Genomic DNA, 439,414 nt, shown 5'->3' on the forward strand with positions numbered 1-439,414 from the left:
AGCTGTGCTAAGGCAGGTCTTCCCTTGAAACCCTGGGGAATCCGGGCATACGGGAATATTATCCCACTTTTGCGCCGCTAGGAGGGCGTTCGTGGCCGAACGCATGCAGAAATTCGTGTCTCTCGGGCAAAAATGGCCCGAAAAGCGCGCTCCCAAGGAGCGGGCGACGGATTTCCATGAGATCCACCGCGAATTCATTGCCCAAAAAGCCGCCGATCAGGCCGCCCGTTGCGCGCAGTGCGGTGTACCGTTCTGCCAAACCCATTGTCCGCTGCAGAACAACATCCCGGATTGGCTGAAGCTCACCGCCGAAGGCCGGCTCGAAGACGCGTACGTGCTTTCCGCGTCCACCAACCCGATGCCAGAAATCTGCGGCCGCATCTGTCCGCAAGACCGCCTTTGCGAAGGCGCCTGCGTCATCGAGCAAAGCGGCCACGGCAGCGTCACCATCGGCGCCGTCGAAAAATACCTCACCGACACGGCTTGGCGCGAAGGCTGGGTCAAACCAATCCAGCCACGCATCGAGCGCAGCGAAACCATCGGCATCATCGGCGCCGGCCCGGCGGGCCTGGCCGCTGCTGAACGTCTGCGCACGCGCGGCTACCAAGTCACGGTTTACGATCGCCACGACCGCATCGGCGGTTTGCTGATCTATGGCATCCCGAACTTCAAACTCGAAAAAGACGTCGTCGAGCGCCGCACGCAACGCCTCATCGACGGCGGCGTGAAATTCGAACTGAACTGCAATGTCGGCGAAGACGTCACCTTCGACGAACTGCGCCAACGCCACGACGCCGTGCTCATCGCCACCGGCGTCTACAAAGCCAAGCCGCTCAACGCGCCAAACGATCGCGCCGTCATCCCCGCGCTCGATTACCTCATCGCCGCCAACCGCGTCGGCCTCGGCGACGACGTGCCGGACTTCACCTCCGGCAAGCTCAACGCCAAGGATCGTCGCGTCGTCGTCATCGGCGGCGGCGACACCGCGATGGATTGCGTCCGAACCGCGCGCCGCCAAGGCGCCGAATCCGTCACCTGCCTCTATCGCCGCGACAAACCCAACATGCCCGGCTCACAGCGCGAAGTGAATCACGCGGAAGAGGAGGGCGTCACCTTCGATTGGCTCGCCGCGCCGAAAAGCGTCCGCGCCGGCAAATCACCGGCGGTGAAAGCCGTCCGCATGCAACTCGGCCCGCCCGACGAAAGCGGCCGTCAAACGCCGCAAGAGAAACCAGATAGCGCTTACGAAGTCCCCGGCGATCTCATCATCGCCGCGCTCGGCTTCGACGCCGAAGACGTCAGCGCCTGGGCCGAAACCACGCGCTGGGGCACGGTCAAAGCCGATCCGATCACCTACGCCACCAACGAGCCTGGCGTGTACGCCGCCGGCGACATCGTGCGCGGCGCCTCGCTCGTCGTCTGGGCCATCCGCGAAGGCCGCGACGCCGCCGACGCGATGCACACGTACATTCAGGCGCAAGCCAAGGTCGCTGCCCAATGAGCAAGCGGCGCATTCATCTTCCCCCGCGTGCGGGGGAAGTCCCGAGCAAAGCGAGGGGAAGGGGGACGTCCCCCTCAGTCTCGCGCTCCGCGCTCGACAGCTCCCCCGCAGGCGGGGGAGCACGAGAAATCGCGCGCTACATCGCCCAGCGCGCCCACCTCGAATCCCACGGCCTCTACCGCGCCGACACCGAGCGTGACGCCTGCGGCGTCGGCCTTGTCGTCGCCATCGACGGCAAACCGCGCCGCGATGTCGTCACGCTCGCGCTCGCTGCGCTGAAAGCGGTTTGGCACCGCGGCGCCGTCGATGCCGACGGCAAAACCGGCGACGGCGCCGGCATCCTGATCGACGCGCCGCAAGATTTCTTCCGCGAGCAAGTCATCCGCACCGGCCACACGCCGAAGGACGGCCCGATCTTCGTCGGCCAAATCTTCCTGCCGCGCCTCGATCTCGGCGCCCAGGAACGCGCCCGCGTCATCGTGGAAAGCGAAATCATCCGCGCCGGTTTCACGCTCTATGGCTGGCGGCAAGTGCCCGTGAACATCAGCCAGATCGGCGAGAAGGCCAACGCCACGCGTCCCGAGATCGAGCAAGTGCTGCTCTACGATCCCCAAGGCCGCGACGATGAAACCGTCGACCGCGACCTCTTCATCGTGCGCCGCCGCATCGAAAAGCGCGCGCTCTCGTCTAACATCGCCGAACTCTACGTCTGCTCGCTCTCAGCGCAGACGCTGGTCTACAAGGGCATGTTCCTCGCCCAGCAGATCGACGCCTTCTATCCCGACCTGCGCGATGAACGCTTCGTCTCCAGCGTCGCGATCTATCACCAGCGTTATTCCACCAACACGTTCCCGCAATGGCGCCTGGCGCAGCCGTTCCGCATGCTCGCCCACAATGGCGAGATCAACACGCTAAAGGGCAACGTCAACTGGATGCGGAGCCATGAAATCCCCATGGCCTCCGACGCGTTCGGCGACGCTGATGCCGACGTAAAGCCTATCATCCAACCTGGCGGCTCGGATTCCGCCGCGCTCGACAACGTGTTCGAGGTGCTCGTCCGCGCCGGCCGCTCAGCGCCGATGGCGAAGTCACTGCTGATCCCAGAAGCGTGGGCGAAGTCGCACACCATGAGCGCCGAACACAAAGCGCTCTACGCGTACTGCAACGCCGTGATGGAGCCGTGGGACGGCCCCGCCGGTCTCGCCATGTTCGACGGCCGCTGGGCTGTCGCCGGACTCGACCGTAACGGTCTGCGTCCACTCCGCTTCGCGCGCACCGAAGATGGTATCCTCGCAGTCGGCTCAGAGACTGGCATGTGCCCGCTCGACGGCCGCAAGATTCTCGAGCGCGGCCGCATCGGCGCCGGCCAGATGATCGCCGTCGATACCCACAAAGGCCGCCTCTATCATCACGACGAACTGGTCGATGAACTGGCGCAAGCGCACCCATACCGCTCGTGGCTCGACAACATTGTCGATCTCGACACACACCTCGCCGGCGACGAACCGCGCCTCTACGCCGACCGCACCGAGTTGTTGCAGCGCCAAGCTGCCGCCGGCTTCACCATGGAAGATCTGGAGCTGTTGCTTCAGCCCATGATGGAGGAGGGCAAGGAAGCGATTGGCTCGATGGGCGATGACGCACCGCTCGCCGTGCTCAGCGAACAAACCCGTCCGCTCTCGCACTATTTCCGCCAGAACTTCAGCCAGGTCACCAACCCGCCAATCGATCCGCTGCGCGAAGGCCGGGTGATGACGCTCACCACGCGCTTCAAAAACCTCGGCAATATCCTGGCGCAAGACGAAACCCAAGCGCGCGTCTACGTGCTCTCGAGCCCGATCCTCACCAACGGCATGTTCGCGCGCATGATGCGCGAGATGCGCGATGACGTGGCGCGCATCGATTGTACCTTCCCGACGCCCGCGCCCGGCGAAGACGCAGGCGTCGCCCTCCGCAAAGCGCTGCAGCGCGTCCAAGCCGAGGCCGAACAAGCCGTCGGCTACAACAAGCGCAGCCACGTCGTGCTGTCAGACGAAAACCAAGGCCCGGACCGCATCGCCTGCCCGATGATCCTGGTCACAAGCGCCGTGCACTCGCATCTGGTGGCAAAGGGCCTGCGCTCGTTCTGCTCACTCAGCATCCGCAGCGCAGAGTGCCTCGACCCACACTACGCCGCCGTCCTGATCGGCTGCGGCGCCACCACCGTGAACCCATACCTCGCGCTCGACACGATCAGCGATCGCGCCAGCCGCGGCCTCGCCGGCGCACTCACCCGCGAACAAGCCGCCGCGAATTATCGCGCCGCTCTCGAAGCCGGCTTACTCAAGATCATCTCAAAGATGGGCATCTCGGTGATCTCGTCCTATCGCGGCGGGCTCAACTTCGAAGCCATTGGGCTTTCGCGCGCGCTGGTCGACGAATTCTTCCCCGGCCTCACCAGCCGCATCTCCGGCATCGGCCTCGGCGGCATCGCCTACGAAGCCGCCGACCAGCACGCGCGTGCTCACGATGAAACGCTGACAGCGCTCCCGCTCGGCGGCCAGTATCGCTACCGCGCATCCGGTGAACGCCACGCGCTCGAAGCAAATTCGATCCACCAGCTCCAAGCCGCCTGCGACACCGGCGATTACAAAGCCTATCGCAAATACTCTGAAGTCATCCGCGAACGCCGGCTCACCCAGCCGATCCAGCTCCGCGATCTGCTCGAAGTCCGCGAAGAAAAGAAAAACCCGACGCCGATCGCCGACGTCGAAGGCGTCACCGATATCCGCAAGCGCTTCCTCACCCCCGGCATGAGCATGGGCGCGCTCAGCCCGGAAGCGCACGGCGCGCTCAACATCGCCATGAACCGGATCGGCGCCCGCAGCGTCAGCGGCGAGGGCGGCGAGGATCCCGCGCGCTACACGCCGCACCCGAACGGCGACGACGAAAACTCAGCCGTGAAGCAGGTCGCCTCCGGCCGCTTCGGCGTTACCGCCGAATACCTAAACCAGTGCCGCGAAATCGAAATCAAAGTCGCGCAAGGCGCCAAGCCAGGCGAGGGCGGCCAGCTGCCCGGTTTCAAAGTCACCGAACTGATCGCGCGCCTCCGTCACGCCACGCCCGGCGTGTCGCTCATCAGCCCGCCACCGCACCACGACATCTACTCGATCGAAGATCTGGCCCAGCTCATCTACGACCTGAAGCAGATCAACCCGGTCGCGCGCGTCTGCGTAAAGCTCGTTGCTCAATCAGGCATCGGCGCTGTCGCCGCCGGCGTCGCCAAAGCCGGCGCCGACACCATCCTCATCTCCGGCCACGTCGGCGGCACAGGCGCCAGCCCACAAACGTCGATCAAGTACGCCGGCATCCCATGGGAAATGGGCCTCTCCGAAGCGCATCAAACCTTGATGCTCAACAACCTCCGCCACCGCGTGCGCTTGCGCACCGATGGCGGTCTGCGCACCGGCCGCGACGTCGTTGTCGCCGCTATCCTAGGCGCCGAAGAGTTCGGCATCGGCACAGCCTCGCTCGTCGCCATGGGCTGTCTCATGGTGAGGCAATGCCATTCCAACACATGCCCGGTCGGCGTCTGCACCCAGGACGAAGCGCTGCGCAAGAAGTTCACCGGCACGCCCGACAAGGTCGTCAACCTGATGACCTTCATCGCCGAAGAAGTGCGCGAAATCCTCGCCATGATCGGCTTCCGCCGCATGGAAGACATCATCGGCCGCACCGACCTGATCGAACAAATTAGCCGCGGCAGCGAACATCTCGACGATCTCGATCTCAACCCGCTGCTGGTGCGCGTGGATAGCCCGTATCCGCCGTACTGCACCCAGCTCGGCCGCAACGAGCCGCCGCAAGCGCTCGACCACGACTTCCTCACCCAAGCCTCCGCCTTCTTCGAGCGCGGCGAAAAGCGCCAGCTCGACTTCAACGTCCGCAACACCGATCGCGCCATCGGCGCCCGATCGTCCGCGCACGTCGTTCGCCGCGTTGGCCAAAACGCGCTCGCTGAAGGCACGCTCAGCGTGAACCTGAATGGCTCGTGCGGCCAAAGCCTCGGCGCTTTCCTCGTCCAGGGCATCGCGCTCCACGTCACCGGCGACGCCAACGACTACGTCGGCAAAGGGCTCAGCGGCGGTCTCATCACGCTCAAGCCCGCGCCCGACGAAGCGCACCGCCTCGGCGCCATCATCGGCAATACGTGCCTGTATGGCGCAACCAGCGGCCAACTCTTCGCCGCCGGTCTCGCCGGCGAACGCTTCGCCGTCCGCAACTCCGGCGCCACCACCGTCGTCGAAGGCGCCGGCGCCAATGCCTGCGAATACATGACAGGCGGCACGGCCGTCATCCTCGGCCCCGTCGGCGAAAACTTCGGCGCCGGCATGAGCGGCGGCATGGCCTTCGTCTACGACGCCGACGGCTTGTTCGAACAACGCGCCAACGCCGACACCATCGTCTGGCAACGCCTCGCCTCGAAGCACTGGGAGGATGTGCTCAAGACTCTCATCGAGGAGCACGTCCGCCGCACTCACTCGCCTCGCGCCGCCGATCTCCTCGCGCACTGGAGCGAAGCCCGCACCCGCTTCTGGCAAATCTGCCCCAAGGAAATGCTCCCGCGCCTCGCTCACGCGCTGAGCGACGAAACGTCATCCGTCGCAGCCGCCTGACGGCCCGCATCCAAACGCTAACGTGACGGCATCCACTCAGCCAAAGAGGGGAACATGTCCAAACGCGCGCTCATCGTCCTGGCCGCCGCGCTGCTCGGCGCGGGCTTCGCGTTCGCAGCGCTCGACGCCCGTGCGCAGCATGTCGCCAACACGGCAACCGTAACCATCGATACCAGCGCGGACGCCCGCGTCGCTGACGTCGTCGCCTTCCGCGAAAACTTCATGGCCGTGGATCACGCCTATTCGCCCGCGGCCCGCGCCGAAGCGCAACGCCGTCTCACGGCATTGAAGAACAACGCCGGCGCCATCAGCCAAGCCTATTTCGAACTTGAACTCTCCCGTATCGTCGCACTCGCCGACAACGGCCACACCGCCGCGTTCCCCTGGCCGCGCGCCGCCCGCTACAATCGCATCCCACTCCGCCTCGCCGCGTTCGGCGAAGATTTCTACGTCGTCCGCACACCAACACAGAACGGCGATCTGCTCGGCGCGCGCCTCACTGCCATCGACGGCCACGACATCGCCCAACTCCGCACCGCCTCACGCAGCCTCATGGGCGGCGTCAACGGCTGGCGCGATCGCTTCGCCAACTATTTGTTCGAGAGCCCCGAGCAACTGCATGCGCTCGATCTCGCCGCCGATGCCGCCAGCGCGACCTACACGTTCCAAACCACCAATGGCCAAAGCATCGAGCGTCGCTTCGATGGCGATGCAGTCGACGCCGCGCACGCCAGCGCCAACCCCGGTCGTTTCCTCTACCCGCAAACCATCGACGGGGAAGGCGAGTGGCGCGCCCTCATGCCCGCGGCCTCCGCGCCCTGGTCGATGCAAGCGCCAGACGAACGCTTCCGCTGGCGCAACGCGCCGGAGATCGACGGCATCGTACTCGAACTCCGCCAGAACAACGACGCCGCCAACGAAACCATCGCCCAAGCACTCACGCGCTTCGAGCGCGCCATCGCTGACAACCGCCCGCGCAATCTCGTCCTCGACATGCGCATGAACAGCGGCGGCGATCTCAACACCACGCGTGACTTCGTCCAATCATTGCCCGCGCGCGTTCCCGGCCGCATTTTCGTGCTCACCAGCCCGTGGACGTTCTCCGCCGCCATCTCCACCACCGGTTACCTGAAACAAACCGCGCCCGACCGCGTCACCATCGTCGGCGAACAGGTTGGCGATCGCCTCCAATTCTTCGCAGAAGGCGCCCCCGAAACGCTGCCGAACTCGCACCTCATGGTGCTCGCCGCCCGCGAACGCCACGACTACGTCACCGGCTGCGAAGGCTTCACCGATTGCCACGGCAACGTCGTCCGCAACCCGATCCGCGTACCCAATCTCGACGTCCAGATCGCCGCCCCCTGGACCATCGAAGCCTACGCCGCCGGCCGCGATCCCGGCATGGAAGCCATCGCCGCAGTGCTGCGCTAGCGTTCGCCGCCACTGCACGTCATAGGGAGGCGTGCTCTCATCCGCCGCCCTCAAAGCGCAAGCCCGCGCCTTTGGCTTCGACGCCATCGGCGTCGCCGACGCGCGTGATGCGTGGCCGAACGCGACGTGGCTGGACGAATTTCTGAGCAACAACCACCAAGGCGAAATGAGCTGGATGGCGCAACAGCAATCCTCCCCCGTAAGCGGGGGAGGTGCTGAGCGCAGCGAAGTGGAGGGGCGCGTCAACGCACGCTCGCATCCGACTGCCCTTTGGTCTGAAGCAAAAAGTGCCATCCTCATCGGCCAATCTTACGCGCCCGCCGATAACTCGCTCGCGCTGCTCAACGAGAAGGGCGGCGGCCTCGTCTCCGCCTACGCCGCGCGCCGCGACTACCACGACGTCATCAAAGGCAAACTCAAGCAGCTCGCCCAATGGCTGGCGCGCGAAACCGGCCAAGAGGTGAAAGTCTTCGTCGACACCGCGCCGCTCATGGAAAAACCGCTCGCGCAACGCGCCGGCCTGGGCTGGCAAGGCAAGCACACCAATCTTGTCTCACGCGAACACGGCTCGTGGCTCTTCCTCGGCGCCATCCTCACCGCCGCCGAACTTGAGCCCGACGCAGCAGAGCAAGATCACTGCGGCTCCTGCCACGCCTGCCTCGACATCTGCCCCACCAACGCATTCCCCGCGCCGTACCAGCTCGATGCGCGCAAGTGCCTCGCCTACCTCACCATCGAATCCAAATCGCAAATCCCGCGCGAATACCGCGAAGCGCTCGGCAACCGTGTGTTCGGCTGCGACGATTGCCTCGCCATCTGCCCCTGGAACAAGTTCGCCGAGCAAGCCCGCGAGCAACGCATCGCACTCCGCGACGATCTCCGCCTCGCGCCGCTCGAACAGCTCGCCGCCCTTGACGACACACAATTCCGCACGCGTTTCGCGGGCACGCCGGTCAAGCGCACAGGCAGGGACCGTTTCGTCCGCAATGTGGCCTGCGCCATCGGCAATTCTGGAAAAAGTGAACTTGCGCCCGCCGCCGAGCGTTTGCTGGACGATAGTTCACCGTTGGTGCGCGGAATGGCCGTCTGGGCGCTCCGCCGCCTGCTTGACGCCGAGGCCTTCGACCGCCTCAAATCATCGCGTGCGGCGGAAGAATCCGAGCCGGACGTTCGTGGGGAATGGGACGCATGAATCCGGACGAAGATCCAAAGGACACGCCCGACGAAACGCCGCCGGAAAACCGCGCCGAAAGCGATCCGCCCGCGCCGCCGCCCGAACCTGAGATACCAGAACTGACACCGCCCGAACCCGAGCCGGAGGTTGAAGCGGCCGTGCCGCTCGCGGCCGAGCCGAAGCTGCGCGAGGAAGACATCCAAACGCCGTTCGGCGAACCGCCGTCTCCGTTCCCGCCGCGTGTCGAAGCTGAACTGGAAGCCGAGCCGGAGCCCGAGTACATCGAGGCGCCGCCGGAATCCTACGAGCTTCCGCCGGAAGAGCCGAGCTACCAACCGGCGCCCGCGGCTTTCGATTTCGGCGAACCCGAGATCCCGATGCCGCAGACACAGCGTCGCGGCGACAAGCAGCGCGCGCGCGACGCCCGCATCAATCTCGATCTAGATCTTGGCCGCATCAAGCGCCGCAAACGCTATGGTCTATTCCTCACCACCGTGAGCGTGCTCTTCATCGCGTTCGTGCTGGCGCCCGTCACCTGGGCCGGCGCCTACCTGCTCTTCGATCCGCCCTCGACGTTGCTGATGATGCAGCGCGCCGCCGAAGGCCAAACCATTCGCCATCAGCCGGTGCCGATCAATCGCATGTCGCCGCACATCGTGCGCGCTGTGATTGCGGCGGAAGATGCGAACTTCTGCACCCATGATGGCTTCGATGTCGAAGCCATCCAAGATGCGATGCGGGCGAACGCGCGCGGCGGCCGCACCCGCGGCGCCTCCACCATCAGCCAGCAAACCGCGAAGAACCTGTTCCTGTGGCCCGAGCGCTCCTGGGTGCGCAAAGGCTTCGAGACTTATTTCACCGCGCTCATCGAATTCATGTGGCCGAAGCGGCGCATTATCGAGGCGTACCTGAACGCCGCCGAATGGGGTGACGGCAATTTCGGCGTCGAAGCCGCTGCCCGCTCGCGTTTCGGCGTCTCCGCCGCCGATCTCACGCCACTGCAAGCCGCCCGTCTCGCCGCCGTGCTGCCAAGCCCCAATCGCTGGAGCGCTGAAAGCCCCGGGCCCTACGTACGCCGCCGCGCCGCCTCGATCGTCGAACGCGCCCGCATCGTCCGCAATGAACGCACCGCGAGCTGCGCCCTCATCATGGACCGGCCGAGCTAAAACCGGTCCTGCGTTTCCCCCGCCAAGGGCTGTGATTATCCACTTTCCGCGCTAAGGTTCCCCAAGCGTTCGGAAAAAGGGAGCAGCCATGTCCATGGCGCTGATCATAGCAATCGCCGCACTTGTTGGCGTTATCGCACTCGCGGCCGGCTTCTACATCTGGACGCGCTATTACGAAGCGCGCGCCGACCGTACCTTCATGACCCAGGATGAGCGCGGCTTCAAACGCGCGCTCGCCGGCAAAGTCGTGCTGTGGGACTACGAAGAGACCGTCGTCAAAGGCCCGACCGCGCCGCACATCGAATTCGTCGGTCTCGATCCCGCCACCGGCGGCCGGCGCAACGTGAAGCTCATGGATCCAAAAACCGGCGCCATCAATCTCCGCCCGCACTATTGCGCGCCGCTCGCGTTCGAAGCCGTCACGGTCGATAGCCACAAAGTCATCGTCGAAGCGCGCGTCCAATTCAGCCTGAACCGCGAACTGCTGAAGCACGTCTACGAAATCCAAGAATTCAGCTTCGCGCTTGAAACGCGCATCCAAAGCGCGTTCCGCTCCGAGATCGGCAAGCGCCACGATGAAGAACTCCGCCGCGCGCTGCACGACGTCGAGCGCAACGTCATCGAGAACCTGCGCCGGTCCGAAGAAGAGGGCGACGAAGCCGGCGAACGCGGCATGGCGCTCGGCGTTCGCTTCCACACCGCCAACTTTTCCTACACCCAGCCTGACGATTTCAACGTCGGCGCCGGCGTGCCCGCGCTTCCGCCCAACGCCACGCCGGAGCAGAAGCAGCAAGCCTTCGCGCTCGCTGCAGCCGCGCGCACGCAAGGCGTGCTCGCGCTTCGTCCGCAGCAACTCGATTTGCTCTCCGACGTCTTCAAAGATCGCGACCCGGCGGCCACCGCGGCCATCCTCACCATGCTCGAAATGCAAACGCGCCAGAACATCGCCGAGGCGCTCGCCTCATCGGGCAATCTGATCGTGGTCACGCCGCAAGAGCTTGGCCTGATCGCCGCCAGCGCCCAGCGCGACGCGGCGATGGCGCGCACCGGTCGTCCGGCCGTTGTCGCAGCGCCACCGCCGCAAAATGGCGGCCTTCACCCGGTCGAAACGCGATCGTGACGCTTGTGCGGCGCCGCTCCCGCTTGCAGGCGGTGGCCCGGCCCTGCCATGAAACCAGCCGGTGACTCGGGCCCGTAGGCTCGTCGGGGACGAAGTGAGGATCGCGTGGGGCTGAGGGTGCTGCTCACCATTGCGGCGTTTGCGGGCATGATTGCGCTCTGCATTGTCGGATGGAGCTACGGCGGCATGGGCGGCCTCATCGGCGGTGCGCTCGGCTTCTTGATCCGCTTGCCTGGCCGCGGCCTCGATTGGGGCGAGCGGCTCGGCAATGGTTATGTCGGCGCTTTGATGGGCATGCCGGTCGGACTGCTGATTGGCGGCGTGATTGCGCTGGGCGGGCCCGCGCTCCTCAATGCGGTAAACAATCCGCCGCAATAACGCCGCGACGCAGGCGCTTCCTGTCGTGGGAGGTGTTCGTCATGCGTGCTGTGGTCGCTGGCTTTTTCGCGTTTGTGTTGACGGCGCTCGTCGTCGCCAATCACCCCGGCGCGTTCGCGCAGGATAAGGTCAACGCGCCCGCGTCGAGCTCCGCTCAGGTCGATTACAACGGCTTCCGCAATCTCACCGGCGAGGTCGAAGCCTACCGCGCTGATCGCCTTGTCACTCTCGCTGACTTCCAGCGCATGGCGCGACAGCCCAACACCATCGTCCTCGACGCGCGCTCCGCCGACGCCTACGCGCAAGGCCACATCAACGGCGCGGTCAATCTGCCGTTCACCGATTTCACCGATCAGAGCTTGCGCGCTGCGTTGCGCGATCCGAACGTCCGCATTCTCATTTATTGCAACAACAACTTCTCCAACAACGCCCAGCCGGTGATCCTGAAGCGCGTCGAACTCGCGCTCAACATCCAGACCTTCATCAACCTCTACGGCTACGGCTATCGCAACGTTTATGAACTGGCCGACATCGTCGATTTCAACGATCCCGCCGTCGGCTGGGTGCAAAGCTGACTGGTACAGCAGTGGGGCGCCAGCGCCGCACTCCCACAAGAATGGTGCCGCCCCTGAACGCCTAAAGCTTGCGGGCGGCTTGCGCCCGTGAACAGTCTCCGCGCGAAAGTGGGGAGACTTTCTATGTATCGACGTAATCTGATCATCGGCCTCGGCGCCGCTGCGCTCGGCGCATGCTCGCCGCCAGCAGGCAAGCAAGACGAACCCGCCACCGACAGCGCCGGTCGCGCCATGACCGACCCCGCCATGGTCATTCGTCAGCTCTATGAGCCGTACCTCACGCCGGGCGCGACATTTCCGGACTTCCAGAACCAGGCGCCGTGGTCGGCAGGCCTCTGGACGACGCTGCAAGCTATGATGGCGCGCTCGCAAACGATCAACGAACCGATCCTCGATTTCGATCCACTGATCGCCGCGCAGGATTACCAGCTCGCCAACCTCAACGTCGTCACCGAAAGCATGGTCGAAGCTTCAACCGCCGTCGTCCGCGCCAGCTTCACCAACGCCAATACGCCGACCGAAGTCGTCTATGACATGATCTGGGAAAACGATCGCTGGAAGGTCGATAACATTCGCGGCGCCGGCTGGGATTTGCGCCAGATCGCGTCAGCGCCAAACACCGATTCCATACCAGCGCAATAAGAGCTCACACACCCATTCCCCGGGCGATGCGAAGCATCGAACCGGGGACCCATGAACACAGGCCGTGCAAGCTGAAGCACGACTCTCAGCCACGCTATTCGCGGCCAACATCCGTGTTCATGGGTCCCGGGCTCTCGGCTACCGCCGAGCCCCGGGAATGGGTGAGGAGCTTTATTCAGCGAACAACCGCACCGTCGCATGCGCACCACGGCGGTAGCTGGTTTCTTCGTACAATAGCGACACCGTGGTGATGTTGCGGTCGTCGCCGTTCAGATCGATCGCGCGCGTGCATTCGCCCGGATTGATGCGCCGGCGCACACTGACGTCCTGATGCCCGCCGTTCGCGTAGCGCACGTCGACATCGTAGAAGTGCACCGGGTTGCGATAGACGCAGAGCTTGATCCGCTCGAACTGGCGCGGACCCTCGACCACGATGGTGTCGCGGTCCGTCCGGTCCCGCACATCGCGGACGCCGATCTGGCGCCAGTCATCCGCCGCCGCGGGCGTCGAACATGCCGCCAGCGCCAAAACCGCGCTCGTCAAAATTGCTTTGAATTTCACCATCGCCTCCGTCAGGCCAAAGCCTCGCGAAGACTCAAACGGCGAGCCCGACGTAATCCGTCGCGTGAATTAGGCTCACCCATTCCCGGGGCTCGGCAAAGCCGAGAACCCGGGACCCATAAACCCGGAGTCGGACCAGGCAAGCACGTCAGGAGCCGCGCTTTTGATTGAAAGGCCTGAGTCAACGGGTCCCGGAGTTGGCGCTGCGCGCCAATCCGGGAATGGGTGGAGAGTTTATTCCGAAACCGGCGCGCCGGTCCGCACACTTTCGCGCACATGGCCCAGCACTAGCGCTGCATCCACGCGGTCCTGCTCCGTCGTCGCCCGTTGCAATGCCGCCAGCGCGTCAGCTTCCGCCAACTGGAACGAGCTCTGATGCATCCGCGCCGACGCGCGCAACCGCAACGCCAGCGCATCGTTCGGGCGCTTGTCGAGCGCGGTGGAAAGATCTTCCTCGGCGTGGCGATAGTCTTGCTCCATCGCATAAGCCCGCGCGCGATCGATCAGAATATCCGGCAATTCCTGCGCCGTCGGCGCCATCGTCGAGATAGCCCGCGTGAACGCACTTCGTGCACGCGCGGGTTCTTCCGCCAGCAGCCACGCATTGCCTGCTTGCGAGAACAATTCCGCGCGCACCGCGGTGTCCGCCGGGTTCGACGCCGTCGCCAGAGACTCCAAGCGCCGCGCGCCTTCGTCGGCCCGGTTCTGCGCGATCAGCGCCAGCGCCGCGCAACGATACGCATTCAGCGCGTTGCCTTCAGCGGCCCACGCCATGCCTTCCTCGTACGCGCGCTCGGCGTCGGAATCGATCAGCGTCAGGCATTGCGCGTAGCGGTCATCCGCCGGCGCGATAGAGGCTTGCATCAGCGCGAACGGCAGCAAAACGGTGGCAGCATTCATCATCAGTGTCCCCGCGACGTCTCCCCCGAGCGTCACGAAAAGCGATGCCCGAAGCAGCGCGGGATGCCAAGCCGTTCGCTCAGCGCGCGAGCCGTTCCGCAGCCGCTAACAGCCGCGCCAAATCTTGCGGCCGTGAAAGGCGGTGATCGCCATCCGGGATCAGCTCGAACGTAACCCGCTCCGCCGGCAGCAAAGCCGCCAGCGCTCGCACATGCGCCTCCGGCACGTCCGGATCGGCGGCGCCCTGCAAGATGTGGATCGGCCCGTCGAAGGGGTAGGGCTTGTCCATCAACAGGTGCCGCCGCCCGTCCTCGATCAGCGCCATCGTGAGCACGTTCGGCTCCGGTGAATACTGCGACGCCTCCACCAGCCGCCCGACCACCTGGATCGTACGCCGCCCCTCGGCGTTGAACGTGTCCCACATCAGCCGCTCAGTGAAATCCGTCGCTGGCGCGATCAGCAGCAGGCCGGCCACCCGCTCAGCACGGGCTCGCGCGGCCAACAGCGCCAGCCAGCCGCCCATCGACGACCCCACCAGCGCCAACGGCCCTGCGGTCAGTTTATCGATCACCGCCAGTGCGTCGCCCAGCCAGCGCGAAATCGTCCCGTCCTCGAACTGCCCGCCCGAGCGTCCGTGCCCAGAATAATCAAACCGGACAAAGCCTTGCCCGCGATCGCGCGCCCATGCCGCCAGCGTCTCGGCCTTGGTCCCCGCCATATCCGACTTGAAGCCGCCCAGCCAAACGAACGTCGGCGCCGCGCCCTCCTGGCGCTCGTAAGCCAGGCTCACGCCCTCATGCTGCAGCGCCTCGACTTGGCCGAATCCCATCACTACTCCGAGGCGAAATTCATCGCCGAAACCCGCGTTTAATGAATGTTAGCGCTCCGGTGATCAAAACCGTTACCAAACATTGCTTTAGCCGCCGCGTTGGCGATCGAGCCCCTTAAGAACCATTGCAAGAAGGTCACATCCTCTCAGTTCTGCAAGTTACGCCTGAGCTTAATGCTGGCGGCGTCGAGCGGACCACGCTTGAAATGGCGGAAGCGATCAGCCGCGCCGGGGGGCTCGCTTTGATCGCTAGCGCCGGCGGACGCCTCGAGCCGGACCTCGAGGCGTCCGCCGGCGAATTGATCCGGCTCCCGGTCCAAACCAAAAATCCCATCACCGCAATCCACAACGCGTGGCGCCTCGCGCGCGTCATCAAGGAGCGCGGCGTCAACATCGTGCACGCCCGTTCGCGCGCACCTGCGTGGAGCGCCTATCTCGCTGCCCGCTTGAGCGGCGTGCCGTTCGTCACCACGTTCCACGGCATCTACAACGCGCGCTCGGCGCTGAAGCGCTTCTACAATTCGGTGATGGCGCGCGGCGACATTGTGATCGCCAATTCCGAATACACGCGCGAACACGTGCTTGAGAATTACGCCGAAGCCAAACCTGATCGCATCGTCACCATCCCGCGCGGCGTCGATCTCGCCGTCTTCAATCCCGATCGCATCAGCAACGACGACATCGCCGCTATCCGCGCGCTGTGGCGCGTGCCGCCCGGCGGCAAGGAGATCGTGCTGATCGCGCCTGCGCGTCTGACGCGATGGAAAGGTCAGCTCGTGCTGATCGAAGCCATGGCGATGCTGCAAAAACGTAGGCCTGGCGCGGCGAAATTGATCTTTGCCGGCGATGCGCAAGGCCGTCAGTCTTACGTCGAAGACATGACCTCAGCGATAGAACAAGCCGGACTGCGCGACGTGGTGGCGATCGCCGGACACTTGCGGCAAATGCCTGAGGCGTTCGCCGCATCCGACATCGCTTTGTTCCCGGTGATTGAACCGGAAGCGTTCGGGCGCGGTGCTGTGGAGGCGCAAGCGATGGGCGTGCCGGTGATCGCATCCAATCTCGGCGGCTTCACTGAAACCGTGATTGAGAACGAAACTGGGTTCCTCACACCGCCCGGCGTTGCCGCGGCGCTCGCCGTGATGATCGAACGCATGATCGATCTCGGCGCGGAAAAGCGTGTGGAGATGGGCGGAAAGGGGCGGGCGCGGGTGCAGAAGCTCTATTCGAAAACAGCCCTGCAAACGGCCACATTGGCAGTCTACCAGCGCTTGCTCGATGAGGCCGACGATCGCCGATCGGCAAACGCGCGCGGCGCGCCGGTGCTATAGTGAGGTCTGGAGAAGCGGAATGATTCCCTGGCGCAAATCGAATTCGCAGAAAGGCGAAGCGGCTGCAGCCAATACTGTGCTTGTCATCCAACTCGGCGGCATGGCCGAGTTCGTGCAGGCGCTCGCCGCCGCGAAACTCATTCGCGAGCAACACCTCGGCGCGCGCATCAATCTACTCACCACCGAAACGACCAAAGAGCTCGCCGAGAAGTGCCCGTACTTTGACACCGTCGAAGCCGACGGCAAACCGCAAGAGCCGCAAGCCATCACCAAGCTGATCGGGCGCATCCGCGCCGCCAAGTACGACGTGGTCTACGATCTCGAAGGATCGAACCGCACCAAGAACTATTTCCAAGGCTTGCGCCCGTGGCCGCCAAAGTGGTCCGGCCCGGTTTCTGGTGCGTCCTACGCTTACACCGGCGCTGATCGTGAACACCTCAATCCGCTCGACGCTTACCAAGCTCAGCTCGCCATCGCCGGTATCGACGAAGGCCCGCTGATGCCGGACTTCACCTGGATCCGCTCGGTGCTGCGCGATCCGCCGCGCCTGCGTCCGGATTTCTTCGGCATCCGCGGTCCCTATGTTCTGCTGCTGCCGCGCGGCTCCGACGCGCTGCCGAACCGCCGTTGGCCCGAGGAAAAGTACATCGACCTCGCCCGCCGCATCGTCCGCAACGGCGTGACGCCGGTCGTGCTCGGCGGCACGGACGAGCGCCCGGTCGGCGCGGCCATCGCCAAGGCCGAGCCCCTGGCCAAGAACCTCGTCACCCGCCCGGACCTGTTCCAGCACATCGGCCTGGCCGAGCGCGCCTCGTTTGCGGTCGGCGATGACGTCGAACTGATGCACCTCGCGGCCGCTGCCGGGGCGCCCAGCCTGGTCTTCCTGTCTTCGCTCAATCACCCCGATCGCGCCGCTCCCCGGGGCCGCGGCGGCGTCGTCGCCCTGACCGCCGCCATCATCGCCGACCTGCCGGTGGAGCAGGTGGACGCCCAATTGCGCAATTGTGGGGTCTATCGCCAAGCCGCCACAGCTTGATACCCGGCGCTTTCACAGCAATATTCAAAGCGGTGAGTCCGCGCCCGAGAGGGCGCGGCTTCGCCGTGTTTTATCAACAGCGACAGGAGAAGGCCCGATAGCCAGACGACCGTACGCCGCGCCACCGCCATCCAAAGATGGCCCGCGCGTGAACGAGGACATTCGCGGAGTACCGCGCGTCCTCCTCATCGATGCCGAAGGAGAAAAACAGGGGGAGATGCCGATTCAAGCGGCGCTCGACGCCGCGCGTGAAGCCGGCCTCGATCTCGTTGAGGTCGCCCCCCAATCCGTTCCGCCGGTCTGCAAAATTCTCGACTACGGCAAATTCCGTTTCGAGGAGCAAAAGAAGAAGGCCGAGACGCGGAAGAAGGCCAAGCGCATCGAACTGAAAGAGATCAAGGTCCGTCCCAACATCGACGACCACGACTACGAAGTGAAGATGAAGGCCATCCACCGCTTCTTCGAAGAAGGCGACAAGGTGAAGGTCACATTGCGCTTCCGCGGCCGCGAAATGGCTCACACCCATTTGGGCATGGAGCTGCTCGACCGCATGCGCAACGAACTCGACAGCATCGCCAAGGTCGAGCACGAGCCGCGCTTCGAAGGCCGCCAAGTCGTCATGGTCATGGCGCCGCGCGCGTAAGCGCTGCCATCAGCCGCCGTTCAGGCTGGGCGGCGTAGCAGAAGCCGCAAACAAGGAGTGTGTGAATGCGCGCGTTTGTGTTTGCGGCCCTGATGCTCGCCGCCTGCGCCTCGGCCCCCGCCGGGGGCGGGACGCCGCCTGATACGTCCAACCTGCCGCAGCACATCCGCGAGGATCTGGCGCAACGCGAAGCTGCGCTGCGCGAACCCGGCATCGTCGTCGCCGCCATCGGTCAAACCGCCGACCTCGGCGGCGGCCTCCGCGTCCGCCCGCTCGAAGTCGTCGAAGACAGCCGCTGCCCGCAAAACGCGCGCTGCATCTGGGCGGGCCGCTTGCGTCTGCGCGTCAACGTCGAAGGCGTCGGCGACCGCGAAATCACGGCGGACGAAGCAGCCGTCGAAACCCCGCGCGGCAACTTCCAACTCGTCGCCGTCTCGCCCGGCCCCTGGACCGACTTGCCGCGAGGCGCTGTGCCGTACCGCTTCGGCTTTCGCAAAGCCTAGCACTCACCCGCGCGAGAACCGCCGCCGCTTGGTCATGATCCAGAGATTGCCGAACAGCAGCACCAGCGCGACGCCAAACCCGATCGCGTTGAACAGCGGCATACGCTCAGCGTTCTCGTCAAAGAATTGCTGCGCGCGCGTCCGCGCCTCGCTTTGCTCCGCTGCTTCGATCGCTTGCTTGGCCTGATCGCCGGCGAAGCCAAAGTCGATCCCCGTCGGCAATCCGGTTTGTGCAATCGAAAGCCCGCCCACCGTAGGCAACCGCGTCGGCGCGTAAGCCAGATGTGTTCCGAACGCGACTACGAACGTCGCCAGGATCGCCAGCAGCCAGCGCGATCCCGCCAACGCGGACAGCGAAGACGTAATCTTGATCCGCTCTTCGCGGACGATCTGCTTGGCCTCGGCCAGGTTTTTCGGCTGTCGCACCATCGGGCTTCTCCCACCGCCGCCGATCCTAGCGCCGCCTTTGACACGGCTCCACCCCAGGCGCACCGTCCCCTAGCGGTAATAGGGGAATGCGATGTTGATCAGCAGACGGCGCGCCTTGACGCTGCTCAGCGCTAGCGCCCTCGCGGCCTGCGCGGTCCAAGTCGATCCGGAAGAGGCGGCCCTTACCCCTGCCGAAACCGAGGGACCATTCTATCCCGAGAACACCAACGCCGAGCGCGACGTCGACATGACCCGTCTAACCGGCCGCAGCGAACGCGCCGCCGGCCAAGTCATAGAAATGCGCGGCCGCGTGCTCGGACCCAACGGCCAACCCATCTCCGGCGCACGCGTCGAACTCTGGCAGGCCAACGCCGGCGGCCGGTACGCCCACTCGCGCGACGCCGGCAATCCCGCGCCGCTCGACCCCAATTTCCAGGGCTACGCCCTGGTCCAAAGCGCCGCCGACGGCGGCTTTTCCTTCACCACCATCAAGCCCGGCGGCTACACGGTCGACGCCCAAGGCCCGCGCACCGCGCACATGCATTGGAAAATCACCGCGAACGGCCGCGCGCTCACCACCCAAAGCTATTTCCCCAGCGAAGCGGCCAACGAAACCGATTTCCTGATCCGCGCCATGCAGGCCGGCGACGTCCCCCGCCTAATCGCCACTGCCGGTCCAGCCGGGGCGGACGGCGCTCTGGGCTTCGACTGGGACGTCATCGTCCCCGCCTAACGGCCACCTTGCCGCCGGGGCGGGCCTCTGCTATCAGCCCCGCCTTCTTGGGTGGCCCGGCTAATAGGCATGCCGTGGCGACCCTTTTTGCGTGGGATTTCGGTCCCGCGCCTGATCCAAATGAGGATAAAATGCCGAAGATGAAGACCAAGAGCGGCGTCAAAAAACGCTTCAAGCTCACGGCCACGGGCAAGGTGATGGCCGGCGCCGCCGGTAAGCGCCACCGCCTGCTGGGCCACAATGGAAAATACATCCGTCAGAACCGCGGCACGTCCGAGCTCGCAAAGCCCGACGCGGACCGCGTGAAACTCTGGATTCCGTACGGCCTGAAATAAGCGCCGCACCCAACCAATCTGATCTGACGGAGATTTACCCATGGCACGCGTCAAAGGGGGCGTTACCGCCCACGCCCGCCACAAGAAAGTTCTGAAGAAGGCGAAGGGCTATTACGGCCGTCGCTCGAAAACCTTCCGCACCGCGAACGCCGCGGTTGAGAAGGCCGCGCTCTATTCGTACCGCGACCGCAAAGTGAAGAAGCGCGACTTCCGCTCGCTTTGGATCGTGCGCATCAACGCCGCGGTTCGCGAAGAGGGCCTGACCTATTCGCGATTTATCAGCGGGCTCACCAAGGCTGGTATCACCCTCGACCGTAAGGTCATGGCCGATATCGCCATGAACGAGCCCGCGGCTTTCAAAGGCCTGATCTCCCAGGCCCAAGCCGCACTGAAGTAAGCTTCAACGTGGTTTCCTCCCTGCTGACGCGGGGAGGTGGCCGCGAAGCGGCCGGAGAGGGCTGAACGCCCCATCGCTCGCTGCGCGGCCTGAAAGCAGGCGATCGCACTATGAACGCGACAACTAGTGATCTCGAAGCGCTTGAGCGTGACTTGCTCGCGCGCTTGGACAAAGCCAACGACGACGCGTCGCTGGAAGCGCTGCGCATCGACACACTCGGCAAGCAGGGCTCGATTTCCGCCCTGATGAAGAACTTGGGTTCGATGAGCCCCGACGAGCGCAAAACATTCGGCGCGGCCTTGAACGTCCTCAAAGACAAGATCACCGAAGCCATCGTCACCAAGAAAGCTGTGATGGCAGAGGCGGCGCTCGATCGTCAGCTGCAAAGCGAAGCGGTCGATGTCACGCTGCCGCCTGTGCGCCCGCGCCTCGGCACCATCCATCCCGTCTCACAAGTGATGGAAGAACTCGCGCGCATCTTCGGCGAGATGGGCTTCGCCGTCGAAGAAGGCCCCGACATCGAGACCGACTTCAACAATTTCACCGCGCTCAATTTCCCGCCCAACCACCCCGCGCGCGAAACCCACGACACCTTCTTCCTCGATGCCAAGGGCGAGGACGGCGCGCGCAAGGTGCTGCGCACGCACACCAGCCCCGTGCAAGTGCGCACCATGCTGAAGCAGAAGCCGCCGATCCGCATGATCTGCATGGGTCGCACCTTCCGCAAAGATTCAGACGCCACCCACACGCCGATGTTCCACCAGATCGAAGGCCTCGTCATCGACGAGACCTCGACCATGGCCGATCTCAAAAGCGTGCTGATCGCCGCGATCAAAGCCTATTTCGAAGTCGACGACGTGCGCCTGCGTTTCCGCCCGCACCATTTCCCGTTCACCGAACCGAGCGCGGAAGTCGATGTCGGCTGCGACCGTTCCGGTGGAACGATCAAGATCGGCGCCGGCGACGATTGGCTGGAAATTCTCGGCAGCGGCATGGTGCACCCGAACGTGCTCCGCAACTGCGGCATCGATCCCGACAAATACCAAGGCTACGCCTTCGGCATGGGCATCGATCGCCTCGCCATGCTCAAATACGGCATGCCCGACCTCCGCGACTTCTTCGCCGCCGACGCGCGCTGGCTAAAACACTACGGCTTCAGCCCGTATTTGCTGCCGGGTTTGGCGCAGGGAGTGGGGTGATGCGCGAAACGTCGCCACATCGACCTTCCCCCCTTGTGGGGGAAGACAGTCATCGCGCAGCGATGACAGATGAGGGGTACTGGCTCGATGCTTCCAAAAGCAGCGCCGTTACCCCTCACCTGCGCGCTCAAGCGCGCGCTGTCCTCTCCCACAAGGGGAGAGGACCAGAGGTGCAACAATGAAATTCACGCTCTCATGGCTCAAAGAGCATCTCGCCACCGACGCAAGCATCGATGCCATCGTCGAAACCATGACCATGACCGGTCTCGAAGTGGAATCCGTCGAGAACGCGGGCGAGAAGCTCAAGGCGTTCACCGTCGCGCGCATCATCAGCGCCGCGAAGCACCCGAACGCCGACAAGTTGCAAGTCTGCCAAGTCGAAACTGCGCTCGGTAATTTAGAGATCGTCTGCGGCGCCCCCAATGCGCGCGCCGGCCTCGTCACTGCCTTCGCGCCGATCGGCACCTACATTCCGGGCTCCGGCATCACGCTCGAAGCGCGCCCCGTGCGCGGTGTCGTCTCCAACGGCATGCTCTGCTCCGGCGCTGAGCTTGAACTCGACACCGACGCCGATGGCATCTTCGAACTCGATTCCGAACTCAAAGTCGGCACGCCGCTGGCCGAAGCGCTCGGCCTCAACGATCCCGTGATCGATATCGAAGTCACGCCGAACCGCCCCGATTGGCTTGGCGTCTCCGGCATTGCCCGCGATCTCGCGGCGGCCGGCGTCGGCAAGCAAACCACCAAGCCAATCATGCCGGTGCCCGGCCGCTACCCATGCCCGCAAAAGGTCGAAACCGACGACACAACCGCGTGCCCGATGTTCGCGAGCCGCTACATTCGCGGCGTCAAGAACGGCCCGTCGCCCGTGTGGCTGCAACGAAAACTCCGCGCCATCGGCCAAAAGCCGATCAGCGCGCTGGTCGACATCACCAACCTCATCACCCACGACCGCTCGCGCCCGCTGCACGTCTATGACGCCGCCAAACTCAACGGCGTCGTTCGCGCCCGCATGGGCCGCGAAGGCGAGAGCTTCCAGGCGCTCAACAAGAACGTCTACAACGTAACCCCCGCCATGTGCGTCATCGCCGACGACGAGCGCGTGCTCGGCCTCGGCGGCATCATCGGCGGCGAGTACAGCGGCGTGTCCGAAACCACCACCGACATCCTGGTCGAGTGCGCCTACTTCGATCCGACGCTCACGCACCAAACCGGCCGCGCCCTCACGCTCACCACCGACGCGCAATACCGCTTCGCGCGCGGCGTCGACTCCGCCTTCGTCGTCCCCGGCCTCGAACTCGCGACGCGCATGATCCTCGATCTCTGCGGCGGCGAGCCCAGCGAAATCCAAGTCGCCGGCGATCTGCCCGCGCCGCCCAAACCGATCTTCTTCGATCCCGATCGCGTGCGCCAACTCGCCGGCATCGACGTGAAGCCGACGCGCGTGCGCGCCGTGTTGAAGGATCTCGGTTTCGAAACCAGCGCGGAAGGGCAGGGCTCCAAACGCATCATCGTCGAGCCGCCAACCTGGCGCCGCGATGTCGAAGGTCCGGCCGATCTCGTGGAAGAGGTCGCGCGCATCGAAGGCTACGACAAAATGCCGATGCTCGATCCGCCGCGCGCGCCGGGCTTCCGCCCGCCGCCAGCCAGCATCGGCGAGAGCCGCACCCGCCTCGCGCGCCGCGCCGCCGCTTCGCTCGGCTACAACGAAGCCATCACCTGGAGCTTCTGCTCACGCGCTCAAGCGCAAGCCTTCGGCGGCGGCGGCGAAGACATGCTCGTCGCCAACCCGATCGCCAGCGATCTCGATTGCATGCGGCCTTCCGCGCTCCCGCAACTCCTCGCCGCCGCGCAGCAAAACGCGAACCGCGGCTTCGACGACGCGCGCCTGTTCGAAGCCGGTCCCGCCTACGCCAACACCGACGACATTGGCCAAAAACGCACGCTCACCGCAATCTGGCGCGCGCGTCCGCCGCGCCATTGGCGCGCGGCGCCGCAACCCGACATCTTCGACATCAAGCGCGACGTGCTCTTCATCCTCGAAGCCCTCGGCGCGCCCGTCGCCTCGCTGCAAACCGCAACCGACGCGCCCGCCCACTGGCGCCCCGGCCGCACCGGCACGCTAAAGCTTGGCCCCAAAGTCGTCGCGTACTACGGCGAGATCCACCCGCGCGCGCTCAAAGCCATCAACGTCGAAGCGCCCGCGCTCGCCTTCGAAATCTTCCTCGACGCGTTGCCCGCGCCGCGCGCCCCAAAAAATGGTCAGGGCCGAACCAAACCACCGTTGGAGAAACTCGACCTCCAACCGCTCACCCGCGACTTCGCCTTCATCGTCGACGACGGCGTCTCCGCCCAAGACGTCGTCCGCGCCGCCCTCGGCGCCGACAAAGCGCTCATCACCGATGTAAATCTGTTCGACGTCTACCGCGGCGAACGCATGCCCGCCGGCAAGAAGAGCTTGGCGATCGAAGTCACGCTGCAACCGCGCGAAAAAACGCTGACCGACTCCGAGATCGAAGCGGCGAGCGCCAAGATCGTCTCAGCGGTTATGAAAGCGACCGGCGGGACGCTGCGGGGCTAGTCTTCGTCGTCGTCCTTAGCGGGCGTGACCGGCGCCAGAATGATTGTGCCCGGTCTCAGCACCGTTGAGGGGCGGACAACTGCGGCAGCCGCTGGGCCAACCCGTTGCACCGGTGGAGCTGTCGTTTGCTCTTCGCCCCCAACCTTATCGACAAATCCGGCCGTGTGGCCTGAAACGTCGAGCTGGAAACGGCCGCCGACCGCCGATCTGCGATCTGTTCTCCCGCGCGGGTCCTGCTGAGCGCCAGCCGTCGATTGCGTTTGCTGCGCGTAAGCGGGCGCGGCGACTGCGCAAGCGAGAAGTGCGATAGCTAAAGACAGTCTAGCCAGCTTCATGACGTCAATCCCTGTCCTCGTGCGCGAGAGCTTCGCAGAGATCGATCGGTTTGTCATCTGTGAAGGCTGGCAGGTCAGGGCCGAAACGCCGCCACCGCCGCATTCCGCGCCACAACACCGCGCGCCGCCGCCATCAGCGCATCCACCGTCTCGCGCTCCAGTGAAACATCGGTGCGCGTGTCGTAAAGCGCCTCGTACTCCGCCGGCTCCATATCGCGGAACGTGATCACGTCCATGCTCACGCTGATATCGTCACACGGCAAAGCGTTGCCGCGACGATCCTCCGGCAAACTGCAGCGCCACGCCCGCAAAGCGCGCTCATACGCTGGCAACCCCGCTCGCCATGCATCCAACGAAGCGCGTTTGGAAACCTCTGTCGCCACGTCGAGCGGCGAGACGATCATTTCCGCCATCCCGATCGCATCGCCGCCACGCTGCTGAAACGTCCGCGGTCGGATGTACTCGGCGTTCACCACCAGAAACAAAACCCGCCGCGCCTGCAGCGCATCGCGCGCCGTAAGCGGGGCAGGCGGTCCCTCCGCGTCGCGCATCACCTGCAAGCTCAGCAGCCCAAGATTGTCGGCCACGCCGCCATCTTCGAGATGCACGTAACGCTGCCCCGCGCGCGTATTGCCACGATAATTCTGAAACGCCCGCGCAGTCTGGCGCACATTCTCCGCCGCGTTCCGATCCGCCAGAATGCGCGTCGTCCAAGCCGGCGGCCCGTCGCACCGCGACGCATAGCTCTCCATCAGCACCGGCCGGAACACCACCGGCACCGCCATCGAAGCCGCCACCGCGTCCGCCACGCGCACTTGGCGCACATCGCTGCACAAGCCATCGAAGAAAAACTGCGTGAACGCGAACGGCGAAGAATTGTAAATGTCCGTCGCATTCAGCACGACGCGCGGCCCCGCGCCGAGATCGCTCATCCGCGCGCCGTCATAGATATTCTCGTCCAGCCAATTCGCGAGCTGTGCCGGCCCATTCATGCCGCCACGAAACGCGCCAGCGAGTCCAAGCGGCGACGCCGGCCCGCGCACATGCCAGTCGCGCGCCAGATAGGCGTTATCGAATGTATCGAGCCCGACTTCGCCATGCTGCGCGTAGTACGCCGCCAGCACCGAACCACCCGACACCGACGTGATCATCGCGATATGCTCGGAGAGCGGCCGACCATCGCGCCCCGGCGTATCGCGCAACGCTTGCAACACGCCCAGATGAAACGAAGCCGCCCGCGCGCCACCGCCGGAGAGCGCCAGCACGATCAGATCGTCGCCCACCGGCGCACGGCCCTGCACATCCGCGCGCAATCCGCCCAACGGCGCATTCACCGGCGCAGCCGTCGCGCACGCCGACAGCAACATCACAAACGCAAAGACAATCGCCCGCATCGAAGCACCCCGCACGCCGCCGCGCACTAACGCAAGCCCGCTCGCGTTACGAGCGCGCCGCCACGCGCTCAGCTTCGTGCAGCGCCCGCAGCAAATTCCCACCCGCAACGCCCGCGATCTCCGCATCGCTCCAGCCGCGCCGCGCCAGCTCAACCAGCAGCGCTGGATAATCCTCTACGCCATCCAGCCCCACCGGTAAGAACGGCACGCCATCAAAATCCGATCCCAGTCCCACGTGGTCGCGCCCAGCGACACGCCCGATGTGCTCTATGTGATCCGCAATGATGCCGACATCCACACGCGGCCCCGGATGCGCCGCCGTCCACTCCGCCAGCAAGCGCACCACCGCCGCCGGATCGCCGCGATTGAACGACTTGATTCGCGCTTCCTCGGCATTGCGTGTCGCGTCGTAATTCCAGAACTCCGTCGATGTGAACCCCGAATAGAAGTTCACCATCACCACGCCGCCATTGTCGCGCACCAGCTCCAGCACATCGTCCGGCACATTGCGTGGGTGCGGCGTGATCGCAAACGCCGACGAGTGCGAGAAAATCACCGGTGCTTGCGACACCCGCAACGCGTCCCGCATCGCATCGGCAGACACGTGCGAAAGATCCACCAACATCCCAACCCGGTTCATCTCGCGCACCACCTCCTCCCCAAACGGCGAGAGGCCGCCATGGCGTGGCGCATCCGTCGCGCTATCGCACCATGCCGTGGTCTTCGAATGCGTCAGCGTCATGTAAAGCACGCCCGACGCGCGGAATTCGCGCAGCACCGCCAGATTGCCATCAATCGCTTCGCCACCCTCGATGCCGAACATCGAAGCGATCCGACCGGCCCGATGGATGCGCACGATGTCGGCGGCGCTATCGGCCAACTCCAGCACGTCCGGATAACGCGCCACCATCCGCCGCGTCAAATCGATCTGCTCATGCACCGCGCGCGTCGACGCCGGCCCTTGCAAATCCGCCGGCACGTACACTGACCAGAACTGCCCGCCCACGCGTCCCTGGCGCATGCGCGGCCAATCCGTGTGCATCGGCGGCGTCAGCGTTCGCGTGTCGTTGTTGAAGTCGACATTGTTCAAATCGTTGCCGTGCTGATCGCGAATTTCCCACGGCGCATCATTGTGCCCGTCGATCAGCGGCGTGCGGCGCAAAATGCGGTCGATCCGCGCCAACTCCCGCGCCGTCGGCGCCTCTTGCGCCAAAGCGACGTCGCCCACCGAGATTAAACCCAAAGCCAAAACAGCAGCAACAGCGCGCATTCTACGTCCCCAAACGAAAGCGGGCACGACCGTAGCCGCGCCCGCTTACCCCGTCACCCCGTGTTCATCGCATCAGGGCGCGATCCAGTTGTACACGCCGGCATTGTTGGCTTCGTTGGTCTCGTTGTTCGTTCCGCCCGCGTCGGCGGCGAACTCGAAAATGAACTCTTGGCCGGACGGCCAATCCATCTCATCCCAGAATGGCAGGTTGTGATTGTAGACATGTCCCGGTTGGATCACCGGCACGTTCACGACAAGCCGGTTCGGATACGCCGCGTTGGTGTATTGCGCGATGTAAGCCGGAGGAATGTCGACGCATCCGCCGGTCTGACCAGGCCGGTGACAATTCACGGTGATGACCGACGCCACAGACGCCGACGTGCCGGTGTTACGCACCGATACGACACCGTGCGAAATGCGCGACGGGATCGGCCGAAGGTCGATCGTGCGCGCGGTCAAACGCCCTGACGCCGCGGGCGGCGCAGCTTGCACCTGTGGCAGCGGTTGCGCGGTCATCGTTTGCGCTTGTGCCGGTAAAGTCAGCGCCGCCGCTGTAGTCGCGATCAGTGCGGCGCAAAGCGAACGCATGTTCATTCCAAAATCCTCCCGGATCCAACTGGGCCCTCGCATCTCACCTAAGCCGTGTACGCGCCTGCCGTCGTGACACGCGTCACGACATAGGCAGCGCGCGTTCTGCAATGGGAACCGAACCTTGCGCTGCGCGCTTTGACTGATCATGGAACGCGAGCGCTCCTCGCCTCGACAGGAAAGGCTCCGGCAAATCGCCGCGATTCTGAGCCGCGCCTACGATGCCGGCTCGGAAGATTCCGTGGAGAGCCTTTGCCAAGGCATTCATCCCGATAGCGCCGAGGAGCACATCGTTATCTGCCCCGTGTGCGGCCAAATGTTTGACTGTCGCGATCAGTTGCAGGTAGCCCATCACAGCACCGCCGAACACGCGCCCAAGCTGTTTAGCTGATGGCACGCGCGGTGCTTGTACGGTATTCAGTGAGCGCAATGCGGGCGTTGCGTACCGCGAACTGCGATCACGTTTGACGCCGCGAGGCGACGCATTGCAGTCATCGCGCGTGGATCGATGGATATGAGCGAACCGAGCTTCGAAGCTCTGCGCACACGCGCTTACGAACTGGCCGACACCGGCCGCTACAACACTTGGGAAGAGATCGGCAAAGCGCTGGAAGCCGATGGCGTCGCCATGGCGTCCAAGCGCCTCAGCGCCGATCCCGTGCTGACACGCATGCTCACCACGCGCTGCGAACAAGCTAAAGATCGCTACGGCCGCTAGAGCGCCAAGAACAGCATCGCCGTCAGCGCAACGCAGCTCAAAACCGCGACCACCAGCACCGCCAAATGAAACGGCTTCATCACACGCCCAGCCCAAACATCTGCGGCGCCGCGATCATCGCCGAAAGCGTGAAATAGCTCATGGCGGCGACGATCAAGACAACAAGATGCAGCGGTTTCATGGCAGGGCATGTAAGCGCTCGCCGCTCACGCGCTCGTGACCCGTGTCACCGTTCGATCGGTCGCACGTTGCGCTCTAAGAGTGGATGTCCAGCGAACTCAATCGCTGTCGTCATCCTCTTCATCGTCGTTGTCTATTCGGAATTCGCTCGGACGGTACGTCTGTTGGTCCGTCGACGTCGGTCCTTGCACAATCGCTCCATCCCCAGACTTGGATTTGCCGCTCACATCGGCCTCAGCGGCGGCGCGCACCGGCGCGCCGTCGGGCAGGAACATCGTGTACTTTTCTTCTATTGAATCGACCACGCTAGGAGCCGCGCCGCGCCCTTGTCCGCTCCAGATGAAGCGAACGGGCGGCGGACGCTCTTCATCCGCAACGGGCGGCTCGCCGGCGCCGTCTGTTACGGGAGTTTGCGTTGGCTGAAGGTCTGTGTTCGTGACCGGCGCGGGCGTCGTCGAAACGCCCTTCATTGCGCTTGGCGGGATCGCACGGACGGTCTGCTGCGCAAGCGCTGGCAGCATGAGCGCATCAATCGCGCAGGCGACGGTGAGGAAGGCGAACAACAACGCAAACAGCTTCATGGCATGCCTCAGCTTTTTCCGCGCACTTGAGTCTTCGGCGCTTTACCCGGGCTTGTCATCTCCTAAAGCCCATAAGCCCGCGCCATCTCCGGCTCACGCGCCGCAACCAACCGCGCCAAGTCTACAATCACCTTGGCCTGCTTCCACGTCGCGTCATCCAGCATCTTGCCATCGACCAACGCCACGCCCGTCCCATCCGGCATCGCCTCGATCATCCGCATCGCCAGCTTCACTTCGTCAACCGCCGGGGTGAACACGCGCTTCGCAATCGCGATCTGCGACGGATGCAGCGTCCAAGCGCCGACGCATCCCATCAGGTACGCATTGCGGAATTGCTGTTCGCACGCGGCCTCATCGTCGAAATCGCCGAACGGCCCGTACATCGGCTTCAGCCCATGCATCACGCACGCATCGACCATCTTCGCAAACGTGTAGTGCCACAAATCTTGCTGCGCCGACGCGCGCTCGCCACCATCCGCGTTCGCATCCGATAGAACGCGATACCCCGGATGCCCGCCGCCAACCCGCGTCGTCTTCATCTTGCGTGACGCCGCCAAGTCCGCCGGCCCCAAACAAATTCCATGCATCCGCGGCGAAGCGCCCGCGATCGCTTCCACGTTCGCCACGCCCTGCGCCGTCTCCAAAATTGCATGCAGCATGATCGGCCGCTTCACGCCGTGTTTGGCCTCAAGCAGCGCCAGCAGTTGATCCATGTAATGAATGTCCCAAGGCCCCTCGACCTTCGGCACCATGATCACGTCGAGCTTGTCGCCAATCTCGCCCACCAAGGTCGTCACATCATCCAGATGCCACGGCGAGTTCAGCGCATTGATCCGCGACCAATAGCCGACGCCGGCGCTGGCAAAGTCGAAGCTCTTGCCCATCTCGACAGCGCCCGCGCGCGCCGCGTCCTTCGCGTCCGCCGGGATCGCGTCTTCCAGATTGGCCAGGATCACATCGACCTGCTTGGCCATGTCCGGCACGCGCGACCGCAGCTTTGCATTATGCGCCGGCACGAAATGGATCATCCGCTCCAGCGTCACCGGCAGCTCGCGCATCGGCGCAGGCGCGCCGCTCGCCAGGGGAGAGAAAAAGGCGCGGGGAGGCTTGTTCACGCGGATGATCCTGATCTGTTCGCGTCCGCAGCATGATCTGAGCCGCGCCGGGGCGCAATGCAGCTATTCCGGCTGGCGCTTTACCTTGATGGAAGGGGCTGTCCGGGTATTGTCCGGCCCTTCCGGCGGGCCTCCGCCGCCAGGGCTGTCCGACCTTGCTCCGCACCTACCTCGACTTTGAAAAACCTGTCGCCGAGATCGAAGCCAAGATCGAGGAGCTGCAGGCGCTCGCCGAAGCGTCGGGCGCCGACGCCATCAGCCAAGGCGTCGAACTCTCGCGCCTGAAAACCAAAGCCGAAGCCCAGCTCGCCGCCATCTACGCCAAGCTCGATCCCTGGCAGAAAGCCCAAGTCGCCCGCCACCAAGATCGCCCACACTTTCGCGATTACGTCGCCGCCTTGGTCACCGATTTTCTCGAACTTTCCGGCGACCGCAATTACGGCGAAGACGCCGCCATCCTCGGCGGCACCGGCAAATTTCTCGGACGCGCCTGCGTCGTGCTCGGCCACGAGAAAGGCCGCACCACCAGCGATCGCTTGCGGCACAATTTCGGCATGGCGCGCCCCGAAGGTTATCGCAAAGCCGTGCGTCTGATGGATCTCGCCGACCGCTTCCAGCTTCCCGTCATCACCTTCGTCGACACCGCCGGCGCCTATCCCGGCATCGGCGCCGAAGAGCGCGGCCAAGGCGAAGCCATCGCGCGCTCCACTGAACGCTGCCTCACGCTCGGCGTGCCTATGGTGTCGGTGATCACGGGCGAGGGCGGCTCCGGCGGCGCCATCGCCATCGCCGCCGCCAACAAAGTGCTGATGCTCGAACACTCGATCTACGCCGTCATCAGCCCCGAAGGCGCAGCCTCCATCCTCTACAAAAAGAAGGAAGGCGACGAACCCAAAGCCGATCGCGTCAAGGAAGTCGCCAACTCAATGCGCATCACCGCGCAGGATTTGCTCGAACTCGGCGTCATCGACCAAATCGTGGCCGAGCCCATGGGCGGAGCGCACCGCGAACCCGCCGCCGCCATCGCCAGCGTCGGCGCCGCCATCGCCTCCGCCCTCGACGCGTTCGCCGAGTTCGACCAAAACCAAATCCGCCACCAACGCCGCGACCGCTTCCTCGCCATCGGAAGATTCGAAGAAGAAGTCAGCGTCAGCGCTTAAACGGCCGCGTCCGCTAACCAAGTCTTCTAACGGAGCCTTAGCGCAACGCGTGCAACATATGCGCCTGGACGCGCAATGCTTCGACTCCTCATCCTCAGTGCGGCGATCATCCTCGGCGGCTGCCAAGCCGAACCCGAACCGCCGACCGCGTGGACGCTCGAACGCGAGTACGACACCGATTGCCTGGGCTGGCTAAGCAACGCCTTCCAGTACGAAGGCGTCGCTTACACGTCGCGAGGCTGGGGCAACGACAATCACTTCATGGCGCTCAACCTCGTCACCGGCGAGTGCACGCGCGCCGGAAACCTGCCTGTGGGCGTGCGGTTTCAGCCGCGTGCGGCGACACAGGCTTACCTGCTCGCGTCCGATGGCCACTTCATCAACTACTCGATTTATGACCGCACCACCTGGCGCCGTCTCGGCTCGATCGGTCTGAACTCGGCGTTGAGGGATCTCATCCTTCGGGACGACCGGCTCTATGCGTTGCAAAGCTCGCGCGACGGGCAAAGCATCTCGGTCTTTACCGTTCCAGATTTGGAGTTCGTGGAGGAGCGTGCGCTCGCTTTGACGGGCTACGGCGGGTCTTTGCCGTTGCAAGACGGATTTTTGCTGGCTTCCCAAAGGGACGAACGGGTCCACCTGACGGTCATTGACTTAAACGGCCGCGCAGTACGTGAACACTCGATACGCGCCGTTGAACCTGACCCAACGCGCAACTGCCCGCCATCACTCCAACCGCTCGGTGCAAACGCCGTACTTCTGCAAGCCGCATGCGGATCGTACGCCGTGGTCGACGTTGCAACGTTCGCGGTTCGCTACACGGTGGCGCTAGACGCAGATGCGAGCTTCGCCGAAGCCTACCTATCCGACGGCATTCTCTACCTGTTGGCGGAGCACTCCGACCCGCACCATGGTGGCCTCACCCGTTTTGAGCCTGTCTTGTTCGATTTCGTCACTGGCGAACGCATTGGCGCATTGCCCGCGCTGACCTCCAACTCGGGCCTGCACATCCAAGTCGGCGATCGCCTGATCTGGGCGACGCATGTGCGGACGCGCGCTCATGTCCAGGTCTTTGATCTCCGCGCGCGCCCCGCCCGCTAGCGCCACGTGACCGTCGTCACCGCACCCCATTCACGCCCGGCCCACACTAAGTGCTCAATTGAATACCGCAGCCGCGCGCTTATGTTCGTGGTTCAAGCTTCCTGGAGGGTCTCCATGTCTGACCAAATTTCCCGCCGCGCCTTGGCGCTTGGCCTCACCGCATCCGCGCTCGCGCCAGCGACTGCATTCGCGCAGAGCAACGACACTTATTCCGAACCGGAAGTCACCGAAGCCGCCGAGAATTTCTTCGGCGCCGGCGCCGAAGGCGTCGCCGCCGTCGTCAGCCATGTGTTCGAAGACCTCGGCCGTCCCAACGGCTACATTCAAGGCGAAGAGGGCTCCGGCGCCATCGGCATCGGCCTCCGGTACGGCGACGGCCATCTGCGCCTGAAGCGCCAAAGCGGCCTGACCCGCGTCTACTGGCAAGGCCCATCGGTCGGCTTCGACACCGGCGGCAACGCCTCGAAAGTCTTCACCCTGGTCTACAACATGACCGACCCCGATCAGGTCTTTCACCGCTACGCCGGCGTTGACGGTTCGGCGTATTTCATTGGCGGCGTCGGTGTGAACTACCAGCGCCGCAACAACGTCACGCTCGCGCCAATGCGCGCCGGCGTCGGCTTCCGCCTCGGCGCCAATATCGGCTACCTCGCATATTCGCGCCGCCGCCGCTTGAATCCGTTCTAGCGCCGGTCGAACCACGCGGCGGCGAAGTCACGCTCGCTTCATTCGCGCGCTGTCGCGGTTCGATTCCGTTCTAAACGCCAATTTACGGCGCAACGCCGCCACAATCGGGGAGCGTCTCTTTCCCATCGAGGGGAGAATACTCATGCTGGCGCGTGTCCTGGCGGCTGTGGCCGTTACGTTGGTGGCAACTTCGGCTCTGGCGCAGGTCGCGCCGAAGACGCCGAGAAACATTCCACGCGAACCGCCGGTGTGGTCGAGCCTCGAACGCTTCTCCAGCGACGCTGAATTCCTCCGCTACGTCCGCGACATCCAAGGCCTGCAAGGCCGCGGCCGCTACGGCGGCAATGAAGATAACTTCGCGGCAGAAGCACAACCCAACGCGCCGCCACCCCCACCGCCACCCCCACCGCCGCCGCCACCCTCGGTCGCGCCGTCAGCCGCACCAACGCTTGGCGCCGCGGCCGGCGTTGTCTCGCAACGCGCCGACAACGGCGCCAGCAGCGGCGAGCCATCCTCCATCACCAACACCCAAACCCAAGGCGTCGATGAAGGCGGCATCGTCAAGCAGATCGGCCGCTACCTCGTCATCCTGCAAGACGGCCGCCTCTTTGTCGCCGACACGCGCGCCGGCGGCGGCGCACAACTCGCACTCGCCAACCGCGCCAACGTCTATCGCTACCCAGGGCAGGACACCTGGTACGACGAGCTTCTCACCAGCGGCAATCGCGTCCTCGTCACTGGCTACTCGTACCGCGAGCGCGCCTCCGAAGTGACGGTGTTCACGCTTGCCGATAATGGCCAGCTCACGCGCGAAGCCACGTACTACATTTCGTCGAACGATTATTACGACGTCGAGAACTACGCGACACGTCTCGTCAACGGCAATCTCGTCATCTACACGCCGCTCGCTGTGAGCGCGATCAACCCCAACCGCGCCGTCAGCTGGCCGCTGATCCGCCGCTGGATCAGCGACGGCGACCGCGAAACCCGCACCACCCGCGGCCGTCCGTTGTTCGACGCGCAAGACATCTACAAGCCGGTGCAATCGACGCAGAACCCCGTCGTGCACTCCGTCTCCGTTTGCCCCCTCGGCGGCGATCTCTCCGGCGACGAACTCGAATGCCGCACCACCGCCTTCGTCGGCACAGGCCAGCGCGAATTCTTCGTCTCGACGTCCGACATTTATCTCTGGACCACGCCGTACCCGTACGAGCAGGGCGAGCGCTGCGCCGCCGATGCCGACGCATCGCTGCCCGCCACCATCTTCCAGGTCCCGCTCAACGGCGCCTCGCCACGCGCCATCCACGCGCGCGGCCAGCCCATCAACCAGCTCGCGCTGGATTCTTCCGCCACCGAATTTCGCGCTTTGCTTTCGATGAACACCAGCGGCTGCAATCGCGCGTCCGAAGCGGAGATGGCCTATTTCCGCGTGCCCTTCACCGCGCTCACGACAACCCCGCGCCAAGCGCCCGAACGCAGCTACACCGAAACGCCCACGCCCGGCTCGATGACCTACGAAGTCCGCTACACCCAAACCCACGTCGTCTACGGCTCGCGCGATCAATACCGCTCCGGCCCACCGCAACCCGACAGCGGCCTCACCAACGTTACCGGCCGCGTCGTCGCCGTGCCGCTCGCACAGCCGCGCAATGCAACGGTGATCGAAGCGCCGCACAACATCATCCGCGTCGAACGCGCCGGCGGCGACGTCATCCTCACCGGCTATCGCAGCGATGAGGGCCTCTCCGTCTCGCTGCTCGATCTCGGCGCCCGCACGCCGCGCATCGCGCAAACCCAAGTGCTGCGCAACCGTTACGAATCCGAAGGCCGCAGCCACGCCTTCAATGCGCTGGTTCGTCCAGAAGGCGACGGCATCATGGGCCTACCCACCATCACGCGCGTCAAACAGGGCCACCGCTGGGCATGGCGCTCAGAAGCCAGCGACATCTCCTTCCTCACCGTGAACGCGCAAAACCAGCTCGGCATCGCCGGCGAACTCGAGGCCGATCCAAACGCACGCGACTCCAGCTACGCCTGCGAAGTCAGTTGCGTCGATTGGTACGGCAACACCCGCGCGCTCTTCATCGGCAACCGCGTCTTCGGCCTCTCTGCCACCGAACTGATCGAAGGCGAACTCGTGGGCGGCCGGATTCAGGAACGCCAGCGTTTGAACCTCTCGCGGCCCGTGGAGCGCGGCGCGCGCGGGCGCTAAGCCTAGACCCGTGTGATGCGTGGTGGCGGCCCAGACTTCGGTAACTCCGCTCGATGACGCCCCCGTCAACAAATGTCGCCCTTCGCGCACGCAGCACAGATGGAATCTGAAAAGCGCCAACTAACGCTAGCCTTTTCCTTATCGGCGCCTCTTATTGGCGCCCGACCGCGCCGGCAGGCAGCGTCAGAACGGGGAGGACTTCAATGGTAAGAGCGTACACCGATGACCCGCGAGATCACGTCGGACGGCAGGTAGATCTCACCACGGTCGACGGCCTTGTCGCGCCCGATCCGCAAGGCTTCAATCTCGACGATTACGTCGGCTTCACCTACCGCGGCAAACCGGTTGTCGATCTCGATCAAGTCGTCGTGCAGATCGATTCCGGCAGCCACGACAAGGTGAATAGCGGGAAGATCACCTACAGCTTTTTGAACATGGACCACCTCACTGGTCTGTTCAACAATCCGACCATCGGCTTCACCGCCGGCGACGGCGTCAATCCGTTCAGCGAAGCGCAAAAGGCCGAAGCGCGTCAGTCGATCTAATTCTGGGATGATCTGATTGCGCCGGAGTTTGTCGAGAAGAACGGCGTCGGCGCTGATATCCGCTTCGCCAATAGCGCCGATCCCGCGCAGGCCTATGCGTATTATCCCACGCCGGGTCACGGCTACAAATTCGCGAGCGATGTGTTCATCGCCGATCCGGAACTGAACTGGACCAACAATTGGCTCGGCTTCAACGGCTACGGCGCGACGACTCTGATCCACGAACTGGGCCATTCCATCGGCCTGTCGCACCCCGGCGCCTACAACTTCGCGCCAGGCATTCCGCTCTCCTATCTCGGTCTCGCCGAATACGCTCAAGACAGCGAACAATACTCGATCATGTCCTATTGGGCGCCGGCGGAGACGGGCGCGCAGATCCTCGACTTCAGCACGTTCCTGTTCGGCAACGCACAGACGCCGATGCTGCACGACATCTACGTCGCGCAATCGATCTATGGCGCCGATCCGACCACGCGCGCCGGCGACACGATCTATGGCTTCAACTCCACCGCGGGGCGCGACGCGTTCGATTTCTCGAGCAACGCGTTCCCCAACGTCTCGATCTACGACGCGGGCGGCAACGACACGATCGACCTGTCGGGCTTCAACGCCAGCGTGTTCCTGGACCTGCATGACGGCGCGTTCAGCTCCGGCGCGCAGGCCGCCCCGACCGCGGCCGTCGTCAATGCCAACCGTGCCGCCCTCACGGCACTGACGGACGGAGCGCAGGTGTTCGCGCCCCTCACTCAGGCCCAGATCGACAACACCATCAACATCCGCTCCGGCAATCACGCCATCTTCATCCAGGGCGACACCGGCGTCGCCGGCGTCCGCGCCACGGCCTACGACAATCTCTCAATCGCCTACGGCACGGTGATCGAAAACGGGATCGGCGGTTCGCAGCGCGACGTGCTGTGGGGCAACGAGGTCGCCAACCGGCTCGAAGGCCGCGGCGGCAATGACGTGCTCAACGGCTTCGAAGGCGCCGACACCTTGGTCGGCGGCGCGGGCAACGACCTGTTCGTGCTGAGCGTCGTTGAGTCCGGCGATAAGGTCATGGACTTCCAGACCGGCCTTGACGACATCGACCTCCGCGGCACGGGCATCGACATGACTTGGATCGGCGGCGCGGCGTTCAGCGGTGTTGCGGGTCAGGTTCGCTTCGCCAGCGATGTTCTCTCCGTCGACATCAACGGCGACGGCGTGGCTGATATGATCGCCAGCGTGCTCGGTGACGACCTCGTCGCCAGCGATGTGCTGATCCTGTAGAGCAGCGCCAACCCACCGCGAATAGGGCGGCGAGCTTGCTCGCCGCCCTATTTGTATCCGCTAGCTACTCGGCTGCCCCACGCCGCGCCGCCGCTGCGCGTTCAGCGCGTTCATGCCGCTCGCGAAACTCCTCCGCGAATGACGAGGCGAGAATACCCGTTGGCAGCGCCACGATGCCAACACCCGCGAGCGCGACAAACCCCGCCGCCACGCGCCCCCACAGCGTCTCGGGATAAACGTCGCCGTACCCAACCGTCGTCAGCGTCACGACCGCCCACCACATCGCACGCGCAATCGAGCCAAACGCTTCCGGCTTGTTCTCACCTTCGATCAGATACAGCATCATCGCCGCGATATAGAGTTGCGCGCCCGCGACGCAGAGCGCGGCCATCAATGGCGCCCAAGCCCGCCGCACCGCCGCGCCCACAATCGCAAACGCCGGCACGTAACGCGCCAGTTTGAACAGCCGAAACAGCCGCAACGCCCGCAGAGCAGGGAAGAGCGCAATGCTGGCTTCCGGAAAGAACACCATCGCGACCAGCTCCGGCAAAAACGCCAGCACGTCCGCGATCGTCACCGGCTGCATCAAAAACCGCAGCCGCCCCATCACGCCCGCGTGCGCCGGGTTCTCGCCCTCCGACCAAAACCGCAGCGCAAACTCAACCGCGAAAATCCAAACCACCGCGAGATTGATCGCCTGCAGCGGCGCCAGCCACGCCGGATCAAGCATGGTGTCAGCGCGCGACGCCTCCGTTTCCAACGCCAGGGAGAACAAGCTGATCAACACCAGCGCGATGATCGTGCCGGAAAAGAAATTGATCCCGCCCGGCTCGTCGGGTTCGAGCCAGTCGTGGACGTACGCCTTCGCCGTCGCGTGTTTGCGCCTAATCAGCGGCATGCGCGCCATTACATCCGCACCGCGCGCGCCCGCAAGCCCGCTCAGCTAGGCGTTGCGAGTTTCAGCCCCACCACGCCCGCCACGATCATAACAATGCACGCCAGCCGCACCGCATTGGCGCTCTCGCCAAACAGGAACAACCCCGCAATCGCCGCGCCCACCGCGCCGATCCCGGTCCACACCGCGTACGCCGTGCCAATCGGCAGCGTCTTCACTGCCAAGCCCAGCAGCACCATCGAAACCAGCAGCGAAACGATCGTGAAGCTCGACCACCAGATCCGCGTGAAGCCCTCGGAGTATTTGAGCCCAATCACCCACCCAATCTCCGCCACGCCGGCTAGCCCCAACATCACCCACGCTTGCATAGCTTGCTCCGAAGCCAAGAACTCACGCCGAACACAATAGGGAACAGGAACACGATGCGGTAGCGCCGTGTTTCCCCGCCATGACGCAAATCCTCCGCGCCATCCCGCTTCTGATCTTCCCGGCGCTGCTCTATGCCGCCGTCGCGCTCACCATGGAGCATGACGCCGTGCGCGCCTCGCTCAACGAAGTGTTCTTCAACACCTATCTGCCCAGCGGCGCATTGTTCGCGGTCACCCGTGGCCACGGCATCGTGATGCTGGCCGCCGGGCTGCTCTTCCTCGAGATCATTAAGTCGACCTCGGTCTCACGCTGGGCGCTCGTCGAGAACGGCTTGGCCTTCGTCGCCTTCACCATCGCCTTCATTCTCTTCCTGCTGCACTCAGCGTTCGGCACCATCGAATTCGCGCTCATTATGATCATGATGCTCGTCGACTTCATGGCCGGCTTCATCGTGATGACCGTCAGCGCCCGCCGCGACGTCTCGTTCGGCGGCGACGCTTAGCGCGGGCGTCCGTCGAGCAGTGCGAGCAGCCCGAGGAAGCTCTTCACTGTGAACCACACCATCACGATGAAGCCGACGATGGCGACCAACCACAAGATCAGGATGCCTATGCCGATGAACACCGTAATCCAACCAACCAGCGCGATCACGGCAAGTCCGATCGCCCACCAAAACGCCACGAACCACACCCGCACCTGATCGTCCAAGTGCGAGCGCGCCAACGGCCCCGCGCCGTCGCGCCCCGCCAGCGCCACGATCACGCCCACCAGCGCAAACAGCGCAAAGCTCGGAATGCTCAACAGATAGAGTACGTACACAATCATCGCCGATCCACGGCCGGCGTCGTTGGGCGGAAGAGGGGTGTTGGTCATGGCGTAGGAGATTGCATCGCGCGCGTGAGACTTCAACTCCCGGAACGCCGCCTTGGCAATTCAGCGCCGGAAAGCACCGGAAATAGATCGTTCCAATCCGGGTTGCTTCGCTCAATCAGCTCGACTTTCCAGTCGCGATTCCAATGCTTGATTTCGTACTCTCGATCGCGCGCTTCTGACATGAATTGCTCGAACCAAACCAGCTTGGTCACGCCATACTTGGCGACGAACTTCGAGCCGACGCCTTGCTTGTGATCCCCAACCCGCGGGATCAGATCGAGCGCCGAGCCGGTGTAGAGTGTCCCATGCCTGCGGCTCGCCATGATGTAAGCGGCGGTGCAGCGGCTCTCATCGACACGCACGTGTCCCTCCACCCATCCCCCGGGCTCGGCGCAGCCGAGAACCGGGGACCCATTTGCCACAGGCAGATTGACACTACGCGCAACGGCGGCAGCGCGTGTCAACGCTCAACGGCCCGCGTTTAATGGGTCCCCGGTTCGCCGCTTCGCGCCGCCCGGGGAATGGGTGGAGCTACTTCTTCTTCGCCAACGGATGCTTCGTCTCCACCAGCGTTTTCAACCGCCCCTCGGCGACGTGCGTGTAAATCTGCGTCGTCGCGATATCGGCGTGTCCCAGCAGCGTCTGCACCGTCCGCAAATCCGCGCCGCCTTCCACCAGATGCGTCGCGAACGCGTGCCGCAGCACATGCGGTGAAACCCGCGCCGGCGAAATCCCCGCCTTCACCGCCGCCGCTTCCAAAATCTGCGCCACCCGCCGCCGCGTCAGCTTGCCATCCGCCGCACTCGCCGACGGAAACAACCACCGCGCCGCCCGCTCGCGCTGCGCTTCGTTCTTCGGCAACGCACCCACGCGCGCTTCCAAGTGCGCATCGAGCGCCGCCAGAGCAGGGCGCCCAAGCACGACCAAGCGCTCCTTCCCGCCCTTGCCCTCGATGATCATGTGCTCTTGCCCCGGCTTCGGCGCCGAGCGCAGCGGCAACGCCACCAACTCGCTCACCCGCAACCCCGCGCCGTACAGCAACTCGATCAGCGCTTTGTCCCGCGCCGATTCTGCCACCGCAATCAGCCGCTCGATTTCTTCCAGCGCCAAGGTCTTCGGCAAAGACCGCGCCCGCTTCGGCGCATCCAACCGCGACGTCGGATCGTCCGCCCGCACATTCTCGCCCAACAAGAAGCGATAGAATTGCCGCAACGCCGAAATCCGCCGCCGCGCCGTAGCGGGCGACAACCCACGCCGCCCCATGCCAGCGACATACCCTTCGATCGCTTCCGCGCTTGCGCTCTTCAGTCCGCCGCGCACTTCGCCGCTCGCGTCCTCCAGATCACGCGCATACGCATCGAGCGTATTCGCCCGCGCTCCGCGTTCAGCGGAGAGCATTTCCAGGAACGCCTCGATCAGCGCGGAATCGCTCATGCCGCCACGTTAGCAGAGACTTCGCCGCAAAGTGAGCGTAGGAACACGCCCGCGGAGCAGGGGGAGTTTCATGGCCAAGGCGCGTCCACTCACCGGCGCAAGCGCAATCGCGCTCGCCATCGTGTTCAACGTCCCGTTCTCCGTCCTAGCCGCCACCTACAATTACCCCGACGTCCTCCGCGGCCCACCCGGCGAAGCGCTCGATCTGTTCGCCGCCGGCGGCGCGCAGCTGATCATGACGTGGCACGCCTTCGCGCTCTCAGCACTCGCGCTCATCCCCGTGTCCATCGCGCTTTCGCTCACGCCCCAGCGCGTCGCTGAGCGTCCCGCGCTCGCCATCGGCGCCGCCATCACCGGCGCACTCGCCGGTCTCGCGCAAGCCATCGGCCTCTGGCGCTGGGTCTTCGTCATCCCCGGCCCCGCCCGCCAGCACGCCGCCGGTGACGCCGAAACCCAACGCGCGGCCGAACGCGCCTTCGACATCCTCAACCAATACGGCGGTGTCGCCATCGGCGAGCATCTCGGCCAATGGCTGACCGCGCTCTTCATCCTGATGCTCGCGCTCGCGCAATGGGGCGAACGCGCGCGCATCAGCGCAACCATCGGTTTCATCGCCACGGCGCTCATCGCCGCCGGCACGCACGAAGGCATCGCCATCGCGCTCGGTCAGCCCAGCGAAATCTTCGGCCTCATCACCATCGCCGGCTTCATGGCCTTCACCCTCTGGCTCATCGCCACCGGCATTGGCTTATTCCGCGCACCGCGTGCGTAGGGCTTAACTCGGCGCACCTGCCAAGATCGCTTCAACCGCGATCCGCCGCGCGTCGTCTTCCAAGCGCAGCCCACGCAGTGCGCGAATGATCCGCTCCACCGATTCTGCATCGAGCCGCGCCGGCCCGCCTTCACCAGCGGCGACAACCGCCAGCAACGCGCCTTCGCCAACAGCGCCGCGCTCCACCGCGCTCGCCAATGCCAACATCGCGCCGCTCTCAGCCCGCGCACCGCCCTGCGGTGCGTTCGCGATCACGAACGTCTGCACACCGCCATCCACCGGCGCGCCGAGCGCCGCTAGTATCGCAACATCGCGCGCCGTACCACGCGCTCGCGCGCCCGTGCCGGCTGCATCGATCCGCCGATGCATCGCCATCGTGCCGGAATCGCCGCGCGGCCCAGCCAGCGCCACCAAAGCTGCATCGAGCGGCGCCAACGCCGCCTCATCTGCGCCCGCTTGTCGCGCGCTCGCGATCAAGCGCTGCCCGTTCTGCGCATCGCCGTTGATCAGCGCCGCGCGTGCGAACAGCACTGCCGACGCCGCATCCGGCGCCGTCGTCGAAGCGGCGATCTCCGCGTGGAAGAACCGCGCCGCCGCCGCGAAATCCGCCGGCGCTGTCGAAGCGCGCAGCACGTCTGCAATCGCCGCCGATGTCTCCAACACCGAAACCACGCCCGCCTCCGAACCAGCCGCAGCAGGCGGCGGCGTCACGGTTTGAATTCGCCGCAGCGCCACGACGATCGGCGGCAGCCCAGTCGTCACCTCAGCCGGCGTCGCGGCCAAAATCGTGCGCGCTTCCTCAGCCGAAAGCGCCCCGCGGCGGAATGCCAGCGCCGTCGCCTGCGCCCGTTGCGGCTGCGGCGCGTTTTCCGTGCGCGCAATCGTCACCAAAGCCAGTGTCGACGAGTTCGCCAACGCGTTCGCGCCTGGCCGCAACTGCGCCGCCAATGAAAGCGCCGCAGAAAGCGAGTTGTCGTACTGCGCCGCCGGCGGCCGCGCGCCCGGCGCGCCGCCCGCCGCTGCAACGGCTCCAGTGTACCAATTGTCCGCCGCGTTCTGCGCCCGCGCCAATTCCAGCGCCAAGTCTGCCGCTGCGCGATCGCCGGTCACCGCCGCGCAATATGCGCGCAAGCGTAGGAAGAAGGGCGGGGGATTGTCGCCGGCATTGGCATTGCGGCCACGCGCGCACGCTTCCGTCCGCCGTCCGCGCGCCAGCTCAGCCTGCGCCGCGAACATCGCGACACCCGGATCGGTCGCAGCCGCGCGTGAACCCGCCGCCATCACCGAAAGCTCATCCGCGGCGCCCATCTTGCCCAGCGCTTCAAAGCGCTTGCGCGCCGCCAGTGCTGCATCGCCGCGTGGCGCGTCGCCGCCGGAGAACAACACGCGCCGCGCCAGCGCCAATGTCGCCGGCGATTCATACACAGCCGGCAAGCGGTCGAACGCCAGCGCCAAGAATTCCGGATCGCTCCGCGTCCACAAATCCGACGGCAGCGCGCCGTCCTGACGCGACACCGCGCTCACGCTCCACGCATCGAGCGATTGCAGCGCTTGGCTCTCCACCGGCTGCGGCAAGTTCGATTGCGCGAACGCCGCCATCGGCGTCAGCGCGGTAAACGCAGCCGCGGCCGCCAGTGCTCGATTAACCATGTGTGTCATTCCTTGAAGGCGTCCGGGATTTCCACGCGGATTTCTTGCGGCTCAGGCGCAAGCGTGTCCGACTGCCCGATGAAAAAGACGAACAGCCCGATCACCGCCACGGCGCAGGCGCCGTAGGCGATGTACTTAAGCTGCGGCGGCGTGCGCCTGGAAAACGAAGAAGAGCGGCGTCGTCTGCGTCGAAACATCTCTCGTTTGGCCCCTGCCGTTGCGAGCGGGCGAGATTGCCCCCAAAATGTGGCGAAGTTCCAGCCCGGCTCTGCGGTTAACTCTAGTAACCTCAAGAGCCGTTTTGAGGTGATTCGTGGTGCGCCCGGAAAGCAGTGACATCGGCGAGCGTTCAGACGCCGTCGCCGCGCTGCGCCGGCAAGGGGAGGGCATCGCCCTGTCCCGCACCGTGGCGCTGGTCGGCCTCATGGGCGCCGGCAAAACCACGGTCGGCCGCCGCCTCGCCCAAGCGCTGCAGCTCCCGTTCGCCGACGCTGACGACGCCATCGTCGAAGCCGCTGGCCGTCCGATCGCCGACATCTTCGCCGAACGCGGCGAATGCGAGTTCCGCCGTGGCGAGCGCAACGTGATCGCGCGTCTGCTCGCAGGCCCCGTGCACGTCCTCGCCACCGGCGGCGGCGCCTTCATCGATCCCGACACGCGCGCACTGATGAAAGAGCGCGCGATCTCGATCTGGCTCAAAGCGCCACTGGACGTGCTCATGAAGCGCGTCACCAAGCGCGATCACCGTCCGCTCTTGAAAGAAGACGATCCGCAAGCCGTGATGCAGCGCTTGATCAACGAGCGTTACCCAATCTACGCCGAAGCCGACATCACTATCGAAACCGGCGCCGGCCCCCACAATTCCGCCGTCACGTCCATTCTCACCGCGCTGCGGTCTCACCAGGTGAACCCGTGAGCGAAACTATCTCTGTCCATCTCGGCGACCGCAGCTACGAGGTGCACACCGGTCCCGGCCTGCTCGCACGCGCTGGCCAACTCATTGCGCCGTTCGCGCAAAGCGGGCGCGCATTCGTGATCACCGACCACAATGTGCGTGAGCATCACGGCAATACGCTTACCGGCAGCCTCGACGCCGCGCACCTGAAGCACGTCACGTTCTCGCTCGATCCCGGCGAGCAGACCAAGAGCTTCCACGGCCTGGAGCCGCTGCTCTCCGCGCTGCTGCAAGCGAATATCGCGCGCAACGATCTCATCGTCGCGTTCGGCGGCGGCGTCATCGGCGATCTCGCGGGCCTCGCGGCGGGCCTGATCAAACGCGGCGTGCCGTTCGTGCAGATCCCCACGACGCTGCTGGCACAAGTGGACTCCAGCGTCGGCGGCAAAACCGCGATCGACATGCCGGAAGGCAAGAACCTCGTCGGCCTGGTCAACCAACCCCGCGCCGTCATCGCCGACACCAGCGTCCTCGCCACGCTTCCGGAACGCGAACGCCGCGCCGGTTACGCCGAAATCGTCAAAGCCGGGCTCATCGCTGACGCCGAATTCTACGCCTGGTGCGAAAGCCACGCGCAAGCCATCCTCGCCTGCGACCAGCAAGCGCTGTCCCACGCCGTCGCCCACGCCATCCGCTTCAAAGCTTTCGTCGTCGAAGCCGATGAGATGGAGCAGGGCGAGCGCGCGCTCCTCAACCTCGGTCACACCTTCGCCCACGCGCTCGAAGCCCACGGCGGCTACACCGGTCAGCTGCTGCACGGCGAAGCGGTCGCCGCCGGCATCGCGCTCGCCTTCAAGCTCAGCGCTCAACTTGGCATCTGCCCCGAGGCCGACGCCAAGCGCGTCATCGCGCACCTGCAAAGCATCGGCTTCATCACAGATCTCCGCCAACTCCCCGGCGCGCCCTTCAACGTCGACAAGCTCATGGCGCTCATCGCCAGCGACAAGAAGGCCGCCGCCGGCAAGCTCACCTTCATCCTTGCGCGTGCAATAGGCCGCGCCTTCATCGAGCGAGATGCGCCCGCGGACGTGGTGCGCGAACTGCTCCAACAAGAAACCCAATGACCAGCCCACTCCTGAGCTTACTCGTCGCGTTCCTCTTGCTCGCGGCCAACGCCTTTTACGTCGCCGCCGAGTTCGCGCTGGTCAAAGCCCGCGCCTTCCGCATCGACGCGCTGGCCGAGGACAAACGCTTCGGCGCATCGCTGACGCAGATCATTCTGAAAAACCTCGAAGCCTACCTCGCGTGCTGCCAACTCGGCATCACCATGGCCTCGCTCGGCCTCGGCTGGGTCGGCGAGCCCACGGTCGCCGCCATCGTCACGCCGCTGCTCGAGCCGCTCGGCATGCCATCAGAGACCATCCACCTCATCGCCTTCCTGATCGGCTTTCTTGTCTTCTCGTCGCTCCACATCGTCATCGGCGAGCAAGTCCCAAAAACCTTCGCCATCCGCAACCCCGAGCCCGTCTCGCTCTGGATCGCGTACCCGCTGCACGCCAGCTTCATCATCTTCTATCCGCTAAACTGGATGCTCAACGCCGCCAGCCGCGCCACGTTGCGCGCCTTCGGCGTCAAGGAAGTCAGCCACGCCGACATCCTCACCGGCGCCGAGATCGAAGGTCTGGTCGACGCTTCCGCCGAGCACGGCAATCTCGAGATGACCACGCGCGACCGTCTCCGCGGCGCGCTCGATCTCGGCGAACTCACCGTCACCGACGTCATGATCCATCGCAAGAACATCAAGTCGCTCGATATCGACCTGCCGCCGCGCGAAATCATCGCCCAAGCCATGCAGAGCCCGCACACGCGCCTGCCGCTCTACCAGAACGAGCCCGACAACATCGTCGGCATCCTGCACGCGCGCGATCTCCTGCGCGCCATCTCCGAGCACGGCCGCGACGGCTTCGACGTTCACGAGGTCAAGCGCGAGCCCTGGTTCACGCCGATGACGCAGAGCGCCGAAGATCAGCTCGCCGAATTCCTGCGCCGCCGCGAACACTTCGCCATCGTCGTCGACGAGTACGGCGCGCTGATGGGCCTCGTCACGCTCGAAGACATCCTCGAAGAAATCGTCGGCGACATCAAAGACGAGCACGACATCGCCGTCCAAGGCGTGCGCCCGCAGCCCGACGGCAGCGTCAATGTCGACGGTGCCGTGCCGGTGCGCGATCTAAACCGCATGATGAACTGGGATCTGCCCGACGAAGAAGCCGTCACCATCGCCGGCCTCGTCATCCACGAAGCCCAAGCCATCCCCGACCCCGGCCAAAAATTCGCCTTCCACGGCTACCGGTTTCAAGTGCTGCGCAGACAACGCAACCAGATCACGGCGTTGCGGGTGGAACGCGAGATGGAAGACGAGGGGATGGAGGGAGGCTGATGACGGAACGAATTTGTGTCGTAGGGGTCGTGATCCCGATGGCTGGCGCAGAGTACATTAAGCTCAGCGATCGGCGTTCCCTAAGCGATTTCGATGTGGTGATCTTTTCGCCGACATTCGGCATTCACTCAGCCGCGACGTACGAAGGCTTGCCGTCCCTGGCGCACAATAATGCTGCGACGCTTCATTCGCATTACACTCACTGGAAAAGTGAGATCGAGACTGCGGCCAAGCAAGGAAAAACGGTCATCATCTTAGCGTGTAAGCCCGAGGCCTATTTTTATCAAACGGGCGAAAAGCAATATTCTGGTACGGGTAAGAATGCCCGAGTTACAAACATCGTGGCGCCTGCCAGCAACTATGCGCTGTTGAAGGACTTGCCGCTCACGCCCCTGGCGTTGGAGGGCAAGCAATTGAAGCAGACGCCAGAAGCAAGCAGGTTTGCATCGCTATGCAAGATGTTCGCGGAGCGAGAATATTACGAATCCATATTCCCGAAGGCGGGAAATCCACTGCTAGTGCTTCCGGATGGGTCGGGGCGTGCTGCTGCGTTGGTGTCACGCCAATTCCCGAGCGTGCTCGTCTTCCCGATGATCAATCAAGAGGGTGGCTGGGTTCAATCCAAGCTCGACAAGTCGGGAGCGACGCAGGCTTCGTGGACAAAAATCGCAATACAGTTGGGTGAACGGTTTAAGTCTGCTGTGCTCGAAGCCCACGCGAATATTAAGGCGGGCGTCGGCGAGACAAAGCCTGAATGGGTGCTTGCTGATAAATATCGTTCGAATGTTCAGCGCGCGAGAGACGCAGAGTTAGAAAAACTTCGATTGCAGCGCGATAAAATTGACGCCGACATTGCTCGCGGCGTGCAGGACAACGCCGTGGAAGACCAGTGGCTAGGTTTGCTCTTTGGTACCGGTGCCGCGTTGGAAGACCAGGTGCGCGAGGCGCTTCGGTTGTTGGGGTATGACGCTGCCGAATATCAAGACGATACGCACCAGTTCGACGTTGTCTTCTCATTTGAGGGCGCGCGATACCTTGGAGAATGTGAGGGCAAGGATAACAAGGCAATTGATATCGCGAAGCTGTCCCAGCTGGAGCGTTGCGTCGCGGAAGACCTTGCGATCCGCGGAGGCGAGGAATTCGCAGACGGAGTTCTCTTTGGGAACCCGTTCCGACTACATCCGCTCGAGTCGCGCACGGGCGCGCCCTTTACCGAACGGGTTATGAAGGCGGCGGCACAGCGCGGGACCAGACTTGTTCTCACTTCCGACCTCTTCGCGTGCGTTTTGGCAATTCGCAATGGTGCGGGAGAGGATTTCAAGAAGTCGTGCCGTGACGCCATCGCCACGGATCGCGGAAAGGTCATCACCTTTCCGAAGTGACTACTCAAACAACGGATTCCCACCACCCCGCGCGGGTGATCAGTCCGCACGTCCACCTTCCGCGATCCGCAGCGCGAGCACTTGAGCGGCAGCTCGTCCAAGCGCCGATCCTCTCTCCACAGCACGATCGCGTGCAGCAGCGACATCTCGCTGGAATGGTGACAGCCAAGCGCACCGTCAACGCGGAGGCTCACAGGCGCGGGCGCGACCCTCTCCCTCCAATGGGAGGGAGAGGGCAGGGTGAGGGTGGAGCGCTGGCGTGAAACACGTCACGCGCGCGATGCTTGCCAAGCCTGCGCCAGCCCCTCACCCTGCCCTTTCCCCCTCGCGGGGAAGAGGGTTCTCGAGCCATGGCGACGAAGGGCGTGCTCCGCGATCGCGCACGCGGCATGCGAAAGCAGCCGAGCCAAGCCGAACGCGCACTGTGGGACTCGCTGCGTGCAAACAAGCTGGGCGCGAAGTTTCGGCGTCAGCACCCGGTCGCGCCGTACATCGCCGACTTCGCATGTGTCGAAGCGCGCTTGATCGTCGAGATCGATGGCCGCTCCCACGATAACGCCGAGCAAGTGCACTACGACGAAGCGCGTACAAAAGCGCTCGCGGAAAGCGGTTGGCGCGTGCTGCGCGTGCGCGACGACGACGTGCTAGCCGCCCCACAAACAGTGATCGCAAAAATCACCCAGGCCCTGCACCCCTAGAACCCTCTCCCTCCAATGGGAGGGAGAGGGCAGGGTGAGGGTGGAGCGCCAGCGTCTAACGATCTGCGCAGCGCCGCGTTCTGAACATTCCGCACTAACCCTCACCCTGCCCTCTCCCCTCGCGGGGAGAGGGTTCAACCGCGTCTATCCAACAAAATTTCCCCGCAACGCCTTGCCCCACAAGCCCGCACCAAAAATCTATCCGACCGACTTCCACCCACCCTTACACTCCCGCCATCGCTCCGCTGGAGAGCAGTTGGTACCCTGCCGAACCGATGCGCGAGCGTGGTGATTGAGTGTGAAGCGCCGATGTTCTCCGCAAACCATCGCGGGGAGGCGCGCCGGTCCTGAGGGCGAAAACGAGCCTCTTAAACCGCGCGTATCGCATCGTGTCGCTGAAGCCCGCGGGATCAAAACCGCGAGGAGCGCACCGGGACTTTGCGTCGGCTAGGCGCAGACCCGCACGCCGCCGGCGATCCGCCAGAGGAGTGAAACACCTCCTTGTGCGGAGCCGATGGAAAACGATCACGGGACGCGGGTGACCGCGTTTGGCGCGCTCACACCAGAGCGCACATGCTTAGACGCGATCTCCCGCGTCCCGCTCTCCGCTTTTTTGGGCGCAAGCCAACAAGGAGAACGCATGCCTGCATCACTTCTCCTCGCCCTTGATGGGCGAGGTGGCCGCGAAGCGGTCGGAGTGGGTGGCAGCGCTTTGCTTGCAGGACTGCGTCGCCACCCACTCAGTCATCGCGCTCCGCGCGCTGACAGCTCGCCCATCGAGGGCGAGCAGAAAGGAAATAACGCATGTCCGAAGCAGACGATCACCTCGCGCAAGCTCTACAACAAGCCAACGCCGCCGCCCGCCGTGGCGATCTGCGCGCCGCGCAACACTGGAGCAAGGTCGCGACAGCAATGGCCGCCGCCGCAAGCGCCGCGCGGCCCTCGACGCTGCCCGAGGCAAACGAAAAAGAGCGTCGCGCCGAATTGCGCCGCTGTCTCGCGCGCTACGTCGAAGCCGCTCAAGACATTCAGCGCTGGGAGAAGGAGCGCGATCACTACTGGGCGATGGTGGCCACCGCCGCCGAAAATGGCACCGAGCCGCCGCCGCCCTTACGTCCGCACCCCGCCGGCCCGCTCGGTCCACCGATGGAAGAAACGTTCATGAAGAACATCCTGATCGGCCCCGAGCCGCGCGGCTAAAGCGGCTTGCCCATCCGCACCAGTGGCACCGGCACGCCGTCAACAGGCGGAGAGAACACGCGCTCGATCTCAACATAACCGCACGCGCGATAAAGCGGCTCGCCCGAGAGCGTCGCCATCAACTCAACACGGGAGAAACCCTCAGCCTTCGCCGCCGCCTCACTCGCCGCAAGCACCGCGCGCCCCACGCCGCGCCGCGTAAAGTCGGGATGCGTATACATCGCGCGCACACGTGCAGCGTCGACCTTTGGATCAAGCAGATTGTCGTTTCGGAGTTCTGTCGAATGATCGCCGCCATACAGCGTAGAGCGCCGGCTCCAGCCCCCGCACCCCGCCAACGCGCCATCGATCTCAACAAGAAAGTAGGTGCCATCACGCACGAGCTGCGTGTCGATCCCCATCACGCCGCGGCTCGCAACAACTTCTTCTGGCGCGAGAAAGTCCTTCTGAAGTTCGCCTATGGCGGCGTCCATCAGCACCTTTAGCGCCGGCAGGTCTTCTACCTTTGCAATGCGAGTATGGAGCATCCGTCATCTCTTCTTTGTTTGGAGGGGCAAATAGAGCGGAAGGGGAGCGCGAGTTGTGACAAAACCGTCACAGCCAAATACCGCTCCTCCCCTTTTCAATTCAACAAATTGTCAACGACCGAAAACGGCGCCTAGCGTGCGCGATCTAGACGGAGGGAGCTCCTTATGAATCGAATTAAGCTGCTATGCGGCGCCGCTGTTATGGCTGGCGCTTTTATGAGTGTAACCGCGCCTACGGCGTTCGCGCAGACTGCCGCTGAGGAAGACGATTCCAGCAACGATCAGATCGTCGTCACAGGTACGCGCCGGGCAGCGCGTTCCGCCGCCGATACCCCGGCGCCGGTCGATGTCATCGGCTCTGAAGAGCTGTTGAACCAGGCCGACAGCGATCTCGCCGACATCATCCGCACCTCGGTGCCGTCCTTTAACGTCAACACGCAGCCGATCTCAGACGCTGCAACATTGATCCGCCCCGCGAACCTTCGCGGTCTCCCGCCGGACAACACGCTCGTCCTCGTCAACAACAAGCGCCGTCACCGCGCCGCAGTCATTTCCTTCCTCGGCGGCGGCCTCTCAGACGGCGCACAAGGCGCCGACATCTCCGTCATTCCGGCAATCTCGCTGAGCCGCGTCGAAGTTCTGCGCGATGGCGCTGCTTCGCAATACGGCTCTGACGCGATCGCGGGCGTGCTGAACTTCATTCTGCGCGACTCGCCGGACGGCGGTCAGCTCGAAGCAGAGTGGGGCCAGACCTATGAAGGCGACGGCGCCGCCTGGAGCGTCGCCGGCAACATCGGCATGCCGCTCGGCCCGAACGGCTTCCTCAATGTCAGCGCCGAATATGGCGAAAGCGATGCGACAAGCCGCTCGGTGCAACGCACCGACGCCGCTCAGTTGATCGCCGCGGGCAACACCGACGTCCAAAATCCAGCGCAAATCTGGGGTTCGCCGAACGTTGACGAGGATTTCACGATCTTCGCCAACAGCGCGATCGAGCTCGGCGAAGCCGCTGAACTCTACGCCTTCGGCAACCTTTCAGGCCGGACCGTCGAGAACGGCTTCTTCTATCGCAACCCGACCAACCGCGCCGGCGTCTACCAAGGCCCGACCGTCGATCCGGCCACCGGCCTTCCTCTTGTGGGTCCCGGCAGCGTGCCGTCCGTGCGCGTTGGCGACCTCTCGGTGGGCGCGGCAGGGGATTGCATTGCCGGCATACCGTTGTTGGGGCCCGACTTCCGGATCCCCGATCCTGCGTTTGTCGCGAGCATCGAGGGCGACCCGAACTGCTTCTCGTTCATCGAACTCTTCCCCGGCGGCTTCACGCCCCGGTTCGGCGGTGAACTGGAAGACAAGTCGATCGCGGTCGGCCTGCGCGGCGAACTCGGTATCGGTTCTGGGCTGCACTGGGACGTGAGCTACTATTACGGCCAGAACGACATCGACTTCTTCATCAACAATACGATCAACGCGAGCTTGGGCCCGGATACGCCAACGTCGTTCCGTCCCGGCGGCTACAGCCAGATCGACGAGAACATCAACCTCGATTTCTCGTACGCGATCCCGGTTGGCTTTGCGTCGGATCTAAACGTCGCGTTCGGCGCGGAACACCGCTCTGAAACCTTCGAAATCCGCCAGGGCGACGATGCGTCGTTCGTGCTTGGTCCGCTGGCGGCGCCGTCGGCTGGCTTCCCATCCGGCCAAGGCTTCTCGTCGAGCTCGAACGGCTTCGGCGGCTTCACGCCTCAGAGCGCGGGCGAGGACACGCAAGAGAACTACGCAGTCTATCTCGATCTCGAAGCCGACGTCACCGACAAGCTCGTGCTGCAGGCCGCGGTTCGTTACGAAGACTTCTACGAAAGCTACGGCACGACGACGAACTATAAGCTCGGCGCTCTCTATCACATCACCGACGACTTCACGGTTCGCTCGACCTGGAGCACGGGCTTCCGCGTACCGACGGCGGGCCAAGCCAACGTCACCAACGTCACGACCGCGTTCGACGGCGCGACTCTGGTCGACCAAGGCACGATCCCGCTTTCAACTGCGGCAGGACAGTTCATTGCCGACCGCCTCGAACTGGACACGGGCGTGCGGCCCACGCTAACGCCGGAAACGTCGGAAAACTGGACGATTGGTACTGGCTTCCGACTTGGCGAGATCAACGTGACGATCGACTTCTTCAATATCGACGTCGAAGACCGGATCGCGATTTCGGATCAGCAAGACTTCCTGCAGGCCCTGCTGGACTTCGCCGCCGATGAAGGCGTCGTCCTCCCGCCAGGATCGGACACCACCGCCGAAGTGCTCTTCGATCTCGACGCCGCCGGCGCGTTGGAAGCGGATGACTTCGCCGGTTCGGAAGACCTGGTGAGCTTCGGCTTCTTCACCAACTCGTTCTCCACGCGCACGCGCGGCATCGACGTGGTGGCGACCTATCCGTTCGAGATGATGGGCGGCGAATCCTCGCTCGCGCTCGCCGCGAACTGGACCGACACGGAAGTGACGGACAGTGGCCAAGACACCGCGGCGCCGCTTTCGCCGGGACGTCTGAAGGTGCTCGAAGACGGCCTGCCGGCTATCCGCGGCAGCTTGACGCTCAACCACGAGCAAGGACCGTGGCGCTTCCTCGCGCGCGGGAATTACTTCGGCGAGTTCTTCGAGTGCCACCTCGACGCCTATGACGCGGGCTCCCCTGACGGTTGCGAGTTGCCCTACAACGGCGATGCGCAAATCACCGTCGATCTCGAACTCGGCTTCGACGTCACCGAGCACACCTCAATTGCGATCGGCGCCCAAAACGCCTTCGACTCGTATCCGGATGAGAACCCGTTCGGCGGCGTCGCCGGCTCGGCCTATCCGCAATACGGACCGGCCGGCTTCAACGGCGGCTTCTACTACGTCAGAACCCGCGCGACTTTCTAAGTCAGAACGCCGCCTCGCTCACAAAGCGGGGCGGCGGCTTGGCGGGAAGCCGCAAACGTGTTTTCTCAGCTGCGGCGCTCGAAAGAGCGTCGCAGTTTGAGTTTTGACAATGCGACATGCGCTCTTCGCTTCACTTCTCTTGCTCGCCGCCTGCGCCACGACGCCCGCGCCGGTCACCGAGGCGCCGCGAGGCGAGGCAATGGCGGCCGCTGCTGATCCACGCGCGGTGGATGCAGCTCTGGAAATTCTGCGCGAGGGCGGCTCAGCGGTCGATGCTGCGATCGCAGCAGAGCTGGTGCTGAGCTTGGTCGAGCCGCAATCGTCGGGCGTCGGCGGCGGCGCGTTTCTGATCTACTACGACGCCGCCAGCGAAGACATCGACGGTTATGACGGCCGCGAGCGCGCGCCGGCGGGCGCCACGCCCGACATGCTGCTCGATGCGCGTGGCGAGCCGCTGGATTTCTACGATGCGCAGGCAAGTGGCCGCTCGATCGGCACGCCGCTTTTGATGCAGATGTTCAAGCTGGCGCACGACGATCATGGGCGCTTGCCGTGGGCGCGGTTATTCGAACCTGCGATCCGCCTGGCGGAAGAAGGTTGGGCGATCTCGCCGGGCGTGGCGCGCGTGTTGGCGCTGCCAGAGAATAAGATGCGCCTGCGCGAGGATCCCGCGGCGCGCGCCCATTTCTATGATGCCCAAGGCAATCCGTGGCCAGCGGGGCATGTGCTGCGCAATCCGGCCTACGCCGCAACGATGCGCGCACTCGCCGCGCAAGGTCCGCGCGCCATGACGCATGGTCCGATCGCGGAGAGCATCGTCGCCGCTGCACAGCGTGGCCCGCGCGCCGGCACGTTGACGCTCGCGGATTTGCAGCGCGCGGATGCAAACAGATTTGAACCGGTGTGCAGCGCGTATCGCGTCTATCGCGTTTGCACCGCCGCGCCCCCAAGCTCGGCTAACGCAATGTTGGAAATACTCGGGCTCTACGAACGCGCGCGACCGAGCCCGGTTGGTCCTGCGGACGCTGACGATTGGGCCGCGTATCTATGGGCGAGCCGGCTCGCCTACGCGGATCGCGATCACTATATGGCCGACAGCGAATTCGTGCCGACGCCGACGCAAGAAATGATCGCGCCGGCTTATCTTGACGAACGCGCACGCCAGATCGATTTGCGCACTGCGCCGACGACGGTGCGGCCTGGCGAACCGGCAGGGCGCGCATTGTTTGAGCGTTGGGGCTCGGCTTACAGCGAAGACCTTGGCACGACGCACATCGCGATCATCGACGCCTGGGGCAACGCCGTGTCGCTGACCGCGACGGTGGAAAGCTTCTTCGGCGCCCAACGCATGGCGTCGGGCTTCATGCTCAACAACGAGCTGACGGACTTTTCTTTTCGGCCAACGATTGGCGGCAGGCCCGTTGCGAATGCCGTCGCGCCGCGCAAGCGCCCGCGCTCTTCAATGTCGCCATCGATCGTGACGGATCGCGATGGTGAGCTGGTGCTCGTCGTTGGCTCGCCGGGCGGTTCGGACATTATCGGCTACGTCGCACGCGCCACGATTGGCATTCTGGATTGGAATCTGCCGGTGCAGGACGCGCTCGCGCTGGGCAACGCAACTGGGCGCTATCAGGACATCACGTCAGAGCCGGACCGTTGGCCCGCGGGCGTCGGCGATGAATTGCGCCGCCGCGGTTGGCGTCTCGTGCCGCCGGATGGCACGAGCGGTTTGCACGCGATCCGCGTGACGCCAAACGGACTCGAAGGCGGTTACGATCCGCGCGGTGAAGGTGCGGTGGGGCGCGTTGACGCGAGCGGCGCGGTTGTACGGCAATAGCGGCTAGGCCGCGGCGCGCGCGTTCTTTTCGCGCGTGACAATGCCATTCGTGATCGTCACGTCCACGCAGCCTTCCGGGAGCGTTTCGCCTGCGCCTAGAATGAGCGCGCCACCCGGCGCCAGCGCGTCGATCACGCGAGTGGCCACTTCAGCGCGCATTGCCAAGTCGAAGCTCGGCAGCACATGCGCGAGCATGATGATGTCAAACTGGCCGAGCGCGCCGGGGTGCTTCATCAGGTTGATTGCTTCGAAGCGCACACTCGCGCGCAGGCGATCGGAAATGCGCCAGAGGTCGCCAGCTTTCTCGAAATGCGCGATCAGCTTGCGGATCGGCAAGCCGCGTTGGACTTCGAACTGCGTGTAAAGGCCCGAGCGCGCTTTATCGAGCAAACGCTCCGATGCATCGGTGGCGACGAGTTCGATCGCCGGGTTCTTGCCCTCGGCGCGCATGTCTTCGACGATCATCGCGATCGAGTAGGGCTCTTGGCCCGTTGAGCAGCCCGCGCTCCAGATTCGCACGCGCTCGTGACCGCGACGCAAAAGGGCAGTCGGCAGGATATCGTTGCGCAGGTTTTCGAAGATAGCGCGGTCGCGGAAGAAGCGGGTGTCGCTTTGCGCGAGGTGATCGGCAACCGCGTTCCAGAGTGCGCCATCGGGGCGGATGCGGGCCGCAGAGATCAGTTCATGCACGGTGCCGAAGCCTTCGCGGCGCGAGAGCGGCGTCAGCTTGATTTCAACCGCGCCGGCCATCTCGCGCGTGATCACGGCGCCGGTGCGCGTTTTCACTTCGCGCCCGACCATCGCGATCTCGGCTTCGTTCAGCATCAGACCAGCCCAGCGTCCGCGAACTTGGATTGCAGGATGTCGCCATCGAACGGCTTCATCATGTATTCGTCGGCGCCAGCCTTGAGCGCTTCGGAGATGCGTTCGACGTCGTTTTCGGTGGTGCAGAACACGACCGTGGGCTTGTCGCCGCCGGGTTCGAGGCGGAGCTGCTTCAGGAAATCGATGCCGCTCATCACCGGCATGGTCCAGTCGAGCAGGATGGCGTCAGGCATGTGGCGGCGGCAAGCTTGCAGCGCCTCAAGGCCGTCAGCGGCTTCCTCGATCTCGAAGCGCATGTCTTCGAGAATGCGACGCGCCACTTTGCGGATGACGCGGCTGTCGTCGACGACAAGGCAGCGTTTCATGGAATCAGCTCCGTCGGATTTCAGCGGAACTGTCGGACGAATTGTTTAATGGCGCTTAAAGCTTGAACGCCGCCGAGCGCGCAATGAACTGGACTTGTTCTTCGCTTTGGTGCGCCGAGAGCTCGACGCCACCTTGCTTGGCAAGGAGGCTGGTCAGCGTCGGCTGGATGGTGTGGCCGGACAGTTCGCCAGCGTCGCCCTTAAGGGCGGCGGCCGTCGTGTCCTTCAGCTTCGCGCGCGGTCCTTTCGCGGTGACAATGACTTCGCCGCCATCGCCGTGCTTCTCAGCCGTGATCTCTACGGTGCCGCCACGGGGCAGGCATTCGTTGGCAATCAGCAACAAGTTGACGATCACGCGCACGGCCGGGCGCGGCATCGCGACAGGCGGCGCGTTCCATTTCAATTCGGGCTTCAGCACCGAATAGAGCTTCTCAGCGACGGCGTGGCCTTCTTCGAGTTCGCTGTCGCCCTCGGCCATCGCGCCAGCCATGGCGAAGCGGAAGAACTCAAGCTTCGCCCACGCTTTGCCCACGCCGTTATCGAGCAGCGAGAGCGCATCCGGATCCGGCGGTTTGCCGCCCTCGGACTTGATCATCTCAAGACCCTGGATGATCGCGCTCATCGGCTCGACCATGTCATGGCAGATGCGCGAGGCGACAAGCGCCGTCAGCTTCGTGTTCTCGATCATCGCGCGCTCCACCACGGGGAAGGAGAGACCATAAATGATTCGATCCCTGTGGAGGGGGTTCAAACCCATGCTAAAGCCCCCACGTGGGCTGTTAATCCTTGGCAGGACGGCGAATGGCGGTTGAAGCGGATGGCGTAGGTTTGGGGCACGCGGTGGCGCTGTTGGCCGCCGGCGTGGTTGCGGCGCCGATTTTCCTGCGTTTGGGCCTGGGCTCGGTGCTTGGCTACCTTGCGGCGGGCTTGGCGATCGGCCCGTATGGACTGCGTGTCATCAATGATCCCGAGGCGATCCTGCACGTCGCTGAGTTCGGCGTGGTGATGTTTCTGTTCTTGATTGGCCTCGAAATGCGGCCAAGCAAGTTGTGGTCGCTGCGGCGCGACATATTTGGGTTGGGCGCTGCGCATGTGCTGGCGTGTGCGACCTTGCTGACCGGCGTTGGGCTGTTGTTTGGCTTGCCGTGGCAGATGGCGTTGATCGCGGCGCTTGGGTTTGCGCTGTCGTCGACCGCCGTGATCATGAAGATGCTCGATGACGCCGGCGAAAGCGCGACGCCTGCGGGGCAGCGCGCCGTCTCAATTCTCTTGTTCGAAGATCTCTCGATCGTTCCGCTCCTCGCGCTCGTCACCGTGCTTGCCACCCTCTACGGCGTGAGCGACGCCGCCGAGAGCACGCGACCCGCATGGCTGAGCGCGGCGCTCGCGGTGACGGCGATCGCTGGTGTGTTCGCGGTGGGGCGCTGGGCGCTCAATCCATTGTTCGGTTTATTAGCGCGCGCCGGTGCGCGCGAAGTGATGACGGCGGCGGCGTTGCTGGTTGTGCTTGGCGCCGCGCTCTTCATGGAATGGGGCGGGCTATCGATGGCCATGGGCGCGTTCCTCGCCGGCGTGCTGCTCTCGGAATCCACCTTCCGCCATCAGCTGGAAGCCGATGTCGAGCCGTTCCGCGGCATCCTGCTCGGGCTGTTCTTCATGAGCGTCGGCATGTCGCTCAACATTCCGCTGGTGATCGCGGATTGGCAGATGATCGCGCTCGGCGTTGTTGCGTATATGCTGACGCAGGGTATCGCCGTATACGGCGTGGCGCGTTTGCTCAAGGCGGATCATCGCGAAGGGTTGATGCGCGCCGCGCATTTTGCGCAAGGCGGAGAGTTCGCGTTCGTGCTTTACGCCGCTGCGTTGGCGGTTGGCGTGATCGACGCGCGCTTGGCGTCGGTCATGACGGCGATCGTGATTTTCTCGATGGCGCTGACGCCGCTCGTTGTGCTTTTGCAGCGCCGCTTGACGCCAGCCGCCGAAATTTCGCGCGATGGCGTCGAAGATGCGATGGACCTCGAAGGCAGGGTTCTGTTCATCGGCTTTGGTCGTTTCGCGCAGGTCGTGAGCCAATCGTTGCTCGCGCGTGGTGTCGACATCTCGCTGATCGAGACCGACGTGGAGATGATACAGGTCGCCGGCACCTTCGGCTTCAAGGTCTATTATGGCGACGGTACGCGGCTCGACGTGTTGCGTGCGTCCGGCGCAGCGCGGGCCGAGGCGATTTTGATCTGCGTCGACAAGCCGGAAACGACCGACCGCATCGTGGCCTTGGTCAAGTCCGAGTTCCCGCTCGCCAAGGTGTTTGCGCGCTCGTTCGATCGCGGGCACTCGATGCGTTTGGTGCAGGCCGGCGCCGACTATCAGATCCGCGAATTGTTCGAGTCGTCGCTTACGTTCAGCGGCGCGGTGCTGCGCGAACTGGGCTTTTCCGATATCGAGATCGCGGAGACCATCGAAGACGTCCGCGACCGCGACGCGGAGCGTTTCGAGCTGCAACTCGCCGGCGGCATCGCGGCCGGTCGGGGGCTGTGGCGCAACAACACGACAACGCCGAAGCCTGAGCCGTTCACCAAACCACGCCGCGAAGGCGAGGCGCTCAACGAAGAGGCGGCCGAAGCGCTAGGCGACGAAGCGCGTTGATCGAATTGACGTTGCGGCGCCGGCGCGCGGCCCTCTAAAGGCTGCTACAGAGTGAAGTTCGGGAGTTCGGGATGAGATTTCTTGCGGCGGCCTTGTTCGCATTGGCGGTGAGCGCGTGTGCGCAGCGCGCCGAGCCAGATCTCAATCCGCTAGCGGAGCGCTACGTGCGCATGTCGCTCGAAATCGGCACGCACGAGGAAGGCTATATCGACGCCTATTTCGGCCCGCCGGAGTGGAAGACCGAAGCCGAGGCCAATCCGCGCTCGATCGCCGACCTGAAAACTGTAGCAGACACGTTGCACGCCGACCTCGAAACGGCGCTGACGCAAGCGAATGATGAACTCGTGCAGCGACGCGCTCGCACGTTGGCGGCCTATGTTTCCAGCGCGCGCTTCCGTCTCGATATGATGGAAGGCGTGCGCGTGCCGTTTGCTGATGAAGCCGAGCGGCTCTTTGCGTTGCGCCCAGACAATCGTCCGCTGGAAGAGTATGACGCGGCGTTGGCGCGCGTCGAAGCGTTAGTGCCGGGCAATGGCCCGCTCTATCAGCGCGTTTCCGCATTCTCGAACCGGTACATCGTGCCGCGTGATCGCGCCGAAGCTGTGATGCAAGCGGCGATTGCCGAATGCCGCCGGCGTACCGCCGAGCACATCGATCTGCCCGAAGGCGAGCGGTTCGAGATGGAGTTCGTCTCAAACCAACCGTGGGGCGCCTACAATTGGTATCAGGGCAACAATCACAGCCTGATCCAGGTCAACACCGATCTGCCGCTCAAGATCAGCTCGGCCATCGGCTATGGTTGCCATGAAGGCTATCCCGGCCACCACGTGCAGGGCATCAACGCCGAGAAGCTCTATCGTGAAAATGGTTGGGTCGAGTATTCGATCATGCCGCTGTTCTCGCCGCAGGGCCCGCTGAACGAAGGCGGCGGCAACTACGGCGAGGAACTCGCATTCCCGGGCGACGAGCGCGTGCAGTTCGAACGCGAGGTGTTGTTCCCGCTCGCGGGTCTCGATCCGGCGACGGCGGATGCGTATTACGCGCTCAGCGCTGCCACGAATGAACTGGAAGGCGCGGGCCGCACCATCACGGCGATGTATCTCGATGGCGAGATCGATCGCGCCCGCGCGATCGAATTGCTGCAACGCTACGAAGCCAGCGCACCGGCGAACGCCGCCAAGTCGCTGGAGTTCGCCGATCACTACCGCTCTTACATCATCAACTATTCCAGCGGCCTCGAAGTGGTGCGCAACTACGCCATCCGCGTTGGTGACGACGATCAGAATGCGCGCTGGGAGGCTTACGAGAGCATCTTGACCCAGCCGACTTTGCCGAGTGACTTGATGCAATGAAGCCAGATTTTCGGTTTATCGAGACCAACGGGATCAAGATCCGCGCGGCGGTGATGGGCGAAGGCCCGTTGGTCGTCATGGTGCACGGTTTTCCGGAGAGTTGGTATTCGTGGCGCCATCAGATGAAGGCGCTCGCGGCGGCGGGGTTCACTGCGTGCGCGATCGATGTCCGCGGTTATGGGGGGTCAGATAAACCGCACGCGGTGGAAGCCTACACGATGAAGGAGATCGCGGCAGACGTCGCCGGCGTGATTGATGCGTTGTCGCCGGGCAAGCCCGCGGTGATCATGGGCCACGATTGGGGCGCGCCGATCGTCTGGCACGCGGCCGTGCTGCATCCAAAACAGGTGAGGGCCGTGGCCGGGTTGTCGGTGCCTTACTTTGGGCTGCCGCCTGCCTCGCTCGATCTGATCATCAAGGCGATGTACGAGGATCAGGGCAAATTCTTCTATCAACGCTACTTCAAGGAAGAGGGTGTCGCCGAGGCGGCGTTCGAGACCGACGTGCGCGCCGGTTTGCGCAAGCTCTACTTCACCGGCAGCGGCGACTCTCAAGGCTATTGGGGTGCGCCGGACAAGAAGCACGGCGATGCGCTGCTCGATGGGCTGGCCAATCCGGACGTGTTCCCGCCGTGGCTTAGCGAGGCCGACATCGACTATTACGTGCGCGAGTTTGGAGGCTCAGGCTTTCGCGGGCCGCTCAATCGCTACCGCAATCACACCCGCGACTGGGAGCATATGAGCACGATCCCGGATCGCATCGTGCATCAGCCATCGCTCTTCATCGTCGGTGAGGCCGATCTGGTGCTGAAGATGTTCGGCGGCAGCGCCGAGCAGGCGTTCGCGCGGATGGCGGAAAATACGTCTGACCTGCGCGGGACGCTTCTCATTCCAAAAATTGGGCACTGGACCCAGCAGGAAGCGCCGGAGGCGACGACGGGCCTTCTGATCGACTGGCTGGCGACGCTATAGAAGCGGCCGATGGCGGCTTCGGGCAATACCAATGGACAATGGCGTTGCCGTTCGCGGTGCGCGAGACCACATTAGCCTTGGATTTCTCCCGAGGGCCTGCCGATGTCCAAAACGCGTAACGACCTTCCAGACAACACCCGCAAAGCCATGATCGCGTTGTTGAACGCGCGGCTCGCCGACACGATCGATTTGCGCCTTGCGATCAAGCAAGCGCATTGGAACGTGAAGGGGCCGAGCTTCATTGCGCTGCACGAGCTGTTCGATCAGATCCAGGCGCGTGTCGATACGTATGCCGATGACATCGCCGAGCGTGCGGTGGCGCTTGGCGGTTCGGCGCATGGCACGGCGCAGGTCGTTGTGAAGGAGACGCAGCTGAAGCCCTATCCGACGGAAGTGATGCCGCAGAAGGAGCATCTCGAAGCACTGGCCGAGCGGCTTTCCGCTTATGGCAAGCTCGCACGCGAAGCGATCGATGTGTCGGATGAAGCTGGTGACAAGGATACGGCCGATCTCTTCACCGGGATTTCGCGTCAGACCGACAAGGACCTTTGGTTCATCGAAGCTCATCTATAATGAGCTAGAGCCGCGCGGCGATCTCCGTGATGACGTTTTGCGCGCTCATCACGTCGGCTTCGGTGCACTCGAATTGGCCGACTTGGAAGCGGATGGCGACGGCGCCGTCGACGCGCGTCTGCGTGAGATAGATGCGGCCGTCGGCGTTGACGGCTTCGACGAGGCGCAGATTGAGTGCGTCAAGATCGCTCGCGCCGGACGGCGCGTAACGGAATGAAAACAGCGAATACATCGGCTCGGTGATGATCTCGAATGCCGGCGCCGCGCGCAGCTTTTCGCAGAGCGCGCGGGACCAGGCGACGTGATTGCGGATCATGGTGCGCAGGCCTTCGAGGCCGTAAGCACGTAGCACGAACCAAAGCTTCAGCGCTCGGAATTGCCGACCAAGAGGAATGCCCCATTCGCTATAGTTCACCACTTCGTCGTGGCCGAGTGTGTGCAAATAATCCGGCCGCGCCGCGAGCGTGCGCACAAGCGACGCCGGATCGCGCACGAAATGCGCGCTGCAATGTGTCTGCGCGCCAAGCCATTTGTGCGCATTGACAACGATGGAGTCCGCCTGCTCTGCGCCCGCCCAGAGCGGGCGAAATTCCGGGCAGATCATAGCGGCGCCGGCCCAGGCGGCGTCGACGTGGAGATAGAGGTCGTGCTCGCGCGTGATGGCCGCGAGATCGGCGACGGGATCGGTGGCGCCGACTCCGGTGGCGCCGACATTGGCGATGATGCCGGCGGGTTTGAAGTCTGCGGCGATGTCAGCGGCGATCAGTTCGCGTAGCGCGTCGGGATCGGCGCCGCGCAGCGGGCCTTTGATCGGGATGCGGACGAGATTGTCGCCGCCGATGCCGGAGAACCAGACGGCGCGGTCGATCGAGGTGTGCGCTTCAGCGGAACAATAGATGCGCAGGCGCGGCGCCGCTGAGAGGCCGGCGCTGTTGCCGGTGAAGTTCAGAGCGCGCTCGCGCATCACAAGGACGGCGGCGAGCGTTGCGGTCGATGCCGTATCTTGAATGCAGCCTTTAAAGGCATCCGGCAAACCGAACGCTTGGCGCAGCCAATCGATCGCCTTGGTCTCAAGCTCCGTCGCGGCTGGCGACGTCTGCCATAGCATGCACACGGCGCCGATGGCGTTTACGAGATGCTCGGCGACGAGCGAGGCGGGCGCGGAGTTAGAGGGGAAGTACGCGAAGAAGCGCGGATGCTGCCAATGCGTCATGCCAGGAGCGATCGTGCGTTCGAAGTCGGCGAAGATTTGCTCGAATGGTTCAGCGATTTCCGGAGGAGATTGCGCAATCTGCGCTGCGATCTCGCCGGGCGACACGGGTGGGCGCACCGGCAACTCGCGCAGGCGCGCGCGATAGTCCATGCCCCATTCGGCGGCCTTCACCGTCCACGCCCGCCAATCTTCCATCTCGCATCCCTCGAAGCTTGATCTATTATCGGCCAACAACAGCGCGCGCGCCATGCGCGACGGGGAGGCGGCATATGATCTCGATCACACGACGTGGAGCGCTGCTGACAGGCGCCGCTATGGCGGCGGGCTGCGCGCAGCCTGCGCAGGAACAGCCGCGCGAAGGCCGCATCGCCGTGCCAGGCGGTGAGATTGTCTGGCGCCGGTTCGGTGATGGGCCGAAAACGCCGTTGCTCGCGATCCACGGTGGCCCTGGCTTCCCCAGCGATTATCTCGAAACATTGGCCCCGCTGGGTAACGAGCGCTCCGTCTATCTCTGGGATCAGCTCGGATGCGGTCGTTCGGATCGCCCCACCGATCCATCGCTTTGGAATATTCCGCGCTTCGTTGAAGAGATGCACGCGGTGCGCAACGGCTTGGGGCTCACACGCCTGCACATTCTCGGACAATCTTGGGGCACTTGCCTCGCCACGGATTATTTGCTGACAAAAGGCCAGGAAGGCGTCGCGAGCGTCACGTTGGCCGGCCCGGTGATGAGCGCCCGGCGCTATCTCGCCGACGTGCGGCCGATGATCAGTGAGATCGCACCCGAGCATCAGGCCGCGATTGTTGAGGCCGAACGCACGCAGGTTTACGATTCACCAGCCTATGTGGCGGCCACCGAGGCGTTCTATGCGTTACACATCACGCGGAGCCTCACGCCGGAAACGCGCGCGCTTTGGGATCGCACTGTCGCTGGGGCGGGGCTCGATACGTACGTAGCAATGAACGGCCCGTCGGAGTTTTCGTTCTCGGGCTCGTTGCAGAGCTATGAGCGCGAAGCAGACCTGCCGCGCCTGCAACTGCCGGTGCTGTTTCTTTCAGGCGAATTCGACACCTGCACACCGGACGCCGCGCGTCAGTTCGCGGCGCAAACGCCCAACGCTGAGGTGGCTGTCATTCCGGGCGCGGGCCACGTCACAACGCTCGACAATCCCGACGCAACCAACGCCGCCGTGCGCGCCTTCATCGAGGCGCATGACGCCTAGGCGTCATCGCGAATATCGACTTCGGGCCGATCGTCGCCAGACGAGATTTCGTCGTGCCAGCGGCCTTTGGAATCTTCCCACGAAATGCCGACGGTTTGCCCCGGCCGCATCTGCTCGGTGGCGACACGCCGGGCGGCCGCATAGGCCGCATCGTGACTGCGGAATGTCTCGGAAATAGTGCCATCGAGCCTGAACGCCCAGCCGCCATCGTGCTCGATCACTTCGTAGACGATCTTGGTCATGCGCGTACTCCTTCAGGCACATTTGCGCCGTCAGCGCCGCGTTTCAAGTCCAGGTGGAATTTCCGTCTAAGCGAATTGCTTCTTCAGCTCAGTCTTGACGATCTTGCCATTGGCGTTGCGTGGCAACGTCTCGGGCAAGAAGATCACGTCCACCGGCACTTTGAACGCTGCGAGCTTTTGAGCGACGTGGTGACGGAGCTCGTCACTGGTTGCACTCATGCCCGGTTTCAAGTGCACGACCGCGAGCGGTTCTTCGCCCAGCGTTTTGTGGGCGCGTCCGATGACGGCGGCGTCCATCACCGCGGGATGATCGTAGAGCGCGTTCTCGACTTCGACGCAGTAGATGTTCTCGCCACCGCGGATCAGCATGTCCTTGGCGCGGTCGACGATGTAGAGAAAACCTTCGTCGTCCATCTTGCCGAGGTCGCCGGTCTTGATCCAACCATCGATGAAAGTCTCAGCGGTGGCGTCTGGCTTGTTCCAATAGCCGCGCACAACAATCGGGCCTTTGTAATAAATTTCGCCGACTTCGCCGGGCGGCAAATCTTTGCCATCGGCGCCGACGATGCGCAGTTCGCCCGTCGCTGACGCAACGCCGGTTGAAGCCGGTTTGCGCTGATAGTCTTCCGCGCCGTTGGAGACGGCAGTTGCCGACGTTTCGGTCATGCCCCAGCCTTGTCCGGGAAGCGCTTTCGGAAAACGCGCGAGGATGCGGTTGACCAGTTCAGGCGCAGCGGGCGCGCCGCCATAGGACACGCCCTCGACCGACGAGAGATCATAGTCGTTGACGCGTGGGTGCTCGAGCACTTGCCAGGCGATGGTCGGTACGCCGCCGAAATTGGTGACGCGCTCTTTTTCCATTAGAGCCAGCGCTTGATCGACGTCCCAGCGCCGTTGCAGCACGATTTTGTGTCCGCCCATCATCGCCGGCAGCATCAGCGCAAAGCAGCCGGTGGCGTGGAAGAACGGCACTGAGAGCAGGAACGATTTCTGCGGCAGTGTTGGATCTGGCGCCGGCGGCGCCTCGCCGCGGCGCAGGAACGCGCGGGCTTGCGCGTTGGCGGCGTTGAACATGTTGGAGATGATGTTGCGGTGAGAAATCACCGCGCCCTTCGGTTTGCCCGTCGTGCCTGACGTGTAGAAGATCGCGACGTCGTCATCGGGAAGGCGCAGAGGGAACGGATCTTCGCCGCCTGTCGGCTTATCGCCGCCGCCGTGGCTGCCCCAGGCGGAGACCGGACCGATCGCCGACTCCCAGCGCGTCACCAGCGGGTCCGCGATCTCCTCTTTTGCCCGCGAGACATAGACTTTGCGTACGTCGGGGCATTTCGGCAGGTGCTCGCGGATGCGCTCGTAGCGCTCGATATCGACGATGAGGATCGACGAGCCGGAATCCTGCAGCCCGTACTCCAACTCGGCGCCCGTCCACCAGGCGTTGAGCGGCGTGACGATCGCCCCGGCCAGCACCGCGCCCCAAAACGCCACCGGCCATTCCGGCAGGTTGCGCATGATGATGGCGACGCGGTCGCCCGGCTTGACGCCGTCGTCGATCAGCTGGCGGGCGAAGGCGATGCCGGCGGCGCGGGTTTGACCGACCGTGGCGCGTTCGTCGTCGAGGACGAGGTGGTCGCGCGGGGCAAAGCCAGTGGCGAGGTCGAACAAGTGACGCAACGTCGGCGGCGCGTTCTTCCACACCTTCGTCCGGATGCCTCGAATGGTCTCCTCGCCGACTTCCAGCATGCTGCCGGGCGCCGCCAGCAGAGCGTGCGCCTGCGCGATGGACATGGCTGGAAAGCCGGGCTTGGCGGCCGCGTCAGACATCAGAACCTCCCGCGCTTGAGGGCAAAGGCGCCGCCAGCGTCATTTTTAGTTTCGCCTGTTGAAACACGCCGCTGCGCGCACTGCAACAGCAGCGGCGAACAGAACTTTGCCGGAATTTAATGGTGCCTTGCGAGGTGCGCGAGCCTCGGGCAAGCATGTGCTTATCCAGGCGGGATGGGAGACGCGCGACATGGCCTTCGATTGGAAAGCGCTCGCGGAGCGCGCCGACCCCCGTAAGTGGAATTGGAGCTGGGTAACACCCGCTCGGAACTGGGCAGTCGCGAACCGCGCGACGGTGCTTTCAACCTCGATTGCGCTGCTCGTCGGCCTGTGGGGCGGCGCTGTGTTGGGGCGCGTGGGCACTGGCTTGCCTGCGCTCAACTTTGCGCAGCTTGGCTCGATCGGCGCCGGTGAGAATGCACGCAGCGCCAACGCGCCGCGTGCCGGGCTGCCGCAAGTCGATGGCATGGCATTCGTGCGCTTGCGCGCCGAGATGGATCAAGCCGAGCCGCGCGCCTGCTTGGAATTTTCGCAGAATCTCTCGACCGACGCGTCGGTCAACTACGCCGACTATCTCGTGCTTGATCCGGTTGCGCCGTTCCAAGTCGATGTGTCGGGGAATTTGCTGTGCTTGGGTGGCTTGCCGTTCGAGCCCGAACGCCAAATGACGGTGCGCGAAGGCCTGCCTTCCGCGTCGGGCGAGCGCACAGAATACGACGAAACCTTCACGCTCACCTTCGGCGATCGCCCAGCCTATGTGGGCTTTGCCGGCGGCGGCGTGATCCTGCCGCGCTCGGAAGCGGACGGCATCGCGATTGAAACGGTAAACGTGTCGCGGCTCGCAGTCGAAGTGCTGCGCGTGCCGGATCGCATTCTTTCGCAGTACCAGCTCGAGCAAGGCGCCACCAACGAAGAGGGCGGCTGGGAGTATTGGAGCTTCAACAGCGCCGGCGAGAATGTCGGCGTGCAAGTGTACGAAGGCACGATCGACGTTGACGTCGGCAGTCGCCGAAACACCGCGATTACCACGGTTTTCGCGCTGGGCGCGGCGCTCAATGAGCTGCGGCCGGGCGCTTACGTCGTCAAAGTGCGCGACGATAGCCCGAGCGCTGGTCAGCGCGCGGACGCGGAGAATGAAAGCCGCGCGTCGTCGTATCGCTGGATTCTCTACACCGACATGGCGCTGCAGAGCTTCTCGGGTGCGACCGGGCTTGATGTCGTGGTGCGCTCGTTGCGCACCGCGCGGCCGCTGGCGAACACCACGCTGACGCTGATCGCTGAGAACAACGAAGAACTGGCACGGACGCGCACTGATCGCGATGGGCGTGTTCATTTCGCTGAGGCTTTGGTCAACGGCGATGGCCCCGCGCGGGCACGCTATGTGATGGCGTATGGCGCCGGCGGCGATTTCGCGGCGCTCGATCTGCAACGGCCCGGGCTCGATCTCTCCGATCGCGGCGTCGACGGACGGCGTGCGCCTGGTGATGTCGATGCGTATCTCTACACCGAACGCGGCATCTATCGACCGGGCGAACGCGTGCGTCTCATTGGTTTGATCCGCGATCCGGTTGGTCGCGCGATCTCCAATCGTGAATCGACGTTGGTCGTCTATCGTCCGAACGGCACGGAAGCGCGGCGCATTCGCATGACGGCCGCCGTCGACGGCGGCGCGATCGCGAAGAACATTCAGCTCGATCGCTCGTCGCCGCGCGGCATGTGGCGCGCTGAAATTTTGGTCGATGGCCAAGAAGCAGCGGCCGGCAGCGTGAGCTGGTCGGTCGAAGATTTCGTGCCGCAGCGTTTGCGTGTTGCGATCGAAGCCAGCGAAGCGGTGCTGCGCGCCGGCCAAGCGCGGCCGATCAATGTGCAGGCGGACTTCCTCTACGGCGCACCGGGCTCCGGCCTTGCGGTCGAGGCCGAAGGCCGGCTCATGATCGATCCGACACCGTTCCCAGATTTCGCGGCGTACTCGTTCGGCAAGGCGGACGAGAGCTTCGACGAACAATTCTTCCAACTCCCCGGCACCGTCACTGACGGCACGGGTGCGGCGCAGCTTGAACTGCGTTTGCCGAACGAGCCGAATACGTCGCTGCCGCTGCGCGCGCGCATGTTGGCGAGCGTCGCCGATCCGGGCGGGCGCGTGGTGCGTGAGAGCTTCACCGTGCCGGTGCGGCTGAACAACGTGTATCTCGGCCTTGCGCCGCAATTCGAAAACCGGCGCGCGGGCGCGGGCGAGCGCGTTGCGTACGACCTGATTGCGCTCAACGCCGACGGTCGGCGCGTGGCGCAGCGCGGCGTGCAATGGCAGCTGGTGCGCGAGGATTGGAATTACGACTGGTATCTCGACGGCGGCCAATGGCGCTGGCGGCGTACAGGGCGCGACATTCCCGTCGATGGCGCGACTGTTGATGTCGGCGGCGGCCAGCCGCTGCGCATTGCGAAGGATGGCCTGCGCGAGGGTTCGTATCGTCTGATCGTGCGCGCCAACGGCACGGAAACGTCCACGCGCTTCGGCGTCGGCTGGGGTGGCCCGGCGGATGACGACCAAACGCCGGACATGGTGAGCGTCGTTGCGCCGAGCGATCCGGTGCGGCCCGGCGCGCGTGCGCGTGTGCAAATCCGTCCGCCGTATGCGGGCGAAGCGCAGATCGTGGTGGCGACCGACCGTGTGATCGAAACGCGCACCGTGCGCGTTGGCAGCGATGGCGCGACCATCGATCTGCCGGTGACGGCGGAGTGGGGTTCGGGCGCGTACGTGCTCGTAACCGTGATGACGCCGCGCGATCCGGTGAACTTGCCGGTGCCGCGCCGCGCTGTTGGCGTCGCGTATGTGCCGGTCGATATGGGCAATCGCACGCTGACCGTTGAAGCGGGCGCTGGCCTGCAGAACGTGCGGCCGCGCACGCATATTGAAGTGCCAGTTACTGTGCGCAATGCGCCGAACGGCGAGCGCGTCCGCGTCGCCATCGCCATGGTGGACGAGGGCATCCTTGGCATCACGCGCTACGAAAGCCCGAATCCGGTCGATTACTTCTTCGGCCGCCGCGCGCTCGGCGTGGACGTGCGCGACGATTACGGCCGCTTGCTCAACCCGAACCTTGGCGCACCGGCGACGGCGCGGCAGGGCGGTGACTCTATTGGCGGCGAGGGCCTCACTGTCGTGCCGACGCGCACAGTGGCGATCATCTCTGACATCGTAGAAGTGCGCGGCGGGCGGGCCATGATCCCGGTCGATATTCCGGACTTCAACGGTACGCTTCTCTTGATGGCGGTGGCCTGGAGTGAGACCGCGCTCGGGCAAGACGCCGAGCAGATCGTCGTCCGCGACCCAGTCGTGGCCGAACTGATTTTGCCGCGCTTCCTCGCGCCCGGTGACGAAGCGCAAGGCGCGCTCAACATCGATAACGTCGAAGGTCCGAACGGCGCTTACACCGTGACGATCGGCGGCGGCGCCAGTGCGCGCATCGCGCGGCAACCGCGTCGCTTCACCCTGAACCGAGGCCAGCGTCAAACCGCGCTGATCCCGATCGCGGGCGGGCCGCTTGGCGTGGGGCAGATCACGCTGAGGCTTGAAGGACCCTCCGGCTTCGCGGCGGTGGAGCGAACGTACGATATTCAGTCGCGCGCGCCGTACTTGCCCATCACGATCACCACGACCGCGCCGCAGGCGGCGGGTGAAAGCTGGCGCGCGCCGGCCGATGCGTTGGCGCGCTTCCAGCCCTCGTCGCAGGCGTTGATCTCGTACTCGAACCTGGCGGGCATCGATCCAGCGCCGCTGATTGATAGCCTCTATCGCTATCCGTACGGCTGCTCGGAACAGCTCACTTCTGTGGCGATGCCCCTCCTGTACTACAACATGCTGGCGTCAGAGGCGGGCCGGGAAACCGATCCGCGCATGCGCCGCCGCATCCAAGAAGCTGTGACGCAATTGCTCGATCGCCAGGCGCCGGACGGTTCGTTCGGGCTCTGGAGCGCGGGCGATGGACACGCTACGCCATGGTTGGGTGCGTACGTCACGGACTTCCTGCAACGTGCGCAGCGCGCCGGTTACGCCGTGCCGCGTCAGCCGATGCAGCAAGCCTATGGCGCGCTGCGGCGTGTGGCTCGGCTCAATGACTTTGGCTCGGTCAACTACGAGTTCGAAGTCTATCGCTGGCCGGGCTCCAACGACTCTACCGAGCTGCTGCGCTCGCGGTCTGCGGCTTATGCGTTGTACGTGCTGGCGAAAGCGGGTGAGGCAGATGTCGGCCAAGTGCGCTACTTCCATGATGCGCGCTTGCAGAACGAACCTTCGCCGCTGGCGCGTGCGCAGATTGGTGCGGCGCTGGCGCACCTGGGTGACCGGGCGCGCTCGCGCAACGCCTTCCGCATGGCAGAGCGTGCGCTCGGTTATCGCAATGTCGGCGACTGGTATCAGACGCCTCTGCGCGATCTCGCGGGCGTGTTGGCGCTGGCGGCGGAAGCGGGCGAGACCGAACTGGTCAATCGCTTGCGGCAACGCCTTGAGCGCGATGCGCCGGATGCCGATCAGCTGATGACTCAAGAGCAAGTGCAATTGCTGCTCGCGGCGAATGCGCTGATGGAGCAGGCGGGGCCGGTGAACGTCACCATGAACGGCCAAGCACTGGCTGAGCGGCGCATCATTGTCGGTGCGCAGCAATTGGCGGCGGGCTTGGTGTTCCGCAACGCGGCGCGCGGGCCGGTGTGGCGCACGCTGTCGCTCTCCGGCGCGCCGCGTGAAGCGCCGCCCGCGATGCAGTCGGGCTACATGATCGACAAGAACGTGTTCCGCCTCGATGGCACCGCCGCCGATCTCGGCAGCATTCGCCAAGGCGATCGCGTCGTCGTGGTGATCAGCGGACAGCCGGAAGGCGCGCGCAATTATCCGACGGTGCTGGTCGATCTCTTGCCTGCGGGCTTGGAGATCGAAACGCTGCTCAGACCGGAGGATGGTTCGGGCGCAACAAGCTATGACGGCAGCATTCGCAATGGGCCGTTCTCGTGGGTTGGCCAGATCACCGACACGCAAGTGTCCGAAGCGCGCGACGATCGCTACGTCGCGTCGGCTAACCTGCGCGGGCAGTTCCGCTATGCGTATATTGCACGCGCGGTGTCGCCGGGGCGGTACACGCTGCCGGCGGCGCAGGTGGAGGACATGTACCGTCCGGGCGTGATGGCGCGCACCAGCACCGGCACGATCACCATCGCGCCGCGGGGTGGTTGATGAACGACAGCCTCTCAAAGGAAGAAGCTTACGAAGCGATGTTCCGGTTTCTGGAGGCGTACTGGGAGCGCGGAGGCAAGACGTCGGACGACATCGCCATTCTGCTTGGATCGATGTCGCTGTTGCGCAGAGGTCGCCCGCTCGACATGGCCCTTTGGAGCGATTGGTTAGAAGCGATCGACAAGGGTGTCGGTGAAGGGGCAGAAGGCTGACGCGATGAAGCGCGGGCCACGAGCGCCACTGCCTCTCACGCCCAGCGGCAAACGCTGGGCGTGGGTGTTGCTCGTCTTCATGCTGACGCTGTTTTCGTTGGACCAGATCTTTCCGCCGCCGCTGGCGCGGGTGCGGGATGTGTCGCCGGTGGTGGTGGATCGCAACGGCGAATGGCTGATGGCGTTCACGACGCGGCAGGGGACGTGGCGGCTTGAGGCGCGGCTGGATGAGATCGATCCGGAGTTTCAGCGCCGGCTGGTTGCGATCGAGGACGCGCGGTTCTGGTGGCATCCGGGCGTTGACCCGATAGCGCTGACGCGGGCGAGTGTTTCGTACGCACGCGCCGGGCGGGTGACGCAGGGTGGCTCGACCATCACCATGCAGTTGGCGCGATTGCTGGAACCGAGACCGAGAACGATTGGCTCGAAGTTGATCGAGATCGTGCGCGCGATCCAGATCGAAAGCCGGATGTCGAAACGCGAGATTCTCGCGGCGTATCTGACGATGGCGCCGTACGGCGGCAATCTCGAAGGCGTGCGCGCAGCGTCGCGCGCGTACTTCCAGCGCGATCCGCAATGGCTCGATGACGCAGAGATGGCGCTGCTGATCGCGCTGCCGCAAGCGCCGGAAGCGCGCCGGCCGGACCGGCATCCGCAAGCGGCGCGTGCGGCGCGCGATCGCGTGCTCGGTATGTTTGTGAGCGCTGGGCTGATCAACCAGCGCCGCGCGGACGAGGGCCGCGAGATCGCGATCCCGGCGCGGGCGCCGTTTCCGTACTCGGCGCCGCACGCAGCGCAAGCTTTGGTGGCGGAGCGGCCCGGTGAGGGCGTCATTGTTTCGTCGCTTGATGCGACGCTGCAGCGTGATCTTGAAGCGTTGGCGCGCCGGCATGCCGCGGGGCTGGAGCGCGACGCGCAGATCGCGATGATCGCGGTGCGGCTGGAGGATCGCACCGTCCGTGCACGCGTCGGTGGGGCGGGGCGCGAGCGGGCCGGTGGTTACATCGACATGACGCGCGCGATCCGGTCGCCGGGCTCGGCGTTGAAGCCGTTTCTCTACGCGATTGCATTCGATGAAGGCATGGCGGCGCCGGAGACGCTTGTACGCGATGCGCCGCGGCGGTTCGGTGGGTATTTGCCGGAGAACTTCGACCGGCGCTTCCACGGCGATGTGACACTGGAAGACGCCTTGCGCCATTCGCTGAACTTGCCGGCGGTGGCGACACTGGAGCGCATTGGCGCTGGGCGCTTCCATGCGGCGCTGACGCGAGCGGGCGCTGATGTGCGCTTGCCGCGCCGCGCGGATGCGGAGCCGGGTCTGGCGTTGGCGCTCGGCGGCGTCGGTATGACGTTGGAAGATTTGGTGCAGCTCTACGCGGCGCTTGGCGATGAGGGGCAGGCGCGGCCGTTGGTGACGGACAATCTCGCGCGCTTTTCGTTCTCGCGCCGCTTCGTGCGCGCCGAGACTGCCGAGCGCGTGTTGGAAATTCTGGCGACGTCGCCGCATCCCGCCGGGCGCGCCCCGTCGCAGGTGGCGCTGAACGCGCCGCGCGTGGCGTTCAAGACGGGGACGTCTTACGGCTTTCGGGATGCATGGTCGGTTGGCGTATCGAACGGCTATGCGATTGGCGTTTGGGTCGGCCGCCCTGACGGCGCTCCGCGTCCGGGCGCGACAGGCCGCAGCGAAGCGTTGCCGGTCTTGTTCGAAGCCTTCGACCTGCTTGGCGGGCCCGGTGAACAATTGCTTGCGTCTGAGCAACACGAACCCGTCGCACCGGCGCTGACGCGATTCGAGACGGAACGCGAGGGACTCTCCATTCTCTTCCCGCCGTCAGGCGCTGAAGTGCTGGTGCTGGATTACGGCGCTGAGGCGCGCGGGCTTTCGCTCTCCGCGCGTGGCGGACGCGCGCCGTTGACGTGGTACGCGGAGGGCCAACGAGTCTCGAGCGAAGAGACAAGCGGTCGCGCAATCTGGCGGCCGGCGGCGCCGGGCTTTTATGATGTCACGGTTGTCGACGCCGATGGCCAGAGCGTGAGCACGCGGGTGCGCATCCGCAGCAGCGGTTGAGAAAGATCTCGGTTGCTCCGCATGGGAGCCGGGGCGCGCGATCCGCGCTGAGGTAGTCTCTAGGGTTTGCATCGATCGTCTCCGATCAACGCTGCGCGCTTCGCGCGCCCCGTTTTCCGGTCGTTTTTCCCGGCCTGGGACGAGGAGTTGTTGAACGCTGACGACAGCCAGCTCGCCTCCTGGACGGTGATCCGGCGTTACCCTTCACCGAAGGATGCGCCTCGGGGCTTAGCTCCATTCCCAGTTCGCCGGTGCTGTGGGCGAGGTTTCCGAACCTTGGACTCGACGGTTTCACTCCCCGCCGACAAATCCCACCGACCGTGTCCAACACATTCCAAAGTTTCGGACGTCTCAGAAATCTCCCGTGTGCGGACGAGGCAAAGGTACACATGGAGTCAATTCGGTCGGATAGATTGGCGCGAATATTTGCAGGCTGGAGCGCGGGGCTTCAGCCCCGCATCGCTGCAAACGCTTGAGCGCGTGGTGAAAATGCGCGCCTGAAGGCGCGCGCTCCAACCTGCATGCATCCGAGCAAAGTGTTGGATAGAGGCGTGCTCTATCCTCCTATTTCAAACGAAAAGCGCGGACCCTAGTGGGTCCGCGCTTTCCTTTTGGATCGGCGCCAGGTTTGGGCGGGTTGGGGCTTAGGCGACGATCTGAGCGGCTTGAGCGAAGGTGGCGAACGCGACCGGGGCAAACACGACGGCGGCGGCGATGAGGCTGTAAAACTTGGTCATTGGTGGCTCCCGAATTGGTGTTTCAATCTCGATGTCCCGAACTTAGACGGTCCCGGTCTGGGCCGATGTGACGGTGGTCACGATATGGGAGTTTGCGTACCCAAGGCCGGGGTGGTAGATGACCGCTCCCGTTGAGATGCAGCCAAAACTCCAAGTTTGGGGGCTCCCGCCGGGCCAACTTTGGAGCCTTTGGGACATGCTGCGCCCGTACGCATCGGCATTTGCCGACCTCATCAACGTCTTGGCTGATTTTCGGAAGATCGACCCTCGTCCTGAAACGATAGAGTCAGCGAAGCGCCGGCTCACGCACGGAAACCCAAACTCAGGGCTTCCGCTGCACGCGCTGCTGGACGCTCAAACCGCGATCATACCAATCTGGATTGAGGCTGGCGGCATTCCCCTGAAATCGACCGCCGCACAACTGCATCACATCGAGAAGCTTCAAGAGCACGGATACAAGGAGAGCCAACTTTTCGACGAGGTCGAGCAGCTAAACCGACGCATCCGAGAGGATTTGCAGGGGCACAGATTCTTACATGTGCGAGACGACTTGGCTCCGTACTTCGACGCCAAGTACCCTTTCGGCGAAGAGGTGTTCCAGAGTTTCTGGTCAGCGAGCGATGATATTTCGGAAGCGAGCAAGTGCCTTGCGTTAGGCCGCTCCACGGCTTGCGTCATGCACCTTATGCGCGCGTCGGAGGTTGGATTGAAAGCCCTGGCCAAAGCCTGCGGCGTCGGCGTTCAGAATGACTGGGGCTCCTACCTTCGCGAGATCGATAAAGCACTAACGGCCAGCATGAAGGCTGCTGGGAAAAAGACGCCCGACGAAGTGTTTTACAGTGAAAGCGCGGTCAAGTTCGATCGCTTCAAAGTCGCGCTGCGGAATCCATCGATGCACGTTGACAAGAGCTACACCGAGGAACGGGCCAGAGAAATATTCGACGCCACCAAGGCGCTCATGCAGCACTTGGCGACTAGGATTTCTGAGTAGGCTTTTTTGCCGGAACGGCCTTGCCGAACGTCCGCTCCATCGCCTTCGGATCGTCAGCGCCGATGCTCTTGGCGAACTCGATAAACCGCTCTTTTTGCGGCTTCTGCTTCTTGGCGGGAGTCTTCTTTTTCGCGGCCATTGGGTATGCCTAATCCCGTTCGATGGTTCGCGCTAGGAGGCGATTATGGACGAACAAACGAACATCATGGTCGGCGTTATGAACGCCACGGTGATGCTCCACGCCATGCTGATTACCGAGTTAGACCGGACCGGGGCAATCTCTAAGGCGGACTTTGGGAAGCTGCTGTTGGACTCCGCTAAGAGCGCGGAGGACAATGCTCCGGAACATCTGCGAGCGCGGAAGCGGTGGGACTTGGACATTGTTCGGCGCGTTGTGAAGCATCTGGACTTGCCCCAACCGGGGTGGACGCCGCTCGTGATCGATGGCGATAAAACGTAGAGAACTCCGCGTTGATCGCGTCGCCCCAAGACTCTTTCATGCTCTCCTCCAATGCAAAACGCGCGGCCTGTTTCAGCCGCGCGCTTCCTTTTCTTCTGTCGTTTGCGTTGTCTTGCCTGAGCGCCGCGTCTGCGACGCAGCCAGCGCGATAGCGCCGCGTCTAGGTCAGGCGGGCCGACTAGTTGTTTGATACGTGAGACGCTTGCCGCTCACGCCCGCAAGCAGGCGTTCGGCGCGGGTGTGGTCGTCAACGCCAAGCGCGATGCGGTTGTTGAAGCGAAACTCGTACTCAGCAAGGTAACGGTGAAGGTGCTTCTCAGAGCAGTGCTGATAGACGCCCTTCATGCCGCGCTTAAACACGCTGAAATAGCCCTCGCACGAATTGTTGTGGATCGCGCCGTTTTCTTCGTAACGCACGTACTCGCCCATCGAGTGATCGACGCGGCCATGTTCTGCGAACTCGCGGCCAATGCCGATATACATGGTCGCGCCATCGGTATGCAGGCGTGACTTAGGGTCGATGTTTTCGCGCACGATCTTGGCGACGGTCGCAAGGTTTGCTTCCGCAACGTGGAAGGTGCGCGCTTGGCCGCCACGCTCAACGAGCGCGATGATCGGGCGCTTGTTGACGCCACCGCGACCGGCTTTCTTGTTCTTGAACGGCTTGCCCTTCGTGGTGAGGTCGGTCGGATTGGCGACTTTGCCGTGATAAGTCTCATCGACCTCCACAACCTTGCCTTCGCCACCAAGCGGCGGGAGCGCGCCACCCGGCGCCATCGCCAAGCGAATGCGGTGCAACATGAACCAAGCGGTTTTCAGATCGACGCCAAGCACGCGCGCGAACTGGTTTGAGCTAAAGCCCTTCTTGCTCGACGCCATGATGTGCATCGCTTGCAGCCAGATGTGCAGCTTGACGTGCGACTTCTCGAAGATCGTTCCAACCTTCACGGTGAACGGCTTGCGGCACGAGTAGCACTTGTAAACGCCGATCCGCGTGGACTTGCCCTTCAGCGCGCCGCTGTCATCCACGACGCCGCAATGCGGGCAGACACGGCCCGTAGGCCAGACGCGCGCCTCAACCCACTTATAGGCGGCGGCTTCGTCGTGCAGGTGTTTGGCCGAAAGGGCGGAAGTCATCTGAATCTCCAGTAGATTCAGTATATAGGCAGGAGTTTGGGTACGTCAACTCCTATATCGTGACGGTGGTCACGGGCGCGGACGCCGGATGGATTCAAGCCGTCGCCACGTTTGCGTTTGGCAAAACGGCCCGGCGCAGCCTTGCAGGCGGAGTATGTCGGCGCCGTCTGGCGTGATGCGTCCGCGATAGGTGCGGCCGTCTTCCGGGTTGACGAGTTCGCCATCGCGGAACGCGCCGTCGCGCCACACCGCATCGATCGCGCCGATCGATCCGGGACGGACGCGTTCCGGATCCCACGACCAGATCAGACGCCCGCACAACGCGTCGCTATTCTCGCGGCACGGCGCGAGGCTGATGACGGCGCCGAGACCAGGCGTCGCCCAATCGCCGGCGAGAGACGCGGGCGTGTCGGCGTTAGCGCGGCTGACTGGCAGCAACAGCGCAGCGAGCGCGATGGTGACCACGATCGCTGCAGGCGATGCCGCCTCGGCGCGTGGCAGCAGAGGCTTGCGCACAGCGGCGGCGAAGCGGGCGTGATACTCCGGATGCTCCGTGCCCATTAGCCGATCCCAGAACGTGAAATAGAGGCCGTAATTGTAACCTTGGGCGTGATGCAGATCGTGGTGCGTGGTCGTCGTCAGCCAATCGAACATCGGACGCCCGTCGCTGCGCGCGGGCATCAGCTCGTAGCCGGAGTGTCCAAGCGTGTTGCGCACGATCTGGTGCAGCATGAAGAGGCCAACGACGGTCCACGGCGTCGGCACGGCGACTACCCAAATCGGTACGAACACGCCCATCACCGCGGCCTCGCCGAGATCGAAGCTGTAGGCGGTGAAGGGCGAAGGGTTGTGGCTCTTATGGTGACGGCGGTGCCATGTGCGGAAGAGCTGTGGCCGGTGCATCAGCCGGTGTACCCAGTAGAAGAACGTGTCGTGCGCCACGACCATCAGCGCGAGGCAGGCCCAGAACCAAACTGGTCCCCATTGCGACGCGATCTCGCTGCCGTGCAGCCAGCCGGCGCGCTCGAGCAACCAGGGGATCAGCCCGATTGTGGAAAAGATCGCCACCGAGCGCAGCGACACCGCGAACTCGGTCACCATTTGACGCGCGGGCGGGCGGGTGTCGCGGATCTTGCGGCCGCGCAGCACGGCGGCGAGTACGACCCAGAGCACGAGCCAGACGCCGATCGCGAAGATGGCGTAGCGGGTAAGGTCTGTTTGAATGAATTTGAGCCAATGCTCGGCGGCTTCTGGAATGAGCGTGGGCATGTGCTTCTCCGTTTCGGGTGACGGAGGAGTGCGCTTGGCTGCCTGAATCGTCTCGTCGCGGCCTGAAAAGGCTGATCGCTTTCGAAAACGGCGAGAGTTTTACGAAATCGGCGAGGGTTGTTTGCGCCATTCTGTGGGCGTGACGCCCGTCGCGTCCTTGAATGCGCGGTTGAAGGGCCCGAGCGAGCCGAACCCTAAATCGAAAGCAATGGTGGAGACCGAGACCTGCGCGTGCGCGGCATCGCGGAGGCGGCGCTTTGCTTCCTCGATGCGGTGCGCGTTGACGAAGGCGGCGAAGTTGCGGTGACCTAGGCCATCGTTGATCAACCGGCGCAGACGGTGCTCAGGCACACCGACCTCTTCGGCGAGGCTGCCAATGGTGAGACCCTCACGCCGCCAAGCTTCGCCCGGACCCATGACGGTTTCAAGCTTGGCCAAGAGGGCGCGGTCGGCAGGGGCGAGAGCGTCGTCCGGCTTGGCGGGCAGGACAGCGCCGAACAGTTCTGGCCGCGCCTGCAGGAACGTCGCCGCGCCTGCGAGGCAGAAGATGGCCATGCCGAGCGCGAAGGCGAACCCATACCAATCGTAACGCAAGCCGAGTGACTCGCCGATCTCGAACGCCGAGAGCGTCATCGCGAACAGCAGGGTCGCCGCCAGGAACGGCCCGCGCAGCTTGCGCCGCTCCTCCACCAGATCGCCGCGCCAGGAGCGCGTGACGATATAGAGGGCATGCAGCGCCAAGCCCGTTTCGATCAGGTTGTGGCTGATCCAGATCGTCGAAAACCACGGCTCGGCGCGCACCACGTTGCCGAACAGTCCAATCACCGTGAGCACGATCCAGGGCGCCAACGTGCGCCAGTCGATCTTGCGGTCCTCGAACAGCGTAACGACGAAGAGCCAGAACTGGCCCATGCCGCCAAACGCCATCAGGTGAACCGGATAAATCAGCCAGCCGACATTGGCGCGCAACGTCGGCGACGAATTGATGACGTAGGCGGCCACGCCGGCGCAGAACAGCGCGCCGGCGATGCGCGTCGATGGCCCACCTTGGCCGCGCGCGAGGCCGATGCCCATTGTCGCGATCGCGCCGATCGCGATGCCGCGCAGCAGAAGTTCGATGATCCCCGCTTCCATACGCTACCTAAACGCGCGCCGCGCTCGTGCGCAAAAGAAAAGGCGCGGACCTTGGAGGTCCGCGCCTTGGCGCCGTTCGTCACCCGAGGGATTGGGAGGGTTAGGCGACGATCAGAGCAGCTTGATGGAGGCCCGCATAAGCCAGCGGTGCGAACACCACGAGCGCGGCGAAAACGGCGAGGCTCTTAAACATTGTCGGCTCCTTGGGTTTGCGTTGTTGTCGTTAACGTTGAGATGCCGCTGCGTTGAAGTTTGGATGCGGGCGCTTTGGTGTTTTCTGTTTTGCGTTTCGCACAAAGCAAAGGCGCGGGTCCCAAAGAGACTCGCGCCTTTTGATCGTCTTCGGGGTGGGATTAAGAGACGATCTGAGCGGCTTGCAGCAGGATCGCGGCGGCGATCGGAGCAAACAGAACGAAGGCGGCGGTGAAGGCGGCGATCTTGGTCATTGGAGTTTCCCTTCCGGTGTTTCGAGTGTGTTTCGTTGTCTTGTGATTATGAGATGCCGGCGCTTCGCCGATCGGATGCGCGTGATGAATTTTTTCTGCATCTTCTTTATCGGGCGCCGTGCATGCAAAAATGCCTCCGCCGTTAAGCAACGATCTGTGCGGCGCCCGTCAGCAGCGTGATGACGACAGGCGCTGCAAGCACAAGCGCGGCTGCGAGCATCGCGATTTTGTATGCGGCGATGAGAGCGTTGATCTTGTCCATCTCGGTTCTCCTGCGCACAGCGTGACGCGCTAGGTGGAGCTCCGCAGTGACCGCGGTGGCAAGAAGCGCAAAGGAAAAGCCGCGAACCTTGGGGGCTCGCGGCTTCCTAGTTGATCGTCGCAGGCGGGTTTGGGGGGATCAGGCGACGATCAAAGCGGCTTGGTTCAGCGTGGCGAACGCCACCGGGGCCATCAGAGCCAGCGCGAGGCCGAGGCTGAGAAACTTGGTCATTGTGCTAGCTCCCTGAATTCGTGTTTTGCGTCGTGTTGAACTGTTGATGCAGTGAACGTAGCGATTGGATGCGTGGGTCGATGTGACGGTGGTCACAGGCTGGTTGTGCGTGGCCGGATGCCGTTTTGGTTCGCATCCGGACTGACCCGGACAGAGCTGAAATCCTGTGATTAATTTCTCCCATGCGAGCAGGGCGCGATCCTCACCTGTCCAATTGGCCGCCAATCGTTTTTGGCGTGCTGTGGCTCGCGACTGTGGCGGTGTGGCTCTTACTGGCTGCCCAGTAGTTTTTCTCCGAACTCCTAGCCCCGGTGTCCCCAGCGCCGGGGCGCCTTGTGCGGCGCCCGTCTGAAAAGGCGGGCCCCGCCGTATGGGAGCGGGGCCCTCTAAGTGGAGCGTCGAACTTAGCGGCGGCGCGGCGGCTCTGGCGGCTGCGGGGGCTGCGGCGGCTCTGGCGGCTGCGGGGGCTGCGGCGGCTCTGGCGGTCGCTCGTAGCGGACGCGACCATCGCCGTTGGCGTCGCGGGCGTCGAAGTGGCGGAGTTGTTGGGCGCGGAACTCCTCGCGCGAATGCCAGCCGTCGCCATTCAGATCGCTTTCGTCGCTGTCGCTGCCGCCCATCCAGAACGTCGGCATGTGCGGGACCGGCGGCACGGCCGGCATAGGCGGCATGGGCGGAACCGGTGGCACAGGTGCTACGAACACATTGCCGTCGCCATGGCGGATCACGTGGACGCGGCGTTCGACGCGGTCGCGAACGCGCTCAGCGCGGTCACGGGCGCGATCGGCATGATCCCGCGCGCGCTCGTCGCGATCGTCGTCTTCGCTGCGGCAAACGGTGGTGGTGCGGGTTTGGCCGTCTTCGGTTTCCGTGGTGGTTTCGCAATCCTGGTCGTTGATGAAGACCATGCTGCGTTCGATTTCTTCGTCGAGGCCTTCCAGTTCGACGTCGAGATCGAGGTTCTCCATCTCGATGCGGACGCCTTCCATGGCGCGCTCGACTTCCGCTTCGACTTCGCGGCCAAGCAATTCGTGATCTTCGTCGGTGAGGCGGTCGTTGTTGTCGCGGTCGAGGTCCGCGAAAAGCCGGTCGGCGTCGCGACCAGCTTCGTCGCGTGACAACCACCCGTCATTGTTGGTGTCGGCGTTAACCGGCTCGCCTCGGTGGAAGACGAAGCGGCGGTTGTTGTTGTCGGAATCGGCGTAGGCGACCATCGTCGTGGCGATCACCGCTGCGCCCAGGGCTAATCCTAGTCTCATGTCATTTACCCTCAGATAGCCCGGCTCGGGCTTGGCAGTGGGCGGACCATGGGACTGCTACGTTTCCGGCGTACGTCAGCGCTGAAACACTGGCGAAACATGCCGCGGATAGCCCTGACAGCTGTAATTGCTACCAGAGCACGCCCCGACCCCATAAATATGAGCCTGATGCCAGAACCCGTCGCACCCCCGCGCGTGCTGATCGTCGATGACGATAACGCCATCCGCGATGGGCTGGTGGAGGTGTTCGAGCGTGCTGGGTTCGATGCATCCTCCGCCGGCGACGTGCCGGGGATGGAACGGCACCTGGCCGCCAAGGGCGCTGACCTCATCATTCTGGATCTGATGATGCCGGGCGAGGACGGGCTCTCGGCCTGCAAACGGCTTTCGGGCAAGGGCCGGGTTCCGATCATTATGCTTTCTGCGCTTGGCGACGATGCTGACCGCATCGTTGGCCTCGAAATCGGCGCTGACGATTATCTCGCCAAGCCCTGCAATCCGCGTGAGCTGGTGGCGCGGGCGCGCGCTGTGCTGCGCCGTCAGCGTGATGCGGACAGCGCGCCGCCTGGTGAGTCGCTGCGCTTTGCCGGTTTCCGCCTCGATATCGCGCGCCGCGAATTGGTTGATCCGGACGATGTCGTGCTGCCGCTTTCGACGGGAGAGTTTCGGTTGCTGCGCGCGTTCGTTGAGCGGCCGCAACGCGTGCTGAGCCGCGAACAATTGCTCGACTACGCGTTCGACAATGACAGCGATGTGTTCGACCGCGCGGTGGATGTGCAGGTGAGCCGTCTGCGAAAGAAGCTGGAGCGTCCCGGTAGCATCGAGATCATCCGCACTGTTCGCGGCGAGGGCTATCTCTTCGCGGTGAAGCCGGTCTCATGATCGACACCCGCAATGGTTTTCCGATCGCCGTTTATCTCGGCGCGCTGGTGGCGCTCGCGCTGACAGCAGCGTTCGTCGCGGTGATGGCGATCGTGATCTGGCTGCCGCCACGGCCGCCGGATGTGGTGCGCGCCGACATGGTGAGCCGGCACTTCAGCCGCGGCTACGAGTTCGCGCAACAGGGCCGCACGGCGCAGGAGCGCGGCGTGGAGTGGCGGATTCAGGCCGCTACGCCGTCCGACACCTATGCCGAGCCGCTGATGGTGGCGAACCGCATGCAGCTCGCGGGTCAACTCAGTTTGCGGCCGGATCAAGTGCGCTTCTCTGCGCAGCACATCGAGCAAGGCGATACGTTCGTGTTTCGCGTGCGCGATGTCGCGGCGATCGAACTGCAAGCGCAGCGCGCCGCGCGCGATCTGGAGCGCAACCGACGCGCACTCGAACGCGCCGAGCGCATGAACACTCAGGAATTGGCGCGGCATCGTGAAGCGCTCGAGCGCGCCCGGCGCGCGGGTGTTCGTGTGCAAGTGCATGGCGATGACGTCGTTGTCGACACCGAAGGGCTCGACGAAGAGATCGAGCGCGCGGTGCGTGAAGTGCAGGCGTTCGAGTGGGACCCCGAGGATTTCGAGGCCGACATCGACGAGGAGGCCATCGAGCGTGAGGTCGACGAAGCGATGCGCAACGTCCCGCCGACGCCGCATGTGCCCCATGTCGGCCCGGTCGGTCCCGTCGCCGCGCCAGCGCCGCCTACGCCTCCCGCGCCGGTCGTCGCCACGCCGCGCGTGCCGGCGCCCGCCGCTGTTACGCCGCCGGAGCCACCCGAGCCGGCGGAGCCCGAAGTACCCGTGTTTGCGCCGGCGCCGCCAGGCGTGGCGCTGATCTCCGGCTTTGAGGTCAGTGCGCAGCTGCCGGACGGTCGCTGGCTCGTCATGCACCAGGGCCGCAACTGGGCCGAGATCGGTTGGATCGGTCGCGCGATGCTGATCATCGGCGGTACGCTGACAATCCTGCTGCTATTGGCCGTGCTGTTCGCGCGGCGGCTGACCAGCCCGATCCGCAATTTCTCCAATGCCGTGCAAGCCGTGGGCGTGAACCCGCAAAGCGAGCCGGTCGCCGAAGAAGGTCCGCGTGAACTGCGCGGCGCGGCACGGGCGGTGAATACGATGCAGGCGCGGCTGCGCGCTTTGATCGCCGACCGAACCAAGACGCTGGCGGCGGTGGCGCATGACATGCGCACGCCGCTGATGCGTCTGCGCTTGCAAGCCGAGAACGTCGCGCCGGAGCAGCGCGAACGGATGGCGAAGGAAATCGAGGAAGTGGAAGCGCTGGTTGCGGGCTTCATCGCGTTCGCGCGCGACGATCCGGCGGAAGAAGCGCGCGTGCGGATCGATTTGAGCGCGCTGCTGCAGAGCATCACCGACGACCGGGTTGAGGCGCGTCAGAATGTGGTGTTTGAAGGCGAGGAGCGGATGATCATTACGGCTCAGTCGCTCGGGCTGAAACGGCTGTTCTCAAACCTGGTAGACAACGCGTTGAAGTACGGCGCGAGCGCGAAGATCACGCTAAAGCGTGAAGAGGGACAAGTCGTCATCGACGTTGAGGACGAAGGTCCCGGCGTGCCGGCGGATCAGCGCGAAAGCGTGTTTGAGCCGTTCGTGCGCTTGCAGGAAGGTGCGAGTGGCGCGGGGCTAGGACTGCCGGCAGCACGCTCCATCGGGCGGGCGCACGGCGGAGAGATTGAAATACTGGACGGCGAGAAGGGGGCGCTGCTGCGCGTGACGTTGCCCGGCTAATGTGGACCGCCGGCGCCCTCGCCGGCCGGCACCGGTGCATGCCGGCGGGGCGCCGGTGGTCCATATTTATTCGCTCCCCCTAAACCGCCCGTCACCTTCCTCCGTCACCAGCACCACGTTGGGATTTTCTGGGGCGGTGTTTTCGAACAGGCCGATGTCCATGTCTTCTTGCGGCGCTTCGGGGCGCAGAGGTGCAGCGACGCGTTCGGCGAGTTCGATGCGTTCGATGGGCGCGAGTGGCGCTGCGATGCCGGGGGCGTGCATCGGGCGCCAGAAGCGGATGGCGAGCGCGAACTTGCCTTCGCGCTCGACGATTTCACCGAGGCCGTTCTTCACCAGCTTGCCCCAGCGCTTCAGCAGCTGCTTGTGGTCCAAATACAAGTTCGGCAGCACTTCGCGCGCGAGCTCCGCCGGCGTCTCGAGCAGCGTGCGCGCCTCCTCGGGTGTGCGGGCGTGGCCGAGTCGTTTTTTTACCGCCGCTTCTGCAGTGCGCGCAACCGGCGCGGGCGGAGCCGGGCGCCAGTAGCGCATGGTCACGCGCCAACCGTCGCGCCAGATAAGCTCGTAAAGCCCGGTACCGTACAAATCTGGAACCGCAGCTTCCGCTGCGTCCGGCGTTTCATAGACGGCGTCCAATTCCTCGACGGCAAGGAACACCGGCCCGCCGGCGAGGGTGGTGGCCTCGTCTTCGGTGCGGGCGCGCGGCGCGGCGGGATCGCGCGCCGCGGCCAAGTTCGCCGCTAGGGGGAAAATGCTCATGCCTGCGGCGCCGTCGCCTTCTCCACGACCCACCGCCGACATCGCCTTGTCATCCCGGGGGGCCAAGCTAACCTCCAGTTTCTGCGAAAAACTGTGGGGAGCCAAGCATGTCGCACCGTCGCTGGAGATTGGCTGCCTTGGCGCTGGCGCCTTTGCTGGCGCTGGGCGCGTGCGACCAGCTGGGCGACGTGTGGGACCGTATGCGTGGCGGCGGCGAGCAGGGGCCTGGGCCCACCGCGCTCGAAAGCGTGCCGCTGGCGGCACGCGCGCTCTCGGGTTCGGTGCAGCCGCAGGGCCAGATCGCGACGTTGCTGCAGGCGGAACCGGTGATGATCGCGCCGGGCGAAATCCTCGTTGGCGCGCGCGTGGAGCAAGAGCTGGCGGAAACGGCGACCGAGATGGGGCTCGCCAGCAACCTCGTGCGCTCGCTGCGTGTGCAAGGCTTGGATGCGATCGAAGATTTGCCGGACAACGTGATTGCGCAGGTGCGTTCGCGCGCGGAAGCCGAAGCGTCGGACACCGCCCGCGGCGCAGCGCGTGACGTGCTGAACCGTTTGGGCATTGAAGGCGAGATCGCGGTGCGTCCGGGCGGCGTGGTTACAGTGAGCCTGGCGACGGCTGGCGCCGATCCGACATCGCTGCGGTTCGGCCAACAAGGGGAAGCGGCCGCTGCGCAGGAAATTCCGGACGCGATCGAGTGGAACGCCGCCGATCGTTGCCCACGCATCGTCACGCAAGGCCAACTCGAAAACGATATTGGACTGGCCACGCGCTGCGCGATCCAGCGTCTTACGTCGTCTGGCGATTTCGAATACGTCGAGCCGAACTACATCGCCGACAGCGGCTTCTCGCGGCCGCCGCGCGAGCGGCCGAAGACGCAACCGACGACGCCTTCACAGCCGTCACCGTCGCAACCAACGACGCCGGCGACGCCGCGCGGCGGCTTGCCGAACGATCCACTTTACGCTTTGCAATGGCACTATCGTCCGCACGGCGCGGGCGAGGGCTTTTCGCCCGGCGGCGCAGGCTTTGCGACGTTCTGGGAGGCCACTCAGATCGGTTCGCGCAACGTGCGCGTCGCGGTGCTGGATACTGGGCTTGATCTGACGCACCCAGATATTCGCGGTTCAACCAATGTCGCGACGGGTGTCGATCTCATCAACAATCCTGAGCGCGGCGGCGATGGAGACGGCATTGACGCCGACGCGCAGGACGCAGGCGATCGCTGCGGGACCCAGACCGAGAACTCGTATCACGGCACCCACGTCGCCGGCACGATCGGCGCGGCGACGACGAACGATCGCGTCGGTGTCGCGGGCGGCGCGTGGGATGTGACTGTCGTTCCAGTGCGCGTGCTTGGCCGCTGCGGCGGAGAGCTCGCTGATATCGTATCCGGCATCCGCTGGGCAGCGGGTATTGCGCCCGCGCAGAACGCGGGCGGGCAGCAGATCATCAACCGCACGCCAGCCGACATCATCAACATGAGCCTCACCATCCAGGCGCCGTGCCCGGCTTCGATGCAGGCGGCGATCGACGCGGCGGTGGCGCGGAATGTCGTGGTGGTTGTCGCGGCGGGCAACAAGGCGAACCAGGCTTCGCTCTATGCACCGGCGAACTGCAACAATGTCGTGGTCGTCGGCGCCAATGACGCGCGCGGCGGTTTGTCGTTCTATTCGAACTTCGGCCCGCAAGTGGATCTGCTCGCGCCGGGCGGCGACGTGTTCTCGGATAGCGACAATGATGGACGCCCGGATGGCGTGCTTTCGACGCGCACCACGGCCGCTGGCTGCTACGATCCGGTGAACCAGAACTCGACGCAGCAATGCTATTACTCCTTCCTGCAGGGCACTTCGATGGCGGCGCCGCATGTGTCGGCGGCGCTGGCGTTGCTGGCGTCGCAGACCGGGTTGCGTGGCGCGCAGCTTGAGGACGCGCTGTTCACGCGCGCGATCTCGCCACACGCTTCGGGCTACGCGCAGATCGAGTGCGCACGCTCTGCGAACGCAACGCCGATCTCCGCGGGTTCCGCGACTTGCGCGAGGCCGAGCGGACGAGGGCTACTGGATTTGGCGCGCGCGGCGCAGACAATTGGGCCAGCGGCTGCTTCGCCTTAACCAGGGTTTGCGCTTTACGCGCGCGCTGGGCGGAGCGAAGGTCAGCGCATGGATGTGAACGCTTTGCGCACGTGGGGCATCGCGGTGAGCGGCGCGCTGATGGTCGGCGCGTTGGCGCTTGCGGCGCAGCCTGCGCCGCAAGCTGAGGCGCGCCAAGCCTTGGAGCCGGGTGGCTTTGAGATCGCGCAGGCGCCGGCGCAGGCGTCGTCCGTCGCGTTTCTGGTGCGGTTCCAAGGCGCTGGCCCAATTGCACAAGCGCAGGCGCGCGCGGCGCGTGGGCAGATGCAAGCCGCGCAGCGTGTGATTGAGGCCCAGCTTCGCCGGCAGCGTGCACTCTCCGGCCTCTGCTTCGACCGCTTCACGGTCGGCGCCGCTGAGGTGGTGTTGCGCTCGTGCGAGGCGGTGGCTGGGCATGAGCGCGCGGGATACACAGCGCGCTGGCTAGACCGGTTGCAGGCGATGCGAGCGGTCGCTTATGCCGACGCCAACGCAAGCGTCAGCCCAGAACGGGCCGGCTAGGAGATGAGCATGGATTTCGGCGCGCCGGTTTCGATTGGTGGTTTCGAAGAGCGCGTGATCGCGACGATTGACGGCCTGACGCTCTACGCGCGTGATTATCCGCCGCTTGAGCCGGTCACGGGGTTGCCTGTGATCTGCCTCCACGGCCTCACCCGCAACTCACGGGACTTTGAAGTGATCGCACCGCGTATCGCCGCGCTGGGCCGGCGCGTGATCGCCGCCGACATGCGCGGGCGCGGCAAAAGCGCCAACGATCCCGATCCCGCGCACTACGTGCCGGCGGTGTACGCGCAAGACGTGCTGAAGCTTATGGATACGCTGGAGATTCCGAAGGCGGTGTTCATCGGCACGTCGATGGGCGGGCTGATCACCATGGTGCTGGCCGCACTCGCGCCGGATCGCATCGCCGCGTCAGTGCTGAACGACGTGGGACCGAAGCTCTCGGCGGAAGGTGTGTCGCGTATAGCGACTTACGTGGGACGCTCGCAGCCGGTCGCGTCATGGGCGGAAGCGGCGCAGGGCGTGCGCGCGATCATGGGCGGTGCGTTTCCCGAGCGGTTGGATGACGAGGCGTTCTGGCTCGCTTCGGCGCGCCGGACCTTTCGTGAGCGTGACGATGGGAAGCTGGAGGCCGATTACGATCCGCACATCGCGCTGGCGTTTGCCGATTTCGATCCGGATGCGCCGCCGCCGGATTTGACGCCGTTGTTCGCGGCGTTATCGGCCAAGCCGATGCTCTCGGTGCGCGGTGGCATATCCGACATTCTGGACGAAAGCGGCGTCGCGCACATGCGCGCGCTCAACCCAGCACTCGAAGTCGCAACGATCGACAACGTCGGCCATGCGCCGACGTTGGACGAGCCCGAGGCATGGGACGCGGTGTTGGATTTTCTCGCCAAGGTCGACTAGCCGCCGGATCAGCGGCGGCCATCGCCTAACGCTGGATTTCGCCCGGCCGCGCCCGTAGACACGTCTCTAAGGGGAGAAGTGTCATGGGCGCGATCGCGGCGATCTTTGTCAACAAGAGCGAAAAGCGGTTGCGCGCCGGCTGGCGCATTCTGATCCATCTGATTGCGCTGATCGCGTTCGGGCTGCTCGCTGGCTTTGCCGCTTCCCAGATTCCGAACCGCGCCATTGGCGAGAGTGTGTATGCGCTGCTCTATTTGGCGGCCACCGTCGGTGCGACATGGCTGATCGCGCGCTATATCGATCGTCGGCGCTTTGCCGCCTATGGCTTCAATTTCAGCGGCGGATGGTGGGTCGATCTCATGTTCGGGCTCGTTCTGGGCGCGGTGCTGATGAGCGGCATTGTATTCGCCATGATTCACGCGGGCTGGGCGACGTTGAGCGAAGTCTCTGTGACCAATCTGGACTTGCCGATCGTGGCGGCGTTCGCGGTTCAGGTGCTGAGCCTCATCGTGGTCGGCATCAACGAGGAGCTGGTGTTCCGCGGCTATCATTTGCGGAATATCTCTGAGGGGTTTTCGCGCTTCGGCACGAATGCGGCGATCATCATCGCGCTGATCATTTCGTCGAGCTTCTTTGGCGTCGTTCACCTCGCCAACGAGGCAGGCGGCGGCGCTCACACCACGCCGCTGGCGTTGCTCAACCTCGTTCTCGCCGGCTTGATGCTTGCGGTGCCATTCCTGTTGACTGGCGAGCTTGCGATCCCGATCGGCATCCACATTACGTGGAATCTGTTTCAAGGGCCGGTGTTCGGGCTCGCGGTCAGTGGCATGGAAAGCGAAACGCGTTTGATCACGGTCAATCCCTTCGGTCCGGAATTGTGGACGGGCGGCGCGTACGGCGCTGAAGGCGGCTTGCTAGCGACCATCGCGGTTGGGGCAAGCTTGGTGATTAGTGCGATCTGGATCGCGATGCGGAAGAAGGAGCTTCGGCTGGAGCCTTCAGTCGCCACCTATACGCCGCGCTAGAGCGCACGATGGAATAGGTCGTCGTACTTATCGCCGTCGAACGGCACGGCGTTTGAGAGCGTGGCGATGTCGCTAACGGCATAGTCGCGCGTGCCGGGCCAGTGCGCCGTGGTGACGCCCATGGCGCCGAGCGAGGCAGGCAGGCCGAGGCGTGCGTTGAGGTCGGCGATATATTGCGGCAAGTCCGCGTTCGGGGCGAGACCGAGCGCGCGGCGCAGGCGGGCAAACTTTTCCTCCGCTGCATTGCCGATCATCGCCAGCGAGTGCGGCAGGATCACTGCGTTCAGCGTGCCGTGGTGCAGCTTCAGTTCATGGATACGGCCGAGCGCGTGGCTGAGCCCATGCACCGCGCCCAGCCCTTTCGCGAACGCCAGCGCGCCCTCGAACGAGCCCATCATCATGTGCCAGCGCGCGTCGCGATCTGAACCGTCCTTGGTCGCGCGCTCGATGTATTTGCCGACACGTTCGGCGCCATCGACGCCGACCGCTTCGGCTGGCGGATGCACGACGGGTGTCAACACCGCTTCGATGCAGTGCGTCATCGCGTCCATGCCCGTCGCTGCAGTGAGCGCTGGTGGCAAGCCTATTGTCAGCTCGGGATCGCAGACAGCCGCCGTGGGAACGAGATAGGCGGAGACGAACGTCTCCTTGCGGCCGTTGTCGAGAATGACGACAGCGCCGGGCGACACTTCGCTGCCCGTGCCGGCTGTTGTTGGCACGGCAACCAGCGGCGGAATTTTGGTGATGAACTTCATGCCGCGCACCGACGCGCCCAATCGTTCGAACGGTCCCTCATGCGTGACCATGAGGCCCATAGCCTTGGCCAAATCCATCGACGAGCCGCCGCCGAACGCGATGATCCCGTCAGCGCCAGCCGCGCGATACGCCTCCGCTGCTTTCGCGGATGCACTTTCCGTTGGGTTCGCAGGAGTCTCCGTAAACAAGCCGGCGGGCGCGGCGCCGAGTGCGGCGAGCAGTGTGTCGAGTAGGCCGTTCGCTTTCAACCCGGCGTCCGTCACCACGAATGGGCGCGTCACGCCCAGGCTCTTCAGCACTTTTGGCAACTGCGCCAGCGCACCGAAATCGAAGGTGCATTGGGTGAGGTAATTCATCTGGGCCATGGGTCGCTCCGTCGTGCTCTTGTCCCACAGCCGGAACAGAACCGCCACCGGCATTGGACATTGCCATTGCGCTAGCTAGTTTGCCGCCATGACTGAAACCGTGCTCGAAATCTCTGATCTATCCGTCACCTTCGACACACCGGACGGTGAGGTAGAGGCCGTCAAGGGCGTGTCGCTGAAGATCGACAAGGGCGAATGCCTCGGCATCGTCGGCGAGAGCGGCTCAGGCAAGAGCCAGACTTTTCTCGCGGCGTTTGGGCTCACCTCCGCCAACGCCCGCGTCTCCGGCTCCGTGAAATTTCAGGGCCGCGAAGTGCTCGGCATGACGCGCAAGGAGCTGGATGGCTTTCGCGGCCGCCATGTCGCGTTCGTGTTTCAGGATCCGCTCACCGCGCTGACGCCGCACATGACGGTCGCCGCGCAAATGGGCGAGGTGTTGGCACACCACTTTCAAGTCACCGGCGCCGTTGCGCGCGAACGCGCCATCGAGTGGCTGGAACGTGTTCGCATTCCGGAAGCGGCGCGGCGGCTTTCGCAATATCCGCACGAACTTTCCGGCGGCATGCGCCAGCGCGTCATGATCGCCATGGCGATGATGGCCGAACCGGCGCTGCTGGTGGCGGACGAACCGACGACGGCGCTTGACGCCACGGTGCAGGCGCAAGTGCTCGATCTGATCGAGGATCTCCGCAAGGACACGGGCGCCGCTGTCGCCTTGATCACGCACGACATGGGCGTGATTGCGCGCATGGCGCAGTGCGTCGCCGTGATGCGCCGCGGTGAGGTCGTGGAAACGGGGACGGTCGAGGAGATTTACTCCGCGCCGAAGGTCGATTACACGCGCATGCTTTTGGCGGCGGTGCCCCGGATCGATGGCGCCCGCGCGCAGACGCTTGCACCGCCCGATCCGGGCCCGCCGATCCTTGACGTCGATGATGTGCGCGTAAGCTTTCCGGTGAAGGTCAAAGACGGCTCTCTGTTTGGCAAAATCAAGCCGCTGCGCGCCGTGGACGGCGTGAGTTTTCAGCTGCGCGCCGCTGAAACGCTAGGCGTGGTCGGCGAAAGCGGTTGCGGCAAATCCACCTTGGCCCGCGCGGTGGTGCAATTGCTGCCGCGCAATGCGGGGAAGGTGACGTTCCTCGGGCGCAATCTTTTGCCGAGCGAAAAGGAAGCGATCCGCCGGTCGCGCCAGGATCTGCAGATCGTTTTCCAAGATCCGCTGGCAAGCCTCGATCCGCGCATGACGTTGGGCGCTTCAATCGCTGAACCGCTTTTATCGTTCGCGCCGGAGCTCAACCGCGCAGGGCGCGAAGAGCGCGAAGAGCGCGTGAAGGAGATCATGCTGCAGGTCGGGCTCGATCCCGATCTGATCAATCGCTATCCGCACGAGCTTTCGGGCGGTCAGAACCAACGCGTCGGGGTGGCGCGCGCGATGATCCTGAAGCCGAAGCTGGTTGTGTGTGACGAAGCGGTGTCGGCGCTCGATGTTTCGATCCAGGCGCAGATTTTGAAACTGCTGATCGATCTGCAGTGTGAGTTTCACACCAGCATGTTGTTCATCAGCCACGACCTCGCGGTGGTGCGGGAGATCAGCCACAACGTGCTGGTGCTGTATCTGGGCCGTGCAGTGGAATACGGGCCGAGCGAGACCATCCTCACCGATCCGCGCCATCCCTACACCAAGGCGTTGCTGGCCGCGTCGCCGACGCCTGATCCGGATATTGCGCGCAACAAGCCGCGCGTGCGGTTGGTGGGCGATCTGCCCAGTCCGATGGACACCCGCGCGCCGCTGCGCTTCCTGAAATCACGTATCATCGACAACCCAGACGCGACGCAATACCGCCCGCGCTGGATCGAGGTAGGCGCAGGGCATTTCGTCGCCGAACACGACCCCGTGGAAATCTTGGCGGCTGAGTAAAGGAGCGTGGGTCTTCAGACCCGCTCTTGCACAACCGTTTCAGAAAAAGATGCGGGTCTGAAGACCCGCGCTCCTTTTAGTCAGCGCAGTAATTCCTGCAGCCGCTCGCGCAGCTTCGGTTCTGGCTCGTCGAGCAAATCTTTCGGCGTTTCAGCGCGAATGCGCGACTGTACGGCGGCTAGCTTCTCGCGCAGAATGCCCAGCGCGCGCGGCGGCGCGGCGATCACTAGGTGATCGAAGCGCCTTTGCTTGTCCGCGTCGACGATGCGTTCAGCGACGCGGTTCAGAAAGTTCGTCTCTTCCTGCTCGTGCAAGCTGCGGCCCTTGTCCATGGCGTGACGGCCGGCGCCGACGCGATCGAAGCTGCGGGGCGGTCGATCCTGCGCGTCGTAGAGTTCGTCCTCGCTGATTTCCATGGCCAAGTCGGCTGGCGCCTCCAGATTTGCGCCGCGGCGTTCTTCGATCAGCACGCGTGCGCGACGGCCATCGGCAACTAGGAACCAGGTGGAACCGTTTGTCAGCATGGCGAACTCCTTCCGTTCGCCAACGCCGCGCCTTACGGCGGCGTTCCCGTCAGAGGCAGCGCGCGTTGTAACCCGCCGCAATCAGCGCATCGACGATCTCTTGGGTATGCTGCATGTCGCGGGTCTCGATTTCGATGTCGAACTCGACGCCTTTGATCGGCGCGTGAAGCGCCATGCGGTGGTGCGCCACCTGCAGAATGTTGCCGCCGGTGTCGCCAATGATCCGGCTGACAGTGGCCAAGATGCCCGGGCGATCATCGCCGATGAATCGCAGCACCGCGATGCGGCCTTGGCGCACCATCGAGCGCTCAAGCACAGACGCCAGTATGCGCGTATCGATGTTGCCGCCAGACAACACGATCCCGACTTTGCGGCCCTTGAATTTCTCCGGCGCTGAAAGCAATGCCGCCAAGCTTGCGGCACCGGCGCCTTCGGCCACGGTTTTCTCTGCGCTGACGTAAAGCGCGATCGCCTGTTCGAAGCCGGGCTCATCGACGAGGATCACGTCCTCGACCAGCTTGTCGGCAAGCTCGAATGAGAGGTCGCCGATCTTCTTGACCGCGATGCCTTCAGCGATGGTTTGTCCGCCGGCGCTCACATTGGTGCCGCGACGCTTGCCGTTGAAGGAGGGATAGGATTCCGGTTCGACGCCGTAGATTTGAATGCTGGGTTTGATCGCCTTCGCTGCGATGCCCATGCCCGCGATCAGTCCGCCGCCGCCGATCGGTACGATCAGCACGTCGATCTCGGGCGCGTCTTCCAGCATTTCGATGGCCGCGGTGCCTTGGCCTGCGATGACGCCGGCGTCGTTGAAGGGATGCACGAACACCAGGTTACGCTCTTCGCCGAGCTTCAAGGCATGTGCGTAAGCGTCGTCGTAGGTCTCGCCTTCGATCACGATGGTGGCGCCGCGCGCGCGAGTTTGCTCGACCTTCACGTTCGGCGTGCCTTTCGGCATCACGATCGTGGTCGGCACGCCGAGCGCGCGGGCGTGGTGGGCGACGGCCTGGGCGTGGTTGCCGGCGGAGGCGGCGATGACACCGCGCTTCTTTTCGGCGTCGGTTAGCTGCAGTAACCGATTGAGCGCACCGCGCTCCTTGAAGGCGCCGGTCTCGTGGTGATTCTCGTACTTCACCCAGACGTCGGCGCCCGTGATGTTCGAGAGCGAGCGCGAGTAGTGCGTCTCGGTCCGCTCAATGCGGTCCTTGAGGCGCTCCGCAGCGGCCTGAATGTCGGCGAAGGTGACGGCGGGCTTGTTGGTCATGGAAGCGCGCGACCCTATCGGCGCGCGCTTCAACATTCAACGACTAGGCGGCGAGCGCGCGCATCAAATCGAGCCGGCGCATGGCCTTGCCGGGTAGGGCGGCGAGTTTCGGGTTTGGCAGCCGTTCCATGCCAGCGCGCAGCGCTTGCGTAGTGCGGCGGACAGCGCCCGATACCGAGACGCCGGAGACGACGCCGTATGAAAGCATGCGCTGCGTCGTCGAAAGCTGGCGTTTGTACTGGTAGTCGCCGGGGCCGAAGTCGACTTCAGCGATACTGTTTTCCGCCGCCCAGCCCACAGCCCAACGGGCCAGCTGAACGCCGGGGGAGTAAGAGTCGTATTCGGAATCGTGCGCGACGATCCAGAAGTGCAGCACCTTGCCGGCGCGCAGGCAGTAGGCCGCCGCGATCAAACGCTGGTCGATCGAAAGCGAAAACAGAACGCCATTGAAGCTGGTTGCGCGGTGCTCGAACGTGGCGTCCAGCACTCGGCGCACCCAAGGGGTCGCCCAAATGTCGGGTTGGCCGGAGCGCTTCAGCTGCGCGTTTTTCCAGGTGAGCAATTGCTCGAACTCGGCACGTTCGGGCGCCGAGGCGCGGAACTCGATGTAACCGCAGTCGCGCGCGAACTTTCGGCCCTTCTTGTCAGTCTGGCGTACGAACTCGCTGCGGCGCTGCTTCAGGGCCGCTTCGTAAAGATCGCGGCCGCCGGCAGTTTCGGCGATCCACGAACCCTCGGCGCCGATGGCGGAGATCGGCGTGGGGCCTTGAGGCACGTGAGTAAGATCGATGCGGCCGACTTTGAGCGCCTTGCACAGCGCGCCGGCATCGATGCGGAGATCGGCGTTCGCGACTATGGCGTTGTAATCCGAGATCGGTGCGCCGGCGCCCATCGCGGTGAAGCGCGACAAGCGTTGGGCGGCGAAGAAACCGGCACCGTCGTCGATAACGCACACGCGCGCATCATCTCGCGTCGCGCCAACCAGCTGCGCCCAATCCGGTGTCAGATAAGGGCTTTGGAGCGTGGCGCTCGCATGCTGAAGCGCTCGCCATTGGGCAAGCGCTTCAGGACCCAGTTCCTTGGGATGTATCGTTTCGAGACGCACGTTCCTGCCCAGCCCTACTTCGCGCGTCAGGAGAGCAAGGGCCGCGCCTAACCCTTGGGCGGGCGATTTCCGCCTCTGCCGAAATCCGTGCCGCTGCGTCCGACGGCAAAGTCGGCGAGAAGCGACTGAAACTGGCTGGCGCTCACGGCAATATAGATAAACGGCCCGTTTGGGTTGGATCGGAAGTTGGAGTCGACGCCAATAAGGTCGAACCCAGTGCCGTTACGAACCAGGAAGCCGGAGCCGGAATCGCCGCGCGTGGTGTCGCATTCGTGGGCGAACGTCCCGTCGGGGTTAACCTGTACGATGTGGCACGCGACGTTGCCGGACATGGCCTCGTTGCCGGTGTCCCACGAATAGCCGGCTTGGTAGAGGTCCGCGGCGCGTGCTGGCGCGAGCCCTTGGCCAGTGAGATTGCGAACGCCCGCGAAACCGAGCCGATCGCCAAGCGGCTGATCGATGCGCACGAGCGCCCAATCCAAACCGTCGATTTCGTCGGTCGTCGTGAACTGACGATAATTGTAACGCTGGTTGACGAGGTAGGCGACGGCGCGTGCATTTGGCCCGCCGGCGGCTGGCGCGAACTCACCACCGCCGGTGACGCCGTGATCGGTGTGAATGCAGTGCGCCGCGGTGGCGAGAACGTTGCGGGCAACCAGCGTCGCCGTGCACATTTCGCCATCGGCGTTGGTGAAGCGACCCATGAAACGCCACGGCGCTTGTTGTGCGTTGACGCGGACGCGATCATCGCGGCCGAAGAAGTGATCGGTGATCGTCATTGGCCGCTCGCGGGAGTGGCAGTCGCTACGGTCGGTGCGCGGCGCGCACGAGCCTCGGCCGCGGGCTTGCTCTTCGCACACGCCGTTGAACGATGTCGCGCAGCTATCATTCTGGTTGCGCATCCAGGCGATGGCGCCGCAATCGGTGCGGTCGGTTGCCTGCGTGCATGCGCCGGTGCCGAAGTTTGGTTCGTCGCATTCGCCGTCGCGCGCCCACTGGCAGCTGTCGTCGTCGCCGGCGCGCATGGCGCGGCAATCGGAATAGTCGGTGCCTTGGGTGCAGGCGCCGGTGCCGATGTCGGGATCGTCGCACTCGTTGTCGTTGGCCCAGCGGCAGCTGTCATTGCCCACAACTGCGCCCGCGCCCGGCTTGGTGCGCACGGCCTGTTTGTCGACACCGACGATGCGCGATGGCGTGCTAGCGCCCACGATGTTCGAGAACTCCGCGGTGGGTGCGCTATCGCGCGGCTCCACCGCTAGGCTGACCAAAACACATGCAGCGATCGTCGCTGCTGCCGCCACCATCCGCATCAGGTGTCTCCCACGCCCTCGAAACCGAGCCTAGCCTGCGTCGCGGGAGTGGGGAAGCGGCGGGCGCGGCTTGATCTCGCGCCCGGCCTCTGGAACAAGCCGCCCATGGCCACGCCCGTCCTCCACATCGGCAACAAGAACTACTCGTCCTGGTCGATGCGCTCATGGTTGGCGCTGAAATGGGGCGGTATTCCGTTCGAGGAACAGATCATTCCGCTCGGCGGCGAGGGCTATGGCCGCTCCGAAATCAAGGAAGTGCGCGCGGTGTCGCCAAGCGGGCGCGTCCCGGCGCTGCATGTCGGCGATACGGTGATTTACGAAAGCTTGGCGATCTGCGAATGGGCAGCCGAGCAAGCGCCGTCGCTCTGGCCGGCAGATCCGCTGGTGCGCGCTGAAGCGCGGGCGGTGTCATCGGAAATGCACGCGGGATTTTTTGCGTTGCGCCGCGACATGTCATGCAACGTCCGCCGCCGGCTCTCGTTTACACCGAATTGGCCGGCAGACACGCGAACGGATCTCGAGCGCTTGTTCGAGCTCTGGGGCGGCTTGCGGGCGCGTTACGGTAGCGACGGCCAGTTCCTGTTCGGGCAACGCAGCATTGCGGACGCAATGTTCGCGCCGGTCGCGACACGGCTGCGCACCTACAAAGTTGAAACGCCGGACGTGGCGCAAGCTTACTGCGCCGCGATCTTCGCCGATCCTGTGTTCAAGGAGTGGGAAGCCGCCGGCGAAGCTGAACCCTGGACTCTTGAGCAAACGGAAGCGCTTTACAGATGATCAAGATGATTTTGGCGGCCGCTGCGTTGGCGTTAGCGGCATGTGGCGACAATGGCGGCGGCGGCGTGATGCAAGAGATCGAGCGCGCAGAAAAGGCGGACGCGGATGCTGCGTCGCAAGCTTCGGGGCGTTCGGTGGAATGGCTAGCGGAAACGCGCGCGCAAGCGGGCGTCGAGGCGCTGCCTTCAGGTCTGTTGATTGAACGCCGTGCGCGCGGGCGTAACCAGGCCCTGCCCCGTCCGACCGAAAACGCCACCGCGTTGGTGCATTATGAAGGCAAGCTCGCAACTGGCGAAGTGTTCGACTCGTCCTTCGCGCGCGGTGAACCAGCGGAATTTCCGCTCGGCGCCGTGGTGCCGGGCTTCGCCGAAGCGATCACGCAGATGCGTCCAGGTGATGAGATCGTGGCGACATTCCCGATGGAGCTTGGCTACGGTCCGGAAGGACGCCCGCCCGCGATCCCGCCTGCGGCGGCGCTGCAATTCCGGATCATCCTGCTCGCGTTCCAAGAGCCGGGCGGGCAAACGGTGCAGGCGCCGCAGTGAGCGCATTGCAGCCAACGCTGGATATTCTCGCGCGGCTGATCGCGTTCGACACCACGTCGCGCAATTCGAACTTGGAACTGATCGCGTGGGTCGAGGATTTTCTGCGCCATCGCGGCGTCGCCTCACATCGCGTGTCCAACGCCGATGGCACGAAGGCCAATCTCTACGCGCTAATAGGGCCGGAAGTCGAAGGCGGCGTCGTGCTCTCGGGGCACACCGATGTTGTGCCCGTCGATGGCCAGCCGTGGACAAGCGACCCGTGGACGGTGACAGAACGCGGCGGCAAACTCTACGGCCGCGGCGTGGCGGACATGAAGACGTTCTCCGCGCTCGCGCTCGCGCATTTGGATCAGGCGTTGGCCGCGCCCTTGAAGCGGCCGCTGATGCTGGCGCTCTCGTACGACGAAGAAATCGGTTGCTTAGGTGCGCCATCGCTGATTGCCGACATTCTGAAAGCCGCACCGAAACCGGCGGCGGTGATCGTTGGTGAACCGACGAGCATGAAAGTCGTCTCGGCGCACAAAGGCATCCGCTCGTTCTTGGTCGAAGTGACGGGCCGCGAGGCGCACTCGTCATTGCCGGACGCCGGCGTGTCGGCGGTGATGGAAGCGCTGAAGCTCATGGACCTGATCGCGGAGATGGGCCGCGAGGCGCGCGCCTTTACGCACGCGCACTTTCATCCGCCGGGGCCGACCATGACGATTGGCAAGGTCGAAGGCGGTACGGCGGCAAACATTCTCGCGCGTCGTTGCGAGTTCGTCTGGGATTTGCGTGCGCCGGAAACCGAGCAGGGCGACGCTATCGAAGCGCGCTTTCGTGCTGTCGCCGAAGCTTTAGATGCCGATATAAAGCGCCGGGCGCCGGAAGGCGGCGTGAAGATCACGCGCCGTTCCAACACGCCGGGCTTGGCCATTCAGCGCGATAGCGCGGCAGAAATACTTGGGCGGGAGCTCACCGGCGACAACGAAACGCGCGCGGTGTCTTATGCCGCCGAGGCCGGGTTGTTTCAGCGCGCTGGTATTCCTGCGATCATTTGTGGCCCTGGTTCAATCGAACAAGCGCACCAGCCGGACGAGTGGATCGAGATTTCTCAGATTGAAGAGGGCGCCGCCTTCATGAAGCGCTTGATCGCGCGGCTTAGCGCTTAAGCACGTCGCGCGCGGCGCTCGCTGCGGCGGCGCTTGCGAAGGCCATGAAGCCGTGGATGAGAAAGCCGCCGTCGCGATCACCGTAGCGGAGCGGAGAACCATCCAACCGCATCACCCCGCCGCCGGCAGCCGTGAGCACTGCGTGACCCGCTGCCGCGTCCCATTCGCTGACGTCGCCGAAGCGTGGATAGAGGTCGGCGGCGCCTTCCGCCAAACGGCAAAACTTGATCGATGAGCTGGCGTGAGCGCTGACGCCATTCAGCGCGGCGATGAAGGCGTCTGTTTCCGGGTTTCGGCCTGAGATTTCTGACGCAACGATGCGCCATTGCTGCGGCGTTTCATGCGCCGCGTGGATTGGCGCGAGCGCGACGATCTCAGCGCCCGTCATTGGATCGTATTTCGCTTTCACAGCGCGCCCGGGTTCGCCTGCATAGAGTTCGCCGGACGCCGGCGCGAACACGACGCCCATGGTCGGTGCGCCTTGTCCAACGAGCGCGATGTTCACGGTGAATTCGTCGCCGCCTTGGGCGAAGCCGCGTGTGCCATCGAGCGGATCGACGCAGAAGAAAAGATCGCCACATTGGGGGATGCGCAGGTCGGCGACCGCCTCTTCGCCGATCATTGGAATTTCTGGCGCCAGCGCGTGCAGGCCGTCTTCGATGATCTTCTCGGCGCGCTGATCGGCGATTGTCACGGGCGAGCCGTCGAGCTTCGTTTCAGTGTCGAAGCCTGCGGCGCGCACGGCCATGATCTCGCCTCCGGCGGCGCGTGCGAGTGCGATCAGATCGTCGAGAGTGGGGCGTGGCATATGCGGCGGATGAAGCACGCGAGGATGCGCTAGTCCAGCTTCTCAGGCGTGTTGGCGTGCAGTTCCGCGAGCCATGTTGCCGCGCTGACGTCGCTCGGCATGCGCCAGTCGCCGCGCGGGCTGAGTGCGCCGCCGGATACGATTTTCGGGCCGTTCGGCACGGCGGAGCGCTTGTACTGGCTGGTGAAGAAGCGCGTCAGGAAAACTTCGAGCCATTTGCGTAAAGTGGCGTAGTCGTACTTCTCGCGCCACGCACTCCAAGCGAGAAAGAGAATCTTGCTGGGCTTCAGGCCGTAGCGCGTAAGCCAGAACAAGTTGAAGTCTTGTAGCTCATACGGACCGACCACCGCCTGCGTGCTTTGTTGCGTTTCGCCGGGGATCAGCTCCGGGCTGATCTCGCCTTCGAGCACGCTGCGCAGAGTCTTCGACGTGTTGGCGTCGAAGATGTTGGTGTCCGCCACCCAGAGGATCAGGTGCTGGATCAACGTCTTCGGCGCGCCGCCGTTGACGTTGTAGTGGCTCATATGATCGCCAACCCCGTAGGTGCACCAGCCGAGCGCAAGCTCGGAAAGGTCGCCGGTGCCGACAACGAAGCCACCTTCCTTGTTCGCAAGGCGGAAGAGGTAGTCGGTGCGCAGGCCCGCCTGCACATTCTCGTACGCGACATCGTAAACCGGCTCGCCGCGCGCGGCGGGGTGATCGAGGTCCTCCAGCATGCGCTGAGACAACGGTTGGATCGAAACCTCGCGCGCATCAATGCCGAGCGCCTTCATCAGCGCCCAGGCGTTCGACTTGGTGGCGTCCGTCGTGGCGAAGCCCGGCATGGTGACGCCGACGATGTTCTTGCGCGGCAAGCCCAGCATATCAAACGCGCGCGCCGCCACGATGAGGGCGTGCGTTGAGTCCAAGCCGCCGGAAATGCCGAGGACGACGCGGTTTGAACCGGTGGTCTCTACTCGCTTCGCGAGCCCTTGGACCTGGATGTTGTAGGCTTCAAAGCAATCGCGATCGCGTTTGGTGAGATCGTCCGGCACGAACGGGAATTGATCGAGCTTGCGCTTTAGCGGCAGCGGGCCGGTTGGCGGCTCAAGGTCGAACGTGGTGTGGCCGAAGCGGACCAAACGCTCTTTCTCGCGCGCGGCGCTGTCACGGAAGTTGGAGAGGCGGCGGCGTTCTTGCGCGATGCGCTGCACGTCGATGTCGGCGACCACGAGCTTTGGATCGCGCGAGAAACGTTCGCCGTCGGCGATCTTCTCGCCCATTTCGTAGGCGATGACTTGGCCGTCCCATGCGAGATCCGTGGTGGACTCGCCGTACCCAGCTGCTGCGAACACATAGGCGGCGACAGCGCGGCGCGATTGAGAATCGCACAGCACGGCGCGGTCTTCGGCTTTGCCGATGACTATGTTCGACGCGGAGAGATTGAACAGCACCGTCGCGCCAGCCATTGCGCCATGGGTGGACGGCGGCACGGGTGACCAGAAGTCTTCGCAAATCTCGACGTGAAACGCGAAGTCCGGAATGTCGTTGGCTTTGAAGATGACGTCGGCGCCGAAATCGACGCTTTCTCCGGCAACGGTGATCAGCTCTTCGCGCGTATCGCTGGCGACGCCGAAATAACGCTTCTCATAGAACTCGCGGTAGTTCGGCAGAAAGCTCTTCGGCACGACGCCGAGGATGGCGCCGCGATGGATCACGACTGCGCAATTGTAGAGCGCGCCGTGCAAGCGCAGCGGCGCGCCGACGATCAAAATCGGAAACAGGTTCGCGCTCTCGGCCTTCAGCCGCGCGATCGTCGTTTCAACGGCATCGAGCAGCGGCTCCTGCAGCAACAGATCGTCGATCGCGTACCCGGAGAGCGAAAGCTCCGGCGTCAACAGCACCGCGGCGCGTTCGCCATCAGCCTCGCGCCAGAACTTCAAGATGCGCTCGGCGTTGGTCACCGGGTCAGCGGGCGCCACCACCGGCGCGCACGCGGCCACGCGCACGAAGCCGTGCGCATAAAGCGACTTGAACCGATCTTCAGCGCTGGTTTGGGGTTTGCGGGCGGCCATTAACCTAACGCCGTGGAGCATAGCACATTATGCTCAGCCTGACCATAAGCGGTCAGTCGTGCGTCTCGGTGTCGATTTCGATCCGGTCGTCGTAACCCTTGCGCGCTGAATAGAAGACCAGCGCCATCAAGCCGCCGCCGAGCGCGAGTGAGAGAAATGTGCCCAGGCCCAAGGCGATCCAGGCGTGAATGTTCATCGCCGAGCCGTCCCAGCCCGTCAGCGTGCCGAACAAAACGGCGGCCAGGATGCCGCCGAGCGTGAGCGTCAGCAGAAAGACCTTCATGGCATGAATGTGGGTAGCGCCGTCGCACGGCGCCAGCCTAAGCGGCTCCGCGCGACATCATGGCGTTAGTCGGTGCAGAAGCCCGGCACTTCGACGGGGTTCGACGCGGTGCGCTGGCGCCATTGGCCGCCTTCGTTGCGATAGCGCTCGCCGACCGCGATGCGGCCCTGGAACACTTCACACGCGACCGCTGCGGCCATTTCGTTGACCGAAGCGCTGCGTTGCGTGGCGCGCTGCGTGTAAAGCGCGCGGCGGCGAATGTTGTTTTGTTCAACGCGGCCGCGCAGATCGGCGGAGATGGTAGCGCCGGGCACGAAGCCCAGATAGCCGTCGGCTTGTTCGCCGATTTGTCCGGCGGCGCGCGCCGCTGAAAGCGCGCTGTCGTTGGCCTGAGCCCACGACGGCGCCGTGAAGGCGATCGCGCCGGCGATCAAGGCGGCGGCGGAGAGAAGGGCGAGTGAGCGAGTCATGGTCATGGCCTCAGAACAAATCTTCGTTTTGTTGCAGCAGCTCTTCGGCGTCTCGTTCGAGGCGCACGATCACTTCCTGGCGGATGTTGACGTTGAGATTGATCTCGATCGGCTCGTCGGGGGCCTGGATCTGCACCGGAATGCAGCCGGCGACAGCAATCGCCGCACCAAGACCGGAAAGCATTTGTGCCCGCATTGCTGGAGCTCCTCGCCTACAGGATTAGCCGCGTCCGCCTGAACGCGCTCTGAAGCTGGCCTTTATCTTGTTCCCGGGCCGCCTTGGTCAACCGGTTCGGTGCGCTCGGTGGCGCCTTCTTGGTCCTCATCCTCGGAATCGTCGCCTTGGGCGCGGTTCAGGAGGGCGGTGGGGTCCGTGATGGTGGCGGCGGTTTGGGCCAAGCTGCGGAAGGGTGCGCTGACGCGGACGTTGAAATCGAACGGCACACCGCGAACGGTGACACTTCCGACGCCAGGGATCGGCGCGATCTGGCCCAGATCGACGGCGCCGCCAGCATTGTGGCCGCTGAATTCGATCGAGGAGACGACTTCGCCGTTCAAGTCGCCATCCAGCGTGAGGCTTAGCGCATCGTATCGGAAGTTGCGCAGCGCATCGAATGCGATCCGCGCCGGCCCAGCCGCATCGCCGCCAGCGTTGCCGGTGTAAGCGATGGTCCCGCCTTCCGTCGACGCGCGCAGCACGCCGTTTTGGATGAAGGCGCTACGACGCGTCAGCAGGAGCGGGAAATTGCCCTCGACAGTGCCGGTCGCGGCAAGATCGGGGATTTCGAAAGTGTTGATCAGTTCAGCGGCGTCCACGTCGCGCAGCGTTAGGATGAATTGCGTTTCTTCAGCGCCGAGCCTGATCGTCGTTGGCGCCATCGCAAGAATGCCAGACGCGAAGTCAAATTCCGCCCGCTCGATCGAGACTTGTTGTTCTGGCAGCAATTGGAAGCTGACGCGGCCGTTGTGCACCGCAATGCCCGGATTGAGTTCGCCGACTGTGATCTGTTGTCCCGGCGGCGTCGTCAGTTCGAACAGATTGTCGAAATATATCTCGCCGCGCACGTCTCGCACGACCGGGATTGTCGATGTCGCCAGCGATACGCCGTTGAGGCCAACCCTGCCGTTGCTGGTGATAGCGTCGCGCGTCCACAGGATGTTAGCGTTGAGCGAGGCTGGTCCGCGCATGTTTTCGACCATGCCCCGCGCTTGTTCAGTGATTTCGTAAGGCTGCAGATCGTTGCCGAACACGATGCTTTCGGCGATCACGCGCGCATCGCCCGTGCCTTCATCGATCATGTGTTGCGCCACGAACTGCGCCAGTTGGCGTGCGCGGTCGGCAAGCAGAATTTGCCCAGTGGCTTCGATCCGGCCATTGCGGACGCTTGCATCGACATTGGTGAGCCGGAGGGGGTTGAAGAGGGGGCGCTCTTCTTCGGACGCGGGGCGGTTCGCCGTGAGCAGCGCTTCGCCGGCTTCCACGCGGATGATCGGGCCGTCGTTTTCATCGGGCGCTGCGCTCCAGCGTCCGGTGATCGTAGAGACAGAGCCGGGGAGCGTCGGATCGGCCAGAGAGCCGCTGTCAAACTGACCATCGACACGCCAGGTGTTGTTGGCGATGTGCGCGTTGGCGGTCGCGCGCTGCATCGCGATCGCGAGCGGACGCCCTTCGGCCATGTCGATACGCAGGCTCGGTGTTTGCGCTTCGACGGCGAGCGTCACGTCGCCTGTGCGGCCGCGGAAGCGCCCGATCACGTTGGCTGCGCTGAGGCGCGCCGGCGCGCCGTGTTCACCCGCCATGCGGCCGTTCAAACCGAGGCCGCGAATGTTGAAACCGCCGGAGAGATTGCGCTGCGCGTCCGCCGCGATCAGCGCGCCGTCGAGCGCACACAGCGAGAACGCGCCGTTGTGGAAGGAGAGGCCGGCTGCATCGATGCCGCCGAGGCGGATCGGTATGCAGCCGCGGTTCGGCACGACACGCCAGCCTGGATTCCACAGCACAGCGAGATCGAGATCCGCAACCATGTCGCGCACTTCGCCTTCGCCGAGCGGACCGGTGACGCGCGCGGGCCCTTGCAGATCGATACGGCCGATGCCTTGCGGCGAGATGGCGATGCCGATGTTGAGTTCGTTCGCGGCGATGCTCGCGCCGTCCGCACTCCAATTGCTGAGCGTCAGCGTGCCGTCCGCCTCAAACGGTGCGCTCGGCGACCAATCCAACGTGTCCAGCAACAGCGCCGCCGTCGGCGCGCCGCCGCCGGAAAGCTCCAGCGCGATGGCGCCGTGCACTGTAGTGCTAGGGAATTCCGCTACCAGCGCTGGCGTGTCCTGACGCAATGGCGACAGCCGCAACACAGCGCCGCTTGCGGCGCGGGCTTCAGCTGCTTCGGTGATGCGCAAACGGAAGCCACTTTCGTCGGCATCCATAGTCAACGGTAGTGTGAGATTGAAGCGATCGGCGGCGACATCGAGCGCGTGTTCGGCCCGATCAAATGTAGGCCCGACCGGCGCGGTGGGCAGGTCCGGGAACGTAGCGCGCAGGCTTTCCTGCGCTTCGTTGTTCAGTTGCGCTTGGGTCAACGCCAGTTGCGCCTGCCCGTTCAAGCGCTCGTCGCCGCGCAAGTCGAAGGTGAATTCCCCCGCTGCATTCGGGCGCTGCGCAACCATGGCGAGGCCATTGAAGCTCTCGCCTGCGAGCGACCACCGTCCGTTGCCTTGTGCTTCACGTCCGTCGATGCGGACATCGATGCGCGCGCTTGTGATTTCGTTTGACGCGAGAGCTAGCGCACCGGCGTTGACGCGCGCTTGGCCTTGCCAAACTTCAGGCTCGAGACTGTTCTCGCGGACCATCGCTTCGCCGCCGATGGCGCCGCTCAAGCGATTGCCGGTGATGGAGGGCGCATCGATGGACGCCAAGCGCCACGCCGCTTCAACATCATAGCGCGCCAGATCCAGCGGCGCGCGCGCCAGCAGGCGCACGTGCGCATCCTCAAGTACGGCGCCTTGCCACACCAGGCGCGCGACGTCCGCGGTCAGCCGCGCCGCGATCGTGTCGTCGCGCGACACGATGACGAGTTCGGCGCTGCCACGATCGAGCGCGTGGGTTTGACCGGGGCGCGATGCTTCGGCGATGCGCGCGAGGGCGGAGAAGTTCGTGCCGAGCGTTCCGGCGGCGTGGAAGGTTGCCGTGAGCGCGCCGAAAGGCGCTTCGATCAGCGCTTGACCGTCCTCGATCTCGAGTTCGATCGCCGGAAGGGAGGGGCGCCGCCGTCCCGGCGGCCCGCCGCCCAGCCGGTCGAGCGAACCTGCCGAGATACGGCCCGCTGCATCCATGCGCGCGCGCAGGCGGGGCGATGTCACATAGAGGCCCGTCAGCCGCGGCGAGAGCCCCGACCAGGCCCAGCGCGCTTCCAGCCGAGGGATGGCGGCGTCGGGCGCATTTTCGGAACCGAACCGGACATTGCTCAGGACCGCCCGGTTCAGGGTTATGTCGGCGATCTGGAAATCTGCCTCCGCCCCCCGTTCGGAGAGCGCCGAGCCAATAAAGAAAGCGGCAATAGGAAACCGTAACAACCAGAGCGCGAGCATGACGCCAGCCGTACTGGCCACCAGCGCCATGATGGCGGTGGTCCAGCCGATTAGAAACCGGCGTGGGGGCGGCGGGTCGTCCGGGGCCTGCGGCGCCGGTTGTTCTTGACTCGCAACGGCCTGGTTAGACCTATGTGCCATACTCTTTCGCTTGGTGCGGTCCTTGCTCAATCCTTGACGTCTTACTTGGCGTCTTTGCAGATCAAGCAAATGCCGCGAATTCAGTTTCTGGTCGGATAACCAAAGGACGAAAGTACTTGTCCTTTGTGTGTTTTCCGCTGAATGCGGACGTTTGGAGCGTAAGTTGAGAGCAGAATTCGCTCAGCGGCTCGTGAAGGCTCGGAAAGGTTTAGCGGCATTCACCATAATGGCCGCTGCTTTCGGGCTTGGGCTAGGTCTTGCGTGGAACGCAGGGCTGCTTGGCGGCGGCGCTGTGGCCGAGGCCGCGGAGACCGCTGTCGTGCGCGAGGAGGCCGCCCGGCGGGCAGAGCATCTCGCCTTTACAGAAGCTTACCTCGCCCACAGCGCGCGCGAATTCCGCGTCGGCAGTGGCGAAACGCTTGCTGGCTTGTTGACGCGCGCCGGCGCCAGCCGCGCTGAGACCAACGCCGCCCTCGCTTCGCTAACGGACGTTTACGATCCGCGCCGTCTTCGGCCCGGTCAGCCTGTTAGCTTGTATTTCTCCGATGCCCAGCTCACGGGCGTCGCCTTCCGCTCGGAGCCGGGCGCCACCGTCACCGCCAACCGCACGACAGCCGGTGAATTCGCGGCGCGTGAAGTGGAGATGCCGCTCACCTTCGAAATCGCGCGCATTGCGGCGCAGGTCGAGACGAGCCTTTATTCGACAGCACTCGCCAAGGGCGCGACCGACCGCGAAATCGGCGCGCTCGCCGACGCGTTCTCCTACGACGTCGACTTCCAGCGCGACGTGCAGCCGGGTGATCAGTTCGAACTGGTCTTCGAGCGCTATTACGACGACGAAGGCAACACCGTGCGAACAGGCGATCTTCTGTTCGTCTCGCTCGAGACGCGCCAAGGCCCGCGCAATTTCTATTCGTTCATGGCGCCCGGCGACACGCGTCCTGACTGGTACGATGCCGATGGCAAGAGCGCGCGTCGCTTCTTGATGAAGACGCCAATCAACGGCGCACGTCTCTCCTCTGGTTTCGGCATGCGCCGCCACCCGATCCTTGGCTATTCGCGCATGCATCGCGGCACTGACTTCGCGGCGCCGACGGGCACGCCGATCCTCGCGGCGGGCGAGGGTACGGTTGTTCGCGCGGGTCCATTCAGTTCGTTTGGCAATTACGTGCGCATCCGCCATGCCAATGGCTACGAGACCGCTTACGCACACTTGTCTCGCTTTGCGCGCGGCGTTCGCGCGGGAACACGCGTGCGCCAAGGTCAGATCATCGGCTACGTGGGAACCACCGGCCGTTCCACCGGTCCGCACCTGCACTACGAAGTGCTGCGCCGTGGTCAGCAGATCAACCCGATCAACCTTCGCGTCGCCAACGGACGGAACTTGACGGGACGATCACTCGAATTGTTCGAGATTGAGCGTCAACGCATTGATACTCTAAGACAGGTACGCGCCAGCGAAACGCCTGCCCAGCAGGCGGCGCTGCGCGTCACGCGCGGCGACGGCGGGCGCTAGAACCCACCAAACTTCTCGGTTGAGTGGGCGGAGAATCCGTTCCATGCTGGTTAGCATAATTCGGGGCCAGATCGGACGGGGGCTGGCTGAACCAGAATAAAGCTGACCATGCCGATCCGCGCGTTGATTGCTGATGACCATGAGTTGTTCCGCAGCGGATTGAAGCAATTGCTCGTCGATGTCTTGAGCGTCGAAGACGTGCGCGAAGCAGAGACGCTCGATCAAGCCATCGACATGCTCACCAATGACGGCGCCGGCGATCTGATCCTGGTCGATCTACGGATGCCGGGCATGAATGGCGCCGAGGCGCTCTCGGCGCTGCGCGACGGATTTCCTGACGCCAAAGTAGCTGTAGTGTCTGCCTGGGAAGAGCGCGCCGAGATCATCGCGGCACTCGGCGCCGGCGTGCATGGATACATTCCGAAGTCGCTGTCGTCGTCCGAGATCGCCGCCGCGATCCGCTCCATCCTCGACGGAAATATCTTCGTTCCGCCGACGCTCGGCCGACGTGATCCGGGCGCCACGCTGCGGCCGGTGGCGTCAATCGATCCAGGCGACAAGCTCACCATCCGCCAAAAAGAAGTGCTGACGGAGCTTCTGAAAGGGCAGGCGAGCAAAGAGATCGCGCGCTCGCTCGATATCGCCGAGGGCACGGTGAAAATCCATCTCGCCGCGATCTACCGCGCGCTTGGCGTCCGTACGCGCGCCGAAGCGATCGCGAAGCTCAAGTCCAACTGATTACGCCGCGAGCTGCGCCATCGCGGCGGCGCTTAAATCGTTCGGGTTGACGGGCTTGATCAGCCACGGAAATCCGGACGCGCGAAGCAATTCGAGTGTTTCCGGGCCCGTATCGCCGGTGACGACAATCACGTGCGGGGCGGGGGCCAATTGTTCGCGGAGCCTGTTGGCGATCGCCACGCCGGCAAGTTCGCCATCGATGCGCAAGTCCATCACGAGGAGACGCGGCGCGAAGCCGGTTTGCAGCGTTTCAGCGGCGTCGGCCTCGTTGCTGGCGGTGCGCACGTCCGCGCCAAGATCACTCAGCGCTCGGCCTACCGCTTCGCGCGCGAGCGCGTCGTCATCAACCACGAGGATTGCCGCGCCGTTCAACGACGCCGGCGCCTCCGGCGCCGATGGCGCTTCCGGATCGGCGGTCGCGCGTTCTGTACGCAATACAAAGCGCGAGCCCTGACCCGGCGTTGAGACGACATCGATGGGCGTCTCAAGCAACTCGGCAATGCGCTTCACGATAGCGAGCCCAAGGCCCAGCCCTTCAGCGCGGCCTTCGAGGCGCACGAACTCTTCGAATATCCGCTCTTGATCTTCGGGCGCGATGCCAGGGCCGTTGTCGATCACTGCGATACTGACGGTGTCTCCGAGCGCCGTTGTTTCGATGCGCGCTTTGCCGCCACCATGCTTCAATGCGTTGGAGACCAAGTTCCGCAGCACGCGTTCCAGCAGGATCGCGTCGGAGCGAATTACCAGCGACGTCGGCGGCGCTTCAACGAGGCTTCCCGGATGCTCGGCCACGATGCGATCGATGACGTGCTGTACGCGCACCGTCTCGAATTCAGGCGTGACGACCCCGGCTTGAATGCGCGCCAGGTCAAGCAACGTCGAGAACATGCCGACCATGGATTGTGTCGCCCGATCCATCTTCACGATGATGTCGTGCGCTTCCGCACCCTCGACCCGCCGTTCAAGCGCGCTGAGGTAAAGCGTCAGCGCGTGCAGCGGCTGGCGCATGTCGTGGCTGGCGACGGCGAGGAAGCGTGTCTTCGCCAAGTCCGACGCGTGCGCCCGCGCCCGCGCCTCTTCCGCCGCTTCGGTCGCCAACAGCCATTGTTGACGCTCGCGGCGGAGCGCCAACAATGCGAGGGCGGACGTTATGAGGGAGAACAGCGCCAATGCGCCCGCGAGCGAGTTGATGCGCGCGCGCTCAGCTTCTTCGTGTGCGCGGCTGGCATCGGCGCGGCGGATGATCGAGGCGTGGAGCGCTTCGGTTTCGTCCTCGATCGCTTGCGTGATTTCAGCGAGTGACGCGTCGCGCTGCACCCGACTGACGCGGGATGCAACGCCGGCATCGAGATTCTCGAATAACTGCTGGGTCCGCGCCTCGATGCGGTCAATGATGACGAGGCTCTCGGCGCGTCCCTCGTTGAGACGGCGCATGTCGGACAGCCGGGTGAGCGTCTCCTGTTTGGCCGTATCGAAAGCCGCGAGCGCGCCTCGGTCAGTGCTGATCAGATATGTACGCTGGGCGCCGACGGCGTCAGCTTCCGCGCTAGCGAACGCGATTGCGGCGTTGCGGGCGCTTCGCGTGGCAAGGCGTTCGTCGTTGGCTCCCTGGTAAAGCCGCTCGCCTGCGCCCAACACCAACACCGTTGCCAGAACAAGGATGGCGACCAAAACGATAGCAATTGTGAGGAGGTGGTCGATGCGGATCGGCGACGATGGCTTGCTCAACGCGCACCTCTACGTCAGGCGCGCTCCAGCCAAGCGACAATGGCCTCGGCGCGCGCAGGCTTCTGCATCACCTCTAAGCCCGCTCGGGCTGCTGCCGCCGTAGCGCGTCCATGAAACGAGCCGGACAGCACCAACACGCGCGCCTGCGGCGCGGCCTCGGCGAGACCTTGCACCAACGTAACGCCGTCAGGCCCAGCGCCCAAATGGAAATCGGTGATGATCCAGCGAAGTTCCGTGTGGCGGCCGCGAAGGGCGTCGGAAACGGTGTCGTCGCTGGCGCCGTGGACGACGTCTGCGCCCCAATCGCGCAAGATCAGGCTCAACGCCTCGGCTGAGCCAGGGTCGTCCTCAATAATCAGAGCGAGGGGTTTGCCGGAAGGCATTGAAATACAACATCACGACACGACCTCCGGCGGCAGTGCGATTCATGGAATAGGCCGGAAGTAATAGATCGCGCGCTAGGCCGTTTCTCCCCGTTTGCGGCGCCTTGGCCTAGCACTTCGAACATGACTTCTGTCCAATATTCACGCGCGCAAGTCTTTGTCATCATTCGTGCATCGGAACACCTGCACCGTGGATGCGAGGCAATGGCGATGAAACCTTACGCGCTTCAGAAGGATAGCGACGATCAGGACTTCGGTTCGTGGTCATCTTTCAGCCCCGCACACGGCGAGCCGGCTGACTATTGCTCGCGCGATGGCGCGCAAGCGCTCAAGGACAAGATCGAGGCGTACTGGCGCGAACGCGGCCAGAACGTGATGGTCGCGTTGCACAATGTCGGTTTCCATCCCGCCATCCGCGCCGCGCGCTTTGATGTGCGCAGCGACATGGTCAACGGCATGCCGCGCGTTCGCGGCTCAGCTGCGAAGCCTCAGTTGCAAGAAGTGTTCGCGGAAGATTTTGACGAGGTCGGTGACGACCTCGCGTTCGAATAGGGCCTGGGCGGTCCAAAGAAGCGAAGGGCGCGGCCCCACCCCTCTGGCCGCGCCCTTCGTTTTTTCAGCGTCTGGTGTACGGTTCGGCCATGTCCGACGACGTTTCAGCGCCAGCACTCTTTGACATTCCCGAAGGCTACGCCGCGCTGGATTGGCGGCGCGGCTTCGTGCGCCAGATCGGCCCGCTCTATCGCCGCCAGAACAATGGCGCCTTCACCATGGGTTTTCGCGTCGAGGAGCATCACACCAACGGCATGACCAACGCCCATGGCGGCATGCTGATGACTTTCGCGGACATGGCATGGGGGCACATCGTCTCGGTCGAGACGTCATCCTATTGGGTGACGGTGCGCCTGACCTTGGACTTCCTCTCAAGCGCCCATATTGGCGACTGGGTCGAGGGCGGGGGCGAAGTGCTCTCGACCGCCGACGACCTCTACGTCGTGCGCGGCAAGATCTGGGCGGGGGATCGATTGCTGATCACCGGCACCGGCGTGTTCAAACCGATCCAGCGCCGTGACCCCCGCCCCGGCGAGAAGGCCTACGTCACGCCTGCTTAGGCTCTCCCCAGGCGGTTAAACATTGCGGCTGGGCTCCGCTTGGTACGTGTCTGGTCAAAGACCCGTAGTGGTACGCCCGTCCAAATGTCCTCCTCGCTCAACTCAATTCACCCTGGCTCATGGTGGCTTCGTCGCCAATCGCTTAACAAGTGCGCGGTGACGAACGTGGACCCCTCGTCGGTCAAGTGGCCATAATCGTACTGGTAAGGAACGCCCTCTGCATTGAGCTGACGGCAATTTCTTGCCGGACAGAGCGTTTCGTATGCTGAGAAATATGTGAGCCCGTGCCGCTGTGCGAGACGACGAACTTCGCGGTCGAGCGTGGGGATATTGGCCCGCAAGTGGCTGTCGGCGAGACCCGGATCATGAAACCGCCGTCCCAGGGCGACGAGCTGGGGGACCGCAGCGTCGTATTGTGCGATCGGGCCAACAATGATGACGCGCGAGGCGAGGGGTTCAAGCGCCGTGAAGCTTCTCTCCATACGGGCAAGGTGGCTCTCGTCCCAACGTCCCGCGATGATGATGAGGTCTATGTCCGGATTGGTGATGACGGAGTTATAGACATAGTTTTTGAGGGTTACACAGGCGGCTGCGCTACGCAGCGACCGGCCGAGCAGAGGCCGGCATCCAGACGCCGTGGCTTGCAGGATGTTCGCGCTTGGCCAAAGCGAGCGCAGACCCGACAGGAGATGTTGGGCGTGGCTGTCGCCGAACACGAGGATGTTGGTCTGTGCTGGCCTGATGCGTAGGCAACCTTCGAGGTCGAAGTCCGAGAACGGGCGATTTTCCGAAGCCTGCAGGTAGCAGGTCTTGCCGCGTTGCGCAGCTGAGGTTGGACGTTCCAAGTAAGATGCGATGCGCACGACCTCCGGGTCAAAGCGCTCCGGAAAACCGTGGAAGCCAACGACCAGCGCTCCCACGGCGGCGGCGCTCGCCACAGCTGCTCCACCTAGAACCAACACGGGCACGGCGCGGCGAGCGCGCCTCCTAAACGGACGCTCGACGAACCACCAAGAGGCTGTCGCCATCGCGAGAGACAGCGCAAGGAGCGCCAGCTTGAGCGGCCAGGGAATAATGAGGTCGCCCGTATATTGCTGATAGAGCGTGATGATCGGCCAATGCCACAGATAGAGCGAGTAGGAGATGAGGCCAATGAAGACGGTCGGCCGCCAGCAGAACGCGCCCATAAGTGCGTGGCGCCCGTTCTCTCCGGCGACGATCAACAGCGCCGCGCCCAGACAAGGTGGTAGCGCGCCGAGGCCGGGGAACACTGTGTTGGCGTCGTAGAGAAAGATCGGCGCGACGATGAGCGCGACCCCCAAGATCGCGGCGATTGATCGAGTTAGGTAGGTCTTCGGTCGCAGGCCAACGCCCAGGGCAAGCAGCACGCCGAGCAGCAACTCCCAGGCCCGCAGATGCGGAAGATAAAACGCCGCGTGAGAATCGTGCGTCGCCGTCCACGCGCTCCAGCCCAACGAAACGAGAAACATAGCTACGAACGCGCCCCTCACGGCCGCGATGGAACGCTTGGCCAAGGCCAACGCGATCAGGGGAAAGGTAAGATAGAATTGCTCTTCGACCGCGAGCGACCAGGTGTGAAGCAAGGGTTTGGTTTCGACCGCGGCGTCGAAATAGTTCGCAGTGCTCAGGAAGTAAAAATTCGAGACCGACGCTGCGGCCGCCACCAGGCTGCGGCCGAAATCGTCGAAATAGGCGGGATAGAGGACGAGTGCGCTCACCGCTGCTGTCACTGCGAGCATAACAAACAGCGCCGGAAACAGGCGACGAATGCGACGGGCGTAGAAGCCGCCCAGTGTGAACGTGCCGGCGCGAGTCTCCTCGAGAATGATTTGCCCGATCAAAAACCCGCTTATGACGAAAAAGACGTCCACGCCGACGAATCCGCCTCCGAGGGGGCGGAAGCCGAGATGGAATCCCGCAACCGGCAACACCGCGAGGGCGCGAAGACCGTCAATATCTGGGCGATACTTTGGACTTCCACTCAAGAGAGTCCCTTTCGGGGGCCTTATAATGAATCGCGCGAGGGGACTTGAACGACGCGTAGAACGTCTGGAGGACTATGGGCTGCGGCAGGGTGGCCGGAACCTGACTCGTGCTTGAGGCGAAATCGATCGGCGCCGTCAGCTGCCTGCACAGCCTCATTGCGCCGCTTACCGTACCTGCGCGAATAGCTCTCTCCAGGTGATTGAATTTGCGGCCCGGACCCTGCTTGGTATGGGTCTAATCAAAGACGCCTCCCCACTGGTAGAACGCCGCGCAATGTCCTCTTCGCCTAACAGGATTGATCCGGTCGACATTTTCGTCGTCGGCGCGCGCGGCGTGCCGGATGTCGAGGGCGGCGCCGAGAAAAACGCGGAGATGCTATTTCCGCTGGTGGCGGCGGCTGGCTATCGCGTGACGCTGGTGGGCTTGGCTGAGAATATCAAAGCTGAAGAATTCAAAGGCGTGCGGCTGCTGAAGGCGCCGACTTCGCGCTTCATGAAGACCGACAAGCTGCTCTACTATGTCACCGCGATCTTCATGGCGGCGCGCCGCCGCCCGCGCATCGTCCACTTCCAAGGGCTGGGTTCGGCGCTCTTCCTATGGGCCTACAAGCTCATGGGCGCGAAAACTGTCGTGCGCTACGGGTCGGCGGATTACCTGGTTAACAAGTGGGGCCCGATCGGGAAACTGGGCTTCCTGGTCGCCGAATTCCAATTGCGCTTCGCCGATGCCGTCATTTCCGTGACGCCCGCTCTGGCGGAGCGGCTGAAACGTCGCGGCATCGAGAACAACGTCCACGTCATCGCTAACGCCGTTGGCGCGCTGCCCATGGGCGATGAGGGTGCGGCCGCGGAGCCCTACATTCTGACGGTCGGCCGCGTCACGGCGCAGAAGAACGTCGCCAACCTCATTCGCGGCTACAAGCGATACGCCGCGACCGTGCCGGACGCGCCCAAGCTCGTCGTTGCTGGCGGCCTGGACGAGACAGGTTACGTCGCGGACCTACAGCCGCTCTTAACCGAGCGCACCGTTCTCGCCGGCAAGTTCACACGCAGCGCGATGGGCCCGCTTTATGCGCGTTCGGCCGTTTACGTGAATTCTTCGCTGCACGAAGGCAGCTCGAATGCGGTGCTGGAAGCGATCTCTTCGGGCTGTCCGATCCTGCTCAGCGATATTCCGGAAAATCGCGATTTCGGCCTCGCTCCGAAGCACTATTTCGATCCGACCGATCCCGTGGCCATCGCGGCGGCTCTCTCGCGCGCGTTGAAGGATCCGCAGGCCTATATCGCCGATCCGCGCCAGTTCATGACATGGGAAAACGTCGCTGAACGTACGATGCAGATCTATCGCCGCATCGCGCCGGAGCGGGCGCCCGTGGGCGCCGGCGCGGCTGCCTCACTCTCCTAGTCTTAGCCTGCCAGTTGTGGCGCCGGCGGCTGTTGCTGTGGCTGGCTCACGCGCGCTTGCGCGCGGCTCTGCAATGAGAGCAGGTAGAGCGTGTAGCCGCAGATGATGCCATAGAGGATGTTTCCTTCAATCATCCACATCGGCATCGTCGACATATTGAGCAGCAGGAATGTCATGTGCGCGCCCACAAGCACGCCGCGCTGGCGATGCTGCACGCGCAGCGCCGCGGCCAGCATCGAAAGCCACAGGAAAAGCAGGCCGGCCAGGCCCACCAGGCCATACTCGTACAGCGCGCCGATCAGCGTGTTGTGCGCGTAGACGACATAGGCCTTGCTCCCGGATTCCGGGCCGAACCCAATGATGTGCTGGAGCAGATCGCCGCGCAACCAGCCGAAAATGTACATGCTCCAAATGCGCGGGCGCCCGGAAAGCAGCCGGGATTCTTCGACGGAGTACGCTTCCGGCGGCTTGAAGAAGTTGACGTCACCCGACGCGGCGATGCCCACATCCTGAAAGCGCTCCGCGAATAGAATGCTGGCGAGGCCGAGGGCGACGCCCCCCATCACGATCAGCGCGCTGATGACGAACGGCCGATCACGAAACGGGAAGCGCTGCAAGGATGTCGCGCCGAGATAGAAGAGCAATAATGGCGCGACGGCGACAAGCGCCGTCCGATAATTGGCGAGCACGAGGCCGGCCACGCATGCGATGATGAGTCCGTTCTTGACGACGGGCCGCACCCGCTCGGCAAAGCAGGTGACCGTCAAGCACGTGATAAGAATCACGGAAAAAGCTGCTTCGTGGTTATAACCGCCGATATAGCTTACCGAGCCCGCGGTCAGTTCCGTGGCCTTGCCGATGCGGAGCACGACGGAGGCCGCCTGGAAGATCAGCGCCGGCGCGAAGGCCCAGAGCAGGGCTGCCATGAAGTCGCCGTTGCGCGAGCGTTGCATGGCGCCGAATACGCCCAGCGTCATCACCAGCAGGTAGCCGTACTTCGTCAGCACCGTGATTGCACCGGCGTCGAGTGAGCGGTTCGCAAGCGCGCTCGCCAGCGCAATGAAGATCACGACGTAGAAGGGCACGAGCAGCTTCAGCGCCAGGTGGCGCCAGTTGATGTTCATGAGCCCCACGAAGAAGATGCCGATGGAGGCGACCGCGTTGCCCGACATGCCCGCGGCGAGAGGCCGATAAACGATCTCGTGGAACGCCGACATGACGTACCGAAGCCACGAGGCGCCGATCACGAAAATGCCGGCGCTGTTGCGTACCCGGCCCATCGCGCTCAGCACAAAGAAACCGGTTAAGGCAGTGACGCCCAAAAGGATGGCCATCGGCAGTGATGGCGAAAGCAGTGCGCGATACTCTTCCATGTTCGCGTGCTGCGCTCGCCCCTGCCGTTTTCAGCGTCGCCTGCAAGTTTCGTTCAAGCGTGACCGCTTGACCGGCCGCGGTCGCCGGGCGATTTCATCCCACACCGACTCTTGTTTGTCATCCGCCCTGGCGTGGCTGGTTTGTTAAGTATGTTGCACGCAAGTCGCGGGTTGATTGTCTTAGAACGCCGCTTCGAGCCATGATGCGCAGACGGGTCCTTTTCCTGATCAACTCGCTCGAGGGTGGCGGCGCCGAACGCGTGATGTCCACCTTGCTGCGCCACTCGGCGGCCGAGCGCGATGGGTACGACATCCTGCTTGGGTTGCTGGACGATCTGCCGGCGGCGTATTCCGTGCCGGATTGGGTCGATGTGCGCCAGCTCGATGGCCGAAGATCGTTTCTGTCCAGCGTGATGTCGGTGCGACGGCTCGTGGCTGACGTACGCCCGCACGCGACGCTGAGTTTTTTAACGCGCTCGAACATGGCCAACGTCCTGAACGCGCGCGCGCCGTGCGTGATCAGCGAGCGCGCCAACACATCGGCGCATTTCCCAGCCGGGCCGCGCGGCGCACTTTCTCGTGCCATGGTGCGCGCCGTTTACCCGCGCGCCACGCGCGTCATTGCAGTGTCAGAGGGTGTGGCGGAGGACCTGCGCGACAATTTCGGCGTGCGCGCCGATCGCATGGTTGCGATCCCCAATCCAGTCGATGCTAACGCCATTCGCGCCAAAGCGGCCGAGCCGTCGGCGATTGGCGTCGATGGCCCCTACATCCTCGCTGCCGGGCGTCTGGTGAAGTCGAAGAACTTCTCCATGCTGATCCGCGCTTTCGCATCGACAGATAGCGACTGGACGTTGGTTATCGCGGGGGAGGGGCCGGAACGCGAAGCGCTCACGCGGCTGGCGGCGGAGTGCGGTGCGGCGAAGCGCATCTTGCTGCCTGGCTTCGTCACAAATCCGTATCCCCTGATGCGCGCCGCAGACGTGTTCGTGCTCTCGTCCAACGCCGAGGGCTTTCCGAACGCGCTGGTTGAGGCAATGGCTTTGGGGATCCCCGTCATAGCAACGAATTGCGCGTCGGGGCCGTCGGAGATTCTGGCGGAAGGGCCGCGTGCCCAAATCGGCGGCCTGACCTTGGCGCGGCACGGCATCCTCGTTGACCCCAACGCGGTCGAGCAGATGAGCGAGGCCATTAGCCGCATGCGCGATCCTGATGTGCGGCGGACTTATGGCGCCAAGGCTGCTGTACGGGCGCAGGTCTATAGCCCGGAATCGGTCAAGGACCGCTATTGGGCCGTCATCCGTGAGGTGCTTGCATGACCATCCCCGAGGTGAGCATCGCGCTGGGCGCTGCGCCGACTCACCGTGCAATGCCCTTGCGCATCGCCTTGATCGGCGGTTTCGGCATCGGCAATTTCGGCAATGACGCCTCGCTCGAGGCGGTGACCGCCTTCCTGCGGGCGGAAAGGCCCGATGCCGAACTGTCTTGTATCTGCACCACGCCGAGCAAGACGACGTTTGCGGGACCGGTGTTCGCCGCGGCGCTGCGACCCAAGGGCGTCTGGCGCTGGCTCGATATGGCGCTGTTGCGGCTGCCGAGCCTCACCGTGAATTGGTTCTATTCGCTGTGGGTGCTGCGTCGGTTCGACGTCATTCTCTTTCCCGGCACGGGTGTGTTCGACGATTTTTCAGACACACCGCTCGGTTGGCCGAGCCGCTTGCTCCGTTGGAGCCTCGCCGCACGATTGCGTGGGGTCCGCCTCGTCTTCCTGAGCGTGGGCGCTGGCCCGATCGTCAACCCCGTCAGCCGCTTCCTGATGAAGAGCGCGGCCAAGCTGGCGCATCACCGCTCCTATCGGGATACAGACTCGCGCACGTTCATGCAAAGCATAGGCGTCGACGAGGCGGCGAGCAGCGTGCTGCCCGACGTCGCCTTCCTGTTACCGTCGCCGCCGTCGCCGCCGCGCGCGGCCGGGGGAAAAGTCACGATCGGCGTCGGCGTCATGAAGTACAGCGGCTGGCGCAAGGACGACAAGATCTACGAAAACTACGTGGCCACGCAGGCCCGGCTGATCCGTTGGCTTGAAGAGCAAGGTCATGGCGTCGAGATCCTGGTCGGCCAGACGAACGACTGGCATGCGGTTCACGACATCGGAGAGCGACTCGGCCGCTCGCTCGTCGACGCCAGCAGGCAGCACATGGGATCTTTGCATGACGTGATGCTTGCTTGCGCCTCAACCGATGTGGTCGTTGCTTCGCGCTACCATGTCCAGATCGCTGCGCTCCAGCTGGGGAGGCCGGTGATTTCGCTGAGCTACGCGCCTAAGAACGACGCCCTCCTGGAGCAGGCTGGTCTTCAGGGCTTCTCGCAGGACATCAATCAGGTTGACTTTGAGCTATTGACGCGGCAGCTGGAAATACTCACGCGAGAGCATGAGCATTACGCAGCGATCGTTGCGGAGCGCGTATCAGCGATGCGGAAGCGCCTGCGCGACGCCTTAGCCGAGCTCGATCTGCTGGGCGATGAATGATGGGCGATAGCTCCTCTCCGCTCGTGGTGATCGCCACGCCTGTCTATAACGGCGCCAAGTTCATCGAGGCCGCCGTGCGCTCAGTGCGAGCGCAGACATATCGACCGCTTGTGCACTGCGTGCTGAATAATGCGAGTACGGACGGCACGGGCGAGATACTGGCGCGCCTCACCGCCGAGCCCGGCGTACAACTCATCGTGCGTCACAACAGCGAGACCCTGCCGCAAGCCGACAACTTCAATGCTGTGCTCGGCTTGATTCCGTCGGACGCCAAATATTTCCGTCTCCTTTGCGCAGACGATTCAATTCCGCCCGACGCCATCAGCGCGATGGTGCGAGTGGCCGAGAGCGCCGACAATGTCGTAATGACGGCGGGGATCGAGCGCGTGAATGGCAGCGAGCGTCCACACTACTTTCCCACCGAGACCGAGATCTTTGAGGCGAGCAATGCGGTTGCCCGCATTCTCTCGGATGAAGCGCGCATTCCTCACGTCCATGTGCTCTACCGAACAGACGTGTTGCGCGCCGGCGAGGAATTCTACGCCACGGCGTACAACGCCACCGATATCGACGCCGTGCTGCGCGTGCTTTCGCGCGGCGGGCGGATGGGTTTCGTGCACGCGCCGATCGCGGATACCACCCACCATCCTGACTCGCGCACGCAGACATACGACAAGCAACACCGCACGTACATTTGGGAGAAATTCGTCTTCATCGAGCGCTACGGGCCGGCAGCGCTCTCAAATACCGAGTTCGCCCGGTTGCGCATGCGCTACCGGCGCATCGTCTATCGACGCCTTCTGTGGTGGGCGGCGACGGGCGGGCTGCAGCATGCGCGGCGCGACCTCGAACGGCTGCGCGTGCGCGGTTCGTTGCCCAGCCTGCTCGACTATCTCGACGCGGTCGTTGCTTGGCCGGCACACTTGTACACGAAGGCGGTGAGCCGGTTGCACGAACCGCGGCCCTGGCCTTCGGACGCCGCGAGGCCCGTCTCGTAGCGACACGCCGCGATGTCATCGACTCATGATTAAGACGCACGCTTCCGAGATGCGGCCATTCCGCATATGCAACTGCGGAACGAAGCGAGCGTGCGCTAGGCAGAAAATTGGATTATCAAGCTAGGAATGCGGGGCCTGCGATCAGTGCTGGCGGGACTCAACAGCCACATCACAGAGTCGTTTCGGATTCTCGTCATGCAGGCGTTTCTGGCGCCGGCGGCATACCTGCTGCCGAGCAGTTGGGCGTTCGGGGCAGCGAAGGCTCTTGCATTGCCACTGGCAGTCTTGCCGTCGCCTGGCCTCACCGCCTATCGACGCATGCGTCGCGCGTTTGGGCAAGGCCGGTGGCGCTCCTTTCAACTCGCATGGGGATGGATCGCCAGACCGTTTCAAGACTTCGTTATGCATAAGCGCGTCCTGTACGGGCGTGAGAATATCTTCGGCTGGCGGATCGAAGAGAAAAATGCTGACGAAGTGAGGAAATTGAGGGAATCCGGTCAATCCTTCATCCTGGCGACCGGTCATTTCGAACGAGCGGCGTTGCTTGCCATTGCGAGTCCCTGCATCACGCCTGGAAATCTCATCCAAGTCACTCATGCGCCGCCAAAGCAGGTGCATCGACCGTACGATCTGAGGCTACGTCTACAATTTGGAACGTTTCTCAAGACGCTATCGACAGCGTGGCGCAGGCCCTTCGAGTTTGCATACACAAACACCGATCAGTCTGCAGCGAGATTGCTTTATGAGAGGCTCAAGCTACCGGGCAATGTAGTAAGCATCAGCTTGGACGCGCCCTGGCCTGCGCGTTCGTCGGGCTCGTACTGCCGGCCCTTCGCCGGCAAGAGGGAGCGCAGATTCTCGACTGGCGCTACCCAACTGGCAAAGCTTACACAGAGCCCAGTCGTCAGCTGTGTGTGCTGGCGGGAGGATGATGGCTCGGTCGTTTTGGAGTGGGGATCGCCCATCCATCACGTGGAAAACGAAATTGACACGATGAATACCCTGATTGACACGCTCGAAGCGGCGATCGGACAAAGGCCGACCCAGTACGTTCTGGAAATTGGTGGCGAGAGACGATGGAATGCAGCGCTTGGGCGTTGGGAGAATCTGTAAATTGGACTGGAGAGACGTGCAGTGAGTTCAGTAGAGCAAACCATCAAGGCTCATATTTTGTCTGAGTATCTCATCGGGGAGGACCCCGATGCGCTGGCGACGACAACGCCTTTGATTACCTCAGGGATCCTCGACTCGATGGCTGTGTTGAAGCTCGTGCTTTTCCTCGAAGAGCAATTCACGATTTCCGTGGACCCACACGAGACCACCGAGGAGCACATGGATACGATTGAGAAGATTGCGCTCTTCGTGCGATCGAAGAACGCTTCTCTGGCCTAGGGCGCAGAGCCTAGCGTGTTGGCGCCGGATTTGTATGACCGGGCCAGCAAGAGCAGAGGTTGCGTCCGCAGCACCGCGCCCAGATGCTTTGATAAGAAGGGGTGGCTTCGAAATGCGACTGGAAGGGCTTCTCACGGCCAGCGCAGCGCGAAACCCAGGCGCGATTGCAGCCCTTGAGGCGGATGGCCGCGCGATCTCGTACGATGATTTGAACGAATTTGCAGGCGGTGTGGAACGCGCGCTCGTTGCGGTCGGGGTGAAGGCTGGCGACCGCGTCGGGCTCTGTGTGCCAAAATGCATCAGTGCGCTCGCTTCCGTGTTTGGCATCCTGAAGGCGGGCGCAGCCTACGTGCCAGCCGACGTCCGTGCGCCGGCGGAGCGCAACGCGTACATCTTCAACGATTGCACTGTTAAAGCCATCATTGCGGATAGCGCATGCGCCGACGCGCTTGAGGGGGAATTAGGCCGCGACGGCTGGGTGCGCCACGCCTTTCCCGCTGCAGACGTCCACCGGACGAGCTTTGTGATCCTGACGCCGCAGGCGCCACGCCCGCAGGCATCGCCGTTGGCGGCCGATCTCGCCTACATCCTCTACACATCCGGATCGACGGGGCGGCCCAAAGGCGTGATGCATTCTCATGCGACGGCCCTTGCGTTCATCGATTGGTGCTCACAGGAGTTTGATCCTCGCACAGACGATTGCTTCAGCTCCCACGCGCCTTTCCATTTCGATCTGTCCATTCTCGATATCTATGTGCCGATCAAACACGGTGCGTCAGTGGTGTTGATAGACGCCGAGGCCGGCAGGCAGCCCGGGACACTCGCCAATACCATCGCCGAGCGGCGCATCACGGTCTGGTATTCAACGCCCTCGATCCTGCGCATGCTGTTGGAGTTCGCAAAGCTCGAGCGGCATGACTGCTCGGCGCTCCGGATTGTGTGCTTCGCCGGCGAGGTCTTCCCCATCAAGCACCTGCGCGCGCTGATGGCCCGCTGGCCGCGCCCCGCCTATTATAACTTGTACGGACCGACCGAAACCAACGTCTGCACTTACTACAAGGCGCCGTCGACAATTCCCGAAGAACAAACCGCAGCGTTATCAATCGGTCACGCATGTTCGGGCGACGAGACGCTGGTCGTCACTGACGGCGGCGAGAGGGCGCGGCGCGGCGAAGAGGGGGAATTGTTGGTCGCCGGGGGATCGGTAATGCTCGGTTATTGGAATCTGCCTGAGCGAAACGCCAACGCTTTTCGCGAGATCGACGGCAAGCGTTGGTACAAGACAGGTGATGTCGTACGCGAAGACGAGGTTGGAGACTTCACGTATCTCGGCCGGCGCGACCGCATGGTCAAGCGGCGCGGCTATCGCGTGGAGCTTGGCGAGATCGAAGCGGCGCTGCATCGCCACACGGCAATTCCCGAGGCGGCCGTCGTTTCGACGACGAACAGCGAAGGCGAAGTGCAAATCCATGCGTTTGTCGCCTCAAGCGAGGACAGACCTCCGTCCATCATCACGCTCAAGCAGTTCTGCGCGCAGAACCTGCCCCTTTACATGGTGCCGGATCGTTTCACCGTGCTGAGCGAACTTCCCAAGACCTCGACTGATAAGATCGACTACCAGCGTCTCAAGGACTTAGCCTAATGGACTTTTCCCTGAGCGAAGATCAACGGATCCTGCGCGACGAAATCATCCGCTTCGCGCGAAAGGAGTTGAGCCCGGGTGTGGTCGAACGTGACGAGCAGCACGCCTTCTCGAAGGAGTTGTGGCTCAAGTGCGGCGACATGGGATTGCAGGGACTGCCAGTGCCGCAAGACTATGGCGGAGCTGGCCTGGACAGCCTGTCAACGGCGATCGCACTCGAAGCGCTGGGCTATGGCAGCGCGGACGGCGGGCTGACCTTCGCGATCTGCGCACACCTTCTGGCGTGCGTGGTGCCGATCTGGAAGCACGGCACTGACGAGCAGAAGAAGCGCTACCTGCCGCAATTGTGCAGCGGCAGGATGATCGCGGTCAACGCGATGACCGAATCGGAGAGTGGGTCCGACGCTTTCGCCATGAAGACACGCGCGGAACGCGACGGCGACGAATTCATCATCAACGGAACAAAGACGTTCAGCTCCAACGGTCCGATCGCCAACGTCGCGGTTCTTTACGCGCGCACCGATCCAAGCAAGGGCTATCTTGGGGGCGTCACGGCATTCATTGTCGAAGAAGGCACGCCTGGGTTTTCAAAGGGCCAGGTATTCAAGAAGATGGGGTTGCGCACGTGCCCGATCGGCGAACTGGTGTTCGAAAACATGCGGCTACCCGCAAGCGCTGTCCTGGGCACTGTCGGCGGCGGCGGGCCGATCTTCAACCAGTCCATGGAGTGGGAGCGCGCGTGCCTGGTTGCCGCGCACCTGGGGACCATGGAGCGCATCCTGGAGGAGGCGGTCGAGTTCGCTAGGACGCGCAAGTCGTTCGGCAAGCCCATATCCCAGTATCAGGCCGTCTCACACCGAATAGCCGACATGAAGGTGCGCTTGGAGGCGGCCAAGCTTCTGACCTACCGCACCGCGAGCCGACTCGAGTCGTCCAAAGCCGTCGGGTTTGACGCGGCCATAACCAAGCTGTTCGTAAGCGAGTCCTTGGTCGAGACGGCCCTTGATGCGGTACGCGTCTTTGGCGGCTACGGCGTGATGGCAGAGTACGGCCTCGAGCGGGCGTTGCGCGATTCCATCGCCGGCACGATCTACTCGGGCACCAACGACATGCAGCGCAACATCATTGCGCGCTGGCTGGGATTATAGCCGTCGTCATTCACGGCAGAATGCACGCGTTGACGGAGTTCCTGGGCGCCCATGTGCCTCAGGCGAGATGATTCTGACATCGGCTCCTAGTCGTCCAAGCCAGCGAACACACCCTTCATGATGTTCAGGCCCTCCCGCAGTCGTTTCCAGCCGAGCCACACGAACACGCCATAGGCGACCAGCAGCTCCAGGAACGCCAGCAGCACCTCTTCAAGCGCGCTGAGATGCACCACGCGCGCGATGGAGACGTGAACAATTACAAGGGCGATGGAAAGCAGCGTCGGTCCGGCGAGCGCCATCATGTATTGCGTCGTCGTGCCGCCAATGGGGTGGAGATAAAGCGCTAGCTGGCGGGGTAGGTAGGCTATCGTCAGCGCGCTATAGCCGAGCGCCACGGCTTCCAGGCTATGCAACGCGAGGAGCGGCGCGGCGATCATCCAAAGCACGGCAAATTCTGCCGTCAGTCGAAAGCGGGCGCCTGTGCGTCCGATCGCTTGCAGGAGGGGGCCGTTGAGAATCGTCACGGCTTGGATGGCGCCTGCGGGCGCGAACAAGGTGAAGATCATCGCTGCTTCTGCCCAGCGATCCGAGAGCAGGAGTGTGAACACGGAATCGCTGGCTACGGCCACGGCCGCCATGCCGGGAAAGATGAACGCCGCCTGCGCGGTGGTGCTCATCAGCACAATTTGCAGGAGTTTCCTGTGATCTTCGCGCAGTTCCACGAATTTAGGATAGATGGCCGACTGGATGGAACTGCCGACAATATTCATCGGCAGCGCCATGATGCGAAAGGCCATTGCATAAAGGCCAAGCGCGGCTGTCCCTAGGACCTTGCCGACGACGAGTGAGTCAAAGTTGCGGCTGATGAAAAATGTGATTGCGAAGCCCAGCGTATCTCGCGCGAAAATGAGATGTTCGCGCAAACGGTCGAAAGTGAAGGTGAATTGTGGACGGAAGCTCGTGGCGGTGATCAGGACAATTGCTTTGACGGCCCATAGAACTACGTTCTGCGCGACCAACGACCACGCGCCGAAGCCTTCGAACGCCATCCAGATCGCAACGACAGCGCCTGCGATCGCGGAGCTGAACTCGGCGACCGCCATCGTGAAGAACTTCTGCCGCTTCATGAGTTCGGCGGAGGGAATGGAGAGCGCGCCGGCTATCAGCGGCAACGCCGCCAGCGTGGCCATGATCGGCCCAAGACGTGGCTCGCCGAAGAAGGCGGCGCTTGGCCATGCGAGCGCCAGCAGGATCAGCGACATCGCGCCGGTGAAGATGATCGTCGCCCAAAACACGCTCGACCAGACGCCGACATCCTTCGTGTCGACGCGCACAAGTGATTTGGACAAGCCCGCGTCAGCCATGAAAAGCGTAACCGTCACTTGCGCCATTGCCAGCGCTACGACGCCGAACTCCGATGGCGACAAGAGCCGGGTGAGCACCGGCACGGTGGCGAAGCTCGCCGCAAGTTGAAAAATGCGGGCCGCCGAGAGAACAGCTGCGCCGTAGGCGTAGGTGCGGAGGGCCATCCCTTAATTTCCCTAGCGCTGTCGCCAGGCCGGTTGCGTCGGCGCTAGGGACGGGGCGTGCTGTGTTTGAGACTTCGTGTTTTGCTGTAGTTGAAAGAGCGTGTAGTCACACAGCACACTGTACAAGATCATGCCTTCCACCATCCACATTGGCTCGGTCGCCATGTTCAGCGCCGGGAAGCTGATATGCACGCCGATAATCACGTTGCGCTAGCGATTCGCGCCGCCGCCAGCATAGAGAGCCAGAGGTAAATTATCGCAACGAGCCCCACATGCGTGACGCTGCCGCGGTCCCGGCGGGTTTGACGCGACGCCGGATTGCGCAATGCGTGTAGCCTTCTTGCGAAACCTGTCGCGCAATGGCACAGCCGGTCGAAGGTGACATCTCAAGCCCCCACCGTTTCGGCGGTCATCACGTCGTACAACCGCCCCGACACCTTGGTTCAGGCCGTGGAGAGCGTGCTCGCGCAGACGCGGCCGCCGATCGAGATTCTCGTGCTCGACAATCGCTCGGACTTCGACGTGAATGAGTTGCTGCGTCCGTACGAAGGACGCGTGCGCGCGTGGCGCAACGCAGAGAATCTCGGGGTTTCCGGTTCGCGCAATGCCGGTGCAGCGGCGGCGCAGGGCGACTTCGTCGCTTATCTCGACGACGACGATGAGTGGATGCCTGAGAAACTCGAACGGCAAGCCGCTAAGATCGGCGACGCGCTCATGAGCGTCTGCGGCAAACTGCGGGTTCCCGGCGATCAGCTCGACGTGCTGCCGGAGCAGTGGATCGAGCCTGACGATCTAAAGCGCGGCAATGCCTTTTGCGGCGGCAGCGGCTTCTTCTGCCGCAAAGCCCTGTTCGACAAGGTGCGTTTCGATACCGCGCTGAGCTTCGGCGAAGACTGGGATTTTATGATCCAAGCCGCGAAGATCGCGCCCATTTTTTATCAGGCCGAACCGCTTTTCTGGTACCATCTGCCGCTCGAGAAACCTTCGCTTACTAACGCGGTGAAGCGGATGCGGCCGCAAGACCTGGAGCGCCGTTTCGCAGCCGCCGAGAAGAACAAGGCGTTCCTTGGCGACCACTTCTATCGCCGCCGCATCGCTGAAGACGCGCTGGCGTTCGTCACGTCGCGCCCCGACCCGCTCGACTTCGTCGCGTACTCGATCCGCCGCGCAGGCCTGGGCGCCACAGCATCCGTTCTGAGCGATCGAATTTTTCGAAGGTTCAGTCGCCAGGCGCGCCGTTCAAATCCGGGCTGACGCGGCGGCGACGTCGCCGGTCTTCGGTCGCTCGCGGTGTGCGAGCGTTGTGGATAACGCGCTTAGGAGCCGCGAACGAGGTCGATGACTGCACCAGCGATGACGAATATGCCGGCCCATAGCGCAAGGCTCACGATCACCGCGCCCGACAGGGTCCACAACAGCGGCCAACGGCGAAGGCGCCGCGAGCGGCGCGGGCTGGCTGCGCTCACGTCGGCCTTGGACACGGCCGCCTGACGCTGTGAGATCATAGTATCCACAGTAGCGCTCGCTGTTTGGCTCGGTAACAGCACAGGGCAGTTCGATGTGTACCCCACAAGACCGTCCCCGCTAAGACTTTGATCTGCCTGAAACTTCGGACTTCCCCAGTTAAATATTGGATAAGTCCGGAACCATCTGACGAACAAACTGCGGTAACCCCTTCTCGGTTCCAAACGGTTTCGAAAAATTTCTCCACAACCTGAACTAGAGCGTCGCCGCCGTATCCTCGCAGTGCCGTCCGTCACCAAGTTTGCCGTGGGCGCATGGAAATCGTCCGTATGCGGATTCTCCCGTCAGGCGAATTCAACGCCTGACGACGTGACACCTGATGCAATGTGGAGAGACGAACGTCGCCGCGCATACGCGTCCGTTCATTCGCACGTCGTTTGCACGCGACGGATAAACAAATGACGCTGATCTGTCGTGCGACGGAACGCGCGCTTATGTGCGTCAAAACAGGACATGCTAAATGTCCGCGCGCTGGCCGTGTAATTGCTTGAAACGCGCGAGCGCCCGTTTACACCAAGGGCGACCAAGGACTTCAGAATGAACGTCATCGCCATTCGCCCGCGGACGGATGACCAATACACGCCGTCCGAAGAGGGCGGCGAACTCGGAACGTTCAGCCTCAAGTGGATTTTCGCCTTTTTGGTGCGTCGGTGGATTTTGATCGCCGCCGTCGGTCTGCTCGTTTTCATTCTCTGCTTCACGTCGTTCCTGTTTCAGCGCTCGCAATATACCGCGACCGCGCTGGTCATGATCAACGCCGGCCAAGACCAAGTGCTCGCGCCCGATCAGATGGTCGGCGGCCAGCAGATGGCCCCCGCGCAAGTTGTGGACTCCCAGCTCGAAGTGCTGCGCTCGCGCGAACTCGCCGGGCGTCTCGTCGATGCGCTGAACCTGGTGAACGACCCTGAGTGGAACGTGATGTTGCCGCCGGACCAGGCGCCCGTCGCTGGACCCGTCGTGCCGCCGGCCGCGGAAACGCCGCAGGAAGCCGCCACCCGCGAACAGCTCCGTCAGAACGTCATCGTCGCTGTCGCGAATTCGATTTCGGTCAATCGTCGTGGCCTGACTTACGCGGCTGAGGTCTCGGCGACATCGACCAACCCCGAGCGGGCGGCGCAGATGGCCAACCGTTTGGTCGACCTATTCCAGCAATATCAAATGGAAGCGCGGCTCGACAGCGCCAACCGCGCCAATTCTTGGCTTTCCACCCGCGTCCGTGAACTGCGTGACGACGTCCAGGAAAAGGAAGCCATCGTCGAACGTTACCGCGCGCAGACCGGCCTCCTGAGCGCTCAAGGCGGTTTGCTGAGCGAGCAGCAAACCGCGGACCTGCAAGGCAACCTGACCCAGGCCCGCGCAGACCTAGCGGAACGCGAAGCGCGTCTGCAGCAGCTTCAGGCGACCATCAGCGTTGGCGGTTCCGCCGACGCGATCGCCGGCGTGCTGAATTCGTCGGTGATCAGCCAGCTCCGCGCTCAAGAAGCTCAAATCGCCCGCCGTCAAGCCGACTACGAGAGCCGCTACGGCGAGGCTCACCCGTCGGTGCAGAACGTTCGCGCCGAGCGCACGGACATCCGCAATCAGATCAATGCTGAAATCGCGCGGATTTCGTCGGGCCTGCGCACCGAAGTCGAAGTTGCTCGGGCGCGTGTCAACGCGCTTGAGGCCAACATGGACCTGATGCGCGGGGAGATGGTCGGCAACAACGAGCAATTGGTTCGTCTGCGCGAGTATGAGCGAGAAGCCGCAGCATCCCGCACCGTCTATGAATCCTTCTTGACCCGTTTTCACGAGATCGCCGACCAAGGCACGATGCGCACGATGCCGGCGCAGTTGGTTTCCGCCGCGACCGTGCCGACGGAACCGAGCTCGCCGCGCCTTTCCATCGCCTTCGTGCTCTCGATCGTGCTCGGCGCCGGCCTCGGCCTTGCCGCCGGCTTTCTTGCCGAAGCGCTGGATGAAGGCTTCGGCGACGCCGACGAAGTTGAGCGCAAGCTCGGCGTGCCCGCATTGGCGACGGTGCCGAAACTGCGCCGCACCGATCTGCGCCAGGTGCCGCCGGCCTCACAGCATCCGGTCGGCTATTTGCTGGAGCGCCAAGTATCGGCCTTTACAGAATCCTATCGCGTCCTGCGGACCACAATCATCTTTGCCGCCGGCCAGCCCAAGACCCAGATTGTAGCGATCACTTCGGCCGTGCCGGACGAAGGCAAGACCACGGTTTCTCTTTGCCTGTCGCGGGTCTCCGCCCTTTCGGGCCAGCGCGTGTTGCTCATTGACTGCGATTTGCGCCGCCGTTCGGTGAAGGATGTCTTGGGCATTGAGCCAACAACCGGCCTGCTGCAAGTGCTGGCGGGCGAGGCGAGCTGGCGTCAGGCAATCTACGCCGACGAGCTGAGCGGCATGCACGTGCTTCCGCTGTCGGAGGCGGGCTTCACGCCGAAAGACATTTTCGGCGCCGAGGACATGAGCCGGCTCCTGGCGGAACTGCGCAACTCTTACGACCTGATCGTTCTGGATTGCGCGCCGGTCCTGGCCGTCGCCGAGACGCGTGTCGTGGTCGCGAAAGCGGATTGCGCTGTCGTCGTCGCCCGGTGGCAGAAGACGCCGATCCGCGCGGTTCGTTCGGCGCTGCAACAGCTGCAAAGCGCCGGCGCTAATGTGCGCGGCGTCGCGCTCAATTGCGTCGATCGCCGCGTGCCGGGCTATTACACGTACCCTGCGTACGACTTCAGCGAGAGCTGATCCCGAACTGCGCGAAATAAGCGTCATTTGTGGATAAATCGCACGCGCGCGTGTTCCCGAATTCGTTCAACTACCGTTCATCTAGCGCCTCGAAATCGCGCAATCTTCGCCTGCAAAGCGAGCGCGAAAAATTTTCATATCCGAGACGCGACTGAGCTATTGCAATACGCGACTTAGCGCGACTTAATGATCCCGCTGCGAGGCGCGCCACAGAAGGAGGCGCGTTGGGCAGTGGGGACCGTCATGAGAGAAAACGCTAAGCCGGGCGGCGCGCACGCTGATAGGGCGGATTCGCGCGCGGAGTCGGCGAACCCGCGTCCTCAAGGCCCGCGTTTTGCAAATACGCCGCCCGTGTCAAACGAAGCGCATCCCCGCGTCGAGATCATCCATTTCTGGACGCCGTCGCGTCCCGGCGACGAACCGCCGGTCGGCGGTTGGTCTAAGCGGGCATTCGACATCGCGGTGTCAGCTTCCGCGCTAGTCCTGTTTGCGCCCCTATTGCTGTTGATCGCGCTGATCGTCCGGCTCGATAGCGCGGGCGCTGCGATCTTCAAGCAAGAGCGCGGTGGTTATCGCGGCAAGACCTTCATGATCTGGAAGTTCCGCACCATGACGGTGACGGAAAATCGCGGCGTGGTTCAAGCGCGCTCCGGGGATGCGCGCTTCACGCGGATCGGCGGCTTCCTGCGCCGCACCAGCCTCGATGAGCTGCCGCAACTGATCAATGTGCTGCTCGGCGACATGTCGATCATCGGCCCGCGTCCGCACGCGCTCGAGCACGACATCAAGTTCGAGAAGGTAGATGACCGCTACCCGATCCGCTTCCGCGCTCGCCCAGGCGTGACGGGCCTTGCCCAAGTCAACGGTAGCCGTGGACCCACGGAGACCGAAGAGAAGATCAGCACGCGCACCGGCTTTGACGCCGAGTACGTCCAGGCCTGGTCGTGGAGCCGAGAAATCGAAATCCTCGGCCGCACTGCCGCGATCCTCACCAAATACGATCCCGCCGCGCTCTGAGACGGTTTTAGCGAACGGCGCGAGCGGCGCTTCTTGCATGCAAAAACATAAGACGTGTGCGTGTCCGGCCTTGGGTCAGGGGGCGTACGCGACGTAGAATAGAGGCCGCCCATCGTGCGTCAGGCGCAATGGGCCCAAGAAAGAGGCGAGTAGGTCCATGAAGGTGCTGTTGACGGGGTCCCGCGGCTATATCGGCACGGTGATGACGCCCATGCTGCAAAAGGCTGGGCACGAAGTCGTTGGCCTGGACGTGGATCTCTACTCGCGCTGCACGTTCTCGGATGGCGGCGAGATCGTCGACATCCCGACCATCATCCGCGACACTCGCGATGTGCGCCTGGAAGATGTCGAAGGCTTCGACGCCATCATCCACCTCGCCGCGCTCTCGAACGACCCGCTGTCGAACCTCAACCCGACCCTGACCTACGACGTGAACCACAAGGCGTCGGTCAAAATCGCTGAGCTCGCCAAGAAGGCCGGCGTGCCGAAATTCATCTTCGCCTCGTCCTGCTCGAACTACGGCAAGACCGAAGGTGACGAGATGATCGACGAAACCGGCAAGCTCGCGCCGGTCTCGGCCTACGGCGAATCCAAAGTCCTGGTTGAGCGCGACGTGAAGCCGATGGCGGACGAGAAGTTCTGCCCGGTGTTCATCCGCCCGGCCACGGCCTACGGCGTATCGCCGCGTCAGCGCTTTGACATCGTGCTGAACAACCTCGTCGCCTGGGGCATGACCAAGGGCGTCATCCTCTTGAAGTCGGACGGCACGCCGATCCGCCCAATCGTTCACATCGAGGACATCTCGCGCGCCTTCATCGCGGCGCTCGAAGCCGACGCTGACGTGGTCCGTGGCGAAGCCTTCAACGTCGGCCAAACGGCGCACAACTACACCGTCCGCCAGATCGCCGAGATCGTGCGCGACATCGTCCCGAACACCACGATCGAACTCACCAGCGAAGCCGGCCCGGACCCGCGCTCGTATCGCGTGAGCTTCGAGAAGATCAAGAAGGTGCTGCCGGGCTTCCAGCCGCAATGGGATGCCGTGAAGGGCGCCGAGCAACTCTACGCCGCCTATATGAAGAGCGGCGTCACGGTCGAGGAATTCGAAGGGACGCGCTATAACCGTATCGCCCACATCAAAAAGCTGCTGGCCGACAACGTGCTCAACAACGAGCTGCGTGAAACCTCGGATGCGGTTGCCGCCCAATGAAGTTTCACAAGACCAGTCTGCAGGACGTCGCCTTGATCGAGATGACGCCCTTCGGGGACAATCGCGGTTGGTTCGCGCGGTCCTTCTGCATGAAGGAATTCGCCGAGAACAACCTCGAGGTCAGCTACCCGCAGCACAATACGGGCTACTCGAAGACGAAGGGCACCGTTCGCGGTATGCACTTCCAAGTCGATCCGCACTACGAAGTGAAAGTCGTCCGCGCGCTGCAGGGCGCGGTGCATGACATCATCGTCGACATGCGCCCGCACTCGAGCACGTATCTCAAATGGGAGGGCTTCGACCTCTCTTTCGAGAACGGCCGCCAACTCTACGTCCCGCGTGGCTTCGCCCACGGCTACCAGACGCTCGTGGATGACACGCAGGTGAGCTATCTCTGCTCGGCGATGTATGTGCCAGATTCAAACGGCGGCTATCGCCACGATGATCCGGCCTTCGGCCTGAAATGGCCGCTGCCGGTTAGCGAAATGTCGGACAAAGACAAAGCCTGGCCGGATTTCGTTGCGCCGGAAAAGAGCGGTGTAAAGCCAAGCTCGATGCCGGTGCGATTCTAAGCAGCCAACGGCAAGCGCGTGCACCACGCAATCTTGCGATTGCGTGTGAAGCACGTCGGCTGTGCGATCCGCTGATCAGGACGTGTCCAGTTCAGCGTCATCGGCTGTGGCAATCACGGAAGCGGCGAGCGCGTGCGCGGGTGGGGCGACGGCCACGAGGTGGGCGAGCGTCAGCCCATTGCAAATCTGTTTGAGAAAGTAGGCCACCGCGCGTTGCGGGCGCGTCAGTGCGTCGATCAGCGCCAGGACGCGGACGAGAGCGCTAGCGCGACGGGCGCGGATTTTGGCCCCGCGGAAGAAGAGCCGCGATCGGCGGCTTTGAACGCGGCGAAAACCTGTCGCGGCGAAACGCGGGTGGGTCTTGCGTTGAGGCGGCGGCCCGTGGAGCGCCACGGCCTTCAGAAAGAGGACGTATTCGACCGTGCATTCGGCGAAACTCAACAGGCGCTTCAGCCGCGCAGGCGGGTCTGAAGGCGCGCGCCGCAGCACAACGCCAATCAGCCAGAACAACAGACGAAACGCTGAGGCGATGAACGCCTCGACGCGGACTGTTGTGATGATGGGTTGGGCTTGCGGCACGCGGTCAGTTTAAGCGCGCTGCAAGTCGGTCGGATTGGTTTTGTCCCGTATGCGATTTTTCAGTGGGTTAGGCTGAGCGAGGCATGGATACGGGCGCATCTATCCTCCCATTTTTTGAAGACGTGTTGAGTGCGGGGCGGAGCCGCGCGCTCAATCTGCGCCGTCATTGCGGGACGATGCGAAGCATTGGCCGGGCTGTAGGAGCGACCGCTGCATCCTTTTTACGCGGGTGCCGGACTGCGCCGACGCGCGTTCGGAATGACAAAGGCTTGGTCGAGACATTTGTTGGCGCGCACGACTTACGATGCCCCCTAAGCGGCGCCCACGAACTGAGCCAGCTTCACGCCATGATCGCGCGCGATCATTTCGGCGGCTTTCTCACCGATCATGATCGAGGCCGCGTTGGTGTTGCCGCTAACGATCTCGGGCATGATGCTGGCGTCGGCGACGCGGAGATTCTTAACACCGAACACCCGTAGTCGTGGATCGACGACATCACCGATGCGGCACGTGCAGGTGAGGTGATACACCGTCGTGCAGAAGTGCAACGCAATGTTCTCCAAGAGCGCATCGCTGGGCGTGTCGCCAGGCTTGTAACCGTGTTTCTTCGCGAGTTCGGGCGGCACTTGCCAAACGGGCTTGGTCGAACCCGGCCAATTGTCAGCGATTGCGAGCGCCTTGCGTATCACCGCGACCATTACCTTGAGATCGTAGGGATCGCCGAAGTAATTCATCAGAATCGATGGCGCTTGCATCGGATCTGCGCTTTCGAGAACGATTTCGCCTTCGCTGTGCGGCAGCACCGGATTGGCGAGGATAATCATATTCTCGCGATCGACTGCGAGATGGGGCGCGCCTTCGCCGAAATAGCGCGCGGTATCGACGTTTAACGGACCCTCGAAGAAAGCCCGGTCGAAGCCGACGGGCAAGAAGCCAATTTGGCCATCGTGGCTATGTGCGTCGCCGAGGCCGGTCGAGAAGAACGCGATGCCATCGTAGAGCGATGAGGAGATGAGGCTTGAACCCGTCTCCATCCATTCCGCGATCCGCCGTTCGGACTCGGCTTTGAGCACGGCGAGTTCCGGTGAGAGTTTGGCGTCGTCGGCTGGATCGGCTGGCAAAGGTCCGGCGGGCGCGCGTAACGCATCAGGCCCAGCGGAGACGCCAACATCGGCCATGGTGAGGCCGTGACCCGGCGCGTGGAAGGCGAGGGCGGTGTGTATGTGATCCTTCAGATGTTTGCCGACGGCTGGCAGGTCGTGGCGGCACTCGACGTCGACAGCTTCCAGTTCGCGCCGTGGCCCGATGCCGGACAACAATAGGAGATGCGGCGAGCCGACAGCGCCAGCGCTCAAGATTACATCGCGTTTGGCACGCACGGCGCGGGTTTCGCCGTTGGCGTCTCGGTACTCGACTCCGACGGCCTTGAGATCACCGTTCGCGCCGTCCAGCAGGATACGTGTAGCGTGTGCCTTGGTGATGGTCGTGAGGTTAGACCGTTGCTCGGCTTCGCCTTCAAGAAAGCCGCGATAGGTCCCGCAGCGCACGCCCTTGCAGGTGTTGGTCTGGACAAGTGAAGCGACCCCGGCAGCTCCGCCGCGATCGCGGCCGTTATAGTCGCCGCGCGGAATGCCGACTTTGCCGGCGGCTTCGACGAAGGCGCGTGAGGCGGGAATGACGGGTGAACGCACGCCGACGCTTATTGGACCGGCTTCGCCGTGCGCATCGCGATCGACGGTGATCTCGTTGCTCGCGTTGAAAGTCTCGATTTTGCGGAAATAGGGGAGCACGTCGGCGTAGCCCCATCCCTCGGCGCCGCGCGCAGCCCAATTGTCGAAGTCGCCGGGATGGCCGCGGACGTAGACCATGTAATTGATGCCGGAGGAGCCGCCGAGCATTTTGCCGCGCGGCACGGGCATGCGCTTGTTATGCAGGCCGCGCCCGGCCTTGCCGGCGTCGGCGGTGTACATCCAATCGGTCTCGGGATTGAGCTGCATACTCGCGCACGCGGCAGGCATGGCTTCCGCAGGAGGTGGGCGATCACCGGCTTCGAGCAACGCGACGCGGCAGCTTGGATCCTCGCTCAAGCGCGACGCGATCACCGCACCCGCTGAACCGCCGCCGACGACGATGAAGTCGAACGTGTCAGACATATCTTCCTCCCGAGTCACGTCCTCGATGAAATCTACGTTTCATTTGGTTGGGACGTCCGCCGGAGACTAAGCCTCCGAAGCGGAAACATTGCAATTGCCGCCAGTTGCCGGCGCGCAAAAACAAAAAAAGGCCGCGACGCCATCCAGCGCCGCGGCCTTCGTTTCCCCCGCCGTTTGGCCCCTTAGCCTTTGACTTCCAGCAGGCCGTTTTCGCTCAGCACCTTCGCCGCGTCGTGGATGCGTTCGTAGGGGAGCTTGGCGCGTTGGGCGATGTCGAGCAGCGAGTGCTCGCCATCCGATTGGTTCAGCATCCAGAACACCGGCAAGTTGGCGTCGTAGGCTTTTTTGTCGCCGCCGATGGCGCCGTAGAGCCCGCGCTTGCCGAGGTTCGGCTCGCCGTGGGGCGCCAGGTTCACCGTCTTGTACTCGTTCTCGAGGACGTCGATGATCTGCAACGTGTTTTTGTACGACTTCTCGAGTGCGTCCGGCTTGATGAAATCCATGTTGTCGCCCGAGGTGTGATACTCGGGGAACAGGCCGAAGCGCGAGCGCAGCAGCAGGCCAACATTCAGGCGGAACGCCGGCGAGTTGTATTGGCGCTCGTCGTAGCCGTAGGGCCAGAAGTCGATGATGTTCGGGTTGGCTTCCTCGTCACGCAGGATTTTCTCGACCGCGCGATCGACGATCGCGTCGCCGGCTTGGCTGCGCTTATACGTAGGGCCACCGGGATCGCCGACGCATGACAGGATCAGGCCGTTCTTGATGCGCTTGATCTTCTCTTCGTTGCGCGAAAGCCAGGTGATCGAGCCGATCGTGCCCGGCGCGAAGATGAACTGGTACGAGTAGCGCGTCTTGCCCTGCAGCGAGCTCAACGCCCGCGCCAGGTGGGTGTTGACGCTCATGCCCGAGCAATTGTCGTTGGCGAGCGAGGGGTGGCAGCAATGGGCCGAGAACAGGAAGATTTCGTCGCTCTCGCCCTGCAGGAAATATTCGCCGTAGGTCAGCGAGCCGTTCGGGTTGTGGTCTGAATCGATGAACGCCTCGTACTCGCCGTCCGGCAGGCTCATCAGCTGGTCGTGGCTCATGCAGAAGCCCCAGTTGATGGTGTAGTAGCTGGTCCGGTAGGGGATCAGGTCCGGCTGATCCGGCATCGTGAAGATGTGCTTCTTGAGGTCCGCCAGCTGGAACTTGCCGTTGATCGGGCCTGAATAGTTGAGCACGTGCAAATTGTGCTTCTTGAAGTCGATGATCTTGTTGCCTTGCGGATCTTTGATCCAGGCGTCGCGGATATTCCACTCGGGCGCGATGGTCCAATCGAACGCCTGGCTTCCTGACGGCACTTCGTGAACCTGCAGATCGATCTTGGATTGGATGTGGCCGAGCGTCTCGCGGACGCCGTTGCCGGAGATCGAGCGGCAGATTGGGTAAATGCCGTTGGCGAAGTCCCACAGCTCTTGGCCGATGCCCGGCTGGTAGAGCTTCTGGACCAATGACTCACGAATGACGGGCATGGACTGCTTTCCTAAATCGCGACGGAGGCCGCTCCACCAACGCGTAAAGCACGTTCCGGGCCGCACCAATGGCGTCCGCGGCCGCTGACGCGCCGGTGGTGACTTCCAAATTTTATCGGGATTTTTCAGATGCCGTTAGAGCAGGGTTTTTGTCAAGTTAAACGCCTGCTGACGTGTGTTTTCCGCCTGATGGACGAAGCCGTTGACGCCGCCAAATTTTGGTGCGCGTAACAGGTCCTACCGGCACGAAGGTTGCACCCTTAACCGGGTTTCGCGCGCAACTTCCGAGCCATTGGGCAGGGTCAATGAAAGTCGTCCTATTCTGCGGCGGTCTGGGCACTCGCATCCGCGAGTATTCCGAAAGCGTGCCAAAACCGATGATCCCGATCGGCCATCAGCCGATCCTCTGGCACGTGATGAATTACTACAGCCAGTATGGGCACAAGGATTTCGTGCTCTGCCTCGGCTACAAGGCCAACACGGTTAAGGATTTCTTCCTCAACTACAAAACCCAGACCTATGGCGACGTTATCGTTGAAGGCTCGAAGATAGAGCTCCTGGGCCCGCGCGAAGAAGATTGGCGCGTGGCGATGATCGACACCGGCGTGTGGCGCAACATTGGCAGCCGGCTCTGGGCCGTGCGCGACCACGTCAAGAACGAAGAGATGTTCCTCGCCAACTACAGCGACGGCCTTTCCAATGTGAATCTCGACGACATGATCGCGACGTTCAAAGCGAGCGACAAGATCGCGTGCTTCGTGGCGGTGCACCCGCCAGTGACGTACCACCTTGCCAACATCGGCGAGGATGGCCGCGTCAACGAGTTCATCACCTCGGACAATTCGGAGATCTGGATCAACGGCGGGTTCTTCCTGCTGAAGCCGGCCATCTTCGACTATATGAATGACGGCGAAGAACTCGTGGTCGAGCCATTCGCGCGGCTGATCAAAGAGAATAAGCTGATGGCCTATAAACACACCGGCTTCTGGCGCTCAATGGACACGCTGCGTGACCGCCAGGTGCTCGAAGACATGATGGAGAAGGGCGAGATGCCCTGGAAGGTCAACGGCAACGGCTCCAACAAGAAGCCGGAATAGCATGCTGGCGCTCGACCTCGCGCGGCCGGGCAAACCGCTTCGCGTGCTCGCGCTCGGTGCGCACTCCGACGATATCGAAATCGGCGCGGGTGGTGCGATCCTGTCCTGGATCGCTTCCGGCGCCGAAGTGTCGATCGATTGGTGCGCGCTCTCTGCGCCCGGCGAGCGCGCTGACGAGGCGCGTGCCAGCGCGATGGAATTTCTCGCTGGCGCGAAGCACGCGGAGATTCATCTCGGCGATTTCCGCGACGGCTATTTTCCCGCTGAACGCACTGCGGTGAAGGATTGGGTGGAAGGGCTAAAGCGGCTCGAGAAGCCGGACGTTGTGCTCTGCCACCAGCGCAACGACGCGCACCAAGATCACCGCATGGTCTGCGAGCTGGCCTGGAATACGTTCCGCGATCATTTGATCCTCGAATACGAAATTCCCAAGTGGGACGGCGATCTCGGTCAACCCAACGTTTACGTGCCGCTGAGCGATGACGTGCTCGCGCGCAAGATCGCGCTGCTGCACAAGCACTTTGGCACCCAGCGCTCCAAAGCTTGGTTCGACGATGAGACCTTCCGCGGTCTCGCGCGCCTGCGCGGCATCGAGTGCCGAGCGCGCTATGCGGAAGCCTTCTACGCGCGCAAGCTTCTACTGAAATAGGACGACGACGATGGCCCATCGCGGCTTTGAAAAATCCAACGTGTTGCGCGCGAAGGGTCAGCGCCTCATTCCCGGTGGCGCGCACACCTACGCCAAGGGTGATGATCAGTATCCGCTGCTGGCGCCTGGCCACATTGTGCGCGGGAAAGGCTGCCGCGCATGGGACGCCGACGGCAACGAATACATCGAGTACGGCATGGGCAACCGCGCCGTCACGCTGGGCCACGCCTACGAGCCGGTGCTCGCCGCTGTGCGCGCTGAGATTGAAAACGGCGTGAACTTCACGCGTCCCGCCGCGATCGAAGTCGCGGCGGCCGAGAAATTCCTCTCCATGATCCCGAACGCCGAGATGGTAAAGTTCTCCAAGGACGGCTCCGACGCCACCTCAGGCGCGGTGAAGATTGCCCGCGCTTACACCGGCCGCGACATCATCGCGATCTGCGGTGATCACCCGTTCTTCGCGGTCGACGATTGGTTCATCGGCACCACGCCGATCAATGGCGGCGTACCGCAAGCCGTCACCGAGCTCACGGTGAAGTTCAAATACAACGACATCGAGAGCGTCAAAGCGTTGCTGACGAAGTATCCCAAGCAGATCGCTGGCTTCATCCTTGAGCCGACCCGCGGCAACGACCCGAAGGACAACTTCCTCCATGAGCTGAAGCGTCTCGCGCACGAAGACGGCGCGCTTTTCATTCTGGACGAGATGATCTCCGGCTTCCGGCTGCACAAGTACGGCGCGCAGCACATGTATGACATCGATCCCGATCTCTCGACCTGGGGCAAGGCGATCGCCAACGGCTTCTCGGTGTCGGCGCTTGCGGGAAAACGCGAATACATGCGCCTCGGCGATCTCGAACAATGGGACAAGCCGCGCGTCTTCCTCATGTCCACCACGCACGGCGGCGAAACCCACGGCCTCGCCGCCATGATGGCGACGATGGATGTCTATAAGAACGAACCCGTGATCGAACACATGATCCGCGCCGGCAAACGCCTGATGACGGGCATCGAGCAAGCCGCCCGCGCCAACGGCGTACAGGACCACATCAGCGTCATGGGCATGCCGTCGAACGCTGTGTTCGGCACGACCGACCCCGACAAGAAGCCGAGCCAGGACTATCGCTGCATCCTGCTCCAAGAGCTGATCAAGCGCGGGGTTATCGCCCCGTCGATCGTGGTCTCCTACGCCCACAAGGACGCCGACATCGATCAAACCATCGAAGCCTTCGATGGCGCGATGGAGGTCTACGCCCGCGCGCTGAGCGACGGCCCGGAGAAATTTCTCGTCGGTCCGCCGTCGGAAATGGTCTATCGCGCCTACAATAAGAAGCCGGCTCAGGCTAAGGAGACGGCGTGACGGTCATCGTTACAGGCGCCGCTGGCTTCATTGGCTTCCACGTCGCGCAAGCTTTGCTCGCGCGCGGTGAACGCGTCGTCGGCATCGACAACCTGAACGATTACTACGACGTCAGTCTGAAAGAGGCGCGCCTCGCGCTGCTGCAAAAGAATCCGAACTTCAGCTTCGCAAAGGCCGACATTTCAGACCGCGACGCGATCTTCGCCGTCATCGACGACAATTCCGACACCACCGGCATCGTCCATCTCGCCGCCCAAGCCGGCGTCCGCTACTCGCGCGAGAACCCCTATGTCTACATCCAGGCCAACGTGATGGGGCAGGTGGTGATGCTGGAGGCGGCGCGCCGCCTCAAAGGTTTGAAGCATTTCGTGTACGCCAGCTCATCGTCCGTTTACGGCGCCAACACCGAGATGCCGTTCTCGATCGACCAGCGCGTCGAAAAGCCGATCTCGCTCTACGCCGCCACCAAGCGCGCCGACGAACTGATCAGCTACACCTACGCCCACCTCTACGGCATTCCGCAGACTGGCTTGCGCTTCTTCACCGTCTACGGCCCGTGGGGCCGGCCCGACATGGCGCCCATGCTGTTCGCCAGCGCCATCAGCAAGGGCGAGCCGATCCGCGTCTTCAACAATGGCGAGATGGCGCGCGACTTCACTTATATCGACGACATCGTCGACGGCGTTCTCCGCGCGCTCGATCGCCCAGCCACGGGCGAGCCGCCGCACGTCGTGTACAATTTGGGCAACCAACGCTCCGAACGGCTGATGGACTTTATTGCCGCTATTGAAGGCGCGATGGGCAGCAAAGCCGAGATCAACTTCGAGCCAATGCAGCCTGGGGACGTGCCGGTTACCTACGCCGACATCGACGCCACGCAAGCTGCCCTCGGCTACGAGCCGCGCACGCCGATCAGCGAAGGCGTGCCGAAGTTCGTCGCGTGGTACAAAAGCCACTACGGCGCTTGACGCCCGCGTAAGTACGAACAACGGACTCGACTGTTCGAGTTTTCGATCGAAATTCTGCAATTCTCTGGTTTCATTCGGTTAACTTGCTTGCGGCATTTTCCATCGGTCAAGCCGTTTGGAGTGCGCCTTTCATGACCCCGTCAAAACGCCCCGTTAATCTTGTTGGACCGGCATTTCCCGCCCCGGGGGCATCTTGTTGCGATTTGAGCCACGGAAGCGGAAATCTGCGCTCCAATCCGGCCACTTCGCGGGGTTCGGGCTCATCCTTTGGCGGGGGCTTAAACGTGCGCATTTATCCGTTCGTGTCGCTTTTCGCGGCATCGCTTATCGCTTTGCTGCCCACTCACGCTATGGCGCAGCAACTGCCCTCGGAGAACGATCAGCAGGCCAGCGTCTCGGTTCGTGATCGTGACCGTGAAGAGTATCGGCCGCTCGGCGTTCACCTCGGCGGTTTCGACCTGAACGGCGCCATCGATTTCGGCATCGCCAGCACCGACAACCTGTTCGCCGCCGAATCCGGCACGCCAGCCGAAGTCGACGACATGATCTACACGGTCGCGCCGAACGCGCGACTGACTTCGAACTGGTCGCGCCACATGGTGCAGGTCGGTGGCGGGGCCGAATGGCGCATGCACGAAGATTTCTCGAACGAAGATTCCGACGATTGGTATTTGCGAGCCGCCGGTCGCGTCGATGTCGGCGACTCTACCGCGATCAACGGTTCCGCTCGCGCCAGCCACGAAACCACGCCGCGCACCGATCCTGACTCGCCGCTGATCGGCGAGCCGGTCGAGTATGATCGCAACACGCTCTCCGCCGGCGTCACTCATCGTTTCTCGCGCATGCGCGTCAGCCTCGACGCGGTGCAGGACGAGTACGATTACAACAACACCCAAAACTTCCGCGACAACGAAGAGACCGGCCTGCGCGGCCGCCTCGAAGCGGAATTGAGCCCTCGTATTGGCCTGTTGCTCCGCGCCGAAACCGATGAGCGCGACTACGACAACACGCCGAACCTGAACTCTGAAGGCCAATCGATCCTGGCCGGCGTCACCTTGAATACCGACCTGATGCGCGGCGAAATTGCCGTTGGCCAATTCGAACGCGACTACGACGATCCGACGGTCGGCACCTTCGATGGCGTCGCCATCGCCGGCAGCCTCGAATGGTACGTCACCCAGCTCACGACGCTCACCTTCACGGCGCGTCAAGACGCAGACGATCAGATCAGCGTCACTGCCGGTTTGCCGTTCATCAGCACTGAGTACGGCGCCCGCATCGATCACGAGCTCCGCCGCAACATCATCCTCACGGCCGCCGCCCGCTTCGGTGAACGCGATTACGATGCGGTCGATCGCAGCGATGAGGTTCGCGCCTATGAAGTCGGCGCCGACTATCTGCTCAATCGCCGCGTCGCCCTTCGCGCCCGGTACAATTACGATGAATCGCAATCGGATGGCGCGCTCGCGGGCCGCGATTACGAGGCCAACCGGTTCTCGCTGGGCCTCAGCCTGCGCCTCTAGGCGCGCGCTGCGGATAGGCTAAGTTCGACCGCTGGATAGATAGATGCCCGCGGCGAAGAAATCCAAGACCAAAAGGATCAAGCGGGCGGCGCCAAAGCAAGACGCCGCCCGCAAGCGTGCAACGGCCATGGCGACTGCCCTGGCGGAAGCGGCATGGGCGGAAGCCGATGTCGCGCTTGCGGAGGCGCTTGCAGATCTGGACGAACTCATCTCCGCGGATAGCGCCCAACGCGCGGACGCGCTTGCTGTGCTAGCGCAATCGCTGTCGCGCGCCGCACGCAAGAGGGGGCTAACCCGCATCGGCGCGCTCGATGCGCGCGAGCCCTACGATGCCGCTGTTCACGACCTCCGCCAGATTGTCGCCAAAAAGCCGAAGACCGTGCGTATTCAGGCGCGTGGCGTCGCGCGCGGAGGCCAGGTGCTGGTCAAGCCGCGCGTGGGCGCCATACGAGCCAAGGCGCGGCGGAAAACGCGGACATGAGCGACTGGACCATCTGCGTGGATTTCGGCACCGCCTTCTCCAAGGCGGCCGCCGCACCTGCCGGCGCATGGTCGCGCTTCGATCCGGCTTTGGTGCGGCCGCTCATGTTGAGCGGCCACGATCCGCACGCGAACGCTTTTTTGCTCGATAGCGCCGTTTTCGTCGATGACGATCGCCTTCTGTTTGGGCGCGCCGCGATCGCACGCGCGGCTGAACTCAATGACAAAAAGCGCGTCGTGCTGCGCTCATTCAAGACGCTTCTCAGTGTGTCCGATCTCGATCGCGCGCTGAACACCAACGCGGCGACCTCTATCGACCCGCACCGCGTCTTCCAGATGCGCGACCTCATCGTGCTTTACCTCGCCTATCTGCTCGCCGCGGTTGACCGCGCGGTTCGCGCCGATCCGGTGCTTGATGGCGCCACGGTACGTTGGCGTTATGCCGCGCCGGCGTGGCGCGCGGGCGATAGCGCAGGTTCGCACGAATCCATCCTGCGGCTCTTCGGCGAAGCGGAGGCCTTTCGGCTCGCGGCCGGCCGTCGGCTGATGCAGAGCAATGGCGTGGCCCTTTCGTTCGTCACTGACGCGCTGCCGAAAGCGACCGCGAGCGCTCAGCCGTTCGATATGGATCTTATCTTCGAGGCGACGGCCGCGGCCTCGTACCTTTCGGTTGGCTTGCATGACAGTGCCGCGCACCTGATCGTTGTCGATATGGGCGCGGGCACAACCGATATCGCCGCGCTAGCGCGCCAAGGCGCGCGCGTCACAGAACTCGACACCGCCCGCGTGACGCTGAAGCAGGCCGGCGATTTTATGGACACGATCATCGCAAACCGCGCGCTGGCGTTGGCGCCGTGGGCGCGCGGGCCCGCCATGCAAACGCAGCTTTGGGCGCTGCTGATGCGCCAGATGCGCGATATCAAGGAAAGCCTGTTCGCGGATGGCCGCGCCGTGTTGCGATACGATAGCCGCGCGCTGACCATCATCATGAATGACATCGAGCGCGACACGGATTTTCGCGACTTCTTGCGCGCGCTCAGCAAGGCTTATGACGAAAGCCTAGACATCGTTCGTGACGACGCTGTTGCGCGTAAACGTTCGGAGATCGATGCGGTTGCCGTCGGCGGCGGGGCGGTGGCGCCGTTCATTCAGGCGCTCATCCGTCACAAGCCCAAGCGCGGGCGCGTTCGCGTTACAGCGCGCAACGCAACACCGAAGTGGGCGCATGACGAGGCGTTTCAGGGCAATCTCGCGCCGGTCTTCCCGCAACTGGCCATCGCTATTGGCGGCGCGCTTGCGCCAGACGGCATGGCGGCGACCGCGATGGGTGCTAGTCGCCCCGCAAACGACCGAAGCGATACTCGGGCGGAACGCGATTGACATAGACGCCAGTGGTGATTTCCGCGCGTTGCAGCAGGCGCATGGCGTTGCGCAACGCGCTGATCGGCGTGCGGTCCCACGAGGCCACGACCACGCACTGATCGGCCATGCTGGCGACGATTGGTCCGTCGGCGCTGCCCAAAGCAGGCGGGCAATCCAGCACGACGAGATCATAAGCTGTGCGCAGTTCGTCGATCAGCGCCGGGAAGCCGGGAGAGTCCGCAAGTGTGCGCCAAGGGTTCGGTCCGCGCGCCGCCGGCAAATAATGAAGGCCGGTCTCTGGCTCTTCATGCACGAAACTTTGCCACCCGGCGGGGCGCTGACTGGCTTCCAAAGTGCCGACTTCCGCTTCGCTCTCGAGATAACGCGAAAGCGTACGGCGGCGAGTGTCGCAATCGACGACGATGGTTTTGCGGCCTTGTTGCGTAGCGCTCACCGCGGCGCACACGGCGGCCGTAGTTGCGCCTTCAGCGGGCAGCGCGGCCACGAACGACACAACGCTGCTGTTGGCGAGCGCATGCTGCAAATCGCGAAACGCTGTCGAGAAAGATGACGCGGGCTGGAAGGCAAGGCAACCAATCGCCGTGCGCCGATCCGGCGGCAACTGGCGCAATGCCTTTGCTGTCAGCTCCGGCGCCGCGCCGACCACGGCGTAATTGCGATGCTTGCCGAGGCTTGACACCGACGTGATCGTGTTGCGGCCAATCTCGCGCACGAGCGCCAGCGTCAACCCTGCAGTGAGCCCGAACGGCAGCCAAAACAGCGCCGAAGCGAGCGGACGCACGCCGCCCAGCGCGTCGTAGATGACGCCAGCCGCCACAACCACGGATGCAGCGAGAAGCGCGATCCACCATTGGCGCGCAAGCGACCGGCGCAGGCGCGATAGCGCCAGCGAGCGTGACGGCTTGCGGCGCGCGCGCGGCTGACGCGTCCGCGTCGCGGGGCGTCTGGCACGTTCAACCAAAGGCGCTGCAGTCACTCCGCCAATACCTCTCCGCCGCGACTTCGCGTGTCCCGCGCGAAGTCCGTTGTTCTCCAACTGCGGCGGAAATCAGGAGTTCCCCAGCCCTGAATCTGCGCTCGGAGCGAGCTACGCTTATTCACATGATTGGTGTGCGCCGCAATCGGTTTTCCCGCGCCAAGCGCACTCCTGTCCGCTATTTAGGAATAGGTTAAAATAAACATCGGGCGCGGGCTGTGGGGGCGTTGCGCTTTGCGGTGACTTTCCTAATCTTACCACCGATCAAGGCCGAGAAACTGCCATGCTGATCCAATTCCCGCATAATGCGGGGGACCAACCGAACGCCCAGAATTCAACGGATTGCGACGCATTCGAAGCCGCGCTGCGGCGCGATTTGCAGAGCGCGCCTGTTGTCTTGTGCGGGGCTATGATCGGCGGCGGGGGAAAACGTGCGGTTGATCTGACGCTGACTGTGTTGAGCGCGCCCATCTGGCTACCAGTTCTGCTCTGCGCAGCAGGCGTGGCCAAGGTCAGCCATAAAGCCTCGGTTTTTCAATCGTTCGAGCGCATTGGCTACGGCGGGCGCCCGTTCCAATGCTGGCGTCTGCGGATGAAGCCGCCGATGGCGAAGATCGAGCAGTTGCACCGGACTGAGGGGGGCGGCGAACCCGCCAACGATTTGACTGAGATCGCAGTGCACGCCGAAGGCCGCCAAGCCAAATGGCGCCGGGCACTTGAGCGCCTGCCGCAAATGTTCAACGTGCTGAAGGGCGACATGGCTCTGGTGGGCCCATCGCCGCTCTCTCGCGCACAAGTTGAGCCGCTGAAGACAGCGAAGCGCTACTATTTGAGTGCGCGTCCTGGCGTGATCGGTCTCAGCGCCATTGCCGATGACGCCGAAGAAGAAGCCGGCCAGTACAAGATCTACGCGATGTCGTGGTCGTTCACGATGGAGCTGTTGATCATGTGGGACACACTGCGTTCGCTGCGCAATCGCGGCGAGCTCTGGCGGCCGGGGATGAAGCTGCCGAAGCGCGAAGGCGGGCAGGCGGTTGTGGTGCGCCGCCGCAGCCCAGTCCAATAGATCAAGAGACGCTGTAGTACGACTTCGATTGGTCGAGGTAGAGCGAGTCCGCGTAGGACTGCCAGCGCGGCAGCACGTAGTTGAGCGCCACGCCCAGCACCTTGCCGCCCGCCGCTTCGGTCTGCATGCCTGCCGATCGCAACGCGCCCACGGCCGTGCGTCCAGCGCGGGCGACCAACAGCGTCGTGTCTGCTTGGCTAACGAGGATGCGCGTTTCCGCCACCGCCAGGATCGGCGCGCAATCGAGGATTACCAGTTCGTAGTGGGCGCGCAGGTCGCTGATGAGGCGGCCCATTGCGTCGGAGCCGAACACGTCACGCGGGGTGAAGCCCGACGACGCCACCGGCAGCACATGCGCATCGGAGTTAGGGTCACGGATGATAGCCGAGCGCCACGGCGCTTCGCCGGCGAGCACTTGCAGAATGCCGACATCGGTTTCGATGTCGATCACGTCGTTGATCGATTGCTTGCGCAGATCGCAGTCCACTACGATCACGCGCTGGCCTGACATCGCCGCGACGCGCGCCAGGCACATCGAGATCGTGGTCTTGCCTTCATCCGGAAGCGCCGACGTAATAGCGACGACCTTCACCGAGAAATCGAGCTTCGAATACACAATCACCGTGCGCAGCACGCGCAGCGCTTCTGTGAAAGCCGACATCGGTCGGCCGACGAGGTAGCCGGAAGGATGGCGTTCCGCCGGCGGCATCTGGCTCATCATGCGCTTCGAGATCGTGGGGATCGAGGCGACGGAGGGATAGCCCACCTTGCTGTCGATATCCTCGGCGTTCTTCACCGACTGATCCGACAATTCCGCGATCATTCCCGCGCCCAGCCCAAGCCCCAGACCGATCAACAAAGTCATCAACAACGCGGTGCGAAGGTTCGGCGAAGAGGGGGCCGACGGCACAGCTGCGTAGGACAACAAACGCGCGTTGGAGAGGCCCTGATCGGCCACGTCCTGATAGCGCTCAAGATAGCTGTCATAGACTTCGCGGCTCGCCGCGGCTTCGCGTTCCAGCTCCGACAGTCGCGCGCTGGGCGTCGAAGCAGATGACGAAATCTCGCCTGCGCTTGAGCCCAGCGAATGCTGCAAGGATTGCAACCGGGCGCGTGCCGAAGTCACTGAGTCTGCGAAGCTCGCGGACATGCGCTGCAACTCACGGCGAATTTGAGTGTCGATGTCCTGCCGTTCGGCGCGAACGGTCTGCACCGCCGGATGGTTGGGCAAATAGCGCGATTCCAGGTCGGTTTGGCGGCGCGCGTTGTCGGTGTCGCGCGTGCGCAGCGCATTCAGCGCTTCAGAATTGAAGGCGCCAGCAATGGTTTCCAGCGGTGCGTTGGCGGCTCGAAGCTCTTGCAAGCGTCGGTTGCGCGCTTCGGCCTCTTGCACATCGGCCTGCGCCTGAGCCACCTGTGCTTGCAGGTTGCCGAACGCCTGTTGACCCGCTGACTGATCGACGTTCAACCCGGACTCGGCGCGAAACTGTTCCGCCGCGCTTTCCTTCTCTTGCACGTCCTCACGCAATTCAGCCAATCGGCGCGACAGCCACGAGTTCGCTTGCTGCGCCCCGTCCAAGTGCGCATTCATTTGGCTGGCGATGTAAACGTCGGCGTAGGTGTTGGCGATCAGCGCCGCGCGGTTCGGATCCGTCGAATTCGCGGTGATCTCGATGACATAAGTGTCGGCGCGTTGCTCGATGGCGATCGCGTTCGCCAGTGAATCCGCCGTCGCAGCACTCGGCGCGATGCTTGCGCCGCTGCTTTCCTGCAAACCCAGCGCGATGGCGAGTTCGTTCATCAGAGCGGGCGAGCGCAGCAATTCGATTTCGGAGTTAACCAGAGACGATGAATTGAGCCCGCCCGCCACGGCGGCGTCGCCGGCTTGGCGCGGACTCAGGATCATGAGAGAGGTGGCGGAAAAGGTTGGCGTGCGGATCAGCGTGAACGTCAGCGTCGCCAGCGCCGCCGAGAACCCGACGATCGCCACAAGCACCATGCGCCGTCGCAGCATTGTCATGAGCGCCGTGATGCCAAGCATCTCCGCCAAACCGCGCGGCGCGTATGCGCCCGTGGGTGAACCAGAAGGGCTGGAAAGCGGCTCTTTGTTCATCATGTTCATGTGCAGACCGCGGGAGCTCCCGGCGAAGAAAGTGCCGGCAGGAGGCGGCTTTCAGCCTAGCACCCGCGCTTGGCCGATGTCGTCTCCGCACCTGCTCATGCACGAACCGCGCCGCTTCATGTGGCTAATCCGCAGCGTTTTTGATGTGGGCGTTTAGAACAGGCGCTCGCCAATCCGAACGGTATCGCCGGGCAGCACGGGCGTCGCGACGGTGATATCGAACGCGTTCTCTGTGGTCCCGTTCGCGTGACGGATGTAAACGCGGCCGCGGTTCGCCCGATAGGTGAATCCACCCGCCGTCGCGACAGCGTTCAGAACGGTGAGGCTCGCGGAGTAGGGATATGTACCCGGCCGCTGCACTTCGCCAAGAATGAAAAATGGCCGGTAATTGGTCACTTCCACGCTGACGCTGGGCGCGCGCACATAGGTCGAGAGCGCGGCTTGAAGCGCTTCGGTGAATTCCGGCACGGTGCGGCCAGCCGCGTTGACGCTGCCGACCAGGGGGTATGCGATCGAGCCGCTCGAACCGACCACGAATTGGCCGGTGAGTTCCGGTTCGTTGAACACAGTGATGCGCAGCTGATCGCCGGCGCCGAGCCGATAGTCTGTGGAAATCGTCGATCCCGCCGGGGCGCTGGCCGTCGTGCCGCATGCGCCGAGCACGCTGACGCCCGCGCCGAACGCGAACAAGCGGAGCAAAGTGCGGCGGTTGTGCCAAATCGGCGAAGTCATCGGCAGGCGTCCTCCCAGGCGAAGTCCTCTACGCCATCGCTTTCTGGAAGCAAAGAACACGCCACGCGCGGCGCCGATTTTAACTGCGTTTTCGAGCCCTGGGCTGGTTAAAGTGGCGTCTGATCGGGGCGTTAGAATGTGTCAGCCCCTGCGGGAGCGAAGCGCGTTGCCAGCGGACCCTGCGGCGCTTAAGCCGGGACCATGAACTTGCTGCGGATGTTCGAGCGCTCGTCGCCGCCCGCCGCCAGATTTCCTGACGGTCGGGTAGGGTACGCCGTCGGCGACATCCACGGCCGCGCCGACTTACTCGCCCAGATGATGGACGTGCTGGAAGCGCGCGCAGCGCAGGACACCCGCGAAGCAGGCCCGCCCGTGGTGATCTTTCTGGGCGACTACGTCGATCGCGGCCCAGCCAGCGCCGGGGTGATTGACTTGCTGCTCAGTGGCCGTCCCACCGGCTACGAGCGCCGCTACCTCAAAGGCAACCACGAAGAAACCATGTTGGCGTTCATGGACGCGCCGACGTCCAACCGCGCTTGGATGATGCAGGGCGGCGTGGAGACGCTCCTGTCCTACGGCGTCGTGCCGCCCAACCCGGTGGGCGCCGATGAAGCGGAATGGCTGGCCGCGGGCGAGGCGCTCCGCGCCGCCGTGCCCAAGGCTCACCTCGATTTCCTCAATGGCCTCGAACGCTTCATCGCCTTTGGCGACTACGCCTTCGTCCATGCGGGCATCGATCCCGCGCGGACGTTGGAAGATCAGACCGACGAAGACCTCTACTGGGCGCGCGATCGCTTCATCGCCAGCAAGCGGCGTTTCTCGCACCGCGTGGTCCACGGACATACGCCGGTGGACCGGCCTTATGCCGACGAGCGCCGCATCGCCGTCGATACCGGCGCCTACGCGTCCGGCACCCTGACCGCCGCCCGGTTCGAGGGCGGCGACGTCACCTTCCACCCGGTCTCAGACCGCGTTCCCGCCGTTCAGTTCTGAGGCTCTGGGCGCGACGCCCGGCCCGCTTGTTCGCCCGGCCAACGCGGTTTACACCCCGCCCACCGATTACCCAGGAGAGCGGCGAATGGCGCAAAGTGGCGCACACGGGCAGATGGAGATCCAGGATCAAAAGGAAACCTTCCACGGCTTCCTAATGGCCTCGGTCTGGACCTGTGGTTTGATCGCGCAGTCGGTCATGCTGCTGACCCTGGCCTTCGCCATTGGTCTCGGCTGGTGGCCCGGCTTCGTCGCCTTCGCACTCATCGGCGTCGTGATCGGCTCGGTATTCAAGCTCTCCGGCGTCTATTGGGCCACCCAAGTTGCGCTCTGGGTGCTGCTCGGCATCGGCGGTCTGATCGTGCCGGCGCTGACCGGCATGATGGGCTGATCGGTGAAGATCGCCGTCCTGAAGGAAACCGCGCCGGGCGAAACGCGGGTCGCGGCCACGCCGGAGACGGTGAAGAAAATCACGGCCCTCGGCCACAGCGTCGCGGTCCAGACCGGCGCTGGCGCGAGCGCAAGCTATCCGGACGATCTCTATCAGCAAGCCGGCGCCACGATCAGCACTGACGGCGGCATTGGCGGCGCGGACCTCGTCGTCAAAGTGCGCCGCCCAACCGAGGCCGAGATTGGTGCGATGCGATCGGGCAGCGGCTTTGCGTCATTGCTCGAACCGTACGGCGATCGCGGTGTTGTCGAAGCCCTGGCGAAATCCAAGATCGACGCGGTCGCCATGGAGTTCATTCCCCGCATCAGCCGCGCGCAATCGATGGACGCGCTGTCATCGCAAGCAAACCTCGCCGGGTATCGCGCGGTGATCGAAGGCGCCGCGATTTATGGCCGCGCGTTTCCAATGATGATGACCGCGGCCGGCACGATCGCCGCCGCGAAAGTGTTCATCATGGGCGTCGGCGTCGCCGGCCTTCAAGCCATCGCCACCGCGCGCCGCCTCGGCGCTGTCGTCAGCGCCACCGACGTGCGCCCGGCGACGAAAGAGCAAGTGGCGTCGCTCGGCGGCAAGTTCGTCGCCGTCGAAGACGAAGAGTTCAAGCAGGCTGAAACCACCGCCGGCTACGCCAAGCCGATGAGCGCGGAATACCAAGCCAAGCAAGCGCAGCTCGTCACCGAACACATCGCCAAGCAGGACATCGTCATCACCACGGCGCTGATCCCGGGCCGGGCCGCGCCGGTGCTCATCACCGAAGCGCAAGCCAAGTCGATGCGTCCTGGCTCGGTCATCATCGATCTCGCTGTCGCGCAAGGCGGCAACTGCCCGCTCTCGAAGCCGGACGCGCTCGTCGAAGTCGGCGGCGTGAAGATCATGGGCTTCACCAATCTGCCCGCGCGCCTGCCGTCGGATTCTTCCTCGCTCTACGCCAAGAACCTGCTCGCGCTGTTGCCGCTGCTGACGGACAAGGACAGCAAGGCTTTCGCGCCAGCGTGGGATGACGAAATCATCAAAGGCGCGATGCTCTCCAAAAGCGGCGCGCTGATCCATCCGCATTTTGCTTCTGCGAGCGCGGCATGATCGAATCCATAGTCTATATAGCGGTTCCATCGGCCATTATGGCGACGCTGTTTGTTGCAGCTATCCGCGCTTTGGACTGGCCGGCATGGCCCAGTATCGCGGCTTTGAGCTGGGCGATGCTTCTGAGCTCCAACTCTTTGTTTGTGGCGTTCGTGTTTGGCGCGGTGCTGGCGACAGTGTTGGCCCTGTTTCGCCACTTAGTATTTCAGGTTTGGGCTACGGTCGTCATGCTCTTTATGATCGCGATGATGGTTGTAAACCCATCTTCGCCGGCCCGGCATGAATTGATGCTTTTGTCCCTTCTGGCGCTGCCAATTGGTCTCGCCGTTGGATCTTTTAGGCTGCATTCGTTTGGCGTGGCGCAAACCATCCTCATCGTTTGTCTATCCATTCTCGTCATCGCTCTCCTCTTGATGCCTTCGCAAGCTAACCTTCGATCAATCGCCGCGTTCTTGAATCCCGCGCTCAGCATTTGCCTTCTCGGTATTGGCCTGCAGCTTGGAGCGGCAGCGAACGCGCGAATTGAGAGGGAGAGGGTGCATGCGCTGAAAAAGCGCGCGTACAACGAAATCGACCGGATGCTCGAACGCTCGTCCTGGGGCGTCCCCGCATGAACGACGAAGAATTCGCCCAGCGTTATTACGCGGCGTGGAACGCGCGCAATCTCGACGCCATCGTTGCGCTCTATGCCGAGGACATCGAGTTCTCCTCGCCTTATATCGCAGCACTCGGCTTCTCGCCGGATGGCGTGATCCACGGCAAGCCGATGCTGCGGCTCTATTTTGAAAAGGCGCTCGAGCGGGCGCCGAATCTTACATTTACAGCTGAGGCCCTGTGCGTCGGCGCGCGCGGCCATACTTTGATTTACCGCAACCATCGCGGTGAGCGCGCAGCCGAGAGCCACGAGATGGATCCATCCGGCCTCGTGATCCGCGCCGACGCGACCTACGAAACCGCTTGATCGAAGGAGACGCGTCATGAGCAGCTCACGCAAGATCACTCTGGCGGCGCTGTTTATGAGCGCGCTGCTGGTCACGCCCGTACAAGCGCAGACCGGACCATCCATCAGCGCACTCACGCTCTGCGCAGGCGCCATTTCCGCGCACCGCAACATTGATGTGCTGACCTATCCGCAAGGCGCATCGGGCGATTGGGCCGATGTGCTGGGCCGCATCCTCGCGCAACTCAACACGATGGAAGGCGTCGAGGGCATGACTGGCCGCTACGCCGCCAGCGCCGCGCGCAGCTATTGGAACGAACAACCGCGTGCAGCGCGCGAAACCGCCGCCAACGACTGCCGCACGCGTTTCGGGAGCAACTGAGCATGGTCGATCCGTTCGTTTTCTATCTGGCCATTTTCGTGCTGGCGATTTTCGTCGGGTACTACGTGGTGTGGTCGGTGACGCCGGCGCTGCACACGCCGCTAATGGCTGTCACCAACGCGATCTCGTCGGTGATCATCGTCGGCGCGCTGATCGCGGCGGCGGCCAGTGCTGCGGGCGACGGCGGCTGGATGGCGAAAGGTGCGGGCGGTCTCGCTGTGGCGCTTGCCTCCGTGAACATCTTCGGCGGCTTCCTCGTCACCCAGCGCATGCTGGCGATGTACAAGAAGAAGGAAAAGAAGTGACGTGACGGCGGGGGACTGGCGCGCTCTTATCGACGCTTATCTCGACGGACGCTTGTCCGCCGAAGCCTTCGCGCGCCGGTTTGTTGAGTCTTGGCGCGCGTCGAGCGGCCAACCCGTTCCGCACGCCATTCAGGATTTGTACGTAACCGTCGAAGCGTTTGAAGCCCAAGTGCTTGACGCCGGCGAGGAGGGCGCCGTCAGCGACGATGAGCTCCGCAACGCCGCCCAGCGCGCCCGCGCCAATCTGAACGAAGAAGCGCCGGTCTCGCCCCACACCTTCGACCGCACCCGCGCCCGCGACGACATGCGCCGCTTTCAAGTGCAAATGAGTGGCTGCGCTGGCGTTGGCTGTCTCATCGCGGCGCTCTGGGTCGCGCTCTGCGTTTTGCAAATCTACTACGTCAGCGAATGGATTCAGGAAGCGCTCGGTTGGGGCGCTTGGCCATCCGCTGTCATCGGCTTCGTCCTGGCGTTCGTGCCGATCATCGGCAACGTGCTCGCTTTCCTCGGCGCCACCCAAGAAGGCTGGGAAACTTGGATCGCCGCGATCGTCTTCTTCGCCGCACCCGCGGCTACGATACTCTCCGGCTGGTCGCGCTACCGCCGGTACGGACCACCTAGGGGCTGACATGAACGCTGATCTCGCCGCACTCGCGTATCTCGTCTCCGGGGTGCTGTTCATCCTGGCGCTGCGCGGGCTCTCGAGCCCAGAGACCAGTCGTCAGGGCAACAATTTCGGCATGATCGGCATGGCGATCGCCGTCGTCACGACATTGCTGCTGGTTCAACTCGACCCCGCGACGCTCGGCATCATCACGGTGGCCGTGGTGATCGGCGGCGGCATCGGCGCCGTCACCGCGCGCTCGATCAAGATGACGGCGATGCCGCAACTTGTCGCCGCGTTTCACTCACTGGTTGGTCTCGCTGCCGTCGCCGTTGCGGCGGCCGCATTCTACGCGCCGCAAAGCTTCGGTATCGCAGCGGAAGAGAACGTTGGCGCGTACCTGATCCGCCAACCCATTCACGTGCAGTCGCTGATCGAGCTCTCGCTCGGCGCAGCCATCGGCGCAGTGACCTTCACCGGCTCGATCATCGCGTTCGCGAAGCTTAACGGCAACATGAGCGGCGCGCCGATCATGCTGCCGGCGCGCCACCTCATCAACATCGCTATCGCGCTGGGCATCGTCGCACTGATCTGGATGATGATCGACACGCACGGCACGGTCGAATGGCACTTCTGGGCGCTTGCCGGCCTCTCGCTGCTGATCGGCGTGCTGCTTATCATCCCGATCGGCGGCGCCGACATGCCCGTCGTCGTCTCGATGCTGAACTCGTACTCGGGCTGGGCCGCCGCAGCACTCGGCTTCACGCTTGAGAACGTAGCGCTCATCATCACCGGCGCATTGGTCGGTTCTTCCGGCGCGATCCTCAGCTACATCATGTGCAAAGGCATGAACCGGAGCTTCATCTCCGTCATCCTAGGCGGCTTCGGCACCGCTGACGGCGCCGCTGTCGCGGGCAAGACCGAAACGCGGCCGGTGAAGCAGGGCAGCGCCGACGACGCGGCTTTCATCATGAAGAACGCGAGCAAGGTGATCATCGTGCCGGGCTACGGCATGGCCGTCGCGCAAGCGCAGCACAGCGTGCGCGAAATGGCCGACATGCTGAAGAAGGAAGGCGTCGAGGTGAAGTACGCCATCCACCCCGTCGCCGGCCGCATGCCCGGCCACATGAACGTGCTGCTCGCCGAAGCCAACGTGCCGTACGATGAAGTGTTCGAACTCGAAGACATCAACAACGAGTTCAGCCAGTGCGACGTCGCCTACGTCATCGGCGCCAACGACGTCACCAACCCCGTCGCGAAGACCGATCCGCAAAGCCCGATCTACGGCATGCCGATCCTGGATGTGGAGCGCGCTAAAACCGTGCTGTTCGTGAAGCGCGGCATGGGCTCCGGCTACGCCGGCGTCGAAAACGAACTTTTCTTTCGCGACAACACCATGATGCTGTTCGGCGACGCGAAGAAAATGACGGACGAGATTGTGAAGGGGTTGTGATGGTTTTGCGCACAATTCTAATCGCGGGAGCCGCGCTGTTGATGGGCGCGACAGCGGCGCGAGCCGAAGATTTGGTTTTTCGTGCGCCTCCAGATCTTGTTGCTATGCCCTTACCGGCGGCCGGCGCTCAGCGCTTCGCCGCGCGCAACGTCCGAATGGCACGCCGCGAGGCTACTTCCGCGAGTGGTTTGCGCCGCATTATTTTTTCTGATCTGCCGCGCTTTGGCCGGTTCACAACCGATTCCATCGGCGCCATTGCGCGCGATATGGGCGCGGGCGTTGGCGCCTCGTCGTGCGTTGAGCACAGCGTATCCGAGGTCCGCGAGTTTGAGATTGATGGGCACGATGCCGCCGAACTAATCATGATCTGTCGCGGTCTCGTCGTCGATGGTCGCGTCGATGCCCGGACCATCAACGTGCGCCGCACCGTGCTCGTGATGGGCGAAACGCGCGTTTATAACTTTCAGGCCGACCAATACGCGCCAATGGCGGCTCTCGATCCCGCTGCATCGGCGGCGAGCTGGGACGAAGCGGTAGCGAGTCTGCGCTGGTGCGCGGACAATATATCGTGCGCCCCGCGCTAATGCGCGGATGGGCAACATGGTTTGCGACCGAGGCAACGCGGTTGCAACCTTCTGCCAAGCCTTTGCCAGCATCACCGTGAAGCGCGTCGCTCCGGTCCTGCTTGCCTTGGCCGCGATCATCGCGCTGCCGCTCGTTGTGCTGACAAGTTGTCAGAACAATTTGATCTACCACCCGCATCGCGAAGAGGTTGCGCCCAACTTCCCCACTACCGAAGCCGTCCGCATCGAAACCGAAGACGGCGAACGCATCGTGGCCTGGTATCACGCGCCTCAACCGGGCCAGCCCATCTTCCTGTTCTTCGACGGCAATGGCGGTCGTCCGCAAATCTGGGGCGGACGGTGGAGGCGCATTGATGAAACCGGCGCAGGCTTTCTCGCCGTGTACTATCGCGGCTATTCAGGCTCGACCGGCACGCCGAGCGAGAGCGGGCTGCATCTTGATGCGCGCGCCGGCTATGACTGGCTGATCGCCCACGGCTATGCCCCGCGCGACATCGTCATTCACGGCTTCTCACTCGGCAGCGGTCCGGCGGTAAAGCTCGCGTCAGAACGGCCCGCACGGGCGCTCATCCTCGAAGCGCCCTTCACTGGAGTCGACGATGTTGCCGCGGGATATGTGACGCCCATGGGCGCTTCGCTCGTTCGCGACAGCTTTCGTTCGCGCGATTGGATACGCGACGTGCACATGCCGTTACTCATCGTCCACGGCGACGCTGACACGGTGGTCCCGTTTGAGCTGGGCCAGCGGCTCTACCAACTCGCAAACGAGCCCAAAATGTTCGTGCGCATGCCTGGGTCGGATCACGCGACTTTGGTCCGCGACGGCATCTATCCCCATATCGCGACGTTTCTCGCCCAGCATCCAGCGGAGTGAGCATGGCCAAAGCTGAACCCAAAACCCAGCGCACCAAAGCGTCCGTCACCGCCTTCATCGCCGCCGTCGAAGACGACACGCGGCGCAAGGACGCCAAGGCTGTCGATAAGCTCTTCCGCGAGCTCACCGGTGAAAAGCCTGCGATGTGGGGGCCGTCGATCGTGGGCTACGGCGAATACACAACACCGAGCGGCCCTTGGCCGCGCATCGGCTTTTCGCCGCGCAAGGCGAATCTCGTTCTCTACATCATGGATGGTTATGACGGCGAGCCGCTGATGAAAAAGCTCGGCAAGCATAAGACGGGAAGAAGTTGCCTCTACATCAACAAGCTCGCCGATGTTGATCAAGGCGTTCTGCGTGAGATCGTCGCCAAGGGCTGGAAGAGCATGGCGAAGAAGTATCCGGAATAACAAAAAGGGGAGCGGCTCACACCGCTCCCCAATTCGTTTCAGCTTGCGGCGGCCTCTACCAAATCGTGACGCGATCCGCCGGCGCCAGGTAAAGCGCTTCCGTCGGTTGCACGTCGAACGCCGCGTACCACGCATCCATGTTCCGCACCGTGCCGTTGCAGCGGTAGATGCTGGGCGAGTGCGGGTCGGAGAGGATCTGGTTGCGCAACGCTGCGTCGCGAATGTTGGCGCGCCAAGCCTGGGCCCAGCCGAGGAAGAAGCGCTGGTCGCCCGTCGCGTCATCAAGCACAGGCGCTTCGGCGCCGGCGAGCGACAGCGTGTAGGCGTGCAGCGCGACCTGAAGTCCGCCATTGTCGCCGATGTTTTCGCCGAGCGTCAGGCGGCCGTTCACGTTGATGCCTTCCAGCGGCGAGAACGCGTCGTATTGCGCGACGAGGCGATCCGTTAATTGCGTGAAGGCGGCGACGTCGTTGGCGTTCCACCAATCGCGCAGCACGCCTTGTGCGTCCGACTTCGCGCCTTGGTCGTCGAAACCGTGGCCCATTTCGTGGCCAATCACGCCGCCGATCGCGCCGTAGTTCACCGCAGCGTCAGCGTTGGGATCGAAGAAGGGCGGCTGCAGGATCGCGGCCGGAAACACGATCTCGTTGAAGGTCGGGTTGTAATAGGCATTGACCGTTTGCGGCGTCATGAACCATTCGTCCTTGTCGCTCGGACGCGGCAGACGCGCGAGATCGAAATCCCAGTCGAAGATCTGTTGCCGCTTGGAATTGCCGTAGGCATCGCCAGCGCGCACTTCGAGATCGGAATAATCCTTCCAGCGATCCGGATAGCCGATCTTCGGCCGGAACGTCGCCAGCTTCTCGCGCGCTTTGACTTTCGTCTCCGCCGACATCCAGCTCACTTGATCGATGCGCTCGCCGTAAGCGCGGCGCAGGTTCTCAACCAAGTCCAGCATCTCGGCCTTCGCTGTAGGTGGGAAGTGGCGCTGCACGTAGATTTGGCCGACGGCTTCGCCCATCGCACCGTTCACAGCTTGCACCGCGCGCTTCCAACGCTCGCGCTGTTGCGGTTGGCCGTTCAGCGTGCGGCCGTAGAAATCGAACACTTCATCGTCGAGCGCCTTCGGCAGCACCGCCGCGTTGTTCCGGAGCAGGTGATAGGAGAGGTAGTTTTTCCAGGTCGAAACCGGCGTCGCCACGAAGAGCTGCGCCAGCGGCCGCATCGCGGACAGCTCGGAAATCACCACTTCTTGCACCGCGCTCATGCCCGCGGCGTCGAACATCGGATCCCACGGGAAGCTCGGCGCGAGTGCGCGGATTTCCGCGCGGGTTTTCAGATTGTAGGTGCGGTCGCGGTCGCGCCGGTCGGCGATCGGCCAATGCCGTTCTGCTATTTGCGTTTCCAGATCCAGCACCGTACGCGCTTTGGCGCCGGCGTCCGAGATGCCGCCGAACGCGAGCGTGCGCTCGATGTGCGCCAGGTACGCGGCGCGAATGTTTGGGAATTCGCCGTCGGTGCGGCGATAATATTCGCGCTCCGGCAGGCCGAGCCCGCCGTGCGACATGCCGGTGATGTAGCGATCGGGATTGCGCTCATCGAGCGTGACGCCAATGCCGATCGGCGAATTGACGGCGACGCCGGGCGCTGAAATCAACCGGATGGTCTGCTCGTGGTTTTGCAGCGCAGCTATCTGCGCCAGCTCTGCTTGCACCGGCGTCATGCCGGCCGCGTCGATCGCGTCCTGGTTCAGGAACGAATTGTAGTAATCGGCGATCTTCTGCTGGTTCGTGCCGGGCGCGCCACCCGCCAGTGCTACTTCTTCTATGATGACGCGCATGTTGTTGTCGGCCATCTCGCGCAGCACGTCGAACGTGCCCCAGCGCGTGCGGTCGTCGGGGATGGGCGTGTTGGCCAGCCACGTGCCGTTGGCGTAGCGGAAGAAGTCGTTGCCAGGATCGACGCTGAGATCGCGTGCGCCCAGGTCAAAACCGAACGAGCCGATGGCGGGCGCCGCGCGCGCCGGGACCGCGGCTTCCTCCGACGACGTCGCGCAACCCGCCAACAACGCAAAGCTCGACGCGCCAAAAGCGCGGCGGGACAAATTGATCATGAACTTCCCTCCGAGTGTTTTTATTCCGCCGCGGCTAGTTTGCGGCGGTCCCCATAGAGGCGCCCATAGAAACCGAACATCTTCAGGACGCCCCGTTTGATGTCGATGCCGATCATGTAGAAGGCGGGCGTCAGGATCAAGGTGGCCGGCATGCAGATGAGGACGCCGAAGGCCAGGGAAAGCACCATCGGCTTCAGGAACTGTACGATCGCCGCGTTTTCCAGGATCATCGGCGAGGTGCCGACAAACTCGGTCACCGATGTCAGGAAGATCTGACGGAACCGCGAGACCGACGCTTCTGTGATACCGCGCTCGGCCTTCACGCGCATGACCTGGAAGCCCATGCCTTCCAGCACTTCGGCGCGCTCGCGATACTCGGAGCTGTCCCATTTCATCTGCGCGGATGTGCGCAGTTCGATCGGCCCCTGCGCGAAACCGGACTCCGCGCCTTCGGTGATCATTTCCTCGTGCGGTTCAAGGTCCGGCGCGATGCCGACATACTCGACGACGCGGCCGTTCGGCAGCGTGATCTCGTGCGGGTCCCAGCCTTCTTCTTCATCAAGTACAGCGTTGCCCGGGTGCTTCTCGCGCAACGCGAAGTAGCCGCGGATCTGATTGCATCGATCCACCAGCACGACGTTGTCGTTCACGACGACGCCAATCGCCGCGATGACGCCGAGCACGGAGAACAGCGCGAAGCTGGTGCCGAATGCCAAGTGTCCGAGCAAGGCCCCGACGATGGCGAACGGGATCACGCAGAGGATCATGATCGGTTGCGCGTAGGAGCGGAACGTCACCGCGAGCAAGAAATATATCGCCGCCAACGCCATCAACCCGAGCCGGGCCAAGTTTTCCATGAACTCTTGCTGGCCTTCGGCCTCGCCGATCGCGCGGCGCGACACCGTCGTGTACTGCGCCTCGAACGTCGGCCAGAAGCTGCTGTCGAGCGTGTTCATGATTTGCTGACGCGCCTCGGCGTTGACGAGGTCAGCCGTCACCAAAATTGAACTCATGCGCTGGCGGCGGTCGAGTCCGGTAATGCCGGGGGCGAACTCCCATGTCGCAACGGACGCCAACGGCACTTCTCGTCCGTCATTGGTACGCACGCGGAATCCGCCAAGGCTCTCCAGCGTGCGTCGATCGTCGCGCGGATAGCGGACATAGACGCGCACGTCGTCGCCCTCGCGCGGCAGGCGCTGCACTTCTTCGCCGAAATAGGCCTGCCGAACTTGTCGCGTGATATCGCCCAGGGTGATGCCGAGTTGCTCAGCGCCGGGCAATAAAGCGAACCGCAATTCCTCGATCGCCGCGTCCTGGCTGTCGCGCACGCTGGTCACATCGCCGAACTGCAGCAGCCGCGCCTTCAGTTCCTCGACGGCTGCTTCGAGATCTTCCTTGTTTTCGCCCATCAGCGCGAGTTCGATGCTGGGTGAGCCAGAGCCTGAGAGCGAAAAGCTGATTTCGTCGGCGTCCGGCACTTCGCCGAGCAATTCCTCGAGCCGTTCCGTCACTTGGCGCGAACGCAACCGCGGGCGGCCTTCGGGGGGCGTCAGGCCGACATAAGCGCGAATGGAGTTTTCCTCGATCGACTGGCTCCACGACCGCACCACGCCGCGCGACGTGGTGCCCGTGTTGGGATCCTCCACGGCGTAGTCAGCCGTTTCCTCCTCGAGCGCGCGCCGCGCCGCATCGAGTTGCGCGGCGACCTGCTCCATGCGCGAGAAGGGCGTCGTCTGCGGCAGCGTGATGCTGGCCATCATGAAGTCGCCTTCGACTTCCGGCATGAATGTCCACTTCACGCGCCCCGTCGCCAGCAGGCCGATCGACAGCACCAAGATTGCGAGGAAGATCGACCAGGTCAGGTAGCGGGCCTTCACCGCGCCGCGCACCAATGGTCCGTGCAAATGCTCCGCCACCCACAGCACCGAATGCGCGCACTTCTGCTGCACACGCATCAAGCTGCTGAGGATCCCCGTGCCCTGCGGGTCTGGTTTTTTTACGTGCGCCAAGTGCGCAGGCAGGATGATGAGGCTCTCGATCAGCGAGAACACCAATGTCGACATCACCACGATGGAGATGGCGCGCGTGAACTGCCGCACGTCGCCTTCCAGCAGCATCATCGGGCTGAACGCGATCATGGTGACGAACACCGACGCCACCAGCGGCTTCAACACCATCTGCGTGGCCATGATCGAAGCGTCGGCGCCGCTGTGCCCGCGTTCCGCCCTCTCATAGACGGCCTCGCCGACGATGATGGCGTCATCGACCATGATGCCGAGCACCAGCAGGAAGCCGAACACGCTCATGAAATTGAGCGAGATGTCCAAGTAGGGGAGGATAAAGAACGATCCCGCGAACGCGGTCATGACGCCGAGCGTCGCCCAGAACGCCACCTTCGGGTGCAGCGTCAGCAACAGCAGCACAAAGATCAGGAAGAAGCCCTGCAGCGCGTTCTGCAGCAGAATGCCAACCAGAGCGTTGTAGTCTTCCGCTTCATTGTAGATCGTCGTGATCTGCACACCGGCCGGAAGCTCGGAGCGGATCTCTTCCAGCGTTTCGCGCACCGCCTTGTCGGTATCCCAGATGTTGAACCGATCCGCAGTCTGCACCGTCACAAGCGCTGACGGCTCGCCGTTCATACGCGAGTAAAGGTTCACGTCCTGGAAGCCGTCATTGACGGTCGCGACATCTCTCAGCCGCACGATGCCGCCGTCCGACGTTTGCCGGACGATGATGTTCTCGAAATCCAGTTCGGAATCGGCGAGGTTGCGCGCCTGCAGTTGGAAGTTGCCGTCCTGCGTTCGCACGGCGCCGGCGCCGGCATTGAGTGAGCTTGCACGCACCGCTTGCGATACTTCGTCGAATGTCAGGCCCCACGCCTGCAGCGACGCTTCCGAAACCTCGATCGAAACTTCCGGCGTACGCACGCCAACCACGATCGTGTTCGCTGCGCCCGCGAGCAGCGAAAGCCGGTCACGTAGGCGCTCCGCCGTGTCACGAAGTGTCCGCTCCGGCACGTCGCCGTGCACGCCCAGAATAATCGACCAGTTGCGGCCGACTTGGCGCGAAACCTGGATTGGCTCCATGCCGCTCGGTAAGCCGCTGATGGAGCTGACGCGCGAGCGCACTTCTTCCGTCATCGCGTCGACATCGACGCCCGGATCCGCTGCGAGGTTGACCCAGCCATAGCTTTCGCCCGAGCGCGAACGCACCCAGTCTACGTTGTCGAGATCGGCCGTCGCTTCTTCGATGCGAACGATGATCTGGCTTTCCATGTCCTCCGGACTGGCGCCCGGCCACACCGCGTTGATCGAGACACCGTCATCGCGCCCGACCGGCCAGAATTCCTTCTCCATCTGGTTGAAGGAGAACACGCCCGCGAGGACGCAGAACAACATCAAGAGATTGCCGGCGACGGGGTTACGTCCCCACCAAGCGACCAGGCCCTTCAGCATCGAACGTCTCCAGCGTCGGCGTCAGCCGCCGCGCATTAATTGCCTGAACTTGGCTGCGCCGGCGCCGCGGCCGGGGCAGCGGCCGGTTGAGCGCTGCCGCCGGCGCGATCGATCGGCGTCACTGCCATGCCTTGGCGCGGCGATGTCAGCACCGACACCACGACGCGTTCGCCATCAGCTACACCTTCGCGGAACAGCACCTCATCCGCTGTCGTCTGCGCCGCGCGCACTTCGCGCACGTCGATCGTGTTGTCCGGTCGAACCACGTAAACGTACTCGTTGCGCTTCAGCGCGCTGCGTGGCGCCGCGACGAGCGTTTCGCGCGCCGAGCCTTCAAGCCGAATGGTGGGAAACATGCCGGGCGCCAGCGGGGCGGCGTTGCGCGCGTTGAACGGATCGCGCACTTCCACCACGCCGTAGACAAGCCGCGTGCGCGCATCGACAGAAGCCTCAACACGAACGAGCCGGCCTTGCCACGTGCGAATGCGCCCGCCGCTAACTTGGCTCACGTGCGCGACTGGGCCGGGGTTCGCTGCCGTAGCGGTGAAACCCACCGGAACGCGCATCGAAGCGAGATCAGCGTCCGTCAGCGGTACACGAATTTCCATGGCGTCGGTCGCGAACATCACCGCCACCGGCGAAGCCGGGCCGACATAGTCGCCGACATTGGCGCGCCGTTCGCGAATGCGGCCGGTGAAGGGCGCGCGGATCGAGGCGCGCGAGAGATCGAGTTCAGCCGAACGCAGGCCGGCTTGCGAGGCCGCCAGTTGCGCGCGCGCCTGCGCCAGCTGCGGTTCGCGCACGGCCAGAGGTGGTGGATCGCCGCGGCCGAGCGCTTGCCAATCCTGACGCGCCAATTCGCCCTCAGCTTCTTCGCGGGTCAACGCTTCTTCCGACTGCGCCACCTGCGCTCGCGCCCGCACCACGGCGAGCTGGTAATCCGCCGCGTCGACGCGCGCGAGCACGTCGCCCTCACGGAACGAACCGCCGTCGACGAACGCTGGGCTCGCCCACACGATGCGGCCCGCGACCTGCGCCGCCAAAGTCGCTTCAACGCGCGGACGCGCTTCGCCTTGCACGCTGATGGAGATCGTCGTCGGCCGCGATTGCGCCACCGCGAACTGCACGGCTGGCGGGTGCGGCGCGTCGTTCTTTTCTTCCGGCTTCGGCCCGGTAAGGATCATCAGCGCCAACAGCGCGCCGCCACCCAGAAGCACGACGAGCGGCGCGGCCACGACCGCGAGGCGCTTGGCCTTGCCCGCGAACGAATTGACCGCCCAAACGGGCTTCTCACTATCTGGCGCTTCTTGCGTCACGTTGAGATCCATCTTGTTCATCGGGCTGCGTCCTGTCTTCGGTCGATGCCGCCCGTCCGTGCTCCCCCTCCTAGGGCCACATGGTAGGCGATGCGATTGGATACGCGCTCCGCGCGCGCAGATATGAGCCCGCGCTCGGCGTCGATGCGGCGGGTGTAGGCGTCGATCAGTTCGAAAAGGGAGGCGACGCCGCGGGAATACTCGCGCTCCGCCAGCTCCTGCGCTGCACGCGCTTCCTCGGCGGCGCTCGCGAACTCGCGCTCGCGCACTTCCAAGCTCTGGTCGGCGCTGATCGCCGCTTCTACCTCGCGCCAGGCGCCAATCGAAGTGCGCACGTATTCGGCCGCCGCCGCGCGCCGGTCGTTCACCGTGGCGCGCGATTCCGCGAGCAAGGCGCCGCCGTTGAAGATCGGCATGGTGAGGCCTGCCACGAGGTTGGACACCATGTTGGCGCTGTCATCGATATCGGTGATGCCTTCGCCCGTGCTGCCCGCACTGCCGCGCAGCGTCAGGCGCGGAAGCAGGTTGGCGCGCGCTTCGTGGATACGGAAACCCGCCGACCGCATGCGGCTTTCCGCCGCCAGCACATCCGGGCGTCGTTCCAGCAAATCTTCTGGCGCACCAGCGGCGGCAATCAGCGCAAGCTGAGGCAGGTCGCCGTCGGCCCGCAGCGTGCCATCCGGATAGCGCCCCATGATTTCCTGCAACCGCCGCGATGCGATCAGCAAGAAGTCCTGCGCCTGCGCCTCAAATGCGCGCGCCGAAGCCACTTGGCTCCGCGCAGTGCGCAATGCCAGCGACGTGGCGATGCCTGCGTCATACCGGCGTTGCGTCAAATCCAGCGCGCGCTCGCGCGTCTGCAAATCTTCTTCAGCCAGCGCTAGCAATTGCTGCGCTTCGATCAGCGAAACCCACGCAGTGGATGATTGCCCCGCCACCGAAAGCCGCGCGCCATTCAAATCTTCTTCGGCGGCATCCGCGCTCAAATCAGCGGCGAGCGTGCGTGCAGTCAGCCGGCCCCACAGATCGATTTCCCAACTCGCAATCACGCTCGACGTCATGAATTCGGTGCGGATGCGTTCGTCGGAGTTCGGGATAGGCTCTTCGGTGCGCGTACCGTCGACACCGATGCTCAAGCTCGGCAGTAGATTGCTGCCGATGGCGCCGCGTGCGCGCCAACGCGCCGCCCGATAGCGCGCTTCAACGATTTGCAGATCCGGGCTGCCGGCGAGCGCTTCGCGCGCCAACGTCGACATTTCGGTTGAGTTCAGGTCATCGAGCCAGGTCGCCGCAGGTGATGCAGCCAATTCGGCAGCGCGTTCCGCGCCGATTGCATCGGCGGCGACATAAGAATCCGGCTCGGGCGGAAGGTTCCGCCCCGCGCACGAGCCGGCCGCGGCCATCAGGCCAAGGCCGATCCATAAGCGCACCCCGTTTCTCATCTTCCCTCGCAGCTATAAGTTGCGTCTTAGCCCCGGAACCCATCGAATGTCAATAAAGTTGTATTGATTTTCGATAAGGTTCTTGGCGCAAGGCAACTGTATCTCGTCCCCACGACACCGCTTTGATGCCGGCGCCCGCGGCTTTGGATGCGGGCGCCCGTCCTGCTTTCCGGTTCTGTCTGCTAAATCGAACCCGCATGAACCGAGTCACCGCCGTTCGCAGACGCCTGGACCGTCTGCCAGCGCTCGCCTGGGCCGCGGGCGCGTTGGCTCTGCTGGCTGCGCTGCTCGCGTTCACCACCAGCCCGCAAGCCGCCGTACTCATGGTGCTCGCGGCCGCTGCGTGCTTCTGGACGTTGCGTGAAGCACGGCGCTTCATCATCGCGCCGCGCGGCGATGATCAGATCGAACTCGTAGGCTTGGCCGAACTTGCGCCGTTGCTGGAAGCGCTGCCCGATCCGGCTCTACTGATTGACGCCGAAGGCCGCATCGTCAGCTCCAACGCCGCCGCGCGCCGGCAGATGCAGTTTGAAGCACGCGGCCAGTTTCTGACCTCGATCCTGCGTCATCCCGACGTACTCGAAGCCGTTCAAGCCGCCGTGCGTGATGGCGATACGCGCGCCGTCGAGTATGAAACATCGAACCAAGTTCAGGGCCACACGCGCTGCTACGTAGCGCCGATGACCTGGGGCGCGGATCGTGCCGCGATGCTGGTTTTCCACGATCAAACCGCGAAAATAAGCACCGAACGCCTCCGCGCCGATTTCCTCGCCAACGCCAGCCACGAGCTTCGAACGCCACTCGCATCGCTCACCTTGCTGATCGAAACCATCGCCGGTCCCGCGCGCGACAGCGTCGAGGAGCGCGACCGTTTCCTCGCTATGATGCAAGTACAGGCCGAACGCATGCGCCGCTTGATCGCGGACCTGCTGTCGCTGTCGCGGATCGAACTCGACGAACACGTACCGCCCTCCGATCGCGCCGATCTTGCCGGCGTTGCGCGGGAGATCATCGACACCGCAGCGTCTGTCGCGGAGGAGCGCGGCGTGCGCATCGAACTCACTGCGCCCGCCAAGCCTGTCACTGTCGTCGGCGAACGCTTCCAACTCGCGCAAGTGGTGCAAAACCTCATCGATAACGCGATCAAGTACACGCCGCGTGACGGTGTGGTGCTCGTCGAGGTTGGCGCCGCCGGCGATCGTGAAGAGACTGTGGCGCTGGCGGGCAGGCGATGGGACGAAGCCGGCCGCGTCGCTCTGCTAACGCCGGCTGCGGCCGCTAACCGCTCTTATGCCTACGTTCGCGTGGAGGATTCCGGCCCGGGCGTCGCGCGCCGGTTCTTGCCACGCCTCGGGGAACGGTTTTTCCGTGTCGAGCGCGAAATGGGCGACGAAAAGGGCGGTACCGGACTGGGACTCGCGATCGTCAAGCACATCATGAACCGCCACCGCGGCGGTCTTTTGGTAGAAAGCCAGCCCGGACGCGGCTCAGCCTTCGCCGCCTATGTGGAATCTGCGGAGGTGGACTGATCCTACGCATGGCCGATTTCACATCAGTGTCATCAAACGCCCCTAAGAGCAGCCCCACTTGGGGATGGGTCAGGTCACGGCTGGAGACGGTCGCGAAAAGGGGTCCGAGATGGAATTTTCCTCAGCAGGATCAGAGCGCTCGACGCCGGGCCCGACGATGGTAGCGCCGATCGTGAGGTCCGGCGCCGGAACCCTCGTCGGCGCGGCCGCCAAGGTGGGCGCCCGCGACGTGAACGTCTTCTACGGCGACAAGCAGGCGCTGTTCGATGTCTCGCTCGACATCCCGGATCGCGCCGTAACCGCTTTCATCGGTCCGTCGGGCTGCGGCAAGACCACGTTCCTGCGCTGCATCAACCGCATGAACGACACGATCGAAGGCTGCAAAGTCAGCGGCACGCTGCAGATCGAAGGCAAGGACGCTTACGCCAAGGGCGTTGACCCGGTCGTACTCCGCACGCGCGTCGGCATGGTGTTCCAGAAGCCGAACCCGTTCCCGAAATCGATCTATGACAACGTCGCCTACGGCCCGCGCATTCACGGCATGGCCAAGTCGAAGTCCGACATGGACAGCATCGTCGAAAAGTCGCTGAAGCGCGCCGGCCTTTGGGAAGAAGTGAAGGATCGCTTGGCCCAGCCCGGCACCGGCCTCTCCGGCGGCCAGCAACAGCGCCTCGTCATCGCCCGCACCGTGGCGGTAAACCCCGACATCATCTTGATGGACGAGCCGTGCTCCGCGCTCGACCCGATTGCCACTGCAAAGATCGAAGAGTTGATCGACGAGATGCGCGAGAATTACTGCATCATCATCGTGACGCACTCGATGGCCCAAGCGGCCCGCGTGTCGCAAAGGACCGCCTTCTTCCACCTGGGCAAGCTTGTGGAGACCGGCGCAACCGAGGAAATCTTCACCAATCCTCGTGATTCGCGTACGCAGGACTATATTACGGGCCGGTTCGGCTAATTCACATGGCCGCCCCGAAAAGAACCAAAAGCGCGGCTGTGCCCGCGCTTGCCCGGCGGGTAAAAACGAGCATGGCCGACCACACAGTTAAAGCATTCACCGAAGAACTCGACGCGCTGACCCAGGAGGTCGCGCGCATGGGTGGGCTCGCGGAAACCGCGATCAACGATAGCCTCTCCGCCGTCGCCCGCCGCGATACGGAACTCGCTCAGCTGGTGATCCAGCGCGATCCTAAGATCGACGCTTCCCAGCGCGAAGTGGAAAAGCGCGCGATTAAACTATTCGCGCTCCGCCAGCCGATGGCCAGCGATCTCCGCGTCGTGCTCACCGCCTGGCGCATCGCCGGCGAGTTGGAGCGCGTCGGCGATCTTGCCAAGAACATCGCCAAGCGCACGCTGATCCTGAACCAGGACGAGCCGATCCAGCTCACCCGCAGCGTCGAGCGCATGGGCAAGATGGCGTCCGCGCACCTGAAGCAAGTGCTCGACGCCTACGCCAACAAGGATCTGCAGGGCGCCATCACGGTCTGGCACGCGGACGACAATATCGACGCGCACTACAATTCGCTGTTCCGCGAATTGCTCACCTACATGATCGAAGACCCGCGCATGATCAGCTCGTGCGCGCACTTGCTCTTCATCGCCAAGAACCTCGAGCGCATCGGCGATCACGGCACCAACATCGCCGAATACATCCACTTCCTCGTCACCGGCGAAGAGATCGCCACACAGCGACCGCGCGCCGACGCGGACGCCGAATAGGGCAAACGCCATGGCCAAGGCCCCTCATGTCCTGGTGGTCGAAGACGAAGAAGCGCTCGGCCAATTGCTGAAGTACAATCTCGAGAAAGAGGGCTATCGCGTCAGCCTCGCCACCGATGGCGAAGAAGCGATGGTGATCGCCGACGAAACCGGGCCTGATCTCGTCATCTTGGATTGGATGCTGCCGAAAGCGCCGGGCATCGAAGTCTGCCGGCGCCTCCGGGCCAAGCAGGAAACCCGCAACACCCCGATCGTGATGCTGACGGCGCGTAGCGAGGAAACCGACCGCGTCCGCGGCCTCGACATCGGCGCCGACGACTACATCACCAAGCCATTCGCCATGAGCGAATTGCTTGCGCGCTTGCGCGCCGTCATGCGCCGCATTCGCCCTGGCCTGGCCGACGACAAAATCACCTGCGGCGATATCGTGATGGATCGCGTCTCGCATCGCGTGAAGCGCGACGGCAAGGAAGTGCACCTCGGCCCGACCGAATTCCGCATCCTTGATCACCTGATGCAGCACCCCGGTCGCGTGTTCTCACGCGAGCAGTTACTGGACGCCGTGTGGGGCTCCGACGTTTACGTCGAAGCCCGCACCGTCGACGTGCATATTGGCCGCTTGCGCAAGGCGCTGATGGTCGGCGATGGAGCTGATCCCATCCGCACCGTGCGCAGCGCGGGCTACGCACTCGATACAGAGACCGCGGCCGCCTAGGAAGCGCGACTGCCGCCGCCTCTGATTAGTGGCGCCGGTCCCAGCGGTTCTCGCGGCGATCCCAGCGATCCTCACGCCGATCCCAACGATCCTCGCGCAGATCGCGCACGTCTTCACGCGCATCCCGGATGTCTTCGCGTTGGTCACGCCAACCGCCGTGGTGTTGCGCGTCGCGAACGTCTTCGCGAACGTCGCGACGATCCTCGCGGCGATCCCAGCGATCCTCACGCCGGTCCCACCGGTTTTCGCGGCGATCTAACCGATCCTCGATCCGATCCCAGTTCTGCGCGCTGGCAGGCGTGGGCGCGGCGGCCATGGCGCAAACGGCGAGCGCACAGGCGGCGAAAATTTCCTTCATGTCGAAGCTCCTCTGCTCGTCCCTCGGACCTTCAAACGGCGGGCGGCGGCGTTTCCGTCGCGGCGCGCGCCATGGACGGGCGCGGGCGCCATCGCTATATCCGCCGCTCCCAATTCATGAGGACGGCGTAATGGCGGCCCAACCGGCGCAGTACATTTTCTCGATGCAAGGTCTGACCAAGACCTATCCCGGCGGCAAGAAGGTGTTCGAGAACATCTGGCTGTCGTTCTTCCCGGACGCCAAAATCGGCGTCGTCGGCGTCAACGGCTCGGGCAAATCGACGCTGCTCAAGATCATGGCCGGCCTCGACAAGGATTTCACCGGCGAAGCCTTCGCCATGGCCAACACCAAGATGGGCTATTTGGAGCAGGAGCCGCAGCTCAACGATGCGATGACCGTGCGCGAGAACGTCGAGTCGTGGTGCGAGGAAAAGAAGCTGGTCAACCGCTTCAACGAAGTCTCGATGGCGGTGGGCGAGAACTACACCGACGAACTGATGGAAGAGATGACGTCGCTCCAAGAGAAGATCGACGCCTCCGACGCCTGGGACATCGATTCCAAAATCGACATGGCGATGGACGCGCTGCGTTGCCCACCTGACGACTCCGGCGTGGAGAAGCTCTCAGGGGGCGAACGCCGCCGCGTCGCGCTCTGCCGTTTGCTGCTCTCGAAACCCGACATGCTGCTGCTCGACGAACCGACCAACCACCTCGACGCGGAAAGCGTCGCCTGGTTGCAGCACCACCTCGAAGCGTTTCCCGGCTGCGTGATCCTCGTCACCCACGATCGCTACTTCCTCAATCAGGTGACCAAGTGGACGCTCGAACTCGATCGCGGCCGCGGCCATCCGCATGAAGGCAATTACTCGGCGTGGCTTGAGATCAAAGCCAAACGCTCGGAGCAGGAATCGTCCGAGAGCGATAGTCGCAAGAAGGCGCTCAACCGCGAACTCGAATGGGTCCGCCAATCGCCGAAGGCGCGCCAAGCCAAGTCGAAAGCTCGCCTCACGCGATATGACGAGATGGCGGCGGAGGCCGAGCGCGAAAAGCAAACCTTCGCGCAAATCCAAATCCCGCCTGGCCCGCGTCTGGGCCAAAACGTGATCGAGTTCGAGAACCTGAAGAAGGGTTTCGGCGACAAGCTCCTGATCGATGGCCTGAGCTTCAAACTCCCGCCCGGCGGCATCGTCGGCATCATCGGCCCCAACGGCGCTGGCAAATCCACCTTGTTCAAGATGATCACCGGCGCCGAAAAACCGGACGACGGCAGCATTGCGATCGGCGAGAGCGTGAAGCTCGGGTTCGTCGATCAATCGCGCGACGCGCTCGATAGTGCGAAGACAATCTGGGAAGAGATTTCCGGCGGTCTCGACGTGCTCGTCGTCGGCAACCGCGAAATTCCATCGCGCGCCTACGTCTCAAGCTTCAACTTCAAGGGCGCCGATCAGCAGAAAAAAGTCGGCCAGCTCTCCGGCGGTGAACGCAACCGCGTCCACCTGGCCAAAACGCTGCTCACCGGCGCCAACGTGCTGCTACTCGACGAACCGACCAACGATCTCGACGTCGAAACCCTGCAATCGCTCGAAGCAGCACTCGAAGATTTCGCCGGCTGCGCCGTCGTCATCAGCCACGATCGCTGGTTCCTGAACCGACTGGCCACCCACATCCTGGCGTTCGAAGGCGACAGCCACGTCGAATGGTTCGAAGGGGATTTCGACAGCTACGAAGAAGACAAGATGCGCAGACTTGGCGTGACGGAGATTGTACCAAGCCGCATCAAGTTTCAGAAATTTGGGCGCTAGGAGTAATCCCGCGAGCGACGATAAGAACGAATCCAAGAAGGCAACGACGCGTCAGCGTTACGATCGCGCCTTAGAGCGTGCTCTCGGCGACGTTTGCGTGCAGCTCGGATTTTGCGGGTCATCAGGGTTCGCGCCTTTCGATGCAAGTCGCGAGTGCTGGAGCGCGGACGAATTTGCGTTTGAAGTCCTGCGCGCGGAGGGCATGGCCGCGATCGTCGTCGAGGGCGTTGGGCCGCTAAAGCCGGAATATTTCGAGCTCATTCGGGCGCGTTTCGTGAAGCACTTTGGCGCTTCGGTGAGCCTGAGCGATTTCGAATGAACTGATCGCTTTACCGGAGAGGCTTGTCCGCCGACTTTCCGACCTCGCGAATATCCACGTCATCGCGCCACATCAGATAGCTTGGCTCGCCGCCGCCGGAATGCATCTCGGCAACGCCAGTCTCTGCGATCTGCCGCATGAGATCGAGCGAGTTCTTGTGATTGAGGCCCGAATGGTCTTCAACAACGGCCACAGACGACTGTCGCATGTTGAGCTTCAGTTCGGACAAATACCGAAAGAACCGCACGTAATTCTGCTCGCGCCGCGCAAGCCGATAGATTGCTTCTCTTTGAGCATCCGTAAGCGCCATGACGACCTCCCCAACCAGGCATTAGCAGCCCTTACCGCCGTCATAGCAAATCCAGGCCGTGCGCCTCAAGCAGCGCTCAATCGCAGCGCTGATTCCACGCGACGATCACTTGTGTGACCCGTGTGTTGCGCGCGTCGATCCTGAATTTTGAGCGCGATGCCGCCGCCGCCCGCAACGTCTCGATCAGCACGTTGAATCGCGTATCAGCCGATGGCGAGCCCGTCAGCGCCCCGACTTGCGTGGCGCTATTCAAGCGCAGGCCGCCGTCGGTAACATCGACCCGGTACGTGTCGGTGTCGCCCTCGTTCCTGAGGTAGAAGGAGTGCGTGTAGCCGCTGCTCGGGGCAAAGATGCTTGGAGGCGTGGGGACAACCTCGCTGACGATGCAGGCGTTCTGCAGCGAGCGATTATCTGCGGGCGGCGGGGCGACCTCGTTGCCCGCGATCCGATCCCGCGGTGTCGCCTCTCCGCCGGACTGCGCCGCCGCACCGCCGGCCGCTGCGCAAAACAAAGCCGCTACGATCATCAAAGCGCGCATGTGAGACCTCCCGCGTGAAACGACGTTCCGAAGCCGCAGCTGAAACTGCAAGACATGACTCACAGAAAAAAAACGGCCGCGCAGCTCACGCCACGCGGCCGTCTCAACTTCCAGGGCTAGCACTTACCCGCGCCGATCGTCCTCAATGCGGAAAACCACACGCAGGTTCACCGGCGTGCCGGTCGCATCGGCGCCATCGCGGCGCACGGCAGCGTGTCGCAGCGAGCGCGAGACACGCAATGCCGCGTTGCCGAAGCCGCCACCCGGCGTTTCGGACACTTTCGCGCAATCAAGCGCGCCGCCGTCCAACACCGTGCAGTGCAGCCGCGCTTCGCCTTCACGGCCGCGTTGCAACGCGCGATCCGGATAGAACGCCGACAAGCGGCGCGCGCTCGGCGTGCGGTCCCAAATCGGGCGCGGCGGCGCGGTGACGACGATGTCGTCGCCGTTGCTCGCGGTGGTCGCCAACTCGTCGCCGCTCGCGTTCACCGGCATGATGCCAATGGTTTCTTCCGGCACGGTGTCGGCGCTGGCTGTAGAGCTTCGCGCCGACGTCGAGCGCCGTTCGCTCGAAGCAGCGGCAGGCGGTGCGCTATCGTCAGAAGCCGTGTCCGCTGTCAGGTCATCGCTTGAGCCCAGCGGCCCCGCGCGCACTTGATCGGCGTCGTACGTATCGTTGTAAGCCGTCTCCAGATCGGTCTGGTTCGTCGGCTGCGTGCTTTTCCACGCGAAATAGCCGCCACCGAGCAGAACTACCGCGGCCAAGCCGCCGAGCAGCCATTTTCCTGCGCCGCCGCCACCGCCTTTGGTGGCCCGAATTTCCGTTGCGCCATGGTTCGGATCGTCGCTCACACTCTTCTCCCTCGAAAATAACTTTTGAGAAACCCGCGCCACCGCAACGCATCGCAGAGGTATTGTGTTCCGCATGTAATTGGGGGGAGCGCGGCCGATTTCGATGCGCTGTTGAAGCCGCGAAATCAGGTCAGTGGTGTGACCGAGGTCATAGTCAAAGCGCGCCTGCGCGCCTAGCAGCGCTGCCGCGCGCTACGAACCCAGCAAATCCAGCAGCAGCCCGTAATCGTCGTCCATCAGCCCATTGCGCCGTGCGCGCGCCACCGCTTCGCGCCCAGCCTCAGCCGTTTGCGGCGCCCAGGCGCTCATCGCATCGCACCGCGCGGCGTCCGGCCGTTCGCGCCGCACCACCGCCATCTCCGCCAGCTGTCCCACGTAACGGGCAACACCTTCACGTACTTCGCGCTCGCCGCCACCGCTCGCTGCCGCATTCATCGCGCCGACTTCGAGTGCGCCAACCAAGCCAGCGTTGATCACCTGACGCATCGGCACGCGGCAGGCGAAACTATCGCCCAGCGCGCGCGACCAATTCTCCGTCACGCGATCCACCTGCGCTTGATTAGGCCGGCCAGCCAACAGCGCTGCGAATGCGCCACGGCTCGCGGCATCCGCGTAGCGCAATGTCGGCAAGCTTTCGGGCGCCGTTGCGCAAGCAGTGAGCGTGAGCAGGGCGGCGAGCAAAGCGATGCGCATGGGAACTCCTGTCTTCAGCCTCGCGCCATCCGTTCCGCGAGCCAAGCCAAAATCACATCCATCGCCGCATCGCGCTCAAGGTCGTTGAGCAATTCGTGTCGGCCTTCAGGATAGAGTTCCAAGCGCTTGTCTGTCGCACGGATCGTGGCGGCGAACCGTTTGCTGCCTTCGGGATCCGTCGCGCGATCCTTCTCGCCGTGCAGCACCAGCACCGGCGTCACCCACTCCGGATACTGCGCCCACGCGCGTTCCGCGACATCGATCGCCGTCGCACCAGTTTTCGCGGGCACGCGCGTATCGCTCACCATCGGATCGTTGCGATAGCCTTCCACTTCTTCCGGAATGCGCGAGAGCCCTTCCGCATCCAGCGGCGGTGCGAGCCGCGCCGATGGCGCAAACATCGACACGAACCTAGCAATAGCACGCAAATGCGCCGGCGCGCTGATCAGTAGGGCAGGCGCGCTCAGCACCACGCCGGCGACATCTTTTCCATCCTCCGCCACGCTCGCCGCCGTCACCAAACCGCCGAGCGAATGGCCGAACAGGAAAAGTGGCTTGCCCTGCGCTACCAGCACACGCCGCGCTGCGCGATGATCGGCAACGGCCTCGCGCAAATCCGCGACACCGCGCGCGCCGGCGGATCGCCCATGCCCGCGCATGTCCCAACCGTAAACGTCGAACCCCAGCGCGTTCAGCTTGGGCACCAGCGCGTGATAGTGCGCCACATAGCGCTCGGCGTATTCGGCGAAGCCGTGCGTGAGCAGCAGATTGGCGCGCGCATCCGGCGTGCGCCACCCGTAGCCGCTCAAGCCGCGTCCGAAATCCCAAGCTTCCGCCATCACCGCTCCAACAACGCCGCCGTCGCCATACCGCCCGCCGTGCACACGCCCACGATAGCGCGCTTGGCGTTGCGGCGCCCAAGCTCCAACAGCGTCGAGCCAAGGTAACGTATCCCGCTCATCCCGTACGGATGCCCCAGCGCAATCGCGCCGCCATTGACATTGGTCCGCTCCCACGGCGTTTGCAGTTCGCGCTGATTGTAGAGCGTCGTCACCGCATACGCTTCGTGCAGCTCCCACAGATCGACATCGTCCGCGTTCACCGCGTTTAGCTTCATCAGCTTCCGGATCGCCGGCGTGATCGCGATGCTCATCTCCTCGGGCGCCACCGAGCCCAGCGCAAAGCCACGCCAATAGCCAAGGATCGACAGCCCCCGCTTCGCCGCCAAATCCGCGTCCATCATCACGACAGCCGCCGCGCCATCCGAAAGCTGCGACGCATTCCCCGCCGTTGTTGTGCCGCCTTCGTACACAGGCTTCAGCGCTGAAAGCTTCTCCAACGTGGTATCCGGGCGAGGGCCCTCATCGCGATCGAGCGTCACAGCAACAACGCTGCTCGCGCCCGTCGCCTTGTCCGTCACCTTCATTTGCGTCGCGATTGGGATAATCTCTTCAGCGTACTTCCCCGCGGCGTTAGCCTCCGTCACGCGCTTTTGACTCATCACCACATACTCATCCAGCGCTTGCCGGCTGATGCCGTACTTCTCCGCGACGAGATCCGCGGTCTGGTTCATCGTCCACCACACCGCGGGCATGATCTGTTGCAATGGCTCATAGAAGAAGCCGTTGAAGTTCAGATTGAACTGCACCAGCGAGATGCTTTCGACGCCGCCCGCGATCCCGCACGCAATTTCACCGCGCGCAATCGCGTTCGCCACATACGACGCCGCCGTCAGGCCCGAGCCGCAATAGCGGTTCACGGTCACGCCCGGCACGCCAACACCAAACCCCGCGAACAGCGCCGCACTACGCGCCACGTTGTGTCCCGTCGCGCCCTCCGGCAGGCCGCAGCCGAGTACGACATCTTCGATCTCGCCCGCCTCGATCTTCGCGCGCGCCACGGCTTCTTTCATCACGTGCGCCGCCATCGCGATGCCGTGCGTTTGGTTCAGCGCGCCGCGCTGCGCTTTCGCGATCGCAGTGCGGCAATAACTGACGACGGCGACGTCTTTCATCGAGCGCTCCCAAGCAACGCGCGCAGTCTATTTCAGAAACGGAATGATGCAGCGGTGATTCTGTGCATAAGCCGCAAATCAGTTCATCATTCCAACCCGTAACCATTCCGGACCCGGTCCGGAGACGCGAAATGGGAGCGCGTGAATGACTGCTCTGAGAAAGTATAAGCCGCTGCAGGCCCACCTCGAACGCCGCCGTGGGCGGCCAGAAATGCTCACTTTCGAAGACATCGAGGGGATCATCGGCAAAGGTCTGCCCCCAAGCGCCACGAAGCATCGCTCGTTCTGGTCGAACGACAACCGCGAGGAGGGTTCGGCCTGCCACGCCTGGAGTCGGGCCGGCTATCGCGTGGCTTACCTGGATCGCGAGCAGAAAGTCGTTCGGTTTGAGCGCATCCGCTAGCGCATCCACAGAGCCATAGTCCTGCATCTCTGACTCGCGGCCATGCAGTCGCCCGTGCTTGCGGGCGGCCGCCCGGACGCCGATGATGGCCAGGAACAGGGAGACGCACATGCGTTGGGTAATCGCGGCTTTGGCGCTTGGCCTTGCGGCCTGCGACGGATCAACCACGGCGGCGCCAAACGCTGATGGAACTACGGCGGCGGCCGATGGCTACACGCTCGAAATCCGCGCCATGGAGTCCGTGCAGACGTACCTCGTCACCGCGCCGGACGGGCGCATCGTCGGCGGTCGCGCCGCCAGCGGCGTCTCAGCCTTGTTGGACACGGACCGTGCGCAATCCCTCGCCGCCGAGCCGCCGCCAGAAGGCGAGGCGCAACCCGAAGTGATGGCGATGCGCTGGCCGGGTTTCGAAATGTCGATCAGCGGCGACGAAGAAAACGCCGACGGCGAAAACGGCAGCGTCAACATCTCGATCGGCGGCGAACAGCAGGTGGAAATCCGCGCCAACGAGGGTGGTCCTGGCGACGCCGATGATACCGCCTACGTCCGCATCACCGGCGCAGACGAAGCGGCGGCGCGTGATTTCATCAACGACGCCGAAGAACTCTCCGCCGAAACAAAAACAGAAATGCTAGGCGCCCTCGGGCTTTAACGGCCGCTCGGCGCGCCGCGCTTGCGTCCCCTCGGGGTTTGGGCTTCTTTCGCGCCCAACATTTGAGGGGACTTGTTTATGCGTAATCCGTTACGCGCGGCTGCGGCTGCGGCCTGCGTCTTTGCTCTCATCGCCACGCCCGCCTCGAGCGAAGAGGGCATGTGGACGTTCGACAATTTCCCCGCCGCGCGCATGCAGCGCGATCTTGGTTGGGCGCCGGATCAAGCGTGGCTCGATCGCGTCATGGCGGGCGCGGCGCGCTTGCCTGGCTGCTCCGGTTCGAACGTCAGCGCCAACGGGCTGATGCTCACCAACCATCACTGCATCACCGCGTGCCTGCGCAATCTCTCCAGCGAGCAAAGCGATTTCCTCGCCGCCGGCTTCACCGCCCGCACGCGCGAAGAAGAGCGCCGCTGCCCGAACTATTCTATCTCCATCCTCACCGGCATCACGGATGTCACGCAGCGCATCGATACCGCGACCGCCGGCGTCGCCGCCGACGCCTTCGCTCGTACCCGCGACGCTGAGATTGCCCGTATCGAGAGCGAATGCACCAGCGGCCAGATCCGCTGCGAAGTGACCACGCTCTACCAAGGCGGCCGCTACGCGCTCTACAACTATAAGCGCTATGACGACGTCCGTATGGTGTTCGCGCCCGAGCAGCAGGTCGCGGCCTTCGGGGGCGATCCGGATAATTACAACTTCCCGCGCTACTGCCTCGATTTCGCAATCTTGCGCGTTTACGAAAACGGTGCCCCGGCAGCGACGCCGGCGCACCTCTCGATGCGCTTCACACCCGTGACGGAAGACGAAGTCGTCCTCGCCGTCGGCAATCCCGGCACGACCTCGCGCTCGCGCACCACAGCGGAAATGGCGTTTCAGCGCGATATCCAGCTGCCGTGGATGCTCAACGTCCTCTCCGAAACGCGCGGGCGCCTCATCGCATACTCGGAACTCGGCCCCAACCAGCGCCGCCTCGGCACCAACGCGCTGCAAGGCGTGGAAAACCTCGTGAAGCGTTTCTCAGGTCAACGCATGTCGCTGGTGAGTGCGGAGAATTTCGCCCGCGTCACCGCCGCCGAGCAGGACTTCCAGGCCCGTGTCCGCCGCAACTCGGCATCTGCGCGCGAAGTCGGCGACGCCTGGGGTGAAATCTCACGCGCTCAAGACACGTATCGCGGCATGTTCTATCGTCACCAGATGCTCGAAGCCTCCGCCGCGCAGCGCTCGCAGCTGTTCGGCTGGGCCCGCGACCTCGTTCGCGCCGCCGAAGAACGCCCCAAGCCAGACGCGCAACGCATGCCGCGCTACACCGACGCGCGCATCTCGGTGGTCGAGCGCTCCATTACCGGCGCGCAGCCCACGGAAACGGACTTCGAGCGGCTCAATCTCGAAATCTGGCTGTTGAAGCTGCGCGAGTATCTCACGGTCGATGACCCGACGGTGCAACGCATCCTCAATCGCCAAAGCCCCGAAGAACTCGCTGCACGCCTCTCGCAATCGCGCCTCGGCGATCCCGCCGTTCGGCGCCAGCTCTGGGAAGGCGGCGGCGCCGCAATCGCCGCGTCCGACGATCCCATGATCGTGTTCGTCCGGTCCTGGGACACTGACGCCCGCCAGGTGCGCGAGCAATTCGAAACCCAAGTTGAAGGCCCAGTCGCCCGCGCGCACGAACGCATTGCCCGCGCCCGCTTCCGCGCGTTCGGCACCAACACCTACCCGGATGCCACCGGCACGCCACGCATCACCTATGGCCGCGTGCGCGGCTGGACTGAAGGGACGCGCACTGTGCCATGGTTCACCAACATAGACGGGCTCTACGCACGCGCCACCAACGCCGAGCCGTTCAATCTCTCGCAACGCTGGATCGATGCTCGCGGCCGCGTCAATGGCGCGACCGTCTACAACATCGCGACCACGACAGAGAGCGTCGGCGGCGCGTCGGGCAGCCCGCTGCTCGATCGCGAAGGCCGCGTTGTCGGCGCAAGCTTCGATGGCAATATCCACGCGACGGCCGGCACCTTTTTCTACGATCCAACGCTCAACCGCACCGTCACCGTCACCACCACCGCGATGCAAGCGGCATTGCGCGACGTCTACGGCATGAACGCGCTGCTCGCCGAACTCGGCGGCAGCTAAAGAAAAAACCTCCCCGCGAGGGGAGGGTTTCATCGAAACCTGTGAGGGCGCCGGCAACGGCACTCGGAGAACACGCCGCCGGCGCCCTCGACCTCTCCTGCTGGCACGGGAGAGGATCAGGTAAGATCACGCGCCGCCGCATGAGGGAGCGTCAACTCAGTTGAGACGAGCCGCGCTACAAGCACGGCGAACCGCTCAAGAAATCGCAGCGTTCAAAAACGCGGCCTGCTTCTGCAGCGAAGCAAACGCCTGCGGCGTCGGGAACGCGATGAACGCGTGCGCTGCGCCCGGATAAATATCGAGCTCGCCCGCATTGCCTGCGGCCACCCAACGCGCATGCATGAACAAGCTGTCGTCCAGCAGCGCGTCGCGCGTGCCGATCGTGAACAAGGCGGGGCACAGGCCGCGTAAATCAGCAAACTGTGGCGAAATATTTGGCGCACGCTTCTCATCAGTGCTGAGGCCCGGCAAAAACGCGTCCCCAAACTTCAGAATATCGACCGTGCGCAACACCAAACGCTCGTCGCCGAACGCGCGTGCGCTCGGCGACATGCCAAGATCGAACACGCCGAACACCAGATTGGCGGCGCGGAACGGCGTGATGCCGTGCTTGTCGCGCAAGCGGAGCATTGTCAGCGCCGCGAGATGCGCCCCGGCGCTTTCGCCGCCGATCGTCAACGCGCCGCCGCCGAAATCCTTCAGATTCTCATTCACCCACAGCGCCGCGGCTTCGCAATCGTCAGGCCCGGCCGGGTAGGGGTTCTCCGGCGCGAGACGATACTCAACGCTGATCGCGGTCAGCCCCGTCTCATCCGCTACGCGCTCCAGCAGCCGGTCTTGAGCGTCCGCCGAGCCCAGCACATGCCCGCCGCCATGGATGTGCAAATAAACGCCGCGCGATTTCTCCGCAGGCAGGACACGCAAAGGAATCTTGCCGCCCTTGCCGTCGATCTCAACCCAGCGCGCGCGATCCGATTTTGCCGCCACCGGAAAGATGCTTTCACCGCGCGCCCGCGCATCGCGCACCTTCTGCGGACCGATGTCCCACCATTCCGGCATCCCGCTCATCGCCTGAATGATCGCGGCGTTGGCTGCGCGCGTTTCCGGCGGGACGGCGTCGTCGCTGAAGAGGGCTGGATCGAGTTTCATACCGCGATACTGCCGCGCTCCGGCGGCGGCGCAAGCGCTATCGCGATCGCCCGCGCCATCCTATCTTAAATCCCATGACCAAAGCCGCCTTACCCGATCCACCTTATCGCGGCGGCTGCCTCTGCGGCAGCGTGCGCTATTGCTATAGCGGACGCCCGCGCACCCTGATCGCGTGCCATTGCCTCGACTGCCAGAAGCAGACCGGCGCCACCAATCTGCTCACGCTGATTGGCGATCGCGTCGCGTTCACGCACGAGCAGGGCGATGTCGTCCGCTATCGCAAAACCGCCGACAGCGGCCGCTTTGCCGACTACGTGCGCTGCGCCCAGTGTGGTGTCCGCGTCTGGCACGAGCCGCTTGCGGCGCCGGAATATTGCTTCATCGCCGTCGGCACGCTCGACGATCCGTCTTGGGTCGTTCCTGTCGCCCACATCTGGACATCACGCGCCGCGCCGTCCGCACAGATTCCGCCCGATGCCTACGCGACCCCGCAATCGCCCGCCGCCGATCGCTCCGATCTCTTCGCTGCGTTCGACCGCACCTATCCGCGCTAGCTCACTTCAGCCCGCCCATCTTGCGGATTGCGCTCCATTCGGCCGCCGTCACCGGCTGCACCGAGAGCCGCGAATTCTTCACCAGCACCATATCGGCCAACTTCTTGTCCGCCTTGATCGTTGCCAGCGTCACCGGCGTCTTCAGCGGCTCAACGGCCTTCAGATCAACGCAGACGAACGCCCCGGTTTTATCGGTCGGATCGACATACGCCTCTTTCACCACCGTGCTGACGCCGACGACCTCTTTGCCGTCGCCGGAATGATAGAAGAAGACGCTATCGCCCTTCTTCATCGCCTTGAGGTGCGTCTTGGCCTGATGGTTGCGCACGCCGGTCCAGGCGTCCGCGCCCTTCTTGACGTGTTGGTCCCAGGACCACGTTTCCGGTTCGCTTTTGACCAGCCAGTGCGCCATGCCCGCGATGTACTACGCGGCCGGCGCCAGGCCAAGCGCTTCGATGGGTCAGGCGCGCGCTTCAAACACAAGATTGAACGGCGTCTCCGCCGCGCGGCGAAACTTCGTAAAGCCCGCTTCCTTCGCGACTTTCTTCAACCGCCCTTCGCCCGCCTGCGCGCCCAAGCCCATGCCGACTTCTTGGCTCAGCGACGCCGGCGTGCAGATCAACGTGGACGCCGCGTAGTACACGCGTCCAACTGGATTGAGATTGTCCTTCAAATCGTCATGCGCGAACGGCTCGACGATCATCCAGGTTCCATCCGTCGCCATCGTCGACTTCACGTGCTTGCCGGCGCCGATCGGATCACCCATGTCGTGCAAGCAATCGAAGAACGCCACCATGTCGTACTCGAGCGCCGGGTAGTCCTTAGCGCTGGCTTGTTCGAACATGATGCGCTTCGAGACCCCGGCTTCCTTCGCCATCTGCTTAGCGCGCACGATCGACGGCGCGTGATAATCGTAGCCATAGAATTTCGACTTCGGGTAGGCGAGCGCCATCAGGATCGTCGATGCACCGTGCCCGCAACCAACGTCGGCAACCTTCGCGCCTTTCTCCAACTTCGCCGTTACGCCTTTCAGCGCCGGTATCCACTGTGACACTAGGTTCGCGTTGTAGCCCGGCCGGAAGAAACGCTCCGTCCCACGAAAAAGACACGTCGAATGCTCGTGCCAGCCCACGCCTTTGCCGGTCTTGAACGCCTCCGCGACCTTGCCTTCGTCCAACCACATCGCTTGCGCCACTTCGAACGCGCCCGCAAAAAACGCCGGCCCGCCCTCGTCAGCAAACGCGCAAGCTTGCTCGGGATTGAGCTTGAATTTCTTGGTCTTCGGATTGTAGTCGACGTAGCCCGCAGCCGCCTGCGCCGAGAGCCACTCGCGCAAATAGCGCTCCTTGAGCTTCGTCTTTGTCGCCAGCTCATCCGGCGTCACCGCTTTGCCGTCCGCCATCGCTTTGTAGATGCCCAGCCGATCGCCGATCAGCACCAGCGCCGCGCTCGCGGTGGCGCCAAGATCGCCGACAAGTTTTCCGAGAAAAGCGTTCAGTTTTTCAGGATTGGGCGCCGTCATCAGCCGTGCCTCCTCGTGCAGGATAAGCAGGAGCTAACGCCTCTGTTTCAGCGCCCGCAAGCTGTCGTCGTAAATTTTAGATTTGCTCTTTGCTGCGGCGCAATTCGCGCATGAGGATTGTCACAACCGCGCGTCAATTGCCTGCGCCCGCGCGCCGCGCTTGATCTCGCGGCAAAGCCCCGTACACCTGGACACGCATGAATGCCGCGCTTGAAGCAGAAGGGCTGGTCAAGCGCTACGGCGCCCGGACCGCGGTCCAGGATCTCAGTTTCTCCGTCCCGCAGGGGGCGATCTACGGCGTGCTCGGCCCTAATGGCGCCGGCAAGTCGAGCACGCTGCGCATGCTTGTCGGCGTTCTGCGACCGACTGCCGGCCGCATCTCCATTCTCGGCGGCCCCGCGACGCGCGAAACCATGCGCCGCGTCGGCTATCTCCCAGAAGAGCGCGGCCTCTATCGCTCCATGAGCGCGCGCTCCGCAATTGCGTATCTCGCGAGGCTCAAAGGCATCAGCTCCAGCAAAGCGCACAAACGTGCCGATTTCCTTTTGGAGTCGCATGGCCTCGGCAAACACAAGCGCAAGAAGATCAAAACGCTGTCGAAGGGCATGGCCCAGAAAGTTCAAGTGCTCGCCTCGATCGCGCACGAGCCCGACCTCATCATCTTCGACGAACCGTTCTCCGGCCTCGATCCCGTCAACCAGCGCGTGCTCGAAGATACCATTCGCGCCGAAGCCGCCGCCGGTCGCACCATTCTCTTCTCCACCCACGTCATGGAGCACGCCGAACGCCTCTGCGACCGCATCTTACTGATCGCGCACGGCAGCGCGGCGTTTGAAGGCACTGTACGTGACGCGCTAGCGCTGGCGCCGAGCCTCGCTGTGATCGAAACCGATGGCGCATACGATATTGCACCAGTACTCGGCCCGCGCGGTTTTACCTGGACAGAAGAGCAGGGCGAGCACGGCAATCGCCGCTGGCGCGTGCGCATCGAAAATGGCCATGACTCGCGCCAGTTGTTGCAAGTGTGCGTCGAAGCCGGTGCGCCGCTCACGTTGTTCGAACCCGCCCGCGCCAGCCTGCACGAAGCTTTCGTCGCGCTGGTCGGCGATAAAGCCATGCCGAGCGCCGCCGAATGAGCCTGTCCTCCACGCTCCTCGTCGCCCGCCGCGACTATTTCGCCTATGTCGGCGCGTGGGGCTTTTGGCTCTCGCTGCTCACCGCGCCGCTGATCATCGCGCTGCTGATCTTTGCGCCGATCATCCTGGCTCGCGCCGAACCTTCACGCGTACTCGCGGTTGTCGCCGAAAACGCCGCTGACGCGGAAACCGTCACCGCCGCGTTCGAAGCCAACGCCCGCCGCGAAGCGCGTGGCGAAGTCCGCGCCTATCTCGACGCCGCGGCGCCAACGATTTCGCCTGCCGCCACTGAAGTCTTCGACGCAGCACCCAATCGCGACGCTGCCATCGCTGCCGCGCGCGCCGTTGTCGCCGCGCAAGCGCCATCGTCATTGCGCGCGTTCCCGCAGCCGACGCAGCGTTATCAGCTCGTCACGCCACCGGGCGAAACCATCGAAGCGATGCGACCCTATCTCGACGGCACCCAAATGCTGCTCGACGGCCGCCAGCTCTACGGCGCGCTCAACATCCGCCGCGCCGAAGGCGCGCCGATCATCGAATATTGGAGTGTAAACCTCAGCCACGACGAACCGTCCAACATCGCGCGCGGCGCATTGCGGCTCGCCATGCAGCGCGAAGCGCTCGCGGCGCAAGGTCTCGCGCCGACCGAGGCCGATCGCATCGATGGACTAGAGCCCAGCGTCGCCCAATTCGATCCACGGCCCAGCGCTGGCGAGGGCCGCGTCACCATCCGGGACCGCGCGCCATTCTACGCAGCGCTCGCGCTCGCCTTCATTCTTTGGAGCGTCGTCTTCTCCGTCGCCAACATGCTGCTCTCCGGCGTCATCGAGGAAAAATCCAACAAGATCCTCGACACGCTCCTGACCAGCGTCAGCCCGATCGAGCTGCTCACCGGCAAGCTCCTCGGCGTCGCCATGGTGAGCCTCACGCTGTTCCTGTTCTGGGGCGCACTCGGCGGCACACTGCTATCGTTCGCCGCCGAAAGAGCAGGCGACTCCATCCTCGGTCAAGTCGCCGCAGCCTTCCTTGAGCCGCGCTTGCTCGCCGCGTTCGCGATCGGCTTCATCGCCGGCTATCTCATGTACGGCGCGATTTTCCTCGCGCTCGGCTCACTCTGTGAATCGATCCAGGAAGCGCAAACGCTGCTCGGCCCGGTCGCTCTCGTGCTCGCCGTGCCGATGCTGCTGATCACGCCCGCGCTCGATAATCCCAACGCGCCCATCGTCGAAGCCGCGAGCTGGATTCCGATCTTCACGCCGTTCCTGCTGCTCGTGCGCGCCCCCGCCGGCCTCAGCTGGGCCGAGATCGCCGGCATGGGCGGCATCATGATCATCGCGGTGATCGTGATCCTCTGGCTTGCGGCGCGCGTGTTTCGCGCTGGCGTGGTCGATCAAGTCTCGATGGCCAATTGGCGCGGGCGAAAGAACGCGAAAGAGTAGGAGCCGCACATGAACACGCTGCGTCGCAACCAAGTCCTAGGGATGCTAGGCGCTGCGCCGGCGGTAGCGATCGCAATCGTGGTTTGGCTCTATGCGCCGCAAATCTTCGCGCACGTTCCGCTCCCCGCCGACGACCCAGGCAGCCGGTTGGCGTTCGCGGCGCAATGGCTCATCATACCGGGGCTCACGTTGCTTGCCGGAATCTTCGGCGCCTCGCGTCGCGGGTTCTATGCCGATGCAATCGAAGGCACGCGCACGCCGAAGAGCCAGAGTCTGGAGATCAATCTCCGCTACAACCAGAACACCACCGAGCAGACGCTGCTCGCGGCAATTGCCTGGATGGCCCTTGCGCGCATGCTTCCGCACGAACAGCTCGCCCTCATTCCAGCGCTGGCGGTGTTGTTCGCCATTGGCCGCATCACGTTCTGGATCGGCTACGCGCTGCATCCGATGGGGCGCACGTTCGGCATCAGCCTGACCGTCTTCCCCACGATCATCGCCTATGCCGTCCTGATCTGGGATTTCATCCAGTAGGTTTACGCGAAAAACAAAAACGCCGCCCCGAAGGGACGGCGTTTTCCAATGCGATCCAACGCGGCCATCATCACCGAAAAGCTTGCCCTTCGCCATCACCTGTAAGCAAGCTATGCCCCGTGTCCTGTCGGAGATTGAGCTATGCACCTTCGCTGGTTGTTGCCGATCGCCATCCTTGGTGGCGCTAGCAGCGCTTGGGCTCAAACCGCGCCAGGCGCCGTCATGCCGGTTCAGCCTCAGATCATTCAGCCACAGGTCATGGCGCCCGCCCGCGTGACCGCACCGGAAGGCATGTCCATCGAGGACGCTGTGCAGTGGGTCTTGGCCCAATCAGCCCAGGAGTCCGAGGAGGACCTCCGCACCATGATGGAGGCGATGCAGGCGCAAAATCGGCGCCGCCGCGACATGAGAGAGTTTGTCGCTCGGACGCGTGCGCAGCGCGCTGACATGCAAGCGCCGCAAGTGACGCTATCGCAAACCGCGCAACCGACGGCGCCGACAGTCACGCCGGTTGCCCCGCCTAATCCCTGCGCAGGATCGACAGCGGTGGAATGGCAAACCTGCGTCGATCATATCCGTACACGCTTAAGCCAAGCTCAGATTCCAGTGGCCAATCGAGCGCGCATCGAGCGCGCGCTTGCGACGTTGCGAGTCCAACTCACTACCGGCGACAACCCAACGCAGCCGCAATTCACGCGCTCGCAAGCCGTAGCGACCAACCTCGTGAGCGAGGTCCAAATGCTGCAGCAGCAATAAAAAACGCCGCCCCGAAGGACGGCGTTTCCGAAACTCAAACTGAGCCAACTTTTACCGGCCCGGACGTGGCGGCGGCTTCGGCAGCAGGCCTTCGCGTTGCGCGCGTTTGCGGGCCAGCTTACGGGCGCGGCGGACGGCTTCCGCGCGTTCACGCGCACGCTTTTCCGACGGCTTCTCGTAATGGTTGCGGCGCTTCATTTCGCGGAAAGTGCCTTCCCGCTGCATCTTCTTTTTGAGCGCCTTCAACGCCTGGTCGACGTTGTTATCGCGGACGAAAATCTGTACCAGGACCCGTCTCCCGTAACCAAAACGAAGCTTGCCGCGGCGCGTTTCGCACCGGGCGTGAAATTGCGAAGGGCGGGGGATAGCAAAAGGCCGCGCCCGTGTCCATGCCGCACCGGATCGACGCAAGCGCGCCACAGGCGTAGCGTGTGGGCATGGCCGACATCCCCTCCGCCCGGTTCCGCGCCCGGATTTTAGAGGCTTTTACCGCCCACGCCGCCCGCCTGGGCTGGACCGCCGCCGCCTTTAAGGCCGCCTGTGAAGAAGTCCAATTGAGCGAAGGCGAGGCCGCCTTGGCCTGCCCGCACGGGGCGGCCGACCTGTTCGACGCCTTCGCCGACCGCGCCGACGAAGCCATGCTGGCAGCCCTCGACGATCTCGATCTCCCGGCCATGCGCTATAGCCAGCGCGTCAAAGCCTGCGTCCAGCTCCGCCTCGAAGCGCAAGCGCCCTACAAGGACGCCGCCCGCGCCATGACCCGCGCGCTCACCCGCCCAGACCGCGCTCCTATCGCCGCCCGCCTGCTCTGGCGCACCGCTGACCGCATCTGGCGCGCGCTGGGCGACACCTCGACGGACGAAAACTTCTACTCCAAGCGCGCCATCCTCTCCGGCGTGCTTGCCAGCACCTACGCGCGCTGGTTTTCCGACGACACCGCCGACCACGAAGCCACCTGGACCTTCCTCGACGCCCGCATCGCCAACGTCATGCAGTTCGAGAAGTTCAAAGCGCGGCTCAAACCCATTTCGGAAGGCGTTCAAACCGCCGTCGGCGTCGCCGCGCGCTTCCGTTACGGCCGCTAAAATTCCAGCAACGCTGCTGTAAACGGGCCCAACGCATCTTATAGTGCGGTTATCACGGGTCCGTGACCGGAGGCGCGTTATGCAAGCTACTCCTATGCGGCTACTCAACATTGTGCTGTGGCCGCTCACCATCTGGCCGAGCGTGTTCAATCTCGAAAAACACCCGGCCGACAACTACGCCGAGCGAACCTTCCCCTTGATCGCCACCGCGATCGGCTTTTGGATCTGCGTGGGCCTCATGGCCACGACGCTGATGCAGGGCGGGCTAGCGGCGTTCACCGGCGACGGCGGCGATAGCCTCGCCGCGCGGCTCACGCCCGCTTGGGCCGACGGCGTCACCGGCGTGCTCTGGTTCTTCTTGCCGGCGCTCTACATCATCGGCGTCTGGCTGTTCGCGGCGCGAGACGAAGCGTTTCCGAGCTAGAACTTTAGCTTGGTGACGTGACCCATCTTACGGCCGGCACGCGCGTTGCGCTTGCCGTAAAGGTGGACGCGAGCATCGGGATCGGCCGCGAGCGCCGCCCACGCGTTCGCGTCATCGCCGATCAGATTCAGCATCTCAATCGCTGCCACCCGCGTCGTCGGCCCAAGCGACCAACCCGCTACCGCGCGCACGTGCTGCTCGAACTGCGAGGTGAGGGCGCCTTCGATGGTCCAGTGCCCGGAATTGTGAACCCGCGGCGCCATCTCGTTAGCCACCATCGATCCATCCGCCATGACGAAAAACTCAATCGTCAGCACGCCGACATAATCGAACGCCTCGAGCACTTTGGTGGCTGCATCGCGTGCGGCGCTCACCACCGCGTCACTTACTCGCGCGGGCAGCGTTGTGCGCGAAAGAATGCCGCCGGCGTGCTCGTTCTCACAAAGATCGTAGAACGCCACTGCGCCATCCCACCCGCGCACCGCGATGATCGAGACTTCGCGCTCGAACGCGCAGAAACCTTCCAGAATGCCCGGCGCGCCAAGCTTTTCGTAGGCACCCGGCGCATCAGCGGCGCTCCTGATCCGGATCTGCCCGCGCCCGTCATAACCAAGCCGCCGCGTCTTCAGGATCGCCGGCGCACCAATCTGCGCCAACGCCGCATCCAGTTCAGCTTGCGACGACACCGCCGCAAACGCCGGCGTCGCAATCCCCATCGCCGCGAAGAAGCTCTTCTCGTCGAACCGATCCTGCGCCACCGCCAAAGCGCGCGGCGAGGGCGCCACCCGCGCGCCCGCCGTAGTCAACGCTTCCGCGGTTTCCGCCGGCACGTTCTCGAACTCGGTCGTCACCACGCTGACGCGCCGCGCAAAATCCACCAGCGCCGCGTGATCCAGATAATTTCCAAGGATCGTCTTCGCCGACACGCGCGACGCTGGGCTGTCTGGTTCATCCGTGAAGATGCAAACGTCAAACCCAAGCTGCGCCGCCGCGATCGAGAGCATGCGGCCCAATTGTCCGCCGCCGAGAATGCCGATCGTCGAGCCCGGCTTGAGGGGCGTCACTGCGGGCTCTCTCCCACCGCCGCGGTCTGCGCCGCGCGATATGCTTCCAGCCGCGCCGCCAACGCCTCATCGCTCAGCGCCAAAATCGCCGCCGCCAACAGCGCCGCGTTCACAGCGCCCGCATCGCCAATCGCCAGCGTCCCAACCGGCACGCCCTTCGGCATCTGCACGATCGACAAGAGGCTATCCATACCCTTCAGCTCGCGGCTCTTGATCGGTACCCCCAGCACCGGCAGCGGCGTCATCGAAGCCGCCATGCCCGGCAGGTGCGCGGCGCCACCCGCGCCGGCGATGATCACCTTCAACCCCCGCGCCTTGGCGCTAGTGGCGTAGTCATAGAGCCGTTGCGGGGTGCGATGGGCTGAGACCACCTTGGCCTCGTAGGGGACGCCCAGCGCCTCGAGCGCCTCGGCCGCCAGCTTCAGCGTCTCCCAGTCGGATTTCGAGCCCATGATGAGGCCGACCGGCGGGTTGGGGGTAGCCATGTTTCGGCTGCTCCTAAAAAACGGCCCAGTAAATGAACCCGCGCCGCCCGTAAAGCCTGCATCGCCCTGTGGGTTAAGCCCGCCTTTACCAGCAAGGAGTCATGCCAGGGGTGAGAGGCGCACACCCATGGCCTTCGGCCTAGGCAAACTCGCAAGCGAAACGAGCCAGCTCCTGCAAGAGCTTGGCCTGTCTCGCCGCGACGTTTCCGAGGCCGCCATCGACGTGATCGAGCGACTCACCGCGGAGCGAAACGAAATCGCCGCCAAGCTGGCGCTGGCCGAAGAGTTGGCCGATCGCGATGCGCTGGCACCCACGCTGAACCGCCGCGCCTTCCTGCGCGAACTCCACCGCACCATGTCCGAGGTCGAGCGCTACAAGACGCCGGCGGCGGTCCTCTATCTCGATCTCGACGGCTTCAAGGCCGTCAACGACGCCTACGGCCATGCCGCCGGCGACGCCATCCTCCGCCATGTCGGCCTGCTGCTCTTGGACAGTGTCCGCGAGTCCGACGTCGTCGGCCGTCTCGGCGGCGACGAGTTCGGCGTGATCCTCAACCGCGCCAGCGCCGACGAAGCCCGCGCCAAGGCGCAGTCGCTCAGCGACCACATCAACAACAGCGCGATTCTGCACGCGGGCGTCGCTCACCGCATCCGCGCCTCCGTCGGCGTCCACCCCATCGCCCTCGCCGAAGACCCCGAGACGGCAATCGCCCGCGCCGACGAAGCAATGTACGCGGAAAAACACGCACGGCGCGTCGAGACGCAGGCGTTCGCAGCGTTCTAGACGCCGGCGCTTTGCACTCCTGAGAAACGTCGCTTGCGATACGCGTCAGATTAAAAGCGTCGCGAGTCCCCATGCGATCAGGACGGCGCCAGCGCCGCGGCCGACCCACTTCCCAATTGGCAGCACCTTTTCGACTAGCACTAGCGCTGCAAGTGCGGCGATCCAGACGAGATTCATTACGCCGCCTACGAACAGCAACGCCATCAGCATCCAGCAGCAGCCGACGCAATAGGCGCCGTGCAACGCGCCAAGTCGAAGCGCCCCTGAAGCGTGCGGTCGCCAATGACGTGACAGGAACGCAGCGGGCGCGCGGCAATGAGACAGACACATGTTCTTGAGCGGCGAGAGCTGGTAAATCCCCGCGACAATCAAAACGCCGCCCGATAGCCAACGGCTTTGTGAGCCCATGAACAGGGCCGAAACCAACCCGGCCTGTTCCAGCGCCCAATAAAGGGCGGTGGCGACCAGCGCGAACGCAAGCCAAATCATAAGGTAGCCAGCCGCGAAGGCGCCGGTCGGCGCAAGCCGGTCCTGAACCTGCCCTCCCGACAGCGAGTGGCGGTGCACGCGTGCGTAAAGCAGAATCGTCGGCGCAGCACTCGGCGTCATCATTGCGATCATCATGATCCACCACATGGCCGCCATCAGCGCCCAGACGGTAGGCGTCCAGGGCGTTGTCATCGCCATGCCACCCATATCCATGCCGGACATACCTATGGCGGACATGTCCGGACTCGCTGCGGCCTGCAAATGCGGGAACAACGACAACGTCGTCATCTCCCACGCGCTCTTGCCGAGCCCGGCGCCAACAAGAATGTATCCCCACGCCAGTACGCACAGCGCCGCGAGGCCCGCCAGCGTGATGGCGCGGTCGTGTTTGAGCAGGCGTTCGATTGCTGGCGCCTCAACCATGCGTGGCGCTACGCCCGCACGACGCCGTTTTGATTGAGGTGCAGGCGCGCGAATTGGCCGTACTTGTCCTTGATGTCGACTTGAACTGGCCCTTTGGTTTTGCTCGACGCGCTGCCGATCTCGGCAACGGTGTATTCGAAGCCTTCCGGCAGCACGATCTGGGCGCGCGATTCCGCTCCCGAGACCTTATTGCGGATCGGCTCGCCGATGGTGTCGATATAGTCTTTGACGAAGATGCGGCCCTTGCGACCGTCGACATCAAGGTCGAGGTCGATCTTCGTGAACACAGGATCGCTCATCTTGGTCACGGTCGACGCGTAAACCGCAAACATGGTGGCGAAAGGGGCCGTGTCTTGTCCGGTCATGATCCGCAACAGCGCCTCGCGCTGTTTGTCGTTGGCGCTTTCATCCACAAAGGCGATCGCTTCGCCATTGCCTTCGTGGATGGCGCCTGGCCACTTGAAGATGGCCGCGATGCGAAGGCCGTCGAGGTTGGTGTCGCCGTGATGGCCCTGGTCGATTTGGATCCCGGCCACGGCGTGGCAATGGCCCTTGTCAGGCAGGGCGTTGAATTGGCACGGGCAGCCATACTCGCAGGTGCAATTGACGAGCTCGCGGCCTTTGATTTCCCAGTCCGTCATGGCGGTCCCCTGTATCTTGAGGCTTGAAACGCCACTCTACGCGCTCCGCGCCGGTTCAGCCAGCCGCGCGCCACCGTTCACGCCAACTCCAGTGCCCGTGACTGTCAGGGATCGGCGAAGGGCGGACGCAAATTCCGAGGATAGATTCACAGGCGCCCGTCCTCCCCCGACAGGGGGAGGTGGCGCGTGCGCGACACGCGACGGAGGGGCGAGCGCCAGCCTTTGCAATGCATTTGCGCCGCCCCCTCAAATCGCTCCGCGATGACAGCTCCCCTATCGGGTGAGCACGCGTGCCTGAGAATGCGGGGATAGATCGCGCTCAATCCGACCGGCTTCCCACACGCATACAATGCCTCATCGTCCTCGCACGGAGGGCAGTTGGATCCACTGTTCAACCAACCGCGAAGGCGAGATGATCGAGCGTGATGCTCTGATGCTTCTCCAGACCACCGGAGAAGGCGCCAAGGCCCAGAGGGCGAAAACGAGCCTCTTACGCCTAGCGTATCGCATCAACGGCAGAAGCCCGCGGGATAAAAACCGCGAGGAGCGCACCGGGGATCAGCGTGAACAGCGCTGACCTGCACGCCGACGGGGAGCGACCCAGAGGAGTGAAAAAACTCCTTGTGACGCCCCGCCGTAGCAGATTGTCGGAGACGCGAGCGAAGCGTCGGCGCTGCGCAAGCAGCGCACCAAAGAACTACCCTGGACGCAACCCTCGCGTCTCCGCCCTCCGTCTCGTGTGAACGAGACGATCCGCCGAGGCCTTGGCGAAGGCGGACCTATGGAGCGCCGGCATCCTCGCCGGCGATGCGAACCCGTGCGCCGGTCACATCAGTCGCAAACGCTCTCGGGGCGCACGACAAAAACTGCACGTTGCTCCAATTGCGTCTCATCGATTGGAAGCGTCGTCCGCTGTGGAAAGGCGTACAGAACGAAATCGGTGTTGAGTTGCATTGGCACAAGAACTGGAACTGGCGTCCGAGGATAGTCCGTCATCGCGGGTCTGAGACGATACGCGTACCGACAGTGCGTCGTCCTGATATGCAACGTATCGGTGTCTCGTGGTGCGCCAATTTTGAAGGTGCGCGCGCGACCGGAAGGAACGTCGATCGTCCTGTCGTACGTGAGAGTTGCGATTACCGCTTCACGCGATCCGTTGTAGAGCTCAAACCGCTGGACCATGGTGCAGGCCGCCACAAGCGACGGCACGATCGCAAGAGCGAGCCTTCGGGGCATCTAAAGCCGGAAGCTCAACGCCAGCGCACCGAAATCCTGCCGCGTCGGCTGCGTTTCGAACTCTTCCGTCCGCCACACATAGGTGTAAGCGAGGCGCGCATCGCCAAGGCTGATCGTGAAGCCAGTCTGGAAGTCACCCACGAACGGATTGCGTTCCACCGAGGCGCTGTCCTCGAACGTGTTGCCATCCAAGAAGAGATTGTGCCCGACGGCGCGCCCTTGCACGCCCGCGAAGATGCTCCACGACAACGGCCCGCCGCTGAAATGCTCCACACCCGCAAGCGACGGCCGCACACGCGGCGGCCCGTAATCGCTATCGATGCGCTGCCCAATCCGCGCCGCGACGCCGGCATGGGCTTCAGTACGCAAAGTGCCGAGCGTAACGCCCGCGCTCGGCGTCAAATCCGCTTCGATCCCACCAAGGAAGTCGCCAAACAAACGCAACGCGCGCCAGCGCCGATCGAACGACACCGCGAACGCGACTTCGTCATGGAGCTGGCTGTCCCAGCCTTGCGGATCGGGCGCGCCGAGCCACTCATGGATGCCGCGCTGCGCCTCTTCGCCTCCCGCCGACGGGCCTGTGAGACCGAGCTCAAGCTCATAGGTGTCGAGATAGCGCGGCGCACGGCCATCACTACGATCTTCCTCGGCGCCGACCGAAATTTGCATGTAGAGCCAGCCCGCATACGGATGCTGATCGGGCGGCGCTGGGTTCGCTTCGATGTCCTCTGGCGTGAAGATCGAATGGCCGACCGCAAAGCCCCAGAAGTCCGGCTCGGAGTTGGAAAGCGCGCGCGTAAAGCTGCCAGCGCCTTGCAGCCAATCCGGCACGCGCTCGGCTTCCGAGACGTAGCCCAATCGAATGCCGGACGTGTAATTGCGATCAGCGCCGGACGAGAGAGAGTCGTTCTCCACTGTCAGCGAGAACACACCCTTGTCGTCGGCCTCGTCCTGGTTTTGCGCAAACGCGACGCCCGGCGTCACCGCCGCGATCAACGCTGCTCCAGCCAGCCACCGCTTCAGGCGATGATGTCCGGCGTCAGCCTGTCCTCGATCCATTGAATCTGGTCCCTCAAAACAAGCTTGCTCCGCTTCAGGCGCGCGACCTGAAGCGTGTCCCCACTGCTTTTTTCCTGCAGTGCCTCGATCGCGCTGTCGAGCGCGCGATGCTCCTCCCGAAGTTCCAAAAGCCTGGCCTTCAGCACACGCTTTTCCGGCGTGTCATTGATATCAAAGGCTTCCGGGTCGTCGACGTCCATGAGCCCTATTCCGTCGCAGTTCCGCGGGGCCCCGCGTCCCGCGAAACTCCAGCTAAACCCGCGTCGCAGGGCCTGTAAAGCGCCCGACTCGCCCGAATCCAGGCGCCTCAAATGGGGCAATGCTGAGAACGTTTATTTTTGTTGACGATGTAAGGAGACAACACCCGAAAAGGGGAGCATCCTCGGACTCGCCCAAACAAGAGGAGGCGCCTTCGATGGCCATCGAGCAGCGTTTACGCGAACTCGACGCCCGGCACCGGGATCTGGATGTGATCATCAAGAATGAGGCACAGCATCCGAGTTCAGACACAGTCCGTCTCGCCGCTATGAAGAAGCAGAAGCTCAGGCTCAAAGAAGAAATCGAGTCGATCCGACAGGGTTTGGATCACCACTAACGTCCTCCGCGTCCGTTCTGACGCGACCGCTCATCCTTCCCTTGGCGAAAATGAGCGGCTGGTGAACGCGCGCTCGTTGGACTAGCGCGACGCGGTTTGCGCTGTCCCGTCCACGATCGAGAGATAGCGTCCGTACCCTTCCGCCTCCATCCGTGCGCGCGGGATGAAGCGGATGGCGCACGAATTGATGCAGAAGCGCTGGCCGCCTGAATTGCGCGGGCCGTCGTCAAACACGTGGCCTAGGTGCGCGTTGCCGCGCCGTGAGCGCACTTCGATGCGGCGCATGCCGAGCGCGTTGTCTTCGCGGAGGATGATGTTGTCGGGATCGATCGGCGTGGTGAAGCTCGGCCAGCCCGAGCCGCTGTCGAACTTGTTGGTGGAGGCAAATAGCGCCTCACCCGTGCGCGCTTCGACGTAGATGCCGGTCTCGTGGTGATCCCAGTATTGGTTGTCGAACGCCCGCTCGGTGCCGTTCCGGTCCATGACCCAGTTGCGCAGTCGCTCGAGCGCGTTCGGCGAACGCTCGGTGTGCAGGGCTGGCTGCCGCGTCTGCGCGTAGGCGTAGTAACCAGCGCCGCCGGCGGCGAGCAGCGCAAGAGCGAGGATGGGCGCGAACTTCATGATGGCTCCTATCTAGGGCCTCATACGTGCGGCGCGGGGCGGCGGTTTCGTATCCTACACCCGCTGCGCAGCGTTATGTTGCGGCGGTTCCTAGCAACCGCCCCCGCCTTTCATACGTAGCACCAGCATGATCCGCCGCACCCTTATCGCCAGCCTCTTGTTCCTGATCGCCTGTTCGCCCACCGAACCGGCCACCGCCCAGCCGTCCCCGCCGCCCCCCACCGGCGCGGTGCAAGAAGCCGTGTTCGCCGGCGGCTGTTTTTGGTGCATGGAGCACGACATGGGCGCGATCCCCGGCGTGGTCGAAGTCATGAGCGGCTACACCGGCGGCACGAACGCCAACCCGACTTACGAAAACCACCCGGGCCACTACGAAGCCGTGCGCGTGCGCTTCGATAGCTCGCGCATCAGCTACCGCCAGCTGGTCGATCGCTATTGGCGCTACACCGATCCCACTGACGCCAGCGGCCAATTTTGCGACCGCGGCTCAAGCTATCGCCCGGCCATCTTCGTCACGCCCGCACAACGCGCCGATGCCGAGGCCAGCAAGGCGGCCGTGATCACCAGCGGCCGCGTCAACGGCCGCGTCATTACGCCGGTGCTGGATTTGGGTCCGTTCACCGAAGCCGAAGAATACCACCGCGACTACGCGCGCCGGAACGCCATGCAGTATCAGCTCTATCGCACCGGCTGCGGCCGCGACGCGCGGCTGCGGGAAGTGTGGCGGCGCTGACTGCGCATGGCGTCGCCCTTCGACAAGCTCAGGCTGACGCTGTTGGGACATCGCGCCACTGTTGGGTGGTGTCACCCTGAGCTTGTCGAAGGCGAAGCGGGCCTCAGCCCTCGTCGCTAGCCGGCTGCACATAAGTTTCGGCCGGCACCGTTTCCTGCGCCGTCTTCAGCGTCTTCGCCTCCGCCTTCGCCGCGCGCGCATCGGACCGCGCCTTTGCGGCAGCGGCGTCAGCGACGACCGCGTCGAGCTCGATCTGCGTGCACAGGCCGATTGTCACCGGATCGACTGGCTTGATCTGGCTCGAGTTCCAGTGCGTGCGATTGCGCACCTGATCGATGGTCGACTTGGTCGTGCCGATCAGCTTCACGATCTTGGAATCCGGCACTTCCGGGTGGTTCTTCAGGAACCAGTTGATCGCGTCCGGGCGATCCTGGCGGCGCGCGATCGGCGTGTAGCGGGCGCCGCGCTTCTTCATCTGCGGCAGGTCGATGCGCTTTTGTTCAACCACGTTGAGCTTGTAGGTCTCGTCCGCCTCGCCCTTGGCGATCTCTTCGCGAGACAGAAAACCACCGGCGATCGGGTCGACGCCGCGAATGCCCTTGGCCACGTCCTCGTTGGCGATGCCTTGCACTTCGAGCGGATGCAGCCCGCAGAATTCGGCGACCTGATTGAAGGCGAGCGACGTGTTTTCGATCAGCCAAACGGCGGTCGCCTTCGGCATCAACACGTTTTGAGACATTGCGAGCTCCAGATATGCAAAAGCGCCCGGCGTCGTCGCCAGGCGCTAGCCATCGGTGCAACGGGCTGACGCATCCGGGCGCGGACGAGGTCAGTTGTCGCCCATATAGTCCGGACCCTGCGGAAAGGGAAGGCGGGAATGAGGGTGACGGCAGGTAAAAACCGCACCTAAGCTCGCGGCGGAGGGGCAGCTAGCATGAGCGCGTTTGAGTTCTTCTTCTCTTTGTTCGGTCTAATCCTGGGCCTCGCCATTGCGACGATCGCCGGCGGCATGAGCGATGTGCTGCGCGAGCGCAAGCGCATCCCGATCGGCTTGCTGACGCCGTTGATGGCGACGTTCCTTCTGATCGACCTGACCAGCTTTTGGGTCGTGAGTTGGCAGAGTCTGTCGGAGATCCGTATCGGGTTTCCCTCGATGCTGTCGGTGGTCTCACTGGCGGTGGTTTACGTCTTTGCCGCAGGGATGGTGTTGCCCAAGAAGGTGGAGGAGTGGGCGTCGGTTGATGAATATTATTTGCAGCACTACCGCTGGGTGCTCGGCGGCGTGCTGTTCGCGAATATCGGGCTGCTAACGCTGGTCGGCGCGTTGAGCGACGAAGGCGTTCTAGGCTCGTGGCTGAACCGGCTCTTTCGCTGGCAGGACATGGTCTATTTCGGTGTGCTGATCGTGCTGATGATCTTTCCCCGCCGCATCGTCCACTTGGTAGGCTACGCCATATTGCTGTTTGGCTATGTGGCGATCGTCGTCACCGATCCTTCGCTGACGTGAGCGCGAAGCCCTAGCCGTGTGCCGTCGCGTGCTTGGGCTGATACATCGATAGCTTGCCGCCGCCCGGAAGCGTGATCCGGGTCAGACGGCCCCATCTCTCTTCGCGGATCGGCTCGCACGTACGCCCCATCGCCGTCAGCCGCGCGATCTCGGCCTCGACATCGTCGCACATCAGGTAGAATTCCGTGCCGCCGTTCTCATCGCCCGGATGAAACGCCAACTCGCTCGGCGGCAATTTGAAGATCAACCATCCGCCGCCAGCATCGACATGATCGATGCCCAGCGCATCGCGAACGAAAGCGCGGTCTGCGTCGGCGTCTTTCGAGAACAGCATAATGTGTGCGCCTGTGATCATGGTTCATGCTCCCGTGGTGAGGATAACTTTCCCCGCATGCGCACCGCTTTGCAGCCGTGCATGCGCGCCTTCCGCTTCAGCCAGCGGGAACGTGCTATCGATCACAGGTTTCACCTTGCCCGCCTCGATCCACGGCCACACCACGCGCTCCACCTCGCTTGCGATCCGCGCCTTCTCTTCGTTCGAGCGCGAGCGCAGCGTCGCGCCTGTCAGAGTCAGCCGTTTCAGCATCAGCCGCATCAAGTTCACCTCGGCATGCGCGCCCTGCTGGAACGCGATGATCACGCAGCGCCCGTGCGCGTTCAGCACGTTCAGATTCTTCTGCACGTAAGGCCCGCCGATCATGTCAAGCACAACGTCGGCGCCGCCCAGGCCATCGACGACGTTCTCGAAATCCTCGGTCCGGTAATTAATCCCGCGCTCGGCCCCGAGTTTCTCGCAGAGCTTCACCTTGGCCTCGTCGCCGGCTGTCGCGAACACGCGCGCCCCGTGCGCCTTCGCCATCTGGATCGCCGTCGTGCCAATGCCGGATGCGCCGCCGTGCACCAGCAGAGCTTCCTTCGGCTTAAGCGCCGCCGTCTCGAACACGTTGGCCCACACGGTGAACACAGTTTCCGGCAACGCCGCAGCTTCCACCAGCGACAAGCCCTTCGGCACGGGCAGCACCGAGCCTTCATGCGCGACGGCGTAGGTGGCGTAGCCGCCGCCCGCGAGCAACGCGCACACCTCATCGCCCTCGTGCCAGCGCGTCACACCCGGGCCGACGTTCTCGATCACGCCGGATACTTCGAGCCCCAACGTCTCCGGCGCGCCCGACGGCGGCGGATAGAAGCCAGCACGCTGCGTCAGGTCCGGGCGATTAACCCCGGCGGCCGCGACGCGGATCAGCACCTCGCCGCGTCCCGGCCTGGGGCGATCCACAACGGCGAGCGTCAGCGGCGTATCGGCGCCATGGATGATTTTGCGCATCGTGTCCTCCGAGCCGCCGCCCTTAAAAGGCGCGCGCATTTAGGATAGACTGATGGAAGAGGAGGTACGAGGCCGATGATCGACGACGATCCCTTTGCTCCGCCGGTAAAAAAAGCTGTACCGCTGGAACAGCAGCTTGAGAACGCGTCCATCGACGAACTGGAGTTCCGTATCGAACGCCTCAAGACCGAGATCGCCGCTTGCGAAGAGGCGATCAAAGCCAAGCGCGCCCAGCGCGCCGCCGCAGATTCCGTGTTTGGCGGCGGCCGGTCTTAACCCATCCGGGCCAGCGGCCTGTATATTGCGAAACTTCAGGCTGCATGACCGACACGAACCAAGTTTCCCCAACGAGGGCGGGTTTCGACCCCAAGCGCGCGCTGGATTTCGCGCGCTCGGAGATGTTTGACCGCACCTTTAAGGAAGGCATGGCGCTGGTTGAGGAAACCGCCGCCTATCTCGATGGCCCCGGCCGCGCCGCCTCCAAGCGGCTCTCGCGCGGCGCAGCACTCGCCTACGCCGGCGAAAGCATGCGCCTCACCACGCGCCTGATGCAGGTGGCGTCTTGGCTCCTGGTCCAACGCGCGGTCCGTGACGGCGAGATCCAGATGGCCGAAGCCGCGAGCGAAAAATATCGCCTGATCTCGCGCGACAGCCAGCAGCCGCAAAGCTTCAACGGCGCCGACGATCTGCCGGAAGCGCTGAAGACGCTGATCATCCGCGGCGGCGCCATTTACGAACGCGTCCGCCGCCTCGATGAAACCATGTACGAAGGCAGCGCCGAGATCGCCAACCCGGTCAACGACCAAATGGCCAAGTTGAACGCGGTGTTCGGCCGCTAGTCCTCCGCGCGCGCGGGGAGGTGCGGAGCGAAGCGAAGCGGAGGGGCGCGTCGCCGCCTCAAAACAACTTTCCCCTCAGTCTCGCGCCATGCGCTCGACAACTCCCCGCTTCGCAGGGAGCGTGAAAAAGGGCGCCGGATTGCTCCGGCGCCCTTAAATCTCTCAGCTCAAAGAAGGCCTCAGCCTTCCTTCTTCTTCATGAAGCCGCCGAACTTGTCGTTGAAGCGCGAGACGCGGCCGCCGCGATCGAGCAGCGTCTGGTTGCCGCCGGTCCAGGCCGGGTGCACTTTCGGGTCGATTTCGAGCGCCAGCGTCGCGCCTTCTTCACCGTAGGTCGAACGGGTCTTGAAGGTCGAGCCGTCGGTCATTTGGACCGTGATGAAGTGGTAGTCGGGGTGGCCGTCTTCTTTCATGACCGGAATCCTGGCGGTCCGCCGATCGAGGGCGGGAAAATTGGAAGCGGGGCTGATACCGGAAAGGCGCTGCGGTAGCAAGGGCGGGCGATGATTTGGCTGATTTTGGCGGGCTTTGCGGGCATGGCGGCGGTCGGGGTCTCGGCGTGGGCGCGGGGTGAGCGCAAAAAAGTGGATGCAGAGGGCGAGGCCCGGCGTGCTCAATCTCAAATGGAAGCCGAGGAGTCGCGGCTGTTGGCCAAGCTGCGGAGCGAGAAAGGCGAGAGCTGATGCCGGCCGCCGGTTATTCCGGAACGCCATTGGCGAAGAAGCTCGGCTTCAAACCGGGCGAGCCGCTCTGGGCGTCCGGCATGCCGCCCTCCGTCAAGAAGGCGCTCGATGCGGAGGCTCATCCCCGCTATCTCGCGCGCCCAACCAAAGTGCTCGCCGCCGCGCACATCTTTCACAGCAGCGCCAAGCGACTAGCGACTGAGCTCGAAGGCCTGCGCCCGAAGCTCGCGCCCGACGGCATGATCTGGGTGTCGTGGCCAAAGAAGGCGGCGAAGGTCGATACCGACATCACTGAAGACACCATTCGCTCCATCGCGCTGCCGATGGGCTACGTCGATGTGAAGGTCTGCGCTGTGGATGAAGTTTGGTCCGGCCTGAAGCTCGTGATCAGGAAAGCGCTGCGCTAGCGGGCTAGGGCGCGCTATGTCCGATGAGGGAGGACGTCAGAAAAATGATCGCGTCCGTCTTTGTTGGAACCAGCCTCGACGGGTTCATTGCACGCGCCGATGACTCTTTCGACTTCCTCCCGGAAGGCGGCGGCGAGCCGCACGGGTACGATGAGTTCATGGCCAGTGTTGGCGCGCTGGTCATCGGGCGGCGGACGTTCGACGTCGTACTCGGCTTTGCCGTCTGGCCCTTCGGCGGAAAGCCGGTCATCGTTCTCACAACGCGGCCGATGCCGTCCGTGCCTGCCGGCGCCGTGGTCGAACGCATGTCTGGAGAGCCGCGCGAGGTCGTCGCCGCTCTGAGCGCGCGCGGTATCGGCCATATCTATGTTGATGGAGGCGCCACGGTTCAGAGCTTTCTGCGCGCGGGGTGCATCCACCGCATAATCGTCACTCGCGCCCCGGTGCTGATTGGACAAGGCATCCCGCTATTTGGACCCTTGGCGAGCGATATCGTTCTGCGCCACATCGGCACGCGCCACTTTCAAAGTGGATTGGTGCAGAGCGAATATCACGTGGTTGGCGCTTCAGAACCTGGGCGCGACATCGAACCGCTTTGGCTCTCGTAATCGGTTACGCCAGCGCCGGTTCTGGCTTCGCTTCAAGCTTGTGCTGCGTTTCCGGCACAAAGCGCATCAGGAACGGATTGATCGCGATCGAAATCATCGCCGCGCCGAGGATGAGATTGTAGGTCTCCGCCGTCATGACGTTGAATTGCCGGCCCAGCCCCGCCAACACGAACGAGAATTCGCCGATCTGTGCGGTGCCAAACGCGATCAGCAAGCTCGACGCGCGGCCCTGGCCGAGCATCCGCATCGGCACATACGCCAGCACGGCTTTGCCGATCACGATGACAGCGACCAGCGCGGCGATCGCCAATGGCTCACGTAGCAATACGCTCGGATCAAGCAGCATTCCAACGGCGACGAAGAACAGCACCGCGAACGTGTCTCGGAGCGGCAGCGAATCCTCGGCCACCTTGTGGCTGAACTTGCTCCCGTTGAGGGCAAGCCCGCCCAGGAAGGCGCCGAGTGCGAAGCTGGCGTCGAACCAGAAATAGGCTGCGCCGGCGACGCCCAACGCCAGCGCTAGGGTGCCAAGCGAGAGCAGCTCGCGCGACTTGGTGTGCGCGATCTGGACAATCAGCCACGGAAAGAAGCGTCCGCCCACGATCAGCATCAGCGCCACGAAGCCCGCGATCTTGGCGAGCGTGATCCCCAGAGCGATTGCGATGCTCAGCGGCGAGACGCTCGCGCCTTGGCCCGACGTCGCCGTGACCAGGGCAGGCAGCAAAACGATTGCCAGAATGATGATGATGTCTTCGACCAGCAGCCAAGACACGCTGATCCGGCCTTCCTCCGTCTTCATCAGCCGGCGGTCTTCCAGCACGCGGAGAAACACGACCGTACTGGCGATCGACATGGCGAGCCCGAGCAGGATCGCCTCGGTCAACGGCATCGCGAACGCCAACCCAACGCCCGCGCCCATCGCGCCAACCAAAACGGTTTGAAGCAACGATCCAGGCACCGCGACCCAACGGACAGACCAGATGTCATCCAGTGAGATTTTCAGCCCCACCCCGAACATCAGCAGGATCACGCCGATCTCGGAAAGCTGCAGCGCCAATTCGACGTCAGCGGTGAAGCCTGGTGAGAACGGGCCAACGATGAAGCCCGCGAACAAATAGCCAACGATGGGCGAGAACCGCAACCGCTGGGCGACAAAGCCGAACACGAACGCAAGCACTATCGCGGCCACCAGGGTCGTGATCAGTCCGTGCTGCTCCATGCTTGTCGCGCCGCCTCCTCAAAACGTGTGTGACCCATAACGCACACCGGCGCGCTCGCGCGCAAGGCGAACGGCCAAGTTTTTCAACGTGCGGAACAGAATGCCGCGCTGCCCCGTTCTCGCCACAGATGGGATTCGAGGGCTGAAACGAAATGACTAACGATTATGCGGTTTTTGGTAACGCCATAGCGATTCCACGTGAACCGGGCGATTTCCGCCGCGGCGAGCGGCTCGTGGTGTTGATGGGCGGCGCAGCACTCGGCTTGCTGGCCGGTTTGACGGGCGCGCTGGCGCTCGGCCGCATCGGTGTGTGGCCAATCGCGCTCGGCGCGCCGTTGTTCTTGTTTGCACTCTATCTTTCCGTTGCCACCGTGCGCGATGCGCTCGAGCGACGGGCCTTCGGCTGCGCCGCCGCGGCGAGCATGGTGGTCGCGTCGATGCTGGCTTGGCCGGTGGCCGCGCTCTTCTTCCCGATGTCAGCGCTGATGTTCTGGACCGCGCCGCTTGCCGCGATGGGTTCACTGACGTTGTTGGCTTCCTGCTGGAGCGGCGCACAGAACACCGTGTACCGCGCTAGCGGCGAAGCCGCGATCGTGTGCGCTGCCGCCGGCTATCTCGGCATCACGCAGATCATGGGCTGAGGCCGACTGAGGCCAACGCCTCCGTCTGCCGCCGAGCCAATGTATCCGGCGAAAAGCCTTCAACGCTTTCGGCAAACATGTGTCCGAAGTTCAGTTCCGCGCGTAGGTGAAGGAATGCCGCGCCGAGCCCAATCGCGGCGCGGTCCATGAAGACGAACTCGCGCGGGATCAGCACGGGACCGAGCGTCTTGAGGCGCTTGCGCACCTCAAACGCCTCTCGCCGCCCATACTCAGCCGGCGGCACGTCGTCGGCGATGGTGCGGACACGATCGTCGAGCAGGGGGCCGTAGATAAAGCGCGCCCACATCGTCAGCGCCTCGATCAGCTCTGCATTGAGGTTCTTGAAGCCCCAGATCTCATAGGAGTACGCGATCTGACCCATGTCGCCGGCCCTGAGGCCACGCCACAGCCCGACAACACCTTCGAGAAAGCGCGGCGGGAAAATGCGCACGCAGCCGAAGTCGAGCAGTTGTAGCCGCTCGGCGTTTTCCGTCAGCGCGTAGTTACCCAAATGTGGATCGCCGTGGATGACGCCGTAATGCGTCATCGGTCCCCACCAGGCTTTGAACAAAAGCTCCGCGATCCGGTTGCGAAGCTCTTGCGGCTCTTCCAGCCAATGCATCAGCCCGCGGCCCTCAAGCCACGTCATCGTCAGAAGCCGTTTCGTTGAGAGCTCTTCCAACGGCTCGGGCACACCGATGCGCGGCTCATCCGCCAGCATGAGCGCGAACAACCGCATTTGCTTCAGCTCGCGCGCGTAATCGAGCTCTTCGCGGAGTCGCTCACCGACCTCGATCACCGCCTCCGATGAATCGATCGAGCCATCCATGCTCTTGAACAGACCAAGCAGCGTGCGGAGCTGACCAAGATCAGCCTCCACCGCGCTCGCCATGTCCGGGTACTGCAGCTTGCACGCAAGCGCGCGGCCATCGTGTGCTACGGCGCGATGCACTTGTCCCAGCGACGCCGCCGCCGCCGCTTCGCGCTCAAACGATCTGACCTTGGTTTCCCAATCTTGACCAAGCTCGGCACGCATGCGGCGCTGCACAAACGGCCAGCCCATCGCTGGCGCGTGCGCCTGCAAAGTACGAAATTCTTTCGCGTACGCTTCGGGCAACAAATCCGGGATCGTCGAAAGCAGTTGCGCCACTTTCATCAGCGGCCCTTTGGAGCGCCCCAACGCCTGCCGCAACGCCTTGGCCAGCGCCGCGGAATCGCCGCCCATCATCCGCGCGCCAACGGCGCCCGACATATTCGCGCCGACGCTCGCCACACGCCCGATCCGCGCGGTGATGCGGTTGCGCTCTGGATCCTTCGGATCGCTCATGCGGGAAGGGACGTGGTGAACACAGCGTTTAGATAGAGCGAAGATAGGCTTACGATAATCGCATTCTGCTGTGCCATTTTAACGCGACCTGAACTCCTGATCCGTATGGTCCGCCCATGACCAGCGTTTCCGTTAGAGAAACGCGGCCAAAGAATTGGTGGGTACCATGGGTAAGACGATCCTGATCGTCGATGACGATCCGGCGCAGCGCCGTCTGTTGCAGGCGGCTGTAGAGCGCAACGGTTTCCTGACACGCGCGGCTGAAAACGGCTCACAAGCCGTAGCTGCCGTCGATACGCACGCCGACATCGATGCGGTTCTGCTCGATCTCGTCATGCCGGGCATGAGCGGCCAAGAGGCCTTGAAGGAAATCCGCATGCGCCGCGGCGATCTGCCGTGCATCGTGCTGACGGCATCGGGCGGCATCGACACAGTTGTGCAAGCCATGCAGGCCGGCGCCTGCGACTTCTTCGTGAAGCCCGCATCGCCCGAGCGCATCCTCGTTTCGATCCGCAACGCGCTCGAAATGTCGAATTTGAAAACCGAAGTCGGCCGGATGAAGAAGAAGGCCGCTGGCCAGCTCTCGTTCGACGATATGGTTGCGAACGCGTCCGTGATGGGCCCTGTGGTTCGCATGGGTCGCCGTGCGGCTGCCTCCAACATCCCGGTGTTGATCACTGGTGAGTCTGGCGTCGGCAAGGAAGTTCTGGCCCGCTGTATTCAAGGCGCATCTGAGCGCGCTGGCCGCCCGTTCGTTACCGTGAACTGCGGCGCGATCCCGGAAAATCTGGTCGAGTCCATTCTGTTTGGCCACACCAAGGGCTCCTTCACGGGCGCGACTGACAATCACGCCGGCAAGTTCGTTGAAGCCAATGGCGGCACGCTGTTCCTGGACGAAGTCGGCGAATTGCCGATCGATATGCAGGTGAAGCTGCTGCGCGTGCTTCAAGAAGGCGAAGTCGATCCGGTCGGTTCGAAGCGCCCGGTGAAGGTCGATGTTCGCATCGTCAGCGCCACCAACAAGGATCTGGCCAAGCTGGTCGCCGACGGCCGCTTCCGCGAAGATCTCTATTACCGGTTGAACGTGTTCCCCATCGAAGCGCCGCCGCTGCGCGACCGCCGCGAAGACGTGCCGACGCTCGTCACCCGTTTTGTCGCCCGCTTCAACGCGGAAGAGGGCCGCAACGTGCGCGGCGCTTCGGAAGCGGCTATGCAGCTGCTGATGGACTTCGATTGGCCGGGCAACGTCCGCCAACTTGAGAACAGCGTCTTCCGAGCCGTCATCCTCTGCGAAGGCGACGTGCTGCAGCCGGAAGACTTCCCGCAAATCTCCGGCCTGAAGCCGCTGATGGCCGCAAATGACTCGCATCCCGCTGAAACGCCGGTCGCGGCCAACGATCACCACGTCATGCTGTCGCAAGCCGCGTTCGGCGCGGCGGTTGCGACTGCTGGCGACGTGACGCCGCAGCTGGTCGCGGTGTTCGACAGCGAAGGCCATCTGCGCCAACTCGAACAGATCGAACGCGATCTGATCGAACTCGCGATCGATCACTATGCCGGCCACATGTCGGAAGTCGCCCGTCGCCTCGGCATTGGCCGCTCGACGCTCTATCGCAAGCTCCGCGAATACGGCCTAGAAGAACGGGCAGTCGCGGAAGGCTAAAGGATCAAACGATGACGTTGCTGCTTGCTTGGGCCGGCATCAACGTCATCGCCTTTCTCGCGTTCGGTTGGGACAAGCGCCAGTCGATCCACCACGGCTCGCGTATCGCTGAGCGCACGCTCATCGCGCTCGCACTGCTCGGTGGCGCGCTCGGTGCGCTGACCGGCCAACAAGTCTTCCGCCACAAAACGCAGAAACAGCCATTCCGGCTGCTGCTTTGGTGCGCAGCGGTGATCAATATTTTGGCGGCGATCGTGCTGATCAGGTTCGATTGGATCGCCGCTTAGACGGCGAGGTCGTCCAGCATGGCCGCCATCGCGCGCGCTGCGCAGAACGTAGCAGCCAGCGCAACAACGATCATTGCGATCTGACTCTGGACAATATCGGCGACCGCCCGCGCTTGGATCGTGGCGCTATCTGCGCCGTGGCATTGATCGATGCAGATCGCTTCGGCGGCGGCTGGCATCTGCAGCCCCCAAAACGCCAGCGGACCTAGCACCAAGAACACCAGCGCCGCCTTGATCCAGGGGCGGTCCATACTGGGAGACTCTCTGAGGAGCAAGAACGCAAGTGCAGCAGCGACTGCAAACGCGAGCCCGCCGCCTAAGTTCGCAACAAAGAATGAGGCGGGGCGGTGGCTCTCGAAGCCGTAGATACCGATGACCGAAAACGCCAAATTGCAGGCGCAGGCCGTGACGAACACAGGTTTTGCGATGCTTGCCAGCATCCCCAAACTTTAGCACCGCGTGCGCGGCTTACTCCTCACGATTGCGCGATTGCCGCGTTCCGCTGGCATACACGCGCATTGGCGCGCGTGCTGAACGAATTGCCATGAACAAGGCGACACACGCGATGATCGCGATCGCGAACTGAGCTTGGTCGATATCGAGCAGAAGGGAGCGTCGGAACGCCGTCGCTTCCGCGCCGTAGCAGCCGCGCCCGATGCACGTGGTGTTTAACATGGCCGGCCAAACGAGCGTCCACCAAGCGAACGGACTGAGAAGCAGGAGCGCAACAGCGCTCTTCGCCTGAACCCGAGCCGGGCCGTGGCTCGCTTCCACAAGCGCGATCGCCAATGCAAGGGCGATTACCGAAGCGAGAGCGCCGCACACAAGGGCGATCGGATTGAGCCATTGAGTTAGGCTGGTGACAGGGGAGAAGTCCTGCGAAAAGTCGTAGCCGGCCGTTCCCGCAAACAGGGCGTTGCAGGTACAGGCCGCGACGCAGAAAGGAACGATCGTCCGACGATCAAACATCGAGGCCACCGTAACGCTCTTGGCGGCACATCACTCGTCACGATCCCGCGATGATGGCGGCGGGCGGTTCTTCCAGCCCAACGGCTTCTTCGTGGTCATCCCTTTGCGCTTCTTGCCGCGCGCCTTCGCGGCAATCTCTTTCAGCTTCACGGTTTGAAGCATCGAGAGCGCGTCTTCCTTGCGGCCCTTGCCCAAATCGTTGAACGCCGAACCGTACTTCTCCAGCCGCTTGTCGACCTCGGTGAGAAACTCGTTCTCCCACTGCGAATAGTCGACAACGCCTTCGCCCGGCTTCACTTCGCCGGTCTCGGGATCAATGGTCTCGGGCGCAGCGCTCTTGGCGGCCAGCTCGCGCACAATGCGCAGCGCCTTCCGGGTCTGCTTGGGATCGACGTCGCGCCCCATCGATCAATCTGTAACCAATGCAAACAGGCTCGTCATCCCGGCCGACCGAAGGGAGAGCCGGGACCCAGGGGATCGTAGAGCTGTTTGTCTGCCCCTGGGTCCCGGATCGCGCTCCGCGCGTCCGGGATGACGGAGGGGGTTAGCCGCTATATCTCGCCGAGGGCGTGCAGGTACAAGTCGCGCACGGTTTCCTGCTCTTCGCGCTCGGTGCGGTCCTGCTTGCGGTAGCGCACGACTTGGCGGAGCACCTTGCTGTCGAAGCCGGTGCCTTTGGCTTCGGCGTAAGTCTCCTTGATGTCGTCGGAGATCGATTTCTTCTCTTCTTCGAGCTTCTCAATCCGCGCGACGAGCTGGCGCAGTTTTTCCTGCGCGCTTTGCGTCAGCGATTGCGGGGCAACCGTATCCGTCCCACCAAAATCCGGCATGGTCCTCAACCTTCGTTTCGAGAATCGAATCGTTGATGAACGTTAGCCCTCGACGCGCGCCGCCGTCATCTCGTTGACACGCCGAATCGCCGCGAGAACGAGATCTGTCCTCAGCCGGTGCGGCATATGCCCCGTGTCCGGCGCAATCACGAGTTCCGCCGCCGGCAAATCGCTCGCCAAGGCGCGAGCGTGGCGCTTTGGCGAAACGATGCGATCCTTCTCGGCGGTGACGATGACCGCGGGTGTGTATAACTCGGCGTAGCGCGGCTGCTGCGCGCCGAACTCGGCACTGCTCGCGCATACGTCGTAGCCGTTGGCGCGAAACGCGTTTGGGCGGAAGAACAGCGGCACCGCGCCGTGTTCGAGATAATTCACCGGCACAGGCGCCGGCCAAAAATTATTGGCGACGCTCGCCGCACTGCGCGCCGGCGCGATCCACGGCACGAGCAATCCCGTGAACAACCCGCCCAGCACCGGCGTCGCCGAAAGCCGCGCCCACCACGCCGGCTTGCCAGGGTAGGGATGGCTTGCCGGTGCGATCAGCACGAGCCCCGACACGAGATGTGGAAAGTCGAGCGCAAGCCGAAGCGCAACGCTAGAACCGAGCGAGTGCGCGACAACAAGCGCAGCACCTTTGCCGGTTTGCTCCAACACATGCGCCGCGATCTTCGCCTGCGACGCCATCAAATGTGCGCCGCGCTTCGCACGTCCTGAATAACCCAAGCCCGGCCGATCGTACGCAATCACGCGATGCAGCGGCGAAAGCTCATCGGCCAGTGGCCCCCAAAGTTCGAGCAAATTGCTGCTCGCGCCATGGATCAGCAGAACGCGCGGCAAGCCTTCCAGCCCCGCTTCGCGCACGTGCACTCGGACGCCATCAGCATCGATAAACCGCCCCGTCGGCGGAAACTGCGCTTCAACGCGCCGGGTATAGGCGCGCGCGTTCGCGGCGAGCAGATAACCCGCCAGCGCGACCGCAGCTGCGATCGCAACAAGCCAAAGGATCATGCGTCGCGGCCGTCGACGCGGGGTTCGAGACGCCGCACGCCTTGCAGCGCGGTCTCGTAGTGCGGATGGATCGCCAGCGCCGCGCGAAACGCTTCAAGCGCCGCCCGCTGTTGGCCGAGTTCTTCGTAGATGAGACCCAAGCCAGCCAGCGCCCCAAAGTGGCGCGGCTCACGCTTCAGCGTTTCCTGGATCGCGGCGATGGCGCCGCGATAGTCCTCGGCCCGGTAGGCCAAGTTCGCGCGGCGGTTCCACGGCTCGGCATACTCCGGCGCCAGATCGCTGGCCTGATCCAAAAAGCGCCCAGCCAGTTCAGCGTCGCCGGCGGTCTCAGCCGCGGTCGCGCGCTCCAGCAGCACATTGACCGTCGGCGAGCCGCTGTCGGACCATTCCACCCAGATCGCCTGTTCGACCGGCGCTGCTACTGCCGCGTCAGGCGCTGCCCCAAGCTGCGCGAACAATTCGTCCAATTCGGGATTGGCGCGCATGGCGCGGTCGTTCGCCCCGCAAGCGGCGAGCGTTAAGGCAGCGGCGAGAGCTAGAACAAAGCGGCGCATTCGCGATTCAGTCGCGCTCATCTTACCTGATTTTCACGGTACCAGCGAGGGTGCTACGGCGCCTGTGGGCTCGAAATAGGGCCTAATTCAGCCCTGCTTGGCCTTATAACGCGGATCGGTTTTATTGATCACGTAGACCCGGCCCTTGCGGCGCACGACTCGGCAGTCCCGGTGACGGGCCTTGAGCGACTTGAGCGACGACTTGACTTTCATGGCCGAGATTTCCGGGGCGAAATGGAAGCGGGGTGGATAGAGGCCCGCATCCTGCAAGTCAACAAGGCCCGCAGACCAACGTGGGGACGTTGCCGACGGCCCCCGACGCAAACTAGAGGCGTTAGGGGCTATGATGAAGGGGTACCAGATGGCGCGGGGATTGGTTTTGGCGGCGGCGATCTCGCTGGCGATCGCCTGCGGGCCGACCTCCGTGGTGGCCCAGTCCCGCCAGCCGCCAAGCTTTCAATCCTCCGGGAACCAGGCTTTTGACGAATGGCGCGACGATTTCGCCCGCCGGGCCGTCGAGCGGGGCCGGGATCCGGCCGTCCTGGCGCGCCTCCTTTCCGGGATCACCCCGGACGAGCGGGTGATCGAACTCGACCAGCGTCAGCCCGAATTCGTTTCTCCCGTCTGGGACTACGTGAACAATCGCGTGACCACACGCCGCATCGATGATGGCCGGGCGCTCCAGTCGGAAATCGGCGGCACGCTCCGCGATGTCGAGCAACGCTATGGCGTGCCCACTGGCATCATTCTCGGCATTTGGGGGTTGGAGTCGAACTACGGCGAAGCCGCTCTGAACTACGACGCCGCCGCAGCGCTTGCGACGCTGGCCTACGAAGGCCGCCGTCGGCAGCAGTTTGAGAACTATTTGATCGCGCTCGCCGAGATGGTCGAGCGCGGTTTGGCCGATCAGCAACAACTTCGCTCGTCATGGGCTGGCGCGCTTGGCCAGCCGCAATTCATGCCGGACGTCTATCTCACCACCGCCGTCGATTGGGACAATGACGGCCATCGCGACATCTGGACCAATCGCGGCGACACCGCAGCGTCGATCGGAAATTACCTGCAAGACCGCGGATGGCGCCGCGACGAGCCGGTGTTCGATGAAGTGCGCCTGCCGTCCAACTTCAACTACGCGCTCGCCGACAGCACGCTGCGCAGCGTCGCCGATTGGAGCGAACGCGGCGTCATGCGCGTCAGTGGCGGCGCCTGGCCCGGCAGCGAGCGCAATCTTCAAGCGCAACTCTTCCTGCCCGCCGGCGCTGAAGGACCGGCGCTGTTGCTGCACCACAATTTCGGAGTGATCCGCCGCTACAATAATTCCGACCGCTACGCGTTGGTCGTGGCGCTGCTCGCCCGAACGTTCGATGGCGGCAGCGGTTCGCTCGCTGCGAGCTGGCCGACGCACGCCGGTTCGCTCAACCGCGAACAAACTCTGGAATTGCAAACCTTGCTGAACGGCCTCGGCTACGACGCCGGTTCGCCAGATGGCCTGTTCGGCACCAAGACGCGCGGCGCTGTCCGCCAATTCCAAGGCGACCAGAGCTTGGCCGCCGACGGATTCCCCACTGCCGCCTTGCTGGATCAGATCCGCGTCCGCGCTGGAGTCACGCCAGAACCAGCGCGCGAACCGCGCGGCCTGCAGCGCGCCGGCATTCGCGAACTGCAGCGCCTGCTCAATCGTCTCGGCTACAGCGCCGGCCGCGCTGACGGCGTCATTGGCGGCCGCACCCGCGACGCAATCCGCGATTTCGAACGCGCCCGCGGTATGGAAGTGCGGGGCCGGGCGACAGACGTTGTGCTCGAAGCGGCGCGCGCTGCCGCAGGCTAGGGATTTGTAGGATCGGTCGGCTGCGGCCCGTCCACGACGACGTTGCGCAGCCGGCGGCTCATGAGCGCAAACACCGTCATCCCGATGAGTATGCCCACGGCGATCAGCAGCGGCACGTTCATGCCGAAGCGTTCGTAAGCGACGCCCCCGATCAGCGGCGAAAACACAAAGCCCGCGCCGTTGGTCGCCACCACCAACCCTGCCGCCGCGCCTTGCTCATGCGACTTCACCGCAACCGAAGCGCCGCCGGTAAAGCCCGGTCGCGCCAAACCGGCGCCCAGGCCTTGCACCGCTTGTGCAACCAAAAGCGCGCCCAAGCTCGGCGCTACGATTTGAATCCCGACGCCAAGCGCCAGCAATCCCGCGCCCCATGCCATCAGCGAACGCGGTCCCATCTGCAGTCGCGGCAACACCGCAAGCTGCGTCGCCAGGAGCGCCAGCGCATTGACCATGAAGCCTGCCGCCGTCAGCTCCGCGCCGCGGCTGCCTTCGACGCCGAGCCGGTCCATCGTGAACAGCCCAAACACTTGCACCGTCACGCCCGCGACCACCGACAGTGCAAAGCCGTAGAGCAAATAGGCCGAAAGCCGCCTGTCGTTCATGAGCGCAAGCGATGCGCGCCATTCGCCGCGCGGCCGCTCGACCTTCGGCGGCGTGTTCTCTGGCAGATAACGCCAAATTGAAAACGCCGCGCCCGCCGCGAGCAAAGCGATCAGCCATATCGGAAACACCAAGCCAACCCACGCCGCTAGCGCCGCGCAGATCGCCGGTCCGAACGCTTGGCCCAGAGCGAACGCAGAGGTCAGTCCCGCCAATTGCTCCGTGCGCTCGAACACCGTTGTGCGGTCGGCGATGTAAGCCTGCGCCGCGGGGCTCGAAGCCGAACCGAACGCGCCGAAGATCGAGCGCGCGAGCATCAACGCAACGAATAGCCCCATACCCACGAGGACGTTGTTCAGCCCCAACAGCACCACGGCGCCAAACGACGCCATCGACACCGCGTAAGCAGCAAGACCAAGCGCGGCGACCGGCTTGCGCCCGATGCGATCGGATAGGCGGCCCCAATAGGGGCTGGCAAACACCCACAGCAGCGCCGAGAGCGAGAAGATCCAGCCGACGCTGGAATCCGCCAGGTTGAGCTGACGCACCAAGGGCGGCGCGACCGCCAGCAGCATCGAATTGCCGGCGCCGATCACCAGCAGGCAGACGAACAGCAACCGGAATTGCCTGTTGCGCCCAATCGGTGCGTTCGCGGCCGCTTCGGCGTGCGGCAGGGGAGGTTGTGAATCCGGCATTAGGAATTGCGCTTGGGCTTACGCCCGCACCGAGCCCGCTCCAAGCGGTTGACGAGAAGGAAACTGGAAGTTTCTCGGTAACCGCAACGGCGCGTTAAGCGCGCTCGGGCATAAGCCGAAGGTTCAGCGGCTCTCACGGTAAACGCGCGTTATCCATGTTTCCCATTATCGGTCTCGTAGTTGTGTTCGGCATGGTGTTCGGCGGCTTTATGCTCGCCGGCGGCCACTTCGAAGTGCTGATCGAAGCCGCGCCGATGGAGTTCATGATGATCGGCGGCGCGGCCTTGGGCGCGCTCATCATTTCCAACGACATGCACGGCCTCAAGAGCGTCGGCGGCGGCGTCAGCAAGGTCATGGCCGGTCCCAAATGGGGCAAGAAGGATTATTCCGATCTGCTCGCGCTGCTCTTCCAGCTCACCAAGCTGATGAAGACCAAGGGTATCGTCGCGCTTGAAGCGCACATCGAAAAACCCAGCGAGAGCGCGATCTTTCAAAAGTACCCCAAGCTCTGCAAAGACCACTTCGTGGTCGATTTCATCTGCGACACGCTGCGCATGATGACCATGAACCTCGACGACCCGCACCAGGTCGAGGACGCGATGGAAAAGCAGATCGAGAAACATCACCACGAAAGCTTGCACCCCGCGCATGCGCTGCAAGGCATGGCGGACGGTCTGCCGGCGCTTGGCATCGTCGCGGCCGTGCTCGGCATTGTGAAGACGATGGGCGCGATCAACGAGCCGCCGGAAATCTTGGGCCTCATGATCGGCAAGGCGCTGGTCGGAACGTTCTTGGGCGTGTTTCTCGCCTACGGCATCGTCGGCCCGATCGCGTCGCGCCTTAATAGCGTGATCGAGCACGATGCTCAGTTCTACAAAATCATTCGTGATGTGCTTGTTGCGCACTTGCACGGCAACGCGGCGCAAGTTTCAGTAGAGATCGGTCGCGGCTCCGTGCCGTCGACGATGCAACCGAGCTTCGCACAGCTCGAAGAGTCGCTGGCGGCAGCGGTCGAGGCTTGATGCCCTGACTCTGCGCTATGCAGATATGCATAGCCTTGTCCGCGCGTGCCGCTTGCCATCATGATTAATCCTTGGCATTGAGTCCGCTTCCGCGTTGGGGGCAGACCCCGGCGTTGAGACGAGGGGTAGAACCTATGACGAAGTTCAAATTGGGCATGGCCGCTGCTGCCGCTGCCGTTCTCGCCTTCGGCGTCGCGGCCTGTGGCCAAACGACGACCGTGGAAGAGCCGGCTGCTGTTGAAGAAGCTGCTCCGGAAGCTGCTCCGGCTGAAGCTCCGGCCGATCCGGCCGCTGCTCCGGCTGATCCGGCTGCTGCGCCGGCTGAAGGCGCCGCTCCGGCCACTCCGTAATTTATTACGGACGGACGTAGTACTAGCGATGGGCCGCCCGAAAGGGCGGCCCATTTGCGTTAGTCTGCAGCCATGACGCGCCTACCGCCATCGCCGGAGCTGGCCTGGTCCGAAGAGGGCGTGCCGACGGCCGCAGCGTTCAACGACGTTTACTTTTCGAAGGCTGGCGGCCTCGCCGAAGCTGAAGCGGTGTTCCTGGCTGGCTGCGGCCTGCCAGACGCCTGGAAATGCAAGGATCGTTTCGCCATCGCCGAACTCGGATTCGGCACTGGTTTGAACGTCTTGGCGGCCTGGCGCGCCTGGAAAAAGACGCGACTACCTCATGCGATTTTGCATATCTCGACCATCGAGGCATTCCCCTTAGCAAGGGAGGATGCGGCCAGGTCGTTGGCGCATTTTCCTGAGGTCGCGGCCCTAGCCACGGCACTGCTCGAGCGGTGGCCCGTCCGCGCCTACGCGCCGCAGCGGCTCTGGTTTCCCGAGGACGGCTTTGCGCTCACCGTCTTCACCGGCGAAGCCGAAACGATCCTGGCCGGCCTCCACGGCCGCTTCGATGCCTGGTTCCTCGACGGCTTCGCTCCCGCTCGCAATCAAGCGATGTGGAGCGAAGCAATCGTCCGCCACGTTGGCCGCCTCTCAAACCCAGGCGCGCGTCTGGCAACCTTCACCGTCGCCGGCGCCGTCCGACGTCGCCTCGAATCGGCAGGCTTCGCTGTGGAGAAGAAACCCGGCTTCGGCGCCAAGCGCGAAAGGTTGGAAGCCACGCTCAAACCAACCCTCTCCCTTGCGGAGAGGGTGGCCGCGCAGCGGCCGGGCCTTCGCCACGCCGAAGCGGCTTCGGCCGCGCAGGCGGGTGAGGGGCGTTCAGACGAGCAGGCGCCAGATCGAGTCCAGGCGTCGCTCTACCCCTACGCCCCAGCCAATCCCGCCCGCGTCGCCATCCTCGGCGCGGGCATCGCCGGCGCGGCCTGCGCCGAAGCGCTGACCCGTCGCGGCGTCGAAGCCATCGTCCTCGACGCGGCCCCCACGCTCGGCGACGGCGCCAGTGGCAACCCCGCTGGCCTCGTCATGCCGCGCCTTGATCGCGGCGGCGGTCCGCTCGCCGAACTCTTCCTGGCGGCGTACTTGAGCGCGATCGCTGCTTACGAACGCCTCGGCGTCTTCACCCCATGCGGCGTCGAACAACGCGCCGACGCCGAAGGCGCGCTCGCCGATCTCCTCAACGATCCGTCCCTGCCTAGCGACTGGTTCGCGCCGCACGCCAATGGCGCGCTCCACCCCCGCGCCGGCCTCGTCGACCCGCAAGCTGCGATCGCCGCAATGCTGCGCGGCGCTGAGCTTCAGCTGGAAGCGCCAGTCACGACGATCGAGCGTTCCGGTGACGCTTGGATCCTCCGCGCGCCAGATGGCCGCGCTTTGCTCAAAGCCGACGCCGTCATCCTGGCCTGCGGCCCCGCGCTCAAACAATTCGCGCCAGCGAGCTTCCTGCCCATCACGCTCTCGCGTGGCCAGATCGAGTGGGGCGAGGGGACGGGCCCGCCGCACGCCATCACCGACGGCGCCTACGTCGCGCCGTTCAACAGAGGGATCCTTTTCGGCGCCACTTTCGATCGCGCCGAAGATCCGACGGCGCCCGAACCGAGCACGAAGTCGCGCGCGCGAAATCTGGAAGCGCTGTCGCACCTCGCGCCGGCCATCGCGGCCAGCGTTCACGCTGCCACGCTGCGCTCGCGCGCTGCATTGCGCGCAACCACGCCAGATCGCGCGCCGATCGTTGGCCTTCTGCCAGATGCCGAAGCCTGGCTCGTGCAATACGCGGACCTCGCGCACGGCCGCGCGATAACCACAACCGCGCCGCCACCCGCACATCGCGGCGTTTACGTTATCGGCGGTTTGGGCGCGCGCGGCTTAACGCTAGCGCCGTTGCTTGCAGAACGCCTCGCCTCGGAAATTTGCAACGAACCCATGCCCTTATCGCAGGCGGCGCTCGATGCCGTTCATCCGGCGCGCTTCCTGCATAGGTCGCTCAAACGGCGTTAAATTCGCGTTTGGGTTACCGGTCATGGCTTTCGATGGCGTTTCTCGCGCTCACGGCGTGAGCTTCCTCAATCTCAATTTCAGCGCGCTGACGCTCGACACTGCTGTCGATGCGGTGGCCGCGCGCGCCAGCATTCCGAACGCCGCGTTCGCCTATGTCGCGACACCAAACGTGGATCACGTCGTCGGCCTCTCCAATGAACCCGGCCGTCGTCCGCTTTATGAATCCGCATGGTTGCTGCTCAATGACAGCCGCATCCTGCGCAAACTCGGCGTCCACGCCGGCATCGATCTCCCGGTCGCCACCGGCGCCGATCTGGCCGAGCGCCTATTCGACGACGTCATCGATCGCCGCGAGCCGATTACGATTATTGGCGGCGACGAAGCTTCCATCGCCGAACTAAAGCGCCGCTATTATTTCACCGACGTCCGCTGGTACCGCGCCCCGATGGGCCTGAAGCAAAAGCCAGAGGCCATCGTCCGCGCCGCCGCCTTCGCAGCCGCCCAACCGTCGCGGTTTACCTTCATCTGCGTCGGCGCCCCGCAACAAGAAATGATCGCCTACGCCATCGCTCAACGCGGCGACGCGCGCGGGGTAGGGCTCTGCGTCGGCGCGGCGCTCGATTTCCTCTCCGGCCAAACGCAGCGCGCGCCCGCCTGGATGCGCAGCGCGGGGCTCGAATGGCTGCATCGTTTGCTGAGCGAACCGCAGCGCCTCTGGAAGCGCTATTTGGTCGACGGCCCCAAAGTGTTCTCGCTGTTCGCCGCGTGGCGCGCGTCGATCGCTTCGGCCAACTGACGCTGCCGCGCTTCGTCGAGCGGATAATTCTGCAACGACCACATCGACAGCAAACACAACACAATCGGCACGCCGATGAACAGCGCGGCGAGCGTATTGAGCGCGGCCGTTGAGTTCACCGAGCCGTCCACCGCACTAAAGCCCACAAGGCCCAAGATCGCGTACGTGATCGGCCCCGCCGCGATGCCGAGCTTCGACGTCGTCAGCAGCAATCCGAAATAAAGCCCCGAGCGCCGCGCGCCGCAGGCAAGTTCGTCTTCGTCAACGACATCGGCCATCAGCGCCCGCGTCAACAGAACGCCGCCGCCTTGCGCCAACCCGGCAACGGCCATGTAGGGCCCGACGACGGCGAAATTCCCAGGCGGCAGGATCAGAAGCGGAAGCGTCGTCACTGCCGTGTAGATCAGCGCGCCCTGCAACGCGCGATCCTTGCCGAACTTGCGCGCCGCGATCCACCAAATTGGCACGCCGAGAAGTCCAGCCATAAAATATATTGCTAAGAGCGATTGAGACTCGCGTTCGAAGCCCAGCACCATCTGGAAATAGAATAGGAACAACCCGCCCGAGACGCCCTGCGCTACACCAAGCAACAAATCCGGCAGCAGCACGCGCTGTGCCGTCTTGTTCTGCAGCAACACGCGCAGCGATTGCTCAAGCGAAAGATGCGGCTGCGGCGGGCGCCGCTCTTCGCGCACCATGAGCGCCAGCAACGTCGTCGCGGGAAGCAAGAACAGCAACGTCCAACCCATTGCATGCACGGCGTTGGTGTTACTGCCGTCCGCGCTCTGCTGCGCCACGACGCCGGCGATCACCAGCATCAGCACTTGGCCAACCATGCTCGCGGTTTGCACCATGCCGAGCACATGCGTGCGCCCGTGATAAGTCGGGATGAGTTCGCCGGCCCAACTCAGGTGCGCGATGATCATCGCCGCGCCAACAAAGTAGAGCAGAAAGATCGTGACCCCGCCGACAGGCACGCTCGCGCCGGGCGGCAGCCCAAGAAACACCCACCAGATCATTGCCATGAGCGGCACGCACATTAACGCGAGCCAAAAGCGGCGGCGTCCGAATGAGGATTCGGTACGGTCCTGCAGGCCGCCCATCCATGGATCGATCAGCAGATCGAACACGCGCGCGCCGAGAAAGATCGCCGACACCGCGGCCAGCGGAATGCCCAAGTGCGACGCGAAGTAAGGCGGCAGAAAAATGATCGTCGGCAGCGAGAGCGCCAGCAGCGGCGCGGCCGGCGCGGCGAACGCCCCGATCTCCCAGTTCGATCGCTTCTTGGCTTCAGCCACGCGTCCTCCCGCGCCCACCGCGCGGAGGCGTCTTCGCGCCACTCTCTACGAGCGGCGCGCGGCGATCAAGGATGCAGCGCCCTCGTAAACTGAGGCATCAGGTTTGCGTTTGACGCAACGATAGCGCCCGACTTCATGAAGTCGCCGCCATCGAGTTCCGCAACCGTGCCGCCAGCTTCGCGCACCAGCACGGCGCCCGCCGCGATGTCCCACACGTTGAGCCCGCGTTCCCAATAGCCGTCGACGCGCCCCGCCGCGACGTAAGCGAGATCAAGCGCCGCCGCGCCCCAGCGCCGAATGCCGGCGCTCCTGCCGATGACGCTTTCGATTTCCTTCAGCGACGTCTCGTGCCCCGGCTTGCCGTGAAATGGTGTGCCCGTGGCAAACAGCGCATCGCGCATGTCGGCGCGCGCCGCGACGCGTAAACGCTTGTCGTTCAGATACGCGCCCTGACCCTTCTCAGCCCAGAACAACTCGTCGCGCACCACATTGTAGACCACGCCAGCAATCAGCACGCCTTCGCGCTCGAGTCCGATCGAGATCGCGAAGTGCGGAAGGCCGTGCAGAAAATTCGTCGTGCCATCGAGCGGATCGACCAGCCAGCGATTGGTTTTGTCGGTGCCTTCAACGGCGCCGCGCTCCTCCATCACGAAGCCATAGCCCGGCCGCGCCTTGGAGAGTTCTTCGAACAGCGTCTTCTCGGCTTTCAGATCCGCCGACGACACGAAATCGCTCGGCCCTTTGCGCGAGACCTGCAGGTTCTCGACCTCGCCGAAATCGCGCGCCAAAGCACGCCCCGCTTTGCGCGCGGCGGCGATCATCACGTTGAGGAGAGGGGAGGTCTGCGCCATGAGAGGCGTGGGTGCTATCAGCGCGAGCGAGGCGCTTCAAGGCCGGACGCCTGCTGCAAGATGGCGCGCGCGGCCCAAACGCCGCTAGCAAAGCAGCCTTGCAGCAAATAGCCCCCAGTAGGCGCTTCCCAGTCCAGCATTTCGCCGGCGACGTAGGTTCCGGGAACGGCGCGGAGTTGCAGGCTCTCATCCACTGCATTCCACGACACGCCGCCCGCCGTGGAAATGGCTCGATCCAGTCCGCGCGGTGCAATCACGCTAATGTGGACGGCCTTGATGAGGGCGGTGAGAGCCTTTGGTTCGCGCGGTGGCGGACCGCCTTCGTGCAAGAGGCCGATTGAGACCGGCGCGAGCCCCAACGTCTTGCGCAGCGTTGAAGAAAGAGAGTCGCCGGCCTTTGCGCGCGCAAGCTTGGCTTCAACCTCGCTGTAGCGAAGGTCAGGGCGCAAATCGATACGAATGATCGTTGGCGCTGTTTCGCGGAGGTCCGAGGAAAGCGCGTAGATCGCGCTGCCTTCGATGCCGTATTCCGTGATTACGGCTTCGCTACGCACGCCACGAGAGTAGTGGCGAACAGCGACGCCCTTGAGCGGCTGGCCCGCGAAGCGGGTGCGGAAATGTTCGCTCCAAGCAATCTCAAATCCGACATTCGCCGGCTTCAGCGGCGCGATCTCGACGCCGTTCGCGGCAAGCGCGCCAACCCATCCGCCATCCGATCCAAGCTTCGGCCAACTCGCGCCGCCAAGCGCGAGGAGCGCCGCCTCCGCCGCGATCGTTTCGTGCGCACCGTCCTCGCGCTGAAACAACAGCGCGCCGCTATCATCCCAACCCAGCCACTGCATCCGCGTCCGGATCGTCACGCCCTGCGCCGCCAGCCGCGCCAGCCAAGCGCGCAGTAGCGGTGAGGCCTTCATCGCTTTCGGAAACACACGCCCACTGGAGCCAACAAACGTCTCTTGTCCCAGGCCTTCGGCCCACGCGATCAGATCACTCGGCGCAAACGCGGACAGCATCGGCTCAAGCCGCGCTCGCGCCGCGCCATAGCGAGCCATGAACCGCTCCGTCGGTTCGGAGTGCGTGAGATTAAGTCCACCGCGACCCGCCATCAGCAGCTTACGGCCAACGCTCGGCATGCGCTCGTACACGACAACGCGCGCGCCACCTGCGCTCAGCGTTTCAGCCGCGATCAGCCCGGCCGGTCCAGCGCCGATAACAGCAACCGGCGCATCACTCATGCAAGTGGCTGCACGCCTCGATCTTGTTGCCGTCCGGATCGCGGACGAACGCGCCGTAATAGTCCGGATGATATTCCGTTCTCAATCCCGGCTTGCCGTCCTCGATGCCGCCTTGCTCAAGCGCCGCAAGATAGAATGCATCCACCGCTTCTCGCGTCTTAGCGTTGAACGCGATATGCACGCCGTTGCCCATGCTCGCGGCCTGGCCGTTGATTGGCAGCTGGATCCAGAAATTCGGAAATTTTTCGCCGTAACCGACGCCAACCAATTGTCCGCCAAACTCAACCGGCATCACCGCCGTCATGCCCAGCGGCGCCAACACGGCGTCATAGAAATCCTTCGAACGCTTCATGTTACTGACGCCGACGGATACGTGATCGATGCTCATGCGCGAACTCCCTCAACGCCAACGCGCGAACCAATCCAGCGTGCGCTTCACCGCAAGCTCACGCGAGGCCGCGTCGTAATCATGTGAACCAGCACGGCAAAAGCCGTGTCCGGCATCGTAGAGATAGAGAGGGGAGTCCGGCGCCGCTAGGCGCACGCGCTCGATATACTCCGGCGGAATCGAAGTATCTCGCGCTCCATAATGCAGCATCACCGGAACGCGCGGCTTGTTGTCGGTCAGATCCGCGATCAAGCGCCCGTAGAAGCACGACGCCGCCTTCAGCCCTGTGCATTGCGCCGTCGCCATCCAAGTCGCGGCGCCGCCGTAGCAAAAGCCGGTGACGTAGACAGGTTGCGGCAGTGCATCGATCGCGGCCTGGATATCCGAAACCACTTGCGGCCAAGGCGAGGCCATCACGGCGCCGATGCCCTTCTTGATCCCGTCCGGATCATGCGCCGCGTGAAAGTCCTTCTCCACCCGATCGAACAACCCGGGTGCGATCGCCGCGTATCCCGCATCCGCGAACACTTGGCACATCTCGGCAATGTGATCGGTGAGCCCGAATATCTCCTGGATCACCACCACGCCGCCCCTCGGCGCATCCTCGGGAGCGGCGGAAAGGGCAATGATTTTCGCGCCGTCTATGGCGCTTGTGAGCATCGTCTTCTGCATCGCCGCTCACTCGCACGAGTGCGCCGCGGCGTCGAGCCTAACCGTCAAAGCCACTGGCGCGACGGCTAGAGGAGGGCCATCGTCGGCGGTAATGCGTGTCGCCGTCCTGATCTGCACGTTCGTTGCGGCGCTGTTCGCTGCCGTGCCCGCGCGGGCAGAATGCCTCGCCGCGCCGGACTTGCCGGCCGACGCCGCCGCCGGTCCCGCCGCGCACGACCGCCAGGGCCGCCTAGTCGCACCGGTGATGGTCAACGGCCAAGGCCCGTTTCGCTTTATCGTCGATACCGGCGCCAATCGCTCGGTGCTCTCGCGCCGCTTAGCCGAGCAACTGGGACTCGTCCCGTCAGGCGTAGGTATGGTGCATTCCATCGACAATGTGAGCGAAGCGCCGCTCGCGTCGATAACGTCGTTGCGCTACGGCGCGCTCGATCTGCCTTCAGGCGCGACGCCTTTGCTCGAGGGACCGGTACTCGCGGGCGAAGACGGTTTGCTTGGCGTCGATGGCATGCGAGGCCGGCGTCTGCGCATGGATTTCGAACGCCGCTGTATCGAAATCACGCCGGCGCGGAATGCCGGCATGCTGCGCGGCTGGGAAATGGTGCGCGGTGAATTGCGCTTCGGCCATCTTGTGATGGTGCGCGCCGCGGTGCGCGGCGTCCGCGTCAATGTCCTGATCGACACGGGCTCCGACACGTCGCTGGCCAACACGGCGCTGCAGGAAGCCTTGCGCACCCGCATGCGCGATAGCGACGAGGCCTTCGGCGCGCCGCGTGCGTTCACCGCGGGCCAAACCGTAGTGCTCGACAACATCATGGTCATCTCGCAGCTTTCGATGGGCGAACTCGAACTGGACAACGTCGCCGCCTATGTCGGCGATTTCCACATCTTCGCGCTGTGGGACCTGCTGGAGGATCCGACGCTTCTCATCGGCATGGACGTGCTTTCGCAGACCAAAGGCCTGGCCATCGACTACGACCGCGCACGCGTCTTCTTCGATCTCGGCGACCGCCGCCGCGGCCGCTGGGCGGTCAATTAGCCCGACTGCATTTCGCACGAGAATGTGAAGGGGCAGCTGCTGGCGCAATCGCCAAACCGTGCAATCATCCGCGCATGGGAGGACTCGAACGGACTACGGCGGGGGCCGCCGTTTCGATGTGGTTGGCGCTCTCGGGCGCGGCCAGCGCCGAGTGCGTCGCCGCGCCAGAACCTGCACCATCGATGACCCCAGTAGCAGCGGATACCGCTGCCGCCACCATGCAGCGCGACTATAGCGGCCGCGTCATAGCGCCGGTGATGGTCAATGGGCAGGGCCCATTCCGCTTCATCGTCGATACCGGCGCCAATCGCTCGGTGCTGTCTTCTGCGGTCGCGGAGCAGCTCGGCTTGATATCCACAAGCGTCGGCGAAGTCCATTCGATTGCGAGCGTCGCCTTAGCGCCGCTTGTGAATGTCGATTCGATCACGTTTCAGGGTTTGCGGCTTGAGAGCGCCGCCCTCCCGGTCATGGATGGTGGCGCGCTTAGCGAGCATGGCATTCTCGGCGTTGACGGATTGAGAGGGCACAGACTTCGCATCGATTTCGAGCGCGGCTGCATGGAAATCATGCGAGATGCGCACGCCGCGCCCCAGAACTGGTGGTCAGTGCAGGGCGAACTGCGCATGGGCAATCTTCTGCTTGCGCGCGCAACCATCGACGGCGTTCCCGTCAATGTTCTCATCGATAGCGGCTCGGATGTTACGCTGGCCAATCACGCCCTAAGAACCGCCCTCGGTCGCGCGCGCCAGCGTCGCGCCACGATGTTTCTTGCGACCTCGACCGACTCCGGCAGCCACCGATTCACCGATTTCTCTCTGCGTCTCCCGGACGTGCGCATGGGCGAGTTGACCATTCGTAACCTGAACGCGTATCCTGCCGACTTCCACATATTCGATTTGTGGGGACTTCAGGACGAACCCACTTTGCTGATCGGCATGGACGCGCTTTCGCAAGTCGGCGCCATGGAGATCGACTACGCCAATGCGCGGCTCTTTTTCCGCCGCGAGCGCGTCGAGAGTGGCCGGGCGCGGCTGCGGGCCGACTAAGCCTTCAGCGTCAGCCGGCCACGCTCGGTCCAGAGCACCGCGCCCAGCGTCGCTAGGCCCGCCAGAAACAATCCGAGCGCAAACGGCCCGACCGTTCCGTCAAACGCCCGCGCAATCAGCGCCCCCAACGCAGCGCCGCCCGCCGATGTCATCGCGCCAAATACCGCCGACGCCGATCCGGCGACGCGCCCCATCGGCTCCATCGCCAGAGCGTTAAAGTTGGACGATGTCAGCCCGATCACGCTGAACGTCAGCGCCAGCAGCACCATGAACGCCAAGAACGATACGCCCGTCGTTAGAGTCAGCGCCGTGAACACAAACCCCATCGCCGTGAACCACAGCGTCATGGTGTGGGAAATCCGGCGCATGCCGTGACGCACCACGATGCGCGAATTGAGGAATGTGCCGATGGAGATCGAAATCGCGATCGCCCCAAATGCAATCGGGAAGGCGGCGCCGAGATCGTACACGTCGACAAAGATCTGCTCGGCCGCCGTGATGTAGGCAAACAGCGCCGCCGTGATAAACACGGTTGCGATCATGTAGCCCACCATTTGGCGATTGCTCAGCACAGTTGCGTAAGCAGCCAATATGGCGCCTGGCCGAAACGGCGTGCGGTTCTCGTGGCGCAGCGTCTCCGGCAGCCGCCACATCGACCAGGCCGTGATCGCGAGCGCGTAAAGCAGCAAACCTCCGAAGATCCAACGCCACGGCGCGACGAATAGAATGAGCTGACCGATACTCGGCGCAACGATCGGAACCACCATGAAGATGGTCATCGCCATCGACATCACCTGCGCCATGCGCCGGCCTTCGGTGAGATCGCGCACCACCGTCACCGCGATCACCCGCGTCGCACCCGCGCCCAAGCCTTGTAGCGCACGCGCCGCGAGAAAGAGCTCGAAGGTTGGCGCCACAACGCACAGCACCGAGCCCAAGATATAGATGCCCAGCGCAGAGATCAGCACGCTGCGCCGCCCGAACGCATCGGCCAGCGGCCCGTACACAAGCTGGCTCACGCCGAACAGAGCTATATACGCCACTACGACGAGTTGGCGGTCGTTGTCGTTCGTCAGTCCGAACGCGCGCCCGATGTCGGGCAACGCCGGTAGCATGATATCGATCGCCAGCGCATTCAGCGCGGAAAGCGTCGCCACCATGGCGACGAGCTCGGGCGTGGAGAGTGGCCGCTTGGGCGCAGCCTCACGCATTGAAGCGGAAATGCATCACGTCGCCTTCCTTGACGACGTACTCTTTGCCTTCAAGCCGCATCTTGCCGGCTTCCTTGGCGCCGACCTCGCCGTTGAAGGTGATAAAGTCGTCATAGGAGATCGTCTCAGCGCGAATGAAACCCTTTTCGAAATCGCCGTGAATGACGCCCGCGGCCTGCGGCGCCGTCCAACCCTTCTGGATCGTCCACGCGCGCGCTTCCTTGGGGCCAACCGTGAAGTATGTCTGCAGGCCAAGCAGATCGTAGCCGGCATGAATGAGCTTCGTCAGCCCCGGCTCTTGGAGGCCGACAGTTTCCAGAAACTCTGCCTGCTCTTCGTCGCTCAGCGCCGCGATCTCGGCTTCCAACTGCGCGCAAATCACCACGCACGCCGCGTGCTCTTGCTTTGCGCGCTCCTGCACCCGCGCCGTGTGCGCGTTGCCGCCGGCAGCATCTGCTTCGTTGACGTTGCACACGTAAAGCACGGGCAGGGCGGTCAAGAGCTGCAGCATCTCGAACGCCTTTTGCTCTTCGGTCGCGCGTTGGGTCAGCCGCGCCGGCTTGCCGTCTTCCAGCAGCGCCTTGGCGCGCAGCACCAGTTCCAGCGTGAGCTTCGACTCTTTGTCGGCGCCCTTGGCTTTCTTCTCGAGATTGCTGACGCGCTTATCCAAGCTTTCCAGATCCGCCAGCATCAGCTCGGTCTCGACCGTCTCCAGGTCCGCGATCGGATCGATACGGCCTTCGACGTGTGTAATGTCGTCGTTCTCAAAACAGCGGAGCACGTACACGACAGCGTCGCATTCGCGAATAGTGCCCAAGAACTGATTGCCCAGCCCTTCGCCCTTCGACGCGCCGCGCACCAGCCCCGCGATGTCGACGAAATTCATCCGCGTGGGAATGATCTCCTTCGACTTGGCGATCGCCGCCAGCTTATCCAGCCGCGGCTCAGGCATCGCCACTTCGCCCACGTTCGGCTCGATCGTGCAGAACGGATAGTTCGCCGCCTGCGCTGCAGCCGTCTTCGTTAACGCATTGAACAGCGTCGACTTGCCGACGTTCGGCAGCCCCACGATGCCGCACTTGAAACCCATGTGTCTGAAGTCCTTGAAATGTGTGCGGATGACCTAGCCCAGCACGCGTGATACTTGAAGCGCCAGGGAGGCCCCAATGCTGACAAAGCTAATAGCCGCCATTGCATCGCTCGGTTTCGCCGCGCTTATCGCCGCACCCGCCGCAGCTCAGATCGACCGCAGCCCCGGCGCTATGGTGGGCCACTGGACCGGCGTGATCGCCGAGAACGGCGACATCCCACAGTACACGCTCTCGGTTCACATCAACCTCGACCGCGACGGCGATCCGGTTGGCAAGGTTGAGTACGATGCTTTTCCCTGCGCCGGTGTTTGGACCGATGCACGCCGCCAGGGCGAGCGATGGACGCTACAGGAGACAATCACCGAAGATGTCGATCGCTGCGCTGTTCACGTGGTGATCACAATCGAGCAGCAGAGCGCCAACAGCTTGGAAGTATCGCTGCAACCCGTGGGCAACGATGGCTCGCCATCGACAGGCATGCTCCAGCGGCGCTAACCGCGTCCTAGCGCTTTCGCCGCCAAATCGCGCCATACACGCGCTTCCGGCCGCAGCGGCGGTGCGATCTTCTGCAAGCGGCGCTCAATCTCGGCCATGCCGATCTCGGCATCTTCCCTGCGTCCCAGCTTCGCCATGAACGCCACATAGCGCGCGCCGCTTTCCAATCCTGGCACCCGATCCGCCGCGAAGCGATACGCATCGTCGGCTTCTTCGTTGCGGCCCAAGCCCTCGTAAGCGCGCGCAAACGCCAGCGCGACAACCGGTGTCGAGCCCTCGCGGCCGAGCGCTTTAAGCTGCTCCAAGCGCTGCACCGCCCCCGCGTAGCGCCCAAGCTCAAGCAACGCATTGGCGTGTCCCATTAGAATGGTCGGGTCTTCAGCCCAGTGTCCTTCGACACAAAGCGCCCACTGCGCCTCGGCATCGCTCCAACGTCCGAGCGCCTCGGCGGCCTGCGCCACCTTCATGCGATTGCCGACAGTTGGCGTGTCCTCAAGCGCGCGCATGGCGTTGCGAAAATCGCGTTCTGGATCGAGCGCCTGGCGCGCCGCCTTGCCGACATTGCGCGCGGTGCGCCCGCCCATCATGTCCGGCAGCATGACAGCGAAGAAGTAAAACGCCGCACCCAGCGGTCCGCCGATCACGAGGATCCAGAGCCAGTACATTTGCTGGCCGGTCCGCACCACGTGTAGGGCGCAGATGATCGACGGAATCCACGTGATCAGTAGAGCGATCGGCATGTTCGGTCGTCTTCCCCCAAAGCGCGCGCGTGCCGCGTTTTCATACGGAAATTCGTTTCGGTTGCGAAGAGAAGCAGTGCTTTTGCTTGGCGCTCGCCGCGAACGCCTGTACCGCGAATCGTCAGATATCCACAAGACGAGGAGCCCCGATGGCTCAGCACCGCTGGAATCGCCGCTTCTTTCAAGACGCCGACGCGCCCCCGGACAACCTCGTCTATTTCGAACCCGACCGCATTCGCCGCCGCCGTTTCGCCGAACGTGAGCGCGAAGGGCGCCGCGCCGAAGAGACCGACCGCAGCGGCTCTGAGCGCCACCTCGAACGCGCTGCCAAGCGCTTGAAGCATGTCAGCGCAATCGACCGCGTTCTCTACGTGCCGCAATGGGATATGGCGAAAGCCGAGATCGCAATGCGCAAAGCCGGTGTTACCGGCTCGGTCAGCAATCTTTGCGGTACCCGCCGCAAGATCGTGCGCGCGGGAAGAACGCGCTAAGGCGTCTCGTCCTTCTGCTGACGCGGATTGGCTTTCACCGCCGGCGCAAGGCGCAACACTTCGCCCTGAAACTTCTCGTCCTCGCCTTGCGCCAGCAACGGCGCAGACTGCGCCAAAGCGTCGAGCAGCTTATCGACCCATTCGCGTTCACTCTTGGCGAAGTCGCTGAGCACGTGGCCTTGCACCATGTCGGCATGTCCGGGATGCCCGGTGCCTAAGCGCGCGCGGCGGAAGTTATCTTCGTCGAGCCAGGCCGCAATCGAGCGCACGCCGTTATTGCCGGCAGCGCCACCGCCCGTCTTCATGCGAAAGCGTCCGGGCGCGAGATCGATCTCGTCGTAAAACACGACGATATCCTTCGGTGCGATCTTGTAGAAGCGCGACGCCTCCGCCACCGCGTGCCCGCTGTCGTTGTAGTAGGTCTGCGGCTTCATGATCAGCGCGCGCACGCCGCCAATCGCGCCTTCGCACACTTCGCTGCGAAACTTCTTCTTCCACGGCCCAAAGCCATGCGCGCGCGCAATCGCGTCGGCTGCCATGAAGCCGATATTGTGCCGGTTGCCCGCGTATTTCGCGCCCGGATTGCCGAGGCCGACGAGGAGCAGCATGGTCGCCTTCTAAGCTTCCCTGTTGAGGGAAGGGAAGGCGCTTAGCCTTCCTTCTTCTTCTCGTCGCCGGCGGCGGCATCGCCTTCCGCCACTGCTTCACCTTCCACCGGCGCTGCGGCGGTCGTGGTCGTCGGTTCGACTTCGGCCTTGCGGCCGGCGACGGTCGCAACCGTGAAGTCGCGGTCGCGGATCACAGGGCGCGTGCCTTCCGGCAGCGTGACCTGCGAGATGTGGAGCGAGTCGCCGATGTCCATACCGGTGAGGTCGACGACGATCTCTTCCGGAATCTTGTTGGCTTGGCACTTCAGCTTGATGGTGTGGCGAACGACGTTCAGCACGCCGCCGCGCTTCAGGCCGGGGCTGTCGCCGTGGTTTTTGAAGTGCACGACGACGTCGATGGCGATCTCGGCGTTTTCTTCGACGCGATAGAGGTCGACGTGGATCGGCTTGTCGGTCACCGGGTGGAACTGGATCGCGCGCGGGATCACCGGCTGCTTCTCGCCTTGGTGGATCAACTCCACCATGTGCGAGAGGAACTTGCCGGAGCGGAGCGCCGTCTCGACGTCCTTGGCCTTGATTTCGATCGGGATCGAGCCGCGCTTGCCGCCGTAAAGGACGCCGGGGATCAGGCCGGAATTGCGGGTCGCGCGAGCGCCGCCGGTGCCGATTTTTTCGCGCTTTTCAACGTTCAGAACAATGCCAGCCATGGCCTTCGAGCCTTCAAATTCCGGGGCGCCGGTAAAAATGGAAGCGGGGCTTCTAGCGGAAGGCCGGGATTACTGCAAGGCGGGCCCCCGCGTCGGATCGGGGTCCGCTGGCTGGGTCGCGGGCGGGGCCGCCTCTTCCCGGCCTTCGGCCTCCGCGATGGCCTGCTCCATGGCTTCCCAGAGCGCCGGGACGCAGCAGGCGTTCAGAAAATGGTCCCCGCCGGGGACGGTGATCAGAGTATGGCCGTACTCGGCCGCGATGCGCTGATCGGCCTCGAGGGGGACGAAGGTATCGTTGTCCCCGTGCAGGAAGACGATGGGCTGCTGTAAGCCCCGGAGCGCCGGCCAGACTGCGGGCAGCTGCGGCCGCTGGGTGGTGATCTCGGTAATGGCGTTACGAAGATCGCGCTGCAGCAGGGGCCGGACGATCTGGCCGACGCCGATCATGCGCCGCGCGGTTGGGCCGCGATCGCCGAAGAAGGCTGACACCAGCACCATCGCATCGACCCGGTCCGGGTAGCGCTGCGCCATCAGAGTCGCGACCGGTGCGCCGAAACTTTGGCCTACGAGCAGCACGCGCTGGCCGGGCCGCGCTTCCAACATCGGCGCCAGCGCCTCGGCTTGTTTGGCGATATCGCGGACAGCGTTTTGCGGCTCGGAGGTTCGGAAGCCTGGTCGGTCGGCCACGATCATCTCGCGCGTCGCTGGCGCTGCGGCGATGGTTGGCGCCCAGTATTCGCTCCAGGACGGCGTGCCGGTGATGATGACGATCTTCCAGCTGGCCTCGGGACGGGCGGCGGTTTGCAGCGCTGAGATGCGCCAATGCTCCGGCACGCCCGCGGTGAAGTCGATCCGCTCCATCGTGCCGGCTGGGTAGTCGCCCGAGGTCGGAAACCTATCCGGCCCGTCTTCCGGCGGCGACCCCGCGCACGCGGCGGCGACCAGGCTCAAAGCAAGGATGGCGATGTGGGAGAGGAGCCTGCGCATCAGCGCCATGTAGCTATTTCCGCCCGGCGCGTCATCCGCCGGTCGGCGAACGCGCAGCCGCGTGCGACGCCGCGAGGCGCAGGTTGAGGATTTTTCTGCTCCAAGTGGGAGCCGGGGCGCGTGGTTCGCGCTGAGTAGTCTCTAGGGTTTCCGCCTTCGCTCTTGCGAGCTTCGGCGGACTGCGCGTCACACGCGCCCCGTATCCGATCGTTTTTTCCCGGCCTGGGACGAGGAGTCGCCTTCTGCTCGTTGCTTTCAAGGCGGTGTGAGCGCCTCTCGGCTTAGCTCCATTCCCAGTTCGCCGGTGCTCGTGGGCAAGGCTTCCGAACCTTGGACTCTTCGGTTTCATTCCCCGAAGACAAACCCCACCGACCGTGTCCACACATTCCAAAGTTTCGGAGCTCTTCGAAATCTCCCGTGTGCGGACGGAGACACTGTACGCGCGGTGTCAATTCGGTCGGATAGATTCCTGCTCCGCTTGTGCTCACCCGATAGGGGGAGCTGTCATCGCGCGAGCGATGACTGAGGGGGCAGCGCCCTTGTTTACAAGCCTTTGCGCTCTCCCCTCCGTCGCGCGCGATGCGCGCGACACCTCCCCTAACGGAGGGAGGACGAGGCCAGAGTGTGGGATAGAGGGCGGCTCTATCCTCCCATTTTCCGTTTTGGCCCTAGATGGCCACCTGGTTTCCCAGTTCCACGACGCGCGACGTGGGAATATGGAAGAACTCGGTCGCGTTGGTGGCGTTGCGCGCCAAGAAGATAAACAGCAAATCCTGCCGGAGCGGCATGGCGCTCTTCGGCGTCGGCACGAGCGCGCGCCGGCTCAGGAAGAACGACGTTGTCATAATGTCGAACTGCAGCCCGTGATCGCGCGCGAGCGCCAGTCCACGGCCGACATTCGGCGTTTCCATGAAGCCGAACGTGAGCGTGACGAGATGTACGTCGGGGCGCAGGGTTTCGATCTTGACCCGTTCAGCCTCGCTCGCCCGTGGCGAGGCGGAAGACTTGATCGTCAGCAGCACGATGTTCTCGTGCAGCACCTGATTGTGCTTGAGATTGTGCATCAGCGCCGTCGGCGCCGAGTTTGGATCAGCGGTGAGAAACACCGCCGTTCCGCGAACCCGAAGCGGCGGCGATAGAGCGAGCATCTCCATAAGCGCGCCGATGCCGGCTTCTTGCCGAGTTCGCAACTGAAGCAAGTTTGAACCGCGAACCCAGGTCCACATGATGATTATGAAGACGCCAGCGATAACCAATGGCACGAAACCGCCACTGAACAGTTTCAGCATGTTGGCGCCAAGGAACACCGCCTCAAGGAGAATGAACGGCGCCATTAGCGCGATGGCAAACCACAGCGGTCGCTTCAACACCTTCCAGATCGCGAGTACCGCCAGCAGCGACGACGTGATCATCGCGCCGATCACTGAGACGCCGTAGGCGCCGCCGAGCGCGCTCGACGAACCGAAGACGAAGGTTAGAAACAGCACGCCCGCCATCAGCATGTAGTTCACCTGCGGCATATAAATCTGACCGTATTGGCGGGCCGAGGTTTGCAAAATCTGCATGCGCGGCAGCAGTCCAAGTTGGATGGCTTGCTGCGTGAGTGAGTAGGCCCCGGAAATGACCGCTTGGCTCGCAATGATCGTCGCCATTGTCGCCAGAACAACAAGCGCGGGTCGCCATTCTTCGCTCGGCATCAAGAAGAACGGATTGGACAGCGTCGCAGGATTAGCCAACACCATCGCGCCTTGGCCGAGATAGTTGAGTGCAAGGCACGGAAACACGAGCCAGATCCAGCCAGCGGCAACCGGCTTGCGTCCGAAATGGCCCATGTCGGCGTAGAGGGCCTCCGCGCCGGTGACGGTCAAAAACACCGAGCCAAGAACGACGAAGCCCAGCAGGCCGTGGTCCATCATGAAGGTCGCCGCGTTGAGGGGATTGAACGCCGCCAGCACACCCCAATCGTCGCTCAAATGCATCAGGCCGAGCCATGCAAGCGCGCCAAACCAGACTACACATATCGGCCCAAACCAGGCGCCGACGCGGCCGGACCCTGTTCGCTGCACCAGGAAGAGAACGACAAGGATTGTCAGCGTAATCGGCATAATGAACGGTTCGATCCGTCCGGTGAGTTGGGGAAGGACCGCAAGTCCTTCGACCGCGGACAGGACCGAGATCGCGGGCGTCAGCATGGCGTCGCCGTAGAAGAGTCCGGCGCCGAGCACGCCCATCAGAAACAAGAAGGGCGTGCGTTTGCCGAGAGCACGCTGGACGAGGGCCATCAACGAAAGCGTGCCGCCTTCTCCGCGATTATCGAGGCGCAGGAGGATGAAGACGTACTTCAGCAACACGATTGCGATCAGCGCCCACAGCATCAGCGAGATCACGCCGATCACGTCCGTGCGCAAAACCCCACCCTGCGTGTGCGCTACGTGAGCGATGGACTCTCTGAAAGCGTAAAGCGGGCTGGTGCCGATATCGCCGTAGACGACCCCGATCGCAGCGATCGCCAGGGTCCAGAACCCGGCCTTCCGGTGGGTCTCAGCGGAGGGCGGCGCGACGGGCGTGGACGTGGCAGGCTTATGCAAGGGCGGTTCTCCGATGCGTCCGCCTTCGCACGCCTCGGCATAAAGATTCCATGTGGTTGAAGCGTGCCTCCGGAACGGACATCTATAGGCCGACATTCCGTGACGTTTCCGCCGTCCCCGCCCTCGCGTTTCAGGCCGTTCCTTGGAGCGGCGCTGGTGACATGCGTGTTGATCGCGCTTGCAGCGTTGCTTGCACGAGCCGCCGAGGCTTGGCTCGATCCGCAGAGCCTCGCGCTCTTTTTTGTGGTGCCTATCGTTGTCGCGGCGATCCGCTACGGCCTTTGGGCGTCGCTTGGAGCGGCTCTGCTCAGCGCCCTGGCGATCAACTATCTCTATGTCGAACCGCGCTACACATTCGTAGTTGCCCGTGCGCAGGATGCCGCAGCGCTTTTGTTGTTTTCGCTGGTCGGCGCGCTGGTCAGCGCCATCGCCGCTCGTGCGCGCGCGGCTGCGCTCGACGCAGAGCGGCGCGCAAGGGAAGCGCTCTTGCTGCAGAGCCTCGCCACGCGTTTGGCCGCGAGCGGTGCGGAGGACGAAATAGCCGACGCCGTCGTCGATAGTCTGTCCGCCTTAAGCGGGCGGGCGGCGCTGTTGGTGGATGCGAGCGATCGCCATTGGGGCAGTGGCTTTGGCGATGCCGCCCGGGCCGCCGCGCGTTGGTCGATGAGCACCAAGCAGCCCTTCACGCCCTCCCTCGATGCGCCCAGCCCTTCTTCATGGGCGTTTTGGCCCGTGGTGTTTGCTGGCCGCAGCGAAATGGCCCTTGGCGTCAACGCCGCCGAACCTCTGGCGCCGGAGATTCGACGGGCCGCCGAGCAGATCACCGCCCAAGCCGGTGTTGCGATGGAGCGCGCACGCGTGGCCCGGACCGCGGAAGCTGCGCGCCTCGAAGTCGAACGCGAACGATTGAAGACCGAACTTCTAGCCGGCGTCTCACACGATCTGCGCACGCCGTTGTCGATGATTGTTTTCACGTTGCAGAGCCTGCAGCGTTTCGCCGCCGATCACCCGCCTGAGACCCGCGACGAACTTCTCGCCTTGGCAGAGGCCGAGGCGCGCCGGCTGGCGGAAATGGTCGATACCTTGCTCGACGCGTCGCGCATTGGCGTTGCTGCCGCACCCGTAAGGATCGAAACAATCGCGCCCAGAGATCTGATCGCCCGACTGCGGGCAGAGTATGCGCCCTCGGCGAATATCGTTGACGCGCAGGTGGCGGAGAATCTGCCTCTGATCTCAGCCGACCTGGAACTCGCGGTGCGCGCGCTGGCGAACGTCGTGTCAAACGCACTGCGTCATGGCGGCGCGCCGGTTCGGATCGTGGCCTCACGGCGCGGCGGAGAAGTGGTGATCGAGATCAGTGATACCGGGCCAGGCCTTGGCGATGATCCGGCGCGACTGTTCGAGCGTTTCGTGCGCGGCGCCCCTGATGATGGCCGCGCACCCGGCCTCGGTCTTGGCCTCACCATGGCGCGCAGATTTCTCGAAGCCCAAGGCGCCCGCATTGTCGCCGCCAACCGGCCGGAAGGTGGCGCGGTGTTCACCATCACGTTCGCGGCCGCCGTCAAAGAGGTCGTTTATGTTGGCTGAAATCTGCGCGCTCATCGTCGAAGACGACCCTGCCTTTCGCCGATCGCTCTCAACAACGCTAAAGGCAGCAGGTTATCGCGTTGTCGAAGCCGGCGCGTTGGCCGACGCGACACGCGCCATTGCCCATCACTGTCCGGCCATTGTGTTGGTGGACCTCGGCTTGCCGGACGGCGACGGCCTCAGCCTTATCGCCGCCATCCGCCGCGACGCATGGACACCGATCGTCGTCATCTCAGCGCGTGACGCCGAAGCCATGAAAGTCGCCGCCCTCGACGCCGGCGCGGACGACTATGTCACCAAGCCCTTCGGTGTCGATGAATTGCTGGCGCGCGTGCGCGCGGCGCTTCGCCACGGCGTGCAGAGTGGGGGTGCGCCGCCGACGGTCCACACTGGCGCGCTCGCAATAGATCTCGCCGCGCGCGTGGTCCGGTTGAGTGGGAAGGAGATTGACCTCACACCAAAAGAATACGCCATACTAGCGCATCTCGCCGCGCGCCTTGGCGCGGTCGTGCGGCACGGTGAGCTCCTAAAAAGCGTGTGGGGATCAGAACGCGCCGATGTCCAATACTTGCGCGTCTATATCAGTCAGCTGCGCGGGAAGCTCGAAGCCGAGCCCAACAACCCTCGCTACATCATCTCTGAACCAGCAGTTGGCTATCGCTTAGTCCAGTCTTCCCAATGACCGTTTGCGGCGAATGGCGGATTACGCCGCGCCGTTATGTCACTCGAACAGGCTGGAAACGCTCTGCTCATTTGCGATCCGCCAGATTGCGTCGCCCATCAGCGCGGCGACGGAAATCACGCGGGCTTTCTCGCACTTGGTCTTGCGGCCGTTTGGGTCGATCGAGTTGGTGATGACGAGCTCTTTCAGCTTCGACTCGTCGATCCGCTTCGACGCGCCGTTCGAGAGCACGCCGTGGGTGATGTAGGCGGAGACAGACTTCGCCTTTTCCTTCAGCAGCGCTTCAGCGGCATTGCAGAGTGTGCCGCCGCTGTCGACGATGTCGTCGATCAGAATGCACTCGCGGCCTTCGACGTCGCCGATAATGTGCATCACTTCGGAGACGCCGGCCTTCTCGCGGCGTTTATCGACGATGGCGAGATCGGCGCCCAACTTGTTGGCCAACGCCCGCGCTCGCACCACGCCGCCAACGTCCGGAGACACGACCATCAGCTTGGTCGTGTCCTTGCAGGTTTCGCGAATGTCGCGTTCTAGCACGGGCGTGGAGAAGAGGTTGTCGGTCGGGATGTCGAAGAAGCCTTGGATCTGGCCGGCGTGGAGCTCCAGCGTCAGCACGCGATTGGCCCCGGCGGTGGTGATCAGGTTCGCAACAAGCTTCGCCGAGATCGGCGTGCGTCCACCGACTTTGCGATCCTGCCGGCCGTAGCCGTAATAGGGGATCACCGCGGTGATGCGCCGCGCCGACGCGCGCCGCAGCGCATCGATGCCGATCAGCAATTCCATCAAGTGATCGTTGGCCGGATACGACGTCGACTGGATGAAGAACACATCCTCGCCGCGTACGTTCTCCTGAATCTCGACGAAGACTTCGTTGTCTTTGAACCGCTTGAACTCCGCTTGCGCCAGCGGCGTGTCCAAATGGTCCGCGATCGACTGAGCGAGCGCGACGTTCGAGTTGGCGGCGAGTAGTTTCATGGGAAGCGGGCCCCGTCGCGTTCCGGATGGCCGTGTCTCTACTCCGCGACTCGGCAGACGCGAAAGCTTTTGCTGCACATTTATGAAGGGAAAGCGCGCCGTGTCGCAGCCGCCACACGGCAGGGCGCACCCCTACGGCGTGTAATCGGCGCCGGAATAGAGTGCGGCGGGCGCGCCGGCCTGCTGCGCCCACATCTGGTCGCCATAGCTGAAGTGCCACCATTCGTTCGGATTGGAGGCAAAACCGGCCTCGCGCATCAGCCAATAGAGCAAACGCCGGTTGGCCCGCGCTTCCTCGGCGGAGAACGAGAACGCGGCGTCGGTCGCGGCGCCTTCGAAATGAGCAGTGTGGGCGATCTCGGAAGCGTCATCGAACAACGACCCCATCCACAGCGGATCGCCGCCGCGCCAGCGGATGGTGAGATCAATGGCGCCGCCAGTGGCGTGCGGCGAGGGCGCATCGGCACCGGCGCTTGGGGCGGCCCAGTACGTTTCGACCTGCGCCAGCAATGCATCGCCGGAGAGCGAAGGATCGCGTTGCTTCAGCACACGCGGAAACCACTGGTCGTGGAAATAGATTTGAACCGCTTGCGGGCGCCATGCATCGAACACCCACAGCTCAAGCTCAGCCGCCGCCAGTTTCGCGTTCACATCGCGCAAGCGTTTCGCCGCGCCTTCGCGCATAGCGATGACATCGATCGCGCCAGGTACAGCGTGATAGTAGGGCGGGTTGCGGGTTGAAGCGTAATAGTTCTCGCCGGCGATGTCGAAGGCATCGGCGCGGACAATCGGCTCTTTGTTCGACGCGCCGCTGACATCGATCGGAATGTCGCGATACCCGCGCTTCTCGCGCGGCGCTGGGATCGGCTTTTCGCGCAGCGCTTGCAAAGTTCCAAACACGCTCATGCATGCACGCTAGAGCGCGATGGCGGCGCAATTCCGGCCATAGCCCGGTTCCTTGCGATGCACGCTGCGGCGGTGGCTGAAGAGGCGGCTTTCTTCTGTGTAAGTATCGAGCGGCAGCGTTTCGATCTCCACCACCCCCGCTTGCTTCAAACGATCGGCGCAGAACTCTGGCAGATCGAACAAGCGTCGGTCGCCTTTGCCAGGAACAAAAAACCGCGCAAACCCCGCATCACGCGCGAGGAACGCCGCCTCAAACTCGGGTCCAACCTCATACGAGCGCTGATGAATGCACGGCCCGATCGCCGCTGCGATCCGCGTTGCGCCATGTTCGCGCATCAGCGCTACGGCGCTTTCCAGCACGCCACCCAACGCGCCCTTCCACCCCGCATGCGCCGCGCCGATCACGCCGGTGTCCGCATCCGCCAGCAGCACCGGCGTGCAATCCGCCGTCAGCACCGAAATTGCCAACCCGCGCACCGTCGTCACCAGCGCATCCGCCTGCGGCCGCTCACCTGTCCACGGCGCATCCACAAACGCCGCGTTCGGCGAATGCACCTGATGCACGCCGATCAGATGCGTCGGCTCGACGCCCATCGCCTGCGCAATCAGCGCGCGGTTGTCGGCAACAGCGACCACGTCGTCGTCCGATCCCGTGCCCGCATTGAGGCTCGCGTAGATGCCGCGTGACACGCCGCCTTCGCGTCCGAAGAATCCATGCCGCACGCCGGCCAACACGTCAGCGTGAAACGCCGGAGGGGAGGCCGCGCTCAAAATCCCGCCGGCGCCGGCAAGTTCGGGCTCGAAATGCAGATTACTTTGAACAACGCCCCCATCTGCTCAACATGCGTGAGCCGATGCACTTCGCGGCGGAGGCGTTCGCTGTGTTGCGGGTTGGCTTGCGCGAGCGCATCGGCGCGGACCTCAAGCCCCAGCGTGCGCAAGAATTGTCCTTGCGCGATCGGGCCGTGCACGGCGAGTCCTGCATTCTCCGCCAACGTGGCCAGCCGGCCGAAATCGACATGCGCCGTTAGGTCCGCTTCGCCCGGCGCATCAAGCACATCGACTTTCTTGTGGTTCTTCAGCGCTTGCAGTGTGTCCGCGCCCTCGGGCCGCACGTAGCCATAGTCAATAAACAGCGCGCGCCCTGGCGCTTCGTGTAAGCGCCGCTCCAACTCGTACACGACGGCCTCAAGCGCCGGCGCAATCTCACGCACCGCGCCGATCTCGTCCTCAGTTTCCTCAGCGCCAATCGGCGCACTCAAGCCGAAGATCAGTGCGCCAACTTCATCTGCGCCCACCAGCTTCTCATGCCAGCCTTCCTCGCCGCGCACGAACTGGCGCACTGGCAAGCAGTCCAGAAACTCATTCGCCACGATCAGCGAAGGCCCGGGCGGCGCATCGTCCAAGCGCACCGTCCATTCCGCGTCCGGTACGCGCTCAGCTTGCTCGTCGCGCAACGGCGCGCTTGTCTCCACCAGCACGATGTTCGAGTTTTCGCCGAAACCCGGAATGCCGCGCGTCGCGCGCAGCATGTCCTGCATCAGCACGCCACGGCCTGGGCCGATCTCGATGAAGTTGAACGCGGGCTTGCCGAATGCGTCCCATTCGTGTGCGCACCAGAGACCGATCAGCTCGCCGAACATCTGGCTTGCTTCGGGCGCCGTGAGGAAATCCGCGCTGGCGCCGCCGATTTGCGGGCGCGTCGCGTAATAGCCGTCCTCCGGATCGTACAAACACGCCGCCATGAATTCCGCGACCGTCATCGGCCCGTTTTCACGGATGTGTTCGACCAATCGCTCGCGCAGGCTCACGCCGCCGCCAGCTTCGGTTGCTTCAGTGCACGGTTGATCAGCCAGACGCCGAGCAGGATCATTGGGATTGAGAGCAGCATGCCCATGGTGATGACGCCGCGCAGCGCCTCGGGCATGTGCGCGTCAGGTTCACGCACCGTTTCCAGCAGCGCGCGGAAGAGGCCGTAGACCACCAGGAAAATGCCGACATTCATGCCAGGGCGGCGCAGGGTGTCGTATTTCAGCGTCGCGATGTTGATGATTGCAAACAGTGCGATGCCTTCAAGCGCGGCCTCGTACAATTGGCTGGGATGGCGGGGCTCGACGCCGGCGGGGCAGACACCGCCGCTTTGGTCGCGCAGGCGATCGTTACAGAAGATCATGCCGAACGGACTGTCAGTGACGCGGCCCCACAATTCGCCGTTGATGAAATTGGCGATGCGGCCAAAGAACAACCCGATCGGCGCCGCCGCCGCGGCGACATCGCCCAAGTGCAGCAGATCGACTTTGTCCGTCTTCGCCTTGGTGCGCGCCGCTTCCACTTCGGTTTTCAGAATCCATTTGTCGCCAAGCCGTGTGTATTCGCTGTCTTTGCCGTCCGGCGCTTTCTCGACGGCGTGCTTCGCCGCGAGCTTTTCGTATTGCTCTTCGTTGACGTGCGTTTGACGCGAGAACCACCACGCTGCCACCGCGACGCCAAGCAAGCCACCGTGGAAGCTCATGCCGCCTTGCCAGATCTGGAAGATTTCCAGAGGCGCGGTCCACAGCATGTTGGTTTTGTAAAACAGCACGTAGCCCAAGCGTCCGCCCAAGATCACGCCGAGCGTTGCCCAGAATAGAAAGTCATCCGCTTGAGGTACGCTCATCGCGGGCCGGCCTGGCGCCCAGAGCTTGTCGCGGCGGATCAGCCACACCATCCAGCGCCAACCGAGAACAAGGCCGACAATGTAGGCAAGCGCATACCAGCGCAGGTGAAACGGCCCGAACCCGAAGATCGGCGGAATCGTTAGCGCCGCCGGATCGATGTTGGGGAATGTGATGGCTTCGAGGATCACCCGGACTCACCCTTGGCTGTTAGGCCGCATTGCGCGGCTTTGGGCGGTTTCATAGACACCTCCCAGGGAACGATCCACATGCAAACGCAAAGCTCCGTGTTTGACGACCTCGCCCGGCTGATGACGGGCGCGATGGGCATGGCCCAGGGCATGAACGAGGAAGCCAAGGGCTTCATGCGCGCCCAGGCCGACCGTTTCGTAGCAGAAATGGACCTTGTAGGCCGCGACGAGTTCGAAGCCGTCAAGCAGCTTGCGGCAGACGCCCGCGCCGAAGCCGACGACCTGAAGGCCCGCGTCGCAGCGCTCGAAGCGCTGCTGAAGGATCGAGCGTAAACGAAGTTCTTGCGTCGATCCCGCGGAACTCTGCGCCGTTAAGTTTCGCGAAATACTCAAAGCGCTTAGCTAGTGATCGGGGCTTTGATTCGACGCGCTTTCAATGCGCGCATCCAAGGCGAAGAGATCGGACCGGCAGACCACGGGGCTATGGAGGCCCTAAGGGGGACGCTTCATGGATCTCTATCTCGACGACGAAGTCGAAATCTCGACAGACCCGATGGACACGGTTGAGACGGTGCTGAGCGCCGACGACCGCTTCAAATCCGAACGCGCCGAGGATGGCGATGTCCATTTCAGCTTCAAATGCTCGACGGGCGAGACGGTCGGCTATTTCAGCTATCGCGGCGAGCTGCCGGCGTTGCTGTTCACGCTGGGCTTCGATCTGCAAGCGCCGGTGTCGCGCCGCGCCGAAGCGGTGCGCCTTGCTGGTTTGATCAACGAAAATCTCTGGCTCGGCCATTTCGATGTCTGGTCCGATGACGGCACGATCATTTTCCGCCACGCCATGCCGATGATTGGCCGCGACGAAATCTCGATCGGCGAAGTGCAAGCCATGTGCGCCGCTGCTCTCGACGCCGCCGAACGGTTTCAGCCTGCGTTTCACTTCCTCATTTTAGGCGGAATGTCGGCGGACGATGCCTCGCAAGCGGCATTGTTCGAAACCGTCGGAGAAGCGTGAGCTTAGACTCTCCTTCGATTGCACTGGTCGGCGCGGGCGCCATGGGCGGCGCGCTGGTGCGCGGCTGGATTGAAGCCGTGCGCAAGGGCGGGGGCCTGACGCTCACCGTTGTTGAGCCGAACTTCGATCCTGAACTCGAACGCGAACTCGACGCCGTCGGCGCCGTGCTCAATCCGCCGGACCCCGGTCCGGTGGATGTCGTCGTGCTGGCGGTGAAGCCGCAGACCTTTGCAGCTGCTGCAGAAGCGACGCGCAAATTCGTCGGCCCCGACACGCGCGTGCTCTCAATCATGGCGGGCGTCACCATCGACACGCTCTGCCGCGAACTGAACGCCACGCGCGTCATCCGCAGCGTGCCCAACACGCCGGCGCGCATTGGCCGCGGTGTTACAGCTTACGTTGCATCGCCCGCGTGCACTGAAGAAGATCGCGCGCTGATCGAGCAATTGCTTGAACCGCTTGGCACGGTCGAACCCATCGCCGCTGAGCGTTTGATGGATGTGGTCACAGCCGTCTCCGGTTCCGGCCCCGCTTACGTCTTCCTGCTCGCTGAAGTGCTCGCTGCCGCCGCGGAGCAGGAGGGCTTGGATAAAGACACCGCCATGCGTCTCGCCAGCCGCACCGTTGCCGGCGCCGGCGCGCTGATGCTGGAGACCGGCGAAACCGCCAGCACATTGCGCAAGCAAGTCACATCGCCCGGCGGCACCACCGAAGCCGCGCTTGACGTGCTGGCGTCCGCTGACGGCCTCGGCCCACTGCTGCGCCGTGCCGTCTCTGCTGCAGCGCAGCGTTCGCGCGATCTCGGCAAGCGCTGAGCGCAACGCCTTTTCACCGCCACACGTTTTTGGCAGAACGCGGCCCAGGACGGGCAAGTGGCTACACTCGATTTCGCACCAGGCAACACCACGCAGCGCGGCGCGTGGATCAGGGATTTCCAACTCGTGGACGGCTACGTCCACGTCAAATCCACCGGCGTGCGTTTCAAGAACGACTGGCAGCTCTGGAAGGATATCGGCCGCTGGTTCACGTATTACGCGTTCGTGCGGCTGCACGGGCTGTGGTCGCACCTCAGCGGCAAGACCGGCCCGCGCATTTACTTCACGCCGCACCGCCCGCGCCCTTGGTACATACTCTGGGCCGCGACGATCTGGGGCGGCATGCGCTTCGCCAACTCACCCGAAGCCGCCGACGCGGCGATCTATTTCGAAGATCAGACTCAAGCCAGTCCGCCACCGCCACACCACGCGCGCGCGTTCAACTTTGGCGTTGGCAATGTGTCCAAGACTTACGTTGCCGAAGCAATGGAGCGTGCCTTCGGCTATCCGCTCGCGCTCGATCCAACGACGCACTTCGGCGAAGCCGTTGAGAAAGGGGAGGGCAACGGCTTGCACGATGGCCACGTCGTGCAATGCCCAACCGCGCGGCTCGAAGGCAAGAGCTATCAGCGCGTGATCAAGACAGAAGGCGCAGATGGCTGGGCCCACGATCTCCGCACCGCGTGTGTTGGCGGCAAGCCGGTCGTTGTGTTCGTCAAGAAGAAGCCCGCTAGCGCGCGCTTCTCGATCCAGAACAGCAGCGTCGTTGTGAAAAATCCCGGCGAGGTGTTCTCACGGGCGGAGCTCGCGCAGATCGAAAGTTTCTGCGCCGAGATGAAACTCGATTGGGGCGGCCTTGATGTGCTCCGCGAACACGAGAGCGGGCGGCTCTACGTTGTCGACGTCAACAAGACAGACACCGGACCTGCTGTGGTGCTGAGCTGGAAAGACCGGGCGAGGGCGACAACGCTGTTGTCGAATGCGCTGCGGAGCATGGTTTTGCGCTGATATGGAGCGCCGGCGCCCTCGCCGGCGGTTTGTGCGCGGCGCCGCCCTTCGACAGGCTCAGGGTGACGCCATTGTTAGCGTTCGCTCCATCGCCTGCAGTAGCGTCAGCCTGAGCTTGTCGAAGGCGAAGCGGGCCAAGAGTGCCGGCGAGGACGCCGGCGCTCCATAGGCGCTAGCGCTTCACCGCCACCACACCCACAACCGCGATCCGCTCCACGTCGGCGTAGTCTTCGCGCTCCAGCTCTTCGCCGAACACGTCCGGATCGATCTCGCCGTAGAGGACATCGAAATCCGCCAACGCTTCCAGAAGCGCATTGCGCAGCGGATCATCGCCACCGACCATGGCGCTGCCAGTGTAGAGCGCAAACACGCCGCCGGACTCTAGCCGCCGCGCCGCCTCTTGCGCCCAGCGCACCGACATCGCTCCGCCATGCATGCCGCCGCCGTCGCGATAGGCGCGGCGCGCCGGGTCGGCGATGTAGGGCGGGTTGGCGATGATCAGATCGATCGGCTCCGTCACGCCGGAGAGCGCGTCGCACTCCACGAACGCCGCGTCCTCGAACCCCGCCGCTTCCCAATTCGCCCGCGCCAACTCAAGCGCCAGCGGATTGATGTCCGTCAGCGTCACCTTCAGCGGCGGCAGTGAGCGCACCGCCGTCAGCGCCCCAATCCCGGACCCCGCTCCGATGTCCACCACATGCGTCCGCGCCGGCAGGTTCGGCAGCGTGTCCATCAGGAAATTCGCATAGCGATAAGAGTCAGGCCCGAAGAACACCGAGTCCGATCGCGTGGTTGGAAACGCCGAGTGCAGGAAGAAATTGTCCTCAAGGCTCGACACCCGGACCAAGCTCCGCAGCATTTCGCCGCCTCGTTCCTCCAGCATATCCGCGCCGCGCAGGAACGATAGCAGGGTGTCGTCCACCACGCCCGGCGCGAACGGCAGGCTCCAGCCGAACACGTCGCGCAGATCTTTCGCCTGCTGCTTGCCTTCACGCGCGATCACGCGCGCATGCGTGGCGGGCGTTGGCGTGATGAAACGGTACTCGCGCTGCTTCAGCGTCAGCAGCAGCCCCTTGAGCGCAGCGATCTTCTCGCTCACGCCGGCGCCGTGCTGCCGTCGCCGCCCCAAAAGTGGCGGCGGTAGGCCTCGAAGCAATCCGCGCCGCACTGCAGCCGCATCAGCGCGCCTTCAGCGATGTAGCGCGCACATTCCGGCTTCTCGGCCACCAGAGAGTAGTGCACTTCGCGGTTCCACGCTTCCGAATGCTTCACATCCAGCACCGCGTGCAGATCAAAGTAATGCCGCGCCTTCGCGGAAATCTTCAGCCGCCGCAGCGCTTCGCTCACCAGCGCCGCGCGCCCGGGCGCCGTCAACTCGATCACGCCCAGCGCGCCGATAGCGTGATATGCATACGCCCGGTTCGTCGCCAACGCCGCCATCGTATTGCCGAGCGCCAGCGACGGCGCGAGCGTCGTCTCAATCTTCGGCGTCACGCCCATCGCAAGCACGAGCGCATCCAACATCGGCCCGTGCATGCCCTTGGCGTTGCCGCGCCCCATCTCGTCCCAATAATTCCGCGCCAGCTCCAGCTTCGCCTGCACCGGCGCCTTCACCTGCGCCATCGCTACCAGGTCATCGAACCCGGCCTCGCCCGCCGCTTCCTGCTCGACGAACCAACGCATCTCATCTTTTGTGGCTCGCGCCGCCAGCCACGGGAAGAGGGCGTCACCTTGCCCTGGCCCATTCTCCTTCAGGGCCTCGTACCACTCCACGAACGGCCCAGGCTTTGTCGGCGCCCGCGTCGCACGATCCGCCTGCGCCGCACGTGTCGTTTCAACGAACGCGATCTCCTCGGCCCGCATCGCGTGCTCAGCGTCGAGCGCCGCGCGCCAGTCCTTGCCTGGCGTTTGCGGCGCCAGCCGCGCACGGTTCCAGCATGCCAGCTTCGCCTGCAGCTCATGATCGTGGTGCGGATGCGGTCGCAGCCGTCCCGCCAGTGTACCGTCCGCCATGTTATCACCCACCTCCTGCGCTGCGCGTCCCGTTACCGTGGCGCGCCCGCTTGACGGGCAACTCCAAGCCGGGGCTTGATCGCTTGGCAACTCAAATTCGCTGTCTGGAGTTTCATGTCCGCTGCACTCGACTCTGCCATCCGCCGTGATCTCGCCCGTGCGGCGCTTTCACTTGCCGCTTCAAGCCCTTGGCGAGAAGTGACGCTGGTCAAGCTCGCGGACGCAGCAAACCGTCCGATGTCGGACTTTTACGGGGCCTCGCTGGGCGAGGCGGTCGATTGTGTCGAAGAAGCGTTCGACCGTGCGATCGCAGACAGCACAGACGCCCTCGATCCCGCTCAAAGCGTCCGCGACCGCCTGTTCGAACTCATCATGCGCCGCTTCGAAGCCATGGAGCCGCACCGCCCCGCCGTGCTCGGTATGGAGCAGGGGCAGGACCGCGATCCGACGTTGCTCGCGTCAGCGCACCAACGCCACGTCCGCTGCGCCCGCTGGGTGCTGGCGCTCGCCGGCCTCGAAGCCGACGGCATGACCGGCCAAGCCCGCGCCCAAGGCCTCGGCGTCATCATCGGCCAAGCCCGCGCCGCCTGGCGCGGCGACGATGCCGGCGACTTCGCCAAGACCATGGCTTCGCTCGACAAGAACCTCCGCCGCGCTGAGGAGATGTTCGGGCGCTGGGCTGGGTTTGATGCCAAGCCGAAGGCCGACGACGCGGCGGCATCGTGACAAAGCTGCACGCTGTGCGCGGCGCCGACGCCACAGACGAAGCCCCGATCGCCGCCGATCGCCTTGTCGAGGGCGCGCCGATGACGCGCACCAGCATCGACTATGAGGGCAACGAGAAGGTCTACGCCGGCGAGTGGAGTGCCGATGTCGGCGCGTGGCGCGTGAAATACGAAGAATGGGAATTTTGCCACCTGCTCGAAGGCGCGTGCGAGCTTGTCGGCGATGATGGCGAAACGCAGCGCTACGCCGCAGGCGACAGCTTCATCATCGAGCCGGGTTTCATCGGCGTGTGGCGCGTCACCGCGCCGATGAAGAAGCGTTTCGTCATCCGCTACGACTGAAGCTCACAGCAAACTGCAATCCATCTGCGCCGCGTGCTTGCCGTTAACCGATTGGTCAGCGCTTGTTTACGTTTAGCGCGCAAATATGAACGCGCATTAGCCAGAAGGCGTGGTCATGTTCAGTTCCACCTTGAGCGACATGAAGCAAGTCATGCGATCCGCATGGCACTCGCAATACCGGGTTTGGGCGGGCCTGGCGTTCATGGCGCTCGCGATGGTCTCCATCCAATACGACGAAGTCGTCGCTCCGAAGGTTCACGGCTTCTCCGACGGGTTCGGCGCCATCGCCAGCGATATGAGCCGCCGCCTCACCAGCTTCACGCTTTAGGCTTAGGCCCGATCTCCCGGTTCAGCTTCTCGCGGCGCGCCACTTCCTGCGGCGTGGGCGGGTCCATCGCGTAGTCGGCGGTCTGCACGTCGCCATCGCGCACGTAATGCGCTACGATCAGCCCGTTCGGGGACACCTTTGCCGACGCCACCTTGAAGTGCCCCGGCCGTGCACCTTCGCCGAACAGCTTCTTGCCCGAGCCCAGTACGACCGGGAATGTGAACGTCCAGATCTCGTCGATCAGGTCTTCGGCCAGCAGCGTCTGGATCAGGTCGGAGCTGCCTTGCGTCACCAGCGCCGGCCCGTCTTCCTGCTTCAGCTTGGCGACGTCCTTAGCTGCGTCACGCAGCACGACCGTGCCCTTCCACGGAAACTCCAGCTCGCCCTTGCGCGTAACCACGTACTTCGTGATCGCGTTGAACTGCTTGGCGACCACATCGTCCGGCCCGCCTTCGGCGTACGGCCAGTGCGAAGCAAAGATGTCATAGGTGCGCCGGCCCAGCAGCAGGTCGTAAGGCTCGTTGAGCATCTTGGTGATCTCTTCGCCGAACACCGGATCGTCGCCCAGCGCCGCGACCCAGCCGCCGTACTTGAAGCCGCCCTCCCAGTCCTCCTGTGGCCCGCCAGGCGCCTGCATCACGCCGTCTAGGGAAACGAAAGCGCCTGTGATGATCTTCCGCATGATCAAATCTCCTCGGTTCTGATCCTAGGACGAACCAGCCCGGCTGATCCCGACATCCGTTAACGTCTCATCCAGCGGCGCGCTCCAAGGTTCCCACCGCATGGCGCAGCATTTCGACCTCATCGTCATCGGCTCCGGTCCGGCAGGCCGGCGGGCCGCCGTGCAAGCCGCCAAGCTCAAGAAATCTGTTCTCGTGATCGAGAAGGGGCGGCGCGTTGGCGGCGTTTGTGTGCACACCGGAACGATCCCGTCGAAGACGCTCCGCGAAACCGTGCTCAATCTCTCCGGCTGGCGCGAGCGCGGCTTCTACGGTCGCGCCCACCGCAACAAAGAGCACATCACCGCCGAAGACCTCCGCCGCCGCCTCGCGATCACGCTCGACCACGAAGTCGAAGTGCTTGAGCACCAATTCTCCCGCAACAACGTGGTGTGGACCGCCGGCAGCGCGCGCTTCGTGGGCGCCCACGCCATCGAAGTCACCGGCGAAACCGGCGACGTCCGCCACTATCATGGCGACAGCGTGATCCTCGCCGTCGGCACTTATCCGCACCGGCCTGCGCACATCCCATTCGACGGCGAAAACATCGTTGATGCCGACGAGATCCTCGATCTGAAGAAGCTGCCGCGCTCGCTCGTGGTCATTGGCGCGAGCGTCATCGGCATCGAATACGCCACCATCTTTTCTGCACTGGATGTGAAGGTCACCGTGATCGAGCCGGGCGCGAGCCTGCTCGGCTTCGTTGATCGCGAACTGGTCGACGAATTCGTCCACGATCTCCGCGACCGCGGCATGAGCCTGCGGTTCAACAGTAAAGCCGTCAGCGTCGAAAAGCTTGGCGAGGCATGCCTCGTGCAGCTGCATGACCAACGTCAGATCGCCGCCGATATGGTGCTGTTCGCCGCCGGCCGAGCCGGCGCGACCGCATCGCTCAATCTCGAAGCCGCCGGTCTCGCCGCCGACGATCGCGGTCGCATCGCCGTTGACAAAGCCACCTTCCGCACCGCCGTGCCGCACATCTACGCGGTCGGCGACGTCATCGGCTTTCCCTCACTCGCCTCCACGTCAATGGAGCAGGGCCGCATCGCGGCGTGCCACGCCTTCGGCGCCGAAGCGCACGCGCCGCCGGAATTTTTTCCGTACGGCATCTACTCGGTCCCCGAAATCTCCACCGTCGGCATGACCGAAGAGCAGGTGCGCGAAAAGGGCATCCCGTACGAGGCCGGCATCGCGCGCTTCCGCGAAACCTCGCGCGGCCACATCATGGGCCTCAATTCCGGCTTCATGAAAATGATCTTCGCGCTCGATACGCGGCGTTTGCTCGGCGTCCATATCGTGGGCGAGGGCGCGACCGAGTTGATCCACATCGGGCAAGCCGTGCTCAATCTCGGCGGCGGCCTGGACTATTTCGTCGAGAACACCTTCAACTATCCAACCCTTGCCGAAGCCTACAAGATCGCCGCCCTCGACGCGTTCAACCGCATGCCCGCGCGCGAAAAGCCCGCGGTGCATGATCTGCAGGAAATCGCGCTCCTCGCCGCCAAGCGCATCGCGAAAGCGGCGCGCGGCTAAGCCGGCTTCCGCTTCCGCCGCGTCGGCGCGCGAGCCATCGCCGGCGCATCATCGTTCACCGGCCGTGGCATCGGCCCAAGCACGGCCTTCGCCGCGCGATCAATCGCGCGCTCCCAGCGGGCCGAGTGCCGAAGCGGCAGCCCGAACTTCCGCGACATCGCGACGAACACCAGCTCCGGCACATCGACATCGCATGCGCGCTCCAAGCCTTGGAAGCCTGGCGATGAATTGGCCTCGCAAATCCGATACGCCGTCTTGTCGAACAGAATATCGATCCCCGCCACATCGAGCTGCAATTCGCGCGCGACCTTCACCGCGAGCTCCGCCATCGCCGGCGGTGGCGCAAACGGCATCGCCGCACCGCCGAGCGAAATGTTCGACTTGAAACCGCCATCGGTCGAGCGCCGCTCCATGGCGGCGACGGCCTTGCCGTCCACTACCAGCACGCGCACGTCGCGGCCGTGGCTGGCTTTGATGTATTGTTGAAACAGGAAATCCTGCCCCTGCGCCGCGCCGTCGAGCAGATTGGCTAGATCATCGAACTGAGCGCGGTTCTCGCACAGCATCACGCCCGCGCCGCGCGTGCCGCGCAGCTTCTTCACCACCACCGGAAAGCCGATCTCGCGCTCGACCAAGCCGACATCGACGGGAAACTTGCCGAGGATCGTCTTCGGGATCGGCAGCCCTGCGCCAGCTAGCACTTGCAAGGTATGCAGCTTGTCCGCCACCGCTTCGATCGCCGCCGGCGGATTGACGATGGCCACGCCCTGGCGCTCGAAGTGCCGCAGCACGGCGAGGGTGAAATACGATGTCTCGCTGCCGGTACGCGGAATAATCAGGTCTGGCTTGCGAAGTTCGCGGCCCTGATAAATAGCGGACCATCCGCCCAGGGAATCCACCACCAGGTCGAATTCGCTCGGTTTCAGCACATGCAATTCGATATCGAGCGCCTTCGCCGCTTCCTGGAAACGGAAAACCTCGTGTGCTTCAGGCACGTTGGGCCCGAGGTCTCGATTGAAAAATAACCAGCAGCGCACGGAAATCTCCCCAGGGCGTTCGTTATCTACGCCCCAATATGGGATTAGGTTCCCAATTCGTGCCTAGCGCGAAGCAGGCGAGGCTAATTTTACGACACCGACGCTACGGTTTTGTGACCTAGCGGACGGGCCGATCTTCTCCCATCACGGTGACACGTTCCACGACGCGTTCGTGCGGCCAGTAGTCCAGCACGCCATAGTGCTGCGTCGCGCGATTGTCCCAAAACGCTATGGCGTTCTCGCTCCAGCGGAAGCGCATCTGATACTCAGGCGCTTTCACGCGATCGAGCAGGTATGCCAACAGCTTTTCAGCCTCATCGTCCGGCAAGCCAAGGATACGGCCTGTGAACACGTGATTGACGAAGAGATGCTTCTCGCCCGTCTCGGGATGGCGGCGCACCATAGGATGAACCATCAGCGGATAGTCTTGGCGTAGTTCGGCGGCCTTTTCTTTCGAGACGCGATAGCCGTAGCTGCGGATGATGTCGTGCTCGGCATCGAGCGCATCGATCTTCGTTTTCACGTCGGGCGGCAGATCGGAATAGATCGCCGCCGTATCCGCGAAGATTGTGTCGCCACCGAAGACCGGCATTTTCCGCATGCGCAGAATGCCCGCCATCGACGGCTTCTCACGGAACGTCACGTCGGTATGCCACTTGTTGGCGGGCCGCGCGATTGGGAAGACCTTGTCGCTGATCTTCATGCCGTCCGCGGCTTCGATGAAGAGAATTTCCGGAAAGCCCGGCACTGTCGCTGTCACCGGATGGCCTTCAAGGTCGCCGAAATACCGGCCAAAGCGCACGTGATCTTCGTAGGAGATGTCTTGGTCGCGAAAGAACAGCACCTTATGCGAGAGCAGCGCCTCGCGGATGGCGGCGACGTCGGCCGACGTTAGCGGCTTGGTCAGATCGATGCCGGATACCTCAGCGCCGAGCAGCGGCCCAGTCGGCGTCACGACAATCGACGTGGCCGCGTCGCGTGAGGCGGTTGCTGTTGTGCTCGGCATGAGTTCGTCCTCTCGTTGCCTGGGGAAATCATGTAAGCTGAAATCCACAGCGCCAAGGTGCGCGGCTACCCGCTTACGGATAGCTTCGCGTGTCACATGGGCGCCTGGTGCGAGAGGCGAGTGCGTGCGCGAAGCGAGATTGCCGAGCATCAATGTCGCGCCGCTTCTGCAGAGAGACGCGGAAACGGTGGCGAAAACCGTAGCTGAGATCGGTGCAGCGTGCCGCGACCTCGGCTTTTTCTACGCCACGCATCACGGCATCAGCGCCGACACTTTAGCGCAGCTAAATGCAAGCAGCCGCGCCTTCTTCGCGTTGCCTGAAGCGGAGAAGATGAAAATCGAAATGGCGCGCGACGGCCGCGCGTGGCGCGGCTACTTCCCACTGGGCGGTGAACTCACGTCCGGCAAGCCCGACCGCAAGCAGGGGCTCTATTTCGGCGAAGAGCTCGGCGCGCGCGATCCGCGCGTCGCAGCTGGCTTGCCGCTGCATGGCGCCAATCCCTTTCCCGAAGCTGTCCCAACACTCAAACCCGCAGTCCTCACCTTCATGCGCGAAGCCGAACGCGCCGCGCATGCGATCATGGAAGGCGTCGCGCTCAGCCTCGGCCTCGACTCGCAGTACTTCCGCCGCACCTACACCGCACAGCCCACACTGCTCTTCCGTATCTTCGAGTATCCCGCCGACGATGGCGAAAGCTGGGGCGTCGGCGAACATACCGACTACGGCTTGCTCACGCTGCTGGCGCAGGATCAGCACAGTGGCCTGCAGGTGAAGACGCCACAAGGCTGGATCGAAGCGCCGCCGATTGAAGGCGCGCTGGTCGTCAACATCGGCGACATGCTCGATCGCCTCACCGGCGGACTCTACCGCTCCACGCCGCATCGCGTGCGCAATGTCAGCGGCAAGAGCAGGCTCTCATTTCCATTCTTCTTCGATCCAGGCTGGGACGCCGAAATCGTCCCGCTGCCTGAGCACGCCAACGCGACCGACGACAGCCGCGAACGTTGGGATCGCGCCAACGTTCACGCATGGTCGGGCACGTATGGCGACTACCTGCTCGGCAAAGTGTCGAAGGTGTTTCCGGACTTAGCGAAGGGCGTGAGCTAATATGGATCGCCGGCGCCCTCGCCGGCATGCGGTGTGTCAACTGCCGCTATTGAGCCGGTTGAAACGAAGAGCCGGCGAGGGCGCCGGCGGTCCAGATTCAACGCGCCGGCATCATCTCGACGAGCGATCCGCCCACCGACATCGCGATCTGCGGAAACACTTCCGCGAGATTTTTGTCGATGCCCATGTAAAGCGGATTGGCGGGAGTCAGCGCTCCGATGCGCAGTTTCACCGGCGTGTTCAAGCTTGCAGCTGCACGCTGCACCAAAGCTGGGATGAACGTGAGGTGCGCGCCGCCGCCGGCGAGCACGACGTCGACGACGTCCGCATTCACCGCCTGTGCGCGCTCTAGCACTGGCTTCAAGCTGTTCGCGATGGTGCCGGCCAGCGCGCCGAGATACTGGCGAAAGCGCTCGTATTCCATCAGGTCGCTGGCGCGGATCGCCAGCGTGCGCCAACCCAACCGCAGCTGGCACTTGCCTGTGCGCAGCAGCTCACGCTTCAAATCCCGCGCCGCCAAGCGCGCGATGCGAGAAATCTTCAAATCCTCTTCCGAGCCTTTGACCACGTGCGCCTTGGTCAGCATGAGCTCGATCAGAATGCGGTCGATCTCATCGCCCGCTAGCGCGCTCGCGTGGCGCGCTTCCTTGATCTCGCCGAGCGTGGGCGGATCGACGGTTTCATCGAACTCGAACGCTGCGATGTCGGTGGTGCCGGCGCCCATGTCGAACACCATCACGAACCGCGTCGGCGCGTTGGTGAAGGCCAGCGCCGCCGCCGCCGCGGCGTGCGGTTCGAATACGCCGGTTTCCAATCGCCCATCGCCAGGATTGGCCGCGGCCTTGTCCAGCGCATCCTTGCACTGCGCGATCGAGATGCCGGCGGGCCCAAGTAGCAGATGCCCCAGCTTTTCCGAGATCGCGGCGGACTCGTTGAAGATGCCTTCGAACATGCGCTCAACGCCGCTGCCCGGTCGCCATACCGGGCTGGTGTAGCGTCGCGGGGCATAGATTGCGGCGTTCGGAATGTTGGGCGCGAGATCGATGGCTTCGCGGATCAGCTGATCGAGATACGCCAGATAGAGCGCGAGCGCGTCGCGCTGCTTGAACGTGCCGGTCGGATCAACGGAGGGCCGTAGCTTGGAATTCAGCGCTTCCTCGATGTTGCGTGCGCCCAGCACCGTTTTGAACGAGAGCAGGGGATCGCGTGCATCCTCGACGCCGCGCCGCGCATGCTCAAACGCTGTGGGGCCGAAGAACAGCCGCCCGCTATCGACGTAGAGCACCGAAGGCGTCAGTAGCGGATGGTCGCCGCCGGAAATAGCGCCAATCGGCAACGGCTTAACGCCGACTTCAAGCGGCAACAGAGGGTCCAAGCAGATCGCCGCCTTCGACAACGCGGTGCCGAAGTCGATGCAAATCCGCGCCCGTGAGATGTCGCCGCCGTCCGCCATGATCCGCCCGAATTCCCGGCGGCGACCTTATTCATTCTTCGCTGCAATGGAAGCGGGTTGACTCACGCTGGTCGGGGTAACCGCAGCATAGCCCGAAGGCCGCCGAGCGGGCTTGGACTCAGGAAAATATCGCCGCCATGGCTGCGCGCGACATCGCGCGCGATGGCCAGTCCCAAACCCACGCCTTTCTGATTGCGCGAACGCGTCGCATCGAGCCGTGAGAAGGGGCGGAATGCTTCCTCGTACAGTTCCTCGGGAATTCCGGGTCCGTTATCATCGACAGAGACTGTCACGGCGTTTTCTTCGCCCTTCACCATGACGCGCACCTTATCCCCATGCGCCGCGGCGTTATCGATCAGATTGACGAGGCAACGCTTCAGCGCGCGTCCGCGCGCCGGCGCGTCGACTTCGCCAGATTGCTCAATTGCAATGTCGGCTCCATCGCGTGTTGAATCCGCCACGACCTCTGTTGCCATGGCGCCAACGTCCACCATTTCCGGGGCCTCTTCCCCCAGGCCTTTGGCAAAGGCGAGGTATTCCTCCAGCGTCTCTTCCATGTCGGCCAAGTCGCGTTTGGCGGCGTCTATCTCCTCGGACTTTGGCATCAACGCGAGCTGAAGCTTGAGCCGCGTCACAGGCGTGCGCAGATCGTGACTCACGCCCGCCAGCAATTGCGCGCGCTGCTCCATCAGCCGCTGCACGCGCTCGCGCATGTTGAAGAACGCGCGCGTCGCACTGCGTACTTCGCGCGCGCCGCGGACGCGGAACGTGCCGCTATCGTCGCCGCGTCCGAACTGCTCCATTGCGTCCGCGAGCTTCTCGATTGGCCGCACCTGGCCGCGCACGAATAGGATCGACACGAGGCAGAAGAACACCGTGCCCGCCATGATCCACATCACGAACAGCGGCCCTGAACGCGCCTGCACCCGATCGAAATCGGTGCGAAACTCAAACACGCCGCCGGTCGTCGGCACGCGCAGATAGACGAGTCCATCGCGGCAGGTCGGATCGTACCAGATCGGTCGCCCGAACTCGGCGTCGAGCGGTTCGAGCAGATACCGGTCAATGTAGAGCGAACGTGAACGCCCGCCGCACCGCTCGCGCTCCAGTGGCGCGGTGTCAAAAGAAAGGCTCATGCGTAACGGCGCGCTCGCGATGCGCCGCACATACGCCAACGTCGCCGGCGTGGGGTTCGCTTCGTAGGTTTGCAGCAACAACGTCACGTCCGACGCCACGGCCTGGCTCATGCGCTTGGATTGAAAGCGCCAGTGATCGTCCAGGAAGACGAGCGTGATGATCAGCTGCAGCAACGCCGCCGGCACGATGATGATCAGCGCGGTGCGCCAATACAAACCGCGCGGCAAATAATCCCGAAGTCGCATCTTACCTCTGAGGCGCCGGAGCGAGCACGGCGCTCCAAACCGCCGATACCTTGGTGTGGCGCGACATCACCGTCCACAGCGCAGCGCCCAGCACGGTGAGCGCCAAACCGAACGTGACGATCCGGCCGGTATAATCGGCGAGGTCGGCGAGGTTTCCAACCAACACCAGCACACAAAGCCAAAGCAGCGCGCGCATCACCCACTTGCCCGCACCCGGCGCCCGCGCCGAAAGCACACTCGCCATGGCGATCAAGCCCGGTCCCAACAGCCAATAATCCTGCGACATCAGCCGAGGGTTCACCAGAATGCCCAAGCTCAAACCGAGCAACGCGCGATCGTCGTCATTGAGCTCCAAGCCCTCTGCCAGCGTCAACCCCGCCAGCGTCATCACCACGCCGTAGCCCAGATACCCAACCTTCACTGCAGTCGAATCCATCGTCGCGCCAAGCACGCTCATCCAGCCCAGAAACGCTTCGCCCGGCCGGTCTTCGTAGATCACGTAGGTGACAAGCTCGGTCCATTGCTCTGCATACGGCCCGCCTTGCCAGAACAGATACGCCGCCGGCGCAAGCCCCAGCAGGATCGTCAGCACCGCGTAGCCGATGCGCTTCCATAGCGGCCAGCGCGCCAGCAGAAACACCATCGCAAACGTCGCAAACAGCGGCTTCACGATCATCGCCAGCGCGATTGCAAACACCAACACGATCGGCCAGCGTCGCAGGATCGTTGCCGCCACGCCGATGAAGGCGTGCAGCACCACCGCGACATTGCCCCAATAGATCGCGCTCCCGGTTATGAACGCGCCGAACCACGCGCGCCGATGCCGTGCGCCCGTGCCGCCGCGCCCGATCATGATCCACAGCAGCGAAAGCACCGCGAGCACGAACAGCGGCGCGTAGATCATCATCAGTCCACGCTGCCCAAGCTCGGCCAGCGGATACGCGAACGCCTGCGCCACCCACGGATGATAGATATACATCGCCGCATGCATGTCGGGGCAGGCGAGGTTGACGTCGTACATCGGCTGGCCAGCGAGATGCTTTTCCGCCGCGCACGCCACCGCCTGATAATCGCCGAACCAGTTCGATTGCTTGATCGCGCGGCTGATCACGCCTGAGAGCGTCGGCAGCCAGAACAGCAAGCTCAGCGCGAACACCTTCCAGCCGGCGTTCTTACTCGCGTCAGTGTTGTCCGCCATGGCGCCGCGTTCCCCCAACTGGCGCAACGCTAAACCAGCGCCGCCATATGCGCTAGACTTGGACGGATGCGCGGCGCTATGCCCTTCGCGTCGTTGGTGAGGCGCAAACATGAGTGACGATCTGCGCCCGCCCAGGCCCACCGAGTACACGCTCTCCGTCGTCGTGCCGGCATACAACGAAGCAGAAACGCTCCCCGAATTGCATCGCCGCTTGACCAGTGTGCTCGATACGGTCGGCGCGACCTGCGAAGTCATCTACATCAACGACGGCAGTCGCGACAAAACGATCGCCGTCATGCACGCGTTGCGCACGCAGGACTCGCGCGTCACCGTAATCGATCTCTCGCGCAACTTCGGCAAGGAGATCGCGCTCACCGCGGGCCTCGATCACGCCCGTGGCCACGCCGTCATCGTCATCGACGCGGACTTGCAGGATCCGCCCGAACTGATCCCGCAATTGATCGACGAATGGAAAAACGGCTTCGACGTTGTCTATGCCAAACGCATCGCCCGCGACGGCGAAACTGCGTTGAAGAAATTTACCGCCGCCGCGTTCTACCGCGTCATCCGCGCCATCTCGCGCACGCAAATCCCCGCCGACACCGGCGACTTCCGGCTGCTCAGCCGCCGTGCTGTTGATGCGCTGAAACAGATCCGCGAACGGCATCGCTTCATGAAGGGGCTGTTTGCTTGGATTGGCTTTCCGCAAAAGGCCGTCGAGTACAAACGCGACCCGCGCCACGCTGGCACGACCACCTTCAACTATTGGAAGCTCTGGAATTTCGCCATCGAAGGCATCACGTCTTTCACGACCGGCCCGCTGAAGTTCGCAACTTATGCCGGCGTGTTCGTGGCCTTCGTGTCGTTCATCTACGCGCTCGTGATCGTCTACGAGACGCTGGTTCATGGCAATCCGGTGCCTGGCTATCCGTCTTTGATGGTCGCCGTGCTTTTCCTCGGTGGCGTGCAACTACTCTGCATCGGCATCATGGGCGAATATCTCGGCCGGCTCTTCAACGAGTCCAAGAACCGGCCGCTCTATCTCGTGAACGAATACTCGCCTGCGCCGTCAATCGCGCACGGCATCCCCGAGCCCGCGCCGCAAAACGCGCCTCAATCCGCCGCCAGCCGATAACCGATGCCGCGCACCGTCTGCAGAAAAATCGGCGCGCGCGGATCGGCCTCAACCTTCCGGCGCAGCCGTGTCACTTGCACATCCACAGAGCGTTCAAGCCCCGCGCTCGTGCGTTTGGCCAGCTCTTCGCGGCTCACAACTTCGCCGGGTCGCGCCGCCAGGATGCGCAGCATCGCCACTTCCGCTTCCGTCAGGCGCACCAATGCGCCTTCGCGCGAAAGCTCGCCCCGCGCACCGTTGAATGCAAACGGCCCGAACGTCACCACCTCCGGCGTCTCACCGCGCCCATTCACCGAGCGGCGCAAGATTGCGTTGATGCGAAGCGCCAGCTCCGCCGGCTCGAAAGGTTTGGCCACATAGTCGTCGGCGCCGATCTGCAGCCCGCGAATGCGATCTTCCGGCATGCCGCGTGCGGTTAGCAGCACGATCGGCACCTTTGAGCTTTTGCGCACGCTTTCGGCCAACGAAAAGCCGTCCTCGACCGGCATCATCACGTCCAAGATCAGGAGATCGAAATCCATCGAGCCGAGCAGCTTGCGCGCGCCCGCCGCGTCACCCGCCGCAGACACGCGCGCGCCGGCCTGACTGAGGTAGCGCTTCAGCAATTCACGGATACGATCGTCGTCGTCGACCAGCAGGAGATGAGGTGGGCGGTCGAGTGCGTCGAAGGTCGCGGCGGTCATTTGCGGCAGCCCTGCGCCAAAGCGCCTGACGGCGAAGCATTCATGCGCATTTTAGCGCCATTGAGGGCACAAAATTCCATCAGACCGGCTGGTTGATTGACAGACATGTCCTACATCACCCAAGAACGCTCAAAACCAACCCTGTGGACCATGCCTTGGAGCAAGGCCGGTCGGCAAGGGCATTCTAGCAGGAAGGAACACGCTTATGCCGGCTTTCGACGATCGCGACGGCTACGTCTGGATGGACGGCGAATTCCTTCCGCACCGCGACGCCAAGGTGCATGTCCTCACCCACGCGCTCCACTATGCGTCATCCGTGTTTGAAGGCGAGCGTGCTTACGGCGGCGTCGTGTTCAAGAGCCGGGAGCACAGCCAACGCCTCCACAACTCAGCGAAGCTGCTTGGGTTCTCGCTTCCGTACAGCGTCGAAGAATTGGATCGCGCCAAGGCCGAGCTGATCAAAAAGCAAGGCTGGGAAAATTGCTATCTCCGCGCGCTGGCTTGGCGCGGCTCCGAACAGATGGGGGTCTCTGCCAAGCGCGACGACGTGCATGTCTCGATCGCTGCTTGGGAGTGGGGCGACTATTTCAAGGACAAGATGAAGGGCGTGCGGCTGATGATTGCGCCGTGGCGCCGTCCGGCGCCTGACACCGCGCCCTGCCAATCGAAAGCTGCCGGCCTCTACATGGTCTGCACGCTCTCGCGCCACGCCGCGACCGACGCTGGCTTCGACGACGCCATGATGTTCGACTGGCGTGGCCAAATCGCCGAAGGCACTGGCGCCAACATCTTCTTCGTGCGCGAAGGCGTTCTGCACACGCCAACGCCGGACTGCTTCTTGAACGGCATCACCCGTCAAACCGTAATCGCGCTCGCCAAGAAGGCGGGGATCGAAGTGGTGGAGCGCGCCATCTGGCCGAACGAACTCGCGAACTTCTCGGAAGCGTTTCTCACCGGCTCCGCCGCCGAGATCACCCCCATCCGCGAAATCGCCGGCCTGCCGTTCAAGCCATCGACGCTGACCGAGCAGATCATGGCGGACTTCTCGGCGCTTACTCGGCGCGCGAATAAATAGCGCTCAGGTCCGCGCGTTTTTCGTCGCCCACTCCAGCGCGTAGTCCGCGACTTCTTCCCAGCCCGGCTCGCCGCAGAGATAGTGTGAGCGGTCTTCGTACACCTTGAGCTCCGTCAGCGACGCGGCGCGTCGCTGGTGCTTGAAGATGTCTTTGGTCATGCCGAGCGGTGCGATGTGGTCTTTGCCGCCGCCGATCAGAAGCATGGGCGGGCGCACTTTGCTGTCCCACGTGATGGCGCCAGCGCCGCCCGACACGACGCCGTCCCAATAGACCTTGCCCGCCGTCGGCACGACGTAGTGCTCGAAATGATAGTCGACCTGATCGCGCGGCAGCCCATTGGCGAACTTGTCAGCGAAGAATGATTTCATCATCGAGATCACTTTGCCGCCACTGAAGGGGTCGCCCAGCACCGGCAACGCATTGATCGCGCCTTCGATCGGAATGCCCACGCCCGGTGTCGGCGCGGGATCGATTGCGACAGCGGCAACGCCCAAGCCTTTGTCCGCCAAGTGCATCGTGAAGACGCCGCCGGCCGAGTGACCCATGATGATCGGCTTCTCGTCCAAGTCAGCAATGATCGCCTCGTAGTGTGCGACGATCTCCTTTGGCCCGTAATGAATGAGTTCTTTGCGCGGATGTGCTTTGAGTTCGACCGGATCGCCTTCGTCGCCTGGCCAGTCCGGTGTCACGACTTTGAAGCCTTTGGCCTCGTAACGCGTCTTCCAATGTTCCCAGCTCTTGGAATTCAGCCAAGCACCGTGAACCAAAAGAATCGTGCGCGTCATGGTCGTCTCCCATCGGCTTGCAGTTCAACGTTATGAACCGGCCACGCGCGGAACAAGCGAAAATGAGATGAAGTCGGAACTCACGTAGCGGCGCCGCGTTACCGGGCAGCAATTCGGCCGGAGACACGCACATGGTCGCCTACAGATTTGATCCCGACTATACCATCGCGGGGCGCCACTACGCGCATCCGCTCATCCAGTGGCCAACGATTGTCGCGGGCGCAGTCGCCGCAATCGCCATCGGCTTTCTCCTGAACATGCTGGGCCTCGCCATCGGCGCCAGCGCCTTCAATCCCTACGAGATCAATAACCAAGACGAGACCATCTCCATCGGCGGCGGTCTATTTGTCATGTTCGCTCAACTCGTTGCATTTCAGGTCGGGGCCTACATCGCGTCACGCGGCGCGCGCTATCCTGACCACTTCGGCGGCCTGCTCACTGGCTTCCTGGTGTGGGCGTTTGCTGTCGCTGTCGCCGTCACGCTCGCGACCTTTGCCGCGTCCGGTGCCGTCAGCGGTGACTCGCTCCCGTCCGGTGTCGCCGAAACCATCGGCGAACTGAGCGATGCAACCGACGGGCAGGGCGCCAACGCCTCGGATCTCGCCACCGCCGGAGACACCGCCGACGCCATCGCCGCGCTCTCATGGTGGACTGTCGGCGCGCTCAGCTTGGGCCTTGCCGGCGCCGTCGCTGGCGGCTGGCTCGGCGCGCATCACCCGACATGGGAAGGCCGTCCGCGTCTCGACGACGGCGTTCCGTATCAAACCACCCCGCGCGTTTGAGGAGAGTGCATCGTGGAAGAACTGGGTAAAGGCTGTCTCCTCTGGGTCATCGGTATTCCGCTGCCGATCATCATCCTGCTTTTCTTGTTTGGAGTGCTGAACTAGGTTTTCGGATTGGCGGCGTCGTCGTCGCCAACCAGGAAGTGCCCGTGCATCGCGGCAATCGGCTGCCCGCGTTCGCCTTGCCAAGCTTCGGCTTGCACATTGGCGATGCGGCGGCCGATTTTTATGACCTTCGCCCGCGCAAACGTATCCACAGGCTTGCCTGATCGCAGATAGTCAAAGCCAACATCGATCGTCTTAGGAAATTTTGCGCTCTTGGACGCGATCGCTAGCTGCGTAATCGCTGTCAGCTCCATCAGCGCGCCCACCACGCCGCCATGCAGTGCTGGCAACAGCGGATTGCCGAGCAGATGCTCGGAGTAGGGCAGCACGAGCGTCAGCTCATCGCCCTTCAGCTCCGCGCGCACGCCCAGAAACGTCGCATACGGGATCCGCGCCAGCGCCGCCGTGAGCTGCTCTTGCGGCGTCACGACTTTTTCTCCGTTAAATTCGCGCCGAACTTCCGTGTCGCGTTGACCATGAAGGTCGCCGTTGCGTGCGCAATCGGATTGCCCGCGTCATCCTCGAACGCCACAGCGCGCACGAACGCCACGTTGCGCCCGATCTTGTAGCAATGCGCTTCCGCCAGCACGTCCCGCCCCGGCGTTGCGCCGCGCATGTAATCGATGCGGATGTCGATGGTCGCCACCATCGACGGCTCCTTCATCGCCAACACCGCCGCCATGCCGCAAAGCTGATCCAGGAACGTCGTGATCACGCCGCCCGCGATCACGCCCGTTTCCGGATCGCCCACCAGCTCAGGCTTGTACGGCGCACGGCCCCAAACGTGATTGCCCTCGAGTTTGGTCACCTCAAAGCCCAGCGCTCGGCCCTGCGGTGTCCATTTCATCATGGCCTGAATGCGCTCGAACACGTCGCCGCCTTCGCCGTAGTGAGTTTCGCTGGCCATTGGCCGGTGCTAGCAGCGCCCGCTGCGCCCCGCCATCAGATGAAATTGACGTAACGTCATTTTTGTGGTCGCTATACTGTCACGGGGAACGGTTCGGGGAGCGGGAATGAGCGAGACGGCAACGATCGAGCCGCTAGGCAAACGCGAGAAGACCAAGGCGGCCAACCGCCAGGCCATTCTCATCGCCGCGCGCGCCGTGTTTGCGCAGCTCGGCTACGAAGCATCCACGGTGCGCGACATCATCCGGGGCACCGATCTCGCGTCCGGCACCTTCTACAATTACTTCCGTTCGAAAGAAGAAGTGTTCGAAGCGCTGGCCGATGACGGCGCGCGCCGCTTCCGCCCGATTCTCCGTATGGCGCGGGAGAACGCCAAGAGCTTTGAGGATTATCTGTACAGCGCCTTCGTCGCCTATTTCCGATTCATCGTGGAGGACAATCGCGCCGAGGGCCGCCCGATCGACGAACGCCGCCCGCACGTCCTGCGCATGGACACGCCGGAGATGGTCTCAGTCTATCAGGAAGTGCGCCAAAGCCTGGAAGAATCGATCGCACGCGGCGACGCACCGCGCGTTGACGCAGACTATCTCGCTTGCGCTTGCATCGGCGCTGCGCAAGAGGTGGGTGCGGCGATGCTGCGCCGCTCACCTCCGGACATAAAAGGCGCGTCGGATTTCGCGACCGGCCTGATCCTGAAGGGTCTCGTCGGCGCGGCGCGCAAGGACTGACCGAAGAAGAAGAGGTACGAACCCCGTGTCCTGGCTGCGTAAGACGCTCGCCCAACTTGCATTATCGCGCTCCGAAGCCGCGTTGCTCAAAGCCTCCGGCGGCGAACCCCGCACCGTGCGCGGCATGACGCTGGACCCGCGCTTTCAATTCATCGAAGCCAAATCACGCGAACGCGGCGTCGATTGGGAGGCGATGACTCCTACGCGTCTACGCGAACAAGCCAACATGGGCACCGCCACGTTCGGCGGCTCTGCTGTCGGCGGCGTGCGCATTGAGAAAATCTACGTCACCGGCCGCAGCCATTCCGTGCCGTGCCGGCTCTATCTCCCGACCGTGCGCGACAATTCCGCGGCGATGATGGTGTATTACCACTTCGGCGGCGGCGTGATCGGCACGCTGGAAGATTGCCATCGCCTTTGCAGCATGATCGCGAAGGAAGCTGGCGCGCCGGTTCTCAGCGTCGACTATCGCCTCGCGCCCGAATACAAATTTCCCGCCGGACTCGAAGACGCGATGGCCGCGTACTCGTGGGCCGTCGACAACACCGCGCGCTATGGCGCGCCGGTGAAGAAGGCCGCTGTCGGCGGTGACTCGATGGGCGGCAATTTCGCCGCCATCGTCGCGCAGGAATTTCGCACCTCGAAGCCGCCGGTGCTGCAGCTGCTGATCTATCCCGGCCTCGACCTCGTCAGCGACACGCCCTCGATGCACGATTTCGCCGATGCGTTCCCGCTCACCAACGACACCGTCGATTATTTCATGAAGCAATACCTGCCCGAGAGCGCGGACCCTTCGGATCCGCGCGTCTCGCCTGGCCGCGCGCAAGACCTTCGCGGCCTTGCGCCGGCGCTAATCTACACTGCCGGTTTCGACATGCTGTTGGATCAAGGCGCCGCCTATGCGCATCGCTTGGAGGAGGTGGGCGTCAAGGCCGCCTACACCAATTTCGAGAACCTGCCGCATGGCTTCGTCGCGTTCTCGGCCGCGTCACCCAATGCCGAAGCCGCGATCCGTCGCATCTCGAAAGAAACAGCAGCCGCGCTAAAGGGTCAGCGCTAGGCGGCGTCGGCCTGGCGCAGCTTCTTGTCGACCATGCGCTTCAGGCTCTCGGCCACGCGCTGGCGCTCTTCGCAGAGCGCGTGTGGCAGGTGCACCAACTGGTGCAGCGCCGCGACGTGCGTGCGCACCACTTCCGGATCGAGCCTGTCTGTCGCGCCTTGCGCCGTCAGATAGCGAGCCATCTCGCGCGCGCCCAAAGTGAGGCTCGGATCACCGATCTGTTCGCCAACATCGACAAGGTCCTGCACAGCTTTGTAAACGTCCCGCGCCGCCTTCGCATCGCCAGCCGCCAGACTCTTCGCGCGGCCTTCCAGCTTCGCGACGCACGCGCGCGCCAGCTCGGATTTGAGATTCAATTCTTCATCGTCGCCGCTCACCAGCGGTTCGGGCGCTTCGTCATCCAGCCGCCGCAGCGGGCCAAGGTAATTCAGGTCAGGCCGACGCCGGCGCCGGCAGGGGCCGACATAGGCGGACGTCACCACGAACGGCTGCGGATTTGCGATCACCGTCCGCACGCGCTGCTGCAGCGCCAACGCCGAGATCGGTTTGCGCAGGTAGCCGTCAATGCCCGCGAGCCGCGCCGCTTCGACATCGGACGCCGCTCCACTCGTCGTCAGCATGAACATGGAGACGGCGCGGTTCGGCAGCTCTTCGCTCATGCGCACCCGGCGCACGAAATCGAGGCCGTCATTGGCGTCCTCGATCCATTCCATCAGCACGATGTTGGGATTGCTGCCGCGCAGCGCTTGCCAGGCTTCGACTGTGTTGGCCGCGCCGATCACGCGCCCAAAGCCCATGGCCCGCAACTGGTCGAGCGAAATGCCGCGCTCATAATGATTGTCGTCAAGCACAAGCGCCGTCAGCCCGGACGGATCAAATTGACCACCCCCAAACATCAGACGCACGTCTCCCCACAACAGCCGAGGATATTTACGCGAGATTGATTGAAGAAGTGCTGAGTGCGGGGGTTGATGAAGGGTTAAAGTATACTCCCTGCGCAGCGGGAGGTTGCGAGCGAAGCGAGCCGGAGGGGCGCGTTGCCCTAAGCCGTCAGCTGCCGCAACACAGAAGCTGAATCAAAGTAAACGCGCTCGCAAACGATCCCCGTGCCGCCGGGCTCAAACTCGAACACGGCCGCCATCCGCACCCGAACTTTTTTCCCCGTCGGCGCCAGCTCACCCTGCGGCGTCCGCATCGGCCCGAGATGCGTCCCTGTCAGCCAAAACTCCGCCAGCACAGCATCCTCCAGCGGCCGCAGCGCAATCACCTCATTGCCCTGATCCGGAAACGTCTTCCGCGACGCCGCGAAATAGGCCCGCACCGCCTCTTCGCCATCAAACACTTGGCCCGCGCCATAAAGCTCGTACCGGGGATGCTTGAACGTCGCGATCGTCGCGTCGAAATCGAGCCGCACCTCCGACGCCATGTGCTCCGCCACGATCGCCACGCGCGCGTCGTCCAGCACGCTCATGCGCCGCGTTCCTCCAACGCGCCGATGATCGTAATCTTCTGCCAGATCTTGCGCCCCAGGCCCGAGGTCAGGTTCTCGATCTCGTTCACGCCGTCGATCACCACGCTGTCGCGCATGCGATCGGCATAAAGCGCCGCCAGCTTCCCGATCAGCGCCAGCATTTCGGCGCAATAGTCCAAATACCGGGTCAGCTCGAACTGCGTCATCGTCCGCTCCGGCGACGCCGGCGTTTTCTGCGCATCGAGCACGATGGTCGGATCCTTCGTCAGCTGGTGCATGTCGATCACATGCGCCAGCGAGCGCAGCCGGTGGAGCGAATCCATCGCGCGCCGCCGCTTGCCGCGCTCCTCCAGCGTCAGCACGAACCACACCGCGCCGCCAAACAGGATCAGCAGGTTCACCGCCGCCTCCAGGCCCTGCACCAATTCCGGCGCACTCAGCATCGAACTCTGCACGCGAAGAAATTTGAACGCCGCAATCTGCGCCGCCACGCCGCCGAGGATCAGCAGCAGCGACACCGCCCGCCACCCGTACGACGGTCGCGCTAGCTGGGCCGCTTCCTTGGCGCTATGCTGCGCCGTCTCAATCAGCTCGCTGCACACACCAGCCAGTCCGGCATCCGGAAACCGCGCCACGATGCGGTCGCGCAATTTGTCCAGCGTGGAGAGGATCTGCTCCGCCCGCAGGTGCTGATAGCGTGCCGGCATCAAGCCCCGCTCAAATTGCGTTGCCGCTGCACGGAGCGCTCATTGAAGTCCTGGCCCAAAGCCGATCCCCGAAACTCGCTCACCGTCTCCGCCGCGAACCGTCGCCCGTTCGGCGCCGCCGCGCAAGTGATCACGATGTTCGCGCTATCGACTCGCACCAGCGGGAACGGGCTGAACGCTTCCGGGGTATAGAGCCGAACCCGCGTGACATCGCGCGCGGCCTTGTCGATCGTCATCTCGCCGCGCAGTCGGTTCGCGAACTGCCGCGCCTGTTCGCCGCGAATGCTTTCCGGCGTCGGCTGGAAGGCGTACACGGCGCTCGTCTCATCCTCGCGCACCAAGCGCACGTCGGCGACGCGGCCCATATGCTCGCTGGCGCACCACGACACGCCCTCGAACTCCTCCGCCATCCGATCGAACGCGCGGCGCTGATTGTTCTCCAGCTCGTCGCGCCGCGGCGACACCAGGCGCAGTCGCGGCGAACCGCTCGGGTCAAACCGCGCCCGCCAATTCAGCTTCGCCGTGTCGATCTCGACGTCGAACGCATAGTCCGCCTTCGCCGCGGCGGTCGCCGCCACGGCCTGCGCCAGCGCACCCGTCGCCGCGTTCTGCGCGACCGCCAACCCAGCAAATCCAATCACAGCAGCCGCAGCGGCCGCGCACACGATGCGAAACATGGTTCCGCACCCTATGTCCGATTGCGGCGGCGCCAAGGCCGAGCATCGCCGCCCATCCTATCCTGAGCTAGTTTTCACGCATGGATTCCGGCGACCTGCCATTGCCGCCACAGTTTGCCGCCTGGTTCGCCAGCCGCGGCTGGTCTCCGCGCGCGCATCAGCTGGAACTGATCCGGCGCGGCCAAGCCGGCCAAAGTACACTTCTCATCGCCCCCACCGGCGCCGGCAAAACGCTCGCCGGTTTCCTGCCCAGCCTGATCGATCTCGCACCCATCGCCGAAGAGGGCGGCATCAAGCGCCCGCACGAACTGCACACGCTCTACATCTCGCCGCTCAAAGCGCTCACCACCGACGTTGCGCGCAATCTCGAGACGCCCGTGCGCGAGATGAAGCTCAATGTTCGCGTCGAGACGCGGACCGGTGACACGCCGCCACACAAACGCCAACGGCAACGCGCGCATCCACCCGACATGCTGCTCACGACGCCGGAGCAACTGTGTTTGCTGATCGCCAGCGAACACGCGCGCGTTTTCTTCGAAGACCTCCAAGTCGTCATCATCGACGAAATCCACGCCCTCGCGCCGACGAAGCGCGGGGACTTGCTAACGCTTGCGCTAGCGCGCCTGCGGCGCTGGGCGCCGAAGCACCGGCGCGTGGGCTTGAGCGCGACGGTGGCGGATGAGACGAGCCTCGCCTCCTATCTCACCGGCGCAAGCAAAGAACCCTCTCCCCCCTCGCGGGGGAGAGGGCAGGGTGGGGGGGGGCGTGCCGACAATCAGGCGCCTGATCACCTGAACGCCCCCCACCCCCCAACCCCCGCCCCGCAAGGGGGCGGGGGAGTCGCGCGCGACCTAATTGTAAAAGCCCCACCCGGCGCACAGCCCGTCATCGACGTTCTCGACTCCGACGCCCGCATCCCCTGGGCGGGCCACACCGCGCGTCACGCCATGCCGGAGGTGTACGCCGCCATCAAACGCACCAAGCTCGCGCTCATCTTCGTCAACACCCGCGCCCAAGCGGAGATGACGTTCCAGGAACTCTGGCGCATCAATGACGACGGGCTCCCCATCGCACTCCACCACGGCTCGCTCGACGTCGCCCAACGCCGCAAAGTCGAAGCCGCCATGGCCGCAGGCCAACTCCGCGCTGTCGTCTGCACCTCGACGCTCGATCTCGGCATCGACTGGGGCGACGTCGATCTCGTCATTCAGATCGGCGCGCCGAAAGGCTGCGCGCGTCTGGTGCAGCGCATCGGACGCGCCAACCACCGCCTCGATGAACCGTCGCAAGCGCTGCTTGCGCCATCAAACCGTTTCGAAGTCCTCGAATGTCGCTCCGCGCAAGAAGCCGTGCTCGAAGGCGCGCTCGACGGCGCCGATCCACGCATCGGCGGCCTCGATTGCCTCGCCCAGCACATCATGGGCTGCGCCTGCGGCGAGCCGTTCGACGCCGACGAACTCTACGCCGAAGTGATCTCCACCTTCCCGTACGCCGATCTCCCGCGCAGCCAGTTTGACCGCTGCCTCGATCTCGTCGCCACCGGCGGGTATGCGCTGCGCGCCTACGATCGCTACCGCCGCATCGTGCAAGACCCGCACGACAATCGGTGGCGCGTGCGCAACGCCACTGTCGCGCAACAGCACCGCATGAATGTGGGCGCCATCATCGAAAGCGAGATGCTGGATGTGCGTTTGGCGCGACGAGCCGGCGTGCGGCGAAACCTTTCCTCCCCCGTAAACGGGGGAGGTGGTCGCGAAGCGACCGGAGGGGGTGCAACCGCTCAGCCGTCCGCCGCTCGTGCGCGCACCGCCCCCTCAGTCAGCTCCGCTGACAGCTCCCCCGCGCGCGGGGGAGCAAATCGTATCCCGATGATCGCCGGCCAACGCCTCGGCCAGATCGAGGAATATTTCATCGAAGGTCTCGCCCCCGGCGACACCTTCATCTTCGCCGGCAACATGCTCCGCTTCATCGGCGTCGAGGAAAATGCAGCCCTCGTCGTTCGCGCCCACGGCGAGGAGAACCCGCGCATACCCTCGTACGCCGGTGGCAAATTCCCGCTCTCGACCTTCCTCGCCGACCGCGTCCGCCACATGCTGCACGAACCGGCGCGGCAGAAGAAACTCCCCGCCCAAGTGCGCGACTGGATCAAGATGCAGAAGCGCCGCTCCGTCGTGCCGGCGCCTGACGAGATGCTGATCGAAACATTTCCACGTGGCCTGAAGCACTATTTCGTCTGCTACCCGTTCGAAGGCCGCCTCGCGCACCAGACGCTCGGCATGCTGCTCTCACGCCGCTTCGAACGCGCCGGCAAAAATCCGCTCGGCTTCCTCGCCAGCGAATACGCCGTCGCGGTTTGGGGCCTAGAGCCGATGGGCGATCTCGACTTCAATGCGCTGTTCGATGAAGACATGCTGGGCGACGATCTCGAAGCCTGGCTCGCCGAATCCACTTTGATGAAAGCGATGTTCGCCAAGTGCGCCGTCATCGCCGGCATGATCCACCGCAACGCACCCGCCGTCGAACGCAAGACCGGCCGCCAAGTCAGCTTCAGCGCCGATCTCATCTACGACGTGCTCAAGCAATACGAGCCCGACCACATCCTCATGCAAGCCGCCTTCGCCGACGCCGGCGAAGGCTATCTCGATCTAAAGCGCCTCGGCGGATTGCTCCGCCGCGTCAAAGGCCGTCTCATCCACAAAAACCTAGACCACGTCTCACCCTTCGCCGCCCCCGTGATGTTGGAGATGGGCCGCGTGCGCGTGGAGGGGGAAGCGGAGGAGGCGATCCTGGCGGATGCTGCGCGGCTGATTGAGGAAGCGATGGGGTAGGGCAGCAGACTCCGGAACGCGCTAATGCCGCGTCGATCCAGCGGCTTCAGCAATTGCCTTCATGCCCTCGTCAATTCGCCACATGTCGCTTTCGGCGATCTCCGAGGCGCCCGCAAACGCCGCCCCGATTTCCGCTGAGTTCAGCCACGTGACGATTGCGGTTCGCGTCTCTGACGCGACGTCGGCCCAAAAAAGTTGCTCGTGTGCGTCCATCGAAACAAGCGTGGGTAGTTCCATTGCAAGGTTAGCGATCTGCAACAACGCGTTGCCGCGTGCATCGCGTACCCATGCCTGAAGGATGGGCTGAATGTCTTCTCCGATCGTTGCGAGGGCGCACAGCCATTCCGAGGCACCACCCGCTTCGTCTGGATGCTGGGAAATTGCCCCCCGTAGCGCAGCCATGAAGACTTGGATTACTGCTGATCGTTCGGCCTCCGGCCACGACCGCCACTCCGCCATGTTGAGTCGCGATGCGATCACAGGCGGCTGAGTTCCCAACCAACTGGAATCGCGCACCGCCTGCTCTAGAATGCGCGGAAGGAAGTGCTTGTAATCTGTAACTGAGCCAACAGTCGTTAGCGCCCATCCTGCATACGGGCCGATTTGTTCTCCAGTGAGATCGCGAAGTGGCGCGCTGGATAGCGTCGCTAGAATCCTCGCTGGATCGCGCATTGACGATGCTTCCATCCGCTGCGGACGTAGATAGCCGGCGAACGCACCATAGGCCGCATCGAGTGCGACAAGGAGTGTGGGGCCAAGGGTCACCGATCCTGCATAACGCAAAAGATGCTCGATCGGCCAACACTCGCCATTCACCATTCCAGCGAAATCACCGCAACGGCCAGCACCTATGCCGCTTCGCCCCATCGCCATCGCCGCCAACATAGCCTAAACCGCCGCAAACCCTGCGAATGATCCGGCCCGGTGACAGCGCATCTGGCCCGAAAGACTTAACGCATGTCCGCCTTCGACAATGTCATCCCCGCGCTTGCGCGCGCGCTCACCGCGCGCGGCTTCGAAGCGCTGACCGCCGTGCAAAGCGCCGTGCTGTCGCCCGACGTGCAGGGCGAGGATCTTGTCGTCTCCGCGCAAACCGGCTCCGGCAAAACCGTCGCCTTCGGCCTCACGCTCGCCAACACCTTGCTCGACGGCCAAGCCAAGCTCGCGCAACCCGGCGCGCCGCAAGCGCTCATCATCGCGCCGACGCGCGAACTCGCCATGCAAGTGCGCGGCGAACTGGAATGGCTCTACGCGCCCATCGGCGGCCGTATCGTCTCGTGCGTCGGCGGCATGGATATGCGCGACGAACGCCGCGCTTTGAACCGAGGCGCCCACATCGTCGTCGGCACGCCGGGGCGTCTGGTCGATCACATCCGCCGCGGCTCACTCGAAATGCACGGCCTCAAAGCCGTCGTGCTCGATGAAGCCGACGAGATGCTCAATCTCGGCTTCCGCGAAGAACTCGAACACATCCTCGAAGCCTCGCCCGCAGAGCGCCGCACGCTCATGTTCTCCGCCACCATGCCGCGCCCGATCGAAGCGCTGGCGCAAAAATTCTTGCGCGACGCCGTGCGCCTCAACACCGGCGGCGGACAGAAGCAACACGCCGACATCGAATACCGCGCGCTCGTTGCGCAAGGGCACGAGTCTGAGAACGCCATCTTCAACGTGCTTCGCTACTATAATCCGACCAACGCCCTCGTCTTTTGCGGCACGCGCGCCGCCGTTACGCGCCTTGAGAGCCGCTTCTCAAACCGTGGCATGTCCGTCGTCGCGCTCTCCGGCGAACTCAGCCAGAACGCACGCACCCACGCGCTGCAAGCCCTGCGCGATCACCGCGCCCAAGTCTGCGTCGCCACCGACGTCGCCGCGCGCGGCATCGATCTGCCGGACCTGGAACTCGTCATCCACGCCGATCTACCCAAGAACACCGAAGCACTGCTGCACCGAAGCGGCCGCACCGGCCGCGCCGGCCGCAAAGGCGCGAGCGTTCTCATTGTGCCGTACTCAGCGCGCCGCCGCACCGAACGCCTGCTGCGCGACGCCAACATCAACGCCAAATGGGGCGAGCCACCGTCAGCGGACGACATCAAACGCCGTGATGACGAACGCTTGCTGGCTGATCCATTGCTGCAAGCGCCGCCGGAAGCGTCGGATCAGCAGATCGTTCGCGCATTGCTCGACCAACACGATCCTGTCCAAATTGCCGCCGCCTTTGTCCGCCTCTACCGCAAAGGGCAGGCGGCGCCTGAAGATCTCGCGCCAACGCAAGGTTGGACGCCCGAACAGCAACGCGCCGAACGCGCGCCACGCGGTAACGAAAACTTCGCCGGCGGCGCTTGGGTGTCGCTCTCCGTCGGCCGCAACAAGCAGGCCGAACCGCGCTGGCTCATTCCTATGCTCTGCAAAGCCGGCGGCCTGACCAAGCGCCAACTCGGCACCATCAAAATTCACGATCACGAAACCCACGTCGAGATCGACGCCGCCAGCATCGACGCCTTCATGTCCCGCATCGGCGGCGACGGCGGCAAGCTGGAAAAACAAATCCACGTCACCCGCATCTCACCGCCAAGCCAACAGCACGAACCCCGTCAACGCCACGAAGCCGCGCCCGCCTACACCGATCGCCCCCGCGCCAAATCGCACCACGCCAAACCAAGCGGCAAGCCGGAACGCGCGCGCACCGACGCCAAGCGCCCCAACCCCAAACACGCCGGCCCGCCGCCCGGCAAAAAGAAAAAGTGGCACCCAGCGGACTAGCGCGCCGTCCCTATGGAGCGCCGGCGTCCCCGCCGGCATGCGCCAGTACTGGCCTGCGAGACGCCGGCGCTCCATACTCGCGCCAAAACAGGGAGAAACCATGCGGGTGTTGTTTGTGGCGCTGATCGGCGCATTTCTTTCAACCAGCGCGACCGCGCAAGTCACCGACGCCACGCGCACCGCCAACGCCGAACTCGCCCAATCCCTCAACTGGGCTGACGTCGAAGATGAAGACTTCGCGCAACGCGGCTTCATCGCCGGGTGGGATCAACCGCAAATCCGCACTGCCGACGGCCGCGTCGCCTGGGACTTCACCGCCTACAACTTCCTGACGCCCGACGTCTCCGAAACAGTAAACCCCAGCCTCTGGCGCCAAGCGCGCCTGCTCGCGCGCGCCGGCCTCTTCCAAGTCAGCGACCGTGTCTATCAAGTCCGTGGCTTCGACATTTCCAACATGACGATCGTCGTCGGCGACACCGGCCTTATCGTCATCGATCCGCTCACCACCCGCGAACCCGCTGCCGCAGCGCTCGCACTTGCGCGCCGCACTATCGGCGATCGCCCCGTCATCGCCGTTATCTACACCCACTCCCACGCCGATCACTTCGGCGGCGTCGCTGGCGTTGTCGATGCGGCCGATGTCACCGCAGGCCGCGTGCAAATCATCGCGCCCGAAGGATTCATGGAGCACGCCGTCACCGAGAACGTCATCGCCGGCAACGCCATGAGCCGCCGCGCGCAATATCAATTCGGTGTCGGCCTGCCCGCCGGCCCAGAAGGGCAGATGACCTCCGGCATCGGTCTGCGCATTTCAACCGGCAACATCTCGCTCATCCCGCCAACCCGCACCATCGCCCGCACCGGTGAGATGCTGACCATCGACGGCGTCCGTATCGAATTCCAAGTGACGCCGGAAACCGAAGCGCCATCGGAGATGAATTTCTTCTTCCCCGATCTCGGCGTCCTCTGCCTCAGCGAAAACGCCAACGCCTCGATGCACAACATCCTCACGCCGCGCGGCGCGCTCGTGCGCGATGCGAAAGCCTGGGCCGACTATCTCACCGAATCCCTCCGCCTCTACGGCGACCGCACGCAGATCATGGTCACCAGCCACGCCTGGCCGCGCTTCGGCAACGACCGCGTCCGCGACTTCATCTCAGCCCACCGCGACGCCTACAAATATCTCCACGACCAAACCGTGCGTCTGATGAACTCCGGTTACACCGATCGCGAAATCTCAGAGCAAGTTCGCTTGCCGGACGCCCTCGCGCGCCGTTGGTTCAATCGCGGCTATTACGGCACCATGATGCATAATTCGCGCGCCGTGTATCAGCGCTATATGGGCTGGTACGACGCCAACCCCGCCAACCTTTACCCGCTCGCGCCGGAAGAGGAGGGCGCACGCTTCGTCCGCGCCATGGGCGGCGAAGCCAACGTGCTCGCCGAAGGCCAACGCGCCTTCAACGAAGGCGACTATCGCTGGGCCGCGCGCGTGCTCAATCAGCTGATCTTCGCCAACCCGAACAATCGCGACGCGCGCACGCTCCTCGCCAACACCCATCGCCAGATGGCCTACCAGGCCGAGAGCGCGATCTGGCGCAACATGTACCTTGTCGCCGCGCGTGAACTCGAAAGCGGCCCGCCGCAAACGCCAGGCGGCGTCACGCAAAGCGCAGCACTCGTGGCCGCTACGCCGACGAGCTACATCCTCGATCTCCTCGCTGTGCGCCTGAACCCAGAGCGGCTGGGCACACGCCGTTACGCCTTCAACCTGGTTTTCCCCGAGCGTAATGAAAGCTTCGGCGTCACCATCGCCAACGGCGTTCTGGTTCACGAGAGTGGCGTTACCGTCGCCGATGCGCCAACCATTACCGCCCCTCGCGCAGCATTCCTCCAGGCCATGGCCACGCAATCCATGCGTCAAGCTGTGCTTTCTGGGTCAATCCGCATCACCGGTAACAGACGCAGCCTTGAAGGCCTCGGCGAGGTGTTCGATACACCCGACCCCAACTTCGCTATCGTGACGCCGTAACGACTCAGATGCCGCTTTTGTCCAACCCCGCCGGCAAAACGCCACGACCGCGCAAAGCGTCCGTGCGCGCACTGCCGCCGATTGCGCTGGTTGACAACACGATAGAGTTTCGCCTCGCCGACACACTCGTCACCGCATTGCCCGACGGCGCGCTTTGGATCGCGGAGTCGAAAACGCTGATCGTCTCCGACGTGCACTTCGAGAAGGGCGCATCGTTCGCACGCCGCGGCCAGATGTTGCCGCCCTACGACACGCACGTCGCGCTGCTGAAACTCACCGACCTGATGCTGCGCCTGCAGCCCGACATCATCGTCTCGCTCGGCGACTCTTTCCACGATCGCCTTGGCCCCGCGACGATGGACGCGCGCGATCGCGAACTGCTGCAGTTGCTGATGTCGCGCTGCGACTGGGTCTGGGTCGAAGGCAATCACGACGGCAAAGCGCCAGAGACACTCGGTGGGGTCGCACGCACGGTGCTGCATGTCGGCGGCCTCGTACTCCGCCACGAGCCCACCGAAGGCGCGGCCCCCGGCGAAATCGCCGGCCACTTGCATCCGTGCGCGAAAGTCTCCGGTCGTGGTCGCAGCGTGCGCCGCCGTTGCTTCGCCTTCGACGGCGAACGCCTCATCATGCCCGCCTTCGGCAAATTCACCGGCGGCCTCAATCTGCGCGACGAAGCCTTCGAGCCGTTGTTTCCGAATGGAGCGCTTGCGTTGGTGCTCGGGAAAGATCGCGTGATGCCTGCGCCGAGCGAACGTTTGCTCGCGGACTAAAACCGCCGCAACACCGCTGCCAGCGGAATCATCAGGCACACAATCATCGCGCCACCTGTCAGCACTTGGCGCAACAGCGGATACCATTCCGGCGCGCCGGCATCCGCCGCACTGCGATGATCCCAAAGGTACTGCGCCGCGAACAGCCCCGCATAAATCGCAGCGCCGCCAAGCGCGCCCGGCACAAGCACCACGAACAACGCCAACGCCCAGCCCGCCAACCCCGGCAGCGCACTAAAGAACAATCGCCGCGCATCCGGCGCACGCGGTTCACGCATCAGCTCAAACCCGCAGCGCACGCCGCCGAGAAACGAAAGCAACACCGCTGCGTACAAAGCGAACGCCACCGCCGCCAGATGCGCCGTGTCGCCATGCTGCGACAGCGACACCAACCCAGCCACAGCCAGCGGCACGAGCCCCAGAAATCCAAGGCGAAGCGCCGCGCGCGGCAAATAGGGTGGCGGATCGGCGCTCACGTCCGCCGGAATATCAGAGCCGCGATCCAGCCGGCAAACAGCGCCAGCAGCACCGTCAGCACGCCATAGGCCCATGACGCAGCCGTCGCCAGATCGTGGATGCGTCGCTCAATGCCCACGCGCGAAATGCTGATCGGAATCCGCTGTGACGAAATCAGCCGTCCATCGCGAAACAAATAGGTGTCGGCATGATAGCGGGCGATCGGCGCATTCGAGGGTAGGCGCACCACGGCGCGGAATAGGCCGCCCTGATACATCGTCAACCCGCCACGCCGTTCCGGCGACGCGCGCCCCGAATACCACTGATACAAACCCTGATCGCGCCGCAGCCGCACCAGCGCTTGACGATACGCCGAAGGGTCGCCGCTCGACGGCACCGCGCTATCGAGTTGCGCTGAAGCCGCCGGATCGAGCTGGTACTGCCAGATCGATTGCGGTGTCGCGATCTCGCGCACTGGCCGGTTGCTAAGCACCGCGAAGAAGGAGGGCGCCTGCGCGAACCGCACCGGATCGCCGTTGATCCAAAGCCCCCACACACGGCGTTTGCGCAGCACCACCGCGCTTTCGCTCGGGCCCCGCACCACAACAACAATATCGCCGCGCCCGCGCCGATCCGGATTGACGCCGAACACCGTCACGTACGAGCCGCGATAATCCGAGCTCACCGTGATCTGCTCTTCCGCCACCGCCGCCGGCAGTGGGCTCCCGCCGTCACCCGATTGCTCTTCTTGCGCGCGCGCGGGTGCAACGCACAGCAGCAACGCCAGCGTGAGCAGGAGCGGCCTCACCACAAGCCTCCGCCCAGCACGTAATACTCAGTCGGCGGGATCACGAGGTCCCACAGGAACTTCACGCTCGCCGCGATCAGCAGCACGCCCAGCACGCCGCGAATGTGCTCGTTCTTCAAACCCGCGCCGACCCGCGCGCCAAACTGCGCGCCGATCACGCCGCCCGCCATCAACAACGCCGCCAACACCAGATCCACCGTCTGCGTCGCCGCCGATTGCAGGATCACAACTAGGCTCGCCACGATCAGCACCTGAAACAGCGACGTGCCGACCACCACGTTGGTCGGCATCCGCAGCAGGTAAATCATCGCCGGGATCAGAATGAACCCGCCGCCAATGCCCATGATCGCCGACAGCACGCCGATGCCGAAGCCAAGCACCAGCGGCGGGATCACGCTGATGAAAAGTCCCGAGCGCGGGAACGCGATGCGAAAGGGCAGTACATGCGCCACCGTCCGCGCCGGCCGCCGCAAAATGCTCACGCCGCGCGTCACCCGCCCGCGGATCAGCGCGTAGCTCTCCTGCACCATCAGGAAGCCGACGCCTGAGAGCAGCACGAGGTACAAAAGCGAGATGATGAGATCGAGCTGGCCCAACCGCAGCAGCCGCTCGAACAACCACACGCCCGAAGCGCTGCCCACAATGCCGCCGGTCGCCAGCAGCCATCCCATGCGCCAGTCCACGGCCTTACGCCGCGTCTGCGTCATGATGCCGGAGAACGACGTCGCCGCGATCTGGCTCGCGCCTGTCGCAACCGCGACAGGCGCAGGCACGCCCATGAAGATCAACGCCGGCGTCATGATGAAGCCGCCGCCGACACCCACCAGTCCCGACACAAAGCCGACGCAGCCGCTGACCAACAGGACAAGCAGCACGCTCACCGGCATTTCGGCGATCGGCAGGTAAATCAATGGTCCGCTCAGAGTTGAAGGTGCAGTGCGAGAGCGCCCTTATGCGCAGCGTCGCCGGGCAGGGCAACGGCGTTTACTCCGCGCAAATAACCCTCGTCATCCTGGGGCTCAGCAAAGCTGAGAACCCAGGATGACGGGAGCCGAATTAAGTCGCTGGCCGCGTCGCCCAAGCCCGCTGGCCGAACTCGCCGTTCGCCACAGCACTCGCGGCCCGCGGACGGAAGGCCTGCGCCCGCGCCCGCGCTTGCTCGACTTGGTTCCGCTGCAGCTGGCCTTCCAGCGCCGTCGCCCGTGCGCCGGCGTCCTGATCACCCTGACGCGCCGCGACCAAGAACCAGAACAGCGCCTCGGACGCGCTCGCATTCACGCCACGGCCCTGCTGGTAGAGGACACCAAGATTGTACTGGCTGTCCGCGACGCCCAGCTCCGCCGCCTGACGGAACCAGCGGAACGCCGCCGCTTCATCCAGCGGAGCGCCTTCGCCGCGGGCGAAATAGACACCGAGATCATGCATGGCGCGCCGGTTGCCCGAAGCGGCCGCGCGCTCGGTCCATTGACGCGCCACCGCGAGATCGGCCTGCACGCCTTCGCCGCGCTCATAAAGCTTGGCCAAGCGATACTGCGCCATCGCGAACCCACGATCCGCCGCGCGGCGGAGCATGGTGACGCCCTCTTGCGGACGGCCCGCAGCGATCCTTTGCAGCGCCAGTTCGTACTGCGCTGTCAGATTGCCCGATGTCGCCGCTTGCTCAAGCGACACCGATGCACGCGCCGGCAGCGGTCCCGCCACGATCGGCGTCACCGGTGCGTCGTTGGCCGCCACTGCCGCTTCGCCGTTCGCGCCTGTCACCGGCGCCAAGCCCTCAGCCGGCGCTTCCGCGAACGGATCGGGCGCCGCGCCATAAGGCGCATTCGGATCGGATTGATTCATCGGCGCCGCTGTCGGCTCAGCGGCCGGCTGTGGTTCAGCCGTGCCCGCATTGTCGTTGCGTTCGCTGATGTATTTCGCGCCGCCAACAATTGCGAGCGCGACCAAGCTTGCCGCGCCCCACAGAATGATGCGGCTCGACCCACGCAGGCTGAGCTTCGGCGTTTCCACGCGCGCGCTTTCACGCTCAGCCTTCGGCTGCTTGGGCAGCTTTGCCGCCTTCGGCTCCTTGCCGGGCTTTGCAGGCTTCGTTTGCGCTTGCGCCTGCGCGGCCTTGCGGGCGTTGGCGAGGTAGTCGTTCTTGCCCACTGGCGCCGGCGCGGCTTCGGACGCCGGTGTCAGATCGAGCGCCTGCGCTTCGCCGTGCAACGTATCGTGCAACTCGGCGTCGAGATCCGGCAGGTCGCCGAAGTCAGCGCCGTCATCGAAATCGGTTGTTGCGTCAAAAGTCGCCGGCGCGCTCGCCAACGGCGTCGCCGCATCGACACTCACTTCCGCATTCGGAGACCAGAATGGATCATCATCTTCCGGCGGCGGCGTCACCGCGGCGACATCGTCCAGGAACGGGTCGTCGATCAGGAGATCGGTGTCCGGCGACAACTCGATTGGCCTATACTCCGGCGGCGTGAACGGCACGTCGGCTTCGTTGCCGACCACGAGATCGTCTTCCAGCAGATCGTCGATCTCTTCGGCGAAATAGACGTCGTGTTCGTTTTCCGTTTGGCGCAGCTGCGGCGCGGTCGAGGAGGGCGCCAGCGGCGCCGCGCGCACCGGCTGGGCCGCCGCCATAGGCGACACGTACGGCTCGGATGAAGGCTCATCGAAGCTCGGGAAATCAAAATCGTTTGAGCGGCGCGACGGCGTCGGGATCGAATCCATCGGCGCGGCCAGCGGCTCCGCGTCATGTCCGCTCTGGATCCGCTCCAGCTTGGAAGCGACGCTCGAAACCGCCTTCTGCACCGGCATGATCGCTTCGGCGGAGTGTTCTTCCACCTCCGCCAGGCGCTGCATGATCGAGTTGATCGCTTCGGTGACGCGTTGGCCCGCGCGCTCTTCGCTGTCGAGCATGCGCTCGCCCAGATCGCGCGCCAGGATGTCTTGGCGCTGGTTGAAGCGGTCGGCCATGCGCGCGACTTGCTCGCCCACTTGCTCGATCGCTTGCGCGCTGCGGCCCTCAACGGCGCCAACACGCTCTTCCAGGCGCTCCGACAGGCGGCCGATTTCCAGGCCCATGCGGTCGAACGCGCCAGCTTCGCGGCGTTCGATGTCGTCGAAGCGCTTCTCCAGCGTCGTTGCCATCTTGGACAGCTCTTCGCGCACCGCCGCGCCCGCGGCGTCGTCATTGCGCGACTCCACCGTACGCAATCGCTTGTCGACCGTCTCCGACATGCGCCGGATTTCCAACGAGATCGCCTCGATCGTCTGCGCTTGGCGACGTTCAGCCGCCGCGAGGCGGCGATTCACATCCGCCAGCGCGCCTTCTAGCCCTTCGCCCGCAACGCCTTCCATCGCTGCTTGCAGCTGACCAGCCAGTTCGGTGCGCGCTTCGCCAACCATGTGCGCGACGTCTTGCGCCATGCCGTCGAGCCGATGCTCCAGCATCGCGCGCACAGCTTCTGTCTCAACTGCGCCAGTGCCTTGCTCAACGCGCGCGCCGAGCGACGACACCGTCTCTTCTAGTGTGCGGATCGCCGTGTTGGCCGTGGATTCCGTTTCCGCAATACGTTCGCTCAAACGCTGCAGCGACACATCCAGCGTCTTCACCGCACCATCAACATTCGAGCCGCCGCCATGCTCGACAGCCGCCAGCCGCGCCTCAAACGCCGCCAGCGCATCCGTCACCGGGCTGCCGGCGTGCTTGGTTTCCAGCGAACCCAAGCGTTCGGCGATATCCGTCTGCGCGTGGCGCAAATCGCTGAGATCGATCGCGCCCGACGCGCCAGCGATATCTTCAACCTGCTTCACCCGCGCCGAAAGCGTCAGCTGCGCGTTGCGCAGATCGGCAATCGCCGCACCCGCAGCTTGCCGCAAGCCCGCCGTGCTTTCGCGCGAACCTGCTTCCGCGCGTTCGATGCGCTCGATCAAAGCCGATTGTTCGCTCTTCAGTGTATCGACGGCGCCAACGCGCTTGGCGATCTCGCTTTCCAGCCGAACCACTTCTTCCAGCAGCGCCTCGCGCGTACCGCGCGTCTCGCTGATGGTTTCCGAGCGTACTTCCGCAATGGCGGTTTCCACCGCACGCCGCGTCGACGTTTCCGTCTCCGCCAAGCGTTCGCTCATCTGCTCTTGCAAACGGCGCAATTCTTGCACCGCATCGGACGACGCTTCGGCCGCTTGCCGCGCCGCTTCTTCCGCAACGCCGCGCGCTTCAGACAATGTCTGCTTCAGCGCGCTGTCGCGGCTTTCCATTTCGTTGCTAAGATAGGACGCAGCCGCTTCCGCGCGACGCGCCACTTCCTCGGCCACCGAGACCTGATGCTCCAACCGCTCACGCGCACTTGAGATTTCGCCATGCGTGCCGGAGAGCGTGTCGCTCGCCGCACGGAACTGATCCAGCGCGTCGCCGATACGATCAGCGCTCTCCGTCGCCGCCGCTTCCGCGTCTTCAACGCGTGCGGCCAATCCAAGCAGCGAGCGATCGATCGTCGAAACCGCGCGATCCAAACCGGTCACCGCGAGTTGCGTGCGGCGCTCGATCGATTCAATCCGCTGCGCCAAGCGCGCGGGATCCGTTACGCGCGACGTCGAGCCGCCAATGCTCCAATCGTCATCCGTGTTTTCATCCGCGGAGCCGAAATAGCGTGTCGAGCGCTGACGCCCCGGCTGCGGCGGTGTTTGCGTTGGCGTCGGTGTTCCACCGACAGGCGTGTTCCCCGCGAGCGCGTGCGAGAGATATTCGCCGAGGCTCATGCCCTGGCGCGCCGCAGCTTCACGCGCGGCTTCTCGCACCTTTGGGTCGATGCCCTTTACGCTCCAGCTTTGCGCGCCGCTCATATTGCCCTCGCCGCGATAACGCCGCGCGTCCGCGGCTCTCGCTCAACCCCCAGGCAAAACTCGAAAGATTCGAGAATCGCCCACGACTTTGCAGTGTCGATGAAATGGTCTGCCGTGTTAATGGCGAGTAAAATGGCAAACAGGTGGATGTGATGAACGACACGCCGCGTCAGTACGGACCCGAAACGCAAGGCGCTACATATCTGCGCGGACTGGGCGGCGCCGTGCCCGAGGTCCCGACGAATTTCCTCACGCTCGAAGCCAAAGCCAAAGAGAAAATGTCGCCCGAGGCGTGGGCGTACACGGCTGGCGGCGCTGGTTTGGAGTCCGCAATGGACGCCAATCGCGCCGCATTTCAACGCACGCAGATCATCCCGCGCATGCTGAAAGGCGCGGCGCAACGTAATCTCACAACCGAAATGTTCGGCATTAAAGCCGCCGGCCCGATCATGACGTGCCCGATCGGCGTGTTGGAAATGATGCACCCCGAGGCCGATCTCGCAGTCGCGCGCGCCACCGCCGCGCTCAACGTGCCGATGATCATTTCGTCTCAGGCATCATTTTCGATGGAGGAGATCGCCAAAGCGCACGGCGACGCGCCGCGTTTCTTCCAGCTCTACTGGGGCAAGTCCGACGCTATCGCCGAATCCTTCGTGAAGCGGGCGGAGGCGATCGGCTGCAAAGCTATCTTCATCACGCTCGACACCGTCATCCTCGGCTGGCGCCCGCGCGACCTGAACATCGGCTACTCGCCGTTCCTCCGCGGGCAAGGCATCGCACAATATACGTCCGATCCCGCGTTCCGCGCTTTGCTGCCGCAGACGCCGGAGGAAAATCCACAAGCCGCCGCGTTCCAATTCACTCAGACGTTCGGTGATGCCGGCCTCGATTGGGCGCGCATCGCCAAGATCAGATCGTGGACGAAACTACCCGTCGTCCTCAAAGGCATCATGCGCGCCGACGACGCTGCGAAGACCGTCAGCGAAGGCTATGACGGCATCTTGGTGAGCAACCACGGCGGCCGCCAGGTCGATGGCGGCATCGGCACGTTCGACGCGCTGCCGGGCGTCGTCGCCGCCGCCAAGGGCAAGATCCCTGTCATGATCGACAGCGGTATCCGCTGCGGCGCCGACATCTTCAAAGCCCTGGCCCTCGGCGCGACGGCCGTCGGCATCGGCCGTCCATATGTCTACGGCCTTGCCATCGCTGGGCAGGCCGGCGCACAAGCGGTATTGGAATACCTGTTAGCCGAGCTTGATGTCACCATGGCGCTGAACGGTTGCGCCAGCCCTCAAGAAATAGGCCCGGAATTACTGGCACTTGGAAAGAGTTAACCTGACGCCCCCGTCAACTTCCGTTGACCCATACGTCAACGGAAGCTATCACAGCCCCACTCAGCCGAGCGTGGGGTACTGCCATGACAGTCAAAGCCGATCGCACCTACACAATCTCCCAACTGGCCCGCGAATTCGAAGTCACGCCGCGCGCGCTTCGTTTCTATGAAGACAAAGGTCTCCTCATGCCGCGCCGCGAGGGCATGAACCGGGTTTACTCACACCGTGACCGCGGCAAGCTTCAACTCATCCTGCGCGGCAAGCGCGTCGGTCTCTCGCTGATCGAGATCAAAGAGATACTTGATCTCTACAGCATCGACCAACGCGCCCAGGCGCAAACCGCGCTGAAGCGCTACAAGGCGCGCGTCGTCGCGCTCGAAGCGCAACGCGAAGACGTTGAAGCCGCGATCGAGATGCTGCACGGCTATATCGGTCAGCTCGAAGGCTTTCTCGCCAAGCCTGCCGCGCCGAATGCGATGGCTAACGCGCGCGCCTTCGAGCAAGAAGCTAAGAAGCGTCTCGAAGACGCTCACTAAAACAAAGACAATAGGGAGCGAGAGATGCCGAGTTATACGGCGCCGCTGCGCGAGTACCGCTTTCTCCTGAAAGACGTGCTCGACATCGAGCGATACTCCAACCTGCCCGGCTTCTCCGATGCGCCGATGGACCTGATCGATCAGGTCCTCGAGGAAGGCGCCAAGTTCTGCGAAGGCGTGCTCGCGCCGCTGAACAAGGTTGGCGACGAACACGGCTGCAAGCGCCGCGACGACGGCTCGGTCGAAACACCGCCGGGCTTCAAGGAAGCCTACAAGCAATTCACCGACGGCGGCTGGTCGGCGCTCTCAAGCGATCCGAACTATGGCGGGCAGGGCATGCCCCACGTTGTCGCCATGGCTTGGAGCGAGATGTGCTCGAGCGCCAACATGGCCTTCACCATGTACCCCGGCCTCAGCCACGGCGCCTACGCCGCCATCCATCACCACGGCAGCGACGAGCAAAAGCAAACCTATTTGCCGAAGCTCGTCAGCGGCGAATGGACCGGCACCATGAATTTGACGGAGCCGCACTGCGGCACTGATCTGGGCATGTTGCGCACCAAAGCCATCCCGCAAGCCGATGGCAGCTATCGCATCACCGGTCAGAAGATTTTCATCTCTGCCGGCGAACACGATCTCGCGCCGAACATCATCCATCTTGTGCTCGCGCGCATCGAAGGCGCGCCGCAAGGCACCAAGGGCATCTCGCTTTTCATCGTGCCGAAGTTCGTCCTCGACAAGGACGGAAACCCGGACACGCGCAACGGCGTCGTCTGCGGCAAGATCGAAGAAAAGATGGGCATTCACGGCAATTCGACGTGCGTGCTCAACTATGACGACGCGACCGGGTATCTCGTCGGCGTGGAGAACAAGGGTCTCCAGGGCATGTTCGTGATGATGAACGTCGCCCGCCTTGGCGTTGGCCTTCAAGGCTTGAGCCAATCGGAAGTCGCGTATCAAAACGGCGTCGCCTACGCCAAGGATCGCCTGCAGGGCCGCTCCATCACCGGCGCGAAAAATCCGAATGGCCCCGCCGATCCAATCATCGTCCATCCGGACATCCGCCGCATGTTGATGGACGCCAAGGCGTTCAACGAAGCCGCGCGCGCTTTCGCCTTCTGGACCGCGCTCTACGGCGATCTGCTCACCAACTCGCCCGACGAAAAAGTGCGCGAGAAGGCCGACGACTACATGGGCCTGATGACGCCGGTCATCAAAAGCTATTTGACCGACAAGGGCTACGCCAACGCCACCAATTGCCAGCAAATCTTCGGCGGCCACGGCTACATCGAGGAGCACGGCATGTCGCAATTCGTGCGCGATGCCCGTATCGCCATGATCTACGAAGGCGCCAACGGCATCCAGGCGCTCGATCTGGTCGGCCGCAAGCTCGGCGCCAATGGCGGCCGCGCTCTGTTCGCGTTCTTCAAGGAGATCGACGAATGGTGCGAAGCCAACGAAGCCGACGCTGAGCTGAAGTCCTTCACTGACGCACTGCGCTCAACCAAAGCCCAGATGCAAGACGGCGCCATGTGGCTGATGCAAAACGGCATGTCGAACTTCGACAACGCGGGCGCTGCCTCCCACGATTTCCTCAATCTCTTCGGCATCACCGCGCTCACTTATATGTGGGCGCTGCAAGCCAAAGCCGCACTCGCCGCCAAGAAGAACGGCGGCGCCGCCGATCCGTACTACGACACCAAGCTCGCCACCGGCCGCTACTTCCTCGCTCGCATGACGCCGGACGCTGGCGCACACTTGGCGAAGCTGAAGTCCGGCGCCGACCCGGTGATGGCGCTCAGCGCGGAGCAGTTCTGATGCGCGGATTGGCGCCATCGGTTTGCTCACCCGTTTACGGGGGAGCTGTCAGCGCGCGCAGCGCGATGACTGAGGGGGTGGCGCTATGAGAAGAGGCGAAGCACGCTCGCGCCAATTCGCCCGTCGTCTCCGCAAGGAGATGACGGAAGCCGAAGTCGTGCTTTGGACATTCCTCCGCAAGCGGGCGCTGAACGGCCACAAGTTTCGCCGGCAACACCCGATCGGTCCGTACATCGCCGACTTCGCCTGCGTCAGCGAGCGCCTAGTGCTCGAAGTCGACGGCGCAACGCACTGGACGCCGGAAGAGCTAGCGCACGACGCCAAGCGAACAGCATTTCTGGAGAACGCCGGCTGGCGCGTCGTCCGTGTCACGAACCTCGACGTGTTCGAGAACATGGATGGCGTTTGGCAAACAATCGCGCAGCGGTTGCCCCCTCCGGCGGCTTCGCCGCCTGCCTCCCCCGCAAGCGGGGGAAGAAACTGGAGCGAGGCATGACCAACTATACCGCCACCGTTATCTGGGAACGCGGCGACGCCGTCTTCACCGACGGCCAATACTCGCGCGCCCACGAAATCTCGTTCGACGGCGGCGTCACCATGCCGGGCTCATCCTCACCGCATGTCGTCAAGCTTCCGCTCTCACGCGAAGACGCGGTCGATCCCGAAGAAATGCTCGTGGCGTCGCTCTCGACGTGCCACATGCTGTTCGTGCTCGATTTCGCGCGCCGCGCTGGATACGTGATCGACTCCTACGTCGACGTCGCCGAAGGCGTCATGGGCAAGGACGATCGCGGCCGCATGGCCGTCACCCAAGTGAGACTCAACCCGGAAATCTCCTGGAGCGGTGCCAAGCAGCCGACCCCGGAAGAAGTCCGCGAGCTGCATCACAAGTCGCACGAAGCCTGTTTCATCGCCAATTCCTTCCGCGGCGACATCGCCATTGCGGGTGGAGAGGCGAACTAAATTTGCCGCGCTGTCGCCGGCCCGGCGGCAGCGGTCAGCGGAGTAGGCGGCAACGCCAGGGACGACTCCGGTCCCATGCAGGGTGCGAAGGCGGCGCGAGCGCGCGCTCGTCAAGTTGGAGTGAACACTATGGCTGAAGCCTATATCTATGACGCGGTTCGCACGCCGCGCGGCAAAGGCAAAGCAAACGGCTCACTGCACGAGCAAACGTCGCTGCAATTGGCGACGCAAGTGCTCGAAGCCCTCCGCGACCGCAACAATCTCGACACCTCGAAGGTCGATGACGTCGTCATGGGCGTGCTGTCGCCGATCGGCGAGCAAGGCGGCAACCTTCCGCGCATCGCCGTGCTGAACGCTGGTTACGCCGAAACCGTCGCCGGCATTCAGGTCGAGCGCTTCTGCGCCTCGGGCTTGGAAGCCTGCAACATCGCCGCCGCGAAAGTGAAATCCGGCGAAGCCGAACTCGCCATCGGCGGCGGCTGCGAGTCCATGAGCCGCGTGCCGATGGGCTCGACCGGCGGCTCCTGGGCCACTGACCCATCGATCGCGATGAAATCCTACTTCACCCCGCAAGGCGTCTCCGCTGACGCCATCGCCACCAAGTACGGCTTCTCGCGCACCGATCTCGACACCTTCGCGGTGCAAAGCCAGCAACGTGCCGCGCGCGCGTGGAAAGAAGGCCGCTTCAAGAAGTCGATCGTGCCGGTGAAAGACCAGCTCGGTCTCACGCTGCTCGACCGCGACGAATTCATGCGCCCGGAAACCACGCTGCAATCGCTCGGCGCGCTTGAGCCCAGCTTCAAGACGCAGGGCGAAGTGATGCCTGGTTTCAATGCTGTCATTCAGCAGCGCTATCCGGAAATCGAAAAGATCGATCACGTCCACCACGCCGGCAATTCGTCCGGCATCGTCGATGGCGCCGCGGGCGTTCTGATCGGCTCGAAGGAAATGGGCGAGCAACTCGGCCTGAAGCCGCGGGCGCGCATTCTCGGCGGCGCGTCGATCGGCTCCGAGCCTTCGATCATGCTCACGGGTCCGGAGTTCGTGACGCAAAAGCTGATGAAGAAGCTCGGCCTCACCAAGCAGGACATCGACCTTTGGGAGCTCAACGAAGCTTTCGCCGCGGTCGTGCTGCGCTGGGTGCAAGCGCTCGATCTCGACATGGAGAAGGTCAACGTCAATGGCGGCGCCATCGCGATGGGTCACCCCATCGGCGCAACTGGCGCAATGATCCTCGGCACCATGGTCGATGAACTCGAACGCGCCGACAAGGAACGCGCGCTCATCACGCTCTGCATCGGCGCCGGCATGGGCACCGCAACCGTGATCGAACGGGTGAACTGATGCGCGCGCTGGCTCTCGTCGCGGCGGCAGTGGTGCTGATGAGCACCGCTGCCGCGCAAACGCTGCGGCCCGCGCCGCAACTGCGTGCGGCGAGTGGCCTGCAGCAAACCGCCGATCAGCGCTGGGCTGCCGTGTTCGCGGCCGACCGCACCTACATGCAGGCCGTGGGCGACGCAACGCGAGCTGAGATCGCGTTGCGTCGCTCGCGCGGCGAAAACGTAGCGGGGCTCGAAACGGAATTGGCGCGCATGCAAGAGCAAAGCATGAGCTTCAGCATGCAATATCTCGCTTTGCAGGAAAAAATGCAGAACGAAAGCCGCCAGTACGCATTGGTGGCCGCTGTCATGCGAACCAAGCACGACACCGTGCGCAATTCGATTTCAAACGTCCGCTGAATAACAACGAAAAGCACGAAGGGTAGGTCCGATGGAAAACTTCAAGATCGACGTCGACAGCGACGGCATCGCACTCGTCACGTTCGACGTGCCGGGCCGCTCCATGAACACGATCACCGCGAGCGTGATCCGTGATCTCATCGAGCTGAACGACAAGATCAGGAAGGACGACGCCATCAAGGGCGTGGTCATCACCTCGGGCAAGACCTCCGGCTTCTGCGCCGGCGCCGATCTCGGCGAAATGAACGAGCGCGGCGTCGGCGGCTCGTCCGCGCCGAAGACCGAAGAAGAAAAGCTCCGTACCCAGTTCGAGCGCGGCTTTGGCTTGAACACGCTCTATCGCAACCTCGAAACCTGCGGCAAACCGGTCGCCTTCGCGCTCGAAGGTCTGGCACTCGGCGGCGGCCTCGAATTCGCGCTCGCCGGCCATTACCGCGTCGCCGCTGACAATCCGAAGATCAAACTCGGCCTGCCGGAGTCCAAGGTCGGCTTGCTGCCTGGCGCTGGCGGCACGCAGCGTCTGCCGCGCCTGATCGGTGTGCAGAACGCCGCGATGATGATCCTGCAAGGCGCTGACAAGTCACCGCAAGAGGCCAAGGGTCTCGGCTTCATCAACGAAGTCGTTCCGGCCGGTAAGACGGTCGAAGCCGCGACCGCTTGGGTGAAGTCGACGCTACCGTGGGACTACGCCAAAGGCCCGAACCCGAAGTCGATCGCGCCGTGGGATGTCAAAGGCTACAGAGTCAAAGACGGCCCGTTCACGCCGGCCGGCGCCATGGCTGCTGTCGGCGGCAACGCCATGGTCTCGAAGCAAACCAACCTCAACTATCCGGCGCAGCGCAACATTCTCTCGTGCATCTACGAAGGCATGCAGGTGCCGATCGACGCGGCGCTCCGCATTGAGAGCCGCTACTTCATTAAGACCGCCAACACGCCGCAAGCCAAAGGCATGGTGCGTTCGCTGTTCGTGAACATGCAGGCGCTCGGCAAAGGCGGAAACCGCCCCGAAGGCATCCCGACCTACGACATCAAGAAAGTCGCCGTGATCGGCGCTGGCCTCATGGGCGCCGGCATCGCCTACGTGCAAGCCAAGGCCGGTATCGAAACCATCCTGCTCGATGTCAATCAAGAAGGCGCCGACAAAGGCAAGGCCTACTCACAACGCATCGTCGACAAGGACGTCTCGCGTGGCAAGATCACTAAGGAGAAGGGCGACGCGCTGCTCGCGCTGATCACGCCCTCGACCGATTATTCGCTGATCAAAGGCGCCGACCTTGTTGTCGAAGCCGTGTTCGAGAATGTCGCGCTGAAAGCGGAAGTCACCAAGAAGGCCGAAGCCTTCCTCGGCGAAAACGCCGTGTTCGGCTCCAACACCTCGACGCTGCCGATCACCGGTCTCGCCGAAGCTTCGGCGCGCCCAAAGAACTTCATCGGCATCCACTTCTTTTCGCCGGTCGAGCGCATGGGTCTCGTCGAACTGATCATGGGCAAGGAAACCACCGCAGAAACCCAAGCCAAGGCGATCGACTACGTCATCAAGATCAAGAAGACGCCGATCACCGTGAACGACTTCCGCGGCTTCTACACCTCGCGCTGCTTCGGCACCTATCCGGCCGAAGGCGTCGAGATGCTGATGGAAGGCATAGCGCCGGCGATCATCGAAAACGTTGGCCGCCAATGCGGCATGCCGATGGGCCCGCTCGAAGTCTCCGACTCTGTCGGCCTTGATACCGCGCTGAAGATCGGCAAGACTAACGCCGAGCTGACGCAGCAGGACTACAAGAAGGATCCGCGCGCCGCGATGTTGTCGTGGATCGTTGAGGACAAGGGCCGCGTCGGTCGCAAAGCCGGCAAGGGCTACTACGAGTACGGCGAGGACGGCAAACCGACTCGCATCTGGCCCGGCATCTCCGAGCGCGTCGAAGTGAAAGTCAAAGAGTGCCCGCCGGAGCTCAAGACGGAGCTCACCAAGCGCTATCTCTTCCGCCAATGCATCGAAGTCGCGCGCTGTTTCGAAGAAGGTGTCATCACCGATCCGCGCGACGCCGACGTCGGCTCGATCCTCGCCTGGGGTTTCGCGCCATATAGCGGCGGCTGCATCAGCTACATCGACCTGTTCTGGGGAACGAAGAAATTCGTCGAAGAAGCCGACCGCCTCGCCGACACCTACGGCGAACGCTTCCGCCCGAACAAATTGCTGCGCGACATGGCCGCCAAAGGCGAGACGTTTTACGACCGCTTCGGCGCAAAGCAGAAGGCCGCAGCATAAAGTCGGAAAGGGCCGCCTTCGGGCGGCCCTTTTTGCATCGAGGTACGACATGGATCAGTTCACTTTGGCGAACCCAGTGTTCGTCACGTACGCCATCGCGGCCTCCATCATGGTTTTGAAGATCATGCTGCAAGGCTGGATCACAGTCGCGCGCATGATCAAGAACGATGCCGGCCTGGTGAACCCCGAAGACATCAAACCTGGCCCCGCCAACCGCAATCCGCGTCCCGAACAGCTTCAGCCACTGGAGGACGTCGATCGCTCGCGCCGCATCCACCGCAACGATCTCGAAAACATCCCGGCCTTCCTGGCGATAGGCTTGATCTTCGTCGCCATCGCACCCCCACTCGCCGCGCAGTGGCTCATGTACGGCTTCGTCGCGGCGCGCCTTCTACACACGATCGTGTACTCGACAGCGCAGCGCCACGAAGTCCGCGCCGTGTTCTATTCAGTGGGCTCGCTCATCGTCATTGCCATGGCAATTTGGGTGCTTCTCGTCGCCATTTCGGCGGCGTCTTGATCGCCCGCCCCGTCTTCGAACCCGTGCGCGGCACGGCCTGACCTGGGGCGAGGGCTCTCGTTACCGGCGCCCCCTATCGCGCCACGCGAAATTCACGCGCCCGGTTAGCTTCGCACGCGCAACAAGACGCAACCACGTTGCCACCGCCTGCCAACCCGCGTAACCGTAAGCGCTGGTCTAAGGACAGGGGTGTACTCATGATCGCGCGTTGGATGATTGTCGGTTTCGTTCTCTGGCTGGTGGTCACGCTGGCGTTCCGTTTTGTCGGCGAGGACTTCTTCACCACCGGCCCGTCAGGCAGCATCTCGTGGCTCTTCATGACCTTGCCCTTCATTATGTTCGCACTGACGTTCGCGCTGCTGAAGCTGTTCAAGGTCGATCCCTCGGATCGCGCCGAAGCCGCCTCGATCTTCGCGGTGCCTGGCCTCATCATCGGCGTCTACGAGATCAACAGCTTCCAGTTCGTTTTCCCGAACCTCGATCCGGCGCTTGGCCCGTCGTTCTCGGCGCTGATGTTCGCCTGCTACGCGGCTGTGATCATCGCCGGCATCGTATCATCGCGCCTGCACACGCTCGGCGGCGCCAGCAGCTAAGTTCAATACTGACGTCAGGTGAGGGGGTGCGCTTCCCGCGCGCCCCCTTATCTTGTTCGCGATGGCTCAACTCACCGATCCGCTTCAGCTCCGCTCCGGCGCCACGCTGAAGAACCGCTTCATCCTCTCGCCGCTCACCAACCTGCAAAGCCACGCCGACGGCGTCTTGAGCGACGACGAATTCCGCTGGCTCACCATGCGCGCCGAAGGCGGTTTCGCGCTCACCATGACCTGCGCCGCGTCCGTGCAAGAAAGCGGCGTCGGCTTTCCCGGCCAACTCGGCTTTCACGACGAGAAGCACCTCCAAGGCATCACGCGCCTCGCGCGCACCATTAAAGAGCATGTCAGCCACGCCGTCGCGCAATTGCACCATGGTGGCCTTCGCGCGATGAAAGGCCATAAGGCGCCGTCGGCCGACGAAAAACTCAACGCCGAAGCCATGACGCTCGACGAAGTCCGCGCCTCCCGCGATCACTTCATCGCCGCTGCTCAGCGCGCCGAACGCGCCGGCTTCGACGGCGTCGAACTTCACGGCGCTCACGGCTATCTGATCTGCTCGTTCCTCAGCCCCGAACTCAACCGCCGCGAGGATGAATACGGCGGCTCACCCGAAAACCGCGCGCGCTTTCTCAACGAATGCATCGACGGCGTCCGCGCTGCCACCAAGTCCGGCTTCTCGCTCGGCGTCCGCCTCTCACCGGAGCGCTGGGGCATCCAGCTCCCCGAAATCCGCGATCTCGCCCAGCGCCTGATGCGCGAAGCCAAGATCGATTACATCGACATGTCGCTCTGGGACGTCCGCAAAGAACCAAACGACGAAGCCTACCAAGGCCGCACGCTCGCCTCCTATTTCACCGAGCTCGATCGCAACGGCACGCGTCTCGGCGCCGCCGGCAAGATCATGTCGGCGCAAGATGCGCGCGACGTCATCGCCATGGGCTTCGACTTTCCCGTCCTCGGCCGCGCCGCCATCCTGCACCACGATTTCCCAAAGCGCGCCGCGAGCGACGCAAATTTCACCGCCATCGCCACACCCGTTAGCGAAGCGTACTTGCACGAAGAGGGTTTAGGCCCAGCCTTCGTTCAATATATGCGCACCTGGAAGGGCTTCGTCGAGGAACCCGCGGCCTGATCAATCCGTGGGCGTTTGATCAATTCTTGCGCGTCCGCGCTTCGCCGACGCTGACTTCCGCAATTCTCGCGCGCCGCCGCCCCGCGCGTGATCGACTGCGAGTCACGCGCACCGCGGAGCCACGCCTGAAAATCCTGCTCGTCTCCGATCTGCACTACGCCTTGAAGCAGTTCGACTGGGTCGTCGCTAACGCGCCCAGTTTCGACGTCGTCGTGCTCGCCGGCGATCATGTCGATATCGCCGGGCAACTCAGCGGCAGCGTGCAGGTCACGGTGATCCTGAAATACCTGCGCCGTCTCGCGCCGCTCACCCGCGTCGTCGTTTCCTCCGGCAATCACGACCTCGATACGCGCGACGGCGCCGGCGAGAAGGTCGCCGCCTGGATGAACCGCGTGCGGCAGCTCGGCATCGCCGCCGATGGCGACACAATCGAAGCCAACGGCGCACTGATCACGATCTGCCCGTGGTGGGACGGCCCCGTCGTGCGCGAAGCGGTCAGCGCGCTGCTGCAGCGCGACGCCGCCAAACGCGCCGGCAAACAATGGATTTGGGTCTATCACGCTCCGCCTGCGGACTCGCCGACAAGCTGGACTGGTCGCGAACATTTCGGCGACGCCGATCTCAGCGCTTGGATCGAAACCCACGCGCCCGATCTCGTGCTCACGGGCCACATCCACGAAGCGCCGTTCAAACGCGACGGCTCCTGGGCCGATCGTATTGGCGCGAGCTGGGTGTTCAATTCCGGCCGCCAAATCGGCCCGACGCCCACACACATTGCCATCGACACCCAAGTGCGCGAAGCCGCGTGGTTCTCGCTCGCCGGCGCCGAACTCGCGCGCCTCGACTTGCCGCTGACACGTCCGCTTCAATCGCTCGAAATCGCGCCAGCTTGGCTCAGTAGTCCGGCTCTCGGTCCGAGCCTGGCGTGAACGTGTTGTTCTGCTCGTGCAGCAGCGTTTCCAGAATGTCGTCGACCATGCCCAGATGATTGGCCTGGTCTTCAAACTGCAGCTTCAGGTCTGCGAGATACGCGGTCACGCCGTAGAGGCGATGCGCCAACAGCTTCGCCAGAACGAAGGAGAGTTCCGGATTGGCCTGCAGGAAGGCCACGCCATCCTCCGCCACATAGGCGCGGCACGCACCGTCCGCGCGCACCGTCGCCATGTGCGGAATGCCCAAGAGCGCCGACATGTCGCCAAAGATCGCGCCGCGATCGGCGACAACGTTGATCTGCAACTCACCCTTCAGCACCTCGACGGCGCCGTCGAGCAGCACATAAAGCCGCCCCGTCAACGCGCCTTCGCCGAGCAGCACGTCGCCTGCCGCGAACGCCACGACAGGCAAGCCCTCACAAAACTCTTCGGCAGACCGCACCGGCTCGACTCCCAGCCCGAACCTGAAGGGCGTCGCCGCGCCGCGTCCAGGGCAGGGCGCGCTTTCGCGTCGCCCTGCCGCCAACCGCCCAATCCTTAGGCGCCTCGCGTCCCTAGCCGCTATTCCGCAACGCCGTCGCGATCGCATTGATCGATAGCTGAATGCCTTCGTGAATGCGCGGATCGTCCTCGCCCGCGCGCCGGCGTTTGATCAGCTCCACCTGCAGCAGATTCAGCGGCTCAATATACGGCAACCGCAACTGAATCGACTCCGCCAACGCCGGCTGCCGCTCCAGCAAACGCGACTGCCCCGTCACCGCCAGCACCGCATCGTGGGTCTCAGTCCAAGCGCCGCGGATCGTTTCAAAGATCGCCTTGCCCCCCTTGCTTTCCACCAGGCGCAAATACTCCGCCGCGATGCCCATATCCGATTTCGCCAGCACCATTTCCAAATTCGCCAGCGTCGTCGCCAGGAACGGCCATGCCGCCGCCATGTCGCGCAACAGCTTCTGATCCTCGAACGCCGACAGCCCACGTCCCGCGCCATACCATCCGGGCAACATGATCCGCGCCTGCGCCCACGAAAACACCCACGGGATCGCGCGCAAATCCTCGATGCGATCCGATTTCGTCCGGCTCGCCGGCCGCGAGCCGATTTTCAGATCGGCAATCTCCGAGATCGGCGTGATCTGGCGGAAAAAATCCTTGAACCCCGCCGTCTCGTACACCAGCCCGCGATAGGCGGTGAACGCCGTCGCCGAGATCGCATCCATCGCCGCTGCGAAGCGCTTCGCGTCCTTCACGCTCAACGCCGGTGGCTCTAGCGAGGCCAACAACGTCGCCGACGCCATCGCTTCCAAATTCGCCGCTGCACTTTCGCGCGTGCCGTACTTCGCCGCGATCATCTCGCCTTGCTCGGTGATGCGGATGCGTCCGTTCACTGTGCCGCTCGGCTGCGCCCGGATCGCGGCGAACGACGACCCACCGCCGCGCCCCACCGCGCCACCGCGCCCGTGAAAGAGCTGCAACGCCACGCAGGCCCTTTCGAATACCGGCGCCAACGCGGCACTCGTCTCGTGCAAACTCCACACCGAAGTCAGATAGCCGCCGTCCTTGTTGCTATCCGAATACCCAACCATCACCTCCTGATGCCCGCGCGCGTTGGTCATCGCGGCGAACTCCGGCAGCGCGAAGTACGCGCCAATGATCGCCGTTGCGCGCTCCAGGTCGTCGATCGTTTCAAACAGCGGCACGGCCATGATGGGGCAGGCGGGCGCATCGCCGGGATGGAAGAGCCCTACCTCCTTCAGCAGCACATACACTTCCAGCATGTCCGACACGCTGGCCGCCTTCGAGATCACATAATTCGTGATGCACTGAGCGCCATAACGCGCATGCGCCGCCGCGGTGCTGCACAGGATGGCCAATTCCGATGTCGTCTCGTCACCATACACCGCGTCTGGAAACGAGAGCAGTCTTTTCCCCGCCAACTCACGCCGCAACAACGCAGCGCGTTTCGCTTCATCCAGCGCGAGATAATCCGCCTCAACCCCCGCGCTCTTCAGCAGCTCCGCCACCACGCGCTCATGCACGTCCGCGTTCTGCCGCAGGTCCAGCGTCGCGAGATGAAACCCGCACACTTCAACGCTGCGGATCAGCCGCCCAATCGCGCCGCCGCGACCCAACCCGCCATCGCCATCCGCGCTCAACGCCGCCTGGATCACATCGAGATCGCGCCGAAACGCGTCCGCGCTCGCGTAGGCTTCGCCCGCGAACCGCGCCCGTCGCGGCGGCTCGCGCCCTGTCACCGCAACAAAGTTCGCCGCCAGCCGCGCATACACGCCCGCAATCGCACGCCGGTATGGCTCATCCTCTCGCGCCTTGCCCGCGTCGCCGCTTGCTTCCGCCAGCGCCGCCAGCTCCGGCGTCACGCTCGCCAGCTCCGACGAAATCGAAAGATCGGCGCCAAGCTGATGCAGCTGATCGAGATAGCTCTCGATCACTGTCTCCGACGCACGCGCCAGCGCATACTCCAGCGTCTCCGCCGTGACGTTCGGATTGCCGTCGCGATCGCCGCCGATCCAACTTCCCAACCGCAAGAAAGAGGGCGGCCGCGCCCCGAACGCACGATGCCAGCGTGCATAGAGCGCCGGTAGCACCGGCAGAAACGACTCCCGGAAGTAGGCGAGCGCCGTCTCCACCTCGTCGCTGACATAAAGCCGCTCGTGTCGCAGCGGCCGCGTCTGCCACAGCAACGCGACCTGGCGCTGGATCGCGCGCTCCAGCAAGTCTCCGCCGTCGGTCTCTAGGCGGCCCGCATCGCGCAGCTTCATCAGCGCCGCGATCTCGTTGCGATGATCGATGATGCTCTTGCGGCGCACTTCAGTCGGATGCGCCGTCAGCACAGGCGTCACCAGCGCGCACTCCGCCAGCGCCAAGGCCCGTTCGCGCGAAATGCCTTCGCTCTCAAGTTTGGCAATCGCCTGCGCGATGTCCGCACCGGGTTCCGTCGCCACACCCTGGCGATCTTCCGCCAAGTTCGCCAGCATGGAGAACAGCATAAAGCTATGGACGAACGACAGCGTCTCATCGAGGTCGAGCGCGCCCAGCCCAAGATCGATCGCGCCCGCATCGCCGCCGCGATGCCGATCCACCGACGCGGCGCGAATATACTCGATCCGGCGAAACACGTCGTCACCGGCGTAGGTGCGGATCACATCGCCCAGCACGCGGCCGAGGAATTTGATGTCGGGATTCTGCTTCATGCCGGAAGGGAGCTAGTGGCGCTGCCTGCGGCGTCGTCAATGGCGGGGAGGCGCGAAGTCTGCTGCCTGCACAAATTTGCTGCAAAAACGGCCCCCTCGGCGGTGAGGGAGCCGTCGTAGCGGGGCGTCGGGTCACGGGTGTGGGGGAGGTGTTCTCCAGCGCCGCGACCAATGTTGCACCGGCCTTGGTTGCTGTCTGTTCGGCGCCGCACGAAAACTGCAACGGCGTTGCAAGCGAAGTCGCCCACGCAAAGTGTGCGACGCCGTACGGACTGACATGCGTTCAGCAACGGCCCCCTAACGCCATCTCAAACGTTGAGCGACGTTAGAAAGAATCCCCCCAATGAAAAAGAGTACTCTTTTCGCCGCTGCCGCGACGATGGCGCTCGCGAGCCCGCTCGCGATCAGTGCGGCGTCCGCTCAGCAAGATCTGCTGCGCAACGACCAAATGGTCCAGCACGCGCAATACCAAGGCCCAAACCGGCAGGCGCAAGACCGCGACGACGACCGCGAAGACGCCCGCCGCGGCGATCACCGCGACCGCCGCGAATCCTGGCGAGACGACAACCGCGAGTCCCGCTGGGACGACGACCGTCACAACGGCTACTATCAAAACGGCCGCTGGACCTACGGCCCGCCTTCAGCGGATCGCTACGGACGCGCGGATTTTGAGCTGGGGTATCGCCCTTGGGCGGTAGGCCAATCGCTCGGCTATTATGGCAGCCGCTTCGAGCAAGTGGATTATCGCCGTGCGCAATTGCGCCGCCCACCGCGTGGCTTGCGCTGGGTGGTCGATGATCGCGGCGACTACCTGCTCATCAACCGCTCGGGCCGCATCATGCAGGTCGTGGTCAGCGGCAACGAACCGCGCGATCGCCGCCAGTCATGGCGCGACGCACGCAACGACTCGCGTTGGGACGATCGCCGGCACAACGGCTACTATCGTGACAATCAGTGGACTTTCGGTCCGCCGCCTCAAGGCCGCTACGACCGCGATGATGTTGTTTACGGCTATCAGCCTTGGCAGCGTGGCCAACGCCTGGGCTATTACGAGGATCGGTATTCCGAAGTGGATTACCGAACAGATCGTCGCCTGCGCGCGCCGCCGCGTGGGCAACATTGGGTTCGCAACGACAGCGGCGACCTTCTGCTCGCAGCCATCGCGGGCGGTCTGATCACCGCAGTGATCCTGAACAACACGCGCTAACAGATCTGCAGGGAAGTGAAGGCCGTTTCGGAGTAGTGTCCGGAGCGGCTTTTGCGCGCCTGACACGAAAACGGCTCCCCCGGCGATGAGGAAGCCGCTCGAGATGGCGCCGGCTGATGCGGAGGAAGCGGGTCCCCAGCGCCGCCGCCAACATTTGCACCGCACTTAGCCTGTGTCTGTTCGGCGCCGCACGGACGCGTCGCGGAAGTTATCTGCAGCTTTCGACCAGCCATGTGCGGCGCCGTACCGACCGCGCGTGGCCCCAAATCTAGTCACGTCGATGGAGCCGGGGGGCTTCTTCTACCCTGCAACGCGAACGGTCTTCTGGTGCATCAGGGAGGCCGTTTCGCTGTCCGGCGTCTCGTGCGCGGCGCGATGGCGTACACATCGGCGCCCAGTAATTGCCCCTAAGGTGCGCAACTCGTCCACCAAGCGTGGCTTTGTTCGATTTCCCGCGCTTCTACTGGCCCCATTCCACGGTTTGGTGCATTGTACCACCATCGGTCCCTCCCGTTTTGGCGCAGGGCCGGCTGAGAGATGCTCGTGCTCCCGCCTGCGGGAGCTCCATGTGCCTCACCCCATTCAAGCCGTTACCCGAAACAGGATACTCGCGGCCTTGCCGGCTGGGGAATTCAAACTCATTGCTGAGAAACTGCACCGCGTAGACCTCACGCTGGGCCAATCGCTTCACCGCGCCGGCGAGCCGATCGAGAGCATCTACTTCGTCGAAAACGGCTTCATCTCCGTGCTCACAATGCTTTCCGACGGCGCCCCGCTGGAGATCGGCCTAATCGGCGCGGAAGGCGTAGCCGGCGTTTCAGTCGTGCTTGGCGCCACAAATTCATACAGCGAGACGATGTGCCAGACCCCAGGCGCGGCGTATCGCATGACCGCGTCCGCCTTGAAGGACGTCTCCGCGCAAGCGCCGCACCTGCGCGATCTCTTGCTGCGCTACACCCATGTCTTCCACGTCCAGGTGGCGCAAACCGCCGCCTGCAATGCGCACCATGAACTGGGCCAGCGCCTCGCCCGCTGGCTGCTCGCCGCGCACGATCGCAGCGATGTCGCAGAATTATCGCTCACCCAGGATCTTATCGCCGTCATGTTGGGCGTCCGCCGTTCCACCGTCAGTATTGCCGCGAGCACGCTGCAAAAGGCCGGCGTCATCCGCTATCAGCACGGCCGGATCACCATCCTCGACCGGGTCGGCCTCGAGAACGCGGCTTGCGAGTGCTACGGGGCGGTGGCGAGCGAATATCGCGCGCTGTTTGGCGAACACCCTCTCGACACAAAGCCTGCCGCCGTCCCGCTCAGCTAGAGCCGAAATTACAAAGAAATTCGGTAATGAGTCGGTTCGCGCACAGACTCGCGTGCGAAATGAGTCTTTTGTTCCCTCGGCTAAGGGAAAAAGGCCGTGAGTGAGAGTTGCTTGGAACTAGACGCGCCGCCACCTGGCAGTTCGTACGGCGTCAAGGCGCTGCTGGTCGAAAACGCCCGGCTGCGCCGGCTTTGCGCTGAGGCGAAAGAACTGGCCTCTCGGCACGAACTCGCGCTGCGCGAGGGCGATCACCGCATCAAGAACAGCCTCCAGATCGTCGCCAGCCTGATGGGCATGCAGGAGCGCCGTGAGACCAGCGAGACCGCGCGCGCCGCTCTCCACGCCGCCACCGCCCGCGTTCAAGCCATCGCGCGCATGCACGACGCGCTGCAGCTCAATGGCAGCTCCAACAAAGTGAATCTCGGCGCGCTGGTTGAGACCATGTGCCTGACTTTGCACGCCATGGCCGGCGATCCGATCCGGGTGAAGGTCATCGTCAACGTTGAGCCGCTCGAAGCCCCGATCGCAGTGGCGCAGCCCGTTGTGCTGGCGGTGAACGAATTGGTCGTCAACGCACTCCGCCATGCTTTCCCGGCAGACCGCAGCGGCACTGTCCACGTCGAGCTGAAATGCGTGGATGGCGAACTGCGCGTCGTCGTCGCCGACGATGGCGCGGGCCTGCCTGCTGATCATGACAAAGCCGGCGGCTACGGCATGAAGCTCGTGCGCATGATGGCCGCGAAGATCGGCGCTAAGCTCAACATCGAAAGCCCGCCCGGCGCCCGCTTCACGCTCTCCGCGCCCTACGGCGCGAGCGCTTAAGCGCTGGCCCATCGCGCAATGCCTTGGTGAGCGTTGCGGTTGAGCGATCCCGCTAAAACCCCTTCGGAATCATTGCGCTTCATCAGCTCGATTTGGCTTGACCGTACCCGCTTGCCGGGCCCCGGAAGCCGCGCCATAGTTCGCATGCGAGGGCGAAATTTCACACAGGAGCGGCGCGATGACGAAGCTCGGCATTCGCACGATTTTGGCCTGCCTTTGCGCAGCGGCGGCTTTGACCGTGTCTGCAAACGCGCAAGTTCTTCAGCGTCCGACGGGGGTAACGCCCGTTACGCCGGCGCTGGCGGAAATCACGACTCAATCGAGAGCCGAGATCGCGCGCCGCCTTGCAGGACCAAATGCGGCCATTAGCGGCACTGCCTGGGTCACGCCGATGGCCCCCAGCTTCAACAACGGCCAACTGGTCATGACCGCCTCCGTGATGGAGGGGCAGATGGACTGGGGCAGGGACCACATCTCGTTCAGTGAGAACGCTTGGATCGCTCTCAACTTTCGAGCAGCGGCGAGCACGCGCTATCTGATCATCTGCGACTTGAGCCGCGAAGTCGTCACGTGGAGCGCGCGCATTGCGGCGGCGAACGGCTCGTTGTCGGGCGCCGGGACGCAGGATCTTCCGGTCGTGTGGGAGTCAGGTAGGGGCGTCATCATGGTGCCCGCAGGCGCCGCTCGGCCCGTGACGGTCGGGTTAACCTCGACGAGACCTGCGCCTCATGCGACCCGCTCGCGCTTGCGGCGCTGCGAAGTCTCTACGCTCGGATAGCGCGAAGCTTCCCCGCTTTGCGCTTGAAACGTCGCAAAGCCGGCCCAAAGCGGGGCAGCTATCCGTTCTGTCTTATTGACTTCTTAGCCTTTTCCCCCGATATCCCGCCTCAGCGACCGTTCCTGGCCAAAGAGAGCCGGCGAACGCGGTCCCACGGAACGCCACCATCGACGTTCGGCTTTGAGCGCTAAATAGCTAGCTCGCCGCCTTTCTTCGCCGTCGCATCGTTCCAGACCTGACAGGGCCCACGCGATGACGCGTGCCGGCTCGAAAGTTTTTACGTGATCACATTCCAAGACCTCGGCGTTTCCGCGCCGATCCTGAAGGCGCTTGAGGCCGAGGGCTACACCACTCCAACTCCGATCCAGATCCAGGCGCTGCCGATCGTGCAGAAGGGCCGCGACCTGATCGGTCTGGCCCAAACCGGCACCGGCAAGACCGCGGCGTTCGCGCTGCCGATCCTCGATCGCCTGCATCAGAACCGCAAACACGCGGGCGAAAAGTCGTGCCGTACTTTGGTGCTCGCCCCAACGCGCGAACTCGCCGCCCAAATCGGCGACAGCTTCCGCGCCTACGGCAAATTCCTCGGCCTCTCGACCACCGTCGTCTTCGGCGGCGCGTCGATGCACAAGCAAAAGCAAGCCATGTTCCGCGGCGTCGATATCCTCGTCGCCACGCCGGGCCGTCTGCTTGACCACGTCAGCCAGCGCTCGATCCGTCTCGACAAGGTTGAAATTCTCGTCCTCGACGAAGCCGATCACATGATGGACATGGGCTTCATCCACGACCTGCGCAAAATCGCGACCATCCTGCCGCGTGCGCGCCAAACACTGTTCTTCTCCGCCACCATGCCGCCGGCGATCGAAGAACTCGCCGCGCAATTCCTGGATCGCCCGGAAAAAATCTCGGTTGCGCCGCAATCGACCACCGCCGAGCGCGTCCAACAAGTTGTTGTCCACGTCGATCAGTCGAAGAAGCAGGACCTGCTGCACGCCATGCTCGCCGACAAGGGCATGAAGCGCGCGCTGGTGTTCGCCCGCACCAAGCACGGCGCTGACCGCGTCGCCAATAAGCTGGAAAGCGCGGGTTTCAACACCGGCGCCATCCACGGCAACAAAAGCCAAGGCCAACGCACCCGTGCGCTGGACGACTTCAAGCGTGGTAAGACCCGCATCCTGGTCGCCACCGAAGTCGCCGCCCGCGGCATCGACGTCGATGACATCACACACGTCATCAACTTCGATCTGCCCAACGTGCCGGAGCAATACGTCCACCGCATCGGCCGCACCGCGCGCGCCGGTACGGACGGCATCGCGATTTCCTTCTGCGCGCCCGACGAACGCGCATACCTGAAGGACATCGAGCGCCTGACCAAGCAACCGGTGCCCGTGATGGAAACCGACATGTCGCTCCGCGCTCCGCGCGCGGACGACCGCCCAGTCCGCCCGAAAGGCCCCGCCGGCCGCAACGGCCAGCAGCAACAACGCAAGCACGCGCCGAAGAAGCATCACGCTTCAGAGACGCACGGCAAAGCGCACGCCAAGCAAGGCCACGCGCCGAGCAGCGCGCGCGAAGAGGGCGACCGTCGCGACCGCAAAGGCAACGACGTCTGGTCCAACGCCGGCCCGCCACGCCGCCTGAAGCGCAGACCGGCGCGCGTCTAACTTTTCACTTGCGACCATGCGGGCGCGCGCCTAAACCGCGCGCCCCATGCGTAAGGACATGTCGAAACTCATCGTGGAGCGGCCTCGTCGGGGCCGGGCGGTCGCGGGTCTGCGCCCCGGTCGCTCGCGTGCGCTCGTGGATGACGATGGCGAACCGATCAAAGCGAAGGGCGCCCGCGAGCCCAAAGGCCGTGAGCCACGCAACAAGCAGTTCAGCGACACGCTGAACCCACTGAAGCGCTATCTCGCCTCGAATGTCGGCCGCCCGTGGAACAAGGTCTATTCCGAGATCGCCGAACACGTGAAGCCGACCTCCACCGTTCAGCAGCACATCCTCCAGCACGTGGATGATTTCGTCGCCACCAAGACGCGCATGAAGGCCGGCGCCGTGATGGTCACGCCGCACGTTGGCGGCGAGCGCGCCCTGAGCGAAGATTGGTGCCTCTACTACGTCCACCCGCGCACCGGCCTGCTGCGCAAGAACGACAAATACAAGCGCCTGTCCGCCGTTCGCCGCGCCGCGCGCATCGCGGAAGAGGCCGCCCGCGCTGAACGCATGCGCGTCATCGACGCCAAGACCCAAGCGCACCTCTTCGGCAACGATTGGTGGGAAGTGAAGCTTGCAAAGATCGGCCGTCAAACCATCACCGATCGCCATGGCCGCGTGAACTACATCGAAACGCCATACTCCGACGTCGTGCGCAGCGCCAAATTGAGCAAGCTCGGCCTCGCCGAACTCTACGGCCGCGAAGACGTCTACGCCTCCGAAAAGCGCCAACTCTCCAAAGCCGAGATCAAGCGTCTGAAGCTGCGTTGACTCCCCGCGCCAGCGCCGCCGTCTCAGCCATATCCCGCGGATGCGTCAGCGGATCGGCGTGGCGATGCACCATCACCCATTCGCCCTCGCGCCGCGCATAAACCTGCGTCACCCGCAACGACCAATCTTGCTCCGGCAGGCCGCCAACTTCCGCGCGCTGCCGCTCGATGAACGCCATCACCACCATGTCCGGCGTCGCATAGCTTTCGATCAACTCGAACGCAGCGCTACCGCCGGTAAACCGCCGCGCCATCGCATCGAGATGTGCATCGCTGCCATCGAAGCCATGGCTCGGCGCGCCGCCGAACGGCGCCATCAGTGTGAAATCACGGCCCATCGGGCTCGCCAGCGCGTACCAGCGCCGCATGTCACCCGCGACGAACGCGTCGTTGGCCTCCGCCGCGCGCCGCCGCAGGTGCGCTGCGTCATTGCTGTTCATTCCAGACTCTCCTTCGTCCGCCGCCGCGCGTCCCGCGAACGGCAGCATCAATCCCAAGGTCAGCGCCGCGCGGCGCGACAACGCCGGCGACAGGGTGGGCAACACAAACATCAAAAACCTCCTGGCAAACCCGCCAGGCCCCCAACATCGCGCTTCAAGCCTCATGAATCTAATGATACGATTTCAGCGATATGCTGAACGAAACTGACCTATCCCGGACCGACCTCAACCTGCTCGTCCTGTTCGAAGCCGTGCTCGACACTCGCCACGTTGGCCGGGCAGCCGAGCGGCTCAATCTCTCGCCTTCCGCCGTCAGCCACGGCCTCGGGCGCCTCCGCCGCATGCTCGACGATCCGCTGTTCCTCAAAACCCCAAAGGGCGTCGAACCCACTGATCGCGCCAACGCACTCGCGCCGCAGATCGCCGACATCCTCGCGCGGGTGAGGGGCGTGGTCGCCACCGCAAAGCCGTTCGATCCAGCGAACTCCACGCGGCGTTTCGTGATCGGCGCGCCCGACGGCATCTCCGCCGTCATCCTGCCGCCGCTGCTCGCGCGCTTGCAAAGCGCCGCTCCAAACATCGACATTGCCGTCCGTCAGCTCTTGCCCAAGCAAGGCGAACACGAGCCCGGTCTCGCTTGGCGCGATGCACTCGGCGAACTCGAATCCCGCGCCATGGACGTCGCCATCATGCCAACGGACGACGTCCCCATCCGCTTCACGACCCGCGCGCTCTACGAGGAAGATTTTGTCTTCGCGCTCCGCGCCAAGCATCCGCTCGCGCGCAAGCTTACGTTGGAGGGCTACTGCGCGGCCCAGCACCTCGTCGTCTCCGACACTGGCGACGCCTACGGGTTCGTCGACAACGCGCTCGTCAAGCGCAAGCTCGCCCGCCGCGTAGCGCTCACAGTGCCGAACTTCATGTTTGCGCTGGCGACGCTCGCCGACACCGATCTCATCTCCGCGCTGCCGCGCAGCTTCGTCGCCATGCACGGCGCGCGGTTCGGCATCATCGCCGTGGAGCCGGAGATCAAGCTGCCGCATTTCAAGCTGACATTGGTCGCGCCGACCGTAGCGCTAAAGGATGCCGGTCTCGCCTGGTTCAGCGCCGAACTGGAGCGCGCCGCAAAGGCGCGCCGTTCAAGACGCTGACACCGCCGCCGCCGCTTCGCGCGGCCACAGCACGCCGTCGATCCCATGCACCACGCCGTTGCGCGCGCCCAGATCCGGCTTCACCAACCGCGCCGCGTTGACGCGCAGGTCCGTGCGTCCATCGATGATCACATCGCCGCCCGCATGCATCACCGCGCGAATGCGCTTGCCGGTCAGCTTCGTGGTCAGCACTTTCCCAGCCGCGAAATGGTAGCCCAGCACGGTGTTGAGGTGCTCGCGGTCGTCGTTCAAAAGCGCATCGAGCGCCGCCGGGGAGAATTTCTGAAACGCTGCGTCAGATGGCGCAAATACGGTGAACGGCCCCGCGCCTTCCAGCTTTGCGCCGAGATCGCTCGCGCGCAGCGCGTTGGCGAAAATATGGAAGCCGGCTCGATCGGCCACGCTCACAACGGAAAGTGCGCTCATTCTCGTGTCCTTGGGTTGAGGCGTCATTGCGCGCCGTAGGCGTCGCGCGCCTTCACATAGCAATCGTAAAGTTCGCGCAGCCGCGATCCCGGCTCGCCGTTCGCGCGACCCTGAAACCGCGCCAGGCCCGCCTCGCGCTCACCGAACACGGCGCCCACTTCGGCCATCCAAGCTTTGTCCGCGGCGGTAGATTCTTGCAGCAGGCGGAGTTTGCTCATCCCACGGTCTGCAGGCGTTTGATTTCGTCGCGCAGTGCTTTCTCGTCGAACACTTGGCCCGTGGCCGTATCGCGGATGCGCACCAGCCGCATGCCGCGTCGTTCCAGTCCGATCGCCCAATCCAGCGCCGCTTTCGGATCGTCCAACGTGGCGCTGGCCTCGAAGCGCAAACCGGCGCCGGGCGATGAGTTCACGATGAAGGCCACTGCTGCTCCAATTCAGACGGACGGTGTTTCGGTGCTATTGGCGAAGTTGAACTCAGCCGACCCTGGCGTGTGCTCGCCGTACTTCACCACGTAATCGGGGCCGAGGTTCTGGGCCAAAGCCTCCGCCTCGACGCTCGACGAAAAGATTCCAGCCAAATGCATCGGCGTCAGGCGCAACACGCCCCAGCCACGTCGCAGCATCTCTCCAGGAATAGGCATGGCGTCTCCGGCGTCGCAAAAAACGCACGCGAAATTGGCCGCCCTCACGGACGGCAATCGCAGTCGTTCTTGTTGCTGATTTGTGACCCTACCACGGTTCGCCCGGCGTGTCGGGTTTATTCGCACTTGCGGGAGGGAAGTCGCATCTCTCGCAACGCATGCCCAGGGGCTTCGCGCGGCCCAGCGCGCTAAGTCTTCAGAATCGCCAAATTCCGCGTCAACGCCTGCGCCGTGTAGATCACCATGCTGCACGCTGTTGCAAAGAAGAGCTCGTTGGCAAACAAGCTCGCGATCTTCGGCCCGGGCACGCTGCCACCAGCAAGCGTCGCATTGGCCAAATTGAGCGCAATCACGATGCACGCGCTCAGCAATCCAAGTAGGGCGCCAAACGTGATGTACGAGCCAAGCCGCGCCTCCGCTCGGCCCACGATCGCCGCCAGGCCAAAGCCCAGCACCGCGTATTCGATGCCCTTCCACGCACACACAGACCAGAACAGCGGCGTAAGCTGGTCCTGCGGCGCGCCGGCCAAAGCTTGCACGCCCTTCTGCACACCCTTCGCCGCCGCCCAAGCCAACGGCCCAGCAAACAGCCCGATCAAACCCGCAAACTGCTGCCGCGACTTCGACGCCAGCGTCCCCACCGCAATCGCCGCACACACCAGCGCCGACCAGGTCACCGCCTGCGCCATCTCGGCGGCAAACCCGATCTGCTCAATCACGCCGCCCGCCCACGCGCGCACGCCGACCACGATCATCTGCACTAAAACGCCGGCGATCACCGCGAGCCACGCCGCGGTGAGGATGCGCTTCAAAGCGAGATTGGCCTCGGTCACTTGTGCGCCGGGCAGGCTTACGTCTGTCATGGCCGTCATCAAGCGAAAGGCGCGCGCGTGGTCAAGCCAAGCCGCGTGACACGCGTCACCTCAAAACGCGCGCCCGCAACCGCTAAATGCCTCGCCGTCGAGCGTAACTTCAACGGTGTCGCGTCCGTTCTTGCCCTCGCAACGGCCGGTGCTGCGGATTTCGACGCGCAAGCGATGCCCGTCCGCTTCACTCTCGAGAATCTCGCCGCGCCACCGCGGAAGGATTGGCTCGGCCTGCGGGAAGGTCAGTTCGTCCTCACCCGCGCGCGCGAACGAGATGCGGTCGTCATAGATGCGCAGCACGAACCGGTCTTCACCGACCGCCATGTAGCGCACGCCTTCCGCGCGCAGCGCCACGATAGAATCCGTGCCTGCGCGCTGCGGCAATATCGGCGCGGGCAATTCTGGCGGCGCGCTCGTGCACGCCGCCAACACCAGCGCAAGGAGGGCAGCGCGGATCAAACGCTGCGCCCACAACCGTTCAGCGTCATCCCATCAATCACGACTTCGACCGTCGCAGGATAGGCCTCACCACTCATCGCGTCCTGGCAAGGCGCGCGCCGGATCGTGACGACAAGTGAGCGCCCATCGGACGAAGCTTCATACCGCGTCGCCCCCTCTTGCGCAGTGTTCGGCGCCTCAACGGCGAACTCGGCGTAATTCTCGCCATACGCCCAGACCATCTTGATGACGCCGCGGGTGTAGATGTCGAGCAGCCAGCCCGGCTCTTGGCCAACCGCACGGAAATCCACGCCCGCCGCGCGAAGCCCATCCGGCGCCGGCATCCGCGCCAAGTTCGTCGCAGGATCATTGCTTGCCGCCGCTGCTTCAGCAGCAGGGACGGGCGTCTCTGCAGCAGGCTCACTCGGCGCTTCGGTCTGCTGCGAACACGCCGCCAACGCCAACACGAAAACAAGTGCGCGCATCTTGGATCTCCAAACAAAAACGCCGCCACGCGTGAACGTGGCGGCGTCTCTTGTCACTAACGTGGCATCAGCCCGTGAACGCGCTGATGTAAACTTCCACGCGGCGGTTGCGCGCGCGGCCATCATCAGACGCATTCGACGCAACCGGACGCGCTTCGCCGAAGCCTTCGGCGACCAAACGCTGACGGATCACGCCACCCGAGATTAGAACCGAACCAACGTTCATGGCGCGACGCTCGGAAAGGCCTTGGTTGTAATCATCCGAACCAACCGAGTCAGCGTGGCCGTACACGTCGACCGTCGTTTGATTGTATTCGGTGAGGATGCTGCCAACGTTCCGGAGCGTCGGCACGAACTGACCCTTCACAGCATCGCTGTTGAAGTCGAACGTGAGGTCGGCTGGGAAGTTGAGCAGGATCTGGCTCTGCGAAACGCGCGTCACGCCAACGCCGGTGCCGGCGAGACGCTCACGCAGATTCTGATACGTGCGGTCCATGTAGTTGCCGATCGCAGTACCGGCGAGCGCGCCGATGCCAGCGCCGATCAGCGCGTTACGACGGTCGTCACCGCCAGCCAGCGTGCCCGCACCCGCTCCGACGATGGCGCCGATGATGGCGCCCGTGCCGGTGTTGTTGCGCGTACGCTCGCCCGTGACCGGATCGACGTTGGTGCAGCTAACGAGAAACATCACGGCCGCGAGGCCGGTTACAAACTTACGGATCATAGAAATCCCTCCATCCCTGGGCGGGCGGAACCTGCCCGATCACTACGGAAACTGATACCGCCAATCTGAGCCGGCAATGAACGGCGCAAATTATTCCGGCGAGCCCGTGGTGCTATATCGGCTGAGACGGCCGAATTGTTCCAAGAGCACCCCATCTACCCCAGCCGCGATCTGGTCTAGCCCTAACGCCGCGTCACCCGTGACGCGATAGGTCATGGTGATTTTCGCCCCAGAAGCGTGTGGCGCAACCGTGAAGGTCAACACGCCGTTCACCCCCATCTCCTGCAGCGGCCCCAGCCCGCCAACGGCCCGCAGGGTCTGAACGCCCTCATTCTCCATCACCAGCACGACCCGCATGTGCTCGATGGATTGGCCGTCACCCCAACGCTCGCACCAGCACCCGCCAGCGCGCGGATCGAGGCTCAACCGCCGTGCATCGCCTGAATATGTGTGAGCAGAACTCCACCACCGCTCGATCCGCGTCAGCCTGCGCCAGGTCTCGGCAGGAGATGCTGCGACGTCCGCTTCAGCCTGGATCACGAAACCGGTCGGCGAGACCGACGCAACCTCAGCCCTCGCCGGCGCGGCGACGCAAACGAGCGCGATCAGAGCGGCGATGAAACGCATGAAGTCTCTCCCGAACGAGGACGAGAGAAGCGCACTTTGAACGATCGTTCAACTCCAACATTAACCAAGCTTCAGCTAGCCGCTGTCAGACTCTCAGCCGCTTTGACCGACGCCGAAACGATCTCGCCTGCCGACGTGGCCGCCTCGCTTGCCGAGGCGAAGGCCAAACGCGCCCGCGGACTGATCGCGGCAGGCAACGCGCGCATCGGCAATTCGTGGCTGCGCCTGGGTTCGTCCGCGATCGTCGCCATCGTCGCTGCGTCGCTGCTCAACAACCTCTGGGCCTTCGTGTGGTGGGCGGGGCTTGTGTTCGTCATCCTCGGCGATCGCGCGATCTACAAAAATCTGCTGCGGCGGGCGCTCGCTGGCGATCCGCCACACAATCTCAGCGGCGCGGTTGTATGGACCGCCGCGCAAAGCGCTTACGGCAACATCATGGCTGCACTGCTGTGGTTCGCGCCCTACGTGCCAGGCGAGACCCTGGCGGTGATTTATATCTGCGGCGGGCTCGCCAACTCCGCCGCGACCTTGCGCTCGAACACCGCGCTCTCGATCGCGGGCATCGGCCCAACGATCGCGACAATGCTTGGCTTGCCGATCGCCGAGTACGTGATGAACGGCGCCAGCAATTCGCTTGATCTGATGCCGATGGTCGGCGGGTTGCTGCTGCTCGGCTTCGGCGTCAATCTCTGGAAAAGCTTGCTCGCCTCCGACGCCGCGCAAGCGCAAGCCGAGGCCTCCGCCATGCGCGAGCGCCAAGCCGCTGCCGCCGCCGCAGCCGCGAAAACCGATACAATTCGGCGTATGAATGACGAATTGCGCACGCCAATGGCGGCCCTCGTCGGCGCCGCCGAACACTTGCATCGCGCCGCCGTCAGCCCGCAAGCGCGCTCGCACATCGCCGCGATCGTTCAAGCGGGCGAAGTGCTGAAGATGGTGCTCGACGATCTCTCCGATCTCGACAATCTCGAAAACGGCCAGCTCCGAATCGAAACCAAACCGACCGACCCGCGCGAACTCGCGCGCGGCGTTGTCGCCGCCTTCAAGACAGCCGCGGCCGACAAGAATCTCGAGCTCTTCCTCGACATCGCGCCCGATGTGCCTGTGCGCGTGGCGCTTGATCCTTCGCGCGTGCGCCAAGTGCTGTTCAATCTGCTCGCCAATGCTGTTCGCTTCACCACCCATGGCGGCGTGCGCGTGCGCGTCAGCGTACTCAATGCGGAAGCTGGCCGCGCGCGGCTCAACTTCGCCATCGCCGACACCGGCGCTGGCATGTCGCGCTCGCAGCTCGCGCAAATCTTTGGGCGCGCCAAACTCTGCATGGAAGGCGAGGGTCCTGGCCTTGGCCTCACCATCTCGCTCCGGCTCGCCAAACTGATGGGCGGCCAGATCAACGCGAAGAGCGATATCGGCCAAGGCTCAATGTTCGCCTTCACGGTTGAAGCCCCTGTCCTCGTTCAGGCCGCCTCAAGCCCGGTCGCCTGAACGCCAAAGCGCCCGGCGCTTGACGGCTCTTGCCTCCGCATGGTTTGCTATTGCGAGTGAATCGCAAGTAGGAGAACGCCTTGATCGTGATCGCAGCCATGCTGCCAAGCCGCTAGCGGACGCGCCGGTCTTGGCCGTCGTTCTAATGCTCGGCGCGGGGCCTCTCGCCGCGCTCATGGCCGCCGAGCGCACCGAATTGGAGTGGAGGCGCGCGTCCTCCCGTGTCGTCACCGCTCCGAGCGCCTCCGCCGCCGATCTCTCATCCAGTCCGGCGGCGGAGGCGCTATCGCTTCAAGAACGCGGCGAGCCGCCGCGTCAGCGCTGCCTCATCGCGCGTCTCGCATTCCCACACCACCAACGCTGACCAGCCATCGCGCTTCAATGCGCGCAAAGATGTGAGATCGCGCGCGCGATTGCGCTCAATCTTGCCGCGCCAGTACGCGGCGTTGTCCTTCGGCTGACGCGTGCCGCGCTTGCAATCGTGGCCGTGCCAAAAGCAGCCGTGCACGAACACGACCTTGCGCAGCGATGTAAACACGAGATCAGGCTTGCCCGGCAGATGCGCGCCCTGCAGCCGATAGCGTCGCGCAAACCCCGCAGTCCGCACCGCCGCGCGCACCGCGCGCTCGGGGGCCGTATCGGACGACTTCACCGCGCGCATCACTGCCGAACGTTTCTCGGCATCGAACACGTCAGCGCGCATCACGCGCTCTTGCGTTCGATACCAACGCCCGCCAGCGGTGCGAGCAAATGCTGCGACAACCACCGCACCACCGGCACGCACACCGCGTCGCCAACGAGATGCAGCGCCGCGGTCTGACCCGCCGGCAGCGGATAATGCTCGGGCACCCCCATCAGCCGCGCCGCTTCGCGCGGCGAGAGCAGCCGCGAGCGTACTTGGTCGCCCTCAACGAACAGCAATAGCTGCTTAGACGAACCGCCCGCCGGCGTGCGCAAACAGCCGGCAATGCCGTCAAATCGCGCTTCCGCGCGCTGCACCCGCTCGCCGTGTTCAACGCGAATACGCCGGAACACCGCGCCGACTTCGCGCCGTCCACTCTCGCGCAGGGCATCGACGCGAGCACGCTGCAGCGTGCTCATCTGGCCGAGCAGCTTCGCGGTGTGCTCCTGGCTCTGCCACGCGACGCCCTGCGGTTCATCATCCAGCACATCTGCCAGCCGCGTATTGCGCTTCGGTGGGGTGTCGAGCCGCCACCAGACGAAGCGCTTACGCAAACCGTCCGGCAAACGCGCGACAACGTTGCGGATGCCCTGGCTGTGAAACGGCTCACTCGGCCCGCTCGAGATCAGCGCCGCCGGCACATTGCGCGACGCAATCACGAACAACCGCGGCCGCGATTGCGGTGCGAACAACGCCGCGTCGATCTCCAGCGCGCCGACGCGATAGCCCAGATCGTCGAGCGCATGAATCAGCGCCATGAAGTCCGAGCCGCCGTGCGAGCTCAACAGTCCGCAGACGTTCTCAAGCGCCAACACGTCCGGTGCACGCTTCTCGTGCGCGAGCCGTTCGATCAGCTGATGAAAACCCCAGAATGCACCCGAACGCGGCGCCGCCAGCCCGCGCCGTTCGCCGGCGAGCGAGAGGTCCTGGCAGGGGAAAGAGGCCCAGGCGAGAGCGGCCTGCCCAGGCAGATCGGCGGGCGAAAGCTTCCAGATGTCGCCCTCGCGCATGGTCTCGTCGCCGAAGGCGCGCCGGTACGCCGAAGCCTTCGCCGGTTCGATGTCGTTGGCGAAGACGCAGGAGAAGCTGTCGGCCAGCCCCAGGCGCGCCAACCCTCCGCCCGCGAAAAACTCATAAAGTGGGGCGCCGGAATCACGGTTCATGCGTCTATAGTCACCCCGCGAGGGCCTCGGCGTCCATGCCGTAGCCAGGACGGGAAAAACCGATGCGGGGCCTGGGATTAGCGTTGAGCTGTGCGCTCCTCGTCGTGGGCGCTGCCGGACTATCGGCCTGTCAGCGGCAGGCCGAGGAGCCGGCCGAGACTGCGGGCGGCCCCTCAAACGCCGAACGAGAAGCTGAACTTGCCGCCGAACAACTGGCCGCCATCGGCGGCCCAGCCAACGCACAACAGCGCGCGCTCTACGAAGGTGAGTTCCAAGCCTCAGGCGGCATCGACGCTCTGAGTTCAGATGGCGCCGTCGCCAGCGCCGAGGGCGCGTGGGAGCTGCGGCTGCTCGACGATTACGCGCAATTTTCGCGTCCTGGTCTGGGCGAAGATGGCGGCATCGCCGGTGAACGCGATTATCGCGAACGCGGCATGCGCGTCGTCGCCGGCGCGGTGACAATCACCATCATGCACGAAGCCTGCACCGCCAGCGGCGTGCAACTCGAGTACGTCGCGCACGTGCTGTTTGAAGGCGTCCCGTATCAAGGCTGCGCGCGGCGCGGCATCGACGAAGGCCAGCGCCCGACGTGGGCTGGCGTGCTGCCAGAACTCATTCCCGCGATCGATGCGTGCATGACGCGCGTGACATCGCGGCCGGCGCGGGTGACGTTCGCGTCGTCGATCGATGAGGGCCAAGTCAGTGTGCGCATCCGCGAAGCTGATGGCTCGCGGAACGAATGCATCACCGGCGCAGGCGGCGGCGCCGTCGCCCTGTGGGAGCCGATCTCTGATCTTGATCGTCGCGCCGGCGAAGGTGACCCGGAATTCCAGCGCGGCGGCAACGAACCGCGCGCCGCCAATTGCCGCGCCGTCGAAGCCGCTGTCGGCCGCGGCGGCGAGCAGCTTGGCTGGATCATCCGCCGCTCCTGCTAACCGAGATGTGATCGCAAAGGCGTTGCGCCGCGCGCGGCGCTGGCGTTCGCTTGGCGCTAGGGGGAGGCGCTCATGCTTGGACCACGCGCACACACCGATCGCGTTGAAACATCGCTTTCGATCGTGCGGATCGCGACCGCGATCCTGATCTTCATCCATGGCGCATTCCGCGCCAGTCATTGGGATCCGAACGTCACCGGCTTTGGTGAATGGTTGAGTTCGCTGGGCTCCCGGAAGGATTCTATTGGGCGGCCGCGGTGACCATCTACGAACTGATCGCGCCGCTGTTCATCCTGGCGCGCCGCTTCGTGACTTTGGCGTGTTTGGGGCACATGGGCATCGTCGCGCTGGGCGCGGTGCTGGTGCACTATCCCGACGGCTGGTTCGTCGTCGGCGCTGGCCGCAACGGCATGGAGTATTCGGTGCTATTGCTGGTGTGTCTGGGCGCAACAGCGCGGGCGTATGCGCCGCGCCATGCAGCGTGATTACTGCAGGGCTGGAAAAATACCCTGCACCCACTCGACGATCTGGTTGATCACCGCGAGCCCAACGCGCGAGCCGATATACACCGAGGCCACCGAAGCCACAGCCGCGGGGATGGTCAGCATCATCAACACGCCGTCACGCTGCAGCAGCGCCAGCGCCGTCATCGCGACGGTGATCCCCGGCGGCCAGTTCGCGAACGGGATCGGCAGAATCAGGATCAGCGCCATCAGCAGCGTCTGCAGCCCGACGAGAATGGTCGCCGGAAAGCGCGTCAGGCGCGTCCAGCGCGGCTTGATCAGCTTCTCGACGCGCTTCAGCGTCGGCGTCGCGACCTCAAACGTGCGCCGCAGGGCTGCCGCATCCACAGCCCACAGCCGCGCCCGTTGCGGCAGCCAGAGCCGGCGCGAGCCAAGCACCATCTGCACCGCCGGCGCGAGCATCAGGATGCCGAAAATCGTCGAAATACCCGGCACATTCGGGATGCACATCGGCAGCGCCAGAACGAGCAACAAAACACCGTGCGCGCGTGAATCGAGCCGGTCGACCAACTCACCAACGCTCACCTTGTCACCCGGAAACGTGAGGACGAGATCCTCCAACAGCTGGGAAGCCGTCCGGCCTGGAACGGCGTGCGGGGGAGGTGTGGGGGTGAGCATTGCGTTGGCGGGGCTGACATGGGGCGCCCACGGAACTTTGGCCAGGGCCGAACCGACATTCAGACCTAATCAACCATACAGGCGTAGCTCCGTTACCATGACGGGCGTGCGTTCAATCATCGCCTGGCTCGGTTTGTCGCTGGTATCGGGCTGCGGCGGCGCTTCAGAGCCGCCGGCGGAACTCAACGGCCTCTGGAGCGCCGGCGACGCCGCATGCGCGGCTGGCGTGGGCGTTCGTTTCAGATCTGAAGCAATCGAAGCGGTCTACGAAGATCACAACGAAACGCTGTTCGATCAGCCACGGTATCTGGTCGAGAATGCGGGCGAGGATTTCCGCGTGCGGATCACCTACGACCTGCCGCGCCTTACAGGCGGCGCCAATCGTGTCGGCGCGCATGGCGTGCTGGTGCTGGCGCGCGACGGGCGTGGCCTTGCGCCCGAGGCGCACAATCTGATCGATGGATTCACGGGAACGGCGCGCCTTCGGATCGATGACGATCCAGCTGTCACCGCGCTGACGCTGCAACCATGCGGGCGCCATCCTTGGCGCGAAGATCTGCGCGGACTAAGCGCGCAAACGTAACCGCCGGCCCGAAGGCCGGCGGTTTGTCGCTTCAGTACAATTAACGGGCGTTCTGCGTTTGACCGGCGGTGGATTCGCCGTTGCAGCGCGCGATTTCGTCCGCGCTCAGCTCGCCACCGGCCGGGCCGTAGGCAACGACGCGGGCGCCGGCTTCACGCACGAACTGGCGGCAAGAGCGCACGGTCGCGGCGTGGGTCGGGCGGGCGAGGCAGGTGTCGCCTTCGCAATTCCAGACCGCGTTTTGCGCGATGACGCGGGTGGCTTCAGACACCGGCGCTTCGAGCTTTGCGGTGAAAACGGGATCGCGGGCGAAGGCAGGCGCGGCGAACGCGACAGAGACGACGGCGGCGAGAACGACTGAACGGAATACGGACATCAAGAAACTCCAAGGCTGGTCGCGCTCGCTGGGGAGGAGCACGAGGCCAGGAAACCCGAATTCCTGACGGCTGACAAGAGAAAAATGAACGAACTAGAAAATATTCACAGACGGGGAGGCGGGTTTAGGGGTGCAATTGGCCCTGTCAGGCGTTTGGCCGGGCGCAAGCTAGCCATTCGGGGCCGGCTGCGGCTCATTTCGGTATGGTTAAAAAGCGCCTTCGACCCTGAGCGCTTTGCGCTAAACAGGAAAAGTCAGGGCGTGCTGCGGGACGACGCGCCGGACAGCCAGAAGGGGTGGCCATGACATTCTACAAATTCGCTGTCGGCGTTGTGTTGGCGATCGCGATGATCGCGGTGCTGACATTGAGCGCGCTGGTGTTCAGTTCGCGCGATTTCCAATTCGGCGTGGCGCAGGTTGCGCCAGCGACCAACGGCCTGGTGTCGTTCCGGCGCTTGGCCGAAGCCGACGCGCAGATCACGCAGATCGAAGCGGAGACATCGGGTCCGCGCGGCGATCTGCTGGAAGTCGAACAGCGCATTGAGGCGCTCGACAACGAAGCGGCGAGCGCTGAGGCGACGGCCAACGAAGCACGCGCGCAGATCGTGGGCGGCATCGCGCAAGTCGAAGAAAACGCCGACGTTGCGCCCGCGCAGAGTGCTGCCGCCGACATGAGCGCGCAGGCGTTGTCGAGCCGCATCAACACGCTGGCGTCGCGTCCGGGTCTCTCGGCCACCGATCAACAACAAGTTGCCGCGTTGACGGCGCAGGTGAACCAGCTCGCGCAGCAAGAAGAAGCGGTTGATGAAACCGGCGCCGAGCGCGCGACTCTCGCAGCGCGCCAACGCCTGATCAGCGGGCAAGTGGCGGAGTCCAATGGCCGCATCTTGGCGTTGCAGCAAAGCGTGGTGCCGGGCACCGATAGTTTCGGGCGTATCCGCAGTGAGGCGCAATCGTTGCAAGCGCTGAGCCCGCTCGGCGCGAGCGCCTATCTCGCGCAAGGCCACCCGGCGCTGCTCTCGACCATGCTGGTGCTGCTGATGGGCGCGCTTGGGTCGCTGCTCTATCTCTTCCCGGCTTATCTCAATCGCCCTGCGCCGGTGACGATGGCTGAAATCGCGGTGCGTCTGATCTTCGGCATGTGCGCGGCGCTGGCGTTCTATGTGCTGGCGAACGCCGCGATCGCGGGCTTCTCGATCGGGGCGGGGGTGACGCAGGCGACGACATCCTCACTGCTTAATCCGTTCACGGTGTCGCTGGTCGGCATCGTGGCGGGCGTGCTTTCGGAAGACATCGCCAAGTGGATCCAAGATCGCGGTCGGGGCATCTTCACCCAAGGCCAGATCAGTTCCGGCGCCGTGGGCGCGGCGCAAGCGCCACCGCCGCCAGAGGCGGCGCCGACTGGCGGGCTGGTGAACAACAACGCGCTCTGAGCTCGCGCTACGATTTGACCAACTGACGCGGCGGTACGCGCTTTCATGCGCCGACCGCCGCGTTTAGTGTGCGCGCAAAGTTGAGGGAGAACGCCCATGTCGCGCCGCGCCGTTATCGTCTCGTATGCCCGCACCGGCCTCGCCAAGTCCGGCCGCGGCGGCTTCAATATCACCCATGGCGCAGCACTGGCGGGCCATTCGATCAAGCACGCGGCCGAACGCGCCAAGCTCGAGCCCGATGCGGCCGAGGATTTGATCCTTGGCTGTGGTTCGCCGGAAGCCGCGACGGGTCACAACGTGGCGCGGCTGGCTTCAGTGTGGGCGGGGCTCGATTTCAAAGTGGCGGCCGCCACGATCAATCGCTTCTGCTCATCGGGCCTGCAATCGACCGCGCAAATCGCGACCTACATCATGCAGGAGGGCGCGAATGTCGGCATCTCCGGCGGGGTTGAATCGATCTCCGGCACGCGTCTCGCGAACACCAAGCCGGTGTTTGAAGAGCGGCTGATGAAGGATCATCCGGAAATGTGGATGCCAATGATCGAGACCGCCGACATCGTCGCGCAACGTTACGGCATCAGCCGCGAATATCAGGACGAGTACTCCCTGCGCTCGCAGCAGCGCATCGCGGCGGCGCAGGCCAACGGCACGTTCAAGGACGAGATTGTGCCGATGAAGACGGTCATGGCTGTGGTCAACAAGGAAACCAAGGAAGAGAGCAAGGTCGAGACCGTCGTCGATCGCGACGACTGCAATCGTCCTGACACGACCCTCGCCGGTCTCGCCAAACTCGAGCCAGTGCGTGGGCCGGGCAATTTCGTCACCGCCGGCAATGCGAGCCAGCTTTCGGACGGCTCGGCGGCTTTGGTGCTGATGGAAGAGAAGGAAGCCGAACGCCGCGGGCTTGAGCCGCTGGGCGCGTTCAAGGGCTTCGCTGTCGCCGGCTGCAATCCGGACGAGATGGGCATTGGCCCGGTGTTCGCAGTGCCGCGCTTGCTGAAGCGGCATGGCCTCAAGGTCAGCGACATCGATCTCTGGGAACTCAACGAAGCATTCGCGTCGCAATGCCTCTATTGCCGCGACAAGCTCGAGATCGATCCAGAGAAATACAACGTCAATGGCGGCTCGATCGCGATTGGGCACCCGTTCGGGATGACCGGCGCGCGTCTTGTCGGCCACGTGCTGATGGAAGGCCGCCGGCGCAAGGCGAAGACGGCTGTCGTGACGATGTGCGTCGGCGGCGGCATGGGTGCGGCCGGGCTGTTCGAAGTCTTCAGCTGATGCACATGGAGACGCCGCGTCTCGTGCTGTTGCGCGCGAACGAGGATATCTTGCGCGCTGACCTCGAAGGTAGCGCGGCGTTGGCCGGCGCGCTTGGCATCGCGGTCTCTTCGGAATGGCCGCCGAGCGGTGAGTATGACGCCGACGCGATCAACTACATGATCGCGCTGCTCGACCGCGAACCTGCGGCGTACGATTGGGGCTTTCGGTACATCGTGCGCAAAGCGTCGGAGCTAACTGTGATCGGCGCCGGCGGATATACGGGCCCGGCCAAGGACGGCGCGATCGAGATTGGCTACTCGATCTGCCCTAGTGAGCGCCGGCGCGGCTTTGCAACAGAGACGACGCAGGTGCTCACAGACAATGCGTTCCGCAATTCCGATGTGGCTCGGGTTATCGCACACACGTTGCCAGAACTGATTTCGTCGATCGGCGTGCTGAAGAATTGCGGATTTAAGCACGTCGGTTCCGGCGCGGAAGGCGGGACGGTTCGGTACGCGATCGAGCGCGCGGATTGGCGTGGTTAGCCGCGTTCTGTTTGCGCTCGTCGCCGTCGCGTGTGCGCATGCGGGTGCGCTTGATGTGATAATTGGTGCGAACGGCGCGGCTGGGATCGTCGCTTCAACACCAATGAACCGCGATGCGATCGCGGCGGCGGCGCCCGGCTATGTGGTCGAGGAGGGCGAAACCGTCTCCGGCGAGCGGCGCTTTGCGCGATTCACGCTCTCGGCCAACGGCGAGGTTGTGTTCAACATCTATCCGGCGGCCGATCGCTCGGCGCCGACTGGTATTGGCACGCGCAGCGCGCAAGCGCGTGGGCCGCGCGGCGAAACCATTGGCGCTACGCGGTTTCGTGACACGTCTGACATAAATCGCGACACTTGCAGGCCAGCCATGCCGCACGAGCGCTTTACCTTCTCCTGCGCCGATGCGACGGGGCATTTCTGGCGGGCGTATCAAGCCGCGGCGTCGTATAAAGGCCCGCGCGAGACGTTCGCCGATATTTCGGCCGATGTCGCCGATGCGGCGGTGCTCGCGCAAATGTATTGGGTGGCGCCGAGCGCCGCGACGGATTGAAGATGATGTTGAGATATTTGGCTTTGGCGTTCGTGCTTGGCTTGGCCGCGTGCGGACAGCCGCAGGAGAAGCAGGAAGCGTTTCCGGTCGTGCAAGCGCCGAACGCCAATACGCGGATCGGGCCGGATGGCGCTGCAGGCATCAACAACGCGTTGCCGATGAATTTGGCGGCGGTGCGTGCGGCGGCGCCGGAATTCGTCGTTGCTGAAGTCGCCGATCAAGTCGAAGGCCAACCCTTCACTGCGATCGCGTTGTCTGCGGGCGCCGAGGAAGTGTTTCGCATCTATCCGACCGCCGATGGATCGCGCGTACACGCGATCTCGACCAAATCCAGCCAAGCGCGCGGGCCGACGAGCGATATCGTCGGCGTCACACTGTTTGCGGTGGCGCCCATGGAAGAGGTGAGCTTCTGTCTGACTGAGTTCGTGGAGGGGCAGCCGGGCTTTGCGTGCTCGACTACGGCGGATGGGCGGTTCTGGCGCGTCTATCGTTTGCCGGAAGGGGCCGCGCCGGCGGCGACGTTCGAGGAAATCGAGCCGGACCTGCTGCACGAATCTACATTGGCCGAGATGCGCTGGATCGCGCCGCACGTGACGAACTAACCTTCGCCGCTTTCGCTGCGCCGGCAGCGACCGTCAATCTGCATGGCCGAGCACTTTGTGGACGCTGGAGACGTTGGCGATGCGCTGGCCGGCGTCAGTCTTGAACTCCGCGCTCATGAACACCAGCGTGCGGGTCTTGCGCGTGAGGTGGGTTTCGATTGTGCCGGCGTCGGCGTTGGCCAGCATGTCGATGGTGACGGAGACGAGCGATGTCTTGGCGCCCGCCTCGCGGTCGGCCGCACCTTCAATCGCGTTAACGAGCCGCGCGGCGATGGCGGAGTCGGTCATTTCTTGCGTGCGATCGCCAGCATGATCCGTTCGTGCGCCTTCTCCAGCGGCGCCCATTCGCCAACACTGGCCATCTTGCCGGGCTCGAGATCCTTGTAGTGGGTGAAGAAGTGCTTGATCTGCGCCACCAGCAGCGGCGGCAAATCCTCGTGCGTCTTCACGTCCTTGTAGAACGGATTGAGCGCATCGACCGGCACGGCGAGAATCTTCTCGTCGACGCCTTTCTCGTCATCCATCAACAGCACGCCGACGGGGCGGGAGCGGATGAAGCAACCCGCGATCACCGGCATCGGCGTCACCACCAGAATATCGAGCGGATCGCCGTCCTCGCCCAGCGTGTTGGGGATGAAGCCGTAATTGCTGGGATACATCATCGAGGTGTGCAGGAAGCGGTCGACGAAGAGCGCGCCGGATTTCTGGTCCAGCTCGTATTTCACGGGCAAGCCGCCCTGCGGGATTTCGACGAAGGCGTTGACCTCGTGCGGGGGATTGGGGCCGGGGCTGATGAAGCGGATGTCCATGCCGCCTCCCTTACATCATTTGGCGGTGGGAATGAATGGCTTGAACACGCGGGATGCGTTGCCATAGACGCGCACGGCGGTGATGAGGCCGGCGTCATCGCGGGTGAGGAACCACGCGCACTGGACGACCTCCGAGGACCCGTCGTTCAGCGTATAGTTCAGCAGCGCTTCGACCGAGAGGCTGTGCTCATCGCCGTGAATGTTCAGGACATCGGCGGTGAGCGTTTTGAAGAGCGCCAGGTAGACGCTGTACACGCGCTCGATCGCGGCTTTCGCGTAGGTCGGCAGCGCGTTGTTGATGGTAATGGTGCACTCTGGCGCGAGGAACGCGAGATAGACATTCGCGTCGCGTGCGCACAGCGCTTCCATGAAGCGCGCATGCCAAGCAAGCAGAGCGGGAGAGGGCTGCGTCATGGCGCCATTGCGCGGAACGCCGCACGCGCGTCAAGCGTCGCGTTGAGGGAACTACAGTGCTACGCGTACTGGCGCGTGAAGGCGTCATGCACCGGCGTCGCGTCGATGTAGGAGCGCGCCCAAGTGATGCGGCCATCGGTGCTGCGGTCCATGAACACCGCCGCGGGCAGCGTGACCTGTGAGCCATCCTTGCGTGTGTAGTGGCAAAGCATTTCGACGCAGAAACGCTCGTCATTGCCGTAGATGTTGTGCAGTTCATGCTCGATTGTGTCGATCGCTTCCCAGTACCGCGTAAAAGCGGCGCCGATGGAATCGTGACCATGCATGGGCAAGTGATTGTTGATCTGAAGCGCGCAGTCTTCGTGGAAGAAACCGAGCAGCGCGGGTAAGTCAGCGTTGTCCATCGCCATGAGGTAACGGCAGTACCAGTCGAACGTCGCGGCTGAGATCTCGTTGATGCGTAGTGCGTCTATCTTCATCGGCGACTCAAACGCGAAGTGTTTCGGCGAAGACGGGCGTGAAGTCGACGAATGCGCGCGACGTCGTCAGAAGTCCGCTCTCGGGGTCTCGATCGATAAAAACAGCCGCCGGAACCGTGATCGCGACGCCATCCTTGCGGAGATAGTGGTGCAGCAGCTCCACCCCGAACGCCGTGTCCGTTCCGAGCGCGTTCAACACTTCATGACGCATCCCTTCTACCGCGCCGCGGAATTGCTCCATCGCCATGCCGGTCACTTCGCGCCCATAGAACGGCAACATATTATTGACCTGATAGGAGCAGTCCTCACTCAGAAACGCTTTGAACGCGGGAATGTCCGCGCGCGTAACGCTGTCGGCGTAACGCACGAACCAGTCGAGACCTTCCGGCGAAAGCGTCGATATGCGCAGATTTGCCAGCATGCGACTTAGAGTTGCAGCGTCGCGCGCGCTGTCAAGCGTTACATTGCGTTACATGCGCTTCTTTAGGGGAGAGAGATCAGGGAAGGCGCCGGCGCGCTTTTGTGACTTCGCGGTGAACGCTTCGGCCATATGCGGCGGCGCGAACATGCCGGCTTGCCATGTCGCGATATAATCCAATGCATCTGCTTGAGAATGATCGCGCGCGTAGTTGATCATGCGCTTCGAACCGGCAATTGCGACTGGCGATTTCTCGGCGATTTCTGCGGCGAGCGTCATAACATTTGAGATCAACTCGGCGTGCGTTGCAAAAACGTCATTCACGAGGCCGACTTCCTTCGCTTTTTGCGCGGTTAGTCTCCGGCCTGTGTAAGCGAGTTCGCGCACCCAGCCTTCGGGGATGAGTTTGCATAGACGCGGGAAGGTTCCGACATCGGCTGTCATGCCAATGTTAATTTCGGCGATCTGAAAAAACGCGTCCTCGGTACAGTATCGGACATCGCACGCGCTGGTCATATCGACGCCGGCGCCGATGCAGCCGCCTTGGATCGCCGCGATCACAGGCATGCGCGCGTTGTCGAGACAGTTGAATGTGCCTTGCAGCGTCAGCACGAATTGGCGGAACGCCTCAGCGCGCGCGTACTGGTCGCCGCTGCCGGCGCTGACCCCTTCACCGTCGGTGAAGACGGAGATGTCCATGCCCGCAGTGAAGTGCTTGCCGGTGGAGGAGATGACGATGACGCGGGCGCGCGCGTTGTCGTTGATGTCGTTCACGATCGCCGGCAGTTCGTTCCAGAACGCGCGGCATCGCGTTGAACGCCTCGGGGCGGTTCAGCACTATGTGAGCGATGTTGTTTTCGATGGTGAGCTTAAAGCAGGTGGGTTCGGTCATAGGCGCGCCTCCAACGGAGACGTTAGGCGAATACGACGCCAGTGAGAACCGCCGCGTAGTGGACGCCAGCTGCGGCCATGACGAAGCCGTGCCAGATCGCGCGGCGGAAGGGCAGCCGCTCCGAGATGTAGAACGGGATGCCGACCGTGTAGAGCAAACCGCCGATGGCAAGCAGGATGAGTCCCGCTAGCGGCACGCCTTCGATCATCGGCCCCATCGCCGCGACCACGAGCCAGCCCATGCCGACATAAAACACGATCCAAACCTTCTTGCCGATCTCCGGCAGGAAGAGCTTCCCGGCGGCGCCGATCAGCGCGAGCACCCAGATGATCGTCGTCATCGAGATCGCCCAGGCGCCGTCGAAGCGGATGGTGGTGAAGGGCGTGTAGGTGCCGGCGATCATCAGGAAGATGGCGGCATGGTCGAAGCGGCGCAGCAGTGATTTGCGCTTGTGGTTCTCGGCCAGATTGTACGCCATCGAGCAGCCGATCATCGTGATGACGCAGACGGCATAGACCGCCACCGCGCTCGCCATGCCGAGGCCGCCTTGCCAGATCGCGAGCCCGAGCGCGACGCCCACGGCCAACGTGAACAGCATCAGTGCCACGCCGTGGACCCAGCCGTCGACCAGCTTTTCGAGCCGCGTCGGGTAGTGCAACTTGGGCAGGAGGTCGGACAGCGTCATTGCTGCCAACATGGCCTGTTTGGGCGAGCAAGTCATTGCGTCGAGCGATAAATGTTCGCGACGAAATGTGACTTACCCCTCCGTCATCCCGGCCGACCGAAGGGAGAGCCGGCACCCAGGGATCGTAGAACTGCGTGTTTGCCCCTGGGTCCCGGATCGCGCTCCGCGCGTCCGGGATGACGGTGGTGTTATTCTGCGTGCATGCAGAATCATTTCGCACGCCGTGCGTTGATCGTCGGGCTCTTGGCTAGCGCTGCATCGCCCACGTTCGCTCAGCAGCCGCTGCTCGACAGCCTAACGCAGACCGATGCGCGCACCGGCATCCGCGATGCGCTCGGGCTGGCGGCGCTCAATGCGACGACGCGGCTGGCGCAGCCGGATGCGTTCTGGAGCAATGCGCGCGTGCGCATTCCGCTGCCGGGTGTACTGGGGCAGACCCAGCGCACGCTCTCGGGCATCGGCATGTCGGCGCCGCTGGATCAGTTGCAGGAGAGCCTGAACCACGCCGCCGAGCGCACCATGCCGGAGGCGGGGCGCTTGTTCTCCAATGCCGTGCGCACTGTAACCATTGCTGACGCGATCGAGATCGTGCGCGGCGGCAATGACAGCGCGACGCGCTACCTGCGCGGCCGCACCGAGACGCGGCTGATGTCTTTGCTGCGGCCAGCGATGACGGAGGCGCTGACGCAATCGGGCGCGTTCACGCTGCTGCGTTCTGGCCTGCGCGAAGTGGGCCTCGCCAGCATGACGCGCGATTTGCGGGGCGAAGTGATCAACTTCTCGACCACCAAGGCGCTCGACGGCTGCTTCTATTTCATCGCCGAAGAAGAACGCGCCATCCGCCGCGATCCGTGGCGGCGAACCACTGACATCCTGCGGCGCGTGTTTGGGTAGCGCTTGCAATCCCCGTGCGCTTCGCCATGGTCCCGCGCCGATGACTGACGCCGCCGACACTGGATTTCGCCGTTTGTCGCTCGACATACCGGGCGGCACTGTAGCTGGCGTTGCGCTCGGACCTGAAAGCGCAAACCCGGACATCGTGTTCATGCACGCGACGGGTTTCAACGCGCTGACCTATCGCTCGATGCTGGCGCCGCTGGGCGAGCGCTTCAGCGTGTGGGCGCTTGATGCGCGCGGGCACGGGCGCACAACGCTGTCGGCGCGTACGTTCGGCTACACATCGTGGCGGCGCCACAGCGACGATCTGATCGCAGTACTGGAAAGGCACTGCACCGCGCCCGTGACGCTCGCGGGCCACTCGATGGGCGGGGTGGTGAGCCTGCTGGCGGCGGGGAAGCGCAATGATTTGGTCTCGGGCCTCGCGCTGATCGATCCGGTGATCTTGCCGGCAAGCATGTATGCGTTCGCCGAATTGCCGCTCGGACCGACGATGATGCGCTTCACGCAGCCGCTGGCGCGCGGCGCGGCGGCGCGGCGCGATGAATTTCCGAGCCGCGAGGTGGCGGTGCGTGGGTTCAGCGGACGCGGGGTGTTCAAGTCGTTCCCGCCTGAAGTTGTCGAAGACTATGTCACCGACGGTTTGGTTGAGGATGGCAATGGCGGCTTCCGGCTCGCGTGCCGTCCTTCATACGAGGCGCAGACGTATTGCGCGCATCGCCACGATCCTTGGGGCGCACTGCGGCGGTTGACGGATCCGCTGATCCTGCTGCGCGCGGAGCGTGGCTCGACCATCAGCGAAGCGTCGATGCATCGGATCGCGGCGATCAAGCCGGATGCGCGGGTGGCGACGGTTGAAGGATCGGGACACATGATCCCGATGGAGCGCCCAGACCGCGTGCGCGCGGCGATCGAAAGCGCTGCGCTGATGGGCCAGGCCGGGCGCAAATTTCACGGCATGGAATAGCGGCTAGACCGCGAACTTCACTGCACGCTTCAGCATGCGCTCGCGCGCTTCGGCGCTCATGGTGATGGCTTTGCGCGTTGTGGTGTCAAAGGTGAGCGCGGTCACTTCCATGCTGGCCCAGGCGCCGCCGTTTTCCGGATCGACGAGCCAATGGACGAGCCGCATCGTCTTGTCGCCGACATCGACGAGGCCGGTGTGAACTTCGATCAGATCGCCGGCGCGCGGCAAATGTCGAAGCACCAGCCGCGCTTCAACGACCGCGCCCGCGGGCGCGGTCGCGCCGGTTTCGGCCGCCGCTTCGCGCCGCCATTGCGCCAACAGGTTCGGCACCGAGTCAGAAACGCGGCCGATGATATGCTCGCAGCGCATGCGGCCGAAGGCGTCGCATTGGTCGGGGCTCACCATTGTACCGCCGACGCGCGTGGCGCGGGCGTCGATCGCGCCTTGGCGCGAGGCTTGGGCGAGTGGAGCGTCGAGATCGATCGAACGCGCCGCGGCATGAGCGGGCAGCTTGCAGCTCAGGCGCTTTGCGGCGGCGCGGGAGCGCACTGACCACGGAAAGGGATTGAACGCGTGTGTATCGGTGTGCGCGGCCTTCATGGTGAAACATGAACTTGGCGCGCCGTCGGCATGGCGCATGTCGAGGCAGAACACGCCATCGCTCTCGCCCAGCTTCACGACGCCGCCATGCATAATGAGCGGCGCGCCGGGTAGCGCTTCTTTGAGGAAGCGGATGTGGACTTCCTGCGGGACCAACGTCGCGCCCGCGGACGGCTTGAACGCGCGCGGCATTTCGAGCGCGTGCGCCATGTGTGCGAGGCCGATCATGGCGCGCTCTAGATGGAAGCGGACGTTGAGGTGGCCGCCGTCATCGCACTCCCAAGTGTTGACGCTGCCCTGGTAGAGCGGCGCGGGCAGGGGCGCCGGGTGGCTCATACCGCACTCTGGCAAGCGCCGCAGACACCGCTCGCCTCGATCATGGTGCGGCGGATGGCGAAGCCGTCTTTCTTGGCGGCGTCCGTGAGGTCCACGAGCGCGTGCCCAGCGTCGAATTCTTCAGCGCCGCCGCACTTCTCGCAGATGAGAAAGATGGTGGAGCGCTCGCACGATCCGATTTCGCACGCGACGAAGGCGTTCATGCTTTCGATCCGGTGCGCGAGGCCCATGCGCACGAGGAAATCCAACGCGCGATAGATGGTCGGCGGCTTGGCTTGTTTCTCGCCGTCGAGCAGCGGCAGCAAGTCGTACGCTTTCGCCGGCCCATGCTGATCGATCAGCAGCTCAAACACGCGCTTGCGCAACGGCGTCAGGCTCTCGTTCGCCGCCGTGCAACGCCGTTCCGCTTCTGCAATGTGTTCAGCGCGGTCAGCCGCGCTGTGCTGATGAGACATGGCCATCATGATCGCAGGCTCCGTGCATGGGCGAAAGATGGGGCGGCGTAGCGGGGAATTTGAGATCGGCCTTGCAGCGGAACTTTACAAGAACATCGGACTCGGGTATCTCTTGGAACGTACAGCGAACAGCATAGTCCGAAGCCAGAGGGGCAGTCGATGTCAGAAGCAATTTTCCGTGGTTTTTCAGGTCGCTTGCACCGCTTCAGCGTGCACCGCCCGCACGAAGCGTTCGATGGCGCGCCCGCTGTATACTGCTTCGCGCGCCCCGGCCCCGGCGGCCGAGGCTGGACGCCGCTGTTCTTGTCGCGCACCGGCAATCTTTCGAAGCGCCTGGCCAGCCACGAGCAATGGCCGGAAGCGCAGTTGCTCGGCGCGACACACGTGCTGATCCACCAATCCGATGAGCGCGACGCGCGCGAATACGTGGAAGCCGATCTCTCCCAATCCCTGAAGCCGGCGATGAACGGCCCGTTCCTGGACGCAGAGCTGACCGAGGAAGCGGAGGCCGGAAGCGTGCGACTGGTTTGGGCGGCTTGACGCGATGCGCGAGGAAGCGGGCGGATACGTCTACATTCTCGCCAGCAAGCGCAACGGCACGCTCTACACCGGCTCAGCGCGCAATCTGATTTCGCGCGCTGAGCAGCATCGCGAGGGCAGCTACGGTGGCTTCACGCGCAAAATACGGCGTGACGCGTCTCGTTGGTTTGAAGCGCATAGCTCGATTGCTTCTGCGTATCGTCGGGAGCAGTTGATCAAGCGCTGGAAGCGCGCGTGGAAGATTTCGTCGATCGAAGAGAACAACTCGCGCTGGGATGATCTCTTCGAGGCGCTTTCACAACAAACCCTCCATCCCTCGCTTCCCGGCCGTGTGCCCCGCGCAGGCGGGGCGGAGAGCCGGGATCCATGACTGCAAACGACGCGACATGCTGACGATGGGTCCCGGATCGCACCCCGGCTTTCGCCGGGGATGCGTCCGGGAAGCGTAACTACCGACTTCCGCGTTGTGCATTCTCCGCGGTCGGCATCGAAGCCGCGGTTTCAGCTGCACGCGCCAGCTGAATGAACTCGGCGCGCCAGCCGAATTCATCTTCGCCGCGTGCGCCTTGGGCGAGGCGGATGACGTCGCCGTAGCCGTAGCCTTGGCGGACGAAGGCGTCGCCGCGGAGGAGCTGGCCGTAGCCGGCGACAGCGGCGGCCCAGCGTGTCGCTTCCGGGGCGCGTGCGATGTCGGTGACGGCGTCGCGGTTGGTGATCGGGCGTTCGATCAGGCGAGACGTGTCGCTGCCCGGCAGTTTGTAGCGGATGCGCAGGAAGGCCAGTTCGCCGGCGGTGGATGCGGACGCGGCGCGATCCTGGTAGCGCAGCGGATCGTTGAAGGTGCGCCCGCCCACCGGGACGATCTCATAAATCGCGGTGACCGCGTGGCCCGCGCCGATTTCACCGGCGTCGATCGCGTCGTTGTTGAAGTCCTCCCGGTTCAGCATCCGCGTTTCGTAGCCGACCAGACGATATTCGGCGACGCGCGAGGGGTTGAACTCGACTTGGATCTTCACGTCGTTGGCAATGGTGAACATGTTCGACGCCATCTCGTCATGCAGCACGCGGCGGGCTTCGTTGATGGTGTCGATATAGGCTGCGACGCCGTTGCCGTTCTGCGCCAGGCGTTGCATCAGCAGGTCGTTGTAGTTGCCGCCGCCGAAGCCGAACACCGAAAGGTAGATGCCGGTGTCGCGCTTGCGCTCGACGAAATCCTGCAACTCGTCGGGATCGGCGATGCCGACGTTGAAGTCGCCGTCGGTCGCGATGATGACTCGATTGACACCGTTGCGGTTGAAGTTCTGCTCGGCAAGGGCGTAGGCGAGCCGCAGGCCTTCGCCGCCGGCGGTTGAGCCGCCGGCTTGGAGATTGTCGAGCGCGGCCAGGATGCGGGCGCGTTCGTTGCCCGGCGTTGGCTCAAGCACCGCGCCGGCGCGGCCGGCATAAACGACGATCGAGATACGATCACGCGCGTTGAGCTGATCCACCAGCAAACGGAAGCTTTGCAGCGCCAGCGGCAGCTTGTTTTCCGGCTGCATTGAGCCAGACACATCAATCAGCAGCGTCAGATTAAGCGGCGGGCGCTGGCGCGGCACGATGTTGTAGCCTTGCAGGCCGATGTGCACGAGTTGGCGGCCTTCGGCCCAAGGCGAGGGCGCTACAGTGACGCTGGTGGAGAAAGGCTGCTCGCGGCTCGCCGGTAGCGGGTAGTCATATCGGAAATAGTTCACCAGCTCTTCGATCCGCACAGCGTCCTGCGGCGGCAGGCGGCCCTCGTTCAGCAGGCGGCGGACGTTCGAGTACGAAGCCGTATCGACGTCGATCGAGAAGGTGGACACAGGCTCCTCGGCGACAATGCGCACCGGATTGGCGTCGGCGTGCTCATAGTTGTCGCGGTTTATGTCGCCCGGCATCGGCTGCGGCGCGGTTTGCGCGTATGGGCGGGCGAACGCACGGCCATCCGACGCTACGCCAAGCGGTGCGGGCGATGGCGGCGCCGAAAGATCCGGCGGCGGCACCCTTTGCTCCGGCGCCCTTCGGCTTTCTTCAACGCGGTTTGCCGTGACGACCATTTCGTCGGTGTTTTCGACGATCGCCGTCTCTTGCTCGTTTTGTGTTGTTGATTGCCCCGCGCAGGCGGCGAGGATCAGCATGCACAGGCTAAGGCCTGCGCGACGTGTGTATGCCAGCATGGACGTTCCCTCCGAACCGTCCGGACACGGTGACGCGTCCGAGTGAGCGCGCCGATCAAGACCAGCTTGCGGCAAGCGTGCGGTATTTTGCGTACACACACGCGTGATTCACGCGAGTGTGTTTGAAACGCTGCTTAGCGGCGATTGCGTTCGCGTTCGGCGAGACGGCGCTGTTCTGGAATCCAGTTGGCGACCAGTTCGTCCAACACCGAGAGCGGCACTTCGCCTTGCAGCAACACGGCGTCGTGAAAACCGCGGAGGTCGAAGTCGGCGGCGAGTTCGTTGCGGGCGCGCTCGCGTAGCCGCATGATCTCGCGCCGGCCCATCTCGTAGCCGCAGGCTTGGCCCGGCCAGACGATGTAGCGGTCAACCTCGGTGGCGATGACGCCGGGCGTGTCGCCGGTGGTTTGGGTGAGATAATCGATCGCTTGCTGGCGGCTCCAGTTCTGCGCATGGAGCCCGGTGTCCACAACAAGCCGCGCCGCGCGCCAGAGCTGCCAGCGCAGAAAGCCGATGCGGCCGACCGGATCGCCTTCATGGAAACCTTGCTCGTCGGCGAGTTCTTCCGCGTAGAGGCCCCAGCCTTCGCTGTAGGCGTTGAAGCCCATGAGCCGTCGCAGCAGGGGCGCGTCGGAAATCTCTTGCGCCAGCGCGATCTGGAAGTGGTGACCCGGGACAGCTTCGTGGAAATCCTGCGTCGGCAAATCGATGCGCGTCATCTCCGCGAGCGAGCGCATGTTGATGAAATAGATGCCGGGCGTGGAGCCATCGAGCGACGGCGGGTTGTAATAAGCGCCCGATTGGCTCGCTTCGAGGAACTCGGGCACGCGGCGCACTTCGAGCGGCGCGCGCGGCATGCGGCCAAATAGATTGGGCGCCCGCGCCATCACGCGCGCGATACGGGCGCGCACGTCGTTGAGCAATTGGGCGCGGCCTTCGTCGGTCTCGGGGTAGGCGTATCGCGGGTCGGCCGTCATTTGTGAAAGCCGGGCGCCGACCGTGCCCTCGGTGAGCCCGACGCGCCGCAGTGCGATGTCGAGCTGGCTGTTCAGGGCGCGCACGCGGTCGAGGCCGATGCGGTGGATTTGCGCAGGCGTCTGGTCGGTGGTGGTTTCGATGCGGAGCGCGGCGGCGTAATAGTCGCCGCCGCGAGGCAGGTGACCGATGCCGGCTTGATCGGTGGCGTTGGCGCGCTCGCCGCGCAGGAACGAAGCGGCGCGCTGATGCGCGGGAATGACGTGATCGCGCACGATCTGTTCAGCGCGCGCGACAAAGCCGAGATTGCGCTGTTCGATCGTAGCGCGGCGCGCTGCATCGGTTTCGGCGGTCGCGAGCGCCGCGAGTTTGCGGCGGAAGCTCGTGACGTAGATCGACTGGATCGGCGGCTCGCCGATGACGCCATCGAGCAGTCCGATCGTTGCGTCGATGATGAAGAGCGGCGGGCGCACGCCGCGCCCGGCATCCAGGCGCGCTTGCGCGGTTTCCTGATCGATCGCGTCGCCAACGGCGCGCAAACGTGTGAGATACGCTTCGGCATCCGCAGTGTTTTGTACTGTGGCGCGATCGTCCATAAAGGAGGGCAGCGTGAGAAAGGCGCTGTCCATCTGATTCAGCACGTAGGGGCTGACGCCGCCCATTGGCGTGAACACGCCGTAGTCGAAGTCCGCGCCCATGGCGGCCGCTTCGAATTGCGCGCGCAGCACATCGTACGTGAGCTGATCGGCGTCGGAGAGATCGCTGGTGTCGAGCGCGCGCAGCTCGGCGTAGCGGCGAAGGGCGGCGCTGCGGCGCGCCTCGGCCGCAACTGGAGAACGATCGTCGAGCTTCGCTGAGAAAGCGCCGCCGGCCTGTTCGGGCGTGACCCCGGCCTGGGTCGCAAGTTCAGGGCTATCAGCTAGAATTTCGCGGGCCCAATCGTCCACGCGGCCGTCGAAAGCGTTCATGGGTTGAGGCCGCTGCGGCCCGCACGCGCTGAGCGCCGCAATCAAAGCTAAACCCGCGATGACCGTCCGACCCATTCCCTGCATTCGCCCCTCGCACTGCACAATCAAGCCGAAACGCCCTGGCATATCATGCGTCGCCTACCGGAAAAGCACTGCAATAGCGCCTGGCTTGCGCTGGACTGTTGCGGAAACCGCGCATTCGTGGTTGGAGAAGCGCCCTGTGGTAGGGAACTCGCGGAGACACTGAATGGCAACCGCCCAAGGCGCCCAAGGCGGCCAGCAAACGCTGGGCAAAATCCTGTTTTATCGCCAACTTGAGCCGCTTTCGATCGAGAAGCATAAAGGCCTGGGCGTCAGCCAAGTCGCCAATCCGTTTTCATTCCTCGCGGACACACACCTGGTGCCGCTGACGGTGGATGAATTCGGCCTCGCGGCGGTTTGCTATCCGATCATTTTCGATACGCAGTCGAAGACACCGCTCGCCGTTATGGGCCTGCGCCCCGGCATGAACGTGTTCCTCGGCGCCGATGGTTCGCTGGATCCGGAAGTCTATCTTCCGGCGTTCGCACGCCGCTATCCGTTCCTGCCGATCATTTCTGGCCAAACCGCTCAAGCGACTCCATCGACTGAGCAACCTGGCAACGACAAGGTCTATGTCTGCATCGATCGCGCCGCGAAGATGCTGTCGTCGACGCCGGAATTGCCGTTTTTCGAAGGCGACCAACCCTCGCGTTACACGCAAGAAGCCATTGGCTTCTGCCGTGAGTTCGACGTGCTCGGCCGCCGCACCGAAGAGTTCGCCAAGCTGATGACGCAGCACGATTTGTTCGAACTGACGCCGCTTGCCTTGCCGCGCGCCAAGAAGGACGGCACGCCGGACGAGCCGCAGAAGATCGGCGAGTATCTACGCATCTCCGAGCAGAAGCTGAACGCGTTGCCGAAGGAAACCTTCCTCGAGCTGCGCGACCGCGGTGTCACCGCCGTGATGCACGCGCACCTGCTCTCGCTGGCGCTTTGGCCGAAAATCCTGTCGCGCGCCGCGCGGATCCAGGCTGCGACTCCGCTCAGCTGAGGTTTCGTGCAACCGCACGGACCGCTCAACCGTACTAAACAAACCGCGCCTTCGGGCGCGGTTTGACTATGGGGCGTATGCTTTGATGAAGCGGCTGTTTGCGACGGTGTTGGTTGCCTTGGCGGCGCTGGTTGCGCCGACAGCGGCGCAGCTGCCCGGTGCGCAGCGCAATGTCGAAGCCGGGCTGCATTCGTCGCGGGCCGCCGTGGCGCCGGGCGAGCGCTTCACCATCGTGCTCCGCGAAACCATCCGCGAAGGGTGGCACACCTATTGGCGCAATCCGGGCGACAGTGGCGAAGCCTCGCAGCTGACCTGGACAACGCCGGCCGGTTGGGCCGTTGGCGAAATCCAGTGGCCTACGCCCGAAGGCATCCCGTTCGCGACGCTGGTGAACTACGGCTACGAAGGCGAGGTGCTGTTTCCAATCGAGGTGACGGCGCCAGCGAACGCACGACCGGGAACGGACGCGACATTCAGTGCGGACCTCTATGTCTTGGTCTGCGCCGACATCTGCATACCAGAAGAGTCCACAGTCACGCTTAGCGTCCCCGTCGCCGCACAAGGCCGCGATGATCCGCAATGGGCGCCGCGCGTCGCTGCGGCCGTGGCGGCGCTGCCACGTGCTGAGGGCTTGACGGCGACGATCGCCCGGAGCGGGCGCCTGAGCGTCGCGCTGCCGAACGCGACCGACTTTCGCAATCCGCGCTTCTTCCCATTCAGCCGCGATGTGATGGAGGCGGCCGCGGCGCAGCGGCCGCGCGTCGGGCCGGCGGGCGTGAGTTTCACATTAGCGCCAGGCGTCAACGACGATTTCGGGACCGTGCCGCTCGAAGGATTGATTGCATTCGAGATGGCCGACGGGACGCGCCGTGGGATCGAGATCTTGGCGGCGCCCGGCGAACCGATCGCAAACACCGACGCGGAAGCGGCGACGTTCTCTGACGATTATCCGCTGCTCGATCTGGAAGGCGCGCCCGAGCTTGTAGCGCCGGCGCTTTCAGCGGTCGCACTGATCGCGACGCTGGGCCTGGCATTCCTCGGCGGGTTGATCCTCAACATCATGCCGTGCGTGTTGCCGGTGCTTTCGGTGAAAGCGCTGGCGTTCGCGGGCGGTGGGCACGCAAGCGAGGCGCGGCGGCAGGGCGTGTTCTACTTTGTGGGCGTGATGGTGACGTTCATGGCGCTGGCCGGCTTGCTGATCGCGTTGCGCGCGGGGGGCGAAGCCGTGGGTTGGGGCTTTCAGTTGCAGGCCCCGTGGGTGACGAGTGGGCTGGCGCTGCTTTTCTTCGTGATCGGTCTCAATCTGCTTGGTGTGTTCGAGTTTGGCGCTAGCTTGCAGAACGCCGGCGAGGGGCTGACGCGTCGCGGCGGCGATATGGGCGCGTTCTTTACTGGCGCGCTTGCCGTCATTGCTGCGACGCCCTGCACGGCGCCGTTTATGGCTGGCGCAATCGGCGCTGCGCTGACGCAGCCGGCAGGCGTGACGCTGCTGATCTTTGCAGCGCTCGCGCTGGGATTTGCGCTGCCGCTGACGTTGCTGCATTTCGCGCCGGCGCTGCAGCGTTTGATTCCGAAGCCTGGCCTGTGGATGGAGCGTGCCAAGCAAGTGCTGGCGTTCCCAATGTTCGCGGCGGCGATCTGGTTGGCGTGGGTGCTTGCGGAACAGGCCGGCGCGGTAGGCGTGCAATCGCTGCTCAACATTGCGGCTGCTGTCGCGTTCGTGCTGTTCGTGGCGCGTTGGGGCCGTGTGTGGCTGATTGTGGGGCTGATCGTGCTTGCCGGCACTGTTGCGGTGAGCTGGCGGCCGATCGTTGGCATGCAGCGGGAAGCGGCTTTGGTCTCCGAACCATGGAGTCCGGCGCGTGTCGCCGCGTTGCGCGCCGAAGGGCGTCCGGTGTTTGTGAACTTCACCGCGGCCTGGTGCATCACCTGCAAGGCCAATGAATTGTCGTCTATGCAGAACCGGCGCGTGGCGCAGGCGTTCGCGGAGGCCGATGTTGCCTACCTCGAAGCGGATTGGACCAATCGCGATGACGAGATCGCGGCGGCGCTGGCCGAGCATGGCCGCGCCGGGGTTCCGCTCTACCTCTTTTACCCGCCCGGCGGCGACGTGCAGGTCTTGCCGCAAGTGCTGAGCGAAGCTTTACTGATCGAAACGGTTTCCGGAGACGCGCCATGAACATCTCACGCAGAGCTTTGCTTCTCGGCGCAGCCGCTGTCGCGATCGTCGGTGGCGCGAGCGTTGCGATCTTCGGCCAGCCCGCGGAAGCTTCCGTCGAGACCGGCGCGCAGGCGCCGGCGTTTTCTGTCGTCGACGCGAGCGGCGCCACGCGCACGCTGAGTGAGTTCCACGGCCGCACCGTCGTGCTGGAGTGGACCAACAACGGTTGCCCGTACGTGCAGAAGCACTATGGAGCGGGCGCCATGCAGGCGTTGCAGCAGGAAGCGACCGCGAGCGGCGTGGTGTGGCTGCAAGTCATTTCGTCGGCGCAAGGCGAGCAGGGCTACCTCGATGGCGCCGGCGCGCGGGCGCGAGTGCAAACTGACAACGCGCATCCGACCGCGACCTTGCTCGACGCCACGGGCGTGATGGGACGCGCGTATGGCGCACGCAACACGCCGCACATGTTCGTCATCAATGGCGAGGGCGTGTTGGTTTACCAAGGCGCGATCGACGATCGCCCATCGGCGCGGCCGTCAACGCTGGAGGGCGCCAACAATTACGTGCGCGCGGCTTTGGCTGATGTCGCGGCGGGACGCGCGGTGCGCGTGGCTGAAACCACGCCTTACGGCTGCTCGGTTAAGTACGCTTAGCGTTGCGCCACGGCTTGTTCGGCTGCGCGGTCGGCGGCAGCCGAGGCGGCCATCGGCGCGATCAGGATGGCGTCGTCCAGCAGCACGCGCAGGTTCATGAACGCGGCGTCGCGCTCGGCCTGATCATCGGCGGATTGAAATTCGGCGGCACGTTCGCGGGCGTCTTCGGCGATGCCGTGAAAGATGCACGGCAGGTCTTGCTCAACACCAGCTGCGCGGAGCGCCACGGAGAGGCGTTCGGCGTCGCCGGAGAATTCCACGATCTCGGTCAGGAAGGCAGGGGTGATTTCGGTCTGAGCCGTCAGGGTGCGGGCTTCGGCCTCGACCTCGGTCGCGAGGGAGGGCAGCTCGGCGAGGCTGACATTCAGCATCAAAGCGAGACAGGTGAGCATGGGCGGGGTCCTTCGCCAAATGGGTGAAACCCCGAAAAGCAAGGACCGGGCCGCGCGACAGGGCGTCCCGCTCGCCCCGGGCGGCGGCTTACGCTAGGAACCCCGGCCATGAAGGACATGAGCGCCAAGACCGTCACCCTCGAGCTGGAGGGGACGCTAACCATCGCCGACATCGAAGCGGTTGCGCTGGGCGGCGCCGAGGTGGCGCTATCGCCTGATGCGCGCGATGCGCTGGCGGCGTTCCGCGCGGCGGCGGAGAAAGCGCTGGGCTCGGCCCTACGGGACGATCCGGATCGGCGCGTCTACGGGCTGAACACCGGCTTTGGGTCGAACTTCAAGGATTACGTCAGCCCCGAGGAGCTGAAGCAGCTCCAGCGCAACTTGATCATATCGCACTGCGCCGGGATGGGGCCGCTAGCGCCGGCGCCGGTGGTGCGGGCCACTATGTTGCTCCGCGCCGCGTCGCTCTCGCGGGGACATTCGATGGTGCGGCCCGTCGTGGTCGAGACATTGATCGACATGCTGAACAATGGCGTGACGCCGGCTGTGCCGCGCAACGGCAGCGTCTCGGCCAGCGGCGATCTCGCGCCATTGTCACACGTGGCGGCGGTGGTGATTGGCGAGGGCCGGGTGATGGGTGCGAACGGCGAAGCCGTGACGACGCGCGAATACCTGAAGAGCGCGAAAGACGCGTTTGCGCCGATCGAACTCGAAATGAAGGAAGGCTTGGCCCTCAACAATGGCTGCCAATACGCCAACGCGTGGGGCGTGCTGGCGACTGCGAAGATGCGCCGGCTTGTCGAAGCAGCGGCGCTGAATGCAGCACTCGGCGTGCAAGTGATGCGCGGCATGGGCCGGCCCTTCCGTGCCGATTTGCATGCGCTGCGCGCGCATGCGGGCTCGGTGACGGTGGCGCAGTGGGTGTTCGATCTGCTGGAGGGTTACCAGTTTCAGAATGTCAGCACCGACGTGAAGTACGAGTACGACGGCCGCATCCAGGATCCGTACAATCTGCGCTGCGCTGCGCAGGTGTTGGGGCCGTGTCTCGAACTGATCGCGCGCGCGGAAAAGACGATGACGATCGAGGCGCGCAGCGTCACCGACAACCCGATTGATCTGAACACCGACGCCGAACGCTATGACCTGGATGAGATCACATCCGGCGGCCATTTCCACGGCATGCCGCTGGCGGTCGATATTTTCGGCCTGCTGCAGGCGGCGGGCATCATGGCGCAGATTTCCAATCTGCGCTGTGCGCGGATTGTCGATGCCAGCCGCAACAAAGGGCTTGGGCCGCAAGTGCGCGGCAACACGCCGAACGCGACGCAATCGGGCTTGATGATTACCGAATACACAACGGCTGGCCTGTGCAATCAGATCTGGGGTCTGGCGATGCCGTCGCATCTCATGTCGATGCCGACGGATTCCGGTCAGGAGGATCACGTCAGCATGGCCGCAAGTGTGGCGATGCGCGCCTATGAGGCGGCCGATTTGCTGGCGGATGTGCTGGCGATTGAAATGGCGTTTGACTCGCAGGCCGAGGCCGTGCGCGGGCGCGAGGCAGGCAAACATGCGCAGGCGCTGGCTCCGGTCGCGCTTGGCAAGCGCACTCAGGCTGCCCTAGAACAGATCAGCAAGACGTTCCCCTTGGTCGATGGCGACCGGGAATTGTCGTGGGACTTGAAGCAATTGTCTGAGGCAGTGCTCTCCGGTGAGATCGTGGCAGCGACCGGCTACGTCTTCGCGGCGCGACATTGACGTTCGCGCCGCGCCCCGACGCGCGCTCGTTCGTCTCTGACCTCCCTCGTTCCTGAAAGCCTCTCACCATGAGCAATTCTGAATCGTCCCGCGTCGCCGCAGAGAAACCACGCGGCTTTGCTGACCGGCTTGGCAAGGCGGCATCCGCCGAAGAGCGCGTCGTTGAAGCCGTTGGCCGCGTCTATGAACAATGGGGCTTCGATCGCCTCGAAACGCCCGCGCTTGAATTCACCGAAGCGTTGGGTAAATTTCTGCCCGACCTCGACCGTCCGAATGAAGGCGTGTTCTCGTTCAAGGACGACGAGCGCTGGCTGTCGCTTCGCTACGATCTCACTGCGCCGCTGGCGCGCTTCGCGGCCGAGCAATGGCAAACGTTGCCGAAGCCGTTTCGCCGTTGGGCGGGTGGGCCGGTCTGGCGCAACGAGAAGCCCGGGCCGGGACGTTTCCGCGAGTTCTGGCAGTGCGACGCGGACACCGTGGGTTCGGCTTCGCCGGCGGCGGACGCTGAGATCGTTGCGTTGGCGTGCGCCGCTGTTGAAGCGGCCGGCGTCGCGCGCGGCAACTACGTGGTCAAAGTCTCGAGCCGCAAGTTGCTTGACGGCTTACTGGAGTTGGTTGGCGTTCCACAAAGCGCTCAGTCGCAACGGCTCGTCGTGCTGCGCGCGCTCGACAAATTGGATCGCCTTGGCGCGGAATGCGTGCGTGCGTTGCTCGGGCCGGGCCGCAAAGACGAGTCCGGCGATTTTACGCAAGGCGCCAAGCTCGAAGCCGCGCAGATCGAGCCGATCCTGAAGTTTGCTACCGCTTCGGCGGAGACACCAACGCCGGATCGAATTCTCGGCCTTTGGAACGAAGTGTCGCCGGACTTCAAAGTCGCGCCAGACAGCATCGCCGATGCTGGCGTGAAGGAACTCGCGCAGATTTTCGGTCTACTGCAAACGATGGGTTATCTCGACGGCCGCGTGCAACTCGACACGTCGGTTGTGCGAGGGCTCGAATATTACACGGGGCCGGTGTTCGAAGCGCAGCTCATCGGCGGCGGCGGCGCGAACTTCGGTTCTGTCGGAGGCGGCGGGCGGTACGACGATCTCGTCGCGCGCTTTACCGGTGAACGCGTGCCGGCGACGGGGTTTTCGATCGGTGTCAGCCGGCTTGCCGCGGTGAAAGAACGGCTCGGTTGGGGTGAAGTCGTTGCAGCGAATGCGCCCGTTGTTGTGCTCGCGCTCGATGGTGATCGCATCGGCGACTATTTCGGCATCGCTCAGGAACTGCGCGACGTTGGCATTCGCGCTGAAGTGTATCTCGGCGGGGCAGGCATGAAGGCTCAATTGAAGTACGCAGACAAACGCGATGCGCCAATCGTTGTGATCCAAGGCGGTGACGAACTGGCCAAGGGCACGGTGACGCTGAAAGACCTGAAGCTCGGCGCACAGCTCGCAAAGGACTTGGGCGAGGACCGCGAGGCCTACGCCAAGTCGCGCGAACAGGCGCAGCGTGAAGTTCCTCGCGGAGAAGTTGTCGCTGCAGTGCAGCAAATGCTCGCCCGCTAGGACGAAAAAGCCACGCTTGGCCGCCTCAATGTCGCCACGCGCTTGACGGCTTGCGGCGGATTGATCCAGGGTCCGCGCCGGCCGTCGGCGTCGCGGGCGGTCGCGTTTCGGGGAGGAGACGCTCTAAAAATTTGCGACGCGAAGCGGCTGCGCCTTGGGGCGCGGCCGCTTTTCGATTCTCAGGGCTTGGGATCGATGTCTTCGAGGACGCCGCGCGCTTCGGCGATATCTTCTTCAAGGCCGAGCGTTTGATGCGCGGTATGGGCGCTGTGCCGGCACACCCAGGCGAGCAGCGTCAAACCGAGCACAGCCGAAACCAGCGATCCGCCCAATACACCAAAGCGCACCGGCCTCGCGAGATCGCTGGCGCCGAATGCGAGCGTGCCGATGAAAAGACTCATGGTGAAGCCAATGCCGGCAAGCACGGAGACGCCGATGATTTGCATCACGGTTCCCGGCAGGCGCTGCTTCAGCGCAGCACTCGCAAGCAATGCGGCGAGCGTGATGCCGAGCGGTTTGCCGAACACGAGACCGAACGCGATGCCCAGCGCGATGGGGTGAAGCAATGCTGCGACGCCAGCGCCTTCGAGCACGACGCCGGCATTGGCCAGCGCGAAGATCGGCATGATGGCGAACGTCACCCACGGTTTCAGCGCGTGCTCGGACTCAATCAGCGGTGAGCCGCCGTCGGCGCGGCGCATTGGTATGGTGATCGCCGTGAGCACGCCGGCGATGGTGGCGTGAACGCCCGAGATCAGCATGAAGGCCCACATCACGACGCCGAGCATCCCGTAGGGCCAGAGCTTGCTCACGCCGCTCTTGTTCATTGCCAGCATCGCGCAAAACGTGACCAGCGCGCCGCCTAGCGCCCAACCAATGAGGTGCGTCGAGTAGAAGAGGGCGATGACGAGAATGGCGCCGAGATCGTCGATGATTGCCAGCGCCAGCAGAAAGAGCCGCAGGCCGCCGGGCACGCGCGGGCCGAGGAGCGAGAGCACGCCGATGGCGAAGGCGATGTCGGTGGCCGCCGGAATGGCCCAGCCGCGCAGATATGCTGGCTCGTGTGCATTGAGCGCGACGAAGATAAGCGCAGGCGCGATCATGCCGCCGAGTGCGCCGGCCAGCGGGAGTGCTGCTTCGCGCGGGTTCTTGAACGGCCCTTCGACGCTCTCGCGCTTTAGCTCGAGCCCGACATAAAGAAAGAAGATCACCATCAGCGCATCGTTGATGATGAGATGCAGGTTTACCGGATGCGCGCCGGCGCCGAGGCCGACCGAGAGACCGGCAATCTGGTCTTCGAGTAGGTGATGAAAAGCCGAACCGGTCGGACCGTTCAGCAACATGAAAGATAGGACCGTCGCGGCGAGGAGCACGAAACCGGGCGCGGTGTCGCGCTTGTGCCAAGGTTTGGAGCTCGTACCGCTGTTGCGGTTCTGCAATAGGTCCTCTGACTTCGCCATTACTCATCGCTAAGAAACGCGTCATCAAAGCGCAACAGCAATCGCAACGCTCAAGCGACGCTTACGATTTGTCCACGCACCAGCCGTGCGTGAAACAAATCTGTCAACGTACTGACCAAAACTCGTCAGCAAACTGTCGCCGGTTTGTCGAGGTGGACCGTTAACAGCCGCCCCGCGAGGCGACGCAGCACTGAGCCAGCGTCGCCCCCGAGGGGGTGTTTCATGCTTTCGAAGAAGTTGTTGTCGGGCGCCGCATTGACGGCGCTCTCGTTGTCCATGGCGGGCGCCGCGCACGCGCAATCGACGGCGTCGCAGATTCAAGACGAAGAGACGACAATTGTCGTCACCGGCGCACGGCGCAGTGTGGACGGGGCGATTGTCGCGGAAACCGCGCCGAAAGCGCGCTCGACCATCACTGAAGAATACATCGGCACGCAGTCGCCGGGTCAATCGATCCTGAGCACGATCAACCTGGTGCCGGGCGTCAACTTCACCAATAACGATGCGTTCGGTTCGTCGGGCGGCAACCTGCGCATGCGCGGCTTCGACGGCTCGCGCGTTCTGGTGACGTTCGACGGCATTCCGCTCAACGACACCGGCAACTACGCCATCTTTTCCAACCAGATGCTCGACCCCGAGCTGATCTCGCGTGCGGTCGTCAACCTCGGCACCACCGACGTCGATAGCCCAACCGCGGCTGTTACCGGCGGTACGATCAACTATGTGACGCGTGTGCCGGAAGATGAAGCTGGTCTGATGTTCGACGTCGCCGGCGGCTCGGAAAACTATCGCCGCGTATTCGCGCTCGCCGAAACCGGCGCGTTTGGCCCGTGGGGCACGTCGGCCTGGGCGTCGGGTTCGTACCAGAACTACGATCAATTCGTCGGTCCGGGCGAACTTGAGAAGTACCAGTTCAACGCGCGGCTCTATCAGCCGGTCGGCGAGAATGGCGACTTCATGAGCCTCGCGTTCCACTGGAACCGCAACCGCAACAATTTCTACCGCACCGGCAATGACGCGGCTTGGGCAGGGGCCGGCGGCAAGCTGGCCAACATCGACACGTGCGTGCTCGACGCGCCGACTGCCGGCGTCGCCGACAACGATGGCTCGGGCTCGTCCAGCAACAACGCCGATCCGGCGAGCTGCACGAACTACTATAACCTGCGCATCAACCCGTCGCACACCGGCAACATTCGCGGTCAATCGCGCTTCTCGCTCGGCGAGAGCCTCACATTCACGCTCGACCCGACGGTCCAGTACGTACTGGCCAACGGCGGTGGCACGACGGTGGTGGCCGAGACCGACAACCGCCTCGATCATTCCGGCACCAACGCGACCGGCCCCGGCGTTGATCTCAATTTCGACGGCGACGTGCTGGACAGCGTTCGCCTCTACTCGCCGAGCAATACCAACACGATCCGCTACACGCTCTCGTCGTCCTTGATCTGGGACCTCAACGACACCAACCGCCTGATCTTCGGCTACACCTACGACACCGGCCGCCACCGCCAGACTGGCGAGTATGGCTATCTCGAAGCGAACGGCGATCCGGAAAGCGTCTGGGGCGGCAAGGACGAGCAGGGCGGCAACCAGATCTTCGACATCGACGGCGACGTGTTCCAGAAGCGCGACCGTCTCTCGATCGCGACGCTGAGCCAGCCAAGCGTGCGCTATGTCGGCGATTTCGCCGACGACACCATCACACTCGACGTGGGCGTTCGCGCCCCGACGTTCACCCGTGAACTCGACCAACGCTGCTGGGCGGCGCTCGGCAGCACCAACGATCCGACCTGCGGCTTCGATCCGGGCGGCACGGCGGTTGACCCATTCGAGACCGAAGTCGAGTGGGATGACGTGTTGGCCAATATCGGTGTGTCGTTTCGCCCTGGCGAAGGCCACCAGTTCTACGCCAGCTACGCCGAAACCATCTCGGCGCCGCGCACGGACGATCTTTACAGCGGCATCGATCCAGCTGACCTGCAGGACTCGGTTGTGCCGGAAACCGCGCAGACCTTCGACGTCGGCTACCGCTTCCAAGCCGGTTCGCTGATCCTTTCGAGCGGCGCGTTCTACTCGCAGTTCGAGAACCGCATCGTGCGCTCGTACGACGACGTGCTCGACATCAACATCGCGCGCAACGTCGGCGCAGTCGACATCTGGGGCGCAGAAGCGCAGGCGGGCTACCAGTTCACCGACGCGTTCTCGCTCTACGGATCGGCCGCCTATCTCGATAGCGAAGTGCAGGACGATCTGGAAACCAGCCCCGGCGTGTTCGCACCGACCGGCGGCAAGCAGCTGGTCGAAACGCCGGACTGGACCTTCGCTCTGCGCGGCGAATACGAGGGCGGTCCGTTCACACTGGGGGGACAAGCCCGTTACGTTGGCGAACGCTGGCGCACGGACGTGAACGATCTGGCCGCCGGTGCGTACACGGTCATCGATTTCGATGTGAACTGGGAGTTTGCCGAGAGCACCGCGCTTCAATTCAACCTGCTCAACGCGTTCGATGAATCTTACCAAGGTTCACTTAGCACGGCGACGACCGGCACGCCGAACTACATGATCGGTTCGCCGCGCACGGTCCTGCTGTCGGTGCGCACTGAGTTCTAAACCCTAGCGTCTCAATCCTCCCGAGATGCATGACTTCGGGGCGGCTTCCCAAGAGCCGCCCCGATTATTTTTGTGGTGTTGTGTGGCGGGCAAGCGGACGCACCTCGCGGTGATTGTTCAACGCGAGCGGATGAACCCAACGGCGCGGCGTGGTCGTGCTACGAGCTGTTGAGGATGACGGCGCTTGTGCGTGCGACGCTGGTGATCGGCGTGCTGTAGGCGAATCGCGGCGCGCGGCGCAGCTTCGTGAAGCGGCGCTTCAGGCGGCGGACGATGCGCGCGATCCAGCGCTCCGGATTGGCGAGAATGGCGTAGAGGTGTTGGGCTTGCGCGATCGTGTCGGGCGCTTTGAGCGCGCGATTGAGCGCGTGGCCCACGAGGACGCGCGCGCGTAAGCGCCGGCATGATCGCGATGGATCGTAACAGCGTGGCCTATGGGGCTGAGGCGGCGGCGTGACGCGGCGCAGCGCGTGCACCTGCAGAAGGATGCGCGTGCGTCGTCGCGCTTGCGCCAGCAAAGCGGCGGCGCGCCGGGGCGCGATGTGCGCCAGCACATGCGCGACAAACCACACCAGCCAAAGTGAGAGCCATTTGTGGAGGCGGTTGAGGCGAAGCTCTGTGGGGAGCGCGGGGGCGGGGGCAGTGTGCAAGCGCCGTGAGGATACGCCCGTGTGTCTAGGGGGCGGATAGATTTGGGCGCTTTTCGTGGAAGTGGTTGGAAATGCTGGGTGGGACGCGCGGGATTCGGGGGATTGGGGTTTGTGCGCAAACGCGCGCGGTTTGGTGATGCCCGGGCGTCCGCTATTCGCCGGGAGCGAACCCTAGACTGTCTCGCCCATAGGCCAGAATTTCTGGCCGACGAGTCGGTGCCGGTAGATCGCGTTGACCACTATGTCATCGCAGCAAATCGTGCTCGGCGAGTACAACAGGCCGAAGATGTGGTGATCACCAACCAAGTCTGACTTGAATAGCAGGTCTGTATCTATCCCGAACAGCAAGCGACGCTGCGTTTGCTCAAATCGAGGCACCCATTTTTCCTCGATCTTTATTGCCGGATGCGTTTCATCAAGCGCCGCAATGCGGCGTGTGAGGTCTGCGAGCCAATATTTAGGCGCCGGCGAGCCGTCGTGTAGTGTCGCGATGGCCTCGCGAAACTCAAACGCTGAGCTCGCATCAATTGCTTCCAAGATGCCTTTGGCGCGATCCGACATAACGACAATGCCGCGCGTGTTGTGGGTCTGTATGTCGCACAAATGAAGCCCGACGCGTGGCCGTTCGAAACGCAACTCCGGCTTCGGCATATCCGGCGCGAAGCCAGAGCCCACCCCTCCGGAGCAATCTCCGGGATCAGCCAGAGGTCCTGGAGCAATGTCGAGGCTCCAATGCGCATCGAACGGCGGCGGCTGGTTTATCCAGTCCGCGAACGTGCAGTCGTCTGACACGAAGGAGTATATTTTCTTGCCCACGCAATTCCTCTTAGCGTCAGCCGCAGATAGCGCCTCCTAAGGTCGCTCAACAATGCTTTCGTGGCGCACACGCAAAAGCCATTGGCTAAGCCTGAGGTCCGCTCCGGGCCAGAAGCGGAAATCTCGGCCAATCGCGTACCTTTGCAGTGATGCTGCGCGCACGCTCGCGCTCCAACTGCGTGCGGTTCGTCACACCTTCTCTTTTGGCGCGGATACGCTGCGCGTCACGGTTTCGGTTTTGAATTTGGGCTTGGGCAAAAGCCGAAAACGCGTCTGACACCATGCGAAGTCAACGCCGACATCGAGCAACGCATCAGAGCGTCCGCACGGGCACGCGAACTCCATGACCGCGCCGACGGTATACGTTTCGCCCACGACGAGCGGGACTTGCTCGCCCGTCAGGTGGTTTGGCGCAGCGTTGACGCACAGAACCAAATCGCCGGGACCAACAGCATAGCTCATGGCTTTTCATCCCTCAGGCTGAGTTGGAAGGATAGACCTGGAGCGAGACCGGGCAAGAGCGGCGTTTGCCTCGTGCTGCAAACAAAAACGGCGGAGCTTGCGCTCCGCCGTTTCCGTTTTGGTGCTGAGTGGCTGGATTAGTCCGCCTTCGCTCTGCGAGCTTCGGCGCGATGATCGGCTTTGCCGATCAAAAGTCCATGCCGCCCATGCCGCCCATGCCGCCGCCGCCCATGCCGCCGCCGCCGTGGCCCGAATCCTTCTTCGGGGCTTCGGCGATTGTGGCTTCGGTGGTGATGATGAGGCCAGCGACCGAGGCTGCGTCTTGCAGCGCGGTGCGGACCACCTTCACGGGATCGATGATGCCGGCTTTCAGCATGTCGACGTATTCTTCGTTCTGCGCGTCGAAGCCGTAGTTTTCGTCCTTCGATTCACGCAGCTTGCCGACCACGATCGAGCCTTCGACGCCGGCGTTCTCGACGATCTGCCGCAGCGGCGCTTCGAGCGCCTTGCGGATGATGGCGATGCCGACGTTCTGGTCTTCGTTGTCGCCCTTGATGTTGAGCTTGAACGCCGCGCGCAACAGCGCCACGCCGCCGCCCGGGACGATGCCTTCTTCAACCGCAGCGCGGGTCGCATTGAGCGCGTCATCAACGCGATCCTTGCGTTCCTTCACTTCGACTTCCGTGGCGCCGCCGACCTTCAAGACCGCGACGCCGCCGGCGAGCTTCGCCAGACGTTCTTGCAGCTTTTCCTTGTCGTAGTCGGACGTGGTGTCTTCGATCTGGGCCTTGATCTGGGCGATGCGGCCTTGGATGCCAGCCTTCTCGCCAGCGCCGTCGACGATGGTGGTGTCGTCCTTCTTCACCACGACCTTCTTGGCTTTGCCGAGCATGTCGATGGTGACGTTTTCGAGCTTGATGCCGAGGTCTTCGCTGATGACTTGGCCGCCGGTGAGGACGGCGATGTCTTCCAGCATGGCCTTGCGGCGATCGCCGAAGCCCGGCGCCTTCACCGCCACGACCTTGAGGCCGCCGCGCAGCTTGTTGACGACGAGGGTCGCGAGCGCTTCGCCTTCGACGTCTTCAGCGATGATGAGGAGCGGACGCTGCGATTGCACTACCGCTTCCAGGATCGGCAACATCGCTTGCAGGCTGGAGAGCTTCTTCTCGAACAGTAGGATCAGCGGATCCTCGAGCGTCGCTTCCATCTTGTCGGCGTTGGTGATGAAGTACGGCGAGAGATAGCCGCGGTCGAACAGCATGCCTTCGACCACTTCGAGTTCGGTTTCGAGCGATTTGGCTTCTTCAACTGTGATGACGCCGTCATTGCCGACCTTGGCCATCGCATCGGAGAGGAACTTGCCGATGTCGGTGTCGCCGTTGGCGGCGATGGCGCCGACCTGGGCGATCTCTTCCGGGCCAGTGACTTTCTTGGCGCGCTTCTTCAGGTCTTCGACGATCGCGGTCACGGCCTTGTCGACGCCGCGGCGCAGATCCATCGGATTGCGGCCGGAGGAGACGGCCTTCATGCCTTCGCGCACGATGGCTTGAGCCAGCACGGTGGCGGTGGTGGTGCCGTCGCCGGCTTCGTCGTTGGTCTTCGAAGCGACTTCACGAATGAGCTGGGCGCCCATGTTCATGAACTTGTCTTCGAGCTCGATTTCCTTGGCGACGGTGACGCCGTCCTTGGTGGTGCGCGGCGCGCCGAACGACTTTTCGATCACGACGTTGCGGCCCTTCGGACCGAGCGTGACTTTTACGGCGTTGGCGAGAATGTCGACGCCGGCGAGCATACGCTCGCGCGCATCGGCGCCGAAATTGACGACTTTAGCAGCCATTGTGTTTGTACCTCTGTGTTTGAATTCGACTGTTGCGCCGACGGCAGTCGGCAATAGGCAGTCGGCAGTCGAAGCGCCGGCAGTTCACGACTGCCGATTGCCGACTGCCGATTGCCACGCTTAGGCGGCTTCCTTCTTCGCCTTCTTCTGTTCGATGACGCCCATGATGTCGGACTCCTTCATGATGAGGAGCTCCTCGCCGTCGATCTTCACTTCCGTGCCCGACCATTTGCCGAACAGGATTTTGTCGCCGACCTTCACATCGAGTTCGATGCGCTCGCCGTCTTCATCGCGGGCGCCCGGGCCGACGGCGATGACTTCGCCTTCTTGCGGCTTTTCTTGAGCCGTGTCGGGGATGATGATCCCGCCCTTGGTCTTCTCTTCTTCTTTCACGCGCTTGACGACAACGCGGTCGTGCAGGGGACGAAAGCTCGCCACTGGTGATACTCCCTTGGTTTGAAAGGCCTTTTAGCTTTTCACCGAGGGCTGGCACTCAGCCCGCTCGGTTGCTAACGGGCGTGAGATAGGGGGTGGAGGGGGCGAGGTCAACACCCTGCAAGCGCAGGGCTTTCCTGCGCCGGGAGCCGAAAGCAGCTCGGCGCGTTCGATACCGCATGAACCGCCCAGGCCAACACGATCCCGAGCCCGATCGGCCCGACCTGCCGCCGCAGCCGCCGACCGAAAGTCCGGACCAGCCCATCGATGAACCGCCGCTTCCACCAGGCCCGCCGCCGCCGATCACTGCGCAAGCGGTCTACGGGCTGGCGCGGGCGCGCCGCGTTAGGCTGATCCACTAACGAAGACGGGGCCGCGATTGCTCGCGGCCCCATCTCCCGTCTCTCTCAGGCGCGCTCAGTAGTAATCGTCGTCATAGAGCAGCGCATCGAGGATGATGCCGCTCGCGATGGCGATCAGCAGGATGTCGCCGTCAGCGTAGACATAGCGGCAGCCATACGGCGCCGGCGGCAGCCGGTAATAGAGATCCCACGGCACCGGCTCCCAATAGAGCCACGCCGGGATCAGGTAGCCGACCGACCAGCGGCGATACGGACGTTGCCAGCCGTCATAGGCCCACCAGTAGTAATTGCGGCCGTAGTAGCCGCGCACGATCGATGCGTAGCCGCGATCGAAATAATAGCCGTGCCGAACGTGACGCCAGTCGTTGTAGCGCGGGCGATCGAAGTCGCGGTGCGAGTTGCGGTAGCGGCTATAGCGGTTGTCATGCCGACCGCGGTCCCATTCCTGGCGATGATTGTCATCGTCGCGCCAATCACGCCGGCCATCGCGGCCCCAATCACGTCCGCCGCCGCGCCGGCTGCGTTCGTTGCTGGCCTGATCGCGACCGCCACGGTTGCGATCCCAATCGCCGCCCCGGTTGTCGCGGCCATCGCCACGGCGGGCGTTGTCGTCACCGCGATTGTCGCGGCCATCACGGCCGTTCCATTCGCCACGGCGATCGTTGTCACCGCCACGGCCGGCGTTGTCGCCACCGCGTCCATCGCGGCCGGTCCACTCACGTTGGCCGTTGTCGCCGCGTGTACGATCACCGCGACCGTCATTGCCGCCGCGTCCGGCCCCGTCGCGCTGGCCGTTGTCGCCGCGCGTGCGATCGCCACGGCCGTCATTGCCGCCGCCTCGTCCGTCGCGGCCGGTCCATTCGCGCTGGCCGTTGTCACCGCGGATGCGATCGCCGGCGCGTTGGCCTTGATCGCCTCCGCCGCGCCGCGCCCATTCGCCTTGGCCGTTTAGATCGCGGCGAGCGCGATCGCCTTGGCTGCGATCACCCTGTTCGCGGTCCTCACCGCGCGCACCCTGGGCGCGGTCTTCACCGCCGCGACGAGCGCGGTCGCCTTGCTGGTCTTGACCGCCATTACGCTGCACCCGTTGGCGTTGGCCGTCATCGCCGCCGCGCACGCGGCGCGCGTCGTCGCCGTCGTTGCGGCCACCGTCCAAGCGTCGGTATGGCGTCTGATCGGTTTGTGCTGCCGGCGGCGGCGCCGGCGCAGCGCGCGGCGCCTGTTGGCCATCGTCGCGACGGCCACGGTCGCGCTGACCGTCATCGTCGCGCCGTTCGCCGCGTTGTCCGCGATCACCGTTATTGTCGTCACCGCGTCGGTTATCTCCGTCGCGCCGCTCATGGCGACCGCGATCGTCGCGCTGCGCATTTGCGGCCGGAGCCACTAGTGCCGCAGCGCTCAAGGCGGCGAGCGCCGCTATGAGGGCTTTTTTCATTCGAAGGGCTCCCTGTGCATCCTCTCGGACACACCCTCGCAAGGAAAGCATCTTCTTTGCCGTCTGAACGGGAGCTGAATCGGCACTGAACGCGCACGCGAGGCGCGATTCAGGTTGGTCTATTTCGGTTTTGCGGCGCGCATGAAGAAGCAGACGGCGGCGCCGACATGCTCCGACAACTCCCTGTCGGTAACGCGGTAAGCGTCATCCGCGAGCGCGCGGTAGTGATGGCGGCTGCGCCAGAGCTCCAACAGGTAGGAGGCCGCCATTTCGTGATCATCGATCTGAGCGCCGCGCGCTTCGAGAAAGCGCGCGATGACAGCGCGCACGCGCTCCGCGCCGGTATAGATGTAGCGTTGCAGGTGCTCAGGAAACTTCCGGCCTTCGCCGACCACGATGCGGAAGAAGGCGAGGTTTTCCGGCATGAGCAGGGCGCGGACGTAATGCTCGCCGATGGCTTGCAGACCGGCTTCCAATTGCAGGTGGTCAACGCTGTCCGGCGTGATGTCGCGGATGAAGCGCTCGTGCTGATCCTGCGTCACCGCTAGAAACAGCCCCTCCTTGTTGCCGAACTGGGCGTAGAGGGTGGCGAGCGAACCGCCGGCGCGGCGCACCACGTCGTTGACGCTTGCCGCCTCGTAGCCCTGTTCGAGGAAGACTTCCCGAGCGGCCTGAAGGAACGCCTGCCGCCTGGCGACGCCACGGTCCGGGGCGCGGGCCTGCGAGGCCACTCTGTCTCCAGGAAGTGTCACGGACACGATCCTAATCCCGGATGAGAGCCGTGGGAAATAGCGCCTACGGCCTACTTCGGGTTATTCTACGCTGGGTTGTCCGCGCTCGCGGTAGATCGACGACGTGATGTGTCGCGCTAAGCGGCTTTGTCCGGCGCGCAGAGCGCGTCTTTGATTGAGCCGACGATTTCCGGGCCGAGGGGCGCAGCCTTCGACGGAAAGGCGCCAAGCAGCGCGCCGTCTTTGCCGATCAGGTATTTGTGGAAGTTCCAGCGCGGCAGCGCGCTCTCGCCCAGCTCTTCGGCAACCCATTTGTAAAACGGGTGGCGCTTGGATGGCGTGCTGATGTCGACCTTCTCCGTCATCGGGAAAGTGACGTGATAGGAATTGTCGCAGAACTCGCGGATCTCGGAGGCTTGGCCCGGCTCCTGATGGCCGAAGTCGTTGCAAGGCACGCCGAGGATGACGAGGCCTTTGCCGACCTTGGCTTCGTAGAGCGCTTCGAGATCGCGGTACTGCGAAGTGAAGCCACACGCGCTCGCCACGTTCACGACGAGGACGGCTTTACCGGCATAGTCTTCGAGCTTGATCTCGCCCGGCTCGTTGAGTTTGGCGAAGGTGAAATCGTGTGCAGTCGTCATATGTGGTGTCGGGGCTTTTCTGGCCGGAAGGCGGGGCATGTAGACCTCTTGAAGCGCCCTCGCAATGCATGTGGCGTTCCGTGGGGGGCGGTGTTACAGGCCTAACGCATGAGTGACTGCCTCCGTTTCCTGATAGCGGGCCACCGAATTTGAGGCCCGGCCCGCGTTGAGCGCTCGCTCCGCGGTCCCGGGATCGTCTAAACCTCACTCACTTTTACGGAGAAGACCTTTGGCCGATGAGCCCAAAGAACGCGTTCTTGGTCGCGATTACCGCGAAACGTTGTTTTTGCCCGACACGCCGTTCCCGATGAAAGCCGGGTTGGCGCAACGTGAGCCAGAGCGGCTTAAATATTGGGCGGAGGTCGATCTCTATTCACGTTTGCGCGAGGCGTCGCGCACGCGGCCGAAATTCGTGTTTCACGATGGCCCGCCTTACGCCAACGGCGCGATCCATATCGGGCACGCGGAAAACAAGATCCTGAAAGATCTCGCTGTCCGCACGCGGCAGATGGCGGGCTTCGATTGCGACTTTGTGCCAGGCTGGGACTGCCACGGCCTGCCGATCGAATGGAAAGTCGAAGAGGATTTCCGCAAAGCTGGCCGCAAGAAGCAGGACGTGCCGGCGGTTGAGTTTCGCAAGGCGTGCCGCGCGTACGCCGACAAGTGGATCCCGTTGCAGCGCGAGGAATTCATCCGCTTGGGCATCGAGGCGGACTGGCAGCACTACTACACGACGATGAGCTTCGAAGCGGAAGCGGCAATCGCGGCGGAGTTTCTGCGCGTGGTGCGGACGGGGCTGGTGTATCGCGGGTCGAAGCCGGTGATGTGGAGCCCGGTGGAGCGGACTTCGCTGGCTGAGGCTGAGGTGGAGTATCAGGAGAAGACGTCGCCGACGATCTGGGTGAAGTTTCCGCTGCGCGAGGTCGACGAGAGCTACAGAAAGCTCATTGGCACCGACGTCGTGATTTGGACGACGACGCCGTGGACGATTCCGGGCAATCGCGCGATCTCCTACAGCCCAAGTATCAACTATGGTCTCTATCGCGTTGACGAGATCGAGAAGGATTTGCCGTTTGCGCCATGGGTTGCGGTTGGCGAGCAGTTCATCTTAGCGGATGCGCGCGCTGAAGAGACGCTGAAGGCCGCAAAGGTCGCCAGCTTTTCACGCGTTCAAGACATCGACATATCCAAGCTGTTTGCGTGCGACCATCCATTGGTCGAATGGCAAGGGACGGCAGACAAGGGTGGTGAGTACGCATTCAGAGTGCCACTGCTCGCGGGCGATCACGTCACCGACGACGCCGGCACAGGTTTCGTACACACTGCGCCTAGTCATGGCGCGGATGACTTTGAAATCTGGGTCAAGAATTTTGGCCAGGAAGGCATTCCGTTCACGGTCGACGGAGAAGGACGCTTCACGAAAGAAGCGCCGGGGTTCGAAGGGCTGGAGATCATTCAACTTGAAGGCAAGAACCTCGGCAAGGATGGTCCCGCCAACAAAGCCGTGATGGACGCGCTGATCGAGGTCGGCGCTCTGCTCGCGCGTGGGCAACTGAAGCATTCGTATCCGCACTCGTGGCGTTCGAAGGCGCCGCTGATCTTCCGCAACACGCCGCAATGGTTCATCGCGATGGATAAGCCGTTCCGCGATGGCAAATCGCTGCGCGACATTGCGCTCAGCGAAATTGATCGCGTCGATTGGGGCCAGAAGCGCACCGGCGATCAGAGCGGCTACAATCGTATTCGCGGCATGATCGCCGATCGGCCCGATTGGCTGATCTCGCGCCAACGCGCGTGGGGCGTGCCGTTGGCGATCTTCGTGTCGAAAGGCGACGGCGCGATCCTGCAGGACGATGAAGTCGATGCGCGCATCACCGCCGCGATGAAGCAAGGCGGCGCCGATGTGTGGTGGGTGACGCCGGCGCAGGAGTTTTTGGGCAACAAGTACAAGGCGGAGGACTTCGACAAGATCGAAGACATCTTGGATGTGTGGTTCGACTCTGGCTCAACGCACGCGTTCGTCGTCGGCAATCCTGATGCGCCGACAAGGGCGTCGTTCAAGAATCCGGTCTCGACGCTTTATCTTGAGGGCTCGGATCAGCATCGCGGCTGGTTTCACTCCTCCTTGCTCGAAAGCTGCGCGACGCGCGGGCGCGCGCCGTACGATGAAGTCGTCACGCACGGCTTTGCGATGGATGAGGAGGGCAAGAAGATGTCCAAATCCATCGGCAACACCGTCGAGCCGCAAAAGATCGCCAAAGAGAATGGCATCGAGATCCTGCGCCTACTGATCGCCGGCGCCGAGTACGGCGACGATCTGCGCTTGGGTAAGACCATGCTCGATCAGTCGACGGAGATGTATCGGAAGCTCCGCAACACGCTGCGCTATTTGCTTGGGGCGTTGAACGGGTTTGAAGATAGCGAACGTGTTTCGTTCACCTCCCCCCTTGTGGGGGAGGTGGCCGCGAAGCGGTCGGAGGGGGGGCGTGCCGACGCTCAAGCGCCGGAGCGTTTGAACGCCCCCCACCCCCCGGCCCCCGCCCCGCGAGGGGGCGGGGGAGAAGAAGCGCTGCCGCTGCTTGAGCGCTGGCTGCTCCATCGCCTTTGGCAACTCGATCAGGTCGTGCGCAAGGGCTACGAGACGTATCAGTTCCGCGCCGCGCTTTCGGCGATCGTGGAGTTCTGCAACGTCGATCTCTCGGCGTTCTACGTCGATGTCCGCAAGGACGCGCTCTACTGCGATCCGAAATCGAGTGCGCGGCGGCGCGCTTGCCGGTCGGCGCTGGACGAAGTGTTCTCGCGGCTGACGGTGTGGCTTGCGCCGATCTTGCCATTCACGGCGGAAGAGGCGTGGCTGGCGCGTTTCCCGGACGATGTCTCGGTGCACCTGCGCACGTTCCCGGAGACGCCGGCTGCGTGGGAAGATGATTTCGCGGGCGAAGAAGTGGCGCGGCTGCGTGAAGCGCGCGCCGTTGTCACGGGCGCGCTGGAAGTGGCGCGGCGCGATAAGCTGATCGGGTCGGCGCTGGAAGCGGCGCCGCGTGTGTGGGTGGCGGATGATGCGCTGCGCGCGTCGCTGCAGGCGGTCGAGTTTGCTGAGCTTTGCATCACTAGCGGCGTGACGCTTGAGGCGGGCGAAGGTCCGGCTGAAGCATTTCGCTTGGCGGAGACGCCGGGTGTCGCCGTGTTGGTGGAGAAGGCGCCGGGCGTGAAGTGCGCGCGGTCTTGGAAGTATTTTGATCCGCAAACCGCGTATCGCAAATATCCCGACATCACGCCGCGTGACGCCGATGCGGTCGCAGAATGGGATTCAGCGCACGGTCGTTCGTAACTAGGCGCGCCTAGCGCACCATCGACGCGAAGCAGGAGCCGGGTCCGGTCAGCGCATGCTGGCCGAGGCAGTAGGCGCGCTCGGCGGCATCGACTGAGACGGAGAGGCATTGGCGCAGCTGTAGCTGCTGCATGTGCATGCATTGTTGCGTGAGTGGCTCGTTCAGCAGTGTCTCGACACGGCGGCGTTCGCCGCGCTCGGCGTCGGCGACGACGATGGCGGCCAATGTCAGCATGTGATCGGTGACTGGCGCGTAGGAGCGATCCTCGCCACCGGCGCGGACGCGCGGCGCTGCTCCATCGCGCCCAGCGACGCCATCCCAGAAGCCGCGTTCGCCGTAAGCGACGCTCGCCTGCGAGACGCGACCGGCGCCCCGCAGGCGATCGAGCATATCCGGGCTGAGGCGTGTCACGCCCGGAAGCTCGGCGCGTCCCGTGCCCGCCAATTGCACCACGCCCGCGGTGCGGGCGAAACGATCGTAAAGCGAACCGGCTTGCGCCGTGCGTGCGCTATCGGCGCTGGCGGCGGTGAGAATGAGCTGAACGGCTTGCGCGGAATTGCGTTGCTGGCGCGCGTAACCGACATCGTCGCGCAACGAGCGCAGTACTGAGTCGCGGCCGTCGCGGCGAATGCGGGTTTCGATGCTGGAGGCAAAGCGCTGTGACTGCGCGGCCGTCAGCGCGCCGTAGGCGATCCAGCCGCGGCTGACGCGATCGGAATTGTGCCGCGCCAGGCGCGCGCGTGCGGCGTCAACCGTGCGCGCGTTTTCGACATCGACATCGAGCAAAGTGCTGACGTCATTCTGATAGAGGGCGTACGCTTCCAGCGCGTCGTGCACAGCATCGGCATTCGCCGACGATGGACACAGCAACGCGAGCGACGCCGTGATGGCCGTCAAAGTCCGCAGCATGAGCGCATCATGCGCCGGGTTCGGTTAAATGCGCGACCAGTGGAACTGCTTAAATCCGAGTCACCTTAATGCGCGGCAACTATGGCGTGCGCGCAATGTTGGCGAAGCACGCGGCAGGGCCGGTGAGGCCGTGACGCGCAAGGCAATACGCGTCTTCGTTCGGATCATGCGCGACGGATGCGCATTGCCGGAATGTCAGTTGTTGCATCTCGAGACACTCGCGCGAGGGCGCGTCGTCCAGCATCGCCGCAACGCGTATGCGTTCTTGCGTCTCTGCTTCAATGATGATGAGCGCCGCGAGCGTGAGCATGCGATCGACAGCGCTTTGGCGGTCCGCGCCGATGGCCCAGGTGAAGCGCGGCGGTGTTGGCGAGGCGCGACCGGCGGCGGCGTCCCAGAAACGGCGCCCGCCGAAGGCATCCGCATTCATTAGCGGCGTGGCGCTGAGAGGGCCGACATAGACGCGTTGCGCCAGTGCGGGCGCAAGCGTGCGTTGTTCAGTTGTACTCGCGCGCAAGCGATCGTGCCGCGCGTTGCGGTCGCCGCTGGCGGGTGCGGGCCAGACGCCTTGGTCGAGCGATTGGGCGATGCCGGTGTAGCGATGGCCGGCCGCTGTCATGCGCGCGCCGTCGGCAGCGGCGGATTGCAGGATGAGTTGGATGGCTTCGTCGGCGCCGGGCGGGCGGCGGCGCGCGTAGGTGAGATCGCGGCGGAGTTGGCGGAGCACGGCGGCGCGACCGGCCGCGCGCACGCGGCTGCGGACGCCGGCGACGAACGATGGCGATTGCGTCGCCGTCATCGCGCCGTAGGCGATCCAGCCGCGCGACACCCGCGCCGCATCGTGACGCGCCGCCAAAGCGAGCGCGGTGTCCAAGGCGGGCCCGGACGAAATCTCGGCGCCGAGCAGGTCGGTGACGTCTTGCTGGTAGAGCGCGTAGGCGGTCACGGCCTCTTGCGCCGGGTCGGTCTGCGCGAATGCGGGCGTTGTCAGGAACGCCAGCGCGAGGAGGGCAGAGAGCCGCATCAAGCCTTCATGCCGCACAAGGACGGCAAAACCAAAGCGGGCCTTGTCTTGCCGCCGCCGCGCCGCCCGGCCATAAGCCGAGGCAATGTTCCGCTTCGGCCTCATCATCGCGGCGTTGGTCTTCGTCGCCGACCAGATCAGCAAATGGATCGTCTTGGGTCCGATGCAGTTCAGCCCGCCGGGCTGCCTGGAACAGGTCCGTCAGAATTGCCGATTCATAGAACTGACGCCGGTCTTCGACCTGCAAATGGTCTGGAACCGCGGTGTCAGCTTCGGCCTGCTGCGCGCCGAGGAGGATCTCGCGCGCTGGGGCCTGGTGGTGCTTTCGTTCGTGATTTCCGGAGTGTTTTTGTGGTGGCTGAAGGATGCGGAGCGGAAGCTGACCGCCATTGCGCTGGGCCTCGTGGTCGGCGGCGCCATCGGCAACGTCATCGACCGCATTCGTTTCGGCGCCGTGGCCGATTTCCTCGATTTCAACGGCCTCTGGTTTCCCTGGGTCTTCAACGTGGCCGACGCGGCGATCACCGTGGGGGCGCTGCTGCTGGCCTTCGACATGATCTTTCTGGCCGAGCCGGAGCCCGGCAAGGGCACGACCTGGAGCCAAATCAAGCGCAGCTTCGGCCGCGGCCCGGGCAGTTCGGGCGGCTAAACCAAGGAATTCGCCTAAGAACCGTCATGATCCGGGCCGATCCCTCGGGACTGGAACGGCGGCTTGGCGGGGGCATCCCGGCTCGCTAGAACGGCGCGAACCAAGGGAGATGGGCGTCCGATGAACAAACCGATCGCGATGGTGGCGATGCTAGCTGCAGCCGCTGCGACCACCGGATGTGGCACGATTTCCCGCGCTATCGGCGCCGGCAAGAACTCGCCCGACGAATTTCGTGTTGTCACTTCGGCGCCGCTGACGCTGCCGCCGGACTACTCATTGCGTCCGCCGCGGCCGGGCGAAGCGCGCCCGCAAGAATTGGCCCCGGGTGACGAAGCCCGCGCTGCTCTGTTCGGCGCCGATGTCGCCGCCAGCGCAACGCAAGGCGAACGCACGCTCGTCACCAACGCGGGCGCCGAAGCCGTTGACCCGAACATTCGCGACACCATCGATTACGAAGCGCAAGGCCTGGTTCGCCGCGACGAAGGCTTCGTCAATCGCGTGCTGAGCTTCGGCGGCGCGGGTAGCGCCAACGTGCCGATCGATCCGAACGCGGAAGCCCGTCGTCTCGGAGACGAAGAGCAAATCCGCCGCGCGACCGGCGGCGGCCAAGTCACGATCGCTCGTGGCGGCGGCAACACCACCAAGCTTCCGGGCACCTAAGCCTAGATGAAAGCAGGAGCGCAGGCGCGCCTGATCGCGGCGTGGCTGGCGCTCCTTGCGTTCGCGCCGCTGGCGCAAGCGCGCGAATTTCCGCGGCCTGAGACCTTCACGCTCCGCAACGGGCTGCAAGTCGTGGTGATCACCGATCGCCGCGCGCCGGTTGTCACGCACATGGTCTGGTATCGCGTCGGCGCTGCGGACGAGCCGCGTGGCCATTCCGGCATCGCGCACTTCTTCGAACACTTGATGTTCAAGGGCACGCGCGAGATCGCGCCGGGCGAATTCTCGCGCACGGTCGCCCGCAATGGTGGCGAGGACAACGCATTCACGGCCTGGGATTACACGGCCTATTACGAGCGCATCGCCCGCGACCGGCTCGATCTGGTGATGCGCATGGAAGCCGATCGCATGCGCAATCTGCGGTTCAGTGACGAGACGTTTGCGTCTGAGCGGGATGTCATCGTGGAGGAGCGTCGCCAGCGCACCGATAACAATCCGGGCGCACTGTTGGGCGAGCGCATGCGGGCGATGCTGTGGCCGCATCATCCGTACGGCACGCCGGTGGTGGGTTGGCTGCACGAGATCCAAACGCTGGATCGCGAGACGGCGCTGCATTTTTATCAAACTTGGTACGCGCCGAATAACGCGATCCTGGTTGTCGCTGGCGATGTCGATGCAGCAGAACTGCGACCGCTGGCGGAACGCTATTACGGGCGCTTGCGGCCGACGCGCGATTTGCCGTCGCGCACTTGGGTGAGCGACCCGCCTGCTATTGGGCCGATGCGGGTGACGCATCGTGACGAGAAGGTGCGCCAGCCTTCGTTGTCGCGGATTTATCGCGCCATCAGCTACGGCACCGACGAGGGGCGCCAAGCGCACGCGCTGGATGTCGCCGTCGAAATTCTTGGCGGTTCGGAGACGAGTCGGCTCTATCGCGCGCTGGTGGAAGATCAGCACATCGCGGTCAGCGCCGGTGCGAGCGCCAATACGTCCGGCCTTGGCGGCGGCAGCGCTTCTGTATTCGCCACGCCCGCGGAAGGCGTCACGCTGGAGCAAGTGGAAGCAGCGGCGGATGCGGTGATCGCCACGTTTCTGCGCGACGGACCAACCGATGCGGAGCTGGCGCGCGCGAAATCATCGCTGGCGGCAGCGGCCGTGTATTCGCGCGATAGCCAGGAGAGCTTGGCCAATGTCTATGGCGCTTCGCTGGCTTCGGGCGAGTCGATCGACGACGTCGTGAACTGGGCTAACGACATCGAAGCCGTGACGCACGATGAAGCGCTGGCGATGGCGCGCCAAACCTTCGACATCAATCAATCCGTCACCGGTTGGCTGCTGCCGCCGGAAGAGGCGCAATGATGGGGGCGCGCTCACACACCCTCTCCCTTGCGGAGAGGGTCGCCGCGCGGCGGCGGGGTGAGGGGCGGGCAACCGGCCCGGCGCCTGTGTGTTTGAACGCCCCTCATCCCCTGACCCCTTCTCCGCAAGGGAGAAGGGGAACGCTCGCGCTGGCTCTGCTCGCGCTTGTGGCCGCTGCTCCGTTCTCAACGCCAGCGCTCGCGCAGACGCAGGTTGAAGCGCCGGCGCGGCGCGAGGGCGTACAGGTGGCGCGCATCGTTTCGCCGGGCGGGATCGAAGCGTGGCTGGTGTCTGACTCGACCGTGCCGATGATCGTGCTTCGCGCGTATTGGGACGGCGGCTCGGCGATCGAACCGGATGCGCAAAGCGGCGTCACCGGCGTGATGACGGACATGCTGACCGAGGGCGCCGGCGATCTTGACGCCAATGCGTTCAAGGAGCGGCTCGAAGAACTGAATATGGGCCTGGGCTTCAGCGCCGGTTGGGATGGTGTCGGCCTCAACGTGACGACGCTCAGCGAAAATCGCGACGCGGCGTTCGAGATGGCGCGCTTGGCGCTGATGCAGCCGCGGTTCGACGCGGCGCCGCTGGAGCGGATCAAGCGGCAAATGCTGGTGGGCATCCGCACTCGCGATACCAATCCAAATTACATCGGCAATCTGGCGCTGGATCAGGCGCTCTATCCTGGTCACGTCTATGCCCGCCGCACATCGCGCGAGAGTGTGGCCGCGATCAATCGCGCCGCGCTGATCGAGCGCCGCGCCGCGCTGTTCAACCGTTCCACGCTGCAAATCACCATCGTTGGCGACATCGATGCGGAGACCGCAGGACGGTCGGTCGACGCAATTTTCGGTGCGTTGCCGCAAGGCGCGCGTCCGCCTGAACCGGCGGATGTCACGCTGGGCGCGCCGACGCCACTGATCGTGCGCGAACTGCCGCAGCCACAAAGCTTGGTGTTGTTCGCGGGGCCGGGCATCCAAGACGAAGACCCGGATTGGATTCCGCTCGCAGTCGCGAACTACATCCTGGGCGGCGGCGGGTTTTCGTCGCGACTGATGGATCAGGTGCGCGAGCAACGCGGGCTTGTGTACGGCATCGGTACCGGGCCTGCCGTGCGCGATCATTCGGCGCTGATCCGCGGCTCGGCGCAAACAGAGAATGGCGACGTGCGCGAGGCGATCGAAGTTACGCGCGCCGAGATGGCGCGGCTCTACAGCGACGGCGCCACGCAAGCGGAAGTGAACGACGCCATCACTTATCTCACCGGCTCGTTTGCGCTCGATCTCGACAGCAATTCCAAGATCGCCAGCGTCGTGCACGGCTATCAGACCGCCAACCGGCCGATCGATTACATCAATCGCCGCAATGATCTCATTCGCACGGTGACGCGCGACGACGTCAACCGCGTCATCCGCCGCTTGTTCAATCCGGACGCGTTCACGTTCGTGGTGGTGGGCCAGCCGGAAGGGCTTCAACCAACGCAATAGTTGGCAGCGCCGACGGGACTCGAACCCGTTCCCCCGCGTTGAAAGCGCAGGATCCTAACCCATAGACGACGGCGCCGTGTGCAAACGGACGCTCATGTCGCTTTGAAAACTGGTCTGGGCGGCTGGATTTGAACCAACGACCTCCTGCGTCCAAGGCAGGCGCTCTTCGCAGACTGAGCTACGCCCAGGCTACGCCAGCGCCACATGAGCGCTAGCGCATCTCTCGGAAGGAGGGGCTCGGTCGGAAAAACATGGTCGTGTACCTAAGTGCTCTCTGTGTTTGTTTAATGGCGTTCATGGCTAAGCTTCGAGTTCAAACGCTCAGCTAGCTGAGAGGGTTTCCCGCCAGAAGATCGTCGATGCGATCGTCGGAAGGGATGCCTCCTTTAAGCGCGCCGTCGCGAACTTTCTCCCGAGCCGCGTGCACGTCATTGAAGACCCCGATACGCCAGCGCTCCCAGTCGTCGTCCACGCATCCGACCGTGCCTCTGAGATAGGGCGAGAACACACCCAAGATGTCGATGAACGTCAGGGCCGTCGTTAGCACTAAGAACTGCTGTACCGGAATTGGCTGCGTGTTGTTGAATTTCATCAACACGCCGACACCTTCTGGCTTGTCGATAACGACGCTTCGATCCTTGATGACCCGGTAGTCTGCGTGTGAACCGAAGCCACTGCAGAAATTCCAAGACAAGAGCAAATGTTCGATCGCGGCGTGCGCGGCCGGATCTTTCTTGTGGAGTGCGCGCAGGTAACGAACGTTGCCTTCGCCGTGCCGCTCATTTCGAACGTACTCTTCAGGAGATGCCCCGACTTGAACAATTCGGTATGCGTGCAGCGCGGCCTCGATCGCTATCCGCGTGCATGAGAACGCTTCTTCGATGCGGCACCTGAAGATGTTTGAGGTAGCGCTGAAGAGATTGGTTTGCGCGAAGAGCATGAGCTGGAGCACCAGCGCGGATGGGGGCGAAACCGCCTTGGCTGGCTTCGCCCTGTAAAACAGCTCGTTCACAGTCTCTATGATGTTTATCTCCTGTCGGAGGTTGAAGACGCTCACCAAGACGTTTTGTTCGTCGACGCCGAGGTATCTGAGCATGTCGATGCGGTCGACTTCCTCAGCCCTTGCGCCGCTTCCATCATCCTGAATCGTCATGTTGGCTCCGTGATTTGTTTGCCTCATGTATGGAAGATCGCACGCGCGAGCGCGACCGCTCACGCGTGCTTTCTCAGCCCTTCACGCACACGACTTGGCGCAGCGTGTGCACCACGTCGATCAAGTCCGATTGCGCGGCCATGACGGCGTCGATGTCCTTGTAGGCCATCGGCGTTTCGTCGATCACGCCTTCGTCCTTGCGGCACTCCACGCCTTCGGTCGCCTTGCGGTGATCCGCCAACGTGAAGCGGCGCTTCGCCTCGGTGCGCGACATGGCGCGGCCGGCCCCGTGCGAGCAGGTGCAGAACGAATCTTCGTTGCCCTTGCCGCACACGATGAACGACTTCGCGCCCATCGAGCCGGGGATGATGCCAAGCTCGCCCACGCCCGCGCGCACGGCGCCCTTACGGGTCACCCACACGTCGGCGCCGAAGTGCCGTTCACGCGCCACGTAATTGTGGTGGCAGTTCACGGCGTGCTTCTCGAGCTTGAACTTCGGCAGGTTGTCACGGAGCGCACGCAGGGTGCGCTCCATCATCACTTCGCGGTTGGTGCGCGCGTAGTCTTGCGCCCAGCCGACCGCCGCCACGTAATCGTCGAACAGCTCTTCGCCTTCCATGAAGAAAGCGAGGTCCTTGTCCGGCACGTGGTAGCCGAGTTCGCGCTGCAGCAATTCTTCCCGAGCGCGCTCGATGAAGTACTTGCCGATCGCGTTGCCCGAGCCGCGCGAGCCCGAGTGCAGCATCACCCACACGCGGTCCTCTTCGTCGAGGCAAACCTCGATGAAGTGGTTGCCGCCGCCGAGCGTCGCCAACTGACCGGTTTGCGACTTCGCCGACGCTTTCGGGTGCTTATCGATGATCGCGCGGTAGCGATCGTCGAGGCCGGAGTCACGGTACGTGGTCTCCACCGAAGACGGCGTGTCGTTGTGGTTGCCACGCGGGCCGTTGCCGTGTGGCACGTTCCGCTCGATCGCGCCGCGGAGGCGTGAAAGAGAGTCCGGCAGGTCGTTCGCTGTGAGCGACGTACGCACAGCCATCATCCCGCAGCCGATGTCGACGCCGACAGCGGCCGGGATGATCGCGCCCTTGGTCGGGATCACCGAGCCCACGGTTGCGCCAATACCGAAGTGAACGTCCGGCATCACCGCGATGTGGCTATGGATGAACGGCAGCGACGCAACATTGCGCAGCTGGTTCTCGGCTGCGTGCTCTACCGGCACGCCGCTGATCCAGGCCTTGATCGGCGCAGCTGCGCCTTGAATTTCTTCGTAGCCAGACATTGCTGGCCTCCTTTGTTTTCAACGTCTCAAGCGGCCTGGAGCGCATACGAAAAGCCCCTCCAGGCCGCGCCTTGGAGGGGTTCTTCATGCTCCGTTTGTGGGGCATCGTACCGTGCATGCACGTCGTCCGCCATCAGCCGCGTTCGGTGGTCGGATCGATTACACCGGTGATCTCGGTGATGACGTTGGCCGGAAAGCCGGAGATGCGGGCGTGTTCGCGGATGTCATCTTCATTGTTGGCCAAGTAGACGCAAAACGTTTGGTCCTTGGCCACATAGGAGTGCACCCACTGCACCTTGGGCGCCAGCTGGGCCAAGGCCGCGTTGGAGGTCTTGGCGGCGCCGGAGAGATCGCTTTCGCCCATGGTGTGGACGCCGGGGATCTTCCGTTCAATCATGTACTTTTTCATGGTCGGGTCCTCTGAGTTTGTTCGCTCCCAGGACCGTATCTGCCGTGGTGGGCGGCCCCCCACGAGCGGCCAGGATGACAATCTGCGGGGGCGATCCCGCCAATCGCGCTCAGATGTCCTTCTGGACTACGTCCGGCGCGCTGTCGTCGTGCGCTTTGCCCAGGCCTTGCTCAAGCAGGGCTTCCCAGGCGGTCTCCGCAGTGTCGGCGAAGCGGAAAAGCGTGAGGTCCGCGGCGTCGATAGCGCCGTGTTCGACCAGCTTGTCGAAATTGATCACCGAACGCCAATAGCCTTCGTCGAACAGAACAACGGGCACCATCGGCGCCTTGCGGGTTTGCCGAAGCGTGAGGATTTCGAACATCTCGTCGAGCGTGCCGAAACCACCGGGGAAAACCACGAGTGCATTGGCGCGCATGGCGAAGTGCATTTTGCGCATCGCGAAGTAGTGGAAGTTGAAGGTGAGCTCTGGCGTTGAGTACGCGTTGGGCTCTTGTTCGTGCGGCAACAAGATGTTGAAGCCGATCGACGGCGCGCCCGCATCTTGCGCGCCGCGGTTTGCGGCTTCCATGCAGCCCGGCCCGCCGCCCGTGGCAATCACGTTGCAATGATCCGCTTCCACCGCACAGGCGCCGCCGCGCTCCGACGCGATGCGGCCGAACGCGCGCGCTTCGGCATACCAGCGCGCATGCGTTTCCGGGCCGCCGCTTTCCAACACACGCGCGCCGCCGAACACCACGATGGTGGAGATAATGCGCCGGGCTTTGAGGATCTGCTCAGCCTTTTCGTACTCGAGAAGAAACCGCACGCCGCGCGTGGACTCGCCGAGCAGGAAATCCGGATCCAGCGCCGCCAGCCGAAACGATGGGGAGGCGATCTGTGCGGAATTGGGTTTCTTGGGAGAGTCGGCCATGTGCGTGAATATAGAGCGGCAGTCGGCAATCGGCAGTCGGCAATCGGGATTTGGCGCGACTTCCGACTGCCGATTGCCGGTTGGCGACTGCCGAATCGCCGCTTTTCGTGTGCTAGACTCGCGGCCGAGTCATGCCCATCCGCCGTTTGCCCCCCGAAGTCGTGAATCGCATCGCCGCGGGCGAGGTGATCGAGCGCCCTGCCGCCGCCGTAAAGGAGCTGGTGGAAAACGCGCTCGACGCGGGCGCGAAGCGCGTTGCGGTGCGGATCGAGCGCGGTGGGTTGGGGCTGATCTCGATCGAGGATGACGGCGGGGGCATTCCACGTGATGAGCTGTCGCTCGCTGTAGAGCGACACGCGACGTCGAAACTGGTCGCGAGCGCTGGCGGGGGTGTCGATCTCCTCAACATCCATACGATGGGCTTTCGCGGTGAAGCGCTGCCTTCGATCGGCGCTGTCGCACGCTTGGCGATTACGTCGAAAGCGCGCGGCGCGGATGAGGCGTGGTCGATCGCGCTGGAAGGCGGCGCGCTCGATACGGCGCGCCCGTCGGCTTGGGCGGCGCTGAGCGACAACGGTACGCGTGTCGAAGTGCGCGATCTCTTCTTTGCAACGCCCGCGCGGCTGAAGTTCATGAAGTCCGAACGCGCCGAGATGATGGCCGTCTCCGACATCGTGAAGCGCCTTGCGATGGCGCGGCCCGATGTGGCGTTTTCGTTGGAACATGACGGACGTATGTCGCTGCGGCTTTCTGCGGAGGGCGATCCGGAAAACGAGGGGCGCCGCGCGCGGCTTGCCGCCATCCTTGGCGGCGACTTCGCGCCGAACTGCATCCAGATCGATCAGAGGCGCGACGCAGTGCGGCTCTCGGGCTTTGCTGGATTGCCAACGTTCCATCGCGGCACGCGTGAGCACCAGCATCTGTTCGTCAACGGCCGCCCGGTGAAGGATAAGCTCATCGTCGGCGCCGTGCGCGCGGCGTACCAGGATTTGTTGGCGCGGGATCGCCACCCGGTTGCGGCGCTTTTCCTCGATCTGCCGCCGTCGGAGGTCGACGTGAACGTGCACCCGGCCAAGACGGAAGTGCGTTTTCGCGATGCGACGCTCGTGCGAGGGTTGATCGTGGGCGGCTTGAGTCATGCGCTCGCGGGAGCAGGCCATCGCGCGTCCACTACGACGGCGCAAAGCGCGCTGGGCGCGGCGCGGGCTTATGAATCGCCGCAGCCGTTCTTGCGTCCCACAACGCATGTGTGGGGCATGGCGGAAGAACGCTTGGCCGCTGGCGACTTCATGGCGCCGAGCGGGCGTGTCGACTATGGAGCGCCGGCGTTCTCGCCGGCGATCTCACCTGATGTTCTGTCCGCCGCGCTCGCGGCCTTCGACGCCGGCGAGACGCCGGCGCTCCCTAACGACCCGGAAGACGCACGCTACTTCCCGCTTGGCGCGGCGCGCGCGCAGATCCACGAGACCTACATCGTCGCGCAAACCGAGGACGGCATCGTCATCGTCGACCAGCACGCGGCGCACGAGCGGCTGGTGTACGAGCGCATGAAGCAGATGCTAGCCAATGGCGGCGTGCGCCGGCAGGCATTGCTTATTCCCGAAGTGGTCGAGCTTGATCCAAGCGAGGCTGAATCGCTTGCAGCGCGCGCCGAAGAGCTGGGCCAGCTCGGCCTCGTGATCGAACCCTTCGGCCCTGGCGCAATTCTTGTACGTGAAACGCCGGCATTGCTTGGCCATATCGACGCCGCCGGCATGTTGAAGGATTTGGCGGACGACATCACCGAACTCGGTGAGGCTCACGCGCTCAAGGAACGCCTGGAGGAAGTGTGCTCGTCCATGGCGTGCCGGGGGTCAGTGCGCGCGGGGCGGCGGCTGACGGGCGAAGAAATGAACGCGTTGCTTCGGCAGATGGAAGCGACGCCCTTTTCCGGTCAATGCAATCACGGCCGCCCGACCTACGTCGAGCTGAAGCTGGCCGATATCGAGAAGCTGTTCGGGCGCCGCTAGGTCAAAATACCTTCAAAACGCCTTGTTTGCGCGCGGTCTGCACTTGCGTTCGGATCGGCGAAGGCGAAGATGCGCGGGCGAGAGGATTCTCCGGGGACCTTCATGACACTGACAAAGACATTGGCCGCAGCGGCGGCGCTGGCGTTGATTGCATCGCCGGCTTACGCGCAAAATCTGAACACCGGCGCTACTGGCACGTATGGTCAGGTGCAATTGCGCTCTGGCTATCAGCCCGATCCGTACACGGTCTCCGTCACCGCCGGCGGGCCGATTGAATCGACGCGCGCGGACGAGGATTGCAGCGCCGGCTACGTCGCGCAACGCGCTTCGTTTACACTGCGCTATACTGCCGGCGAACTACCGCTCTATATCGGCGCGGTCTCCGATGCCGACACCACGATCGTGGTGCGCACGCCGAATGGCGAGTGGGTTTGTGACGATGACGGCGGCGGCGCGCTTAATCCGCTGGTTACCTGGGAAGAACCTCGCACTGGCCGCTACCAGATTTGGGTTGGCCGCTTCGGCACGGAAGGCGAAACCGCAAACGCGACTTTGCACATCTCTGAAGTCGGTGGCCCGTCCGCGGCGCAGACCGGCGATGGCCCTGACTTCTCGCTTGAGCCTGCATACGGCTCGGTCGATCTCACCGGTGGCTTCACGCCTGATCCGCACACCGTCGCAATCGACGCCGGCGGCACGATCGATGCCTCCGTGCTCAACCAGCCAGGTTGCGTCGGCCGCATCGCGCAGGCGCCGGACTTCCGTTTGAACTGGACCGCTGGCTCCGGATCGCTGCCGCTGATCTTCTCGGTCGCGGCTGATTCCGACACCACGCTCGTCATCAACGACGCGCAAGGCAATTGGGTATGCGATGACGATGGCGGCGAAGCGGGCCTGAACCCGTCGATCCGCTTCGACGCGCCAGCGTCGGGCCAATACGATGTCTGGGTTGGCACCTATTCCGAAGGTGATCTGCAGCCGTCGACACTGAACATCTCGGAACTGACGACGCAATAAGCGGCGGACGGAAGCAAGAATCAGAAGGCCGCGCTTTCGGGCGCGGCCTTTTTGCTACCAGGCGCCAGTGTTCGGCATCGACGCCCACGGCTCTTGCGGCGGCAACGCCGCGCCTTCTTGCAGCAGCTCGATGGAAATGCCGTCGGGTGAGCGGACGAACGCCATGCGTCCGTCGCGCGGCGGACGATTGATGGTCACGCCGCCATCGGCGAGACGTTGGCACGCGGCGTAGATATCCTTCACGCGGTAGGCGAGGTGACCGAAATTGCGGCCTCCGCCGTATTCGCTCTCATCCCAATTATAGGTGAGCTCCACCATGGGCGCCTTCCTTTCGCGCGCCATTTCGGCGTCGTCGGGCGCTGCGAGGAAGAGCAAGGTGAAGCGCCCGGCTTCGTTTTCTATTCTGCTCATCTCGACGAGGCCGAGCTTGGCACAGAAGAAATCGAGCGCAGTGTCGAGATTGCCGACGCGGATCATGGTGTGCAGATAACGCATCTCTTCTCCTACCACACATCGCTAATGGGTGCGCCGTCGAACACTTCCGCGAGGCGCCGTTTCGTTCCCGGCGTGACGTCCTCGGGCAGGGCGTCGCGCGCGAAGAAGCCGCGCTCGGCGATTTCCGGACCAGGACGCGGCGCGCACGCGCGCCACTTGCCGACGCGATAGATCGCGACGTGATCGTTCCGAACGTATCGCTCGTTGTGATAGAGGCCGATCAGCTCGGGCGGATCAAGCGGTTCGACGCCGCCTTCTTCGGCCAGTTCGCGGATCGCCGCTTGGCGCGTGGTTTCGCCGCCTTCGACACCGCCGCCGGGCATATGCCAGCCGCTCGAATAGGAGTGCCGCACCAGCAGAATGCGGCCCGCCTCGTCGCAGCAGATGACGCGGGCGCCCAGCGTCATCGGCCGGCTGAACCGCCACCACAGGCGAAAAAGCGGTGTGATCACCGGTTCGAATTTCAGGCGCCAATTACTCATATTTTGCGCACGTGCCCTGCGTTCTTGTTGGAATGACGTTGCGAAAGCCTCCGCGAAGCGATTGATATCGCAGATCGCGCTTTCGTGACCGCCTTCCTGGCGGTTGCGGCAACTGCGCGTCAAGCTTGCGTTGGAGTGCGCGCTTTGTCATCGCCGCCCGCCATGAACAAGGTTTCACTACCGCCGCCGAAGATTGCGGGCGGCCCATACGTGATGGGCATTCTCAACGTCACGCCGGATTCGTTCTCCGATGGCGGCGCTGAGGGCGCCGCCGCGCCGCGCGGCTTGGCGATGATCGAGGCGGGCGCGGACATCATCGACGTTGGTGGCGAGTCGACGCGGCCAGGGGCCGAGCCCGTCGATGAACGCGAGGAGATCGCGCGCGTGACGCCGGTGATCGCGGCGCTGCGCGCGTCGACAAAAGCGCCGATCTCGATCGACACGATGAAACCGGCTGTGGCGATGGCTGCTGTCTCCGCCGGCGCCACGATGTGGAACGACGTCAACGCGCTGCGTGCGCCTGGCGCGATGGACACGGCGGCGTCGATGCATCGTCCGGTGGTGCTGATGCACATGCTGGGCGAACCGGGCACGATGCAGGCCGATCCGCATTACGACGACGTCGTGACTGAGGTGATTGCCTATCTGCGCACGCGCGTGATCGAAGCCGACGCCAAAGGTGTGGACGATATCTGGGTTGATCCGGGTATCGGCTTCGGCAAGACGGTGGCGCACAATTTGGCGTTGCTGAACGCCGTAGATCGCATTGGCCGGGAGACTGGCAAGCCGGTTGTGATTGGCGCGTCGCGGAAACGTTTCATCGCGTCGATCGATGAGCGCGCGCGCGACGCCGGCAGGGATCGTCTCGGCGGTTCAGTCGCGGCGGCGCTGATCGCCGCGCAGAGGGGCGCCGCCATGGTGCGCGTGCACGATGTGGCTGAGACGGTGCAGGCGCTGAAGCTCTGGCGCGCCACGCAGGGCTAGCCTATCTCCAGCGTATGAGTTCACCCAAGGGCCGCGTCCTCGTCATTGCCGGATCAGACTCCGGCGGCGGCGCCGGCATCCAGGCCGACATCAAGACTGTCACCGCGCTGGGCGGTTACGCCATGACGGCGATCACCGCCGTTACCGTGCAGAACACGCTTGGCGTCAGCGGCGTGCACGCGGTGCCGACCGACATCGTGCGCGCGCAGATCGACGCGGTGATGGGCGATCTTGGCGCGGACGCCTGGAAGCTTGGCATGCTGGGCTCTGCGGCGCATGTGCGCGCAGTGCTGGAAGCGTGGGACGCGGTTGGCGGCGGTGTGCCGGTGGTGCTGGATCCGGTGATGATCGCGAAGGGTGGAGCGTCGTTGCTGGCCGACGACGCCGTCGAAGTGATCCGCGACCAGCTCGTGCCGATCGCGGCGATCGTGACGCCGAACGCGCCGGAAGCGGAGGCGCTAACCGGCGTCGAGGTGCGCGAGCTCGATGGCCAGATCAATGCGGCGGAGATCTTGGTGGAGCAGCTCGGCGCTTACGCCGCGCTGGTGAAGGGCGGGCATATTGAGGGCGACATCATCCGCGACGTGCTGCTGACGCGCGAAGGCTATCGCGTGTTTGAAAGCCCGCGCATCAACACCAAGGCCACACACGGCACCGGGTGCACGCTGGCGTCGGCCATCGCGGCGCACATGAGCCAGGGCGTGGCGATCGAGGCGGCCGTCGAGAAGGCGCGCGCTTACGTTATGGAAGCGATCCGCCATGCGCCGGGGTTCGGGCAAGGTCACCAGCCGCTCGGCCACAACTGGCCGTGCAAATCCTCCCTCTAGACTCCCTCCCCCTTGTGGGGAGGGCTGGGGTGGGGGTGCGGGTGCCAGCTTTCTGAAACAGCACCGCCGTTACCCCCATCCGTCGCGCATTCGCGCGACACCTTCCCCACAAGGGGGAAGGTTCACCTTGTTTGCCGCCTGCTGCGATTACGTTGCTGGTCCGAAACTCGAGTAACCGCCATATCTGTCGCGATGAAAATCTGGATCGTGCACGCCTTTACGGACCGCCTGTTCACCGGCAATCCGGCCGCCGTCGTGCCGCTGGAGCGTTGGCTGCCGGACGCGGTGCTGCAAGCGATCGCGACCGAGAACAAGCTCTCCGAAACCGCATTCGTGGTGCCGACGGGGTTGAAGGGCAATTACCAGCTGCGCTGGTTCACGCCCGCGACCGAAGTGCCGCTGTGCGGCCACGCCACATTGGCGGCCGGCGCGATGCTGCTCTCCGAAGTCGATACCAGTCTCGAAGTCGTGGTGTTTGATACCCACGCCGGGGCGTTGATCGTGCGCAACACGCCCGAAGGCTACACGCTTGATTTGCCGCGCAAGCAGCGCAGCCCGTGGACACCGGAGGATGATGTCGCGGCCGCATTGGGCGGCGTTGAGTTGATTGACGCTTTCACAGGCGAATACGCCAACGTCGTGCTGGAAGATGAAGCGACGCTGGTCGCGCTGAAGCCGGATATCGCCGCGCTCAATCGCGTTATCCGTGGGCCGCGCCAGGGCAATCTCGTCGTCACCGCGCCGGCGGATGAGGGCAAGCCCTACGATTTCGTGCAGCGCTTCTTCGCGCCGGGCTCGGGCATCGACGAAGATCCGGTGACGGGTTCGGCGTTTGCCGACGCCGCGCCGTACTGGTGCGACCGCTTCGATCTCGAAAGCGTCATTGGATACCAGGCCAGCAAACGCGGCGGTTATATGCGCGCGATCCAGACGCTGTCCAGCGTGCGCATCCTGGGGCAGGTGTCCGTGTACTTGCGCGGCGAACTCGATCCTTCGCTGGCGCGTCTGCACAACCGGCTTGAGGATCATCCCGAAGCGCCCAAGCGCAAGAAGCGCCGCGCTCGCAAGGCTAAGGAACTGCCGGCAATCTTCGAGGATCCGATGTTGCCAGGCCTTGATGGTGAGATCACGCCGCCACCGCCGACCTCTCATCCGGCGCCGCCGGAAGCCGGCGAACCAGCCGCGCCTCGTATTGTCGTGACGAAGTAGCGGCATCATTTCCCGACGCTGCGGTCGAACAATGCGCCGCAGTAGACAATAGAGGCGAAGCGGAGCACCACGGTCGGCGGGCCATCCGCTCCCAACGGCGGACGTCCATCTGTGAGGATGGGAGACACGTTGATGACAATACCCGCCAAGCCGGCAGTACGCCCGGCTGATCCCCGGTTTTCTTCGGGACCCACCAAAAAACGCCCTGGCTGGACGACTGATGCGTTGAAAGACGCAGCGCTCGGCCGTTCGCATCGCGCCAAGCCGGGCAAAGCCAAGCTCAAAGAAGCGATCGACCGCACCCGCGCCATTCTGGGCGTGCCGGAAACGCACAAGATTGCGATTGTCCCAGCTTCGGACACGGGCGCCATCGAAATGGCGATGTGGTCGATGTTGGGCGCGCGGCCGGTCGACATCTTCGCTTGGGAAAGCTTCGGCGAAGAATGGGTGACAGACGCCAAGCAGCTGAAGCTCGACGCCAAGGTGCACACCGCCGGTTATGGGGCGCTGCCGGATTTGAAGGCCGCGCGGCTGGACGCTGATATCATCTTCACGCAGAACGGCACCACGTCCGGCGTGCGCGTGCCGAACTTTGCGTGGATCGCCGCGAAGCGCGAAGGCATCACCATCAACGACGCCACCAGCGCCGTGTTCGCCCAGCCGATCGACTGGGCCAAGTGCGATGTGACGACGTTCTCATGGCAGAAGGTGCTCGGCGGCGAGGGCGCGCACGGCATGCTGATCCTCAGCCCGCGCGCGATTGCGCGGCTGGAGAGCTACACGCCGGATCGCGCGCTGCCGAAGATTTTTCGGCTGACCAAGAAGGGCAAGGTCGATCTCGAAATCTTCGAGGGCTCGACCATCAACACGCCTTCGTTGCTGGCGACGGAAGATTATATTGACGCGCTGAGATGGGCCGAAAGCATCGGCGGCCTCGAAGCCTTGTTCGCCCGCGCCAACGCCAGCACCAAGGCGCTGACGGATTGGATCGCGCGCACGGCTTGGGTGGAGTCGCTGACGGCCGATCCGGCGACGCAATCTAACACCAGCGTTTGCATCAAGGTCGTCGATCCGCGCGTCACCGGATTGGATGCCGAGGGGCAGGCGGAGTTCGCGAAGAAACTGGCGTCGTTGCTGGAAAAGGAGGGCGTCGCACTTGATGCGGCCTCTTATCGCGCGGCGCCGCCGGGCCTGCGCATCTGGTGCGGCGCGACGATTGAGGCGTCCGACGTGGAGGCGCTGACGCCGTGGATGGATTGGGCGTTCGAGACGCTCGTCTCCGATCTCGCGCGCTAAGCGCAGGAGCACCGCTATGGCGCGCGAAACCAGCGCAAGCATCGTCCAATGGGGCGCGGAGACGTTCGGCGAAGTCAGCGATTTCGCCGTGCTGACGCAACGCGCGCGCGCCGAGTTCGAAGAACTCGACGCAGCCGTACGCGCCGGTGATTGCGACGAGATCGGGCGCGAAGCGGCCGATGTCGTGATCCTGCTGCACCGGCTCGTGGGCCTGATCGGCAAGGACCTCGCCGACGAGGTCGACGCCAAAATGAACGTCAACCGTAACCGGCAATGGCGCCTCAGCGGCGACGGCGTCGGCCAGCACGAATAGAGCGAGTGAAGATATGCCAAAAGTCCTCATCAGCGACGAACTCAGCGACGCCGCCGTCAACATCTTCAAGACGCGCGGCATCGAGGTGGATTTCCAGCCGCAGCTTGGCCCCGACGCGGCGAAGTTGAAGGAGATCATCGGCAATTACGATGGTCTCGCCATCCGCTCGGCGACCAAAGTGAAGGCTGACATCATCGCGGCGGCGAAGAACCTCAAAGTCATCGGTCGCGCTGGCATCGGCGTCGACAATGTCGACATCCCTGCCGCCACGGCGAAGGGCATCGTTGTCATGAACACGCCGTTCGGCAATTCGATCACCACGGCCGAACACGCTATTGCCTTGATGTTCGCCGCCGCGCGGCAAGTGCCGGAGGCGAACCTCTCCACCCAGGCCGGCAAGTGGGAGAAGAACCGCTTCATGGGGCGTGAGCTTTACGCCAAGACGCTGGGGCTCATCGGCTGCGGCAATATCGGCGGCATCGTCGCCGATCGTGCGCTTGGGCTGAAGATGAAGGTGGTGGCGTACGACCCGTTCCTGAGCGCCGAACGCGCGGTGCAGATCGGGGTCGAGAAGGTTGAGCTGGAAGAATTGTTGGCGCGCGCCGACATGATTTCGCTGCACGTACCGCTGACAGACAAAACTAAAAACGTGCTCTCGCGTGAGAACCTGGCGAAGACCAAGCGCGGCGTGATCATTGTCAACGCCGCGCGCGGCGGCCTGGTGGACGAGCAGGCGTTGCGCGAAGCGCTGGAAAGCGAACAGGTGGCCGCCGCCGCGTTCGACGTGTTCACCATCGAGCCGGCCAAGGAAAACGTGCTGTTCGGCGCGCCGAACTTCATCGCCACGCCGCACCTCGGCGCGTCCACCAACGAAGCGCAAGAAAACGTCGCGCTACAGGTTGCCGAGCAGATGAGCGACTATCTGCTCACCGGCGCCGTCACCAATGCGCTCAACATGGCCTCGATCACGGCTGAGGAAGCGCCACGTCTGAAGCCATTCGCTGCGCTGGCGGAGAAGCTCGGCGCGTTTGCTGGCCAAATCGCTGACGAAGGCCTGGAAGAAGTCGAGATCGAGTACGAAGGCGACGTCACCAAACTCAACATGAAGCCGCTGACGGCCTCGGCGCTTGCAGGCATCCTGCGTCCGCTGCTGCAGGACGTGAACGTGGTCTCGGCGCCGGCGCTGCTCAAGGAACGCGGCGTGCCGTTGACGGAAAGCACGCGCGACGCCTCGCCGATCTACGACAGCTTGATCCGCATCAAAGTGAAAACCGGGGGCAAGTGGCGCACGCTGGGCGGCACGGTCGTCGCTGGCGCGCCCAAGATCGCCGAAGTGAAAGGCATGCAGCTCGAAGCGCCATTCCATCCGGCGATGCTGTTCATCAACAATTCCGACAAGCCCGGCTTCATCGGCGCGCTTGGTACATTGCTGGGCGAAGCGGGCGTGAACATCGCCACCTTCCACCTCGGCCGCGAAGACGTCGGCGCTGACGCCATCGCCCTGGTCGGCATCGATCAAGCGCCGTCCGATAGCGTTCTCACGGCGATCAAAAACCTGCCACAGGTCCGTTACGCCAAGCTGTTGCGGTTTTAGGCGCGGGAACCGGCGTACATTATCGGCGTTCATCCCGACGCCGGGCGCGCAAAGTGCGCCCGTTCGCGAGGGGACGTCTATGAAACTGAAGCTGTTTGGCTCGACGCTTTTGGTGGCGATCGCGGCCCTGATTGCACCGGCCAACGCCGAGGTCGAGGAGTTGCGCTTCGGCGTCGTCGGCAACGTTCGATCCGATCATGGCGACATCACGCGCGGCAAGTACGGCGCGCTAAACGCCGAGATCGATCTGGTCTCAAGCTCGCCGGATTTCCTCAACATCATCGGTTCGCCACGGCCCTATGCGATGATCTCGACACCGACCGCCGAGGACGGCGTCACGTTTGGCGGCGTGGGCCTGCTGTGGCGCTGGGAATTCGCCGATGGCTGGGCGTTCGAGCCGGGCTTTGGCTACATCGTCCATGACGGCGTGATCGACAATGAGTTCGCTCCTGGCACGCCGGAGGCCGCTGCATTCGAGGCCGACAACCAATTGCTCGGTTCGCGTGACCTTTTTCGCACAACGTTCGCGTTGGAGCGGGAATTTGGCGATCGCGTGGCCGCGCAGGTTTACTGGCAGCATATGAGCCACGGCCAGATACTCGACAGCGGCCGTAACCAAGGGCTCGACTATGTTGGGTTGCGGTTGGCCTACCGTTTCGACCCCGATTCAGCGGATTAACCCGCTTCCACGTACGCGCGGCGCGCGCTAGGTTTGCCCACGGAAGTGGGGAGCTGATCGATGCGGGGAAAAGCGGCTGGGATTGCGGCGTTCGGTGCGGCGCTGATGATGGCGCCGGCGGCGCAAGCGGGCGTCAACGAAGTTCATATCGGCGTGATGCAGCACAATATCTGCGTCACCAATTGCAAGAATGCCGACAAAGAAGACGGGCCCAACGTCGAGTTTCAAGTCTCGTTCGACTCGCCAGGCTTTCTGAGCTGGGCGGGATCTCCGCAGCCGTATCTGATGGCGTCGGTTAACACCGCGGGCGCAACCAGCTTCGGCGGCGGCGGTCTCGAATGGCGCTGGAATTTCGCTGACAATTGGGCGCTGGAGCCGGGCCTCGGTGTTGTCGTGCATGACGGCGCGGTCAACAATCCGTTTGCCAACGGCACCCAGGAAGCGGCGGACTTCGCTGCCGAGAATGTCCTGTTGGGTTCGGAAACCCTGTTTCGCACCTCGATCGGTCTCACCTACGATTTCGAAGGCCCATGGGAGGTGCAAGCCTTCTTCGAGCACCTGAGCCACGGCCAGATTCTCGCGAGCGGCCGCAATCAGGGCTTGGACGAGGCTGGCATTCGTATCGGCTACCAGTTCGGCAACTGAGCGCAGGCGCGTTGCCGCGCTCCTGAGTTCCGCTAGTATGCCCGCGCTTCCAGAAGGGGGGACGCGATGGGCGAACACTTGCGCGAACGGTTTCGGCGGCCTGGTCCGAAACGCATCTTGTCTCTCGATGGCGGCGGCGCTCGCGGGCTGTTGACGCTTGGCGTGTTGGCGCAATTGGAGCGGCAGCTCGGCGAACGCAGCGGTGATCCGAACAATTTCCGTCTCGCCCACTATTTCGATCTCATCGGCGGCACCTCGACGGGCGCGATTATCGCGACGACGCTGGCGCTTGAGTGGCGCGTACGCGAGGTGGTCGATCTCTATTTCAAGCTGCTGCCGGCGATTTTTGAGCGTCCGCAAGTGCCGGGGCCGCTGCGCGTGCTCATACCGGCGTTCAAGAACAAGGCGCTGACGCAAGGCTTGAACGAGCATCTGGGCGACAGGATGCTGAACTCCGATGCGCTCAAAACTGGCTTGGCGATTCACGCCAAGCGTATCGATTCCGGTTCGGCCTGGATCGTCGTGAACAATGCCGACTGGTGCTACTTCAACGCCAAGGCCGACAGCACCGGCGTGCCGAACTCGCAATTCTATCTGCGCGATCTGGTGCAGGCCTCCGCCGCGGCGCCGACGTACTTTGCCGACGTGCGTATTCCGCTTGCGCGGAAGAAGAACGGTAGCGTCGCTGGTTATGGTCACTTTTTCGATGGTGGCGTCAGCCCGAACAACAATCCCGCGCAGCAATTGTTGATGACGGTCACGGAGCCGGCGTTTGGGTTCAACTGGCCGACGGGTGAAGGGAATTTGCTGATCTGGTCGGTTGGCACGGGCTATGTGCGCAAGCGGTTTGAGAAGAAAAACCGCAAGCGTCGGTCCAGCGCCAAGAACATCGGCGACTTCCGGCGGCTGATGTATTCCAGCAAAGTGATGGCCGCGCTTGAGGGCTATAATCACGACATCTGCCAGCAGCAGATCACGTTGATGCAAGCGCTCTCGCGGCCGCGCTTTCCGTGGCACGTCAATTCTGAAGTGCGGATGCAGATCAACACGCCGTTGCTCTCGCGCGAACCGATCATGACGTTCCAGCGCTACGATGCGCGGCTGGAGATTGAAGAAGAGGAATTCCGCCGTCCTGAACACATCGAGACGCTGCTGGGCGGCGCCGACATGGATCGCAAGGAAGTAGAGCAACTCCGGAAGCTCGATATCAAGGATGTGAAGCTGCTCGACATCCTCTATCGCACCGGTGAAGCGCTAGGTGCGGCGCAGCTGATCCGCCGTGAAACGACCGACGAGGCCAATCCCGTCAAAGGCTCGGCGATCGCACCGGATTGGCCGCCGCAATCGTTCGATCTGCCTAGTTGGCGGCGTGCGACTGCGCAAGAGCCACAAACGTAGCTTGTTGTTTGGCTCAGGGTTTCCGAGTGCAGGTGCTTCCTTGCCCTTGGAAACTCAGCACCATGTCGTTTGGCGTTATGGAAGTGATCATCATTTGTGTCTCCATGCCAGCTTGGGCATCGAGAGCATTCCTAATCCGCAAAACCCGAGGATCATTAGACGATAGCGCCGAGCCGTTGAGAGACACTTCATGGAGTTCTTGATGTGTGTCGCGCTGAATTAGTAAGTCTCCGTCAAGCTGCCAATTCGCCCTGCGATACGCCCGGACGACCATCTCGCCTTCTGCTGTCTGAAGCTTGGTCAATCCGTCTGCGCGAACTGTGCCGTCAGCCGCGAAAGTCATCGTAGCAGTCTCTTCGACCGTTCCGGGAATTCGGAACGCACAGTCCCAAGCACCGGTGATTCGGAACGTCAGGGGTGAGGTGGCAGTCGCGCGATCTGAACAACCAAGGAGCGCGGTTAGAGCCGCGGCGATCGCGGCCAAGCGTGGTGACAAAGTGCCTCTCCCCTGGGTTACTCTAACGTCGGGCAAATGAATGCATACCAGAGTTCAGATTGAATTGCGCACAGGTCGAGTCTGTCCCATTACAACCAGGAAGCCGGGCGGGATTGGCAGGCTTTTTATCTCGGAGCGTTTAGTTTGTCAGGCGTAGTAGTTGTCGGCGCACAATGGGGCGACGAGGGCAAAGGCAAGATCGTTGATTGGCTGTGCAACCGCGCGGATGTCGTGGTGCGCTTCCAGGGCGGCCATAACGCTGGCCACACGCTCGTCGTGGGCAACACGACATACAAGCTCGCTCTGCTGCCGTCAGGCGTTGTGCAGGGTAAGCTTTCCATTATCGGCAACGGCGTTGTCGTCGATCCGTGGGCGCTGGCCGAGGAAATCGCCAAGATCGAAAAACAGGGCGTGAAGATCAGCGCCGAGAAACTGGTGCTTTCCGACCAAGCCGCGCTGATCCTGCCGTTCCATCGCGATCTCGACGCGGCGCGCGAAGCGCAGGCGGGTGCGGCATCGATCGGCACCACCAAGCGCGGCATAGGGCCAGCATACGAAGACAAGGTCGGCCGGCGCGCCATCCGCGTTGCCGATCTCGCCGATCCCGAAGCTGTCGCGTGGAAAATCGAACGCCTGACCGCGCACCACAACGCGCTGCGCAAGGGGCTCGATCTGCCGGAGATCGATGTGCCGGCATTGAAGAAGGACTTGGCCGAGATCGCGCCGAGCGTGCTGAAATACGCGCAACCGGCGTGGCGCGTGCTGAACGCGGCGTTCGAGGATTCCAAGCGCGTGCTGTTCGAAGGCGCGCAGGGCATGTTGCTCGATGTCGACCACGGCACGTATCCGTTCGTGACATCGTCCAACGTCGCCGCCGGCCAAGCGTCAGCGGGCTCCGGTGTTGGGCCGCGCAAGATCAGCTACGTGCTCGGGCTGGTGAAGGCCTACACCACACGCGTCGGCGCTGGGCCGTTTCCAACTGAGCTTCACGATGACATCGGCAAGCGCCTCGGCGAAGTCGGCCGCGAGGTCGGCACCAATACCGGTCGCGCGCGCCGCTGCGGCTGGTTTGATGCTGTGCTGGTGCGCCAGTCGGTCGCCCTTTCTGGCATCGACGGCATCGCGCTGACCAAGCTCGACGTGCTCGATGGTTTCGACGAGATCAAGATCTGCACCGGTTACGAAGTCGGCGGCAAGACGCTCGACTATCTGCCAGCGAGCCTGAAAGAGCAGGCGGCGGTGAAGCCGATCTATGAATCGCTCGAAGGCTGGAACGCGACCACGCGCGGCGTGCGTTCGTCGAAGGATCTGCCGGCCAACGCCATCAAATACATCCGCCGCATCGAGGAATTGATCGGCTGTCCGGCCGCGCTGGTGTCCACCAGCCCCGAGCGCGACGACGTCATTCTGATGCGCGACCCGTTCAAGGCCTAGCGGCAGTCGGCAATGGGCAGTCGGCAGTCGTATTACCGGTGTGTCGGGTTGACCTTTCCCTTTGCGATTGCCTACTGCCGATTGCCGACTGCCGGAGAGCAGAATGTCTGCCGATAACGAAAACGAACCAGCCGCCAACCGCCGCTTCAGCGTCGAGGATGCGAAGGCGCGTGCACAGCAGGCGATGCGTAGGTCGGAGTTCATCTTGTCGCGCGCCTACGGGCTGCTGCGTGATCCGAAGAAGGAATGGGAGCAAATCCGCGCCGAGGAGACGACGGTCCCCAGCATTCTGCTGGGTTACGTCGCGCCGCTCGCCGCCATTCCGCCGGTGTGCGATCTGATCGGCTCTTCGCTGTTCAACCGGATGCTGCAAGTGGAGCCGGGAGAAGCGTTGATCCGCGCCGTCATCACCTGGATCATCTCGATCGGCTTGGTGTTCTTTCTCGGCGTGCTCATCAACGCCGTCGCCGACAATTTCGACGCCGACAAGGACGATCTGGGCTCGCAAAAGATCGCCGCCTATTCGCTGACGCCGGCGTTTCTGTCTGGCGTGTTCAGCTTGTGGCCGCCGCTCTGGTGGCTGTCGTTGTTCGCGCTGGCGGCGATGGTGTTCCTGATGTTCCGCGGACTGCCGATCCTGATGAAAGCGCCTCCGGAACAATCCATGGGCTACGCCGCAACCGTAACGATCGCGACAATGGTCGGCTTCATCGTTTTGTTTTCGCTCGCGAGTTGCGTCACCGGTTGAGACCGGGCGTTTTCGGTTGGCCCGTTAACACATCGCCCGTAGCATCCCGCCGAGTCGTCGCACGGGAGAGCGTTATGACAATCGATCCTCAAAATGTTGGCGGCACGACAGCCGGCCTAGTTGATCGCGTAAAGAACATTCTGCTTACGCCTGCCGCCGAGTGGAACCGCATCGATGCGGAACCGGCGGACGTCCAAAAAATCTACATCGGCTACGTTCTGCCGTTGGCTGCGCTCGCGGCCATCTGCGCCTTCATCGGCCTGTCGATCATCGGCATGTCAGTGTTTGGCACGAGCTACAAAGTACCGATCGTGACCGGTGCGGTCATGGCCGTGATGCGCGTGATCATGGGGCTGGTTGGCGTCTACCTGCTTGCAGTCATCACCAATGCGCTAGCGCCCAATTTCGGTTCGCAACCCAATATGGGCAAAGCCCACCAACTCGCGGCGTACGGCTCGACAGCGGGATTCCTGGCCGGCGTGTTTGCGATCCTTCCGGCGCTATCGATCCTCGGATTGGTCGGGCTCTACTCACTCTATCTGCTCTATGTCGGCCTTCCGAAGATGATGAAGACGCCCGAAGACAAGAAGATGGTGTATCTGATCGTCATCATCGTGATTGCCATCGTAGTGCAGCTTGTCATCGGTGCGATTGTCGGCGCCGTGCAAATGTCGATGGGCGGCGTGCCGGGCATGCCTGTCGTGAACCCGTACTAAACTTCGATCAGCGCGTATGGCCGCCCGGTGGCGGCCAACGCCACCATCTGCGCGCAATTGTAGACGGGCGTGCCCTTCGGGGTTTTGCCCTTGTGTACGCCGCGATGGGCGTGGCCATGAACCACGGCGCGCACATTGTCGAACTGGTCGACGGTGTGCGCGAGCCGTGAATTGCCGAGGAACGGGAATATCTCCAGCGGCTCGCCTTCAAGTGTGTCGGCCACCGGCGAATAGTGCAGCACCGCCACCGCGCGCTCGGTGCGTAGCATGCGCAGGCTGGTCTCCAGCTTCATGGTCTCTTCCAAGCATTCGTGCACGAATGCCTTCACGGCTTTCTCACCGAACGAGGACAGCATACCGCGCCCGAAGCCGCCCATCGCGCCCATGCATCCTGCGAAACCGACGCCTTCAATCTCGAACGATTCACCGTTGTCCAGCACGCGCACGCCCGCGTCGCTGAGATAGGATTTGATGACTTCAGGCTGGCCGCATTCGTGGTCGTGATTGCCGAGAACGGCGACGATGGGAATCTGGATGCCGGCAAGATCGTCAGCCAGCAGCTCGATCTCGCTGGTTTTGCCGTAATTGGTGAGGTCTCCGCACAGCACAAGAACGTCGGCCACGCTCGCGATTTCTTGGAATAGCTCTTTGTAAGAGTCGGTCCGCGACTCCTGCACGTGCAGATCGCCGATCGCCGCTACCCGCAGGCGCTTGTCAGTGGACGGGGTCATGCCGTTCTTCGAGGCCCTTGCCGGTCATGTCGGCGTAGCCCCATTCCGTGATGTCGGTGACGTAGTCGCGCGCGCTGAAGAGGCGCCCGCGACAGACTCTTACCTTGGACTCCGGCATGTCGAGATGCGCTTGCATGCGCGCAATGAGTTCATCCATCAACCAGCGGGGCACCAGATCGCGCTCGCTCGGATAAATGTAGCGAAAGTTGACCAGGTGAGTGAACAGCACTTCCCAGTGCAGCTCCATATAGCGGAGCAAGCGCTTCCAATCGATTGCTTCGTTTTGCCGTAAGATCACGTGTGCGACGTCAGCGCCGTCATAGCGATAGCGATCCTGCACGAAGATTTTCGACCAGATCAGTTCGGTGGGTTTGATAATGCGGACTTTGGTGCCGTAGACTTCGATCTCCGGCGCATCCTCGAACCATTCATCGGTAATCGCGATCTCGGTGGTGCGGCAGCTATAAATGATATCGAAGAAGTATTTTCCCTTGAAGATCTTCGCGATCCAACGCTCGTCTTCGACTTCGATTTTGTAACCGCGCTCCTGAAAGAAGGTGAGGATGCGCGGGTAATCGCCGGCCTTGCAGAAAATGTCCAAGTCCTTCGTCGGCCGCACGATGCCGGTGTACGTCGTCACGGCGTACGTTCCGGACAGCAGGAACGGGATATCGCTCTGCGCCAAGAGCTTCAGGCCCTCGATGTAGAACTCTTCCGCTTCTGGCGGCGGCTGAAAGCTTTGGTCGGCAACACTTGTCATGGCTTGTGAGAACGGCGGGATGGAACTTTCGTTCCGCCTCAGCCGTCGCTCGGAGGCTGTGCGCGGCCTGCGATCAACGCGGCGCAGTTCGCGTCTTCGGCGAGGCCAGGATCAACGAACGGCAGCACGGCGGCGATTGGTGCGATGAGCGAACCCAACACGGCCGCCAGCCCGCCTTGACCCGCGATCGGTCCAGCCTCGATGCCGATCTCGGGCGAACGCAAGCGGCCCTGCAGCGTGATCGGCGCCGCGAGGCGGATGAGACGCGCTTCTTTGGGTTCGCCCTGAATGCGGAGATCCAACGTTTCGTTGCGCAAGCTGACCGTGCCGTCGCCGCGGATCAGCATCGTGTCGGTATCGATGACGATGCTCCGGGCTTGTGCGACGCCGTTGGTGACGCGGAAGCTCGCGACGCCGCAGCGTATGTCGATTTTACCCTGGTCTTCGCTGAGCAACAAGCCGAGACCGCGCGTGACGTTGATGCCCGTGAGTTCGGCAAAAGCTTCGCGAATTTCTCCCGATGTCGTGACCAGCGAGATGTCGCCATTCGCGTTCGCCGCGGCGTCGCGGACGGAGCCGCCACGGCCGCTCAACTGAACGCGGCCAAGCAGAGCGCCGGTTATCGGCGGCGTCTCGCTGCGGAACACCAGGATGGATTCGATCCGCGCATTCGAGAGCCGCATATCGAGGTCCACGCGCGGCACATCCTCGCGCGCATTGAGCGCGACCGCGCCGCCGAACCGGCCCTGGCGCAGTTCTAGCGTTAGCGGGTCTAGACGGAGCAGACCTTCGTTCAGCGCGATATCGACAGCGAGCCCGCGCAACGGAACGCGTTCGCTGCGCACGTGCGCCGCGCGGTAGGAGACTCGCGCGTCCATGTTGCGGACGCGGCTGATGTCGAGCTGTGCATCCGGCAGCAGCCGGCCCTGCGCCTCCAGGTTGGCGGCCATTTGCCGTTGTTCGGCGGATGCGCTTTCGCCGCTATCAGTACTTGGCGGGCCGCCAAGCACGGCCATCAAGTCGTCGAAGTCCAGGCTATTCGAGCGGAAGTCGCCGTCGAGCATGAGGCGATCGTTACGCTGACGCGTCGCGGTGAAATCACCGCGCACGTCACTGTCACCGACGCGGCCGGCCACGCGCGGCATGCCGAAGGTTTGGCCGCGCCGCTGCAACACGCCACGCAGATCGTATGGCGGTGTATTGGGGAGCGCGAGGCCGGTGAGCGTATAGAGGTCCGCGAGATCTGGACCGGTCGCTTCGATGTTCGCTTGCCAAACACTGAAATCGAACGGCCGCTGGATCGACCCGTCCGCTTTGATGTGCGTGCCGCCGGCGTTGACGTCGGCATCGAAAGCATAGGGCCGATCGCGGCGCACATTGAGCAGCGGCGCGCCGGTCAGCTGGAGCGTAAACGGCCGGCCGTTGATGCGGCCGTCGCCATTGAGCTCGAAGCGGCCGGGATTGCGCCGATCGGCGCTCTCGGCGGTCGTGAAGGTGGCGTCGAGCACCAAATGGCGCTTGTCGTCTTCGTAGCGCAGCCGCCCTTCGTTGAGCGAGAATTCGCGGATCGCTGGCAGATTGAACTGACGCCCGCGGCCGGTATTGGGGCTCGACCAGTTCGAGATCCCTTCAGCGCTCCGATACAGTGAGACGTCAGCCCCGTTAAGGTCGAGCCGCACGAAGTCGAGCCGCCCGATGAAGAGCGGCAACAACCGGACGGAAGCGTCCGCTTGTTCAACGAGCGCGAACTGGCCGCGATCAGCGTAATGCCGCGGATTGCCGATGTAGAGATCGCTGACGCGGATGTCCGGCGTGAAGGACCACAGATCGACGTCGAGATCGCCGCGAATAACGATTTCGCGCCCCGTCGCTGTCGATGCGAAGCGCGAGATCGGACCTTTGAGTGCATTCCAGTCGGCGAAGGTGACGAACAGCACGAGCCCGATCACGAGCACGCCGGAGACGCCGCCAGCCCAAATGCCGATCCGTTTCCACGGCGCCGCGGCAACCTTGCCCCATGTCCATGCAGCGCCGTGTCTCGCACGCGCGCCCGTGCGCACGCCCCAGGCCCGTGCCGACGCGAGACGCGAACGGGGAGGCGGATTTGGCGCGGTGTCCATATGTTCCGCAACGCAGCGGAAAGCTGGCCGTTCCCGTTATGCGACCAATGGCGATGCGCGTCGTTTGAGGGCGGGCGACTTGGTGGCATGGTGTTACCAGATCGAGGGGAAACTCATGCAAGCCACGCGTCGCGCATTCGCCATACTGGTTGCCGTCAGTTTAACCGCGTGCGCAACAGCGCAGACCTCCCAAACAGCGCCGACGCAAGCGCGCGCCGAGCACTTCATCATCGCCACGCCGGCGCAAGCGGCGCCGATTTTCACGGCTGGCGATGAGTTCATGGCAGTGGTGACGCCCGCGGATATTTCGATCCGCACGCGCTCCGCTGAGGGCACGCGCGCCGATCTGGTGCGCACCTATGCCGGCGCGTTCGAGCCGTGGACGGAGGCTGAAACCGCGCGCCTCGAAGCGATGCTGTCGCGGCGTGGCGCGCAGCTGCAAACGATCGCGCGTTGGCTGCCAGAGACGGTGCTTCTGGTGAAGAGCAACGGCGCCGCAGACACATCGCTGCCGCACACGCGCGGCAACGCGATCAACATGGGTCAACACTTGCCCGACAGCGACGAAGAGCTCGATGGGCTCTTCTTTCACGAACTTTTCCACGTTCTGTCGCGGCGCAACGCGGCGCGGCATGATGAGACGTATGCGCTGATCGGCTTCATTCCGTGCAGCGTTGAGCTCCCGCAAAGCGTGCGCGATCAGACTGTCACCAATCCAGACGCGCCCTTGTTGCGCTGGGCCACGTCGCCTGACGCGAATGGCCGCTCGATCGTGCCGGTGTTGTTCGGCAATCCGCCACGCTGGGATCCCGCGCAGCCGCAGTTCAACCGCTACTTCAACCTGCGCTTCCTGCAGGCGACGCGGAACGCCGCCGGGCAATGCGCTGTTACGATTGAAAACGGCCAACCGGTCGACATTCCAGGCGATCAAGCCGTGCCCGCGATTCACGCCGTGGCCGGCGCCAACACGAATTACGTGCTGCATGCCGAGGAGCTGCTGGCGGACAATTTCTCGCAGCTGATGATGGGACGCACAGACGCGCCGAACCCTGAAGTTCAGGCGCGCCTGGCGACGTTCCTGGGTATTGCGCCTTAGGCGTCGGCGCCCGCGACCAGGCCGCGTTCGACGGCCTGGCGCTTCATTGCCTTCTGCAGTTTCTCGAACGCGCGCACTTCGATCTGGCGCACGCGTTCGCGGCTGACGCCGTACTGCACGGAAAGCTCTTCCAGCGTCGCCGGCTCGTCCTTCAAGCGGCGCTCTTGGATGATGTTGCGCTCGCGCTCATTGAGCTCGCTCATAGCTTCTTGCAGCAGGGTCATGCGCGCGCCGAACTCTTCCGTCTCGGCGAGGCGGGTTTCCTGCGTGCCTTCGGTTTTGTCGTCGGCGAGCCAATCCATCCACTCGCTTTCGCCTTCACCACCGGCGCCGCCGATCGGCGCGTTGAGCGAGGCGTCACCGCCGCCGCCCAGACGCCGGTTCATCGAGATCACTTCTTCTTCCGTGACCGCGAGCTTGTGAGCGATCGCTGCCACGTTCTCAGGCTTCAGGTCGCCTTCCTCAAGCGCTGCCATCTCGCCCTTGAGGCGGCGCAGGTTGAAGAAGAGCTTCTTCTGCGCGGCGGTGGTGCCCATTTTCACAAGCGACCACGAGCGCAGGATGTATTCCTGGATTGAGGCGCGGATCCACCACATGGCGTAGGTGGCGAGCCGGAAGCCCTTGTCCGGGTCGAACTTCTTCACCGCTTGCATGAGGCCAACGTTGCCTTCGGAGATCACTTCTCCGATCGGCAGGCCATAGCCGCGGTAGCCCATCGCGATTTTCGCGACGAGGCGGAGGTGGGACGTAACGAGCTTGTGCGCGCTTTCCGTGTCGCCGTGTTCCTGCCAGCGCTTGGCCAGCATGAATTCATCTTCCTTGGCGAGCATGGGATATTTCCGGATCTCGGAGAGATACCGGTTCAGCCCCTGTTCCGGGGACAGTGCGAGCGTGAGCGCGTTTGATGCCATTCTGTTTGGACCCCTCCTAGGGCGGGCTGTTCGGGTGCTCCCTCTAGTACGTACGAGAGCGCGTCCGAGTTGCCGCCGCAGCGCTGAATATAGGGAGCCGTTCAAGGCTCTGCCGTGACGGCTTAAACACTATCCTGTGACGGAGAACATACCAAGAACAATCAAATTGCGCAAGCGAAATGAAATCAATCGCTAGAATCAGCGCCGTGAACGTTCTGAGATTCGTCAATAGGGATTGTGGTTGACCCTAATTGGGGGTGGTCTTCGCCGGCTTCAACGTTTCGGCTACGGCCCAAATGCAAAGCGCCACTGTCAGGGCGGTGAGGCCCCAGCGGACTGCAACATCCAGCAGGCTGACATAGACCTGCTCGGAGGCCCCGAAGAGCTGGAGCGAGATCGCGTGGGTCTTGCCGTTGCCCGGATCGGAGGCGCGCGGCAGCCAGTGGAACATGCGCACATCGTTGAGGGTGAACAGCGCCAAGCCGGCCACAGCCGCCAACACGCGCTCCGCGTTCGCCAAAACGTTCATCAGAGTACCGCCCGAGAAAAATAACCGCGCGATCTTTCTAGGGTCGTTCACTGCGTCGCGGCAGGTGCCTGTTGCATGTTCCCACAGTGAAACTCAGAGCTTCCGGAGTACGCCGATCAGGGCTTCCATGTCGGTCGGCAGCGCGCTTTCGAAGCGCATCTCTTCTCCGGTTACCGGATGCTTGAAGCCGAGTACGGCGGCGTGCAGCGCTTGGCGCGGAAAGGCGGCGACCGCGGTCGCAGCTTCGTCGGTGTGCTGGCCTTCGGCTTTGAACGCGCGCTGCTTGCCGTAGAGCGGATCGCCGACGAGTGGCGCGCCGAGATGGGTGAGGTGCGCGCGGATTTGGTGCGTGCGTCCGGTGTGAAGGCGGCATTCCAGCAACGCCGCCGCAGGGCGGCCCGCGCTTGCGCCGGCTTGTTGGCCGAAGCTTTCGACGGTCCAGTAATCGGTGATCGCGTTTTTGCCGGCTTCCGTGTTTGGATCGCGCGCGACCACGTATTTTCGACGATCTTCGCCAGAGCGGACGAGGCGGTTCTCGATCCGCGCTGCGCGCTCTTTCGGTGCGCCGCGTGTGACCGCGTAATAGACGCGCTCGAGATTGTGCTTGGCGAAGAGCTTGGCGAGGCCTTGGTGCGCGCGGTCGTGTTTGGCGACGACGACGAGTCCGGTGGTGTCTTTGTCGATGCGATGCACGATGCCGGGGCGCGCAACGCCGCCGATGCCAGAAAGTGAATCGCCGCAGTGCGCGAGCAGGGCGTTCACGAGCGTGCCGCGCATCGAGCCGGGTGCGGGATGCATCGCCATGCCGGAGGCTTTGTCGATGACGATGAGGTCGGCGTCTTCGTAGACGACGGTGATGGGCAGCGTTTCCGGTTGCGGCGCAGCAGGTTCGGGCGGCGGTAGAATGAGCGCATAGCGTGCGCCGGCGCGCGGCTTATCCTTGGCGTGCGTTACCGGCGCGCCATCGACACTCAGCTTTCCCGCGCCGATCAAGCCTTGCACCCGCGACCGCGACAGGTCCGGCCAGAGCTGCGCCAGCCATACGTCCACGCGATCGCCGGCGCCATCTGGCGCGACGGCCGTGCGGGTTTCGCCGGGCTCCTCGCTATCCTGATCCTCATGCGACATGTGGCTCTGCATACCGGCTTGCGCGCGTCTGGCTAGGCATCATAGTGCGGCGCGGGAGCGAAACGCCGTGGGGAATCTCAGAATGAGCAAACGTGGTTTCACGCGCCGCGGGGCGCTTGTTGTCGCTGCGGGCGCGGCGGCATGTTCGCAGAGTATCGAGACGCCGGCGTATGAGGGCGTTGTCGCTTTCAACCACGGCGTGGCCTCCGGCGATCCCAAGCATGATCGCGTGGTGATCTGGACGCGTGTATCGCCGGAGCAAACAGGACCGGTGCCGGTGCGCTGGATCGTCGCGCGCAATCGTGAACTCACCGACGTTGTGAAAACCGGCGTGGTCGAAACGAGCGAAGCGCGGGATTACACGGTGAAGGCCGATGTCACGGGCCTCCGCGCCGGCGCGCCGTACTTTTATGGCTTCCGCGCTGGCGCTGCGGAGAGCGCGATCGGCAAGACCAAGACGCTGCATCGCGGGCGCACGCAGCAGGTGAAGTTCGGCGTGGTGTCGTGCGCGTCGTACTCGCACGGCTTCTTCAATGCGTACGAAGCGCTGTCGCAGCAAAACGATTTGGACGTCATCGTCCACCTTGGCGATTACATCTACGAATACGGCTTGTCCGGCTATGGCGGCGACACAGCGCTGCAATTGGGGCGCGTGCCGCAGCCGGAAGTGGAGTGCATCCGCGTCGAGGATTATCGCGCGCGGCATGCGCAGTACAAAACCGAACCGGAATTGCAGGCGGCGCATGCGATCGCGCCTTGGATCACAGTTTGGGACGATCACGAGATCGCCAACGATACGTTCTCGACCGGCGCAGAGAACCATCAGTCGACCGAGGGCGAATTCGCAAACCGCAAGCGTGCGGCGCTGCAGGCGTATTACGAATGGATGCCGATCCGCGAACCGGAACCGGGCCGCGCGTTCGAGGCGATCAACCGCTCGTTCGAGTTCGGCGATCTGGCGACTTTGATTATGGTCGAGACGCGGTTGCTGGCGCGGACGCAACAGCTGGACTACGCGCAAACGCTGCCAATCAAGATGCAGCGCTGGAATGTCGCCAATCCCGCTGCGCCGGTGGCGTTGCGCGATCACGAAGCGGATACGCCCGCGATGCAGCGATTGCCGGCGATTTACGAGGAAGTCGGCACGGAGTTGCGTCCGGTGCTGGATTGGCGGCGTGCGCAAGGCTTGGTGGCGCGGGGGCAGAATTTGCCGGCGGGCTTTCACCTCGCGCCGGATGTCGATGCGATCAACGCGCTGTTGAGTGCGCCGGATCGTCAGCTGATGGGCGAGACCCAAGAGCAGTGGCTTGCGGGTGAGCTGGCGCGTTCGAAGCAAAGTGGTGCGGCGTGGCAAGTGCTGGGCAATCAGGTGCTGATGGCGAAGGTCGATGCGCCGGATCTCTCCGCGACGCCTGCGCCTCTTGCTGCGGCGCTCGAGCGGTTGCGTCCCGGCGTGACGCAGTTGCTGAAGCTGACCAAGTTTCCGTTTCCGTTGAACACGGATGCTTGGGATGGTTATCCGGCGGCGCGGGCGCGTGTGTTGGCGTCGTTGCGCGCGGCGGCTGGCAATGCGTTGGTGCTGACGGGGGATACGCATACGGCGTGGGCGAATGAGATCGATGATGGGCAAGGCCGTGTTGCGGTTGAGCTAGGCACAACTTCTATCACGTCGCCGAGTGATGCGGATTACTTTGCGCCGTTTGGGATCGATTTCGCTGCCGGCGTGATGGCGCGCAATTCTCAGGTGAAGTGGAATGATCCGCTGCACCGTGGGTTTCTGCTGCTGACGCTGACGCGCGAGCAGGCAACGGCGGAGTTCTTCACGGTGTCGAGCATTCTGGCCAAGCAATACGAGGTGGCGCGCGAGGCGGCGTTTACGATTGCTGCCGATGCAGGGCCGGGCGTCGGCGCGATCGTGGCAGTGACTTAAGCGGCTTCGTTGAATTGTTGCGCATGGTGAACGATATCGCGCGGCGTGATGGGTTCGCCGGCGTGGACGGAGCGCATCAGCATCGTGTGCACGAACAGGTTCGACGCGTTTAGATCACGGCCGGAGTGCTGGGCGTAGGAGCGGAGCGCGTCGGCCAGGGAGAGGAATTGCTCTGCGGTCATAGCGCGACGTGTGCTGAGAGTCGGCGACAGCTTCGTGACTCCGGCGTGACACGATTGTGGCTCTAGGTTTTTTCATCTCCCAGGCGATTTGAGGCGATCGTGCGCTTGCCCATGAAGGCTTCGAGTTCGGGCGAGTGCTTGCCGGTCAGCCATTCTTCCGCGAGTTCGCCGAATACTGGCGCGTATTTGAAGCCGTGGCCGGAGCAAGCTGAAAAGAGCAACACGCGCTCGTTGGCGCTACTTTGCGCGATGAGGAAATTTTCATCCGGCGTGACGGTGTAAAGGCAGCGCGACATGCGCACGGGGCGTGGGTCGTGCTTGGGCAGGAAGAGCGCGGCTTGCTGGCTTAACATCGCGGCGTCTTCGTCATCGGGTTCGCGGACGTCGTTGGGTTCGGTTGAGCCGCCGACGGCGTGGAGGCCGAGTTTGTAGAGGCCGCGCGGGGCGGACATGCCGTAGACGCCGACGTCGTTGTCACAGCAGATCACCGGCAGCATGCGCGGCGCTTCCGTCTTGAACCACGCCAGGATGCGGCGCTTGACGGCGAGGCGGCCGGCGAATTCGGGCAGCAAGGTCGGCGCCCAAGCGCCGGCGGCGACGATGACGGCGTCGAAGGCGCGTTCTGCGCCGTTGATTTTAAGCGTCGTACTTTCGATCGGCGCTTCGATCTTGGCGCCGTGGAAGAGCTTGGCGCCCCAGCGTTGGACTTGGCGCGTGAGGAACGAACGTGTGGCGTCGGCGGCGATGACGCCGGCGTCTTCTTGGCGGAAGACGTCCCATTCGTAGGGCATGGCGATGTAGCCGCGGGTGATGACGTGGATAGCGTCGCCGCGCAGTGCGGCGACTGGCGTGGTGCTCATCGCTTTGCACGCGGCGACGAAGGGTGAATCTTGCGGGCCAGCCATTAGTGCGCCGGTCCATTCGATCAGCGGCTTGCCGGCGAGGCCTTCCCAGATGCGCCACAAGGGCAGAGCGCGCTTGGCGAGGCGGGCGTAGATCTCGCCTTCTCCGGGCGACATGCGCATGATGCGGGTGTCGCCGTGCGATGAGCCTTCGGTGTTCATCGGTTCGAACTGCTCGAAGCCCGAGACATCGTGGCCCGCTAGCGCCAGCCGCGCGCAGATGCTCAAGCCGGCAATGCCCAATCCGACGACGGCGATACGCAACGGCAACCTCGATCTGGCTGTCCTTAGCGGCGATTCCAGCCTCTGTCGCCGTTGCGTATAGCACGCGCGGCTAGCCCTTCTTGGGTCCAGGCCAATCATGGCTCTCATCGACGGCGTCGCGCTGCCAACGATAAAAAGCGTCATAGATCAACATGCCGGCATCGAGTTGGGCGAGATCGTCGCGGAACATTCGCGACAGCCCCAACGACGCGGCGAGGAGGCCGGCCGATTGCGGCGCGAGATCGAGCCTTGCGGTGTCGGCGCCGCGCACGATCAACGCCAGCGCATCGAGCGCCGGGGATTTCAGGCCGAATTCCTGCAGCATCACGTCGAAGGTGCAGAGTTCGCCGCGATGGCTCCAGAACACGCCGTCGATATCGAAGGCCGCGCCGCCATAGCGCTCGGCGACTTCGAGGACCTCCGATTGTGCAACGAACAAGATGACGGCGTCGGGATCGACGAAGCGGCGAATGAGCCACGGGCAGGCGATGCGATCGACCTTGGGCCGGGCGCGTGTGACCCAGACGGTGTGACCTGCGGCGTCGCGCTTGGGCAGGCTGTCGGGGTTGACGAGCAAGCCGCCGCCGTCGCGCCATGCTTCGAAACCGCCGTCGAGAATTTCGGCCTCGATGCCTTCGGCGCGGAGCCAGGCTGCCGCGCCTTGGCTGCGCGAGCCGCCGCGTTGGCACACGACGACGACGTGTTTGCCGCGCAGTTCGTGTGCCCATGCCGCAACGGCGGTGGCGTCGCGCTGGCGCGACGCCGGCAGCAAGCGGCTGTCGGCGGCCGCGTCCGGCGGTTTGCGCACGTCGACGATGAGCGGCGCGCCGGGCACGCCGATCAGGCGTGTGAGCTGGGATACGTTGATAGATGTTGTCGATGGCATTGCGTCCATCCCTTGCTGAGGGTTGCTGTTGGACGCGATTTTAGGCTGTCGCCTCACGGGGCAATCGCGGCGCCCCTTAGATCGGATGACACCACCGCGCGCGCCGCACGTCAAGCATGACGAGATCGACGGCTTGTGGTGAGGTCCGCCCGCATGAGTCTGAAGGACAAGATCAAGGCGCAGGTCGCCGTGTTCGATGCTTGGGCGCGGCCGTGGGCGGACAAGTCCAAGCTGCGTGGCTGGGCTTATGAGTTCCTGCTGTTTGGGCTGAAGCAGGCTTGGGCGTGCCTGTTTGGCGGGCTGATGCTGGCGTTGTTGGTCGGTACGCATTTGTTCTGGCCGGAGAACGCGCCGATCGCGCGGTATGATTTTCTGGTGCTGGCTTCGGTTGCGATCCAGGGCGCGCTGTTGGCGACCAAGCTGGAGCGGTGGGACGAAGCTGTCGTCATTCTGATCTTTCACGTCGTCGGCACCATCATGGAAATCTTCAAGACGGCGCATGGGTCTTGGATCTATCCAGAAGAGAGCGTGCTGCGCATCGGCGGCGTGCCGTTGTTCTCTGGGTTCATGTATGCGTGCGTCGGCTCGTATGTGGCGCGGGCGATGCGGTTGTTTGAGATCAAGTTCGTCGGCTATCCGCCGTTGTGGACGACTTGGGTTCTGGCGCTTCTCGCGTACGTGAACTTTTTCACCCACCACTACATCATCGATATCCGGCTTGGGCTGTTTGCGTTTTCGGCGTTGATCTTTTGGCGGACGTGGTTCGTGTTCACGCCGGATAAGAAGCCGCGCTTCATGCCGATGCTGGTGGGCTTGTTGCTGGTGTCGCTGTTCATCTGGTTTGCGGAAAACCTTGGCACGTTCGCGGCGGCTTGGGTTTATCCGAGCCAGCAGGATGGCTGGCATGTCGTGCCGATCGAGAAGATGGGCGCTTGGTATTTGCTGATGTTACTGAGCTTTGTGCTGGTGACGCTGGTGCATAAGCCGGAGGCGTTTGAGCGCGCGGATTCGTCCGCCACCGGCGAGACGCCGGCGGTCCAAAATGGAGGGCGGAGACGCGAGGAAAGCGCCTAGATTAGTTCTTTAGTGCGCTGAATGGATTCAGCGCCGACGCTTCGCTCGCGTCTCCGATGATCTGCTGCGCCGGCTCCGCGCAAGGAGGTCTTTCACTCCTCTGGTCAGTGCGCCGGTGGCGTGCGGGTTTGTGCTGTTCGCACAAGGCCCCGGTCTCGCTCCTCGCGGTTTCTATCCCGCGGGCTTCTGCTGTTGATGCGATACGCTGGACTTAAGAGGCTCGTTTTCGCCCTCTGGGCCGTGGCGCCTTCTCCGGTCGCTTGGAGAAGCATCAGAGCATCACGCTCGATCACCTCGCTTCGCGTTGGTTGAACAGAGGATCCAACTGCCCTCCATGCGAAAGCGATGGGGGATTGTAGCGCGGTGTGCGGGCGGTCGGATTGAATCCCTTCTCCCCCGCGAGGGGGAGAAGGTGGCCGAAGGCCGGATGAGGTGGGCGAGCCTCAGAAAACGGCGCTATAATCAACGCTGCGATGCGAAACTACGACTCTATTCAGCGGGCTAAACGCAACCGCAAGGACAGGACCAGTTCGGAGGAAAGGCTCTGGTCAATCCTCCGGAGTGGGCGATATCGCGGCATCAAGTTTCGACGCCAGCATGCGATTGGGCCGTATGTGGTCGACTTTGCGTGCGTGGCGCGGCGGTTGGTGATTGAGGTCGATGGGCCATCGCACGATGACGAGGAGCAACGCGCGTTCGATGCGCAACGCACAGCACTTCTGGAGCGGTCAGGTTGGCGGGTGGCGCGGATACCGAACGCGGCGGTGTTCGATCGTGAGGGCATATTTCTGAGTTTGGATGAGGTGGTGGGGCCTTAGCTTTATTCTGAGGCTCGCCCACCTCATCCGGCCCTTCGGGCCACCTTCTCCCCCTCGCGGGGGAGAAGGGAGGGCTGCATCAATACGCCGGCCAGTACTCCTCCGGCGGCGCTTCCTCGCTCTGATCTTCGTAGTAGCGCTCTTCTTCGCGGCGGCGTTGTTCGCGGCGGGCGCGGCGTTCGGCGCGCCAATCATCCTCCCAGCCGTCGTAGCTGCCTTCGTTATCGGCGTAGTGTTCGTCGTAATAGGCTTGATCGTCTGCGGGTTGTTGCGCGACTTGTTGCTGATCGTCTGGACCGAAATCGGCCTGGTACGCCGCGGGGACATCTTGGATGGCGGGAGCTTCGCGTTCGGCGAGATGCTCGATCGTGGACTGACGCGGTGTTTGTAACGGCGCTGGGCGCGCGCGTTCGGCGCGGGCGCGGAGTTCGCGACGGCTGCCGCGCGGCTCGGCGCGTTGGCGGCGTGCTTCGATGCGCGGCGCGTTGTCTTGGCCGCCGAGCAATGGGGCGGTTACGACGATTTCGGACGCCGGCTCAGGGACGACTTCAGGCTCCGGTAACGGCGGCGGCGCCATGCTGGGCGGCGCCTCCGCGACCGTGACTGGCGCGGTTTCGCAGATATCCACTTCAGCGCAAAAGCTGGCGGCGGCGCGTTCGGCTAACGCGCCGCCTTCGCGCATCGCGTCGTCCGTAAAGCCGGAGAGAGCAGACATCTCTTCGTCCGTCGGCGGACCCGCGATGGCGAAGGAGAGCGCGACGGCGACGGCGGCCGTCCCGCCCGCGAACAGGCCGAGGCCAAGGAGCCAGTTGCGGATAAGGGATAGCACCGCGCCCATGAGGCCGCGCTCGCTCCACCAGTAGATGTGTCCCTCGAGCGCAAGAGATGCATGAGCGGAGCGCTGGCGTAAGTAGAGAAAGCAGTCATGCGGCGCCGGGCGCTGTTTCGGCACGTGGAAGCGCTATGGTGCGTGGCGTTTGTGCATCAGGAGCGGGCGGTGGCGAAGGGGGCAAGGACGATGGGGCCGACGCGGGCGGAGGCGCGGTGCGCGTGCGGCGACGTGGTGATGGAGATCGCCGTGCCGGCGCAGTGGGCTTGGCATGATCATTCGCGCGGGAGCCGCGTCGCGCATGGGGCGGCGTATGCGACCTATGTTGGGACGTGGAAGAGCCGGTTCCGGTTTGTGCGGGGCGAGGATTGTGTGACGCGGTACGAAACGGACGGCCGCGTGCGTGGGTTTTGCGGGCGGTGCGGGACGCCCGTGACGTACGAGCGCTCGGCGCAGCACGTGAACATTCCGCGCGCGCTGTTTACCAGCGGCGTCGGCCGCGAGCCGCGCTATCACATCGCGATCGATGAGCTGCAGGAATGGACCTATCTCGGCGAACCGCTCGGACCGCTGAAGGGATTTCCGGGTGTGGTTTGGAATAAGGGGCGGAGGAAGCGGGGGTGAGTCTGTTGTTCGCCGGAAGCGGTCATTCGCGCCAGGCCCGCAAGAGCCACCAGATCATCCCTAGATAAGCAGGTACTGCGATTATCGCGATGATGGGCCAAGACCGGAGAGCGGCAATGGCGGTCGGAATGCCGCCTGAAAAATAGACTTGCATTGCGCCGATGCCGATAAGAGCAACCCACGCAATCATCGCCAGGGCAGCCGGGTAGAGCGCGGTGAAGACCAATAGTCTAATCTGTCGCTTGGACATGTCTTTTGGTTAGGGCGCCTCCTGAACCGAATGCAACGGCCGCTTCGGGCCAGAAGCAGAATGTTATGCCGGCCTGCGTCCCTTCTCCTGGTTAAGGAGAAGGTGGCCGCGGAGCGGCCGGATGAGGTTTGCTGCGCTATCCGGAAAGAATGTGCGTTTCATTCTGATGAGCCGGTAAACCTCACCCGTCGTTCGCTTCCGCCTTCGCTAAAGCTACGGCGGACAAGCCGCGAACGGACACCCTCTCCCTAACCGGGAGAGGGAACGCGCCTCACGTCTACACCGTCGCGATCCGGCCCAAGAACAGCCGCGTCCGCGTTGGTTTGTGGTGGAGCACGATGAAGAAGGGGTGATCGGCTTTGAACTCGATCGGCGGCGGTGGTGGCGGGCCTGAAGGGGCCGCAGTGGTGACGATGTCGATGGCGGTGACGGCGGCGGCTTCGGTGCCTTCTTCGTCTATGGCGAGGAAAGTTTTGTGGATGACTTGGCTGATCATCAGGTTGGGATCGTCGGCCATGGCGTCGAGATCGGCGCCGTAGGTGAACGCTTCGCGCACGCCCATGGCTTGCAGCGCTTCGTTCAGCATGTAGTTGGCGCGCATCTCCACTTTCGGCAGCGTGAGATCGAGGCGCGGGCGCTCGGCGCTTGAGAGCTGGTTCATCCAGCCGTCTAAGCGCGCGCCTGTGAGCTCGCGTTCGAACGCGGCGAGACCGGTGCGTTGGCGAGGGAGGAAGACGGCGAGCGCGAAGGCGCCGTCGTCGTAGTCGAAATCGGCGGCTTGGAATGTGGGCGTTTCGATGTAGCGGGCGTTGGTGAGTTGGCGCATCAGGCGCGTGGGGACGCGGGCTGTTTCGCTGGTGAAGAAGTCGCCGTCGCGGGTGCTGCTCGCCCTGAACTGATGGCTCCACTTGCCTTTGAAATAGACGGCGTTGGTGAGCACGAGGCGGCGGTCGGGATTCTCTTCGGTGAGGATGCTGGGGATGCGGTCGCGGGTTTCGCGCGCGGCCCAGGCGTTGATGGTGCGGAGCGCGGCGGGCTGGTTGGCGATGAAGGGGACGGGTTCGATCGTGCCGCCGATGGTGTCGCGAATGGTGCGCGCGTAGGCGGGGCGGAGCTGCATGGTTTGTTCGACCCAGGCGGCGTTGGCGACGGTGAAATCGCTGCCGCCGGTTTGGGCGCGGAGCGAGTCTGCGAGCGTGCGGGTCTCGCGCGCTTCGGTTTCGGCGGAGGCGTCGAAGCCGAACACCGTGGCGATCTCGCTCGCGGTTTGGCCGCCGGCGCCGGGATAGACGAGCGCGAACGCGCTGGAGACGCTGTAGGGCGAGACAAATTGGTTGCCGGGCTCGGTGGCGACGGCGCGGTAAAGCGCGGTGTCGAACGCGGCGTCGTTGGGATCGATTGCGGGTGGTGCGGTGGGTTCCATCGGCGCGTCCGGTTCGTTTGCCGTTGGCGCGGCGCACGCGGTGATTGCGAGCGCGGTGGCGGATAAGAGCAGAGAGCGGCGATGCATGTGAAATCTCCGACGTGCAGCGTCGCGCAGCGCAATGTGCCGCGCAAGGTTCCAGCGTTACTGTGAATTAAACCAAAGATGTGGCGCCGATGCGCCGGTTCCCGCGTTGTGCCGCCGCGTTTCCCCATGCCGGCGCGGGTCGGCTTATCCCTCGGAGAAAACTCGATGAAGAAAATTCTGGTTACGACCGCTGCTGCGGCGGCGTTGGCGTTTGCCGCTCCGGCATTTGCTCAACTTGGCGGCGCTGTAGGCGGCGTCGTGCAAGGCCAAGCGCAGACGACCGTCACGCCGGCGCCCGTGATCGACCAAGCCAACCAAGTGCGCGAGAATGCGCAAGAAGAGGCAAGTGACGCCGCCGATGCTGCGCGCGAGCAAGTGCAAGCGACGACGCCGGATCAAGCCAACGCTTCCGTGGCTGGCGCGGCGAGCGTCGATGCGCCGCCGGCTTCGGCTGCCGTGCAAGGCTCTGCTACGGCGTCGGCGACATCGCCGGCTGACGGCGCGCTTGATACGGCCGATGCGGCTGCTGATAGCGCCACGGCGGCGGCCGATGACGCGGCGGACGCCGCGACGGCGGCTGCTGCCGGAACGAGCGTGACGGCGAGCGGCTCGGCCAGCGCGTCGGGCTCGGCGACTGCTAGCCCTAGTGGCGCGGCCGCGAGCGGCGCGGGCGCGACGCAAGTCGCGGCGAACGCCGATCTGCCGGATGAAGTCGAGAACGCGGTCTCTGACGGGCGTTACACGACGGACGATCTGAACCGCGCGCAATTGGCCGCGCTGCAATAACAACGACGCAGACGAAAAGAAACCGCCCCGGATTGCTCCGGGGCGGTTTTGCGTTGGTAGTTTGCGTTATTGGCTGAGGATGATGCTCAGGATAACGCCGGTGGCGATGCCGACCAGCAGCATGTCGCCGCGATCGTCTTCGACGTAGCGATAGCCACGCGGCGGGGCGCGCAGGTGCTCGCGGCGGTAGTCGACTTGGCGATAGCGCGACTGGTAGTAGGACGGCAGACGCTCGCCGCGGCGCCAGTTGCGGTAGCCGGACTCGTAACCGTTGCGGCCTTCATAGGCGCCCGGCGGCGGGCCGTAATACCAGCGGCCGTTATAGGTATAGCCGTTGTGGCGTTGGTTATCCCAGCGGTGACGGCGGTTGTCGCCACGGCGGTCATCGCGCCGGTCGCGCCGGTCTGAACGGTCGCCACGGCGATCACCGCGGTTCCAGTCGTTGTCGTCGCGGCCACGATCGGCGCGATCATCATTGCGATCGCCGCGGTCGCCGCGGTTCCAATCGTTGTCGGTGCGGCCGCGATCGCCGCGGTCGTCACGGTCGGTGACGTCGCCGCGTTGCCCGCGATAGTCTTGTGCAGACGCCGTGCCCACTAGCGGGCCGGCCATCATAAGCGCTGCCGCGGCAGCGAGCGTAATGCGTTTCATGGGTCTTGCTCCTCAACGAAACGGCGCCGCGGGGGAGCGGACGTCTCTCGTCTAGGGCAGACAATGACCGCCACACACTGAACCACCTGTGGGGAGGTTGCTCAGACTCTGCATAAGGTTGTGCCAGAGTTTGTCTCGGGCTCGCTTTACGCCGTCGGAACCCTGCGGTCAGGCTATGGGACTTCGCCCACGCAGGATCGACAGGAAGAGATCGCTAGGCATTTCCTCGTTCCTCTTCGTTCTGGATGAAGTGTTTTCGGGTGATGCGGTTCACGACGCGAATCGGTTGACCGGGCGCTGGCCACACCAGTGAACCGCGTAAGCTGTTCAACCAAGGCAGCTCATTTTTGATGCGCCGCGTCACCGGCGCATCAACCACGGACACCGTCACCGCCTCGATCGCGGCGCTTGCACCGAGCGCGCTCGTCAAATTGTCAGGATCGGCCAATTCAACAGTGGATCGATCGGCGACATCGCGAAACCGAACCATCGCCGGCCAATGCTCGCGCGCGAGCTGACGCACGCCGGTTAGCCCGGAAAGTCCTTGGCGCACATCATCGCCAGAAACGGTGAGACCTTCTCGCTCTGCCTCGGACAACAACGGAATGAGCGCAAGCTCGGGGGAGGAAACGGAAAAACCGGAATCGGCTAGCCCCTGCGCCGTCAGCAGTCCAAAGAGCTTTCCGTGTTCGCCGAGGTCAACAACAATGGCTTCTCCATCGGGCTCGCGAACGAATGCATCGCCGCCATTGAGATTGGCCGCACCGCCAATATCCTCCCAGACCATGGAAAGCACGCTCGCGCCCGTATGCACGCGCTCGCCAACACGCGCGGCGATCTCAAGGCGATAGCGCAGACGGTACTTCGGCCGCGAACTACAGCCCACGAGTAGCCCTCCCGCTCCCGCCAGGAGATGACGTCTGTTCATGAAAGCTCGCACCATTTCTGCCCTCGCTGTATTGCTGCGCGAGTTCAGAATAGACGAGTCTCGCGGACATCGCGTGTTCGATTGGGAGCGCTGGCTTCCAGCTGGGATTTGCGCGTCAACCTCCCGCGGTGCGTGAGCCGCGCTTCGACAGGCTCAGCGTGACGCAATGAGAGAATTGCGCTGGTGGATGAATGCGTCAGCCTGAGCTTGTCGAAGGCCGATGCCTGCACCGCACGAAGATGCTGGCTGGAAGCCGGCGCTCCGAAGTCAGCCCTTCCGCCGCCAGGTGCTTCCCGTGGCGCCGTCCATCACCTCCACACCGCGCGCGGCGAGTTCGTCGCGGAGGCGGTCGCTTTCGGCGTAGTTCTTGGCGGTGCGGGCGGTGACGCGGGCGGCGACGAGTTGGTCGATCTCGGCGGCGGCGTCCCCGAAGCTGGCGCGGAACCAGTGTTCGGGATCGTTTTGCAGGACGCCGAGCAATTTGGCGGCGGCTTGGAGTTGGCCTTTGGCTTGGGCTTGCTCGATGGGTTTTTTGGCGATGTTGGCGGCGGTGGCGAGCGCCGAGAGTTCGGCGATGGCCGCCGGCGTGTTGAGATCGTCGGCCAGCGCATCGATGAAGGCTTGCGGCGCTTCGTTGTCGATGGCGTCGACATCTTTCAGGCGCAACAGCGCGCCGTAGAGGCGGTCCAAGCTGGCTTGGGCTTGGCGCATCAGGTCTTCGCTCCAGTCCAGCGGCGCTTTGTAGTGCGCGCTAAGCAGCGCCCAGCGCAGGGTTTCGCCTTGCCAGCCTTGTTCGAGCAATTCGCGCGGCGTGATGATGTTGCCGAGCGATTTGCTCATCTTCGCAGCGTCCATGGTGAGGAAGCCATTGTGCATCCAGACTCTAGCCAACGGGTGTCCGTGCGCGGACTCGCTTTGCGCGATTTCGTTTTCGTGGTGCGGGAAGATGAGGTCGATGCCGCCGCCGTGGATGTCGATCGGTGAGCCCAGTTCGGCTTCGATCATGGCGGAGCATTCGATGTGCCAGCCTGGGCGGCCGGCACCGAAGGGCGCGTCCCACGAGGGCTCGCCGGGCTTTGCGGTTTTCCAAAGCGCAAAATCTGCAGGGTCGTTCTTGTCGCTTTCGGCCTCGATGCGCGACTCGGTGGTGAGATCGTCTGGATTGCGGCGCGAGAGCTTTCCGTAATCGTCGGATTTGCGCACGTCGAAATAAACGCCGCTGCCCACAAGGTAAGCCTTGCCGTTGTCGATCAGCTTTTGAATCAGCGCGATCATGCCGTCGACGTTTTGCGTCGCGCGTGGCGTGAGCGTTGGTTTCAGCACACCGAGCGCGCCGGTGTCTTCCTCGTAGGCGCGTTCGAACTGCTCGGTGATGGCGCCGATCGGCACGTTTTTCTCGACGGCTTGCGCGATGATGCGGTCGTCGATGTCGGTGTAGTTGCGCGCGTAGATTACGGCGTCGTCGCCGTAGGTGTGGCGCAGCAGGCGGAAGAGCACGTCGAACACGACGGGCGGGCGCATGTTGCCGATGTGGGCGTAGTTGTAGACGGTGGGGCCGCACACGTAGAGCGTCACCCGTTTAGGGTCGGCGGGGACGAACGGCTCTTTTCGCCGCGTCAATGTGTTCGTGAGCTGGATATTCATGCGGGTTGGGTTCTAGCGGAGGGGTGTGGTAGACTCCATATCCAACCGGGGCGCTGATTGCCCCGTCGCCTGAGGGTGCATCTCGGGCGGGCGTTAAGTCCGGGTGCCTCCATAGGAGGACCCTCCCGGCTCGACCTCCGTCCCTCAGACTAAGGATCGTCAGTTTCCCATGAGTGAAATACTGAAGTGGCGCTCGCCCGACGAGGCGAACGAGAACCGGCCGTCGCGCGACGAAGCGATGGAGGCGGTGCGGACGCTGATCGCGTGGGCGGGCGACGATCCGGAACGCGAAGGGCTGAAGGATACGCCGAAGCGCGTGGTCGACGCCTATCGCGAATGGTTTCGCGGCTACGACGAATGCCCGGCGACCGAGCTCAGCCGCGTGTTCGAAGACGTGCAGGGCTATGACGACATCGTCATGCTGAAGAAGATCGACGTCGAGAGCCATTGCGAACACCACATGGCGCCGTTCCTGGGCAAGGCGTACGTCGCCTACCTGCCGACGGAAGCGGTGGTCGGGATTTCGAAGATCGCGCGCGTTGTGGAGATTTTCGCGAAGCGCCTGCAGACGCAGGAAACCATGACCTCGCAGATCGCCGAGGCGATCAACGAAACGCTGAAGCCGAAGGGCGTCGCGGTGTTGATCGATGCGGAGCACCAATGCATGTCGACGCGCGGCGTCCACCACAAGGACGTGACGACGGTGACGACGCAGTTCACCGGCGCGTTCAAGGACGATGCGGAGCTGCGGAATCGGTTCTTGAAGCTGGCGGGCTACGGCTGAGGTTCAGCGCAGCTGGACGTGGATGTGATCGTCGTGCCGTGCGGCGCGACAGCCCTGGAAGCGGATCACCTCACCATGCACGTTGAGGCGCTGAGCCAGATGCGGTTCGACGAACACCTTCCCAACGCCCTCTTGTGCTCCGGAGCTGGCTAACCAGCGCAACGCGTAGCGGGTGCGGCCGGCATTGAGTTCGAGATCGTCTGCTGTGAACGGCGCGAACCAAGCCATATTCCACCGCAAGCCAGTGCTAGCGCCGCCGCACGGTTGAGCTTCACCTGAAGCGGGTTGCTCGAAGCGCCAATAACCGATTGGCGAAGCGAGAGCGCCGGGTCGGTACTCGCCATTGCGCCTGTAATAAAAGGCGAGATCGAGTTTCTCGCCGTCGTCGTGCGAGAGATGCGGCGGCAGGGGAAGTCCATCGATGAACGGAAAACTTCCATCGAGCGTCCGCGTGATCGTGCCGGGAAAACGCCGATCCATGTCGTTTGCGAGTCGAGAGGCGATAGAGACCAGTCGCGCATCAGCGTAGTGGCGATGCAGGACGCACGAGAACGCGCTGCTGCTAAGACCGGCGCGCTCAATGCAGGGCAGGGAGGCGCGGCCGCTCACTGCGGCGATGCGCTCTATGGGCCACCACGACGCCGCGTAGAGCGCGACGAACAGCAGAGCGAACCCGGCCGGCGTGCGCGCGAATGGCGCATAGCGGCGCGTCCCGAGGGCGGCGGCGTAAATCAAGGCGCCGACCTGCGTCAGCAGCGTCAATGCCAGGATCAGCGCAGCGTGAATCGCAATCCGCATGAGCCGAAACTCATCCCCTCAGCACCGAGCCTAACGACAATCTTGCTATGGCCAAGTCTCAGACATGCCGCGCCCGCCTTGAACCGCCCACGCCCGCCCTCTAAGCCCTACCCCGGGGGACGAGGAGACGCCGGTGCGGGTTATCTACGCTTTTGTCGTTGCGGCGGGATTGGCCGCGTGCGCGTCGGACGGTGCGCCGATGCAGAGTTCGGCAGCGCCCGGCGATTGGCCGTTTCCGGTGGAGCGTGGGTCGGCTTTGCCGCCGCCGGCGCCGTCGAGCACGCAGAGCGCGCCGCCGCAGGGGGCAGGCGCTGGCGGCATCGATTTTGGTCAGTGGCGCGCGGCTGATCCGGCTACGTACGGCCCGGCGTTCCAGGCGCAGGTGCGTCAGCGTTACGCCGGCCAGAGCGCCGACCAAGTCCGGGCCGATCTGACGGCCAACGGTTTCGCCTGCACGGGTAACGGCGTGAATTGCCGCATCGAAATCATGGAGCAAAGTTGCGCGATTGACTGGTATGTTGTCGCCGACCGCGCCCAGCCCGAGCTGGCGGCGGGGTTCGACCGGATGTGCCTTGGCGCGCGATAGGGGTTCGAGATGAAGCGTTTTGCCGTGGCTGCAGCTTTGGCTTTCGCGCTTGCCGCGTGTGAGACCACGCCGGTGAGCGCGCCGGCCGAGCCGTCGGGGCCGTCGGCGATCCCGTCCGGCGATTTGAGCTTGGGCGATTGGCGTAACGCGTCAGAGGCGGCGACGCTGGAAGCGTTCTCAGAGAGCGTGTCGGGCCGCTATGGCGCGGGGCTGGCGATCAGCGCGGCGTCGGCGGACTTGCGGCGCAATGAGTTTAACTGCGGCCCGGCGCCTGCCGCCGATCGCGGACGCGGCGATCCGCCGGCGCAAGTGTGCCGGCGCACGACGACGGCGAGCGGCTGCACGCACACGTGGCAAGTTCACTTGTTCGACGAAGGCGGCAATGCGCGTCTGGCGCGGACGCGTGGGTTGTACGATCGCCGCTGCGGCGGCGATGGCCTATTGGGTGGGCCCGGCTGAGGCTGAGCCTTCGGTCGCCAAATAGGTGGCGATGTCTTCGTCATCGAGCGTCAGCATCGGGATCAGACGATAATTGATCACGGCGTTCTTGCCGCGCAGGCGCTCTAGTGCGGCGCGGCCGTTCAAGATGATGCGCGGCGCGTCGGCGCCGAGGACCGCGTCCATGCGTGCGGCGGTGGTGAAGATGGCGCCGGCGGTGAAGCCGTTGCGCACCTGCACTTCGCGCGGCGCCGGCTCGGGTCCCTCGGCCAGCGCGAGCACGACACTGGTGTCGAGCAGATAGCGGCGGAAGATCGGACGCATGCGCGCGTCGTCGAGGCCAGCGACGAAGGCGAACTCAAGCGGCGTTGAAGGGTCGATGGGTTCGCCGCTCACCGGTCTTGCGGTGTCCGGCGTCGCGGGCGGGGCCGGCGTTTCAGTCTGGGCGTGCGCGATGGCGGGAAGCGACGCCAGGGCCGCGGCGACAAAAGTGCGTCTGCGCATGAATAAGCCTCTCCGCGCTCCTATTCTGCCCGTTGCTTGGCCGCCAAGGAAGGCCACATAAAGGCAAATGGACGACCTCTACCACCCGCGCATTCTCGAACTCGCCGGCGACATGCCGCATGTGGGGCGGCTCGATGCGCCGGATGGGGCGTCGACCAAGGTGAGCCGGGTGTGCGGCTCGGTGGTGACGGTGGAACTCAAGCTCGCGGACGGCGTGGTGAGTGAGATCGCGGTGCATCCGAAAGCTTGTGCGCTCGGCCAGGCCGCGACCGGCGTGCTGGCGATGCACGCAATTGGCGCGACGCCGGATGAAATACGCGCGGCGCGCGATGGTTTGCGCGCGATGCTGAAAGACGGCGCGCCGGCGCCGGGTGGGCGGTTCTGGGAGCTGCGGCATCTGGAAGGCGTGCGGGAATACCCGGCGCGGCACGCGAGCACGATGCTGGCGTTTGATGCTGCGGTGGACGCGCTGGATCAGGCGAAGGCGAAAGCGCGCTAAGCGCAGGAGGCGCGTATGTCAGCCAACCCGCCATTGAAACACACCGATGGGAAAGCGTTGCGCAAGGCGGCGCTGGTCTATCCCGACACGGTCGAGGATTTCCCGTGGGGCCACATCGCGATGAAGGTCGCGGGCAAGAAGGCGTTCGTGTTCATGGGCGCGACTGAGGATGGCGGGTTTTCGTGTTCGCTGAAGCTGCCGTTCCGCAATGAGGAAGCGCTGAAGCTGAGGGGCGCCGAGCCGACCGGGTACGGTATGGCGAAGTCGGGCTGGGTTACGTTCACCTTCGGACCGAAGGCGAAGCCGCCGATGGTCAAATTGATTGATTATCTGGACGAAAGTTGGCGCGCCGTGGCGCCGAAGAAACTGTCGGCCGCGTTCGCGCCGCCGACCGTGACGAAGAAGGCCGCGCCAAAGAAACGCAAAGCGACATAGCGCGCTAGGCGCAGGCCGCGGGCTGGGCTAGCTTCGCGGCAGGGGAACAAGGGAGACGTTCATGCTGAGGCTGGTTCTGCTGCTCATCGTCATCGTCGGCGTCGCCGGGTATTTTACGCGACCAACAGAGGCGGTGATGCGCGAAGGCGCTGACGCGGTGCTGAGCGATCCGTCGAATATTTCCGAAGGCCTTGAGGGCATCGGCGCGACGATCGCGGGTGATCGCGCCTACAGCAATTACTATGTCGCCGCGAAGTATGACGTGACGCTGGACGGCACGCCGGTGGTGAGCTGCTGGGGCGCGTTCCAGCAAGTGAAGTGCAGCCGCCAGGCCGACACTCGCACGGGCGGCTAACGCGTGCGCCTTTTACTGCTGCTTATCCTGATTGGCGTCGGCGCATATTTTACTGTGCCGACGCGCGAGGCGCATGAGACGGCAGCGCGCGCGTTCTTGGAAGCGCGGACGGAAGAGCAGACGGCAGGCGTGGAAGCGCAATTGCCGGGGATGTCGCTCGATGGCGTCGTGGACTTCCTCACCGGCATGGTGGCGGGGCAAGGGCGCTACGAGACTTACTACGTGGCGTCGAAGTTTACCGCAGACTTGCCGGGCTCGGCGTTCATTGAGTGCTATGGCGCGTTCACCTTTGTCCGTTGCTCAGAGGCTGGATCGGACGCTGCCTCGGGCGTCTGAGGCGGTGTCGCGGGCGGCAGAGACTTGGCGCGGCGTTCTTCGGCGCGGGCGTAGGCGGTGTCCACCAGTGCGCGGAAGAGGCGGCGGAACGGGGCGCGGTAGATCAAAAATTCCGGATGGAATTGTACGCCGATCCAGAACGGCTGTGACGGATCTTCGATGCCTTGAATGACGCCGTTGGGTTCGCGGGCGCTGACGGTGAGGCCGGCGCCGAGGCGGTTGATGGCCTGTTGGTGGATGGCGTTGACGTGCATCTCAGCGGAGCAGTGCGTGATCTTCGCAAGCTTCGACTTGAAGCGGATGCGGATCGGCAGGCGGTGAAAGAAGCGCCAGAGGATGTGATCGGGGCGATCGACTTTGAAGCCGGTGAGATCGCCATGCAGCGTGCCGCCGGCGAGGACGTTGAGCATTTGCGCGCCGCGGCAGACGCCGAGCACAGGCAGATCGTGACGGCGCGCGGCGAGCGCCCATGAGGCTTCCATGTCGCCGCGGGCGAGATCGTAGCGATAGCCGGGTTTTGGGTTGCCTTGGTAGCGCTTGGGATAAACGTCTGAGCCGCCGCCGAAGATGAGGCCGTCGATGGTGCGCGGATCGCGCGGGGCGCGGGCGGTGAGCTTCACCGGATCGCCGCCGGCGATCCAGACCGCGAGGCGCATGGCGAGATACGGGATGGTGTCGCCCTCTTCGGGCTTGGTGATGCCGATGATGGGGCGCTTGCGGGCTGGCGGCGGTTCGAAGCTTTCAGGCGGCGTGTCTTCGGCTTTGTAGGTGACTTCCGGCGGCAGCTTGCCGTGACGCGCTAGCGATGAAAGCACGAAGAGGGCGCCGAGACCTACGAGCGGATCTTTCGCATCTGTCAGTTCACTGGGCGCTTCCTTGAGATCGCGGACGGCGCTGCGGAGTTCGCTGAGCGCTTCGCGGACGTTGAGCGATTTGCCGACCGCTTTGCTGGCATTTTCGATGGCGGAGAGGAATTCGCCGGATTTGGCGTGGGTTTTGGCGTCGGCCCAGGCTTCGGCGGCGGCGTTGAAGTGTGGGTCGGAGTTGGCGACGTCTTCAATAGCGGCGAGCAGCCAAGCGCCGGAGGTTTTGGTGGTGGCGCCGATTTCGGCGTCCTCCTCGTGCGTATCAGCGAGGCCGACGGTTTGTTTGTAGAGCAGCCACGGGAAGTCGACGCCGGATTCGACCGAGTGGAAAATGCCGGCCCAGAAGCGGGCGTTGACTTCGATCAGCTTGGGCGCGTCTTTCGCGGCGCCACTCCAGCGAAAATCGAGTTGCGCGACGCCGTTCCAATTGGTGGCGGCGATGAGCTTTTCCGCTTCGGCACGGAAGGGTTCGGCATCGACGGTTTCGCGCACGGCGCCGGCGCCGGCTTCGCGTGGGAAGGTGGTGACGTTCCGGTACGCCATCATGGCTTTGAGTTCGCCGGCGCTGGCGAGCACGCAGACGCAATAGTCTTCGCCGTCGATGCATTCTTGGATTAGCGGCGGATTGTCGAAGCCGAGGGCTGCGGCTTGTTCTTCCATCTCTTCTTGGGTTTGCGCGCAGGAGACGCCGCGGCCGCCAGTGCCGTCCACGGGTTTGACTATCACGGGGTAATCGAAGCTTGGCGCGAGTTCTCGCAACGCTTCGAAACTTTCGGGGCGCCAGGTGTCGGGGATGTCGAGGCCGTGTTCGCGGGCGAGGTCGGCGAGGCGATCTTTTGGTGTTACGAGTTCGATGCTGGCGATGCTGGGGGCGGCGAGCTTGATGGTCGGTTCGAAGCGGGCGCGGTTGCGGGCGATGAGATCGATCTCGCGGAACACCGGCATTAGCACGTAGGGGCGACCGTCGGTCGGCGCGTAGTCGCGGACGGCGGCTTCCATGTCTTGCAGGAATTGCTCGGGATCGGTGTCCCAGGGCGCGACCGTGAAGGTCTCCTGCACGTGGCGGGAGAAGGAGAGCACGGTCATGCCAACGTCGTCGCAACCGATCACTTCGACGCCGCGCTCAGCCAGCGAACGGGCGATCACCAGCGCCATCAGGCTCCGGCCATAGGTGAGGATGACCCGCCCCGGGCTGCGCGCACTCATGCTGGAGGGAAAGCCGGGCGGCGGCGCTTAGTTCCCCGGCGCGGAACAGTAGCCAGCGCCAGCGAACACGCTTATATCCGGCGCATGGACCGGCGTTTCGTCACCACGACTACCTGCTAAAGCCGGCGGCGCGAGATCGGGCGCGCCGCAGCGGCCGCGCATTGACCCGGTCCTCACACCAACACATCGCTGATCGTTATGTCGCCGAGCATTCCAGCACGGGGCCTTCTGGGCCTTATCCAACTTTATAAGTGGTCGCTGTCGCCGTTAATTGGGCGCGGCTGCCGCTACCTGCCGACGTGCTCGACGTATGCGGCGGATTCGATCCGTACGCACGGCGCGTGGGCCGGAAGCTGGATGGCCGGAGCGCGGCTTTGCCGGTGCCAGCCATGGGGCGGACATGGCTGGGACCCGGCGCCGCGCGAGATCAAGACGAACTCGTGGTGGCGGCCGTGGCGCTATGGCGATTGGAAGGGCGGCTATCGCGCGCCGCCCGAAGGCATCGAACTCGATACGAGCAAATTATGAGCATTTCTCTCAAATTTCCCGATGGCGCCGAGCGTTCGTATGACGACGGGACGACGCCGCTGGCTGTGGCGGAAGGCATTTCCAAGTCGCTGGCGAAGAAGGTTGTTGCGGCGAAGATCGATGGCGCGTGGTGGGATTTGACGCGGCCTCTGGAAGGCGGCGGCAAGTTCGAGCTGGTCATGCGCGATAGCGCGGACGGGCTTGAAGTGCTGCGTCACGACGCGGCGCACGTGCTGGCGCAGGCGGTGCAGGAATTGTTTCCGGGCACGCAGGTGACGTTCGGCCCGGTGACGGAGGACGGCTTTTACTACGACTTCGCGCGCGACGAGCCGTTCTCGACGGACGATTTCGAGAAGATCGAAAAGCGCATGAAAGAGATCGTGGACGCCGATCTGCCGATCATCCGCAAGGTTTGGCAGAAGGACGAGGCGATCGCGCACTTCAAGTCGATCGGCGAAATCTACAAAGCCGAGACGATCGACGAGGTGATCAAGCCGGGCGATCCGATCACGGTCTATTCGCACGGCGACAAGTGGGGCGATCTCTGCCGTGGGCCGCATTTGCCGTCGACGGGGAAGCTCGGCAAAGCCTTCAAGCTGATGAAGCTCGCGGGCGCGTACTGGCGCGGCGATCAGAACAACGCGCAGCTGCAACGAATCTACGGCACGGCCTGGGCCGACGAGAAGCAGTTGGAGGGCTATCTCCATCGGCTCGAGGAAGCCGAGAAGCGCGATCACCGTAGGCTTGGGCGCCAGTTAGAGCTCTTCCACATGCAGGAAGAGGGCAAAGGCATGGTGTTCTGGCATCCGAAAGGATGGACGCTGTGGCGCGTGCTGGAGAATTATCTGCGCCGCCGCCTCGACGAGGCCGGCTATAGCGAAGTGAAGGCGCCGCAGATTCTGGATCGTTCGCTGTGGGAGCGTTCAGGTCACTGGCAGAAATTCCACGCCAATATGTTCACGTGCGAGACGGTCGAGGGTGAAACCCTTGCGGTGAAGCCGATGAACTGTCCCGGCCATATCCAGATCTTCAACCAGGGCCAGAAGAGCTATCGCGATCTGCCGCTGCGCTTGAGCGAGTTCGGTTCATGCCATCGCTACGAACCGTCGGGCGCGCTGCAGGGCCTGATGCGCGTGCGGGCTTTCGTGCAGGATGATGCGCACATTTTCTGCACGGAAGAGCAGCTGGTGCCGGAGACGATCGCGTTCTGCAAATTGCTGCGCTCGATCTACGAGGATTGCGGCGTCGAACTGCACGCGGTGAAGCTGGCGTTGCGGCCGGAGTTGCGCTTCGGTGAAGATGAGATTTGGGACAAAGCCGAACGCATCTTGCAGGAAGCCGCTGAAGCGGCCGGTGAGAAGCTCGAATTCCTGCCGGGCGAGGGCGCATTCTATGGGCCGAAGCTCGAATTCCACCTGCGCGACGCCATTGGCCGCACGTGGCAGTGCGGCACGCACCAGCTCGACTTCGTGCTGCCGGAGCGCCTCGATGCGGAATATGTCGGCGAGGATGGCGCCAAGCATCGTCCTGTCATGTTTCACCGCGCCATTTTCGGCTCGTTCGAGCGTTTCCTTGGCATTCTGATCGAGCACTACGCGGGCGCTTTCCCGATGTGGATGGCGCCGGTGCAGGTAGTGATCGCCACGATCACGCAGGACGCGGATGGCTACGCCAACGAGGTCGCCGCCGAGATGAAGAAGGCGGGGCTGCGCGTTGCGCTTGATCTGCGCAACGAGAAGGTTGGCTACAAGGTGCGTGAGCATTCGCTGGCGAAGACGCCGGTGATTGCTGTCGTTGGGCGCAAGGAAGCCGACGAGCGCAAAGTGGCGCTACGCCGTCTCGGTAGCCAGGATCAGAACGTGATGGAGCTGGATGCCGCGATCGCAGCGCTCAGCGCTGAAGCGACGCCGCCGGACTTGCGCTGACGCCGTAGGCGGCTTCGCACATGGCGTCGGACATAAGCTTGTAGGCGGTGGTCCAGGCCAAGCGTGCTTCCGGCGTGAAGTCGGGCCCGAGTTCGTGGCGGAAAGTGCGCATCAGCGCGGTGCCGACGATTGCGTAGTGACGCGCTTCGACGCCGTAGCCGACGTGGCGGACGCCGAGTTCGCGGACGGCCGGCAGGATGGCGTCCAGCCGGTCAAGTCCCTGGACGATGTAGGCCAGGAACATCATCAGCTGCTCGCCCTGGCGGATCATGTCGCCGCTGAACATGCGCTTCAGCGGCGGCTCGATCAGGAAGAGCTCGTTGTAGAACGTGGCCGAGAAATGCGGACCGATCCGCGCGGCGCGCTCGAAGGTGCGCTGCACCAAGGCGGCTTGTTGCGGGTCCATCTGGCCTTACTCCGTCGAATCTCGACCTGTGGATTGCCGCATTTACGGGTTAATCGAGGATGAAGCCTTTTTCATGCGTCTGCTAAAACCCACATCAGTGGGGTCGCTGGACGGCGGGCGTAGGCCGTTACAGGATAAGACTCGAACCAACGGGCGCCGGGCGGAGAGACATTAGGTGGACAAGTTCCCCTCACGCGAACGCGCGACAGCGCAGGCGCTAGCGCCGCGAGTGTCGGCCGTTGTCGTTGTGCGCGACGCGCGTGCGGGCGCTCAGGCGCCACTGGATTTGTGTTTGCGCAGTGCGCTGGCTGAACCTTGGATCGATGATCTCGTGGTCGTCGATCACGGCAATGCGCCGGGTGTGTCGGCGATGCTGCGGGCGCTGCAGGCGGACCGGCGCGATGTGAGAGTGGTCACGGTTGAGGCGCAGGAGAGTTCAGCGGCGGCCGCGAACGCCGGCGCCGAGAACGCGCTTGGGCGCTGGTTGTTGTTTCTCGATCCAGACGTGGTGCTGCAGCGCGGCGCGGTTGCGCGGATGGCGGCGGCCGGCGGCGGCGCGCGGACGCCGTGGATTGTTGGCGGGCGGCTCACTGACATTGAAGGCCGCGAGCGCCGCGCGGCGCGTGGCGGCGCGCTCAACACCTGGTCGGCGATCGCGGTGGCAATGGATTGGGCCAAGAAGCCGCAAGCGCGGCGGAGCAGCGTGAGCGGCGATGCGCCGGAGCCTGCTTCGGTAGCGGCGGTGTCGGGCGCGTTCATGCTGATCCCGTGTGGCGATTTCCAAGCGCTCGGCGGGTTCGACGAAGGCTTCGCGACCGACGGGGCCGATCTCGATCTTTGCCGCCGTGCGACGGATGCGGGCGGCAGCGTGCTGTTTCAGCCGGACGCTTCCGGCGTGAAGTTCTCGCGTCGCCCGCGCGGCGGCCGCAAGCAGGCGCAAGGTCTGGCGCGGTTTGCGGTGAAGAGTGCGAAAACGCCGTTTCAACGCGCGTTTGCGGCGATCGCTGCGCCGACGCTCGCGGTGCTACTGGGCGGGCGCGATTTTATCGCGGGACGTCAGCCGGCGGCGCGGCGCTGATCGGGCGTAGTTCGCCGACAAACAACGCAACGCGATCCAGGTTGGCGATAGTGAGGCCGCGCACCGGTTCTTCCGCTGGCGTGAATTGCAAGTCGCGTGTGGCGAGTTGGGTCGTCATGTCTTGCATGGCGCGGCCTTCGATCACGATCGCATCGCCGATTTGCGCTTCGCCGCCGGCTTCGACGGGGCCGGCGAGGCGAATGTCTGTGCGCGTGATGAAGATGAGGCTTGGCTCGCTGTAGCCGACAACCCAGAGCGGGCGATCGTCGCGTGGGGTGAGGCGTGCGCGGGTGAGGGCGGCGACGACTTCGCTGCTGACATTGAGCGCGCGCGCTTCCGGCAGAATGCGTTCGCGGAAGCTGAAGGAGAGCGCCAGCGCGCACGCCACGAGCACGGCGCAGCGCGCGGCGGGGCGGCGCAGCATGATGAGCGCAGTGAAGCTCGCGGCGACGATGCCGACGCCGATCAGCGCCGTGGAAATGGCGCGGCGCGTGTCGGCGGCGAAGTCCCCGGGCATGAAGGTGGCGGCAATCGACATCAGCGCGACGATGACGCCGCCGGCGACGGCGAACAGCGCGACGCCGGCGGGATGCGTGGTGCGCCAGCGGCGGCCGGTCATGGCGGTGAGGCCCGCGCCGCAGAGCAGCGCGATCGCCGGATATGCTGGGAGTGCGAAGTGCGGGAGTTTCGCCGGCGTGAGTTCGAACACGAGGAGGATCGGCAGCGCCCAGCAGATGAGAAAGCGGAACGCGGCGTGATCCTCGTCGGCGAGGGGCGCGCGGATGGTTTCGATGCTGAGACGCGCGGCGGCGGGGAGCGCGTAGGTGGCGGGGAAGATGAGGAACGGCAGCAGGAAGAGGTGGAAACCGGGGAGTGTGAACTGATCCAGTCCGCCGCGTTCGAAGCTGAACAGCGTGCCGAGGGAAAGCGCGGCGACGATTGCGAACAGGAGCGGGCCGGGCCACCAGAGCAGCGGCTTCATCCATGCCGCGCGACGTTCCCAGGCGAAGAGCGACGCGAGTGTCAGCGTCGCCGCCAGTGGTGCGATGAAGCCTTTGATGAGGACGCCGCACGCAAGCGCGAACCAGAAGAGCAGTGAGATGACTTTCTTTCGTTGCGGCGCACGAAGCCGCGCCAGCGCCGCCAGTGCGAGCGTGGTGAAGCCGAGCAGCAACGCGTCGGCGGTGGCGGCCATGCCTTGGAAGCCGGCGAGCATGGCGACGCTCAGGAGTGCCGCGCCGAACAGCGCGCTGCGTTGGCCGATCAATGCTGCGCCGCCCCAGAGCGTGGCGATCGCGGCGAGGAGGAGCCCAAGCGTCGATGGCAGCCGGTAGAACCAGATCGCGTTGCGCTTGTGGGTCAGTGGTTCGGCGGCGTTGACGGCCGCCGCTTGCAGCCAGTGAACGCCGATCGGCCGAGCGCTCTGAGTTTCGGTCTGCAAGCGAACGTGGGCGTAGTCGCCGGCCTCGACCATCTGGCGCGTGGCTTGAGCGAAGCGCGCTTCCTCGGGATCCATCACCTGCATGCGGCCGGCGCCGAACTGCGCGGAGAGGAACGCGATCAGCGCGATCAGCGCGTAGCTGCGCCAGCCTTGGGCGAACTGGTCGAACAGAGAAGCGGGTTGCGGGGCGGACACGAGGGCGGGTGTACCGGGTTTCGGGCGGGCGGGGACCACTTCACCTTGCAGGATGGGCGCCTCGATTTAGGGCCGGTGACCGGCTAAGAGGGCGCGCCCTGGCTTAGGTTTCTTGGGCGACGAGACGGGAACTTGACCGAAAGCATCGAATTCAGCGTGGTCGTGCCGGTGAAGGACGAGGTCGGGAATGCGGCCGCGTTGGCGCGCGAGATCGCTTCGGTGCTCGATGGGCGTTCGTACGAGATGATCTTCGTCGATGACGCCAGCCGTGACGACACCAAGGGCGAACTGGCGCTGCTAAAGCGGGAATTGCCGGCGCTTCGCATCATCGGCCATCGCAACAATTCCGGGCAAAGCCGTGCTGTGCGCACCGGCGTGCTGGCGGCGCGGGCGCCGATCGTGGGCACGCTTGACGGCGACGGGCAGAACGATCCGGCGGACTTGCCGAAGCTCTTAGCTAAACTCACGCGTGCAGAGGCGCCGGGCAATTTGGGCATGGTCGCCGGCAAGCGCGGCAAGCGTCAGGATGGTTGGAGCAAGCGCTGGGCCTCCAAGATCGCCAATGACATCCGCAAGGCTGCCTTAAACGACGGCGCCGACGATAGCGGTTCCGGCGTCAAGGTGTTCAAACGGGAGGCTTTTTTGCGCCTGCCGTACTTCGATCACATGCACCGTTTCATGGCCGCACTGATGCTGCGCGAAGGCTATGCAGTGGAGTTTTTGGAGGTTAATCATCGACAGCGGAGCGCCGGGCGCTCGAAGTACACGAACCTAGGCAGGTTGGCCGCGAATATGACCGACCTATTTGGCGCGATGTGGCTTCGAAGCAGGGCGCGCCTGCCGGGAGGGACAGACGAGTTATGAACGACCGCGTCGATCCTGGTGAACGTATCGCACTTCAAGCAGCGACGACGCGGGGGCGTCGGTCTCGCACGCAATCACAGCAGGGGGGCCCAATGGGCGCTATTTTCAACGTATTTCCGCTGATCCTCGTCCCGGTCCTCACCTACAATATCTGGGCGTTCGGAGCGACGGCGACTTCCAATGGCGACGGCGCCGGCGTGCGTCAGCATCTGGCCGATGTCTGGGTCCGAGTGCCGATGGCGTCTGGCGCGGAGTGGACCATCGCGTTCGGCGATGTGCTCATGCTGCTCGCGCTGATCTTGCTCTTCATCGAATTGCTGAAATCAACGTCGACCGGCACCGCGGCGATTTTCAATCACGCGCTCTCGATGCTGGTGTTCATCATCTGCCTGGTCGAATTCCTGCTGCACCCGGCTTTTGCCACGAGTGTGTTCTTCGTCATCCTGGTGATGGCGCTGTTGGACGTGCTCGCTGGTGTGGTGGTTACGATCATCTCGGCCCGCCGCGACGTGGAGTTCGCGGGCCAGCACTGAGCCTAACAATTCAGCTAACGTTGATCGGCAGTCGGTATCCGGCTGCCGATTTTCGTTTGTTTACAGGCACCACATTCCGATCGCGAGCGCGATTGCGAAGTCGAGCGTGCGTGCGAATCGGGGGAAGATGAAGCCGTCCATAGACGCCGAGCCTGCAGGTTCGGCGCCGCTTTTTGGGTGGGTGCAAAATGTCCCTCTTCTTCGACGCCGACTGGTTCGACGCGAAATTGGCTGAGCGCGGTTTGGATCGCGCGGCGTTAGCCATAGCGGCAGGGCTTGAGCGCACCGACTTGCATGCCGTGTTCATCAATGAACGCGCGCCCACAGCAGAAGAGTTGGAGACGTTCGCGCGCGTGTTGCAGTCGGACTTGGTAGAAGTGACGCTGAAGAGCGGTGTCGCTGCGCGCGAGGCGCCGCCGACGAACGCTGAGCCGGAAGATCGGATCGAGAGCATCGAAGCGCGGCTTGATGCGATCGATAACTGGCTGGCGGAATTCGAGCAGTCGAAGAAGAAGAGCGCTTAAGCGCGCGTGTTCACCACGATGCCGGGACGGGGGCCGCACGGCGTGCTGGCATAGCCGTGTGCGTATTGCGTTTCTTTCGGCGCGATTTGGTTGACGAGGGTGGCGGCGAACAGCGGGTCGAGCCAGCGGCGCGGGGCGCGGCGATCCGTGGCGCGGCGGTCGCTGTCGCGACGGTCGCCGGTTTCCTCCACGTAACGGAGCGGGATTGGGCCTGCGCTCATGGGCTAGGCGCTGCATCAGACGTGCCAAACGCGGATTAACCGCTTAACGTTCTCGCAAACGCGGAGGCGCACATGAGTTTCGCTGAATACGCCGACTATGATGGCTTGGGCTTAGCCGAGTTGATCCGCAACAGGGACGTGACGCCGAGCGAATTGCTTGAGGCCGCGATCGAGCGGATCGAGCGCAACAACGGCAAACTCAATGCGGTCGTTCATAAAGCTTACGACGAAGCGCGCGGTGTCGCGGCTGGCACGTTGCCGGACGGGCCGTTCAAAGGCGTGCCGTTTCTGATCAAGGATCTGGGCGTTAGAGTTAAGGGCTGGCCGCGCACGTCGGCGAGCCGGTTTGCGCAAATCGATGCGGACGACAGCGATAGTGAATTGATCACGCGCTATCGCGCGACGGGCGCGGTGCTAGCGGGAAAGACCAATACGCCGGAGTTTGGCATTCCGGGCGTAACCACGTCGGCGCTGCTGGGGCCGTGCCGTAATCCTTGGAATACGGATCACATCACGGGCGGCTCTTCTGGTGGCGCGGCGGCTGCCGTGGCGGCCGGGATGGTCCCACTGGCGCATGCGAGCGATGGGCTGGGCTCGATCCGGATACCGGCGGCGTGTTGCGGGCTGGTTGGCATGAAGACGACGCGCGATCGCAATCCGAATGGTCAACACGATACCGATCGTGCCATCGGGCTCTCGGTGGATCACGTCGTGTCGCGCACGGTGCGCGACAGCGCAGCGATGTTGGATGCGACGGGGTATCCGGAGGGCAACAGCCCGTTTGCGTATCCGGCGAAGGAGCGTCCGTACGTCGAGGAGATTGCGCGGGGGCCGGGCAAGCTGCGCATTGGCTGGTCGAGTGAGACGCCGCGTGGCGAGCCGATCGAGCCAGAAATTCGAGCGGCGCTGGAGCGAACGGCGGAAGCGTTGGGCAAGCTCGGGCACGACGTGCGCAAAGGGGGCTTGGGCATCGACTATCGCGCGCTTTATCGTGCGCAAGGCTTGGTCTCGGCGTCAAACTTCGCGGCGGGGATCAAACGCTGGATCGAGATCAAGGGCCGCGAGCCTGGCGACGACATCGAGGGCTTGGCGCGGCGCGCTTATGAGGCGGGCAAGAAGATCAGCGGCCAGGACGCGATGTGGGGTTGGCAGCAATTGCGGCTGATGAACCGGGAGATACTCAGCAAGTTCGAGACGTGGGATGTTTGGCTGACGCCCGTGTTGAGCACCAATGTGCCGCGCGTTGAATTTCTCGATACGCTGATGGAGGATTTGAAGGAGTTCGATCGGCGCCAAGCCACGACGTTCGGCTTCACGCCGCCGTTCAATCTGACAGGGCAGCCATCGCTGTCGCTGCCGCTGTGGCAGAGCGAAAGCGGGTTGCCGATTGGGATGATGTTCACGGGGCGCTACGCGGACGAAGGCACGCTCTATCGGCTGGCGGGGCAGCTGGAGAAAGAACTGCCTTGGGCCGTGCGGAAGCCGCCGGTTTGGAATTAGGCGCAAGCGTGGACAGGTTGGAGCGCAGGGCTTCAGCCCCGCACCTTGGACCCGGTGGCGCTAAGCGCGCTTGAAGGGGCGCGCTCCAACCTGCAATCACAAAGACGTTGAGCAAAGTTCGTTGGCGTTTCGGTCGAAGCCACGTGAGCTGGAGTCTGCCAGAAGCCTGGACGTGACGCAGGGCACGGCGCGCCGGGAGCGCTGCGCTTAGCCCGCGTCCATTGGTTTGAACAAAGGATAAAGCGATGAACCCGAATAAGGCTCTTTGGGAAAAAGGCGACTTCACTCGTTTGGCGGCCACCATGCGCGAAAGCGGCGAGGCGCTGACCGATAGCATCGGCGTGCGGCGTGGGCTGAAAGTGCTCGATCTGGGCTGCGGCGACGGCACCACGGCCGTGCCGTCAGCGAAGCGCGGCGCGGATGTGCTGGGCGTTGATATCGCCGCCAATCTGGTCGCGGCCGGCAACAAGCGGGCGCAAGAGCTAGGGTTGACCAATCTCCGCTTCCAGGAAGGCGATGCGTGCAATCTCGAAGGCATCGCCGATCACAGCTTCGATCTCGTCGTCACGATTTTCGGCGCGATGTTTGCGCCGAAGCCATTCGATGTGGCCAAGGAAATGGTGCGCGTTACCAAGCCGGGCGGCCGCATCGTGATGGGCAACTGGATCCCGAACGATCCGACTTTGGTGGCGTCGATCCTGAAGATCAGCTCGGCATACTCGCCGCCGCCGCCGGAAGGTTTCATCAGCCCGATGACGTGGGGCGTGGAGGGCAACGTGGTGGAGCGCTTCGAGGCTGCGGGCATCGCGCGCGACAGAATCGCGTTCCTGCGTGACACCTACACGTTCAACGCCGAAGCCACGCCGGCGCAATTCCTGAACACGTTCCGCACGTATTATGGGCCGACGATGAATGCGTTCGAAGCGGCGGCGAACAACGGCAAGGAAGCCGAGCTGCAGCGCGAACTTGAAGCGTTGTTCGCGGCGCAGAACAAGAGCACGCGTCCAGACTACACTTCGATCCCGGCGACGTTCCTGCGGGTCACAGTTTCGGTCTAACGCTTCTTGGCGGCGTAGACGTGGGCCTCGAGCGGCATGCGTGACGGGGCCTTGCCAAAGCGTTCTTCAAGTTCGCCGGCAATGGCCTCCACCATGTCGTCGGGGTTCACGCCGCCCGCGCGGATGTCGACGATCATCGGGTTGCCGTAGATGGCGCCGGTGGCGAAGTGGCGCCAATCGGGCACATCGCGGCTGAACTGAACCACCGCGTGATCCACTTCTCGGAAGCCGCCGGCGAGCAGGTCTGCGCGCACTTGCGCCGAGTCTGAGTAGCCGAACGGCGTCAGATAAAATTTCGGTGGGTTGTCCGGCAGGAAGCGTTCGGCATCGCGGTGCGCGATTTCGCCGAACGGATTGGATTGCATCGAGCCCCAGGCATTGAACAGCAATGTGCCGCCAGGCTTTAGCACGCGGCGCGCTTCGGCGTAGGCCGCGGGACGATCGGGAAAGAACATGACGCCGAATTGGATCACGACGAGATCAAAGGCCGCGTCGGCGAAAGGAAGAGCCATGGCGTCGGCGGTTTGGAAGCGGACGTTGCCCGCTGAGATTTTGGTCTGGGCGATCTCCAGCATGGCGGCGTTCAAGTCCGTGGCGGTGATGTTGGTTGCCGGCGGCAGCGCCTGACGCAAAGCGGCGGTGGAGATGCCGGTGCCGGCGGCGATCTCCAGCACATCGCTGGGCGCGAGGGATGCGGCGCGACGGGCGAGGTCTTCGGCGTAGCCCTGGAAAATGATCGGGCCGAGGTGTTGGTCGTAGAAACGCGGGATGTCGCCAACGAATTGGGCGGCGGCGGGCGTGGTCATGCGCGGCCTCCTGATGACAATGCGGGGAGAGTATCGCAGATGCCTTCGCGCCGCTCATGACGTTCGTTACACGCGTAGCGGGCGTTTCGCGTCTTGGCGGAACGCGGGTCCCGGCGTAGCGTTATGCCGTCATGACGTATGAAGCTTCACACGCAGGCCACGGCCACGCCGATACCGGCGGCGCCTGGCTTTTCCCGATGCTCGGCGGGAGCATCCTCACGCTGATCTGGAGCGCCTACACGATCTATGTGATCGCGCACCTGCTGCCGATCGCGCTGCCGGCTTATCCGGGCTAGCGCTTCGCCATCTGGTCGAGCTGCTTTTGCATCGCTTCCATTTGGCGGCGGAGCAGAGCGAGTTGTTCGTCCTTGTCGGCGTCGTCTTCGGCGGCGGGGGCTGACGCTGGTTTGGCGCCGGGCATGCCGGGATAGTTGACCATGCCGCCAGGCGCGAACGGCGCCCAAGCCTGTATCGCTTGCTGGAAGATGGCCATGTTGCGCTGGGCTTGCTCTTCGAACGCGGCCATCGGCGTCGTGGCGCCGAACGCGCGCGACATGTTTTCGCGCATCTTCTCTTGTGCGTTGGAGAAGCTCTCCATGCTCATTTCGAGATACGGCGGCAGGAAGCCCTGCATTTGGTCGCCGTAGAAACGGATGAGGCGGCGCAGGAATTGAACCGGGAGCAGGTTCTGGCCCTTGCTCTCTTCTTCGAAGATGATCTGCGTCAGCACCGAGCGGGTGATGTCGTCGTTGGTCTTGGCGTCGAGGACGATGAAGTCGATGCCCTCGCGGACCATTTCCGACAAATGGTCGAGCGTCACGTAGCTCGACGCCGCCGTGTTGTAGAGCCGCCGGTTGGCGTACTTCTTGATGATGACCTGCTCGGTTTGAGCCTCGGCCGCGCCGCCAGCGTCCCCCGCTGCCTGGCCGTTAGCATCCGCCACTTGAGTGTCCTTTGATCTCTGGCGCCCGCGAAGGCGGGCTTTGGCCACAAATTCACGCGTCCTTGGGTGCAATGCAAGACAAAGCCGCCGTTTTCGCCAGTCGATGGCGCCTGGTTGACTTGGATTTCGCTTGGCGCTTGTGCGATAGGGACGCTTAAGTCTCCGTTTCCATCCAAAGCCTTCGCCGCTTCAGGAGCATGGGCCCATGACAGATGTCGTAATCGTCTCAGCCGCCCGCACGCCGGTGGGCTCGTTCAACGGCAGCTTTGCTGCAGTGCCCGCGCATGAGCTGGGCAGAACAGCGATCACAGCCGCGCTGCAGCGCGCAAAAGTCGACGCCAAAGAGGTGTCGGAAGTGGTGCTGGGGCAGGTGCTGACGGCCAACCAAGGCATGAACCCCGCGCGGCAAGCCAGCCGTGCGGCGGGCGTGCCGGATGAGAGCCCCGCGTGGTCATTGAACCAGGTATGCGGATCGGGCTTGCGCGCTGTCGTGGTCGGCTACCAGCAGCTGAAGGCCGGCGACGCTAAGATCGTGGTCGCAGGCGGGCAGGAGAGCATGAGCCTCGCGCCGCATGCAGCGCATCTGCGCAACGGCCAGAAGATGGGCGATCTCTCGTTCACCGATACGATGATCAAGGACGGGCTGACCGACGTCTTCAATCAATATCACATGGGCATCACGGCCGAGAACGTCGCCGAGAAGTGGCAGATCACGCGTCAGCAGCAGGACGAGTTCGCGACGCTCTCGCAGCAGAAAGCGAGTGCTGCGCAGAAGGCCGGCAAGTTCAAGGATGAGATCGTCGCGGTGACCGTGAAGGGCCGCAAGGGCGATACGGTCGTGGAGAACGACGAGTACATCAAACATGACGCGACGGTGGAAGGCGCCGCCGGTTTGCGCGCGGCGTTCAAGAAGGACGGCACCGTCACGGCGGCGAATGCGTCCGGCATCAACGACGGCGCTGCGGCTTTGGTGCTGATGACTGCGGATGAAGCGGCCAAGCGCGGGCTGACGCCGCTGGCGCGGATTGCGTCTTGGGCTTCGCGCGGTGTTGATCCGAGCGTGATGGGCACGGGGCCGATCCCGTCGTCGAAGGCGGCGCTGGAGCGCGCGGGCTGGAAGGTTGGCGAACTGGACTTGGTCGAGTCCAACGAAGCGTTCGCGGCGCAGGCCTGTGCAGTGAACAAGGACATGGGCTGGGATTTGGACCTGGTGAACGTCAATGGCGGCGCGATCGCGATTGGCCACCCGATCGGCGCGTCCGGCGCGCGCGTGCTGACGACGCTGCTTTATGAGCTGCAGCGCCGTGGGAAGAGCAAGGGCCTCGCCACGCTCTGCATCGGCGGCGGCATGGGCATTGCGGTGTGCGTGGAGCGGTGAACGTGACAGGCCGGCGCGTTTTTGGCGTCGCCTGGGTTGTGCTTACGGGCGCAAACGCACTTCTAGCATTTTACGCCGGTAAGCCCGGGCTCACTGGTCTCTGGGTGACACTATTGGTGGTCGCCCTCATCAGTGTTGCCACCGATTGGAATAAGCCACCGGAGGACGTCTCCGCACATCCGCTGCGAACGCAATTGGTGTTTGGCGGAGTTCTGCTTAGTGCCGTCGCGCTGTGGTGGTTCGCGCGAGGGGCGACGTAATGGTCCAAGCGAAGTCCAAATCGGCAAAAGCCGCTGAACCGAAAAAGCACCGCATCTATTCGATCAGCGTCGCGAGCGTTTATCCGCACTACATCACGAAGGTGGAGAAGAAGGGGCGTACGAAGGCGGAGGTCGATCAGATCTTTCGCTGGCTGACGGGCTATCGTCAGCAGGCGCTCGAAGCTCATCTGAAGAAGAAAACAACCTTCGAGGATTTCTTTGCACAGGCGCCAAAGCTCAATCCTGCGCGCTCGCAGATCACGGGCATGATCTGCGGCGTGCGGATCGAAAACATCGAAGACCCGCTGATGCGGGAGTTGCGTTACCTCGACAAGCTTATCGACGAACTCGCCAAGGGTCGGCCGATGGAGAAGATCCTGCGCGCATGAGTGGCTACGCCTGCGACAAGCTCAGAACGTTGCCGTCGGGATCGTTGAACCAGGCGACTTTAGTTTTGCCGTCGGGCGAACTCCAGATGCCGAGGTCGTCTTGGCCCATGCCGTCGTAGATGGTGAAGGTGACGCCGCGGGCGCGCAGTGAAGCGGCGGCGGCGCTGATGTCCTCGACATTCCAGCCGAGCACTGGGTGTGCGCCGGGCTTGTGATCCGCCATCGCGGTGAGGCGCATGAGCGCGCCGTCCAGTTCCAGGAAATCGCCGTGTGGATCGCTGCTGCGGAGCTCGAGGCCGAGCGTGTCGCGGTAGAAGGCGAGCGCGCGATCGCGGTTGGCGACGTTAATGAAGGTAACGGTCGTGCCGGTGATGCGGTCCATGGTGTGTGTCCTTAAGCCCGCGCCGGCAGCACTTTGGGATTGCGCAGGATGGCGGCTGAGATCAGCGCGATGGTGAGACCGACGGGGAAGATCTCGATGAAGGTCATCGGCAGGCGGAAGAGCGGGTTGGCGTACATCACTTTCATCTCTTCCATTTGTGCGATGAAGGCGTCGAGTTCGGCGCCGGTAACGCCGGCATCGCGTTGGTTCTGGATCATCGCCGCCGTGTAGTTTTCCATGAACGGATAGTGCGAGACGGCCAGAAAGGTCTCCCAGGCGGCCACGTAAACGACGCCCGCTATGGCGGCGACGAGAAGGCCGAGGCCGAAGGCGGGCAGGAATTTGATGACGCCGCCGAGCTTTTTGTTCCGGTAGTCACGGATCGCCAGAAAGATCGTCGACAGCGCGAGGATCATGACGAGGTAGCCGAACCACATCGAGGATGAGGCGTGGCCGCCGCCGGGGCCGTCGGCATAGAGCATGCCGGCGACGATGACGCCGACGACAACCAAGCCTGAAATAGCGCCGTAGCGGAGTGCGGTTGCGAACATGGGTGCTCCTCGTGCTTCGTGTTGAGCGGAGCTAGCCCGCGTTGCGGCCGGAAACTCCATCACCCGAAAGGATGAAATCGTCCAGATCGGCCGTTTGGCGCCGTGGTCTTACGGGATCAGCGCCAGTTCGCGGGCTTTTTGCACAGCTTGGGTGCGGCGCTGAACTTCGAGCTTTTGGTAGAGGCTGGCAATTTGCGTCTTCACGGTGTTGGGGGAGACGCCGAGTTTCTGGGCGATCTCCTTGTTGGATTTGCCGGCCGCCAACAGCGCCAGCACCTCCTGCTCGCGCAGCGTGATGCCGAGCGTGGCGAGGGCGGCGGTGTTCTTCTCGAACGTCGCGGACGCAGGACGGCGCGCGAGACGCATCCCGGCCCAACGCCGAGGCCGGCGAAGGCGAGCGCGACGAGGCCGATGTAGATTTCGGTGGTGAAGGCGCGGACGAGGTAATTGTACTGCAGCCATTGCAGCGCGAAGGCGCCGGCGGCCAGGCCCAGGGCGTAGAGGATGATGATCCGCGTCATGGAAGCGGTGTCATAGCACGGCGGCTCGGCGCCAGCGCAAAGCAAGTCTGCGGGTTTCCGGGGTGAAACCGGGGCCGCGCGTATGGACAGCGCGGACAAGTCGCGCAATGTGACTTCAGATTTTCGCATCAGACGAAATCGGGAGGCAGGAATGGCGCGCGTGGCTTTTGTGACGGGTGGAACGCGGGGCATTGGCAAGGCCATCTCCGAGCGGCTCAAGGCTGACGGCATGAAGGTCGCGGCCGGCTATTCGGGCAATGACGCCGCCGCCGCGGAAACCGCCAAGCAGCTCGACATCATGGTGGTGAAGGGCAATGTCGGCTCGTTCGAGGATTGCGTCGCTGCCGCCAAGGCTGTTGAGGATCAGCTCGGGCCGATCGATGTGCTGGTGAACAATGCCGGCATCACGCGCGACGGCTTCTTCCACAAGATGAGCCATGAGCAATGGTCGGAAGTGATCCGCGTCAACATGGATTCCTGTTTCAACATGACGCGCCAAGTGATCGACGGTATGCGCACGCGCGGCTGGGGCCGCATCATCAACATCAGCTCGATCAACGGCCAAAAAGGCCAAGTTGGCCAGGTGAATTATTCGGCTGCCAAGGCCGGCATGATCGGTTTCACCAAAGCGTTGGCGCAAGAGAGCGCGAACAAGGGCATCACGGTGAACTGCGTGGCGCCGGGCTACATCGAGACCGACATGGTCGCGGCGGTGCCCGAGGAAGTGTTGAAGAAAATCATTAGCGGCATTCCGGTGGGACGCCTCGGCAAAGCCGAAGAAATCGCAGGCGCGGTTGCGTTTTTGGCGTCGGACAGTGCGGGCTTTATGACGGGTTCCACGCTTACGATGAACGGTGCGCAATACATCACGTAACCGGAACTCCGCATCTGTGATCTGCGTTTCTCCTCCATTCCAAGGAGAATGGATTCATGGACAAAGAACACGTCAAAGGCGCGGCCGATAAAGCGTCGGGCGCGATCAAAGAAGGTGTTGGCAAGGCCGTCGGCGACAAGTCGCTTGAAGCCAAAGGCAAGATCGACAAGGCCAAGGGCGAAGCGCGCGAAGCGCTCGGCGACGCGAAGGACGCAATGCGGAAATCCGACGACCGTCCGAACTAAGTTCGGTGTGAAGTGCTGCAACGGCCCGCGTGAAAGCGCGGGCCGTTTTGCTTTATGGCTTGTGCACGTACTCGAGCTTCAGGCCGTCCGGATCGGCGAAGAAGACGGCGTAGTAGGTCGGGCCGTATTTCGGGTACGCGGCTGGCGGATTGAGTATCGTTGCGCCGATGCTGATGAGATGCTGGTGCATGGCGTCGACGTCTTCGCGGCTCGCGGCGTTCCAGGCGATGTGGTGGAGGCCGGGGCTGTGGCGGTCGTGTTCGCGGCCGGCGTTCTCGCCGCGTGCGCTGAGGATGCCGATGGAGCAGAAATCGTCGCCATCGCGCAGATCGAAATCGTAGCCGTTATGCGGCGCGGCGGGGATGTCGGAGATCGGGGCCGTGTAGCGATAGCCCATGAAGCCGAGCATGCTTTCGTAGAACGCGCGCGAGGCGTGCGCGCCTTTGACGGTGAGATCGATGTGATGGACGGCGCCGCGCATCAGCGGTTGGCTCCTGGTTTCCAGAGCAGATCGGCGCGGCCCTGGTCGTTGGCGTAGCGCGCGGCGACGAAGAGCAAATCCGAGAGCCGGTTGGCGAACTTCACGGCTTCGGGCGAGATCGCTTCGACGTCGGCCAGTGCGACGATGGCGCGTTCGGCGCGGCGCGCGATGGCGCGGGCGAGGTGGAGGTGCGCTGCCGCGGGTGAGCCGCCGGGGAGGATGAACGAGGTGAGCGGGGAGAGCTTTTCGTTCAGCGCGTCGACTTCCGTTTCGAGGCGATCGGTTTGGCTCGACTGAATGCGCAGCGGTTCGAACTTGAGATCGGGCGAGTCCGGCGTGGCGAGATCGGCGCCGAGATCGAAGAGATCGTTTTGCAAACGATCCAAAATTGGATCGAGCACGGGATCGCTTGTGGTGTGGAGACGTGCGACGCCGATGGCGGAGTTGGCTTCATCCACAGCGCCGTAGGCTTCGACGCGCGCGCTCGCCTTGGAGACAGGCTCGCCGGTGGCGAGGCGCGTCTTGCCGCCGTCGCCGGCCTTGGTGACGATCTTGTCCAGCCTAACCATGCGACTGCTTCCACCACATGGCTGCGACTAGGATCATGATCGCAACGAACTGCGCCACGACACGAAATCGCATCGCTTTGTTGGACCAGGAGCGCGAGAAATCGCCGCCGCGGAACAGCGTGTAGATGCCGAAACACAACACCAGAAAAACGGCGATCAGCGCGGCAGGGATTAGGTAACTAAAGACGTCCATGGCCAGGAACTTACGCCTGCGGGCGGTCTTTCGCCATGCGCCAAAGTTATCCTATATGTGACGGGCATGTGGTCGGGTCCGGCAGACTGCTAGGCTCCCGAAATGACCGAATCGCTTTTGCTTTTGCTGGCCGTGGCTGCTATCGGCGCCGCTGGCTGGTTTGCCTACCGCTCCGCAGGCGTCGAGCCCATCCGCGCTGAGCGCGACCGCCTGCGTGGCGAGCTAGACGCCGTGCGCAAGGAGAACACGCAACTCGCGGCCGATCTGGCTGGCGCGAAAGCCGGCGCGGGCGCGCGCTCGGAGTCCGAGGAGGCGCGCTTCTTGGCGCTGGCGGCGAAGGCGCTGGAGGCGTCGCAAGCGAGCTTCATGACGCTGGCGAACGAGACGTTCGAGAAACACAAGCAAGCGGCCGCCGGCGGCGTGAAGGAAGTACTGACGCCGGCGCAGGAAGCGTTGGCGAAGCTCGCGGGTTCGGTGGACGCGCTGGAGAAGGCGCGGCTGCAAGATAAGTCTGCGATGGGCGAGCAGGTGCGCCAGATCATGGACGCTGTGGGCTCAACGAATAAGACGACGCAGAATTTGCTCACCGCATTGCGCGCGTCGCCGAAGATGCGCGGGCGCTGGGGTGAGCAAACGCTGCGCAACGTGCTGGAGCTGTCGGGACTCGCGGCGCATGTCGATTTTACTGAACAGGTGACGACGAGCGATGGCGAAGGTTCGCGGTTGCGGCCGGACGTGGTGATCAATCTGCCGGGCGGGCGCTGCATCGTGGTGGATTCGAAGGTCGCGCTTTCTGGGTATCTCGACGCGATGGAAGCGACGGACGACGCTGCGCGTGAGACGTTCCTGAAGAAGCACGCGGCGGAGTTGAAGAGCCACGTCAAGAATTTGGCGTCGAAGGATTACTGGAAGCACGTGCCAGCGACGGCGGATTTCGTGGTGTTGTTCGTGCCGGGCGAGAACTTCCTCGCGGCGGCGGCGGAGCGTGATCCGAATTTGTTCGACGAAGCGTTCGCGCAGAAGGTGATCATCACGACGCCGTCGACGATGGTGGCGCTGGCGAAATCGGTTTCGTACGGCTGGCGCCAGGAACAGAGCGCCAAGAACGCGCAGGAGATCGCCGAGCTTGGCCGTGAATTGTATCGGCGCATGGCGGTGATGGCCGACCATTTGGGTAAGGTCGGCGACGCGATCGGCAAGTCGGTGACGACATATAATGGTCTGTTGAGCTCGATTGAAAGCCGGGTCATGCCGCAAGCGCGCAAGTTCAAGGAATTGGGCGCGGGCGATACGGGCATCGATATTTCCGCGCCGCCGCAGATCGAGGTGGCGCCCCGTCTGCCTGCGCCGCCGGAGCAGCTGGAACTCACGCCACCGCCGCAGACGCAGCGGCGCGGCCGCTAAACTCTGCGTGATCGTGCGTGATCTGGACGACCGGCAGGGCCGTTCGTCGTGCTGGGGATGCGTTCCTGCGCCGATCGCGCTAGTTGAAGCGCGGGAGGATCGCACATGAAGCATTTTCTGGTCGCCGCTGCCGCCGCGTTTGTACTCGCGGCTTGCGGACAAAGCACTGAAGCGCCCGCGCCTGCGGCGCCGGCTGAAGTCAGCGCGGATGCGCCGAATATCGTAGCAGCTTTGGCGGATTCGCGCCGTCCGGCGGAAGAGCGCGCGCGCGATGCAGCACGGCATGCCGCCGACACGCTGGCGTTTGCGCGGATCGAGCCGGGTGACCGGGTAGCGGATATCTTCCCAGGCGGCGGGTATTGGACGCGGTTGTTTGCAGTGGCGGTTGGCGATGAAGGCCGGGTGTATCCGACGATCCGCGCTGACGGCGTGGCCGGTGAGTATGAGCTGCCGGTGTTGGCGGTCGCGGCGCAGTATCCGAACGCGGTGATGTCGCGGACGCCCTACGATGCGCTGGCGTATCCTGAGCCGCTCGACGTGATTTTCACGGCGCAGAATTACCATGACTTGCCGATCGCTTCGTACAATCTGGGCGATCGCAACGCGGTGAATGCCTCAGCGTTTGCGGCGCTGAAGCCAGGCGGCATTTATGTGATCATCGATCACGCGGCGGTCGATGGCTCACCGGTGCAGACCGAAGACAACGACGCGACGTTGCATCGGATCGATCAGGCGACGGTGCGTCGTGAAGTGGAAGCAGCGGGGTTCGTGTTTGATGGCGAAAGCCAAGTGCTGCGCAACGCGGCGGACGCGCGGACGGTGAGCGTGTTCGATCCGTCGATCCGCGGCAGCACCGATCAGTTCATGATGCGGTTTAGGAAGCCGGAATAGTCGCGACGTCCCTCGCCCCGCAACGCGGGGGAGGGGTTGGGGAGGGGGAAATACACTGTCCCCCTCCCGTCGCTTCGCGACACCCTCCCCCGCTGTGCGGGGCGAGGGATCAATCGTGATCACGCACCTTGCCTCGTTTCGCCTTCACGTCGCCGCGGCGGACTTTGCCTTCTAGCCGCTTTAGTTTTTCGCCCTTTGGCACACGCGTCTTGTGCCGCGGCTTTGGCCGGTGTGAAGCTTGCTTCACCAGGTTCACCAACCGCGCCTGCGCTTCGGCGCGGTTGCGATCCTGGGTGCGGTGTTCGTCGGCGCGGATGACGATCTCGCCGTCGAGCGTGAGGCGGCGGCCGGCGAGTGTTTCCAGCCGTCCGCGCACGTCATCTGGAAGTTGCGTGAAGCCGCCCAAGCGGAAGCGCAGTTCGACCGCCGTCGACACCTTGTTGACGTTCTGGCCGCCGGGGCCAGCGGCGCGGATGAAGCGCTCTTCGAGGTCGCGCTCGTCGAGGGCGATGGAGGGGGTTACGGGAATCATGTCGGTTCAATGTAACGGCTAGCGGTTTCCAATCGTTCACGACGGCTGGAAGAGCAAGACAGGCCGCGCTCGGCAGGCTAAATCCCCGGTGCGACGGTGGAGGACGACATGCGGAATTTGCTGGCTGGCCTGGGTGTGGCCCTGTTCATCGGCGCGTGCGCGGGCGGCGCGGTGCCTGGGATCATGCTGGCGACCGTGGCGCCAAACCCGGGGATCGAGGCAGCGCTCACCGACGCGCGGCGGCCGGCGGCGGACGTGGAGCGCGACGCGCTGCGGCACCCACGTGAGATCCTGACGTTTAGCGGCGTGCAGCAGGGCTGGCGCGTGGCCGATGTCGGGCCGGGCGGCGGGTATTACACGCGGTTGTTCTCCGTGGCGGTTGGCGAAACGGGTCGCGTTTTCGCGATCGATCGGCCGAACACGCCGGAACGCACGCGGCCGATCCTGGCGGTGGCGCCGGCTTATCCGAACGTCACTGTGGTGCAGCAGGGCTATCAGGGCTGGGTTACGGATGAGCCGCTCGATGCGATCTTTATTTCGCAGATCTATCACGACTTCTTCCTGTCGCAGCTCAACATCGATGTGCCGCGCCTGAACCGCGAGATGTTCGCGGCGCTGAAGCCAGGCGGCGTGTTGGTGATCATTGATCACGCTGCCGTCGATGGCGCGCCGACAAGCACCGATGGCGCGACTGCGACGCACCGGATCGATCGCGCGCAAGTCGTTCGTGAGCTGGAGGCGGCGGGCTTCGTGCTCGAGGAAGAGAGCGAAGTGCTGCGCAATCCGGCGGACAACCGCACCGTGCGTGTGTTCGAAGGCGACATTCGCGGGCGCACGGATCAGTTCGTGCTGCGCTTCCGGAAGCCGGCCTGATCTTGGCTTTGCTGCCGCACAATCCGAACGCGTTTGCGCGCTCGCCGTTGGACCGCGCCGGGCATCACCGGCGCGACGAGGCTTGGCTGGCGACGGCGCTCGCGGCCGAGACGACGCGGATCGTGCCGTTCTTCCGGCACCGGCCGTTTGTGGTGGACGATGGCGACGCGGTGGCGGTGGGTTGGCTGGGCGCGCATGCGCGGAGCGCGATCGCACCGGCGGATGCGCGCACGCTGTTTCTCGGCTTGGACGCGGAAGGTGCGGCGCATTTCGCCGTGGATGTGCCGGATGATGCGCCGCTGAACGACATCGGCCGGTTCGATGACCTGCGCGCGCTGGGGCCACGTCTGTCGCGTGAGGAGTTGGCCACGATTGGGCCGGCCAAAGCCGTGTTCGAGTGGCACGCCAAGAGCGGGTTCTGCGCTAATTGCGGGGTCGCCACCGTGGTGTCGGAGGCCGGGTGGAAACGCGAGTGCCCCACTTGCAACGCCGAGCACTTTCCGCGCGTCGATCCGGTTTGCATCATGTTGCCGGTGATCGGGGAGAAGTGTTTCTTGGCGCGGCAGCGGATGTGGCCGCGCGGGATGCATTCGGCGCTGGCGGGGTTCATCGAGCCCGGTGAGACCATTGAAGAAGCGGTGGCGCGTGAGACGCTGGAAGAGGCGGGCTTGCGGGTGTGCGAGGTGCGGCTGCATTCGACGCAGCCGTGGCCGTTTCCGCATTCGCTGATGATCGGCGCGATCTGTGAGGTCGACGATGATCGCGAGACCGTCGATACGCACGAACTGGAAAGCGGGCGCTGGTTCACGCGTGATGAAGCGCGGGCGCTGATGGCGGGCAAGCACCCGGACGCTTTCTGCCCGCCGCCGTTCGCGATTGCGCATCAGTTGCTGAAGACTTGGTCTGAAGGCTAGCAGTGCTCGCAATCGTCGCGCTGGGCGCGTTCGATTTGTAGCGTCACGTGCGAAATGCCGAATTTCTGCGTGATGCCGTCGGCGACTTCGGCCAGGAACACGTCGTCGCCGCCGTCGGGACGCACGAGGTGCGCGGTCAGCGCGGGCTTGGTGGCGCCCATGGCCCAGATGTGGAGGTCGTGCACGGCCGTCACCCCGGCTTGCGATGCGAGGTAATCGCGCACGGCGGCGACATCGATATTGGCGGGGGCGGCGTCGAGGGTGAGATCGAGGGATTCTTTCAGCAGGCCCCATGTGCCCCAAAGGATCAGCAGCACGACGGCGACGGAAATCGCGGGATCAATCCACTGTGCTTGTGTCAGCCAGATCGCGGCGCCGGCGACGATGACGGCGGCGGAGACGCCTGCGTCAGCGAGCATATGGAGGTAAGCGCCGCGCACGTTCACGTCTTCCTTGCGGCCGGCGAGGAAAAGCATGGCAGTCGCGCCATTGATGACAACGCCGATAGCGGCGACAGCCATGATGAAGCCGGGCTCGACAGGTTCGGGCGCGAAGAAGCGGCGGCCTGCTTCCCAGAGAATGCCGCCGCAGGCGATGACGAGCACGAGAGCGTTGGCGAGGGCGGCGAGTACCGTCGCTTTGGAGTACCCGTAAGTGCGGCGTTCGCTGGTTTGCTGTTTCGCCAACCACGCCGCGCCGCCGGCCAGTGCGAGGCCCAGCACGTCGGAGAGGTTGTGCGTCGCGTCGGAGAGCAGCGCGGTTGAGCTGGCGAAGAAACCCGCCGCGCCTTCGACCAAGACGAAGGCCAGGTTCAACGCGATGGCGATGGTATAACGTTTGTCGCTGGGGGCGGGGCGGTGATGAGCGTGGTCGTGATGATCGTGCGCGTGACCCTGATGCCCATGCATGGCGTTGATGTGTGCCAGAATCGCCTGAACGGCAAGGCTGGATTGACATGGGGTGCGCGCGCCGTCTGATGCGCGGATGTCATCACGACGCATGATCTTGGCGTTGGGCGGGGCGAGTTTGGCTTCGTCGTGTGCCGCAACGCGTGGGTTTAGCGAAGGCTTGATGCGCGATCTGGGCCACGCGCCGCGCGAGCGGGTGCGGCTGGCGCCGGTGATCGTGGACGAGAGCCGGATCATCCGCATTGATGTTGGTTTGCGCCCGTTCCGGCCGAGTGGGTTTCGCGTTGAGCGCGAGGCGTTGGGCGACAAAGTGCTCGCGCACAATTATGGGCACGGCGGCGGTGGGATCACGCTGTCGTGGGGATCGGCGAAGCAAGCGGTGGATTTGGGTTTCGATTCGTCGAAACCGGATTGCGCGGTGTTGGGTTGCGGCGCGGTTGGCTTGGCGACGGCGGCGCTGTTGCAGCAGCGCGGCGCGCGGGTGCGGATCTATGCGAAGGATTTGCCGCCGAACACGACGTCGAACGTCGCGGGTGCGCAGTGGTGGCCCGCGTCGGTGTACGACCATGATGTGATCACTGACGCCTACCGCGCGCAGCATGTGGAGGCGGCACGGTTCGCATACCGCCGCTATCAGGGGATGGTCGGCGGCGGCTACGGGGTCGAGTGGGAAGCGAACTACAATCTCTCCAACCGGCCGATCACGACTTATCCGTCGCGTGAAGACAGCCCGATGCGGGCGCTGGTCGCCAATCAGCGCGACCTTGGCCACGAAGAGCACAATTTCGGCGCGCCCTATGTGCGCCGGTTCGACACCATGATGATCGAAACGCCGCTCTATCTCAGGCGCATGGAGGCCGACGTGCGCCTGGCGGGCGCGGAGATCGTGGTGCGTGAGTTCGCGGACGTGGCGCAGGTGCGGGCGTTGCCGGAGCGGACGATCTTCAACTGCACTGGGTTGGGCGCTGGCGCGTTGTTCGGCGATCGCGAGATCATGCCGGTGCGTGGGCAGTTGGTGATCCTGCTGCCGCAGCCGGAGGTCGACTACAACGTGATCGCGTCCGAGGGTTACATGTTCGGCCGGCGTGACGGGATCGTGCTGGGCGGGACGTTCGATCGCGGCGAGTGGTCACTTGAACCTGATCCAGATGCGATCGCCGGGATCATTCGCGGCCACAAGCACATCTTTGGCGCCATGGACGTTGCTTAGAGCGGGATGTGCAGGACGCGGCCGCCGCGCTCAGATGCGATCGTGCGCGCGCTACGGCAATCGGTTGCTTCTGGTTGCGCCGAGACGTCCACGTCATCCAGCCAAGCGCGGCAATAGCCCGCGCGCGGCAGCGCATCAGCGGGCACGCCGGTGAAATCGTTGCGGCCATTGTAGGCGGCTTGTTCGACTTCGCCCTCGCTGGTTTGTTCGAGAACGCGGCCGCCCCAACTTTTGGCAACCCAATTCGCGTGCTCGCACTCCATCGCCGCCGGTTGGCGATCAGCGGGCAGCGCTTCGTAGTGGATGCGGCATTCGCCAAGTTCCATCGTGCTCAGCGCACGCTCGACCGGCGCTTGCACGATCGTTTGCGCAGGCGCGTTACGCACGGCGACGATGGACGAACCGCCGAGCGCCAGCACCGCGAGTGCTGTTGCAAAACCGGAGGCGGCTAACTTGGTCATGTCTCCCTAACTCCCCGTGCGCAGGCGGTGTTTCCTGAGCACAAGATGAATGTAGGAAGCGCAATGGATGCGCGACGTGACGTTGGTCACGCTACAAAATCGGTTCAATCACAATGAGTTGAGCGCCGGTATCGGGCTGTCGCTTTCGGGCAAGAGTGATGTCGTTTGCGGGTAAGTCGGCGCTGCTTGCCGCCTAGCAGATACTGCAAAATTTCGCGGGAAAACGCAGGAACGGATTCGCGCAGGCGGTGTTCTTATGCCGCTACCCGCATGCGTGACGCGCGACAGGCGAGCGCCACTGGGCATTTGCGGGGCCGGGGCAACGTCATGGCGGACGTCGTGTTGGTGTGCGTGCGTCAGGACATCGAGCGGGCCGAAGCGCTCGCGGAGATGTTCGACGATTTTGGCTTTTCCGTTTCGGATGTCGCAGACGACGACACGCTGCCCTGGTGCGGCGCAGGCGTTGTCGTGTGGACGGAGGCGGCGAAGGCGTCAGCGGACCTTGGCGTCGTGGTCATGCGCATCATCGCGACGGGCAAAGGCGTCGTGTTGAACTTTACGGATACGGCGGCGCCCGAAGGCGCAGCGCTGTGCTTCGACATGACTCAATGGAACGGCGATCCGGACGATGCGTCGCTCGATCGGATGTTCTTTGCGCTCGACCGCATGATGATTGCCGCCCGCGCCAGCCGGCCGGCCGATTGGCGGCCTCCGGTCGAAAAGACCATCGCGCAGTTTCCTGTTGCGCGGCGGCCGGCTCGCTCGGGGCCGGCGCCCGCTTTTCGCGCGCTCGCGACGGCTTTGGTCGTGATCGGCGCGGTGTTGGCGACGGGCCTTGCGATTGGAGCGAGCCGTGAACAGCCCTCACGCGCCGTTGTCGTTCGGTTGCCTGTTGAGCATCAGGCGCGTGTCACGCTGGCGGATGTTGCGCCGGTGGGCGTTGCTTACGATTTGGCCGCGAGCCCAGTGGAGGACACGCCTGTTGGCCGGCGGGGGATTGAACCGCCGTCGGCCACCAGCGTCTGGCGTGCAGAACGCACGCCAGCGCCGGTGCGCTCGTGGGATCGCTTGGGGGATCGGCCGGAACGCGTGACGCCGATGGCGTTCAGTGTTGAGCCGGCCAATGCCTCAACCACTGACCCGGCTGCCGACAAGCCGGAGCGCGATAAGCCCGAAGGACATGTCTAACTCACATCGCGCAATGCGCTGGAGATGGCGGCGAGGCCGCCGGCGAGTTCGTCTTGTGTTGGCCAACCGTAGCCGATGCGGAAGAAGCGGTCGGATTGTTCGAACCAATGGCCGGGGCCGACGTATGCGCCGTAATGGTTGTTGAGGCGATCGTAGAATTTCGCAGTGTCGATGCCTTCGCGCATGCGCGGGAAGCAGACGCAGCCGCCTGTCGGCTCGACCCATTCCAGCAATTGCTCGCGGGCGATCCATTGTTTCACGGTGGCGAAGGCAGCGGCGATGGCTTGGTCGTTTTGCTTGAGCCAAGCGTCGGCTTGTTCGACGGCGCGGAGGCCGATCTCTTGGTCGATGATGCTGCCGCAGATGCCGATCTGCTCCTTGGCGCAGAGCAGGCGGTAGAGCAGGGCTTTGTCGCGCGAGATGATCCAGCCGAGCCGAATGCCGGGGATGCCGAAGCTTTTGGAAAGCGAGGCGACGGAGATGACGCGCTCGCCGTATGCGGTGGCGACCGGTGTTTTCGGGACGAAGGACATCTCGCGGTAGGTTTCATCCACCAGCACGTAGGCGCCGTTAGCTTCCGCAATGGCGACGATTTGTTTCAGTTGCTCGGCGCTGAGGGCGACGCCGGTTGGGTTGTGCGGCGTGGTAATCGAGATGAGCTTGGTGTTGGGGCGGACCAGGGATTTCAGCTTCTCGATGTCGAAGGCAAAGCCTTGGTCGAAATCGAGATCGACGTAATCGATGGCGCAGCGGATGGCGCGGGGCGTTTCGATGTTGGTGGCGTAGTTGGGCCTGACGACCACGATGTGGTCGCCCGCGTCGAGCAATGAAATCGCGACGATGAAGAGTGCTGCGGCGGCGCCTGCGGTGATGAGGACGTTGTCGGCGTCGAGGACGCCGCCGGCGCGGGCGGCGACGAGAGCGCGCAATGGCGGATGGCCGGTGTGATCGGTGTAGGCGAGGACGATTTTGCCGAGGTCGAGGTTCAGATCGGCCAGCGTGCGGTCGCGCACGGAGGATTCAGTCAAGTTGAATTTGATCTTGTCGTAGCCTAGCTGCTCGGGGCTCTCTTCCTCGATCGGCATGCGCGGGAAATGCATGGGAGCGTCCTCTGTGGTGAGCGTTGCGCGACCTCAGCGCAGGACGCCGCGTTTCCGCATCAAGTGCGCGTAGAGCAGAACCGCGAAGGCGAGCAGCACGATGACGACGGTCGCGATCGTTGCTCCCGTATTTGCGAAAGCACGCGATGTGCCGTTTGCCAGTTCGATCCCGTTGTTCAACAGAATGAAAACCAGGGCGATGGCGAAGAGCCACACGGCGGGGCGTGAACGCATGAGCAAAAGCGCTGAGGCCAGAGCCGATCCGTAGGTGGAGATGGCGGTTATGGCGATAAGCCACACTGGCTTAGCGGCGTAATACGCGACCTCGTCTGGTGAAAGGTGAGGCAAGCGGCCAAGTTGCGCCATCTGTATCGTGTAGGTGCCGGCACCATACCACAAAAGGCTCACGATACCGACCACCCACAAATGCCAAGGGGTACGGGCTCTCGTTTCTGATGTTTGCGTGTTCATTTTCACCCTCAGCGCACATATCGCCAGCCAAAAGGGTGAAGCCAAGCAAAAAGCAAAGGGCGCGGACGTTTCCGTCCGCGCCCAGCACTCTAATCCAACCAATCAGCGTGCTATTGGCACGCCAAGCATTCTTCGTAGTCGGTCTTTTCCGTCATCTGCATCGCGTCTTCGGGGACGATGTCGGCTTTGTTGTCTTCGCCGGCGAAGCCGGCGCGTTGCACGGACTTGGAGCGGCAGTAGTAGAGGCTCTTCACGCCGCGCTCCCATGCCATCCAGTGCAGCATGTGCAAGTCCCACTTATCGACATCGCCGGGGATGAACATGTTGAGCGATTGCGATTGGCAGATCAGCGGCGTGCGGTCGGCGGCGAGCTCGATGACCCAGCGTTGATCGATTTCGAACGCGGTCTTGAAGATCGACTTCTCGTCGTCGCTCAAGCAATCTAGGTGCTGCACCGAGCCTTCGTTCTTCAGGATCGAGGACCACACCGGTTCGGTGTTCTTGCCCTTCTCTTCGAGCAGCTGCTCAAGATAGGGGTTCTTCACCGCGAAGGAGCCCGAGAGCGTCTTGTGGGTGTAGATGTTGGCCGGGATCGGCTCGATGCCGGCGGACGTGCCGCCGCAGATGATCGAGATCGAAGCCGTCGGCGCGATCGCGAGCTTGTGGGAGAAGCGCGCCATCACGTTGTTCTCGGCGGCGTCCGGGCAGGGGCCACGCTCTTGCGCGAGCTTCACCGACGCAGCGTCGGCGCCGCGGCGGATGTGGCGGAAGAGGCGGTTGTTCCAGACCTTCGCCATCGCCGATTCCATCGACACGCCTTGCTTCTGCAGGAAGGAGTGGAAGCCCATCAGGCCCAGACCAACGCTGCGCTCGCGCATGGCGGCGTAGATGGCGCGTTCCATTTCCGGCGGCGCGCGCTCGATGAAGTCTTGCAGCACGTTGTCGAGGAAGCGGAACACGTCGTCGAGGAATTCCGGCTCCTTTTCCCACTCAAGGAACGTCTCGGCGTTCAACGAGGAGAGACAGCAGACGGCGGTGCGCTCGCGGCCATTATGATCCATGCCGGTGTGCAGCATGATTTCCGAGCACAGGTTCGATTGGCGAACCTTTAGTCCCAGCTTGCGCTGGTGGCTCGGCATCGCCTTATTCACGGTGTCGGAGAAGATGATGTAGGGCTCGCCGGTTTGCAGGCGGAGCTCGAGGATTTTCTGCCAGAGCTTCCGGGCATTGACGTGCTTCAGCGGCGCTTGGTCTTTCGGCGAGCGCAGCGCGAACGGAAGATCGTCGCGCACGGCGATCATGAATTCGTCGGTGAGGTTGAGCCCGTGGTGCAGGTTCAAGCTCTTGCGGTTGAAGTCACCGGCGGCTTTGCGGATTTCGAGGAATTCCTCGATCTCGGGATGGTGGATGTCCAAGTACACCGCCGCCGAACCGCGGCGCAGTGAGCCTTGGCTGATTGCGAGCGTCAGCGAGTCCATCACGCGGATGAACGGAATGATGCCTGACGTTTGTCCGTTTTGGCCGACCTTTTCGCCGATGGAACGAACGCCGCCCCAATAGGTGCCGATGCCGCCGCCATTGGAAGCGAGCCACACGTTCTCGTTCCACGTGTCCATGATGCCGTCGAGTGAATCGCCGACAGCATTCAAGAAGCACGAGATCGGGAGCCCGCGTTCGGCGCCGCCATTAGAAAGGACGGGCGTCGCCGGCATGAACCAGAGCTTGGAGATGTAATCGTAGATGCGTTGCGCGTGACCGATGTCGTCTGCGAACGCCGTCGCGACGCGCGCGAACATGTCTTGATAGGACTCGCCCTGCAGCAAGTAGCGATCGTTGAGAGTCGTCTTGCCGAATTCCGTCAGCAGCGCATCGCGGCTCGGATCCGTAACGACCTTCTCGACAACCTTCATCGGGCGTAGCGGCTTGGGCTTGCCGCGATGGACCTCGCCCATGCGGTGGACCCCTGCTTTTTCCGCCCGTGCCTGCATCGCTTTAGCCCCCGAATTTAGCTCTGTGTTAATCCGACTCGGTTCTGGCCCAAACCACACGTCCTTGGGTCCTTAGTCGCGCCGTACCGCTATATATAGTGATGCCACCCGTTAATGCAGGGTCAATGGGGGACAGCCTCAGCAGCGAATTTTCGAGTGTCGAATCTGTGAACACAGAGGGTGTTGTAGGCCCAAAGGTTAATGCAATAGCGGTATCCAGATAGCGTAAAATGGACCCTTGCACCCCGCCGGAATCCGGCGTTTTTCAAGCGCATGGCGGATCATTCGGGGCAAGGAAAAGCGGCGCTCGCGGCGTTAACGGGAGCCTCGCTGATCGGGCTCGCGCCGATCGCTATTCGCCTGTCCGAGGTCGGCCCGAACGCCACCAATCTCTGGCGATTCTTGTTCGCCCTGCCGATTCTGGCGGTCTGGGCGGGGATGAGCCGGCCGATTCCCAGCCAGCGGCAGACACTATGGCTGGTGTTGGGCGGGCTCTTGTTTGGGCTGGAGATCTCGCTCTGGGCAATTGCCCTGAACCTTACGACTGTCACAAACGCCACCTTGCTGGTGAACCTGACGCCGGTGTTTGCGGCGCTGTTCGGCTGGATCTGGCTCAAGGAGCGGTTGAGCACGCCCATCCTCGCTGGAGGGGCGGTGGCTTTGGCGGGAGCGGTCACCTTGGCCCTGGCGCGGGCGCAGACGGGCGGCGGTCCGGCGGAGGCGCCTGAGCATGGCTGGATCGGCGACTCGATCTCGCTCCTCGGTGCGCTCTTCTACGCGGGCTACCTGATGATCGTGCGCGCGCTGGGCAAGAACGTCAGCGTCGGCGCCGTCATGTTTTGGGCGACGTTGGCTGCGGCGTGTGTGGCGGCGGTCATCAGCTTTGCGATGGGCGAGACGACGCTGCCGCAAACCTGGGTTGGCTGGGCGATCGTGATCGGGCTTGGGTTGTTCGTGCAGGTCGGCGGGCAGGGATTGATTGCGTACGGCGTGGGTCGTTTGCCGATTGTTGTTTCCACCGTGCTGCTCTGGATGCAGCCGCTGGTCGCTGCCGCGCTTTCATGGGCTCTGTTCGATGAAGCACTGAGCGCCGTTGCGTTATTTGGCGCAGCGCTTGTTCTGACCGGCATTTACGTGGTGCAGCGCAGCCGCCAATAGTCAGTGATGCAGCGGCTGCATCCAGCGATCCATCGGGCATGACAGCGTCGGATTGCCGCTGCATGAGCGCGTTGCGTAGACGATTTCTGCGCGGCCGATAAGGTTCTCGACCGGCACCGAGCCCATGCCGTCCCAACGGCTGTCGAGCGAGTTGTCGCGATTGTCGCCCATGAAGAAGATATGGCCCGCCGGCACTACGAAGGGTCCGAACTCGTCGAGCGGTTCGTCCGGCGCCAGATCGTGGACGGAGTGCGTGTATCCGTTCGGCAGCGTTTCTTCGGAACGCCGCGCCCATTCGCGGCCTTGCTGGTAGCGTTCGCGCATCAGCAGCACAGGCTCCGTCGTCGCGGCTGCTTCGCCATTGATCCAGAGCGCGCCGCCGCGCACTTCGATGGTGTCGCCCGGCAAGCCTATGGCGCGCTTGATCATGACGATGCCGGTGCGCGGATGAATGAAGACGGCGACATCGCCGCGTCGCGGCAGGCGTTCGAGAAAGCGATGTTGAGAGCGAGGCAGCATGAAGCCGAGATTGAGCGGCAGCGAGAAGCGGCTGTAGCCGTAAGCGAACTTCGAGACGACGACGCGGTCGCCAACTTCGAGGTGCGGCACCATGCTTTCCGAGGGGATGCGATAGTTCGCGAACGCAACCGTCGTAAACGCCAGATAGGCCAGGAAGGCGCCCGCGATGGTTTTTGCCCATTCCACGGCGTGCTCGCGCCATGTGGTCTTGCGCTCGGGCGTGTCTTCGTCGTCGGTCGTCATGGTCGTCCCCTGGCGGCGCAGGGTGGAGAGCGGCTAGTTTACCGTCAAGCGGGGCAACGCCGGGAGACTGCTTTGAGTAAGGTTGTCGCAGCTATCGCGGGTGGGCTGAAGGACGTGTTCTTCGGGCGGCTGACGCTGCTGGCGCTGCTGAACTTAGTGATCGCGGTGACGCTGACGGCGACGGCGGCGTGGGCGATTATTACGCATGCCGTGCCGCTCATTCCCAATGGCGGCGGTTGGGTGCGTTACGTGTCGCAGGGCGGCGAACTGCTGGCGAGCCTCGTCGTGGTGGTGTTGGCGATCGCGCTGTCGCCGGCGATTTCGATGATCGTCGGCGGGGTGCTGTTCTTCGACATCGCGGCCGACCGCGTGGAGAAGAAGATCGGCGCGCCGAAGGGCCGTATCGTGCCGGTGCATCAAGCGCTGTGGAATAACGTGCGCATCGCGTTGCCGGCTTTGGTGCTGAACCTGATCGCGATTCCGCTCTATTTCATACCGGTGGTGAACGCGATCGTGTTCTGGTCGCTCAATGGATTTCTGATGGGGCGGGAGTACGCGACAGTCGTTGCCGCAAGGCACATGAGCTATGCGGATGCGGTGAAGCTGCGCAAGCGCAACGGCGCAGCGGTGTTTCTAGTTGGACTCGCGTGTTCGTTCATTCCGTTCTTCGCGCCACTCGTTGGCGCAAGCGCTATGACGCGGCTGGTGCAATCGCTTCGTTAGTTCGCGCGCTCCACCAGTTTCACGACGTCGCTCATGATGCCCGTGATCTTGAAGTCCTTCGGCGTGTAAACGCCGGCGACGCC

General features: G+C 63.8%; 450 protein-coding genes, 2 tRNA genes and 1 pseudogene (1 of these 453 only partly in view). 241 read left to right on the top strand and 212 right to left on the bottom strand.

Features of this window, described 5'->3' with window-relative positions:
- Nucleotides 1-91: 91 nt before the first annotated feature.
- From DSM104635_RS03740 to DSM104635_RS03780, 9 genes are all read left to right on the top strand, one after another.
- Complete coding sequence (locus tag DSM104635_RS03740; protein WP_158764914.1) at nt 92-1,501, top strand: NAD(P)-dependent oxidoreductase; 1,410 nt, start codon at nt 92-94, stop codon at nt 1,499-1,501.
- Nucleotides 1,498-6,156, top strand: coding sequence for a glutamate synthase large subunit (gltB, locus tag DSM104635_RS03745; protein ID WP_158764915.1), 4,659 nt, complete (start codon nt 1,498-1,500; stop codon nt 6,154-6,156). The genes DSM104635_RS03740 and gltB overlap by 4 nt, the downstream gene beginning before the upstream one ends.
- A 54-nt stretch (nt 6,157-6,210) precedes the next feature.
- A complete protein-coding gene (locus DSM104635_RS03750) occupies nt 6,211-7,587 on the top strand; it encodes a S41 family peptidase (protein ID WP_158764916.1) in 1,377 nt (458 codons plus the stop codon).
- A gap of 31 nt (nt 7,588-7,618) precedes the next feature.
- On the top strand, nt 7,619-8,779 hold the full coding sequence (gene queG / locus DSM104635_RS03755) for a tRNA epoxyqueuosine(34) reductase QueG (RefSeq protein ID WP_158764917.1): 1,161 nt from the start codon (nt 7,619-7,621) through the stop codon (nt 8,777-8,779).
- Nucleotides 8,780-9,138: 359 nt separating this feature from the next.
- A complete protein-coding gene (mtgA, locus tag DSM104635_RS03760) occupies nt 9,139-9,927 on the top strand; it encodes a monofunctional biosynthetic peptidoglycan transglycosylase (protein WP_158767995.1) in 789 nt (262 codons plus the stop codon).
- Nucleotides 9,928-10,015: 88 nt separating this feature from the next.
- A complete protein-coding gene (locus DSM104635_RS03765; RefSeq protein ID WP_158764918.1) occupies nt 10,016-11,047 on the top strand; it encodes an SPFH domain-containing protein in 1,032 nt (343 codons plus the stop codon).
- A gap of 117 nt (nt 11,048-11,164) precedes the next feature.
- A complete protein-coding gene (locus DSM104635_RS03770) occupies nt 11,165-11,425 on the top strand; it encodes a hypothetical protein (RefSeq protein ID WP_158764919.1) in 261 nt (86 codons plus the stop codon).
- A gap of 41 nt (nt 11,426-11,466) precedes the next feature.
- Nucleotides 11,467-12,000, top strand: a complete 534-nt coding sequence (locus DSM104635_RS03775; protein ID WP_158764920.1) for a rhodanese-like domain-containing protein — start codon at nt 11,467-11,469, stop codon at nt 11,998-12,000.
- 123 nt (nt 12,001-12,123) lie between these two features.
- Entirely contained in the window at nt 12,124-12,642 is a 519-nt protein-coding gene (locus DSM104635_RS03780; RefSeq protein ID WP_158764921.1) for a DUF3828 domain-containing protein, read from the top strand.
- Between the two features lie 171 nt (nt 12,643-12,813).
- Here DSM104635_RS03780 and DSM104635_RS03785 read toward each other — a convergent pair whose 3' ends face one another.
- The 3 genes from DSM104635_RS03785 to DSM104635_RS03795 all read right to left on the bottom strand — a co-directional run bounded on the left by DSM104635_RS03785 (nt 12,814) and on the right by DSM104635_RS03795 (nt 14,932).
- Nucleotides 12,814-13,203: a DUF2541 family protein gene (locus tag DSM104635_RS03785; protein WP_158764922.1), complete on the bottom strand. Its 390-nt coding sequence runs from the start codon at nt 13,201-13,203 to the stop codon at nt 12,814-12,816.
- A gap of 234 nt (nt 13,204-13,437) precedes the next feature.
- Nucleotides 13,438-14,106, bottom strand: coding sequence for a tetratricopeptide repeat protein (locus DSM104635_RS03790; RefSeq protein ID WP_158764923.1), 669 nt, complete (start codon nt 14,104-14,106; stop codon nt 13,438-13,440).
- A 76-nt stretch (nt 14,107-14,182) separates the two neighbouring features.
- Entirely contained in the window at nt 14,183-14,932 is a 750-nt protein-coding gene (locus DSM104635_RS03795) for an alpha/beta fold hydrolase (protein WP_158764924.1), read from the bottom strand.
- A 125-nt stretch (nt 14,933-15,057) separates the two neighbouring features.
- Here DSM104635_RS03795 and DSM104635_RS03800 point away from each other — a divergent pair, with 125 nt between their 5' ends.
- From DSM104635_RS03800 to DSM104635_RS03815, 4 genes are all read left to right on the top strand, one after another.
- Complete coding sequence (locus DSM104635_RS03800; protein WP_228445835.1) at nt 15,058-16,263, top strand: glycosyltransferase family 4 protein; 1,206 nt, start codon at nt 15,058-15,060, stop codon at nt 16,261-16,263.
- A gap of 19 nt (nt 16,264-16,282) precedes the next feature.
- Nucleotides 16,283-17,299, top strand: coding sequence for a glycosyltransferase family 9 protein (locus DSM104635_RS03805; RefSeq protein ID WP_158764925.1), 1,017 nt, complete (start codon nt 16,283-16,285; stop codon nt 17,297-17,299).
- Between the two features lie 97 nt (nt 17,300-17,396).
- Nucleotides 17,397-17,942 (top strand): translation initiation factor IF-3, encoded by a 546-nt coding sequence (gene infC / locus DSM104635_RS03810; RefSeq protein WP_158767997.1) that lies wholly within the window; start codon nt 17,397-17,399, stop codon nt 17,940-17,942.
- A gap of 65 nt (nt 17,943-18,007) precedes the next feature.
- Nucleotides 18,008-18,445, top strand: a complete 438-nt coding sequence (locus DSM104635_RS03815) for a hypothetical protein (RefSeq protein WP_158764926.1) — start codon at nt 18,008-18,010, stop codon at nt 18,443-18,445.
- Between the two features lie 3 nt (nt 18,446-18,448).
- On the opposite strand, the gene DSM104635_RS03820 is transcribed toward DSM104635_RS03815, so the two are convergent.
- Nucleotides 18,449-18,874, bottom strand: a complete 426-nt coding sequence (locus DSM104635_RS03820) for a hypothetical protein (protein ID WP_158764927.1) — start codon at nt 18,872-18,874, stop codon at nt 18,449-18,451.
- 91 nt (nt 18,875-18,965) lie between these two features.
- Here DSM104635_RS03820 and DSM104635_RS03825 point away from each other — a divergent pair, with 91 nt between their 5' ends.
- From DSM104635_RS03825 to pheT, 5 genes are all read left to right on the top strand, one after another.
- On the top strand, nt 18,966-19,607 hold the full coding sequence (locus tag DSM104635_RS03825; RefSeq protein ID WP_158764928.1) for a dioxygenase family protein: 642 nt from the start codon (nt 18,966-18,968) through the stop codon (nt 19,605-19,607).
- A 131-nt stretch (nt 19,608-19,738) separates the two neighbouring features.
- Nucleotides 19,739-19,942: a 50S ribosomal protein L35 gene (gene rpmI, locus DSM104635_RS03830; protein WP_158764929.1), complete on the top strand. Its 204-nt coding sequence runs from the start codon at nt 19,739-19,741 to the stop codon at nt 19,940-19,942.
- 40 nt (nt 19,943-19,982) lie between these two features.
- The gene (gene rplT, locus DSM104635_RS03835; protein WP_158764930.1) at nt 19,983-20,339 is read left to right on the top strand and encodes a 50S ribosomal protein L20; all 357 of its coding nucleotides are present in this window, start codon (nt 19,983-19,985) and stop codon (nt 20,337-20,339) included.
- 110 nt (nt 20,340-20,449) lie between these two features.
- Nucleotides 20,450-21,538 carry a phenylalanine--tRNA ligase subunit alpha gene (gene pheS, locus DSM104635_RS03840; RefSeq protein ID WP_158764931.1) on the top strand — a complete coding sequence of 363 codons (1,089 nt, stop codon included), beginning with the start codon at nt 20,450-20,452 and terminating at the stop codon, nt 21,536-21,538.
- Nucleotides 21,539-21,716: 178 nt separating this feature from the next.
- The gene (gene pheT, locus DSM104635_RS03845) at nt 21,717-24,119 is read left to right on the top strand and encodes a phenylalanine--tRNA ligase subunit beta (RefSeq protein WP_158764932.1); all 2,403 of its coding nucleotides are present in this window, start codon (nt 21,717-21,719) and stop codon (nt 24,117-24,119) included.
- Here the strand turns inward: pheT and DSM104635_RS03850 are convergent.
- The 5 genes from DSM104635_RS03850 to DSM104635_RS03870 form a co-directional block, all read right to left on the bottom strand.
- Nucleotides 24,116-24,454: a hypothetical protein gene (locus tag DSM104635_RS03850; RefSeq protein WP_158764933.1), complete on the bottom strand. Its 339-nt coding sequence runs from the start codon at nt 24,452-24,454 to the stop codon at nt 24,116-24,118. The two genes, pheT and DSM104635_RS03850, sit on opposite strands and share 4 nt — an antisense overlap.
- 74 nt (nt 24,455-24,528) lie before the next feature.
- A complete protein-coding gene (locus DSM104635_RS03855) occupies nt 24,529-25,848 on the bottom strand; it encodes a patatin-like phospholipase family protein (RefSeq protein WP_158764934.1) in 1,320 nt (439 codons plus the stop codon).
- A 46-nt stretch (nt 25,849-25,894) separates the two neighbouring features.
- On the bottom strand, nt 25,895-27,118 hold the full coding sequence (locus DSM104635_RS03860) for a dipeptidase (protein WP_158764935.1): 1,224 nt from the start codon (nt 27,116-27,118) through the stop codon (nt 25,895-25,897).
- 72 nt (nt 27,119-27,190) lie between these two features.
- Complete coding sequence (locus DSM104635_RS03865; protein ID WP_158764936.1) at nt 27,191-27,712, bottom strand: hypothetical protein; 522 nt, start codon at nt 27,710-27,712, stop codon at nt 27,191-27,193.
- A 76-nt stretch (nt 27,713-27,788) separates the two neighbouring features.
- Nucleotides 27,789-28,103 carry a hypothetical protein gene (locus DSM104635_RS03870; RefSeq protein WP_158764937.1) on the bottom strand — a complete coding sequence of 105 codons (315 nt, stop codon included), beginning with the start codon at nt 28,101-28,103 and terminating at the stop codon, nt 27,789-27,791.
- Nucleotides 28,104-28,220: 117 nt separating this feature from the next.
- Between DSM104635_RS03870 and DSM104635_RS03875 the strand changes: the two genes are divergently transcribed.
- Nucleotides 28,221-28,424: a hypothetical protein gene (locus DSM104635_RS03875; RefSeq protein WP_158764938.1), complete on the top strand. Its 204-nt coding sequence runs from the start codon at nt 28,221-28,223 to the stop codon at nt 28,422-28,424.
- Between the two features lie 278 nt (nt 28,425-28,702).
- Here DSM104635_RS03875 and DSM104635_RS03880 read toward each other — a convergent pair whose 3' ends face one another.
- Together DSM104635_RS03880 and DSM104635_RS03885 are read right to left on the bottom strand one after the other, a co-directional pair.
- Complete coding sequence (locus DSM104635_RS03880; protein WP_158764939.1) at nt 28,703-29,185, bottom strand: CIS tube protein; 483 nt, start codon at nt 29,183-29,185, stop codon at nt 28,703-28,705.
- A 62-nt stretch (nt 29,186-29,247) separates the two neighbouring features.
- Nucleotides 29,248-30,300 (bottom strand): HpcH/HpaI aldolase/citrate lyase family protein, encoded by a 1,053-nt coding sequence (locus DSM104635_RS03885; protein ID WP_228445836.1) that lies wholly within the window; start codon nt 30,298-30,300, stop codon nt 29,248-29,250.
- Nucleotides 30,301-30,455: 155 nt separating this feature from the next.
- Between DSM104635_RS03885 and DSM104635_RS03890 the strand changes: the two genes are divergently transcribed.
- The 6 genes from DSM104635_RS03890 (at nt 30,456) to DSM104635_RS03915 (ending at nt 37,274) form a co-directional block, all read left to right on the top strand.
- Nucleotides 30,456-31,460: an acetyl-CoA carboxylase carboxyltransferase subunit alpha gene (locus DSM104635_RS03890; RefSeq protein WP_158764940.1), complete on the top strand. Its 1,005-nt coding sequence runs from the start codon at nt 30,456-30,458 to the stop codon at nt 31,458-31,460.
- Between the two features lie 75 nt (nt 31,461-31,535).
- Entirely contained in the window at nt 31,536-32,561 is a 1,026-nt protein-coding gene (locus DSM104635_RS03895; RefSeq protein WP_158764941.1) for a hypothetical protein, read from the top strand.
- Between the two features lie 114 nt (nt 32,562-32,675).
- The gene (locus tag DSM104635_RS03900) at nt 32,676-33,248 is read left to right on the top strand and encodes a DUF1134 domain-containing protein (protein WP_228445837.1); all 573 of its coding nucleotides are present in this window, start codon (nt 32,676-32,678) and stop codon (nt 33,246-33,248) included.
- 142 nt (nt 33,249-33,390) lie between these two features.
- Nucleotides 33,391-35,460, top strand: coding sequence for a beta-propeller domain-containing protein (locus DSM104635_RS03905; RefSeq protein ID WP_158764943.1), 2,070 nt, complete (start codon nt 33,391-33,393; stop codon nt 35,458-35,460).
- 203 nt (nt 35,461-35,663) lie between these two features.
- Entirely contained in the window at nt 35,664-36,005 is a 342-nt protein-coding gene (locus tag DSM104635_RS03910) for a hypothetical protein (protein ID WP_158764944.1), read from the top strand.
- A 141-nt stretch (nt 36,006-36,146) separates the two neighbouring features.
- Nucleotides 36,147-37,274: a M10 family metallopeptidase C-terminal domain-containing protein gene (locus DSM104635_RS03915; RefSeq protein WP_158764945.1), complete on the top strand. Its 1,128-nt coding sequence runs from the start codon at nt 36,147-36,149 to the stop codon at nt 37,272-37,274.
- 64 nt (nt 37,275-37,338) lie between these two features.
- On the opposite strand, the gene DSM104635_RS03920 is transcribed toward DSM104635_RS03915, so the two are convergent.
- Complete coding sequence (locus tag DSM104635_RS03920; protein WP_158764946.1) at nt 37,339-38,172, bottom strand: ion transporter; 834 nt, start codon at nt 38,170-38,172, stop codon at nt 37,339-37,341.
- A gap of 41 nt (nt 38,173-38,213) precedes the next feature.
- Entirely contained in the window at nt 38,214-38,537 is a 324-nt protein-coding gene (locus DSM104635_RS03925) for a DMT family transporter (RefSeq protein ID WP_158764947.1), read from the bottom strand.
- An 80-nt stretch (nt 38,538-38,617) separates the two neighbouring features.
- Here DSM104635_RS03925 and DSM104635_RS03930 point away from each other — a divergent pair, with 80 nt between their 5' ends.
- Nucleotides 38,618-39,040, top strand: coding sequence for a hypothetical protein (locus DSM104635_RS03930; protein ID WP_158764948.1), 423 nt, complete (start codon nt 38,618-38,620; stop codon nt 39,038-39,040).
- Here the strand turns inward: DSM104635_RS03930 and DSM104635_RS03935 are convergent.
- The 3 genes from DSM104635_RS03935 to DSM104635_RS03945 all read right to left on the bottom strand — a co-directional run bounded on the left by DSM104635_RS03935 (nt 39,037) and on the right by DSM104635_RS03945 (nt 40,845).
- Nucleotides 39,037-39,411: a hypothetical protein gene (locus DSM104635_RS03935; protein WP_158764949.1), complete on the bottom strand. Its 375-nt coding sequence runs from the start codon at nt 39,409-39,411 to the stop codon at nt 39,037-39,039. The genes DSM104635_RS03930 and DSM104635_RS03935 overlap by 4 nt on opposite strands.
- A 32-nt stretch (nt 39,412-39,443) precedes the next feature.
- On the bottom strand, nt 39,444-39,773 hold the full coding sequence (locus DSM104635_RS03940) for a GIY-YIG nuclease family protein (protein WP_228445838.1): 330 nt from the start codon (nt 39,771-39,773) through the stop codon (nt 39,444-39,446).
- Between the two features lie 169 nt (nt 39,774-39,942).
- Nucleotides 39,943-40,845: a site-specific tyrosine recombinase XerD gene (locus tag DSM104635_RS03945; RefSeq protein ID WP_158764950.1), complete on the bottom strand. Its 903-nt coding sequence runs from the start codon at nt 40,843-40,845 to the stop codon at nt 39,943-39,945.
- Nucleotides 40,846-40,915: 70 nt separating this feature from the next.
- Here DSM104635_RS03945 and DSM104635_RS03950 point away from each other — a divergent pair, with 70 nt between their 5' ends.
- Entirely contained in the window at nt 40,916-41,617 is a 702-nt protein-coding gene (locus DSM104635_RS03950) for a DUF4386 family protein (protein ID WP_158764951.1), read from the top strand.
- 3 nt (nt 41,618-41,620) lie between these two features.
- Here the strand turns inward: DSM104635_RS03950 and DSM104635_RS03955 are convergent, their stop codons facing one another.
- On the bottom strand, nt 41,621-43,267 hold the full coding sequence (locus DSM104635_RS03955; protein ID WP_158764952.1) for a hypothetical protein: 1,647 nt from the start codon (nt 43,265-43,267) through the stop codon (nt 41,621-41,623).
- A 5-nt stretch (nt 43,268-43,272) separates the two neighbouring features.
- The gene (locus DSM104635_RS03960) at nt 43,273-43,464 is read right to left on the bottom strand and encodes a hypothetical protein (protein ID WP_158764953.1); all 192 of its coding nucleotides are present in this window, start codon (nt 43,462-43,464) and stop codon (nt 43,273-43,275) included.
- A gap of 119 nt (nt 43,465-43,583) precedes the next feature.
- Here DSM104635_RS03960 and DSM104635_RS19840 point away from each other — a divergent pair, with 119 nt between their 5' ends.
- From DSM104635_RS19840 to DSM104635_RS03990, 6 genes are all read left to right on the top strand, one after another.
- Nucleotides 43,584-44,183 (top strand): shikimate kinase, encoded by a 600-nt coding sequence (locus DSM104635_RS19840; RefSeq protein ID WP_228445839.1) that lies wholly within the window; start codon nt 43,584-43,586, stop codon nt 44,181-44,183.
- Nucleotides 44,180-45,286, top strand: a complete 1,107-nt coding sequence (aroB, locus tag DSM104635_RS03970; RefSeq protein ID WP_158764954.1) for a 3-dehydroquinate synthase — start codon at nt 44,180-44,182, stop codon at nt 45,284-45,286. Before DSM104635_RS19840 ends, aroB begins: the two co-directional genes overlap by 4 nt.
- On the top strand, nt 45,283-46,602 hold the full coding sequence (locus DSM104635_RS03975) for an HlyC/CorC family transporter (RefSeq protein ID WP_158764955.1): 1,320 nt from the start codon (nt 45,283-45,285) through the stop codon (nt 46,600-46,602). Before aroB ends, DSM104635_RS03975 begins: the two co-directional genes overlap by 4 nt.
- Complete coding sequence (locus tag DSM104635_RS03980; protein ID WP_158764956.1) at nt 46,602-47,984, top strand: hypothetical protein; 1,383 nt, start codon at nt 46,602-46,604, stop codon at nt 47,982-47,984. The genes DSM104635_RS03975 and DSM104635_RS03980 overlap by 1 nt, the downstream gene beginning before the upstream one ends.
- 350 nt (nt 47,985-48,334) lie before the next feature.
- Nucleotides 48,335-48,682, top strand: coding sequence for an endonuclease domain-containing protein (locus DSM104635_RS03985; RefSeq protein ID WP_158764957.1), 348 nt, complete (start codon nt 48,335-48,337; stop codon nt 48,680-48,682).
- A gap of 804 nt (nt 48,683-49,486) precedes the next feature.
- Nucleotides 49,487-49,882 (top strand): hypothetical protein, encoded by a 396-nt coding sequence (locus tag DSM104635_RS03990; protein WP_158764958.1) that lies wholly within the window; start codon nt 49,487-49,489, stop codon nt 49,880-49,882.
- Here DSM104635_RS03990 and DSM104635_RS03995 read toward each other — a convergent pair.
- A complete protein-coding gene (locus DSM104635_RS03995; RefSeq protein WP_158764959.1) occupies nt 49,879-50,409 on the bottom strand; it encodes a GNAT family N-acetyltransferase in 531 nt (176 codons plus the stop codon). The genes DSM104635_RS03990 and DSM104635_RS03995 overlap by 4 nt on opposite strands.
- Before the next feature lie 165 nt (nt 50,410-50,574).
- Here DSM104635_RS03995 and DSM104635_RS04000 point away from each other — a divergent pair, with 165 nt between their 5' ends.
- Nucleotides 50,575-53,331, top strand: a complete 2,757-nt coding sequence (locus tag DSM104635_RS04000; RefSeq protein WP_158764960.1) for a TonB-dependent receptor plug domain-containing protein — start codon at nt 50,575-50,577, stop codon at nt 53,329-53,331.
- A gap of 109 nt (nt 53,332-53,440) precedes the next feature.
- A complete protein-coding gene (locus DSM104635_RS04005) occupies nt 53,441-55,168 on the top strand; it encodes a gamma-glutamyltransferase family protein (RefSeq protein ID WP_158764961.1) in 1,728 nt (575 codons plus the stop codon).
- A gap of 3 nt (nt 55,169-55,171) precedes the next feature.
- On the opposite strand, the gene DSM104635_RS04010 is transcribed toward DSM104635_RS04005, so the two are convergent.
- The 3 genes from DSM104635_RS04010 to DSM104635_RS04020 are packed head-to-tail and all read right to left on the bottom strand — an operon-like array spanning nt 55,172 to nt 57,046.
- Nucleotides 55,172-55,993 carry a CheR family methyltransferase gene (locus DSM104635_RS04010; protein WP_158764962.1) on the bottom strand — a complete coding sequence of 274 codons (822 nt, stop codon included), beginning with the start codon at nt 55,991-55,993 and terminating at the stop codon, nt 55,172-55,174.
- Nucleotides 55,993-56,358, bottom strand: a complete 366-nt coding sequence (locus DSM104635_RS04015; RefSeq protein WP_158764963.1) for a response regulator — start codon at nt 56,356-56,358, stop codon at nt 55,993-55,995. Before DSM104635_RS04015 ends, DSM104635_RS04010 begins: the two co-directional genes overlap by 1 nt.
- 55 nt (nt 56,359-56,413) lie before the next feature.
- Entirely contained in the window at nt 56,414-57,046 is a 633-nt protein-coding gene (locus DSM104635_RS04020) for a histidine phosphotransferase family protein (RefSeq protein ID WP_158764964.1), read from the bottom strand.
- A 113-nt stretch (nt 57,047-57,159) separates the two neighbouring features.
- Here DSM104635_RS04020 and DSM104635_RS04025 point away from each other — a divergent pair, with 113 nt between their 5' ends.
- From DSM104635_RS04025 to dps, 4 genes are all read left to right on the top strand, one after another.
- The gene (locus DSM104635_RS04025; RefSeq protein WP_158764965.1) at nt 57,160-59,001 is read left to right on the top strand and encodes a monovalent cation:proton antiporter-2 (CPA2) family protein; all 1,842 of its coding nucleotides are present in this window, start codon (nt 57,160-57,162) and stop codon (nt 58,999-59,001) included.
- A gap of 71 nt (nt 59,002-59,072) precedes the next feature.
- A complete protein-coding gene (locus tag DSM104635_RS04030) occupies nt 59,073-60,353 on the top strand; it encodes a hypothetical protein (RefSeq protein WP_158764966.1) in 1,281 nt (426 codons plus the stop codon).
- On the top strand, nt 60,350-61,324 hold the full coding sequence (locus DSM104635_RS04035; RefSeq protein WP_158764967.1) for an alpha/beta fold hydrolase: 975 nt from the start codon (nt 60,350-60,352) through the stop codon (nt 61,322-61,324). The genes DSM104635_RS04030 and DSM104635_RS04035 overlap by 4 nt, the downstream gene beginning before the upstream one ends.
- Before the next feature lie 102 nt (nt 61,325-61,426).
- Complete coding sequence (gene dps, locus DSM104635_RS04040; RefSeq protein ID WP_158764968.1) at nt 61,427-61,897, top strand: DNA starvation/stationary phase protection protein Dps; 471 nt, start codon at nt 61,427-61,429, stop codon at nt 61,895-61,897.
- A 4-nt stretch (nt 61,898-61,901) separates the two neighbouring features.
- On the opposite strand, the gene DSM104635_RS04045 is transcribed toward dps, so the two are convergent.
- Nucleotides 61,902-63,305, bottom strand: a complete 1,404-nt coding sequence (locus DSM104635_RS04045) for a pyridoxal phosphate-dependent decarboxylase family protein (RefSeq protein ID WP_158764969.1) — start codon at nt 63,303-63,305, stop codon at nt 61,902-61,904.
- A 74-nt stretch (nt 63,306-63,379) separates the two neighbouring features.
- Here DSM104635_RS04045 and DSM104635_RS04050 point away from each other — a divergent pair, with 74 nt between their 5' ends.
- The gene (locus tag DSM104635_RS04050; RefSeq protein ID WP_158764970.1) at nt 63,380-64,333 is read left to right on the top strand and encodes a proline iminopeptidase-family hydrolase; all 954 of its coding nucleotides are present in this window, start codon (nt 63,380-63,382) and stop codon (nt 64,331-64,333) included.
- Here DSM104635_RS04050 and DSM104635_RS04055 read toward each other — a convergent pair.
- Together DSM104635_RS04055 and DSM104635_RS04060 are read right to left on the bottom strand one after the other, a co-directional pair.
- A complete protein-coding gene (locus tag DSM104635_RS04055) occupies nt 64,330-64,575 on the bottom strand; it encodes a DUF2188 domain-containing protein (RefSeq protein WP_158764971.1) in 246 nt (81 codons plus the stop codon). The genes DSM104635_RS04050 and DSM104635_RS04055 overlap by 4 nt on opposite strands.
- 66 nt (nt 64,576-64,641) lie before the next feature.
- Entirely contained in the window at nt 64,642-66,396 is a 1,755-nt protein-coding gene (locus DSM104635_RS04060; protein ID WP_158764972.1) for a class I adenylate-forming enzyme family protein, read from the bottom strand.
- 190 nt (nt 66,397-66,586) lie between these two features.
- Here DSM104635_RS04060 and DSM104635_RS04065 point away from each other — a divergent pair, with 190 nt between their 5' ends.
- From DSM104635_RS04065 to DSM104635_RS04080, 4 genes are all read left to right on the top strand, one after another.
- On the top strand, nt 66,587-71,620 hold the full coding sequence (locus DSM104635_RS04065) for an alpha-2-macroglobulin family protein (protein WP_158764973.1): 5,034 nt from the start codon (nt 66,587-66,589) through the stop codon (nt 71,618-71,620).
- Nucleotides 71,620-71,832 (top strand): hypothetical protein, encoded by a 213-nt coding sequence (locus tag DSM104635_RS04070; RefSeq protein ID WP_158764974.1) that lies wholly within the window; start codon nt 71,620-71,622, stop codon nt 71,830-71,832. The genes DSM104635_RS04065 and DSM104635_RS04070 overlap by 1 nt, the downstream gene beginning before the upstream one ends.
- 4 nt (nt 71,833-71,836) lie before the next feature.
- Nucleotides 71,837-73,900 carry a penicillin-binding protein 1C gene (gene pbpC, locus DSM104635_RS04075; protein WP_158764975.1) on the top strand — a complete coding sequence of 688 codons (2,064 nt, stop codon included), beginning with the start codon at nt 71,837-71,839 and terminating at the stop codon, nt 73,898-73,900.
- Between the two features lie 933 nt (nt 73,901-74,833).
- Nucleotides 74,834-75,628, top strand: a complete 795-nt coding sequence (locus tag DSM104635_RS04080; protein ID WP_228445840.1) for a hypothetical protein — start codon at nt 74,834-74,836, stop codon at nt 75,626-75,628.
- Here the strand turns inward: DSM104635_RS04080 and DSM104635_RS04085 are convergent.
- On the bottom strand, nt 75,612-75,767 hold the full coding sequence (locus DSM104635_RS04085; protein ID WP_158764977.1) for a hypothetical protein: 156 nt from the start codon (nt 75,765-75,767) through the stop codon (nt 75,612-75,614). The genes DSM104635_RS04080 and DSM104635_RS04085 overlap by 17 nt on opposite strands.
- 45 nt (nt 75,768-75,812) lie before the next feature.
- Between DSM104635_RS04085 and DSM104635_RS04090 the strand changes: the two genes are divergently transcribed.
- The gene (locus DSM104635_RS04090) at nt 75,813-76,088 is read left to right on the top strand and encodes a hypothetical protein (RefSeq protein ID WP_158764978.1); all 276 of its coding nucleotides are present in this window, start codon (nt 75,813-75,815) and stop codon (nt 76,086-76,088) included.
- Nucleotides 76,089-76,253: 165 nt separating this feature from the next.
- Here the strand turns inward: DSM104635_RS04090 and DSM104635_RS04095 are convergent, their stop codons facing one another.
- The 4 genes from DSM104635_RS04095 to DSM104635_RS19775 form a co-directional block, all read right to left on the bottom strand.
- Nucleotides 76,254-77,225: an IS1595 family transposase gene (locus DSM104635_RS04095; protein ID WP_158764979.1), complete on the bottom strand. Its 972-nt coding sequence runs from the start codon at nt 77,223-77,225 to the stop codon at nt 76,254-76,256.
- Nucleotides 77,226-77,294: 69 nt separating this feature from the next.
- Nucleotides 77,295-78,494: a sterol desaturase family protein gene (locus DSM104635_RS20070; protein WP_158764980.1), complete on the bottom strand. Its 1,200-nt coding sequence runs from the start codon at nt 78,492-78,494 to the stop codon at nt 77,295-77,297.
- 99 nt (nt 78,495-78,593) lie between these two features.
- Nucleotides 78,594-79,628 (bottom strand): AraC family transcriptional regulator, encoded by a 1,035-nt coding sequence (locus tag DSM104635_RS04105; RefSeq protein WP_158764981.1) that lies wholly within the window; start codon nt 79,626-79,628, stop codon nt 78,594-78,596.
- 1,343 nt (nt 79,629-80,971) lie between these two features.
- On the bottom strand, nt 80,972-81,826 hold the full coding sequence (locus tag DSM104635_RS19775; RefSeq protein WP_187448168.1) for a hypothetical protein: 855 nt from the start codon (nt 81,824-81,826) through the stop codon (nt 80,972-80,974).
- 168 nt (nt 81,827-81,994) lie between these two features.
- On the opposite strand from DSM104635_RS19775, the gene DSM104635_RS04115 reads away from it, so the two are divergent.
- Both DSM104635_RS04115 and DSM104635_RS04120 read left to right on the top strand, forming a co-directional pair.
- Nucleotides 81,995-82,708: a response regulator gene (locus DSM104635_RS04115; RefSeq protein WP_158764982.1), complete on the top strand. Its 714-nt coding sequence runs from the start codon at nt 81,995-81,997 to the stop codon at nt 82,706-82,708.
- Complete coding sequence (locus DSM104635_RS04120) at nt 82,705-84,504, top strand: ATP-binding protein (RefSeq protein WP_158764983.1); 1,800 nt, start codon at nt 82,705-82,707, stop codon at nt 84,502-84,504. The genes DSM104635_RS04115 and DSM104635_RS04120 overlap by 4 nt, the downstream gene beginning before the upstream one ends.
- A 66-nt stretch (nt 84,505-84,570) precedes the next feature.
- On the opposite strand, the gene DSM104635_RS04125 is transcribed toward DSM104635_RS04120, so the two are convergent.
- Nucleotides 84,571-85,263, bottom strand: a complete 693-nt coding sequence (locus DSM104635_RS04125; RefSeq protein ID WP_158764984.1) for a hypothetical protein — start codon at nt 85,261-85,263, stop codon at nt 84,571-84,573.
- A 107-nt stretch (nt 85,264-85,370) separates the two neighbouring features.
- On the opposite strand from DSM104635_RS04125, the gene DSM104635_RS04130 reads away from it, so the two are divergent.
- The 4 genes from DSM104635_RS04130 (at nt 85,371) to DSM104635_RS04145 (ending at nt 89,830) form a co-directional block, all read left to right on the top strand.
- Complete coding sequence (locus DSM104635_RS04130; RefSeq protein ID WP_158764985.1) at nt 85,371-87,377, top strand: S8 family serine peptidase; 2,007 nt, start codon at nt 85,371-85,373, stop codon at nt 87,375-87,377.
- A gap of 48 nt (nt 87,378-87,425) precedes the next feature.
- A complete protein-coding gene (locus DSM104635_RS04135) occupies nt 87,426-87,896 on the top strand; it encodes a hypothetical protein (protein WP_158764986.1) in 471 nt (156 codons plus the stop codon).
- A 9-nt stretch (nt 87,897-87,905) separates the two neighbouring features.
- Nucleotides 87,906-88,805 (top strand): alpha/beta fold hydrolase, encoded by a 900-nt coding sequence (locus DSM104635_RS04140; RefSeq protein WP_158764987.1) that lies wholly within the window; start codon nt 87,906-87,908, stop codon nt 88,803-88,805.
- Between the two features lie 83 nt (nt 88,806-88,888).
- Entirely contained in the window at nt 88,889-89,830 is a 942-nt protein-coding gene (locus tag DSM104635_RS04145; protein ID WP_158764988.1) for a CPBP family intramembrane glutamic endopeptidase, read from the top strand.
- On the opposite strand, the gene DSM104635_RS04150 is transcribed toward DSM104635_RS04145, so the two are convergent.
- Nucleotides 89,827-90,951: an iron-containing alcohol dehydrogenase gene (locus DSM104635_RS04150; RefSeq protein WP_158764989.1), complete on the bottom strand. Its 1,125-nt coding sequence runs from the start codon at nt 90,949-90,951 to the stop codon at nt 89,827-89,829. The genes DSM104635_RS04145 and DSM104635_RS04150 overlap by 4 nt on opposite strands.
- A gap of 88 nt (nt 90,952-91,039) precedes the next feature.
- Between DSM104635_RS04150 and DSM104635_RS04155 the strand changes: the two genes are divergently transcribed.
- On the top strand, nt 91,040-92,869 hold the full coding sequence (locus DSM104635_RS04155) for an ABC transporter ATP-binding protein (RefSeq protein ID WP_158764990.1): 1,830 nt from the start codon (nt 91,040-91,042) through the stop codon (nt 92,867-92,869).
- 80 nt (nt 92,870-92,949) lie between these two features.
- On the opposite strand, the gene DSM104635_RS04160 is transcribed toward DSM104635_RS04155, so the two are convergent.
- Genes DSM104635_RS04160 through DSM104635_RS04175 form a run of 4 tightly spaced genes read right to left on the bottom strand, consistent with a single transcriptional unit; the run spans nt 92,950 to nt 97,072 of the window.
- Nucleotides 92,950-93,393 carry a host attachment protein gene (locus tag DSM104635_RS04160; protein ID WP_158764991.1) on the bottom strand — a complete coding sequence of 148 codons (444 nt, stop codon included), beginning with the start codon at nt 93,391-93,393 and terminating at the stop codon, nt 92,950-92,952.
- A gap of 49 nt (nt 93,394-93,442) precedes the next feature.
- Nucleotides 93,443-94,657 carry a threonine ammonia-lyase gene (locus DSM104635_RS04165; RefSeq protein ID WP_158764992.1) on the bottom strand — a complete coding sequence of 405 codons (1,215 nt, stop codon included), beginning with the start codon at nt 94,655-94,657 and terminating at the stop codon, nt 93,443-93,445.
- A 43-nt stretch (nt 94,658-94,700) separates the two neighbouring features.
- Nucleotides 94,701-95,762: a GNAT family N-acetyltransferase gene (locus DSM104635_RS04170; RefSeq protein ID WP_158764993.1), complete on the bottom strand. Its 1,062-nt coding sequence runs from the start codon at nt 95,760-95,762 to the stop codon at nt 94,701-94,703.
- Nucleotides 95,763-95,809: 47 nt separating this feature from the next.
- On the bottom strand, nt 95,810-97,072 hold the full coding sequence (locus DSM104635_RS04175) for a trypsin-like serine peptidase (RefSeq protein WP_158764994.1): 1,263 nt from the start codon (nt 97,070-97,072) through the stop codon (nt 95,810-95,812).
- 105 nt (nt 97,073-97,177) lie between these two features.
- On the opposite strand from DSM104635_RS04175, the gene DSM104635_RS04180 reads away from it, so the two are divergent.
- The 3 genes from DSM104635_RS04180 to argE are packed head-to-tail and all read left to right on the top strand — an operon-like array spanning nt 97,178 to nt 99,542.
- A complete protein-coding gene (locus DSM104635_RS04180) occupies nt 97,178-97,849 on the top strand; it encodes a glutathione S-transferase family protein (RefSeq protein ID WP_158764995.1) in 672 nt (223 codons plus the stop codon).
- Entirely contained in the window at nt 97,846-98,394 is a 549-nt protein-coding gene (locus tag DSM104635_RS04185; RefSeq protein ID WP_158764996.1) for an FKBP-type peptidyl-prolyl cis-trans isomerase, read from the top strand. Before DSM104635_RS04180 ends, DSM104635_RS04185 begins: the two co-directional genes overlap by 4 nt.
- Complete coding sequence (gene argE, locus DSM104635_RS04190) at nt 98,391-99,542, top strand: acetylornithine deacetylase (protein ID WP_158764997.1); 1,152 nt, start codon at nt 98,391-98,393, stop codon at nt 99,540-99,542. The genes DSM104635_RS04185 and argE overlap by 4 nt, the downstream gene beginning before the upstream one ends.
- Here the strand turns inward: argE and cysQ are convergent.
- The 6 genes from cysQ to DSM104635_RS04220 all read right to left on the bottom strand — a co-directional run bounded on the left by cysQ (nt 99,532) and on the right by DSM104635_RS04220 (nt 106,916).
- Entirely contained in the window at nt 99,532-100,350 is an 819-nt protein-coding gene (cysQ, locus tag DSM104635_RS04195) for a 3'(2'),5'-bisphosphate nucleotidase CysQ (protein WP_158764998.1), read from the bottom strand. The two genes, argE and cysQ, sit on opposite strands and share 11 nt — an antisense overlap.
- Before the next feature lie 29 nt (nt 100,351-100,379).
- The gene (locus DSM104635_RS04200; RefSeq protein WP_158764999.1) at nt 100,380-102,404 is read right to left on the bottom strand and encodes an NAD(+) synthase; all 2,025 of its coding nucleotides are present in this window, start codon (nt 102,402-102,404) and stop codon (nt 100,380-100,382) included.
- A gap of 52 nt (nt 102,405-102,456) precedes the next feature.
- Nucleotides 102,457-102,687, bottom strand: coding sequence for a hypothetical protein (locus DSM104635_RS04205; protein WP_158765000.1), 231 nt, complete (start codon nt 102,685-102,687; stop codon nt 102,457-102,459).
- 65 nt (nt 102,688-102,752) lie between these two features.
- Nucleotides 102,753-103,157, bottom strand: a complete 405-nt coding sequence (locus tag DSM104635_RS04210; RefSeq protein WP_158765001.1) for a YdbL family probable chaperone protein — start codon at nt 103,155-103,157, stop codon at nt 102,753-102,755.
- Between the two features lie 10 nt (nt 103,158-103,167).
- The gene (locus DSM104635_RS04215) at nt 103,168-103,353 is read right to left on the bottom strand and encodes a YnbE family lipoprotein (protein WP_158765002.1); all 186 of its coding nucleotides are present in this window, start codon (nt 103,351-103,353) and stop codon (nt 103,168-103,170) included.
- Nucleotides 103,354-103,415: 62 nt separating this feature from the next.
- On the bottom strand, nt 103,416-106,916 hold the full coding sequence (locus tag DSM104635_RS04220; protein ID WP_228445841.1) for an intermembrane phospholipid transport protein YdbH family protein: 3,501 nt from the start codon (nt 106,914-106,916) through the stop codon (nt 103,416-103,418).
- 196 nt (nt 106,917-107,112) lie between these two features.
- On the opposite strand from DSM104635_RS04220, the gene DSM104635_RS04225 reads away from it, so the two are divergent.
- Both DSM104635_RS04225 and DSM104635_RS04230 read left to right on the top strand, forming a co-directional pair.
- Nucleotides 107,113-108,402: a M23 family metallopeptidase gene (locus tag DSM104635_RS04225; RefSeq protein ID WP_158765004.1), complete on the top strand. Its 1,290-nt coding sequence runs from the start codon at nt 107,113-107,115 to the stop codon at nt 108,400-108,402.
- 108 nt (nt 108,403-108,510) lie between these two features.
- Entirely contained in the window at nt 108,511-109,140 is a 630-nt protein-coding gene (locus DSM104635_RS04230; protein ID WP_158765005.1) for a response regulator, read from the top strand.
- Here the strand turns inward: DSM104635_RS04230 and DSM104635_RS04235 are convergent, their stop codons facing one another.
- Together DSM104635_RS04235 and DSM104635_RS04240 are read right to left on the bottom strand one after the other, a co-directional pair.
- Nucleotides 109,141-110,868: a hybrid sensor histidine kinase/response regulator gene (locus tag DSM104635_RS04235; protein WP_158765006.1), complete on the bottom strand. Its 1,728-nt coding sequence runs from the start codon at nt 110,866-110,868 to the stop codon at nt 109,141-109,143. It lies immediately after the preceding gene.
- Between the two features lie 14 nt (nt 110,869-110,882).
- Nucleotides 110,883-111,251: a response regulator gene (locus DSM104635_RS04240; protein WP_158765007.1), complete on the bottom strand. Its 369-nt coding sequence runs from the start codon at nt 111,249-111,251 to the stop codon at nt 110,883-110,885.
- Between the two features lie 204 nt (nt 111,252-111,455).
- On the opposite strand from DSM104635_RS04240, the gene DSM104635_RS19855 reads away from it, so the two are divergent.
- A complete protein-coding gene (locus DSM104635_RS19855) occupies nt 111,456-111,803 on the top strand; it encodes a hypothetical protein (RefSeq protein ID WP_228445842.1) in 348 nt (115 codons plus the stop codon).
- Nucleotides 111,804-111,892: 89 nt separating this feature from the next.
- Entirely contained in the window at nt 111,893-112,363 is a 471-nt protein-coding gene (locus DSM104635_RS04250) for a PaaI family thioesterase (RefSeq protein WP_158765008.1), read from the top strand.
- Nucleotides 112,364-112,470: 107 nt separating this feature from the next.
- Here the strand turns inward: DSM104635_RS04250 and DSM104635_RS04255 are convergent, their stop codons facing one another.
- The gene (locus DSM104635_RS04255) at nt 112,471-114,369 is read right to left on the bottom strand and encodes an acyltransferase family protein (RefSeq protein ID WP_158765009.1); all 1,899 of its coding nucleotides are present in this window, start codon (nt 114,367-114,369) and stop codon (nt 112,471-112,473) included.
- A 274-nt stretch (nt 114,370-114,643) separates the two neighbouring features.
- On the opposite strand from DSM104635_RS04255, the gene DSM104635_RS04260 reads away from it, so the two are divergent.
- Nucleotides 114,644-115,774, top strand: coding sequence for a glycosyltransferase family 4 protein (locus DSM104635_RS04260; RefSeq protein ID WP_158765010.1), 1,131 nt, complete (start codon nt 114,644-114,646; stop codon nt 115,772-115,774).
- A 2-nt stretch (nt 115,775-115,776) separates the two neighbouring features.
- Here DSM104635_RS04260 and DSM104635_RS04265 read toward each other — a convergent pair whose 3' ends face one another.
- Nucleotides 115,777-117,147, bottom strand: coding sequence for an O-antigen ligase family protein (locus DSM104635_RS04265; protein ID WP_158765011.1), 1,371 nt, complete (start codon nt 117,145-117,147; stop codon nt 115,777-115,779).
- A 203-nt stretch (nt 117,148-117,350) separates the two neighbouring features.
- Between DSM104635_RS04265 and DSM104635_RS04270 the strand changes: the two genes are divergently transcribed.
- The 7 genes from DSM104635_RS04270 to DSM104635_RS04300 all read left to right on the top strand — a co-directional run bounded on the left by DSM104635_RS04270 (nt 117,351) and on the right by DSM104635_RS04300 (nt 124,857).
- Nucleotides 117,351-118,466 (top strand): glycosyltransferase, encoded by a 1,116-nt coding sequence (locus DSM104635_RS04270; protein WP_228445843.1) that lies wholly within the window; start codon nt 117,351-117,353, stop codon nt 118,464-118,466.
- On the top strand, nt 118,463-119,677 hold the full coding sequence (locus DSM104635_RS04275; RefSeq protein WP_158765013.1) for a polysaccharide pyruvyl transferase family protein: 1,215 nt from the start codon (nt 118,463-118,465) through the stop codon (nt 119,675-119,677). Before DSM104635_RS04270 ends, DSM104635_RS04275 begins: the two co-directional genes overlap by 4 nt.
- A complete protein-coding gene (locus DSM104635_RS04280) occupies nt 119,677-120,675 on the top strand; it encodes a glycosyltransferase family 2 protein (RefSeq protein WP_228445844.1) in 999 nt (332 codons plus the stop codon). Before DSM104635_RS04275 ends, DSM104635_RS04280 begins: the two co-directional genes overlap by 1 nt.
- A 195-nt stretch (nt 120,676-120,870) precedes the next feature.
- On the top strand, nt 120,871-121,788 hold the full coding sequence (locus tag DSM104635_RS04285; protein WP_158765015.1) for an LpxL/LpxP family acyltransferase: 918 nt from the start codon (nt 120,871-120,873) through the stop codon (nt 121,786-121,788).
- A 21-nt stretch (nt 121,789-121,809) separates the two neighbouring features.
- On the top strand, nt 121,810-122,067 hold the full coding sequence (locus tag DSM104635_RS04290) for an acyl carrier protein (RefSeq protein ID WP_158765016.1): 258 nt from the start codon (nt 121,810-121,812) through the stop codon (nt 122,065-122,067).
- A gap of 112 nt (nt 122,068-122,179) precedes the next feature.
- The gene (locus DSM104635_RS04295) at nt 122,180-123,709 is read left to right on the top strand and encodes an amino acid adenylation domain-containing protein (RefSeq protein ID WP_158765017.1); all 1,530 of its coding nucleotides are present in this window, start codon (nt 122,180-122,182) and stop codon (nt 123,707-123,709) included.
- Nucleotides 123,709-124,857 carry an acyl-CoA dehydrogenase family protein gene (locus tag DSM104635_RS04300; protein WP_158765018.1) on the top strand — a complete coding sequence of 383 codons (1,149 nt, stop codon included), beginning with the start codon at nt 123,709-123,711 and terminating at the stop codon, nt 124,855-124,857. Before DSM104635_RS04295 ends, DSM104635_RS04300 begins: the two co-directional genes overlap by 1 nt.
- 86 nt (nt 124,858-124,943) lie before the next feature.
- Here DSM104635_RS04300 and DSM104635_RS04305 read toward each other — a convergent pair whose 3' ends face one another.
- The gene (locus DSM104635_RS04305) at nt 124,944-126,386 is read right to left on the bottom strand and encodes a lipopolysaccharide biosynthesis protein (protein ID WP_158765019.1); all 1,443 of its coding nucleotides are present in this window, start codon (nt 126,384-126,386) and stop codon (nt 124,944-124,946) included.
- Between the two features lie 378 nt (nt 126,387-126,764).
- On the opposite strand from DSM104635_RS04305, the gene DSM104635_RS04310 reads away from it, so the two are divergent.
- A complete protein-coding gene (locus DSM104635_RS04310; protein WP_158765020.1) occupies nt 126,765-127,640 on the top strand; it encodes a glycosyltransferase family 2 protein in 876 nt (291 codons plus the stop codon).
- A 62-nt stretch (nt 127,641-127,702) separates the two neighbouring features.
- On the opposite strand, the gene DSM104635_RS04315 is transcribed toward DSM104635_RS04310, so the two are convergent.
- Nucleotides 127,703-127,891 (bottom strand): hypothetical protein, encoded by a 189-nt coding sequence (locus DSM104635_RS04315; RefSeq protein ID WP_158765021.1) that lies wholly within the window; start codon nt 127,889-127,891, stop codon nt 127,703-127,705.
- Between the two features lie 556 nt (nt 127,892-128,447).
- Between DSM104635_RS04315 and DSM104635_RS04320 the strand changes: the two genes are divergently transcribed.
- The 4 genes from DSM104635_RS04320 (at nt 128,448) to rfbC (ending at nt 133,454) form a co-directional block, all read left to right on the top strand.
- A complete protein-coding gene (locus tag DSM104635_RS04320; protein ID WP_158765022.1) occupies nt 128,448-130,655 on the top strand; it encodes a polysaccharide biosynthesis tyrosine autokinase in 2,208 nt (735 codons plus the stop codon).
- 351 nt (nt 130,656-131,006) lie between these two features.
- The gene (locus DSM104635_RS04325; protein WP_228445845.1) at nt 131,007-131,672 is read left to right on the top strand and encodes a sugar transferase; all 666 of its coding nucleotides are present in this window, start codon (nt 131,007-131,009) and stop codon (nt 131,670-131,672) included.
- Nucleotides 131,673-131,829: 157 nt separating this feature from the next.
- Entirely contained in the window at nt 131,830-132,882 is a 1,053-nt protein-coding gene (locus DSM104635_RS04330; RefSeq protein WP_158765024.1) for an NAD-dependent epimerase/dehydratase family protein, read from the top strand.
- On the top strand, nt 132,879-133,454 hold the full coding sequence (rfbC, locus tag DSM104635_RS04335; RefSeq protein WP_158765025.1) for a dTDP-4-dehydrorhamnose 3,5-epimerase: 576 nt from the start codon (nt 132,879-132,881) through the stop codon (nt 133,452-133,454). The genes DSM104635_RS04330 and rfbC overlap by 4 nt, the downstream gene beginning before the upstream one ends.
- 75 nt (nt 133,455-133,529) lie before the next feature.
- Here the strand turns inward: rfbC and DSM104635_RS04340 are convergent, their stop codons facing one another.
- The 3 genes from DSM104635_RS04340 to DSM104635_RS04350 all read right to left on the bottom strand — a co-directional run bounded on the left by DSM104635_RS04340 (nt 133,530) and on the right by DSM104635_RS04350 (nt 137,697).
- A complete protein-coding gene (locus DSM104635_RS04340) occupies nt 133,530-134,033 on the bottom strand; it encodes a hypothetical protein (RefSeq protein WP_158765026.1) in 504 nt (167 codons plus the stop codon).
- Between the two features lie 311 nt (nt 134,034-134,344).
- Nucleotides 134,345-136,186: a GMC family oxidoreductase gene (locus DSM104635_RS04345; protein WP_158765027.1), complete on the bottom strand. Its 1,842-nt coding sequence runs from the start codon at nt 136,184-136,186 to the stop codon at nt 134,345-134,347.
- A 182-nt stretch (nt 136,187-136,368) separates the two neighbouring features.
- Nucleotides 136,369-137,697 carry a DUF4910 domain-containing protein gene (locus DSM104635_RS04350; protein WP_158765028.1) on the bottom strand — a complete coding sequence of 443 codons (1,329 nt, stop codon included), beginning with the start codon at nt 137,695-137,697 and terminating at the stop codon, nt 136,369-136,371.
- Nucleotides 137,698-138,002: 305 nt separating this feature from the next.
- On the opposite strand from DSM104635_RS04350, the gene DSM104635_RS04355 reads away from it, so the two are divergent.
- The 7 genes from DSM104635_RS04355 to DSM104635_RS04385 all read left to right on the top strand — a co-directional run bounded on the left by DSM104635_RS04355 (nt 138,003) and on the right by DSM104635_RS04385 (nt 145,154).
- Nucleotides 138,003-138,794 (top strand): glucose-1-phosphate cytidylyltransferase, encoded by a 792-nt coding sequence (locus DSM104635_RS04355; protein WP_158765029.1) that lies wholly within the window; start codon nt 138,003-138,005, stop codon nt 138,792-138,794.
- Nucleotide 138,795: 1 nt separating this feature from the next.
- Nucleotides 138,796-139,443, top strand: a complete 648-nt coding sequence (locus DSM104635_RS04360; RefSeq protein WP_158765030.1) for a PIG-L deacetylase family protein — start codon at nt 138,796-138,798, stop codon at nt 139,441-139,443.
- A 10-nt stretch (nt 139,444-139,453) separates the two neighbouring features.
- Nucleotides 139,454-140,803, top strand: coding sequence for a glutamate-1-semialdehyde 2,1-aminomutase (locus tag DSM104635_RS04365; RefSeq protein ID WP_158765031.1), 1,350 nt, complete (start codon nt 139,454-139,456; stop codon nt 140,801-140,803).
- The gene (locus DSM104635_RS04370) at nt 140,800-141,771 is read left to right on the top strand and encodes an SDR family NAD(P)-dependent oxidoreductase (protein ID WP_158765032.1); all 972 of its coding nucleotides are present in this window, start codon (nt 140,800-140,802) and stop codon (nt 141,769-141,771) included. The genes DSM104635_RS04365 and DSM104635_RS04370 overlap by 4 nt, the downstream gene beginning before the upstream one ends.
- Nucleotides 141,772-142,055: 284 nt before the next feature.
- Nucleotides 142,056-143,294: an outer membrane beta-barrel protein gene (locus tag DSM104635_RS04375; RefSeq protein WP_158765033.1), complete on the top strand. Its 1,239-nt coding sequence runs from the start codon at nt 142,056-142,058 to the stop codon at nt 143,292-143,294.
- A gap of 43 nt (nt 143,295-143,337) precedes the next feature.
- Nucleotides 143,338-143,775 carry a hypothetical protein gene (locus DSM104635_RS04380; RefSeq protein ID WP_158765034.1) on the top strand — a complete coding sequence of 146 codons (438 nt, stop codon included), beginning with the start codon at nt 143,338-143,340 and terminating at the stop codon, nt 143,773-143,775.
- Nucleotides 143,772-145,154: an acetate and sugar kinases/Hsc70/actin family protein gene (locus tag DSM104635_RS04385; RefSeq protein WP_158765035.1), complete on the top strand. Its 1,383-nt coding sequence runs from the start codon at nt 143,772-143,774 to the stop codon at nt 145,152-145,154. The genes DSM104635_RS04380 and DSM104635_RS04385 overlap by 4 nt, the downstream gene beginning before the upstream one ends.
- On the opposite strand, the gene DSM104635_RS04390 is transcribed toward DSM104635_RS04385, so the two are convergent.
- Entirely contained in the window at nt 145,105-146,133 is a 1,029-nt protein-coding gene (locus DSM104635_RS04390; RefSeq protein ID WP_158765036.1) for a CpsD/CapB family tyrosine-protein kinase, read from the bottom strand. The two genes, DSM104635_RS04385 and DSM104635_RS04390, sit on opposite strands and share 50 nt — an antisense overlap.
- Before the next feature lie 283 nt (nt 146,134-146,416).
- Here DSM104635_RS04390 and DSM104635_RS04395 point away from each other — a divergent pair, with 283 nt between their 5' ends.
- Complete coding sequence (locus DSM104635_RS04395; protein ID WP_158765037.1) at nt 146,417-147,199, top strand: sugar transferase; 783 nt, start codon at nt 146,417-146,419, stop codon at nt 147,197-147,199.
- 1 nt (nt 147,200) lies between these two features.
- Here the strand turns inward: DSM104635_RS04395 and DSM104635_RS04400 are convergent, their stop codons facing one another.
- Both DSM104635_RS04400 and DSM104635_RS04405 read right to left on the bottom strand, forming a co-directional pair.
- The gene (locus DSM104635_RS04400) at nt 147,201-149,321 is read right to left on the bottom strand and encodes an AAA family ATPase (protein WP_158765038.1); all 2,121 of its coding nucleotides are present in this window, start codon (nt 149,319-149,321) and stop codon (nt 147,201-147,203) included.
- A 153-nt stretch (nt 149,322-149,474) separates the two neighbouring features.
- On the bottom strand, nt 149,475-150,053 hold the full coding sequence (locus DSM104635_RS04405; protein WP_158765039.1) for a polysaccharide biosynthesis/export family protein: 579 nt from the start codon (nt 150,051-150,053) through the stop codon (nt 149,475-149,477).
- Between the two features lie 201 nt (nt 150,054-150,254).
- Between DSM104635_RS04405 and DSM104635_RS04410 the strand changes: the two genes are divergently transcribed.
- The 12 genes from DSM104635_RS04410 to DSM104635_RS04465 all read left to right on the top strand — a co-directional run bounded on the left by DSM104635_RS04410 (nt 150,255) and on the right by DSM104635_RS04465 (nt 158,126).
- Nucleotides 150,255-151,046, top strand: coding sequence for a metallophosphoesterase family protein (locus DSM104635_RS04410; RefSeq protein ID WP_228445846.1), 792 nt, complete (start codon nt 150,255-150,257; stop codon nt 151,044-151,046).
- An 85-nt stretch (nt 151,047-151,131) separates the two neighbouring features.
- Nucleotides 151,132-151,434, top strand: coding sequence for an aa3-type cytochrome c oxidase subunit IV (locus tag DSM104635_RS04415; RefSeq protein WP_158765040.1), 303 nt, complete (start codon nt 151,132-151,134; stop codon nt 151,432-151,434).
- A 3-nt stretch (nt 151,435-151,437) separates the two neighbouring features.
- Nucleotides 151,438-152,574, top strand: coding sequence for a Re/Si-specific NAD(P)(+) transhydrogenase subunit alpha (locus DSM104635_RS04420; RefSeq protein ID WP_158765041.1), 1,137 nt, complete (start codon nt 151,438-151,440; stop codon nt 152,572-152,574).
- The gene (locus DSM104635_RS04425) at nt 152,571-153,188 is read left to right on the top strand and encodes a hypothetical protein (RefSeq protein WP_158765042.1); all 618 of its coding nucleotides are present in this window, start codon (nt 152,571-152,573) and stop codon (nt 153,186-153,188) included. Before DSM104635_RS04420 ends, DSM104635_RS04425 begins: the two co-directional genes overlap by 4 nt.
- Entirely contained in the window at nt 153,185-153,535 is a 351-nt protein-coding gene (locus tag DSM104635_RS04430; protein ID WP_158765043.1) for a nuclear transport factor 2 family protein, read from the top strand. Before DSM104635_RS04425 ends, DSM104635_RS04430 begins: the two co-directional genes overlap by 4 nt.
- Before the next feature lie 16 nt (nt 153,536-153,551).
- Nucleotides 153,552-153,896: a hypothetical protein gene (locus tag DSM104635_RS04435; protein WP_158765044.1), complete on the top strand. Its 345-nt coding sequence runs from the start codon at nt 153,552-153,554 to the stop codon at nt 153,894-153,896.
- Nucleotides 153,893-154,201 (top strand): proton-translocating transhydrogenase family protein, encoded by a 309-nt coding sequence (locus DSM104635_RS04440; RefSeq protein WP_158768002.1) that lies wholly within the window; start codon nt 153,893-153,895, stop codon nt 154,199-154,201. Before DSM104635_RS04435 ends, DSM104635_RS04440 begins: the two co-directional genes overlap by 4 nt.
- A gap of 1 nt (nt 154,202) precedes the next feature.
- Entirely contained in the window at nt 154,203-154,829 is a 627-nt protein-coding gene (locus tag DSM104635_RS04445; protein ID WP_158765045.1) for a hypothetical protein, read from the top strand.
- A gap of 1 nt (nt 154,830) precedes the next feature.
- Nucleotides 154,831-156,258, top strand: a complete 1,428-nt coding sequence (locus DSM104635_RS04450) for an NAD(P)(+) transhydrogenase (Re/Si-specific) subunit beta (protein WP_158765046.1) — start codon at nt 154,831-154,833, stop codon at nt 156,256-156,258.
- A gap of 188 nt (nt 156,259-156,446) precedes the next feature.
- Nucleotides 156,447-156,842: a hypothetical protein gene (locus DSM104635_RS04455; protein ID WP_228445849.1), complete on the top strand. Its 396-nt coding sequence runs from the start codon at nt 156,447-156,449 to the stop codon at nt 156,840-156,842.
- A gap of 16 nt (nt 156,843-156,858) precedes the next feature.
- On the top strand, nt 156,859-157,716 hold the full coding sequence (locus DSM104635_RS04460; RefSeq protein WP_228445851.1) for an alpha/beta hydrolase: 858 nt from the start codon (nt 156,859-156,861) through the stop codon (nt 157,714-157,716).
- Between the two features lie 2 nt (nt 157,717-157,718).
- The gene (locus DSM104635_RS04465; protein WP_158765048.1) at nt 157,719-158,126 is read left to right on the top strand and encodes a DUF1801 domain-containing protein; all 408 of its coding nucleotides are present in this window, start codon (nt 157,719-157,721) and stop codon (nt 158,124-158,126) included.
- A 55-nt stretch (nt 158,127-158,181) separates the two neighbouring features.
- On the opposite strand, the gene DSM104635_RS04470 is transcribed toward DSM104635_RS04465, so the two are convergent.
- Genes DSM104635_RS04470 through DSM104635_RS04485 form a run of 4 tightly spaced genes read right to left on the bottom strand, consistent with a single transcriptional unit; the run spans nt 158,182 to nt 166,452 of the window.
- Nucleotides 158,182-160,239: a M13 family metallopeptidase gene (locus tag DSM104635_RS04470; protein ID WP_158765049.1), complete on the bottom strand. Its 2,058-nt coding sequence runs from the start codon at nt 160,237-160,239 to the stop codon at nt 158,182-158,184.
- Nucleotides 160,240-160,259: 20 nt separating this feature from the next.
- Nucleotides 160,260-163,694: an efflux RND transporter permease subunit gene (locus tag DSM104635_RS04475; protein ID WP_158765050.1), complete on the bottom strand. Its 3,435-nt coding sequence runs from the start codon at nt 163,692-163,694 to the stop codon at nt 160,260-160,262.
- A gap of 35 nt (nt 163,695-163,729) precedes the next feature.
- The gene (locus tag DSM104635_RS04480; RefSeq protein ID WP_158765051.1) at nt 163,730-165,031 is read right to left on the bottom strand and encodes an efflux RND transporter periplasmic adaptor subunit; all 1,302 of its coding nucleotides are present in this window, start codon (nt 165,029-165,031) and stop codon (nt 163,730-163,732) included.
- Nucleotides 165,028-166,452: a TolC family protein gene (locus DSM104635_RS04485; protein ID WP_158765052.1), complete on the bottom strand. Its 1,425-nt coding sequence runs from the start codon at nt 166,450-166,452 to the stop codon at nt 165,028-165,030. Before DSM104635_RS04485 ends, DSM104635_RS04480 begins: the two co-directional genes overlap by 4 nt.
- Before the next feature lie 197 nt (nt 166,453-166,649).
- Here DSM104635_RS04485 and DSM104635_RS04490 point away from each other — a divergent pair, with 197 nt between their 5' ends.
- From DSM104635_RS04490 to phoB, 4 genes are all read left to right on the top strand, one after another.
- Nucleotides 166,650-167,981 carry an ATP-binding protein gene (locus tag DSM104635_RS04490; protein WP_158765053.1) on the top strand — a complete coding sequence of 444 codons (1,332 nt, stop codon included), beginning with the start codon at nt 166,650-166,652 and terminating at the stop codon, nt 167,979-167,981.
- 157 nt (nt 167,982-168,138) lie between these two features.
- The gene (pstB, locus tag DSM104635_RS04495; RefSeq protein WP_158768004.1) at nt 168,139-168,942 is read left to right on the top strand and encodes a phosphate ABC transporter ATP-binding protein PstB; all 804 of its coding nucleotides are present in this window, start codon (nt 168,139-168,141) and stop codon (nt 168,940-168,942) included.
- 71 nt (nt 168,943-169,013) lie between these two features.
- Nucleotides 169,014-169,703: a phosphate signaling complex protein PhoU gene (gene phoU, locus DSM104635_RS04500; protein ID WP_158765054.1), complete on the top strand. Its 690-nt coding sequence runs from the start codon at nt 169,014-169,016 to the stop codon at nt 169,701-169,703.
- A gap of 10 nt (nt 169,704-169,713) precedes the next feature.
- On the top strand, nt 169,714-170,418 hold the full coding sequence (gene phoB / locus DSM104635_RS04505) for a phosphate regulon transcriptional regulator PhoB (RefSeq protein WP_158765055.1): 705 nt from the start codon (nt 169,714-169,716) through the stop codon (nt 170,416-170,418).
- Between the two features lie 25 nt (nt 170,419-170,443).
- Here the strand turns inward: phoB and DSM104635_RS04510 are convergent, their stop codons facing one another.
- Nucleotides 170,444-170,776 carry a hypothetical protein gene (locus tag DSM104635_RS04510; RefSeq protein ID WP_158765056.1) on the bottom strand — a complete coding sequence of 111 codons (333 nt, stop codon included), beginning with the start codon at nt 170,774-170,776 and terminating at the stop codon, nt 170,444-170,446.
- A 130-nt stretch (nt 170,777-170,906) separates the two neighbouring features.
- Between DSM104635_RS04510 and ettA the strand changes: the two genes are divergently transcribed.
- Complete coding sequence (gene ettA, locus DSM104635_RS04515; RefSeq protein ID WP_158765057.1) at nt 170,907-172,577, top strand: energy-dependent translational throttle protein EttA; 1,671 nt, start codon at nt 170,907-170,909, stop codon at nt 172,575-172,577.
- A 329-nt stretch (nt 172,578-172,906) separates the two neighbouring features.
- Here ettA and DSM104635_RS04520 read toward each other — a convergent pair whose 3' ends face one another.
- From DSM104635_RS04520 to DSM104635_RS04545, 6 genes are all read right to left on the bottom strand, one after another.
- The gene (locus tag DSM104635_RS04520; protein WP_158765058.1) at nt 172,907-173,206 is read right to left on the bottom strand and encodes a hypothetical protein; all 300 of its coding nucleotides are present in this window, start codon (nt 173,204-173,206) and stop codon (nt 172,907-172,909) included.
- Between the two features lie 76 nt (nt 173,207-173,282).
- Nucleotides 173,283-173,744, bottom strand: a complete 462-nt coding sequence (locus DSM104635_RS04525; RefSeq protein ID WP_158765059.1) for a hypothetical protein — start codon at nt 173,742-173,744, stop codon at nt 173,283-173,285.
- 123 nt (nt 173,745-173,867) lie between these two features.
- On the bottom strand, nt 173,868-174,596 hold the full coding sequence (locus DSM104635_RS04530; protein WP_158765060.1) for a TonB family protein: 729 nt from the start codon (nt 174,594-174,596) through the stop codon (nt 173,868-173,870).
- Nucleotides 174,597-174,788: 192 nt separating this feature from the next.
- Nucleotides 174,789-175,289, bottom strand: a complete 501-nt coding sequence (locus DSM104635_RS04535) for a hypothetical protein (protein WP_158765061.1) — start codon at nt 175,287-175,289, stop codon at nt 174,789-174,791.
- A gap of 14 nt (nt 175,290-175,303) precedes the next feature.
- The gene (locus tag DSM104635_RS04540; protein WP_158765062.1) at nt 175,304-176,128 is read right to left on the bottom strand and encodes an alpha/beta hydrolase; all 825 of its coding nucleotides are present in this window, start codon (nt 176,126-176,128) and stop codon (nt 175,304-175,306) included.
- Nucleotides 176,128-177,303 (bottom strand): thiolase family protein, encoded by a 1,176-nt coding sequence (locus DSM104635_RS04545; RefSeq protein WP_158765063.1) that lies wholly within the window; start codon nt 177,301-177,303, stop codon nt 176,128-176,130. The genes DSM104635_RS04540 and DSM104635_RS04545 overlap by 1 nt, the downstream gene beginning before the upstream one ends.
- Nucleotides 177,304-177,448: 145 nt before the next feature.
- Here DSM104635_RS04545 and DSM104635_RS04550 point away from each other — a divergent pair, with 145 nt between their 5' ends.
- The 3 genes from DSM104635_RS04550 (at nt 177,449) to DSM104635_RS04560 (ending at nt 180,497) form a co-directional block, all read left to right on the top strand.
- Nucleotides 177,449-177,706 (top strand): DUF7662 domain-containing protein, encoded by a 258-nt coding sequence (locus tag DSM104635_RS04550; protein WP_158765064.1) that lies wholly within the window; start codon nt 177,449-177,451, stop codon nt 177,704-177,706.
- Nucleotides 177,707-177,815: 109 nt separating this feature from the next.
- A complete protein-coding gene (locus tag DSM104635_RS04555) occupies nt 177,816-178,358 on the top strand; it encodes a hypothetical protein (protein ID WP_158765065.1) in 543 nt (180 codons plus the stop codon).
- Between the two features lie 78 nt (nt 178,359-178,436).
- Nucleotides 178,437-180,497, top strand: coding sequence for a S46 family peptidase (locus DSM104635_RS04560; protein ID WP_158765066.1), 2,061 nt, complete (start codon nt 178,437-178,439; stop codon nt 180,495-180,497).
- A gap of 195 nt (nt 180,498-180,692) precedes the next feature.
- Here DSM104635_RS04560 and DSM104635_RS04565 read toward each other — a convergent pair whose 3' ends face one another.
- Nucleotides 180,693-181,646, bottom strand: coding sequence for an alpha/beta hydrolase (locus DSM104635_RS04565; RefSeq protein WP_158765067.1), 954 nt, complete (start codon nt 181,644-181,646; stop codon nt 180,693-180,695).
- A 74-nt stretch (nt 181,647-181,720) separates the two neighbouring features.
- Between DSM104635_RS04565 and DSM104635_RS04570 the strand changes: the two genes are divergently transcribed.
- Nucleotides 181,721-182,200 (top strand): GFA family protein, encoded by a 480-nt coding sequence (locus DSM104635_RS04570; protein ID WP_158765068.1) that lies wholly within the window; start codon nt 181,721-181,723, stop codon nt 182,198-182,200.
- Between the two features lies 1 nt (nt 182,201).
- Here the strand turns inward: DSM104635_RS04570 and DSM104635_RS04575 are convergent, their stop codons facing one another.
- Both DSM104635_RS04575 and DSM104635_RS04580 read right to left on the bottom strand, forming a co-directional pair.
- Nucleotides 182,202-182,612: an EVE domain-containing protein gene (locus DSM104635_RS04575; protein WP_158765069.1), complete on the bottom strand. Its 411-nt coding sequence runs from the start codon at nt 182,610-182,612 to the stop codon at nt 182,202-182,204.
- A 48-nt stretch (nt 182,613-182,660) separates the two neighbouring features.
- Complete coding sequence (locus DSM104635_RS04580; protein ID WP_158765070.1) at nt 182,661-183,722, bottom strand: class I SAM-dependent methyltransferase; 1,062 nt, start codon at nt 183,720-183,722, stop codon at nt 182,661-182,663.
- A gap of 197 nt (nt 183,723-183,919) precedes the next feature.
- On the opposite strand from DSM104635_RS04580, the gene DSM104635_RS04585 reads away from it, so the two are divergent.
- From DSM104635_RS04585 to DSM104635_RS04600, 4 genes are all read left to right on the top strand, one after another.
- Nucleotides 183,920-184,858 (top strand): ABC transporter ATP-binding protein, encoded by a 939-nt coding sequence (locus tag DSM104635_RS04585; RefSeq protein WP_158765071.1) that lies wholly within the window; start codon nt 183,920-183,922, stop codon nt 184,856-184,858.
- Nucleotides 184,855-186,297 (top strand): ABC transporter permease, encoded by a 1,443-nt coding sequence (locus DSM104635_RS04590; RefSeq protein ID WP_158765072.1) that lies wholly within the window; start codon nt 184,855-184,857, stop codon nt 186,295-186,297. Before DSM104635_RS04585 ends, DSM104635_RS04590 begins: the two co-directional genes overlap by 4 nt.
- Nucleotides 186,298-186,306: 9 nt before the next feature.
- Complete coding sequence (locus DSM104635_RS04595; RefSeq protein ID WP_158765073.1) at nt 186,307-186,831, top strand: MAPEG family protein; 525 nt, start codon at nt 186,307-186,309, stop codon at nt 186,829-186,831.
- Nucleotides 186,832-186,972: 141 nt separating this feature from the next.
- Nucleotides 186,973-187,587, top strand: coding sequence for a hypothetical protein (locus DSM104635_RS04600; protein WP_158765074.1), 615 nt, complete (start codon nt 186,973-186,975; stop codon nt 187,585-187,587).
- Nucleotides 187,588-187,638: 51 nt separating this feature from the next.
- Here the strand turns inward: DSM104635_RS04600 and rpsU are convergent, their stop codons facing one another.
- Nucleotides 187,639-187,875: a 30S ribosomal protein S21 gene (gene rpsU / locus DSM104635_RS04605; protein ID WP_158768005.1), complete on the bottom strand. Its 237-nt coding sequence runs from the start codon at nt 187,873-187,875 to the stop codon at nt 187,639-187,641.
- A gap of 149 nt (nt 187,876-188,024) precedes the next feature.
- Between rpsU and DSM104635_RS04610 the strand changes: the two genes are divergently transcribed.
- Nucleotides 188,025-188,672, top strand: coding sequence for a COQ9 family protein (locus DSM104635_RS04610; RefSeq protein ID WP_158765075.1), 648 nt, complete (start codon nt 188,025-188,027; stop codon nt 188,670-188,672).
- A 79-nt stretch (nt 188,673-188,751) separates the two neighbouring features.
- A complete protein-coding gene (locus DSM104635_RS04615; protein ID WP_228445853.1) occupies nt 188,752-189,096 on the top strand; it encodes a hypothetical protein in 345 nt (114 codons plus the stop codon).
- Here the strand turns inward: DSM104635_RS04615 and DSM104635_RS04620 are convergent.
- Both DSM104635_RS04620 and purE read right to left on the bottom strand, forming a co-directional pair.
- Nucleotides 189,093-190,160, bottom strand: coding sequence for a 5-(carboxyamino)imidazole ribonucleotide synthase (locus DSM104635_RS04620; protein WP_158765077.1), 1,068 nt, complete (start codon nt 190,158-190,160; stop codon nt 189,093-189,095). The two genes, DSM104635_RS04615 and DSM104635_RS04620, sit on opposite strands and share 4 nt — an antisense overlap.
- Entirely contained in the window at nt 190,157-190,645 is a 489-nt protein-coding gene (gene purE / locus DSM104635_RS04625; RefSeq protein ID WP_158765078.1) for a 5-(carboxyamino)imidazole ribonucleotide mutase, read from the bottom strand. The genes DSM104635_RS04620 and purE overlap by 4 nt, the downstream gene beginning before the upstream one ends.
- A gap of 127 nt (nt 190,646-190,772) precedes the next feature.
- Between purE and DSM104635_RS04630 the strand changes: the two genes are divergently transcribed.
- Nucleotides 190,773-191,429 carry a GGDEF domain-containing protein gene (locus DSM104635_RS04630; RefSeq protein ID WP_158765079.1) on the top strand — a complete coding sequence of 219 codons (657 nt, stop codon included), beginning with the start codon at nt 190,773-190,775 and terminating at the stop codon, nt 191,427-191,429.
- Nucleotides 191,430-191,474: 45 nt separating this feature from the next.
- Here DSM104635_RS04630 and DSM104635_RS04635 read toward each other — a convergent pair whose 3' ends face one another.
- From DSM104635_RS04635 to DSM104635_RS04650, 4 genes are all read right to left on the bottom strand, one after another.
- Nucleotides 191,475-192,341, bottom strand: coding sequence for a DUF2182 domain-containing protein (locus tag DSM104635_RS04635; RefSeq protein WP_158765080.1), 867 nt, complete (start codon nt 192,339-192,341; stop codon nt 191,475-191,477).
- 8 nt (nt 192,342-192,349) lie between these two features.
- Nucleotides 192,350-192,982, bottom strand: coding sequence for a DUF1326 domain-containing protein (locus DSM104635_RS04640; RefSeq protein ID WP_158765081.1), 633 nt, complete (start codon nt 192,980-192,982; stop codon nt 192,350-192,352).
- A gap of 1,236 nt (nt 192,983-194,218) precedes the next feature.
- Entirely contained in the window at nt 194,219-195,277 is a 1,059-nt protein-coding gene (locus tag DSM104635_RS04645; RefSeq protein WP_158765082.1) for a lipid A deacylase LpxR family protein, read from the bottom strand.
- A complete protein-coding gene (locus DSM104635_RS04650) occupies nt 195,238-195,477 on the bottom strand; it encodes a YdcH family protein (protein WP_158765083.1) in 240 nt (79 codons plus the stop codon). Before DSM104635_RS04650 ends, DSM104635_RS04645 begins: the two co-directional genes overlap by 40 nt.
- 215 nt (nt 195,478-195,692) lie before the next feature.
- Here DSM104635_RS04650 and DSM104635_RS04655 point away from each other — a divergent pair, with 215 nt between their 5' ends.
- Nucleotides 195,693-195,872 (top strand): YdcH family protein, encoded by a 180-nt coding sequence (locus DSM104635_RS04655; protein ID WP_158765084.1) that lies wholly within the window; start codon nt 195,693-195,695, stop codon nt 195,870-195,872.
- 81 nt (nt 195,873-195,953) lie between these two features.
- Here the strand turns inward: DSM104635_RS04655 and msrB are convergent, their stop codons facing one another.
- On the bottom strand, nt 195,954-196,493 hold the full coding sequence (gene msrB / locus DSM104635_RS04660) for a peptide-methionine (R)-S-oxide reductase MsrB (RefSeq protein WP_158765085.1): 540 nt from the start codon (nt 196,491-196,493) through the stop codon (nt 195,954-195,956).
- A 130-nt stretch (nt 196,494-196,623) separates the two neighbouring features.
- Here msrB and msrA point away from each other — a divergent pair, with 130 nt between their 5' ends.
- The gene (gene msrA, locus DSM104635_RS04665) at nt 196,624-197,226 is read left to right on the top strand and encodes a peptide-methionine (S)-S-oxide reductase MsrA (RefSeq protein WP_407703510.1); all 603 of its coding nucleotides are present in this window, start codon (nt 196,624-196,626) and stop codon (nt 197,224-197,226) included.
- Nucleotides 197,227-197,329: 103 nt separating this feature from the next.
- On the opposite strand, the gene DSM104635_RS04670 is transcribed toward msrA, so the two are convergent.
- Nucleotides 197,330-197,965 (bottom strand): cell cycle transcriptional regulator TrcR, encoded by a 636-nt coding sequence (locus DSM104635_RS04670; protein ID WP_228445855.1) that lies wholly within the window; start codon nt 197,963-197,965, stop codon nt 197,330-197,332.
- 195 nt (nt 197,966-198,160) lie between these two features.
- Here DSM104635_RS04670 and DSM104635_RS04675 point away from each other — a divergent pair, with 195 nt between their 5' ends.
- Nucleotides 198,161-198,733: a hypothetical protein gene (locus DSM104635_RS04675; RefSeq protein WP_158765087.1), complete on the top strand. Its 573-nt coding sequence runs from the start codon at nt 198,161-198,163 to the stop codon at nt 198,731-198,733.
- Between the two features lie 10 nt (nt 198,734-198,743).
- On the opposite strand, the gene DSM104635_RS04680 is transcribed toward DSM104635_RS04675, so the two are convergent.
- Nucleotides 198,744-199,088, bottom strand: a complete 345-nt coding sequence (locus tag DSM104635_RS04680) for a VOC family protein (protein WP_158765088.1) — start codon at nt 199,086-199,088, stop codon at nt 198,744-198,746.
- 3 nt (nt 199,089-199,091) lie between these two features.
- The gene (locus DSM104635_RS04685; RefSeq protein ID WP_158765089.1) at nt 199,092-200,057 is read right to left on the bottom strand and encodes an NAD(P)H-quinone oxidoreductase; all 966 of its coding nucleotides are present in this window, start codon (nt 200,055-200,057) and stop codon (nt 199,092-199,094) included.
- Between the two features lie 75 nt (nt 200,058-200,132).
- Here DSM104635_RS04685 and DSM104635_RS04690 point away from each other — a divergent pair, with 75 nt between their 5' ends.
- Entirely contained in the window at nt 200,133-200,333 is a 201-nt protein-coding gene (locus DSM104635_RS04690; RefSeq protein ID WP_158765090.1) for a DUF1192 family protein, read from the top strand.
- A 44-nt stretch (nt 200,334-200,377) separates the two neighbouring features.
- Nucleotides 200,378-200,896, top strand: a complete 519-nt coding sequence (rcdA, locus tag DSM104635_RS04695) for a protease adaptor protein RcdA (RefSeq protein ID WP_158765091.1) — start codon at nt 200,378-200,380, stop codon at nt 200,894-200,896.
- Between the two features lie 179 nt (nt 200,897-201,075).
- Here rcdA and rpmE read toward each other — a convergent pair whose 3' ends face one another.
- Nucleotides 201,076-201,309, bottom strand: a complete 234-nt coding sequence (gene rpmE / locus DSM104635_RS04700) for a 50S ribosomal protein L31 (protein WP_158765092.1) — start codon at nt 201,307-201,309, stop codon at nt 201,076-201,078.
- Nucleotides 201,310-201,399: 90 nt separating this feature from the next.
- Here rpmE and DSM104635_RS04705 point away from each other — a divergent pair, with 90 nt between their 5' ends.
- Genes DSM104635_RS04705 through DSM104635_RS04715 form a run of 3 tightly spaced genes read left to right on the top strand, consistent with a single transcriptional unit; the run spans nt 201,400 to nt 202,594 of the window.
- Nucleotides 201,400-201,579: a hypothetical protein gene (locus DSM104635_RS04705; RefSeq protein ID WP_158765093.1), complete on the top strand. Its 180-nt coding sequence runs from the start codon at nt 201,400-201,402 to the stop codon at nt 201,577-201,579.
- Nucleotides 201,579-201,986 (top strand): hypothetical protein, encoded by a 408-nt coding sequence (locus DSM104635_RS04710; RefSeq protein WP_158765094.1) that lies wholly within the window; start codon nt 201,579-201,581, stop codon nt 201,984-201,986. The genes DSM104635_RS04705 and DSM104635_RS04710 overlap by 1 nt, the downstream gene beginning before the upstream one ends.
- 44 nt (nt 201,987-202,030) lie before the next feature.
- Nucleotides 202,031-202,594, top strand: coding sequence for a dihydrofolate reductase family protein (locus DSM104635_RS04715; RefSeq protein ID WP_158765095.1), 564 nt, complete (start codon nt 202,031-202,033; stop codon nt 202,592-202,594).
- Nucleotides 202,595-202,598: 4 nt separating this feature from the next.
- Here DSM104635_RS04715 and DSM104635_RS04720 read toward each other — a convergent pair whose 3' ends face one another.
- On the bottom strand, nt 202,599-203,813 hold the full coding sequence (locus DSM104635_RS04720; protein WP_158765096.1) for a cation:proton antiporter: 1,215 nt from the start codon (nt 203,811-203,813) through the stop codon (nt 202,599-202,601).
- Nucleotides 203,814-203,965: 152 nt separating this feature from the next.
- On the opposite strand from DSM104635_RS04720, the gene DSM104635_RS04725 reads away from it, so the two are divergent.
- Nucleotides 203,966-204,454, top strand: coding sequence for a hypothetical protein (locus DSM104635_RS04725; RefSeq protein ID WP_158765097.1), 489 nt, complete (start codon nt 203,966-203,968; stop codon nt 204,452-204,454).
- On the opposite strand, the gene DSM104635_RS04730 is transcribed toward DSM104635_RS04725, so the two are convergent.
- The gene (locus DSM104635_RS04730; protein ID WP_158765098.1) at nt 204,444-205,781 is read right to left on the bottom strand and encodes an ABC1 kinase family protein; all 1,338 of its coding nucleotides are present in this window, start codon (nt 205,779-205,781) and stop codon (nt 204,444-204,446) included. The two genes, DSM104635_RS04725 and DSM104635_RS04730, sit on opposite strands and share 11 nt — an antisense overlap.
- Nucleotides 205,782-205,947: 166 nt before the next feature.
- Between DSM104635_RS04730 and DSM104635_RS04735 the strand changes: the two genes are divergently transcribed.
- Both DSM104635_RS04735 and DSM104635_RS04740 read left to right on the top strand, forming a co-directional pair.
- A complete protein-coding gene (locus DSM104635_RS04735; protein WP_158765099.1) occupies nt 205,948-207,444 on the top strand; it encodes a sigma-54-dependent transcriptional regulator in 1,497 nt (498 codons plus the stop codon).
- 11 nt (nt 207,445-207,455) lie between these two features.
- Nucleotides 207,456-207,731 carry a DUF1294 domain-containing protein gene (locus DSM104635_RS04740; protein WP_158765100.1) on the top strand — a complete coding sequence of 92 codons (276 nt, stop codon included), beginning with the start codon at nt 207,456-207,458 and terminating at the stop codon, nt 207,729-207,731.
- On the opposite strand, the gene DSM104635_RS04745 is transcribed toward DSM104635_RS04740, so the two are convergent.
- The 7 genes from DSM104635_RS04745 to ykgO all read right to left on the bottom strand — a co-directional run bounded on the left by DSM104635_RS04745 (nt 207,728) and on the right by ykgO (nt 211,305).
- Nucleotides 207,728-208,171 carry a hypothetical protein gene (locus DSM104635_RS04745; protein WP_158765101.1) on the bottom strand — a complete coding sequence of 148 codons (444 nt, stop codon included), beginning with the start codon at nt 208,169-208,171 and terminating at the stop codon, nt 207,728-207,730. The two genes, DSM104635_RS04740 and DSM104635_RS04745, sit on opposite strands and share 4 nt — an antisense overlap.
- A gap of 28 nt (nt 208,172-208,199) precedes the next feature.
- Nucleotides 208,200-208,700, bottom strand: a complete 501-nt coding sequence (locus DSM104635_RS04750) for a hypothetical protein (RefSeq protein WP_158765102.1) — start codon at nt 208,698-208,700, stop codon at nt 208,200-208,202.
- Nucleotides 208,701-208,730: 30 nt separating this feature from the next.
- Nucleotides 208,731-209,105 carry a hypothetical protein gene (locus DSM104635_RS04755; protein WP_158765103.1) on the bottom strand — a complete coding sequence of 125 codons (375 nt, stop codon included), beginning with the start codon at nt 209,103-209,105 and terminating at the stop codon, nt 208,731-208,733.
- Nucleotides 209,106-209,251: 146 nt separating this feature from the next.
- Nucleotides 209,252-209,530 carry a DUF2312 domain-containing protein gene (locus tag DSM104635_RS04760; RefSeq protein WP_158765104.1) on the bottom strand — a complete coding sequence of 93 codons (279 nt, stop codon included), beginning with the start codon at nt 209,528-209,530 and terminating at the stop codon, nt 209,252-209,254.
- A gap of 42 nt (nt 209,531-209,572) precedes the next feature.
- Nucleotides 209,573-210,538: an alpha/beta fold hydrolase gene (locus DSM104635_RS04765; RefSeq protein WP_158765105.1), complete on the bottom strand. Its 966-nt coding sequence runs from the start codon at nt 210,536-210,538 to the stop codon at nt 209,573-209,575.
- Complete coding sequence (locus DSM104635_RS04770; protein WP_158765106.1) at nt 210,535-211,092, bottom strand: tetratricopeptide repeat protein; 558 nt, start codon at nt 211,090-211,092, stop codon at nt 210,535-210,537. Before DSM104635_RS04770 ends, DSM104635_RS04765 begins: the two co-directional genes overlap by 4 nt.
- Nucleotides 211,093-211,179: 87 nt before the next feature.
- Nucleotides 211,180-211,305 (bottom strand): type B 50S ribosomal protein L36, encoded by a 126-nt coding sequence (ykgO, locus tag DSM104635_RS04775; protein WP_158765107.1) that lies wholly within the window; start codon nt 211,303-211,305, stop codon nt 211,180-211,182.
- A gap of 148 nt (nt 211,306-211,453) precedes the next feature.
- Between ykgO and DSM104635_RS04780 the strand changes: the two genes are divergently transcribed.
- On the top strand, nt 211,454-212,920 hold the full coding sequence (locus tag DSM104635_RS04780; RefSeq protein WP_158765108.1) for a lytic murein transglycosylase: 1,467 nt from the start codon (nt 211,454-211,456) through the stop codon (nt 212,918-212,920).
- On the opposite strand, the gene DSM104635_RS04785 is transcribed toward DSM104635_RS04780, so the two are convergent.
- Entirely contained in the window at nt 212,917-214,215 is a 1,299-nt protein-coding gene (locus tag DSM104635_RS04785; RefSeq protein WP_158765109.1) for an MFS transporter, read from the bottom strand. The genes DSM104635_RS04780 and DSM104635_RS04785 overlap by 4 nt on opposite strands.
- A gap of 155 nt (nt 214,216-214,370) precedes the next feature.
- Here DSM104635_RS04785 and motA point away from each other — a divergent pair, with 155 nt between their 5' ends.
- The 4 genes from motA (at nt 214,371) to DSM104635_RS04805 (ending at nt 218,423) form a co-directional block, all read left to right on the top strand.
- Nucleotides 214,371-215,237: a flagellar motor stator protein MotA gene (motA, locus tag DSM104635_RS04790; RefSeq protein ID WP_158765110.1), complete on the top strand. Its 867-nt coding sequence runs from the start codon at nt 214,371-214,373 to the stop codon at nt 215,235-215,237.
- Nucleotides 215,238-215,371: 134 nt separating this feature from the next.
- Nucleotides 215,372-215,587, top strand: coding sequence for a hypothetical protein (locus DSM104635_RS04795; RefSeq protein WP_158765111.1), 216 nt, complete (start codon nt 215,372-215,374; stop codon nt 215,585-215,587).
- 72 nt (nt 215,588-215,659) lie between these two features.
- The gene (mnmC1, locus tag DSM104635_RS04800) at nt 215,660-217,627 is read left to right on the top strand and encodes an FAD-dependent 5-carboxymethylaminomethyl-2-thiouridine(34) oxidoreductase MnmC1 (protein ID WP_158765112.1); all 1,968 of its coding nucleotides are present in this window, start codon (nt 215,660-215,662) and stop codon (nt 217,625-217,627) included.
- A 22-nt stretch (nt 217,628-217,649) separates the two neighbouring features.
- Entirely contained in the window at nt 217,650-218,423 is a 774-nt protein-coding gene (locus DSM104635_RS04805; protein WP_158765113.1) for a WecB/TagA/CpsF family glycosyltransferase, read from the top strand.
- Here the strand turns inward: DSM104635_RS04805 and DSM104635_RS04810 are convergent.
- From DSM104635_RS04810 to DSM104635_RS04830, 5 genes are all read right to left on the bottom strand, one after another.
- On the bottom strand, nt 218,351-219,721 hold the full coding sequence (locus DSM104635_RS04810; RefSeq protein WP_158765114.1) for an MFS transporter: 1,371 nt from the start codon (nt 219,719-219,721) through the stop codon (nt 218,351-218,353). The genes DSM104635_RS04805 and DSM104635_RS04810 overlap by 73 nt on opposite strands.
- 65 nt (nt 219,722-219,786) lie before the next feature.
- The gene (locus DSM104635_RS04815) at nt 219,787-220,572 is read right to left on the bottom strand and encodes an inositol monophosphatase family protein (RefSeq protein WP_158765115.1); all 786 of its coding nucleotides are present in this window, start codon (nt 220,570-220,572) and stop codon (nt 219,787-219,789) included.
- 17 nt (nt 220,573-220,589) lie between these two features.
- Nucleotides 220,590-221,807, bottom strand: a complete 1,218-nt coding sequence (locus tag DSM104635_RS04820) for a BaiN/RdsA family NAD(P)/FAD-dependent oxidoreductase (protein WP_158765116.1) — start codon at nt 221,805-221,807, stop codon at nt 220,590-220,592.
- The gene (locus tag DSM104635_RS04825; RefSeq protein ID WP_158765117.1) at nt 221,800-222,195 is read right to left on the bottom strand and encodes a VOC family protein; all 396 of its coding nucleotides are present in this window, start codon (nt 222,193-222,195) and stop codon (nt 221,800-221,802) included. The genes DSM104635_RS04820 and DSM104635_RS04825 overlap by 8 nt, the downstream gene beginning before the upstream one ends.
- Nucleotides 222,196-222,207: 12 nt before the next feature.
- Nucleotides 222,208-222,867, bottom strand: coding sequence for a dienelactone hydrolase family protein (locus DSM104635_RS04830; protein ID WP_158765118.1), 660 nt, complete (start codon nt 222,865-222,867; stop codon nt 222,208-222,210).
- Nucleotides 222,868-222,958: 91 nt separating this feature from the next.
- Here DSM104635_RS04830 and DSM104635_RS04835 point away from each other — a divergent pair, with 91 nt between their 5' ends.
- Both DSM104635_RS04835 and DSM104635_RS04840 read left to right on the top strand, forming a co-directional pair.
- On the top strand, nt 222,959-223,903 hold the full coding sequence (locus DSM104635_RS04835; RefSeq protein WP_158765119.1) for an aspartyl protease family protein: 945 nt from the start codon (nt 222,959-222,961) through the stop codon (nt 223,901-223,903).
- Nucleotides 223,904-223,977: 74 nt separating this feature from the next.
- Complete coding sequence (locus DSM104635_RS04840) at nt 223,978-224,949, top strand: retroviral-like aspartic protease family protein (RefSeq protein ID WP_158765120.1); 972 nt, start codon at nt 223,978-223,980, stop codon at nt 224,947-224,949.
- Here DSM104635_RS04840 and DSM104635_RS04845 read toward each other — a convergent pair.
- Both DSM104635_RS04845 and ychF read right to left on the bottom strand, forming a co-directional pair.
- Nucleotides 224,946-226,160 carry a multidrug effflux MFS transporter gene (locus DSM104635_RS04845; protein WP_158765121.1) on the bottom strand — a complete coding sequence of 405 codons (1,215 nt, stop codon included), beginning with the start codon at nt 226,158-226,160 and terminating at the stop codon, nt 224,946-224,948. The two genes, DSM104635_RS04840 and DSM104635_RS04845, sit on opposite strands and share 4 nt — an antisense overlap.
- Nucleotides 226,153-227,250: a redox-regulated ATPase YchF gene (gene ychF, locus DSM104635_RS04850; protein ID WP_158765122.1), complete on the bottom strand. Its 1,098-nt coding sequence runs from the start codon at nt 227,248-227,250 to the stop codon at nt 226,153-226,155. Before ychF ends, DSM104635_RS04845 begins: the two co-directional genes overlap by 8 nt.
- 76 nt (nt 227,251-227,326) lie before the next feature.
- Between ychF and DSM104635_RS04855 the strand changes: the two genes are divergently transcribed.
- Nucleotides 227,327-227,746: a hypothetical protein gene (locus DSM104635_RS04855; RefSeq protein WP_158765123.1), complete on the top strand. Its 420-nt coding sequence runs from the start codon at nt 227,327-227,329 to the stop codon at nt 227,744-227,746.
- Here DSM104635_RS04855 and DSM104635_RS04860 read toward each other — a convergent pair.
- Nucleotides 227,743-228,486 (bottom strand): hypothetical protein, encoded by a 744-nt coding sequence (locus DSM104635_RS04860; RefSeq protein WP_158765124.1) that lies wholly within the window; start codon nt 228,484-228,486, stop codon nt 227,743-227,745. The genes DSM104635_RS04855 and DSM104635_RS04860 overlap by 4 nt on opposite strands.
- Nucleotides 228,487-228,635: 149 nt before the next feature.
- Between DSM104635_RS04860 and DSM104635_RS04865 the strand changes: the two genes are divergently transcribed.
- Nucleotides 228,636-228,977, top strand: a complete 342-nt coding sequence (locus DSM104635_RS04865; protein ID WP_158765125.1) for a hypothetical protein — start codon at nt 228,636-228,638, stop codon at nt 228,975-228,977.
- Here DSM104635_RS04865 and pth read toward each other — a convergent pair.
- The 4 genes from pth to DSM104635_RS04885 form a co-directional block, all read right to left on the bottom strand.
- Nucleotides 228,974-229,585, bottom strand: a complete 612-nt coding sequence (pth, locus tag DSM104635_RS04870) for an aminoacyl-tRNA hydrolase (protein ID WP_158765126.1) — start codon at nt 229,583-229,585, stop codon at nt 228,974-228,976. The genes DSM104635_RS04865 and pth overlap by 4 nt on opposite strands.
- A gap of 41 nt (nt 229,586-229,626) precedes the next feature.
- Nucleotides 229,627-230,292: a 50S ribosomal protein L25/general stress protein Ctc gene (locus DSM104635_RS04875; RefSeq protein WP_158765127.1), complete on the bottom strand. Its 666-nt coding sequence runs from the start codon at nt 230,290-230,292 to the stop codon at nt 229,627-229,629.
- 69 nt (nt 230,293-230,361) lie between these two features.
- The gene (locus tag DSM104635_RS04880; protein WP_158765128.1) at nt 230,362-231,288 is read right to left on the bottom strand and encodes an alpha/beta fold hydrolase; all 927 of its coding nucleotides are present in this window, start codon (nt 231,286-231,288) and stop codon (nt 230,362-230,364) included.
- Between the two features lie 659 nt (nt 231,289-231,947).
- The gene (locus DSM104635_RS04885) at nt 231,948-233,867 is read right to left on the bottom strand and encodes a potassium transporter Kup (protein ID WP_228445857.1); all 1,920 of its coding nucleotides are present in this window, start codon (nt 233,865-233,867) and stop codon (nt 231,948-231,950) included.
- A gap of 156 nt (nt 233,868-234,023) precedes the next feature.
- On the opposite strand from DSM104635_RS04885, the gene DSM104635_RS04890 reads away from it, so the two are divergent.
- Both DSM104635_RS04890 and DSM104635_RS04895 read left to right on the top strand, forming a co-directional pair.
- On the top strand, nt 234,024-235,454 hold the full coding sequence (locus DSM104635_RS04890; RefSeq protein WP_158765130.1) for a sensor histidine kinase: 1,431 nt from the start codon (nt 234,024-234,026) through the stop codon (nt 235,452-235,454).
- Nucleotides 235,444-236,136: a response regulator gene (locus DSM104635_RS04895; RefSeq protein WP_158765131.1), complete on the top strand. Its 693-nt coding sequence runs from the start codon at nt 235,444-235,446 to the stop codon at nt 236,134-236,136. Before DSM104635_RS04890 ends, DSM104635_RS04895 begins: the two co-directional genes overlap by 11 nt.
- A 39-nt stretch (nt 236,137-236,175) precedes the next feature.
- Here the strand turns inward: DSM104635_RS04895 and DSM104635_RS04900 are convergent, their stop codons facing one another.
- The 5 genes from DSM104635_RS04900 to lgt all read right to left on the bottom strand — a co-directional run bounded on the left by DSM104635_RS04900 (nt 236,176) and on the right by lgt (nt 240,862).
- Nucleotides 236,176-237,111: a ribose-phosphate pyrophosphokinase gene (locus DSM104635_RS04900; protein ID WP_158765132.1), complete on the bottom strand. Its 936-nt coding sequence runs from the start codon at nt 237,109-237,111 to the stop codon at nt 236,176-236,178.
- Between the two features lie 132 nt (nt 237,112-237,243).
- Nucleotides 237,244-238,017 carry a M15 family metallopeptidase gene (locus DSM104635_RS04905; RefSeq protein WP_158765133.1) on the bottom strand — a complete coding sequence of 258 codons (774 nt, stop codon included), beginning with the start codon at nt 238,015-238,017 and terminating at the stop codon, nt 237,244-237,246.
- A 9-nt stretch (nt 238,018-238,026) separates the two neighbouring features.
- On the bottom strand, nt 238,027-238,788 hold the full coding sequence (gene pgeF / locus DSM104635_RS04910) for a peptidoglycan editing factor PgeF (RefSeq protein WP_158765134.1): 762 nt from the start codon (nt 238,786-238,788) through the stop codon (nt 238,027-238,029).
- Complete coding sequence (locus DSM104635_RS04915) at nt 238,785-239,828, bottom strand: class I SAM-dependent methyltransferase (protein ID WP_158765135.1); 1,044 nt, start codon at nt 239,826-239,828, stop codon at nt 238,785-238,787. The genes pgeF and DSM104635_RS04915 overlap by 4 nt, the downstream gene beginning before the upstream one ends.
- Nucleotides 239,825-240,862 carry a prolipoprotein diacylglyceryl transferase gene (lgt, locus tag DSM104635_RS04920; RefSeq protein WP_228445859.1) on the bottom strand — a complete coding sequence of 346 codons (1,038 nt, stop codon included), beginning with the start codon at nt 240,860-240,862 and terminating at the stop codon, nt 239,825-239,827. The genes DSM104635_RS04915 and lgt overlap by 4 nt, the downstream gene beginning before the upstream one ends.
- Before the next feature lie 78 nt (nt 240,863-240,940).
- Between lgt and DSM104635_RS04925 the strand changes: the two genes are divergently transcribed.
- The 4 genes from DSM104635_RS04925 to DSM104635_RS04940 all read left to right on the top strand — a co-directional run bounded on the left by DSM104635_RS04925 (nt 240,941) and on the right by DSM104635_RS04940 (nt 243,700).
- Nucleotides 240,941-241,195 (top strand): accessory factor UbiK family protein, encoded by a 255-nt coding sequence (locus DSM104635_RS04925; RefSeq protein ID WP_158765136.1) that lies wholly within the window; start codon nt 240,941-240,943, stop codon nt 241,193-241,195.
- 175 nt (nt 241,196-241,370) lie between these two features.
- Nucleotides 241,371-241,877 carry a type III secretion system chaperone family protein gene (locus DSM104635_RS04930; protein WP_158765137.1) on the top strand — a complete coding sequence of 169 codons (507 nt, stop codon included), beginning with the start codon at nt 241,371-241,373 and terminating at the stop codon, nt 241,875-241,877.
- The gene (gene proC, locus DSM104635_RS04935) at nt 241,874-242,692 is read left to right on the top strand and encodes a pyrroline-5-carboxylate reductase (RefSeq protein WP_228445861.1); all 819 of its coding nucleotides are present in this window, start codon (nt 241,874-241,876) and stop codon (nt 242,690-242,692) included. The genes DSM104635_RS04930 and proC overlap by 4 nt, the downstream gene beginning before the upstream one ends.
- Nucleotides 242,693-242,749: 57 nt before the next feature.
- Nucleotides 242,750-243,700 carry a hypothetical protein gene (locus DSM104635_RS04940; protein ID WP_158765138.1) on the top strand — a complete coding sequence of 317 codons (951 nt, stop codon included), beginning with the start codon at nt 242,750-242,752 and terminating at the stop codon, nt 243,698-243,700.
- 172 nt (nt 243,701-243,872) lie between these two features.
- On the opposite strand, the gene DSM104635_RS04945 is transcribed toward DSM104635_RS04940, so the two are convergent.
- Both DSM104635_RS04945 and DSM104635_RS04950 read right to left on the bottom strand, forming a co-directional pair.
- Nucleotides 243,873-244,799 (bottom strand): methyltransferase, encoded by a 927-nt coding sequence (locus tag DSM104635_RS04945; protein ID WP_228445863.1) that lies wholly within the window; start codon nt 244,797-244,799, stop codon nt 243,873-243,875.
- Nucleotides 244,796-245,713 (bottom strand): iron-containing redox enzyme family protein, encoded by a 918-nt coding sequence (locus tag DSM104635_RS04950; protein ID WP_158765139.1) that lies wholly within the window; start codon nt 245,711-245,713, stop codon nt 244,796-244,798. The genes DSM104635_RS04945 and DSM104635_RS04950 overlap by 4 nt, the downstream gene beginning before the upstream one ends.
- Before the next feature lie 114 nt (nt 245,714-245,827).
- Between DSM104635_RS04950 and DSM104635_RS04955 the strand changes: the two genes are divergently transcribed.
- From DSM104635_RS04955 to DSM104635_RS04965, 3 genes are all read left to right on the top strand, one after another.
- Nucleotides 245,828-246,439 (top strand): hypothetical protein, encoded by a 612-nt coding sequence (locus DSM104635_RS04955; protein ID WP_158765140.1) that lies wholly within the window; start codon nt 245,828-245,830, stop codon nt 246,437-246,439.
- Entirely contained in the window at nt 246,436-246,780 is a 345-nt protein-coding gene (locus tag DSM104635_RS04960; RefSeq protein WP_228445865.1) for a cupin domain-containing protein, read from the top strand. The genes DSM104635_RS04955 and DSM104635_RS04960 overlap by 4 nt, the downstream gene beginning before the upstream one ends.
- A 115-nt stretch (nt 246,781-246,895) precedes the next feature.
- On the top strand, nt 246,896-247,108 hold the full coding sequence (locus DSM104635_RS04965; protein WP_158765141.1) for a hypothetical protein: 213 nt from the start codon (nt 246,896-246,898) through the stop codon (nt 247,106-247,108).
- Here the strand turns inward: DSM104635_RS04965 and DSM104635_RS04970 are convergent.
- A complete protein-coding gene (locus DSM104635_RS04970) occupies nt 247,098-247,790 on the bottom strand; it encodes a dihydrofolate reductase family protein (protein WP_158765142.1) in 693 nt (230 codons plus the stop codon). The two genes, DSM104635_RS04965 and DSM104635_RS04970, sit on opposite strands and share 11 nt — an antisense overlap.
- A gap of 100 nt (nt 247,791-247,890) precedes the next feature.
- On the opposite strand from DSM104635_RS04970, the gene sthA reads away from it, so the two are divergent.
- Complete coding sequence (gene sthA / locus DSM104635_RS04975) at nt 247,891-249,360, top strand: Si-specific NAD(P)(+) transhydrogenase (protein ID WP_158765143.1); 1,470 nt, start codon at nt 247,891-247,893, stop codon at nt 249,358-249,360.
- On the opposite strand, the gene DSM104635_RS04980 is transcribed toward sthA, so the two are convergent.
- Complete coding sequence (locus DSM104635_RS04980) at nt 249,357-250,355, bottom strand: ATP-grasp domain-containing protein (protein WP_228445867.1); 999 nt, start codon at nt 250,353-250,355, stop codon at nt 249,357-249,359. The genes sthA and DSM104635_RS04980 overlap by 4 nt on opposite strands.
- A 160-nt stretch (nt 250,356-250,515) precedes the next feature.
- Nucleotides 250,516-251,403 carry a TauD/TfdA dioxygenase family protein gene (locus DSM104635_RS04985; protein ID WP_158765145.1) on the bottom strand — a complete coding sequence of 296 codons (888 nt, stop codon included), beginning with the start codon at nt 251,401-251,403 and terminating at the stop codon, nt 250,516-250,518.
- A gap of 124 nt (nt 251,404-251,527) precedes the next feature.
- Between DSM104635_RS04985 and DSM104635_RS04990 the strand changes: the two genes are divergently transcribed.
- On the top strand, nt 251,528-252,511 hold the full coding sequence (locus DSM104635_RS04990; RefSeq protein ID WP_228445869.1) for an isopenicillin N synthase family dioxygenase: 984 nt from the start codon (nt 251,528-251,530) through the stop codon (nt 252,509-252,511).
- A gap of 97 nt (nt 252,512-252,608) precedes the next feature.
- On the opposite strand, the gene DSM104635_RS04995 is transcribed toward DSM104635_RS04990, so the two are convergent.
- The 3 genes from DSM104635_RS04995 to DSM104635_RS05005 all read right to left on the bottom strand — a co-directional run bounded on the left by DSM104635_RS04995 (nt 252,609) and on the right by DSM104635_RS05005 (nt 256,544).
- Nucleotides 252,609-253,964: an Hsp70 family protein gene (locus tag DSM104635_RS04995; protein WP_158765147.1), complete on the bottom strand. Its 1,356-nt coding sequence runs from the start codon at nt 253,962-253,964 to the stop codon at nt 252,609-252,611.
- A gap of 62 nt (nt 253,965-254,026) precedes the next feature.
- Nucleotides 254,027-255,346, bottom strand: a complete 1,320-nt coding sequence (locus tag DSM104635_RS05000) for an ATP-binding protein (protein WP_158765148.1) — start codon at nt 255,344-255,346, stop codon at nt 254,027-254,029.
- A gap of 1 nt (nt 255,347) precedes the next feature.
- The gene (locus DSM104635_RS05005; RefSeq protein WP_158765149.1) at nt 255,348-256,544 is read right to left on the bottom strand and encodes a hypothetical protein; all 1,197 of its coding nucleotides are present in this window, start codon (nt 256,542-256,544) and stop codon (nt 255,348-255,350) included.
- 109 nt (nt 256,545-256,653) lie between these two features.
- Here DSM104635_RS05005 and DSM104635_RS05010 point away from each other — a divergent pair, with 109 nt between their 5' ends.
- Entirely contained in the window at nt 256,654-257,679 is a 1,026-nt protein-coding gene (locus DSM104635_RS05010) for a glycosyltransferase family 2 protein (protein WP_158765150.1), read from the top strand.
- Here the strand turns inward: DSM104635_RS05010 and DSM104635_RS05015 are convergent.
- Complete coding sequence (locus DSM104635_RS05015) at nt 257,658-258,362, bottom strand: response regulator (RefSeq protein ID WP_158765151.1); 705 nt, start codon at nt 258,360-258,362, stop codon at nt 257,658-257,660. The genes DSM104635_RS05010 and DSM104635_RS05015 overlap by 22 nt on opposite strands.
- 205 nt (nt 258,363-258,567) lie before the next feature.
- Between DSM104635_RS05015 and DSM104635_RS05020 the strand changes: the two genes are divergently transcribed.
- Nucleotides 258,568-259,437, top strand: coding sequence for a branched-chain amino acid aminotransferase (locus tag DSM104635_RS05020; RefSeq protein ID WP_158765152.1), 870 nt, complete (start codon nt 258,568-258,570; stop codon nt 259,435-259,437).
- A 3-nt stretch (nt 259,438-259,440) separates the two neighbouring features.
- Here the strand turns inward: DSM104635_RS05020 and DSM104635_RS05025 are convergent, their stop codons facing one another.
- Complete coding sequence (locus tag DSM104635_RS05025) at nt 259,441-260,223, bottom strand: alpha/beta hydrolase (RefSeq protein ID WP_158765153.1); 783 nt, start codon at nt 260,221-260,223, stop codon at nt 259,441-259,443.
- A gap of 131 nt (nt 260,224-260,354) precedes the next feature.
- On the opposite strand from DSM104635_RS05025, the gene DSM104635_RS05030 reads away from it, so the two are divergent.
- Complete coding sequence (locus DSM104635_RS05030; protein ID WP_158765154.1) at nt 260,355-261,005, top strand: hypothetical protein; 651 nt, start codon at nt 260,355-260,357, stop codon at nt 261,003-261,005.
- A 101-nt stretch (nt 261,006-261,106) separates the two neighbouring features.
- Here DSM104635_RS05030 and DSM104635_RS05035 read toward each other — a convergent pair whose 3' ends face one another.
- On the bottom strand, nt 261,107-261,538 hold the full coding sequence (locus DSM104635_RS05035; protein ID WP_158765155.1) for a PaaI family thioesterase: 432 nt from the start codon (nt 261,536-261,538) through the stop codon (nt 261,107-261,109).
- Nucleotides 261,535-262,017, bottom strand: coding sequence for a PaaI family thioesterase (locus DSM104635_RS05040; RefSeq protein WP_158765156.1), 483 nt, complete (start codon nt 262,015-262,017; stop codon nt 261,535-261,537). Before DSM104635_RS05040 ends, DSM104635_RS05035 begins: the two co-directional genes overlap by 4 nt.
- A gap of 106 nt (nt 262,018-262,123) precedes the next feature.
- Between DSM104635_RS05040 and DSM104635_RS05045 the strand changes: the two genes are divergently transcribed.
- Nucleotides 262,124-262,744, top strand: a complete 621-nt coding sequence (locus DSM104635_RS05045; RefSeq protein ID WP_158765157.1) for a TetR/AcrR family transcriptional regulator — start codon at nt 262,124-262,126, stop codon at nt 262,742-262,744.
- A gap of 25 nt (nt 262,745-262,769) precedes the next feature.
- A complete protein-coding gene (locus tag DSM104635_RS05050) occupies nt 262,770-263,804 on the top strand; it encodes an alpha/beta hydrolase (protein WP_158765158.1) in 1,035 nt (344 codons plus the stop codon).
- Here the strand turns inward: DSM104635_RS05050 and DSM104635_RS05055 are convergent.
- The 4 genes from DSM104635_RS05055 to DSM104635_RS05070 all read right to left on the bottom strand — a co-directional run bounded on the left by DSM104635_RS05055 (nt 263,801) and on the right by DSM104635_RS05070 (nt 266,659).
- Nucleotides 263,801-264,700 (bottom strand): response regulator, encoded by a 900-nt coding sequence (locus tag DSM104635_RS05055; protein ID WP_158765159.1) that lies wholly within the window; start codon nt 264,698-264,700, stop codon nt 263,801-263,803. The two genes, DSM104635_RS05050 and DSM104635_RS05055, sit on opposite strands and share 4 nt — an antisense overlap.
- 146 nt (nt 264,701-264,846) lie before the next feature.
- Complete coding sequence (locus DSM104635_RS05060; protein ID WP_158765160.1) at nt 264,847-265,275, bottom strand: ester cyclase; 429 nt, start codon at nt 265,273-265,275, stop codon at nt 264,847-264,849.
- On the bottom strand, nt 265,272-265,982 hold the full coding sequence (locus tag DSM104635_RS05065; RefSeq protein ID WP_158765161.1) for a hypothetical protein: 711 nt from the start codon (nt 265,980-265,982) through the stop codon (nt 265,272-265,274). Before DSM104635_RS05065 ends, DSM104635_RS05060 begins: the two co-directional genes overlap by 4 nt.
- Nucleotides 265,982-266,659, bottom strand: coding sequence for a hypothetical protein (locus tag DSM104635_RS05070; protein WP_158765162.1), 678 nt, complete (start codon nt 266,657-266,659; stop codon nt 265,982-265,984). Before DSM104635_RS05070 ends, DSM104635_RS05065 begins: the two co-directional genes overlap by 1 nt.
- Before the next feature lie 80 nt (nt 266,660-266,739).
- On the opposite strand from DSM104635_RS05070, the gene DSM104635_RS05075 reads away from it, so the two are divergent.
- A complete protein-coding gene (locus tag DSM104635_RS05075) occupies nt 266,740-269,487 on the top strand; it encodes a DEAD/DEAH box helicase (protein WP_158765163.1) in 2,748 nt (915 codons plus the stop codon).
- Between the two features lie 21 nt (nt 269,488-269,508).
- On the opposite strand, the gene DSM104635_RS05080 is transcribed toward DSM104635_RS05075, so the two are convergent.
- Nucleotides 269,509-270,372 (bottom strand): hypothetical protein, encoded by an 864-nt coding sequence (locus tag DSM104635_RS05080; protein ID WP_158765164.1) that lies wholly within the window; start codon nt 270,370-270,372, stop codon nt 269,509-269,511.
- 72 nt (nt 270,373-270,444) lie between these two features.
- On the opposite strand from DSM104635_RS05080, the gene DSM104635_RS05085 reads away from it, so the two are divergent.
- The 3 genes from DSM104635_RS05085 (at nt 270,445) to pdeM (ending at nt 275,052) form a co-directional block, all read left to right on the top strand.
- Nucleotides 270,445-272,247, top strand: a complete 1,803-nt coding sequence (locus DSM104635_RS05085; RefSeq protein WP_158765165.1) for a DEAD/DEAH box helicase — start codon at nt 270,445-270,447, stop codon at nt 272,245-272,247.
- Nucleotides 272,248-272,347: 100 nt separating this feature from the next.
- Nucleotides 272,348-274,279 (top strand): alkyl/aryl-sulfatase, encoded by a 1,932-nt coding sequence (locus DSM104635_RS05090; protein ID WP_158765166.1) that lies wholly within the window; start codon nt 272,348-272,350, stop codon nt 274,277-274,279.
- Nucleotides 274,280-274,287: 8 nt separating this feature from the next.
- The gene (pdeM, locus tag DSM104635_RS05095) at nt 274,288-275,052 is read left to right on the top strand and encodes a ligase-associated DNA damage response endonuclease PdeM (RefSeq protein ID WP_158765167.1); all 765 of its coding nucleotides are present in this window, start codon (nt 274,288-274,290) and stop codon (nt 275,050-275,052) included.
- Here pdeM and DSM104635_RS05100 read toward each other — a convergent pair.
- The 4 genes from DSM104635_RS05100 to DSM104635_RS05115 form a co-directional block, all read right to left on the bottom strand.
- Nucleotides 275,049-275,528, bottom strand: a complete 480-nt coding sequence (locus tag DSM104635_RS05100; protein WP_158765168.1) for a DUF3429 domain-containing protein — start codon at nt 275,526-275,528, stop codon at nt 275,049-275,051. The two genes, pdeM and DSM104635_RS05100, sit on opposite strands and share 4 nt — an antisense overlap.
- Nucleotides 275,525-276,316, bottom strand: a complete 792-nt coding sequence (locus tag DSM104635_RS05105; RefSeq protein WP_158765169.1) for a TIGR02186 family protein — start codon at nt 276,314-276,316, stop codon at nt 275,525-275,527. Before DSM104635_RS05105 ends, DSM104635_RS05100 begins: the two co-directional genes overlap by 4 nt.
- Nucleotides 276,313-277,227 carry a sulfite exporter TauE/SafE family protein gene (locus DSM104635_RS05110; RefSeq protein WP_228445871.1) on the bottom strand — a complete coding sequence of 305 codons (915 nt, stop codon included), beginning with the start codon at nt 277,225-277,227 and terminating at the stop codon, nt 276,313-276,315. The genes DSM104635_RS05105 and DSM104635_RS05110 overlap by 4 nt, the downstream gene beginning before the upstream one ends.
- 145 nt (nt 277,228-277,372) lie before the next feature.
- On the bottom strand, nt 277,373-281,149 hold the full coding sequence (locus tag DSM104635_RS05115) for an SEL1-like repeat protein (RefSeq protein ID WP_158765170.1): 3,777 nt from the start codon (nt 281,147-281,149) through the stop codon (nt 277,373-277,375).
- A 152-nt stretch (nt 281,150-281,301) separates the two neighbouring features.
- Here DSM104635_RS05115 and DSM104635_RS05120 point away from each other — a divergent pair, with 152 nt between their 5' ends.
- From DSM104635_RS05120 to DSM104635_RS05175, 12 genes are all read left to right on the top strand, one after another.
- Nucleotides 281,302-282,483 carry an alpha-hydroxy-acid oxidizing protein gene (locus DSM104635_RS05120; RefSeq protein WP_158765171.1) on the top strand — a complete coding sequence of 394 codons (1,182 nt, stop codon included), beginning with the start codon at nt 281,302-281,304 and terminating at the stop codon, nt 282,481-282,483.
- A gap of 83 nt (nt 282,484-282,566) precedes the next feature.
- Entirely contained in the window at nt 282,567-283,019 is a 453-nt protein-coding gene (locus DSM104635_RS05125) for a MerR family transcriptional regulator (RefSeq protein ID WP_158765172.1), read from the top strand.
- Between the two features lie 24 nt (nt 283,020-283,043).
- Entirely contained in the window at nt 283,044-284,837 is a 1,794-nt protein-coding gene (locus tag DSM104635_RS05130) for an acyl-CoA dehydrogenase C-terminal domain-containing protein (RefSeq protein WP_158765173.1), read from the top strand.
- Nucleotides 284,838-284,922: 85 nt separating this feature from the next.
- On the top strand, nt 284,923-285,333 hold the full coding sequence (locus tag DSM104635_RS05135) for an endonuclease domain-containing protein (RefSeq protein ID WP_158765174.1): 411 nt from the start codon (nt 284,923-284,925) through the stop codon (nt 285,331-285,333).
- Nucleotides 285,330-285,800 (top strand): OsmC family protein, encoded by a 471-nt coding sequence (locus tag DSM104635_RS05140; protein WP_158765175.1) that lies wholly within the window; start codon nt 285,330-285,332, stop codon nt 285,798-285,800. The genes DSM104635_RS05135 and DSM104635_RS05140 overlap by 4 nt, the downstream gene beginning before the upstream one ends.
- 129 nt (nt 285,801-285,929) lie before the next feature.
- Nucleotides 285,930-287,144 (top strand): acetyl-CoA C-acetyltransferase, encoded by a 1,215-nt coding sequence (locus DSM104635_RS05145; RefSeq protein ID WP_158765176.1) that lies wholly within the window; start codon nt 285,930-285,932, stop codon nt 287,142-287,144.
- On the top strand, nt 287,144-287,539 hold the full coding sequence (locus DSM104635_RS05150; RefSeq protein WP_158765177.1) for a hypothetical protein: 396 nt from the start codon (nt 287,144-287,146) through the stop codon (nt 287,537-287,539). Before DSM104635_RS05145 ends, DSM104635_RS05150 begins: the two co-directional genes overlap by 1 nt.
- 31 nt (nt 287,540-287,570) lie before the next feature.
- Entirely contained in the window at nt 287,571-289,808 is a 2,238-nt protein-coding gene (locus tag DSM104635_RS05155; protein ID WP_158765178.1) for a 3-hydroxyacyl-CoA dehydrogenase NAD-binding domain-containing protein, read from the top strand.
- A 49-nt stretch (nt 289,809-289,857) separates the two neighbouring features.
- A complete protein-coding gene (locus DSM104635_RS05160) occupies nt 289,858-290,328 on the top strand; it encodes an MAPEG family protein (RefSeq protein ID WP_158765179.1) in 471 nt (156 codons plus the stop codon).
- 197 nt (nt 290,329-290,525) lie between these two features.
- Complete coding sequence (locus tag DSM104635_RS05165; protein WP_158765180.1) at nt 290,526-290,921, top strand: DUF5367 family protein; 396 nt, start codon at nt 290,526-290,528, stop codon at nt 290,919-290,921.
- Nucleotides 290,922-290,982: 61 nt separating this feature from the next.
- Nucleotides 290,983-292,053, top strand: coding sequence for an NADH:flavin oxidoreductase (locus DSM104635_RS05170; protein WP_158765181.1), 1,071 nt, complete (start codon nt 290,983-290,985; stop codon nt 292,051-292,053).
- Nucleotides 292,054-292,079: 26 nt separating this feature from the next.
- Nucleotides 292,080-292,982 carry a metallophosphoesterase family protein gene (locus tag DSM104635_RS05175; protein WP_228445873.1) on the top strand — a complete coding sequence of 301 codons (903 nt, stop codon included), beginning with the start codon at nt 292,080-292,082 and terminating at the stop codon, nt 292,980-292,982.
- Here the strand turns inward: DSM104635_RS05175 and DSM104635_RS05180 are convergent.
- Both DSM104635_RS05180 and ppc read right to left on the bottom strand, forming a co-directional pair.
- A complete protein-coding gene (locus DSM104635_RS05180) occupies nt 292,948-293,427 on the bottom strand; it encodes a Crp/Fnr family transcriptional regulator (RefSeq protein ID WP_228445875.1) in 480 nt (159 codons plus the stop codon). The two genes, DSM104635_RS05175 and DSM104635_RS05180, sit on opposite strands and share 35 nt — an antisense overlap.
- Before the next feature lie 112 nt (nt 293,428-293,539).
- Nucleotides 293,540-296,191, bottom strand: coding sequence for a phosphoenolpyruvate carboxylase (ppc, locus tag DSM104635_RS05185; protein ID WP_158765183.1), 2,652 nt, complete (start codon nt 296,189-296,191; stop codon nt 293,540-293,542).
- A 343-nt stretch (nt 296,192-296,534) separates the two neighbouring features.
- Between ppc and DSM104635_RS05190 the strand changes: the two genes are divergently transcribed.
- The 6 genes from DSM104635_RS05190 (at nt 296,535) to DSM104635_RS05215 (ending at nt 302,797) form a co-directional block, all read left to right on the top strand.
- On the top strand, nt 296,535-297,398 hold the full coding sequence (locus DSM104635_RS05190) for an RcnB family protein (protein ID WP_158765184.1): 864 nt from the start codon (nt 296,535-296,537) through the stop codon (nt 297,396-297,398).
- 616 nt (nt 297,399-298,014) lie between these two features.
- The gene (locus DSM104635_RS05195; protein WP_158765185.1) at nt 298,015-298,716 is read left to right on the top strand and encodes a Crp/Fnr family transcriptional regulator; all 702 of its coding nucleotides are present in this window, start codon (nt 298,015-298,017) and stop codon (nt 298,714-298,716) included.
- 96 nt (nt 298,717-298,812) lie between these two features.
- Nucleotides 298,813-299,538, top strand: coding sequence for a sensor histidine kinase (locus DSM104635_RS05200; protein WP_158765186.1), 726 nt, complete (start codon nt 298,813-298,815; stop codon nt 299,536-299,538).
- Nucleotides 299,539-299,716: 178 nt separating this feature from the next.
- Nucleotides 299,717-300,316: a hypothetical protein gene (locus DSM104635_RS05205; protein WP_158765187.1), complete on the top strand. Its 600-nt coding sequence runs from the start codon at nt 299,717-299,719 to the stop codon at nt 300,314-300,316.
- Nucleotides 300,317-300,597: 281 nt separating this feature from the next.
- Nucleotides 300,598-301,980, top strand: coding sequence for a DEAD/DEAH box helicase (locus DSM104635_RS05210; protein WP_228445877.1), 1,383 nt, complete (start codon nt 300,598-300,600; stop codon nt 301,978-301,980).
- Nucleotides 301,981-302,026: 46 nt separating this feature from the next.
- Nucleotides 302,027-302,797 (top strand): hypothetical protein, encoded by a 771-nt coding sequence (locus DSM104635_RS05215; RefSeq protein WP_228445879.1) that lies wholly within the window; start codon nt 302,027-302,029, stop codon nt 302,795-302,797.
- On the opposite strand, the gene DSM104635_RS05220 is transcribed toward DSM104635_RS05215, so the two are convergent.
- The gene (locus DSM104635_RS05220) at nt 302,775-303,347 is read right to left on the bottom strand and encodes a DUF4440 domain-containing protein (RefSeq protein ID WP_228445881.1); all 573 of its coding nucleotides are present in this window, start codon (nt 303,345-303,347) and stop codon (nt 302,775-302,777) included. The two genes, DSM104635_RS05215 and DSM104635_RS05220, sit on opposite strands and share 23 nt — an antisense overlap.
- A gap of 80 nt (nt 303,348-303,427) precedes the next feature.
- Here DSM104635_RS05220 and DSM104635_RS05225 point away from each other — a divergent pair, with 80 nt between their 5' ends.
- The gene (locus DSM104635_RS05225; protein ID WP_158765189.1) at nt 303,428-304,387 is read left to right on the top strand and encodes a LysR family transcriptional regulator; all 960 of its coding nucleotides are present in this window, start codon (nt 303,428-303,430) and stop codon (nt 304,385-304,387) included.
- Here DSM104635_RS05225 and DSM104635_RS05230 read toward each other — a convergent pair.
- The 9 genes from DSM104635_RS05230 to DSM104635_RS05270 all read right to left on the bottom strand — a co-directional run bounded on the left by DSM104635_RS05230 (nt 304,376) and on the right by DSM104635_RS05270 (nt 308,596).
- Nucleotides 304,376-304,813, bottom strand: a complete 438-nt coding sequence (locus tag DSM104635_RS05230; protein ID WP_158765190.1) for a fasciclin domain-containing protein — start codon at nt 304,811-304,813, stop codon at nt 304,376-304,378. The genes DSM104635_RS05225 and DSM104635_RS05230 overlap by 12 nt on opposite strands.
- A gap of 23 nt (nt 304,814-304,836) precedes the next feature.
- Nucleotides 304,837-305,031, bottom strand: coding sequence for a hypothetical protein (locus DSM104635_RS05235; RefSeq protein ID WP_158765191.1), 195 nt, complete (start codon nt 305,029-305,031; stop codon nt 304,837-304,839).
- On the bottom strand, nt 305,028-305,237 hold the full coding sequence (locus DSM104635_RS05240; protein WP_158765192.1) for a hypothetical protein: 210 nt from the start codon (nt 305,235-305,237) through the stop codon (nt 305,028-305,030). The genes DSM104635_RS05235 and DSM104635_RS05240 overlap by 4 nt, the downstream gene beginning before the upstream one ends.
- 12 nt (nt 305,238-305,249) lie before the next feature.
- Nucleotides 305,250-305,456, bottom strand: a complete 207-nt coding sequence (locus DSM104635_RS05245) for a hypothetical protein (protein WP_158765193.1) — start codon at nt 305,454-305,456, stop codon at nt 305,250-305,252.
- Nucleotides 305,457-305,644: 188 nt separating this feature from the next.
- Nucleotides 305,645-306,319, bottom strand: coding sequence for a hypothetical protein (locus tag DSM104635_RS05250; RefSeq protein ID WP_158765194.1), 675 nt, complete (start codon nt 306,317-306,319; stop codon nt 305,645-305,647).
- A 60-nt stretch (nt 306,320-306,379) separates the two neighbouring features.
- The gene (locus tag DSM104635_RS05255) at nt 306,380-306,781 is read right to left on the bottom strand and encodes a hypothetical protein (RefSeq protein WP_158765195.1); all 402 of its coding nucleotides are present in this window, start codon (nt 306,779-306,781) and stop codon (nt 306,380-306,382) included.
- Entirely contained in the window at nt 306,778-307,245 is a 468-nt protein-coding gene (locus DSM104635_RS05260; protein ID WP_158765196.1) for a COG3650 family protein, read from the bottom strand. The genes DSM104635_RS05255 and DSM104635_RS05260 overlap by 4 nt, the downstream gene beginning before the upstream one ends.
- A gap of 67 nt (nt 307,246-307,312) precedes the next feature.
- Nucleotides 307,313-307,969, bottom strand: coding sequence for a YiaD family glycine zipper/OmpA-like lipoprotein (locus DSM104635_RS05265; RefSeq protein WP_158765197.1), 657 nt, complete (start codon nt 307,967-307,969; stop codon nt 307,313-307,315).
- Between the two features lie 90 nt (nt 307,970-308,059).
- Nucleotides 308,060-308,596 (bottom strand): SRPBCC family protein, encoded by a 537-nt coding sequence (locus DSM104635_RS05270; RefSeq protein ID WP_158765198.1) that lies wholly within the window; start codon nt 308,594-308,596, stop codon nt 308,060-308,062.
- A gap of 102 nt (nt 308,597-308,698) precedes the next feature.
- Between DSM104635_RS05270 and DSM104635_RS05275 the strand changes: the two genes are divergently transcribed.
- The gene (locus DSM104635_RS05275; protein WP_158765199.1) at nt 308,699-310,081 is read left to right on the top strand and encodes a sensor histidine kinase; all 1,383 of its coding nucleotides are present in this window, start codon (nt 308,699-308,701) and stop codon (nt 310,079-310,081) included.
- A 283-nt stretch (nt 310,082-310,364) separates the two neighbouring features.
- Here the strand turns inward: DSM104635_RS05275 and DSM104635_RS05280 are convergent, their stop codons facing one another.
- Entirely contained in the window at nt 310,365-310,784 is a 420-nt protein-coding gene (locus DSM104635_RS05280) for a very short patch repair endonuclease (protein ID WP_158765200.1), read from the bottom strand.
- Nucleotides 310,784-311,926: a DNA cytosine methyltransferase gene (locus DSM104635_RS05285; protein WP_158765201.1), complete on the bottom strand. Its 1,143-nt coding sequence runs from the start codon at nt 311,924-311,926 to the stop codon at nt 310,784-310,786. The genes DSM104635_RS05280 and DSM104635_RS05285 overlap by 1 nt, the downstream gene beginning before the upstream one ends.
- 83 nt (nt 311,927-312,009) lie before the next feature.
- Between DSM104635_RS05285 and DSM104635_RS05290 the strand changes: the two genes are divergently transcribed.
- The 3 genes from DSM104635_RS05290 to DSM104635_RS05300 all read left to right on the top strand — a co-directional run bounded on the left by DSM104635_RS05290 (nt 312,010) and on the right by DSM104635_RS05300 (nt 313,346).
- Complete coding sequence (locus DSM104635_RS05290; RefSeq protein WP_158765202.1) at nt 312,010-312,861, top strand: hypothetical protein; 852 nt, start codon at nt 312,010-312,012, stop codon at nt 312,859-312,861.
- A 72-nt stretch (nt 312,862-312,933) separates the two neighbouring features.
- Nucleotides 312,934-313,122 carry a hypothetical protein gene (locus DSM104635_RS05295; protein ID WP_158765203.1) on the top strand — a complete coding sequence of 63 codons (189 nt, stop codon included), beginning with the start codon at nt 312,934-312,936 and terminating at the stop codon, nt 313,120-313,122.
- Complete coding sequence (locus DSM104635_RS05300) at nt 313,119-313,346, top strand: hypothetical protein (protein WP_158765204.1); 228 nt, start codon at nt 313,119-313,121, stop codon at nt 313,344-313,346. Before DSM104635_RS05295 ends, DSM104635_RS05300 begins: the two co-directional genes overlap by 4 nt.
- Here DSM104635_RS05300 and DSM104635_RS05305 read toward each other — a convergent pair whose 3' ends face one another.
- A complete protein-coding gene (locus DSM104635_RS05305; protein ID WP_228445883.1) occupies nt 313,347-314,003 on the bottom strand; it encodes an exopolysaccharide biosynthesis protein in 657 nt (218 codons plus the stop codon).
- 97 nt (nt 314,004-314,100) lie between these two features.
- Here DSM104635_RS05305 and DSM104635_RS05310 point away from each other — a divergent pair, with 97 nt between their 5' ends.
- Nucleotides 314,101-314,586, top strand: a complete 486-nt coding sequence (locus DSM104635_RS05310; protein WP_158765206.1) for a hypothetical protein — start codon at nt 314,101-314,103, stop codon at nt 314,584-314,586.
- A gap of 40 nt (nt 314,587-314,626) precedes the next feature.
- On the opposite strand, the gene DSM104635_RS05315 is transcribed toward DSM104635_RS05310, so the two are convergent.
- Complete coding sequence (locus DSM104635_RS05315) at nt 314,627-314,962, bottom strand: DUF8200 family protein (RefSeq protein WP_158765207.1); 336 nt, start codon at nt 314,960-314,962, stop codon at nt 314,627-314,629.
- Nucleotides 314,963-315,264: 302 nt separating this feature from the next.
- Between DSM104635_RS05315 and DSM104635_RS05320 the strand changes: the two genes are divergently transcribed.
- From DSM104635_RS05320 to DSM104635_RS05340, 5 genes are all read left to right on the top strand, one after another.
- A complete protein-coding gene (locus tag DSM104635_RS05320; protein WP_158765208.1) occupies nt 315,265-316,395 on the top strand; it encodes a hypothetical protein in 1,131 nt (376 codons plus the stop codon).
- 96 nt (nt 316,396-316,491) lie between these two features.
- Nucleotides 316,492-317,676: an acetyl-CoA C-acyltransferase gene (locus DSM104635_RS05325; protein WP_158765209.1), complete on the top strand. Its 1,185-nt coding sequence runs from the start codon at nt 316,492-316,494 to the stop codon at nt 317,674-317,676.
- Nucleotides 317,677-317,681: 5 nt separating this feature from the next.
- A complete protein-coding gene (locus DSM104635_RS05330) occupies nt 317,682-318,203 on the top strand; it encodes a GNAT family N-acetyltransferase (protein WP_158765210.1) in 522 nt (173 codons plus the stop codon).
- Nucleotides 318,196-318,753, top strand: coding sequence for a hypothetical protein (locus DSM104635_RS05335; RefSeq protein ID WP_158765211.1), 558 nt, complete (start codon nt 318,196-318,198; stop codon nt 318,751-318,753). Before DSM104635_RS05330 ends, DSM104635_RS05335 begins: the two co-directional genes overlap by 8 nt.
- Before the next feature lie 2 nt (nt 318,754-318,755).
- Complete coding sequence (locus tag DSM104635_RS05340) at nt 318,756-319,355, top strand: hypothetical protein (RefSeq protein WP_158765212.1); 600 nt, start codon at nt 318,756-318,758, stop codon at nt 319,353-319,355.
- 33 nt (nt 319,356-319,388) lie between these two features.
- On the opposite strand, the gene DSM104635_RS05345 is transcribed toward DSM104635_RS05340, so the two are convergent.
- The 7 genes and pseudogenes from DSM104635_RS05345 to trhA all read right to left on the bottom strand — a co-directional run bounded on the left by DSM104635_RS05345 (nt 319,389) and on the right by trhA (nt 323,052).
- Nucleotides 319,389-319,643, bottom strand: a complete 255-nt coding sequence (locus DSM104635_RS05345) for a hypothetical protein (RefSeq protein WP_158765213.1) — start codon at nt 319,641-319,643, stop codon at nt 319,389-319,391.
- On the bottom strand, nt 319,640-320,164 hold the full coding sequence (gene ppa / locus DSM104635_RS05350) for an inorganic diphosphatase (RefSeq protein WP_158765214.1): 525 nt from the start codon (nt 320,162-320,164) through the stop codon (nt 319,640-319,642). The genes DSM104635_RS05345 and ppa overlap by 4 nt, the downstream gene beginning before the upstream one ends.
- Before the next feature lie 15 nt (nt 320,165-320,179).
- The gene (locus tag DSM104635_RS05355) at nt 320,180-320,578 is read right to left on the bottom strand and encodes a nuclear transport factor 2 family protein (RefSeq protein ID WP_158765215.1); all 399 of its coding nucleotides are present in this window, start codon (nt 320,576-320,578) and stop codon (nt 320,180-320,182) included.
- A gap of 59 nt (nt 320,579-320,637) precedes the next feature.
- The gene (locus DSM104635_RS05360; RefSeq protein WP_158765216.1) at nt 320,638-321,057 is read right to left on the bottom strand and encodes a nuclear transport factor 2 family protein; all 420 of its coding nucleotides are present in this window, start codon (nt 321,055-321,057) and stop codon (nt 320,638-320,640) included.
- Between the two features lie 7 nt (nt 321,058-321,064).
- Nucleotides 321,065-321,478 (bottom strand): hypothetical protein, encoded by a 414-nt coding sequence (locus DSM104635_RS05365; RefSeq protein ID WP_158765217.1) that lies wholly within the window; start codon nt 321,476-321,478, stop codon nt 321,065-321,067.
- Between the two features lie 48 nt (nt 321,479-321,526).
- A pseudogene (locus DSM104635_RS05370) lies at nt 321,527-322,367 on the bottom strand (enoyl-CoA hydratase-related protein).
- A 22-nt stretch (nt 322,368-322,389) separates the two neighbouring features.
- Nucleotides 322,390-323,052 carry a PAQR family membrane homeostasis protein TrhA gene (trhA, locus tag DSM104635_RS05375; RefSeq protein ID WP_158765218.1) on the bottom strand — a complete coding sequence of 221 codons (663 nt, stop codon included), beginning with the start codon at nt 323,050-323,052 and terminating at the stop codon, nt 322,390-322,392.
- A 201-nt stretch (nt 323,053-323,253) separates the two neighbouring features.
- On the opposite strand from trhA, the gene DSM104635_RS05380 reads away from it, so the two are divergent.
- Nucleotides 323,254-323,946, top strand: a complete 693-nt coding sequence (locus tag DSM104635_RS05380) for a DUF4197 domain-containing protein (protein ID WP_158765219.1) — start codon at nt 323,254-323,256, stop codon at nt 323,944-323,946.
- Between the two features lie 40 nt (nt 323,947-323,986).
- A complete protein-coding gene (locus DSM104635_RS05385) occupies nt 323,987-324,916 on the top strand; it encodes an alpha/beta fold hydrolase (protein WP_158765220.1) in 930 nt (309 codons plus the stop codon).
- Between the two features lie 3 nt (nt 324,917-324,919).
- Here DSM104635_RS05385 and DSM104635_RS05390 read toward each other — a convergent pair whose 3' ends face one another.
- Nucleotides 324,920-325,852 (bottom strand): thioesterase family protein, encoded by a 933-nt coding sequence (locus DSM104635_RS05390; RefSeq protein ID WP_158765221.1) that lies wholly within the window; start codon nt 325,850-325,852, stop codon nt 324,920-324,922.
- Nucleotides 325,849-326,316, bottom strand: a complete 468-nt coding sequence (locus tag DSM104635_RS05395) for a transcriptional repressor (RefSeq protein WP_158765222.1) — start codon at nt 326,314-326,316, stop codon at nt 325,849-325,851. The genes DSM104635_RS05390 and DSM104635_RS05395 overlap by 4 nt, the downstream gene beginning before the upstream one ends.
- Before the next feature lie 150 nt (nt 326,317-326,466).
- Between DSM104635_RS05395 and DSM104635_RS05400 the strand changes: the two genes are divergently transcribed.
- Both DSM104635_RS05400 and DSM104635_RS05405 read left to right on the top strand, forming a co-directional pair.
- A complete protein-coding gene (locus DSM104635_RS05400; RefSeq protein WP_158765223.1) occupies nt 326,467-326,847 on the top strand; it encodes a hypothetical protein in 381 nt (126 codons plus the stop codon).
- Between the two features lie 4 nt (nt 326,848-326,851).
- A complete protein-coding gene (locus tag DSM104635_RS05405; RefSeq protein WP_158765224.1) occupies nt 326,852-327,217 on the top strand; it encodes a GIY-YIG nuclease family protein in 366 nt (121 codons plus the stop codon).
- A gap of 79 nt (nt 327,218-327,296) precedes the next feature.
- Here the strand turns inward: DSM104635_RS05405 and DSM104635_RS05410 are convergent, their stop codons facing one another.
- Together DSM104635_RS05410 and DSM104635_RS05415 are read right to left on the bottom strand one after the other, a co-directional pair.
- Entirely contained in the window at nt 327,297-329,039 is a 1,743-nt protein-coding gene (locus tag DSM104635_RS05410) for a vWA domain-containing protein (protein ID WP_158765225.1), read from the bottom strand.
- A gap of 134 nt (nt 329,040-329,173) precedes the next feature.
- Nucleotides 329,174-330,982, bottom strand: coding sequence for a DUF885 domain-containing protein (locus DSM104635_RS05415; RefSeq protein ID WP_158765226.1), 1,809 nt, complete (start codon nt 330,980-330,982; stop codon nt 329,174-329,176).
- A gap of 247 nt (nt 330,983-331,229) precedes the next feature.
- Here DSM104635_RS05415 and DSM104635_RS05420 point away from each other — a divergent pair, with 247 nt between their 5' ends.
- The 3 genes from DSM104635_RS05420 to DSM104635_RS05430 all read left to right on the top strand — a co-directional run bounded on the left by DSM104635_RS05420 (nt 331,230) and on the right by DSM104635_RS05430 (nt 334,868).
- Nucleotides 331,230-332,054, top strand: a complete 825-nt coding sequence (locus DSM104635_RS05420; protein ID WP_158765227.1) for a SapC family protein — start codon at nt 331,230-331,232, stop codon at nt 332,052-332,054.
- An 85-nt stretch (nt 332,055-332,139) separates the two neighbouring features.
- Nucleotides 332,140-334,233 (top strand): protein-disulfide reductase DsbD family protein, encoded by a 2,094-nt coding sequence (locus DSM104635_RS05425; RefSeq protein WP_158765228.1) that lies wholly within the window; start codon nt 332,140-332,142, stop codon nt 334,231-334,233.
- Nucleotides 334,230-334,868: a thioredoxin family protein gene (locus DSM104635_RS05430; RefSeq protein WP_158765229.1), complete on the top strand. Its 639-nt coding sequence runs from the start codon at nt 334,230-334,232 to the stop codon at nt 334,866-334,868. Before DSM104635_RS05425 ends, DSM104635_RS05430 begins: the two co-directional genes overlap by 4 nt.
- Here the strand turns inward: DSM104635_RS05430 and DSM104635_RS05435 are convergent.
- Nucleotides 334,865-335,260: a hypothetical protein gene (locus DSM104635_RS05435; protein WP_158765230.1), complete on the bottom strand. Its 396-nt coding sequence runs from the start codon at nt 335,258-335,260 to the stop codon at nt 334,865-334,867. The two genes, DSM104635_RS05430 and DSM104635_RS05435, sit on opposite strands and share 4 nt — an antisense overlap.
- 108 nt (nt 335,261-335,368) lie before the next feature.
- Between DSM104635_RS05435 and DSM104635_RS05440 the strand changes: the two genes are divergently transcribed.
- Together DSM104635_RS05440 and hisS are read left to right on the top strand one after the other, a co-directional pair.
- A complete protein-coding gene (locus tag DSM104635_RS05440) occupies nt 335,369-337,018 on the top strand; it encodes an HAL/PAL/TAL family ammonia-lyase (protein ID WP_158765231.1) in 1,650 nt (549 codons plus the stop codon).
- A 68-nt stretch (nt 337,019-337,086) separates the two neighbouring features.
- On the top strand, nt 337,087-338,568 hold the full coding sequence (hisS, locus tag DSM104635_RS05445) for a histidine--tRNA ligase (RefSeq protein ID WP_158765232.1): 1,482 nt from the start codon (nt 337,087-337,089) through the stop codon (nt 338,566-338,568).
- 179 nt (nt 338,569-338,747) lie between these two features.
- Here the strand turns inward: hisS and nhaA are convergent, their stop codons facing one another.
- The gene (gene nhaA / locus DSM104635_RS05450; protein ID WP_158765233.1) at nt 338,748-340,028 is read right to left on the bottom strand and encodes a Na+/H+ antiporter NhaA; all 1,281 of its coding nucleotides are present in this window, start codon (nt 340,026-340,028) and stop codon (nt 338,748-338,750) included.
- Between the two features lie 222 nt (nt 340,029-340,250).
- Here nhaA and DSM104635_RS05455 point away from each other — a divergent pair, with 222 nt between their 5' ends.
- Nucleotides 340,251-342,638: a TonB-dependent receptor domain-containing protein gene (locus tag DSM104635_RS05455; protein WP_158765234.1), complete on the top strand. Its 2,388-nt coding sequence runs from the start codon at nt 340,251-340,253 to the stop codon at nt 342,636-342,638.
- A gap of 158 nt (nt 342,639-342,796) precedes the next feature.
- Here DSM104635_RS05455 and DSM104635_RS05460 read toward each other — a convergent pair whose 3' ends face one another.
- The 5 genes from DSM104635_RS05460 to groES all read right to left on the bottom strand — a co-directional run bounded on the left by DSM104635_RS05460 (nt 342,797) and on the right by groES (nt 346,841).
- Nucleotides 342,797-343,288 (bottom strand): hypothetical protein, encoded by a 492-nt coding sequence (locus DSM104635_RS05460; RefSeq protein WP_158765235.1) that lies wholly within the window; start codon nt 343,286-343,288, stop codon nt 342,797-342,799.
- 171 nt (nt 343,289-343,459) lie between these two features.
- Nucleotides 343,460-344,104: an imm11 family protein gene (locus DSM104635_RS05465; protein WP_158765236.1), complete on the bottom strand. Its 645-nt coding sequence runs from the start codon at nt 344,102-344,104 to the stop codon at nt 343,460-343,462.
- A 189-nt stretch (nt 344,105-344,293) separates the two neighbouring features.
- Entirely contained in the window at nt 344,294-344,566 is a 273-nt protein-coding gene (locus tag DSM104635_RS05470) for a hypothetical protein (RefSeq protein WP_158765237.1), read from the bottom strand.
- A 187-nt stretch (nt 344,567-344,753) separates the two neighbouring features.
- Nucleotides 344,754-346,403, bottom strand: a complete 1,650-nt coding sequence (gene groL / locus DSM104635_RS05475) for a chaperonin GroEL (protein WP_158765238.1) — start codon at nt 346,401-346,403, stop codon at nt 344,754-344,756.
- 120 nt (nt 346,404-346,523) lie between these two features.
- Entirely contained in the window at nt 346,524-346,841 is a 318-nt protein-coding gene (groES, locus tag DSM104635_RS05480; protein ID WP_158765239.1) for a co-chaperone GroES, read from the bottom strand.
- Between the two features lie 176 nt (nt 346,842-347,017).
- Between groES and DSM104635_RS05485 the strand changes: the two genes are divergently transcribed.
- Complete coding sequence (locus DSM104635_RS05485) at nt 347,018-347,200, top strand: hypothetical protein (protein WP_158765240.1); 183 nt, start codon at nt 347,018-347,020, stop codon at nt 347,198-347,200.
- A 55-nt stretch (nt 347,201-347,255) separates the two neighbouring features.
- Here DSM104635_RS05485 and DSM104635_RS19860 read toward each other — a convergent pair whose 3' ends face one another.
- The 3 genes from DSM104635_RS19860 to DSM104635_RS05510 form a co-directional block, all read right to left on the bottom strand.
- On the bottom strand, nt 347,256-348,635 hold the full coding sequence (locus DSM104635_RS19860; protein WP_228445885.1) for a hypothetical protein: 1,380 nt from the start codon (nt 348,633-348,635) through the stop codon (nt 347,256-347,258).
- A gap of 119 nt (nt 348,636-348,754) precedes the next feature.
- Entirely contained in the window at nt 348,755-349,366 is a 612-nt protein-coding gene (locus DSM104635_RS05505) for a TetR/AcrR family transcriptional regulator (RefSeq protein WP_228445887.1), read from the bottom strand.
- Nucleotides 349,367-349,503: 137 nt separating this feature from the next.
- Entirely contained in the window at nt 349,504-350,007 is a 504-nt protein-coding gene (locus DSM104635_RS05510; RefSeq protein WP_158765245.1) for a glutathione peroxidase, read from the bottom strand.
- Between the two features lie 229 nt (nt 350,008-350,236).
- On the opposite strand from DSM104635_RS05510, the gene ileS reads away from it, so the two are divergent.
- A complete protein-coding gene (ileS, locus tag DSM104635_RS05515) occupies nt 350,237-353,338 on the top strand; it encodes an isoleucine--tRNA ligase (RefSeq protein ID WP_158765246.1) in 3,102 nt (1,033 codons plus the stop codon).
- 10 nt (nt 353,339-353,348) lie between these two features.
- Here the strand turns inward: ileS and DSM104635_RS05520 are convergent, their stop codons facing one another.
- Both DSM104635_RS05520 and DSM104635_RS05525 read right to left on the bottom strand, forming a co-directional pair.
- Nucleotides 353,349-354,248, bottom strand: a complete 900-nt coding sequence (locus tag DSM104635_RS05520; RefSeq protein ID WP_158765247.1) for a hypothetical protein — start codon at nt 354,246-354,248, stop codon at nt 353,349-353,351.
- Between the two features lie 79 nt (nt 354,249-354,327).
- The gene (locus DSM104635_RS05525; protein WP_158765248.1) at nt 354,328-355,272 is read right to left on the bottom strand and encodes a hypothetical protein; all 945 of its coding nucleotides are present in this window, start codon (nt 355,270-355,272) and stop codon (nt 354,328-354,330) included.
- Nucleotides 355,273-355,357: 85 nt separating this feature from the next.
- On the opposite strand from DSM104635_RS05525, the gene lspA reads away from it, so the two are divergent.
- From lspA to DSM104635_RS05545, 4 genes are all read left to right on the top strand, one after another.
- Complete coding sequence (lspA, locus tag DSM104635_RS05530; protein ID WP_158765249.1) at nt 355,358-355,921, top strand: signal peptidase II; 564 nt, start codon at nt 355,358-355,360, stop codon at nt 355,919-355,921.
- A 120-nt stretch (nt 355,922-356,041) separates the two neighbouring features.
- Nucleotides 356,042-356,581: a DUF3035 domain-containing protein gene (locus DSM104635_RS05535; RefSeq protein ID WP_158765250.1), complete on the top strand. Its 540-nt coding sequence runs from the start codon at nt 356,042-356,044 to the stop codon at nt 356,579-356,581.
- Between the two features lie 6 nt (nt 356,582-356,587).
- Entirely contained in the window at nt 356,588-357,940 is a 1,353-nt protein-coding gene (locus DSM104635_RS05540) for a M16 family metallopeptidase (RefSeq protein ID WP_158765251.1), read from the top strand.
- A 167-nt stretch (nt 357,941-358,107) separates the two neighbouring features.
- The gene (locus tag DSM104635_RS05545; RefSeq protein ID WP_158765252.1) at nt 358,108-359,427 is read left to right on the top strand and encodes a M16 family metallopeptidase; all 1,320 of its coding nucleotides are present in this window, start codon (nt 358,108-358,110) and stop codon (nt 359,425-359,427) included.
- 1 nt (nt 359,428) lies between these two features.
- Here DSM104635_RS05545 and DSM104635_RS05550 read toward each other — a convergent pair.
- The 6 genes from DSM104635_RS05550 to DSM104635_RS05575 form a co-directional block, all read right to left on the bottom strand.
- Nucleotides 359,429-359,503: transfer RNA gene (locus tag DSM104635_RS05550), tRNA-Glu, on the bottom strand.
- A gap of 34 nt (nt 359,504-359,537) precedes the next feature.
- Nucleotides 359,538-359,615, bottom strand: a tRNA-Pro gene (locus DSM104635_RS05555).
- A gap of 137 nt (nt 359,616-359,752) precedes the next feature.
- Nucleotides 359,753-360,580: a hypothetical protein gene (locus DSM104635_RS05560; protein WP_158765253.1), complete on the bottom strand. Its 828-nt coding sequence runs from the start codon at nt 360,578-360,580 to the stop codon at nt 359,753-359,755.
- Nucleotides 360,581-360,653: 73 nt separating this feature from the next.
- A complete protein-coding gene (locus DSM104635_RS05565; protein ID WP_158765254.1) occupies nt 360,654-361,862 on the bottom strand; it encodes an RtcB family protein in 1,209 nt (402 codons plus the stop codon).
- A gap of 133 nt (nt 361,863-361,995) precedes the next feature.
- Nucleotides 361,996-362,271, bottom strand: a complete 276-nt coding sequence (locus tag DSM104635_RS05570) for a DUF4242 domain-containing protein (protein ID WP_158765255.1) — start codon at nt 362,269-362,271, stop codon at nt 361,996-361,998.
- Nucleotides 362,272-362,380: 109 nt separating this feature from the next.
- On the bottom strand, nt 362,381-363,181 hold the full coding sequence (locus tag DSM104635_RS05575) for an LOG family protein (protein ID WP_158765256.1): 801 nt from the start codon (nt 363,179-363,181) through the stop codon (nt 362,381-362,383).
- 131 nt (nt 363,182-363,312) lie between these two features.
- Here DSM104635_RS05575 and mutL point away from each other — a divergent pair, with 131 nt between their 5' ends.
- Together mutL and DSM104635_RS19865 are read left to right on the top strand one after the other, a co-directional pair.
- A complete protein-coding gene (gene mutL / locus DSM104635_RS05580; RefSeq protein ID WP_158765257.1) occupies nt 363,313-365,190 on the top strand; it encodes a DNA mismatch repair endonuclease MutL in 1,878 nt (625 codons plus the stop codon).
- A gap of 102 nt (nt 365,191-365,292) precedes the next feature.
- Nucleotides 365,293-366,207, top strand: coding sequence for a hypothetical protein (locus DSM104635_RS19865; protein WP_228445889.1), 915 nt, complete (start codon nt 365,293-365,295; stop codon nt 366,205-366,207).
- A 54-nt stretch (nt 366,208-366,261) separates the two neighbouring features.
- Here DSM104635_RS19865 and DSM104635_RS05590 read toward each other — a convergent pair whose 3' ends face one another.
- Both DSM104635_RS05590 and DSM104635_RS05595 read right to left on the bottom strand, forming a co-directional pair.
- A complete protein-coding gene (locus DSM104635_RS05590) occupies nt 366,262-366,702 on the bottom strand; it encodes a VOC family protein (RefSeq protein WP_158765258.1) in 441 nt (146 codons plus the stop codon).
- 8 nt (nt 366,703-366,710) lie between these two features.
- The gene (locus DSM104635_RS05595) at nt 366,711-367,184 is read right to left on the bottom strand and encodes an NUDIX domain-containing protein (RefSeq protein ID WP_158765259.1); all 474 of its coding nucleotides are present in this window, start codon (nt 367,182-367,184) and stop codon (nt 366,711-366,713) included.
- A 162-nt stretch (nt 367,185-367,346) separates the two neighbouring features.
- On the opposite strand from DSM104635_RS05595, the gene folP reads away from it, so the two are divergent.
- The 12 genes from folP (at nt 367,347) to DSM104635_RS05655 (ending at nt 379,523) form a co-directional block, all read left to right on the top strand.
- Nucleotides 367,347-368,168: a dihydropteroate synthase gene (gene folP / locus DSM104635_RS05600; RefSeq protein ID WP_228445891.1), complete on the top strand. Its 822-nt coding sequence runs from the start codon at nt 367,347-367,349 to the stop codon at nt 368,166-368,168.
- Between the two features lie 14 nt (nt 368,169-368,182).
- Nucleotides 368,183-368,995, top strand: a complete 813-nt coding sequence (gene thiD / locus DSM104635_RS05605) for a bifunctional hydroxymethylpyrimidine kinase/phosphomethylpyrimidine kinase (protein WP_158765260.1) — start codon at nt 368,183-368,185, stop codon at nt 368,993-368,995.
- 192 nt (nt 368,996-369,187) lie between these two features.
- The gene (locus tag DSM104635_RS05610; RefSeq protein ID WP_158765261.1) at nt 369,188-370,204 is read left to right on the top strand and encodes a PhzF family protein; all 1,017 of its coding nucleotides are present in this window, start codon (nt 369,188-369,190) and stop codon (nt 370,202-370,204) included.
- Between the two features lie 129 nt (nt 370,205-370,333).
- Nucleotides 370,334-371,500, top strand: coding sequence for a phosphoserine transaminase (locus DSM104635_RS05615; protein WP_228445893.1), 1,167 nt, complete (start codon nt 370,334-370,336; stop codon nt 371,498-371,500).
- Nucleotides 371,501-371,516: 16 nt separating this feature from the next.
- The gene (locus DSM104635_RS05620; RefSeq protein ID WP_158765263.1) at nt 371,517-371,813 is read left to right on the top strand and encodes a dATP/dGTP pyrophosphohydrolase domain-containing protein; all 297 of its coding nucleotides are present in this window, start codon (nt 371,517-371,519) and stop codon (nt 371,811-371,813) included.
- Nucleotides 371,814-371,826: 13 nt separating this feature from the next.
- The gene (gene serA, locus DSM104635_RS05625) at nt 371,827-373,407 is read left to right on the top strand and encodes a phosphoglycerate dehydrogenase (RefSeq protein WP_158765264.1); all 1,581 of its coding nucleotides are present in this window, start codon (nt 371,827-371,829) and stop codon (nt 373,405-373,407) included.
- Between the two features lie 79 nt (nt 373,408-373,486).
- Nucleotides 373,487-374,086 carry an acyloxyacyl hydrolase gene (locus DSM104635_RS05630; RefSeq protein WP_158765265.1) on the top strand — a complete coding sequence of 200 codons (600 nt, stop codon included), beginning with the start codon at nt 373,487-373,489 and terminating at the stop codon, nt 374,084-374,086.
- Between the two features lie 60 nt (nt 374,087-374,146).
- Nucleotides 374,147-374,731: an acyloxyacyl hydrolase gene (locus DSM104635_RS05635; RefSeq protein ID WP_158765266.1), complete on the top strand. Its 585-nt coding sequence runs from the start codon at nt 374,147-374,149 to the stop codon at nt 374,729-374,731.
- Between the two features lie 66 nt (nt 374,732-374,797).
- Nucleotides 374,798-376,129: a patatin-like phospholipase family protein gene (locus DSM104635_RS05640; RefSeq protein ID WP_158765267.1), complete on the top strand. Its 1,332-nt coding sequence runs from the start codon at nt 374,798-374,800 to the stop codon at nt 376,127-376,129.
- Between the two features lie 640 nt (nt 376,130-376,769).
- Nucleotides 376,770-378,059, top strand: coding sequence for an adenylosuccinate synthase (locus DSM104635_RS05645; protein ID WP_158765268.1), 1,290 nt, complete (start codon nt 376,770-376,772; stop codon nt 378,057-378,059).
- Between the two features lie 103 nt (nt 378,060-378,162).
- Entirely contained in the window at nt 378,163-378,807 is a 645-nt protein-coding gene (locus tag DSM104635_RS05650; RefSeq protein WP_158765269.1) for a Yip1 family protein, read from the top strand.
- 74 nt (nt 378,808-378,881) lie between these two features.
- Nucleotides 378,882-379,523 carry a Yip1 family protein gene (locus tag DSM104635_RS05655; protein WP_158765270.1) on the top strand — a complete coding sequence of 214 codons (642 nt, stop codon included), beginning with the start codon at nt 378,882-378,884 and terminating at the stop codon, nt 379,521-379,523.
- Here the strand turns inward: DSM104635_RS05655 and DSM104635_RS05660 are convergent.
- Genes DSM104635_RS05660 through DSM104635_RS05670 form a run of 3 tightly spaced genes read right to left on the bottom strand, consistent with a single transcriptional unit; the run spans nt 379,520 to nt 383,134 of the window.
- Nucleotides 379,520-380,254 (bottom strand): metallophosphoesterase family protein, encoded by a 735-nt coding sequence (locus tag DSM104635_RS05660; protein WP_158765271.1) that lies wholly within the window; start codon nt 380,252-380,254, stop codon nt 379,520-379,522. The genes DSM104635_RS05655 and DSM104635_RS05660 overlap by 4 nt on opposite strands.
- Complete coding sequence (locus DSM104635_RS05665; RefSeq protein ID WP_158765272.1) at nt 380,238-381,014, bottom strand: nucleotidyltransferase; 777 nt, start codon at nt 381,012-381,014, stop codon at nt 380,238-380,240. The genes DSM104635_RS05660 and DSM104635_RS05665 overlap by 17 nt, the downstream gene beginning before the upstream one ends.
- A 38-nt stretch (nt 381,015-381,052) precedes the next feature.
- Complete coding sequence (locus DSM104635_RS05670) at nt 381,053-383,134, bottom strand: AsmA family protein (protein ID WP_158765273.1); 2,082 nt, start codon at nt 383,132-383,134, stop codon at nt 381,053-381,055.
- A 115-nt stretch (nt 383,135-383,249) separates the two neighbouring features.
- Here DSM104635_RS05670 and DSM104635_RS05675 point away from each other — a divergent pair, with 115 nt between their 5' ends.
- Nucleotides 383,250-384,230: a hypothetical protein gene (locus tag DSM104635_RS05675; RefSeq protein ID WP_158765274.1), complete on the top strand. Its 981-nt coding sequence runs from the start codon at nt 383,250-383,252 to the stop codon at nt 384,228-384,230.
- Here the strand turns inward: DSM104635_RS05675 and rpoH are convergent.
- From rpoH to DSM104635_RS05690, 3 genes are all read right to left on the bottom strand, one after another.
- Complete coding sequence (rpoH, locus tag DSM104635_RS05680; RefSeq protein WP_158765275.1) at nt 384,227-385,141, bottom strand: RNA polymerase sigma factor RpoH; 915 nt, start codon at nt 385,139-385,141, stop codon at nt 384,227-384,229. The two genes, DSM104635_RS05675 and rpoH, sit on opposite strands and share 4 nt — an antisense overlap.
- A gap of 247 nt (nt 385,142-385,388) precedes the next feature.
- Entirely contained in the window at nt 385,389-385,670 is a 282-nt protein-coding gene (locus tag DSM104635_RS05685; protein ID WP_158765276.1) for a hypothetical protein, read from the bottom strand.
- Nucleotides 385,671-385,763: 93 nt separating this feature from the next.
- Nucleotides 385,764-386,798, bottom strand: coding sequence for an RluA family pseudouridine synthase (locus DSM104635_RS05690; RefSeq protein ID WP_158765277.1), 1,035 nt, complete (start codon nt 386,796-386,798; stop codon nt 385,764-385,766).
- Nucleotides 386,799-386,880: 82 nt separating this feature from the next.
- On the opposite strand from DSM104635_RS05690, the gene DSM104635_RS05695 reads away from it, so the two are divergent.
- A complete protein-coding gene (locus DSM104635_RS05695; RefSeq protein ID WP_158765278.1) occupies nt 386,881-388,728 on the top strand; it encodes an alkaline phosphatase D family protein in 1,848 nt (615 codons plus the stop codon).
- Here DSM104635_RS05695 and DSM104635_RS05700 read toward each other — a convergent pair.
- The 3 genes from DSM104635_RS05700 to DSM104635_RS05710 all read right to left on the bottom strand — a co-directional run bounded on the left by DSM104635_RS05700 (nt 388,725) and on the right by DSM104635_RS05710 (nt 390,962).
- Nucleotides 388,725-388,910, bottom strand: a complete 186-nt coding sequence (locus DSM104635_RS05700) for a hypothetical protein (RefSeq protein WP_158765279.1) — start codon at nt 388,908-388,910, stop codon at nt 388,725-388,727. The two genes, DSM104635_RS05695 and DSM104635_RS05700, sit on opposite strands and share 4 nt — an antisense overlap.
- A gap of 62 nt (nt 388,911-388,972) precedes the next feature.
- A complete protein-coding gene (locus DSM104635_RS05705; protein WP_158765280.1) occupies nt 388,973-390,076 on the bottom strand; it encodes an FAD-dependent oxidoreductase in 1,104 nt (367 codons plus the stop codon).
- Nucleotides 390,077-390,146: 70 nt separating this feature from the next.
- Nucleotides 390,147-390,962 carry a chromate resistance protein ChrB domain-containing protein gene (locus DSM104635_RS05710; RefSeq protein WP_158765281.1) on the bottom strand — a complete coding sequence of 272 codons (816 nt, stop codon included), beginning with the start codon at nt 390,960-390,962 and terminating at the stop codon, nt 390,147-390,149.
- A 153-nt stretch (nt 390,963-391,115) separates the two neighbouring features.
- Here DSM104635_RS05710 and DSM104635_RS05715 point away from each other — a divergent pair, with 153 nt between their 5' ends.
- Together DSM104635_RS05715 and DSM104635_RS05720 are read left to right on the top strand one after the other, a co-directional pair.
- Nucleotides 391,116-392,036: a DUF817 domain-containing protein gene (locus tag DSM104635_RS05715; RefSeq protein ID WP_158765282.1), complete on the top strand. Its 921-nt coding sequence runs from the start codon at nt 391,116-391,118 to the stop codon at nt 392,034-392,036.
- Nucleotides 392,037-392,509: 473 nt separating this feature from the next.
- A complete protein-coding gene (locus DSM104635_RS05720) occupies nt 392,510-392,854 on the top strand; it encodes an endonuclease domain-containing protein (protein WP_158765283.1) in 345 nt (114 codons plus the stop codon).
- A gap of 79 nt (nt 392,855-392,933) precedes the next feature.
- On the opposite strand, the gene DSM104635_RS05725 is transcribed toward DSM104635_RS05720, so the two are convergent.
- Nucleotides 392,934-393,692 carry a hypothetical protein gene (locus DSM104635_RS05725; protein WP_158765284.1) on the bottom strand — a complete coding sequence of 253 codons (759 nt, stop codon included), beginning with the start codon at nt 393,690-393,692 and terminating at the stop codon, nt 392,934-392,936.
- A gap of 87 nt (nt 393,693-393,779) precedes the next feature.
- Here DSM104635_RS05725 and DSM104635_RS05730 point away from each other — a divergent pair, with 87 nt between their 5' ends.
- Complete coding sequence (locus tag DSM104635_RS05730; protein ID WP_228445895.1) at nt 393,780-394,307, top strand: GFA family protein; 528 nt, start codon at nt 393,780-393,782, stop codon at nt 394,305-394,307.
- Nucleotides 394,308-394,329: 22 nt separating this feature from the next.
- Here DSM104635_RS05730 and DSM104635_RS05735 read toward each other — a convergent pair whose 3' ends face one another.
- Nucleotides 394,330-394,557, bottom strand: coding sequence for a hypothetical protein (locus DSM104635_RS05735; protein ID WP_158765285.1), 228 nt, complete (start codon nt 394,555-394,557; stop codon nt 394,330-394,332).
- 277 nt (nt 394,558-394,834) lie between these two features.
- Complete coding sequence (locus DSM104635_RS05740; RefSeq protein ID WP_158765286.1) at nt 394,835-396,067, bottom strand: serpin family protein; 1,233 nt, start codon at nt 396,065-396,067, stop codon at nt 394,835-394,837.
- Nucleotides 396,068-396,232: 165 nt separating this feature from the next.
- Here DSM104635_RS05740 and DSM104635_RS05745 point away from each other — a divergent pair, with 165 nt between their 5' ends.
- Complete coding sequence (locus DSM104635_RS05745) at nt 396,233-396,853, top strand: hypothetical protein (RefSeq protein ID WP_158765287.1); 621 nt, start codon at nt 396,233-396,235, stop codon at nt 396,851-396,853.
- Nucleotides 396,854-396,919: 66 nt separating this feature from the next.
- On the opposite strand, the gene DSM104635_RS05750 is transcribed toward DSM104635_RS05745, so the two are convergent.
- The 3 genes from DSM104635_RS05750 to cysS form a co-directional block, all read right to left on the bottom strand.
- A complete protein-coding gene (locus DSM104635_RS05750) occupies nt 396,920-397,504 on the bottom strand; it encodes an RcnB family protein (RefSeq protein WP_158765288.1) in 585 nt (194 codons plus the stop codon).
- Nucleotides 397,505-397,718: 214 nt separating this feature from the next.
- The gene (locus tag DSM104635_RS05755) at nt 397,719-398,432 is read right to left on the bottom strand and encodes a hypothetical protein (protein WP_158765289.1); all 714 of its coding nucleotides are present in this window, start codon (nt 398,430-398,432) and stop codon (nt 397,719-397,721) included.
- Between the two features lie 267 nt (nt 398,433-398,699).
- A complete protein-coding gene (cysS, locus tag DSM104635_RS05760) occupies nt 398,700-400,076 on the bottom strand; it encodes a cysteine--tRNA ligase (RefSeq protein WP_158765290.1) in 1,377 nt (458 codons plus the stop codon).
- A 169-nt stretch (nt 400,077-400,245) separates the two neighbouring features.
- On the opposite strand from cysS, the gene folE reads away from it, so the two are divergent.
- Nucleotides 400,246-400,860, top strand: a complete 615-nt coding sequence (gene folE, locus DSM104635_RS05765) for a GTP cyclohydrolase I FolE (RefSeq protein ID WP_158765291.1) — start codon at nt 400,246-400,248, stop codon at nt 400,858-400,860.
- 3 nt (nt 400,861-400,863) lie between these two features.
- Here folE and DSM104635_RS05770 read toward each other — a convergent pair whose 3' ends face one another.
- Entirely contained in the window at nt 400,864-401,658 is a 795-nt protein-coding gene (locus tag DSM104635_RS05770; protein WP_158765292.1) for a hypothetical protein, read from the bottom strand.
- Between the two features lie 133 nt (nt 401,659-401,791).
- Here DSM104635_RS05770 and DSM104635_RS05775 point away from each other — a divergent pair, with 133 nt between their 5' ends.
- Nucleotides 401,792-402,244 carry a hypothetical protein gene (locus DSM104635_RS05775; protein WP_158765293.1) on the top strand — a complete coding sequence of 151 codons (453 nt, stop codon included), beginning with the start codon at nt 401,792-401,794 and terminating at the stop codon, nt 402,242-402,244.
- Nucleotides 402,245-402,253: 9 nt separating this feature from the next.
- Entirely contained in the window at nt 402,254-402,703 is a 450-nt protein-coding gene (locus DSM104635_RS05780; protein ID WP_158765294.1) for a hypothetical protein, read from the top strand.
- Here the strand turns inward: DSM104635_RS05780 and DSM104635_RS05785 are convergent.
- Nucleotides 402,683-403,186, bottom strand: a complete 504-nt coding sequence (locus DSM104635_RS05785) for a hypothetical protein (protein WP_158765295.1) — start codon at nt 403,184-403,186, stop codon at nt 402,683-402,685. The two genes, DSM104635_RS05780 and DSM104635_RS05785, sit on opposite strands and share 21 nt — an antisense overlap.
- 67 nt (nt 403,187-403,253) lie before the next feature.
- On the opposite strand from DSM104635_RS05785, the gene DSM104635_RS05790 reads away from it, so the two are divergent.
- The 4 genes from DSM104635_RS05790 (at nt 403,254) to DSM104635_RS05805 (ending at nt 404,811) form a co-directional block, all read left to right on the top strand.
- Nucleotides 403,254-403,685, top strand: coding sequence for an iron-sulfur cluster assembly scaffold protein (locus tag DSM104635_RS05790; RefSeq protein WP_158765296.1), 432 nt, complete (start codon nt 403,254-403,256; stop codon nt 403,683-403,685).
- A gap of 15 nt (nt 403,686-403,700) precedes the next feature.
- Nucleotides 403,701-404,120 (top strand): MmcQ/YjbR family DNA-binding protein, encoded by a 420-nt coding sequence (locus tag DSM104635_RS05795; RefSeq protein ID WP_158765297.1) that lies wholly within the window; start codon nt 403,701-403,703, stop codon nt 404,118-404,120.
- Between the two features lie 61 nt (nt 404,121-404,181).
- Complete coding sequence (locus DSM104635_RS05800; RefSeq protein ID WP_158765298.1) at nt 404,182-404,475, top strand: hypothetical protein; 294 nt, start codon at nt 404,182-404,184, stop codon at nt 404,473-404,475.
- A gap of 3 nt (nt 404,476-404,478) precedes the next feature.
- Nucleotides 404,479-404,811, top strand: a complete 333-nt coding sequence (locus tag DSM104635_RS05805; protein WP_158765299.1) for a hypothetical protein — start codon at nt 404,479-404,481, stop codon at nt 404,809-404,811.
- On the opposite strand, the gene DSM104635_RS05810 is transcribed toward DSM104635_RS05805, so the two are convergent.
- Entirely contained in the window at nt 404,748-406,883 is a 2,136-nt protein-coding gene (locus DSM104635_RS05810; protein WP_158765300.1) for a gamma-glutamyl-gamma-aminobutyrate hydrolase family protein, read from the bottom strand. The genes DSM104635_RS05805 and DSM104635_RS05810 overlap by 64 nt on opposite strands.
- Before the next feature lie 198 nt (nt 406,884-407,081).
- Here DSM104635_RS05810 and yidD point away from each other — a divergent pair, with 198 nt between their 5' ends.
- Both yidD and thrS read left to right on the top strand, forming a co-directional pair.
- Nucleotides 407,082-407,411, top strand: coding sequence for a membrane protein insertion efficiency factor YidD (gene yidD / locus DSM104635_RS05815; RefSeq protein ID WP_158765301.1), 330 nt, complete (start codon nt 407,082-407,084; stop codon nt 407,409-407,411).
- Entirely contained in the window at nt 407,408-409,336 is a 1,929-nt protein-coding gene (thrS, locus tag DSM104635_RS05820) for a threonine--tRNA ligase (protein WP_158765302.1), read from the top strand. The genes yidD and thrS overlap by 4 nt, the downstream gene beginning before the upstream one ends.
- Here the strand turns inward: thrS and DSM104635_RS05825 are convergent.
- Nucleotides 409,302-409,742, bottom strand: coding sequence for a globin domain-containing protein (locus tag DSM104635_RS05825; RefSeq protein ID WP_158765303.1), 441 nt, complete (start codon nt 409,740-409,742; stop codon nt 409,302-409,304). The two genes, thrS and DSM104635_RS05825, sit on opposite strands and share 35 nt — an antisense overlap.
- Nucleotides 409,743-409,917: 175 nt before the next feature.
- Here DSM104635_RS05825 and DSM104635_RS05830 point away from each other — a divergent pair, with 175 nt between their 5' ends.
- A complete protein-coding gene (locus DSM104635_RS05830) occupies nt 409,918-410,820 on the top strand; it encodes a glycosyltransferase family 2 protein (protein ID WP_158765304.1) in 903 nt (300 codons plus the stop codon).
- On the opposite strand, the gene DSM104635_RS05835 is transcribed toward DSM104635_RS05830, so the two are convergent.
- Nucleotides 410,786-412,456: an ArnT family glycosyltransferase gene (locus DSM104635_RS05835; RefSeq protein WP_158765305.1), complete on the bottom strand. Its 1,671-nt coding sequence runs from the start codon at nt 412,454-412,456 to the stop codon at nt 410,786-410,788. The two genes, DSM104635_RS05830 and DSM104635_RS05835, sit on opposite strands and share 35 nt — an antisense overlap.
- 132 nt (nt 412,457-412,588) lie before the next feature.
- On the opposite strand from DSM104635_RS05835, the gene DSM104635_RS05840 reads away from it, so the two are divergent.
- From DSM104635_RS05840 to DSM104635_RS05850, 3 genes are all read left to right on the top strand, one after another.
- Nucleotides 412,589-413,320 carry a glycosyltransferase family 2 protein gene (locus DSM104635_RS05840; protein ID WP_158765306.1) on the top strand — a complete coding sequence of 244 codons (732 nt, stop codon included), beginning with the start codon at nt 412,589-412,591 and terminating at the stop codon, nt 413,318-413,320.
- A gap of 92 nt (nt 413,321-413,412) precedes the next feature.
- Nucleotides 413,413-413,853, top strand: coding sequence for a hypothetical protein (locus DSM104635_RS05845; RefSeq protein ID WP_158765307.1), 441 nt, complete (start codon nt 413,413-413,415; stop codon nt 413,851-413,853).
- A gap of 188 nt (nt 413,854-414,041) precedes the next feature.
- On the top strand, nt 414,042-414,377 hold the full coding sequence (locus DSM104635_RS05850) for a DNA-binding protein (RefSeq protein WP_158765308.1): 336 nt from the start codon (nt 414,042-414,044) through the stop codon (nt 414,375-414,377).
- On the opposite strand, the gene DSM104635_RS05855 is transcribed toward DSM104635_RS05850, so the two are convergent.
- Nucleotides 414,374-414,598, bottom strand: a complete 225-nt coding sequence (locus tag DSM104635_RS05855; RefSeq protein ID WP_158765309.1) for a hypothetical protein — start codon at nt 414,596-414,598, stop codon at nt 414,374-414,376. The two genes, DSM104635_RS05850 and DSM104635_RS05855, sit on opposite strands and share 4 nt — an antisense overlap.
- Nucleotides 414,599-414,670: 72 nt before the next feature.
- On the opposite strand from DSM104635_RS05855, the gene DSM104635_RS05860 reads away from it, so the two are divergent.
- Together DSM104635_RS05860 and DSM104635_RS05865 are read left to right on the top strand one after the other, a co-directional pair.
- Entirely contained in the window at nt 414,671-416,098 is a 1,428-nt protein-coding gene (locus tag DSM104635_RS05860; RefSeq protein WP_158765310.1) for an amidase, read from the top strand.
- A 245-nt stretch (nt 416,099-416,343) separates the two neighbouring features.
- The gene (locus DSM104635_RS05865; RefSeq protein WP_158765311.1) at nt 416,344-417,156 is read left to right on the top strand and encodes a class I SAM-dependent methyltransferase; all 813 of its coding nucleotides are present in this window, start codon (nt 416,344-416,346) and stop codon (nt 417,154-417,156) included.
- Here the strand turns inward: DSM104635_RS05865 and DSM104635_RS05870 are convergent.
- Nucleotides 417,153-417,962, bottom strand: coding sequence for a class I SAM-dependent methyltransferase (locus DSM104635_RS05870; RefSeq protein ID WP_158765312.1), 810 nt, complete (start codon nt 417,960-417,962; stop codon nt 417,153-417,155). The two genes, DSM104635_RS05865 and DSM104635_RS05870, sit on opposite strands and share 4 nt — an antisense overlap.
- Before the next feature lie 131 nt (nt 417,963-418,093).
- Between DSM104635_RS05870 and DSM104635_RS05875 the strand changes: the two genes are divergently transcribed.
- The gene (locus tag DSM104635_RS05875) at nt 418,094-418,258 is read left to right on the top strand and encodes a hypothetical protein (RefSeq protein ID WP_158765313.1); all 165 of its coding nucleotides are present in this window, start codon (nt 418,094-418,096) and stop codon (nt 418,256-418,258) included.
- Here the strand turns inward: DSM104635_RS05875 and phaR are convergent.
- The gene (gene phaR, locus DSM104635_RS05880) at nt 418,255-418,905 is read right to left on the bottom strand and encodes a polyhydroxyalkanoate synthesis repressor PhaR (RefSeq protein ID WP_158765314.1); all 651 of its coding nucleotides are present in this window, start codon (nt 418,903-418,905) and stop codon (nt 418,255-418,257) included. The genes DSM104635_RS05875 and phaR overlap by 4 nt on opposite strands.
- A gap of 205 nt (nt 418,906-419,110) precedes the next feature.
- Here phaR and DSM104635_RS05885 point away from each other — a divergent pair, with 205 nt between their 5' ends.
- Nucleotides 419,111-420,283, top strand: coding sequence for an acetyl-CoA C-acetyltransferase (locus tag DSM104635_RS05885; RefSeq protein ID WP_158765315.1), 1,173 nt, complete (start codon nt 419,111-419,113; stop codon nt 420,281-420,283).
- 259 nt (nt 420,284-420,542) lie between these two features.
- Entirely contained in the window at nt 420,543-420,932 is a 390-nt protein-coding gene (locus tag DSM104635_RS05890; protein ID WP_158765316.1) for a DUF2200 domain-containing protein, read from the top strand.
- A gap of 4 nt (nt 420,933-420,936) precedes the next feature.
- Here DSM104635_RS05890 and DSM104635_RS05895 read toward each other — a convergent pair whose 3' ends face one another.
- The 3 genes from DSM104635_RS05895 to DSM104635_RS19870 all read right to left on the bottom strand — a co-directional run bounded on the left by DSM104635_RS05895 (nt 420,937) and on the right by DSM104635_RS19870 (nt 422,231).
- Entirely contained in the window at nt 420,937-421,314 is a 378-nt protein-coding gene (locus DSM104635_RS05895) for a VOC family protein (RefSeq protein WP_158765317.1), read from the bottom strand.
- An 11-nt stretch (nt 421,315-421,325) separates the two neighbouring features.
- On the bottom strand, nt 421,326-421,865 hold the full coding sequence (locus tag DSM104635_RS05900; RefSeq protein WP_158765318.1) for a DUF4199 domain-containing protein: 540 nt from the start codon (nt 421,863-421,865) through the stop codon (nt 421,326-421,328).
- Between the two features lie 108 nt (nt 421,866-421,973).
- Nucleotides 421,974-422,231, bottom strand: coding sequence for a response regulator transcription factor (locus DSM104635_RS19870; RefSeq protein WP_228445897.1), 258 nt, complete (start codon nt 422,229-422,231; stop codon nt 421,974-421,976).
- A gap of 306 nt (nt 422,232-422,537) precedes the next feature.
- Between DSM104635_RS19870 and phbB the strand changes: the two genes are divergently transcribed.
- Both phbB and DSM104635_RS05915 read left to right on the top strand, forming a co-directional pair.
- Nucleotides 422,538-423,260 carry an acetoacetyl-CoA reductase gene (gene phbB / locus DSM104635_RS05910; RefSeq protein WP_158765319.1) on the top strand — a complete coding sequence of 241 codons (723 nt, stop codon included), beginning with the start codon at nt 422,538-422,540 and terminating at the stop codon, nt 423,258-423,260.
- A gap of 56 nt (nt 423,261-423,316) precedes the next feature.
- Nucleotides 423,317-423,505: a CsbD family protein gene (locus DSM104635_RS05915; RefSeq protein ID WP_158765320.1), complete on the top strand. Its 189-nt coding sequence runs from the start codon at nt 423,317-423,319 to the stop codon at nt 423,503-423,505.
- A gap of 52 nt (nt 423,506-423,557) precedes the next feature.
- On the opposite strand, the gene DSM104635_RS05920 is transcribed toward DSM104635_RS05915, so the two are convergent.
- Genes DSM104635_RS05920 through DSM104635_RS05930 form a run of 3 tightly spaced genes read right to left on the bottom strand, consistent with a single transcriptional unit; the run spans nt 423,558 to nt 424,748 of the window.
- Complete coding sequence (locus DSM104635_RS05920; protein WP_158765321.1) at nt 423,558-423,986, bottom strand: VOC family protein; 429 nt, start codon at nt 423,984-423,986, stop codon at nt 423,558-423,560.
- The gene (locus tag DSM104635_RS05925; protein ID WP_158765322.1) at nt 423,986-424,555 is read right to left on the bottom strand and encodes a cob(I)yrinic acid a,c-diamide adenosyltransferase; all 570 of its coding nucleotides are present in this window, start codon (nt 424,553-424,555) and stop codon (nt 423,986-423,988) included. The genes DSM104635_RS05920 and DSM104635_RS05925 overlap by 1 nt, the downstream gene beginning before the upstream one ends.
- The gene (locus tag DSM104635_RS05930; protein ID WP_158765323.1) at nt 424,548-424,748 is read right to left on the bottom strand and encodes a twin transmembrane helix small protein; all 201 of its coding nucleotides are present in this window, start codon (nt 424,746-424,748) and stop codon (nt 424,548-424,550) included. The genes DSM104635_RS05925 and DSM104635_RS05930 overlap by 8 nt, the downstream gene beginning before the upstream one ends.
- A 102-nt stretch (nt 424,749-424,850) precedes the next feature.
- Between DSM104635_RS05930 and DSM104635_RS05935 the strand changes: the two genes are divergently transcribed.
- Together DSM104635_RS05935 and DSM104635_RS05940 are read left to right on the top strand one after the other, a co-directional pair.
- The gene (locus DSM104635_RS05935) at nt 424,851-426,152 is read left to right on the top strand and encodes a DNA recombination protein RmuC (RefSeq protein WP_158765324.1); all 1,302 of its coding nucleotides are present in this window, start codon (nt 424,851-424,853) and stop codon (nt 426,150-426,152) included.
- A gap of 105 nt (nt 426,153-426,257) precedes the next feature.
- Nucleotides 426,258-427,043: a class I SAM-dependent methyltransferase gene (locus DSM104635_RS05940; protein ID WP_158765325.1), complete on the top strand. Its 786-nt coding sequence runs from the start codon at nt 426,258-426,260 to the stop codon at nt 427,041-427,043.
- Between the two features lie 109 nt (nt 427,044-427,152).
- On the opposite strand, the gene arfB is transcribed toward DSM104635_RS05940, so the two are convergent.
- The gene (gene arfB, locus DSM104635_RS05945; RefSeq protein ID WP_158765326.1) at nt 427,153-427,575 is read right to left on the bottom strand and encodes an alternative ribosome rescue aminoacyl-tRNA hydrolase ArfB; all 423 of its coding nucleotides are present in this window, start codon (nt 427,573-427,575) and stop codon (nt 427,153-427,155) included.
- Nucleotides 427,576-427,683: 108 nt separating this feature from the next.
- On the opposite strand from arfB, the gene DSM104635_RS05950 reads away from it, so the two are divergent.
- A complete protein-coding gene (locus tag DSM104635_RS05950; protein WP_228445899.1) occupies nt 427,684-428,448 on the top strand; it encodes a class I SAM-dependent methyltransferase in 765 nt (254 codons plus the stop codon).
- Nucleotides 428,449-428,450: 2 nt separating this feature from the next.
- Nucleotides 428,451-429,362 carry an NAD(+) diphosphatase gene (gene nudC, locus DSM104635_RS05955; RefSeq protein ID WP_323368345.1) on the top strand — a complete coding sequence of 304 codons (912 nt, stop codon included), beginning with the start codon at nt 428,451-428,453 and terminating at the stop codon, nt 429,360-429,362.
- Here the strand turns inward: nudC and DSM104635_RS05960 are convergent.
- The gene (locus DSM104635_RS05960; protein WP_228446029.1) at nt 429,359-430,270 is read right to left on the bottom strand and encodes a cation diffusion facilitator family transporter; all 912 of its coding nucleotides are present in this window, start codon (nt 430,268-430,270) and stop codon (nt 429,359-429,361) included. The two genes, nudC and DSM104635_RS05960, sit on opposite strands and share 4 nt — an antisense overlap.
- Nucleotides 430,271-430,433: 163 nt before the next feature.
- Between DSM104635_RS05960 and DSM104635_RS05965 the strand changes: the two genes are divergently transcribed.
- Nucleotides 430,434-431,480 (top strand): FAD-dependent oxidoreductase, encoded by a 1,047-nt coding sequence (locus tag DSM104635_RS05965; RefSeq protein ID WP_158765327.1) that lies wholly within the window; start codon nt 430,434-430,436, stop codon nt 431,478-431,480.
- Here the strand turns inward: DSM104635_RS05965 and DSM104635_RS05970 are convergent.
- Nucleotides 431,477-431,941, bottom strand: a complete 465-nt coding sequence (locus DSM104635_RS05970; protein WP_158765328.1) for a hypothetical protein — start codon at nt 431,939-431,941, stop codon at nt 431,477-431,479. The two genes, DSM104635_RS05965 and DSM104635_RS05970, sit on opposite strands and share 4 nt — an antisense overlap.
- A 270-nt stretch (nt 431,942-432,211) precedes the next feature.
- On the opposite strand from DSM104635_RS05970, the gene DSM104635_RS05975 reads away from it, so the two are divergent.
- Nucleotides 432,212-433,129 carry a hypothetical protein gene (locus tag DSM104635_RS05975; protein WP_228445901.1) on the top strand — a complete coding sequence of 306 codons (918 nt, stop codon included), beginning with the start codon at nt 432,212-432,214 and terminating at the stop codon, nt 433,127-433,129.
- Here DSM104635_RS05975 and DSM104635_RS05980 read toward each other — a convergent pair.
- The 3 genes from DSM104635_RS05980 to DSM104635_RS05990 all read right to left on the bottom strand — a co-directional run bounded on the left by DSM104635_RS05980 (nt 433,126) and on the right by DSM104635_RS05990 (nt 436,652).
- Nucleotides 433,126-434,229 carry a pyridoxal phosphate-dependent aminotransferase gene (locus tag DSM104635_RS05980; protein ID WP_158765330.1) on the bottom strand — a complete coding sequence of 368 codons (1,104 nt, stop codon included), beginning with the start codon at nt 434,227-434,229 and terminating at the stop codon, nt 433,126-433,128. The two genes, DSM104635_RS05975 and DSM104635_RS05980, sit on opposite strands and share 4 nt — an antisense overlap.
- A gap of 33 nt (nt 434,230-434,262) precedes the next feature.
- Entirely contained in the window at nt 434,263-434,637 is a 375-nt protein-coding gene (locus DSM104635_RS05985; protein WP_158765331.1) for a hypothetical protein, read from the bottom strand.
- A gap of 173 nt (nt 434,638-434,810) precedes the next feature.
- Complete coding sequence (locus DSM104635_RS05990) at nt 434,811-436,652, bottom strand: ribonucleoside-diphosphate reductase subunit alpha (protein WP_158765332.1); 1,842 nt, start codon at nt 436,650-436,652, stop codon at nt 434,811-434,813.
- Nucleotides 436,653-436,961: 309 nt separating this feature from the next.
- Here DSM104635_RS05990 and DSM104635_RS05995 point away from each other — a divergent pair, with 309 nt between their 5' ends.
- The gene (locus tag DSM104635_RS05995; RefSeq protein ID WP_158765333.1) at nt 436,962-437,846 is read left to right on the top strand and encodes a DMT family transporter; all 885 of its coding nucleotides are present in this window, start codon (nt 436,962-436,964) and stop codon (nt 437,844-437,846) included.
- Here the strand turns inward: DSM104635_RS05995 and lepB are convergent, their stop codons facing one another.
- Complete coding sequence (lepB, locus tag DSM104635_RS06000) at nt 437,847-438,608, bottom strand: signal peptidase I (protein WP_158765334.1); 762 nt, start codon at nt 438,606-438,608, stop codon at nt 437,847-437,849. It abuts the gene before it with no gap.
- Nucleotides 438,609-438,680: 72 nt separating this feature from the next.
- Here lepB and DSM104635_RS06005 point away from each other — a divergent pair, with 72 nt between their 5' ends.
- Entirely contained in the window at nt 438,681-439,331 is a 651-nt protein-coding gene (locus tag DSM104635_RS06005; RefSeq protein ID WP_158765335.1) for an EI24 domain-containing protein, read from the top strand.
- Here the strand turns inward: DSM104635_RS06005 and DSM104635_RS06010 are convergent.
- Nucleotides 439,328-439,414: the final stretch of a methylmalonyl-CoA mutase family protein gene (locus DSM104635_RS06010; protein WP_158765336.1), read on the bottom strand. Its footprint extends 1,881 nt past the window's final position; only the last 87 of its 1,968 coding nucleotides appear in the window; its start codon lies beyond the right edge, outside the window; the stop codon is at nt 439,328-439,330. The genes DSM104635_RS06005 and DSM104635_RS06010 overlap by 4 nt on opposite strands.

Source organism: Terricaulis silvestris, assembly GCF_009792355.1.
GTDB lineage: Bacteria > Pseudomonadota > Alphaproteobacteria > Caulobacterales > Aquidulcibacteraceae > Vitreimonas > Vitreimonas silvestris.

What these genes read in the sequence shown, in the direction of transcription:
- DSM104635_RS05895 (WP_158765317.1), bottom strand. Translation starts at nt 421,314, where the DNA reads ATGGACCGCATCACCGGCACGACCGTTACCTTCATTAACGTCGCCAAC.
- DSM104635_RS05560 (WP_158765253.1), bottom strand. Translation starts at nt 360,580, where the DNA reads ATGACGATTCAGGATGATGGAAGCGGCGCAAGGGCTGAGGAAGTCGAC.
- DSM104635_RS05610 (WP_158765261.1), top strand. Translation starts at nt 369,188, where the DNA reads ATGAAAATCTGGATCGTGCACGCCTTTACGGACCGCCTGTTCACCGGC.
- cysS (WP_158765290.1), bottom strand. Translation starts at nt 400,076, where the DNA reads ATGAATATCCAGCTCACGAACACATTGACGCGGCGAAAAGAGCCGTTC.
- DSM104635_RS04155 (WP_158764990.1), top strand. Translation starts at nt 91,040, where the DNA reads ATGACTGAAACCGTGCTCGAAATCTCTGATCTATCCGTCACCTTCGAC.
- DSM104635_RS05065 (WP_158765161.1), bottom strand. Translation starts at nt 265,982, where the DNA reads ATGCCGGCACGCTATCAGCACCTGCGGGCGGAGCAGATCCTCTCCACG.
- DSM104635_RS05670 (WP_158765273.1), bottom strand. Translation starts at nt 383,134, where the DNA reads ATGGACACCGCGCCAAATCCGCCTCCCCGTTCGCGTCTCGCGTCGGCA.
- DSM104635_RS05885 (WP_158765315.1), top strand. Translation starts at nt 419,111, where the DNA reads ATGACAGATGTCGTAATCGTCTCAGCCGCCCGCACGCCGGTGGGCTCG.
- DSM104635_RS04360 (WP_158765030.1), top strand. Translation starts at nt 138,796, where the DNA reads ATGCTGGCGCTCGACCTCGCGCGGCCGGGCAAACCGCTTCGCGTGCTC.
- DSM104635_RS04770 (WP_158765106.1), bottom strand. Translation starts at nt 211,092, where the DNA reads ATGCGCCGCTTTGTTCTAGCTCTCGCCGCTGCCTTAACGCTCGCCGCT.
- DSM104635_RS05295 (WP_158765203.1), top strand. Translation starts at nt 312,934, where the DNA reads ATGCTTGGACCACGCGCACACACCGATCGCGTTGAAACATCGCTTTCG.
- DSM104635_RS04535 (WP_158765061.1), bottom strand. Translation starts at nt 175,289, where the DNA reads ATGCGCATCGCTTTGCTCGCCGCCCTGCTCACGCTCACTGCTTGCGCA.
- DSM104635_RS05220 (WP_228445881.1), bottom strand. Translation starts at nt 303,347, where the DNA reads ATGTTTGTGTTGCCCACCCTGTCGCCGGCGTTGTCGCGCCGCGCGGCG.
- DSM104635_RS04565 (WP_158765067.1), bottom strand. Translation starts at nt 181,646, where the DNA reads ATGAAACTCGATCCAGCCCTCTTCAGCGACGACGCCGTCCCGCCGGAA.
- DSM104635_RS19855 (WP_228445842.1), top strand. Translation starts at nt 111,456, where the DNA reads ATGGCGATGAAACCTTACGCGCTTCAGAAGGATAGCGACGATCAGGAC.
- DSM104635_RS04150 (WP_158764989.1), bottom strand. Translation starts at nt 90,951, where the DNA reads ATGGCCCAGATGAATTACCTCACCCAATGCACCTTCGATTTCGGTGCG.
- DSM104635_RS04225 (WP_158765004.1), top strand. Translation starts at nt 107,113, where the DNA reads ATGGCCGCTGCTTTCGGGCTTGGGCTAGGTCTTGCGTGGAACGCAGGG.
- DSM104635_RS05415 (WP_158765226.1), bottom strand. Translation starts at nt 330,982, where the DNA reads ATGAACGCTTTCGACGGCCGCGTGGACGATTGGGCCCGCGAAATTCTA.
- DSM104635_RS05265 (WP_158765197.1), bottom strand. Translation starts at nt 307,969, where the DNA reads ATGATCCGTAAGTTTGTAACCGGCCTCGCGGCCGTGATGTTTCTCGTT.
- DSM104635_RS05850 (WP_158765308.1), top strand. Translation starts at nt 414,042, where the DNA reads ATGTCCCTCTTCTTCGACGCCGACTGGTTCGACGCGAAATTGGCTGAG.
- DSM104635_RS05005 (WP_158765149.1), bottom strand. Translation starts at nt 256,544, where the DNA reads ATGGCGGACAACACTGACGCGAGTAAGAACGCCGGCTGGAAGGTGTTC.
- DSM104635_RS05230 (WP_158765190.1), bottom strand. Translation starts at nt 304,813, where the DNA reads ATGAGCGCACTTTCCGTTGTGAGCGTGGCCGATCGAGCCGGCTTCCAT.
- DSM104635_RS04015 (WP_158764963.1), bottom strand. Translation starts at nt 56,358, where the DNA reads ATGAAACGCTGCCTTGTCGTCGACGACAGCCGCGTCATCCGCAAAGTG.
- DSM104635_RS03925 (WP_158764947.1), bottom strand. Translation starts at nt 38,537, where the DNA reads ATGCAAGCGTGGGTGATGTTGGGGCTAGCCGGCGTGGCGGAGATTGGG.
- DSM104635_RS04545 (WP_158765063.1), bottom strand. Translation starts at nt 177,303, where the DNA reads ATGAAAGACGTCGCCGTCGTCAGTTATTGCCGCACTGCGATCGCGAAA.
- DSM104635_RS04705 (WP_158765093.1), top strand. Translation starts at nt 201,400, where the DNA reads ATGATTTGGCTGATTTTGGCGGGCTTTGCGGGCATGGCGGCGGTCGGG.
- DSM104635_RS05380 (WP_158765219.1), top strand. Translation starts at nt 323,254, where the DNA reads ATGCAGAATCATTTCGCACGCCGTGCGTTGATCGTCGGGCTCTTGGCT.
- DSM104635_RS05410 (WP_158765225.1), bottom strand. Translation starts at nt 329,039, where the DNA reads ATGCTGGCATACACACGTCGCGCAGGCCTTAGCCTGTGCATGCTGATC.
- DSM104635_RS04995 (WP_158765147.1), bottom strand. Translation starts at nt 253,964, where the DNA reads ATGGCGGACGGCGGCGACATCTCACGGGCGCGGATTTGCATCGACTTC.
- DSM104635_RS04380 (WP_158765034.1), top strand. Translation starts at nt 143,338, where the DNA reads ATGCCCGCGGCGAAGAAATCCAAGACCAAAAGGATCAAGCGGGCGGCG.
- DSM104635_RS04685 (WP_158765089.1), bottom strand. Translation starts at nt 200,057, where the DNA reads ATGCGCAAAATCATCCATGGCGCCGATACGCCGCTGACGCTCGCCGTT.
- ppc (WP_158765183.1), bottom strand. Translation starts at nt 296,191, where the DNA reads ATGAAGCAGAATCCCGACATCAAATTCCTCGGCCGCGTGCTGGGCGAT.
- DSM104635_RS05235 (WP_158765191.1), bottom strand. Translation starts at nt 305,031, where the DNA reads ATGAGCAAACTCCGCCTGCTGCAAGAATCTACCGCCGCGGACAAAGCT.
- DSM104635_RS04630 (WP_158765079.1), top strand. Translation starts at nt 190,773, where the DNA reads ATGGCCTTCGGCCTAGGCAAACTCGCAAGCGAAACGAGCCAGCTCCTG.
- DSM104635_RS05795 (WP_158765297.1), top strand. Translation starts at nt 403,701, where the DNA reads ATGTCAGCCAACCCGCCATTGAAACACACCGATGGGAAAGCGTTGCGC.
- DSM104635_RS04965 (WP_158765141.1), top strand. Translation starts at nt 246,896, where the DNA reads ATGTTCAGTTCCACCTTGAGCGACATGAAGCAAGTCATGCGATCCGCA.
- DSM104635_RS03990 (WP_158764958.1), top strand. Translation starts at nt 49,487, where the DNA reads ATGTCCGAAGCAGACGATCACCTCGCGCAAGCTCTACAACAAGCCAAC.
- DSM104635_RS03825 (WP_158764928.1), top strand. Translation starts at nt 18,966, where the DNA reads ATGTTGATCAGCAGACGGCGCGCCTTGACGCTGCTCAGCGCTAGCGCC.
- DSM104635_RS04795 (WP_158765111.1), top strand. Translation starts at nt 215,372, where the DNA reads ATGACGAAGTTCAAATTGGGCATGGCCGCTGCTGCCGCTGCCGTTCTC.
- DSM104635_RS05975 (WP_228445901.1), top strand. Translation starts at nt 432,212, where the DNA reads ATGCGTGACGCGCGACAGGCGAGCGCCACTGGGCATTTGCGGGGCCGG.
- DSM104635_RS03980 (WP_158764956.1), top strand. Translation starts at nt 46,602, where the DNA reads ATGACGGAACGAATTTGTGTCGTAGGGGTCGTGATCCCGATGGCTGGC.
- DSM104635_RS04240 (WP_158765007.1), bottom strand. Translation starts at nt 111,251, where the DNA reads ATGCCTTCCGGCAAACCCCTCGCTCTGATTATTGAGGACGACCCTGGC.
- DSM104635_RS04900 (WP_158765132.1), bottom strand. Translation starts at nt 237,111, where the DNA reads ATGAAACTACTCGCCGCCAACTCGAACGTCGCGCTCGCTCAGTCGATC.
- DSM104635_RS03920 (WP_158764946.1), bottom strand. Translation starts at nt 38,172, where the DNA reads ATGCCGCTGATTAGGCGCAAACACGCGACGGCGAAGGCGTACGTCCAC.
- DSM104635_RS04750 (WP_158765102.1), bottom strand. Translation starts at nt 208,700, where the DNA reads ATGTTTGATCGTCGGACGATCGTTCCTTTCTGCGTCGCGGCCTGTACC.
- DSM104635_RS05420 (WP_158765227.1), top strand. Translation starts at nt 331,230, where the DNA reads ATGGCAACCGCCCAAGGCGCCCAAGGCGGCCAGCAAACGCTGGGCAAA.
- DSM104635_RS04430 (WP_158765043.1), top strand. Translation starts at nt 153,185, where the DNA reads ATGAACGACGAAGAATTCGCCCAGCGTTATTACGCGGCGTGGAACGCG.
- DSM104635_RS03955 (WP_158764952.1), bottom strand. Translation starts at nt 43,267, where the DNA reads ATGGTTAATCGAGCACTGGCGGCCGCGGCTGCGTTTACCGCGCTGACG.
- DSM104635_RS04270 (WP_228445843.1), top strand. Translation starts at nt 117,351, where the DNA reads ATGCGCAGACGGGTCCTTTTCCTGATCAACTCGCTCGAGGGTGGCGGC.
- DSM104635_RS05870 (WP_158765312.1), bottom strand. Translation starts at nt 417,962, where the DNA reads ATGACCACGCCCGCCGCCGCCCAATTCGTTGGCGACATCCCGCGTTTC.
- DSM104635_RS04690 (WP_158765090.1), top strand. Translation starts at nt 200,133, where the DNA reads ATGATCGACGACGATCCCTTTGCTCCGCCGGTAAAAAAAGCTGTACCG.
- DSM104635_RS04470 (WP_158765049.1), bottom strand. Translation starts at nt 160,239, where the DNA reads ATGATCAATTTGTCCCGCCGCGCTTTTGGCGCGTCGAGCTTTGCGTTG.
- DSM104635_RS05205 (WP_158765187.1), top strand. Translation starts at nt 299,717, where the DNA reads ATGACGAAGCTCGGCATTCGCACGATTTTGGCCTGCCTTTGCGCAGCG.
- cysQ (WP_158764998.1), bottom strand. Translation starts at nt 100,350, where the DNA reads ATGCCACGCCCCACTCTCGACGATCTGATCGCACTCGCACGCGCCGCC.
- rplT (WP_158764930.1), top strand. Translation starts at nt 19,983, where the DNA reads ATGGCACGCGTCAAAGGGGGCGTTACCGCCCACGCCCGCCACAAGAAA.
- DSM104635_RS05785 (WP_158765295.1), bottom strand. Translation starts at nt 403,186, where the DNA reads ATGCGCAGACGCACTTTTGTCGCCGCGGCCCTGGCGTCGCTTCCCGCC.
- DSM104635_RS05145 (WP_158765176.1), top strand. Translation starts at nt 285,930, where the DNA reads ATGGCTGAAGCCTATATCTATGACGCGGTTCGCACGCCGCGCGGCAAA.
- hisS (WP_158765232.1), top strand. Translation starts at nt 337,087, where the DNA reads ATGAGCAATTCTGAATCGTCCCGCGTCGCCGCAGAGAAACCACGCGGC.
- DSM104635_RS05340 (WP_158765212.1), top strand. Translation starts at nt 318,756, where the DNA reads ATGATGTTGAGATATTTGGCTTTGGCGTTCGTGCTTGGCTTGGCCGCG.
- DSM104635_RS04970 (WP_158765142.1), bottom strand. Translation starts at nt 247,790, where the DNA reads ATGCGGAAGATCATCACAGGCGCTTTCGTTTCCCTAGACGGCGTGATG.
- DSM104635_RS04130 (WP_158764985.1), top strand. Translation starts at nt 85,371, where the DNA reads ATGTCGCACCGTCGCTGGAGATTGGCTGCCTTGGCGCTGGCGCCTTTG.
- DSM104635_RS04575 (WP_158765069.1), bottom strand. Translation starts at nt 182,612, where the DNA reads ATGGCGCACTGGCTGGTCAAAAGCGAACCGGAAACGTGGTCCTGGGAC.
- DSM104635_RS04860 (WP_158765124.1), bottom strand. Translation starts at nt 228,486, where the DNA reads ATGCCGATCGCTCTACTGATCACGTGGATTCCGTCGATCATCTGCGCC.
- pheT (WP_158764932.1), top strand. Translation starts at nt 21,717, where the DNA reads ATGAAATTCACGCTCTCATGGCTCAAAGAGCATCTCGCCACCGACGCA.
- DSM104635_RS04595 (WP_158765073.1), top strand. Translation starts at nt 186,307, where the DNA reads ATGAACACGCTGCGTCGCAACCAAGTCCTAGGGATGCTAGGCGCTGCG.
- DSM104635_RS05950 (WP_228445899.1), top strand. Translation starts at nt 427,684, where the DNA reads ATGCGGAATTTGCTGGCTGGCCTGGGTGTGGCCCTGTTCATCGGCGCG.
- DSM104635_RS05385 (WP_158765220.1), top strand. Translation starts at nt 323,987, where the DNA reads ATGACTGACGCCGCCGACACTGGATTTCGCCGTTTGTCGCTCGACATA.
- DSM104635_RS04265 (WP_158765011.1), bottom strand. Translation starts at nt 117,147, where the DNA reads ATGGAAGAGTATCGCGCACTGCTTTCGCCATCACTGCCGATGGCCATC.
- DSM104635_RS04525 (WP_158765059.1), bottom strand. Translation starts at nt 173,744, where the DNA reads ATGCGCGCTTTGATGATCGTAGCGGCTTTGTTTTGCGCAGCGGCCGGC.
- motA (WP_158765110.1), top strand. Translation starts at nt 214,371, where the DNA reads ATGTTTCCCATTATCGGTCTCGTAGTTGTGTTCGGCATGGTGTTCGGC.
- DSM104635_RS04030 (WP_158764966.1), top strand. Translation starts at nt 59,073, where the DNA reads ATGAGATTTCTTGCGGCGGCCTTGTTCGCATTGGCGGTGAGCGCGTGT.
- DSM104635_RS05935 (WP_158765324.1), top strand. Translation starts at nt 424,851, where the DNA reads ATGACCGAATCGCTTTTGCTTTTGCTGGCCGTGGCTGCTATCGGCGCC.
- groL (WP_158765238.1), bottom strand. Translation starts at nt 346,403, where the DNA reads ATGGCTGCTAAAGTCGTCAATTTCGGCGCCGATGCGCGCGAGCGTATG.
- DSM104635_RS04175 (WP_158764994.1), bottom strand. Translation starts at nt 97,072, where the DNA reads ATGCGGATGGTGGCGGCAGCAGCGACGATCGCTGCATGTGTTTTGGTC.
- DSM104635_RS05190 (WP_158765184.1), top strand. Translation starts at nt 296,535, where the DNA reads ATGAAAAAGAGTACTCTTTTCGCCGCTGCCGCGACGATGGCGCTCGCG.
- DSM104635_RS05575 (WP_158765256.1), bottom strand. Translation starts at nt 363,181, where the DNA reads ATGGCCGACTCTCCCAAGAAACCCAATTCCGCACAGATCGCCTCCCCA.
- DSM104635_RS05900 (WP_158765318.1), bottom strand. Translation starts at nt 421,865, where the DNA reads ATGTTCGCAACCGCACTCCGCTACGGCGCTATTTCAGGCTTGGTTGTC.
- phbB (WP_158765319.1), top strand. Translation starts at nt 422,538, where the DNA reads ATGGCGCGCGTGGCTTTTGTGACGGGTGGAACGCGGGGCATTGGCAAG.
- DSM104635_RS04895 (WP_158765131.1), top strand. Translation starts at nt 235,444, where the DNA reads ATGTTGGCTGAAATCTGCGCGCTCATCGTCGAAGACGACCCTGCCTTT.
- DSM104635_RS04330 (WP_158765024.1), top strand. Translation starts at nt 131,830, where the DNA reads ATGAAGGTGCTGTTGACGGGGTCCCGCGGCTATATCGGCACGGTGATG.
- rpmE (WP_158765092.1), bottom strand. Translation starts at nt 201,309, where the DNA reads ATGAAAGAAGACGGCCACCCCGACTACCACTTCATCACGGTCCAAATG.
- sthA (WP_158765143.1), top strand. Translation starts at nt 247,891, where the DNA reads ATGGCGCAGCATTTCGACCTCATCGTCATCGGCTCCGGTCCGGCAGGC.
- DSM104635_RS04510 (WP_158765056.1), bottom strand. Translation starts at nt 170,776, where the DNA reads ATGAAGGAAATTTTCGCCGCCTGTGCGCTCGCCGTTTGCGCCATGGCC.
- DSM104635_RS05745 (WP_158765287.1), top strand. Translation starts at nt 396,233, where the DNA reads ATGAAGAAAATTCTGGTTACGACCGCTGCTGCGGCGGCGTTGGCGTTT.
- DSM104635_RS04080 (WP_228445840.1), top strand. Translation starts at nt 74,834, where the DNA reads ATGCTGCGCCCGTACGCATCGGCATTTGCCGACCTCATCAACGTCTTG.
- ppa (WP_158765214.1), bottom strand. Translation starts at nt 320,164, where the DNA reads ATGGACATCCGCTTCATCAGCCCCGGCCCCAATCCCCCGCACGAGGTC.
- DSM104635_RS03860 (WP_158764935.1), bottom strand. Translation starts at nt 27,118, where the DNA reads ATGCGCGCTGTTGCTGCTGTTTTGGCTTTGGGTTTAATCTCGGTGGGC.
- DSM104635_RS04585 (WP_158765071.1), top strand. Translation starts at nt 183,920, where the DNA reads ATGAATGCCGCGCTTGAAGCAGAAGGGCTGGTCAAGCGCTACGGCGCC.
- pth (WP_158765126.1), bottom strand. Translation starts at nt 229,585, where the DNA reads ATGCTGCTCCTCGTCGGCCTCGGCAATCCGGGCGCGAAATACGCGGGC.
- DSM104635_RS05660 (WP_158765271.1), bottom strand. Translation starts at nt 380,254, where the DNA reads ATGACCCCGTCCACTGACAAGCGCCTGCGGGTAGCGGCGATCGGCGAT.
- DSM104635_RS05140 (WP_158765175.1), top strand. Translation starts at nt 285,330, where the DNA reads ATGACCAACTATACCGCCACCGTTATCTGGGAACGCGGCGACGCCGTC.
- DSM104635_RS04105 (WP_158764981.1), bottom strand. Translation starts at nt 79,628, where the DNA reads ATGGAAGCGGGGATCATCGAACTTCTGCTGCGCGGCATCGCGATCGGC.
- DSM104635_RS04645 (WP_158765082.1), bottom strand. Translation starts at nt 195,277, where the DNA reads ATGGATCGAGGACAGGCTGACGCCGGACATCATCGCCTGAAGCGGTGG.
- DSM104635_RS04610 (WP_158765075.1), top strand. Translation starts at nt 188,025, where the DNA reads ATGGCCGACATCCCCTCCGCCCGGTTCCGCGCCCGGATTTTAGAGGCT.
- DSM104635_RS05750 (WP_158765288.1), bottom strand. Translation starts at nt 397,504, where the DNA reads ATGAAACGCATTACGCTCGCTGCCGCGGCAGCGCTTATGATGGCCGGC.
- DSM104635_RS05160 (WP_158765179.1), top strand. Translation starts at nt 289,858, where the DNA reads ATGGATCAGTTCACTTTGGCGAACCCAGTGTTCGTCACGTACGCCATC.
- DSM104635_RS04135 (WP_158764986.1), top strand. Translation starts at nt 87,426, where the DNA reads ATGGATGTGAACGCTTTGCGCACGTGGGGCATCGCGGTGAGCGGCGCG.
- DSM104635_RS03930 (WP_158764948.1), top strand. Translation starts at nt 38,618, where the DNA reads ATGACGCAAATCCTCCGCGCCATCCCGCTTCTGATCTTCCCGGCGCTG.
- DSM104635_RS05995 (WP_158765333.1), top strand. Translation starts at nt 436,962, where the DNA reads ATGGCGGATCATTCGGGGCAAGGAAAAGCGGCGCTCGCGGCGTTAACG.
- DSM104635_RS04045 (WP_158764969.1), bottom strand. Translation starts at nt 63,305, where the DNA reads ATGGAAGATTGGCGGGCGTGGACGGTGAAGGCCGCCGAATGGGGCATG.
- DSM104635_RS05635 (WP_158765266.1), top strand. Translation starts at nt 374,147, where the DNA reads ATGCGGGGAAAAGCGGCTGGGATTGCGGCGTTCGGTGCGGCGCTGATG.
- DSM104635_RS04780 (WP_158765108.1), top strand. Translation starts at nt 211,454, where the DNA reads ATGGCGCGGGGATTGGTTTTGGCGGCGGCGATCTCGCTGGCGATCGCC.
- DSM104635_RS03855 (WP_158764934.1), bottom strand. Translation starts at nt 25,848, where the DNA reads ATGCGGGCGATTGTCTTTGCGTTTGTGATGTTGCTGTCGGCGTGCGCG.
- DSM104635_RS05135 (WP_158765174.1), top strand. Translation starts at nt 284,923, where the DNA reads ATGAGAAGAGGCGAAGCACGCTCGCGCCAATTCGCCCGTCGTCTCCGC.
- DSM104635_RS05540 (WP_158765251.1), top strand. Translation starts at nt 356,588, where the DNA reads ATGAAAGCAGGAGCGCAGGCGCGCCTGATCGCGGCGTGGCTGGCGCTC.
- dps (WP_158764968.1), top strand. Translation starts at nt 61,427, where the DNA reads ATGTCCAAAACGCGTAACGACCTTCCAGACAACACCCGCAAAGCCATG.
- DSM104635_RS04025 (WP_158764965.1), top strand. Translation starts at nt 57,160, where the DNA reads ATGGCGGTTGAAGCGGATGGCGTAGGTTTGGGGCACGCGGTGGCGCTG.
- DSM104635_RS05915 (WP_158765320.1), top strand. Translation starts at nt 423,317, where the DNA reads ATGGACAAAGAACACGTCAAAGGCGCGGCCGATAAAGCGTCGGGCGCG.
- DSM104635_RS04835 (WP_158765119.1), top strand. Translation starts at nt 222,959, where the DNA reads ATGCGTGTCGCCGTCCTGATCTGCACGTTCGTTGCGGCGCTGTTCGCT.
- trhA (WP_158765218.1), bottom strand. Translation starts at nt 323,052, where the DNA reads ATGACGCTGTCCGACCTCCTGCCCAAGTTGCACTACCCGACGCGGCTC.
- DSM104635_RS05730 (WP_228445895.1), top strand. Translation starts at nt 393,780, where the DNA reads ATGCGGCGCCGGGCGCTGTTTCGGCACGTGGAAGCGCTATGGTGCGTG.
- DSM104635_RS04010 (WP_158764962.1), bottom strand. Translation starts at nt 55,993, where the DNA reads ATGCTGAACGAAGCCGAGATCGCGATGGTCGGGCGCGAAGTGAAAACG.
- DSM104635_RS05155 (WP_158765178.1), top strand. Translation starts at nt 287,571, where the DNA reads ATGGAAAACTTCAAGATCGACGTCGACAGCGACGGCATCGCACTCGTC.
- DSM104635_RS04540 (WP_158765062.1), bottom strand. Translation starts at nt 176,128, where the DNA reads ATGGCGGAAGCTTGGGATTTCGGACGCGGCTTGAGCGGCTACGGGTGG.
- DSM104635_RS19860 (WP_228445885.1), bottom strand. Translation starts at nt 348,635, where the DNA reads ATGAAAAAAGCCCTCATAGCGGCGCTCGCCGCCTTGAGCGCTGCGGCA.
- DSM104635_RS04555 (WP_158765065.1), top strand. Translation starts at nt 177,816, where the DNA reads ATGCGTTGGGTAATCGCGGCTTTGGCGCTTGGCCTTGCGGCCTGCGAC.
- DSM104635_RS05470 (WP_158765237.1), bottom strand. Translation starts at nt 344,566, where the DNA reads ATGAGCTATGCTGTTGGTCCCGGCGATTTGGTTCTGTGCGTCAACGCT.
- DSM104635_RS05400 (WP_158765223.1), top strand. Translation starts at nt 326,467, where the DNA reads ATGTCAGAAGCAATTTTCCGTGGTTTTTCAGGTCGCTTGCACCGCTTC.
- DSM104635_RS05320 (WP_158765208.1), top strand. Translation starts at nt 315,265, where the DNA reads ATGACATTCTACAAATTCGCTGTCGGCGTTGTGTTGGCGATCGCGATG.
- DSM104635_RS03875 (WP_158764938.1), top strand. Translation starts at nt 28,221, where the DNA reads ATGAGCGAACCGAGCTTCGAAGCTCTGCGCACACGCGCTTACGAACTG.
- DSM104635_RS04410 (WP_228445846.1), top strand. Translation starts at nt 150,255, where the DNA reads ATGAACTTGCTGCGGATGTTCGAGCGCTCGTCGCCGCCCGCCGCCAGA.
- DSM104635_RS04640 (WP_158765081.1), bottom strand. Translation starts at nt 192,982, where the DNA reads ATGACGGACTGGGAAATCAAAGGCCGCGAGCTCGTCAATTGCACCTGC.
- DSM104635_RS03985 (WP_158764957.1), top strand. Translation starts at nt 48,335, where the DNA reads ATGGCGACGAAGGGCGTGCTCCGCGATCGCGCACGCGGCATGCGAAAG.
- DSM104635_RS05930 (WP_158765323.1), bottom strand. Translation starts at nt 424,748, where the DNA reads ATGGACGTCTTTAGTTACCTAATCCCTGCCGCGCTGATCGCCGTTTTT.
- DSM104635_RS04840 (WP_158765120.1), top strand. Translation starts at nt 223,978, where the DNA reads ATGGGAGGACTCGAACGGACTACGGCGGGGGCCGCCGTTTCGATGTGG.
- ychF (WP_158765122.1), bottom strand. Translation starts at nt 227,250, where the DNA reads ATGGGTTTCAAGTGCGGCATCGTGGGGCTGCCGAACGTCGGCAAGTCG.
- DSM104635_RS05695 (WP_158765278.1), top strand. Translation starts at nt 386,881, where the DNA reads ATGAGCAAACGTGGTTTCACGCGCCGCGGGGCGCTTGTTGTCGCTGCG.
- DSM104635_RS04405 (WP_158765039.1), bottom strand. Translation starts at nt 150,053, where the DNA reads ATGACTTCGCCGATTTGGCACAACCGCCGCACTTTGCTCCGCTTGTTC.
- DSM104635_RS05735 (WP_158765285.1), bottom strand. Translation starts at nt 394,557, where the DNA reads ATGTCCAAGCGACAGATTAGACTATTGGTCTTCACCGCGCTCTACCCG.
- DSM104635_RS04825 (WP_158765117.1), bottom strand. Translation starts at nt 222,195, where the DNA reads ATGAGCATCGATCACGTATCCGTCGGCGTCAGTAACATGAAGCGTTCG.
- DSM104635_RS05875 (WP_158765313.1), top strand. Translation starts at nt 418,094, where the DNA reads ATGACGTATGAAGCTTCACACGCAGGCCACGGCCACGCCGATACCGGC.
- DSM104635_RS05025 (WP_158765153.1), bottom strand. Translation starts at nt 260,223, where the DNA reads ATGACGCGCACGATTCTTTTGGTTCACGGTGCTTGGCTGAATTCCAAG.
- DSM104635_RS19870 (WP_228445897.1), bottom strand. Translation starts at nt 422,231, where the DNA reads ATGCGTCTCGCGCGCCGTCCTGCGTCCGCGACGTTCGAGAAGAACACC.
- DSM104635_RS05365 (WP_158765217.1), bottom strand. Translation starts at nt 321,478, where the DNA reads ATGCTGGCAAATCTGCGCATATCGACGCTTTCGCCGGAAGGTCTCGAC.
- DSM104635_RS03960 (WP_158764953.1), bottom strand. Translation starts at nt 43,464, where the DNA reads ATGTTTCGACGCAGACGACGCCGCTCTTCTTCGTTTTCCAGGCGCACG.
- DSM104635_RS03910 (WP_158764944.1), top strand. Translation starts at nt 35,664, where the DNA reads ATGGTAAGAGCGTACACCGATGACCCGCGAGATCACGTCGGACGGCAG.
- DSM104635_RS05800 (WP_158765298.1), top strand. Translation starts at nt 404,182, where the DNA reads ATGCTGAGGCTGGTTCTGCTGCTCATCGTCATCGTCGGCGTCGCCGGG.
- DSM104635_RS04180 (WP_158764995.1), top strand. Translation starts at nt 97,178, where the DNA reads ATGGCCACGCCCGTCCTCCACATCGGCAACAAGAACTACTCGTCCTGG.
- thrS (WP_158765302.1), top strand. Translation starts at nt 407,408, where the DNA reads ATGAGCATTTCTCTCAAATTTCCCGATGGCGCCGAGCGTTCGTATGAC.
- DSM104635_RS05755 (WP_158765289.1), bottom strand. Translation starts at nt 398,432, where the DNA reads ATGAACAGACGTCATCTCCTGGCGGGAGCGGGAGGGCTACTCGTGGGC.
- DSM104635_RS03950 (WP_158764951.1), top strand. Translation starts at nt 40,916, where the DNA reads ATGGCCAAGGCGCGTCCACTCACCGGCGCAAGCGCAATCGCGCTCGCC.
- DSM104635_RS05395 (WP_158765222.1), bottom strand. Translation starts at nt 326,316, where the DNA reads ATGATGGCCATGTCTCATCAGCACAGCGCGGCTGACCGCGCTGAACAC.
- DSM104635_RS04140 (WP_158764987.1), top strand. Translation starts at nt 87,906, where the DNA reads ATGGATTTCGGCGCGCCGGTTTCGATTGGTGGTTTCGAAGAGCGCGTG.
- DSM104635_RS04675 (WP_158765087.1), top strand. Translation starts at nt 198,161, where the DNA reads ATGAGCGCGTTTGAGTTCTTCTTCTCTTTGTTCGGTCTAATCCTGGGC.
- DSM104635_RS04520 (WP_158765058.1), bottom strand. Translation starts at nt 173,206, where the DNA reads ATGGCGCTTACGGATGCTCAAAGAGAAGCAATCTATCGGCTTGCGCGG.
- DSM104635_RS05405 (WP_158765224.1), top strand. Translation starts at nt 326,852, where the DNA reads ATGCGCGAGGAAGCGGGCGGATACGTCTACATTCTCGCCAGCAAGCGC.
- DSM104635_RS04020 (WP_158764964.1), bottom strand. Translation starts at nt 57,046, where the DNA reads ATGATCGAGAACACGAAGCTGACGGCGCTTGTCGCCTCGCGCATCTGC.
- DSM104635_RS04560 (WP_158765066.1), top strand. Translation starts at nt 178,437, where the DNA reads ATGCGTAATCCGTTACGCGCGGCTGCGGCTGCGGCCTGCGTCTTTGCT.
- DSM104635_RS04125 (WP_158764984.1), bottom strand. Translation starts at nt 85,263, where the DNA reads ATGAGCATTTTCCCCCTAGCGGCGAACTTGGCCGCGGCGCGCGATCCC.
- DSM104635_RS04280 (WP_228445844.1), top strand. Translation starts at nt 119,677, where the DNA reads ATGGGCGATAGCTCCTCTCCGCTCGTGGTGATCGCCACGCCTGTCTAT.
- rcdA (WP_158765091.1), top strand. Translation starts at nt 200,378, where the DNA reads ATGACCGACACGAACCAAGTTTCCCCAACGAGGGCGGGTTTCGACCCC.
- DSM104635_RS05280 (WP_158765200.1), bottom strand. Translation starts at nt 310,784, where the DNA reads ATGCGCGCTGACGTGTTCGATGCCGAGAAACGTTCGGCAGTGATGCGC.
- DSM104635_RS04085 (WP_158764977.1), bottom strand. Translation starts at nt 75,767, where the DNA reads ATGGCCGCGAAAAAGAAGACTCCCGCCAAGAAGCAGAAGCCGCAAAAA.
- DSM104635_RS04300 (WP_158765018.1), top strand. Translation starts at nt 123,709, where the DNA reads ATGGACTTTTCCCTGAGCGAAGATCAACGGATCCTGCGCGACGAAATC.
- DSM104635_RS04345 (WP_158765027.1), bottom strand. Translation starts at nt 136,186, where the DNA reads ATGTCTGACACGTTCGACTTCATCGTCGTCGGCGGCGGTTCAGCGGGT.
- DSM104635_RS05525 (WP_158765248.1), bottom strand. Translation starts at nt 355,272, where the DNA reads ATGCGGCTCTCTGCCCTCCTCGCGCTGGCGTTCCTGACAACGCCCGCA.
- pdeM (WP_158765167.1), top strand. Translation starts at nt 274,288, where the DNA reads ATGCCGCTTTTGTCCAACCCCGCCGGCAAAACGCCACGACCGCGCAAA.
- DSM104635_RS04160 (WP_158764991.1), bottom strand. Translation starts at nt 93,393, where the DNA reads ATGCTGACAAACGGTTCCACCTGGTTCCTAGTTGCCGATGGCCGTCGC.
- DSM104635_RS04165 (WP_158764992.1), bottom strand. Translation starts at nt 94,657, where the DNA reads ATGACCAACAAGCCCGCCGTCACCTTCGCCGACATTCAGGCCGCTGCG.
- DSM104635_RS20070 (WP_158764980.1), bottom strand. Translation starts at nt 78,494, where the DNA reads ATGCCCACGCTCATTCCAGAAGCCGCCGAGCATTGGCTCAAATTCATT.
- DSM104635_RS05720 (WP_158765283.1), top strand. Translation starts at nt 392,510, where the DNA reads ATGCGAAACTACGACTCTATTCAGCGGGCTAAACGCAACCGCAAGGAC.
- DSM104635_RS04035 (WP_158764967.1), top strand. Translation starts at nt 60,350, where the DNA reads ATGAAGCCAGATTTTCGGTTTATCGAGACCAACGGGATCAAGATCCGC.
- serA (WP_158765264.1), top strand. Translation starts at nt 371,827, where the DNA reads ATGCCAAAAGTCCTCATCAGCGACGAACTCAGCGACGCCGCCGTCAAC.
- DSM104635_RS04615 (WP_228445853.1), top strand. Translation starts at nt 188,752, where the DNA reads ATGCAAGCTACTCCTATGCGGCTACTCAACATTGTGCTGTGGCCGCTC.
- DSM104635_RS04435 (WP_158765044.1), top strand. Translation starts at nt 153,552, where the DNA reads ATGAGCAGCTCACGCAAGATCACTCTGGCGGCGCTGTTTATGAGCGCG.
- DSM104635_RS04490 (WP_158765053.1), top strand. Translation starts at nt 166,650, where the DNA reads ATGAACCGAGTCACCGCCGTTCGCAGACGCCTGGACCGTCTGCCAGCG.
- DSM104635_RS04350 (WP_158765028.1), bottom strand. Translation starts at nt 137,697, where the DNA reads ATGCCCGTCATTCGTGAGTCATTGGTCCAGAAGCTCTACCAGCCGGGC.
- DSM104635_RS05980 (WP_158765330.1), bottom strand. Translation starts at nt 434,229, where the DNA reads ATGCATTTCCCGCGCATGCCGATCGAGGAAGAGAGCCCCGAGCAGCTA.
- DSM104635_RS05780 (WP_158765294.1), top strand. Translation starts at nt 402,254, where the DNA reads ATGAAGCGTTTTGCCGTGGCTGCAGCTTTGGCTTTCGCGCTTGCCGCG.
- DSM104635_RS04480 (WP_158765051.1), bottom strand. Translation starts at nt 165,031, where the DNA reads ATGAACAAGATGGATCTCAACGTGACGCAAGAAGCGCCAGATAGTGAG.
- yidD (WP_158765301.1), top strand. Translation starts at nt 407,082, where the DNA reads ATGTCGCCGAGCATTCCAGCACGGGGCCTTCTGGGCCTTATCCAACTT.
- ettA (WP_158765057.1), top strand. Translation starts at nt 170,907, where the DNA reads ATGGCGGCCCAACCGGCGCAGTACATTTTCTCGATGCAAGGTCTGACC.
- DSM104635_RS04305 (WP_158765019.1), bottom strand. Translation starts at nt 126,386, where the DNA reads ATGGCCCTCCGCACCTACGCCTACGGCGCAGCTGTTCTCTCGGCGGCC.
- DSM104635_RS05740 (WP_158765286.1), bottom strand. Translation starts at nt 396,067, where the DNA reads ATGCATCGCCGCTCTCTGCTCTTATCCGCCACCGCGCTCGCAATCACC.
- DSM104635_RS03865 (WP_158764936.1), bottom strand. Translation starts at nt 27,712, where the DNA reads ATGAACATGCGTTCGCTTTGCGCCGCACTGATCGCGACTACAGCGGCG.
- DSM104635_RS04285 (WP_158765015.1), top strand. Translation starts at nt 120,871, where the DNA reads ATGCAGGCGTTTCTGGCGCCGGCGGCATACCTGCTGCCGAGCAGTTGG.
- DSM104635_RS05440 (WP_158765231.1), top strand. Translation starts at nt 335,369, where the DNA reads ATGAAGGACATGAGCGCCAAGACCGTCACCCTCGAGCTGGAGGGGACG.
- purE (WP_158765078.1), bottom strand. Translation starts at nt 190,645, where the DNA reads ATGGCTACCCCCAACCCGCCGGTCGGCCTCATCATGGGCTCGAAATCC.
- ykgO (WP_158765107.1), bottom strand. Translation starts at nt 211,305, where the DNA reads ATGAAAGTCAAGTCGTCGCTCAAGTCGCTCAAGGCCCGTCACCGGGAC.
- DSM104635_RS05310 (WP_158765206.1), top strand. Translation starts at nt 314,101, where the DNA reads ATGACGGGCGTGCGTTCAATCATCGCCTGGCTCGGTTTGTCGCTGGTA.
- DSM104635_RS04740 (WP_158765100.1), top strand. Translation starts at nt 207,456, where the DNA reads ATGACGTTGCTGCTTGCTTGGGCCGGCATCAACGTCATCGCCTTTCTC.
- DSM104635_RS05030 (WP_158765154.1), top strand. Translation starts at nt 260,355, where the DNA reads ATGGTCGCCTACAGATTTGATCCCGACTATACCATCGCGGGGCGCCAC.
- pbpC (WP_158764975.1), top strand. Translation starts at nt 71,837, where the DNA reads ATGAAGCGCGGGCCACGAGCGCCACTGCCTCTCACGCCCAGCGGCAAA.
- DSM104635_RS05510 (WP_158765245.1), bottom strand. Translation starts at nt 350,007, where the DNA reads ATGACGACTGCACACGATTTCACCTTCGCCAAACTCAACGAGCCGGGC.
- DSM104635_RS05170 (WP_158765181.1), top strand. Translation starts at nt 290,983, where the DNA reads ATGGCTCAACTCACCGATCCGCTTCAGCTCCGCTCCGGCGCCACGCTG.
- DSM104635_RS04120 (WP_158764983.1), top strand. Translation starts at nt 82,705, where the DNA reads ATGATCGACACCCGCAATGGTTTTCCGATCGCCGTTTATCTCGGCGCG.
- rpoH (WP_158765275.1), bottom strand. Translation starts at nt 385,141, where the DNA reads ATGGCATCAAACGCGCTCACGCTCGCACTGTCCCCGGAACAGGGGCTG.
- DSM104635_RS05640 (WP_158765267.1), top strand. Translation starts at nt 374,798, where the DNA reads ATGGGCGAACACTTGCGCGAACGGTTTCGGCGGCCTGGTCCGAAACGC.
- DSM104635_RS04260 (WP_158765010.1), top strand. Translation starts at nt 114,644, where the DNA reads ATGTCCTCTTCGCCTAACAGGATTGATCCGGTCGACATTTTCGTCGTC.
- DSM104635_RS05925 (WP_158765322.1), bottom strand. Translation starts at nt 424,555, where the DNA reads ATGGTTAGGCTGGACAAGATCGTCACCAAGGCCGGCGACGGCGGCAAG.
- phoU (WP_158765054.1), top strand. Translation starts at nt 169,014, where the DNA reads ATGGCCGACCACACAGTTAAAGCATTCACCGAAGAACTCGACGCGCTG.
- rpmI (WP_158764929.1), top strand. Translation starts at nt 19,739, where the DNA reads ATGCCGAAGATGAAGACCAAGAGCGGCGTCAAAAAACGCTTCAAGCTC.
- DSM104635_RS05165 (WP_158765180.1), top strand. Translation starts at nt 290,526, where the DNA reads ATGATCGCGCGTTGGATGATTGTCGGTTTCGTTCTCTGGCTGGTGGTC.
- DSM104635_RS05085 (WP_158765165.1), top strand. Translation starts at nt 270,445, where the DNA reads ATGTCCGCCTTCGACAATGTCATCCCCGCGCTTGCGCGCGCGCTCACC.
- DSM104635_RS04670 (WP_228445855.1), bottom strand. Translation starts at nt 197,965, where the DNA reads ATGTCTCAAAACGTGTTGATGCCGAAGGCGACCGCCGTTTGGCTGATC.
- DSM104635_RS03880 (WP_158764939.1), bottom strand. Translation starts at nt 29,185, where the DNA reads ATGAAGCTGTTTGCGTTGTTGTTCGCCTTCCTCACCGTCGCCTGCGCG.
- DSM104635_RS03895 (WP_158764941.1), top strand. Translation starts at nt 31,536, where the DNA reads ATGCTTCGACTCCTCATCCTCAGTGCGGCGATCATCCTCGGCGGCTGC.
- arfB (WP_158765326.1), bottom strand. Translation starts at nt 427,575, where the DNA reads ATGATTCCCGTAACCCCCTCCATCGCCCTCGACGAGCGCGACCTCGAA.
- DSM104635_RS05215 (WP_228445879.1), top strand. Translation starts at nt 302,027, where the DNA reads ATGCGTAAGGACATGTCGAAACTCATCGTGGAGCGGCCTCGTCGGGGC.
- msrB (WP_158765085.1), bottom strand. Translation starts at nt 196,493, where the DNA reads ATGAAGTTCGCGCCCATCCTCGCTCTTGCGCTGCTCGCCGCCGGCGGC.
- DSM104635_RS05330 (WP_158765210.1), top strand. Translation starts at nt 317,682, where the DNA reads ATGGAGACGCCGCGTCTCGTGCTGTTGCGCGCGAACGAGGATATCTTG.
- DSM104635_RS04875 (WP_158765127.1), bottom strand. Translation starts at nt 230,292, where the DNA reads ATGGCTGGCATTGTTCTGAACGTTGAAAAGCGCGAAAAAATCGGCACC.
- lspA (WP_158765249.1), top strand. Translation starts at nt 355,358, where the DNA reads ATGTTCCGCTTCGGCCTCATCATCGCGGCGTTGGTCTTCGTCGCCGAC.
- DSM104635_RS05865 (WP_158765311.1), top strand. Translation starts at nt 416,344, where the DNA reads ATGAACCCGAATAAGGCTCTTTGGGAAAAAGGCGACTTCACTCGTTTG.
- DSM104635_RS05040 (WP_158765156.1), bottom strand. Translation starts at nt 262,017, where the DNA reads ATGGCCAGCGAAACTCACTACGGCGAAGGCGGCGACGTGTTCGAGCGC.
- DSM104635_RS04460 (WP_228445851.1), top strand. Translation starts at nt 156,859, where the DNA reads ATGGTTTGCGACCGAGGCAACGCGGTTGCAACCTTCTGCCAAGCCTTT.
- DSM104635_RS04000 (WP_158764960.1), top strand. Translation starts at nt 50,575, where the DNA reads ATGAATCGAATTAAGCTGCTATGCGGCGCCGCTGTTATGGCTGGCGCT.
- DSM104635_RS04005 (WP_158764961.1), top strand. Translation starts at nt 53,441, where the DNA reads ATGCGACATGCGCTCTTCGCTTCACTTCTCTTGCTCGCCGCCTGCGCC.
- DSM104635_RS05675 (WP_158765274.1), top strand. Translation starts at nt 383,250, where the DNA reads ATGCAAGCCACGCGTCGCGCATTCGCCATACTGGTTGCCGTCAGTTTA.
- DSM104635_RS03935 (WP_158764949.1), bottom strand. Translation starts at nt 39,411, where the DNA reads ATGACCAACACCCCTCTTCCGCCCAACGACGCCGGCCGTGGATCGGCG.
- mutL (WP_158765257.1), top strand. Translation starts at nt 363,313, where the DNA reads ATGCCCATCCGCCGTTTGCCCCCCGAAGTCGTGAATCGCATCGCCGCG.
- DSM104635_RS05890 (WP_158765316.1), top strand. Translation starts at nt 420,543, where the DNA reads ATGGTCCAAGCGAAGTCCAAATCGGCAAAAGCCGCTGAACCGAAAAAG.
- DSM104635_RS04720 (WP_158765096.1), bottom strand. Translation starts at nt 203,813, where the DNA reads ATGGAGCAGCACGGACTGATCACGACCCTGGTGGCCGCGATAGTGCTT.
- DSM104635_RS05520 (WP_158765247.1), bottom strand. Translation starts at nt 354,248, where the DNA reads ATGCTGCGGACTTTGACGGCCATCACGGCGTCGCTCGCGTTGCTGTGT.
- DSM104635_RS05845 (WP_158765307.1), top strand. Translation starts at nt 413,413, where the DNA reads ATGGGCGCTATTTTCAACGTATTTCCGCTGATCCTCGTCCCGGTCCTC.
- DSM104635_RS04845 (WP_158765121.1), bottom strand. Translation starts at nt 226,160, where the DNA reads ATGCGTGAGGCTGCGCCCAAGCGGCCACTCTCCACGCCCGAGCTCGTC.
- DSM104635_RS04475 (WP_158765050.1), bottom strand. Translation starts at nt 163,694, where the DNA reads ATGCTGAAGGGCCTGGTCGCTTGGTGGGGACGTAACCCCGTCGCCGGC.
- DSM104635_RS04600 (WP_158765074.1), top strand. Translation starts at nt 186,973, where the DNA reads ATGCACCTTCGCTGGTTGTTGCCGATCGCCATCCTTGGTGGCGCTAGC.
- DSM104635_RS04715 (WP_158765095.1), top strand. Translation starts at nt 202,031, where the DNA reads ATGATCGCGTCCGTCTTTGTTGGAACCAGCCTCGACGGGTTCATTGCA.
- DSM104635_RS04485 (WP_158765052.1), bottom strand. Translation starts at nt 166,452, where the DNA reads ATGAGAAACGGGGTGCGCTTATGGATCGGCCTTGGCCTGATGGCCGCG.
- phoB (WP_158765055.1), top strand. Translation starts at nt 169,714, where the DNA reads ATGGCCAAGGCCCCTCATGTCCTGGTGGTCGAAGACGAAGAAGCGCTC.
- DSM104635_RS05655 (WP_158765270.1), top strand. Translation starts at nt 378,882, where the DNA reads ATGACAATCGATCCTCAAAATGTTGGCGGCACGACAGCCGGCCTAGTT.
- DSM104635_RS05855 (WP_158765309.1), bottom strand. Translation starts at nt 414,598, where the DNA reads ATGAGCGCAGGCCCAATCCCGCTCCGTTACGTGGAGGAAACCGGCGAC.
- DSM104635_RS04185 (WP_158764996.1), top strand. Translation starts at nt 97,846, where the DNA reads ATGATCAAGATGATTTTGGCGGCCGCTGCGTTGGCGTTAGCGGCATGT.
- DSM104635_RS04710 (WP_158765094.1), top strand. Translation starts at nt 201,579, where the DNA reads ATGCCGGCCGCCGGTTATTCCGGAACGCCATTGGCGAAGAAGCTCGGC.
- DSM104635_RS04365 (WP_158765031.1), top strand. Translation starts at nt 139,454, where the DNA reads ATGGCCCATCGCGGCTTTGAAAAATCCAACGTGTTGCGCGCGAAGGGT.
- DSM104635_RS03765 (WP_158764918.1), top strand. Translation starts at nt 10,016, where the DNA reads ATGTCCATGGCGCTGATCATAGCAATCGCCGCACTTGTTGGCGTTATC.
- DSM104635_RS04550 (WP_158765064.1), top strand. Translation starts at nt 177,449, where the DNA reads ATGACTGCTCTGAGAAAGTATAAGCCGCTGCAGGCCCACCTCGAACGC.
- DSM104635_RS03750 (WP_158764916.1), top strand. Translation starts at nt 6,211, where the DNA reads ATGTCCAAACGCGCGCTCATCGTCCTGGCCGCCGCGCTGCTCGGCGCG.
- DSM104635_RS05020 (WP_158765152.1), top strand. Translation starts at nt 258,568, where the DNA reads ATGCCGGCTTTCGACGATCGCGACGGCTACGTCTGGATGGACGGCGAA.
- DSM104635_RS05485 (WP_158765240.1), top strand. Translation starts at nt 347,018, where the DNA reads ATGAACCGCCCAGGCCAACACGATCCCGAGCCCGATCGGCCCGACCTG.
- DSM104635_RS05790 (WP_158765296.1), top strand. Translation starts at nt 403,254, where the DNA reads ATGGACGACCTCTACCACCCGCGCATTCTCGAACTCGCCGGCGACATG.
- DSM104635_RS04090 (WP_158764978.1), top strand. Translation starts at nt 75,813, where the DNA reads ATGGACGAACAAACGAACATCATGGTCGGCGTTATGAACGCCACGGTG.
- DSM104635_RS03850 (WP_158764933.1), bottom strand. Translation starts at nt 24,454, where the DNA reads ATGAAGCTGGCTAGACTGTCTTTAGCTATCGCACTTCTCGCTTGCGCA.
- DSM104635_RS04655 (WP_158765084.1), top strand. Translation starts at nt 195,693, where the DNA reads ATGGCCATCGAGCAGCGTTTACGCGAACTCGACGCCCGGCACCGGGAT.
- DSM104635_RS05715 (WP_158765282.1), top strand. Translation starts at nt 391,116, where the DNA reads ATGAGTCTGAAGGACAAGATCAAGGCGCAGGTCGCCGTGTTCGATGCT.
- DSM104635_RS05690 (WP_158765277.1), bottom strand. Translation starts at nt 386,798, where the DNA reads ATGTCGCATGAGGATCAGGATAGCGAGGAGCCCGGCGAAACCCGCACG.
- DSM104635_RS05970 (WP_158765328.1), bottom strand. Translation starts at nt 431,941, where the DNA reads ATGACCAAGTTAGCCGCCTCCGGTTTTGCAACAGCACTCGCGGTGCTG.
- DSM104635_RS04955 (WP_158765140.1), top strand. Translation starts at nt 245,828, where the DNA reads ATGTCCGCTGCACTCGACTCTGCCATCCGCCGTGATCTCGCCCGTGCG.
- DSM104635_RS05860 (WP_158765310.1), top strand. Translation starts at nt 414,671, where the DNA reads ATGAGTTTCGCTGAATACGCCGACTATGATGGCTTGGGCTTAGCCGAG.
- DSM104635_RS05810 (WP_158765300.1), bottom strand. Translation starts at nt 406,883, where the DNA reads ATGAGTGCGCGCAGCCCGGGGCGGGTCATCCTCACCTATGGCCGGAGC.
- DSM104635_RS05260 (WP_158765196.1), bottom strand. Translation starts at nt 307,245, where the DNA reads ATGCGCGCACTTGTTTTCGTGTTGGCGTTGGCGGCGTGTTCGCAGCAG.
- DSM104635_RS05825 (WP_158765303.1), bottom strand. Translation starts at nt 409,742, where the DNA reads ATGGACCCGCAACAAGCCGCCTTGGTGCAGCGCACCTTCGAGCGCGCC.
- DSM104635_RS04450 (WP_158765046.1), top strand. Translation starts at nt 154,831, where the DNA reads ATGAACGCTGATCTCGCCGCACTCGCGTATCTCGTCTCCGGGGTGCTG.
- DSM104635_RS05285 (WP_158765201.1), bottom strand. Translation starts at nt 311,926, where the DNA reads ATGAACCGTGATTCCGGCGCCCCACTTTATGAGTTTTTCGCGGGCGGA.
- DSM104635_RS04355 (WP_158765029.1), top strand. Translation starts at nt 138,003, where the DNA reads ATGAAAGTCGTCCTATTCTGCGGCGGTCTGGGCACTCGCATCCGCGAG.
- DSM104635_RS04400 (WP_158765038.1), bottom strand. Translation starts at nt 149,321, where the DNA reads ATGAACATGATGAACAAAGAGCCGCTTTCCAGCCCTTCTGGTTCACCC.
- DSM104635_RS04985 (WP_158765145.1), bottom strand. Translation starts at nt 251,403, where the DNA reads ATGCCGAGCACAACAGCAACCGCCTCACGCGACGCGGCCACGTCGATT.
- DSM104635_RS03780 (WP_158764921.1), top strand. Translation starts at nt 12,124, where the DNA reads ATGTATCGACGTAATCTGATCATCGGCCTCGGCGCCGCTGCGCTCGGC.
- DSM104635_RS04785 (WP_158765109.1), bottom strand. Translation starts at nt 214,215, where the DNA reads ATGCCGGATTCACAACCTCCCCTGCCGCACGCCGAAGCGGCCGCGAAC.
- DSM104635_RS03995 (WP_158764959.1), bottom strand. Translation starts at nt 50,409, where the DNA reads ATGCTCCATACTCGCATTGCAAAGGTAGAAGACCTGCCGGCGCTAAAG.
- DSM104635_RS04755 (WP_158765103.1), bottom strand. Translation starts at nt 209,105, where the DNA reads ATGGGGCGCGACGTCGATCCCAAGCAGACCCGGAAGGCGCTGCGCATT.
- DSM104635_RS04580 (WP_158765070.1), bottom strand. Translation starts at nt 183,722, where the DNA reads ATGACGGCGCCCAATCCTGAAAAACTGAACGCTTTTCTCGGAAAACTT.
- DSM104635_RS05090 (WP_158765166.1), top strand. Translation starts at nt 272,348, where the DNA reads ATGCGGGTGTTGTTTGTGGCGCTGATCGGCGCATTTCTTTCAACCAGC.
- DSM104635_RS03805 (WP_158764925.1), top strand. Translation starts at nt 16,283, where the DNA reads ATGATTCCCTGGCGCAAATCGAATTCGCAGAAAGGCGAAGCGGCTGCA.
- DSM104635_RS05965 (WP_158765327.1), top strand. Translation starts at nt 430,434, where the DNA reads ATGCGCGATCTGGGCCACGCGCCGCGCGAGCGGGTGCGGCTGGCGCCG.
- DSM104635_RS04725 (WP_158765097.1), top strand. Translation starts at nt 203,966, where the DNA reads ATGACTAACGATTATGCGGTTTTTGGTAACGCCATAGCGATTCCACGT.
- DSM104635_RS05060 (WP_158765160.1), bottom strand. Translation starts at nt 265,275, where the DNA reads ATGAGCGTGCTGGACGACGCGCGCGTGGCGATCGTGGCGGAGCACATG.
- DSM104635_RS05345 (WP_158765213.1), bottom strand. Translation starts at nt 319,643, where the DNA reads ATGACCGACTCCGCCATCGCCGCGCGGCTCGTTAACGCGATTGAAGGT.
- DSM104635_RS05325 (WP_158765209.1), top strand. Translation starts at nt 316,492, where the DNA reads ATGTCGCGCCGCGCCGTTATCGTCTCGTATGCCCGCACCGGCCTCGCC.
- DSM104635_RS04650 (WP_158765083.1), bottom strand. Translation starts at nt 195,477, where the DNA reads ATGGACGTCGACGACCCGGAAGCCTTTGATATCAATGACACGCCGGAA.
- DSM104635_RS04425 (WP_158765042.1), top strand. Translation starts at nt 152,571, where the DNA reads ATGATCGAATCCATAGTCTATATAGCGGTTCCATCGGCCATTATGGCG.
- DSM104635_RS05015 (WP_158765151.1), bottom strand. Translation starts at nt 258,362, where the DNA reads ATGACCGCCGCGACCTTCGACGCACTCGACCGCCCACCTCATCTCCTG.
- DSM104635_RS05355 (WP_158765215.1), bottom strand. Translation starts at nt 320,578, where the DNA reads ATGACGCAGCCCTCTCCCGCTCTGCTTGCTTGGCATGCGCGCTTCATG.
- DSM104635_RS05225 (WP_158765189.1), top strand. Translation starts at nt 303,428, where the DNA reads ATGCTGAACGAAACTGACCTATCCCGGACCGACCTCAACCTGCTCGTC.
- DSM104635_RS04055 (WP_158764971.1), bottom strand. Translation starts at nt 64,575, where the DNA reads ATGACCAAGATCGTCTACGAAGTGATCGAGCACGATGGCGGCTGGGCG.
- DSM104635_RS05045 (WP_158765157.1), top strand. Translation starts at nt 262,124, where the DNA reads ATGAGCGAGACGGCAACGATCGAGCCGCTAGGCAAACGCGAGAAGACC.
- DSM104635_RS04950 (WP_158765139.1), bottom strand. Translation starts at nt 245,713, where the DNA reads ATGGCGGACGGTACACTGGCGGGACGGCTGCGACCGCATCCGCACCAC.
- DSM104635_RS04230 (WP_158765005.1), top strand. Translation starts at nt 108,511, where the DNA reads ATGCCGATCCGCGCGTTGATTGCTGATGACCATGAGTTGTTCCGCAGC.
- DSM104635_RS05940 (WP_158765325.1), top strand. Translation starts at nt 426,258, where the DNA reads ATGAAGCATTTTCTGGTCGCCGCTGCCGCCGCGTTTGTACTCGCGGCT.
- DSM104635_RS05960 (WP_228446029.1), bottom strand. Translation starts at nt 430,270, where the DNA reads ATGCATGGGCATCAGGGTCACGCGCACGATCATCACGACCACGCTCAT.
- pheS (WP_158764931.1), top strand. Translation starts at nt 20,450, where the DNA reads ATGAACGCGACAACTAGTGATCTCGAAGCGCTTGAGCGTGACTTGCTC.
- DSM104635_RS04060 (WP_158764972.1), bottom strand. Translation starts at nt 66,396, where the DNA reads ATGTCTGACGCGGCCGCCAAGCCCGGCTTTCCAGCCATGTCCATCGCG.
- rfbC (WP_158765025.1), top strand. Translation starts at nt 132,879, where the DNA reads ATGAAGTTTCACAAGACCAGTCTGCAGGACGTCGCCTTGATCGAGATG.
- DSM104635_RS04865 (WP_158765125.1), top strand. Translation starts at nt 228,636, where the DNA reads ATGGCTCAGCACCGCTGGAATCGCCGCTTCTTTCAAGACGCCGACGCG.
- nhaA (WP_158765233.1), bottom strand. Translation starts at nt 340,028, where the DNA reads ATGGCGAAGTCAGAGGACCTATTGCAGAACCGCAACAGCGGTACGAGC.
- DSM104635_RS04295 (WP_158765017.1), top strand. Translation starts at nt 122,180, where the DNA reads ATGCGACTGGAAGGGCTTCTCACGGCCAGCGCAGCGCGAAACCCAGGC.
- DSM104635_RS05710 (WP_158765281.1), bottom strand. Translation starts at nt 390,962, where the DNA reads ATGCCATCGACAACATCTATCAACGTATCCCAGCTCACACGCCTGATC.
- DSM104635_RS19775 (WP_187448168.1), bottom strand. Translation starts at nt 81,826, where the DNA reads ATGAGACTAGGATTAGCCCTGGGCGCAGCGGTGATCGCCACGACGATG.
- DSM104635_RS05270 (WP_158765198.1), bottom strand. Translation starts at nt 308,596, where the DNA reads ATGCGTTTCATCGCCGCTCTGATCGCGCTCGTTTGCGTCGCCGCGCCG.
- DSM104635_RS04095 (WP_158764979.1), bottom strand. Translation starts at nt 77,225, where the DNA reads ATGACTTCCGCCCTTTCGGCCAAACACCTGCACGACGAAGCCGCCGCC.
- DSM104635_RS05650 (WP_158765269.1), top strand. Translation starts at nt 378,163, where the DNA reads ATGTCTGCCGATAACGAAAACGAACCAGCCGCCAACCGCCGCTTCAGC.
- DSM104635_RS05535 (WP_158765250.1), top strand. Translation starts at nt 356,042, where the DNA reads ATGAACAAACCGATCGCGATGGTGGCGATGCTAGCTGCAGCCGCTGCG.
- DSM104635_RS04205 (WP_158765000.1), bottom strand. Translation starts at nt 102,687, where the DNA reads ATGAAGGTCTTTCTGCTGACGCTCACGCTCGGCGGCATCCTGGCCGCC.
- DSM104635_RS04315 (WP_158765021.1), bottom strand. Translation starts at nt 127,891, where the DNA reads ATGATCTCACAGCGTCAGGCGGCCGTGTCCAAGGCCGACGTGAGCGCA.
- DSM104635_RS04415 (WP_158765040.1), top strand. Translation starts at nt 151,132, where the DNA reads ATGGCGCAAAGTGGCGCACACGGGCAGATGGAGATCCAGGATCAAAAG.
- DSM104635_RS04465 (WP_158765048.1), top strand. Translation starts at nt 157,719, where the DNA reads ATGGCCAAAGCTGAACCCAAAACCCAGCGCACCAAAGCGTCCGTCACC.
- DSM104635_RS05130 (WP_158765173.1), top strand. Translation starts at nt 283,044, where the DNA reads ATGCCGAGTTATACGGCGCCGCTGCGCGAGTACCGCTTTCTCCTGAAA.
- DSM104635_RS05305 (WP_228445883.1), bottom strand. Translation starts at nt 314,003, where the DNA reads ATGCTCACCCCCACACCTCCCCCGCACGCCGTTCCAGGCCGGACGGCT.
- mtgA (WP_158767995.1), top strand. Translation starts at nt 9,139, where the DNA reads ATGCCGCAGACACAGCGTCGCGGCGACAAGCAGCGCGCGCGCGACGCC.
- DSM104635_RS05000 (WP_158765148.1), bottom strand. Translation starts at nt 255,346, where the DNA reads ATGCGACTTCGGGATTATTTGCCGCGCGGTTTGTATTGGCGCACCGCG.
- DSM104635_RS04905 (WP_158765133.1), bottom strand. Translation starts at nt 238,017, where the DNA reads ATGAGCGTGTTTGGAACTTTGCAAGCGCTGCGCGAAAAGCCGATCCCA.
- DSM104635_RS05990 (WP_158765332.1), bottom strand. Translation starts at nt 436,652, where the DNA reads ATGGGCGAGGTCCATCGCGGCAAGCCCAAGCCGCTACGCCCGATGAAG.
- thiD (WP_158765260.1), top strand. Translation starts at nt 368,183, where the DNA reads ATGAGTTCACCCAAGGGCCGCGTCCTCGTCATTGCCGGATCAGACTCC.
- DSM104635_RS05685 (WP_158765276.1), bottom strand. Translation starts at nt 385,670, where the DNA reads ATGAACGTTTTGGCGAACGCGGAGCGCGTGTTGGCGGCTGTGGCCGGC.
- DSM104635_RS05250 (WP_158765194.1), bottom strand. Translation starts at nt 306,319, where the DNA reads ATGACAGACGTAAGCCTGCCCGGCGCACAAGTGACCGAGGCCAATCTC.
- DSM104635_RS05590 (WP_158765258.1), bottom strand. Translation starts at nt 366,702, where the DNA reads ATGCGTTATCTGCACACCATGATCCGCGTCGGCAATCTCGACACTGCG.
- DSM104635_RS04145 (WP_158764988.1), top strand. Translation starts at nt 88,889, where the DNA reads ATGGGCGCGATCGCGGCGATCTTTGTCAACAAGAGCGAAAAGCGGTTG.
- folE (WP_158765291.1), top strand. Translation starts at nt 400,246, where the DNA reads ATGAGTGAAATACTGAAGTGGCGCTCGCCCGACGAGGCGAACGAGAAC.
- DSM104635_RS04680 (WP_158765088.1), bottom strand. Translation starts at nt 199,088, where the DNA reads ATGATCACAGGCGCACACATTATGCTGTTCTCGAAAGACGCCGACGCA.
- DSM104635_RS04730 (WP_158765098.1), bottom strand. Translation starts at nt 205,781, where the DNA reads ATGAGCGATCCGAAGGATCCAGAGCGCAACCGCATCACCGCGCGGATC.
- DSM104635_RS03975 (WP_158764955.1), top strand. Translation starts at nt 45,283, where the DNA reads ATGACCAGCCCACTCCTGAGCTTACTCGTCGCGTTCCTCTTGCTCGCG.
- DSM104635_RS04385 (WP_158765035.1), top strand. Translation starts at nt 143,772, where the DNA reads ATGAGCGACTGGACCATCTGCGTGGATTTCGGCACCGCCTTCTCCAAG.
- DSM104635_RS05920 (WP_158765321.1), bottom strand. Translation starts at nt 423,986, where the DNA reads ATGCGCGGCGCCGTCCATCACATCGATCTCACCGTCAAAGGCGCGCAC.
- DSM104635_RS05700 (WP_158765279.1), bottom strand. Translation starts at nt 388,910, where the DNA reads ATGACCGCAGAGCAATTCCTCTCCCTGGCCGACGCGCTCCGCTCCTAC.
- DSM104635_RS05010 (WP_158765150.1), top strand. Translation starts at nt 256,654, where the DNA reads ATGAGTGACGATCTGCGCCCGCCCAGGCCCACCGAGTACACGCTCTCC.
- DSM104635_RS03795 (WP_158764924.1), bottom strand. Translation starts at nt 14,932, where the DNA reads ATGGGATTCGGCCAAGTCGAGGCGCTGCAGCATGAGGGCGTGAGCCTG.
- gltB (WP_158764915.1), top strand. Translation starts at nt 1,498, where the DNA reads ATGAGCAAGCGGCGCATTCATCTTCCCCCGCGTGCGGGGGAAGTCCCG.
- DSM104635_RS03945 (WP_158764950.1), bottom strand. Translation starts at nt 40,845, where the DNA reads ATGAGCGATTCCGCGCTGATCGAGGCGTTCCTGGAAATGCTCTCCGCT.
- pstB (WP_158768004.1), top strand. Translation starts at nt 168,139, where the DNA reads ATGGTAGCGCCGATCGTGAGGTCCGGCGCCGGAACCCTCGTCGGCGCG.
- DSM104635_RS04070 (WP_158764974.1), top strand. Translation starts at nt 71,620, where the DNA reads ATGAACGACAGCCTCTCAAAGGAAGAAGCTTACGAAGCGATGTTCCGG.
- DSM104635_RS04215 (WP_158765002.1), bottom strand. Translation starts at nt 103,353, where the DNA reads ATGCGGGCACAAATGCTTTCCGGTCTTGGTGCGGCGATTGCTGTCGCC.
- DSM104635_RS04050 (WP_158764970.1), top strand. Translation starts at nt 63,380, where the DNA reads ATGATCTCGATCACACGACGTGGAGCGCTGCTGACAGGCGCCGCTATG.
- DSM104635_RS04930 (WP_158765137.1), top strand. Translation starts at nt 241,371, where the DNA reads ATGGATCTCTATCTCGACGACGAAGTCGAAATCTCGACAGACCCGATG.
- DSM104635_RS05070 (WP_158765162.1), bottom strand. Translation starts at nt 266,659, where the DNA reads ATGTTTCGCATCGTGTGCGCGGCCGCTGCGGCTGCTGTGATTGGATTT.
- DSM104635_RS04880 (WP_158765128.1), bottom strand. Translation starts at nt 231,288, where the DNA reads ATGGCGCTGATGCGCAGGCTCCTCTCCCACATCGCCATCCTTGCTTTG.
- DSM104635_RS04765 (WP_158765105.1), bottom strand. Translation starts at nt 210,538, where the DNA reads ATGATCCTTTGGCTTGTTGCGATCGCAGCTGCGGTCGCGCTGGCGGGT.
- DSM104635_RS05120 (WP_158765171.1), top strand. Translation starts at nt 281,302, where the DNA reads ATGAACGACACGCCGCGTCAGTACGGACCCGAAACGCAAGGCGCTACA.
- DSM104635_RS19865 (WP_228445889.1), top strand. Translation starts at nt 365,293, where the DNA reads ATGACACTGACAAAGACATTGGCCGCAGCGGCGGCGCTGGCGTTGATT.
- mnmC1 (WP_158765112.1), top strand. Translation starts at nt 215,660, where the DNA reads ATGACGCGCCTACCGCCATCGCCGGAGCTGGCCTGGTCCGAAGAGGGC.
- DSM104635_RS05430 (WP_158765229.1), top strand. Translation starts at nt 334,230, where the DNA reads ATGAACATCTCACGCAGAGCTTTGCTTCTCGGCGCAGCCGCTGTCGCG.
- DSM104635_RS03820 (WP_158764927.1), bottom strand. Translation starts at nt 18,874, where the DNA reads ATGGTGCGACAGCCGAAAAACCTGGCCGAGGCCAAGCAGATCGTCCGC.
- DSM104635_RS03775 (WP_158764920.1), top strand. Translation starts at nt 11,467, where the DNA reads ATGCGTGCTGTGGTCGCTGGCTTTTTCGCGTTTGTGTTGACGGCGCTC.
- DSM104635_RS04570 (WP_158765068.1), top strand. Translation starts at nt 181,721, where the DNA reads ATGACCAAAGCCGCCTTACCCGATCCACCTTATCGCGGCGGCTGCCTC.
- DSM104635_RS03905 (WP_158764943.1), top strand. Translation starts at nt 33,391, where the DNA reads ATGCTGGCGCGTGTCCTGGCGGCTGTGGCCGTTACGTTGGTGGCAACT.
- DSM104635_RS05080 (WP_158765164.1), bottom strand. Translation starts at nt 270,372, where the DNA reads ATGTTGGCGGCGATGGCGATGGGGCGAAGCGGCATAGGTGCTGGCCGT.
- DSM104635_RS05055 (WP_158765159.1), bottom strand. Translation starts at nt 264,700, where the DNA reads ATGTTTGGGGGTGGTCAATTTGATCCGTCCGGGCTGACGGCGCTTGTG.
- DSM104635_RS05150 (WP_158765177.1), top strand. Translation starts at nt 287,144, where the DNA reads ATGCGCGCGCTGGCTCTCGTCGCGGCGGCAGTGGTGCTGATGAGCACC.
- DSM104635_RS05315 (WP_158765207.1), bottom strand. Translation starts at nt 314,962, where the DNA reads ATGTCCGTATTCCGTTCAGTCGTTCTCGCCGCCGTCGTCTCTGTCGCG.
- DSM104635_RS04925 (WP_158765136.1), top strand. Translation starts at nt 240,941, where the DNA reads ATGCAAACGCAAAGCTCCGTGTTTGACGACCTCGCCCGGCTGATGACG.
- DSM104635_RS05245 (WP_158765193.1), bottom strand. Translation starts at nt 305,456, where the DNA reads ATGCCTATTCCTGGAGAGATGCTGCGACGTGGCTGGGGCGTGTTGCGC.
- DSM104635_RS04830 (WP_158765118.1), bottom strand. Translation starts at nt 222,867, where the DNA reads ATGCAGAAGACGATGCTCACAAGCGCCATAGACGGCGCGAAAATCATT.
- DSM104635_RS05565 (WP_158765254.1), bottom strand. Translation starts at nt 361,862, where the DNA reads ATGTCTGGCTACGAAGAAATTCAAGGCGCAGCTGCGCCGATCAAGGCC.
- DSM104635_RS03790 (WP_158764923.1), bottom strand. Translation starts at nt 14,106, where the DNA reads ATGATGAATGCTGCCACCGTTTTGCTGCCGTTCGCGCTGATGCAAGCC.
- DSM104635_RS05570 (WP_158765255.1), bottom strand. Translation starts at nt 362,271, where the DNA reads ATGAAAAAGTACATGATTGAACGGAAGATCCCCGGCGTCCACACCATG.
- folP (WP_228445891.1), top strand. Translation starts at nt 367,347, where the DNA reads ATGAACAAGGTTTCACTACCGCCGCCGAAGATTGCGGGCGGCCCATAC.
- DSM104635_RS04200 (WP_158764999.1), bottom strand. Translation starts at nt 102,404, where the DNA reads ATGGCCGCCCGCAAACCCCAAACCAGCGCTGAAGATCGGTTCAAGTCG.
- DSM104635_RS04820 (WP_158765116.1), bottom strand. Translation starts at nt 221,807, where the DNA reads ATGAGTGATGCGCCGGTTGCTGTTATCGGCGCTGGACCGGCCGGGCTG.
- DSM104635_RS05360 (WP_158765216.1), bottom strand. Translation starts at nt 321,057, where the DNA reads ATGAAGATAGACGCACTACGCATCAACGAGATCTCAGCCGCGACGTTC.
- DSM104635_RS04395 (WP_158765037.1), top strand. Translation starts at nt 146,417, where the DNA reads ATGCTGATCCAATTCCCGCATAATGCGGGGGACCAACCGAACGCCCAG.
- DSM104635_RS05115 (WP_158765170.1), bottom strand. Translation starts at nt 281,149, where the DNA reads ATGAGCGGCGCGCAAAGCTGGAGCGTAAAGGGCATCGACCCAAAGGTG.
- DSM104635_RS03900 (WP_228445837.1), top strand. Translation starts at nt 32,676, where the DNA reads ATGTCTGACCAAATTTCCCGCCGCGCCTTGGCGCTTGGCCTCACCGCA.
- DSM104635_RS05455 (WP_158765234.1), top strand. Translation starts at nt 340,251, where the DNA reads ATGCTTTCGAAGAAGTTGTTGTCGGGCGCCGCATTGACGGCGCTCTCG.
- DSM104635_RS04320 (WP_158765022.1), top strand. Translation starts at nt 128,448, where the DNA reads ATGAACGTCATCGCCATTCGCCCGCGGACGGATGACCAATACACGCCG.
- lepB (WP_158765334.1), bottom strand. Translation starts at nt 438,608, where the DNA reads ATGACGACCGACGACGAAGACACGCCCGAGCGCAAGACCACATGGCGC.
- DSM104635_RS05425 (WP_158765228.1), top strand. Translation starts at nt 332,140, where the DNA reads ATGAAGCGGCTGTTTGCGACGGTGTTGGTTGCCTTGGCGGCGCTGGTT.
- DSM104635_RS05390 (WP_158765221.1), bottom strand. Translation starts at nt 325,852, where the DNA reads ATGAGCCACCCGGCGCCCCTGCCCGCGCCGCTCTACCAGGGCAGCGTC.
- DSM104635_RS04590 (WP_158765072.1), top strand. Translation starts at nt 184,855, where the DNA reads ATGAGCCTGTCCTCCACGCTCCTCGTCGCCCGCCGCGACTATTTCGCC.
- DSM104635_RS04065 (WP_158764973.1), top strand. Translation starts at nt 66,587, where the DNA reads ATGGCCTTCGATTGGAAAGCGCTCGCGGAGCGCGCCGACCCCCGTAAG.
- DSM104635_RS05630 (WP_158765265.1), top strand. Translation starts at nt 373,487, where the DNA reads ATGAAACTGAAGCTGTTTGGCTCGACGCTTTTGGTGGCGATCGCGGCC.
- DSM104635_RS04805 (WP_158765113.1), top strand. Translation starts at nt 217,650, where the DNA reads ATGGCTTTCGATGGCGTTTCTCGCGCTCACGGCGTGAGCTTCCTCAAT.
- DSM104635_RS05620 (WP_158765263.1), top strand. Translation starts at nt 371,517, where the DNA reads ATGGCGCGCGAAACCAGCGCAAGCATCGTCCAATGGGGCGCGGAGACG.
- DSM104635_RS04250 (WP_158765008.1), top strand. Translation starts at nt 111,893, where the DNA reads ATGTCCGACGACGTTTCAGCGCCAGCACTCTTTGACATTCCCGAAGGC.
- DSM104635_RS05125 (WP_158765172.1), top strand. Translation starts at nt 282,567, where the DNA reads ATGACAGTCAAAGCCGATCGCACCTACACAATCTCCCAACTGGCCCGC.
- DSM104635_RS04115 (WP_158764982.1), top strand. Translation starts at nt 81,995, where the DNA reads ATGCCAGAACCCGTCGCACCCCCGCGCGTGCTGATCGTCGATGACGAT.
- DSM104635_RS05665 (WP_158765272.1), bottom strand. Translation starts at nt 381,014, where the DNA reads ATGACAAGTGTTGCCGACCAAAGCTTTCAGCCGCCGCCAGAAGCGGAA.
- DSM104635_RS03815 (WP_158764926.1), top strand. Translation starts at nt 18,008, where the DNA reads ATGCGCGCGTTTGTGTTTGCGGCCCTGATGCTCGCCGCCTGCGCCTCG.
- DSM104635_RS04760 (WP_158765104.1), bottom strand. Translation starts at nt 209,530, where the DNA reads ATGCCGGATTTTGGTGGGACGGATACGGTTGCCCCGCAATCGCTGACG.
- DSM104635_RS04735 (WP_158765099.1), top strand. Translation starts at nt 205,948, where the DNA reads ATGGGTAAGACGATCCTGATCGTCGATGACGATCCGGCGCAGCGCCGT.
- DSM104635_RS05075 (WP_158765163.1), top strand. Translation starts at nt 266,740, where the DNA reads ATGGATTCCGGCGACCTGCCATTGCCGCCACAGTTTGCCGCCTGGTTC.
- DSM104635_RS04210 (WP_158765001.1), bottom strand. Translation starts at nt 103,157, where the DNA reads ATGACTCGCTCACTCGCCCTTCTCTCCGCCGCCGCCTTGATCGCCGGC.
- DSM104635_RS04815 (WP_158765115.1), bottom strand. Translation starts at nt 220,572, where the DNA reads ATGGCGCAGACCTCCCCTCTCCTCAACGTGATGATCGCCGCCGCGCGC.
- DSM104635_RS05770 (WP_158765292.1), bottom strand. Translation starts at nt 401,658, where the DNA reads ATGCGGATTGCGATTCACGCTGCGCTGATCCTGGCATTGACGCTGCTG.
- DSM104635_RS05595 (WP_158765259.1), bottom strand. Translation starts at nt 367,184, where the DNA reads ATGAGTAATTGGCGCCTGAAATTCGAACCGGTGATCACACCGCTTTTT.
- DSM104635_RS05725 (WP_158765284.1), bottom strand. Translation starts at nt 393,692, where the DNA reads ATGGGCGCGGTGCTATCCCTTATCCGCAACTGGCTCCTTGGCCTCGGC.
- DSM104635_RS04855 (WP_158765123.1), top strand. Translation starts at nt 227,327, where the DNA reads ATGCTGACAAAGCTAATAGCCGCCATTGCATCGCTCGGTTTCGCCGCG.
- DSM104635_RS04745 (WP_158765101.1), bottom strand. Translation starts at nt 208,171, where the DNA reads ATGCTGGCAAGCATCGCAAAACCTGTGTTCGTCACGGCCTGCGCCTGC.
- DSM104635_RS05435 (WP_158765230.1), bottom strand. Translation starts at nt 335,260, where the DNA reads ATGCTCACCTGTCTCGCTTTGATGCTGAATGTCAGCCTCGCCGAGCTG.
- DSM104635_RS04275 (WP_158765013.1), top strand. Translation starts at nt 118,463, where the DNA reads ATGACCATCCCCGAGGTGAGCATCGCGCTGGGCGCTGCGCCGACTCAC.
- DSM104635_RS04635 (WP_158765080.1), bottom strand. Translation starts at nt 192,341, where the DNA reads ATGGTTGAGGCGCCAGCAATCGAACGCCTGCTCAAACACGACCGCGCC.